Genomic DNA, 461373 nt, shown 5'->3' with positions numbered 1-461373 from the left:
TGAAATTTATATCATTATTTTTAACAAAATATAATTTAAATGTATTAATGATGTTTTCTAACATAGAATTTTTAATTTCCTGTAATGAATTTAATGAAAAATTTATTTCTTTATTAAATTCAATATTATTAATATTATTTTTTATGTTCAATTTAAATTGAGATATTTGATTTGGCTCAATATCATCATTTAATAAGCTTATTGACACAGTATAAATTTCTCTTGGGAAAAAATCATTTAATAATGTACTTAATTTAGTAATTAGCATATCATTATTTTTTAAGTATTCTTCATAGCTAATACCCAAATTATATGAATCTATTTTATATTTTTCGTTTAAAAGTAAAATCATTGAATTTATATTTTCTTCTTCATTCGTCTCATCAATAAATTTTGTAATTTTAATTTCCTTTTCAAAAGAAAAATTATTAGTTAAATTTTGAATAGAAATTGTAAAATTATCGCTAAGATTACTTTTTAATTTACTACTATTTATTGCTTTGACAGAAATTGATAATCCAAAATTATTTAAAATTTCATTTGAATAATTTATAAAATCATTTTGAGTGGCACTAGAATTAAATAAATAATTTTCTTGTACAAAATTAACAAATTCATTTATAATATTTTGCAAATTATAATTATACAACTTCATATTATTTTCTGTATCAAAATTATTAAATGCTAAATTATATTGCAAATTTAATGTCGCATCATTATTAGATAGGTTTTCATTAAATAAAGCAGAATAAAAGCCTAATGAAGAAAAATTCATTACATTTTTTGTTGAAAATAAATTATTTGTTGATGTTTTTGAAAGTGATTTTATAAAATCACTTACACCTAAATTTTCAAAATTATTTTCAATCATTGAATTTGTTTGCAATTCTTGTGAAATATTTTTATTATTTTTAATTTCATTTGAATGTTGACCAATTATTTTTACTTCATAAATATCATTATTACTTGGACTTTGAATTCCAAAAAGAAAATATTTTAAATTTGAATAATCTTCTGTTAATAAATAATTTGAAAAATCATATTGATAATTTGTTTCATTACTCGTTGCCAGATTTATTTTTTTTGCAATTTCATCTAGTGCAAATTGAATATTGCTAATTTGATTTGAAGTAAAATCAGTTGAACTACTGCTACCATTTCTAAATTCATCATTTGTGATTTTTTTACCAGTGTATGTACAAATATATGAGCTATTGTCATCACAAAAATTTTGAATAACTGAAAAATAACCATCATTGCTCATATCAACAGAATCAGAGGTTAAATCTATTTCTGAAGGATTATTGTCTATTAAATTAGTTTTATAATTTCCAAATGCTAATTTAAATGCATTTAAATAATCTAAATTATTATCAATTTCTAAAGTAGCATCGTTATTTTCACCACAAGATACAACATTTAATACCATTGTATTTATTGGTAGAACAAATATTAAAAAAGACAAAATTTTTCTCATAATTTTAAACTTACTCTTTAAACTTTCCATCTTCTCATGAATTTACTGCAATCATATTTTTGATCATCGAAACTGTAATTTCTATTGTTTTATTTTCAGTTATTAAAAAACCATTATTATAAAATAAAGCAATATAGGCCATTGTAAAATACAATGATTTTTCTGATCTATTAATTCATTCTTCGTTTGAAACATTATTTTTTCAACTTTCGCTATAAATACCTTCAACTTTTCTGCGTATTGAACTTATATCTGAATTACCTCATTTTTTTAATAGTCATTGGGATATATGTTTATTAAAATCATGTAATTCAGAATTATTCATCAAACTTTTTAAGGCATTCAAGATGAAGTTAGAAAATATCTCTACGCCATTAGTTAAAGAAGAGTAAATAAAATTCTTATCAATTATTTTATTATTAATAATGATTTTGACTTTTGCAAAAAAAGCATTATCTTTAAATTCTATTTTACCAAGAGTGTTTTCTTTCAAATTATAAATTTTATTTTCCATAAATATCACCTCTTCTTGAATTTATTTTATAACAAAAACTTACATTTTAATTGCAAAATAAGATAACTAACTACCCTCTTGTAAAAGTAAAGTCCCCTTCTCTGTTAAAGTTCTTCCTCTGAAACTTCTGATTATTAATCCCTCTTGAATTAGGAATGCTCAATATTATTTGAAATTGTTGCAAATGGCAAATTCATAATTTGAGATAATGTTTCTAATCCTAACGGTTGTCTTTTCATTAACAAATTTAAATAATTCATATCAATATTTGTAAGCCCAAATTTATGAATATCTAAATTATTCAATACAACGTCAATGCTATTTTTTGAAAAATCACTAATTTTTTTAACAACAAAATAATCAAAAAGGCGATTCATTAAACTAATTGCAATTCTAGGTGTTTTACGCGCATATAACGCTAAATATGAACATTCATTAGGGTTGATATTAATTTCTGTTTTATATGCTTTATTTTGAATTATACAAGTAATATTTTCAATATTATATGGTTCTAATTGAACATGAATCGGGAAACGATTTAAAAATGGTTTTGCTATCTTTGTTATTTCTGTACTGGCTGTAATCATTGTAAATGATGGCAATTTTACGTGTACAATTTTGGAATTGTACTCTTTTCCTATAATTAAGTTAATGTATCCATCTTCTAAAACTGGATATAACGTTTCAATTAATTCTTTTTCGACTGCATTAATTTCATCTATAAAAATAAATTCACCTTCCTTTATTGTTGTAAGAACAGCTATTAAATCAGAAGGTTTTTGAAGTGCAGACACATTTAAAATATGAATTTTTTTATTTGCAACTTTTGAAATTAATATGGCTAAAGATGTTTTACCCATTCCAGAACCACCATGAATCAATATGTGGTCGATTTGTTTATTTTCTTTAATTGAAGACTCTATAATCACCTTTAAATTATTTATAATCTTTGTTTGACCAAAGAAATCTTTTCAATTTTCTGGCCTATCATTATTATTGATTTTAATCTGTTTCATTATTACTTAAACCTTTCAAAGTTTGTTCAATTAAATTTTCAAATGGTAAATTAGAATCTAATTGATCTATAACACGATAAATAGAATTTTTTGAAAAACCCAATTTCTGTAAAGTTTCAATAATTTCTTCTTGTTTTTTCTTATATTTTTTGCAAAATAATTTAATATTTAGTTCTTTTATTATGACAATAACTGAAGATTTATTAATAAATTTGTATTTTAAAAGTTCATCAAAATTATGAGTCTTTATTATATTTAAAAATTTATCTATTTCTATAGAATTAATTATTGATTTAGCAGTTAAAATTCCTATTGATTTTATATTAATCAATAGTTCAAAAATATTTCTTATTACTGAACTATTAAATGTAAATGATGTTATTTCAAATTGAGATTGAAAATCATAAATATACAATGTAATTTCATCATTTATTTGATAATTCAAAGCTACATTTTTTTCTATTATCAGTTTAAATTGTTCACCAACATGTCCATTTTTTATTATTATAATTTCATCATTTATTTCTAAAATTATTCCAGTTATACAGTATCTCATCATTTCACCTCAAAAAATAATATAAATTAAATGAAAAAAATGACTTAAAAATAAAAAAAATAATTCATAAATACCTTATTAATGGGTATTTATGAATTATCAATAATATTATTTATTTTTTGTTTTTTGAAGTACTAGAGATTTTTGATCCTTTTTTTTGTTTCAATGGAGTTAAATCAATATTTCGTTGTACTTTAATTGCTTCTGGTGAATAATCAACACCATAACCAGATACTTTTTTTCTAATTTCTAAAGTCCTTTTTGAATCATCAGTGATTCTGCTGATTGCTGTATCTTTATTTTTTTTATTTAAAGAAATAATTTGAGTATATTTTCTTTCTGGATATTTAAGATCCGGTTTTTTCATGCCAGTTCCAGCATCTCGTTTTTCCATTTTATATCTATCTTTTAAGGGTACTGGTTGATTATTTTGATCATCAAATTTTGGTTTTACAACTTCTTTTAAATTATTTGATTTTTTAATTGTTGTTTTTCCTGTTGTTTTAGATTTTTCTTTAACTGCCATAGTATAATTCTCCGTTACATAATTTGATTATATCAAAAAAATAAAAAGATTTGGTATTAACCAAATCTGCGGTTTTGTTTTTGTTTATAAATGCGTTTCTCTTTTTTACTTAAGTGATATTCGCGTTTTCTAACTTCAGCTTTATTAACTGAAGCTACTTTTTGGAAACGTTTCAACGCCTTTTCAATTGGTTCTCCCTCATGCAGAGTAACACTAGCCATTTTTTCAACTCCAATTCGTAAGTAATTATATACTAGTTTATTTAGCAAAAGAATTTTTTTTTAACATTTTTTTTAATAAATTGAATAGAATTTATTAAAAAAATAACGAATAATACTTATTATTTTGATTTATTGCTAAAATCATTGTTTATCAATTTATTTTATATGTTATTTTTCGCCATCATTATCATTGTTTATTTCTAAATCTGGCATAGATTTAATATCATCATCTGAATAATTTAATGTTTCTAAATCTCGATTGTTTGATTCAATTTTTATATTTACATTCAAAATATCAATGATTTCCATTTGTCTACCATATCTAAATATTGTATTTATTAATTTTTTTTGATTTCAATCTAAATTAGACTCTTTTGCTTTTTTTAATGATTTTTCTTTTTGCACTTGACAATCAATTCCATTAGTTAAATTATTATCATTTGATAAACTATCAGCAATTTTTTTAATTATTTTTGCTTTTGTAAAACCTGATTTTGTTTTTAGCATTATTTTTTTATCTGTATTTGTATCTGATATTCTATTTGATAATTTATTTGGTTTTCTAGCTTCATTAAACAATTTAATTAAATCAACTTTAGTTTTATTATCATTATTTTTATCATTTATTAATATCTGTTCAGTTGTCTTAAGAGTTTCTTTTGTATTTAAATTGTTTGTTTTTGCTTGATGAGCTTTTCTCAGTTCTTCAAAATTTAATGTTTTACTTTCTTTTTTTTGATCATCATTTTTATTATTTGTACTTGATAGAAAGATTTTTTGTAAATTTAATAAATTATCTATTCTCTGATTTTTGTGAACATTACCAGTTATGTAATTAGATTTATTTTGTTTACTTATTTTTTGAATTTTGTTTATATTACTAAATTCTTTCTCTAATATTATATTTATATATTTTACAACATTGTGCTTAAAATCATTATTTAATAAAATATCTTTAATCATTAAATTTATAGTTGAAGGAGTTAATTTCATTTTTATTAATTCATTAATTCGATAGCGAATTAATTTAGGTAAATTAACATCTGTTGAAATTAGAGTATTTGGCATATCATCCCTCCAACATCGCAGTTATATTATATCATAAATGTTCGTCAGATAGATACAGTTCCATACCGTTATCCTCTTTTTGCCATCACTATCATTTACATAAAACTTATCTTAAAAAAATAATCAAATTAATTTGATTATTTAAATCATTCAAGATTGAAAAATGTTAATTTCAAAATAAAAAATTACAATCATATTGATTGTAATTTTAGATAATAAAACACTTCTTAATTGTCTTACTAAAAATTAGTATTTATGCAATCGCTTTTCTCGCTTGTTCCACAACATCTTTTAATACACTAGATGATTTATCAAAACCTGCTTGCTCATTTGTTGATAAATTTCATTCTAAAATGTATTCTCAACCATTTGCAGAAATTAATGCAGGTACACCTGTATAAAAGCCTTTATGATTATATTGATCGTTTAATTTAGCCCCGATCATAAAAATTTGACGCTCATTTCTAAGCACCGCACTCATTAATCTTGCCAAACAAACACCAATTCCATAAAATGTTGCGCGTTTTTTTTCTATAATAACATAGGCCATATTAACAGCATCTTTTCAAATTTTGTCTAAATCTGCTTGACTAATTTTTTCTTCATCTAAATAATCTTTAACTGCTTTTCCCATTACAGTAGTTTTCGATCAAACTGGAACTGATGAATCCCCGTGTTCACCAATTAAATAAGCATCAACATCTGTTGGTGCTACTTCCAATTTTTCTGCCAATAGTCTTCTTAGTCTTGCAGAATCTAAAGTAGTTCCCGAACCTATAACTTTATGTTCATTAAAACCTGTCACTTCTTGATAAATAGTTGTTAAAACATCAACTGGATTTGATGCGATAATTGAAATTCCATTAAAGCCTGAATCTTTAATTTGAATTGCGATTTCTTTCATAATTTTTGCGTTATCAGAAACCATTTCAATACGTGTCTCTCCTGGTTTTTGTGGTCTACCAGCTGTTACAACAACAACTTCAGCATCGGAACAATCCGCATATGTTCCTGCTTTTATAGATGTGAATGTTGTTGGTAAAACAGCCATTGTATCTGCTAAATCTATCGCATTGCCTTCTGCAGCATCTGGGAAAACGTCAATTAAAACATATTCTGATGCTAAGCCTTGATTAATTGCCGCGTATAGAAATGAAGTACCAACAGCACCACATCCAACTAAAACAACTTTATTTTTTTTCATTATTTAATTTTTCTCCTTTTCAACAAAATAATGATATCATAAAACCTAAAGTTAAAGAAAGACTTTTATTCAGCTGTTTTTTTGTATTAATTGTTTTTTAGATTATTTTTTTTAATGAAGTTTCAGTAATAATTACGATAAAATTTAGCATTTGAAATAGTCACATATAAATATTGAAAACCAAAAATAGATGCAGTCACTAAAATGCAGCCTGCCATAAATTTTAATCAATTTCCATTATGATAATCTAAAAAATTGTATGGATAATATCTAGCCCATTTTAAAGCATTTTTCACGTCATCTGATACACCATCTAAATTTAAATCATCGAATGGTAAATAATGAAGTTTTAACTCTCCTCTTAGTAAGATTAATGCTAAATAAATTGTTGGATATAAAATAAATTTTCATAATCACTTTCTAGAATAATTTTTATAAAAAATTCGATCCACACCACAATATAAAGAAAAAACAATAATGAATAAAACTGGTACACAAAGATGCAAAATTATTGTTGATAATCAATCTAAATAAGTATAATTTGAGGAATTTTCGGCTGAAATTACACCTATTCAGAAAATAAACATTGTTGTTGTAATGTATGTTGTAATTCCAATTAAAACAATGACATTTATTTCTTTTTGCAAAACATAACGTTGTATTAAAGTTCAGATAAAATATACAAGAACTATGTAATTTGTTTGGGTTGTTCAATACGAATAATATACTTCCATTCTTTCTCAATGCTCTAATGGTTTAAATCTATCTAAAGGCTCTGTGTATTGCCTATAAAAATCTCAAATTAAAAATATAGTTAAAAGTAAAATAATTATAATACGAAACAAAAAACGCAAACCCAAAGTTCTAGGTTCTCCTTTTGTGTTATTTAAAATATTTTCATAATCATTTTTTTTCGCTCGATTATTTATATTATTCTTTTTTGTCATAAATTAGTTTAATTGTCTAATATTGATTATCAGCAATTTTTTCTCCATTAATTATTGTAACTCCACCAGAAGTTCCTAAGCGATCTGCGCCTGCATCAATCATTTTTTTTGCATCATCAATATTTTTGATTCCACCCGCTGCTTTAATTTTAGCTTTATCTTTAACAACTGATTTCATTAATTTTACATTTTCAACAGTAGCACCAGCTGTTGAAAACCCAGTTGACGTTTTTACAAAATCAAGTTTAGCATCAACAGCTAATTGACATGCTTTTATTATTTCTTCATCTGTCAATAAGCAAGTTTCAATAATTACTTTAATTATTTTTTTAGTTGATGCACGTAATATAATGAACTCTTTTAATATTTCATCATATAAACCAGATTTAAAAAAACCAATATTCATGACAAAATCAAATTCAGTTGCACCATGAATTTCGGCTTGTCTAATTTCTTCAACTTTAACTTCTGTCAAATTTGCACCAAGTGGAAAACCAACAACAGTTGTAATTCCAACAGTTGAATTTTTTAATATTTCTTTTGCAAAAGAAATATTGCAAGAATTCAAACAAACAGTGGCAAAATCATATTTAATCGCCTCTTCACATAAAATTTTTATTTGTTCTCTTGTTGCATCGGCTTTTAATAATGTGTGATCAATATATTTATTTAGTTTCATTTTAGTATTCTCCTATTTTTTCTTGATTTATTTCAATTAAATTTAATACTCTAATTGTTTCTTGACTAATATCTAATAAAAAATTTTTCATTTTTGTATTTTGATTTAAGATTAAATCAATAAACATTTGCGTTTCATACGCAAAGGCATCTTGTTCATCTTTTTTACATTTAAATAAAGTTTTCACGTCATCTTTTTCTAATTCATATAATTCTATTTCGTTTAATTGTGTACAATTTTTAAATGATAAAGTTTGTTTGTCTGAATAAATTTCAGAAAAATATCGACCATAAGCAGCTTTTGAACAACTTATATTTGTTAAAATTCCATTTTCATGTTTTAATAAGACAATATTTGTTAAATCAACACCATTTGGTAATTTTTGTGCAAGAGATTTTACTTCAATAACTTTGCCAAACAATGCAATAGCCAATTCAACTGGATATACTAAAATATCATATGTTGAACCTTTACCTAAATTTGGATCAAAGACCGGTGGATAAATTCCTTGTTTAACTAGTGGCATTTTTGATGAATACTGGTTCATTTGAAAATTTGCTAAAAAAGGTAAACTATGATTAACCATATTCGATAAAAATTTATATTGTGGCAAATGGATAACTTTATAGGCTTCCATTAAAATAACATCGTTGAATTCTGCTATTTTACGAAGCTCAATTATTTCTTCTAATTTAAAAGTCATACTTTTTTCTAAAAATACATGCTTTTGTTGACTTAAAAAGAATTTTGCCTGGCTATAATGAAGACCATTAGGTGATGCTATGTATATAGCATCAATTTGAGAAAGCATTTCGGAAAAATCACTAAAACTTCTTGCACTTGATAATTCTGTTTTTTTAATTAAATCAATTGCTTTTTGTTTATCACGAGAATAAACAGCTGTAATTTTAATATCTTGATTTAATTTTGCAGATCTTATGAATTCTTCTGTAATTCAGCTTGTACCTATTGTGCCAAGTTTAATCATTATCTATTTCTTCTTTCTCTTGCAAAAAGGGATTATCATTTTTACCCTTCTCTATAATTTTAGTCGTTATTTTAGACTTATCAATATTTTTTTTTATTTGTTTTTCTGAATTTTCATTATTAACTGAATTCTTTTTGACATTTTTAATTGAATTAGTCATTTGGTTTATTGCAATCATTTCATGCACTCTAGTTAAAGATTCAAAAATAGATGAAATGACTTGTATAATAAAAATGAATGCATATATCACATAAAATAAAATATGATTTACATTTAAATGCAATAAAAGCAATGATAATATAAATGATAATATAAATGATAATCACATAAAAGAAAATGATAAAATTAAATATTTTTTTTCTTTCAAATTATATTTAAAATTAGTTTTTATATGCAAGTAAATTCTAAAAAATGTAAAAACACCAATAAAAATAATTGAAAATAATTCTAATAATAAAATTATTGCTAGAGCAGTATTTTTTGTTAAAGAAATTTTATCAATCATAAATAAAAAAGCTATTAAGGGCGCCGATAAAAAGAAAATACCCCCAACTGTCATAAGATATTTTATAAATGTAAACGTTGAAGATTTGAAAGATTTATTTAATTCCATTTTTTTACACCCCTTTATAAAATATTAAAAACAACAATTATATTTTAGCAATAAATTCTTCTAAACGATTAACTAATGTAGTATTGCGTTTAACTGTTTCTTCTGTTATTGAATTTTCAAAAACTTTCTTATCTGTAATTATTACTAATTCTTTTTTTGCTCTTGTTACTGCAGTATAAATTAATTTTTTAGTTAAAAATACTGGATAAAAATCTGGATCTAACACCAATATTACATAATCAAATTCTGATCCTTGTGTTTTGTGAACGGAACATGCATAACTTAAATCTACATCATTAAAATTTGATTGTTTTAATTCAATTTCTTTATCATTGAAAATAGTTTTTGCATTTAAAATTTTTTTGTCATTAATTATATTCATTTCTTTTATGTAACCGACATCTCCATTTGATAAACCTAAATCATATTCATTCTTTGTAAACATTATGCGATCATTTTCATAATAGTTAAATTTATTATTTGAAAAAACTTTTGGTTTATTTTTTTGTGTATTTGAATTAAAAATTTTTTGAATTAAATTATTAATAACAACTATTCCTATTTCTCCACCATACATTGGACAAATTATTTGCACGTTTGCATTTCAAATTGTTCCATTAAAAAATGATGAATATTTTTTAATTATATTTTCTTCATAGTTATTTACATTATTTTCAAAAATAAATTCAACATTTTTCATAGCAAAAACATCTGAAAAATTTGTCGCTTCTTTATTTGCTATTGATATTAAATGTGCTAAATCTGCTATACCATTACCATTTTCTTGACGAAAAACTTTTTCCAAAATTGTAGTTTCAAATCTTTTTGCCTCAATTATATTATTTAAAACATCACCATAATTAACTGATGGAAGTTGATTTACATCTCCTACCAAAACAAATTTTTTTATCTTTCCAAGTGATGAAAGCAATTGAGAGAACAAAGAATTATCAATCATACTAACTTCATCAATAATTAACAAATCACAATTCAATTTATTTTCAGAATTGTATAATGGTTCTTGATCTAAACTTTTAAAACCTAACAATTTATGTATTGTGAATGCTTCTATATTTGTTGATTCATTCATTTTGCTTTTAGCTCTACCTGTTGGCGCTGCTAATTTTATATCACTTGAATGATAATATTTTCGAAATAATTTTGTAATACCATTAATTACTGTAGTTTTACCAGTTCCAGGTCCACCAGTTACAATTGAAAAATCATTACTAATAAATTTAAACAAAACTTCTTTTTGATTTTCACTATATGCAAAATTATTAATTTTTAATTCTATGCTTATTTCATTTTCAATTTCAGTAATCAATTCATTAATTTTATTTTCATCCATACTACTTTTAGTATTTAATTCTACAAGTCTTCTTGCAATAATCAATTCATCGTTATAACTTTCGTTTGTATAAACTTTCTGATTTTTAAAAAATAAAATATTTTTTTCTTTTGCATAAATTAAATTGCCACTTAAATTTTCAATATTATTAAATTTTAAAGATAATTTTTTTATTAATGCTTCAAATTTTATATATGTGTCACCTGTTTTAATCAAATAATTATTTGTAAAATAATTTGCTCAAGCAGAAATTCTTTCTTTGCCATTTTGATCAGTACCAAATTCAATTGCTATTTTATCGATCTCTTCAAAATTTCTTAATTTATTTTTTATCGCAAATAAATAAAAATCATTTTGCAATATATCCAAAATTTTTGTATCATCATTTATAATTTTTCTAATATTTGATAATATTTGAATATTTAATTTTTGATTCATAAATTTTTCTTCAATAAAATTATTTTCATTATTTTCAGAAATAACACTAAAAATTATTTTTGCTTTTTCTTCTGATATTTGTTCAATTTCATAAATTTTTGCCGGATCTTTTTTTAAAATTTTTCTAGCATCAATACCAAAATTATTAAAAATAATTTCAGCTGTAGACTTTCCAATTGATGGAAATATTGATGAGGAAAAAAAATTGATGATATCTTGTTTTGAATTTATTTCAGCAATTTTATATTCTGTCATTTTAAAACTTCTACCATATTTTGAATCAGTTTCAAAATCACCTTCCAATTCATAAATTATTTTTGGTTTTAAATTAAGAACTATTCCAGTAACTTTATAAGTTATACTATCTGATTTGGCATCTTTAAATAACAAAACTCCTCAACCAGAATCATTTGTATATAAAAATTTTGAGATTCTTCCCTTTATTTTCATATTGCCCCCCAAAAAATATTTATTTGAAATTATTATAATATATCGTCAATATTCAATTGAAGTTCTTCTGTATCTTCGTTTTCCACTTTTTTATCAGGTGTAGTATTTTCAATATTTGTTTTAGTTATAGATTTAATTTCAGGTTTAGATATTTGTATAGAAGGAATTGCTTTTACTGGTGTATCATTATTTTGCACAATAAATTGTTTTTCTAAAGTTGCATCTGTAATTAATCCAATATCTAAATCTGAATTAGTTTCTTCAAAGGTTGCAAATCTAAATTTCGAAACTCGATATTGTAATAATTCATCTGCTTCATTTAAAACATTAATTTTATCTATTTCTCTGGCATTAAATAAATGAGTAACTAATTCATCTTTGCGTTTATTTTGTGGATATAATCTTACACCACGTTTTGGTCTTGCCATTAATGGCACTAATTCCAATTTGACTTTTTTAATGTTTCCTTTGTTTGTAATATATAAAACATTACCTGATTCAAAAGCTTTACCAGCAATAACAAAATCATCTTTTGCAGTTGTAGATTTTACTCCTTTTGCATTAACACCAATTGATGGAATTTCTGAAATATTATATCTAACAACGTAACCTTGTTGAGTTACCATAATTACAAATTTGGTTTTACTTGTAACTAATGATGCAGATACTATTTTATCATCATCTTGCAACTTCATAATTCTAAATGATTTTGAATACATTTTAGTTTCAAGTTCATAGATAGGAACTCTTTTAATCATTCCATTTTTTGTTGACAATAAAATTTCTTGTTTTGCATTTTCAAATTTTTTTACAATAATTGCAGCTAAAATTTTATCATTACCTGACATCGTAGCTATTTTATTTATATGCATTCCAATATCTTTTCATTTTGATGGCTGAATTTTATAAATTGGAATTGAATAATAAGTACCATTTGAACAAATCATTAATAAATAATCTAGTGTAGATACTTCAACAGCAGAAATTCAAATATCTCCTGGTTTACGTTTAAAATCATCAAATGAATTTTTACCAACAGTTGCTGGATCTATTGCTTTCATATAACCATCTTGTGATACATATAATAAATAATTTTTCTCAACAATTGTTTTTTCTAATTTGACATCAAGATTTTCAACAGTTGAATCAACAACAGTTTTTCTAGCTGTTGCAAATTCTCTTTTTACTTTTTCCAAATTTAAAATTATTTCATTATCCAAAATATTTTTATTTGAAATAATTTTTTGTAATTTTTCAATTAAAGTTTCTAATTCACTTTTTTCTTCTTGCAACAAAACAATGTCTGTTGATGTTAGTCTATACAATCTCAAATCAACAATTGCTTCTGCTTGAATTTGTAAAAAATCAAACTGACTAATTAAATTTTGAATTGCGTCTGTTCTATTTTTAGAATTACGAATTATCAAAATTACCTGATCTAAAATAGAAATTGCTTTAATTAAACCATCAATAATGGTTTTTCTTTTTGTTGCTTTATCAAGTTCAAATTGTGAACGATTTGTAAATACTTTTTCATAATGTTTTACATATGCTTTTAAAATTTCTTTCACGCCGATTTGTTTTGGTTGTTTATTTACAATTACAACATTATTGTAATTGTAAGAAATTTGCATTGGTGTATTTTTTAATAAGAATTTTCTCGCAATATCAATATCTGCATCATTTGCTAATTCAATCACAATTCTTAAACCGGTTCTATCTGTTTCGTCGCGAACTTCTTTAATTTTTAAATTTGGATTTGCATCAACAACATCGCCTATTTTTCTTACTAAATCTTGTTTAATAACTTCATATGGAATTTCATCAATAATGATATTATGATTTTTAATGTGTAATTTTGATTGTAAAATAATTTTGCCACGACCAGTAGCAAGCGCACTATTAATTCCTTCATTTCCACGAATGATTCCACCAGTTGGAAAATCTGGTCCTTTAATGATTTTTAGAATTTCATTAAATTTTATCTTTGGATTTTTAATAAAAGCTATTGTAGCATCAATAATTTCACCTAAATTATGTGGTGGCATATTTGTAGCATATCCTGCAGCTATACCACTTGCACCATTAACTAAAATATTTGGAAAATATGCAGGTAATACAGTTGGTTCTTTTTCAGAATCATCAAAATTGGGTGCAAATTGCACAGTATTTTTTTCTATGTCCATCAATAATAAATCAGCAATTTTTGTTAAACGAATTTCTGTATAACGCATGGCAGCTGCACCATCACCATCAATTGAACCATTATTTCCTTGCATATCAATTAATGGTTCACCTAATTTTCATCATTGTGACATACGAACAAGCGCATCATAAACAGAAGTATCACCATGTGGATGGTATTTACCAATAACTTCACCAACAATACGAGCTGATTTTTTATGAGCTTTAGTTGAAGTAATATTTAAAACATTCATAGCAAAAAGAATTCTTCTTTGAACGGGTTTCAACCCATCACGAACATCGGGTAATGCACGTTCTTGAATTATATATTTGGCATAACGACCAAAACGATTACCCATCAATTCTTCTAGTGGGTAATGAATTATTTCTTCATTAATAATTTCGTTATTTTTATCTTGATTTGACATACTATTATAATTCCTTTTTGTTCTAATATTGTTTTAAATATCCTTCAATATTAATCATTTTTAACATATCTTTGCCTATTTCTGTTAAATATCAATTATTATTTCTTGTATTTTGTATATATCATCTTGGATCTGATTGCGATAAAATGCGTCTCGCGCAAGCTACCAATATTTCATTTGTGTGATCAATAATTTTTACTAATTGGTAAACATCTTTTAACTTTTCAATGTCTTTTATATCTGCATGTAATATATCTGTTGAACTTGTAATTGATAAATCAGAACTTGAACCTTCAATATTTGATGTTAAATCTAGCATAAGCATTATTTCATCTGGTTCAATGTGTAATTCAACATGTCATTTTGGAAAACTTTCAATTTTAAATAATAGACGATAATTTTTTTTAACATTTTTAACAGCCTCTGAAATTTGATTAATAATTTTTTCACTGTTTAAACCATCTAAATCTTTTTTAAAATCAGAATAATTATATAAATTTCTTAACAATTTAAATATTTTAAATGAATTTCATTTAATAATATTAATAGATTTTGAAATTTCTTTTGATTTTAAAAGTAAAGAACCGGTTTTTTTATTAATATAGTATTTATCTGATGTTTCATCATAAATAAATAATCCTGCTTCTGGTTTAGTATATTCTTTCAAAATCTTTAATATATTCTCCTGATTTTTATTCATATTTAAGATAGTGTTGTTAAATCAATTAATATCATCTTGAGAATTTAAATTAATTGAGAGTGAATTTTGTTGATTTGAAACATTTAAAATTGCATTATGAATAAGTTCATTTGCATTTATACTATTTACATTTAAAATATGACCTTCTCTACTATAAATTATCGTTCTGGTATCAAAAATGGGAAATCGATAAATTTTTTTTGAATTTTTATTATACAAATCCATGTTTTCACTGAGAATTTTATATGCATCTTCATTTATTACATTTATCATAATAATTAATCTACGTGTCCTTCATTAAAAACTAAATTAATATCGCCATCTTCTAATGTGAATTTAACATTTTCTTCAATTCAATTTTTTCTTTGTTCTGCATTATCACCCATTAAAATACGAAAAGTTTTTTCAGCAATTAAAGCATCATCAATACTTACTTGAATCAATTTTCTTTTTGCAGGATCCATAGTTGTTTCTCATAATTGTTCTGAATTCATTTCACCCAGTCCTTTATAACGTTGAATATCATAATTTTTTGAACTTGTTTTTTTAAATATTTGTGCCAACTCATCTTCATCTCAAACATAACGCATATCGGTTTTCTTATTTTTTAAGGTTAATTTATATAAAGGAGGCATTGCAATATAGATATATTTATTAACTATCAATTCTTTCATATACCTAAAAAAGAAGGTTAAAAGCAAAGTTTGAATATGTGCACCATCAGTGTCGGCATCTGTCATAATAATTATTTTTCCATAATTTGATTCTGACAAATCAAATTCAGACCCTAATCCAGAACCGATTGCATTAATAATTGTATTAATTTCTTCATTTTTTAATAAATCAAAGATTTTGGTTTTTTCTGCGTTAATCACTTTTCCCCTTAATGGTAAAATAGCTTGAAAAGTACGATCACGCCCTGATTTTGCAGATCCACCAGCAGAATCACCTTCAACTAAAAATAGTTCGTTGTTTAATTTAGTTTTTCCTTGTGCTGGGGTAAGTTTACCTAACATATTTTTACCCTTATTTTTACCTTTTGATTCACGAATTTGCTGTCTTGCTTTTCTTGCTTCTTCTCTAGCTTTTCTAGCAAGCAAGGCTTTTTCAATAATTGAAATTGCCAATAATTTATTTTCTTGTAATCAAAAATTAAAGTTTTCATATGAAATAGCTTCAGTTACATATCTTGCCTCTGATGTACCTAATTTGCTTTTTGTTTGACCCTCATATTGTATTAAATCCTCTGGTATTTTAACTGTCACAATGGCAATTAAACCTTCTTTAATATCTGATGATTCTAATTTACGATCTTTTTCTTTAATAATATTATTTGTTTTGCCATAATCATTTAATGCTTTCAAAATTCCGGCTTTAAAACCAACAATATGTGAACCACCATCAATTGTTTTTACATTATTTGCAAAACCTAAAACTGTTTCATTAAATTCAGTTGTATATGACATTGAAATTTCAACTTCAATTCTTTCTTGAATACCTTTAAAAGTTATTGGACTTGTAATTTTTTTTTGACCTTCTGATAATTCTAAAATAAATTCTTTTAGGCCATCTTCAAATAAATATTCAACTTTTTTATCAGAGCGAGTATCTTCCAATGTTATTTTCATACCTGAATTTAATAATGCTGATTCTTTTAAACGTTCTGAAATAGTTGTAAAACTAAATTTTGTTGATGAAAATATGGATTCATCTGGTAAGAAATTAACAATTGTACCAGTTTTTTTAGATAAACCAATTTGATGAAGGGTATCTTTAATTTTTCCCCCATTGTAAAATTTAATTTCCATTAATTTACCTTCGCGAGCGATTTGAACCTTGAATTTAGATGACAAAGCATTAACAACAGAAGAACCAACACCATGTAATCCTCCAGAAGTTTTATAACCAGATCCTCCAAATTTACCTCCAGCATGTAGAATTGAAAAAATTATTTCTGGTGTTGATTTATTTGTATCTTTATACTGACCAATCGGTACACCACGACCATTATCTTTAACTGTAATTGAACCATTTTTTTCTAAAGTAACATTAACTTCAGTAGCATAACCCGCTAAAACTTCATCAATAGCATTGTCAACAATTTCTCAAACTAAATGATGTAAACCTTTAACATCTGTTGAACCAATATACATTCCAGGTCTTTTTCTAACAGCATCTAAACCTTCTAAAACTTCAATGGAGTCTTCATTATAGACTAAATCTTTATTATTTTCACTCATACTTATTCCTCATCTACTCATATGATAATATAAACAATATTAATTCATTTTGCAATGCCTTATTTTATTCAAGATTTTACTTTTGTGGCAATTAAATCTATTGCAATATCATTTCCATTTAAATATGGAATAATAATATCTGCAAAATCAATACTAGGTTCAACAAAATGAATGTGCATTGGTCTAACAGTATTTAAATATTGCTCAATTATAGAAGTTTGAGAACGGTGTCTTTCTGTAAAATCACGCTCAAATCTTCTAATAAAACGAATATCATCTGGTGTTTTAATAAATAACTTTAAATCAGCTAAATTTCTAATGGTTTCTACATGTAATGCTAAAATACCATCTAATATATATACTTCACTTTTTGCAATTTTAATAGTTTTATCTGTGCGACAATTATTTGTGTAATCATAGATTGGCATTTCAATCTCACCACCATTTTTTAAAATATTCAAATGATTTTCTAATAATGTTAAATCATATGAATTTGGATGATCATAATTTATTTTTTTTCTTTCATCATCTGATAAATTTTTAAATTCTTTGTAATAATTATCCATCGCTAAATAGCAAACTGATTTATTTTGCAATAAATCTTTGGCAATTTTTTCTGCAACTGTAGTTTTACCAGATGCTGTACCACCAGCAATTAAAATTAGATATGTTTGTTTCACTGTTAAAACTCCTTTTGTCACATATATCTAAAAACAAAATAATTATTTTTAGATAAGTTTAAATTATTATTTTGTTAATAAAGTGTTTTAAATACTTTCTTGTATGCAATTTTATTTAATTCGCCAATTACTCAAATAAATATCGTAGAACCTAACATATAAACATATCAAATTCCAGGTAATCCTTCAAAACCAAGTGTTGAATTAACATATGGTATATAAACAATGGCAAAACCAAAAGCAATAAAGACAATAATAAATAGATAAATAGACATTGGTGGATTTGATTTGAAAAATGAAATAGTTTCTGTTCGATAAATTAATGCAAAAACAAAATGCGTAATTAGACTTTCCAAAAAAAATGAAGTTCTAAATTGATCAATAAAAATACTATTTGAATTTTCATCAAGTCCAGCTAAATGGTTTTTAAAATTTAAGATAAACATTAAAAACAAAAAATTTAAAGTTGAACTTATTGTCATTAAAATACCATTTCAGGCTCCAAATGGTATAAAAGTTCTAGTTCGTCATTTTATTGGAGATGCAGTAGTTACTGGATCAACCTTATCTATTATAAAGATTAAATTTGTAAAATCATACATTAAATTTTGGATCAATAGCTGAAGTGGTGACATTGGTGAAAAATTTAATCATATTACACCAATTAAAATAGAAAGTAAAAGACCAAAATTTGAAGCAATTGCTATTTTCATATACTTCATTGCATTTGCAAAAATAATTCTGCCTCTAACAAAAGTTTTTTCAAGCACTTCTAAATCTGATTCTAATAAAATTATATCTGCATATTTTTTTGCAAGTGATGAACCGTTATTTACAGATATCCCAACAGATGAATTTGTCATTGCAATAATATCATTTGTGCCATCTCCGATAAATGCAGTTACTGAGCCATTTTTTTTGGCAGCTTCTATTATTCTGCCCTTTTCTAATGGAGTTAATTTAGCAAAAATGGTATTTTGATTTATAGAAGCTGCCAATTCTTCAATATTCATTTTTTCAATATCTTCATTATCAATACCATTAGTATTATGCAATTGTAATTGACTTGCAATTTTTTTACTGTTGTTTAATAAATCACCTGTTAAAATTTTCAAATCTATACCATAATCATAAATTAATTTAATAACATTTTTAGCTGATTGCTTTATAGTATCTGAAAAAATTAAATAACCAATTATCGTTAAATTATCTTCTAAAATTTTATCTTCAATTTCATTTTGTAAAGCCACCAAAATAATTCTTCCGCCCTCTGATGATTTTTTTTGAACAAATTGTTCTATTTCATTTACTAAATCTGAAGTTAAATCTATTGCTTTACCATTTTTAATTATAAATTTTGATCGCTTTAAAATTTCATTGTAACTTCCCTTGGTTATTTGGATATTTTTATTTGTTTCATTATTTTTAACTAATAGAGAAACCATCTTTCTTTCATAGTCAAATGTCAGTTCATCTATTTTTGTATAAGTTAATCTATTTTCTTTAATATCAATTGAATTAATAATTATTTCATCAATTTTACTTGATGAATTAATTTGATAATAAGCATTGATACTTGCATATTTTAAGATTTCATCATCTATTTTAAAGTCCGCATTTATATACGCAATTAAACTCATTTCATCTTCTGTCAAAGTTCCTGTTTTATCTGTAAATAAAATATTGACTTCTCCTAATGTTTGTATTGAAGACATATCTTTTATAACTACTTTATTTTTTGCCATATCGCTAACACCACGTTGCAAATTGGCAGCTAAAATGGTTGGCAATGATTCTGGTGTTATTGCAACTGCAACTGAAATTGCAAAAACCACTGAATTAGTTCATAAATCTATATTGCCATTTCTTAATCATTGAATTAAAAAAGAAACCAAGAAAATCATTGGTGTTCAAATCAAAATAAATCAAATAAGAATCTTTATAACTTTTTTTAAACCAATTTCATAAGATTTTTCTGGCTTAACATTTGCTGATTTGACAATTAAATTGTAATAGTTATTCTCTCCTATATTAATTACAATGCCAAGACCAAATCCTCTTGATACAGATGATTGGGCAAAACAAATATTTTGCAAATCATAAATAGATTTAAATGAATCGTTATAACTAGTATTTTTTTCAATTTCAGATGATTCACCTGTAAGTGATGATTGATTTATATATAAATTTTCAGAAAATAAAATTTTCATGTCAACAGGAATTACATCACCTGGTTTTATAAAAACTAAATCTCCTATTGTAATTTGATTTTCATCAATAATAGTTGAATTTACATCAATTAAATGTTGATTCATTGCAGAAATATTATCAATATTACCGTGTATAATTCTAATTTTATTGTTTACTTTCATTTTCAAATTATTGGAAATTTTATTTGCACGCACATCTTGAATTAAATCTGAGGTTCCAGCCAATAAAATCATAAAAATAACAAATGAAAATGAAATAATATCTATATTTTTTCTACCATTAACAAAGAAAATAATTAATTCAAAAACTGCAATTGCTCAAAGTAAAATATTAAAAGATCCAAAATATGATTCTAATATATTTTTAAATCAATTTTCTTTTTCTTCTATCATTTTGTTTACACCAAATTTTTTAATTTTAAATAAATGTTCTTGTTCATCATGACCAAATTTATCGCAATCTGTCATTTCTAGTAATTCATTATCTGTTGCTTTTGAAACTTTAAGTATGTATTCTTCTCTAAATTTCGCTTCTGCAGAATAATCTATTTTTCTTTTCATATTTTCCTCTGTTTCATCAAGACTTTATTTAAATATTTTAGCTAAATTTTATAAAATTAATTAAATTAATTTTATATGTTGAACTTTCAAAGATATTGTACGCTTTTTATAAATATCTATAAATATTTTAAATTAATAATTTAAAATATTTTCAAAATCAGTTAAAACCATTTCTATTTTTTTTGATCCTAATTCTAATATGTTTTTAAACTGACTTTCATTATCTATCTTAACTTTTAAAATATCTGATACTATTTTTAGTGATATTAATTTTTTCTTAAATTTATAACATGTAAAGGCGATTGCATTTGCTTCCATATCAAGTAGATCTATCTTTATTGGAAAGCCCAAAAAATTCTCTTTTGCTGAATTATAATCACTTATAAATATATCAGAAGATGCTAAATTACCAAATTTAATTTTGTTCATTTTCTGTTTTACAAATTCATTATTAAAATTTGCAAAAAATTTTTCTTCTTTTGGAATTTGTCCCTTTTCATATCCAAAACCCGTTGCATTCGCAAATGAAAAAGTTGAATTTTCAATCAATACTAAATCAAGAATGTCAAAATTATCTTCAATCGAACCAGCTAAACCTATATTAATTAAAATTTGATCATCGTTTAAATAATTTTCGCAAATTAAAGTAGTTGCTATTGTTGCATTGACTAGACCTATTCCAGATATTGCCACAAAATTATTTTTATGCTTAAAAATTTTAAATGGTTCATTTTGAATAAGTTCAAAATTATTATTTTCAAGATAATATTTAACCTCATCATACATAGCGACTATAATAAACATTATTTTTTTTCTCCAATTCAAAAATTGTATGATTCTTTAATTAATGCCCCAATTTTATTTTCACCATGTTTTTTTATCGCATTATCATATTGTGCTTTTAGAATCATTTTAAATGATTTTTCTAAATTTTCATTTGCAATAGTTCTTAATTCATTTACACCAGGATAATTTCTTTCATAAGATATTTTATCTGCAACAAAAACAATCATATCTAATGTTGACATTTCAGCTGCTGCAACTGTATGTTTCAATACAGCTAATAAAATTTCTTGATCATTAATAAGTCAATCTTTTTGCAAATGCAAATATCCAACATAAGAATGTCATATTTGTTCTGGTTCTTTTAAAATGACAGGTAAATATTTTTTTAAATATAATTCTGCTAAGCTTTTTTCTCATCTTTTTGCAATATCATGCAACGTTCCGGCTATAAATGCTTTATTTGGATCTACACCATTAATAATTGCTAACCTTTTTGCGTATTGTCCCACATTTAAACAATGAATAAATCTATCATTATCCATTTTCGATTTAACTCTTTCTTCAATATATAATAAATTATTATTTATATAATCATTAATTTCTGGTATTTGCAAATTTATTTTTCTTAAATTACGAATATCTGTTGAAGAAATATTATTATTGTTAAATGTAAAAACTTTTAGATTATATTTTTTTACTATTTTTTCATTATAAATCTCAGTTCTTTGGAAAACATTAAATTTAATAATTTTGATTAAGTCTTCAAAATTATTTCATAATTCAAAATTATCTAATTGATCAGAACCCATAATAAATTCAAAATCATAATTTGGAAAATTTGCAATCATGTACTTCACAGTTTCATATGTGAAACTAACATTCTGATTATGAACTTCATATTCATTTATTTTAATAAAAGAAATATTTTTAGTTGCAATTTGTAACATTGTTAATCTGTCTTTTACGGATGACGAAACATTAATTTGTTTAAATGGATTTACCCAAGATGGTGTCATTCAAACTTCATCAAAATTCAATTTGTCATGACAGGCAATGGCTATATTAATATGATCTGTATGTACTGGATCAAAAGACCCACCAAAAATAGCAATTCTTTTTTTATTTTTCATTTTTTAAAAACGCTCCTAATATTTTTATGAGTATTACATCATTAACTGTATCAAATTATTTTGACATTGTTGATTTTTTTCAATTTATAGAACTAAAAAAATATTGCAAAATTATAGCTTTTATTAAATGCTCATTATTAAGATAATACAATCATTGATGATGTTTTAAATTCATTATATCATTCAAACAACAGCGCTAATTGATCGTAATTATAATTCAAAACAATGTACACTTGCTCTGTATGTTCTATTGAAAATTTAGTAACACTATTATTCTCAAAAATCGACATTCTAAAATGTTGCGTAATCGTTCTCATTCAAATTCTCTTTTTTTACATCATTCTTCGTTTAATCAATATTAATTTTCAATGTAAAAATTTTTCCTTTTTTTGGGAATTGAATTTTCATATAATTTTTCATTAATCACATTGTCATTAATTAGACATCAATTGAGTTCCTTTATTTTTTTGATTTCTAATTTTATTTTTTTTGAAGAATAAAATTAGATAAATTCCATATCTAATAAATTCAATAATTCCGTAAGTGAAAATTAACACAAAAGTGAAAAATATCCCTGTCGCTTGTGATGCTTTATAAAATACTTGTTTAATTAATCCGCCTTCTTCTACAAAGAGGCTAATATAAATTAAAATTGATGAAACAAAAATAAATCAAATTAAAAGATACAAATAATTTATTCTTCTAATTAATTTTTTGCTGTTTGTAGAATAAGATAAATTTTCTAAAACATTACGCAAAATATTTTTAACATTTTTTTTAGAAATTAAGTAATTATAATCATAAAAATTATCATTTATTAATTTATTATATTCAATAAATAAAGTATAAAAATTATTTTCTTTGTTCATTAATTCTTCTAACTCATTTTTCAAAAAAACATCATCTGTGTAAATTTCCATTTTTGAAATAAAAATTTTCTTACGTAAAAAGCATTGAAATTTAACTTTAAAATTATTTTTGTTATTTAAAACAATATTGTTAAAAAGGTCTTTAAAATCATGCAAATCCCTAATACATTTTTCTAATCTTTTTAAATTACCATTATAATTAAAATGTTGAATTAAGTAACGAATGAAAATAGAATATAAAATTCATATACCTAAAGATATTGCAAATCATATTATAAATGGTATGAGAAAATTACTAAAAAATACACGCATTAAAAATACACTAACTAGAAGAGAAATTATCTCCATACTAATTCCAATCAATATATTATTTATAATAAGCAATCTTTCATTATCCCAAATTTTATTCTTAAACTTTTAAGTAAAATACATAGTTTATTTCATATTTTAATATTACTATCAAAATTTTCTGTTTTCACAATCATAAATTTCACCTAAGCACTAAAACTATCATCATAATTATATCATTCAAAATTTGCTTTTGTTATGAATACATTTATGTTTTCTGATTTCATATAAACACTACCTGACAATAATTTCAGAAACATTGGCTTATCAAAATTCACATAATTTTTTCTTATAGAAACTAGTTTTTTGTCAATATCACTTTTATCCTGTTTAATTTTTGCTGAATATTTATTAAATAAATTATAAAAAACATTTGTATTATCCTCTGAATATAAATATTGATATTTTTCTTTTGCGTCATTAGTAATTTTTTTTATTATAATATCATCAATAATATTTTCAAATTCCAAAAGTTTGATTTGATTATCTATTAAACTTTCTTCATTATCTACAAAATAATTTAATTTTGACAATTTTTCCTTAAAAATATTTTTTTGTTTATTGTAATCATCTATTTTATCATTTCATTCCATAATTTTTTCATTTCCTTGTGAAATTTCTTTTTCTAAATCATATTTTATATTTACAAATCCTTCATTAATTTCTGAATTTGATTTGAAAAAAATATCTTCCAATCATTCATTGCCTGTTATATAACTATTAAAATCCAATGCAAGAAATGCAGCACCCACAAGACTCATTATTCATCCTGGAAATTCTGTTGCAAAAGCGGTTTCTGCAGTATTTCAATCAATAAATTTTGTCACTGCATAGTACATAAATTGTGCTATTTTTTTATTTGTTTTATAACATACTCATTAAAAATTTCATTTGCAAATTTTTCCATAATAGTTAAAGTTCCTTTAGTATACTCTTCCATAAAATAGTCTTTTGTAATTACTAGACCCGTATATGTTCAAGAAAGAAAAATACCTACATTTGATAATATAGCTCAACCGACCCCAAAAAATGAATTAAGTGCAGTCTTATAGTTTCGTAGACTTTTTCAATTACTTGTTCATAATTCACTATCACTATACATGCAAATTGATTTTCATAATAAAGTGTGAAAATATTCTATAATTTCATTTAAGCTACTATGATTTTTATAAAAAATAATTAATTGATTATCAAATATGCTCAATTGTATATTTTTAATTTCTATTGCATCAGATAAAGAAATTCTATTTCATTTTGCAATCAAAGCATTCATTATATATTCATAATTATTATTAAAAACTTATGTCATTTTTTTAACAATAACTTCTTCATAGCCGCTATAATTTTTGTTTAATCTATATTTTCTTTTGGAATATATTTATAAAAAACTGAATTAAAATTACTTTGATATAAATTATTTTGATACGCTATTCCAAAAGTTGTTATCACTATACCTCCTATCAAACAAAAAAGGCAAAGCAAAAAAGAAACACATATATTTATGAGTTTCGATTTTTTTAATTTAATAAAAATACGTATAAATAAATTATTCATTAATGTTTAGTCTCATACAAATCTTTCCAAATTTAATAAATAGCCTTTTTAATTAATAATTGATAATTGATAATTAAACACGATATAATCTGGTCTTGTTTTTCAATTTTTGTATTGTTTTATATAAAATTATTAATAACTTTGTCTGTGAATATGAGAAACAAGAAAATACTCTTTATTTAATTTTCAAAATAATTATACATATTTTGTTTATAAATTAAATAAAAAAAATACCCCAAGAGATATTATTAAATTATTCTTTATAATTTGAAATTATTTCTAATAATTTTTTACCAACGCCATCATTATCCATACTATCTATTACTTCTGCTGCTACCATTTTTACATTTTCAACAGCATTACCAACAGCAAAACTATTTTCTTGTTCGCATAACATTTCTGTATCATTTTCATTATCACCAAACACATATATGGATTGATGATCTACTTTTCAAAAATCCGCTAAGAATTTAACTCCATGTTCTTTTGTTGGTCCTTTCATCATACAATCTACAATATCTGATGCACCTTTATTAAAAACTAATTCTTCATAAAGAGAAATCATTTCTTTGATTTTTAATTCTTGATTTTTATCAACCACATCAAAAACAATTTTAACAACTTCAAATTTTCTCGTTTTTACATCTTTAACTAAATCATTTTTGTTTTCATAATTTACAATTTTGACTTGAAATTGTTCTGTTGTGTTTTTGTTAAATTCAGTTCATTTTTTATTTCTGCCTTGATTTTTAATTCCAATAACTTCTCATATTGTGTAAAGTGAAAAATTAAAATTATTATCAATACTTTTTTTAACAATATCAAAAACTAAATTATTTAACATTAAATTCTGATATAAAATTTCTTTTGTAGTAGGATCTATTATTACCGCTGCATTGCAAATTCCAATCGGTTGTTTTACATTTAATAAATTAATTGTTTCTAAACACATAGCATATGTTCTACCTGTAATAAATGTAAACTTAAAGCCAGAATCAATTTGATATTTATTTATATTAACTATTGTATTACTATTTATTTTAAAATTATGATCTGCAATTGTTCCATCTAAATCTGAAATAACATATGGTAGATTTTGTTTCATAGATTAGTTTCTCCCCTATTTATTGTCCAAATAATCTTCACCTTTTTGAACTTCTACTTTTGATAAATCTAAATAATTTCACTGTCTTAAAATTTCATAAATTGCAATTCCAACTGTATTTGCAATATTCAAACTTCTTGCAGATGCAACCATCGGTATTCTAAAACATGTTTCAATATTTTCTTGTAAAATATTTTTTGGTATTCCAGTTGATTCTTTGCCAAACATAACAAAAACATCTTTATTTATAACTGTAAAATTAAAATCGGACAATGGTTTTTTGCCGTATCTCGTCATACAAAATAATATAATATTTGGATTTTTTAATTTAAAATCATTTCAATTATCATACATAGTATATTCGCAATTTTCTCAATTTCCAGCAGATGATCGACCAAAAGTTCTGTGATCAATAATAAACCCTGTTGGTTCAATGATATGTAATTTTGCATTTGTAGCTGCTGCTGTTCTCATAATTGCTGCAGTATTTGCAGCAATTTCAGGTTCATAAAGAACTATATTAATTTTCCTCATTTAATTTCTTCCCCTTTCAATAAAAAAATAATTGCTTTCGCAATTATTTTACACTTTACGTTTTAAATAACCAATATCATAAATTAATTCTAATATATGACTTTCCATAATATCAATACAATCTCAAGCTTGTTGACATGTTATTTTTGAACTTGGTATTAAACCTTTTTTTGTAGCTATTTTGGCATTAATTAATACTTTTTTATTAAATTTACTTTCTTGAAATTTTAATTTTAATCATATATAAATTTCTGGAAAGACTATTTTACCATGGTAGTAATGTTCACTATAGTTTTGCAACTTGTGTTCCATTCTTATCACCATCTTTCTGGAAAAAGATGTCTTTTCTACTTTTTAAATAGATCTTCTAATTTAACAGTTTCTAAGATTTCAACATCTTTAAACTGAATATACCTTTGCAAAATAGATTCTAATTTTTTTGCGGCTTTTGCTCTATGTGAAAATTGATTTTTTTCATCTAAAGTCATTTCTGCAAAAGTTCTATTTTGTTTATCAGGTATAAATATTTTATCATAATTAAAGCCCATTTTACCACTCTGTTTTAAAGCTATAATTCCATCAACTTTACCTTTTGCGTATTCTGTATAATGAAAAATTGGATCATAAAAAACAATAACAGTTTTAAAAGTAGCCTTTCTTTGTTCTGGATCAATTAAATTTTGTTCTAACATTTTATTCAATAAAAAATCATTGATTTTTATTTCATCTGTTTCTGGCAATGCTCATCTTGCAGAAAATACTCCAGGGAAATTATTCATATTTTTAATACATAATCCAGAATCATCTGCAATGACTGGTTCTAAGACAATTTTAGCTAGTACTTTTGCTTTCAGAAGTGCATTGCCTTCAAATGTTTTTTTGTCTTCAACTATATCTAAATTATAAGAAAGATCTTTTAATGATTTTATTTGTCATTCAGGTAAAAGCCTTTGTATTTCTTTGACTTTATTATCATTATTTGTTGCAAATCACAATATTTTTCTCATAATTTTATCCTCAATATACTTTTATTATAAATGTTAAAATAATTTTAGCAATTATCAATGGAGGAATTTTATGAAAATCAATTTAGCATATTTTCCTAATGCACTATCTAATTTTGTTTATACAAATAAAAAAATAGTTGTAAAAAGAAATTTCTCAAATACTGATATTTTAAATCGACAAAATCAAGAGTTAATTGAAAGTGAATTAAGAAAAATAAGTCATGAAAATATTGTTTTACCTTTTAGATCTTATTTTAAAAATAAACAATACACACAAATAACTAAATATATAAAAAATACAAAACCTATTTTAGATATAAAAATTACTGCAAAAATATTTCAAAAAATAATTGATACAATAAAAGATATTCAAAAAATTAAAACAAATGGTGATATTATTAAATTTCCATATAAAGAATTGTTAATCAAATTTACAAATAAAAAGAAATTTCCAAGTAAAATTACACAATTAATTGACAAATATTACAAAAATAACAATGAAAATGTTTTAAGCCAAAACGATTTAGTTTCAGGCAATATTTTGGTTGCAAAAAACAAATTATATATAATTGATTTTGAAATGTCTGCATTAAATCATTATTTATTTGATTTTGCATCTTTTATTTCTGAGACACTTATTTTAAAACCAAAATTGATTAATAAATTTATAAAAATTGCTAATTTTTCAAAAAATGAATTAATTGAAATAAATGAATTGATCATTTTACAAGATTACTTATGAATGAATTGAGCAAACTATTTTTATAATTTAACAAATAAAATTATTTATCAAGAAATTTACAATCATAAAAAGGAAAATTATGAAAATAACTGATTTAAAAAATATCGCTAAAATAAATTCATTTACATAAATTCTTGATTTTGTTTTTTTGCTTTTTCATTAATTTTAATTTCTTTTTTTAACATTTTTTTTCGATGTTTCATATCTTTTTTTGATAATTCATTATTAATTTTAAGATTATCATTTACAATTTCTTTATCACTATAAAGTTCAGCTTTAAAAGCTTCTAATTCATGTTTTTTTTGTAGCATTTTTTGTTTATAAACTTCATATCTTTTTACTCGGACTATTTTTCTTTCTGGAATAATTTCACCATTTCTATATGCTATAAGCATTATTTCATTTTCTTCTCTAATTTTTAACATATTATTTCTAAAAATCATTGTAAAAAACATTCCTATTATTGTGGCAATAATTAAGACTACGATAGCTAAAACGAAACGTAAAATAATCATTCACGATTTATGTCCTAATCAAAGACTATTTAAAATCACAGAAATGAAAGTCAATGTAAATGCTAATGAAAATGTAAAGTTATCTTCTCTATGCCCTTTACAATAAAAAATAACCAAAGTAGTCAAAAACGAATAAAATAAATAACCTGTACAAATTAAAGTTAAATAACCACTATTTGGTGTTGGTAAAGTTGTTAAATAAGAAATTGAAGGAAAATCATTACCAAGCAATAGAAAAATAATTAAACCCGGTATAAACGATTCAATCATTATTCATAAAACAGAAATTCAAAATGGTGTTCTCTCTGCATTGAATTCTTTAATAAAATTTATTCTATTTGTTACATCTTCAGTAGCTTTATCATATTTTATTTGGCTCATTAAAACACACCACCTAGAAAATTAATGAAAACTATGAAATTAAAACGACCGATTATGGTCGTTTTAATTTCATAATAAACATTGGAGCGGGTGAAGGGAATCGAACCCTCACAGTCAGCTTGGAAGGCTGAAGTTCTACCATTAAACTACACCCGCATGTACATATAAGATAATAGCATATAATTTGAATATGTCAATTAAAATATCTTTTTTTTAGTAATTTTGTTGTTTTTTATAAACAAAATTTTAAATTGTCATATAAAAATAATTTCAAATTTAAAATTAGTAAATGACAAAATATGTTTAAAATATTAATGGTGATAAAATGAATACTTACAAAGGCGCGTTGTTTTTAGATGTTGAAACTGCAAATAGCAAGCAAAATTCCATATGTCAATTAAGTTTTATGATCATTAATAATGATCATAAAGAAGTTTTTTCATTTAATGAATATATAAAACCATTTGAACATTATTATGAAAATGAATTTCAATTTACCGATATACATGGTATAACTTGAAATGACGTAAAACATAAAAGAAAATTTAATGCAATCTGAAATGATATTAAGTCTTTTTTTAATAGTAACTATTTAATATTTGCACATAATGCATCTTTTGATATTACCTGCATTCAAAAAACAATTGATTATTATAATATATCAAAACCTAATTTTAATTATGCATGTACTTATCTACCGTTAAAAAAGTAAGACCGGATTTAAAATATACAAATTAGATCATTTAGCAAGATTAAATAATATAGAATTTAATCAGCACGATTCGTTTGAAGATGTGAAAACAACAATAAAAATATTCAAACGTTATTTTAATGATTTAAATTCTTTTTTAAAAATTACTGATGTTTTTAACTACGAAATAAAATATTTCTAATTTAATTTATCACGTAATTGTTTTAATTTTAAATAAATAATTTCCACTTGTTTTTCTAATAATTCTAATTCTTCTGCAATTTGTTTGTGGTTATTGTTTAAATTATTATTAGTTTTATTTTTAATTGAATTTTTTGAAATATCATTATTAAATAATTCATTAATAACTTCAGCATTATTATATTCTTCAAATTCACCAAAAATATTCATATCAGATGTCACACCTACTTCTTCATCTGAATTTACATCAAAATCTTGTGATTGTCTATTTTATTTAAATTTAATTCTGCGATATAAAAATTACCATTATTTGGGTTTTTTTTACAATGCTGACGTGTTAACACAATTAAATGTCCTGGTTCTGGTGGAAAAGCAACTTTAATATAAAATCTTGTTTCTTCTAGTACATAATTTTCATGAATCGATATGTATTTCAATTTTTCCATTCGATTTACCTCTTTTTATCTATATTTTTAATATAAATGTTTTTATAAAAACAAAAATTATTTTGCAAGAAGAATATTTATATCTTGAATAATTTTTTCTTTTATTTTATTGTAATCTTCAAATTTAAAATCGTATCAATTAATTTCTGAAAGTTGATTCCTAAACCATGTCATTTGTCTTCTTGCATATTTTCTATTTGAAGCTTGCATATTTTCTATTGCCTGTTCATATGAAATTTCATTATTTAAGTAACTAATAATCTCAGGTGCACCAATAGCTTTTAAGGCTTGAGCTTGCCTATTTTTATTATTTTTTATGTATGCCAATTCAATTTCATTAAATAAATTTTTATCAACCAACTCTAAAACACGATTATTAATTTTTGCATACAATTCTTCTCTCATGGGGTTTAATCCCACAATAAAAAAATTGTCATAAAAAAAAGTGTCATTACCTGCATTTCTTTCTTTTTTGGTTTGTTTTGTTATGTTATAAAGTTCTAATGAACGAATTATTCTTTTTTTATTACTTAATGGAATTAAACTTGCATCATCTGGATCTACTTCTTTTAATCAATTTCACAATTCTTCATTAGTTTTTGCATCACACATTTCCAAAAAACCATCTATATGGTAATCTTTTGAAAAATTATAATTTTTCAAAAGCGCATTTATATACAATCCTGTGCCACCAACTATAATAGGCAATTTATTATTTGATCAAATTAAGTGCATATACTCTCTAGCTGCTTGTTGAAATTGAGCAACAGAATATGAATCTGTAACATCAATAGTTGATAATAAATAATGCGGTATTTCTTGCATATCTTTTTTTGTTATTTTATTTGTTGCAATATCTAAATCCTTAAATATTTGTGTTGAATCTGCATTAATAATTTCGCCATTAAATTTTTTGGCCAATTCAATTGATAAATCTGTTTTCCCTGATGCTGTCGGTCCAACAATAACTACAAATGGTTTATTATTCATCTTTTTCTCCAAAACTATACAACATTATAAAATCTAACCACAAAAAAAACGCCCCCACCCGCTATTGCAATGTATGAATTAGGAAGCGCTAATTTGTATAGCGGTTTTTATAACATCCACACACATTTAAGAATAAAAACAAATATTCTTGGTGCCTCTCGGCATATAAATATTATCATTTTTTGAATTAAATAACCACATTTATTATCATCATTAATTGAAAAAACATTAATAGCATTTTTTATGTAAAATTATATTCTCGTTATGCTATATTTTACTTATACACAAAAAAATAATGAAAGGAAATAAAAATTCATGAAAAAATTAATTAAATTTTATTCTTTATTAAATGATTTCATAGCATTTTTTATACCCTTTTTATTTTTCTTTTCAAATTATGAAAGTGCAATCTGAATTTATTCTGTTTATTCAATTAATGTGATTTTCTTTTTTATTAAAATATCTTACAAATTTGATAAATTAAGAAAAAACAAATTACAAAATAATGATTATTTAGACAATGTTATGATAATCTGAATAAAAATAATTATTATCATCTTACAATCACAAAACATTATTATGCCTTTGGTTGTCAATGCTATTTTTACACAACTTTCTGGAATAATTGATCCGTTACATAATTTACATGTGGGTTGAATGACAGAAATTGTTTTTTACTATTCATTTTTCTATTCAACACTTTTTTTAAGCGTACTAGTATTTTTTACAATAATGATAACTATCTTCAAATTAGTTCTGTTTATTATGTTAATTTTAATAGTTATCATATCGTTGATTAAATACATAATTTCATTAAATAATTTTGGCAAAAACAAATTAGACAAAATTGAACAAATTATTATTGATCAAGAAAATACAGTATATGAATATAACTATACAAATAATTTAAAAATTACTTCAATATTTTTAGATGCAAAAACACAACAGTTAATTTTAATGCATAAGGTACAAAATCCAGCTGCTTAATTTTTTAATTAAATATATGTGAATAAAAATCACTATAATTTTTGTTTTATTCAAATTGATAATTTAAAACAAATAGAAATTAATAAATTAGGGAGCTTTTTTAATTATGCAAAAAATTGAAAATCAAGATTTGAATCTTGAAAAAATAAAAGATGATTTAATTATCGAACTTATTAACGTAAAGAAAAATTACGGTAGCAATAAAATACTAAAAGGTATAAATTTAGAAATAAAATCTGGAGATCGCATTGGAGTTATTGGACCAAATGGTGCTGGTAAATCAACATTGAGTGAAATTATTACAGGCATTAGAAAACCATCAAGTGGTAACATTGTAAAAAAAGAAAATCTTAAAATTGGAATTCAATTTCAAGAATCTAAATACCCTGTTGGTATAACTGTTTATGATTTAATTCTTTATTATTTAGAAATTTATTCAATAAAAATGACAAAAAATGAATTAGAAGCATTAATGCAAACTTATCAGATACTTGATTTAAAAAATAAATCACTTGAAAAATTAAGTGGCGGACAACAACAACGTGTAAATATTATGCTTGGATTAATACATAATCCTGATTTTGTTATTTTTGATGAAATTTCAACAGGACTAGACATTGAAGTTAGGCAAAGCATATTTGATTTTATAAAAGAAATGGTTATTGATAAAGGAAAATCAATGATATTAGTTACTCATATGATGCAAGAAATTGAAGATATGTGTAATAAATTTGTCTACATATATGATGGAAAAATATTAGAATGTGGTGAAATCAATGATCTAATTGAAAAATACGGTTCTGTTCATAACTATACTTGAGAGATGTTTAAAAAATATAAACATAAAAAACGAAGAAACCTAACAAAGAAAAAAATAAATTTGACAAAATTTTAACAACAAGTAAAAATAAAAGCAAAAATATTTCATTACTAAAATTAATTATCAAATATTATCTAAAAGGAATAGCAGTTCCGTTCTTCTTAATTGCCTTTCCGTTATGTTTATTGTTCTTAGAAGGTTTAGCATTTATGCATATTCCGGGTAGTGAACAAAGTTCATTATTAAGTAAACTAACTATTTCAATTGCAGAAGTTGCTGTATCTATTGTGGGAATATCTGTTATTCCTCAAACTATCTTAGAATTTAAAAATAGTGTGATGTTAAAAAGAATTGGCGCAAGTCAGATAAAAATAAGATCATTTATTTTGACAATAATTTTACTAAATATTGGATTTATGTTATTCACATTTTTATGAACAATTCTTTGAGGTGGAGCAATTTTTGGTTCAAAATACGGTTGAGAAAATATTATTCACTGAAATAATATTGCAATATTAATTCCAAATTTAATTTTATTAATAATTACAAGTATATTATTTGGTTTAACATTATCGACAATTTTAAAAAATGTTTCACCATCTGCATTTATAACAATATCTATGATGATTTTTATTCCGGTAGCTTTTTTATCTGGATCATTTATGCCTGCAGATTTTATTTCAGAAAGTAAAATATTATCTATTTTTTCATATATTAATCCATTTAAATACACATTTGATCCTTTAACCCAAGCGTGAATGGATGATTTAAATTTCAATTGAGTATTTTTTTGTAAATATGGAATTCAAATATTATTAATTATTTCATATATACTAATCATCTGAAAATTATTTAAATGAGAAAAATAATCTCATTCTTTAAAAAAGAAAAATAGTATGTCAAATTTTGACATACTATTTTTTATAAATTACATTACATTGTTTTAATAAAATAATTAAAACAAGAATGATATGCATTTTTCTTTACTAATTAAAATTTTGGTACGAGTTCTTTTATCATTTAATTTAATTAGAAACAAGACAACAAAGATATACATATATTATTAGAGTTAAGATGATAAATCTTATAATTTATTTGAGTAAAATAATCATGAGGATGTGATTATTATATTTATGGAAAGTGTTGTCTCAAAAAAGTTTGCAAAAAACAAATGCGTGTCAAACCTCGCCAGGTTTATTGTGATAATCATCAGTGATGATTATCGTAAATTATTTTACAAATAATATAAACATATAAATGATAATTAATATCAATTAATTAATTTTGGTAAAAGTCAAATTTTTCAATAAAGACAACTTTACAAATGGTATAATAATTGTTTATAGAAATTAAAATAAATCGTTGCCGCTATCAAAACCTGCAAAAAATTTCATCTTAATATATTCTTGACCCATTTTTGGAGTTTCAAATCTAAATTTTGATAAAGCAGAATTTAAAATTTGTTCATCTTTAGTTAATTTTGAATAATAATTTTCATCGAATAAAATTACATTTGATAATATCAAACAAACATTTGAAATAAAATGACGAACTTCATTATCTGTTTTAATCTTTTGAATTCATTGATTCATAAATTTTGTTATTTTATCATCATCTTTATGTCAAACAAATGTTGACATAATTTCATGATCAATAAATTCATTAAAAACGAAACCATTATAAATATTTGTTAATGGATTATTGACAGAATTAACAGTTTCAAAATTTTCAGGCATTATTTGAGGATAAAAAAAATCTGAACATTGAAAATTTTGATTTTTAACTTTATCTATTTTTCAATTATGCAATTTAAAATCAGAAAAATCATTCGTTTTTCAAGCGTTTCTTATTCTTTCGATTTGTAAAAGTGATGATTTAAATTCCTGTTTTAATTTTCTTAAATGATAAATCATTAATGCTTTGTAACCATCACTTTTTATTGAATTAAATTTATTCTCAAATTCACTTAATGCAAAATTAAAAATAATTGTATTTCGTTGTAAAGTAAAAGCGCTTGAAAGAAAAAAACTTGATTTTCAATTATTCATTTTTTTTAATACATCATTATGCTCCAAACAAAATGAATTGCATTCTAAAATTTTATCTACTTTATTTATAAAAAAATCATTGCCAATTGTTAATTTTGTATCTATATAATTGACTTTAATTGATGTTAATCATTTTTTGTCATCAACCAAACTAGTTTTTATAACCATTCTATCACAATCTAGAAAATTACATTTTGCAGTATTTATGTAGGCTTGTGAAATATTATCAATAAGAATTTTATTTATATTTAAATATTCATTGTAATCTTGATCATTATTTAAAGCTTCTGCATATGTTATATAATTTTCACCTTGACTTTTTAAAAGTTTTTTATGACAATCTTGATATTTTTTATTTGACCCACAAATACAACTTTCATTATCATCAAAATAAAAAATAGCATAGCCGTGTTCTTGTAAAAAAATGATATTATCATTATCTAAAAAATAATTATCCATTATTGAATTTAAAAATCTTTCATTTGATTCTTGTGAAATTATTTTATCTTTATTTATTGCTATACGATCTTTTATATCAAATACTTCTAATAAATCATCATCTTGATATTTTTCTTTATCCATTTGAATCACCCTTTTTTTAATTATATCTTAGCAAAATAAAAAGTGATTAGAAATAATCACTAGTATTTTCTGTTTTATCTTCAAGTAAACGATTTTGAGAAATTTTGAAGTTTTTATCTGCTTCTTTGTTTCTTCTAATGGTTTCTTTTTTGGATTTTTTTTGATTTTCTTTTTCAAGTTTTAGTGTTCTTTTACGTTGTTTAATTGGAATAACAGAAACAGGTTTAATTTTTTTAATTGCTGCTTCTTGTTTATCAATTAAATCTGCTTGTTTTTGTAGCATTTCTTCATATTTACTATAAATTTTATCTACACTTGGATCATGTAATAATCTATTCATTCTTTTTGTTTTTTCACGTAAGTCATCTTCAGAACGTTTAATTGTTGTATGTAGTATTTTTTGAAATGATCGATAATCAACAGCATTTGCACAACCATATTTTGCTAAATGTTGCAAAATATCTACGGCTTCCGTTGAAGTTCTGATTTTATAAATATATTGCAAATCTCTAAAATAGTAATCTCATAATAATTCTAAAAAATCTAATTTGATATCATAATTTGATGAAAATAATTCAAATGAATTAACTCATTTTTCAATACTATCATTTCTAAAGAAAAAATCTTTTTGATCACCATAATTTAAAATATCATCATCTGGAATTTTATCTATGACATTAGCAATTTTTTGCATAAATGCTTCACTATTTCTAAAAATTGATTTTATTATTTTTAAATATTCAACATGTAAAATTCTTGCATTTCTATCAATTTTTAGTTTTTTATAATTATAGTATGTTTCTCTAAACTTACCGACAGCCGAAATACCTGTAACTGTTAATAATTCTGCTTTAGTTGCATTTGGTTTATAAAACATGTCATAATGTGTGCCTAAAGCTATTGGTTTATCTTTATAATCTTTAATTGCCGGTTTTAATCTAACAACAGGAAATATGTATGGTCAAAAACATTTAATTTGATAATATCAAACGTTTGCTTTAATTAATGGTTTTTCTATTTTTTCTAAATGCCTGTTAATTAAGATAATTTCTTCATCTGTTAATTTTACTAAAGCATCAATTTCTAAATTCATATCACTAATTCTTTTTTCAAATTTAGGATAATATTTTTCAAAAGACATAGTGTGTGCTTGTCAAGAACCATTTAATAAATTCTCTAAAATTTTTATTTCATCTTGACTATAAAAAGATCCCTTTTTTAATATACCTTTATTTGTAAATTCAAATCTTTGTACATCAGGATCTAGAAAATTTTTGACAATTATTTTTTTGACATGCATATATAGACACCTCTCATATACTTACCATTAATTATACCAAAAAAATGTAATAAATAATAGACTGGAGGAGTTGCGGGGTGCATAACTTAAAGGTAGAATAAATAAAAACGATTTCTTATTTAATTGTTACACTTATTATTACATATTTTTTTGAAATACAAGCTAAAAATTACAAATTATTAAAATTTGTTTTTTAAAAAATAAGAAAATTTTATAATTATTAAACTAAGAAGTTATTATTTATTCTAAAGGCTCTTTCATTTAAAGAATTTTTTAACACTTCAAATGAGTATACTTTACTTCCATATCCCAATGCAGATTTTACAAGTCTTGAAACATCTGATTCAGCTGATACTCCTATATTTCAAAATTCACCTTGATTTATAATTCCAAATTTATTGTTTTTGAAATAATTTATAAATTGTTTATTTTTAGAGAATTCCTTCAATAAAATCATTAACTCCTCATACATTCCAGCGTAAAAATAATTAACAGTTATTTTAAATACATGCTTACCATTTTTTATATTACTATAATAAAATACACGTTTTAATTCTCTTACTGCATGAAATCTATCTAAAATATATTTACCACCTAATTCATATGCTAAATTCTTAATTCATTGCGCTCCATCTCCACCAATAATTAATTGAGCATTATCAAAATTTTCATAAAAAATATTGCCTTGTTCTCTGACTCATAATGCCAATTCTTCTCTATTTAATTTCTCATCTTTACCAATTAAGAAAGAGACTCTTTTGTTTTGTAATTTTCTTCTCTTTTTATTAATAGTTTTTGGTTCAAAACCAGTAGAAAATGATATAGATCTAATTTGAGTATCCTTTTTAGATTTATACAATCTTCTCTTTTCTCTATTAAATTTAACAACATTAACAAATGAATCATCCGTAAAAATATAGACTATTTGCTTATCTTTTAATATAATTTTTTTAGTTACAGAATTTCTTTTATAATCATTTTTAATTGATTTAAAAATACGCGAAATTGTCATTGGTGATAATTTCGCTTCTGGGTACATATCAATAATGTCTCGATATCGCTTTCCAGTTCCTAATTGCTCTTTTATTAATTCAATTAAAGATAAATCTAATTTTGAATATTTTTTTAAATTCAATTCTTTATCAAGTAAAGCAATATATTTTCATTTTTTATTGCTATAATACTTATAGATATGTCTTTCGAAAGCTAAATTTCCAAACTCTGTTGTTATTGTTCTGGGTTTTATCTTAACGGGGATATATCTTTTTTTATCTCTATTTTTAAATAATTGATAATCTCTTAATTCTAACTTTAATTTTTTTTCTTTTAAAATTTGTATGTATTCATATCTTCTATCAAATAACATATAGTATTTTCTCCATATATATTGATTATAAAATAAAAAATAGAGCAAATGCTCTATTTATTCAAATGATGTTTTTAATAATATTCCTGAAAAGTATGGTTTTTCATCTTCCGTTGGAAATTCTAAGTGTTGCCTAACATCACCTATGCTTATGAAAATATGCGATTTAACATAATCTCAATTTTCACCATCTGTTTTTCATTCAAATGTATCGGAAATTAACATACTATAATCTTTAATATTTACAGATATACTTTCAGAATTATCAAAACCACGTAATTCCATATTATACAAATAACCATATTCGTCATGAAGTACTAATTTAGTGTCGTAATCATATGAAAAAAATAATATTCATAATTTATAATTATTAAATTCAGCATGTTTATGCAATAATTCATTTTCAGTATATTTTGTTTCAAGTTTAAATTCCTCAAAAATATCTTGCCTTTTACTTTCAATAGATTTTTGAAAAATAGAATTTATATTATCATTATCATTCAATTTTAATGAATTTGTTTTTTGTGAAATATTTTCAATTAATTGAATATCATTATCTGTTAAATTAAGGCTTTCCTCATTTGAACATGAAACAATCGAAGACAAAGAAACTGTTGAAATAGAAACTAAAGATAACATACTTAATACTTTTTTAATCACAATAAAGAACACCTCTTAATTATTATAATAACACTTTTACTCTTGCAATATCTTGTTTATTTAGGTCGTTATTCATGGTTGTTGGTTTTCTCTATTTTTTAAGAGAATTAAAAGAAATTTATAAAATCAAAACTAATTTTATATTCATTTTTAGTATAAACCCTTTTTAGTAAATGTAAATACCTTTAATAAAATATTTTTTTCCTACGGTAAAATTTGCAAAATTTGACCTAGCAGGATAAGGGGGCGTATACATAAAACACTAAAAGACCGACTTCATCGGCTTTCTTAACGTGTTTTTGTGTATACAACCAGTATTTTTTGTAGTAAAAATTGTATACAATTTTTACTTTTCAAAAAAACGTCGGACACCGACTTACTGAAACCCTTTATTCAAAGGGTTAAAATTTAATATTTATAAATTATTGTTTTAAGTTTAATTTTCAAACCTGTATCTTTATGATTTAAAATTGGGATGGAAATATTTTTGAGTTTATATTTTTTATCATCTAAAAACTCAAAATCTCTATTTTTTGATATTAAAATATTAAACTCTTCTTCAGTTTCTGATCTTATAAATTCAATTAATCTAACTTTATTTACAATAGCTAGTTTTAAATATAACAAATTAGTAAATGTTTTAACATTATAAATTTTAGCTCCATATCCTTTAACAGATTTGATTAAATGACTAATATTTGATTCTGCATAACATCCAGTACAAATGTCTTTTCTCTTTCAAATATCAATACCACTATAATTATTTTTAATATAATTTAATGCTTCTCTAACATTTTCTTTATCATATTCATTTTGCCAATATGTTGTATTTTTTAATAAATCTTGCAACACAATAATTGCAGAATTTATATCATGATCATTTTTTATAACTTGTGTTAAAAAATTATATATGTGATAGTTTGCAGTGCCCTTTTTTCTATATGAAAAACACTTTCTAAGTACTTGAAATAAATGAAATTTATCTAAAATAAATAAAGCATTTAAATCCTTTGCAATATTTTTTATCCAACCTGCTCCATCACCACATACAAATAATTGCTTATATTTAATATCACCATATGTCATTGAAATTTGTGACATTAATCAGTTTAAATATTTTTCAGTATTAATAATAGTTCCAATTTTATACATCTTAATGAAAACTCTCTTATTCATTAAAACACCATAATCATTGCCAGTTCTAGCTATCGCTATTCTAATTCGATATTTAGTTTTTTATTATTACATTTTAAAGTAGTAAAAGTATCATCTATATCAATATAAATATTATTTTGATTTGTAACATCACATATGTATTTAAAATTCTGATTATCATTAGAAAAATTATTTATTGAAAGATTTATACAATTTTCATATTCTTTTTTTAAATCATAATAATTTATAATTCTTGATACCGAAGATTGACTAATAAAATTATTTGTCATTTTAATAATATCTTTTTGTCTTTCGCCACCTTCAATAACAGATAACACTTTAAATTTGAAATCTTTACTGATCTTTTCATATTTTTCAATTTTTAAATATGGATCAGCTAAAATTGCATATTTTTTTGTAAATTTATTTTTGTACACTGTTCTCATAAAAATAATAAGACCATGTGTTGTTAAAATTTGTCGTTGTCTAGTTCCGTGAATTATTCATCCATTTGCTTTTCTTCACTTTGAATTTCTAATTTCTAAATCGATACTTTCAAAGTATTCTTTAATATCATAGATAATAGATTTATCGTTTTTAATTTTAATTTCATTTATAGTTTGTTCATAATTTAATTTTAAAAAACTGTGTTCATTTAGAGTATTTAATATCATAACAATATCCTCATAAAAATTATAAAGTTAAAATAAAAAAATGACCAACAAAATTGGTCATTTATACTAAATAATTCTAATCAAAATCCATTTCTTGATCATCATCAAGTGATTGAACAACAGTACCAAGTTCGTTGCTATTTGTATTTTTAACAAAATCAACAGTTTTTTGTGTGGTTTCATAAAGAATATTTTCTAACTGCTGCGCTGTAACTTCAATTACTTCTTTTTTATTTGTAAAAGAACCATCATCATTTTTGATTGAAGTTGTTCTTAACAATTTAATTGTCTCGGCATCATTTACTGGTGGCATTGATATTTTTATAAAGCCACCTTTACCTTCTGCTATTTGCTCTTCTGTAGCTTTTACAAAAGTTTTACCTTCAACTGGTGTTTTAGCATATACTGAAATCAATTTAGGCGATATGATTAACGTCAATTTTTGATTTTGTTCAAGTTTAGACGAGTTCAAAGTCACATAAACAATATCTTTTCCGTTTTTATTTTGTTTAACTTCGGACATATTGTTTTTAAAAGTAAAGCCAGTTATAAAATTAGTATTCATATTTCCAGACATATATTTCTCCTTAAATTATAAAATTTAATGTTGATAAACAAGGTTTTATTATGAATTAATATACATCATATGTTTTGTTAATTATTTAATAGAAAGAATGGGGAATGAGGGTTAAAAATTATATAATTCAATGATAGGATTTAAACAATTATATATTTAAATTAAAAATAAAAAACAAGACAAAATATGAATTAATCCATAAAAATGCCTTGCTTATCTAATAAGATTATATCATTAATTATTTTAGATTATCTAATTTTTTTTCTTTTTCTTCTAATTATTAATATTACTATTAACGTTATTAAACTAACTCCAATTATAACTAATGGAATTATTCAATATAGATGTTTTTTATTAAAATGATTATTTTTATCATTTTGTCCTGGTGTATCAGGATCTGGTGGGATTGGCGGTGCAATATCATCTGAATCAGGATTATTTGTTATTTCAAATGAATTAAAGCCTTCCAAAACCATTGAATCATCTAAAGCATAAATTGTAAATTTTAGTGTAGTTGATTCTTTGGCCATAAAAAATGAATTTAAAATTTGATCAATATCATCTTGTGTTTTAATATCTATTCCGTTTAATCCTTCAAGTGAAATTAAATAATCAACACCATAAACATATTCACCTTCAAATTTATTTGGCTTATATTTTTCTAAATATTTAGTTACATTATCATAAACGTAATTTTGTAAGAATTGATTTTTTTCATTCTCATTCCAATTTGAAAAATTATATTCATAATTTTGAAATAAAACATTTTCTAGATTTAATACAATATCTTTATCATATTTACTATCATTAATTATTTTTAAAGATTGTGAATTTTCCAAAATTGTTGATTCAGCGGTAGCTACAATTGAAACTGAAAATTCTTTTTTAATTTCTTCTTCTGATGAACTTTCAGGTAATACATATTGTGATAAATCCGCATTTTCTAATAACTGGCCATTGACTACAATTTCATAATCACTTTTATAAATTGATTTTGAGGCAAAATCAGTTACTTTTTCATTAACATAATTTTTGATATTTTCTTTAATGTCATTTTCAGACTTAGCATTCATTTTTAAACTTGCAATATTTAAATTAGTCAAATCTTTGTATTCTGTTGGATCTGGATTAATATCCACCAATTGCTCAATTGCATCTGATACATATTGATTTCAGAATGAGATAATTTGTGCATAATCCAACTTAGTGATTTCATTTGTTGACATTCCTATATCATTTGCTAAATAGAATTTTAAATGCTTTGCATGAATGGAAGATCACAAATCAGTAATATCCTTATTTTTTGCAATATCTATTTGATTTAAAAATGATGCATATGAATTTGCTGAATTATCAATGTACACAAATTGATGTAAAGTTGAACCTTGTATTGCCTCTATTTTTTCATTACCTGGATTTGTAGGATCTACTTTTTCTTTGACATAATCTTTCATGTAAATTATATAATGTCATAATCCCGGTTGTGAAAATTGCAATTCATTATCTAAATCTACAACTTGTCTTTGTGATAATTCATTTAATGTTAATGGTTCAACTTTTACTCTTTCGATATGATCAATACTTTCAGTATTTTCAATTAAAGTAGAAAAACCCGAGTTAACCACAACACCTTGAGCAATATAAAAAGGTTCATAATCTTTAGAATTATTAATTAAATTTCCGTATTTGTTTAAAGGGTCAAATGCAAAAGCATCTTTGAAATTATAATTTATACCTATAAACTGTTGTCGAGTACCAGTATCTGCATTAATAGTTGAATCATATTTTGGATTAGTTTCACCATTTATAGTTGGTGTAATCAATAAATATTGTTCATAATATACTGATTGCGATGGGTCATTAATTGGATTTCAACCTAACCATTTAAAATTTAAAAATGAATTAACAGACTCTATTTTAATATTTATAGTCATTTTGATGTCACCATTATCTGTTATAGTAACTTCATATTTGGAATTAGATTCTGAATTATTATTTGTCATTTTGTTATCAGCTAAACGAATATAAAATTTATTGTTATAAACCGGTACTGCAGTACCATTAACATTCAGTATTTCACTACTTGTATGAGCTGTAAATGAAATATCTACTGCGTTGTGATAAATATAGGTATGATTGTCATCTGGATAATATTCTGGATTATCTAAAATTAAATTATTGTATGAATCTGATGGATCTACAATTTTTGATGGTGAGATAGATAATCTACGTTGCAAATTTAATTGTCAATAATCATCTGAAAGTGATAAATTAACTTGCATGGCAACATTTGAAATTACAAATTGATTATCACCAACGATGCCCGTATTTTCATCTTTTAAAGTAATATAGACAATATTTTTAATATTATCAAATTGTAAATTAACTTTTAAAATAGGTTTATCTCCACCAAATCAAGCATCATAATCAACATCAAAAGAATTTTTTAGACGTTTATCAATTTCAATTTTAATAATTTCTTTATTTGAAGTTACTTCGCCGTTTATAGAATATCTATCTTCAGAATCAATTAAATCTGATGTATCTGATGTAAAATTAAAATTTTTAGATAAACTATTAATTATTTTTTGCTCAAAGTCGTTTACATCAAAAATTGAAGTTAAACTTATTTTTGATAATTTATATGAATATGAGTCTGTATGTGTATCATCTGCAGGATGAGTAAATTTGAAATTAATTTGCAAATATTGATCATCGTGTTTTAAAGAATAATAACCATACATTTCGGCATCGTCTCATGAACCATCAAATTTATGTAATCATTGATGTTCAGATGTATCTGATGTAACTATATCAATCGGTGTGTTTGATGAATCACTGGTATTTTTTTCGCCCAACGTTACAGAACCATATAAATCTTGTAAAGTGATTTTTTCATAATGCTTTGAAAAAGTATTTCAATCTGGTGCATAATCATTTCATTTAATTAATTTAAATGTTTTATTTGCGTTACTTCCTAAGCTTCCACCACCATGATTATCATTATCAGAAACATTTATCTTATCTATTGTATTTGCATTAATTGGTGGATATAAAGGGTTATAAAATTTATTATGATTACTTACGGGATTTACTTTATTTAAATTGCTTGAATTAATATCTGATATTTTATTGTTATCATTTAAAAATATTGGATTTGATAGTGCAAAAGAAACAATAGCTAATAAACTTAATAATTTTTTCATAGATTATTTTACCTAATCAATTTCATAATCATTTGATTTATAAAATGATGGTATCTCTTCATCTATAATTGATGAATATTTAGTTTTTGTTTCTTTATTTATTAATATATTTTTTTGATAAAAATTCATTGTAAAATCGTATCTTGTTTGTAAATCTTCATCTTTTAATTTTTGGTTTTGCAATAAAATTGGATTTTTATTTTCAAATAATAATTTGATAATCTTTAATAACTGATCATTTGAATATTTTGATAAAAATACATCATTTTCAAGTAAAGAGATATTGATTTTATTTTTCATTGCATATATTAATAAAATTCTATTATCTAAAGATATATTTTTATTAATTACAGTTCTATAATTTAATTTATTAAATAAAGCAAAATTCAATAATTCATCTTCTAAATTTAATTTTTCTTTTTTCATAAAATTCTCCTTATTTATAAATTGACAAGAAAGCATTTAAACGCAAAAAACAAAGCCAAAACAGACTTTGCCTGTTTAAATGCTTTGCTTATCTGATAATAGTATACATTATTCTAAAATAAACATTATGCATTTACAAATAAAATGTTACTAATATTAGCTAAAATTAATATCATAACCTAACATTACTGGCAACAATGTTAGAATTATTCCTATCGAAATAATAACAAAAAAAGCTATAATTAGGCCTTTCGTCTGTTTTTTTCATTTTTCCATTTTTTCAGATTTGCCATCTTCATCAGACAATGCATAACCAATTCAAAATCATACTATTACCGAAAATATCATTACTGCACAAATAAGTAAAGCTATTCCAAAAAATGGACAAACTGTTGATAAAATAAAATTTCAGTTTCAAATTATATGAATATAAAATGATAATGTCATATTTTTTCCTCTCTTTCTAAGTTGTTTAGAAAAACAAGAATTCTGACCAAATAAAAAAGAGACAGAATTCCTGTCTCTAAAACTATTAATATTATACATAAAAATTTATAGAATGCAATATATTTTTTATTTTATTTATTTACAATATATTCTCTATGTCTTTAATTTTATCTTCAGTTGCATCTTGTCAATTTGCCATATACTCTTTTAATCTCTTCATATCAGCTAATGCCTGAACTGAAATTTCATCTGTTTCATCTTTATATAAGTCAATAAAATAATTAATTGAAGCTTGTTCTAAACCAAAATTTGAATTTAAACGAAATAATTTATCATCAAAGAAAGTTAATTGCTCATTTGTAAAATTTGATTCAAAATTATTACTCTCGTATAATTCTATATTTAATTTATTTTGATATAAATAAATGTAAATATTTGAATCATAAACTATCGCACTATATCATGACATATATTCTGCCGCAATATAAAACATTAATTCATCTAATGGGTTATTAAAATTCTTTAGATCATCATATACTTGCTTGTTTATCTCATATTCATTGCTATATGATTTTTGAATTTTATTTCAATCATTTAATGATTCGCCATAAACCTTATAATCATTTGATTTTTCAGTAACTATAGGTCATGGTTCTTCTTCACCTGGCTTATTTGGGTCATCAGAATTGTTATTGCCATTTCCACTTAATGAACTACCACTACATGAAACGGTAAAAGTTGATGTACTACTAAATAAAGAAAAAATTGATAATAAACTTAATATTTTTTTCATAATTATTACCTACCTCTTATTTAATTCGTTATCTATAAATTTATTGTATCTTAAATAAAATTTATTATTCACAAAATTATTACCAGAATGACTAATTAAACTGCTAACATTATTTTTTATCATTTTGTATTCATTTAAAAATACATCATAATTTTCATCATCAATAAGAATATTCAAAATTTCTTTTTCCTTTTTAGGAATGCAATATAAAACGGCATATTTTTTAAAAATGCCTTCAAATTTAATTGATGTTAAAAACTCTTGATTTTGAAACAAAAATAATGCTTCATACTTTTCATTATCATTTTTTATAAAGTCATAATTATTTTGCAAAAGCGACAAAAGAAAATCTCTTTTTATCTCACTATACACATTTATGGCATTGTGAACTCTACTACTCATTTACTTTGCACCTTCTTTCGCTTTATATTTTTCAAATTCATTAATTAATTGTTTACCAATTAAATTAAATTCATCATTAGTTGGTTTATATAGATTATTTGTTTTACTTTTAATACCTAATTCAGTACTGTATTTAATAAATTTTTTTAGTAATTCACGAGATATTTGATTATCTTCCGTTTCTTCATATGCACCAAAATATTGCTTAACAATTTCTTCACTTTTATAATTGGAAAATTTTGAATCTAACTCATCTTTTCAAGCTTTAACAAATGGTGGATCTGCGATTTGCTGTTCATGTGGCTCAACAAAAGTATCTTCATCAACAATTCCAGATGAAACAAGTGATGATACTAAGAAATTCATTTGTTTTTGCAATATAATAAGAGTTTTATACATAGGTAGCATTCTTCTGTCTGTGTAGCCAGATAATCGATTAAAACTTTTATTACTTAATTTATCCATTTTATCTTCAATAACTTCTTCAACTCTTGATGCATAAATATTATCTAGTACTTGATCATCAATAGCTCTAATAAATAAATCCTCTAATCAAGCGTTTTTAGTTTTTGCAACTTTATTATAACCAACTGCATTAAATCATTCCTGTGCCATTTGTCATTTTTCTAGACTTTCGGTTTTAGTTATTCTAAATTGAATTCTCATTTTGTTATCCGTCTTTTTAGTTTTGTTCACTTACTCCACCCATTCTACCAATAGCTTTTTTCTCTGAATCTAATAATCTAACATTAACTTTATGACGATCAAAACCACTTACAAACAATAAACCTTCACCGGTTTGTGCGTGTGAAATTATATCTATTTCATTTGAACTCAATCCATTACCATAACCTCTATACATTTCAACAATTGCTTTTGTGTTTTCTGGAGATAAATTCATAATTACTGAATATTGAACATTGTTCATCATAGCTTTAGTTTTTTTAGCAATTTCTGGTTCAGAATTGAAGTCTTCTGGATTTTGTGTAGCTAAAATCATTGAACCTCGATATTTTCTAATTCGTTTAGTTGTTTGATAAATGAAATTTAAGGCAATTGGATTATCTTTGTCAATTAATAAATGTGCTTCATCTATTGCAATAACTATTTCATTTTTAGCTCTAAAACCAACTTTTCTAACTTCATTTTGAATAAAGGCAGTTATTAAATATAATTGTGCTTGAATTTTTTTGTTATTATCAACTAATGAATTAATATCAAATACAATAAAATTATTATTTGCAATATCTACAGATGAATAACCATTATATAAAACTTTGTATTTGCCAAAATTGGTAAATTCATTTTTGATTAATTCTAATAAATTAATATGGATTATTTTTGATTCGGTTGTCAATTTGTCTAATTGATTTAGTTCAATTTTATTTTCCATGTATCTAACTAAATCATCAAAAATCGGAAAATCATTAGATTTTGAATCATAATTTACTTTTTTAAATTTATCAATATTATATAGTTCACCAACTAATTTAGAAAAATAACGAATTATATTTTCTTCTAATTCTGGGTATAGTATTTTAATTCACTCTTCTAATCTTGATAAATGTGATGAAATAATTTCTTCTCTAGTTTCTTTACTTAAGATTTCGACACTATCTTCATCTTGGAATGGCAACATTACCTGTAACGGATTAATTCTATTTTTTGAGCCATCTCCAGCATTAATTCATGAACCGTTATGATACGTACATAAATCTTTATATTCACGTTCTGGATCAATAATTATTACTTTTCTATTTACTGAAACATGTCAATTTAATATTTTCTTAAGTAAAGTTGATTTGCCAGAACCAGCAATTCCCATTATTACCATATTATGATTTTTTCTAGTTTTTGTTCTTAAAAAAAGATCCAATATTAATGGATTACCCAATTCATCAGTTCCAATATACGCACCATATACATCCTTTACATCTGAAGTTACAAATGGAAATGATTCTGCAACAACTGTTGTCGGTACTGCACGACCTAAATTAATTGATAATGGATCAGTTATTTTGGGCAAGCAAGCAGAAAAACCTTCTAATTGCATAAATAATAGTCTATTTTCTTCAAAATGATTTTCTTTTAAATTATTTCTTAATGAATTTAAAGACATTTTTAATTCTTGTTTAGAATTTGCACAAGTTATAAATAACAAATTGATTTTTTTAATTTGTTCTTCATCAGCCGAGAATTCATCAATCAAAGCATTGTACATGCTTAAGTCATTTTGCTGTTCTCTAGAATTTGTAATTTTTCTTCTATCTGTATTATAAATATTTGATTCAACATTAGAAACCAATTTATCAATCTCTTTAGTAAATGATTCTCTTGTCACATTTTCAATATTTAAAATAACTGTTGAATCAGTTTGCATTAAGGGTAACAGTCATGTTCGATTTGGATATTTTGGATATTCATCTACAGCTGTAAAATTAATATGTAGCTCATCATTATCATTTTTAACAACTACACTTTCTTTTTTAAATTCAACATTTTCAAATGAAAATAATTCTTTTAAATTATGCTTAAATTTAGTTATTTCTTTATCATTTAATTTTTCTGAATATGGATCAAATAAATTTTTAACTAATCCAACCAATTCAAAACCATTTAATTGCTTTGTTTTTAAGCCAATTGCATCTAATTTATAACTTAAATTTGAATATATTATATTTGCGCTTTCTACACCTATTGCATAAAACAATATGTAATATTCATTTCTAATTGTAATTACAGAATCAAGTGATTGTTTATATTCATTATGTAACTCCAAATAACCTTTTAATTGTTCTTTTTTAGCTTTTATTTGATTTACAGATAAATTATTTTCATCTTCTAATTCTCTTAATTTATTATTTATATACATTTTATTATCTAACATATCTACACAATTATTTATTTTAATAATTGATAAATTTACATCAATTAAATCTAATACATTTTTAAATTGATTAATTTTTATGTCTTGCTCATCTATAGATAAATTATTTAAATTAAATCCATCTAATTTTAAACCGCCAATAAATGTTGATTTATTTTTCAATTTAATATCTGTTTCAATAAAATTATCATGTATTTTTTTATACGCAAATAAATTAACCGTATCATTATTTGAATTTTTATTTTTTACAGTCATTTTGCGATTTGAACTTAATCATTTTAAAAATTCTCAACATAACTGATAAATACGTTTTTTATATTTTTTACTTGGCAATAAAAAACTTGACATTAACATAGCAATTAAAATTGAAATTATAATTGATCCAATTAAATTGGTAACTTCATAAATAGATCAACCAATTAATGCAGACAAACCACATATTAAAAATAATGCAATAAAATCTATTAAGGTTAAATTACCTTTAATTTTTAGTTTATGTTTATTTGAATTTGGTGGGATTATTGATATTCCCATATAATCATTCCTTTCTGTAGTTAATAAATAAGAGTAATATAATTAATTTATGATTGGAGGTGAAAAAATGCCAAAAAGAACAAAGATTGAAATAATAGAGAATAATAATGAATATCAAGAAAATCAAAAAGAATTTCTAAAAGAATCCGTCATCGAATTATCAGAATTATTTACGAAATTAGATTTTGCAATAATTTGACAAAGAAATGATGATATATACGATAAATATTATCCATTAATAGATTTAATTTTTTCAATTAAAATAAATTCTAAATCATTAATTTTTTATGTTGTACTAAAAAGTGGAAAATTACATAAATATGAATTTGCAAGAGACAGAAAAATTGATGGCAAAGAATTTCATTCATTAAGAGTTGATCATCCTACATTTACTAGAAAATATGATCAATCAAGTTGTAAACAATTAATTAATGTATTAAATTTTAATGATGGTCTAAATAAAAATTATAATTTAAAATTTGGTTACATAAAAACAATAAATTATGTTGATAATAATCCAACAAATAGAGAGTCAGCAGTTTATTATAGAAATGAAAATATAATTTTAGGCAATAAAGAAAATTTAATTAAATATATAAATGAATTATCACTAAACATAAATTAAAACATTAATTGTTCAAAATTTTTGTTTTATTTTCTTTAATTTAATTGATGTCATTTCCAAAGTAAAATTACTATATCTATACTTATAAACTTCATCATCTGAAGGTATTCATTTTTCTAATTCTGTAAATGATTCACCAACATATATTGGTTTTGGATTCAAAATTACTTTATTATTTTTTATAAAATAAACTTGTTTATTTATAATTGAATATGATTGATTTAATCAGAAATTAATATTATATTCATTTTCTAATTTTTGTAAAATTTCTATTAAAGAGTATTTATTTTTAATATCATTCACATTAGAATCCTCCTAATATCTTGAAGGGTTTTTTTATTTTTATTTTATTATCATGAAAATATTCAAAATAGCAATTATCACAAGTCTTCAACAAAACATTTATATTAGTTATTTTTATTTCATGTATACTGTTATTTTTGACATTATTTATAGTTAAATGCTCGCATAATGAATATTTTTGCTGATTTTTAATTTTCACAAATTTACTCATTTTAAAACTCCAATAGAAAATCTTTTTCTCTATCATAAAAACTCTTTATTTGTTCTTTAATTTCTTGCATATATAATTCTTTATTTTCTTTTCAGTAATTTTCATTATCAACGATTTCATAAGGAATCGCTATTTTTCCGGCGTCTACATCTATTATATTTTCATTATCATATAAAATTACTTTGAATTTAAAGTCTTCTTGATCCTTAAATTCCTTATCTCATTTCAATTTAAAATTATGTATATTATCAAAATTTTCATGTCTATATTTAATATGTACATTTTCAATTTGCCTTTTCTGATTTAAAAACACATCAAAATCAGATGGATTCTTTGGTCTTAATTTTTCATCTCATTTATAATCAATTTTATTTTCATAATTTTCTTTTAAAATTGTGTTTTTAATAGTAAATGGGCACAAATTTTTTAACTGTACTAAATCAGTATAAATTTTTGAAAATGAGTCCTTATTATTTTGTGTTTGTCTTGAATTATATTCATTAATTCTCATCAAATCAGTAATAGATAATTTATCATTTTCATTACTTGAATTTAGTTTTTCTAAATTTGTCAAAAAAACTAAATGAATATTTTTAATTTCATATCAATTTTCATGTATCGAAAATTGAAAGACTAAGTTTTTATACTTTTCTATTAATTCTTTTAATTTTGCTTTATATTGAGTTTCACTACTCATAGTTATATTTCTCCTTATCTATAAATTGACAAGAAAGCATTTAAACACAAAAAAACAAAGCCAAAACAGACTTTGTCCGTTTAAATGCTTTGCTTATCTAAAAATAGTATAACATTTTTTATAAATTTATTTTTTTAAATATGTATATTTTATCAATTCTAGTTGCTTTGCCTGCCTTTTTACCCATAGAATTGGTTGCTTTTTTATTTTGATTTATTTCATCAGTATATATTTCATTTAAAATCAAATCATTCAGTCTATATTTAAGATTTTCATCTCACATTTGACTAAAAGAATATATTTTGTCATTTTTTTGAACGTCTCCTATAACTAAGGCTAATGTTGTATTTTCATTCATAATATTTAAAACAGCATTTAAATAATTATGCATAAAATTAATGTATTCATTTATATTGTGATAATCATCTAATTTTAAACTCTTATTTTTTTTATTTGTATCAAATCCTAATAATCACATTTTAATTCAATTTTGTTTAGTATAATTTACGATATTCAAATATGGCGGAGATGTAAAAATTAAATTAGGTTTTACATTATCCATATAATTTTCTATTTCAAGCGAATTTCCAAAATATACATGAGCGAAATTATCATTTTTATTACTATCTGATTTTTGTAAAATTTCAATAGCTCGATTACGTATTTTTTGAAAAATATTATCCTTTGGATATTTTAATTTTTTATTTCTAGCATAATTTTTTACATAATTACTAGACATTGAAATACAATTGCTCATACTTAATGAAAAATACATTGTATCCTGATTTTTTCTTGCTGGTCCGTGCATTAATCCTAATGTTATAGATAAAATGAAATTATCAATTTCATCTAATTCTCGCCATTTATCACCATAATTATTTTTAATGAATGAAAGCTGAATTAAATTCCTTTTACTATAAAATACTCGCATAGATTGATCTATTTTTATTTTTTTGTCATTTTGATAAAATGAATATTCCCATGTGTTAATTCTATTAACAACATCCTGTAATTGATAACTTTGAGCTTTTGATTTTGAAAGAATATATGCAAAAGGATTTAAATCAATTGCATAAGTAATTCTGTTTAAAATTCTTGATTCTAATAAAGTTGTACCTCTACCTGAGAATGTATCCAACACGACATCGCCTTCATTTGAATATTTATCAATAAAGTAATTTGCCAATGTTGGCGGAAACATTGCAACATAAGAGCAAATTCTGTGCATTTTATCACCTCACATACGAGAATGTTTTTTTCAAGTATCTGTTGATTTCAATGTTTGCTCACTTATTTTTTGATTAGAATCGAATTTTTCTAAAATTACAGTTTCATTAATTGAATTATTCATTTTATCACCTCATTTTTATTATAGCTAATATTTAGTATAAATAAAAAAAATTACTGATATTACGATATTTAATTAAATATAATTAGCCAGCAAATAATAAAAAACATGTATTATCCTCGGTAATTCATAATCATATCAACAAAATTCAGAATTTTTTCGGATCAGAAAAGCAATTCTTCTGAAAAATCATCAAATTCAGTATTATTATTATCATGAATTTTTTTAATTAAATGAGGTTTATGTATAATTTCATTCATTATATCTCTTTTACCACCAATATTAGAATTTTTATTTACTCAAGTTAAAAATTCATCTACATCATTAATAAAATTTTCATAATTATTATCAATATCTATAATTGCGATATCATTTATAAATTCTTTAACAATATTTTTTTGTTTATGAACTAATAAAATTGAATCATATGTTGCTTTAGATTCACAAGTTTTTTTCTCAAATAACAATAAGTTTGTCAAATGCTCTTTTCAACTTTCACCTGTTTCATCTAAATGATTTATAATTTTATTTTTAAAATAAGTAGCATTTCTTGCGTTTAATTTTTTTATTTCTTCTCTTATTGACTCTAAAATTTCGCTTCTATCGGAATAATTATTAGCTATGATTCAGGCAAATAAAATTTCAGAGGTCATTCTTAATAAAGCAGAAAAAAATATTATTGGTATTTCTTCAATTTTATTATTTGCATTATTTTTTATTAAGGAAGTAATTTCAATTTCTCATAAATTAACTAATGCGTATTCAAATTGATTTTTAGCTTCTTTTAAAAAAAGTAAGCCATGTTGATGTCTCTGCAATATTTTTTGATAAGTAGGAATAACACCATCGTATATTTTTCTTAAAACATTTTTTTGAATTTCACAAATTCTTGAATCATTACTGAATTCTATTTTTTTTATCATTTCGTCATAAGGTTTACTCAAAAGATTAAAACTAATATTTTCGTACTTCACATATTTACGATTAGAGCCTATTACCGCTGGTATATCGCTAACCTTAACGACACTAACTAAGGCCATGATTTCATTTACATAGTCTAAATCTAATCTTCTAGTATTTAATTTTTTTAATTTTATTAACTCAACTATATAAGACAATAATTCTTCAAAAATTTGATTCTCTAAATTTGATGTTATAGTCCACCTTTTGATATCAATATTTAAATCAATATATTTTGATAATGAAATATTATTGCCAAAGCTATCTAAAATTTTAATAGTATCCATTGATAATTCTAAAGATGATACAGAAAAAAAAGAATCTAAATTGTCATTATTTAACGAATTCTTCTCATCTATTACGTTATCATCTTTTTCTGCCCCCTCCTCATTTGTTTCTGAAAATATGATTATATTATTTGGATTCTTTTTATTATAAATTGCTATCACTTTATTTATGAACAATGATGCTTTTCAATCAAAAGTATTAATAGTTTTGCCTGTAAAGTTTTCTAACTTCTTTTTCATATATAAAAAATCTTCATCACTCATTTCTGAATTATTTTGAAGATTTATATCTTTTCTTATTTCGCATACTTTTTTGTAAATTGACTCTAAAACTAAACCTCGCGGTCAATTCATTTTACCTTTTCTATTTCCAAAGTGTCTTGTATTTAAAGTTTTTCATATTTCATCATTCAAATTGTTTATAGTGTCATAATATTTAACTTCTATTTCTTCTAAATTTGAATTAATAGAATTATCAAATTTATCAAATACAATTTTAAATTTATTATATTCTCTTTCAGTTATATTTTCTTTAAGTCAATTTCTTGCATTATCATAATTCAGCAATAGGTTTATGCAAGTTATCCTTCTATTTCCTTCCAATACGTACATTATATTTTTAGATATTCCATTATCAGTCAAAAATTTGCTTCTCGTAACTAATATTTCATCTATATTTGGATTAAACCCTTCTGAAATACTTTCAATTAATTCTAGCATTCTGTCTATTGACTTTGAATTTTTAAATAAATTTTTAAAATAATTAAATTTATTATTTTCATAATTATCAGTAAACGTTTTTTTTAAAGAATCAATAGAAAAATCTTCCTTTCCAATTTCTTTAAAATTTATATTTTCAAAATTAGTGTATCTTGGATTTTTTCCTCAAAGTCTAATCTTACTTGTATCAATTATCATACATATTATCCTCATAATATTTTTCTATTTATCTGCCTTATTTTGATTACATTCTACATGAACAGCATGTAAATTACCAATATTATTTTTTCCACCTTTAGACAACGGTCTTATATGATCAATATTTCATCTATACTTTGAATTTTTTTGTGTTTTTTCGCTTTCATGCGCATTTCAAACCATAATTTTCTCACAAATACCACATAGTTTATGATCTCAACTACTATCTTGAGGTTCATCACCACAGTCACAATTTACTGCTTTATTTCACACGTCTATACTTAATTGATTTAAATTCATAATCTCTAATTCCATTCTACACATATCATTTAATGTTTAAACCAAGTGAATAATTTCCCTAGGGAAAATTTACCACATTATTTCTCAATATTTCTATTAAGTTGTGCTTTTAATTTTAATAATTCAAGTTCTTTTTCTTTAATTTGAATTTCAAGATTTAATTGATTTTCATTATCATTATTCAAATTAATTTCATCACTTTTTATATTTAGTTGTCTATTTCTTAAATTTTTCATTCTTGACATAGCACTGTTCATTATTGAATCAGCTACAAATTTATCATTACTCATTTCGTTTTTTAAATGTTCAGAAATTATTTCTGGATCAAATGAGGATAATCATTGATCATATTTAACTAATGCATCATAATCATTTCGCTCATTTGAAAACATTTTTTTCGCCTTATTTATTTTTTTTTGTGCTTCGTCTATTTTTTTGTTGTATTCTTTTTCTTCTGGTGTTAATAATCCTAGGAGTCTTCCTATTGATGAATCTGCTATTCCCATAAATATACCATCCCATTGTATTTTACGTACATGTACATTATAAAACAAAAAAATAGATATTTCTATCTATTTTGCTTTTGTTTTTTTATGGTTTTTATCTATTCTCTCATTATTTTTTCTTGTTAATTTTTCAGATATTATCTGATTTTTTATATCACGTTTTAAATAATTGTTATTTTCAATATTATTCATTTTATTTAATTTCTGTTCAAGTTTAATAGCTTTGTAAGTATTACCTGTATTTCTATTTAAAATAATTTGTTTTTCTAAATAATTTGTTTTCTCCTTATAATTTTCATTATGTGTGGTAAATGTATATTTAGACATCTCATCACTTCTCAATTTTCGTTCTTTCACAATACCTGCTGTATTGCCAACTATCACACTTGCTGCAGTTGATGCTGCATTTTTAATAACAGTTCCTGCATTTGATCACGAACGTTTAGAAAATATCGATTTAACTGCATGACCACCAATCACACCAGCACGAGTTAATTTGCCAATGTATCCTGGTATACCAGTTCTTCTCATACGAGCGTTTTTAGCTCTTGCCATACTTTCAGATAAACCTTTATCTGGTGCTGTAACTGGCGTTGAATTAGGTTGAATTTGATCATCGTAAACTTGATTTTGTCCACCTGCTGAATTACCTCTAAATTTAGAAAACATACCACCACGTTTGGCGTTTGCTAATCCTCCACCCATTGCTTTTTTCTTTAAACCTAATGCGGTTGCCATAAAACCTAACCCGGTAAATGCCATGCCTTTGACATGACCAAATGATGCTAACATTGCTCTACCTTCATTAGTTCCAACAGCTTCACCAATAAATGAAGCCATCATTTGTGGTGCATTTAAAGCAAACATACCACCACCAGCAATAAATGCTAACATTAATAAAGTTCTTTCTGCTCAATTAAATTTTTCTTGTGCTACACCATTAAATTTAATAATAAAAATAGCAAAACATCCATACCCCAATAATGCACCTAAATTAGCTGCCATTTTAGAAATTACCATGTCATTTCAAGTTTTTAAACGTTGACCATTATCTGAAATCATAGTAACACAAATCAATGGTGAAATAATAAATAAGAAAAACAAATCACAAACCATTTTGACTAAACCAAGTAATAACATCACAATTATATAAATCATAAATGCAACACCCAAAATTTGAATAAACATATTATAATCTTTGATGTTTCCTGGTGCACTATAATCTGATGGAATGTTATCTGATGTTCCATCTCAATTGGGATTACCTAAATTATATAAAGTATCCGCCAAATTAGCACTATGACCACCTAATGCCAAATCAATTCCCTTTTGAAAAAATTCTACTAAATACATACCTAATATAAAAGCAAATGGAATAATAAAAGTAAATGAAATAGCCATTACCGTTGATTTTAAGGATTTAATAATTCTTTCTTTGACAGCTAATTCATCTTTAAATAATAGAACTAAATAATTTATCACAAATAATAACACACCAAAAAATAGTGCCAATAAAGCAAATAATCAAAATTGAAATGGTATATGATCAATTGACACATTTTCTTTACCACCAAAGAGTAAATCAAATGTAATACCGCTACTTAAGTATTTAACAATATTATCTGCAATAGAAATAATCAATAATGGGCCTTTAATTAGAACACCCCAAATAATATCATAAAATACACCTATAATTGCACCCATCTAAAGCATCTCCTTTTTAAGAATTTGAATTGTAGTCATTAATAAAAATACCTCCAAAAACACCGGCAACGACAGTTGCTGTCATAATAATCACAAAACCAAAAATGATTCACAATAAATCTTTAACTGCTTTTGCTTTACCTTCCGTGTCACCTTCTGCTGCTGCATGAGCTATTCGAAAACCAACTCTAACTATTAAAAAGATTAAATATAATAAGGCAACAGATAATACAGCACTTAAAACTGATAAACCTATTCCTTTAATTAAAGTAACCATCGGTGAAAAATCAACTTCACCATCTGAACTGTCAAATGGTTTAATATTTTGGTTTATAAATTTTAAATTATAATTTAGTTTTAATTCTGCCACAATTAATCCATCTCCATTTCTTGCACTTGTTCATATTCCTTTTTTAATGCCAAACTAATTTCATCATCCGAATAAAATTTACCAAAAATACTATCATCGTTAGAATAAACAATATATTTTGGCAATTTTGCATCAAAATTTTCTTTTAAAAGAAAATTATCTACAGTAAATTCTTCATAATTTTTGCTATTTCAATATTTGGCAATTTTGCAATCATATTTATCTTTTTTGGTTATACTAACTTTTACAGCAAATGATCCTTCTATTAAATCACTTAATTCACTAAGTTTACCATTTGCAGAATTAATCATCTTTTTATTATATGAATTCAAAATTTTTATTTCTCCTTATCTATACATGATAAGTAGCATTTAAACACAAAAAAACAAAGCCAAAACAGAGACTTTGTCTGTTTAAATGCTTTGCTTATCTACAATTAGTATAACATTTAAAAATCGAATTACTTTATTTTTTCTAAATCAACATTAATTTGTTTAAATGAATTTTGCAATAAATTAGTTATATCTTTCATTATTTTAATTCTTGAATCACCATCAAATTTTTCTATTTCTTTCATTAAATTTTCTCTGGATTGTTTATCTACAAAATTAAAAATTTTACCATTTAATGGAATATTAATTTCTATTTCTATTTTAGCCATTAGTCAAATTCCATTTCTGTATTTAAATCATTACTGTGTTCTTTAGCTAAATCATTTATATTCACACCAAGTTTTTCAAGTGCTTTTTCATATAAATCTAATTTTTGCTTAAATTCTTTAACTGCTTCTTCAATACGCTCTTCACATTTTTTAGTCACAATTTCCAACTCCAATTTCTTAGCTAGTTCTCTAATATTTTTATTATAAATTTTGTAATCACACTTTACAAGATTATCAATTAATTTGGATTTAAATTCTATCAATTTTTCTTCATTTTCAAAATCAAAATATATACCATCATCTAGTTCTTTTGCAATAATTTTGATATTTAATTCAGTTGATTTACCGTTATATTTTAAATTAATACTACGCATATAATCTTTCTTTCTATTTTTCTTTTTTATACTTTGTTAAAAATGTCAGTTTTGTTTTTTTAGTTGTAATTTCTACTAACTGGTGCACTAAATCACGATATCTTTCTTTTTCTAAAGTTGTCATTCTTGATTCAGATTTAGATATTTCGATAATTTTATTTCTTAACTCTAACTCTTTTTTTGCGATGTCTATTTCAGTTTCTAATTGTTTTTCCTCTGAATCAATATCATCAAATTCTAGAATATCAAAGTCATTATCATCTAATGTTTCTAATTCAACATCATTACTTGATTCTAAATTATCGTTTTCATTTGCCTTATTTTCAATTAGCTTATCAAAATCAATACTAAATAAATTAAAATAATGATCTTGTTCATAATCAAATCGCTGTAGTCTATTTTCTTCTCTAAAATTAGCTTTTAAATTTAAGAATTTTTCAAAATTATAAGCATACTCCATTTTACAAATCGATGGATTTGAAACATAATACAAAATAACACTATATGATAATGGCAATAATTTTAAGTTAGTTTCATTAATTAATTTTTTTGAAGTTAAAGTTCAAGCTTTATTTTCATTCATCTTAGCATTGGTATTATGTGATGCGGTTAATATCGTTTCATCACCAATTAAATCAGACACTGTTTTTAAATCTTCTCTTGAGTTTGACTTTAAATAAGTTCATAAAAGACAGTTAGATTTAATTGCTGTTTGTGCTTTATCATATTTAAGATTTAATTGTGATAAATCTTGTAAAAATAACATAAAAAACATCCTTCTAGAATGTGAAACCGTTAAATAAGTGTCAAAATTAGGGATTGCTGGCATATTACCAAATTCATCTAAAAATCACAGCATATCTCTGTCTAGTTCATCTCTTCCTTTGGTTTTAACATTTTGTGAAGCTATAAATGCATTGGCTTTATAAAGTTGAGCAACAAATAACGCCGCTAATGGATGTTTATCTTTTTTCTCATCAGGTAAGATAATAAAAATAGCTTTTGGTTTCTCTTTTGTTACAAAATTAAATAAATCTAAAATATTTGCTCTTTTTTTTGGTGTACATAAAACTTTTCTTAACGGTCTTGACTCAAATATCTGTAACGCAGTTGATATTATTGAAAAATACATTGGTGCTTGCTTTTCACTTTGATCAATAACTTTAGATGCTGATGTTCATGCATCATTTAGTTCACGACCGTTTTTTGCATAATTTTTTCATCATATTTTTAACATTTTTTCATTGGCCATTAATTTGGTAATTGTTGGTAAATTAAATTTTTCTAAAGGCAAAATATCTCGATTAACTTCAATAATATCTAGCATGACTTTGATCATTCCAGACATTAAACCTTTTGCCGTTTCATAAAAATTCTTGTTTTTGGTATCCTCACCACAATCCAAGATAGTATCAGTAATATCTGTAATTTCTTCATATGCTTCATTTTTATATTTTTCTATTTTATTAAAAATGGTTATATCTTTTTGTTCTGTTGAAACAAATCAAATATTTTCAATTTTAGAAAAATATAAAATAATTCAGTCATTAAATTTATTAATCTGCTCTTGAATTTCTGCAGTTTTTTTATCTCTTTCATCATTTTCAATTTCCATATCATCATTAATGTTATCTAATTTATTAATTAAAACTTGTAATTCTTCTTGTCTAAATTCTTTAAATCCGTTTAAACATTCAAAACAATGAGTTTCTTTATGAATATTGCATAACATTTTATGTTCAATGACATATTTTTCTAATAAATCATAAGCTATAAATTTCTCTGAATCAATATTATCTTTTTCTCAGTCCAATCCTTTTATTCAGTAATCATAAGTATTTTTTAGTGGATTTCAATATGATGATTCATCTGTATCACGTAAATTTAAAGTTAAAACTTCATAGCCATTTCTTACAAGTTCACCAGCTAAATTAGCTTTTAGTTCACCTTTTGGATCTGTAAATAGCATTGCCGGTTTACAATTTGTTAAATTGCCTTTATCATCATAAACTTCTTTAATTCTGGCATTGCCAACAGCATTTGGCATAACTAGTTTTTGCCCCTTACCAGAACCCGTCGCACCTAATACTAAATTATGTACAGCATCTCTAACATCAGCTCCATGCATAACTAGTTTTTTATCTTTTGTACCTTCTGTAGCTGTTAGTCAAAATGGTTTTACTGGTTTAACAATAAAATGCTTTAAATATTTATCAATTGGTTCTTGCTCATCTGTATTTAAATCATTTTTTAATCATTTGGCACCACCATAATCATCTCTATCTGTTTTTTTAATGTATTGATCGTGTTTTTTGGTTTTGAAAATTATTCAGTAACCACAAAACAATATTCATGAAATAATAATAATTGCAATTGATATAAATAAATATCTAATATCATTTTTAAAAACTAATTTAAAATTATTAACAAGTATTTTTCAATCAAAGATAAAAGCTAAAAGAAAATACAGAATAAATGAGCATATAGGTATTACAATCACAGATATTCATAAAAATATTTTTAATCAAATTTTTCGTTCTTTAGTTCAGAATGGCTTTTTAAATAATTTCATTTTAAACTAAATATAAAACTAACATTAAAATTATCAATATTACCGAACTAGAACAAGAAATAATTGTATATACTAATCATTTTCTTTTTAATTTTTTATTTATAGTATCTTCTAAAATATCATTTCTCTTGAAATTTCTTTTAATTCTAAAAGCATAAGTTGAAAATACAATTATGATAATTAATAATATCGTGCCAAATATGGTAATTAAATTTTGTGTATTCATTTAGATTTCTCTCTCCTTGTTATGTTTTAATTTTTGATTAAATTCATCTTCCAATTTTTGTTTTGTTTGTAGTATCTTTTTAAATCTTTTATTTGCTTGATATTTTTCTTTATCAATAATTTTATTCATTAAAAAAACAAATTTATCATTTTTTTTAGTAATGCCTGATTTACCATCTGTCTTAGTTGGATTTCAAGTTGAACTAGATTCACCTTTTCTATCATTAAAATTTTTTGAATTAATTTGTCTAATTATTGCTGCAATAATTTTATTTGCAAATGCAGGTAATACACCTTGTCATTTATTATCTGCATTTTTTGATTTAATATGCTCATTTTTATAATTTAATAATTCTAGTTTTAATTTATCAATTGGATTATTTACATCAAAATTATTTTTTCCTCTAAAAATATCATCATTTGTTAACGATGTAATATCTATTAAATCTGCATCTTCTTTTTCTACTGTGGATTTAAATGACATAACTGCTCTTGCATTATTTAATTTGCTGAAATTAATTCATTTTTCATTTAATTCGTTATTTGATTTAATAAAAGACATTGCTAAATCATCTAACATTTCTCTTTCTGCATCTGTTACATGCTTTGAACCATAACTAAAATCTTTTTTAGTCAAATTTTGTTCACCATTGCGTGTTATATTTTTAAATTTATCTGCAAAATACATAATGATATTTTCAAATTTAACAGACGTACTTGTGGTTGCTTCTTTTAAATCTAAAACAACCTGTTTAAAACTATTTCATTGTTCATTGATATTAAATTCATTTAATTTATCACGTAATTCTTTTCTTGCAAAATTATATGGTTCATAATCATAATTTCTTTCAACAACATTTCTTTGAATATTAAGTCTTAAATCTTTCATTGATTCATCTGAAAATTTACCTTTTCTTGTTCATTCTAAATGAGTTTTTATCTTTTGATATTTATTTCTGATTGGTTTACCATCTTTATCTAAATCTATAACAACCTTTGAGGGTTCTTTTTCAACTATACCAACATGAAAATGCGGATTTTTAGTATCTGTGTGCATAGAATAAAATCACTCAAATTTATTTGGATCCATATCGTTTGCAATTAACATTTTTTTAATATTTTTATTAATCAATTTTTGCATATCTTCTGGATGAAAAATGTTGTTTTCTTTTGCAAAATTTTTGGAAAAAGAAATGACACCATCTCATAATAATTGATCATCATTTAAATTTTTATGAGTTTCATATAATTTAGCTAGTTCAACTTGTGAATAAACACCATTTTTCCCATATAAACCCGTATTTCTTTTAATTGAAGTATCATTTTTTAATTCTTCAATTCTTTGCAAATATAATTCTTTATCTTTTAATTGCAATAATTGTAATTCTGATAATTGTTCTTTAGATAAATCTAAATTAAAAACTGCATCAGATCTTAAGATGTAATCTAATTTACCACCTTTTTTATAAAATTTATCTCTTGCACGTTTTGATTTATCATCTTGATGATAATCATTAAACTTAATTTTAAAAATGACATTTGAATTTTGTTTATTTCTAGGCAATTTATCTTCCTTTCTGCAAAAAACATTTAAACACAAAAAAACAAAGCCAAAACAGAGACCTTGTCTGTTTAAATGCTTTGCTTATCTGAAAATAGTATAACATAGTAAAACAATTAATTATTCGTTATTTTTGCTCATTCTACATATTTTTTAATTAAATCTAGCTCTTTATAAATATCATTTTTTATAAGGAATTCTTTCTCAAAATTATTCATTGTTAATTCATCATCAAGGTAAAAAATATCACCATAATATAGATAATTTGTTACAAATAATTTAGAAATATCATCAAATTCAATAATTTCTTTTGAAAAAACATCAGTTATTTTCTTTGCTTTTGATTTTTCTGAATTAATATTAGCATTATTCACTTTTATGTATTGATCAATTTCTTGTCTAGAATTTTTTTCTGGATTTGGTATACCAACTGCATTTTTAGAATTTCAAATTTCACTTTTTATAAAATCGTCATAAATCATTTCATCTTCATTTAACATTTCCATTAAATTATCATATAAATTATTTGCAATTTCCGGCATTTTAGCAAGAACATCATATTCTTTTATTTTTGAAATTATGATATTAAATAATTCATCTAAAGAATCAATAGTATATTTTTTAATCAAATTATTTTCATTATTGATTAAACTGTTTAATTTCTTTTTCTTTTTTCTTAGTTTTTGACTTTTACTTTTCTTCTTCACAATTAAAATACTTTCTATGTAATATAAACACGAAAATTATACCACGGTTCTTTTAATCTCTTTTGAAATCTTTTGAAATCTTTTGAATTACTATTAGGTAACTGAAAAACGTTTATTATTTTTCAATTTAACGCAAAAAATCCGTAATCACATTAAATTACGGTTTTAAATATATAGTTTGAACATTTTTACTTTCTATTTAATTATTAGAATTCTCAATCTCAATTATTATCTATAATATTTGGTGGATCATCTTTGAATATATAATGTTCATGATTATTTGATAAAAGTTCTGATTCTAATTCAGAACCTAGATTAATATAATTTTTTTCAATGAATTTCATTACTGATAAACTAAATTTAGTTTTTTGTTCAATTAAAAATTTCATATAATCTAAATATTTCTCATTATCTGCATTTAATGTTTCATATTTAATTTTTTGATATATTTCATGTAAACGTTGAAATTCCAATTGAAAAGTAACGCCCAGTTTATCTGTTAATTTAACTTTTCTTTGTTTTTTATTTTCTTTTGAAGGAGTCATATTATAGCTATGAAAAGTATATGTTTGTGATAATTTTAATAAGAAATCATTATTGTCAAATTTAGATTGATCTATAAATGTTTTTGGCATTGAAATATATGTTTTATCATTTAATTTTATAATTACTGATTTTTTACCATATTTATCATATTTAATAATTGATTTTGGTAACACAAAAATACTTTGATTAGAATTATCAAATTTTTGATTAAACGGTTTGCATAAACGTTTATAAATCTTGTATTTTTCCATAGTATTCTCCTTTAAATTTAATTTATAACATTGGAATTTCTTCATTCAAATTTTCTTTTAATTTTGGATTTAACATTTCATTTAATGTAAAAATGGTTCAAGCTGTTGAATCGTTTTTAAATCCTGCTGGTAATTCCTTTAAATGCATTGTTTGTCAAGACTCAAGTATTTTATTTAAATTCGGAACGCTTATAGTAAATCCAATATATAAAATGGAATTATCATTTTCAAACGGCGAACTTTTCAAACTAAAACTGAAATATTTAATTTTAAAATAATCATCATTAATCATATACTTAGATAATTTATTCATTTTAGTTTTTATTTCTTTTTCAAATTTTGTACATTTACTAATTTTTGGTCTTTTAAATTTCTCAACCTTAGTTGATGTTAATTGTACAGGTAGCATACTTTTACTCCTCAATCGGTTTTCAATTTACATATACTCCACAAAAATAGCAATGTATCATTGAATTTTCAAACTTACTGTATTGTTTATAATTTAATTCACGCATCTTCTTTGCAATATCAAATTTTGCATGACCACAATTAGTTATTCCATAATAAATTTTATTTGCCATATTTCTAACCTACAAATTTACATTTAGGATAATTATTACATGCTATAAAAGCACCTTTTTTACCAGTACGATTTATTAATCAACCTTCATTACATAAAGTACATTTTTGAATTGCACCAGGTACTCATTTACAGTTTTCTGTTGTACATTTTTTAAATGAAACTTTAATTCCATCTTTATTTGTATATTCGATAGTTTGAATTCTGCCATCACAATTTTCACATTTTGGTAAGGTATTTATGTCAACTTGTGGCTTATCATTATAATCACAATTTGGTCAGTTACTGCAAGATTTAAAGCCTAAATCCTTTCCTTCCTTATTTTTTACTTGTCTTATATATCCAGTTTGACATTTTGGACATTTAATTTGATCTACCATATATTTTTCTCCCTTATTTTTTAAACTATTAAAATAGTTTTTTATATAAACTTTATGATCAATTTTGTCTTTAGCTATATCATCTAAAGTTTCTTCCATATGTTTTGTAAATTCTAAATTTATAAAATCACTAAAATTTTGTTCCAAAAAATTAGATACTTTAAATCCTAATGCTGTTACATACATTGCATCTTTTTTATCAATTTCAACATAATTTCTTTTTAAGTTAACTTCAACCGAGGTTTTATACGTTGAAGGTCTACCAATACCTAATCTTTCTAACTCTTTAATTAAAGTAGCTTCGTTAAATCTAGATTTCGGATTAGTATTTTGCAGTATTGCTTGAACTGATGGTAATTGAACATTATCATGCAAATTTCAATTCATAATTTGTTTTACATTTACATCTAAGGTTTTATCAAATAAGAAATAGCCTAAGTATTCATACTCTTTAGTTTCACCATTAAATAGGTAACTGTTGTTTTCTAATACATAATTTGTTTTAAAACCATTTGGTACTTTAATTGCTGAATTTATTGTGTTTTGTCAAATCATTTTATATACTGAAATTTCATTACTTGTTAAAACATCAGTAACATGATTTTGAATATTGTAAGGTTCTCATTCAAAATGAGTCGGTGTAATTGGGGGGTGCCCCTCTTGATCTGTATCTTTTTCTTTTCTTGTAGATATCTTGTCAGTTACATTTTCTTGACCAAATTTAAGAGAGACATAATTTAATAATTGTCTCTCAGTTTCTTCATCCAATTTTGTTGAATCAGTTCTAATGTATGTTATCAAACCTTTTTCGAATAATGATTGTGCAATTTCAGTTGCTTGTTTTACTTTTAATTTCAATTTAGTTTTAGCACTTTGCAAATAGTCTGAAGTTGTAAAATTTATAAATGCCTTATCTTTAAATTCTTTTTTAACTATGTCTTTGACAATATAATTTGCACCTAATTGATTTTTGATTTGCAGTGCATCATTTAATGATTTATATTTTTTGACCTCATATTTTTCATCTATATATTCAACATTTTTGAAATCAACATCACCAAGATTTGATTTTAAAATATATCACTCTTCTTTAACAAAATTTTTAATATCTTTTTCTCTATCACACAATAGTTTCAAAACAGATGATTGCACACGACCAGCAGAAATTCCCACAGTTTGATCTTGTAAAATTTTTGACAGAATAAAACCTGTTGTTTTGTCTAAATAACTTCTAGATAATCCTGCATTGACATAGTTGCTATCAATTTCTGTTAATTTATTAACTTGTTTTTTTATTTCTTCTTGCTTGATTGCATTCAATTTTAATCTTGCAAAATTATTACAATATGATTTTAGAATTTGATTTAAGTGTCAAGCAATAACTTCTCCTTCTCGATCTGGATCAGTTGCTAAAATAATTTAATCAACTTGTTTTGCTAGTGTTTTTAATTCATTTACAACACTATTTTTATCTTTTGAAATTATGAAATTTGGTTCAACGGTATTAAAATCAATACCTATATTATAAATTCCACTTTGTGCTAATTCACGAACATGTCCAACGGAAGCTTTAACAATATATTGATTACCATCATTTAATTTATTTAAATAAGTTGATACTTTTTTTATTTTGTTTGATGATTCTAGAATAACTAGTTTATTCATGAAATACCTTCTTTCTATTCTTTTTATATTTGGTTGTATAATAAATTTTAGTTAGGAGTAACTATGGTTAAACAAGAAAAGAAGAAAAATAATGATAAAAAAGAGAAAACTAAAGAAAAGATTAATTACAATATTCTAAAAATGAAATATTTTGTACTATGCCTAATATCAATTTTTGGTATTCTAATTTTATCGGCTACAATTTCAATTGCTCTAATATTAACCTTTATTGCAATATTCAATAAATTTTTATTACTATTGAAAATTGCAAATTTTGATGATATGTGAGTTTTCTTTTTCACATCAATATTTTCCGCATTTTTAATATTTAGATATCCACTTTTGAATACAAACTTTGGTTTAAAAATCGCAGATAAAATATGGATTACATATGATTGTGAAATTATTTATTATAGACAATTTGAAATATATACAAATATTAATAATGCTCTTACAAAAAATGGAACTGAAAATTTATATAATAAAAAAGTGATTAAAATTAGTAAAATTATTGTAAATTATATTAAATATCTTAATAAATAACATTTATTTTATGCATCATTATGGTAAACGATATTGATAATATTTCCAAAAAAAATAATGTTATAAAAATATTTAAAATTATAGTTCAAAATTTATCTTTCAATTCTAAAAAAACTCATATTAATGTTATTCCAATTATGCATAATAACATTAAAAATGCACAAATAACTATAATCGATATTGCCTTATTCTTTTTCATTATTGACTACTTTCTATACTGCATTCATAACAACATATATATTCATTTTTAATATAAAAATTAGGTGATTCAATACATACTTTGCATATTTCGCATTTATAAATTATTGAATTCATTGGTGAATTTAATAAATACAAATAACATTCATCACATAAAAATAAATTTGCTTCTTTAAAAAATCTAAATATTTTTAGTTGATTGCATAATTGACATATATTATTTTCTATATCCATTGAATATCACCGCCTGGTAAATTTAATTTATAAGTTAATCAAATACATCCTTGATTAAAAGAAGTTGTGCAGCCTTTGAATTTAATACGTTTTTTAAATATTAAGACTTGAATTTTATTTCTATGTTTTTCAAATAACTCACCACGTGGTGCGGTCTCTAAACTTCTTAAAGGAAGTAACATAGCAAATGGTATATTTAAATTAAATAAACGTTCTAATATTTTATTTTGAATCGAAAACGGTGGGTTTGAAATAATCAAGTCACAATTATCTGGCGGATTAATTCTAAAAAAATCATTTTGTAAATCATCAAAAATATGTGTTGCATCATAATGCAATTTATTAGCTAATGCCTCTTGTCGAAACTCTGATTCTAAATGATTAAATGGTAATCAAATATTTTTATATTTATTAATATTAATTCTTTTATACATGTCTTGCACCACTCATTTAGGAGTTTCTACATGATCTTTATCTCGCAGTTTTTCTTCTTGAGATATTATTCTAAATTCATTAGTTTTGCTCATAATTTTGTTTGTTTTCTAAATATTCCACTATTGATTTAAAAATTACTTCTAAAACAGGTATTACAATTGCATTACCGGCCATGTGATATAAATGTGTTTTTGGTAAATGTATAATTTTATCAATATCTATATCTTTTCAACCCATTAATCTTCAACACTCACGTTGTGTTAAAATTCTTAAATGATATGGTTTTCCATCTATTATAAAAATTGGTACGCCAGGAATTGGTTTTTCTAGTATTAACTCGGCAATTTTTGCAGATGAATTTTGTGTAGTTAAAGTTGTAACAACATTCACACCAATTTTGTTTGCTGTGTGATTATTTGATAACGGAATAGTGATATTACCTTCCTTATTAATTTTGCCTATTGGCCTTTTTGAACCATCTGACATTCTGTAATCATAATTTTCATTAACCATTAATATAGGAGTTGCTATTTTGCAACTTTTTTTATTTGTAGTTAAGGTATCAATATATGTATTTTTATTATTTGTCATGAAAACATTGCTTTCTTGTTTAAAGTCATTTGTATTTATTTCATATTTTCCAGTTCTTGTATTCTTAATCGGTATAGCTACTCTATTATTTGCCGAATTTGAGCCAATAGTGTGCATTTCATTTTCGATATTATGAATAAAATCAGTTGAATTAAATTCTTTTGATCCCAATGAAATTTTTGCATAACCACTCTCATTAAATTCAAAATTACTTTTTAATTTAATTGCCACCTTGAATGGTGTTTCGCCGTGATTAGAAGTCAAAGTTGGAGCTACACCGTTTTCAGGATTAAGAATATTTTGATAACTTAGATAATTTCTTAATGGGATTTTAACTGCACCTGAATTATTTCAACGCATTTGTTTTGTAGTAATTGTCTCAACAATATTATCAATTATTTTTATTCTGCCATTTTCAATTGCCTTTGTCATTGATTTTTGAGTTATGTAATAAGAAATGTCAACATCTTTATCTAAAAAATTTTTTAATGCTAACATTTCTGTTGTTTTTAAATTATCAAAATCAAATTGAAAATTTAAATCACTTCTAACAGAGACAACAAATACTCTATTTCTAGATTGCGGAATACCAAAATCTTTAGAATTTAGAATTTTATAATAATTTCTATAACCAATTTCTTCCATTGTATTTAAGTAATGTTGAAAATGGGGATAATTTTTCTTAGATAGTAATCCCTTAACGTTTTCTCAAATTACAAATTTAGGTTTTGGATGCAATTCTTTTTTAATAATTTCTAATGTTCTTTTGTAAAGTATAGATCTACCACTTGATAAATCATTTTTACCTGCAACAGAAAAATCCTGACACGGTGAACCATGAATACAAATATCTACAAACATATTTCACGTTTTTACATCTTGAGAATTATAATTATTATCAAATAATAAATTATAAGTTTTTACAGCGTGATCTCATCATTCAACATAGTCAATAGTTTTAACATTAATACCTAAATTTTCTAAAGCTTTTCTAGGTGAACCGATGCCACCGAATAATTCTAAAATTTTAATCATGTTTTATAGTTATTAATTTCTGAATCATTTTCCACAGTCATTGCAAACATGTGACTTTCCATCTCTAAACAATATTTACTTTTTTCAAAAACTACTAAATCAATTTCTCCATCATAGTAACCTTCTTTTCTAATTTCAAAATCTTTGATACCGTTTTTTATATAGTCCAAAAATTCTTGTTTAATTTTTAATTGTTTACTCATCTCTGTCACCGTTTATTTTATTTACTAAATTAATAAATTCCTCTGGATTATCATCAAAATATTCTTCCAACATTGTTAAATCTATACCAATCAAATATCGTCCATCTCTTTTATCACATTTAATACATTTATAAATCTCTGTTAAATCATAGCTGTCAGAATAATCGTCACCGCCTCAATCAATGCAAACGCTTTTATGTGAAAATTCTCATTTGTGTTCTTTACACAATTCTTGCAAATGTTTTATACAATATTTATCTATGTTTTCATTTTCTATTTTGTAATTTTCTGATTTTACTACTGGTTTATCACAAAAATTATATGAATATTTATGTTCACATAAATATTTTGTTTCTATTATTTCTCTTGCCATAATTCTTTCTTTCTATCATTAAGAATTAACTTCATAATTTGCAATTAATAATTCCTTGCCTATTTTGCAAGATTTATTATCACTTTTTCTTGAGCTTGAACTTGAATAAAATCATTGTTGCTCATAAATGTTAAAATTTTTAAACATTTTTCTTGTTTCTTCACAATCATCAATACTAAGTAAAAACTTATTACCCACTTCTGTTATTTTTTGCAATCAAGAAATGAAATCTATTCAATCATCACTTTTAAATCTATATTTATAGGGCTTACCGTTATTAGCAAAATATGGAGGATCCAAATAATAAAAACATTTTCATGTAATTGTATCTGAAAATACGTCTACATAATGACTAGATCAAAAATCTATTTTCTCTTTATTTTCAGAAAGTAAATTAGAGCATTCAATAATTTTGTTCTTTTTATTTAAATTCCAATTTTGTTCTAATCTTTTTTGAGTTCAAGTTCCTCATGAATTTCCATTAAAAGTTAAATTGTTATTCATAACATACTTAGCTGCAAATTTTATTGAATTATCATTAATTATATTTTTCAAACAAGATAAATTCGCTAATGGATAAAAAATATTTTCTGGAAAATATTTTTTTGGATTTAGAGGTACTAAATCGCACATAGAAATTCAGAAACTAATTAAATCTGAATCTATATCATTGAATATATATTTATCAAATAAATTATTTTTTAAGCAATTTAAACCTACACTACCTCCACCAAAAAATACTTCAACATATGTTAAATTTTTAACATTTTCTGGAAAATAACTCTTAATCAAATTTCATTGCTTAGATTTACCACCAGGTCATGTTAAAGGTGAAATTGTTTTATGCATTATTTAAGTTAGATATCAGTCAATCTGAATATTTTTCTTCTTGTTTTGCTTCTACATCTTTTATTGCTTTAGAAATATTAACTTTAATTTTACAAATACTTTCTAATTCATTTTTAGTCATATAAATACTCCTTTATTTTTTAAAATAATTGTTTATCACATATTTAATATCAATAATTGTATTATCTAAAAAAATTGTTATTAAAATATGAAAATGATTCCTACTTAAATCAGTTTTATTTTCAATATTATGAAATTCTTTTATATCAATTTTTTTATTTTCATTAATATTGATTTTTGCTTGAATGTCATTTTTTAAATAATTTATTGCATTTAAAATAACTTCAAAACTATAATTTTTACAAATAGAATTCTTCAATCAAAGATAATGCTCATTTTTTACCATTATTCAAACTCCAGTTCATTCTTACTATTTAATTCATCATATTCATCTAAAGTAATCTGATGAGCAATTTTGTCTTTAATTCTAATATCTTCATTAGTTTGTGCCTTAATAATTGATTTATTCATTATCAGAATCCTTCTATATTTTTAATCAAATTCCAATTCTTCTGTATCTATTTCTTTATCTGTTTTGATTTCATTTCATCTTTTATCTATACCAATAAAATTGATTTCATAATTAATTAATCCAGAAATTCTAGATATTAATCTTTCAGCATTAATGTCATCAAAACATCTAATGTATTTTTCAGTTAACTCTTGGATTGAAAAATTGGATGAAATTAATGTATACATTTTTTTATCTTTATTTTTTTGTATATAGTCAAAACGTTTATTGAATAATTCATAAATATATTCATAAGTTGATGAATGCGCGTGTTCAGCGCCCAAATCATCAATTAATAGAACATCTGCTTTAACAAAATTTGGTATCTTATTTGTTTTTTTAGATTCATCTTTATCTCTATTTCAATTTCATTTAAAATCAGAAACCAATTGTTGCATATTGCAAAAATGAACATTTAACATTTTTGGCATATATGAATATTTAATTCCATTACTTTCAATTACATATTTATTAGGATTTAATTCATAATCTTTATTTAACGAATTATTCCTACTATGAATGTCTTTCTTGAATTTATTTAAAAAAGTAGTTTTCCCAACTCCTGGTTTTCCTCATATATAAAGACCTATATTTTTTGTTATTTTTGAATCTAAATTAATTTGATCAAATTTTTTATATTCTAAATCTTGATCAACTTTAAATTTTTGTTGTTTAAACATTTCACACTCCTATTTTTAGATAAGTTTTAAGCATTTTAATAGACAAATAATATTAAATTTTTAAAAAATTAAACCTCCATTTCTTTATAAATATCTGAAAATATAAAAAACTACCAATTAAGGTAGTTTTGATATATATAATTTTCTTTTTAAAAACCCCACACCTTTGCATAACGGCCGGAGTTGCGGGACTGAATGTCTCAAAAATTATTTATGAATGAATCTATAAATGGATGAAGTGTAGCAGTACCAGGATCTCCTTGACCGTATGGATTGTCGCGTTGTGTCGTATTTAAGTCTCCATCGACCAGTTTAAAATTATGTTGCTCTAGCGAATGAGAAGTTGCGATTAAGGAATTGAACTGATTTTGCATGTTATCTAATGTAACTTCATTATTATAAACATCTTTACTAACATCTCATTCTATCATATCATTAAAAAAGCTGTCTGGGTTATATAGTTGCTTAAATTTTTGTCTGATTGAGTAGTTGAATTATTAATTATTGGAGAAACAGCTCCAAGAGAAATTGCCGATATAGATAACAAGTTTAATAAAGTTTTCATATAGTTTTATTTCTTTCTATGTCAGATAATATAATTCTGAAACAATTATTTTAATACTAAAATTATAATTTCCGCCAACTTATGAATCAAATTACAATAATTTTTTTAAAATTATCATTTTAAATTTAGATGTTTTTATAATTTTATTTTTTAATCTTGCATTTTAAATTTTAACTTTTTTAGAAAAATTTATATCAATTTCTAATTGTTTTTTAATGACAAAATTATTATAAAATTGTAGATTATATATAAATTTTGATCTTGAATATTATACAATAGTTTTATTTTTATATAATTCCAAATATCGTTTTAAAGAATTCAAATCATCAGTTGATAAAACAACATTTAAACCGTGTAGTTCATCATCTCTTATTAAATCGTTAATATACGATGAATAATTTATATTCAATGGCTTTTTATTGGCTCAATAATTTACAAATGAAATTAAAGTAAATTGTTTTATCAATAAATAATATGCAGCCAAAATCATTGATTGCTCTTCTCTTGAATATAAATTCTTAAAAGTCATTGGATGATTTTGTTCAAATAGTTGAATTAAAACTAACATTGCATTTTCTATTGATTGTAAATTATAAATTTTTATAATTTGTTTTATCAATTTATTTTCTTTTTTATTTTGAAAATTGAAATTGGCAGCTAATTGTTGAAATTCAGATAAATCTATTCAAATATTTTTTCTAATCATTTTGGATATTTCATTTAAAGTTAATGGATCTTTATTTATTTTCAAATTATCAAAAGCGATTTTATTTCATAAATCCAACATAGTAATCAAAACATCAACATGATAATAATTACTATAAATTCTATATAAATTAATATCTTGCTCAATATCAATTATAGAAAAAATCAAATTAATAATTTTAGGAAAATCTTTTTTCAACTCATCATAATTATTTGAAAAATCTAATCACTCTTCTACAAATTGCATATTAGATAATTGATTTAATAAAAATCTAGTCGGTCTTGTATTTAAATTGAATTCTGCAAGTTCTTCATCTAAATTTTTTATATATAAAAAAATTTGATCTTTTGCGGCGTCAAAATATTCAGCGATTTTTATCAATTGGCTTGAACTGAAATACTTCATTTTTACCTCTTTTTTCTAATTTTATTATATCTATTTTTAAAATATGTTACTATATTGACATATATAAAGGGGACAATTATGGATATTTTTCATCATTTTAAAAAATTAAATCAAGACGACACAAATTATTTAAAACGCATTAATCCTTTTTGAACAAAACAAATGAATAAGTGAATAGTTAAACTAAAAAAATTCACACTTAAATTTTCAGATGGCTTTAATTATTTTGCTGAAAATAATTACACTATAGATAATTATGCAAAACTTATTCCACAAATTGAAAACTATAAAAATTTTTTAAATAAAAAAAGAGCAATTTTTGCAACTAATTTGAAAATATTAAAAAAATTTGAAGCACCTTTAATTTATTATGGAAACTTAATCGGATTTTGTGTTGTGGTTGAATACTTCATTGATGTTTTAAAAGATATAGACAAAACAGAAATAAAAAATAAACAATTATATGCAATACAAAAAATTAATGAAATAATAAAAGATGAAACAAATAGATTGTTCAAAATTATCAACAAAAAACTAAGTGATGATGAATATATTACGATGATAAAAGAAAATATAAAATACGAACAACTTACTATTTCAAACACAATACCAAATATCATAATGATGTTTAAATACATAAATAAATTATTTAAATACAAAAAGATTAATGAAAGTGATTTATTAGAATTTATTACATATGGAATTGTTTACAATTCCATTATTAATGTGATTAATTACATGGCTCCAAGATTTATTAATTCTCTAGTATAAAGACCACTAAATATAGTGGTCTTTTATTTTAATCATCCAATTTAATGTGCAATTCTTTTAATTGAAATTCACTAACTTCTGATGGGGCTTTCATCATCATATCTATTCCAGAAGAATTTTTTGGAAAGGCTATTATTTCTCTAATATTATTTGCGTTAGTTAATAACATAGCTATTCTATCCAAACCTAGAGCACAACCAGAATGATATGGCGCACCGTATTTGTATGCATTTACAAATCAACCAAATTTTTTGTCTATTAAATCTTGTGTTAAACCAATTGCAGAAAACATACGTTCTTGAATTTTTTTATCATTGATTCTTTCAGATCCTCCACCAATTTCAAAACCATTCAGTACTATATCATATGCTTTTGCTAAAGCATTAGCTTTATCAATGTCAAATGTATCAATTGATATTTCTGCTGGTTGCGTAAATGGATGGTGAGCCGCCACAAATTTTTCTTCTTCATCTGATCATTCAAACAGTGGAAAATCAATAACTCATAAAAATTTAAATTCGTTTGCTGCTTTAATATTCAAAATTGTTCCTAGTGTATTTCTTATTGCTCCCAAAATCATTGATGCTTTAGTAAATTCATCTCCCACAAATAAGACAGTAAATTGATTTGACTTAAATTCTAAAAATCTTTTTTTCAGTTGTTGTTTTTCTTGATCTGCAATTTTTGATGCAATTGGGCCTGATCATAAATCATTATCGTATTTAATGAAAGTTAATCAGTTTGCCTTATTTTGTTTTGCAGTTTCTGTTAATTTTTCAATTTCTGTTTTAGATAATAATTTATCGATAATAATTCCTCTTATAACATTTTGCTTATTTAAAACATTTAAAAATAATTCAATTTGCGTTGTCAAATTAAATTCATTAAATGTTTTGATTTCGTATCCAAATCTTAAATCGGGTTTATCACTGCCGTACTTGTCTATCGCATCTTTATATGTCATTTTTAAAAATGGAGTAGCTATTTTTTTGTTTAATGTATTTTCAAATATTTCTACCATCAAGTTTTCAATTTCATTTTGAACATCTGATGCGTTTGCAAAAGACATTTCCATATCTAATTGAGTAAATTCTGGTTGTCTATCAATTCTTAAATCTTCATCACGAAAACATTTAGCAATTTGAAAATAACGATCAAATCCAGCTACCATCAATAATTGTTTATATAATTGAGGAGATTGTGGAAGTGCGTAAAATTCATGTTTATTCACACGTGATGGTACTAAAAAATCTCTTGCACCTTCTGGTGTGGATTTTCCTAAAACTGGAGTTTCAATTTCAATAAAATTTTGCTTTACAAAAAAATTTCTTATTGTCCAATTCATTTTTGAACGTAACAATAACTTGTTTTGAATTTCACTACGTCGTAAATCCAAATAACGATATTTCATTCTAGTATCTTCTAGAGCTGTTATATCATCTTCTATCATAAATGGTGTAACTTCGGATTCATTTATTATTTGTAATTTTGTAACTTCAACTTCTATTTCTCCTGTTGAAATTTTTAAATTTTTTGATTTTCTTTCAATAATTTTTCCTTCAACTTGAATAACAAATTCAGTTTTAATATTTTTACCATTTAAAAAAGACTCACTAATATTTAATTGTGTAATACCATATTGATCACGTATATCAATAAATGTTAAACTACCTAATTTACGAATTTTCTTAACTCAACCTTGCAAAATTACTGTTTGAGAAATATTTTTTAAAGTTAATTCCCCACAATTGTGTGTTCTAATCATTAAACATATTCCTCCTTCAAATAAGAAATTATTTGATCAAATTCTAGTTCTAATTCTTCTCTTGTTTGTTGATTTTTAAGAATGACTTTATTTTTTTGTAATTCTTTGTCACCAACAATAATAATAAATTTTGCCTTATTTCTTTCAGCTAATTTTAATTGAGATTTAAATGATTTATTCAAATAATCCATATCACAAGTTATGTTTGATGATCTCATCATTAATAAAATTGAATTACCAAAAAAACGTGCTTTTTCAGATAAGGCAACATAATATACATCTAATTGTTTTTCATTAACGATATCTATTTTGGCGTTATCTAAAGCTATCAATAATCTTTCAACACCCATACCAAAACCAACAGCAGGCAAATTTACACCGCCTATATTGTTAACAAGTTTATCATATCTCCCTCCACCAAATAAAGTTGATTGAGCAGCTGTTTTTTCATCTGTTGAAATAATTTCAAAAACATAACCTGTATAATAATCTAATCCTCTAACTAATAAATCATTTTGAACTATTTTAATTCCTAACTTTGTTAAAATTTTTTTTAATTGATCATAATATGCCAATTCCACATTTGATAAAAAGTCTAGCATTTTTGGTGCATTTTCAAATTTAATATTATCAATTTTACAATCCAAAATTCTTAGTGGATTTTTTTTAATTCTAATTTGGCAATCATCACATAGTGATAAATCTTTTAAATATTTATTTAATTTAACTAAATATTTTTCTTTATCATGTCCAGATACTAAATAATTTAAATGAACTTCATATTTTTTTAAACCTAATGTTTCTAATAAACTAGTCGCTAAAATAACAACTTCTGCGTCCAAATTGATATCTTTTGCACCAAAAACTTCAATACCAAATTGTGTAAATTGTCTTTGTCTGCCAGCTTGTGGACGTTCATATCTAAACATTGGACCATAATAAAATAACTTTAATGGTAAATTTTCTTGAACATATAATTTATGTTCAATAACAGCTCTTGCTGTTGCTGCTGTTGCTTCTGGTCGCAAAACAAATTCACGACCTTTTTTATCATTAAAAATAAACATTTCTTTATTTACAATGTCTGTATTTTCACCAACAGACATAGAAAAAAGTTCTTTAAATTCAAAGATTGGTGTTTCTATTTTTTCAAAATTATAAAGATACATATGATTCTGAATAATTATTTGTAATGCTAAAAAAGCAGCTGCTTTTTTAGCATATAAATCTTCTGTCCCTCTTGGTTTTTGAATCATATTGTTACTTACCTCTTTTTTATTTAAAAATAAACATCATCTTCGCTTCAAACGTCTGGTGTTTCATTCATATTAACATCTTGATTTATATTTAAAATCATGATTTCACCATCATCTGAAGTCATATGAGTTTTTATTCCTTTTCAAATAGGATAATTATCTCCTTTTGATGCAGCGTTTTGTGTATGTAAAGGTCTTAAATTAATTAATTCAAATTCGCCACCTTTTTCAATTGGTTTTATAATATCAAAAGTTCACGAATATTGTGAAAATGATACTTTATCTTTTGTAAATTCTTTAAATATGATTATTGCTCCACAAGCATCCATTCTAACTTCATTTTTTGAATGTCCGGGAATTGGAATAGCTTTTTCTCAGATTGCTTGAATTTGTTCATTTGTTCAGTCCATAAACTACCTCTTTTTTTCTGCTCATTTATTTTAACAAAAAGTAATGCATTTATAAATACTATTAGTTTAATTTACCAGATTTATATAGATTTTGAAAATGACCAGGGATATTTTTTAATTGGTCGTATGTACCGCTTTGAATAACACCATTTTTTGAAATAACCATTATTTCATCAGCATTTTTAATTGTAGATAATCTGTGCGCAATGAAAACACTAATTTTTGATTTTATTAATTTGTCTATTTCTTTTTGCAAATTTTTTTCAACAATATTATCTAAAGCAGAAGTAGCTTCATCAAAAATTACAAATAATGGGTTTTTTAAAATCATTCTAGCTATTATAAGACGTTGTTTTTGTCCACCAGATAATATAAAACCACGTTCACCCAATATTGTATTGTATTGTTCCGGTAATGATAAAATAAAATCGTGTAATTGTGCTTTTTTTGTTGCATTATAAACTTCTTCATCACTAACATTTTTGGTTGCATATTTTAAATTTTCCATAACTGTACCATACAATATTTGTGGATCTTGTTCTACATAACCCACATGTGCTAAATATGATGGTAAATTAATTGTATTTAAATTAATATTATTAATCAAAATTTCACCACGAATTGGTTCATAAAGTCGCAACAATAATTTAATAATTGTAGTTTTCCCACTTCCTGATGTTCCAACTAGTGCATATGATTTACCCTTTTCTAATTTCATGTTGAGATTATTAATAATTTCTGTTTCAATATCGTCTGGATATGCAAAAGCTACATTATTAAAACTAATCTCATTGATTTCAGAGATAGTATTTGTTGAATCTATATTTCTATTAAATAGCGGTTGAGGATCAATTAGTTGATTTAAGCGCATAGCCGAATTTGAAGCTTTTGTAGCTCCTCTTAAAGTAACGTTGATCATTGCCACGGGAGTAATCAAAGCAAGAGATACTGTTGAAAAAGAGATTCCTAGTTTAAGAGCTTTATCTGGTTCATTGTGATAAAGTAAAATGGCTAAAATAATTGCAAAAACACCAACAACAGAAGTTACTGTTAATGAAAAAAATGATAATCATGTAGATCATTTAACTTTCACACCTAATGCTTTATTGTATTTTTGCTGGATATTTTCAATTCTTTTACTTTCGTAATTTTCAGTACCAGCAGATTTTATAAGTCTAACGTTTAAAATACGATCTGTAAGGTCTGTATCTATTTCTCTTTTTATATCCATTGAACGCATAATTGCTCTGCGATAAAAAATAAACATAACGATACTTAATAAAACAACAATTAACATGTAACCAAAAATAATAAGTGCCATTAAAACATCAATATAAAAAAGAACGGCCAACGATATTATCAATGTAGCTACGCAATAAACAGCATTTGATAAAAAATTTTGTAATCCCATGCTAGTACCCTCTGCATCAGATAATAGTCTTGTCAATATCATGCCTATTTGATGATCATGATAAAAAGATATATCTTGCTCTACTAACGATTTTAGTGTTTTTAATCTTAACGCTACTTCTATTTTAAGTGACAGAATCATTACAAGATAATTTGAAAAAAATTCAAATATTGCAATTAATATAAATATTGCAATTAATATAATAATTCATTGTCAATAATTTATTGTTATGTTAAATATTGTAGATGTTTTTGTCTCTGCAAATAAAGAATCTAAAAATAACATTGTCATTTTAGGAATAATTGCTACAAAAAATGCATCTAAAATAGTAACAAATATCATTGATCAAAATAAAAAAGGATTACTTTTCATAATTTCTGATATGGGCTTCATGAATCCACTCATTTTTTTAAATGTAAAACGATGTACATTTTGATTTCACGGTAATTCATAATTTTGTTTTTTTACACTATCTTTACTCATATTTTAATACTAACATAAATAAAAAAATGAATATACAATCCATTTAATTATCTATTTTTTTTGCGTTTTTTATTGGCCTCTAAGCCTCTAGTTTTTCTCATTGCAGTATTTATATCACGGAATCTATTTTCTTGTTCAATGCCTTCATCTCAAATTGGATTGATAACTTCTTGTCTTTTAACTTCTTGTTCACGTTCTGTTAAAATTTTATCTATATCTACACCTTGTTCAATTTTTACGGCTTGTTCAAGAGTTAAGAATGGATCTTCTGGTCTAGTACCTGTTTGTGTTAAGGTTGCCAATTGCATACGAATTTGTGATGAGGAAACTTTTTTGTCTTTAAAATCAATTTGTCATTGTATTGGAAGTAAACTTTCAAATTTATATGGTTCTTTTATTAAAATGTATAATAAATTAACAAATTTTTCAAATCCTACTTCACCTTTTCAAAACATAGTTTGATCTTTTTCAATTGGTTCGCCATTTACAACATCATATTTTGAAAAATGCATTTCATAAATTTTTGTTGCTCATTCTTCTTCTGAAATTAAATAAAAATTTGTAAATAAAGTACAATTGAAAATATGATTATCAAACTCATACAAACTTAAATTGAATCTATCAATAGTAGTAGTATCTATTGAAACTGAAAAATTTGAAACATCTATAATTTTTGACAATCATTGTAAAACTGATTGCGCGTATCTTAAAATAAATTTTAATTTTGTCGATGAAAAAATTAATGTTTTTCATCTCGTAAAATTAAAATCAAATTCTGAACTTTTTCTATTTTCTGCAATACTAAAATTCAAATCTATATTTATAAATTCTTTTATCGGCAAGTATATCATTTCTTTTTTCATATAAACAAATCCCTAACATTTTCCTCTATATTATACCACATTTTACGCTAATTTACTAACCAATCACACACGATGATTATGGATTTTAATATTGGAAATTTTATATATTTACAAAAATAGAAATTAAAATAAAATTTATTTTTTTATTTATAAATTAACATTAAAAAAACAAAACCAAAAAATATTTTTCAAAGTTTTGTTTATTTTAATTGATTTAATATTATTCTTTTCCATCTACAAAAATTGTATATTCAAAATGAGAAGAATAATTAACTAAAATATCTTCGGAAATTAAATTACTTCTAAAAATAAAAGTTTTATTTGGTAAATCATTATTCATAGAGTACGATGTTTTTAAAACTAAATTATAATAATTTATTCCGTTAATAGATTCTATTAATTCTGTTTTATAATCATCTTCATATACAGTTTTGATAAGATTTTGATCTCAGTCATTAAAAAATGTTCATCAATCTGTTCATTCACCAAAAAAATTGTTTTCACCTTCAAAATCACTTCACCAATTTATATTTGAAACTGAAAAATTATAGTTTTCAGAATTTGGATAAGAAATATCTTTTCAAACACTATAATCTGCTAAACAAATTGATACCAGACCAAATATATTTCATTCATCACTTAATTTAATTGGCTCTGAAGTTCCTTTTATGATAAATTCTTCATGATAATTATTCTGATTAATTTGGTTATTTCTTATTTGATTTAAAACAGGCATAAAACCAGATAAACTAAATGTGAATGCTAAAATAAAACTCAATAATTTTTTCATAAACATCTCACTTTCTATATCAAATAATTTTATTTGATATAGAAATTTTAATACTAAAAATTAATTTTAAAAATTTTATTTATTAATTTTATACAATTAATATCTTTCAACATCTTCTACATTTGGAATTGCTTTAATAGCTGAAATAATTTGACTCAACATTTGTTGATTGTTGACAACAGAAATTATACTTCCAGAAAAACGATTGTTTGACTGATCAACATTAAAACTCATATTATTTACAGACGAGTGTAAATTAGATAATACATTTGAGATATCAAAAATTAATGCTGGTCTATCAAAAGCCACAATATTTAATCTTACATTATATTGTTCTATTCCAGTAAGCACTAAATTTCAAGTTACTGAAACTAATCTTTTTTTAGCTTTCTCTGATTTTATATTATCGCAGTCTTTGCGATGAATTTTAATGCCCTCTGTTCTAGATACAAAACCTTCTATCTCATCACCAGGTATTGGTAAACAACAATTAGCAATGGTTGTTTTTATTCTATCCATACCATCAACTAAAATATCTGTCTCAGATGTATTTTTGATGAATTTTTTTGATCGCAATTTATTTATTTTACTATAATCATTAGTTAATGCAGAATCCAAAAAAACCATTTCTACAGCTTCTTTTAACGGAATTTCACCAGAATGAATATCTAACAAAAAGTCATCAAAAGAATTATAATCTAACAAATCAACTTTTTTAATTATTTCTGTATCGTTGCTTATTTTTCATTTTAAACCATGTTGTTGGATATATTTATTTATTTTTTCTCTAGTTTTTAAAATTAATTTATTTTTCTCTTGTTTTTTGCTTTCTGCTTGACTTTCTTCTAAAGATTGTAAATATTTTTTAATTCTACTTTTTGCTGAATTTGTTTTTGCAATGTTTAATCATGAAATTTTAGGTTCTTGTTTTGCTGATGTAATAATTTCAACCATCTCACCAGAATTTAACATTGTGTTGATGGCAGAAAAAACTCCATTAATTTTCGCACCAGTTGCATGATCTCCGGTATCCGAATGAATATGATAGGCAAAATCTAATACTGTAGATCCGAAAGGCAAAGTAACTACTTTACCTTTTGGCGTCAAAACATATATTGATGCTGTAAATAAATCATTTTGTAAAGTTTTTTCAATTAAATTTTCAGATGAATATTCATCTGAATTAATAGTTGAAAAATCCTGTTTTTCAATTGTTAATTTTTCAAGTTCTAATATTCTTGTAAAAATATCAATTTTTTCATCTAATTCTTTTTGTTTTTGTTTAACATCAACAGATTCGCCCTCTTTATAACGTCAATGGGCAGCAGCTCCAGTTTCTGCTATTATATCCATTTCCTCTGTTCTAATTTGAACTTCAAAAATAACTCCATGATTATCTGAAACTGTTGTATGTAATGATTGATATAAATTATTCTTTGGAGTTGCAATATAATCTTTAAATCTACTAGATAACGGTGTATATGCTTGATGAATATAACCTAATATACGATAACAATTATCAACTGTGTCTGTAATAATTCTAACTGCTAAAATATCATTAATATCAGAAAATGGTTTCCCAAAAACTTTCATCTTACGATAAATTGAATAAATTGTTTTACTTCGACCAAAAATAATTACATTTTCTAATCCATTTTTTTGTTTTAGTTCTGTTTTTAAATTATTAATAACAGATTCAATAATTTCAAATCGTTCATCACGATCTCTTTTTAATAATTCCTCTATATCTGCGTATTCTTCTGGTTCCAAAACTTTAAATGATAAATCTTCTAAATGAGATTTAGCAGTTTTCATCCCAATACGGTGAGCAATAGCAGAATAAATATCTAAGGTTTCTTTTGCGATTACACGTTGTTTTTCTGGTCGCAGATATTGAATTGTTAACATATTATGCATTCTATCTGCTATTTTAATAATAATAACTCGAATATCTCTAACCATTGATAAATATAATTTACGTAAATAAGTTGATTTAATTGCTTTTCTATTTTCTTTTGCAAAAAAAGATACTTTTGTAATTGATTCTACTAAGTTTGCAACTTCTAAACCAAATTCATCTTCTATATCATCAAATGATACTGGCGTATCTTCAATTATGTCATGTAAAAGTCCAGCAATAATTGTTTTTGGTGCCATTCTTCATTGTGCAAGAAAATATGCTGTTGAAATTAAATGAATAATGTATGGATCTCCATTATGTCTTTTTTGTAGTTTGTGTTTTTCTTCTGAAAAATTATATGCTTCAATTATTGAATTAATTTGTTCTTGATTTTTAATGTATTTTTCAATTTCTGCCAAAACAATACTAAAATCTCGACATTCTTCTAATACAAATTCACTAGCATTATTTATTGATTTATTATCAGCCATACATAGCACCTACTTTACTAGAATATTATATTTTATTTTTAATTAAAAATAAAATATTAAAAAATAAAAAAACATACATTTAAAATTAAACATATGCTTTATTTATTTTCTTAAAATGTTAATAAAGATTTTATTTTAATATCTTTTAAAACATCGTTTTTATATATTTCTTTTAGTTCTCCTAAGAAGACAGCCCCAACAACAGTTGCATTTGATTTTTCAACAAGTTCAACAATTGCTTTTGCAGTTCCACCAGTTGCTAAAATGTCATCTACAATTAATACTCTATCATTTTGTTTAATTGCATCTCTATTTATTTCCAAAGCATTTTCACCGTATTCTAATTCGTATACGGCTTTAAATGTTTCTCTTGGCAATTTATTCGGTTTTCTAGCTATAACAAAACGCAATCCTGCTGCAAAACAAACTGCTGATGCAAATAGAAAACCTCTTGCTTCTGGTGCAACAACAACAGTTGCGCCAACTTCTTTTGCGAATTGAACCATTTGTTCAATTGTGTATTTAAATGCCTGAGCATCTTCCAATAATGGAGTAATATCTTTAAATATAACTCCTGAACTTGGAAAGTTCGGTACATCAATAATAAATTTAGATAAATCCATTTTCATTTTCTCCAAAATAATTAATCATTAATTCCTGAAACAATTTGTTCTTCATTATGAATATAAATACGTTTTACAAAACGTCTTATAGCCATTTTGTTTCTAATACGACCTTGTTCCATTGTAATTCATATCGGTATTAAAATAAATAATGTGGTAATAAATGCAGATAATAAACCAATAATAATTGTAAGACCAAAACCAACTAATGTTGGCAATGTAACAGTAAATACTATCGCAAAAATAATATAAAACGGCATAATAAAGCAAGCTTTTCAAACAGCATATTTAACTACTTTAACTAAGGTTTCTTTTAAATAGTTATTTTGTTTTGCAGCCACATTCATTTTTTGTGTTTGTTCTTTTTTATATGCTTTAAAATTAAGTTTTTGTTCAGCTTTAAAAAGTTTTAATTCTTTTTTATATAAATTAACTGCTTGTTTTCTTTCATTTTGTTGCTCTTTTGTTGATTTACTAATTTTGACTGGTATATTTTCAGACAACATTTTTTTTCTTTCAAATATTTTATTTGACATTGCTTTTCTGGCTTCTCTAATAGATGTTGCAAATTCAATTTCAGAATTAAAATGCTTTTCAAGTGATTTTTGATCACGCTCTTGAATAATATTTTTTCCTTTTGCCAATATTGTAATCATAAACGTTGATACTAAACCTATTGTGGCTGCAAAAGCTGCAAAAACAGAGAAAGTAACTGGGATACGAAGAATAATGATTAAAGCTGCAGTTACAGCTAAAGAAACAATTATTCCTATCGCCAATGCAACATAATATGTTCATTTAAAGCGAATGATAATATAAATAATCAATACCAAAATAAGTGCTAATAATGATCAAGCCAATTGCTTTAAATTTTCCAAAGATGAATATGGAATTGAAACAAATCTTTCAACACCTTGATCTGTTGAATTAACAGAACCATTTGGTCCTGTTGCTTGTGATAAAGCGATTAATAAGTTTCTAACAGCATTATAATCGTTTTTATTTGTCATTGATGTTTGAAATGAGAATCATAATTTTGCATCAGTATCATTTGATACAGTATTTGGATGATAATCAGTTCCAAAATAAATCTTGGTTTTTGGTAAAGAAATGTGTTTGTCAATTAATTGATATGAAATATCATTATTAATAATATATTGTACTCAAGTTGAAATCATCTCAACAACTACATCATCTGTCATTTCATCATGACCTTCATATTGTTGTAATAAATTTGAAGTATAATTTACAAATTCACTTGATAAATTTCTCTCTGATGATTCACCACTACCAGAAGTTGGTGATTCAAAATAGCCATTTTTAACATCTTGCATTGAAGTATGATAAATACTACTTACATAATCTCCTCAGACCAAGAATTTTGATCCAGCACCAAATGATGCATCATAATTTGCACCAATAAAGAAACCAAGAATTGCACCAATAGCAATTATTATTATATAAGCTATTGCAACAATTTTTGAAACATTAAAAATACCCTTTTCATTTCTGTAAAGTTGTAATCTTGTGTTAATTGTTTGCGGTACTTCATCAACAATACTTGTAGAATTTAAATCTGCTTGGTTTTGTTCAAATAAATTTTGTTTACCAGTACCAACTAAATACCTATAATCTTCAATTTTTGCTTTTAATTTTGAAATTCTATTTGCTTGGTTTTGTGTGTCTAGTTTACTAATTTTAGTTTCTATAATTTTAATTTTTGAGTCAAATTTGTTTTTTAATTTTTCTTCTTTTATCGTTAATTTATTTTGTATAATCGAAATTTTTGAAGTTAATTTATTAGCTTTTAATTTATTTTTTTCATTATCTGACTGTAGTAAAGTATCTCTAATTTGAGTTAATTCAATAATTTTTTGCTCATTTTTTATAAATAAATTTAGACTTAATTCTATATTCAACGCAAAAGCACTTGGTGTCTTGTTATATAATGGTGAATTAATTGTCAATGAAAATAAAATTCTACCTAAAATAATTACAAACAAAATTGCAAAGAAACAACCTAAAGTTACTAAAGTTGCAAATGATTTCAGTACTGACTGACCTATTCAAAATAAAGCCATATTTGGAATAATCATAACTATTAATGAATCTATTGCAACGCCAATAGTATCTCTATTTGCAATTGAAAAAGCTTGTTTTAAAGGTCTATTTTTTTTATAGAAACCTTGCTTTATTCGTTCAAAAAGTGAAATGGAGACATCAATTGATAATCCAGCAATAATAAATAATGCCATAAATGTATCTGGACCTATTGCAAAATTAAATCAAACAGAGGCTAACAATGTCAAGCCTAAAGTAATGGCAATTATCACAATTGTAAATAAACCTAAAATTCGATAAAAAATTAACAAAAAGATCATAGTTGCCAAAGCTATTATTGCTAAAGTTATTAAAGAAATTGTAAACATAACATTTGTAATTACTGCATCCAATTTTGAAATTAGAAAAACATGAAATGAAAATCCTTGAGATGCAGTTTTATAAATAACTTCTGAATTTTTAGCCAAAGTATAAGTTTCAGTTGGAATCATGAATTTATTATCTGTAAAATATGCAGAAGATTGCGATTGTTGAGTTTCAACTGTATTATTATTATATAAAAAGTAATCCTTAAAATTATCAGCACTTATTTTATCTGCAATTGGTAACAAGTTAGATGCTAATGCTTTAAAAACTAATTGAATATTTGGTATTTCAACACCACCTATTGGTGTTCCTGCAGTACCTGAATTTGCCATTGTTACCGAATCAAAATATTTACCACCTGATATAAAATCTTTATCTGTTGCATTTGGATCATAAATATATTTATTTGTATCATTTGCAAATGTTCATGAATTTTGAATTCTGCTAAAATTTGCAGTTGGTGATGAATTGGCAGTTTCTTGGAATTGGAAATTTTTATCAACAAGTGAGCCATACATCATTTCAAAAGAAGTGTGTTGGTCATCGTTTCATCTTTGATATGAACCGTAAAAAAAGTCATACAGGGTATCTTTAACAAGAGTAGATGTATTTTGGTCATCATAAATTTTTTGTAAAGAATATATGATATCATTTTTTCATTTTTCATATGCTGAATTGCCATTTGTATAATAATTTCTTAACTCATCAAAATAAGAATCGACATCAACCATAACAGAAATTTTATTCTGTGTTGTATTATCTGCTCTTATAGAAGAAGATTGTTCGGTTTGAATAATATTTGTAAAATCTGATGCTTTATCTGCAGCAACTGCTAATTGTAGAAAAGGTGCATTTGTCGATCCTAAAGATACTGTTGTTGCTTTAACGTCATCAAACATGTCAGACATTTTAGTTCTTGCAATGGTTGTTTCTACAGAACCACCATAACTACCCGCTGTAAATAATGCATCCTCATATGATTCATTCAAAATAAAAATTCCACCAGAACGTTGTAAAACTGTTCTAAATTCTGAAGAATTATCATTATAAATTGATGATGGTGCTTCTACAGTTAAATAATGTTGCCCGGTTTGAGTAATAGTAATTGGTAAATTACCCATTGGATTAATTTTATCATTTAGTATTCTTGTAGCTGATGCAGCATCGCCATTTGGTAGCGTATCGTCTGATGTTGTTTCATCAGATGAAGTATCATATACACCAACTGTTGCAGAAAACGTCCCACCAAATTCAGATCCTAAATTATAATTATCATTAATATTTGTTGAGGTAAAAAATAAACCAATAAGCATAGATAAAATCATCAAAGTTATTGCAAGAATACGAATGATATTTTTAGGGCTCATTTTAGATTTGATTCTAATATTATTTTTTTTCAGCTTATTATTTTTATTTATATCAATTTTTTCCATATTAAAACGAACCCTTCTAATAATCTATTTTTTATTTTAATAATGCTTCTATATCTTTTTCTAAATTTGAATCACTAGCAATAATTGTATTAACATTTATATATTCAATTAATTTATTAATCTTAATATTGTAAATATAATATGCTAAATCATTGACATCTTTAATTTTTTTATTTTTCAATAAAATATTAAACAAATAATCAGTCACATCCAATATTTTTATATTTGGAATTTTAATTCGCAATTCAATAGTTTTTATTTCTAACATCACTTGCGCATACTTTACAATTTTCATAAAATCTCTATCTTCCATGATAACCTCACTTAATAATATTAATTCTATTATTTTTGTAATTTAATGTTCAAACTTGAAATTTACACATTAAACAATTTCTTTGCCACTTTAAACTCATTAATTATTTTATAGTATTTATATAAAAAAACACAAAAAATAATGATTTTCTAAACTAAATAAAGTTATTGTAATGCTTCTATTTTTGCAGAAATTTTGTTTCGTAATGTTTCAATATTTTTACTATATTCTAAAGAAACATCTTGTGACAATTTTATTTTATTCATTTTTAACTCTGTTTTATCTGTAATTGATTTCTTTAGTTCTTTTAATGATTGATTATATTTTTGTTGCACTAATTTATTATCTTTAATAACTATTTTGTATTTCTCATCATATTCTACAATGGCATTTTTGATATTTAATTTTGTTGCTTTAATTTTGTTTTTTAATTCAATTTTAATTTTTGTTCTATCTGCATAATTTAGTTTTGTCTCTTTTTGTGCATTTAAATTTAAATTTTGTAAATATTTTTCAATATCATTTTTTTGATCACCATTTAATAAAGAAATTTTACCTAAAATTAGTTGATTATTATCTATTTGCCCCTCGATTTTAGCAACTTGTGTTGTAACAGCAGCTCCGGCAATTACATTTAAACCGGTTCTTCCCATATCAAATAAGCCATCTAAAGCACCAATGATTGCATAAACTGGACCAAATAAAGTACCATAACCTAATCCACCTAAAACACCAGAAGTTACAACTGTTGCTGTTCCCGGAATTCCAGCAATACCTAATGAAGCTACAATTGTAACAAACAAAGCCAAAATAAAAAAAGGAATCAATGCCATTGAAACTATAGGATTTTCATTAATATCATGTGCTGTAAACAAAAATGAAGTAATCAAACCAGATTGGACACCAGCACAACCCATAAGTCCCATCGAAGTTGATAATGGCGTAACAACAGAAACTACCGATTCTTTAACATGAAGTTCATCTTTTAAAACCTCCATTGTTGTAGGCAAAGTGGCATTTGATGATTGTGTTGCAAAACCTTGTATTAATGCCCTTCAAGTTTGTTTTCATCACACTTTTGGATTTACACCATAAATTATTAAAATAACAGTTAAAATAACAAACATAATTAAAATACATAAATAACCAATACCAAGAATTATACCAATAGATGATAATGCCCCAATTGGTCTAGTAGTTATCGCAACAGTAATCATAGACATAATTGCCAACGGCATTATGCGAGTAAATACCATCAAAATTGATAAAACAACATCTCACGCACGGTCTAAACCTGCAATTGTTTTTTGGTATGCCTCTTCATGTCTTTTTTTCAAGCCAAGTTTGATTCCTGTTCCCGTTAATAAACCAAGCACCATTGCAGGAATAATAGCTGTAGCTGTAAAAACACCAACATAGTTTGATGGTACATAAGAAAAAATAATTTCTGGTAGTGGTTGTGTTTCATGCGCTGCATTAGTATCTCCACTTGCAGTTGAAAGATCTAACATAAAAGAATTATTTTTTAAAATAGAATAACCTATTCAAAAAGTAATTATAAATGCTATTGCGACATTAAATAGCATCATTGAGACTCCTTTTGCAGTGATTCGTCCCAAATTACTTTTACTTGGTTTTGCCACAATTCTAGTTATTGAAAGAAAGACTACTGGTATTGTAATCAACATAATACCGTTAATAAATACTTGTTTTAATAATTGTGCTCAAGTTGAAAATTCACCAACTCATAAAAGATAATTTGGATTATCAATAAATTCACCAAGATTATCTGGGTCTGCAATTGTTGGGTCAAAGAAATTTCCGCTTGGAAAATCTATAATTGCTTGCACAACTACGCCAAAAACTAATCCTATTACAAATCCTATTAATACTCGATAAATAAATTTAATTTTAATATATTTCAAAAAATATCAAAAACCTACTGTTATTCCTAAAAATAAGACTATCGCAACTAGAGATTGTCAAGTTGAAATGGCCAAAAAGTTTTTAAGTATTTCATTTGTACTTGCTAAAAAAACCATATAATCCTCTTCTATTTTAATAATAACGAAAATGCAATATTAATTATATCAACACTTCTTGTAAATGGTGGTGCATAAGCAAAATCAATATTATTATTATCAATAATTGTTTGCCTATTTCAAATCATCGAAACTAATCCGTTAAGTCTTAAGACAGATTTGTTTTGACCTAGCATTGAAGCTCCAATTATTTGTTTATTATTATTGTCTATAATTACTTCCAATCACAATGGAGTTTGTTTTTCTTCAACAAAATTTGTATGATCAAAATCTTTTACTAAAACTTTTTTTATCTTAATTCCTAAAGAAATGGCATGTTCTTCTGTTAAACCTGTTCTGTAAATTTCCAATTGATTTACTCTAATCAAAGCAGAACCAATTTGGCCTGGAAATTTAAGATTTTTACCACAAATATTGTCTGCAACTATTTTTGCAAATTTATTTGCAACTGTTGCTAATGGTAAATATTCGTAATTGTCTGTAATTTTATTTTTTAAAACAACACAATCGCCAAGTGATCAAACATCAGCGATTGAGGTTTTACCATATTCATCAACTACAATTGCTCCAGTTTTTTGATCTTTGATTAATTTTTCATCATTAATTCAATCAACATTAGGTATAAAACCAGTTGCATTAATAATAAGGTCTGTATTTATCACAGAAGCATCAGATAATTTAATTTTATTAATTTCGTTATCATTTACACTTACATTTAAAATAGATGTTGAAAGCCTTATTTCTACATTTTTTTCTTTTAAATTATTTTCTAATTCTTCACTAAAATCTTTATTAATTCTATTTAATAGAAGTTGATTTGCCGCTTCTATTAAATAAACTTTTTTATTTAATTTTGATAATTGTTCTGTAATTTCAAGGCCTATAAATCCAGCACCAACTACAACAATATTTTTTGATTTAGTCAAAATATTTTTTAAAACTTTTGCATCTTGAATTGATGTTAGACTTAAAATGTTCGTATAGTTAAAGCTCAATGGTTCAAATATTTTAGGTTTTGCACCCGTTGCAATTACTAATTGATCATAGTTTATTTCAAATTCATCACTTGAATGTATTTTTTTATATTTAACAATTTTGTTTTCAAAATTTATTGCAGTAGCTTGTGAATTATTAATTACTTTTATATCTTGTTTTTGAAATTCAACAATAGTTCTTGCATATAAATTGTTTATATCTTCAAAAATTCCACCAACAAAATATGGTAATCCACAAGCAGATAATGATACATAGTCCTCTTTTTGAATTACAACAATTTCAATTGTTGAATCATTTCTTTTTAATTTTGCAGCTACACCCATTCCTGATGTAGACCCACCAATTATTACAACTTTCATTAAATTACTTCCTTTTAGACACAAATTATATTTTATATTAAAAACAATAAATTTTAAAAAATAACACAAATTATAAATAAAAATGACATTATTTATGTCATTTTTATTTATATTTTTTAGAATTCTTTTTATTTTTATTTGATGATTTTTTTAATTCTTTTTGGTCTTTATGTTCTTGTTGTCATAATGTTTTTTTGCGTAATGCTCTTATTAATTTGCTCATTTTTTGATTATGTTTATTTGCTCTAACTAAAGCAACTTGCCTAATTTTTTCAATTTCATTATTTTCTTTTTCGGTTTTAGTTTTTGGAATTTCAAACTCATCATTTTTTTTAACATCGTATTTAAAAAATCCTTTAATTGATTTGGTTCTCAATTGTGTAATTCTTGCTTGTGGATCAATATGAAAAATTTCTTTTTCAATTGGTTCTCAATTCATCACTGACATACTTACCATAATTATTGATCGATGTAGATAATTACCAGAAGTATTATTTACGACATTTCAAGACATAATATCATTTTGCACACCATCTTTATTTAATAAATGTACAATCTCATCTTGCATTTTGGTGGCAATTATTATGGTTCTAATTTTATATTTTGGATATACCAAATTTGTTATTAGAGCATTTACAATTACTAAAACTAATGATGCGAAAAAAGATGGACCAAAAATAAATATAAATTTAATTTTTAATAAAAGTGTGGTTGGAAATGAATCAAATCCCATTGCCAATGAAGTTGTACTTGCATAATGTCAAACAGAATGTCATGAATCAGATGATGTATTTGCAGAATCAAGTAAAAAATTTAAGCTATTATCTAAATTGATATTATTGTATATATTACTTAAATGAAATATTATACTATCATTCGATAAACCACTACTTTTAAATGTGTTAATTAATTCAGAATTAAAAACTACGCCATTTTCACCAATGTATGTGGAATGCAAAATAGCATCTAATAATAAAGCTTTTGCAAATGACATTTGTTCACCATTATAGAAAATCAGCGAATTTAAATCATTTCGATTCAAATCTCAAATAGCACTTAATTTTATATCAGATGGTATTTGATTTGTTGGTAAAACAGCTGTATTAGAGATAATTACTATTGCCAAAATACCAAAATTAACATCTCTATTAATTGTTCCGATTGAAATATCTTTTTTTCTTGAAAAATACATAGTGACAAAATCTGTTCCACCTGTTGATGAACCTACTCGATAAATAAAACCATAACCATAACCAAGTAATGCACCACCTATTGCACCAAAAATGAATAATCAAATGGAACTACTTCAAGACATTGATAAATTATTTATTAATTTATAATTAAAAATAAAATGGAATTCTTGTGGATTAACAAAAGGAATTCTTGTTAAAATTTGATCAAAGGCAATTGATTCAACCATATACAAAATAGTTGTTAAAGTTAATTTTCAACCTAATTTAACAGCACCAAAAATAATTAATGGAATATTTAATACAAAATAATAAACAAAATAAAAAGTTCCTTGCATTTGAATACTATTTTGGAAAGTTAAAACAGCAAAAAAACGAGCAATAGCACCCATTCCTGATGGAAATAAACCAGATGAACCTGTTGACGAAATAAAATAATCAAAAGCAACAGTAACAATTAAAACACCAATTGAAATAGAAAGAAGTTCTTTTGCAAATGAAAATTTAAAATAATTAGAAATAATAATTTGTTGTTGTTTTCTTGAAACCAACAACGATTGATTTTTATTTAATTTTTTTTTTGTTTTGCTTGGTTTTTCTTCTTTTATAGCTAAATTATCTATTTCTACATTGCTCAAGGATTGATCATAAGTTTTAATGTCGTTTTGTTCTTTATTTTCATCCATAAAACTGTCAATCCTTATCTAAAATTCCCTAATATAATAACAAAATTAATTATAAAGTCTACAATATTTTAAATAAAAAAAACGATTCAAAATCGTTTTTTAAGATTATTATTCGTTTTTCAAACGAACAGTAACTTTGAATGAACCAACTTTAATTGGGTCATAATCATTTCTTGTAATATCAACAACTGTATAAGTGTCTTGTCATGATTTTTTGTAGTTTGCAAAGATAATATTTTTATTTGAACCTGATTTAGTTTCAATAAATACCGGAATTTTGCGATTTTGCAATGCTGGAATTTTTAGATAAACTATTATTTTTGCAAATGGAGATTCAATATTTTCTAATTCTTTATTTAAGAATTTTGCAAATTCATTAACTACTAAATCACTACCAAATTTACGTGATTCAACAAATTCATGTGAAGTATTATGTGTAATATAGAATGAAATTTGTGCATCACAAGTTACAAGTAAATGTTTTTTAGAAGTTGTTGCTCCATCGTAAGCATATAACGATTTATCTTGAGAACGATCAGCTATAGTTTTTGCTAATTGTTTTGCAACTTCTTCAATTGCGAAAACTCTTTCTGCTTTAATATCATATTTAGCTGATTTATTTCATAATAATTCATCATCATTAACATGAATATTTTCAAGGAACATTATTTTTTTCAATCATTTTTTTGGTGCATGTTTTCATTCATCTTCACCTAAAATAACTTTTGATGGTCCCTCATCATCAATTTTTTGTCTCATAACTTCAACAATATCTAAACCTTCTGGTGTACCACCTTTTTTGTCTAGCATCATTAACGATGGGCCTAAACCTGAAATCAATTGTGCAGCGTTTGGTTTAAAGCGAGTTACTCATGAATCATGTTCTACTTCGAACAATTCATTAATAACATCTAATTCTTCTGCAGTTGATTTATTAAAGTCCAAAATTAATTTTGAAGATAATAAATTAAATAAACGTGCAAGTAAGTATTTTAAAGTATTAGTTGTTTCATAAATTTTAAATTTATGCAATGGATCATTATCTCATGGAGATAATGCATTATTATACATAATTTTCAATGCCAAGAAATTAACTGAAGATTTTTTAGCAACTTGTGCAAGTGCTCCTGCTTCTGTATCAATTACATCAATAGTTTGACCATATTTATCAACCATTTCTTTAAATTGTTTTGAGTTATAAATTAACATATCAGCAGTACCTACAATACCATCTGAAACACCTAATTTAAAGTTTTTAATAGTGCTTACAAATTCAGTATCGAATTGAAATGCTTCTGGTTCGTGAATAATTTGTCCATATTTAATATCTTTGAATACAGTTAAATCTGCATCGCGATAAATAAATTTTGTTGAAATTACAGTATCTGTTGTATCAAATTTATCATTTGTAGATAATGCTAAATCAACATTAATAATAGTTTCTAATCCTGGATATTCTTCCATTAAATAAGTGATTGCCATCGCAGCATTAGCTTTACCATACCCGATTGTTGCAATTACAAATATTTTTCCGTGGAATTTTAAATGTTGAATAACCATATTACGTCATCAATATTTTTTAACTGTTCTAACATCTTTACGATCTCTAACAGTAAAATATGCAGTTGAGATAATTCCTATCATTATCTGTTCACCTCATTTTTCCTATCTTTGGCTCTCGCAAAACGTTTTATGCGAATTGCAATGCTATAATTATTATACTATGAATTCTTTTTAATAAACAATGTTTTTAAAAATAATAAAGATTAACACTTATAAGTTGTTTTAATTTTAGTAACTTATAAGTGTTAATCTTTATTTTTAGAAATATCATATTTTTCTATAAAATAAATAAAAAAGAGAAAATAAATTCTATTCTGTCTTCAAAACATTAATTGTTATGTAAGTATCCATTCAAGCAACTCCTGCAATGAAATGACCACCTGATTGATTAAATTCTTTATCAGTAATTTGCATATGAATATGTCATGATCTATTAGAAACAAATCCAGTAATATTGTTTATTGTAATTAACTCTTCATAAACTTGTTTATTGTAAAATAATGGGTCAACTTTTTCCATTGCACCCAGTTGTAACATACTAGAATAACCAAAGCCAGAAACGATACCATCAATGATTCCATATGTACGAATGGTTTTTTCTAAAGATTCTGTAATACTGTCACCATTATTGATTGTGACTACTAAATAACTTCCTTGTTTTTTTATTTCCATATTATTCATTATCCTTTTTCAATTTAGCTTCTTCGGTTTTTAATATACGAGATAATTCTTTTTTTGATAATTTATTCGAATCAACATGAGCTCTTGTTCTTTTTTTATTTCTAATGACATTTAATTTTTCTGTTTCTTTATTTTGATGCGAAAGTTCTTCATCTGTTAATTGATGTAAGTTTCTTAAAGTTTCATTTAATGATTTAATTATTTGTTGTGTTGCATTAGGATCATTTGGGTCATAATACATTACATTATCAAAAAGTTGTTGTGTAATAATATTTGGCATTGTACCAACTATTAGAGAGTGAAATCTATTATAATTTTGTTTTAATTCTTGCACTGATTTCAATAAATCATTTGACCAATCACTCATCATGAAATCGGAAATCATCATCAAATCTGCCCTTTTATATTCTTCCTTTTTCATTTTTTCAATTGCTCTTACAAAAGCTGGTTTAGCATTTGTTGTACCGTAAAATGATTTAGCTAAGAATTTAGTGAAATTAATAATTGAAAAATCTTCTGATTTAATTTCGTATTCTTCTACATCAGATGAAGCAAAATTAATCACAATTACTCTTCTGTGTTCTTTTAAAGAAATTTTTATAATCGCTATTGCTAGTGCTTTTGCAATGTATTCACCAGAACCTTCCATTGAAGATGATGTGTCAATACACAATAAAAATGGACCTCTTTCTAATGGAATTGGGGCTTCATATTCAACTTCTTCTACTGTTGGTTCTATTATTTTTTCTTTTGAATTAAATAAAAATGACTGTAATTTACTTTCTGCAAATTTCTTATAAAAAATAGGTTGTAACTTTTGATTAAATAAATACGCCATTTCAAACGGTAAGACACGTTCTAAATTTTTTGATTCTGTAATACCTACAATTTCTTCTGGGTTATAGGGTAACATAACTTCTGTTTCGTAATGTGTAATTTCTTCTGTGATATTAATTTCCATTTTATCATCTTCACCATTTAAACGGCCTAATAATTCCGCAATTTTTAAAATTGAAGGATCTTTATACATAAATTCGGAAAATCTAATAATCGCATCTATATTTAAATTTTTTAGTTCATCTTTTACATTGGCAACATAGCCAAATACATCATACATAGTTTTATAAATTTTTGTGTATCTACTGTAGTTTTTGATTAAAGAATAAACTTCTACTAAATAGTTATAACGTAAATCCTCAACAGTTTTTAAACGATAATCTATTATTCTTTTTGTTAACATAAAATTTCAATTTTTAAAAAATTCTGTAAATCAATTATTTTCAAGTAAATCTGATGCTTCTTTTAATTTTCATCTAAAATTTTCAACATAAGTTTGAAATGGCGAATCAAAAGAAATGAATTTTTGATAAACATTATTAATACCGTTAACTAAATCTGTTTCTGTAAATTTTTCTGATAAAAAATTAAAATAAATTATTTCATCGTTAATTGCTTTTGGTAATTTTATTTCTCTATTTACAGATTCCACTCTATCATCATAAAATGAATTTATTTTATTATCAAATTGTTGGGCAACTCATTCATGATTTTTTCTGAACTCTTCAAAAGCAGTATTATGCAAATCTTTTTGACGTAATTTCAAAATTTCACGTTTATATTCATTCATAACAACTTTATCATCAAATGCCATAATAAAACTGCCTCCTTTTGAAATGTCAATACTCTAAATTAAAATTCCTCTTCGTTGATGTTTGAATTTGATGTTACCTTACGACTTGATGAATTTAAAGAAATATCAAATGCTTTTGCAATTTGTTCTTTATAGGTATGATCAAAGAAAATACAATCCTCAGAAGTATATTTTTTATATGCTTTATACATTTTTGCAGAAATTTCTTTAACTTCTTTTTCTAAACTTTCCATCTGTACATTTAATTGTTCAATTTTTTTATTATATTCAACTGGATTTTCATTTGTTAAAACAGCTTTTTGGTTTATTGAGATTAAATTAATTTGATCTCCTTTATGAAATTGTGCATCAAAAGTTTCTGCACCTGAATATCTATTTAAATTAGCACCAAAATAAATATTTATTTTTAAAGAACTATCTGGAACTGAAACCAATTTATTTCAATCAGATGCTAAAATCAGCGCAATTTGTTTTTCCTGTGGCACGTTTTGGATTTGAATCCTGTAATATGTGCCTTGAAGTTTACCTCTAAACGGATCCATAAATGGTGTTAAACGTAAATATTGAGTTTCTACTTGATCAATTTGTACTGCAAGTTCTTCAACTTTATTTAATAATGTTTGCTTTTGATTACGTCACTCAGAACCGAATTTTTCTAAAAATGCTTGTTCAAATAATTTTGTATAATCTTGATATTCCATTTCATTATTTCAAATACAGTGAGGAATTATAAATATATCAGGTATATCTGCTGTCATTCTTCCGTTAAAAAATGCGGATGTTTTAATTAATTCAGATATTTTTTTTCATCTACGATCTGAAATATAGGCTTCACCGTTAGTCGCAAGTTGCAATTTATTTCTAAAGTAATGAATAAAATCAATTACATCACGTGATAAATTCACTTGCTGGCGTTTTTTTCTTCAATCATCAAGTTCTTCTGCAGATATTTGCAAATTTGAATCAACAGAAACATCCAAAGGTGAATCTCCATTAATAAGTTGTTCAAAATTTTCTTTATCTTTTAAACCTTCAACAACATATCTGATGATAAAACGATCAAATAGAGCCTCAAGCCCTTCTCCTTCTGCTGGTAATTCATTAGATGCTGAAATCAATAAATGAAGTGGCACTTTAATATCTCTACCTCCATTTCTAAAAATTTTTTCATTAATAACTGTAAGAAGTGTATTTTGAATAGAAGGCCCTGCTTTTCAAATTTCATCTAAAAAACCTATTTCTGCCGTTGGTAAATATCCAGTAATAATTCTTTCATAAACGCCGTTTTGCAAACCTTTAATATCAATTGGACCATAAATTTCTTCTGGCGTTGAAAATTTATTCATCAAATATTCAAATATATTTGCCTTTTTTAAAGCGAATTTCATACGTCTTGATATAAGAGATTTTGCAATTCCTGGTTTTCCTAAAAGAAAAATAGATTCATCACTTAACAAAGCAAGCATCGCTAATTTAAATATTTCTTCTTTTTCATAAATTTTATATGAAATTGCATTTGTTAATTTTTCTATTCTATTTGTAATTTCCATATTTTACCTCTTTTAAGCATTCTTAATTATTTTACAACATTTCCCTTATTCAAGAAAAATTTTTTTACGACGTTCTTTATATTTTTCTTCTTTAATTTTTTTAATTGATTCTTTTATATGATCTCTGCGAACTTTTCGATGTAATTCATCAATTTCTGATTTTCTTTTCTTTTTATATCCTGGTTTTATTTTTTTTCCTTTAAATTTACCAATAATTTTTTGCTCTTGTACACTTGTTTTTGAATTAATGTTTTTATTGTTTTTTGTTAAATTCTTTTTAATGATTTTGTTATTATTCAAATCAAATTCATTAAATTTAATTCCAAAATCTTTTATTTTTTTTATTAAATGTTCATTTTTATAATTTGAAAATATATAAGAATAACCTTCATTTGATCCTTCTCTTCCGGTTCTTCCTGAACGATGAATATAAAATTCTAAATTTTTTGGTAAATCCAAAGATATGACATGGCTAACGCCTTTAATGTCTATACCTCTTGCTGCAAGATCGGAAACCACAATATATTTAAAATCATTATTTTTAATTCTTTTAATCATCATATCTCTTTGACGATTTGATAAATTGCCATGAAGTTCGCCTACTTGATTAATACCATTTTTATGTAGTAGTTCTAATACTTGTGCGATTTCTTCTTTCTTATTTACAAAAATCATTGCAATATAAGGGTTTAAGTTAACTAATAATTTATCTAATGTTTCTAAATTAGACTTATTTTTTGTCCAAATTAAATTATGCGATATTTTTTGATTAATTTTTTCGTTTTTAACTAAATCTATAAGTAGTGCATTTTTTATATATTTATTTATAAAACTTTTTATCTTATTTGAAATTGTAGCTGAAAACATCGATATTTCTAAATTATTTAAATTCATTTTTGAAAGCAAATAATCAACATCATCTATAAAATCTAAATTGAAAATCATATCACATTCATCAATTACAATATATTTAGCAGTTGTTAATTTTAAAATTTTTTGATCATACATTTCTTTTAAACTTTTAGGTGTTCCGATAATAATTTGTGATTGATTTTTTTCTAATGCTTTTATTTTATTATCGTCCATACTGCCTGAAATTATTAAACTACATGTTAAAGCCGCATTAAATTTTTTAATTTGCATAATGTTTCCATAGAGTTGTTGCGCTAATTCTCTAGTTGGTGACATAATTATAAATTGAATTTTATCTTTCAAATCAAATTCTAAATTGTTAATTATTGGTAAAATAAATGAATGACTTTTACCAGTACCTGTATTTGCCAATCCTATTACAGGATGATGTTTTTTAATTAATGGAATAACTTCTTTTTGAATATTTGTAGGTGTTACAAAATTTAAATCATTTAACGCATCGTTTATAAACTTTTTAAAGCCAAAATCCTTAAATTCCATAATATCTATTCATCCCTTCATTTTATCTAACTGTCTAATTGTAACAATAAAACCTTGCAATAAATACAAGGTTATTTTTATTCTGGCGGAGAATCAGGGATTCGAACCCTGGGTCCTGTTACAGACAACGGTTTTCGAGACCGCCACATTCGGCCACTCTGTCAACTCTCCAAAAAATAGTTAACTATTTATTATTCTTTATCTTTTTTTGTTTTTCTTCATACATTAAGGCTTTCTTATTTAATCTCATTTCTTTTTTTTGCATTTTTTTAACAAGGCGTTTTTCTCTTCAATTTGCTAATAATTTTGATATTTGTTCAATAATTCAAATCATCAAGATACCTAACGTTCAAATAAACCAAATCAAACCTATGAAAGTTGCAATAATAATACAAATACTGCCAGTTCCTGATACATGATTTGAAAAATTATCATTTGTAATTGAGGATGCATTTACTATAATATTTAATCAATTCATTCCATTAAAAGAAAATGCGTACAAAATAAACCCAATTATTAATAACACAGCGGCAATAAACATGAATGAAAAATATCTTGATCAAAATTTTCATCTTACGACATTTGGAAATTTATTAATTATTTTTTCATCAATTATATAATAAATTATCAATATCACAAATGGAGTTATCAAAATACACATTGGCGTATATCCCAAAATACTTCCTGCTCTTATTAAAGCTGTTGCTGCAGTGCCGGCATTATTCGGTACATAAAGATTTTGAACACCTTTTACAAAGACTTGAAATCCGGATAATGCATTATTTGGTACTAAACCAGCAGCAAGATAAGCAATTGTCATAAAAATAAACATGCAAATCATTGTAAAACCAATTCAAAAGATTTTTCAAAGTTGTCTATTTAATTTTAAATTAGCAAAAAATTTATTCATTAAACTCATAAAAATCTCCTAACTAATTACTTATTTTATTATAAAACATTTTATTGCGATGTAAAATATATTTGAATATAGGTGTGATAAATATGAATGTGATAAAAATTGTTCCACGTGGATACTGTATTGGTGTAATAAAAGCAATACAAATGGCCAAAACAGCAATCAAGAAATTCAATTATGAAAATAAAGATGTCTATATGATTGGAAATTTAGTTCATAATAAATATATTGTAAATGCTTTTAAAAAATTAAACGTAACTATAATTGAGGAATTTAATAAATCTAGAAATGAAATTGTTTCAATGTTACCAAATAATTCTGTTGTCATTTTTTCTGCACACGGAACTGCACCAGAAGTTATAAAAATATGTGAGAACAAAAATATCACAGTCGTTAATACAGTGTGTGAATTTGTAACTATAACAGAAAAGCTTATTTTGGAAAAACTCAACCAAAATTATGAAGTTATTTTTATTGGTGTAAAAAATCACCCAGAAACTATTGCATTAACTTCACTTGGATGTGAAAATATAAATTTCAAAGTTAGTAATCAAAAACAAAAAATAGATTCAGCATTTTTTAATCAATTAAAAAGACAAGTAAGAGCAGAAATGGCAAAAGAGAAAAAGCCAGTGCACTTAATACAAAATTCATATGACATTATGAATTTAAAAATTGATCAGACCAAAAAAATATTTGCTACAAACCAAACGACATTATCAATTTTAGAAACAAAAAACTTATATAAATTACTAAAATTGAAATTTCCAAATATAGAAATTAAAAATGATATATGTGATGCGGCCGAAACAAGACAACAAGCTATCTTAAATTTAGATAGCAATAAAATTGATTTAATGATTGTTATTGGTGATTCAATTTCAAATAATACAAAAAAATTGAAAGAAATAAGTATTTCAAAAAATATTCCAACAATAAGGATAAATGATTTATACGAATTAAATTTAAGTATTTTGGAAAATATTAATAACGTTGCAGTAACGGCCGGAACTTCAACTCCAAGCCAAGTTCAAAAACAAGTTATTGATTTTTTAGAACAATATCCAAATTGTCAAATTCCAAAAAAACCTGAAATTATTTTTTAATAATAAATAACTTGATTACCAATATCAAATGTTTCAACAATTAAATCATCTTTAAATTCTTTTTGTAATTTATTTTTAATATCATAAATAAAATAATTTTCCATGTAATGACCGAGTGTAATCAAATTAATAAAATTATCTTGAGCGTAAACAAAATCATTTCATTTGGCTTCGCCTGTTACAAATGTAGTATTTTTTAAACTCAATCCACTCATTTCAGATGATCCAGAACCGGATAAAAAATAAATTTCATTAACTTCTGTATTTAAATCTGTATTTTTAGAAGTTTGAAAATTGCTTAATTTTAATTTTTCTAAAAATTTATTAATAATCGTTACAAGTTTGGTATTAGATTTAAATTTGATTTTAGAACCTTCGTTATTTTCACCAAATTTTTCATATGTCTCTAGTTCACCAAAATCGTTTTTAATAAAATGAGCTAAAAATTGATTTGAGGATGCATCATAATTTGTATGAATAGAAAAAACTTGTAAACCTGCCTCAGCCGCAATTGAATAAATTGTTTTTTTAGCCGGAGATTCCATTTCAGTTTTCATATCATTAAAAATAAATGGGTGTCTCGAAATAATAAAGTTTATATCATTTGCAATTGCATAGTCCATAGCTTCTCTGTTAAAATCCAAAACTACTAATATTTTTTTTATTTCATCAATATCAACATTATTAAAGGATTCGGCAATTTGAAAACCAACTTGGTCTCATTTCGCTGCTGTATTTTGTGGAAATAATTCGTTTAGAAACGCAATTAATTTATTTTGCTTTACCATATTTAAGCTCCTTATTTATATATTTTCCAATTATTTTTTTTAATTTTGTATATTTTTTAAAATTCAAATTATCATTTGGAATAGTTGTTAATAATTTTGTATATTTTTCTTCCTCAAGAATTCATTTTTGTGTAAATAAGCGATTATCTTTACTTGTTTTTCTTAATATTGGCCCAAAAAATAAATCCTTGTAATTTTTTATTTTTTTTCCTGCATATTTATTTACTTTGATTAATTCATAAATAATTTCGTTGTCTAAAATTAATTTCTCATCTTCTATAAAATATTTTTTATTTTTTACTCATTTTCTTATTTTAAAAGCATCTGTATTAGGCGATAGAATGAAACAGTCAATAAATTTACTATCATTTTCTAATATTTTTAATATAGTTGTTGTACCCATTCCAGCAATAATAACGCTCGAAATGGAAATTTTTTTATCTTCAATTCATTTTAATCCATCTGCTTTTATAGCCTCTACAATATGTGCAACTCCAAAATTTCTGATATTTGTTTTTGTTATTTCATATGGCCCATCGTTTAATTCTGTTGCAAATATTTTTTTAACTTTAGCTGACTTTGCCAAATAAATTGCAAGATAAGCGTGGTCAGATCCAATATCTGCAATAATATTTTCGCCATCACTTACCATATTTGCAATTGCAATCAATCTTGATGATACAATATTCAAAATAATTATCCCTTAAAGAAATCCTTTAATATTTTTGCTTTTGGATTGGCAGCTGTTGGTTTAAATTTTCTAATTGTTTTTGCTTCGATTTGTCTAATGCGTTCACGTGTTACTTTTAGTTCATGCCCAACATCCTCTAAAGTTTTTGGTGTGTCATATTTTGAAATTTGAAATTGAATAGATTCATTACGTAATGATTGAACAGATTCAATTGGAGTATCCAAATGAAGTCCAAGTTCATAGATTGCATCATGCAAATCATCTGCCAAATCATCATCACACTCATCTGCCAATCTTGCAAGAGTTCTAATTTTTGTGGGTAAAATACCGAATCTCATGCGAACAACTTTTTCTTCACGTGGTGCAAGAATTTCTGCAAATAAATCATCAATAACTTCTCTTAATGATTCTTTTTCAGCATAATCATCTGGTGATGAAATATCTTTATCTTCCACAAAATCTCCAAAATGTGTATCATCTTCATCACCAAATGGTTTTTCAAGAGATACAGGTTCTACAGAAAGTTTTTTAATTTCAACAACTTTAGCTGTTGTAATACCGTCTCCATAACGTTTTGCAATTTCCTTTGGAGATGGTTCTCGTCCTAATTCTTGCGTTAGTTGTCTTTCTATTCTTGTCAATTTATTAATAGTTTCAACCATATGAACTGGTATTCTTATTGTTCTTGCTTGATCTGCAATCGCTCTTGTTATTGCTTGTCGTATTCATCAAGTTGCATATGTTGAAAATTTAAATCCTTTTTTATAATCAAATTTATCAACTGCTTTAATCAACCCAATATTTCCCTCTTCAATTAAATCTGCAAAATCTAAACCACGATTTAAATGTTTTCTCGCAACAGAAATAACCAATTTTAAATTTGATGTGATTAATTTGTCACGGCCAGCTCTTTTTTCTTCTTCATCACCAGTTTCAATCATTTTTGCATAAATTACTTCTTCTTCTTTTGTTAAAATTTTTGAAGAACCTATTTGATTAAAGTATGCTTTAATAATATCTTGAATTTTAGTGTCATTTGAAATTCCACCAACACGATATTTAGTTTGTGAATTTGGTACTTGATTTTTTTTTGCTGAATCCAACGCTAATGAACGTTCTTTAAAATCATCAGCCAAAGTTTCTTCTTCAACTTCTTCTGTTAATTGTTCTAAATCTGATTCTTCTATTTCTTCATCAGTGAAAATAACGTTATTCGCCACTAATTCTTGCATTAATGAATCAAGTTCATCTTCTTCGATATCTGAAAAAGATTTTTGTGCAACTTCTATTATATCTTCTTGAGATATTTCATTATCATTTTTAATAATATACGCTAATAATTTTTCTTTAAATTCGTCTCACGTTTCGTAGTTCTTAATATTTATTGCCATTTTTTGTATCCTCATACTTTCTTTTTAGATTTCTAAATTCTTCATCTTTTGAAATAATTCTTCTAAAGACAGATTTCTTTTTATCATTTGAATTTGAATCAATGAATTTTTTTGCCAAATCATTTCGTTCTCTTTTGATAACATACTCCTCTAATTTTAAAAAGGCGTCTTTCATTCCTTTTTCAGAAGAATATTTTTTTGGTAGTGGTATATTTTGAATTTCTTGCAAATTTTCTTTATATTTTTCGCTATTATTTTCAATTATTTTGTATATTGATGCATAATCATTTGATTTTAATTCGCCATTAATGTAAGCATCTATAATAATTTTTGATATATTTTTTTTTATTGGGGAAATGAAATTCTCTAGATTTTTATTTACATATTCACTAAAATCAGAATTGTTAATTAAATTTCACACAACATCATTTTCTGCTTTTCTATATACATGGGCAGGTATATTTATTCAAATTTTATTTTCAACAGTTTTATAAAACTGTTGTTCAATTGAATTATTGCTTTTATTTTCAATATTATTGTCTATTATTTTTGGATAATCATTTTTAGATGGAGTAATTTTTTTATCTGCATCAAATGGTATTTTATATTCTTGAATTTTTTTTAAAATTAAATTTGCCGAAACAGTAAGTTTAGATGATAATTTATTGACGACACTGTCAATAATTAAATCATCCTGAATATATTTGATAATATCAATTATTTTATTTAAATACTCATCACGATGTTTAAAATCACTAATATCAATATTTTTTTCATAATAATTCATTGCGTAATTTATTGGATGTTCAGCATCATTAATTATTTCTTTTAATTCTTCATGCTTATTTAAGCTAACAAGTTCATCTGGATCATTTTCTGTTAAATTATTGACAATGCTGACACTTATATTTGCTTGTAATAGTTTTTTTGCAATTTCTATCGCAGCTTTTACTCCCGGTTTATCACCATCTAAAAAAATTCTTACTTCATTTGTCATTGATTTTATAATTTTTAATTGAGTTTGAGATAAATTAGTGCCCATTAAAGCAACAACATTATGAATTCCAATCTTATCTAATGCAATTACATCCATGTACCCTTCGAGCAAAAGAATATACTTATCTATTTTTGCATAACGTTTTGCATTATTTGCGTTAAATAAATAATTTGATTTTTTAAATATTAACGTTTCTCTTGTATTTAAATATTTAGGCGAATTATCATTTTGCTCTTTATAAATTCTTCCTGAAAAACCAATTATATTTTCATCAATATCTTTTATAGGAAATATAATTCTATCCATAAAATAATTATAAATATTTGAATCTTTAAGTGTAACTATACCAACATCTACAATATCTTTTTGCAAATGATTTTTGGAAATTAAGTTTTCTAAAATTTGAGCATTTTTATATGAAAATCCTACATTTCATTTATTAATTTGTTCATTTGAAAATCCTCTTGCAAATAAATATTTTTTTGCCTCTTCGCCAATTTTACTGTCTAGCATAACTCTAAAAAATAAACTCGCATCTTCATTTATTTTGAAATATTCAATTTCTGAATTAGAATATTTTTTAATTACACTAATATTGTTAAATTCGGTTGTCTCAATTTTATACATTTCAGTCAAAAATTTTAAGGCATCATAAAATGACATATTTTTAAATTCCTGTATAAAAGTAATTGAATTACCGCCACTTCCGCAAACAAAACATTTATATATCTTTTTTACTGGTGAAATGTGCATGGAGGGATTGGTATCACTATGAAATGGGCAAACAGAAAGATAGTTAGATCCCTGTTTTTGTATTGTAATAAATTTAGATATTACTTCAGCTATATTTGCTCTGTTAATAATTTTATCGATTAATTGCTGAGAAATTTTAGCCATTCAAACACCATCCTATTTTAATTTCTGTTCCAAATAATTTTTTAATTCACTTATTAAAATTCTTTCTTGCTGCATTGTATCTCTTTCACGAACGGTAACTTTTTTATCTGCTTCTGAATCAAAATCAATTGTAATACAATAAAGAGTTCCAATTGCATCTTGTCTTCTGTATCTTTTCCCGATGTTACCTGTAATGTCGTAGACAGCATCAAAATCAGTTAATAATTCATTAAATAATTCATATGCCTTATCATTTTGCTGTTTTTGTAATGGAATGATTGCGATTTGATATGGTGCTAATTTTTTTGGTAATTTAAATACAATTCGTTTTGTTCCATCATCTAATAATTCTTCAACATAAGATTGTGAAAAAATTGCTAATAATAATCTCTCAACACCAACAGATGGTTCTATAACATTCGGTAGGTATTTTTCATTTGTATCTGTGTCCAAATACATTAGATTTTGTTTAGATCCATTTTGATGGGCTTTTAAATCAAAATCACCACGATGAGAAATTCCTCAAAGTTCACCTCTACCAAATGGAAAATCAAATTCTATATCTACTGTTTTTTTTGAATAATGTGATAATTCTTCACGTTCGTGATGCCTTATATGATATTTTTTTGAATCGAGGTTGATTTCTTCATTTAAAAAAATAATAACTTTATTTAATCAGTATTCAAATCAATCTTTACTATCATTTGGATTAAAAAAGAATTCTAATTCCATTTGCTCAAATTCTCTTGTTCTAAAAATAAAATTACCTGGTGTAATTTCATTTCTAAAAGATTTACCCATTTGGCCAATTCCGAAAGGAATTTTTTTCCTAGTTGTTCTTTGTACATTTTTAAAATTAATAAAAATTCCTTGAGCAGTTTCTGGCCTTAAATGAACAACACTGCTATCATCTGCAATAACACCTTGATATGTTTTAAACATTAATTCAAATTTTCTTATATCTGTATAATCTAGTTTTCCACATTTTGGACAATTTATCTTATTTTCCAAAATAATTGCTTTTAATTGTTCTAAAGTGCAACCACTAATGACGATATTTGGCAGATTTTCTTCGATTAATTTATCTGCTCTGTATCTAGCCTTACAATTTTTACAGTCTATTAAAGGGTCATTAAAATTACCGATGTGACCAGATGATTTTCATACATTGTCATTTAATATAATAGAACTATCTAATCCTACATTAAATTCATTTTTTTTAACAAAATATTTTCATCATAATGATTTCAATTTAGATTTTATTTCAACACCAAGTGGTCCATAATCTCAGCTATTTGCAAGACCACCATAAATTTCAGAACCTTGAAAAACAAATCCTTGACTCTTTAAATGATTAATTAATTCATCCATATTTTCTATAGACATACTACCTCCAAAAAAATAGGTCGATATTAATCGACACATTCTATAATTTATTTGAATGAGTCGATATTGTCAACCCATTATAAGTGTTATTTTTTATGATCGTTTTCGTTTATTAAGTCATAGAAAATAGATTGTTTTAAAATTTCTTTTTTACCCACTATTTTCAAACCTACATTTGCATCTATAAAATTAAAAAGAAATAACAATAGCTTAAGAATATTATCTATTAAAAAATTTATATCTTGATCCAAATGCTTATTATTTTGCAAACTTAAAATTAAAGCAACAAAATCCAAATCTATATTTGTATAATTATCTACACAATTTATACAAAGTAATCCATTCGTTTTAAAATCGAATTTTCTAAATTGATTTTTTTTAAAACCACAATTCTGGCAAAAGCTTAAATCTAGATTAATACCAAAATTAAATAAACATTTATGTAATCATCAACAATAAACATATATAGAATAATATCTGTCAGCTAATTTTTCAATACTTAAAACTGTTTGTTCAAAAAGCAATTTATTTTTTTCACCTGGACTAAAATTATAATAAATTATGCCTATTATACTTGATGCATAAACGTAACTATTATAATTTAAAGAAATATCAAAATTGTTTTTAATTAAATAGCCTGTCTTTAATTTGCTTAATTTATTAACATGATTTGTTTTAAAAATTTCAAATTCAGAAAATGCAAATAATTGAATTGAAAATCTGTTTTTACTTGTAATTTTGTTAACTCCTTTTGCTAATAATCCCATTTTGCCATATTTATCAGAGTAAATTGTTATCACTTTATCTTGATCATCAAAATTTTGAGTATTTACTACGATTCCAAAAATTTTAACGATAGACATTAATAACTGTCTTTACCATAACCCAATTTTTTTATCAAACTGGGGCTTTGTCTTCATTTTGGTTCAAAAGTAACAAATGTATTCAAATGAACTTTTGTATTAAATAATCTCTCCATTTCCATACGGGATTTTATCCCTATTTCTCTAATCATACTGCCGTGTTTGCCTATTAAAATAGCTTTTTGAGAATTACGTTCAACAATTATTGAAACTCTTATTTTCATCTCTTTTGAAGTCTCTTCAAACTCTTCTACCAAAACTGCTGTTGAAAATGGAACCTCATCTTCTGTCAACAATAAAATTTGCTCTCTTACAATTTCTTTAATCAGAAATTTTTCTGGCTGGTCTGTTAGCATATCATCTGGATAAAATTTTATACCATTATTTTCTACAGGTAAATTTTTGTAAATAACATTTTTTAACATAGGCAAATTATAATTTTCTAGAGCAGATATAACAACAATATCTTTCACATTCATATTCAAATCTAATCATTGTTGTTTTTTTGTTTCCAATTTTTCTAAACTAACTACATCAATTTTTGAAATAACTAAAATTATTGGCTTATTAATTTTTTTTAACTTCTCAACAATTGCCAAATCGTTTTTACCAATATTTTCATTTGCAGGAACAACAAATAATATAATATCTGCACTTGAAATAGAACTGTAAGCAATTTTATTCATATAACTTCCCAAATTAGTAAAAGGAGTATGAATTCCTGGCGTATCCATAAAAATCATTTGATAATCATCATTTGATAATATTCCTAAAATTTTATTTCTTGTCGTTTGAGCTTTTTGTGTTACAATTGATATTTTTTTTTGTAATAATTGATTTAATAACGTTGATTTGCCAACATTTGGTCTACCGATTATCGCAATAAAACCTGATTTAATTTTTTCCATCTTAAATTTACCTCTCTAAATTGAATTTTCATAATTTGCTTTTGCCTGTTCTTGATTATTTAAATAATCCTCAAATTGATTTTCTTGATTAAATGGGTCAATTACAATTGCTTTAATTTCATTTTTATTTCGCAATGACCATCAAAATCTAATTGTAGCATCAAAACTACCAAATCATAAGAAAATAACTACTGCATATAAATAATAAAATCAATTATTTGATTTTCATGCTTCATTTTGTAAAATATAAAATACATAAAAAGATAGAGCTGTAAAAAATAAAAATATCACACCAAAAAAAATTAATGAAAAGAAATTAAATGGAATAACATATGAGCCTACATACATTAACATTCCAAAAATTAACATTGTATAAATCATAGGATCAAAATTAAATGTAAAAAAATATTTACAAATTTCAAGACCCGATGAAAACATTATAGAAAAAACTGAAACCGTTATAATAGTGATTCTTGCTTTAATTTCACCTTTTGAAACTCACGTTTTAAAAATGAAACCATTTTCTTTATCATTTGTTTTACGATAATTATCTATACGGATTCATTCACGATGTCATTGATTTATACCTTTAAATATTCCAGATATTGGAATGAAAGAAATATTTGAAATCAAAAAGGCGAATATTCATATTCATTGTTTTTGCAAAACTTGTAAAAAATCAATATCGCCTACTCGACCAACCAATCCCATTCTTTCAAGAATAAATAATGTACAAGAAATTTCAAATAATTCACCAATAAATAAAATATTAAAGATTGTTGTAAAAATTGTTACAGATTTACCCATAGTTTGATTTAGCATTACAATCATTACATAAATAATGAGAAACAAATGATAACAAGCAAAAGAGGCAAATAATAAAATTACCTGTTTTTGCATCTCAATTGCATCTAGTGTTTCTTGTGTTGGATTTGTATTATATAGTGAATCAGCATCAAAATTTAAAGCGACTCTATAATAAATAAATAAGCCAATAAAAATTAAATATAGAGGCACTAAAATTGTTGCATAACACAAAGTTCTAATTCTATAAATATAGTCTCCTTCTGAAACTATTTTTACATTTTGAGATTTAATGAATCTTTTCGTATACATGTCTCCTATAAAAGAATTAACTAATCTATTTGCAAACATTTTATTGTCCATTATTACACCTCTTTTTTAAAAAAATTGATTTAATATTATTAAAAAGAAACCGAAACCTAAAATAGAGATTTCTGATCAATAAATCAATCTGAAATCATTTCAAACTAATTGTTTTTTTGCTAAATTTATTTGCCTAACATCATCGTTTAATGTTTTTTTAACACTAAATCATTGAAAATATTTTAAAAGTACTGTGAAAAAAATTACAACAATTAACAATAAAATTATAGCTCCTAATCCATTATCACTTTCCATTTTCCCGTGAAAGAAAAATCTGGGTACATCTAAAAGCGATGAAATTATAGAAACAGAAATAAAAATAAATCACACAAGAAAGTTTAATCCAGATTTGTTAGAAATACTTCTGGCAATTTGATATTTGGCTGTATTTTCATTAAAATATCAAATTAAATCGCGCTTATTATAATCCATGGCTTTATTAAAAATTGTTAAGGCATAATTCGGATCTCTAAATAGACGTTTTCTGTTAATACCTTCCAATTTGCCATTAATTCTAATATCAAATTTCAATTTCTCAAATAATTTTTTGCCATCAACTTTTGTAAATAAACGCTGACGTAAAACTTTTTTATGTATAACCGAAAAAATAGCTGGTGCAAATCACAATAGAAACAATCCAAATATAGATAGAACGTCAGTAACTAACGTATTGATTGAAAAACCCACTGACATATAAACCCCCATTTAATTGATTGTATTTGACAAAATTAATTCAAATTAGTAAAACTTAATGGCAATAATTCTGAAATATTTGTTTTTATTTTAAAATCATATTTATTATATATGTAAATTGGTATATTTGGATTCAAAAATTCCACCAAAAACTGACGACATTGACCACAAGGTGCACCGATATTTTCTGAAATTGTATACAAATGTATTTCTTTTATTTTATCTGGATTGTATCCTTTGGTTATAACTTGCGATACCGCAGTACGTTCTGCACACATTCCAGAAGGAAAAGCCGCATTTTCTACGTTTACGCCACTTATTTCTTGACCATCCTGTAAAACAACTATACAAGAAACATTAAATTTTGAATATGGGCAATACGCATTATCTTTTAATTTATTTAATTTAACAAAATATTCTTTCATAATTCCCCTTAAAAATAACCTTGTATTTTTTCAACTAAATGTGGCAACAAAATTAAAAAACCAATTGCCACCGATATTAATGCATTTATTATACTTGCAGCAGCTCCAATATCTTTAATTTTTTTTGCTTTAATATTATATTCAAATGATAATAAATCAACAAAATTTTCTATTGATGTATTGACAAATTCAAAACCAATTACAACACCAATAGTTAAAAGTAAAAGCGCTCACTGATCATAACTTAGCACCAGTCAAATACCAAGTGCAATAACCAAAATAATCGCAATCAAATAGACAATTAAAGACGATTCCTCTTTAAAAGCTATATAAATACCTCTTGACGCATTTAAAAATTTGTTTTTTGTTTTAGAGATACCTTTTAGTTTTTTAACTCTTTTATTCTCCATAATGCATCAAGTAATCCTTTTCATCAAATTTTATTTCATAATTTATACCACATTTTTTTAATATTTCATTTTGCAATTTAAACATTTTTTCTTGTTCTTCTAAATCATTTTCATGATCATATCCTAGTAAATGTAAAAGACCATGAATAATTAAAAAAGCCATTTCGTCATCAAGCGTTGTTCCGTATCTTTTTGATTTATCTTCAGCCACTTCTTTGCAAATCATAATATCACCAATATCATATTCAGCAATATCTTTCATTATTTCTTCTGGAATATTTGTTGGAAAAGAAATAACATCAGGTATATAATCTTTGTTTCTATATTTTTCATTTATTTTTTTAGCGTATTTTTGTGTAACGAATAATATGGATATTGTAATTTCATTTTTTAATTTTAAATATTCACACGCAAAATTGAAATATCTACGATATTTTTCTTTTCATATATTCATATTTTTATGTGTTTTATTAATGAAATTTATATTACCCATATATTCCTCCGCAGTTAATTATACAATTAAAAAACAACTTTAAGCAAATATTGTAATATATTTTCTTCTCCTACATTTGCTAATGCAGATAGCATCGTTGCATCTTCTAATTCGTGATTGAATTTTCGAATAACTATAGTTTCATCATAAATTTCAAATTCATTTGAAAATATATATGTTTTATCATTATATTTAGTTACAATTTGTTTAATAAAATTAATAGAATGGATGTCTTTTTTCTCTAAAAATTTGAATGATAATACATCTTGATTTTCTAAATTAATATGAATAATAACTCCAGATAAATTATTTTCTACATTAATAAAAAATAACACGATAACAGATAATAATAAAATGAATAATGAAAATATTAATAAAAATCAATTTTTTATTTTCATTATTTAATTTCTCACACATCATCAAATAAATTAATATTTTCCATGTCATGATCACAATATATTATCAATTTATTTTTCTTTTCAACAAGTAATATTTTTAATAACATTGTTTTTAATTTGCCTTCAACATTAGATAACGATTCATCGATAATATAAATATCTCTTTCAATGAATAAGAGTGATAAAAAAGAAATTATTTGTCTTTGACCTTTGCTCAAATTTGATCCATTATTTATTATAGGGCTTTCCAAAGATAATTTATACATATTCATTAACTCATCAAGTTTGTGTTCATAAAAATAATTATAATTAAAAGTTGAATTTGCATCCATAAAATTATCAATAACTTTACCTGCATACAAATAATCAAATTGATCTAAATAAATTATGCTTTCATTTGATAAATTTGTGACTAAGTCATTATTAATAGCAATATTACCCTCATAGTTATTATATAGACCTGCAATAATTTGTAACATTGTAGATTTTCCAATTACATTCATACCAAAGACAAATGTATTTTTTGTTATATTTTTTGAATTCATTTTTAATATTTCAACGTTATTAATTCATTTACGAACATTTAAAATTCTGAGACTGAAAATTTTTTATCATTATTCTTTATAATTTCTTTTTTTTGATTAAACATAATTGTTAATTCATTTAAATATATATTAATTTCTATTTTTGACATAATAATTTCTTTAATGTCATCACTTAAATTAACAATATAATTTCCCAATAATGAAAAATAAATTAAGTCAGAAATCAATATTTCATTTTTTGCAATTCATAATGATGACATTATAAAAACAACCAAAAACATTATTCTGTGAATAATAGAACTTATAACATTTCGAAATAATATTTTTTTGAAATATTTAAATTACCAGATTCTATTGAATCAAATTCTCTCATAATTTGTTTATTCATAATTTGTTGATGTTTTTTTGCTCTCACAAATTTTTGCCCATATACTAAATCTTGCATTTTTATATTAAATTTTTTTTTGATCATATTCTAGCAATTTTATATTATTTTTTATTTTAATTTCAAATAATAATGATATTAAAAATATTTCACAAAATGCAAATAGCGCGATTTCCATTTTTAATTTTGCAAATACAACAAATGTTAAAATGGAAAATATAAAATCATTTGGAATTTTTATTATTACAAATATTTCAAATGAAATAATTTTTTTGATTTGCGCAATTTTTTGAATTCATAAGTCATAAGTCATAAGTCATAAGTCATAAGTCATAAGTCATAAGAAATTTTATCGTATTCCTCATTTGAAATATTTGTAAATCAATTTAAAAAAATTTTTATTGCATCTCTATAAATTACATTAGAAATACTTTTCAAAATCAATTGTATTATACCGTTTAAAATAATGTGAATGAAATATATTATCGAAAAACCAATAAAAATTGACTTCAAATTATCCATAAATAATATAGATACATTATTCATGAAGCATCTTACAAAATCATTTAAAAATAATAATGTAACATTAAGCATAATTTGCAATATGAATGTAATTAAAAGATAAAACTTTTTTGTCTTTAACAAACTGCCTCATGGTTTATATTTTTTAAAATAATCTCTTGGAGATTTTCTTGTATATACCTTGTGTTTTTTCTTCAAAATTAACACTCTTCCAGCATACATAGCTTCTAATTTGTTTTCTAGCATTCAAACAATGAATTTATTTGCCGGATCTGCAACTTCAAATTCTTTTGTAAATTTATTTTTTTCAAATATATATACATAATGGGATTGACCGACTTCATTTGTGGTAGCAAAATGTAGCCATTATTTTTATTCCAATCTATTATTTCTCTAAAATTTGATTTATAACCCACAGTATAGATATCATATCTTTCAACTATTTCTTTTATTTCTTCAAAAGAAAATCAATGATCACTTAATTCATTATCTATAATAATATCATTAAGTGAAAAATTTCTTGATGTTAAATGATTTATAGCTGTTGTAATAACAGAAATTCCACAATTAGAATCAGAAGTTTGTTTAAAATTAGTTTTCATAATTAATCTCCAAATAAAAAATATGCCCAAATGACATATTTCAAATTAAAGATAACTAATAATTCATAACAAGTAATTCATGAATTCTCAACATATTTTGTGTATCTGTAAAGTGATCTACAATTTGTAAAGCAAATTGAATTGCTCCTCCAGGAGATGAACCAGTAATAATTTTACCATCTTCAACTGCTGCCATTTGTGGTTTTTTTATTGCTTTATCTAAATATTCAATTGCACCAGGATAATGAGTCACTTCTTTACCATCAGCCAAGCCTAGCATTCCAAGCATTTGTGGAGCTGCACATATTGCAGCTATTAATTTATTTTCACCAGCTTGTTTTATCAATGCATCACGAAGTAATGAAACTTCCATTAAATTTGACACTCCAGGTTGACCTCCGGGTAAAACCAAGCCATCAAAACTACTTAAGTCTACTTCATTTATTAGTTTATCGGCAACAACTTGAATATTATGATTTCCTTTAACAGTCAAATTATCAGTCACAGATATAATTTGTACATCAAATTCTGCTCTACGTAGAACATCTATTGATGATATTGCCTCTATTTCTTCAAATCCTGTTGCTAAGAAAATAGCAATTTTTGTTTTACTCATATAATCACATCCTAATGTTTATTTTATCATTTAAATAATGGTATTATCAAAAAAAGAGGGTTTTATTTATGTCTTTTATCAAAAGAATATTTCAATTAAATAAGTTAATTACTAAAAAGAAAGAAAAATTAAATAATCAAGATAAAAATTACATTGAAAAGCAATTATTTATCAATGATTCACCAAAAGATTTTACAATATATCATTTAAAGACTTTTAAGCAAAAATATGAGAATTTAATTTTTAAACATATTTCAAAGGAAAATATTGCATATGTAATTAGAAATATTAATGGTTTTAATACTTTGGGCTTTATTGAACCAATAGATGTAATTGTTTGCAACCAAAAAAACGAAATTGTCTCAACATATACAAAATTTCTTCCACAAAAATTTACAAAACATTATACTGGTTTTAATTTTTTCTATATTTTTCCTACGGGCATACTAAAAAGATTCGATTTAAGAATTGGTGATATCATAAGAACAAAATAAGATTATTAAATCTTAAAATAAAAAATACATTATCAATATTGAACCAGTTATTAAAAAAATAGGAATCAGGAATCATAATAATCAAACAAATGATTTTGCTTTTGATCCATATTTGTTAATTTTTTCTTTTTTACTTGACTTATTAAATTCTACTTTTTTAATTTTAACAATTTGATTTTTTGGATTGTCACTAACTTTTTTTCAATTTGATTGATCTAAAAGTTTTTTGTCATCTTCATTTAAAGATTTTGGTTTTTGTTTAATTTTGTTTTCTAAAGGTTTTGTTTTTGAATCAAATTTTTTTTCATTTTCTGATAATATTGGTTCATCGCTTGGTTCTAATTCTTCAATATCACCCGAAATCACGCCTTTTAGTGTATTAACGAAATGCCTAGCCATAGCTAAAGATGTCGTTTTAAAAGTTATTCCATTACCAAATGTATCGTTTAAAATTTGCACATAAGTAAAACCATTCTCAGATTTTGGTGCTTGAAATTGCACTTTATCAACTTTATAGTTGTCTACTGGAACATAACGCAAATTAGCCTTATCATTATCTGATCTGATTTCAATTGTGAAAGTTCTCAAATTAGTTATTGCAACAATACCAATTAATGGAATTTCTTCTCTTGAAAATCAAGCTCACATCAATGATTTAACTTCTTCATTATCATTAAAATACTGTTCCATTTTATGTCAAACATTATTAGATATTTGTTCATCTTTTGGTGGTCAGTTTCAGCCGTTGTTTCCTAATTCTTCTTTAATTTTATATAATGTTTTCATTTTGCCTCCGTATGAAATTAATAGACGTTATTTTATTTTCATATTTTGTTCTATAGCATTTTGCTTAAATTTTTCAAAAATCTCTTTTACTTTTAATTCATATTGATTAGATTTATTTTTATAATATTGAACATTTTTTATTTCATCTGGTAAATATTGCTGATCTACTCAACCATTAAAATCATGTGGGTATTTGTAATTTATTCCTCGATTAATTTTAACTGCAGATTTATAATGATTATCTTGAAGATATTTTGGCATTTTATAAACATCACCAGTCATTACGTCATTGTATGCTCTTTCTGTGGCGAGTACAGCTGAATTTGATTTAGGAGATGTTGCCATTTCAACTATTGCTAAACCAAGTGGAATTATTCCTTCTGGCATACCAATTACTCTAAAAGCGTTTGTAGCTTGAACAACTCTAGCAGGAATTGCTGGATTTGCCATGCCTATATCTTCATATGCCATTATTAGCATTCTTCGCATTAATGTTTCATAATCTCCAATTACGAGTAATCTAGAAAAATAATGCAAACTTGCATTGACATCAGAACCACGTACAGATTTTTGCAATGCTGATTTAAGGTCATGAAATTCGTCAGAATTTACTGTTCCAGAAACCATTGCAAAAGGAAATGTTTTTTTCATAAAATTTAAATCTATTTTTTGGTTTGAATACAAATTTAGAAGTAGTTCTATTTTTTTAATCGCGCTTCTTAAATCACCATTTGAAATTTCAGCTAAGTAGTTTATTGTTTCTAAATCGACATTTAATTCATTATGATATTTAATTGTCAATTTAGTAATTAGTTCTTTAATATCTTGAGTTTTTAAAGGTAAAAGTTCAAGAATAGTGCAACGAGATCTGATTGCAGGATTTACAGTAAAAAAAGGATTTTCCGTTGTGGTTGCAAACATAAATATATTATCTAATTCTAAATATTTTAAAAGTATATTTTGTTTATCTTTGTTCATTCTGTGAATTTCATCAACAATAATTATATAACGATCGAAATCAACAGCATTAGTTAAAATTTTTGTTAATTTTTCTTTTTTATCAATTGCTGCATTAAATTCTGCATATTCTATATTTAAATCATGAGCTAACGCCAAAGCAATTGTTGTTTTACCTGTTCCTGGAGGACCAAAAAATAATAACGATGAAGCAAAATTATTTTTTATCATTTTTTTGATAATACCGTTGTCATCATCCAAAATTTGCTTTTGACCTATTATATCACAAATTGATTTTGGTCTTAAAACATTGCTCAATAATCTTTGCATATCAACACCTCAATAATTATTATAATTTAAAAACAAAAACTACCTAAATATTTAGGTAGTTTTTGTTAATTTGCGCTTGTAATTGATGATTCTATATTTTTTTTACTTGATAATGGTAATTCACGAATTGGTTCTGAAGGTTTTTCACCAAAAACTTCTTCAAAAACTTGTTCATATCTTTCCATACCTTTAATTTCTAATTCTGATTTAACTTCTTCTGGAATATCGTCTAAATCTTTTAAATTTTTAATTGGGACTAAAATTTTTTTCAATCCAGAACGATGTGCTGAAATTGATTTTTCTCTTAATCCACCAATTGGTAAAATAACACCACGCAATGTAATTTCTCCAGTCATTCCTATATCTTGTGATACTGGTTTATTTGTCAATGTAGAAATAATTGCAGTAGTTAATGTGACCCCTGCTGATGGACCATCTTTTGGCACTGCACCCTCTGGCACGTGAACGTGTATATCATTTTCTTCAAAGACTTCTTTTGGAATGCCAAATTGTTTATAATTTGATTTTATATAATCAAATGCTGTTGATGCTGATTCTTTCATAACATCACCTAATTTACCTGTCAAAATTAATTGACCTTTACCTGGAAAGTGATTTACTTCTATTGGCAAAATATCTCCACCAAATTGTGTATATGCAAGTCCTGTTACAACACCTACTTGAGGTTTGCGTTCTTTACTTGTGAAATCAAAGATTCTTTTTCCTAAATATGCATTAACAACTTCAGGTGTTACTTCTAATGTTGTAATTTCATTATTCAATAATTTAACTACAAATTTTCTAGTAATAGATGCTATCATGCGTTCTAATTGACGAACACCAGCTTCTCTTGTATAAAATTTAATTATTTCTGATAAGCCATCATCTGTAAATTTAACTTCTTCTGGTGAAACAGCATTTGCTTCCAAAACTTTTTTAATCAGATAATCTTTTGCTATTTTTAATTTTTCAATTTCAGTATATGATGATAATTCTATTATTTCCATACGATCGTATAATGCTTCTGGAATATTTTCTGGATAATTTGCTGTTGCAATAAATACTACATCTGACAAATCATAACTTTCTTCAATATAATGATCTGAAAAAGCGTTATTTTGTTCTGGGTCTAAAACCTCAAGCATTGCAGAAGATGGATCCCCTCTATAATCTGAAGCCATTTTATCTATTTCATCTAGTAAAAATACTGGATTTTTCGTTTTTGCACGTTTCATACCTTGAATAATTCTTCCTGGCATTGCACCGATATATGTTTTACGATGACCACGAATTTCTGATTCATCTTTAACTCCACCTAATGAAACTTTAACAAAATTTCTTCCCATTGCTTCTGCAATGGATTTTGCAAGTGAAGTCTTTCCAACACCCGGAGGACCTACTAACGTAATAATTTGTCCTTTAACGGAATTTGTCCTTTGTTTTACTGCAAGATACTCAATAATTCTTTCTTTAACTTTTTTTAATCCATAATGATATTTATCTAGAATTTCTTGTGAGAATTTTAAATCTGTTTTATCATCTGATGATTCTCATCATGGAATTTGCATCATTCAATCAATATAGGTTCTAATTATATTTGCCTCTGATGATGAAGCTGGTAATCCTTCGTAATGATCTATTTCTTGTAAAACTCTTTCCTTAACATTAGCTGGGAATGGTTCATTTTCCAAGCGAGTGCGATATTTCTTCATTTCGTTTGTATCACCATCTATTTCGCCTAGTTCTTCTTTAATGGCTTTCAATTTTTCTCTTAAATAATATTCTCGTTGTTGTTCATCAACTCTATTTTTTATTTTTTTTGAGATTGTTGATTCTATGTCTGCTGATTGTTTTTTCTCATCCAAATAGTCTGAAATCATATCTAAACGTTTTACTGGATTTGTTTCTTCCAATAATTGTTGTTTTTTTTCTACAGGCATATATGGCATGAAATGAGCTACAGTATCAACGATTTCATCTGGTGTACCAATTTTATCATTAATCATATCACCAACTTCACTTGGTAAATCACCTTGATTACTAATCATCACTTTTAAAGTATTAACAATTTTATCTAAATTTTCTGTATTTTTAGTTGCTTTAATTAATTTAGTTTCAGCTGTATAAAATTTGTCTAAACTGATGTTTTCAACAGTTGCTCTTTCTGTTGCTTTAATTTCAACAGTTATAGTGCCATCTTTTCATTCACGTTTAATAGAAACATTAGCTAAAACACCAAATTTATAAATATCTTCTAAGTTTGGTTCATCTTCTAATGGTTTAATTTGTGATACAACAAGAATTTGACCATTATTATCTTTTAAAGCTGCTCTAACTGCTAAAGTAGATTTATCTCTCCCTATTTCCAAAACTTGTGTAAATGTTGGATAAATAAAAGATCCACGGGTTACCAAAACTGGTAATTTCATTTTTTCACTCATAATTTGTTTCCTTTCCTAGGTACAAATATATAATACCATATTTTTTAGCACTTACAATAGGTAAGTGCTAATTTATAAAAATAAATTAGCTTATGAAATTAGTTTTATAATAAAAAAATGGCCTAGCCATTATTTTCATATAAAAAATTAATAATTTTGTTTGAAATAATTTCTTGTGCAATTTTTTCATGTGGCAATAATTCAGTAATTTGTTCTACATCCATACCAAATTGTTTAGATAATTCATCATATTTTGTTTTTATTTCATCATCTGTTGCTTCTAGTTTTTCTTGCTTACGAACTTCATCTGTAATTAAATATGATTCTAAGCGGCGTTTTGCATCACCAAATATTTCTTTATTGATATCTTCATCTGTCAAACCAGTTTTTTTCTTATAATCTTTTATTGTTAATTTTTGTGCAATTACTTGGTTTTCAAAATCCTGTCTCATATTGGCAGTTTCTCTGTCAATTGCCCCTTTTGGTATTTCAATTGTAGAATTTTTGATTATTTCATCTATTACTTGATTAACAAAAATATTTTTTAATTCTGTACTTTTTTTGTCTTCAATTAATTTTTTCACATATTTTTTAAGATCAGCTACTGTTGAAACCGATTTAATGTTTAAATCTTTCATCAAAGTATCATCTAATTCTGGAAGTGTACGTTCTTTAATTTCTTTAATATCCAATTTAAAAACAGTAGGCATTCCAGCCAATTCTTTAACTTGATAATCCTCAGGAAATGATATATTTAATTTATTTTTTCCTAATTTCATACCAATCATTCCATCTTCAAAACCAGGTATGAATTGATTTGAACCTATTTCTAATAAATAATTTTCACCTTTACCACCATTAAAAGGTTTATCATCTTTAAATCCTTCAAAATCAAATACTACTACATTACCTTTTTCAATTAATGCATCCTTATCATCTTTTGTTTTTTCCATTGCAAAACGTTTTTGATATTGTTTAATTTCATCATTTATTTCTTGCGCAGATGCTGTTAATTTTTCTTTTTTGGGACCTGTTATATCTTTATAATTACCAATTTTGATTTCAGGGCGCAAATCAAATACAAATTCAACTTCCATTTCACTTTCTGATAATTTTTTTGGCATTGAAGCTGGAGATGATCAAGGTTCAATTCCGTGTTTCTGTTCTTTTGCAAAATTTCATGCACTTTCAACTGCTGCTGCATATGCATTAGTCAATATTTTTGTAGAACTCAATGATTTTTCTTGCAATTCTTTTGGTACTTTGCCTTTTCTAAAACCTTTTATCTCTAAATTAGATATAGCTTGTGCTTTGCCTCTATTATAAAATTTAGTTCATTCCTCACCAACTATGGATACTATTCATTTACCTTGACCCAATTTTACAAGTTTTTCTTCCTTAAATTTCATATTATTTCCTTTCATAAACGCTAAGATTATAACAAAAAAATATAATAAGATAAAATAATAAACATAAATTATCTGCAGAGATTATAAAAATAATAAAAAACTAATTAATAAAATAATTAATTTCTTCTTTTGTTAAATCTAAATAACTAATTATATAATTTATAGCATTATTATATTTTAATAATTCGTTTTTTTGATTATCTTTGAAAGATTTTCGTATCTTATTATATTTACTAAAAATTTGATGCAAATTGAAAGTTAATGGTAAATTCAAAATTTTTAAATTGACTTTGTATTTATGTTTTGCATACATTGTGGAAATTACTAATGAAGGATTTAAATATTTTGTTGATGTTATAATTAAATCATTATTGATATTTTTAAACTTATTAGTTGATGTTTTTATATCATTCATATATAAATTGAAAACATTATCATATAATTCTTCAGCTGCGACTTCAGTATTTTTAATTTGATCTTCAATTATTTTTTCTGGTGAAGTAATTGGTACTGCAAAATTATGTTCTTCTAGTGTTTTATTTGGCAATCACAAAAAAATTATATTTGGTATTATAAAATTTATTAATTGACCAATTATCAGAAGTCTGAAATCTTCTAAAAAAGTGAAGTAATATTTATAAAAATAATAAACAGGTATGTTATTTGTTTTTGCTACATATTTTTTAAAATTTATTAATTGTACTCTATATTTTGTATATCATAATGATTCAAAATATGCAGATAAATAATTTACATGATTTAACACTCTATTCGCCGTTGACAAATCGCTTAATGAATGAACAAGTAATTTTACATTTAGAAATTTAGAGCTAAATAGTCCTTTGTCAAAAAATTCACTAATTTTAAACACGCATATTTTATACTTTTTAACTAACGACCTATATCAATATTTTTCAAGATTTCTATTTGAAATTCCTCACTTATTTTTAGACATTCTTTTTGTAATATTAAATTTTGGAATTAAATTTTTATTTTCAATAAGTGGAATTTTCGAATATCAGAAATTTTTATGTTTTCTTGCAACTATTAATAGTAAAAAAATTAAAAAAACAATAAAAAATGAGACAATACCTATCAATAAATATTCTCATCAAAATAATTGTGAAAATATATATTCCATAGTATCACCTCATATCATAGTATGATTCTAAGCCTCATCTTTAGTTGGTTCTGGATTACTATTTACTTTATTTTCTTTTTTTGGTTCTGCAGGTTTAATTTTTTTCGCCGATATTGGTTGGATTACTGATTCTTCATTAATTCCATTTTTAGACATAAATTTATTACGTAATTTTAAAATTTTCAATCTAAATTTTTCAGTTGCAGTTTGTTGAAAATAACTTTCTACAGTAAACATACTTTTTTTTCGTCTTCATTTTTGCCAAAAAATAAAATTTCTTGATTTTGGATCAGCAACTTCAAAATACGTAATTTTAACATTGCCTACAAAAAAATAATTTCTTTTATCATCAAAAACATTAATATTAAATTGTTTGTCTTTTTCAGAAATTTCAGGTGTAGAATTAGCAAATTCATTTTCATCGTTATTTTTTTTCAAATTACCATACAATTGTTTTCACAAACGTTCTTTTTCCAATTGTTCTTTTTTATATTCTTTATCATCTGTAATTCTTGTTCTTACTTGATCAAAATCTTTGAATTTATTTTTATTCACAATTGATGAATTATAATTATTTGAATCTATATTTTTTACAATTTTCTCTGTTGAAGTTTTTGCAATATTAGTTTCAAAATCATCATTTATAACAGATCTAGCAATTTTCGCTGTTTCTTGTTTTGGATTTACAAGTAATGGTTTCTTACTTATTGAATACATCCCTGAAGCTTCATCTCGTTCACGTTTTTCCATTTCGTCTAAACGTTTTCTCATTAAATCTTCAGTTTTTTTTGCTTCTTTTGCTGATTCTTTATATCCAAAATTGAATTTTTTTTGCTCTGCAATTGCTTGTTTTGAATCAATTAATGTTTTATCATTTTTGGTACTATGCAAAATATTTGTTTCTTTAGATTTCAATAAATTTTGTAATGTTTTCAAAGAACGTTGTCTTTCTTCAAAAACTTGTTTTTGTCCAAAAGTTATTTCACCTTTTGATAATGCTTTTGTTGATGATAAAAATTCTTCATATTCTAATTCCATTAAATATCTGATATATTGATTTATTTGTACACGAATTGATAAATCATAACTTTCATATTCTTGTGCAAATAAAACTATTGTTTGTGGAGTTAATCTTTTTTCAATTAAATCACGTATTCTAATTTTCGTTTTAGTACTTAATAAATCAAACGTGTCACCTTTTTTATTTTTTGTCGCCATAATAAGCCTTCTAACCTCAATCTATCTATAATTCATCTAATAATTTTATAAGACATAGAATTATTAATAAAATAAGATCTTGCAAATTAAAGTTGCAAAAATCTTATCATTAATTCCATTTACTTAATTGTACTAAAAAATTTAACAAATTTTGGCTAATAATATTTTATTTTTTCAAATTAAATACAAAAAATAATTTGCAATTATTTTTGATTTTTTATAAATTTACGAGATAATTTTTCAATTCTGTTGGCTCTTTTTACATCTTCTAAATCTTGCATACGTTTAATTCTACTATTTGTTACAACATATTTTGATGTCTGACGAGCTAATTTTAATGATTCATCAAAATATTTTGCATCTCAATTTTTTGTGAAATAAGTTTTCATTTTCAATTCTGCACGTTTAATAACTTCTTGTTCATGACGAATTTGTGCATCCAATGATGAAACTTGGTTTCTGTATTTTGCCTCACGTTGTAGTCTTCTTTCGCGTTCAATACGCAATAAAGAAGCCACGCGTCTTTCTTCGGCTTTTTTAATCTGACGTTCTTTCATTAATTGAATTAATTTTTGACGTTCATTTAATCTTCGTATTCTCTCGTTACGTTCAATTAATTTTAATTGATCATTACCAACATGTTTTTGGCGACGTTGTTGGCGTATTTCAGTTAATCTACGTGAACGAGTAACAATAAATGAATTTGCTCTTTCAATTTTCATCAATGAAATTCTATGACGTCTTTCATTACGCAAATCACGTAGAAATTCCATTTTTTCAGTCATTTCGTCTATTAATTCAGTTTTATTTTTTTCAGATTCAAGCAAATCTTCCATCGAAGGACGTTTCGAATATTCAAAAGTCATACCATAATTACCGACTGGTTTAATTTCATGATATGGTTTTGACGGTTCTTCTGTTGTTTCAAACGGACTGTATCCACCTCTACTGTAATCTTTTTCGCGGTCAAAATAATGAAAACCATTTTTTTCTAAAATATTACGTTTATTTGGATCAATAGCCGTATCTGCTGGCATGGATAGAGCCATATAATTTGGATTTGAACCATTAGACATAGCATTCATTGTATTACCAAATACTGGTGAATTTATATCAAATGATGATGGTTCTGCTGCGAATCCTTGAACAGATTCGTTGTAATTAAATTGTTTATCATTTGCAAGTTGATCAATATCTTCGTCTGATAATTCTTGTTTTTCATCATTTTCATTAATGTCATCATAAATGTTATCGCCATCTATTTCATCAAATGTAGAGTCTTGTTTTGCAAAAGTAAAATCTGATAATGTTTCATCTCTATAAAGTGAACCATCCAAATTAACAACACCTTCTATACCAGATCCAAAAGAAAATCCTGGTGTATTTTTATAATCACGAGTTTCTTCTAAAGTATTAGAAAGCATTGAATTAAGTGGACCAACTCCTGATGTTTCAGCAGCATCTAACATTGATTCAATTTTAGCAGATGTACCAGATTTACCTGGAACTTGATAATTAAAATCACGATTATCTGCAATATTTCTATAGCCAGCGCGTTTCATGATATCTTCTTTATTATTTCTTTTTTGTCCAAAGGCATTGACTGAATTTAATTTACCTATTAAAGTTTTTCTCAAATCATCAGGATTTGTAGCTACTTCTTTAATATTCAATCTATCTTTTCAACCATCAATTTGAGATTTATTTGTTTTTCTCACTCTTGACATTGAAATGTTTTGCTCTCAAAAATCTTTGAAAATACGGTTAAATTCTTCTTCCCACATTTGAATTAAATTTACTTTTCTTGTATCTTCATCGCTTAATAAATTAATACGTTCAAATTGAACCATTAAAGATTTATAATTTTCTTCACCTTGAAGATTATATGCCTTTATAATTTCTATTGTTGCGTCATTAAAATATAATGGTTCGTAAACTTCTTTTGATTTAACTTGTTTTTTAATTACTGAAGAATGATTCTGTGATATTTTTTTTGTTTCTGCCATAGTATTTTCCCCTATCACTGCCGTTTATAAGTTACACCTAGATTATACACTATTTTATGCCAAAATGCTATATATAATACAAGAAAGACAATACAAATGCAAGATATATCTAAATATTTATGAAAAAAATATTTATGTGTTTTATATATTTTCACTTTAAGTCGTTAATTTTAATATCAAAATTGCATTTACATTATTTCATTTTAATGATTGAAATTATTTAAATAAAAAAATTAGTTTTCACTAATTTTTTCATCTTTTTCATGATATATTTCATTCGCAACTTTGGTAATTGAATTTGATCGAATTTGATCAACATCATAACCTATAGTTTGTGTTGCTGTTGTTAATTTATCTACATCTTTATTACCTGGATGTTTTTTCATAAACAAAACTAATAATATTGTCACAACAACAATGACAATCAATAAAATTGTTATTAATATAATTGCCTCAATCATTAAAATTATATCCCCTTATTATTTATGTGTATATACATATGAAACATTTTTAGGTTTTATTTGCAAAGTTTGAACAATCGCCTCTTCAATAACTGATGTTATATTATTTTCATCCTGAATTTGTTCGTCTATATTAGATATAAATAATTCAATATTTACAAATAAAACAACTTCGTGTTTAACAAAAATGTGAACTTTAATATCATCCGAATCTAAATTTTTACTGTTTGTTCTTACGAGATAAGTAATTAAATCAATCAAAGCTTTTTCTTCAATTTCTAAAACTCCTCTAGTGTTCTTTTGAATAACGACATACATAAACTTTTACTCCTTTAAATTACAAATTAATTTGATCTGCCTGTGTATTTACCATCAATCGTTGAAATTAAAACTTTCTCTCCTGATTTAATGAATTGTGGCACTTGTATTTCCAATCCAGTTATCAATATTGCTTTTTTTTGTGCTCCAGAATTTGTGTTTCCAGCAACTGCTAGTTCTGTTTCTGCAATGGTTAATTCTACTTTATCTGGTAATTCTATTCCTAAAAATTCTCCATTTGATTCTGTCATAGAAATCATTGCACCATCAATCAAAAAATTTAATTCTCATTCTAATTTTGAAATAGGTAATTCTATTTGTTCATAAGTTTCTGTGTCCATTAATATTGCATTTATACCATCGTTGTATAAATATTGCATTTCTTTTTTTTCTATAATTGCTTTTTCTATTTTGTCGCCACCAGTAAATGTTAATTCTGTCCTTGCACCGGTTTTCATATTTTTAACTTTTAATTTTACATGTCCTTGTGCACGACCAGTTTTTGTAAATGTCTGGTCTAAAACAACAAATAAATTATTTTCATACACAAATGCCATTCCACGTCTTAAATCGTTTACCTGCATATTAATATTACTCCTATCATTATAATTTTAGCAATATTTAGGTATTAATACTACAAAATAATTCATTTAGTTTATTTAATTTATAAAAATAAAATATATTTTTTGATATCTGAAACTTTAGAAATTTCATGTTCCCCATAACATTTAACATTAGTTGGTGCACTGTCCATTACAAATGAGTTTTTTGTCATATTTAACATTTCAACATCATTATATGAATCACCAGAAGTATATATATCATTGATATCAATTCTATTTAAGCTCATTAAATCTTTAATAGCTGTTGCTTTTGAAACTTTTGATAAGATTATTTCAACAAGAATATCATATGTAATAACTGCTCGCATATCATTATTTTTACTGTTGAACTCTTCAACAAATGATTTCATTAAATCAGGTTTCATAAAAACAAATACAACAGTAATATTTTTGGAATTCATGAATCTTTTTGTTTTCTGTTCAAAACTAACTTCCTCTGGAATATATGTTTTACCCATATATTTATCATTTTTTAAAAAATCGAATAATTCATATTTTCATTCTATTCTTTGATCATTTTCGCAAAATGCTAAAGCAATTTCTGGAATATTTTTTAAATAATTATAAAGTTTTAACTTTTGTTGATTAGAAAATGTATGAGATGAAATTAATTTGCCGTTATTTGCATATAGCGAAGCTCCATTTTGAGATATTATGTAATCATATGGAATTGAATGTTTTTCAATTCTTTCTTTAATTTCATTATACATTCTACCTGATGCAATAATAAATTGGTTTCCACCATCAATTCATTCCTTTGCAAATTCTAAATCAGCTTGATCTATTTCATCATTATTTGATCTATCAAAAGTTCCATCATAATCTGTAAATCATCATTTGATTGTATTTTTTTTTACTTTGTATATTTCAAATAAATTGTCATTTCAAATTTTATTTTTAGATTTTTTATTTAATCTATTCAAAGAAAAAAATATAATACTACTTATTACAAATGAAATTGAAAGTTGAATAGAATCTGTTATTAATTCTAAAATTGCAACAGTTTTATCATATATTATAAATGCTATTAGCACATATAATAAAGTTAAAATAGATGAAATTAAGAAAGCCACATAAACTGTTAAAAATTTTTTAAAAAAATAAATTACTGATCACATTAAAATATGTATCAATAATGTGAATGGCATATAAATAATTGAACCCATCAATAAATCCAAGAGAGGAGAATAAATAATACCTACTATTAGCATCATTGGTCCAGGTATAAATGCTGTTAAGCTGAAAAATATACCATCTGAAATTTGAAAATTGCTATTGATTGATATTTTTATAAAAGAACTAACATAACCGATTGCAATTAAGACACTAATTATTAATATTGCTGTTAATAAATATTTCAAAGATTTAAATCTATACATTATTTAAAAAGCATTCCCGTTTTAATATCTGGTAATTTATTTTTAAAATATAGAGAAGCGTCAATTGGTTTTTTACCTTCTTTTTGAATTTTTGTTATTACCAAAAATTTAGAACCTGTTTGAAATGTAATTCCTTCATTTCCGACATGAACAATATGACCTGGTGGATGTATAATTAAAGTTACAGGAAAGTGATCATTAACTGTTAATAACCTAGCCTCTATAATTTTGTAGCGAATATCATTTAAAATTAAATAACAGCCAGGAGATGGAGTAAATGCTCTAATTTGTCTTTCAATTTCAATTGCAGAATCTGTAACTTTGATATGTTCATCATCCTTTGAAATAATTGACGCAAAAGTAACATTTGCATAATCTTGTTTTATTGGTGTATATTCATTGTTAATTACTTTCAATAAATCTTCTTTAACCATTTTTTTACCCAACTCAATTAATTTTTTTAATAAAGTTGCATACGTTTCATTATCATTTATAATAATTTTTCTTTGAATATAATATTCTCCTGCGTCCATTTCCTGGATCATTTGCATAATAGAAATACCAGTTTCATTTTCACCTTTTCATATTGAATATTGAATAGGTGCACCACCTCTATATTTTGGTAATAAACTCGCATGAAAGTTAAAACATTTATTCGGGCAAATAGATAAAATTTCTTGTGGTAGTTTTTGACCGTAAGCACAAGTAACAATCGTATCTGGTGTTAATTTTTTTAATTTTTCTTGTATTTCTATAACTTTATTTGGTTGAAAAATTAATAAATTGTGTTTTAATGCAACAGTTTTTACAGGTGTCATTGTAATTACTTGTTTTCTTCCAACTGATTTATCTGGTTGACTTACAACTGCAACAACTTCTATGTTAATATCTAACATGCTTTCTAGTATTTCTGCTGCAATTTCTGAAGTTCCAAAAAAAACTACTCTAATTTTTTGATTCATCGTTAGCCTCCCTAATTATTTTTAATATTTCATACAAAAGAACAACCATTGCCATTGTATCACGATTACAATATACTAACATATCATATCTAAACTTATCTTTGTATTGTTCGAAAAATGGTGATGTTTTCGTAGCAATCATTCTGTATATATAACTTGTTTTATCACCTTTATTTATAATCAAATCACTATAAGATAATTTGGGATACAAAACAGGTTGAGTTGTTTTAATTGAATAACTACCCCTAAAATTCGGATGGTATATTGAATATTTATTCAATGTTATTGAATCTTTGTTTGATAATATCAAAGGATTTTTTAAAGTAATACCAGAAAAAAATTTCATTAAATCTATTGTATTTTGAATTATAAAATAAATAGGTTCTTTTAAACTCGGATATGTAATTGCCAATCTTTTTAAAACACTTTTTTCAAAACTTTCATTATATGAAACATAAGTTCCAGGTCCATGTCTAAAACAATTCTTTATAAAATTTTTCACAAATGAAAAGCGAGGATCAAAATTATTTTTTTCTATATCAATTTCACTTATATGTTCATAATGTGGCATAAAATCTAAATTATTATTATTATTAATTTTTTCAATTCATGATTCATCTGTCATTACATCTAATGAATATTGAAATGGTATTTGTTGATATGAACATGTATTTTCAAAAATAGGTATTGCCGTTTTCATTGTTTCAAAATCATAGTGATAAACTGGATATTTCAAAAATAATTCAGAAAATGAATTCAAATTTTTTAGCATTTTTTTATTAATAATTTCAATTGACGAAATATTATTTTGCATAATATATTTTAATGTAACCGATAAAGCGTGATATGAATCAGGATAATCATAAATTGTTTTACCATTTTTGTTCAATGGTAGCATGATATTATTTTCATTAATTTTTTTCAAATAGAAAGAACTGACATTTTTTGCTAAATTTAAAGCATTAGTTTTTTTTAATCCAATATCAAAAACTGAAAATTCGTTTTTATCAAATCATTCAACAAAATGGGTACAAACTATTTGATTATTGTCTTTATCAAATTTATCTCTTGTTACATTTATTTTTTTAATTGAATTTAAATTTTTTTTACATTTACAATATCCAAATTTGAAATCTGTCAATATTTTTTCATCACTAAGTGACAAATAATTATCAAGTTCAATAAGTAACTCCTCAACTGTACATTCAAAATCAAAAAAAGTTGTCAATTTTTCAAAAACTAATGTAGTTTTATTTTTTGCTTTACTTTTACTTGAAAAATCATCAAATTTAAAAAATAATTCTAAATTAAGGTCACTTTTAACAAGATTATCTGTTTTTTCTAATATTTCATCCAAATTATTTTTGAAAGAATTATATTCTATACAATTATTTTTTGATTGCAAAAAATAATTGTACTCATCTTTTGCAATATCCCCGAAAGATTTATCAACTAAAACATTATTACCTAATTCATATTTTGAATTTATATTCAACAGAAAAACATTATCAACAATGAATCCATTTTTCTCTAAAATATATTTTTGATATAAAATATCAAATAAATGTTCAGTTTTTGCTGTTGTAGTTGCTTTCACTTCGTATAATTCAACATGAAAATTTTTTTTGATTTTCAAAATATCACATTGTGTTCTTAAATTTTCAGCATCTCACATAAAAGCTGCCTCATATAAAAACTCGTAATTAAAAATTTCTTTAGAATAAATTAATTTATTAGTCTCACTTAAAGCTTTTTTAAAAGAAAAATTTTCTAAAGTTTTTGTCTTTGTTTTATTTCTAAAAGAAATTAAATCGAAATATTCTCTTGCTTTTGCACCAACTGCATTTCCATCTATTATTGATTCTGCTGTTGAATTCTCTACATCAAAATCTATATCTGTATCAAATCAATTTTTTTTAAAATCATTTGTAAAATTTTCAATTTCCTCATCAGACATATATTGATCTTCGTCTAATAATTCTTTATGCTTTTGCAATTCAATATTTAAATAAGTGTTAAATAAATCAATAGATGGTTCATTACTATTAAAATTTTCAGATTTAATATCATGCTCTATTTTTTTGTCAATTGTTGTTATTTGTTTATCTATTGTTCATTTAATCACTTTGTTAAAATTTTCTTCGGAATTCATTAAAAATGCAAGTTTAAAACAACTTGCATAAGCTCTTTTGAAATTTTCTTTTGAAATTTTATTCTTTAACATATTGAAAATTCTCTTCTAATATTCTATATCACAAAATTATTATTTTTTTCTTTGAGGAATATATTTCGTTGTTGTTCTCTTAATTTCATCACTTATTTCATTATTATTTTTGACAGGTTTAATTCCGGCTTTAGCGTCTGCCAAACGTTTTTCTTTCATTGCTTTGTATTCTGCTTTTTGTTTTTCACGTTCTTGTTTCACAATTAATTTTTCATCTTCACGAAGTTTTTTCTTCTCATCTTTTGATAGTTTAATTCTTTTTTCAGCAATTGCAATTTTTTTATTTGTCTCTTCTAAATTAACTCTTCCGTTTACTTTTCAATCTGTTTTATAATTTTTCTTGTCAATTTTTCTTGTGACACCTTCTACTTCATATGCTCTTTGTTCTAAAACTTCGTTGCTTTTTGGATTTCTAATAGAAACTACAACATCAAAAACATCTCTGTATTTATATGCTTCACCTTTTCTTGCAAAAACCTTCTCAAAATCTACCGATATATTTTTCTTTAATTCTGTTTGAGCAATATAACGTTTAATTTCGTTTTTAACAATTCTTTTTCTTTCTTTTCTTTCTTTTTTATCTGCTTTTTTTCTAGTAATTGTTGAAACTATCATAAACACCAAAACAACAACTATAACTAAAGCAATAACAATCGGCATTGTATAATTTGACATATTTATCCCCCTATTTCTAAATTATTTTATATTAAATATAAATATTTATGCAATTTTATCTATAAACATTTACAATGGTACCTCCGCCCAAGCAAAGATTATTTAAATAAAAAACCGCTTCTTGTCCTTCTGTAATTGCACGCATTGGATTTTCAAAAATAACTGATAGTGAATTTTTGCTATTTCTTTTAACGTATACTTTTACATCTGGTTGACGATATCTAAATTTTGCTGTGCATTCAAAACTATCGTTATTATCTACATAATTTGTTAGTGTACCAATTAAATTTAAATTAACAACTTCACAACTTTTTGAAAATAAGTATTTATCATTTGATAATTTAGCCACAAAAATAATTCTTTTTTCAATATCTTTTTTTGCAACATAATATGGTTCTGAATTTCCACCTAAATTCAATCCTTTTCGTTGCCCGATAGTATAATACATAACACCTATATGTTTTCCTATAATTTCATTTGTGTCAATATCTACAATATCTCCAGGAATATTTGGTATATAATTTTGTAAAAATTTTGTAAAATTTCTTTCGCCTATGAAACAAATACCTGTTGAATCTTTTTTATTTGCAGTAATCAGTCCTTGTTCTGATGCTATTTTTCTGACTTCTGCTTTTGTATATTTTTGTAGTGGAAATAAAGTTTTAGATAATTGATGTTGATTTAATTTGCTTAAAAAATAAGTTTGATCTTTATTTTCATCAACTGCTTTCATCATTTCATATTCATCATTATTATCATTAAAACGAACCCCAGCATAATGACCCATTGCAATTTTATCTGCATTTAACTCATTAATTGCGAAATTTAAAAATTTATCAAATTTAATATATTTATTACATAGAATATCTGGATTTGGTGTTCTACCATTTTGATATTCCTCTAAAAAATAAGTAAAAACATAGTTTCAATATTCTTTAACAAAATCTATACGATGTAATTTTATGTTTAATTTATCAGCAACAAGTTTCGCATCTATATAATCTTGTTCTTGAGGACATATCTCTGCATTATTATTTGGGTTACCTTCAATATCACCATTTGTGCTACTGTCTCAATTTCGCATAAATAATCCTTCTACATCATATCCTTCTTTTTTCAGAAGATATGCAACTACCGATGAATCAACGCCACCAGATAAACCAACAATAACTTTTTTTTTCATCAAATTCTCTCCTTTCAATTATTTATTTTTCATTTTTAACATTTTTTTCTGCTCTTTCAATGCCAATTTTTGCAATCTTTTAACTTCTTTCGAAGATTTAAATCAACTTTCAAAATCATTAAATTCACTTGTTTCAAAATCATTTTTTAAACGATCATAATTTGCTTGGTTTTGCAATAAATCACCAACTAATTGTGTTGTAGATTTTGTATTATTATTTAAAAAATCTAATGTTCTATTTAACCCTCTAAGATTTTGCTTTTCTTTTATTTCCTTATTGAGATCATCAGTATTTGATAAATCATCAATTGTTGGGAAATCATAACCTCTATTTTCAATAGTGTTTGACGTTTCCACATTTTCAATTGTAGAAGTATTTGCTATTTCATCATATGAAAAGTTTGCTGGTTTATTTTTATAATTATCATCTGTGTTGCTTTGTTTTAAATTTGAAATTTGATCAAACGAAGTATTAATTTTTTCTAACAAATTTTTTTTATACTTTTGTTCTTTTACATAGTCTTCTTCTCTCAATTTAATTATTTCTTTTGGTAATTGAGAAATATTTGAATTTGAGTCTATTGTGTCCGCACCTATTATATTCAATGTATTTGCATTATTTGTTTTAACATTATCAATTTGTAATGAAGAATTATTTAAAATTGTATGATTTACTGCACTTGGGTTAGGTGATAAAAAATGAGCATTTGCATTTTTTATTAAAGATATTTTACCATTTTTAATTTTTATATCATCTATTGTTTCTCCAAAGTTTCCCGTTAAGGTATCTGTTGTTTCATCATATCATACATTGTCTATTGGGTTAAAATATTGTTTCAAATAATTTGAGTCAACTGTTTTATTATTATCGCGAATAATTTTTACAATTTTTACATTATCTTTCTTCATATTTTCACCCTAACTTTATTATTATACTCTACATAATTAAAATATTAATTTTAAATAAATTCAGAAAAATTAATATTTTAATATATTTAAATCATTCATAAATAAAAAAACCCTATACTTTGTATAGGGTAATTTATAATTATGTAAAAATTTAATTATTTACTAAAAATCTAACGAATTATCAGGTTTTCATTCCTGTGATTTTGACAAAATATCTAACATTTGCTGTTCAGCTGTCGACATATCATCTTTTTTAGGTACAACAATATTTGCAATAATTATCAAATCACCTCGTCTGGTAGATTTTTGGTCTCTATAAAAACCTTTGTTTTTAACTACAATTTTTGATTCATTTTTTAATCCCTGTGGTAAAGTTATTGATACAATTCCATCCAAAGATTCTACATCAATTTTATTTCCTAAAATGGCATCTACAAATGAAATATTTAAAAGCATTATCATGTCTTCGCCATTTCTTGCCATTGAAATTTTATTTGACTCTTTTACATCTATATTTACATATAAATTACCTGTTATTTTAGTCTCTGCATCATAATTACCAAAACCTTTAAAAAGAACTTGTTCACCAGGATGAATTCCTTGTGGTAATTTAAGTTCAATTGTTTTTGTATAACTTTTAGTACCATCGCCATTACATGATTTACATTTGTTTTTAATAATTTTTCCTTGACCTTTACATTTTGGACAAGTTTGTTGTGTTTGAAATTTTGCAATTCCTAAATCTTGAATAACTATCACAGTTCCACGCCCATTACATGAATCACATGTAACAATATCACTGGATTTTTCAGCTCCAGTACCATGACACGAATCACATTCTTTATTTAATTGAAGTTCAGTGTTTTTTGTTGTTCCAAATAAAATTTCTTTTCAATTAAAAGTTGCATTAATTATGACATCTTTATTTATTGATGATCTACGCTTTGAACTCGTTCTTTGTCCGAAACCGCCAAATCCACCAAAACCTGTATTACCAAAAATATCAGATAAAATATCTTCGAAGAAATCCGATGAAGTACCTTGACGCATATTTTTGAAAATATCTTCAAAGCCACCAAAACCTGCATTAGCATATTGACCATTAACACCAGAATGCCCGAATTGATCATACATGCTTCTTTTTTTACTGTCTAACAGTATTTCAGCAGCTTCTGAAGCTTCCTTAAATTTTTCTTCAGCATCTGCTGATTGGTTCATATCAGGATGATATTGCTTAGCTAATTTACGATAAGCTTTTTTTATTTCATCTGTGTTTGCATCTTTTGAAACACCTAATACTTCATAATAATCTCTTTTTTGTTTATCTGCCATAATTAACCTACCAACCTACAAATAAACAATCACATTTGATGTGATTGTTTAAAATATTTATTCTTTTTTATCATTATCTTTTTTATCATTATCTTTTTTATCATTATCTTTTTTATCATTATCTTTTTTGTCTTCTTCTTTAGCGTCAACTTTTGCAGTTTCTTGTGCCTGTGCATACTCTGCAGCCATTTTCATCGCTTGTTCTAATTCAGACATTTTTGCTTCAAGTTCTTTTCAATTTTCTTTTTCTATTAATTCACGAATTGATTTTATAAATTCTTCAGATTCTTTTTTTTGTTCATCTGTTGCGTTATTTGAAGTTTCTTTCATAGAAGCTTCCATAATATTTAAATAACTTTCTGCTTTATTTCTTAATTCAATATTATTTTTTTTCTCTGCATCTGAAGCTGCATTTTTTTCTGCATCTTCAACCATACGTTTAATTTCTTCTTCAGATAAAGTTCCTGAATTTGAAATTGTTATAGACTTTTCTTCATTTGTTTCTTTATCTTTTGCAGTAACAGAAACAATACCATTAACATCTATTTTAAATGTAACTTCAATTTGTGGTACCCCACGTGGTGCTGCTTTAATTCCTGTTAATTGAAATTGTCCAAGTGATTTATTGTCTGCAGCCATTGGTCTTTCACCTTGCAAAACGTTAATATCAACTGCTGGTTGATTGTCAACTGCTGTTGAAAAAATTTGTGATTTTTCTGTTGGAATTGTTGTATTACGTTCAATTAATTTGGTTGAAACTCCACCTAATGTTTCGATTCCTAAAGATAATGGGGTTACATCAAGCAATAACACATCAGTAACATCGCCAGCCAAAACACCAGCTTGAATTGCTGCTCCCATGGCAACAACTTCATCTGGATTAATAGTTCTATTTGGTTCTTTACCTAATTCTTTTTTAACAATTTCTTGTACGGCAGGAATACGTGTTGACCCACCAACCAATAGTACTTGATCAATATCAGATGATTTCAATTTAGCCTCAGTCAACGCATCACGTACTGGTTTAACAGTTCTATCAACTAAATCTTTTGTCATTTTATCAAACTCTGCACGTGAGATTTTGGTTGAAAATGAAACAGGTCCACTATCATTCATAGCTATAAATGGTAAACTAATTTCCGCTTCCAATTGTGATGATAAATTAATTTTAGCTTTTTCAGCTTCATCTTTACAACGTTGTAAAGCCATTTTATCTTTTGATAAATCTAAACCAAATTCTTTTTTAATTCCATCAACTATAAATTCAATAATTTTTTCATCAAAATCATCGCCACCTAAGTGATTATCTCCAGAAGTTGATAAAACTTCATAAGTTCCATCTGCCAATTCAAGCACAGATACATCAAATGTACCTCCACCTAAATCATAAACTAACACTTTTTGCTCCTTACCTTGTTTGTCTAATCCGTAAGATAATGCTGCAGCAGTTGGTTCGTTAATAATACGTTCAACTTCTAATCCGGCAATTGTACCTGCATCTTTAGTTGCTTTACGTTGTGCATCGTTAAAGTATGCTGGTACAGTAATAACTGCTTTAGTTATTTTTTGACCAATTTTTTTCTCTGCATAATCTTTCATATAACGAAGAATTTCTGCAGATATTTGTTCTGGAGTATACAATTTATTTTCCAATTCAACTTTTTCTGATGTTCCCATTTTACGTTTAATTGAAATTGCTGTATTAATATTTGTAACTGCTTGACGTTTTGCAGCTCCACCTACAATAATATTTGAATTTTTAAAAGCTACAACTGATGGCGTTGTTCTTTGTCCTTCTGGGTTTTCCAACACGATAGGTTGACCACCTTCCATAATCGCAACAACTGAATTAGTAGTTCCTAAATCTATTCCGATAATTTTTTCTTTTGCCATAATAATTTACCTCATTCTATTTTATTTTATTTTGCTACTTTTACTAAAACATGTTTTATAACACGATCATGTAACATGTATCCATTAGAAACAACAGTTGCAATATGTTCTGGTGCTGCTACATCTGTTTCTATTTGTTCTATTGCTTGATGAATTTCTGGATTAAATTCATCCCCTACTTTTGTTTGTATTTGATTAATGCCAGTTTCTAAAAGTGCATTGTCCATTTGCTTAATTATCATTTCAAAACCTTTTAAATAATTTATAATTTCTGGATTATCATTTGGTGTTAATAAGACAACTCTAAACATATCAATCGCAGGTAGAATAGATGCTGCTAATTTCTCAGCTGCGTATTTTTTAATTGAAATTTCCTTTTCTTTCATTCTACGCACGGTATTCTGTGATTCAGCAACAGCCATCAATTTTTCTTCTTTCAAACGATTGTTTTCAAATAATAACTGATCTAAATAAGCTTCTAAATCTGCTAAGTTTGTTAATGGATTATCTACATCATTTTGTTTTATTTCTGTTTCATTTTCCTTTTTTGATTTTCTATTCAAATCTATTGGTTCTATTTCAATTGTTTTTTCAATTGTAGTACGTAAATTTGCAATAGTTGATTTAATATAATTAATGTCGTTTGGCATTCTACTCACCCCCTTTTTTGTTATCAAATTCATTAACGATTTTTTTAGCAACTCACTCCAAAAGCTCTGTTATTTTATCATATTTCATTCTTTTAGGACCTACTAATGCTATTGATGCCGTTTCACCAGCCTTTGTAATAATTGTTTTTTCGACAACAGCTAAATCATCACTACCAGTACCAGTTTCTAATCCAATTAACATATTTGTTTTTTTAGAAAATTTATTTGTGATATTGTATTTCTTGATTTGTAAATCAAATCATTCAAATGGTGAAACACCCTCCAATAAAGTAAGAACCGATTTTATTTTTTCTGGGTCATTAAATTCTGGATTTGTTAACATGTATTGTAATCCTTTTGCATGTGATTTTGAATTATCAAATCCAGCAATTACTTGTAAAAAATTTTGAAAAACTAAATCTGATTGATTAATTAATTCAGAAAAACGTGGTAATAATTCTTTAGCTTTTGCTTCTATTTCTGATAATGGTATATTAACTAAATTTTTATCAAAAAAATTAATTGCTACTTTTAAATCACTAAATAAAATATTTTCTAATTCGAATATTTTATTTTCAACTTTACCATTCGATAATACAATAATTACCGCGGCTGTTTTTTCTGTTATTGAAATAACTTCTATTTTTTTAACACTCACAACATTTTGCGAAAGCCCCGTAATAACATAAGTGGCTAATTGAGTCATTTCTGAAATAATATCTGATGCACTATCTAAAACTTCATCAATAGTTTTACTGCGATCTTCAAAAACAATATTTATTTTTGCTTTTAAATCATTTACATCATCTTTATCCATTAGATTTTCCACATAATAACGATAACCTTTTGTTGACGGTATACGTCCAGATGAAGTATGAGATTTTTCTAAATAACCATGTTCTTCTAATAAAGCAGCATCATTTCTAATCGTTGCAGATGAAACTTCTATGTCTAATAATTCTTGAATAGTTTTTGAACCAACAGGTTGAGCAGTTTTAATATGTTCAGAAATTATTGCTTTTAAAACTTTATTTTGTCTTTCAGAAAGCATATTTTGTTCTCCTAAACAGAATTATACAATTAGCATTGTAATATTTCAAGTGCTAATTAAGTTTTTTAGCAGATACAACTTCAAATTCATTACTTGAGTTAACATCTACAACATAATTTCTTTTTTCTTCTAATTCATCAGAAACAATAGCTTTAGCCAAAACATTTTCTATATTTCTTTCAATATATCTTTGAATTGGTCTTGCACCAAATTGTCGATCATAACCTTCATTCAAAATTTTTTGTTTAGTTTTATCTGAAAAATTTACATAATAGTCACGTTCGTCAGCTATTCTGGTGTGTAATTCGTCTAGTTTTTTGTTAATAATTTCAAAAATAACTTCTTTTGATAATGGATTAAAGACAATTACATTATCTATACGATTCAAAAATTCTGGTCTGAAATATTTTGCAAGTTCTTTATCTATTACAGTTTGGTCTATCATTTCCGTGTTTTCTACTGTTAATAAATATTCTGATGCAATATTTGAAGTCATAATAATTATTGTGTTTTTAAAATTAACATTTTTTCCAAGTGAATCTGTAATCATTCCATCATCAAGTATTTGTAACATAATATTAAATACATCAGGATGAGCTTTTTCAACTTCATCAAATAGCACAATTGAATATGGAGATCTTCTAACTGCTTCTGTTAAACGTCCACCTTCATTGTAACCAACATAACCTGGAGGAGCTCCAATTAATTTGGAAACTGATTGTTTTTCCATAAATTCTGACATATCAAATCTAACCATTTTTTTTGGATCACTAAATAATAATTTCGCAAGTGACTTTGCAACTTCTGTTTTGCCAACACCAGTTGGGCCTAAGAATAAAAATGATCCTATTGGTTTATTTGCATCCTTAATACCTGCTCTAGATCTTAAAATAGCTTGAGCTACTGCTGGCACAGCTTGATTTTGGCCTCTAACCATTTTATTTAATTGAGCCTCTAGTGACAATAATTTAGTTTTTTCAGATTCAACTAAAGCCTCAACAGGTATTCCAGTTCATTTACCAATAATAACCGCAATATCTCGTTCTGTAACTTCTTCAGATAATAAGGTATCTTTATTATTTGTAATTGCTTTTTGCAATTGTTTTTCAACAGCAGGAATTAATGAATATTGTAATTCACCAGCTCTATTAAAATTGCCTTCATTACGTGCTTGTTCTAATTCTTTTTTTAATTGTTCTTTTGTAGATTTTAGTGCATTAACTTTATTTATTTCTTGTTTTTCAGTTTCTCATTGAGTATTTAATCTACTTTGAATTTGTTTTTGTTTAATTAATTCTTTTTCATTTTCAGATAAACGTTCTTTTGATTTATCATCTGTTTCTTTTGATAAGGCGGCTCTTTCAATTTCTAATTGTATAACTTTTCTATTTACTTGATCTAATTCTGCTGGAACAGATGCAAGTTCAGTTTTTATATTAGCTGAAGCTTCATCTATTAAATCAATTGCTTTATCTGGCAAAAACCTATCCGTGATATATCTGCTTGATAATTGTGCAGCACTCACAATTGCATTATCATGAATTCTAACACCATGAAAATTTTCAAATCGCTCTTTTAAACCACGTAGAATAGATATTGTTTCATCTATTGTTGGCTCATTTACCATTACTCTTTGAAAACGTCTTTCTAATGCAGCATCTTTTTCGATATATTCCCTATATTCATCTAATGTTGTAGCACCAATGGCTTTTAATTCGCCTCTAGCTAATGCAGGTTTCAATAAATTAGAAACATCCATTCCTGAACCACCTGCTGTTTTACCAGCACCAACAATTAAATGTAATTCATCTATAAATAAAATTATTTGACCAGATGATTCTTTTATTTTATTAACAATTCCCTTTACACGAGATTCATAATCACCAAGAAACATAGCACCAGCCATTAAAGCTCCCATATCTAATTCTAAAACACGTTTATCCTTTAAGTTACCAGGAATATCTCCATTATTTATACGTTGTGCTAACCCTTCAACAATTGCTGTTTTACCAACTCCAGGTTCACCAATTAGTACTGGGTTATTTTTTGTTTTTCTAGATAAAATTCTTATTAAACGAGCTATTTCATCATCGCGCCCAATTACTGGATCAATTTTCCCGTCTTTTGCATCTTGCGTTAAATCTCTTGTATATTTTTTTAAAATATCTGGATCTGTTTGCGGATCTTGCTTTTGATTAAATTCCATAAAAATACCTCCTAATAGCAATTCATTTATTTATCACTATTCATAAGTATCGTACCATTTAGCACTCTATTATGTCAAGTGCTAATGATAATTTTATAAATTTTTTGCTGAACTATCTGCAGTTAAATCATTAATATGATAATTTGAAAAATATAATAACAATCTATTAATAACAGTTTGTTTTAATTCACTAAAATATTGCTCTCTTTTTGTTTTCTTTTTCATTGTAGCTATTGCAGCTCTTTCTAAATTAAAATATTTAAGTTCGTCATAGGAATTTCATTTTTTAATATTAATTTTAGTAAAACACTCATCAATAGTGGCATTGTAATTCATACTTGCAATATCATTGAGTAGTTTTTTTTCATCTAAAGTTAAAATAAAATTTAATGGTTTGGAAAATTTGAAATGATTTAAAATTTTAGGTAAGATTGGTATATATACTTTTGTTTAAATTTTTTTCATCAACTCTTTACCAAAAATTATATGCCCATAATATTGAATATAAATAGTAATCAAATAAGTAATATCTGACTTCATTTTCTGTAAGTCATCACTTGTAAAATCATGAATTCACTCTGTTTTTAGTTTTACATAATAATTAATCAACATAGAGATATAATAGTTATTTTTAAAATCTCTATTTAAATTATCTAATAATATTTCCTTTGAAATTTTATTTAAGCTAAACATTAATATCAAATTTCTTCATTTTTGTTCTATGTAAGATGGATAATAAAAAATAGATGATTCTTTCAAATGAAATTGATTCATTTTTATTATTTTAGTAATCAAATCCACTTTATATTGTATATTCTTGATAATTTTTGTGTGTCTATTTTTATTTATAATTAGTTCATGCATTGACTCACCTCTCACATTATTACGTAAAAAAATGACGTAAATACGTCATTTATTCTAATATTTCAATTAAAACATCATTTAAATTAATATATCCAAGCTCTGTTGTTTTTAAATGATTATTTTTAATTTCAAGTAAATTCTTTGAAATTAATCGTTGAATTGATATTTCATATCTTTTAAAAGCAAAATAGGTATCATTTTCAATATTTAAATTAATACCATCTATTAATCGCAAACCCATCATTAATATTTGAAAATAATAATCATCAATGGTTAAAATTTCTTTTTTTTGTTTATAACTAGTAACATTACCAACATTATTTGTTAGTGATAATTCATTATCTAAAGACTCAAAACCCGATGCTCCAACACCTATACCATAAAATAATTTATTGGTTCAATAGCATAAATTATGCTTTGATTTTTTGCCATCTAAAGCATAATTTGATATTTCATATCTCTCAAAATTTGATTTAGCCATTTTTTTATTTATTAGCAAATCAAAATTATAATCATTCAATGGTAATTTTTTTTGCATTTTACCTCATATTGAGTCTTCCTTTAGAATTAATGAATATCAAGAAATGTGATTTGGTCTTAATTTTTTAATCATTTTAAAATCAAAATAGATATCTTTTTTTGTTTGATCAAACAAGTTATACATTAAGTCAATTGAAATATTTTCAAACCCTACTTCTTTAATTGAATAAAAAGCAGATTTAATTGTTTCTAATGTGTGTTTTCTACCTATTTTTTTAAGCAAATCATCAGAGAATGTTTGAACACCCAATGAAATACGATTTATTCCGTTATTTTTGTATGCTATCAATTTATCTTTTCTTGTTGATTCTGGATTTAATTCTATTGTAATTTCTGTATCTTTACAAATATTGTTTTGAAAGCAAGACATTAATTTATTAATTTGATTTACATTTAAAACAGATGGAGTTCCACCACCAATATAAATTGTATCTAACATATAATCACAGTTTTTTGTTTTTCATTCATTAATTAATTTATCCAAATAATCATCAATTAATTTATCAGAAATAACTTTAGTTTTAACAAAATCACAATAAAAACATATATGTTCACAAAAAGGAATATGAACATAAACATTTTTAATTTGATCTTTTGTTATTAAACATTCACTGCTGCTTTTTGTCATGGCCATCTTCAAGTAGCGTTTTTATTTTTTCTTCTAAACAATAATACTGTAATTATAATTGCGATTAATAAAATAGCAACAATTGTTAAAAATATTACCATACAAATTCTATTTGTTCTTTTTTTAATGCTCCTTATTTCACTGTCTGGTAAAATTTCATAACCATAATAAGAAATAATATTATTTTTTCTAGAACGTGTTGTTATTATATTAAAAATTTGAATCCCCAAAACAACAAATAGAACAATAGTTGTAATAGTTATGTTAGAAGTCATATCAGGTATTTCACCAATTTTTCAAAAACCAAAATAAAATACATTATGATCAGATTCGTGAATTGATTGTAATCCATATAAAATACCTAAAGTAATTGCACCAAAAATATATGTTGGGAATGCTATTCAATTCAAAATTATTGTTCTAGATATCATATTACGATAATTTTTTGTAATAAAATATGGTATTTGTTCTCTACCTGCAAACAATTGTGCTTCATATTTAATAACGGATGCTTTAATGAAAGTATAATCCATTATTGAAACTATAAATAAAATCAATGCCACTATTCCAGATGTAATTGTAAAAAATGGTTGTGGAATTGATGATAATTTCATTCCCCAAATAAGTGCGTTTTCATCATTTACAGATAAATTTAGTGATTTAGTTGCCACAAAATATGCTGTTGCAAAAATAGAACCGCAAACTATTCCAAAAATTCCTAAAAAGAAAAATAGAATAATTCTTCATTTTTCAGCTCTAATTTCCTTTGCGATTTGTGTTGGAATAATTGTTGTATTTTTATATTTATTTGCTTTATGATTTTGATATTGTAATTCATTAAAATTGTTGTAATTTACAGGTTGATACATTTGTGGTTGATAGACAACTTGTGGTTGAGTGGCATTGAAATTATGTCCGTTATTATAATTTTCATAAAAACCATTATTGACATAAGCATAATTTGCATTATTATAATTACTTGCATACCCTGCATCAAAGCTTATATTTTGGTAAGGATTATAACGAGATTGATTCTGCATTGGTTGTTGATATTGTATTTTTCTATTATCATGTAAATATGGTTGAGAATAATGATTGTCTACATTAACATTCATCATTTCTTCATTATAAATAGGGTAATTATTTTGCATTTTTATATTAGCCATTCGTTCTGCATAACGCCCTTGACGAATATTTTCTGTTAAATCATTTTGGTATCTTGCAACATCAGAAGAATTTGCTAATTCAGTTTGCGGTTGAACATAATTATAATTTGGATAGTTATTTGAATTAAAGTTTTGATTTGGCATGACAGAATTATTATAAACTTGTTGTGATGGTTGCATATTATTATAATTTCTTGGTCTAATAATTTTATCTTCATCTAATGGAATATTGTTGTATTGTGCAAAATTTTCTACTTGATATTTAGAATAATTCGGAATTATTTGTCCATTATTATCTTGTTGTGAATTTTGCGCATTTGTATATGGTTCATTTATATAAGATTTGACATTTGCAATTATACCCATGCTTATTACCCCTTTGAATTTAAATTGCAAATATAAAAGAAAAATAATTTAAATTATTTTTTATTTCTAATAGCCTTTTTAATTTGTGCGAGTTCAAGTTCAAAATCGTTTTTTAAATCATTAAATTTTTCTACTTTTTTAAAATCTTCTCTTGACAAATTCTTACGGTTTAAAACTAAAGATTTTGGTTTTTTAAACATTGCTAAAAAAAACAAAATCAAAGCAAGTAAAGCTATAACAAAAAAAACAATCAAAATGATTTCCAAAGGAATGCTTCAATCTAATAAATAAAATAATCTATTTGACCCTTTATCATTAACCAATAAAATCACTTTTATTATTTTCTCCTTATATTTGCGTAAAATGTTTAAGCCCTATCAAACACTACACAGTTATTATACATCATTTTCTCTTTTTGGGTAAATATTTTGAAAATAAAAAAAGGAAATTTATTTTTCCTCATTTGTTAATAATTCAACAATATCTGCAATAACATCATGCTTTCATTCCTTAATGTTATTTTCTTCACTTTTAAATGACTCAATAAATTCATCAATCAATAATACAATTAAAGTTTTAAAAAATTCAGGTTCATCAATACTATTTAATTCTATAAAATGTTTAAATTCAACAGTTCCTTCAACATTAAATAAAACTGAATCTACAGCATCATCCGCGAAATACTTAGCTGATTCTTCTGTTCCTAATCTATTTTCCAATTCTGCTAAAATTTCTTCATCTGAAAATTCTATCGATTGTGCTTCTTTAATAATTTCAGCGATATCTACGCCTTTCATTTGACTTACAATTTCTTCAACTGCTGGTTCAAATAATTGCATACCAAAAGCCATATCTATATTAATCATAACTTCATCTACTATTTCATTTGCAACTGTTTCTGGTAAATTGTTCAAATAATTATCTACTTGTTCTAAACTATATTTTGTCATTATCTTATCCTTTAACTCTATTAATTTTATTATCTCACCTTTTTTAATTATCTAATAATTTTTTTGGGTTGCAAAGCACCGTTTCTTTTATGCTCTGATATAAAATGTAAGTATTCAATTCTTTCTTTTGCATCAGTTGAAACATTTTCACCTATTAAGTAACGATCAATAATTTCATATGAAAAACCTATTTCAGCTTCATCTGTTTGATTTTCTCATAAACCTGCTGTTGGTTTTCTATCAATAATAATGTTTGGAACATTATAAAATTTCGCAGCTTCTTTTACTTCTTGTTTTAATAAATGAACTATTGGCAATAAATCACATCCACCATCACCAAATTTAGTAAAATAACCAATATGTCATTCATCTGCATTATCTGTACCCAAAACAAGATAATTATGTGATTGTGCGAGAGAATATAGAGTTGTCATTCTTAATCTTGCTTTTGTATTTGCCAAAGCTAATTGAGTTGATTTTGCTGTTTCGTTTGGCAAATTCAATTCTGTTTTAATTTCATTAAATGTTGATAATAAATTTACAGTTTTGAATTTTAAATTATTTTCATTTACTAATGCATTTTTACATTCTTCATCTTCTAACGAAGAATGTAATGGCATTCAAACAGTTAAATAATCATTCGGAAATGCTTGTTTTGCCAAATTTGCAACTAATGCGGAATCTATTCCACCAGAAATTCCAACTATAACACCAACGGCATTTGCAGCTTTTACTTTTTCTCTAATTCAGTCTACTATTTCTTTTAAATATATTTCCAGTTTCACAAATTAACCCATCCATTCCAATTCAATATCATAAATTCTTACATAATCACCATTTTTTGCTCCACGTTTACGCAATTGATCATAAATACCCAAACGACACATGTTTTCATTAAAAACTAGTAAATTATCATGTGTTGATATTGGAAACTTATTATAAATTTTTTTGATAGCTTCTCCAGAAATTTTCCAATGTCCGTTTCCTAAATTTTCAATAACAGTATCATCTTTTTTAGATTCTAATGTATAAATTTTTGGTGAATTATCATTTGTATTTTCATCTTGCATATTTCATAACGCCTGTGTTGGTATATTTTCTAGCGCATCACCAATTGCTAATAATAATTCATCTAGACCTGTTTTTTTCAAACCAGATATTTTAATGATTTTTTTATCTTTAATTTGTTCATTAAAATAAAGTAAATTGATTTGAGCCTCTTCTAAATCAATTTTATTTGCCACAATTATTTCTAATCTGTTTTCTAATTTATAATTATAATTTATTAATTCTTGCCTTATAATTTGATAATTTTTAAAAACATCCTCTGTTGCATAATTTCCAGACATATCAATAACATGGCAAATAATTCGACATCTTTCAATATGTTTTAGAAATTCATCACCTAAACCTTTTCCTTGTGAAGCTCCCTCAATTAAACCCGGAAGATCTGCAACTGTAAAAGTTCGTCCTTTTTTATCACGACATACTCCAAGTTGTGGGCTAATTGTTGTAAAAGGATAGTCACCTATTTCCGGTTTAGAATTTGATATAGCTCTCAATAATGTTGATTTACCAGCATTAGGTAATCCAACAAAACCAACATCTGCTAAAACTTTTAATTCTGCTCTTATTTCAAAATATTGTCCAGGTTCACCAGCTTCAAAAATAGTTGGTGCTTTGTTTCTTGAAGTTGCAAATCTTGCATTTCCTCTTCCACCTTTACCACCTTTGGCCACCAAATAATGTTTATTGTTTTCTACAACATCAGCAATTATGTCACCTGTTTTTACATTAATTATTAATGTTCCTAAGGGAACATTAATAATTAAATCAGATGCACTTTTACCATGCATATTTTTGATATCACCTTTTAGCCCGTCTTGTGCAACATAATTTTTTTGAATTTTTAAATCAAGTAAAGATGATTTACCTTCATCACCCACAAAAATAACGTCACCGCCGTCACCGCCGTCACCGCCATTAGGTCCCCCGTTTGGTACATAAAGTTCATGACGAAATGAAACTGCTCCATCGCCACCTTTACCTGCTTTTATATTAAAATTGGCAATATCAATAAATTTCATTTGTCAATCTCCTTAAATATTTTCTATTTTATGTCATTTAAAATATAATGAAAAAAAATAAATAATTCAAAAATAATTTTGAATTATTCTTCAGAATCATTTACTAATTCTAAAATTTGTCCATCTGATATTTTAATTTCGTTATTTTTTAATTGTTCAAAACAAGTTGAACATAAAAAAGTTGGTATACCATTGTCTGCATTTAAATCATCAAATTTTTGTCATTCATTAATCGGTTCATTCAACGCATCATCTAGAAATTCATCTGAAACATTTGTGTTTTCATCTAAAATATCATGTGCAATATTTCCGATTGTTCTTGGTGCATCTTTTCTAACTCAGTCTATTTGTTCAAGACCACAAACAGAACAAGTTGTATCAAACATTTCTATCATCACATTATTTGAATCATCAAATGTTTTATAATCTGATGTATTAAAAATAAATTCACTCATAAATTATTTTTCCTTATCTGTATATCACGTTCTTATTTTATCATACACTTTTGATGCAATGCTATCTTCAAAGTTAAAATAATTATTTCTAATATTCAAAAATGATTCTTCAATTCCTAACATATTAAAACTGAGCATAATAATTGCCGCTGTAAATTCATAATAGCTGACATTTTTATCCAAAAAAATAGGAAAATTTAAAAGAAAATATTCATTTGTAATTTGTTTAGAAATTTTAACCAACGATATGTCTTTTTGACCTATCGTTTCATCTAGTAATTTAAAAACATTATTTATGACAACAAATAATTCATCAAAATTGTTCTTTGTTGGATTTATTTTAAAAAGACCATTTTTTTTAATGATTGTATATTCTTCATCAATTTTTTGATCCATTAAAATAAACAATAGCATTGATTTATTTAAATCAGATAAATTTTCATTTGTCAAAAATTTCTTTAATGTTTTATTTAACGAACGTGCATTCATTTTTTTTAATTGATTAATTGCTATAATGTGGATATTTTTTTGCTTTTCATCCAAAAGAATTTTTTCTATTCATTCTAAACTTCAAAGCGATTTTTCATCATTATTTAAATTTACATTTTTATTAATTGATTGTACTTTTTTTAGTAATTCTAATAATTCTTTTTCAAAATCAGAAGGAACATATGGCATATTAATTTCTTGTTGAATTTCAACTAATAATTGATCAAATTTATTTTCTTTAAATAGTTCGTTTAATTCGTTAAGTTTTTCATCATAAAAATTATTCAAAATTATTATTCCTCCAATATTCTAAATTATATATAAAAAATAAAAAAACATGAATATAATATTCATGTTTTGAGTTATCTAAATGGCGCCCACGAGAGGATTCGAACCTCCGACAACACGCTTAGAAGGCGCGTGCTCTATCCTACTGAGCTACATGGGCATACAACATTTATTATAAACAGTTTTTTAAAATATTTATAAAAAAATTACTAAAATACCAAAAAATGAGATATTTTAGTGTTTCATTTACAGGAAAAAATATCAATCTAATGCTAAATTACAAATACAAATTAATTAATTCTGCTTATTAATTAATAATGTTTTTATGTGATACTGATTTAACGATAATATTCTACATTCATTATCAAAAAATAAACATAATAATCATCAATGTCTATTAATCATTAAAATAATATTGATTGTTAAATATTTTCGCATATAATGAAATTAGCAATTAAATATTGCAAAAAGGAGAAAATATATGAAAATTTTATTATCCTTATTATCAGTTGTAGCACCAGTTGTAAGTGTTACACCAACTATAATTAATTTAGATAAAATGACATCACAAAATGATGTAATAGAAACACAACTTATAAATGAATTTGTTCCATCAATTAGTGTTGATGAAAATCATGAACCAATTGCAGGTGAGTATGATGCAACGCAAAATTTGATAAACTTTATCGAACAAGATTTCAAAATTGGATTCATTCAAAATAATTCTGTCTCAAATTTTACAGTAACAGATGCAAAATCACAATTTTCAGCAACAGCGTTTGAAGGAAATTTAGAAGAACTAGCACAAACATACGAAGAAATTCTACATGCTTCAATTACATATGATGATTTCGAAGTAAAAAGTGTAACTGCATCAGTTATTAAAGGTAGTGTTTCAGATGAATACACATGAGATTTAAATGCAGTTATATTCTTTAACGGATTAGATAATGATTTTAAATTATGTAATTATCAATCATCTCAAGAATTTGCGGGGTTCCAAATTTTAAGTACTTTTAAAAATAAATTAACAATTAATTACGAAATAAACAATAACATAAATCATACAGACAATATTTTTAAATCAAATATCAAATTAAACAACGAAGGATTTACATATTTAGCAAGTCAAATTATTGATGCATTCAATTTTGAATCAGGTATATACTACCATGCAATTATTGATTATGTAAAAACTACTACAACTATTAATTTAAGTAATATTCAAAATATTAATGTTTTAACTGCTTTAAAAAATGATGACAACACATTCACAACAGGTGATATTATTTTAAATAATGATCTTGTAACTGATGAATATTTTTATGTATCAATTACATCATTAGATACAGATGGAACATTTAATATGTTGGTTAAAAATATTTAAAGTTTCTTTATAAAATTTTAAACCATATAAACAAAAAGCTTTTTTAGAAATAAAAAAGTTTTTTGTTTATATTTAGTTTTAAAAAAATTATTAAATTAGTAAATATTTTTTAGTCACTCAAAAAATATATTTTCAAAATTATTTTTATCTATTTTATTAATTGATAATTGACAAATTAAATTAGAACCGCCACCAACATAATTTACATTATATTTTTTTAAAATATCCAAAAATTTATTTAAATTTAATTTGTTTTTTAAATCAGCAGATACCAAAAGTAGAATATTTGTATTATCAATATTATTAAAATACAATTCTATACTTGCTTTTTTAACTTGAATAGATTTTAAGGTCTTTGGCATTAAAATTTTATTGTCTATTAATTGATTTGAAAAATTATTGATTGATACATTGATTTCATTTATTTTTTTAACATCAGAATTAAAAGTTAATTTTTCTAATTGTTCTTGTTGTTTAATTTGTGCAAGTTTATTTTCTATTTTGAAATCTCCTTGAATTTTAATCAATAAATTATTTAAATATTCAAAATAATTTCTATTTGCTTGCGATAATTCAACATCGTATGGAATATCAAGAGAATACGAATTATTCAATTTCAAAATTTTTGCTTTAATATCTTTAATTTGATTTAAGATATTTTTAATTTTAATTATAAAATGTTTATTTATTGTATTTTGAAAAGCAGATACCGTAACTAAAAAACCTTTTTTTGCAGATTCAACATCAACCAAATACAAATGTTTTATTTCACCTGTTGATTGTACATGTGTTCCTCCGCATAAATCTGTCGTGGAATCTTTAAATTCAACTGCTCTCACAATGTTATCATATCTATCTATAAATTTATCATAAGCAATGTAACCATTATTAAATGCTTCTTCTTTTGACATAAACATTTCATTTTGAATAATATTTTTCTCAACATCTTTATTTACTTCATCAACAATTTCTTGAATTTTATCTCAAGTAACATTGTCACCTGTAAATTGTGATCAGGTTTTTTCTTCATCTAAACCTTGTGATATTTCTTCTAAATTTAAGATTTTTTTAACAGACATAGTGTACAACATATGTGAAGCTGTATGATGTATTGAATGATTGTGTCTTCTTTTTTCATCATATTTTTGTGTAACCACATCACCAATTTTTATTTCTTCATTTTTGAAATCTACTAAATGTACATAAACGTTTTTAATAAATTTTTTTTCAACATCTAACACTTCATAATTTTTATTATCTTTAATTAAGTATCCTGTATCAAATGGTTGGGCACCACCAGTTGCATAAAATACAGTTTTATCAAAAACAATGAAAGTTAGGCTTGTTGAATGATCAACTTTCTCTCCTTTTAAATTGAATAAATATTTTACTGGTTGAACTAAATTATTTTGGTGATAACCTAAATATTCGGTCTTATTTATTCCGTTAATGTCATTTAATACATTTCAATTTATTTCCATTATAAATCCCTCTTATTTCAAAAATAATTCTACCTTAAAAATTATTTTAAAATAAAGCGAAATTGGAAAAAATAAAAAAAGTCTCACGACTTTTTTAATCCATTAATCCAGCTTCATAAAGATCTTTAAAATGGCCAGAAACTTTTCTCAATTCATTAAAAGTTCCAACTTGGGCAACACCAACACCTTTAGCTAATACAATAATTTGATCTGAATTTTTTATTGTTGATAAACGGTGCGCAATCGAAATTGTTGTTCGCCCTTTCATCAGTTCTTCTAAATTACCTTGAATTTCTTTTTCAACAATATTATCTAAAGCGGAAGTGGCTTCATCTAAAATTAACAATTGTGGATTTTTTAAAAACATTCTGGCAATAACAAGACGTTGTTTTTGACCACCAGACAACATAAATCCTCTTTCACCAAGTATTGTATCGTAACCTTGAGGCCATGATTGAATCAATTCATGTAATTCTGCTTTTTTTGCAGCTTCCATTACTTCTTCATCTGATGCATCAAAGCGTGCATAACGAATATTATCATAAACATTACCAAATAAAATTTGTGGTTCCTGTTCAACATATCCTACTTTATCCAAATATGATGATAAATGAATATCTTTTAGATCAATTTTGTTATTTATTAATACTTCACCTGTTGTAGGGTCGTAAAAACGTAATAATAATTTTGAAATAGTTGATTTACCAACTCCTGTTTCACCCACAAATGCATATGATTTACCATTTTCAAATGTAAAATTGAATTTTGGTAAAATTAATTGCTCTGGTTTTTCAGGATATGCAAAAGTAATATCTTTAAAGATAATATCACCACTAATATTATCAATCATAATTCCGTCATTTTCAGCATAATGTGGGTCTAATCTAGATTTAGAATTCATAATTGTGAAGACACGTTGAGATGCTGTTGATGCTTGAACAAGTCCACTAATAATACGCACCATTTGCATAATTGGCGATATCATTGTTCCAACACCAGAAATAAATGAAGTTAATACAACAGATAAAGTTGCAATATCATCATGATACATTATTGCACCAGCAATAATAATCACAACTTGAATAGATGATATTCCAGCTACCATTACTGTAATTATAATTGATTGCATTGAAATTAAAGTTTTTGATTTTTTATAATAGTCTTTATGTTCTTCTTTAAAACGATTTGTTTCATATTCTTCTGTTCCAGAGGCTTTGATAAGTCTTACAGTGTTTATTCTGTCTGTAACATCACCATTAATGCTTGTAATTGATTTACGCACTTTAAACATAACTCTACGAACAATCATAAACATAGACATCATTATCGCCAACAAAAGAACCATGGCAACAACTACAACAATTGTTAATTTACCGTTAATTGTAGCCATTACACCTAATGAACCAAAGAAGGTCAAGAACGCAGACACAACTGCTATTGGAACTTGCGATGCTTGCTCTCCAATTATTTGAGTATCAGACACAATTTTTGTTAATATTTCACCAATTTTTTTATCTGAATAATAACTTATATCTTGTTTTACTAATCTTTCTAAGGTTTTATTACGTAGATCAATTTCCATTCTTCTACCTAACATTCCTGCAAAATAATTTGATACAAATGTACAAATTGCTATTAAACCAAACATACATAATTGAACATAAATTCAACCTGTTCAATTTAAATGCATATTAAATAAATATGCAAAATAATTATTACTGTTTGCATCGAAATTTACAAATGAATATCCATTATGCAATGCCTCATTATACATATTATTAATATTTAAATTTAATCCTGGTTGCTGAGCATTTACAGCATCTTGAACAGCATTAATTCATTCGCCAAAATTACCACCCGTGAATGCGGGTGCATTCACGTCATTATCCAATAAAATTTGAATTAATGAATTTGAAAATTCGTGCTCCATTTGCGCAGCCATTAAAGTTCCCATTAATCTTTCTGTTATTTTAGGGCCTACAACTGTTGCAAAAGCAGAAATTGCTGTAACAAGCAAAATCAACAAAGACATTAATCAGTGAATTTTGATATAATCTCAAACTAAACCAAAAAAACCTTTTTTATTTGCTTTTAGAAATAATTTTAACTGTTCCTTTTCAAAAGGAGTCAAATCTTTTCTATTTTTTGCCAATAAATCTTCTGCGTTATTTAACTCTACAGAATTATTGGCTTCTTTTTTTGTATTTCGTTTCACACTAATTACCTTTTTCTATATTATAATTTTCTTTTAATTTTAATTGAAAATTTTGTTTTATAATGTTCCAAAAAAGAACAAACAAAGAAATAATTTTAATCATACTCGTTATCTTCTTTCTATGTTTTTTAAAACTTCTTGAATTGCAGATAAATCCGCTGTTTTTGGGTGTTCACCTAAAACTTCTGATAAATAATTTTTTGAAAATACTATTGACGATCTCAAATTGACATCAAGATCTTTTTTTAATTCTAATAATTCTCTTAATTTATTTTTTTTCAAATCATCATTATAAAGCAAGGCAATTTGATCTATTCTCAACTCATCAAATGAATAAGGAACATGCGATGTAAACAAGAATTGACCGTACTTTTTATTAATTTCAGAATTCATAAACAAATCAATTATAAATTTAGAAAGCGATGGATGTAAATTCATGTCTAACTCATCGCCTATAAATAAGCCCCCCTCTAAAACTGTATAAATTGCAAACATTACAATTTTTACAAATTTTTTTGTACCGACCGATAAATCTTTATAAGCAATAGTTTTTTCACCATTATTTAATTTTAATGTAATTTCATAATTATCTTTGCCACGAAAAGATGGCGTCAAATTTTTATGAGCACTTAAAATTTTGCTATCAGCTGTTTTGGCTATCATCGTTATTAATTTTTCCATTTCCGAATTTGAAAAATATTTTTTTAACTGAGCTTTAGCTCTATCAAAATGATTTGGAGAATTCATTATTTGTCCAAATACCATTTTTTGTTCAATAAAATTGTCTAAAAATTTGCAAATTGCAGGTATTTTTTCATACACTTTTACTGAAGAAACTTTGAAAATATCCACACTTTTACTTATAAAATTTTCAATATTTGTAGTTGAAATTTTTTTTAAGAACATGAAAATAGTTCCTTTATTTGATAATAATGAAGTCAATCAATTACCATCATCTTTAATATCTTTTTTAATTGTTATTTTTTCATTAATTATATTTAAATCTGCATCTAGTTCTAAAAAATGAACAAAGAAGAAATCCTCAATCGCAAAAGTTACTTCAAATAAAATATTTTTTGCTGCATCATTAAACATATTTGAAGTAAACAACATATTACTTCCTTCTCATCAATTCTGAGAATCCTCATGTTCTCCCATAAAATAATTAATTACATTCATTGATGTATCATTGAATAGCGCTAAACTCCCAAATTTTTGCAAAGTATAATAACAAAAAATTGCACGAATTAATGAAGATTTACCAGCGCCGTTCATACCAGCAATACCTTTTACAGGTAATAGATTTAAATTATTTATACTTATGAGTGATTTTTCATGATCTTTTACTCTATTATTGGCGAGAAAACTTATATCTTCCCAATCACTAAAAGCCATAAAATTTTTAACTTTAAAATTTACTAACATAACTACCCCACCCCCAATAAAAATTATACATGCTTTTATTTATATGTCAACAATTTATGCATTTTTTTTGCATAAATTTATATATTTTTGTGAAAGTTAATCATTTTATTGCAATTTATGCAAAAAAAATGCAAATATTTATTGTTTACATTCTATTTATAATATCTGATGCTCTATCTACCAATTTTGCACCATTTTTTATTCACAAATTTGACATTGAATTATTATTTGCATTATCTGGAATAGCCATTAATTCGCTGCCTCTATTTGATAAACATTCAATTTTTCTATGTATTAGCGATTCATTTTCAGATGGTAGGATTAAAACTCTTTTTAACAAACCATGCATTAAATTTATTTGACATTCCAGAAAATTATCTTTTTTTGTATTTTTATTATAAATTAACGATAAATAAAGTGATTTTTTAATACTCTCTTTATATAAATAATTTAAAATAGGTTTTTCACAGATAAACATTTTATGCTCAAAATTTTTTTCAACATCAATATTTAAATTTGTAGAAATAACTGGAATAAAATTTGCTGAATTTAAATCATTATATAATTTAATTAAATAATTATCAGTATAAATTCTATTACTATTACTGATAAATATAAGTTTGTTTTGATTATGACTTATTAGATTTAAATTTCCCACATAAAATATAACAAAAGGTGGATGATCTACACTTTTTAGTTCTTCTGGATAATCGTTATTTAATATTGTAGTATACTTACACTGCAATGATTTTTCTAAATCATATAAATCTCCTGGGCTAATTTGTTCTTTTTTAATTAACGCATCATAAATTGATTTTCATTCCCCATGATATTTAACTGCAAAATACAATAAAACTAAATTCATACTAATATAAATAATTAAAGCGATTTGCCAAAACTTCATTTAGCATTTGATTATGTTGACCATCACCAAATGATTGAATTCTACCTTCAAGTGCTACAATCACTCCGTCTTGAAATGTTTCAACGTCCTGAATTAATGAATTTCATATTTTCACATTTATAAAATCAAAGCCATTTCGATCCGGTGATTTTGGATTAAATTTTTCAGTTTTTAATGTAATACGATATAATTTTTTTTCACCACCATTTGGTGATTCGTATACTAAAGTTGGTTGGCCATCTATTTGACCTATAATTGATACATGATTCATTTTTTATTGCCTCCAACTAGATACGTAAAAAAATGACTATTAAAATTATTTTTTTTAAATATTTATTAAGTTCATAAGTTCTGACTTAATTTTTTTAAATAATTCTTTTGCGTTTTTTATAGAATTTTCCACGATTACAAAATATATTTTGATTTTCGGCTCTGTTCCAGATGGTCTAATCGCAAATCATGATTTATTATCCAAATAAAATTTCAATAAATTTTGTCCTGGCATGTTATATAATCCATCTGCATAATCTTCTACATTTATAACGTTATGTTTTGCAATTTGATCAATATTTCGAGTTCTCAATTTTTTCATTATTGGTTCTACTTTTGATTTAATTTCTTCTGGGGCAAAATTTAAATTAATTGTATCTGTATAGTAATAATCAAATTCAGCATAAATATTATCTAATTTTTGTATCAAATTTTTATTTTCATTTTTTAGATAATATCATGTCATCTCAGCTGCTACTATTGCTGCTTGAATACCATCTTTGTCTCGTGTTGAATCGTCTAAAACATAACCGATAGATTCTTCGTATGCAAAAACAAAATTCAAATTTCGTTCTTTTTCTTTTGCAATTTCAGCACCCATTCATTTAAAACCTGTCAATGTTTTAACTATAGTTGCGTCAAATTTTTCTTTTGCAATTCTATCTCCCAAATCTGATGTTACAAAAGATGAATAAAGTGCTGGATTTTGTGGTAATTTATTGAATTCTTTTTGCTTTGATAATTTTCAATCTATTAATAATGTCCCTGTTTCATTGCCTGTTAATCTAATATATTCATCATTATGTTTAATTGCAATTGCTAATCTATCTGCATCTGGATCTGTCAAAATAATTAAATCTGCATCATAAGTTTTTGCATATTGAAAAGGAATTTTTCAGGCTGATTCAAATTCTGGATTTGGATTATCAACATCTTTAAATGATGGATCTTCATCTAAATGTTCCTTAACTGTAATTACTTCAAAACCATTATTTTGTAAAATTTTTGGTACAAATTCAATACCAGTTCCATGAATGTTTGAATAGATAATTTTAAAATTGGTTTTATTTTCATCTGCATAAAATTGTAAATCTTCAATCATTCTAGTGTATGCTTTAATAACCTCTGTTGGTACAAATGTTAATAAATCATCAATAGGTTTATAAGTTCAAGAAATAATATCGCTAATTGATTGCATATTTTTTGCAATTTTATCTGTATCATTTGTCAATAATTGGCAACCAAATTCATCATAAATTTTATAACCATTATATTGTGCAGGATTATGTGATGCTGTAATAACAACACCACCAATACAATTTAAAAATTTTGTTGCAAATGAAACAACTGGTGTTGGTTTCATTGCATTATCTTTAAACAAATAAGCTTTGATTCCAAATGAAGTTAAAACTTCAGCTGCCAATTTTGCAAATTCTTTTGAATTATATCTATTGTCATGACCAATAACTACTCCCCTTAAAATATCATTTGGGTATTTTTTTAAAAGCAATCTTGCATAAGCCATAGTTACTTTTTTTATTGTGTATTGATTAAATTTACTTGGCCCTACGCCCATAATTCCTCTAATACCTGCTGTACCGAATTCTAATTCACTTGCAAATGCAGATAATAATTCTTCATCTGAAAATTTTTTTAATTCATTACGATCATTTTCATCTAAATATTCATTATTTAATCATTCCAAGTAAATTTCATTTGTTCTATCAAATTTATCCATAAGTTAGTCTTTCCTTTTCTTGAGCATTGATTTTATTGGCTCATAAGTTTTTCTATGTATTGGCAAAATTCCAAGTTCTTTTATAGCATTTAAATGAAGCTTTGTTCCATATCCCTTATTACTTTCGAAATAGTAACCTGGATAAACTATTGCATATTCATCCATTAATTGATCACGAGTAACTTTAGCTAAAATTGATGCTGCACCTATCGTTTGCGATCTTGCATCGCCTTTTATTAATTGTACGCATTCAATTTCATCTAATTCTATTTTTTCCCCATCAATTAATGCTATTTGAGGGAAAACTTTTAATTCATTCAATGACTCTTTCATACCTATTATACTTGTTAATTTTGGATTGTGCTCTTCTACAAAGAAATTATCATAAATTTTAATACAATATGCTAGGGCAATTTTTTTTATTTCAAAAAATAATGATAATCTTTTGCTAATTGAAATTTTTTTTGAATCATTAATTTCATCATTATCATAATCTACTGGCAAAATGACAGATGCAACTACTAATGGTCCTGCAAGAGAACCTCTTCCAGCCTCGTCAGAACCCGCAATCACTGAAACATTATATTTATTGCGAATATCTGCATCAAATTCTGCCCTTATGGATTTAAATTTCATTGTATATCACGATCGCTTCCCGTAATTTTATCTGGTTTTTCAAATGATACTAATTTGAATTTATTCATTGAAAAATCTACAATAATTTTATCAATTGTTTTTTCAAAATTTAGTGTATTTGAGTAAACAAAATTAAATTGTTTTGCAATTTTTGAAAGAACATTTACTTCTAATGAATCATATTCTAAAGATTCAATATTTTCTAAACTAATTTTGTAATTTAACTCTATCAATTTTGGATAATTATTTAAAAAATAATGTAAGGCAGATAAAACAAAATCTTCTGTTATTTGCGGTTGAATTTTAATTGCATTACATGCTATTAAAATAAATCCCTGAGCTTGTGTATCAATTCTTGCGGGTAATATTCCGGGTGAATCAATCAAAACTATATTGTCATCTATTCTAATTCTTTGTAAACCTCGTGTTACACCTGGTGTATTTGCAACTTTAACTCTTTTAAATTTTGATATCCGATTTAAAAAAGTTGATTTGCCAACGTTTGGAACTCCGCAAATTAAAGCATTCAATTGAGGAATTTCTATACCACGTTTTTTTTGTAATTCGAAATTTTTTGATAATAATTTATAGACAAAATTTTTAAACTCAGTGTATAGTGATTTCCCACTGTTATCAACTTTAAAAACAGTATGACCAAGTGAATTTAAAAAAATGATTCATTTTTTTGTCACTTCTATATCGGACAAATCTGTTTTTGTAAAAATAAATAACATAGGTTTTTTATACAATAATTTTTGCAAAATAGTATTTTGTGTTGAAAATGGCGCTCTTGAATCTACAACTTGAATAACTAAATCAACAATTGGTAATTGTTTTTCAATTTCTTTTAATGCCTTGTTCATATGGCCTGGAAATCAATTGAATTGTGATTTTGAAATTTCCATTTTAAATTTTCCTCCTTGGATATTTTATCATTCAATCTAATTTAAATAAAACAACTAAATAGATGAAAATCATATAAAATTACACTTCAATTAAAATAAAAATGCCCATTAAAATAGGCATTTATAATTTCAACATTAAATTACTACTTTATCATTTTTAGTTTAAATTATTTATTTTAGAAATAAAAAACAAATAATGGTTTTTAATCTTCTATTTGAGCTGCTTTTGTATTATTTTTAGTTTTTGGTGCAACAACATTAATTTTTTTAGTATTACTTTCTGTTGCATCGGTATTTTTCTTAGAATTTTTAGTTGGTAAAATTTCTTTAATACGAGCTGCTTTACCAGATAATTTTCTAATGTAATAAATTCTTGCTCTACGTACACGTCCACGTTTTATTACTTCAACTGAATCTACAATTGGAGAATGTAATGGGAATGTTCTTTCAACGCCAACACCATTAGAAATTTTTCTAACAATTACAGAATATGAAATTCCTGAACCTTGAGTTTTAATTACCAATCCTTCAAATGCTTGAATTCTAAATTTTGTACCCTCTTGAATTTTAACATTCACTCTTATTGTATCTCCAGAATCAAATCTTGGTAAATCATCACGTAATTGATCTGCTAATAATTCTGCAGTATTTTTTGTTAATGTATTCATATTTTTCGTTCCTTTCTAATTATTTTTTGATTTGTTTTAATAATTTTAATTGACTTTCTGTTAAAGTTACCTCATTAATTAAATCAGGTCTTTTTTTTATAGTATTAATTAATGCTTGTTCTTCTCTAAATTTTAGAATATTTGCATGGTGTCCAGATAATAGAACTTCTGGAACCAAATCTCCTCTAAAATCAATTGGTTTTGTATAGACTGGATAATCAAGCAAATTATTTTCAAAAGATTCTTGCATATGAGAATCAACAGCTATTACTCCCGGTAATAATCTAACAATTGAATCTACGATAACAAGTGAAGCTAATTCACCACCAGTAAGCACAAAATCTCCAATTGATAATTCAACATCAACATATTTTCTTATTCTTTCATCAAAACCTTCGTAGTGACCACACAATAAAATTATATGTTCATATTTATTGGCAAATATTTTTGCTTTTGTTTGTGTTCATACCTTACCTTGCGGAGTTGTCATACAGACAATTGACTTATCTGTTTTTATAGATTCTAATGCAAGAATTATAGGCTCTGGCATTAAAACCATTCCTTTACCCCCACCAAACTGATATTCATCTACTTGATTATGTCTGTACGGTGAATATAATCTAATATCTACAATTTCAAATTCTAATTGAGTTTTTTCTGTAGCCTTTTTCATGATTGATTCATTTAAATATGACTCAATTATTTTTGGAAATAAAGTAAGTACTGAAATTTTCATTAAAACATTAATCTATCCAAATTTATGGCATTTATTAGATGTTGTTCATTGTTAATACTTTTAACATATTCATCCACAATTGGAATATACAATTGTTTTTCTTTAATAAAAATTTGAACTGTAATATAATGACCATTATCTAAAAAACCAGTTACTTTTCCTAATATTTGTCGATTATAAATTACTTCATAATCAATATAATTTTTGCCTATTTCTTCAACTAATGAAGTATCTTTTTTAACATAAACAGCTGAATTTATAAATTTTTCAATATCATTTATATTATTAAAATTATCAAAATTTAAGACTATTAAATTACCTTGTTCTTTTTCATTTTTAACTACAACTGGAATGATCTCATTTTCATCTTTAGCCAAAAATAATGTATTTCCAACTAAATTATTAATTAATTGTAAATCACTATTTAATTTAAATTTTATTTGTCCTTTAATTCCAAATGTTGAAACTAATTTACCTATTTTAATTAAATTTAATTCATTAAAATTCATCAAAAACATCCATAATTAATTTTAAATTTTTAATTGGTTTTTCGTGTCTTAGTGAAAAAGAGATAACTGTTTCTAAATTTTCTATAAATTTAGGTTGTTGTTTTAGTAATTTAATTTTAGTAGCTGTTGTTGCAAGTATTAAAATCACAAATTCCGCCTCATTTGTAGATGCTAGTTCTCGAACTTCAATAAAATCAGTTTCATCATTAATAATAGATTTAACTAGCATTTCAACATATTTAATATCCATTAAATCAACCCTTTATTCTGCTACAGCAGCTTTTTTAGTTGTTGTTTTTTTAACAACTGTTTTAGGTTTTTTTTCTTTAGTTGGAGTATTTTTTAATTTAATATCATGTAAAGTTGTCATAACTCCATTTTTTGATAAAATTGTACGCACAGAATCAGTTGGTTGTGCACCTTGTTGTAATCATTTTAAGGCAATTTCATTGTCCAATTTAACTTCATTATTAATTGGATTATACGTACCAATTAATTCAATATATTGTCCGTCTCGTTGTACTCTTGAATCAGCAGCTACAATTCGATAAAATGCAGCGCGTTTTTTACCAGAACGTTTTAAACGTAATTTAACCATTTTTTCCTCCTTATTATTCCTATTGAATAATAACATAAATAAAATTTGGTTGTCAAGTAGTTTTACTTAACAACCAAATTTTATAAACTATTATTTATGATATTTTTGACCACTTTTTATTTTAAAACCCCTATAAATTTGTTCACAAAGTAATATTCTAAAGATTTGATGTGGATATGTAATATAACCAAAAGATCAAATTGTTGTAAGTTTTTTTCTCACGTGTGGTAAAAAACCATTTGATGGTCCAATAATTCAAACTGCTTTTCCCTTATCATATTGTTCAATTTCAATTAGAGCTTCTGCAATTTTTTCTGAAGTTAATAAGTTTCCTTCAGAATCCATTAATATTTTTTGATAATCTTTATATTTTTTATCTAATAATGAAAATAAGGCTTCTTCATTATCCGCATGATTTTTTTTAATATCATTTGTAATTGACTCTTTTAATTCAACTATTTCAAATTTTGAAAATTTTCTAATTCTATTTGCATAATCATCAAAAATAGTTCTGAACGCTGGATTAGCCAATTTACCATATGCTATTATTACTAGTTCCATATAATTCCTTCTGCCTAATAAATTATTGTCTGCTAGAATTAAATTCTCAAACATAATAGATAATAACTTATTATGTGAAAAAAAGAAATTTTTTTAAATTATTTAATATGATTACCTCAGAACTGGCATTTTATCCCACTTAAAATTGTGTTATAATATATGTGTATTTTATAAAAATGAGAGGGAATTACTATATGTCAGAAAAAAAAATTACATTTGGATCTATATTAGATTTTAAACCTCAATATGAAGATATTATTGCTGCTTTAGCTCCTGATATTCAATTTTCATATTCAGCAATTATCAATAATGTAACAATGCAAACCTATTTTAACATTTTAAGTATGGAATATTATGGCTATGAATATTATCAACTATTAAGATTACACGATTTAAAATTTAAACTAGGAGAAAAATTGTTAAATTTAACAATTTTAGAAGTTGTTTATAATATATTACTGCAAGTTACTGAAAGAAAATGAAGATATTCAGAATACATAGCCTACGATGTTTACATAGCACCAATAAGAATTAAAAAATATGTAAATGCATTAGGTTATAAATTTGTTGAATCAGAAACTGCAGACAGAAAAGCTGTTTGAAAACTAGTATCAACTAAATTAAGAGCTATATCAGAAATTATAAAATTAGAATATTATGACGATAGAATAAACAATATTATTGATGGATTTAATTCCTCATTAAAAAATGACGTTGAACAAAAATTAAATTTATTTAAAAATATGATATTTTTTGTTTTTGATGGAAGACCATTTGTTGAGAAACGTTTTGGTAAACAATTTTCAGATGATTATTACAAAAAAATAGATGAAATGAATAAATTTAAATCAACAACACTAACAGAAGAACAAAAAAATGTAGTAGCTAAAAATATAGATGAATTATTTGAAATTGGTGAAATGATTATGATTTTATTAGCTCCTGCAATAAAATCTGGAGCTTTTGCTAGATTAAAAGAAGAAGAAACAAAAGAAGCAAAAAGAAGAGAAGCACATCTCGCAATTGCAGAAGCAGAAGCTACATTGAAAAAAATAGCTGCGCCAAGTAAAACTACAAAAACGAAATAAAAAGTTTAGTACATTATTAAGTACTAAACTTTTTTTATTTAAATTAATTAATTTTTAGAAACCAAAGCTGTTATTTCCGCCCATCATTCCTTTTAGGGCACCAAAATTACCTTGTTTTACTTTTTTCATAACTTCAAGTACTTGCTTTTTACCTTTATCAAATTGCTGCATTAAATCATTGAATTCTTTTTCACTTCTTCCAGAACCCTTTAATATTCTGTTTTTTCTAGACAAACCTTTCAAAAGTCTTGGTTCTCGTCTTTCTTTTTTTGTCATTGATGACATTAAAATTTCAGCAATATTTAATTTATTTTGTGCATCAGCTATTTTGTTATCTGATAATTTATTTGCGCCTGGAATCATTTTTAATAAAGTTCCCATTGAACCCATTTTTGCTACTTGTTTTAAATTATTGTGTAAATCTTCTAAATCAAATTGCCCCATAAACATACGTTTCATGGTTTTCTCCATAGTTCTTTGATCAACAACAGATGCAGCTTTTTCAAAAAGTGTCTCTACATCACCCATACCTAAAATTCGGTCAGCCATACGTTTAGGATGGAATGCATCTAAAGCGGTTATTCCTTCACCCTCACCTATAAATTTAATAGGTAAATGAGTAACGTGTGAAATTGATAAAGTAGCTCCACCTCTTGTATCACCATCTAGTTTAGTAATAACAACTCCTGATAATTTTAATAAATTATTAAATTCTTCTGCAACATTAATTATGTCTTGTCCTGTCATACCATCTACAACGAGCAAAATTTCTTGTGGAGAAACGGCTTTTCTAATGTCATTTAATTCTTGCATTAAATTTTCATCAATTTGTAAACGACCAGCCGTGTCTAAAATTACTACATCATAATCATTTTTATCTGCATAATCTATTGCTTGTTTTGCGGTTAAAACAGGATTTTGTTTTCCTTTTTCAAAAGTATCAAGATTATTTTTTTGCCCAAGTTCAACTAATTGATCAATAGCACCAGGACGATAAATATCTAAACCTACTAATAAAGTTTTTTTATGTTCTTTTTCTCGAATTAAATTTGCTAATTTCCCTACAGTTGTTGTTTTACCTGCGCCTTGCAACCCTACCATCATAATTATTGATGGTCTTGCACCAAGACTTAATGGTTTATTTATTTTTCCAAGAATTGATATTAATTCTTCATGAACAATTTTAACCATTTGTTGATCAGCTCTAACACCATCCGTGATATATTCACCAGTTGATTTTTTTTCTATTGAATTTATAAAATCTTTTACTACATTAACGTTAACATCAGCTTCAAGTAATGCAAGTCTAATTTCTCTTAAAGTTTCTTTAATATTGTCTTCATTAAGTGTAGATTTTTTCATGTTTTTTTCAATAGATTTTTTCATTCTATTTGCTAAAAAATCACCAAATCCCATATTTATATATTTCCTTTCAATTTGTTTTTTTGCTTTTTAAAATTATAAATATATTTTATTTAAATATTTATAATTTTAATTATTTTTTTAATATCTGACAGTTGCCTGTTTTGCTGTATAAGCTGTACGCATTTCTCGAATAACAGTTATAGTTATATCGCCCGGAACAACTACATTTTCACGAATAATTTTTTCAATTGTCGGTGGCAAAGAAATTATATCTTCATCAGATATTATATACGGATTAACAATTACTCTAATTTGTCTTCCTGATTGAAGAACATATACATTTAAAACGCCATCTATTTCCTTAATAATTCTTTCAATTTCACTCATTCGTACAAAAAATGCTTCTGCTAAATTATTTCTAGCACCAGGTCTAGCTGCCGATAAAGAATCTGCAATTATTACTATTTCAGCATAAATTGATTCTTTTGCAACTTCACCATGATGAGCTGCAATTGCATTAACGACTATTGATGATTCACCAGCTTTTCTTGCAGCTTCAACACCTATTGAAACATGTGTTCCCTCAATTTCAAAATCTGTAGCTTTACCTACATCATGAAGCAAGCCCGCCCTTGTGGCTAATTGACGATCAAGTCCCAATTCACCAGCAATTGTTGAAGCTATTTTTGCAACTTCTATAACATGATTTAACACTGGTTGTCCATATGATGTTCGATATTTTAATTTACCTATCATTTTAATAAGCTCAAAATCCATATCTGTAATTCCTAATTCTTCAATGACTGTTTTACCTTGTTCAAAAATAGTTGTGTCCAAAATTAATTCTTGGTGAATTAATTCTTCTTCAATTCTAATTGGTTGAATTCTGCCATCTTCAATCAATGTTTCTAGAGCTTTTTTGGCAATTTCTCGTCTAATTGGACTAAACGATGAGATCGTTATTATGTTTGGTGTATCATCAATAATAACATCAACACCACCATATTGTTCAAAAGCTTTAATATTTCTGCCTTCTTTTCCAATTACTCTACCTTTGACATCATCGTTTTCTAAATGAACATAAGAAACTGTTTTTTCAACGACAATATCTGTCTTATATTTATTCATAGCTGCCAAAATAATATTTGTTGCTACTTCCTTCGCTTTTAAATTTGTTTGATTTTCTATATTTTTTATAATTGAATTCATTTCTAGTTGATATTTTTGTTCTATTGATTTTTTTAAATCATCACGAACTTCTTGAATTGGTAAATTTACCATTTCAGATTGATAATCTAATAGCTCATCAAATTTTTTTTGATATTTTTCACGTTCAAATTCTAATAATTTATTTCGATTTAATAATTTTTCTTCTTTATAAAATAATTCTTCTTGTTGAGTTCTAATAACCTCAGATCTCATAAATAATTCTTCATTATTTTTTTCTCATTCTTTTTTTTGTCTAATAACTTCCATTTCTTGATTTACACGAAAATGTTCAGATTCAACTTTGGCATCTGCAACACCTCTTAATATAATTCTTTTAACTTCGTCATTTGCATTTTTGATTAGACGTTGGCGACGTTGACTAAAGTGACTGTATAAAATGTATGCTGCTAAAACAACACAGCATAATACAAGTGCAACTAAAATCCCAACGAATATGTTTGTTGTCATTTTAGGTCTCCTTTGATTTTATAAATCAAACAAGCGAAGGTGTGATAAACTCACGTGTTTTAGTATACAATATTTAATGAAAAGAAACAAGCAATATTTTTTTACATTAAATATTGTATAAATTAGATAGGTTGCTGTATTACTTTGTCTCCAAAAAAACATGAAATTAAAATAATACTTTCAATCATTTTGCTTACAATTATGTTTATTTATTTACCATTAGATTTCCTCATTGCATGAACACATACAGCACCTAGATTTACATGATTTTTTCATAAAGACATGCAAGTTCTTGCCTATTACAGTTTTTGAACAACGTGATCAAATTATGCATTATTTTTCTTTTTAATTTTCGTAGTTATTAATGGCAAAAAAAAGATTTGAAAACCACAACAAAAAGGATGAATATTTATGGCATCACAAATGTGCATAACATTTTTATTATTTTGAATAGGAATAGCTGGTATTTCCGCAAGTGGAAATACGTATTTACTATTGTTTAAAAACGATTATTCTGATATGTATCGCTTAACTTCTTCACTTATGCTGCATTTATTTTTTCCATTAAGTTTCATAGTTATAACAATATTTGCTATAGGTAAAGAATATTATTCATTTAGAAAAACCTATTGAAAATTTGATGCTTGATTAAATATTTTATTAATGCTTTTATACATGACTTTTGTTATAATAAGGGAATTAATTTTATTAAAAAACAGAAATCATTTTGAATTGTTATCAAAAGAAAATGTTCCAGAAGAACAATTAAATAATATTGAAAATTTATTCAGTGCAGCAATTTCACCATATTTTTTCTTAGCTATAAATGCTTATAATTCTGTTTTTATAATTAGCATTATGTGTATATTGATATTCGGTATTTTATGATTGCTTTCTTTCATTATAATATGCATAAACAATGCATTTTTGAAAAAAAGAACAGAGCAAAATGAAAATATTACTGAAAAAATAAAAAGACCGATGTCGCTACAAAAGAAGTATCGCATTATTATTAAAATAGATTTGATTTCCTTTTTAATTTCTAATTTGAATTTGCTCATTTCTGTGATAATGTTTTTTTGATCTATTTTTCTAATGATTAAATTTGATTTCAATGATACAAATACTGTTAATGATCCTGCAAAAATATTTGGTTATCTCGCAAAATTATCTGTTTATATTATAAATTTAATTAATTTTGTAGCTATTTTTACGTTAACTATTTTGTATTGATATAACATAAAATTCGCAAAAGAAATTTTATCAATTATGATAATCTTTAGTGCATTTAATAATATTTTTATAGTCTTCCCTTTAATTATTCAACTAATTTGTTATTGGCTTATTCAAAATAGAACGTTAACAATAAAATCAATTGCGCAAACAATAATTACTAAAAAACAAATTAAAATAAAGAAACATTAATAATAATGTTTCTTTATTTTATTTATTCAGTTAATTTTGATTTTATTTCATTTTCTATCATTTTTATGACATCATCATTTTCTGATAATCATTTTAATGCAGTTTCTCTTCCTTGGCCAATTTTTGTTTCTTCAAATGAATATCAAACTCCGGCTTTTGCAATAATTCCATAAAGAACACCTAAATCAAGAATTTCAGATAATCTATCTATGCCTCTATTAAAATTAATCATAATATTAACGGTTTTGAATGGAGGCGCCATTTTATTTTTCACAATTTTAACTTTTACTTTATTTGCTGTAGCTTCACCATTATATGTAATTGTTTCAATACGTCTAATTTCCATTCTAACAGATGCGTAAAAACGTAATGCTCTACCACCAGGTGTAATTTCTGGTGAACCAAAAATTACACCGACTTTTTCTCTTAATTGATTTATAAAAATGACAACTGTATTAGTTTTTGATATAACACCAGATAACTTACGTAATGCTTTAGACATTAAACGTGCTTGCATTCCAATTTGTTGATCTGACATTTCACCTTCCAATTCAGCTTTTGGAACTAAAGCCGCAACAGAATCAACAACAACAATGTCTAATAAATCTGATTTGACTAATGCCTCTAAAATATCCAAAGCTTGTTCTCCAGAATCGGGTTGCGAAACCAATAAATTATTCAAATCGACACCAATATGTCTTGCATATTTTGGATCTAAAGCATGTTCTGCATCAATAAAAGCAGCTCTTCCATTATTTTTTTGTGCTTCTGCTATAGCGTGTAGCGCTAATGTGGTTTTACCAGATGATTCTGGTCCAAAAATTTCAATAATTCTTCCTTTTGGATAACCACCAATACCTATTGCTTGGTCTATTAAAAAACTACCAGATGAAATAACTTCTATATTCATCATTGGCTTATCACCAAGCGCAATAATTGCTCCTTTGCCAAAACTTCTTTCAACGCTTTTAATAACTGCAACTAAATTAGGATCATCATAGATATTTTTACCTGCCATAATATATTCTGCACCTTCGTTAATTTTGTTTGAATCATATGTTTTATCTGTATGTGACATATTAATACCTCCAACTTTAAATATAAAAAGTTTAAGCGTTAATCCTATATTTTTGCATAAATTTCATTTAAAGCAGTATTTATCGCAAAACTTTTTAATTCTTCTCTAGATAAATCTTTTGCGATTTTATGCGTTGAAAACATTTTTCCGTTAATTCAATAACCAATATAAAATTCACCAACTTGTTTTTCATCTAAAACTGTTGGCCCAGCAACCCCAGTAAAACCTATGCCAATATTTGTTTTAAATTTTCTCGCTGAAAATTTAGCCATTTCAATGGCAACTTCTTTTGATACAACACCTACTTGTTGAATTAATTGATTACTAATTTCGGCAATTTCAATTTTTGTTCTTGTCATATAAGTCACAAGTGCACCAGCAACAACGCTAGATGAACCTGGAATATTAGTTAATGACGAACAAAAAAAACCACCAGTGAATGATTCACAAGATGAAATAGTAAAATTTAATTCTGTTAATTTATATATAAATTTTTTTACATCCATAAAATCGATTCCTTCAACAAATAAGAGATTTTGCACATAACCCACGTTTTGTTCTTTTTTTCAAAGTGTCAATCATCTATCTACACTATCAAAGTGTTTCAAGTTCCATTCAATTCTGTTACTCGAATTCCTCTACCAAAATTTGAGTTTCTTACTTATGGGGTTTACCAACGTTCCATTTCCAGGTTTCCCTTTACTCGTCTCTGTGGCACATTAATGACTTTACCATTGCATAAAACTTTAGGTATTGTCAAGCCGTCAACCATTACTAGTTGCCTAGGGTTATTTTTTCCCCTAGCATAAACACTACAATCATCGCAGATTGTGTAAGCGTGGAGTTTCCTCTACATTTTTTTGCAAATGCAGCGATTGACTAGAACAAAATCTCTCGTATATTATAGCAAACAAACTTCTTTTTTAAATAAAAAATAAAAATGCAAATATTTGCATTTTGAGAAAGATATCTCAACTTAAATTTAAACAAAAAACTGGAATTGAATTCCAGTTTTTTGTTTAAATCATCTATAGATTAATCTTTTAATACATTTAATTTGTATTCTAATAAATCTATCAGTTTAGAATCATCATTTGGTATTGAATCATCATCTATATCTGTTCAATTTGTAAAAATCAAAATTCAATGTAGTCCATTTTCTCAACCAGAAAAATCTATTGGTGTATGTTGATCTAAAAGTTCTAATGCATTACTATATGTAATTCTCAATTGAAACTGTGATAAATCAGTATCTGCATATACAAGTCCAGCATCACTATTTCAATTTTGGATTTCGTCTAATGGCACATCACTATTTTCTAATACTTTATCAAATTCTAAGGCAAAATTTTCTCAAGTTGGTTCTGCTGAAAAATATAAATTGATTTCTTCCATATTTTCATTTATTGCAGCACACGAAACAACATTAGAAACTCCGCCTGTTGCAATACTAAAAGAAGTTAATAAAATTAATAATTTTTTCATTTCTATATTCTTTTTCATTATCTATAATTATTTAATTTTAGATAAATTAAATAATCAGAAATATTTTATCATTTATCAAAATAAAATATTAAGAATTATTTTTAATTTGCAGCTGTTTGACATGTTCCAGTTTTTTCAAGTTCACTTAAATTTAAAAAAGAAATTTCTGCCATGTTTTTTACGGCTTCATCTGTAAAATAACCTACATGTGGTGAAAGTAAAACACGTGGATATAAATTAATCAAATCAACTGCATTTGCATTAATTTTTTTTGCATCCATTTCACTAAATTTATTATTTATAAATTTTGATTCATCAATAAACACATCTGCAGCATAACCATATAATTTATTACTTTTAATGGCTCTTCTGATTGCATCATGATCAACAAGTGCTGCTCTTGAAACATTAACTAATGATGAAAAATTATTCATTTTACTGATAAATTCATCATTAACATAATTATCGTTTTCACCTTTAATATATGGAATGTGTAACGAAATTAAATCAGCTTCTTTTAAAATTTTATCAACACTTGTATATTCTAAAATTTGTTTTGCCTGTTCATTTTCATAAGGATCGTATCCTAAAACTTTAGCACCAGTTCCATGTCAATATTTTGCTGTTTCATAACCTATTCTGCCGGTACCTATAATACCAATTGTAGAATTTTTAAATTCTTTGGCAAACATGTTTTCATCTATTTTAAAATTTAATTGTTTTAATTGATAAGTCATTCAACCAGTTCTTCTCAATAATTCAGTTCCAAATGAAAAGGCCAATGACGCAACTGCTGTTGGTGAATAAGACGGCACACGACCAATTTTATATTTCAAATCTGTTGCAGCTTTTAAATCAATGTGATCCAAACCGACTGTTCTTGTTACAACATATTTAACACCTTTTGTTTTAAAATATTCTAGATTTTTTTTGTCAGCCAAACAATTTACAAATAAAATAACTGCATCTGTATTTGCTGGCAAGTTTTTAATATTTTCATGATTTAACAATTCATTTGTAAAAATTAATTCATTATTATATTTTTTATTTTCAGTCAAAAAAATTGCTTTTTCACTTTCTTGAATACCATAACATAATATTTTCATAAATATTTCCTCCTTTAAAATTACAATCTATTTCTACCCTAATATTTCTTTACATAATTAATAATGAATTATTTATTTACATGTTAAATACAAAACACAATTTAATATTGTTATTAATTTATTAAATTTATGAAAAAATTATTAATATTCATTTTGCTAAAATTGTTGAAATAGTATTAATTAATTATTTTTTGTATTATTAAATACACTATTATTATAAAACAAAAAATGGTATTATTTATATTTTTCTAGTTTTACTAGAGAGTGTTTTGTTTTTTTAAACCTATTTTATTAATTAAAATTTGTGAATATCATATGTTTTTGGTAATATGACAGAAAATGCTTCAAATTGATTAAAAATTAAATAATTTGATTGCATATGCAAATTTGCTAAGATGTCATTTACTTCTTTTCTGATTGTTTTAATTCTTGTAATGAAAAACCAGTATGAATTATATATGTTGAGAATCTGTATAATTCATCATGACCATAATCGATAGTATCTGCAAATTCATCAAATTTGGCAACTTCTTTTTCTTTCTTTCTTTTTGAAAATACTTCTTTTTTAGACGTTCCATCAGCATCTGCTTGAGCAATTCGTTGCGCCTTTGCTAAATCTTTTTAAAACTATTAGCTCTTGCTTTTTGAAAATTTAAGACAATATTTGTTGGAATTTCAAATAAGTTGGTCATTCATGCAATTGGCGGTTCATAAGGATAGGAAGTTATTGATTGAATTTTTAATAATCGATTATTATCAATTTTTAAATTATTTGGTTTATGTTCCAATGAATCAAAGCCAAAATATTTATCAAGATTATCTGAAAATTCTGCAATATTTTTTTCAGAATCATCTTCCAAATCAATATCAATTAATTTATTTATCACATTAACTTTTTCATATGCATCTAGTTTACTTGGTTTTAAATAAATTGACTTTAGATTATTTAATAAAATTTCTTCATATTTTACAATTTCATCAATTGTTGGTGCACAAAAACCGATATACAATGCAATAGTTAAATTTGTGTCATCTTTAAAGCCATTTTTTTCAATTAACTCTGTTTGCTTTTGATCCATAACATATAGTCTTGAAAAATACTCTAATTCATTAATTTTGTTTTGCATCTTACTTATTTTTAATTTATGTTTTAATTCATCAACATACATAATAGTTTCTTTTGCATTTTTAAATTCATTAATTTTAATAATACATCCACCTAATGATAATTTTTGATATGCATTTCACAATTGTTCTAATACATATTCTTGTTTTAATTTTTCTAAATCAAAAAAGTTATTACCATTTACTTTAATAAAGCTTAAATATTGTCCGTTTTTTAATTTAATATAATTATTTTCAATTTTACTATATGGTATTAAATTTAATGTTGAATAATTTTTTGATTTTATAACATATTTTTTATTAATAAATAAAAATAAAAAAGCTCTTAGTATTACTTCATAATTCTTATATCCATATTTTTTATTGAATTTATTTAATATAAATGTCATTCCACCAAATGGTAATAATGCTAAAAAACTAATTTTTGTGGTCTTATAAAACATTGCAATAATGATAATTGCAGGTATTAAAACAATAAACATCATTACTAAATCACTCAAATTTATATTAAATTTAGGAATAATTAAAAATCTACGTTTTTGTATATTTTCTGGAATAATTGGGTTTTTTATTTTTTCTCTCTTTCTAAAATGTTTAGAAAAACAAGAATTCTGAGCAAATAAAAAAAGACAGAATTCCTGTCTCTAAAACTAGTAATATTATACAACTAAAATTATAATTCTTTTAATTTATCAAAACTAAAATCTTTAAAGTAATCTTTAATTAAGTCATTATCTATTTCTTCAGAATCTTTTGAATCTAATCATGGTTTAGTCCTATGTGATTTTTCAACTAAATCAAAAGTTCCATATTTATCTAATTCCATTAAAATTTCTTCTAAAATACTATAATTAATATCATATTTTAATGACAAATTATCTTTTTTATATTTATTTTTAAGATACTGCTCTAGTTTTTCTGATTCTACATCAGCAAAACCATCGCCAAAATAAAGCTCTTTTAAATCATAATAAAGAGATTCATTTACAGGTCCCAAACGTCAATGTTTAAACTTTTGATCTTCGCATTAATTCCTTTTTGTTAATTGCATAATACATGCAATAAGCAAAATAAACAAGTTTTTGAATTCTTAAGTTATTATTTAAAAAAGTAAAAATATTTTTTTCATTATAAAATTTTATTATATAAAACGCCAACAAAACATCGTTTTCTATTTCATACTCAGAATTATCCATTAAAGAAATTTCAGCATTAATTTTTTTGATTAATTTTTCTTTTTTCATTATAATCACTTCTTTTCTCTCACTCAACAAAGTATTCCTCTGCGTAAGTAAACCAAAAATCATTATTGGTCCAAAAAATTGTCAATAATTCATTAATGCTTCGCCCAAATTTGAAATATTCAAATTTGATGAATTGTTAATAGTTTCTATAGAAGAATAGACTAGCCCAAAAATTAAGAGAAATATGTAAACAATTCATAGTTTCCAAAATTTTAATCTTTCAATTATAAAAAATTGTATTCTTGCTTTCAAAATTTTTCCTTACTATAAAATAAATATATTCTGCATGCAGAACAAATATATTTCCAGTAATTTTTTTATTTTTTATTTCTTTTAATAAAAAATAAAAATTCATGAAATCACATGAATTTTTTAAAAAAAAGTTATTTTGAAATTAATTAACGATTTTTATCACTAACTTTTCTTTCTAAATCAGCAATACGTTTTATAACTGCGGATGAATTTGAACCTGATTTAACTAGGGTATCCATTTGTTGTTCTGTTAATTTTAAAGTTGAAACCATATGATCATATTGTTCTGATGCAGATGATAATTCTTCTTCTAATTTATTAATTCTTTGTGTTTTTTCTTCAATTAATTTTTCATATTTTTGATAATCATTAACAATATCATCTAAAAAACTATCTACTTCTTCGACTTTATATCCTTTATATTCAACTGGAAATTCCTTTTTATTGACATCTAAAGATGTGAATTTTATTGTTTTCATATGATTTCCTCCTTTATTTACTATTTTATTTTAACATTAAAAACGATGTTTATAGTATTTATACTTATCATTTATTTATTCATGTTCATCCATGTTTTTGATTTGAATCTTCATCACTAAATGATGAATTTTTATTTTCTTTCATTAAATCATGCTTTTTAAATGCTTCAAATGCTTGTTGTCATAAAATATCTTCTTCAACAAAAGTTGTATTTTTATCTAGATATTTATTATCGTCTAAATTAAAGTTAATTCTTTTCATTGGTGATAATTTATGAGATATTGTTTTGATTGATTTATCACTAATATTTTCAATTAAATAACTATTTAAATCGTTATTATTTTCTAACATCATAATTAATTCATCAAAATAAATAGAATTGAAATTAATTAATTCTCGTTTTAAGGGTGTAATTCCAAATCTACTATTTAGACGGCATAATTTTGTCTCGTTATCGATATAAAAAGCTAAATTCATAAAATTAAAATGTGCAAGAAAATATTGATAATCAAATGGGACTATTTTATTTTTATATTGATAAAACTTTAATTTACAAGATGATTGAGCTTCATACTCGTGGCATTTTAATTCAATAAAAGACATTGATAATAATAATTTATCTAATGTTATAGATATTTGCTTGTTTGTTGCCTTTTCTAAAATAGTTATCGCAATGAAATCGATTTTCATAGCTTCAAGTAGAGTTAAATTTAGTTTTTGTACGAGTTGAATTGAATACATAGAAATCCTTTTTGACTATTCTATTACAATAAAAATTAAAATAATAAAAAATAAGGGAATTTTTAAAATATCAATTTTATTAAATTAATCATTCTTTTAAAAATAACAATCAAAAATGCAATATTTTTTAGAACTAATTTTTTTTGAAAATTGTAGTATTGAAAGTGTTATGCGAACAAATTCACTAAATAATCATTCATATAAAAAATTATTTTATATTAAGGGTTGAAGGTTAAATATGGAACTAAATAATATTAAAAATAAGGGAAAATTTTTAGAGGAAATAATAGATATAACAAACCAGAAATATTGAGATACAAATAAACTTATAGTCACAAAAATACCAGTCCCTATCAACATAATAAATACTAATAAAAAAACAATAATCAAAGGAAATTTTACAACTAATAAGAATTGCGATTATATTGGCTGCTTAAATGGTACATATTTTTAATTTGAAGTAAAAGAAACAAGTAAAGATTTTTTTAATTGAAATAATATAACAAAAAATCAACAAAAAAAATTAGACCTTGTAAGTAGTACAAATAGCCTAAGTTTTTTAATAATATATTTTCATAAATATGAAACATTTTTTATAGTGAATTATTTGAGTATTAAAAGATATGTATTTGAAAATTATCAAAAAATACCTTACAAATGATTCGAAAGCAATCATTTACAATTAACAATTAATGAATCGTTAATTTTAGACTACAAAGAACAACTATATAAACTAGCATTTTACGATTAATAGCAAAATAATTGTTGCTATATCGCAATAATTATTTCGTTATTTTTTATACTATGTTAACTAAAACTATTTAGCAACTGCTTCTTTTAATTGTTTTGCAGCTTTAAATTTTGCAACAGTAGTTGCGGCAATTTTAATTTTAGCACCAGTAGCTGGATTGACACCTTCACGTGCTGCACGATCTGCAGTCACAAATTTACCAAATCCAGTAATAGAAACTTCCTCTTTTTTTACTAAACAATTAGTAATGTTGTCAAAAACAGTTGTTAATAATTCTTCAGCTTTTGCTTTAGATAAATCATATCCAGTAGCAATTTTTTCTGCTAATTCTTTTTTTGTCATTTTAATACACCCGCTTTTTCTTTCTATTGTTCTATATACCCAGTGATCTAAACAAATTGTTCATTGAATTACTAGGCTTATCGTTATTATAAAGCACTTTAAACATTATTTCAATCAAAGGAGCAGAAATTTTAACTTTTTTAACCATTTCATATGCAATTTTACAAGTTAAGACACCTTCAACTGTTATTTTATATCCTTCCAAAACAGATTTTGCATCATCTGCAGCTGCAATTTTCATACCGAGACGGAAGTTACGAGTTTTTGGAGAGGTTGCTGTTAATATTAAATCACCCACAGAGGCATAATTAACTAAATCTTTTTCTGATGCACCGTACGCAACTGCTAGATTCATCATTTCAATTAAACCCATTGTAATAAGTGATGCTTTTGTGTTATCTGAACCATTATTCAAACCATGAATTAATCCTGATGCAATTGCAATAGTATTTTTTACTGCTGCTGCAATTTCTGTTCCAATTAAATTTGTTGTTGGAAAAACGCCAAAATATTCATTTGAAAATACAGCAGCAACTTGTTTTGCAATATTTATGTCATTTGAAGCAGCATTAATACAAGTTGGTTTTCTTTCTAATACTTCAATTGCAACAGATGGGCCATACAAACCAGCATAGCCCATAAAAATATTTTCATGCTTACTAAATTTAGCAATTATGTATTTTGATAAAACATCCAAATGTTCGCCATCTAATCCTTTTGCAACATTTAATATAATCATTTTATTTTTAGCTATTTTAATAACTTTATCTAATGTTGTTGATATAGCAAATGTTGGAACACTTAAAATCAATAATTCAGTATTTTCTAATGCAGCCGCTAAATCTGTTGTTGCTTTTATTGTTGAATTAATATTTTTATTATTAAAAAATGCACTATTTTTATGATTTTCATTTATATCATCAACTTGCGATTGTTCAATTCCATACATTATTACATCTATACCATTGTCTGTTAAAACATTTGCTAAAACTGTACCATATGCTCCAGTTCCAATAATTGTTACTTTTTTTATCATTTTTTTATTTCCTTTCTCTAAAAATTAAAGTTAATGGAACGCCATCAAAGTTAAATTGTGATCTAATTTGATTTTCAATAAATCTTTTATATGAAAAATGCAGGTAAGAAGAATTATTAACATACATTACAAAAGTTGGTAAATACGCTTCAACTTGAGTACCATAATAAATTTTTAGTCTTCCTCCATTAAAATTTGGAGCAGGATTTAAAAGCTGTGCTCTATTTAGTATTTCATTAAATAAACTAGTAGCGATATGCTTAGTTCTATTTTCATTAACTAAATTAATTATATCAAATAATTTATCAATCCGTTTATTATTCAATGCAGATAAGAACACTATTTTAGCATATTGTAAATATTTAAAATAAGATTTTATTTCCTCTTCTTTTTCGATCATTGTTTTATCATTTTTTTCTTTTACTGCATCTCACTTATTTCCAACTATTATTATTGGTTTTCCTTCTTCAAAAGCAATACCACCAATATTTGTATCCAAATCATTTATTTTTTGAGACGAATCCACAACCAATAACACAATATCTGCTTTATTAATACTTGACAAAGTTCTGATATGAGAATATTTATCAACATTTTCATAAATTTTACTTCGTTTTCTAATTCCTGCAGTATCAACCAGAACATACTTTTTTTTGTTTCTAAAAATCGGAGTATCAACCGAATCTGTTGTTGTTCCTTCAACATCAGATACAATCATGCGTTGCTCACCGATTATTGAATTTATTAAACTTGATTTCCCAACATTTGGTCTACCTATTATTGCAATATTGATTGCATAAGTTTCTATTTTATTATCGTCTTTTGACATAAACGCTATAATTTTATCTAGCAAATCTCCAATTCCAATTCCATGAGTTGAAGAAATCAATACCGGTTCATTGAATCCTAATGCTAAATATTCATAACCGAATTCGTCGCTAACCTTATTATCATATTTATTTACCGCAACAATAACTGGTTTGTTTGTTTTATAAAGAATTTTGGCAACGCTTTCATCTTCTGCTGTTAAACCATTTTTATAATCTAAAACAAAAATAATTACATCTGCTTCATCAATTGCAATTTTAACCTGTGTGGCAATTTCTTTTGAAAAAGGCACATCTTTAATTGTCAATCCACCTGTGTCGATTACTAAAAAAGGCAAATTAAGCCACTCTGCTTGTCCGTAGATACGATCCCTTGTTACTCCAGGAGTATCTTCAACAATAGATTTTCGCTCTCTGATAATTCTATTAAACAATGTTGACTTACCAACATTTGGTCTACCAACAATTGCGACAACTCCTTTTTTCATGTAATACTCCTTTTTAATTAATCATGTTATTTACTTTATCAATAACTTCTTTAACAATTTCATCTATATTTTTATTGCTATTATCAATTACTCAAGCATCTTTCACTTTAACAAGCGGGCCAATAGCTCTATTTGTATCATTATAATCGCGCGTAATTATCATTTCTTCTATTTTATGCAAATCTTTTGGTTGCACATTTTTTTCAATATTTTGTTTTAGTCTTCTCTCTGCTCTTGTATAAACAGATGAATCTAAATAAATTTTTAAATCAGCATTTGGTAAAATTACTGATGTGACATCTCTCCCCAAAACTACATAACCACTTTGTTTAACCATCATTCTGACTTTTTCTACAATTCACGATCTCACTTCTGGTATTGAAGTAATTTTATTTATATTACCCAAAATATCATGAGACATCAAATAATTATTTATATTTTCATTATTAATAATTATTTCACCATTTTCAATTTTAAAATCAAATTTAGAAAGTAACTTTATGATTTCTTTTTCATTTTCAAAATTTATTTTTTGTTGGAGTCCATATCATGTTAATGCACGATAAATTAAACCAGTATCCAAGAATACATAACCTAAAACTTCTGCAACTTTACTAAAAATTGATGATTTGCCAGAACCTGCTGGTCCATCTACTGCTATTGTTATTGCCATATTTCCTCCTATATAAAAATTGGAATAATTAAACAAATTAATAAAATTGAAATTAATATTGGAAATAATCATTTTGTAAATTTCAATTTTCATTTATATCTTGAATAAGTTGTGGTCACTGTTTTTAACGACTCATTTGTTTTATCATCTACTTCTTTCAACATCAGTCTCATTGAACGATTATCTTTATTTCTGATTGTCATAACTGTACTTGCAGATATTTCATTTTGAATTGGCGCTTTATTTAACGTTTTTTCTCTCAATTTTTTAATTTTATTTTCAAAATTTTTTTCAATTAAATTTAAAGAATTCATATAATTGATAAATCTCTCACTTGTTAATACTAAAGCATTATCATCATTTTCTTTCATTTTTTGAGCTTCAAATTGATTTTTAACTCGAAAATCAGAATCTCTTGTAATTTCAAGTTCATTTATCAAGACACGTAAATTATATCTTAAATCATCTGGGACTAATTTTTTTGACCGATCTATATCTAAATATGGTTTTTCCAATTCATGTTTAGCATCAAATTCTTTAATACAGTTCATAAAATACGCTTCATCTATTTCACTTAATGATTTTAAAAAACCAGCTTCATGATTTTCATGAATCATTTTTTGTTTTTCGATTGCAATCATTTTATTTATTTCATTATGTTTGCCTTTATTGCGTTCCATTCTTGAAATATAACTTGACATAAAAATCACCTAAGCCTCAACTTTATAATTATAAATTATTTTTCCATCTTATGCTAAAATATTCATAACTATGGAGGTCTATATGAAAAAAACATTTGTTAACAAGGAATTATGCATCGGATGTCTTGCTTGTATAGAAATTGATGAAACAAATACACTATATCTTGATGAAGATGGCTTAGCTAATGCGTACGATAATGATTTGGAGCTTGTAGAAGCACAAATGGTATGTCCAACTGGCGCAATTACTATTAAAAGTTAAATTTAGTTTTTAAACTATTTAAAACATACAAAATAGATAAAAATATTACAAAATTAATGGTATATTTTGTTATATTAAACGCAAAAATAGGTATTAAAAAAATATCGGCAGCCTTTCCGTTTATTCCGTATAATCTCAACATAAAACTTCAATTAAAAAGCACTTCTAATCCAGAAATTAAAAGAATTGAAAATATTCCTGCAATTGTAAAAATAATATATTGTCATTTAATTTCATTAAGTTTATTTTGTTTTTTTACATAAAAAAAAATTTTTATAATAAAAACTAATAAAGCAAAAATTAGCAAGCCACCTAAATCACCCAAATATAATGCAAGTAATCCAATTGGTTCATCACCAACTAATCCCAATCTTAATCAAGTTGCGGCTGTAAGCAAAATAATCGTATAAAACAAATTGAGAATATAATTAGAAACTAAATAAGTAAAAAATGTCAATTCAATAACTAAAAATCCACCTCCCATAGGAAACGGAATCATTCCCATTATATATTTTCCAATAAATGCAAAAATAATGTTTATTCCTAAAATTAATCCTATAAATGTAACACGTGGTGTAGTAATTTTAAAATATTTAGTTATTTTTTTTCTTTGTTCATTATGTTTTATTATCAATAATTCATCGGTGTTGGTATTTTCAGAAACAATATTTTCATTGTTTTTTTTCATAAAAACACCCCATCTTCCACTTTATTATACACTATTAAAAAGTTTAATATACAATAGTACAGAGAGGAAACAAAATGAATATGAAAAATAATAAAATTCAAATGATTGTGGAAATTCCAAAAGGAAGTAGCAATAAATATGAATACGATATAATTACAGGAAAAATATCACTTGATAGAGTTTTATATGGGGCAAATTTTTATCCAGGAGAATATGGTTTTGTCCCTGAAACATTAGACTGAGATGGTGACCCATTAGATGTTATTTCATTAGTTACCTACCCCACATTACCGGGTATAGCTGTTAATGTAAGAATTTTAGGTTCAATTAGAATGATAGATAATAATGAAATTGATACTAAATTATTTGGTGTATTTGCAGATGATCCAAGATTTGATTCATACAAAAAAATAGAAGATGTACCAAAACATTTAAAAGATGAAATTGAAAATTTCTTTTTACAATATAAAGCATTACAAAATAAAAAAGTGCAAATTAATGGTTGAGGTGATGAAACCGAAGCTTTTAAAGAATTAGAAGAATGTAAAGAAAGATATCAAGAATATAAAGATAGATATTTGCAAGCAAATGGTAAAGAAGAAATTTTAGCAGAATGAAAAAATAAAGGACTTGGACAAGCTTAATTAAACAAAAAAATTGATATTTTTATATCAATTTTTTTGTTTAATTAATGAAAAGAAAAAACACCTAAATATTTATAATCACTAACTTTGTTTGTTTTTATAAATGATGGCAAATAAAATTGCTTTATTTCGTGTGCAAATTGCCTTGCAGCAATGAAATCTGTTTTAAAATCAGATAAAACATTATTTATAAAGGTTCTGATTTCTGATTCAAAATTAAATTCCATATTCTCTTTTCAATTGACCGGAGCAACTACAAGTAAAAAATAAATCATACATAAGATTAATGAAATAATTGAAAATACTTGATATTTAAATAAAAATTGTAATTCATCACTGTCAGCATAAAAACTAGGATTTGAAATATAAAATCCTACAATAATTATTGCAATACCACTTACAATTAACAATAAACTAAATAATATCGGAATTATAAATTTATAAATTGAATTATAAAGTATGAATTGTTTGTTTTTGTGAATTATTTTTGATGCATATCACATATAACCTAAAATTCAATCTATTTCATACCCAACAGAACTAAATAATATTTTTGGAATTAATAATTTATTATTTTTTCTATCATATGAATGCATTAATGATATATTATTTGATTCTGCATAAATAACATTTACATGACTAATATTAAAATACATTTTTGCTTTTGAAATTATTTCTTGAATTCGGCTTGTTGAAATATTATCATCTGCCGAATTTATTGGTAATACATTAGTTCTTCTAATTAGTAATGTGTTTCTTACAAAAAGAGTAATTATAAAAAATCAAGCAACAAAAACTAATCCAAATCCTATTATTACTTGATAATTCATATTAATCACCTCCAAATAATTTCATTACTATTGCAAATTAACCGAATTTATTCATACAAATCCGCATTGTGATATACAGCTTGTACATCTTCTAATTCATTTAATTTATTTAAAAGTTTTTCAAATTTTGATAATTCTTCAGTATCGTTAACAATTATTTTATTTTCAGAAGTCATAATTGTTTCAGCTGTTTTATAATTTTTAATACCAAATTCATCTAATGCTTGTTTCACTTCACTAAATGATGAGAATGGTGCATAAACTATAATGTTGCCATTATCTTCTATTACATCGTTTACTTCAACTTCTTTTTCCATTAAATATTCAAGCGTTTCTTCTAAAGTTTTACCCTCAAATTCAAATATAGAAGTAGCATTAAACATATGCGAAACAGAGCCATTTTGACCCAATTTACCGCCATTTTTATTAAAAGCATCCCTAATTTCTGCAATTGCTCTATTAACATTTGAAGTTAATGAATCAACAATAATTGCAGTTGATCCAGGACCATATCCTTCATATCTGTTTGAAACATAAGCCTCTGCGTCGCCACCAGCTGCTCTATCAATTGCTCTTTTGATAACATCACTTGGAATTTGCTTTGATTTTGCTTTATCTATTGCTGATCTTAATGCCAAATTTGCATTTGGGTCAGCTACCCCATTTTTTGCTGCCATATATATTTCTTTGGCTGCTCTTCCATTTAATGCTGATTTAGCTGCGGCTGATTTAGCCATCGATGCTTTTCTAACTTCATGAGCTCTTCCCATAAATTTATCTCCTTGTTTATTTAAATAATTATATAAAAAATACCCGAAAAATTATTTTTTTAATGTGTTATTTTTATTCAATTTATATAAATTATTCATTATTATATCTATTTTTGCTTCAAAATCATCTGTATTTGCATCAACAACGAGAAAATTGAATTTATCTTTATATTTTTCATAAAAGTCATTATATCTTTTATTTAATTGTTCTCAATATGTATTATCCATATTTTGTTCTTGAATTCTACCTCTAGTTTTAATGCGATCGATTGCCTTTTTAGTTGAAATTTTTAAATAAATTATTATGTCAAATTTAACTCGTTCGTCTGGAATTGATAGTGTTTGTAAAATTACATTTTCATAAAAATCGTTATATGTTTTAAAATCAACATCTGAAATATTTCCTAAATCATGATTCACTTGTGTAAAAATAGGGTCTTCTAAAATAGTTCGATCGAAAATAATATTTTTTAAAGAACGAGCTTGTTTTAATTGTTTTGACCTTGCAGCCAAGAAATAAATTTGTGTTTTAAAAACATTATTTTTAATATCATCATAATATGAATCAAAATAAGGATTATCTTCAATGGGTTCTGAAAAAATTTCATGGTCTATTTTTTCTGCTATTTTTTCTGCAATTGTTGATTTGCCAGCTCCTACAGTTCCAAATATTGCAATTCTCATTTTATCATTACTTTTTACTTTTATATTGCGCAAAAAGACCGTATAACTGTTTAACTTCATGTGCAGTCAATGACCTATATTTGCCTAATGGTACATCTGCAATTTGCAGATGTTCAATGGTTGTTCTTTTTAATTTTTTTAAATATATATCGGCAGCGATAAGCATTTTTTTTACGTGGTGTTTTCTGCCTTCTGCAATTGTTAATTCAATTATGGATTCATCATCTTCCACATTATATTTAACAAGTTTTGCATTTATTGCTTTTGTTTTATAATCATCATCTATTACTACGCCTTTCATCAAATTATTAATTTGATGTTTTGAAACATTTCCGTTGCATAATGCTAAATAGGTTTTTTGAATTTCATACTTTGGATGCATTACAAAATTTGCAAATTCGCCATCATTTGTCATTAATAAAGCCCCAGAAACATCATAATCTAACCTACCAACAGGGAATAAACGAACTTTTTCATTTTTAAAATAATCCGCAACTGTTGGTCTTTGTTTTGGATCTTTTAAAGTTGTCAATACTAATCTTGGTTTGTTAAATAAAAAATAGTATTTTTTTTCAGATTTAATTAATTCACGATTATTAATTTCAATTTTTGCATCATCATTTATTTTTTCACCTAATTTATTAATTACTATACCATTAACTTTTACTCTACCTGCCAAAATTAATTCTTCGGCTTTACGTCTAGATGTATAACCTCTTGCTGCTATAATTTTTTGTAATCTTTCTTGCATATTAACTAAATAAAGTCCTTATAGTATCATTATTTTCAAAATCTATTTGAGGCAGTTCATTTAGGCTATTAATTTCAAATAATTTCATAAATTTATCTGTTACTTTATAATTAATTGGTTTTCCTGGTAATTCTGATTTTCCTGCTTCTTCAATCAATTCTCTAAATTTAAGTTTATAAATTATTGAATCACAATTTACGCCACGAATTTCTTCTATTTCTGGTCTAGATATTGGTTGTTTATAAGCTATAATTGCTAATACTTCAATTGCGGCATTAGATAATTTAGCTTCTGTTTTTACATCAACAAGTTTTAAATATCACTCATAATTTTCTTTTTTAGTAGACATTCTATATCTATTGCCCGCAAACTTTGAAATAGTTAAGCCAGATGTTATATCATTATAATATTTAGCTGATAACTCTCCAATTAATTCTTCTAATTTAATTATTGTAATATTTTCAAAGATTTCTGTAGCATCGTTTAAAACTATGCCTTCATCTCCAGCCATAAATAATAGTCCCTCTAATATTGACAGCATTTTTTCTTTACTCATTTATTTCACCAATCATTTCATTGTCACTAATGTATTTTACAATAATATCATCTTCTTTTTGACTTAAAACTACAATTTGTTTTTTTGCAAGATCAAGAAGTGTAATAAAAATGGCAATTAGAGTTGATATTGTTGGTTTAAAAGATAACAGCAATTCTTCTAAATTTCAGACATTATTAATATTAGATTGAAACATTTCCAGTAATGTAGTTTTAATCATTTCTGTTGAAATATGTTTTGTTTCTAAAATAGTTATTTTCGGTTGTTGTAATTTATTTTTTTCTAGAATTTTAAGAAAAATTTTAGAAAATTTATCCAAATCTATATTTGGAAATGCTAGTGGCAAACTATCTTCATTTATTTTTGCTACTTTAATTTCTGATTTATCTTTTGAAAATGTTTTTAAAAATTCTGTTTGTTGATCTTTAAAAAAAGAAGTTACTTCTTTTATTTTATGATATTCCAAAAGTTTTCTAACAAGCTCGTCTTTTTCCAGATTTTCATATTCATCTAAAATTTCATTATCCATTTTGGGAATTAAAAATTTAGTTTTTATTTCAATCAAATAAGCTGCCATTGTCAAATATTCACTAGCAACTTCTAAATTTAATTCAGAAAAAGAATATATATAATCAATATATTGATTTGAAAGTTCTGTTAGATTTACATCCTCAATTGCTACTTCTTTTTCTTTAATCATATGCAACAACAAGTCTAATGGACCATTAAAATTCGCTAAATTAACCGTTTGTCATCTTTCCATTATTTTGTTCCTCTTCTTTATTGTTGGTTTTAGATTTTTGCAATTGCTGGATTATCATGTCATTTTCTTTAAAATCTTCTATTATTTGCATCATCAATCTAGCCACTAAAATAAATAGTATATCAATTATTCATTGGATATTATATTTTAAAGATGGATCTGCAAAATTATGTTCAATAATGTTTCTCATTTTTCTAACAAAATGTCAAGAATTTGATTTAAATAATTTGTTTAAAGTTGTATCTAAATTAAGTATTGCTTCATTTGACTTTAATAAAAAAGATACATCGTTAACAAAAGTTGATGAAAATCTGACATCTGTTTTTTCTTCATAATTTGGATTATATTTTTTGCTCAAGTGTCTTGCAATATATGCAAATTTATCAAAAATTGAAAAAAGATATTTAAACATAGAATTTTGTTCATGAAATTCAAGCATATCCATACTATATAATTTTTCTGAATTTCTAAAAGTTATATCATTATGGTTTTTTGCAATAAAAAATCTAACCATATGTTTTATTTCTGTAAAAATATAAAAATTGAAAGAATTTGCATATTGAAATAAAAATTTTTCAAGCGCCCTTTTGATTACATGAAATAAATTATCTATTTCTTCATTTGAAAAAAGTAATTTAGTTGGTTCTATTCTTATTGATATATCATATTTAATATTTTTAAAAACATAATATATAATATCGTCATTATCCAATATTAAAAAATCTATGATATCACGAGAAGCGTTCTTTAATTCGATTAAATCTATGCTATTAAAATTGTTTTTAACAATTTTAGCAGATTTATTTTTAAGTAGTTTTAATGCATCTTCGAATTCTTCTCTTATCATACTTTTCACCTATCATTAATATAACATTTATAAAGTCTAAACATAAAACAAAAAAACATTTCCAAATAAATTTGAAAATGTTTAAAATATAAATTATACAAATAATTAGTGATAAAAAATTAAATACACTAATCCTGGAATGATTCCGCAAATCAATCCTACAATTAAGGTAGCAATATGTTGTCCCAAGATTGCATAAACAATACCCGGAATGATTCCTAATATTAATAGTAAAATCAGACAAACTATATTAAGATTCTTAGCCATTTCTAAATCCTCCTATATATATTTTACCAAAAAAATGAGTGTTTTTGCTGACCAATTATAAATATTAGTGATATTCTATTTTAAGAGGCGATTTTATTATGTACACAAGAAACAAGACAAAACCAATCAAAGTTGGTTCATATCAAATTGGTGGAAATAACGAAATTGTAATTCAATCAATGACTACAACAAAAACACATAATGTAAAAGAAACAATTAAACAAATTAATAAATTAAAAAAAGTAGGTTGTCAAATTGTAAGAGTTGCTGTTTTGGGTAATGATGATGCTGATGCATTAAAAGAAATTGTTTTACAATCACCATTACCAATAGTTGCCGATATTCATTTTAACTATAAATTTGCGCTAATAGCTGCAGATGCTGGTGTTGCAAAGATACGTATAAATCCAGGAAATATAGGCATTAAAGAACATACAATAGAAGTTGTTAAAAAGTGTAAAGAAAAAAAAATACCAATAAGAATTGGAATAAATTCTGGATCACTACCGAAAAAACTAGTGGAAAAATTTGGATGAACTGCAAAATGTATGATTGAATCATTAGCAGAGCATATACAAATTTTAGAGGAATTAAATTTCAAAGATATAATTTATTCTTTGAAAGCAACAAATCCTATTATGACTATTGATGCATATAAATTAGCAGCTGAAAGATGAAATTATCCAGCACATATTGGTATTACTGAAGCCGGTTCATTGTTTAGTGGAGCAATTAAATCATCTGTTGGTTTAGGTATTCTTACTTATTTAGGTATTGGTAATACAATAAGAGTAAGTTTATCAACAAATCCAATTGAAGAAATTAAAGTTGCCAAAAAAATTTTGAATAATTTAGGATTATACAATAATATAGTTGAAGTAATTGCATGTCCAACTTGTGGTAGATTAGAATACAATATGTTACCTATTGTAAGTGAAATTGAAAAATATACTGAGAAACTGAACTTTCCATTAAAAATTGCTATTTTAGGATGTGTAGTCAATGGTTTGGGTGAAGCCGGACACGCGGATATTGGCATAGCTGGTGGTCATGATGGAGGAATAATTTTCAAAGACGGAAAAATATTGAAATCAGTTAAACAAGAAAATTTAGTAAGTGAATTAAAAATACTAATAGATGAATATTATAAAAAATGAAAAACGCGCATTATTTAATGCGCATTGTTTTATTTAACATAATATTGAACGCTCGTTTATGAAAATCCAAAATTGAAAGTTTCGAATTGATATTTTTAATAACCCATTCTTTTAACTCATTTTCAAAAAGAATATTTTCAAAATAATTTTTATTTTCTGAAAAATAATTATCCGTATTTTTAAAAAAGATAACTTTTTCTTCAATTCATAATAATATTTTTTTGATATATGTAATTTCATTATTGGTAAGTTTTCTACTAGTTAGTTGTTCTTCTAAGTTTACTTTCATTTCTACATATTCATTTATATAATTATTTATTTTTTTAAATAAAACTTCATCAAGAAAATTATTTAGTTCAGAAATTCATAATCTTTTTTTTGAATTACTTATTTTAACAAAATATAATATAAACAAATCACTTACATTAGGTACATTTCTATAATTAATTACACATGATAATTTAATTGCATTCATTATTTTTTGCTTGTTTAATTTTGAAATCAAAGATTTTTTAAAAAGAATATCAATAATTTTATCAATTTTTTCATTATTAATTGCATTATATTTTTCATCCACTTCTAAAAAAGAAAAAGGTTTTAATGCAACAATATATTTTTTCTGTAATTCTTCTGTCAATAAATAAATACTTGTCAAAAAATTTTTCATGTTATTCTTTCTTTTTAGTTGATTTTCTATTTTTATTATCTTTTTCTGTTTTTTTCAACGATTCTTTTTCAGTATATAAATCATTCATATTTTCAGCCATATTTTCTCCATCTAAAGAATAATCATTAACTACATAATTTTTTTGTGCAATTTCTCATTTGTTTTCTAAAGTATACAAACTCATAAAACCTAAAATTATACCAAATATTATCAGAATTGTTATTACTGCTCCAATTCAACCATAAATTCCAAAAAGACCATTTGGTGAAGAAAAATATAAAAAATTATAATGAGCACAAGCTCCATTATTTGTTCAACTTGGATTATTATTCAATCAATTTTGAACAGATGTTATATCATTTCCAAATCCATAATTTTGTAGTAATTGTAAATTACCATCTGTTGGATTCGAAACTCAAGATTGTACCAATTGATGATCTAAATTTCAAAGTGAATTACTTGAAGAACTTTTTTTAGTGTATCAACCAATCATATCTATAAATAAATATAAAATTGGAAAAGACATAAATCTTCATAAATGACGCGTAATCATTTCTCTAATAGTATAAAATTTTTTATTTTCCATAATGAATAATAGATAAATAATCATTGCAATCGGTGCAAAAACATGTTCAATCATTGATGTAACTCAACCAGAAGTTGTTGTTGGTGCCCCTTCAGTTGGAAGCAACAAGCAATTGTATATCAAACCAGTTATAGTTATATAAACAGTTACCATGCAAACAACCGGAAATGATAATCATTTATGTTTTCCTTCATATTTATATAAAATTAAAACGATTATAAAAAAAATCATTACAAAAATATTAGATTGAATTGTAAAATAAGTGAAAAAATTGACAGTGTACAAAAAAGTATCGCCACCAAATATTACCCCACCATTTTGATTATTTAAAAAAACATCATTCTGAGCTGTTTGTTTAAATCCAATAATATAACCCCAAATAATCGCAAATAAAATTAATGCTGCGGATATAATTTTATAGGATTCTTTAAATACAAAGTCTATTTTTCTATTTTTAAATATTCTCATACTATTTTCTCCTATTAATATTATAAATGCTTGTTTGTTTTTTTCAAATTATTTTTATAAATATGTGATGATGGGGTTAAATAATTATTTACAATTCCTTTAACTGGTACATACAATATTTTTGTATCATGTTTTATTGCATCATCTATATTGTGTGCCATTTGAGTAAATTCTTTTAATAAAAATACAATCATTAAAACTAAAATAAAACTAAACGCAATACAAGTACCAATCAAAATAGACCCATATGTTCAATAATTATTTTGTAAGATAATTAAATCATCATTTGTAAGAGTTGATAAAGTTTTACCATTTAAATAACGAAATGCACCAATTGAATTAATTTGCATCACTCTTATAAAAAATATACTTAAATAATTTCCTGCTGTAGTTGCACTTGCTGCATAACCGGTTACCGGTGTACCTTTTGTTCTATAATTTCAATATATAGCCATAGAAAATAATGAATAAGTTATTTGCGTATACATTAAACCTAAAATTATATAAATTGCTGCTAAAAAATATATATTATGTATTATAAAAATCAAAACAACACTTATTGTAACTAAAGAAGAACAAATAGTTAATCAAACTGTTTGTGATATTTTCCGTTTTATAAAATGATAAATTAAAAAACCAACTAAAATTTCTGGAATAAATCCAGCTGCATCCTGTAGTCTAAAAAATCACTGTATATCAATATTGTTGAACGCCAGTAAATAAAATTGCATTAGTTGACAATTCATAAAATTAAAAATTGAAGATATTAATAATGACATAACAATTACATATAATAAATATATTTTTTTATATTTATCAAAATGTATTGTTTTGTTTCCATAACCTCTCACATAAATACTTTCTTCTTTATTAAAAAAACCTAAACAAAATGATGTTATATTAGAAAGAATGCAAACAAGTAAAACTACTCCAACTGACAATCGTCAATTTGTTACTGCGATTTCTTGTTGCAATAATGTTCAAAAATATGTACCTGTAAAATTACCTAATAAATATAAACCAGTTGTAATTGTTGCTGTTGTAAATGGATTTGTTCTTTGAAAGAGTTGTTCTTGAATTATTAAATATCATAGTGAAGAAGATGAAAGTGAAAACGCAAAAAATATTGCAGTAAAAACAATATAAACTATGTGTTGATGATTTAAATTTAAATATGTAAAAATAATTGTCAACAACAAAGAAAAATGTGAAGGTCAAATTCAAAATCTTCGATGATGTAATCTGCCAGTAATAAAAGTAGCCAATGGTTTTAAAATGATTGTAAAAAAACCTGTTGCTCCAAAAATAGCCAAGACAGATTCAATAGATGTAGATGTTTGATTCGGAACTTGTTCTGTAAATAAATTGAATTGATCCATATTCATTTTTGTAACAAAACCCATCGGAATTCAAAAACACAGTAATTCAACAGCAAATATTCTTCATTTTAAATTAAACGATTCTTGACGCAAAAAATAAAATTGCGAAACATATGCTACACCAATTAAAACAGGATACACATACAGCAAATCTATCATTACATTTGCTCCACTACACTTATTCCTATTAAATTAAATGAATTTGAAAAAACTTGTTCTAAAGCTTTAATTAAAGTTATACGTTGTGATGATAATTCAATATTATTTAAATCAACAATTTTAATGTCTTTTTCTGCATAATATGAATGAAATTGTTTTGTAAGTGTTTGTATATATTCTGTAATAATATGTGGTAATCTTGATTTTGCTGCACTTTCTACATTTTTATTAAATAAATCTAAAGTTATCATCATTTGTAATTCTTTTGAATTAGTAAGTAATGATAGATTAGTTGCTGATGGTTTTATATTATTTTTTTCAGCTTGAATAAGAATATTTGCAATACGAGCCGTTGCGTATTGTGCATAAAATACAGGATTTGATGAATTTTTTGCGGTCACTAAATCTAAATCAAAATCCATATGAGATGCTGGATTTTTTGAAGCCAACATATATCTTAATGCATCTGGCCCAACCATTTCCAATAAATCTATTAATCAAACAGCAGTACCTTTACGTTTTGACATTTTATATTCTTGTCCATCTTTTACTAATCTAACCATTTGAATCATATCAATATCTAAAATATCTTGTGGATGACCAAGCAACGCTAAACCAGCACACATTCTTACAATATAGCCGTGATGATCACCACCTCAAAAATTTACAAGTTTGTTTGCTTTTGAACGTTGAATTCGTTCATGATGAGTAGCTAAATCTGGTGTAATGTATGTATAATCACCGTTTGATTTTATTAACACACGGTCTTTATCATCGCCCAAATCAGTTGTTTTTAATCAAACAGCTCCATCTTTTTTGTAAGCAGCACCTAATTCAGCATATTTTTTTAACATTTTTTCTATTTGATTTTCTTCTATTGATTTTTTTTCAGATGATCAAAAATCAATAGAAACATTAAACAATTTTAATTGATCTTTAATAATTGCTAAAAAATAATTTGTTGATTCTTCTTTGAAAATTTTGGCGGTTTCTTCATTATTTATTTTATTTTCACTTCATGTGCAGTCTATAAATTTATCACCATATTTATCTACAAATTTTTTAGCAACTTCAATATACATATCGCCACCATAAATTTCTTCTGGAGTTTCTACTTTTTTATTTAATAATAATTGATAGTTATATAAAATTGTAATAGCTAAAATGTTTATTTGATTACCAGCATCATTTATATAATATTCTGTTTGAACTTCATATCCAGCGAATTTTAAAATACGTGCAGTTGAATCTGAAATAGCAGCATTACGTGCATGACCAACATGCAAAAAACCAGTTGGATTTGCTGATACTTCTTCTAAATTGAAAATAAAATTTTTCTTTGGTGATGATCCAAATTTTTCTTTTTGTAACATAACAGTTTTTATAACATTTTGTACTAAATCATCATTAAATAAAACATTTATAAAACCCGGACCAGCAATAGTAATTTCTTTATAATTATTTGTCTCTTCTAATTTTTGTTTAATAATTTCTGCAATTTCTCTTGGCTTTTTATTCATTTTTTTTGCAGATGACAAAGCAATAGATGTTGATAAATGAGCATTAGGTTCTTGTTTTGGTCTCTCTATTATAATTTCTATATTTTCTGAAGATATTTCTTGTATGATTTTTTTTAAATTGTTAAATAACAAATTGTTTAGTTCGTTCACTTTTTTTCCTCTTTTCTTTTAAATGATTTTAATTAGGTCTTTTAAAATCTTCATATTGATTTTTAACGGTAAATGAATTATTTTCATTTTTTATATCAGCTTTTTTCTCATCTAAATCTTTAACACGTCGTCTTAAATCACGAACATTTATGTGCACTTTAATTATATATTCTGAAATTTCGTTATTAAACGTCTGCATTGAATCCAATTGTTTAGAAGATTTTGCGAGTTTATATTGATAATAGGCAATTCTTTTAAATTGATATAAATTAATTTGTACAATATAAGCCACAAGATATAAAAATGTTAATAATCCTAAAATTGGAGAAACTATTAACAAAGAATAATTTGCAATAATTTCTAAATAATAATATGCATTATTTATATTAATGTTTAATGTAATGTTTTCCAAAAATTTTCATGTCAATGTTTTATTTAGCAAAACAAAATTTATTATTTTAAACATAAAAAATATTAAAATTGAAAACAATAAAAGTAAGAAAAGTACAATTAATCATTTGGTCATAGTTCTAAATTTTTTGTATATTTTACTATTTTTTAAAATATTATCGCCAGATATTTGTTCACCATAAAATGATCTAGTTTCCTCTGATAGATAAATATTTCCCGTGTTAAGATTTTTTTTATTATTTTTGTTCATTGCAAATGAATCATCTTCATACGAAATAAAATTTTGTGTTTCTAATGGCTTTTTATTTTGATTATTTAAAAATTTTACTTCACTTGACGGTTCTGATTTTGTATTATGTTGAATAGTTTCATCAATTTTTAATGATGTATTTTTATTAATTGTTTGCCTATCATTTTCTATTTTAATTTCTGGTCTAGTTATAAAATTATCTTTTGTATAATTCATTTGCACTCTTTTTTCATTAATACGTGGTTTTAAAACCTCTAATGAATTATCATTTAAAGTGTTTGTGGTTCTCTCTATTTCTCTTGGTTTGAAATTTTTATATTGTTTTTGTTGATAATTTTCTAAAGTTGATTCTTTTTTTAAAATATTTTTTTCATCTATTGGATTTGTTGTTTTATAGTCATTTATTTTTTGACTTAAAGCTAAATTTTGATTATTTATATTTTCAGATTCAGAGTTTTCTTCTGATGCAAAACCTATTAAATTTAAATTTGAAATTGTTTCATCAACAACAGGTAATTCTATAGTTTTTAATTGCGATGATTTTGATATGATGTTTTTCAAATCACTAATATTATTAACTTGCTGTTCAATTGGAAAATCATTAATTTTCACATTAGTATTTTTTTGTCTTAATGATTCATCATTTACATTATCATTTTTGTTCAAATCAAAAACGGGTTGTGCATCAATCAAATCGCTCATATCAAAAACTGTTTCATCATCATATTGATCATAAATATTAGAATTAGAATTTGCTACTAATTGCTCTGAATTTTCATTTCTTAAATTATACCTATGCCTATTTACATCAATTTTTTGAACATTTCTTGAATCTATAGTCAAGAATTCTTTTGTTAGGATGTTTTTTATTGTTAATAAATAAATTACTGCATTTTCATTAATTTTTTCTTGAGAAATATTATTAATAATATAATTTTCACCTTTATATTGAATCACTTCACCAATTGAATAGATCATTTATATAACACCCCTATATAACATTAGTATAATAGAAATTAATTAATTTTACTATGTTTTCAGTAAATAAAAAATCTAACAGTTTATAAATTGTTAGATTTTTTATTTTCATATTATATTTTCATTATTTCTGCTTCTTTTGATTTTGTTAATACTTCTAATTCATTTATGTATTGATCTGTCAAATTTTGTATTTGTTTTTCAAAAATTTTAACTGAGTCTTCTGAAACACCATCTGTTTTTTTGATATTGTCCAAAGCATCACGACGTTCATTTCTTATTTGTACTTTAAATGATTCAAGATTTTTTAACATATTCTTTACTAAATCTTTACGAATATCTTCTGTTAATGGAGGAATTTTAATTCGGATTAAATCTGCTTCTACTTGAGAATTTAAATTTAATCCAGATTTAGACAACGTTCCTTGTATAACACCCAATGTAGATCTATCATATGGTTTAATAATTAATTGTTGAGGTTCCGGAGTGTTGACTTGCGCTATTTGATTCAACGGAGTCATATCACCATAATAATCTATTTTAATTGAATCTAACATTGAAGGGTTTGCTCTGCCTGTACGAATTTTTTTTAATTGTTGTTGTCAAGATTCAATAGTATTTTTCATTTTTAACTCTGAAATTTCTAAAATTTTATCTGTCATATTAATTATCCTCGCTGTTTGAAATTATAGTTGCATCTAACGAATCATTAACTATTTTGATTATATTATTTTCACCGTTCATATCAAAAACAACAATATCCAAATTTGCATCTGACGCTAATGTAGCTGCTGTTAAATCCATTACACGTAATTTTTTTTCAACTAACATTTTATGTGTTAATTTTGGTAAAAATTTAGCATTTGAATTGGTTTTTGGGTCTAAATCATATACACCTTTCACACCATTTTTAGCCATTAATAAAGCATCAGCTTTTATTTCTATTGCTCTTATTACAGCACTAGTATCCGTTGTAAAATAACTAAATCCAGTTCCACCAGAAAATAAAACTATATACCCATCTTCTAGAAGAACTCTTGCATTACGGTAATTATATGGCGTTGTTACTGTTTTTATTTCCAAAGAAGAATAAACCACAACTTTTTCAAATCCTAATGACTTAATTATTGCTTCCAACGCAAGTGCATTCATAATTGTCGCCATCATGCCCATATAATCACCACTGATATTATCCATTTTTAATGTGTGTGAAAGATTGCCTCTTCAAATATTTCCTCCACCAACAACTACTGCAACTTGAATATTCGATTGTGCAAGTTCGATAATTTGTTTGGCAACATTTGTAATTGATGATTGATCATAAATTTGTGTACTACCTAACGCTTCACCGCTTATTTTTAATAAAACTCTTTTGTATTTTTGACTCATCCCTTTAACTCCTCGTTATCAGAGAAATTATAGCAAAAAAAAAATGCAACCGCTAGTCTATAAATAGCAATTATATTTTTTTTGAATCATCATAATATAATAGATTTTCGTTTTGCAATTTTTCTAAATTTATATACTTACTAAATTTTGCATATCTATATGATTTATATTTTATTTTGACAACTTGCAAAGCTGTACAAACAATTGGTACAAGAATTTGCAAAGAAAAATAATCAACAATTGAATTAAAACCATTTAAAACAATTGAATATGTTCATGCATTAAAACCATTTCATTTTGCTGCAGAATAAAACAAAACACCAGATATCACTCTTGAAATATAGATAATTAATGCAACAACAGAAATTATTAAAATTCAATTTATTGTTTTTAGAAAAAATGATAATCTAAACGAATCATCTCTTAATATTGAAACTAGACATAATGATAAAACCGGAAAACCATAATCAAATAAATATTGAATAGGAAAAATGACATATGTTCCTGGCATTAATCATTCCAAACACACAACAATTAATAAAGTGATAAAAGTATGAAATCATGACATTATTCAAGCCAAAAAGAATAAAGGTACATATTTTATTGATACAGTAATTCAAAATGGCATTGGTGGTATAAACAAATAAGTTATATAGTCTAACGCAAAATATAAACCAATCATTAAACCAATAACTATAATGTCGTAAGTTGTTAAAATGAAAACAGATTTATTTAATAAAAATTTATTTGAATTATTTAAAGATACAAATGTTTTCATAATTTTATTATCATTTTTAAAATCACTATTTTTCAAAGATCAATAAATTAGAGCTATTAAATTTAGTGAAATACAAGACAAAATGATAAAATCTTTTTTATTAAAATCACTATTTTTAATTTTAAGCATTGAAATTAGATTTAATACATTAAAAATAATTAAACCAATTAATAATATTAAACAAATAATTATAAATAATTCTAAATTTCCATGTAAATAATTTGAATCATTAATATTTGTTAATAATGAATTAATTTTTTGTGATATAAAGATTGCTAAAAAAAGTTCAATTGAAAACATTGCACACAACCAAATTATAGAAAAAATAAAAAACGCCATTGCTTAATTCCTTTCAAAGGACAAATAATAGCACACACAAAAAATTAATTTAAAAATCAAAATTCAGGGCTTCCTACGCTAGTCTTAACTAGATCAGGTTCAAAGAGTATTTCTCAAACGATTTAACGCTACCTCTGCCTACGAAACAATTATACAATAAAAAAACATAAACACTTAGTATTTATGTTTAAAATTTATTTATTATCTGATGGTTCATCATCTTTTGTCTCTTTTTTTGTTTTTTTAAGTGCTTGTTGTTTTTTTAATTCTTCTAATGTCTGACTTTGCACAGTTTTTACTAAATCACGATAAATTATTTCTCCATCAGTCACTTCAAATTTGTGCCCAGATTTTTCTAAATTTTCCAACATAAACGCACCTACAACAGTAGATTTAGAATATTTTAATTTTCTAACTCCACGTCGTCCTTGACGAAAGATTATGTAGACTTTACCTCTATTTTCATCATTAATTAATTTAATAATTCTATTATATGCTATAAATTCTCCTGTGAATTGTATTTTATCTTCTTCAAATGAAATAAGTACATAATAAATTGTAAATCAAGTGATAATTAATACCGCAAAGGTAATTACACACGCAATAGTTGAAAGTGATATAAATAAAGCTGACGCCGTATCATTTATTTCACTTATTGTTCCACTTAAAATGCTTTCACCTTTAGTATATAAAATAAACAAAAATGCAGATAACACAATAGCTATTACCATTCCTGATAATAATAATCCTATAATTAATCTATTTTTTATTTTATATTCAGAATTATTTTTATTAAATTTAAATACCAAATAAACAAAATACATTAATAACAATACATTTAAAGAAATAGCCACAGCATTTATGATTAAATATTTATTTTCTGATCATTGACCATTATTAAAAAAACCATTAGCAAATAAATTAGACATGATTAATTACCTTTTAATTGAGCAACTACTTCCGCAGCGAAATCTGTTGTAACTTTTTCAATTCCCTCTCCAACTTCAAAGCGAATCATTTTAACTAATGAAACATTTTTTGATTTAATGAAATTACCAACTTTTTGTTTTTCATCAATAACAAAATCTTGTTCTAGTAAAACAACTTCACCTAAACGTTTATTTAGTTTTCCCTCTAAAATCCCTGCAGCAACTTTTTCTGGTTTTTCGGATAAATCAGTTGTTTCAGCAATAATATGTTTTTCAGCATTAATAAATTCTTGTGGCACCTCATTTTTTGTTAAATATTTAGGTGCCATTGCAGCAACATGCATTGCAACATTGTATGCGTCTGATTCATTAATATTTCCATCAAATCCTAATAATACTGATACCCTTTTATTTGAATGATTATAAATAACTGTAGTATATTTTTCTCGATCTAAAATTGAAAATCTTCTAAATGAAATTTTTTCACCAATTGTTGCTGTTGCAATTATTATTGTTTCTTCTATTGAATTGTAATTTTTTGTGGGCAATTTCAATACTTCTTCTAAAGTTGAATTTTCATTTGCTGAGTTCAATAATGTTTCTGCAATTTCTTCAACTATACTAATAAATTGATTATTTTTCGCAACAAAATCTGTTTCTGAATTAATTTCAAAAATAACAGCTTTTTTATCATTTTGTTTTGCAAAAACTACACCTTCTGCAGCAATTCGATCTGATTTTTTAGCAGCTTTGACAATTCCGTTTTCTCGTAGTCAAATAACCGCTTCATCTACATTTCCATTAGTGATTTCTAATGCTTTTTTACAGTCCATCATTCCTGCGCCAGTAATTTCTCTTAGTTCTTTAATTAATGTGGCAGATAAAGCCATAATTTCTTTCTCCTTAATTAGTTTCTTTTTTTATTTCTTCTGTTTTTTGATTTTGTACAATTGGCATTTTTGCATCTATTCTTGGTTTATATTCTCTAGGTGCTCTATCATTTCTTTGTGATCTATCTTGATGATTATTAAATGAATTTTGATTATTTTCATTGTATTCACGCTTTGGTGCAACAGTACGTAATTTAGAAGGTTGCATTTTAATTCCTGCAGCTTCTGCATAAACATCAACTACATAATTTAAAATAATATTTACAGATTCTTGCATATCATCATTTGCTGCAATTACAAAATCTACCATATCTGGGTCTGCGTTTGTATCACAAATTGCAATTACAGGAATGTTCAATTTTCTTGCCTCTTTAATTGCAATTTCATCTGTTTTTGAATCAACAACAAAAAGAGCAGCAGGATATTTATGCATTTGTTTAATACCACCTAAAGTCTTTTCAAGTTTAGCTTTTTCCTTTAAAATAGCTATTTGTTCTTTTTTGGTATGTAATTTAATTTTTCCTGTTTTTTCTTCATTTTCGATATCTCAAAGTGTTTTAATTCTTAAAGATATTGTCTTCATATTAGTTAAAGTACCACCCAATCAACGTGAATTTACAAAATAATTTCCCGAACGAAGAGCTGCTTCTTTAACTCCATTTTTTGCAGAACGTTTTGTTCCAACGAATAAAATTTTTTCTTTTTTAATACCTATATTTGTTACTAATTTTTTAACATTTTCAAGTAATACTAAAGTTTTTTGCAAATCGATAACATGATTTTTATTTTTAACTCCGTAAATATATTGCTTCATTTTAGGATTTCATCTTTTTGTTTGATGTCCTAAATGTGAACCTGCCTCTCATAATTGTTCTCTAGTAATATTTGCCATAAATTTTCCCTTTCACTTTTTTATACTAAATATTTGTTATTCTTCCATTCAGTTCTAAACTTTGCCACACTTTAATATTAAACATCGTGCACTAGGCATTGCAATTCCTAAATGTGTTTGCATTTTAATTATATAAATATACAACTCGTTAATTATATATGTTAACAAGATAAATAACAATATTTATCTTGTTATTAAAAAATAAATATTGTTATTTTTTTGCTAATTTAGCTATCGCTTTTGTATATATTTCAAGCATTTTTTGCAAATCGCTAATTGTGACATATTCGTTGTATGCATGCATAGTTGAATTATTGACATCAAATTCTGCACCAAAAGCAACAATATTTTCCATGGCTTTTGCATATGTGCCACCACCCAAAGCTACAGGTTCTGCATTTTGTTCACCTGTAACTTCTCTATAAACAGACATAATTTTTGTAGCAATCATTGAATCCTTGGCAATATATACACTTTTTTCTAATTTAGCTTGCTTTTCTTTTAAACCATAAGATTTGATAATTTCGTTTAATTTATTAAATAAATTAGTTAAATTTGCATGAACTGGTATTCTTAAATTCAATGTAAAACGTTGATTTTGATCATTCATTTCCACTATTCCATTTGATGCAGTAACTTTGCCTGTTTCATCTTCTAATCCATCAGGGAAAATATTTGTCATATTATAATTTAAATGAATATGATCATGAACAAATTTGGCAATCGGATCATTTATACCTATTTCATAAATTGCGTTTAATGCATAAGTTGCAGCATTAATACCCATATGTGGCAACGACCCATGCCCTGCAGTTCCTTGAATAATTAATGAATTATCTTTTTCTACCAAAGAAACAACATTATTTTTTTGTAAAAATTCTTTTAATTCTTGTAATTTTGGACCAATGTATGTGACTTGATCATTTATCACATTATATGCAGAACCACCCATTAGAGAAAATTGACACTGATAATTTCCTAAAATATCTATATCTCGGATAAATTTTTCTGCATATACCATTGGAAATTCACCATCTGGTGTATATCCAAATGCTGGATGTTCTTCATTTGCAACATATGCATTCATATCATCTCAATCTGTTTCTTCTGCCGTACCAAAAATCATACGTATTCTATAATCTGCCAAAAAGTTATGATCAATTAAGTATTTTACAGCAAACATGTTAATAATAGTCGGACCTTTATCATCAAATACGCCACGACCAATTAATTTGCCATCTTTAATTATTGGTTCAAACGGATTTGTAACTCATTGATTAATATTACCTGGCGGAACAACATCTAAGTGGCATAATATACCCATCATTTCTTTTGCGTTTCCTATTTCGGCATAACCATAACGATTCTTTTTATCTTTAACTATTTTTGTAAAACCAATTTTTTCAGCCAAGTCTAATGCAAAATCTAATGATTTTAAAGTATTTTCTCCATATGGAGCACTTGCAGTTGGTTCTGATCTATATGATGGAATTTTGACAATTTCTTTTATTTGTTCTAAAGCTTCTTCAAAATATTTTCCTTGTAATTTATTTAAGTTTATTTCAAACATATTATCACTCCTAATATTTAAAATTATTTTATATTTCTATTTTTTTTAATTTTTTCATATGCTACATTGATTTCTAACATTTTTTCTTTGGAATTTGGAATTACCGAAGTATCTGGATGATATTTTTTTGCAAGTTCTCGATATCTTTTTTTTATCTCTGCGTTTGTAGCAAATGAGTTTAAACCCAAAACCTCATACGAATGAAAATCAGAATTATCTTTAACATTGACATTAGAATTATCGTAATTATCATAATTTTGGTCTTGTCTTTTTTTAAAGAAAAAAATATTTAAATTCATAACCAAATCTTCAAAGATGCTATTAAAATCCGCTTTCATTATTGTCTCAATATTATCTAATCTTGATGAGAAATATTCCTCTTCCGATGAATACTTAATTTTTTTTATATTTGCGGATTTTTTATATAATTTATTGAACAGAAATGGATAAATGTCTTCTGCTAAGTAATCAATTGCTATTAATAAAAATTTTGAATAATATTCGCTATATGCATTACCGATAATATAGACTCAATCACCTTCAATAGGCATACCATTTAAAATGCGATCAATTTCTTGCAAAAATTGTGATTCATATTTTTTAAATATCGTTTCCATTTTAGTTGATATTTCTACAATTTGTTTTTTAATTATTTCCATATCAGAATTTAAATCTTCTACATGATTATTTAAGTAATTTTCCATATTCTGCAATGAAATATGAAATGGATAATTCAATAATTTGAAATTAACATCATATCCTTTAACGTTAATTTCTTTTTGATTATTAGAGACAACTGTATTTTTAATATTTTGAAAATAATCATTTAATTGATTTAAAGACATTCTCTTTTTTTCTTCACGTTGTTTATTATTTTGATTGCGTTTTCTTCCAAAAATTCCGCCACCACCAGAGAAAAGCGAAATAATAATTACAATAATTATATATCATCAGAAATTCATATTTCACATCCCCTTCATGTCTAACTAAATAATAACAAAAAAATCGTGTGAAACACGATTTTAAATTAATGTATTATTTTTCTGATTTTTTTGTTTTGCTTGTAATCGCTTCTGTTTGTGGTATAACAGTTGCTCTTTTTCTATTTTTGCCAAAGCGTTCATACTTAACAATTCCCGAAATTAGAGCAAAAAGAGTGTCATCTCCTCCACGACCAACGTTTATTCCTGGATGAATTTTTGTTCCTCTTTGACGAAAAATAATTGAACCAGCATTTGCAAATTGACCATCTGAAATTTTTTGTCCAAGTCTTTTTGATTCAGAATCGCGCCCGTTTCTTGTTGATCCAACTCCTTTTTTAGAAGCAAAGAATTGTAAACCTAATAAAAATCGCATAATTAAACCTCCTTAATTTTTAAATTTTCTTTATATTGTACTTCAATTGTTTTTAATTGAATAATCATTAGTTGAAATAATAACTGTAATTCTTCTGATGATACTAAAACATCAATTTCTATTAAATTATCTTTAATTTTGATATTTGTTTTTCCCGCAAAAAGAGTGTCAAGTGCATTTAAAGTACCTGAAGTTATTGCTGTAACTCCAGCACATACTAAATCTTGACCATAATCGCCAAATTTAGCATGCCCTGAAATTTTAATAAAATCAATTAATGATCCTTTTTTTGAAATATTAACTTTTATCATTAATTATTCAGAAGCTTCTGGTACTTGAGTTGTAACTTTTTTTGTTGCTGAAGCACCAGTAGATATTGCATCAATTTTTATTTTTGTGTACGGTTGTCTATGACCATAAACTTTTCTAATATTTTTTTTAGAATGATATCTAATAACACGTATTTTTTTATCTTTTCCATTTTTAATTATTGTACCAGTAACAGTTGCGCCCTTAATAAAAGGTGCACCTATTTTATCATCAATCATTAGTACTTCATTAAACGTAACTTTAGTATTTTCATCTTCATTCAATAATTCAATAAAAATTTCATCATCTTTTTGTACTTTAATTTGTTTCCCACCAGTTTTGATAATTGCAAACATATTAATTTTCCTTTCAGTATAGACTCGCCTTGTATGCGTTCACTTAAGAAACTTTCGGTGCACACAAAAGAGCGGTTGAAACTGCCAACCGTTATTTATTATACATAAATATAAAATAAAAAAGCAATATTTTATTTAATAATAATTCAATAAAAAAATAAAAACTGTATCAATAAGATACAGAATTAAAATATAATTAATTTTTATTTACAAAAAAAATCGTTGTTCCTACAGAAAAAATTACTCCCGTTAAAATGTGAGATGCTGATGCTAAACCTGATAAAAAATCATCTGTAGAAGCTGCACCTCAAGCATAAAAGAATTTTCAAGATGTTCCTCACGCCTGTATTATAAAAACAACTACGATCACAATAGAACAAATTACACCAATTAAGCCAAAAACCTTATTTGCTCCAAAAAAATGTAAGAAACAAAATAAAGCTATCACAACAGATAATAATAAATATATTGCGAATCCTGCTCAAAATGAACCATCGTCTTTATATAAATCTTGAAATTTAACTACAAAAATTATTGATAATATTGCGAGTACAACACCCCAAATGCCATTAATTATACTTCCTATTTTTTTCATTATCTAAATTCCTCCTACTGGATTATGCTAATTTTAATAAATTTATACAATATTTAAATTACTAATTGCTTGCTTACATCATTTTTACAAAATATAAAAAAATAAAAATAATACTAGTTTATTAATTTATAAATTGAAGCATCTTCACCATTATTTCAAGTTCCAGCTAAAATTATTCCATTTGAAAGTTGAATAACTGATGTTATGGGATTATCAAAAGTTTTATTTTCTACAATACCAGTTCCATTACCAACAGAAGTATCAATTGTACCTTGATCTGTTAATTTGTAAATAACTCCTGAATTTCCTACAGCTAAAACAACGCCATTTGAAAGTCTAATTAATTTTTCAATATTCATTTTAACAGTATTATCTTCTAACTTACCAGTTCCACCACCTACTGATGTATCAATTTTACCTTGATCTGTTAGTTGATAAATTGAACGGTATCCGTGCCAACAATGACTAATTCATTTTCAAATTGAAAAAAAGAGCCAACACCACCATCAACAGTATTATCTTCAATTTTACCACCATTTCCGACTGAATCATCAATCCCTCCAGATGACTCTTCATTATTATTTAATGAAACTTCACGACATGCAATTGTTGTTGCTTATCCTGCAGACACAAGACTAATTGCTGCTAATATTTCTAAAATTTTTTTCATTTTTCTAAAAATCTCCTTTTTATATTAAATATTTGATAATTAATTTTAATAAATATAGATTAATTTAAATTTACATAGATTCAATTTATGCTATCAATCAAAATAAAAAGAAATGCTATAATAGTATTTCGTTACTATTATAGCATTTCTTAAGAAAAAAATAAACCCGCATTTTTGCAGGTCGTTTATCCGTGGTTGTTGATTTTTCTAATTTTTAAGAAATACAGAAAAACTACAGAAAATAAAAAATGGCACCCTTGAAGAGATTCAAACTCTTGGCCTATCGCTTAGGAGGCGATTGCTCTATCACTGAGCTACAAGGGTATAACCATATTTATACTAACTTTTTTTAATACAAAAATAAACAGAAACTATGCAAATTGATTATAATTCACATTAGAAGAATTATCTATAGTAAATTTTACGTCACCATTTTGAAATGGCCCATTTATTTGATTTGAATGTGTAAACTCAAAGACTATTCCTGCAATTGCTTCTGTAAATCCCGTAATAGAATCTATGATATCTGCAATACCAGATATAAATGATCCAGATATACTAGCTCCTCCTATTGTGTGATTCATTTCAACATTTGTTAATTCTTTCATCTATATTCACCTCCATTTTTTTATATAAAAAATTATGATTTATAAACTAGATTTGAAATATAATTTTTGGATAATTTGAATTCATCAATGATAATACTAATAATTTCTTTGTTATTTTTATTTTGTAATTTATATTCAGAAATTTTTAATTTAATAATTTCTTCATTTACAGTATTTTTTTCAAAATCAGTAAACAAAATAACAAACTCACCTTTTATAACACTTTTATTTTCAAAATTAAAATATTGATCTATTTCTGCAAGTGTTCCAATAATAAATTGTTCATTAATTTTGGTTATTTCTCTTCCAATAATAATTTTTGTATCATTGCCAAGTATTTGTTTTGCAAGCGAAATAGTCGATAAAATTCTATGTACCGATTCATAATAACAAACAGTAGTCATATCAAATTTTTTAATTTTTTTAAATTCTTTAATAATTTCAGATGTTTTGTGTGGCAAAAAACCACCAAAATAATTATTTTTATTTATTCAACCAGAAATTATTAGAGCATGTATATATGCAGGTCCAGCCCCTATTGGACACACAGAAAAATCATTATTCATTTTGTATAATTCATTTAAAAGATACGATCCTGGATCAGAAATTACTGGAACTCCAGCATCTGAAATCAAAGCTATATTTTTTTTTAATATCAAATAATCATTTATTTTTTTTGCTTTTTCAATTTCATTATATTTATGCAAAGATATTAAAGGTTTTTTAATATTATATTTTTGAAGTAAAATCATTGATTGCCTTGTATCTTCACACAATATTATGTCAACTATTTTTAGTGTATCTATTGCTCTATTACTAATATCATTCAAATTACCAATTGGTGTGGTTACTAAAAATAGAATTGGTTTATTATCTTTAAAGGTACTGAAAATTATCATTAAATATCTCCTTGTGAAAATAAAAAAATAATGCCTTTAAACATTATTATTCTACATTAATTATTTGAATTTTATATGGAACACGAACTTCTCTTACATCTGTTGTTGTTCCTTTTTTTTGACCTAACATTGCTTTTGCCAATTGCGATTCATTTGAAATTTTATTTTCAAAAGGATCTGCTTCAACCTGACCTACAATTTTTACAATCATTTCAGTTTTATCATTTAAATTTTTGAATGTTACAGTTGAACCAACTTTTACTAAATCATGATTTGTTACAGAATCTTTTTCAATTACAGTAGCTTTAACCACCATTGCTTCTAATTCTTTAATTCTAGCTTCAACTTCCGCTTGTCTGTTTCTTGCAGCATCATAATCTGCATTTTCAGATAAATCACCTTGAGCACGTGCTTCAACTAATTCTTCAATTACTTGTGGTCGCACATTATCAATTAAATTTTTAAGTTCTGTTTTTAATTCCTGTAAACCTTCAGCGGTTAAAATAATTTCATTTTCCATATAAAGACACCTCTACTTAATCAACTATAGTATTATACACAAATAATAATCTTTATTTATGTTTTTTAAACTAATCTTACTTTTTTTCTTCAAGTACCTTTTATTCATCTTATAGGATAAATCATTGCTCTTAAAAAAGGATCAACCAAATAACCAATATATGCAAAAACCAAACCCAAACCATGTAAAATATTGAAACCATAAATAAAAATAAATGGAATAGCCACTTGACCAAAATACATTGTAAAAATTGAGACAATTAATGGAAAATACAAATCACCCGTAGATCATAATGCCCTTAAAATTGATAAATTAACTGTATCAAAAATGCATTTAACACCAATGATAGCCATTAAAATATAACCTCATGTATTTATTAATTCAGTTGGTTGATTAAAAGCTTTTAATAATGGCCAAGTTAAAAAAATTAAAACAACAGCTGAAATACTTGCAATATAAACTGAAGTTTTCAACAATTAATGCCTTCCTCATATGCTCCATCCAAATCTTTTTGGCCTATTTTTGTTGATACTCTAACAGATGTTACAGTAGCTATAGAAATCATTAAAATCATGGTGTATTGCTGAATACTATTAATTGCTCTATGAAATTCTAATCATTTATTTTGTTCATAATATGTATTTGCATCACTACCCAAATGAGCTATTGCAACATTGGAAATTAAATTCGCAACATTTCATAAGCCCATTTCAATAGTCATTGGAAATCCCATTCTTAATGTTTCTTTTACAAAAAGTAATTTAATATTCTTAAAAAAACCAGAATTGGTTTTGTGATCTATAAGTTTATTTGCAATGATATACATATAAATTAATTGAAATAAACCAGCTATAGGAATAGATAAAGAAATTCAAAATGGATTTATTTTAGCAGCAAATAACATTATAGAAACAATTGTTGCATCTATAAAATTGGAAATAACAGCACCAATAGTAACATGAATCGATTTCTTGATTGCTTGTAGTGCAGAAATATAAACTTGCGCAATAGACATAATAACGAGTCTAGTTAATAAAACATAATAATATTTTTGTGCAAATTGGAGTTCATTGATTTCAACAATTTGACCGTTAACATTTTCAATTGCTACATTTTGTGCACCCATTGTTTCTAGCAAATATTCACTTAATAAAGCAACAATAGTATAAATTCCACAACAAATTAAAAAATTAATAATTACTCCAGATATTATAACTTGATTTAATTCAGAATATCTTCTCTGACCAATTAAATTACCACACACAATCAAAGTTCCAGATGCTACAAAACTTGGTGTAAATTGCAAAAAAGTAAATGCAACCGTTATTTTAGATACAACCGGAAAATATGCTCCATCTTTATATCAAGAAATCATTATCATATTTATTTGTGTAATTAGTAAATCAAAAAATAATTGAATAAAAATTGGTAACGCAGCTTTTACTATTCCTTTAAAATCTTGAACTTTATATCAAGTAACATTCAATTTCAAATTTTTAAGTTTCTTTTGTTCTTCAACGGTTAATAATTTTCTTTCATTTTTTTCTATTATATCGATTTGTTTATTCATTGTTCTTTTTATCTTGAAGTGACTTTCTATTTAAATTTTCAATATATTCTAAAAGTGATGTTAATGATTTTTTATTTTTAATCAATAATTTAAGTTCATTTTCATCAGCGTTTTTCAATTCTGATAATGTTGAGTATTTTTCATTTATTTTATTTATCATAATTTTTCCTAAACCATTTACAGACTCCAAATGTGAAGTTACCAAAGATTTTGTTTGTCTATTTCTAAATGCAGCTATGGCAAAATTATGTACTCTTTCTTGAATGCGAGCAAGTAAGTTAAATAATGGTGTTGTTTTTTTAAGATAAACATCTTTATTATTTAAATCACAAATATGATCTGTTCTATGATGATCATCTTTTACTAACCCAATTACTGGAATGTCTATTGAAAGAATTTTTAGAATTTCTCTAATTGCGTTAACTTGTATTTTTCCTCCATCTGCTATAATTAAATCTGGTTTTTCTTCATTATTTACTAAGCCTTTTTGATATCTTCTATAAACCATATTTTGCATTCTGTGATAATCGTCTTTTGCATCTATATTTATATTATATTTTCTAAAACTATTATGACTTGGTCTGCCTCCTTTAAAAACAACCATTGCACCAGTTACTAATTCATCCAAAATATTTGCAACATCAAACATTTCAATATGATATGGATATGTAGGTAAATTTAGTAATTTTTGTAAATCTTGTAATACATCAGATTCATTATAATTTAAATTTGCAGATTGCAATCTTGATTTTCTCAATTCATCTATTGCATTTGAATGTGCCAAATTCATTAATGAGATTCTAAGTTCTGAATCATTTTTTTTAATAATTTTTCCAAAATTAATTTTCATATCTTTAATGTCAATATCAATAGGTAAAATAGTTTCATTTGGTAATGCATTTTTTGCATACAATTGAATTGCATATGATGTTAATAGTTCTGAAATATTTTGACCGGAATATTTATCTATATAAGTATCTTTTGAAAGTAATTTACCACCTCTATAAAATAATGTACAAATTACAAAATCAGAATCATCTATTTCATAAGATATAACATCTCTATTTAAATCATCATTCAATTCAACATCTTGTTTTGCGGTTGTTAATTCTATATGTTGTAATAATACTTTTATTCTCTGTGCCTCTTCAAATTGTAAATTACTAGCCGCATAAGTCATTTTATTTTTCAATTTCAAAATAACTTCTTCTGAATGGCCTTTAAAAAAATGTTCTACATTATTAATTTGTTTTTCATATCATGATCAATTCACATCTTTAAAACATGCTCCGGAGCACTGATCAATATGATAATAAAGACATGGTTTACCTAAATTACCAGCACATTTTCTAAGTGGAAATAATCGTTCCATTGTTTTTAGAATTTCTCTAGCTGATGAACCATCTGGTAGTGGTCCGAAGGTTTTTAAAGCACTATTTTGATAACTTCGTACATATTTATATTGTGGATCTTTTTCTTTTGTGATAATTATATACGGATAATGTCTGTCATCATTTAATGATATATTGTATCTTGGTTTATATTTTTTAATTAAGTTTTGTTCAAGTACTAATGCTTCTTTTTCATTTTCTGTAATAAATGTTTCAACAGAGTTTATATCTCTTACAAGTAAAGTGGTTTTATTATTGTGTACTTTATTAAAATAACTAGAGACTCTTTTTTTTAAATTTTTTGCTTTACCGACATAAATTACTTTTTCTAAATTATTTCGGTAAACATAACAGCCTGGTAATTCTGGTAATTTTTTAACTTCATCTAATACTTTACTTGATGCCATAAATATACTCCCTATTTTTTTAAAGATACATTATCTAATTTTTTTACTAAAATTTCAAAGTCTTCTTTTGTTTCACCATTGAAATTTCAAACTTGTTTAAAACCTTTTAATAAATTATAATTTGTTTTTTCACCTATCAATAGTGCGTGAAAATTATTTTTACTTTTCTTTGCTTTTTTGATTCCATTTACAACATCTACTTCTATTTCATCTCCTATAAAATCTGAAATCATTAAAACATCTGCATTTTTAAAATCTTCTTTTGTTAAAATTTCTAGAGAATGACGTAATGGGCTTGAAAAATCAGTACCACCTCCGCCAAATGAAACTGATAAAAATTTATTTAATTTTTCTAAATTACGATTTGTATCAGATAATTCAAGTGTATCTATATCTGTTTCAAAAGTTACTAAATATATTTTTCTTTTTTCACGATTCGCCATGGCCGTTAATGCCAATGCTGTTGCCTTTGCAAGTAATTCGGCTTTACCGTGCATTGATCCAGAAATGTCTACCAAAATAATTATTGGTCCCTTCCTATTTTTTGCTAAATCCGATTTGGTATTTTTAATTTTAGAATATTCATCAATTGACATTATATCTTTATTTTTGTAATCAAAAGTTTGTAATTTTCCTTCCGCAAATTTAGCCAAAAATATTTTTTTATAAGTTGGATGTTTAAAATATACAAGCTCACTTAGTAATAAATGTGAAATGTTATTTGAAATTTTTGTTCCGACAAATTCTTCTGGATAATTTTGCGAATAATTATCATAATTTCTTTTAAAATTTTTTAATTTATTTTTTTCTAATTGATTTTTTGCATTTTCTACATTCCCCAAAATTTCAATTAGTTTTTTTATTGATGAATTATTTTCAATTAGTTTTACAAATTCATATATTGATGATATATCTTTGGTCTTAAAATTTTTAATATCTAAATTTCAAGTGGTACCAAATATTTTTGAAATTGTAGTTGACATATTTTTATATTCGATAAAAGAATATATTAATTTAATAATTTCTTTTTGCAATTTGTACATATGATTTTTCATATACATTATCGGTTCTGCAATTAATGACTCTATGATTTCTTCTTCCAATATTTCTTCTATTTTCAAAAATAATTGATTTTTATTTTGCAGAGTTTGATCAAATTGATATTTTTGAAATTTAATTGCTTCTTTTGTTGATGCACTAAAAGTATCTATTTTTTGCAATAAAGTAAATGCACTATCAATATTTATAATCATTTCAGATTTAATTTCTTCAATAATTTTGACTTGTTTTTGCAAAACTAGGTCAGCTTTTATTTTTTCAATCACTTTCAACCAATGAGAATAAAATGAGGAGATTTTATTATTAATTTGTTCATTTAATAATTTATTACCTCTACCATCAAAACTTATTAAATAGTATTCATATTCAGGTAATGCAAGTAATTGCTTTCACATATTTTTTAAAACATTTTGAGTAACTTTCTTTGCTTTATTTTCATATTTTGCAATAGGCGCATAATATGTTGTTATAAAAGGATTTATGTCAATGTCGAATTGATGTCGCAATTTTTTAATTGTATAATCAACTGCATCATTTATTAAATGTTTTTTTCAATCATCAACGATATCTTCAATATAATTCGATGCATTAACTATAAAATGTAAATAATAAACTGATTTATTTTCTTGTAAAAAACGAGTAAGTTGTTCTCTATTAAATTCAAACGAAAAATTATCAGTTTTAGAAATTCAATTTAAATCTCTTTCAACAGTTTTTTTTGAAAAATATTGATCTATAAAAGTTTTGTAATTTAAAAAAGATGATTTTAACATATCCTGTAATTTAAATTTGATATTTTTATTTGACTCTTCAAATAAATTTTTATATTTAGTTTCTGTGAAAATTTTTTTTTCTAAATTATTAATTTCTAAAATTACTTTATCTATAGCAAGTTCAATAATTTTATTCTTATTTAACATTATGATCCTTTAATTACTTTTTTTTGCAATTGAAAAAAAGTTTTTTCAAATTCTTGTCTTAATTCGGAACTTATACTACTTGCTCTATCAAAATCAAATGGTGAAAATATAGACGATGCTTTTGAAATGACGCCGTTGTCTTCATTCAATCCTTTAAGTATAGATTTATATCGAATACCTAATTCATCTATGTATTCTTTATTGGTTAAATTATTTTTTAAATAGCCTTTAACATTATTTGTTAATGTTTTAATTTCCGTTTCTGCTCAAGAAACATCATCTGAAACGCCAGTAATTTTTTGAACTATTTCATCATAAATTAATTTTATTTCTGCGCGTTCATCAACACCATTATTGTTTATATTATTTCAAAAACAATGTTTAATAACAAAAGTATCTGCAATTTCCACAATTTTTCTATCAGAACATAATGCAGACACTTTCATTAAACGCAATGTTTTTTTTCAACGTCTATCAGATATATAAATTGAAGATTTTGTTTCTAAATTTATTTTAAAATGGCGAATGAAATCTATTGTATCACTTGAAAAATTTATACCATTTGTATCATCTACAATATTTGAAATTTCAATTAAATTTTCTGGTGTCACTAAATCTGCATCATTTAATTTCAACAATTCATGTTTAACATCAGTTCCTATGCCAACCATTTTTAAAACATTATCAAAATCATTTAAAGGCTCTGTTTCAAATCTTAATATAAATCTATCATAAAGTGCTTCTAGGCCTTGATTTTCTTCTGGGAATTCGTTTGAAGCTGCTATTAATAATTTAAGTGGTACTTTTATGGTTTGTGTACCATTTCTAAATTCTTTTTCATTAATAATAGTAAGTAAGGTATTTTGAATCGATGGTCCTGCTTTTCAAATTTCATCTAAAAAACAAATATCTGCTGATGGTAAATATCCATCAATAAGTCTCACATAATGTCCATCTGATAATTTATTTATATCTAAAGGACCAAAAATTTCTTCTGGAGTAGAATATTTGTTCATTAAATATTCAAAAATTTTACCATTTTTAATTATTGTTTTTATTGCTTTCGCAATAAAAGATTTGCCTAATCCCGGTTTACCATACAAAAAAATTGACTCGCCACCGAACATCGCAAGTAAAGTTAATCTAATTACATCTTCACGTTCATACAAATTTTGTGACAAAAATTGTACTAATCTTTCAATTCTACTGCGCATTTTAAACTTCCAATCAATAATATATCCATTTAATTTTACTCTTTTAAAATAAAAAATTAACGTATAACGTTAATTTTAATAAATATCTTCATACCTTAAAAAAACTTCTCTTGGTTTAGAACCATTTTGTGGGCCAATTATGCCTTCTGCTTCCAATTCATCAATTATTCTGGCTGCACGATTATATCCTAATTGAAATTTTCTTTGTAATAATGATGTTGATGCTTTTTGTTCTCTAATTACAAACTCTTTAATTTGTTCATACATTTCATCATTTGATGAACTTGAATTTACATCTTGTGAATTTGTCTCTTTTTGCATAAAGGATGGGTCATAACTTGCTTGTTGTTGATTTGTTATTCAACTAACTATTCGTTCTATTTCGTCATCTGATAAAAATGCTCCTTGCGCACGAGTCAAATTCGAACTACCAGCAGGCATAAATAATAAATCACCGCGTCCTATTAATTTTTCAGCTCCAATTGAATCTAAAATAGTTCGTGAATCTATTCCTGATGAAACCGCAAAAGAAATTCGTGAAGGAATATTGGTTTTAATAACACCAGTAATCACATCCGTAGATGGTCTTTGAGTGGCCACAATTAAATGTATTCCAGACGCCCTAGCCATTTGTGTTAAACGCATTATCGATTCTTCAACATCTCTTTTATTTGCAGTTAGCATTAAATCTGCAAGTTCATCAATAACAATTACAATGTATGGTATTTTTAATGAAGTGACTGTTTGTTTTCTATTATATCCTTCAATATTTTTTACATTATTCATTGTAAATAATGAATATCTTCTTTCCATTTCCTCAATAACTTTTTTTAGTGCGTTACTTGCATCTTTCATATCTGATATGACAGGAGCTAATAAATGAGGTAAATTATTGTACATTGAAAGTTCTACTTTTTTTGGATCTATCATTAAGAATTTTACTTCATGAGGTTTTGCTCGTAGCAAAATTGAAGTAATTATTGCATTAATCATCACAGATTTTCCAGAACCAGTTGAACCTGCAACAAGTAAATGTGGCAATTTATCCAATTCTGCAATAATTGGTTCTGCCAAAACATTTTTGCCAATTGCAAATAATAATTTAGAATTAATTTTTTGAATAGGAATTTTTTCCATTAATTCCCTCAAAGAAACAACGCTTGGATAATCATTTGGTATTTCAATACCAACTAATGCTTTACCTTGAATTGGTGCTTCTAATAAAACATTTTGTGTAGCCAATGTCAATTTTAAGTCATTTTCCAATCCCAAAATAGAATTTACCTTTGTTCCATCTCCGGGTTGAACTTCAAATTTAGTAACTGTTGGTCCAATTACATAATTTACAACTTGGGCATTTATTTTAAATTGAACAAAAGTTCTGTTAATTACATCAACTTTTGCATCTGCAGCTGCATTATTTCTTTGAATATCTTCTGGTGAAATATATACTTTTTTTAACAAATCCAACGATGGCAATTGATATGAATTATTTATATACTGTTCTTGATTTTCTGCCAAATTTGAATTTACTTTAATTGGTAAAGTATTTCTTGGTACATCTACGCCATTTAGAATTCTTGTTTGAGTATTAAAAGAATCATACATTGGCGAACGTTCTATTCTTCTTTTTTCACGTTGTTTTATTTTTTCATTATCTTGATGATTGGTTATATATTCATCAATTGTCACTTGATGCATATCTTTTCTTGAATTTGGTTCATTTTTTAAAACGCCCATTAATTCTTGCGTTTTGCCATTTGCACCAAATGGTGTCACAGCTGTTTCTTGACCAAATTTTTCACGTGCAATAGCTGGATCAATATCTCCATATTTTGTTGTTGCAGGTATTGTGTAATTTAAATTTTCATTTAAAGGTTGTTGATTTCTAGTTCTTGGTTTATATAATTTTTGATTATTTTCATAATTATTTTGTTGTTGTTGAATATTATTTGAGTAATAAGCTGAATCATTCATTTTTTCTCTTCGATATTCATATTGTTGGTTTTCATAATTTGTAGATTGCATTTTGTTTTGTCTATTATTATTTATAGAATTAACATTTTCATAACCACCAAAAGACTCGTTATAATCATTATAATTTTTTTCTTCATAAAGAACATTTCTTTCTGGAAATTTATTTAGCAAGTCATCATAGTTTACATCAGATTCATAATAATCTTTTTCTACCGGTGAATATAAACTATGTTGTTTTGAACGTACATAACTTGGAAATTCAAAAGTAATATCGGATTCTTTTAGTGAATCCAATACTTGTCTTGAGGTTAATTCATCTTCTGAATTTATGTTAATTGTTCTAAATCATTTGGAATGATTATTCACTTTTTTTTCTTTAGAATTTGATGATAATGAAAGTATTCTTAAACCTCGACCACGTTGTTTTGATTTTGGTCTAAACAAATAAATTGGATCGCCTGTTAAAATTCATACTAATTGTACAAATACAAAAAACAACGATATTACTAAGCCTCCAAAAATACTCGTATATGCAAATATTCCGGCAAATAAATTACCAAATAATCCTCCGCCTGCATAAATTGTAAAATAAGCAGATGGTTCTGAATAAATGAAATTAACTTTGTAATCTGGATTTAATGAAAAAATGGAATGATCTTGTCAGTTCTTTCAATAATCTATCAATATATTTTTCAGCATATCTTTATTTATTATAGATAAAATTTGAAATTCTTTTGTTTTTGTGTAATATGCAACAATAATCAAAATAGAAGAAATTAATGTGCTTAAAATAAGAGATGATGAAATAACCATTCCCAAAAAACGTTTTTTAAATTTAAAACGAATACCAAAATATGCGGCAATAACAAAAACAAGAATCGCCAAATAAATTATGTATTTAAATCAGCCAAATGGTAATGTAAATAAAACATCATCCAAAAATTGCCCCACGATAGTAATTCTGCCAACAGAAATAACTACAAAAACAAACATCAGCAAAGATATTATTATTCAACTTATATTATCTGATCGACGTTGCTTTTGTTCCAAAACAAAAGCAGTAGTACGGTCATCATTTTTATCCATTTACCTAATCACTCCTTTGCATAAAATTTGTTTACCCTTAATAATTCTATTTTAATATAATTTTAATAAAAGTTGAAGGTCAAAATATAGTTTTGTAAAATAATAAAAAGAACATATTCAAACAGAATAAGCCCTCTTATTTATTATTATTTAAATATATTATTTGTCTACTGAAACTCTTGATGCTTTTATGTCTACTGATTTAATTTCATCAAGAATTTTGTTTAATTTAAGTTCTTCTACTTCTTTACTATGTTCTATTTTTGAAAGTAATTTAACCGATAATTCTTTATTTTTCTCTAAATTCATATCTACTTTTTTTAATCAATTGTCATAATTTTTCTGACGTTTATCTTGATTTGCGTTATAAATCAAACTCATATATTGATGATCTTCTTTTATCTCTTGAGTCATATTTGCAATAACTTCTGATTTAGTTAAGACAACAAAATCTGAATCAAGTAAAGTTTGATGTTTTTGACCTTCCTCTGTTGACAAACGTTTTTTCAATATTTTGTTTTTGTAATATGCAAAATATCAAATTACTCCAAAAACTACAGCTACTATAATGAATACCAATTCAACAACAGATCCAACTAAAACTTCAACATTTCCTGCATCTGCTAAACCAGCATTTATAGAATCAACTATATTAATAAATAATTGAACATAATGATAAACAAATATAATTGCCAAAAAGATTAATACTGATGGGAAAATTAATCATTCTCATAAGTAAACTCTAACTTTTTTCTTTGCGCCCAAAACAAACATTGAACCAATAACCATAATATACACAAAGATAGTTACAGCAGATGAAGCTTCTGTTAATGATGAAACATTAAATACCGAACCGGAATCAACTCCTGTTTTTGCAATTTGCGCTCCCTGAGCAATATCTGGAACAATTAATCACAACGCCAACATAATTGCAGTAATAGAAAAGTTCAATATTGAAGCTTTAATTGGTAAATTATCTTTATTTAAAGCTCCAAATTTTTCTGGTAAATAACCTTCAAAAGCCATTGGTTGAATCATTGTTCCACCATATAAGGCATTTTGCATTGAGCCATTTGCTTTTAGGGCTCATTGTGAAATTATCATTACTATTTGTCCGCCTAAAATAATCCACTTGACATTTTTCTCTTTAAAATAATCTCATAAGCCCATATTCATGTTTTGTGCAAATGAATTTATTGCAGCAAAAAATATTAATAAACAAACAACATATGTAATTGTAGAAATAATAATAACTCAAATTATTCCTTTTCCAATATTTTTTTCTGGTTGATAAATATTTTTCCCAGCTGTTGCATATGTTTCAAATCCAGCAAAGAAGAAGAAACAAGAATTAAAAGCTTTAATAAATGCTTCAAATCCATGTCGCATCAATGGGTCTTTGGTTCCACCACCTGTATAACCATTTGTTCAATAATTTAAATTATCTCCAGCATTTCCTGGCATAAATGCCAATGCAAGACCTGCAATAATTAAAACAAGCGAAGTTCCTCACTTAATATATCCAGAACCCATTGATAAACGTTTATATCATTTAATTCCTAAAAATACCACACAAGAGAATAATGCATAAACAGCAATACCTATTAAATCTAGATATAAATTTGTAAATGCCCCTCAATATATAGATATTTTACCAGGCACATCTTGTCCAGTTCCGGTAAACTCTACATTGAAAAAACCTTTCATTAAATTAAATACCTGTACGGTAATTAAAAATGGTAGTAATACATACTGCATAAAAACTGATATAAAACCTCAAAATCTACCAAAAGCTGATCTGGTATAAATATATGCAGCCCCATTTATGTTCGCCTTATGTACACGTGCTAATTTTGCAAAAGATCATGCGCATAAACCAGCTATTAATCCGATTAAAATAAATAGTCAAATCACATGCATTCCAATTGAATTTTTATTTTCAGTACCGTCTGCATTTCATAAATTTGACAAAATTGCCATATTTCCTAAAAATCCAATACCTACAGTATAATTAAAACCAAGCCAAATAAACTGGCCTAAACTGATTTTCTTGGATTTATCTGTCACTACTACTGACATATCATTTTCCTTTCTCTCTAAAATTTCATTATCTATAATAAAATTTCCTTAAATACAATAATTAAATTTTAATTATCTAGGCATCAAAGCAAGATTAACTTCTAGTTAATAAAGTAATTCTTAATTTAATTTCTAATCAACTATAAATAATTAAATAAAATATTTTTTATATAAAAGTTAACAAAAAATATTCTAATTTTTAATTAACTTACACTTTTTTAGATTTCAACTAAGAATCACCTCCTTTGATGGTTCTCAATTAAACAGATTATAATTTATATCTCAACTACTAAAAACATATTAGTATTTAAATTTATTATACAAATTAATGTTATTCAAAAAATAATTTAAATCTGTTTAATCAAAAACTTTTACATAAAATTTTTTATTAAAACTTATTAAAACTTATTATTAATTTGCGTTAGTTATTAAATTATCTAAATTAGCATTTAGCGCTTTAAAAGGTTCAATGTATGATGAAAACGCTAAATTTCTATTAAAATCTTTGTTAGTTCAAGATAAATCTTTAACAACAAATCTTTTTAATTTGTTTTGTGAGTAATTTGCAAAATTCATAGAGAAAGTAAAAAAAGCATTTAACATATAAAACATTTGTCATATTGTTAATTTGTGCATTTTTAGTCCTCCATTTTTTTTTATAATACTATGTTTTAATCAAATTGTAAAGTCTATATTGAAATTTTAGAAAAATATTCATGAATCACAATAAATGCTATTAAAATAAAGGATATACTCTACTGCCTTTCATTTATCAAATATATTGTTTTGTAAACAAAATAAAAAGCCCATACGTATTTTCGCATGGGCAAATATATACAATGTTATATAATTTTTAATTATCTGTTTTAACATTTTATTTTTAATTTTGTTATTATGATTATTTTATTTCAGTTACTAAATCTTCAATTGGAATTCTTCATTTATTGTTTTGAATTACTCTATTTAAATTTGATTTATCATCATTTGTTCCAATAAGAACTGCTAAACAAATATTTTCATTTTCTTTTAATCAATTATTTTCTTTAAAAGTTTTGGTTAATTCATTATATTTTATTCCAGCCATAATAGTTGATCCATAACCCAAATCTGTTGCACATAATGCAAGTTGCATAGCCATCATAGATGATGCGCATTGTTCAAATTTAAATGCAGCGTTTTTATTATTTTCAAAATGTTTAGTTATGTAATTATAGCGTTCATTTTTTTCATTTTCTGATCATGATGGATCACATGAAGGCGTTTTTTTATTAATTCAGAATCATTCGCTAAAAATGCTTGAACTTCCAAGCCAATAAAAACAAAACATGCACTAGCTTTTTTTATTTTTTCCTGATTGAAATCATTAAATTGCGATGCAATTTTTTGACGCATTTCTTGAGTTTGGAAAATTGCCACTCTAGCCTGTTGAAGACCAAATGCACTAGGTGTCAAAGAAACTGCTTCTTTTAATTTATCCATATCTTCTGAATTAATCATTTTATTTTGCACATAATCTTTTGTTGTAAATCGTTTTTTTGCTAAATGTAAAAAATCCATAAATTTTATCCTCTAATTTCTATTTTTTAATATTTTTTATTTATTAAAGTTTATTTTAAAGTTTGAAATCTTTTAATATTTCAATGGCTTTTGGATCTGTATGATTAAAAAATTGTGTATTTTTTAAATCTAAAGTTTTAATTTGTTCAAGATCTGATTAAATCAACTCAAAATCGAATACATCAAAATTTTGAGTCATTCTTTCCGGTGTAACAGATTTAGGAATTACTGCAATTCCGTTTTGGATTAATCATCGCAAAATTACTTGTGCAACGGATTTATTATATTTATCTCCAATTGATTTTAAAATTTGATTTGTGGAAATTTGATTTTCCCCTTCTGCAAAACTAGCTCATGATTGTACTGTGATGTCCAAGTTTTTATAAAAATTTACATCATCAGTTCTTTGATAAAAGGGATTTAGTTCTATTTGATTAATGACAGGTTTTATATTGTTGAATGTCAATAAATCTTCAACTTGAACTGGGGAAAAATTAAAAACATCAATTGATTTAATTTTTACAGCAGATTTTGCCTCTTCAAGCGCTCTTCATGTTCAATAGAAATCATTAAATGGTTGATGAACTAACATCATATCAATATAGTCAATTTGCTAATCTTTTAATGTTTTATCTATTGATAATTTTGCTTTTTCATATCCGGCGTTTGAAATTCAAATTTTTGATGTTATAAAAAATTCAGATCTGTCAATTTTACTATTTTTAATTGCCAAACCTACTCCTTTTTCGTTTTTGTAAATTTGAGCTGTATCAAATAATCTATAGCCAATTTTAATTGCATTCGATACAGCTTTTTCAGTATCTTCTAAAGGAATTTAGAAAACACCAAATCCTAAAATCGGCATTTTATTACCATCATTTAATTTAATATAATTCATTTTATTTATTCCCACTATTTAAACTTTCTATTAATTTTTTATATTCAACAGGATTAAATCATAAATTTTGATTTCAATGATATTCTGTTGCATTCATTTCATTTGTTTCTAAAATTGTATTTAAAACCAAACTTGGATTAAATAATAATTCTCTGCCAACTGCAATAAAATCTGCATCAAGTAAACCAATTTCAAAATCTTTTCTCTCTTGAAAATTACCAGCTGTTAATATTGGTTTAGCTGTTCATTGTCTTACTTTTTTTACATAATGTAATGTAAATAATTTTGTTCCAAGATTTCGAATAACATCAGCCATTCGTACTCTACTTGTTGTTTCACCGGTTGAAACATTAAAATATGAAATGTATTTATCAATTTCTTTTATAAATGGTTCATAGATATCTTCCATTTCAATATTTCCGTCACCATCACCAATTGAAATTCTAATTCCAAATGGGATTTTAACTTCATTTTTTAATCGTTTTGCAATATTTAAAATCATTTCACCACGAATTAAAATATCATCACTTTTTATAACATCGTTTAATTGTGGGTGAAGCAATTCACTCATTAAATATCCAAAAGCTGAATGCAATTCTACAAAATCAAACCCAGCTTTTTTTGCTCTGATTGCTGCTTGAATAAATTTTTCTTCAATTTCAATTAAATCCTTTTTGTCTGCAATTTTTAAATTTGTTTGATCCAAATAATCATAAAATTTTGTTGCTCCTATTGTTTCTTGGGGTAATATTGATTTTGAGCCTGCATGATTTAATTGTACCCCAATATTTGCACCAGCTTTATGAACTAAATCGACAATTCTTTTCATTGGTTCTATTTGTTCATTTTTTCAAAGTCCTAAATCATTTTCACGAATACGCCCTTCTTTTGAAACTGCTGTTGATTCTACAATAATTGTCCCAACACCACCATATGCTCTCGCACCATAATGTTGAATATGAAAATCATTTGCAAATCCATCTGATGCCATTAATGTATCCATTGGTGGCATAACGATTCTATTTCGTGATTTCAAGCCTAGAATTAATTCGGCTTTATCTACAAGTTTTTTCATAATCTTCTCCTCTATTTTCATCAATAATGTGGTACGCTGCCACAACATTATTGATAACTGAAATTAATGCATGATGAATATTTGGATTTAAATAATAATTATTATTTTTACCTTCTTTTTCACGAAGTAAAATTTCTTTACAGTGCAATTCACAAATTTGCTTTGAAATATTAACCCTATTAAAACCTGTTTTTTCTACTAATTTATCAACAGTTATTATCTTTTCTTTACTTATTCAACATAAAATTATAATTTTTGTTGGAGAATTTAACTCTTTTATTAAATCCATAGTTTTTAACATATTCATCACCTCTTTTATATGTTACCAACTAGTAACATATAAATAATAACACAACATACAAAAATAATGCAATTTTTTTGAAAAAAAATAAATAAAATATTTGTACAATAAAAAACCATGCGTAATACGTATGGCGAAATATTTTTATTTTATTAAAGAATATAAATTTTTACTTTAGTTATTTAATTTTGACTCTTTTTTTGGTTCATACCACGAACCATCTAATTCTGTGATATTTGCAAGTACAATTGGTGTTTTTCCTGTATCTTGTTTTATTGTTGAACGAATTTTTAATATTATTTCGTGTTTTAATGCATTCAAATCAAAACTTTGTGGTTTTTGACGATAATCCTCTTCATATTTTAATAATATATCTGTTACTTGTTTTTGCATTTGTTTAAAGATCATGTTGTCATCTTGTATATATATAACACCACGCATTTGTGTATCAATTAAACTTTTTAATTCTTTAGTTCTTTGATCAATTGCTGCACCAACAATGACAATGCCATCTGTTGATAATTGTTTTCTTTCGTTTAAAACAACAGCTCCAACATCGCCAATTCCAATTCCATCAACATAAACATCACCCGATGTTGCAGCATCAACTTTAACTGTTAATTTATCTGTTTTAGATAATACTAACATTTGCCCGTTGTCTATTAATGCAACATTTTCTGGCAATAAACCAGCTTCAATTGCTGCTTTTTTGGCCTTTAAAAATTCTTTATACAAACCTTTTACTGGAATAAAGTATTTTGGTTTAATTAAAGAAATCATTAATTTAATATCTTCGTAACTTGCTTTCATTGATCAAATATTTCTGTCAAGTAAAGCTATTAATCTTGCATTTGTTCTTGCCAAGTCATCCATAACTTGTGCATGTTTTCTTTCAATACCAGCAGCTGGTGGGGTTGCTATTACAATAATGTCATCTTCTGTAAATTCAACAGCATCATCATTACCTGTCGCAATTTTTGCCAAACGTGAATAAATTAAATTTGCAGTACCCGTAACTAAAAGAACACCATTATCAGATTTAACATATTCTTCAATTGAAAACAAATCATCTTTTGTAATATTTAAATTTTTATGAATAATATCTGATTCTAAAATTGTTGCTAATGTTTTACCATAAACAGCAATTTTTCTTCCATTTGCTTTAGCTGCAGATGCAATTTCTGAAAATTTAAAAATATCTTCTTCAAATATAACAATAACTAATCTTGCTTTTTCTTTAATTACTGCATCAATATGTTTTGCTACACGATAATTTGGTGATGTGAAATCACTTCTTGAAGCAAATTCAGAATCTGATAAAAACGCTAAAACACCTTTTTGCGAAATATTGGCAATGTGTTGCAAATCTGTTGAAAAAAACGATTTTTCCTCACCGTCAAATATATAATCTCCAGCATAAATTACTAAACCGTTTTCTGTATGCAAAACATACCCAAAAGTTTGTGGGAAAACAGCTGTTGTTCTAAACACTTCTATTTTATTTTTACCAAAATTAACTACATCTTTATCTTTTAAAATTTTAAAATTAGCATCTCTATTTTTAAGTCTGTATCTTTGATTTTTGTATTTTAATGCGACTGTAGTTAATTCATTACAATACACTGGCACATCTATTTCTTTTAAAATATACGGTAAGGCTCCAGAATTATATGCTGATGGTGAAGAAATGAAAATACCTTTTATCCTATTTTTATTCATTTTTAAATATTCAATATTTGGTATTACCAAATCAATTCCTAATATTCCACGATCTGGAAATTTTACACCTGCATCAAATATAAAAATATCTTCATCTACCTCTATTAAAAATAAATTTTTTCCTCTTTCGTCTTGACCACCAAGTGCTATAAAATTAATTTTTGACATAATATATCTACTCTTTCTATTTGTTATATTAAAACATGTATTATCTAAATTATTATTTAATCAAAATGTCTTTCACTTTTGTATTATAACAAAAAACAAAGAATTTATTAAAAAATCATTTAAAATAATACTGGAGTGGCGAATTTATGAAATCAATTAGTATAGATGATTATTATTTAATTAAAGATAACTCAGATGTTTTTTCTATTGATGTAAGAACGAATAATGAATACAAAATATTAAAAAATTTTCCTTGAGCAGTCAATATTGAACTCAATGAGCTATTTGCAAATTATGAAAAATACTTGCCGAATAAAAATCAAACAATTATCACAATTTGTAACGCAGGAAACAGATCAAGTGAAGCTGCAATGTTTTTACAAGAACACGGCTATAAAAACGCTTTCGTTTTGAATAGCGGTATTTATGGATTTTATAGAAAATATGAATAATTTTATTTAATTATATTTTTTGAAGTGTGTGTGAGAGCACTATTTCTTTTAAATTTACATGCTGAGGCAAATTATATGAATAGAAAATAACTTCTGCAACCTCATCAGAAGTTAAACCATTATTAATTGATGATTTTACAACATTGTATTCATCAATTAATTTTTTATTTTTACCTGTTAAAAGTAAATCTGTATCAACGATGGCAGGCTCAATAGTTATAAAACGAACATTTGAAGATGCATTTTCGCGTCTGATTGCTTCTGTTAAAGCTGTAACTCCGAATTTTGATGCATTATATACAGCATGAGCATCTGATGTTCATCTTCCAGCTACAGAAGAAACATTCACTATTGTTCCGTGTTTTCTGACAATCATATCTTTTAAAACACAATCAATTCCGTTAATTACACCTTTTAAATTTATATCTACAATATCATATTTTTCTTGCAAGTCTTCTCCTGAATAAATTTCTAAAGGCATTATTCCGGCATTATTAATAAGTAAATCTGTTTTACCATATATTTTCTCAGCATCTAATATTGCATTTTTAAAATCTGTAAAATCTCTTACATCCACTTGTTTACACATTGTATCTGGCAAATTAAGTTTTTGTAAAATTTCCAGTCTTCTTGCAATTATAAGTAATGGATGACCATTTTTTGAAAATATTTTTGCAAGAGCCATTCCGATTCCAGATGATGCACCCGTAATTACAACAAGTTGTTTATTATTTGACATTTATTTTTCCTCTAAATTTTTCTTTAAAATTTCTTTTTCTAGTTTAATAAAAAATGAATTCAAATTAATCATATCCGATGATATTTTTACATTACTATTATTTAAAATTATTTTAAATCCATATTTTTCCAATTTTTTATATTTAATTAATTCTAAATTATTTATATTTATTTGTCTTAAATTTAAATCAACACCATTAATGTTTACTATACTTCCTAACAAATCTAGAATAATATTATATGTAGATCCTTTTTTATTACTTTTTACAAATTTATTATTCTTTTTTGATTTTATACTTATTCAAATAAATAAACTAAGTCCGGAGATAATAGCAATGATAGCGATAACATAAAGCAATATTTTCATACTAAATTTTATCCTTTACAAAAATATCTTTTAATATTTCTGCTTTTCTTACATTATAACTCGGAAGAACTAGAACATTTACTTTGAAATCAGCGATTTTAACATGAATTTTTTCTTGGATTACTTTATATGAAAAAGTATCTATAATTAAATCTTGTTTATTAACTTCTCCACCAAGAGTAACCACATGTCATTTAGACATAACAATTGGTGAATTAATTGTTCGAAATTTATTTGTTGATACTGGAAAAATTTCTTGCATTTCTCAAATATCATGGTTATCCAAAATAACAGCACCTCCGGTTGATTTTAAATAACCAGTTGAGCCGTTTGCAGTTGAAAAAACCAGTCCAGACCCGTGAAATGTTTCAAAAAATTTACCATCGATATTTATAGTTGTAAAAATAGGTTTAGTTTCATTTACAATTTTCAATTCATTGACAGCAAAAATATGTTTATTGTCAAATTCTATATCTAAAAGATCATAATAATATAATTTATAATCATTTGATTTGATTGCATTTAATAATTCTTTTTCATCTGCAGCATTATTATGATTTGTATAAAAGCCTATACCACCAGCATGAAAAGGAACAAATATTACTTCTTTTAGAATTTCTTGATAGATGTTAATTGATTTTATAAATGTACCATCACCGCCAACAACAAAAACATATTCTGGATTAATAGTGTCTTCAATGGCATTTATTTTCATTAATTTTGATTTTAGATCAATAACTTTTAATTTAGTTTCTTGATAGTCATTCGATACTACTGCATATTTAAACATTATTATTTCAACCTCTTTTGTATTTTAACATTAACAATTTATTTTTTTGTTATAATATTTTACGAAACGAGGATTTAAATATGGCAAAAGAAAAAATGGTCACAGGCATAACATCAACAGGAACATTAACACTTGGAAATTATATTGGCGCATTGAGAAATTTTGTAAAATTACAAGATCAATACGAGATGTATATTTTCATAGCAAATTTACATGGTATTACTGTACCTATTGACCCAGAAACATTAAGAAATAATATTAAGACAATAGTTGCACTATATTTTGCATGTGGTTTAGATCCAAATAAAGTACATATTTTTAAACAATCAGATGTACCGGCTCATTCCGAATTACAATGAATATTAACAACATTTACGACATTGGGCGAATTGAAAAGAATGACTCAATTTAAAGATAAATCTGCTAAAGTAAAAAATTCAAACGGAACTGAAATGATTCCAACAGGATTATTAATTTATCCTGTTTTAATGGCTGCAGACATTTTATTATATGATGCAGTTAAAGTGCCTGTTGGAAATGATCAAAAACAACATATTGAACTTACAAGAAATATTGCAGAAAGATTAAATAATAAATTTAACAAAAATATTTTTACCGTTCCAGAAGAATATATACCAGAAATTGGTGCAAAAATAATGGGTTTACAAAATCCAACTAAAAAAATGTCGAAATCATCAACAAATGATAAGGATTCTATTAGCATGTTAGATGATGAAGCAATCATTAGAAAAAAAATTGCCTCAGCAATTACAGATTCAGAAAATAAAGTCTATTACGATTTAATAAATAAACCGGGTGTTTCTAATTTATTAACAATATATGCTTCGCTAAAAGAAATAAGTATTTTAGAAGCTGAAAATGTATTCAAAGATAAAAATTATGGCGAATTCAAAACAGCAATATCAGATATAATCATAGCCACATTGAAACCTATACAAGACAAATTCAAAATATTGTATGATTCAACTGAAGTTAAAAACTGATTAGCATCAGGTGCTAATGATGCAAATATAATCGCCAATAAAAAAATTGAATTAATTAAAGAAAATATAGGTATTAATTAAAAAGAGAGAATTATAAAAATTCTCTCTTTTTAATTTTCTCATTTAAATGTTTTTATAGCCAATCAACCAAACAATAATACCAGAATTATAAAAAATCACAGTATAGACGCGCCAACAATATAAGCCATCAATTCTCCAGATTCATAAATTAATATTGAAATATATGATGCCATTAATCATGATGGCATCGTAAATAAAATTTGTAAGAAAAAAGATATCAAACCTTGAATAACTCTTGTTGTTCCGTATGATGACATTCATATAGATAGACACATAATTCCGATTGATGAAATCATACCCGCAAAGAAAAATAATAATAAAAATGGTGAAAAGAAACTTGTAGCATTAAATCCAAATACTGAGATTCCTAAAATATATGTAAACAACATTGCTATAATTTGCGCTATAACACACATAATAAAATTAATAATAATTAAAGAAAATATTGCCCCAAATTTTGTAAGACCAGTAAGACCAATTCTTTTGTATATAACAGAAGCCTTAATTTCAAAAAAAATAGCAATAAAAACCATTGCAGAACATGTTGCTGCTGCTGAAAAATTAACTGTTGCACCAGCAATTCGTCATGCCAATTCATTGGTTGAACCAGAAACAAAAGTGGATAATGCGCCAAATGCTAATGGAAAAATTATGATACCCCATAATGTTGAAAATCAATTACGTTTTACATAATTAAAAATTAATTCCAATAATGGTTTTAATAAAATATTTGAATTTGAGAACATTTGATTATTATTTTGTTTTTTTAATATAATTGTTTCACTCAATTTCTCATTTTTCATTTGATTTCTCCTCTATTGTAGATTTTGCACTCATTCTATATTGACCAATATTATATTCTTTAAATTTTAGATGCACATATTCTTCAACTGTTTTAGTCTCCTCTAAAATTTCTTTTGTTGTTTTATCTAAAATAATTTCTCCATTATTTATAAATAAAATTCTATTACAATACATTTGAATTTCTTCTAAATTATGAGAAATTAAAACTAATGCTTTATTTTCTTCTTGTAAAAAATCTTCAATTAATTTATGTACATTTTGTTTAATATCAATATCTAATCCTGTTGATAATTCATCTAAAATTAGAATATCTGGTCTATAACATAAAGCTAATAAAAGATCAACTCTTTGCTGTTGTCCACCTGACATTTTAGAAATATCTTTATACAACATAGTTTCTAAAGACAATCTATAAAATAAATTTTTTAATTCTTTTGTTGATATTTTTATTTTAAAAGTTTTTAAATAATATTTCACAAGATTTCATGGAGAAAAACCTCTAGGATATTTTGATCCTTGCAATTGCATACCAACTTTAATTCCATAAATTCTATCTATACTTCCAGATTCATACGGTCTTAATTGGGCAAGCGTTTCTACAAATGTTGTTTTCCCAGCACCGTTAGGACCTACTATTCCTATTCTGTCTCCAGATCTAATTGTTAAATTTGCATTCTTAATGACTGGAATATTTTTATAAAATTTACATACATTTTCAACTTTAATATAATAATCTTTGTTATCATTTTCCATAATATGTCAAAATCCCTCATCTTAAATAATTATACTCAATTATTTATAAATTATAAATAATATGATTTATTAATCTGAATCACTTGAATAAAAATCTTCGTCAAATTTTCATTTAACTAATTTTATTTTTGTCAAAAGCTTAGTAGCATTAGTTTTTTGCCTTAAATTAATACAATTATAGTGCACAGCAATTAAATTGTCTGAATTCAAATCTAATGGTTTTTTTTTAGCATTTATTAAATCTATTGCTCAATTGAAAATATCTCCGGTTTCCGAATATTTATCTTTATAAATCATATAAAATTTACAAATTCAACACATTTTCATTTCGTCTGGTTCTTTATTTTCCAATGCAACCGCATTTTCTCAAGCCTTTGTTTCTTCTTCTGGTGTGAAAACTATTTCATCACCTGTTATTTTTGCCATACTAATTTAATCTCCTAATTTAAACTTAAAATATTTTCCTTATTTTGTAGTCATTTTTTCATAAAAATATCATTATTTCTATAAGAAACGGTTTCATTTTTTGATACTACACGATGACATGGTATCAAAATTAAAATCGGATTTAACCCTATTACGTGAGCTACTGCTCTAGTTGCTTTTGGATGATTTATATGTTTTGCGAAATCTGAATAATACATTAAGCAATTTAAATTATTAAATTTTCATAATTCGTGTCAAACTTTAAGTTGAAATTCAGTTCCATCTAATTTTAATTCATTTCAATCAATAGTTTTTTTGCCTAAAATTATATTTTGAAATAATTCAGTGTAAAATTTTGGATTTTTAGATGATTGCACTATTTTAGCATTTCTATTTTTAAAATATTTTTTAATTGAATTTTCATTTTCATTAAGTGTTGAAACAAAACATATTTTATCTTGCAAAAATCCAACTATAACTTTCTGTTCAAATATTGGTACACATAAAAAATCTATTTGCACTATCATCAACTCCCACATTAGAATTATACTCTTATAATTTATAAAACCACCTATTCAAAGGTGGTCTTTATTTCAAATTTTTTTTAGCTGTATTTACTAAAAGTTCAAATTGTTGTGGTTCGTGAATTGCTAATTCTGATAACATTTTTCTATTAATTTCAACACCAGCCTTGTTTAAACCATTCATAAATTTAGAATAACTTAAATCATAATTTCTAACTGCTGCATTAATACGAACAATTCACAATTTTCTAAAATCACGTTTTCTTTCTTTACGTCCAACAAAAGCATAAGCCATTGAACGAATTACTTGTTCACGTGCTTTTTTAAAGTTTGTATGTTTAGTTCCGTAATAACCTTTTGCACGTTTAATTCAACGTTTTCTACGTGCTCTTGTTACTTTTCCGAATTTAACTCTAGCCATTTTACAATCCCCCCTGAAACTATTTTTGTAGTAAACCTTTTAAACGTTTCATATCTGTTTTATCAATGAAAAATGATTTTTTCAAATGTCGTTTTTGTTTAGTAGTTTTATTTTGCGCCAAATGCGAACGATAAGCATGTCCTCGTTTTAACGAACCAGATGCATTTTTTCTTACTCGTTTAGCTAATGCGCTTTTTGTTTTCATTTTTGCCATAATTTTTACCCCCAATATTTAAATACATTTTATTATTTCCTAGGTATTACATACATATCTAAAAATCTAGTATTTAATTTTGCCTCTTTTTCAATTTTAGCAACATCTTCTATTTTTGCATAAAAATTTTCAATAGTTCTCTTACCAAATTCTTGATGAACAATCTCTCTACCTTTGAATTTTAATGAAATTTTAACTCTGTCTCCACTCAATAAAAATTCTCTTGCTTTTTTAGCTTTTGTATCTAAATCATGTTCTCCGATACCAACAGTTAATCTTATTTCTTTATTTTCAGTTTTAACTTGGTTTTTTTTATTTTCTTTTTGTTTACGTTTTTGTTCGTATTTATATTTACCATAATCAAGAATTTTTGCAATAACTGTATCTCGATCTTGTTGTCCGACTTGAACTAAATCTAAATTTAAAGATTCCGAATATTCCAATGCCTCTCTTTTTGTTAAAGGACCTATTTTTGTACCATCTTGGCCGATAATTAATATATTTCTTGCTCTGATTGCACCATTAATTGGTTGTTCATCATCTTTTCGTGATCGATTGTTACTATTTCCATTGCTATTGTTTTGCGACATTCTTTTCCTCCATGATATTTAAAAAGTGTGCTGTTTAGAGAAAACTGCACACTTTAACAAAATTACTTACAAATTAAAAAAATAATTAAGTAACCGTTTCTTATACATAGCGGTGAGCAAGTGCTTCTTCTTTAAACTTTTTATATACTAACATAGCAATTACAAACATGCAAGAATAATTTAAATATTTAAATTAATTTTCATCTATTAATTTTTTCATTTCATTAATCAAATCGATCGAAACTGGATCATCAAATGAATTATTTTGCCTAACAGCGGTACCAACATGAATTTCATCAACATTTGGTTTTATTTTTTTTACATTTGAAAAATTAATTCCACCACCAGCAATGATATTTAGTTCGTTTGCCTCTTGCATTAATTCATATAATTTGTCTATATTTTCAACTATATTTTCACCATAAGATGTAAGTACACTTTTTACACCAAGTTTTTCTAAAATTGAAATTCCCTTCATTTTATCTACAACTAAATCAAATGCCTTATGAAAAGTAATGTCCAATCCTTGTGCAGTTTTACATACAATATTCATTCTATCAAAATCTATTGTATTATCTACATTCAAAATTCCAATAACAATTCCATTAGCTTTTGTAGTTTTTATAAACTTAATATCTTCTATCATTTGATTAAACTCTTCATCTGTATAAACAAAATCTCTTGCAGTTGGTCTAATCATTATATTGATAGGCTTTTCTGTTTCATCCATCACTTTACTAATACTTTTATAATCTGGTGTTAATCCACCAACATTTAAATTGTGACAAAATTCTATTCTAGATGCATTAGATTTATTTATCAATTCAACATCTTTTTCATCTTTAGCTATCACTTCTAGTAACATTTACGTGTTTCTCCTTAAATTCAACTAATTTACTAAATTCATTAAGCTTTTCCCAATGAAATTCTTGGTCTTTACCAAAATGACCATATTTTGATGTTTTGAAAAAAACAGGTTTTTTAAGCATTAATTTGTTTATTATTCCACCAACACTAAAATCAAAAAAATTATTAATTGCCAAATAAATCAAATTCTTATTGACTAATTCCGAATTAAAAGTTTCAACAAAAATAGAAATAGGTTTTGCAATTCCAATTGCGTAACTTAATTGCATTTCTATTTTTTCTGCATAACCTGCTGCAACTAAATTTTTTGCAGCATATCTAGCCATATAAGCAGCTGATCTATCTACTTTCGTTGCATCTTTACCAGAAAAAGCCCCACCACCATGTCTTGCAGTTCCCCCATAAGTATCTACAATTATTTTTCTACCAGTTAAACCAGTATCGCCTTGTGGACCACCAATAACAAATCTTCCAGTTGGATTTAATAATATTTTAAAATCTGTATTCATTTTATGTTTTTCTGCAACTTTTTTCATAACATCATTTTTAACAAATGACATAAATTCATCTTCATCAAAGTTTGGGTCATGTTGAATGGACATTAGAATTGTATCTATAACTGGATTGGCAGCATCAGTATAATCTATTGTAACTTGCGATTTCATATCAGGTCTTGCTCACTTAAATTGATTATTTTTTCTTAATTTTGACGCTGTATAAACAAGATCGTGTGCAATAGAAATAGGAAGTGGCATGTAATTATAAGTTTCATTTGTAGCAAAACCAAATATTATTCCTTGATCTCCTGCACCAATTTCGTTATTTGATAATTTAACGCCCTGATTTATATCGACAGATTGTTCGTTAATTTTAATTTCGATTTCGCATGTATTTGCATCAATTCCTCAAGAATTATCTGTGTAACCAATTTCTCTTAAAACATTTCTCGCTATTTTTTCATAATCAACTTTTGCATGACTACTTATTTCACCACCAATTAATAAAAAATTGGTGGTGATAAAACACTCACAAGCAACATGAGCATTTTCGTCTTGTTTCAAAATTTCATCTAGTATTGCATCAGATATTTGATCACAAATTTTATCTGGATGACCTTCTGACACTGATTCTGATGTAAACAATATTTTATCTTGCATATTTTATAATTTTTTCCTTTACTATATAGCATTTTTGCGTATAAAAAAACGCATAACCAAAATATGCGTCATTCATACTTATTGTTGGAAAAATTGCAAAATATTTCCCATCATTTGGCACCACGATTACAGGTTGCCACTAGTTCATTGAGTTTTGTCTCTTCCTAGTTCTGAATAAGCTATTTAGTTTCTTTTGTAATTCTACACTATTTATAAAAACTGTTCCAAAAATTTTAAAATATCTTGGAAAACTTTTTTATTATCCGGCTCATTAAATAGAAAATGTTTTAATTTTGGATAAATAATGACATTATCTGTCAAGCCAGATTTTGAAGCTATTTTTGTCATTTTATTATCATCAAAATAAATATCATTTTGTGGTATTAAAATTAAGCCTTTTAAATCATTTGTTTTTATTAAATCTGCATTTCTATAAGATGAATTCTTCAAAAATTTAATTTGAAAATATTCTCTTACTGATAATGAATTATTATTAAAATAATATTCATTAATTTTTTTTGCAAAAGTTTTATCTGTAATAACATCATAGCCATCTTCTTGCTTTTTGATTTTAATGTTGGAACTTAAAAACATTCCTTTTGCAATTAAATGTCTATTTTTTGCATTCGTGGTATATCCATTTTTTGTAATAATCGATGACAGTATTATTCCATTTATTTTATGTTTTTTTTGCGCAAGAATTGCTAAATTGGCACCAATACCTTCTCCTAATAAAACAATTTTTTTTGCAGGATATCTTTCTTCGATTCAATCAATTATTTCATTTAGATCACATAAATTAGCTCCAAAATTTGGATACAATTCTTCCTTGTTTTTATTCAAGCCTCTCTGATCTCACGAAACAACATCTATATCATTTGAAATAACATTAATAAAAAGCTCCTTAAATCATTCACCAGTTGTTAATAAATCATGTATACATAAAACAATTACTTTTGATTGTTTTGTTATTGCACCATATCATTTCAATTTATAATTATCAGATGACATAAAAAATTTATTGTCTATCAATTCACCCAATTGACTTCTCAAAGGATTAAAATTCAAAGAATTGAATTTGATAATCTTAACAAAAATTATAGTCAATAGCATTGAAAATATTATTATTGCAATGATTATTCCAAAAATGGACACAACTTCTACTAATTCCACAATTTATAATTCTCCAACTTCTATTTTTTTATTAATTCATTATGATTTTTAAATTGAATTCTTTCAAATTTTATTACCTTATTTTTGTCATTTATAGTAAGAATTACTCCGCAAAGTGTAGGTTCACCATTCAAAGGAACAAATTTAACAGGTAATCCTGTCTTTTCTTTTATAATTACTTCATCTGGTGAAACACCAATGACAGAATCTAAATTTCCAGTCATTCCTAAATCTGTTATATAAAATGTTCCTTGTGGAAGAATCTGTTCATCTGCAGTTTGTACATGCGTATGTGTTCCCACAAGCGCTGTTATTTGACCATCATAATTATATGCAAAAGCTTTCTTTTCAGCGGTTGCCTCTGCGTGAAAATCAACCAAAATTATATCTGCCTTATTATTTTTTAAAATTTCATCTAATGAATCATAAGGTGAATCACACAAATCCATAAAACTTCGCCCCATTAAATTAATAGTCAAAATTGTTTTAGAATTCATTTTTTTCAAAACAAAACCTTGACCAGGTAAATTTTTTGACATATTATTTGGTCTTAATAAATCTGTCTCTTCTTTGATATATTGTTCAACTTCTTTTAATTTAAAAATGTGATTTCCCGAAGTTACCACATCAACTCCAGCTTTTTTTAATTCTAAATAATGTTTTTTTGAAATAGATTTTCCATGAGTTGCATTTTCTCCATTTGCAATTATGAAATCTATTTCATGCATTGATTTGATGTTTGCTAATTCTTGATTAATAATTTCTCTTCCGGGTTTTCCAAAGATATCCCCAATCATTAAAATTTTCATTATGAAATAACCTCTAGAATTTTTTCTATATCTTCATCTTTGCCGTGTTTTTCTGCATATTTAGTAAGTAATACTCGAATTTTTTCATAATTTGATTTAACATTCAGTTTATTTTCAAGATTTTCTATTATTTGTTGAGTTTTTATAATACTATCAAATATTGCTGCACGAGTTACGTTAAATTCATTTGCAATTTCTTGTAAGGTGAAATCTTCAAAATAATAATATTCAAAATATTTTTGTTGTTTAACAGTTAACATATTTTTATATAAATCATATAAAACTATTAAATTCATATTTTTTTGCAATTCAATATTCGCCATTATTCTTCTACAACTTCGTCTTCCATAAAATCAACCGCTAGACCATACACATAGTCATCTATACTAAACTCTTCTAAATCATCTAGTTGTTCACCTATTCCAATCATTTTTACTGGAATATTCAACTGATCTTTTATAGAAAGCGCAATCCCACCTTTAGATGTTCCATCCATTTTTGTTAAAATAATCCCAGTTACATTTGTTACTTCTGAAAAAGCTTTTGCTTGTTGAACCCCGTTTTGACCTGTTGTTGCATCAATAACTAGCAATCTTTCATGTGGAGCATCTTTAACTGTGCGTTGAATAATTCCGTGCATTTTTGCAAGTTCCTGCATTAAGTTTTGTTTATTTTGAAGTCTTCCTGCCGTATCTATTAGTAATAAATCGTATTTTTTTTCAACAGCAACTTTTATTGAATCAAACACAACCGAGGCTGGATCTTGATTTGATTTCTGCCCTTTAACTAAATCTACTCCGCTTAATCTTTTATCAACTCATTCTTGAAGTTGTTCTGTCGCACCAGCCCTAAATGTATCCGCAGCTGCAATTAAAACTTTTTTACCTTGTTTTGCATAATAATTTGCAATTTTTGCTAAACTTGTAGTTTTACCAGTACCATTAACACCAACCACCATGAAAATATTTAATCTTCCATCCTTATAATTTAGTTGACTGTTAAATTTACCAGAATCTGCATATGAATTATACAATTCCTCTATTAAAATTTCTTTGATTTCATCAAATGATGAATTTTTTTTAACTTTTTTTTGTACTGAATTTGAAATTTCTAAAACCATTTTCATACCCATGTCAGTTTGAATTAAAACATTTTCTAAATCTTCAAAGAAATCAGAATCCATTTTTTTATATTTTTTTGATAATTTTTTTAATTCCTTTGAAAAAGTAAGCGAAGATTTAATCATTGCCTTTTTCTGTTTCTCTTCTTTTTTTGCAGTTGTTCTGGCCTTTAAATTTGCTCAAAATCCCATACAGATGTCTCCTAATCTTTTATTATGATATAATAAAAACGAATGAAGGTAAAGAATGAAAAGAATATTGACATCTATTTTATCGTTTTTAATTGTAGGAGCTTTTTCGGCTAATGCAATTTCTTGTAGTAACACAGCAAAAATAATTGATTGAAAAGAATATTTAAAAAAAGAAAATTTTAATGGCATTGATTTTGAATACAATAGAACAGAATCAATTAATCAAGAAACAATTTTAGAAGATATTATAAATGGAAATGAAAACAACAATTCTAATTTGTTCATGCAAGAATTTTTAAAAAAATTACCGGCTAATTTATCTTCTCAATATTTATCATCAGGTGAATATGGTTTATTCTCTTTGCCAGATAAAGAAAATTTATACCATGGTAGAATTACTATTTATATTAATGCAACAATAGACTTTGCAATAGATTTTAATTTTACACTACAAGATTCAATTATTTCTTCAACAGATGATGAAATATTAACATCTTGACTTTCAGAAAATTATTTATTGTTTTCTGAAAAATGATCAGATGAAGCATGAAAAAAAGCATTTCCACAAACTAATTTTGAAAATGAATTAAATAAAATATTGGATTTTAATAATGAAAATTTATCATCAAAATTCACTTTTAGTTCAGGTATTTCAATAACATCAGATAATACTAATTTTGAAAATAATATTTTGAGTGCAATTTCAATACTAATACTTTTCAATAATAAAAGTTTTGCATGACCGTTACGATATGATTTAAGTTCAATTAATGCAGATAGTTTTAATGACATAAATAGCACAGATGAAAATGAAGTGATTAATAAATTATTTACATTATGTTCACAAAAAGTTTCTGTTGATAATTATTTTGTAAATGATAATTTTAAATATAATCTAGAAACAAAAAAAATTACTATAAAACAAGATTATATTTATATGGAAAATAATAATTATGAAATACAGTTAAACTAAAAAAATGAAAATATTAATTTTCATTTTTTATTTTATCAACTTGAACATTTTGATCTGCTAATTCTATATCCTCAAATTTACCAGTTTTAATGAAGCGCAATACTTCTTCAACAGATACAATATGATCACCTGCTCTTTCCAGATTTTTCAATTGTCTCAAAGTCATAAATAAATTTTCAACTGATTTAAATTCAGAATTTGATTCAGCCACTGATATTATTTCATTATTTAATTCATTAAATGACATATTTAATTTTGCTTCTAAATCAAAAAGATTTTCTGGTTTAATGACATCAAAATTTTCAAACATTGTTAAAATACTATTTAACATTTGTGTAACTAAATCAAACATTTTTGAAACATAGCCCAAAGCTTTTTGTTCAGGTTTATATTTTACAAAGAATTTACAAATAGATTTTGCATAGTCTGCAATTCTTTCTATTTCTCTAGAAATTAAAATTGCACCAACAGCTAATCTCAAATCTCCAGCCACCATTTGTTGTTTTGCTATTTTTCATAAAGCCATATTGGTAAAAGAATTTTGTAAATCATTAATTTTTTTATCATCTGCAATTACTTTTTTTGCTAATTCATCAGATTGATTTTTAATTACTTCAAAAGTTCTTGCATATTGAGATTTTGTAGCTTCTATCATTGCAAGTATTTCTCTTTTGATAGAATCAATATCATTATCTAGTATTTTATTATATGACATATTAGACTATCTCCTTCTATCCAAAACGACCAGAAATATAATCTTCTGTTCTTTTATCTTTGGGGTTTGTAAATATTTTTTTTGTGCGATCAAATTCGATTAATTCTCCTGAAAGGAAAAATGCTGTTTCATCCGAGACTCTAGTGGCTTGCGCCATTGAATGCGTCACTAATATTATAGTATATTCTTCTTTAAGTTTTAACATTAACTCTTCAATTTTTAAAGTTGCTATTGGATCTAAAGCAGATGTCGGTTCATCCATTAATAATATTTTAGGCCTCATAGCAATTGCTCTTGCAATACATAAACGTTGTTGTTGACCACCTGATAATCCCAATGCTGAATCACGTAAATTATTTTTTACATCCTCTCAAAGGGCTGCTTTTTTTAATGAATCTTCTACAAGTTGACTTAAAATGTTTTTATCTTTAACTCCAACAGATTTTGGCCCATAAGCTACATTATCATAAATTGACATCGGAAAAGGATTTGCCTTTTGAAATACCATGCCAACTTCTGTTCTTAATTTTGAAACATCAGTTCCGGATTGAAAAATGTTTTGATCCGAAACATTTATAACTCCAGAAACCGAAACACGTTCGATTAAATCATTCATTCTATTTATAGATCTAAGTAATGTAGATTTTCCACATCCGGATGGTCCAATAAACGCAGTAATAGTCTTTTCTTTTATTTTTAAATTAATATTTTTTAGAGCATGTTTCTCTCCATTATCATAATAGAAATTAAAATTTTCAACAGAAACAACAATAGGACGATCTTTTAACGGAATTCTTTTTGGTTTAAAATTTTTCTGCGGGTCTAATGTTTTAGTATCATCAATTTCAAATTCTGTTTTAGTTGTCATGATATTGCTCTCCCCTTTTATTTTTTCTATATATTTCTTTTAAAACTCTATTTTCTTTTTTAATTTTTGCATTATGTAGTTTAATAGCTTGTGGTGAAATTTTATCTCATAAAATTTTAAATCTTGATTTTATAGATGTTCCTATTTTTATAAATCATTTTTTTAAACTAAATTCATTAATTTTTTTTATTCGATAAGACCATTTTTGTTTAAATGATTGTTTATGATAAAGTGGATTCAATCTAATCGATAAAGAATGACTTAATCAATTTAATAAGACAACAATAACTATAGTTATCATTGACATCATATATGCCAAATTTAAAGTTTCAGTAGAAGAACCCTCAGAAGCCAACATATAAATTTCAGTGGCTAAGGTAGCCCCTGAGGCTAAAAAGCCTTCAACCGGCATTCTAACAGCAGTTCCTAAAGTTAAATATACAGGTGCAGATTCACCTATTATTCTAGCAATAGCTAAAATAACGCCAGTAACTAAATCTCTCATTGCAGATGGCACAACTATTAATCAAATAGTCCTGGTTTTACTCATTCCAAGCCCAACAGAGGCTTCTACATATGATGATGGTACACCATCAAGTGCATCTTCAAATGAAGTTACTAAAGTTGGGATGATAACTAAAGTCATCGTTAATGAAGAAGCAAAGATTGACATAGGTAATTTCATTAAAATAATAAAAACAGTCAGACCGAAAACACCATAAACTATTGATGGGGTTGATGATAAAACAGAAATTGCAAATCTAATAGTTTTTGTAAATCATGATTTTGGATTTGAATATCCTCATAAAAATATTGAAACTATTAATGAAACAGGTATTGCAATAACTGCAGTTGAGGCAATTAATAAAAAGGTAGTAATCATTGTGGCAAAAATACCAGAACTTTGTCCTTCAATTGAAATGAAATTGGCAAATGCAAAACCAATTAATCCTTTTAAAATCACTACAAGTAAAACTCAAAATGTAAAAGCAATAACTATTAAAGTTGATGAAATCATAAAAAATAATGCCAATGATGATTCTAGCTCTTTCATGCCTCTTCTTTGTGCATGCGTTTTAACAATAACTGTAAGATCATAATTATCATATTCATGTTTTACAAATAATTTTTTAGTTTTTCCTTTTATTTTTTGTTTTTTTTGTTTTGATAATAATAAAATAACTAAATTGATTAAAATAACAATAAAAAATAACACCAATCCTATTGCATATAATGCAGATTCATGTGTTTGACTTCTATTTTCAAGCATTTCTAGACCGATTGTACCAGCCAAGGTTCTAATTGATGAAAAAAAGAAATCCATAAAACCGTGAGATGTGTCTAAACCAGATGTTGAATTACCAGCTATTAAAATAACAGCCATAGTCTCACCTATAATTCTAGCCATTCCCATAATAATAGCTGAAACAACTTTTGATGTAGCCGCTTTTCTAATTATTGAAAAGGTAGTGTGTTCTTTTGTCAAACCCAATCCTAATGAAGCAAATCTATATCCATCAGGTACGCTTGAAATTCCGGAAATAGACAAAGAAATCATTGTAGGCAATGACATAAATGCTAATGTTACAGAAGCTGTCATCATATTTGAAGCCGATGCTGCGCCCATCGCTTTAAAAATAGGACCAATTTGATTAATTGCAAAAAGACCAAACACTACAGATGGAATTCCAGCTAGCAAATGAATAGAATTAACAACTAGTTTTTTCATTCTACCTTTTAAATATTCTGTTATAAATAGACTTGAAAATAATGTCAACGGAACTGCAAATAAAAGGGCCATAATTAACATCATAATCGTGCTTAAAATTGTCTTAAAAATACCATATTCATTTGAAGATGGATCTCAAACTGTGCCAAAAATAAATTTTAAAAAACCGTATTCTTGAAATATATTGACAGATTTATAAATAATAAAGGCGATAATAATTGCGAGTAAAACCAAAACTATACTTGCAATTAAAACAATAGTTCACTTGTTTGTTGCATCTATTTTTGAAATTTTTGTCTTTGGCATTTTTACCGGAGTAAATTGATTTTCGTTTGATGTTTCAATTAAATTTTTATTTATTATCATTTTTAAAATTTCTCCATCAATCTATTATGGTCTTCCCGTTAAAATAAATTTTTTAATAATTCCTTCATTTACAAAACTTTCGTTTGCACTATCATCAGACATTAGTCAGACAAAAAAGTCGCGTAATTTTGCAAAATTTTTTGTTTCCGGTTCAAATAATGCTGTAAATGGTCTTTGCAATTTGTAATCTGCTGTTTCAATAATATTTTTATTGTGTTGAAGGTCATCTGGATCTAATCTTTCACCCTCAATACTTGCCATTTTTAAATTATCCCTAATTGATGAAATAAAGGCATAAGAAATATAGCCAAAAGATCCAACATTAGATTTTATCTGTGACAGCATTTGACCATTCGAAGAAACTATATTTGCATTTGTAACTTCAGTAACGCCAGTTAATGAAGAAAATGCATCTCTAGTTCCAGAGCCGTCTTCTCTAGATATTGGCAAAATAGATGTTGCTTGAACATTATTTACATCTTCCTCTGTTATTGGAGGGGTAAGTGGTGGCGATTTTTGTTGCATGACATATAAATCATTTGCTAATTTTTTTCAATTATAACTTGCATCATATATATTTTTTAATATATCTGTCTGCAGAGCATCAGGCAATGCATCACCCGTTAACTCAAAATTAAGTGCATCCGATAGTCTATCATTTCATCCATTTGGTTGATTATAAAAAAGTATCAAAGCATCTATTCCAAATTGAAAACTATAATAACCAGGTAAAATATTAACCGAATTTAGAGTTTTTGTAATAATATATTCATCAGTAACTTTTCCTGAACCTGATCATTCTGCTGATGTACCACTAAGTGTACTATTGTCAGTTTCTTTTGAAATGAAACCAGCTGAATAAATATTACTTGTAACACCAACAACACCTGCTCTAGACCCTGTTGAATTATAAATAAATTCTAAATTTTTATCTCTTTTATATTCAGAAGTTAAAGATTGCATTATTGGGTTTACAGACGTAGAACCTCCAAGCATTATTGCTCCTTTTGGAATTGCTAAAGTTCAAATTCATAAACCACTCAATATAATTACAATAATTATTAATGAAATGCTAAGTTTTTTGGACATAATTTCCTCCTGTTTTAAAAATTTTAAAACAAATAATAATTTTTAATTTAATGTTGAAACTGCATCATTCAATTTTACATTCAAAATTTTTGTAACCCCTTTTTGTTGCATAGTAACACCATATAAAATATCACAGTTTTCCATTGTTCCAGGCCTATGAGTTACAATTAAAAATTGAGTGTTGTTCGTAAATTGTTTTAAATATTTTGCAAATCTTTCAACATTAACAGGATCTAACGGGGCTTCAACTTCATCTAAAATGACTAATGGTAATGGCGATACTTTTAAAATTGAAAAAAGCACAGAAAGAGCTACCATAGATTTTTCTCCACCAGATAGTAAATTTAAATTATAGATTTTTTTTCCTGGTGGAGAAATTTTAATATCTATGCCTGATTCCAAAATATTTTCTGTATCAGTATAAATAATTTTTGCAGTTCCACCGCCAAATAAGGCTGAAAATGTATTTGGTAAAACTTTATTAACTTCATTAATCATACTTTTAAATTTAATAAGCATTTCTTTATCCATATTGGTCATTACAGATTCCAAATTTTTAATAGAATTTACAACATCATTTATTTGTTCTTGCAAAGAGTCAAATCGTAATTGTTCTTCTCTATATTCTTCTATTGCTTCTATATTAACATTACCTAATTGTTGAATTTCTTGATGTAATTTTTTTATTTGTTCTCTAGTTTCTTCTTCATCTGAAAATTCAGGATGCTGCATTTGTTCAGCTGTTTCCAATGTTAAATTATAATTCTGTGTTAATCTATAATTTGCCTGAATTATTTTTTCTTCAAGTCTTGCAGAATCTAATTTAATTTGAGTTAATTTTTCATTTGTTTCATCATTAATAATTCTTTGTTCATTAAACTTACCGTTCAATTCATTTAATTTTGCAATAGTTTTATCTTTCAAATTTGTTGAGACATTTAATTCTTGTTGTATATTATCTTTTTCCATTTCAGTTTTAGCCAAATTCGAAATTAACTGAGCAATTTGTTCATCAAATTTTTGATATTCTTTATTTGAATCAATTTCTTTTCCAGATAAAAGTTTAAATTCATCTTTAATTTCTACAATTTCTTTTTGTAAAATTTCTACCGAAGCTCTCGTTGCCCCAATTGCAGATTGTAATTCAGACATTTGTTCATATCTAATTTGATCTGTTGATTTTAAATCTGAAATTTTACTCAGTAATGTTTTTTCAATTTCTGTTTCTGCAGTTAAATCTGTTTCCAATTTTTCAATAACACTAGCATCATTTAAAAAAACGTTTCTTTCTTTTCGTTTACCACCAATAATTGCTCCTCTTGGTAAAAATCTCTCTCCATCAATTGTAACTATTCCAAATTTAGATTTTGTCAATTTTTGTAAATTATGTGCATTTGCAAAATTATCCACAATAATAATATTTGCTAGTAAATAGTCTATAACTATCTCATATTTTTTATTTACATTTACCAATTCGTTTGCAAACGAAATAAAACCATTGGCATTTTGAATAATAATTTTTTGATCTTTTGATATATAATTTGGTATTAAATTGTCAATAGGCAAAAATGTAGCTGTTCCCGCATTATTTTTTTTCAAAAATTCTGAAGCAAATTCTGTTTCTTTTGTAGAATTCATAATTATGTTTTGCAATGCGCCGCCAAGTTGTGATGAAATTGCAACCTCGTATTTTGAATTTACTGTCATTAAATCTTTTACTATACCCTCAACACCTGGCAATACTTGTAAATTATCAATAATTAACTTAACACCACTGTGTAATCCTTCATTAGTTTTTTTTCTATGATTGAAAGTTTCAATTTTAGATTCAATTCTAACAATTTTTCTTTGAACAACACCAACATTTATTTGAGTATCTTCCAATTCTTTTAAGATATTTTGATTATTTTCCTGTAATTTATTATATTCTTCACGTTGATTAATCATTTTTTCTTGTTCAAGTTTCAGATTAATATTTTTTTCATTAAAATCAGTAACTAAATCTGCTGTTTTTTTATCAATATCAGATGAATTTATATTTGAATGTTTGTTTTCCAATGATATTTTTCTAATTTTTAAATCTGCTATTTCTTGAACTATTTTTGTAAATTTTGAATTTAATTTTGAAATTGATTGTTCATATTCTTTAATTTTATTTTGCAAAGATGAAATTTCATTTTGATTAACAACTAATGTTTTTTTCAAATCTGAATTGATTGTCGAAAAAGACATCAATTCTGCTTGCAAGGAAATTAAAATTTGTTTATAAGCATGCATATCTTTAACCAAAAAAGCTACTTCTATAGATTTCAATTTCTCAGATTTTTCATTAAAAATTGTAGCTTTATTTGATTGTCTTTTTAATGATGGTAATTTTCTTTCAATTTCATTTACAATATCATTTAATCGATCCAAATTTTGTTGTGATCTCAAAAGTTTTCTTTGTGCATCTAGTTTTCTTCGTTTATAAATAGACACGCCAGCTGCTTCGTCAAATAATTCTCTTCTTTCTTCTGGTTTAGCTTCAACAAAAGAATTTACAGAACCCTGAGAAATAATTGCAAGAGAAGATTTAGTTAAACCAGTCTCTAAAGCAATATCTTGAATATCTTTTAATCTAACTCTTACTTTATTTATAAAAAATTCAGATTCCTTTGTTTGTTTATAAAATCTTCGCGTTACTTCCACTTCACTAAATTCTAAAGTATTAAATGTTTTTTTACTATTATCAAAAATTAATTTAACTTCTGCTACATTTAAAGACGAATAAGATTCAGAACCAGAAAAAACAATGTCATCCATATTATTTCCTCTTAATGATTTTGAAGATTGTTCACCTAAAGCTCATCTTATTGCATCTGTAATATTTGATTTACCAGAACCATTTGGACCTACTATACCAGTCATTTCATAGTTAAAATCCAATTTTGTGGGTTCTGCAAAGGATTTAAATCCAAACGCTTCCATTCGTTTTAAAAACAACATATTTATCTTCCTTTTGAATTCAATCTATCATATATAACAAATGTATAATATCAAAAAAAGCTTAAATTACAAAATTTATCTACTCTTTTAATGTTTATTCCAAACGTAATTTAGACAATGCTAATTTGGCAGCTTGTCTTTCGGCTTCTTGTTTGTTAAAATCGTTTCCTTCACCAAAAACCATATTGTCTAATTTAACTTGAACTCTAAAAACTGTTTTTTTGGTTTTTTCTTCTATATGTGTATCTATAACTTCATATTTCAAATCTCTCTTTGCACCAGATTGAATGTATTCTTGCAATTCTGATTTATAATCATGAATCAATTCATTGAATTCAGAGGTTTCACCTATTTTTATAAGCGTACTTTCAATTCAATTTTTTAAAATATTTTGATTTTGGTCTAAATAAATAGCTGCTGTAAATGATTCATAAATATCTGATAAAATAGATGGTTTTTCATAACCTTTCGCATTTAATTCGCCGGTTCCAAATCTAATTATTTTACCTAAACCAATTTTTTTGGCTACATATGCTAATGATTCTTCTCTTACTAAATCAGATCTTGTTTTTGTTAAAAAACCTTGATCTTTGTATGCATATTTTTTATATAAAAAATCTGAAATATATATTTGCAAAACTGCATCACCTAAAAATTCTAATCTTTGGTAATTAAATACAAATTCAGATTTTTCAAAATCAGAATTTGATTTAAATTTAGAAAATTCTTCTAAATATTTAGCACGATGTTCATTAAAATATGAATTATGAGTTAAAGCCTCTTCAAATATTTTAATATTATTTGGTTTTATGTTGAATTTTTCTAAAAAGGTTAGAATTGTCATTTTTCTTTCTCACTATTGTTCTATTTTATTAAATTGTTGTTTTAATTTACTTACAACATCGTTTTTGACAGCATCATATGTCATTCGCAATGTTGCCTCAAATGATTGTATATCAGAAGAGCCATGAGATTTAAAAACAATCCCATCTATTCCTAATAAAATTGCACCTGCATGATTTTTATAATCAAATTTGTTTGCAACTTCTTTAAATGCTTTTTTTAAAGATAAAGCTGCGAGTTTTCTAAAAAAATTTTTTGTAACAGAATTTTTAATTTCAACCATTAAATTTCTAGCCATACCTTCGGCTGTTTTCAAAACTAAATTTCCCGAAAATCCATCTGTTACAAATATATCAGCTTCGCCATTTGTTAAATATCTTGGTTCTACATTCCCAATAAAATTAATATTTTTATCCTCTGTCAATAATTTGTATGTGTCTTTTTGCAAAGTTAGACCTTTTGATTTTTCCTCACCAATGTTAACTAAAGCAATTTTAGGTTTTTCAATACCGTGTATTTGCTGAGAATATATATTTGCCATTATTGCAAACGCTTGTAAATCTTCTGGACTGTTTTCTGCATTTGCGCCAACATCAAGTAAAAGGACTATTTTTTTGTCAATTATTGTGGGTATCGTTGGCATAAAAGCAGGTCGACTAATTCCGTTTATTTCACCAATAATAAAATGCGCCCCTGCTATAAATGCAGGAGTAGAACCACCAGTAACCATTGCATCTGCTTTTTTTTCTTTTACAAGTTCTAAAGCTTTAACCATAGATGAATCTTTTTTTCTTCTTATTTCTAAAATTCCTTCGTTCATTTCTATAACTTGTGAAGCATTAATTATTTCTATTCTATCACTTGGTATTTTTTTATATTTTTTTAATTGTACAGAAATTTGGTCTTCATAACCTACAAGCAAGATTTTTAAATCTTTCTTTTTGTTTAAAAACTCTAATGCAGCATTAATTGCTGGTACTAAGCCGTTATCCGATCCCATAACATCAAATGCGATATTAATCATATTATAATCTCCTAATCATTTATTATATTATTATAAAATTTAAATAAAATAGCGACAAATAATGCCGCAATTTAATTATACTCTAAATTTTTGTATCATCAAAATCAAATGCATCAACAAAATTTACATTAGATAAAATTGATGCTTTATAAGAATTTGCAATTGATTCATTTTCATTAAATAAATAATCATCTTTAAAATCACCAAAATGATTATTATCAAAACCAATGTTATTAAATTGTGAAGTTTTATCTATAACTGGTACTTTAAAAGCAGAATTTTGAAATTGTGAAAGCATACCGAATCCTTTTGGTACCAACAAATAAGAAAGATTGCCAGAATTTAAATTTGCATTTGAGATTCCATTTTGCATAAAAGAATAAGGATTAGTTTGTTGAAAATTATTCATCTGTATTGTTTGATTATTTAGTGGTTGTTGTGTCAATGATTGATTAAATGTTGGTTGTGCAGCTAAATCAGATCTAATATTAAACTTATTTAAATTTACAGCTTGAAACGGATTTTGCACGTGTGCAAATGCTTGATCTGGTGTTTGGATATTTTGCATAAACGGATTATTTAGTGGTTGTTGATTATTCATTATATCACCCTATCATTATTATTGTAATTATACCATATTTTTAAGGCCTTATTTTAAAAATCTAAAGCCAACAAAAAAATAAATTTTACGATTTATTTTTTACCATATTTTGCAGCGTTAGCTTTTTGACGTGGGGAACCATTTTTACACATAACACATTTCCCCTCAATGCAAGTTGGACATGAAATACATTTTAAACAACTTTTACATCCAAATGCTGCACCAGAACAGACTCTGCAAGTATGACAATCATGTGCTCCACCAGGACAGCATTGTTCCATTTTAGCCATAGAATACAGCCTCCTATCTATAAAATTTTAAATTTATAAAAATTATTCTATTCCAATAATAAATTCATATATTTTTTGTCCAGATTCTACCATTTCATATTCAATATCGAAATTTTCATCAATGAATTTTCGTAAATCATTGACATCTTGGACAGATGCAGATTCACCAATAAAAATAGTAACAATTTCTGTTTTAGATGTGATTAATTTGCCTAATGATTTTTCAAAAATATCCATCATTTTTTTTGTAGCCAAAGTAATTTTTTTATCAACAATAGCAATATATTGTCCCTCTTTGATTTTAATTCCATCTGTTTCTGAATCTTTTGATGCTGTAGAAATAGATAAAGAAATAACATTTTTTAAAGCTCTATTCATTATAGATTCATTTTTTTTGAATGTCTCTGAAGGATCGTATGCAAGCATTGAAGTCATACCTTGTGGAATTGTTTTTGAAGGAATAACTATAACTCTTGATTTTTTTTCTAAATCTTTTGCCTGTTTTGCGGCTAAAATTACATTACTATTGTTTGGGAATATAAACACTGTTTTTGCATCCACATATTCAATTGCTTTTAGAAAATCTGATGTTGACGGATTCATTTTTGAACCACCATCAATTACATAATCAAAATTTAATTCATTTTTAAAATATTCTTGCATTGCTTTTGAAGATGTAACACCAATTAAAGCCATGTTATTTACCAATTTACGTTCAGAATGAATTTGACTATGTTGTGTTTTAATTCCTGGATTTCCACCTTTAACTTGTTTATCCGCTTGTAAAGACATGTTTTCGATTTTAATTGTTTTAAAATCACCAAATTGTTGTAAATAAGTTAAAATTTGACCCGGAGTTAATGCATGGGTATGAATTTTTAAAATATCGTCATCTTTAACTGCAACAATTGAAGTATTTCCATAAGATTCAAAAGTTTGTTTAGTTATATTTACATCTAATTTATCAATTCACTCTGACATTAGCATAACTATAGCTTCTGTACAATAACCAAATTCGCCATCTTCAATATTCATCTCAATATTTTGGCCTTCATTAGTTTCCAATTTTTTAGTTTTTGGTATTACTTTACCATGTTGAATATAATTATTCATACCTTCCAAAAATTTAACTAATCCAAATCCACCTGAGTCAACAACACCTACATCTTTTAATGCTTGTAATAGATTTGGTGTATTTTCTAGTGAAATATTTGCAAATTCAATAATTTTATTTCAAAATTCTTTTATTGGAGTATCATTTGGTAATTGATTTGCTTGATCTGCAGTTTCACGAATAACTGTTAAAATTGTTCCTTCAACTGGTTTCATAACTGCAGCATATGCAATTTGTTTACCTTCATTTAAAGCTTTTTTTCAATTTACAACTGATAATTCTTCTGCATCTGTTAAACCTTTTGAAAATCCTTTTATAATTTGTGAAAAAATAACTCCCGAATTACCACGAGCACCCATTATTAAACCACGAGCAAATTTTTGCATCAAATCACCAATAGAAGTAGAATTAGTTTCTAAAAGACTGTTGATTCCATTTGTAATAGTCAAATTCATATTAGTTCCTGTATCACCATCCGGAACAGGAAAAACATTCAATTTATCTATATGTGGATAATTATTATAAAGTAAATTTGCACCTGAATTAATCATGCTTGTAAGTATTTTTATATTTTCCATTTTCCATCTCTCACCTTGCTATTTTACATTGATGAAAATGTATTTAAAATCTAATATTTAAATACATTGAGTTATTAATTTGATACACAATAAAAACAATACTAAAAAATCAGTATAAATTTAAACACTTAATGATTCCAGTTTATCTATTACTACATCTACTAAATAATTTTCACTAAATCCAGACTGTCTTTCCAATTCGTATTTAACTCTAACTTGAATTTCAATTAATACATCTGGAATATTAACGCCAACTATTAACATAACATGAATTCGTATTCTATACATCCCATCGGTGTAAGCAACTTCAATTGCTTTATACGTGTCTGTTGTTTTTACAACTTCAACAGAATTTTCATCTTTATTAAATTCAACAAATGATATTACTCCAGGAACTGTAACTACAGCTTCACGTATAGAATCGTAAACTTTTTGTGTTATTTTATTTGTCACTCTATTCACCGACCTAACATACACTATTTATTATATAACAAAATTTATACTGATAACAAGTCCAGATTAAAATTTTTTACTGATATTTTAAACTTATTTAAAAATAAAATAACTTAAAACTATTGCATTACAACTAAATTTAATTTATTATAATTGAGTTGTGAGGTGAAAAAGCATGGCAAGAAAAGATGCAATTACAGGTAAAGGTCCAATGACTGGTAATAAAAGATCACACGCGTTAAATACTACAAAACGTAAATGAAATTTAAATTTACAAAAAGTTCAAATAATGAATGAAAAAGGTAATATTGAAACAGTACGTGTATCTGCTCGTACTTTAAGAACCTTAAATAAACGTTCACAAACAGTTTAATTAAAAATTTATACTCTCATTATTAATTGATGAGAGTATTTTTTTTATCCAATTTCGAAAAAGAAAAAACCACAATTTCATTGTGGCCATTTTTATCATAATGGAGACACCGATCGGATTTGAACCGACGATCAGGGAGTTGCAGTCCCATGCCTTAGCCACTTGGCTACGGTGCCATATCTACCGTAATATTATAGCAAATTATAAATAATTATTTAATTTAAAAATAAAAAACCAAAATTAATATTAATTTTGGTTTTTTGAAAAAATATTTAATAATTTTAAATATAATCTAAATCATTTCTTCTATTTTCATCGTTAAATTCTTCTTCAACAGGATTTACTCTTGTGCCGTTTGCTACTAGAATAAAAATTCCAGCAATTAATGATTGAAATAATAATGTACATATTCCTAACGCTAAATGATTTTTTGGTGTAACCTCATTCATTGCGTTTTTAGTTGCAATAGTCATTGGTATCATTCAAGCCAATTGAATAAAACAAAAAGCTAACAAAACAATAACAAATCCTAAATTAACAGAATATACATTTAATGCAATAGAGTATACACTAATAAATAAACTATAAGTCAAAAGAATATAACGCAGATTAATTACACATGAAATGATTTGAAATATGTATGCTACTTTATATAGTTTTTTACGATCTTTCAAATTAAAATTTCCTTTCTTTATCACAATTATTTAATAATTTACTTTATAAATATGATTAATTACATATAAATTTGTCTATTAAATGCGCAATTAAAAATATATTATTAATTTATTATGCTGATTGAATATTTTCATCATCTGATTTATTAGTTTTTGTAGTTGTTGCAACTATAATTAAAATTCCAGAAAGTAATGATTGAAATATTAATACGCATATACCCAATACTAAATGATCATGCGGTGTAGCCTCATTCATTGCGTTTTTAGTTGCAATAGTCATTGGTATCATTCATGCAAGTGGTATTAATGCTCAGCCAACTAGACATGTTATAACTATTTGAACAATATATGCTATTTGATATAAAGTTTTATAATCTTCCATAATCGGTTCTTCCTCTTTTATATATTTATTTATCAATTTATCTTGATAAGTATAATTAATTATACACAAACTTTATTTTTAATTTATACTGTGCTTACGTTAACATCTACTTTGTTTGTTGAGCTAAGAGTTACAACTAAAATTAAAATACCAGAAACTGGTGATTGAAATATTAATGTGCATACTCCCAGTGCCACATGATCATTTGCGTTTTTTCATCAATAGCTTTTTCAGTTGCTAAAGTCATTGGTATCATTCATGCAAGTGGTAAAAGTGTTCAAGCAACCAAACACGTTGCAATTATTTGAAAAACATATGCTACAAGGTATAAAGTTCTACCATTTTCCATATTAAGTTTTTTTATGGCTATTTGTTAATTTTTATTAACAAACATAATAGATTATACATAAAAATTACTCTTCTCAACACATAAATAAAATAATTTTTTATTTAAATCAGGTCTACTTGTTTATTTTTTTCATTTTTATTTATATAACTTATGCTTGTTGCTATCATAATTAAAATTCCAGCAACAAATGATTAAAAAAATAAAGTAAATAACCCTAATGCCAAATGATTTTTTGGTTCTACTTCATTTGCTGCTTTTTTTGTCATTAAAGTCATTGGTATCATTCAAGCAAATGACGTTAAATAAACCAAAATAGCTATAATAATTGTTAATATAAATCAAATAAAATTAAAAACAATATTATGATCATCATCATAATATCAAAGGGTTAAATATGATCAAACCATAAAGCTTATTATAGCTATAGTGCGGATATTAATCACTATTGAAATTATTTGAAACATATATGCTAAATTATATAAATTTTTACGATTATCCAATTTTAAAATTCTCTTTCTTTTCTATATTTACTAGATTATCTTGTAAACATAATTAATATATAAAAAATATTTTAAAAATATAATAAAAAACTAATTTTTTCCTGAAATTATGGAATTAAATAAATCCATCATATAGTTATCTATTTTTGCATTAAATTTAAATGCTTCACTTTTATAATTTGTATTTTGATCAATTAAAGGTTGATATATGCTTGCGTATCTTTTAAATTGGTCATCCATCACAACATCATCTATAGCTTTTTGAACTGGTGATGTTAAACCTACTGATTTAGTATTATCCAAAGCATTTTCATACATAAAATTAATAAAATTATAAGCTAAATCCTTATGTTTTGAATTTTTTGACATAACCATATTGTCTGAAAACACATTAGTTCCCATTCCATTTCTACCTGGTCTACCAAAATAAAATATATTACTTTTATCATTGCTTGCGTTATCATCATCTTCATGATTAAATACTTTATTTGATCAAATAGCATCGCCATTATAAACCATTGCAATATCAAAATTACCAGAACCAAGAGTTGTCATTAACTCATCGCCTTGTAAAAAAACATTATTTTTTGTTACCAAGTTCTTTACATAAACTGATGCAGCATCAATTTCTGCTAAATCATTAGCATTTTCTGTTTGGTATAATTGCTGTAAACCAATTTGAAAAATATTTTTGGCATCAAAATTTAATACCACATTAAACCCAGAATCTGCTGCCTTTTGAAAAATATCTCAACTCAAACTGCTTTCATCAATTTCACTACTCGTATTTGCAGTTAATTTTGCATTATACGTATTAAACAGCCAATCTTTAATTCCAACATGGGTAGAATTCACAACTACAATTAAATCACCTCAAAAATAAGGAACCGAATAATCTGTTATACTCAAATTTTCATTAGAACCAGATTCTATTTTTGAACTGCTCATTACATCCAATAATTTAGATGATATTTCTAAATCTTTATTATCTTGACTTTTATTATAATAATCACTAGAAGCTGTTTTGCCTCACATTTTTAATTTATCAACATTCAATTTTTCAAGTCTGTTTTCTTGTTCTAAACGTTGAACCATATAATCAGATGGCATCATAACATCATAATCAATCGTATAAAGTTTATTATACAATGTTTCATTACTATCATATTCTTGATAATTAACATTAACATTAAATTCGTTTTCAAATTTACCAATTAAATCTATATCAATATATTCTCCTCAATTTGCAATTATTAAATCATATATATTATTTCTAATATATGCAACAGTTAGCCCTGTAAATGATGCAGCAAACACAATCAAAGCAACTAGTCATTTTCAACTTCTGGATATTCAAATTTTAGGTCTGTATTTATCATTATCTGGATTTAAAATTTCAGCTATTTTTCTACTAATAACTTTATATAAATCATCTAATTTTTGCTCTTTATTAATTAATTTATGTCGATAAAAATTTAATCTTTGTTGCATTTTATCTATATTAATTTCAGAAACCAAAGGAATTCTAATGAATACTTTATTTTTTATCTCGTTCAATTTTACTGCAATGTCAACTTGTTTTTTAGTTTTAATTTTTTGAATTTCTTCTATTCTATTAACTGCCATACGTAATTTATATTTTATTTTTCCCTCAATAAGAATTGCTTTTTTAAATTCTAATGCTTTATATTTTTTTGCATATCAACGCTCACTTTTTTTTGATATATTTGCAGTATTTAATTGATTATTTTTTAAATTAAAAATTAAATCATCAATTCCATCTATTTTTTCTTGAATATGTCTTGCATGATTATCATATCAATTTATTTCTAGACGTTGTTTTTCGACTTTATTTTCTAACTTTACTAAAGCGTTTTGAATTCTTTGCTTACGTTGTTTTTTTTCATTATTAATTATTAAAGTTTTTAATTGCTCAAGTCTTTTTTTAGATTTTGCGTTATTTATACGTAATTTTTTTTCATATCTAATTTCATCTTTTAAACGATATATCTTTCATTCCAGTTTTTGAATTTTTTGATCATATCTTTTTATTTTAATTAACAAAATTTTAATTTTTAATCAAATATATTTAATAAGTAAAATTAAATTACCCGTTATTTTTATTTTTGTTTTAGAATTTAATATTTCTTGATATTTATTAATTTTTTTTTGCAAATTCATAACTTGTTTCAATTTATATTTTCCATCTCGAATTTGTTTAATGCTTTCTTGTTTTTTTTGTGAAATAATATTAATTATATTTCAGATAATAATTGCAAATGCAATGATAGCAACTAATATAGTACCAAATGCAAATACATATGGTTTAATTTTTTTAGCAGAATAAATAAATGTAGAAACATTTGTATCACCACCACTTGTGAAATATGAAATAATAAAATCATCAAACGACATTGCGAAACAAATTACTGTTGCAGTAATTATCACTGGCCTCAACATAGGTAAAATTATTTTAAAAAATGTTTGAAATTTTGATGCACCCAAATCAGATGAAGCATTAATTAAATTCTTGTCAACAATTTTAATTCTTGGCATTACTGTGATCAAAACATATGGAACGTTAAAAGAGACATGGGCCATAATTAAAGTAACGATTCCAAATTTCATACCAGCAATTATAAAAACAGCCATTAAAGAAACAGCAGTAATAACATCTGCATTAATTAATGGAATATTTGCTATTGAAAATCAAGCAGATCTACTAATTGGTTTTAATCTTGATAAACCAACAGAGGCCAAAACTCCGATAATTACGGAAATAGTTGTTGATATCATCGCAACAAATAACGATGTAACTATTGATTTTATAAATGGTGAGTTACGAAAAAAGGTTGCATATCAATCTGTTGTAAAACCGTTTCAATTAAATACCGATTGACCAGAGTTAAATGAAAAAACTATTACAATAGAAATGGGAATATAAATAAATAAAATTATTAAAGCAAAATAAGAAGTTCTAAATAATTTAATCATAATTCTACACTCCTTTTATTTTTGCTCTGCGTTTTGAATATTCTGCTCTGTTTGATAATAATTTAAAGATTATCATTAAAATCAAAATCAAAAAGGCTAAAACTACTGAAATTGCAGCACCATAACCAAAATTTGAACCTTTAAAAAAGTAAGATTCTATAATTGTTGCAATTAATGTTATTTTTCCATTACCAATATAATGTACAACCAAAAGAGAGGTTGATGCTTGAACTATCACTAAACTAAAACCAGTTATCATTCCAAAAATAGTTTGTCTAAAAATCACTGCTCAAAAAGTTCTAATTGAACCTGCTCCTAAATCTCTTGATGCTCTTTCTAATTCGGGGTCAAAAGTTTCTAAAGCATTATATATTGGTGTAATTGCAAATGGTAAAAACATATAGATCATACCAATAATAACTGCAATTGGTGTACCCAATAGACCTGGTGCCAAAATATAAAACAAAGATTGTAAACCCAAAACTTTCATTAACATAGAGATTCAAATTGGCATAGTTACTAATACTCAAATATTTTTTGCCAATAATTTTGATTTTAATCTTCACATTATATATGCAATCGGATATCCTAAAATAATACACAAAAAAGCAGCAATTAATGCATACAGTACTGATAATAACAAAGCCATCATTATATTTTTGTCTGTAAACATTTTAATGAAATTTTCAAATGAAATTTCAAATAATAGCGAATTTCCAGTTGGTTTAACAATTGAATAAACTATAATTCCAATCAATGGAATTATTATCAAAAAAATCATTACAATTATAAACGGTAATACAATTGGAAAAACTGAATGAGAAATTTTGAAAAGTACTTTTGAATTTTTGAATTTTTGTCATTTATATTTTAGTACTCTTTCAGAATTATTAGCCACTGTTTCTTTTTCTGCAGATTCCAAAATTTTTTCACTAATATCTTTTGCTGATTGATTTTCTAATTTTTTTTTCATACTAATCATCTATTTCTTTTCACATAATATGAATATCTTCAACATTTCATTTGATTGCAACTTTTTCATTTTCATCAACTAAATCGGTTGTGTGCACTAATCAATTGCGATATTTTGTTTTTACAATAATTTCTCATCAAACACCTTTAAAAATTGCCGATTCAACAATACCATCAAAATAACCATTTCCAAAATCTTCAATATCTATGTCTTCTGGTCTAATTACAATATCAATGTTTGTCTCATTATTCCCAAAACCTTTATCTACACAATTGAAAATTTTACCATCAAATTTTACTTTTAAATCTTCTATAAATTCACCATTTTGAATAATGTTTGATTCACCAACAAAGTTTGCAACTCAAAAATTTTCTGGTTCATTATAAATTTCTTCTGGCGTTCCTATCTGCTGTATTTTTCCTTGATTTAGTAAAACAATTCGGTCAGATAAAGTTAATGCCTCTTCTTGATCATGTGTTACTAAAATAAAAGTAATCCCTATTTCTTCTTGCAATCTTTTTAGCTCTTCTTGCATTTGCTTTCTCAATTTTACATCCAATGCAGACATTGGCTCATCTAATAATAATATTTTTGGTTTTTTAATTAACGCTCTTGCAATAGCTACACGTTGTTTTTGCCCTCCAGATAATTCATTAATTTTTTTATACTCATACCCTTTTAAACCAACTAAATTTAAATGTTTTATTACTTCTTTAAAAATAATATCTCTTTTTACTTTAGCGATTTTTAAACCATACGCCACATTATCAAAAACATCCATATGCGGAAATAAACCATAGCCTTGAAAAATTGTATTTATCTGTCTTTTTTCAATTGACTGACTTAACAAATCTTTATTTTCAAACAAAACTTCTCCTGCATTTGTTGATTCAAATCCAGCAATAATATTTAATGTTGTTGTTTTACCACATCCAGAAGGGCCAAGCAACGTAATAAATTCTCCCTTGAAAATGTTAAAACTGATACCTTTCAAAATAACATTTCCATCATATTCTTTAGTAACATTACGTAATTCTAAAATATGTTGTTGTTCCATAATCATATCTCCTGTTACAAATTCAAATAAAAACAATACGTAGTTTATACTACATATTTATAGACATAAAAAAATTATGTCTAGTTTCAATTTATAGTTTTGCAACTTATGCGGAGAGAGACTGTGTTTCTAAAACTTTTTCGTATCATTCATTTCTTGCAACAATGACATTAAATCATTCAGAAATTAAATATACCTCTTGTTTACTATATAATTTCTTCATAATTCAACACATCCCTTTTACAATATTTTAAACTTATTCTTAACATAATCATAAATCAATTATGCATATATTACAATATTTTTAATTTTTGTTCAAATTAAATTTTACAATTTTTGCATTTTTAGAAACTAATAATAATCAAAGATGGCCTCTCTAAATAGTGTAGCAAAATGGAGAAAAATGTGATATAATTATTATGTAAAAGTTTTGACACTAGACATAGAGGAGAAATAGAAAATGAATAGAGTAATTTGATTAAGAACATTAACAATTGTTTTAGCAGTATTATTTGATATTGCAATTTTATGCGGAGGTATTATACCGTTTGTTGTAGTGATAAACGCAGTTAATGGCGCTGGTTTAGTACCTTATTTATTAATACCAGTTCTAATTAGTACGGTTATAGTAGGTATAGTATTCTTTATAATCATTATTGTATTAAATATATTTATTATTTCTGTAATTTGAAAAAGAATATAGAAAACACCTTAATTTAGAGTTAAGTCTTAAAATGATAACAGACAATAACAGACAAAAAAGCATATCTAGGAATAGATATGTTTTTTGACTTTTTTATGTGTCCCACTTTTGGGGTTCACGCTAGTTTATAAAATTTATTATATTTATACTTAATAAAATTATAAAACTAATCTATAAATAGATGACTTGGTTCCAGTGCTATCGATATTACCAGTTGAAGCAAGAACAATTCTATTTGGCAATTCTATAATCGCAATAATTAAGTGATCAAAAATTTTGTCTTCTAATTTACCAGTTCCATCACCAACTGAATGATCTATTTTATCTTCATCTGTTAGTTTGTAAATTAAACCATTACTTGTTCCAACTAAAATAGTGCCATTTGATAGCTGTACTATTACTCTCGGATACCCATGAATTCCTACCTCAATATTTCCAGTTCCACCACCAACAGAGGTGTCAATTTTACCTTCAGCTGTTAATTGATAAATTGAACCATCATTTGTTATAACCAGTACATTTCCATTGGCAAGTTGAGTGATTGAAGTAACATTATGGTTTAAAATATTATTAGAAGAATTAAATGAGATATCATTGATTTCATCTACATCTGTAGATCTAAATAAGCCCATATTGGCTCCAATCAAAATAATACCGTTTTTAAGTTGAACAATTTTAGTAATACCATAATTAATTTGTTGATCACTTATTTTCCCGGTTCCATTACCAACTGCTGTATCAATTGAACCTGTTTGCTTAATGATTGTTTTAATTGAAACAGTCACTGTATTTTTAAATTGTCCATAGTGTATCCACGTCGCAAAAATATCTATTTTTCCTAATGTATCTTCACTACCTGCATTGAAATTTGCAATTTCAAATCAAGAAATATCTACTCTTGAATTTATTGATTTTAGTTTAGCTTCATTTAAGCTAAATCATCTTTTTTTAGCTTCTAATTCTGTAATCAACGTTTTTGATGTTTGAAATTCAATATTATTAATTAAAGTTGATAAATCTAAACGTGGAACTGACTTAAATATTATTGAAACATCTTTTACTCCGAACAAATATTTTGAATCGCTCATAGCTGTAACTAACATATTAACTTTATTTACTGAAAAATCATCAGCTTTATTACATCTGCTGCATTTGTTGTAAAATCAGTGTAAAGTTTAGCCTCTGGTGATTCTTTTAATATTCTTTGCTCAACTTGTGCCATTACGTATTCAATAATTTCGGCGATATTTTTTTGCTCAACGTTATGATTATCATCAACATAAACGTTTACAGAATCTAGACTATATAAAGAATTTAAATTTATTTTCTGATTATTTAAAGAAATAGAAACACAAGATATAACTGATGATACACCAGTTAACGTAATTCCAATTACCCCTAATATTTGCAATAATCTTTTCAAATAAAATCATCTCCCCGAACTGATTTACAATGGTTTATCATAAACATTATAAAAAAGCAAGACTTTTTTAAAATTATTTAGATACAGATAAGCCATTTATAAATTATTAAGAACAATTAAGCAATATCTATATTTAATAAGTTAAGTATTATTTTCTTTATTTGTGCTTACAGGGTCATCTGATTTTAATGAATCTAAAATCACCTTTTTATTTTTATTTATATAATCGCACATTGAAATAATGGCAAATAAAGTAGCTAAATACATTGGAATCAAAGCCAATTGATTAATTCATCCATATTCATCATAAATTCATGTCTCATTTCAAGAACCTCCAAATGTATGGAAATTAATAAAAAACAAGATAAACAGTCCAATCATTTGAATAGCTGTTCTTCATTTGCCTAAAGGACCAGCACCCATTAATATATTTTTTGATGATAAAATTTGTCTTAATGCATCTATTGTAAAATCTCTAATAAAACCTATTAATACCATTCAAATAGGTAATATTTGCATAACTGCAAAAATAATAATCACTGAATTATTTAAAATTTTATCTGCTGCTGCATCTGCAAACTTACCAAATGTAGTTGTTTGATTATATTTTCTAGCAATTCAGTCATCCAAAAAATCAGTAAATGCAACTATCCGAAACACAATTGCTGCTATGATCCAAGCAATTTTTAAATGATACGTTCCAATTGAAATTTCGTTTGCTCAAAGATTTCATTGGCTAAAAGCACGTAACCTGAAATTAATAATAAAACAATTGCTAATGGAAATAAAATTAATCTTAAAATAGTAATTTTATTTGCTAAATTCATAAATATGTTTTCTCATCATATGTTAAATTACATCAATTAACTATTAATAAAACTTAAAACTTATATTATTCATTCCTTGAAATAATATCATCATCTGAATAATTTGGTTTTAATTCGGGTTCTCTTACTTTATTTTTAAATCACTTAAATTTACCTTCAAACGGATGTAACTCTCTGACTTTTCAATACAAATCCTTATTTCAATCATTTCCAAGAGATTTTCAATTATATTTGTGATTATCTAATTTAAATTCATTTAGCTCTTTCCCCATATTCAAAGCAGTCAAACCATCAATTATTCATTTTGCTTTATAAGAACCAAATAAAATTTCTCTATTTCTTAAAATTGACATCCCTATTCCCAATGAAATGAATACCGCAAAAAATATTCATAAAATTCCTCATTGCATTAGGATATACAAAGTATCAGCTAAATTTATACCAATTGATCCTATTCCATAAACTATTGATCCTATTCCATGGAGAGCATATGTAAATGGAACTATATTTGAAACAAAATCAAAGAAACCAAATTGCATAAAGGCTGGAAATGTACCTCAACCAGATGCTAAATTTAAAACCATATAAACAACAACAACAAATTTGCCAACCGTTTCATCTTTTAAAGAAAATCACAGTGAAGAAATTATTGCAACAAATGTCGCTTCTATTGCAAGCAATCATAATCAGAGTAATAAAATTGTTCCTGCACCTAACACTCATCAACCTGCAGCTACTACTGCTAGAGTTAATAAAGTGACTTGCAAGAATCCAGTAATCATCATTAAAGTGACTTTACCTAAGTAATATTGTATTGCATTTGCTTTTTTAGAACGTTTAGCTCTATCATAAACAAACGTTTGCATTAATGTTCCAACAAACATACCAATTAATAGAAAGAATTCTCCAAGTCCAATACCATATAGTCCATTTTCAATACCTTGAATTTCAATATTAAAAATTCCACTGATGTTTTTTGGAGCATCTGTTATTTTAGAAACCATTTCACTTAAAATAGCTGCTAATGTTGATCCAGAAAAATTAGTTTTTAATCAAGTTTCCAAATTTTGTTTAAATAATTGAACTTGTGCATATTGTGTAATTTCATCAGTTCCATTTGTAAACAATTTAGTTAAAGTCAAATTACCATCTACACTTGTATCAAAAAAAGGTACAGCTTTTTCGATTGAATTAACAACCGTTTTATTATTTAAAGCCATACTAATATATGATGAACCGAAAGCATTAACAGCAACTTTTTGATTATCTGTACGTCAATCTATTTCGTGAGCGTAATCTCATAAAATTTTATTGATTACTTGTCTATTATTATATAAAGATTCAATTTTTGTTTTTAAACTTCCCAAATTATTTGATGTATCTAATGAAATTAAGAATTTAAAGATATCAGATTCAACAATATTATGAAAATTTGTAATCATTTTTTTAACATAACCAGTATCTTTATAAACTCCAGTATTTGTTGGATCTAATTGTGAGTTTGTCTCTGAAATATTACCAAATAAAGAATTTGTAGTGTCTGATGTTGTATCTGAAAGAACATATCTATTATCTGCTGCAGCTTGTGAATCATTGTTTGTTGTTCAATCAACTAAATTTGCATTACTTGCTGTGTCGATAATTTGTGTTGGTGCATTGTTTTTGGCATCATCAAAAGTTATAGCGTTATTATCAATAATTTTATCAACTATTGCACTAATATCATCATTGATATCATTTATAATTAAATTACCAGCAACATTAAGTAGTGAACCTATTAAATCAATTAATAATGCAGATTTAAATTCTCCTACTGTATTTAAATAATAACCAAAAATAAAGTTATGTGAAAATGTCGATCACATATCTATACTTGGTATATCTTTATAATCAAAACTAGGATTTAATGAATCAAATGTTAATACATTACTTAAATTAACTAAGATAGTTTGCAGAAAATTTTCTTTAATCAAAAATTGCACATAATATTTTTTATCTTTAAAAGCATTTTTTGCATCATCATTTTTTAAGTAACTAATGTTGTTAAAATCTATACTTTGACCTGCTGCATTTATTGATACTGAAAATTTAGTTTCTGTGTCTTGCCTTGTAATATCTTGTTTTGTCAAAACATTTTTAAATAAATCTCAAGTATTAAAATATTTTATACTATATAAATTTTCATCTATTGTTATTGATGATGTGGAATCATTTAAAACAGTTACGGATTTACCGTTATTATCATGGAATCAGTTTTTATATTTGAAATTTTCTTCACCAAATTTACCATAAACATTTTCATCTACAATAATTTTTGAATCATCCACAACATAAAATTTTGAAGTAACAACTTGTGTTAAATCTTTTTCTTTTATAATTAATGTTTTTTTTGCATCTTCATCCAAAAATGCCATTGATGCTTTACCAATATTTGGAATTGGGTTTCAAAAAGCTACAATACATATAATGGCATAAATAATTGGTACAATACAAATTCCAAAAAATTTAATTAGTCTTTTTCATGAAGATAAAACTCTAAATTCAAAATCTGTTTTAAAAGATAACCATCAATTTTTCATTTTCTATTTCTTCTTTCTGCACATTTGTATAATAAATAGCAAAATAATTATTATAAAAGATATTAACGTTTACGTAATGGAATAATAACTTCTTTAAGCGCTTCAAAAATAAATGCAAAATTTTGGCCAGGATTCTCTGCAATATATAATTCTTCTCAATCATTCAATGCCACAAGCGCTTCATTATATAATTGTTCACCCAATTCAGTTGCAAAAATTTTATTTTCTCTTTTATTTTCTTGATTGTGAACACGTTTAATGAATCCTTTTTTTTCTAACGTATCTATTCTTCTTGCTGCTGTTGATTTATCAACACCAAAAAATTTTGATGTTAATTCTTGTGATAAACCAGGAGTAACAACAGCCCCTATTACAAAACAAAATGCATTACGTTTTAATTTGAATTGTGCAATTCTTCTTTCCACAAATTCTATTGCTCTTTGAGACATAACATATAATTTAATTCCCGAAGGTCAATTCATTCTATATTTCATAATATTACCCCTACATTAAATATGTTACATAACTGTTATATTATAATTCTAATTAAAGTAAAATTCAATAATTTTATTCAACCATTCAACCAGTATTGTCTAAAATTATTGAAAATAAAAATTATGCTAATTTTAAATATTGTCCATTAAATATAAAAAATATCTACAAATAGATATTTTTTATAAAATCATTTATAACATTAAAATTTATCTTTCAATTCATAAAAAATTAATTAACTAATTTATAAATTGAACCAATTTTATTGGTTCAAATAGAACTAGTTCCAGCCAAAATGGTTCCATTGGCAAGTTGAGTGATTGCGCGTGCACCTAAATCAATTGTTCCATTTTCAATTTTACCATTGCTCCCACTACCAACAGTTGTATCAATTTTGCCTTCATCTGTTAACTTGTAAATTGAACCAAAATTATCAGAATTTTGTTGACCAAAAGTTGTTCCAGCCAAAATGGTTCCGTTGGCAAGTTGAGTGATTGAATAAACTACTCCATCTAAAGTTTTGTCTTCTAATTTACCATTTCCATTAGTACCAACAGAATGATCAATTTTGCCTTCATCTGTCAGTTTGTAAATTGAACCAGTACTAGTGCCAACTAAAATGGTTCCGTTGGCAAGTTGAGTGATTGAATAAACTACTCCATCTAAAGTTTTGTCTTCTAATTTACCATTTCCATTAGTACCAACAGAATGATCAATTTTGCCTTCATCTGTCAGTTTGTAAATTGAATTAAGGTTAGTTCCAACTAAAATGGTTCCGTTGGCAAGTTGAGTGATTGAAACTATTGTGCTATCAAAAGTTTTATTTTCTAATATACCAGTTCCATTACCTACAGACGTGTCTATTTTTCCTTCATCTGTTAATTCATAAATCGAATTACCAATTCCAGCTAAAATTGTTCCGTTGGCAAGTTGAAATATTTGAAAAATACTATCAATAGTTTCAATTTTTTTATCAATTGTGCCTTCAGCTGTTAATTTGTAAATTGAAGATGTAGTGCTAGCTAAAATTGTTCCGTTGGCAAGTTGAGTGATTGAAGTGATATTTGCATCAAAAGATTTATTCTCTATAATTCCAGTTCCACCACCAACAGAGGTGTCAATAGTTCCTGATTGTTTTATGGTTGTTTTAATTGAATTTTTTGATATATTCAAAAATTCTTTATTTTGCTCTGATTTTGGTGAAACATCTATATTTCCTGGGTGGTCTTTATCACCTGGCTCAAAATTTGATGTTTCAAATCAATCTATATTTACATTTTTATTTGCTGCATTTAAAGTTTCAAAATTGTTATTGAATCATTTATATTTTGCTTCTACTTCTGTAATTGCAATACCAGAAGTTTGATACTCAATACTATTATTTTCTAAAGTGTCCAACTCCAAAAACGAACCAAAGATTATTTCAATATTTGCTTTACCTGTTAAATATTGCGAAGTTGGTGTTGCAGTAATTTCTACTGTAACCCCATCTCATAAATCACCTTCTATTATTACATCTGCTGCATTTGTTGTAAAATCCATTTCGGTAACATTTTTTGTTTCAGTATTTTTATGCAATTGATTTAAAATTTCTGTTTGCACATTTTCAATTGCGATTGGTACATCTTGATTGTCAATATTTTTGTTGTCATTTACTAAATTTGTATACTCTTGAAAAGCAATTTTACTTAAGTCTACTGCTTTATCAACTTGATCTGTAGTTCCACACGCAACAACTGATGTTGCGCCAGTTATTGTAAGTCCTAAAACAGATAACATGCTTAATAATTTTTTCATTTTCTAACATTCTCCTTAACTTTACTGAAATATATTATTACAAATATTAATAAAATACAAATTACATAAAAATATTGATTTATCAAAATTTATAAAAAAATCACAAATATGCAATAATAGAATTTCAGAACAAACATATATGCTAAAAAATTAATTTATTATAAATAAACAATCATTACACATTAATTTCTAAAATGTTTTTACATATTAAAAATATAAATAATTAATATAATAAATTACAAATTAATAATTGTAAAAAAATTCATTTTAAAATATTCATTGGTCAATAGAATTTTAATTAAAAAATACTGAGAAAAATATTTGCTATTGCAATTTATCTTACATAATATTTCTAATAATTTTTCAATTACTCACACTTGTAGCAATTTGCATTCATTTATCATAAATTTATATATTGTCAAGTGTTAAATAAAAATGGTAATTTTAAAATCTATGATGAATTATTCAATATTACAGATAATGTTATGTATATTGATTTTAAAATTAAATATATTGATCCAAAGAATAAACAAGTAAGTAATTATAATATTGTTCTACAATCAACAGGATATGGTGGTAAATTACAATTTAAAAAATTTAATAGAATTTAAAAAAAATAATTATTAAACACACAAAAATAAAAATTAAAAAAATTATATCTATTCTAAGATATGATTTTTTTAATTTTTTATGTGTCCCACTTTTGGGGTTCACACTAACTAGATATGTTTTTTATTTACAATTCTATGTAATTCATTAAAATATAAATTGCATTCAAATTTTTCATTACCTATCAATACCTGTGTATTCTTCTAAAGCTAATTTGATATTTACAACATCTGGACCGTAGATAACTTGAACACCTTCGCCTTTGACAACTACACCAACAGCTTTTGTTTCTTTTAATAACAATTGATCTATTTTTGCTCCATCATCTACAGTAACACGTAATCTAGTTGCACAATTATCTAAAACCTTGATGTTTTCAAGACCACCAAGACCATCTATAATTTTTTGTAAATATGAAATTTCATATCCATCAACTGTACCCATTTTTGATTCTGTTTTTAGCTTATTTTTTGGCTTAATTGATATAGAAATCATTTCCTTATTAATTAAGTCTCACATTTTTTTTGTATCTTTATCTCTTATTACAACTGAACTTTTATTTATAGAGTAATTATTGTAACCCGCTGTTTTAATTGATGCTTCTTGAACACTATTAATATTCAGTAAATTAACAACCAATTCTTTTTTGTCATTTACATCAAAATCACTAATATTTGCATTTCCACCTAACGCAGTTATTAAAGTCAGAATGCCACTTGATTGTTTTTTAGTGCCCTTTGCAAGAGATGACTTAACAGCTTCTAATGCTTTGTCTTCACCTGCTGCTGCTCTTCCTGGAGTTTGATAATTTTTTCATTTAATAATAGCTAAAAATCCAAAGTAATATGCAGGAGCCATTATTAATAATCCATAAATTGGAATTCATAAACAACCATTACGACCAGAGAACATATCTCAAATTGAATTACCTTGGGCAATTCCTATGCCAGATGAATATCCTGGAATCAATCCAAAGAATATATAGTCAATAAATCCAGCCGCAAATCCTTGTCCGACTGTTACATTTAATAAATATGCTAGTGCAAATGAAATTCCAGCCATAAATGCATGAAATACTCATAGTAATGGCGCTACAAATAAGAACGAAAATAACATTGGTTCTGTAATTCCAGTTAAAAATGATGTTGCTGCTGCTGAAACTATAATACCTGCAGCTGCAGATCTGTTTTCTTTTCTTGCCATTTGTAAAATAGCTATAGCTGCAAATGGATAACCATATTGCATAAATGAGAAGCGTCCTGATGAGAAAACAGTTCCTACCTCCATTGTATATCTATTGAATGCAATCGTTCATTTACCATTTACATCTTGAACCAGTTGACCTGAATTAGTTCAAATTGATAACCATTTTTGTCCATCTGATGTATTCAATAAATAATTATATGCATCAGCTGACAAAGTAAATTTGCCTTGACCAACTCAATTCATTTGTTCAAAGAAAATTGTATATGAACCAGAAGTTACTGTTCAACCTGTGATAACTGAAGTGCCACCTTGAATTTCTGGAGTTAATCATTGTCCACCAGCCGATGAATATCAGAATGGTGTATAAAGAACATGGTGTAATCCAGCTGGAATTAACAAACGCTCAAACATTCCAAATAGAAATGCAGCTATAACTCCTGATGCTCTACCATAATTTTCAATTCCACCTACATTCATTCATGTTCCTAAACCAACACCAATGTAATATAAAAGTAGTAAAAATGCTGGCCAAATAAAGAACAATACTACTCCAATACCTATTCCCAATAAAAATGAAGCTATAGGAACAAATTTAATTCCCCCAAAAAATGATAAAATTCGAGGAACTTTAATATTGTAAGTTTTGTTGTGAACAAGTGAAACTAAATATCCAACAAAAATTCCCCCAATAACTGATAAATCTAATGTTGGAGCAATACCCAGAACAGTTTTAATCATTCCTTTATTTTCTCCAACACTCATAATTCCATATTTTCCAGCTAATTTTCAAGGATCAAATAATAATACTTGATCTCCTGCTGAATTAACAGAAGGAATAAATAATGCAGAAATTGTTGCAGTCATAACCACATAACATACAAGGGCCGAAACTGCTGCAACTCCTCCTTGCTTTTTTGCAAATCCAAATGCAACTGATGTTGCAAATAAAACACCTAAACACGCAAAAATAATATTACCAATTGTTTTTAGAATATTGAAGAATTGAACAACACCTTCGCCTCAATTATTCGATTCAGCAGCGGCAGATAGTCCCCCACCAATTCCTAAAAAAATACCAGCAATCGGTAAAATGGCAATTGGAAAAACAATTACTCTAGCTAAATTTTGTAATTTTCCAAAAACAGAATTTGAAAATCTATTTCAGCCTTTACCAAATTTAGTATTATTAAAAGCTTCGAGTTTTTCTGCACGATGTTGTGCACGTTCAATTGCTCTTTGCTGCTTTTCTTGATGTTTAGCCTGTTTTTTTACATCATTATCTGTTGATACCATTTTCAATTGCCCTCCTACTATTTGATGGAGTATTTATGTTTATTCCAAAATGGCCATTACCTTGCCATTTTTTAGAATTAGCTATTCCATCTAAATGAATAGATACATTAATTTTTGTATTCAATAAAGTATTAAACTTGGCTTCGTCCAATAGTTTATCTGTTTCATTTTCACTATCTATTCACTGATAAATAGAAATCTTAAAATCTGTCTCACGTACTGAATTCACAATGTTGACAACAGCCATATTTATTCCATTAATTAAGATTTCATAAGTTAAATCTTTATTATCACTACTTTTTCATTCTCACTGAGAATTTTTGTAAAAACTGGATAATTCCTCTGTTTGACTCATATTTGCTGCTACTTGCTGACTGTAATAGCCAAAGTTAGCAATATTAGCACAAGAAATAACAGAACCAATTGAAATTGGAATCACTGATAAACCAGATATAATTGTTAAAATTTTTTTCACTTATATTTTCCTCCTCACATATATAATAAACAAAAAAAAATTTTTGTAAATAAGTTTTTAAAAATTCACATTTTTTTATTTTTGCCAAAATCAACCAAAAATGTAAATAATTTTGATTGCTTGCACATAAAAAATCACTTTTTGGTTTTATATAGCGTTAATAATAAAGACAATAATTTGTATTTAATTATATGTAAAACAAAAAAATTCTTACAAATTTGTAAGAACTGCATTTTAATTTTCATCGCTATATTAATTTTATTTTTGTCTATCTAAAATTCTTTCAATTTCTTTACCAACACCAGCTTTTGAAGCGTGCTCAACTACAGTGTGCGCTATTTCCTGAATTTCTTTCTTTGCATTTCCCATTGCTACTGCATATCCAGATCATTCTAATGCCTGAGCATCATTTTCACCATCTCCAAAAAAAGCTACATTATCTGATTTCAAACCATAAAATTCAATTAAATGTTTTAATCCATTTGCTTTATTTATATCTGCAGGATTAACTTCTATATTTGAGTTATCTTTACTAATGTAAGACCAAGAAAAAACAGAAAATCCTTTCTTAACTAAATCAGCTCTTAATTCCAAAACACGTTCCTTGTTACCGAAAATAATAAATTTATTAACTGCTGGCATTTTGCTTTCAAATTTTATTTTTTTAAGTTTTCTTTTAGTTCTTAATTTCATAAATATTTCAAATTTACCAATTTTTTTTGCAACAATTCCTTCTTTTTTATGTTCTGAATAACCAAAAACATGTAGATTTTTGTCCAACGCTTCTTTATAAATTGTTCATGCTGAATTATGGTTAATCATTTTTTGTCAAATTATTTCTACTTTTCCATTTTCTTTAAATTTAAAAACAGTTCCCCCATTATAACCAACCATTAATGATTTGTTATCTCATAAACCTAATTTTCTGGCCAAATTAAATATACCAGAAGGACTTCGCCCAGAAGCTAAACAAATTCATAATCCTTGTTCTTTCGCTTTTTGAATTGCTAATAAATTTTTTTTTGGCAATCTACCCTTATGAACTAAAGTTCCATCTATATCTAGCGCAATCATTTTAATCATTTAAATATCCTCTAACTAATAAATTTGTAAATACAAATCTAAGCAACTAATTCTTTTAATTTAATTTTTGGAGCAAAACCAATATGTTTATTTACTTGTACTCCATCTTTAAAAATAATTAACGTTGGAATTGACATAATTTCATATCTCTCCATTAATTTTGGTAATTCATCTACATCAACATTTAAAAAAGTTACATCAGTTTCTTCTTCTGAAAGTTCTTCTAAAAATGGCTCTAGCATTTTACATGGTCCACACCATACAGCAGAAAAATCTACAAAAATATGTTTTCCACTATTTAAAACTAAATCATATTCCTCTACTGTTTTTATTTTTTTTATACTCATAACATTCACTCCTTAAATATAATCAATTAATATTTTCTTGTTTATAAATTTTGCAACACCATCTTGGTCATTTCTGTCTGTTGTTTCTGCAGATATTTCAATTAATTGTGGCATCGCATTTTCCATTGCTATAGAAATATCTACTTTTGCAAATAAATCAAAATCATTATGTGAGTCACCAAAAGCATATGAAACATAATTTTTTACTTGCAAATAATTAATAATTTCAGTTACAGCAAAACCTTTATTAATACCTTTAGGAGCAACTTCAAAAACTCTTGTTGTATATTTAATGATTTCCACATCTGGATAATACTTCTTAAATCCATTATAAAATTTATCTGCTTGTTCATCTGTTGCTTGTTTTTCTAAAATTATTGTCAAATGAGATATTGGTTTTACAATTTCATTTAATGATTGAACTATTTTATATTCAACATCCATAATTTTTGATCAAAAAGATGAATTATCTCCCTTACCATAAACATAGGTTGTATCATCTGCGAAATAATGAACCTTATACTTAAAATTTCCATACGTAAAATTAAAAATATTTCTAATAAAATCACTTGATAATCTTTTATCTACAATAAATCTATTCTGTTTAAAATCAAAAATTTGTGCGCCATTATTTGCTGCAATTAAGCCGCCTAATTTATCTAGTTTCAATTTTTTTGCTTGAATCAATGCATCTTTTGTAGACCTCGCTGTAATTGGAACAAAATAGGAATTCAAACTATATATTTTATCTACAGTTTCTATTAATTTTTGAGAAAATTCATGTTTTTCATTCAAAGCAGTTCCGTCAAGATCAGAAAAAATCAAGACTTTTTTCATATATCTCACCCATAATCTTAACTTGATTATAACATTAAAAAATAGTTTATCTAATAAAATACTTCAAATAAAAAACGTTAGCAACAACTAACGTTTATAATTTAATTTGGTCCGGGATAAGGGACTTGAACCCCCACGTATTGCTACGCCAGATCCTAAGTCTGGTGCGTCTGCCAATTCCGCCAATCCCGGAAAAAATGGTGTCCCGTGCAAGATTCGAACTTGCGACCCACTGGTTAAAAGCCAGTTGCTCTACCGGCTGAGCTAACGAGACATTAATAATAAAAATCGGTAAATTGACTAATAATAGTTTAGCATAAATAAACTACTTTTTATGTATAAATAAAATAATTTAGCAAGTTTTATTTCATTATCTTAATCTGTGATTTATTGGTTTAACTGCAAAATCAACTAAAACAAATAAGATGTAAACAACAAGATAACGAATCATTTGCAATCCAAAAGTTACTGAAATTAAAACTAATATAACTTTATTTGGTGAGTTTTTATCTACATCAATAACATTTATATCACCAACAATTAGCAATGCGCTAAATCATGCAGCAGTATAAATTAAAGAACAAATAGGAATAATTAATAAACCGGGGCAAATACGTTTAATTCATTTAATTTTTTTATTTGGATCTTCATGATAAGGAGATATCTTAAATAGCATATATACTATTAAATAAAAAATTAATACAACAAGCCCATTTGCAATTGAATCAAATGCTATTTGTATAGGTGTATGCTCTGAATCTATTAAAACGTGTAATCAAGGCTCCACTATACAAACAAATAATGCAAAGGGCAACGATAAAATAGGTATAGCAGTCATCATAACTATTTGATCTAAAACTCTCATCTCAATCACAACACCACTAATATTTAATGAAAACTTTTCAAATAAACTATCAATAACAGAAACAGCTAAAGCTAAAGCTAATATTATAGCAGTTGATGCTATTCTAAAATTAATTGATTTTCTTGAATATTTAAAATGCCTTTTTCAAGTAAATTCATATAAAGTTATGTCATCATGTTTGCCGCTTTTATCAAAATGATGTTTACCGTGATAATGAGATTTTTTCTTCATTTCCTCATTATCATCATTATGCACTGCATCAGCAAACACTTCTTGAGCTTCTAAAACATGTTCATCTATTTCAATGTCTATTTCTTTTTCATTATGATGTTTTCTTTTCACAATTATATTTTCATCTTTCTACTAAAGTAATTAACTGTAATCTCAATCTTCTTTTTTTAGAGTTCAGTCTCATGTTTCCAATTTCTCTATATCACAAACTCCTACATATGGTAGGTTACGTAATTTTTCATTTATATCAAATCCAAATCCAATAACAAATTCATTTTTTACATCAAAACAATATCAATCAGGTTTTAATTCAACTTTTCTTCCTTCTTTTTTATCTAAAAATGAAATAATTTTTACTGTTTTTGCTCCTTTGAAAAATAAGTATTCTTTCACGTATTTTAACGTAATTCCTGAATCAATAATGTCTTCAACAATTAAAATGTCTTTGTCTTTTATTGAAACATTTAAATCTAATAAAATTTTTGGTTCGCCAGATGACTTTGTAGAACCTAAATAGGATGAAACCACCATATAATGTGTTTCACAATTGTAATCAAAATATTTTAAAAATACTCCCATAAATGGAACACAACCTTTTAATATTCCAACTAAAAGTACATTATTATCTTGAATATCTTCTTGTTCATCATAATATTTAGATATTTCTTTTGCTAATTCTTTTGTTCTTTCCTCTATTTGATCAAAATTATACAAAACATTTTTAATTAATGGGTGTAATTTCATATTAATATAGTCTCCTCTTTTACATCATGTTGATGATGATTAATTTATTTTATCAAAATATTAAGGTTTTTGTTGTCGCAAAAATGATTCTAGTATAAGTTGTGCTGCTACTTCATCTTTCTTTTGTTTTCATTCCTTATTTTTTGTTTTGAATTTGGTATTTGATTGGTGCATTATTGAAAGAGCCATCTTTGTTGTTAGTCTTTCATCTATTTTAGTAATCCCAAAAGTGAATTTATTTTGTAACTTTGTTAAATAAGTTTCAATAAACATTATTACCATTTCAGCTCTTTTACCTACTGTTGCATTCATATTTATTGGATAACCGATTACAACAATATTTGGAATTTCAATTGTTAACATTAAAATTTCTAACTTTTTAACGCAGTCTTCAAAATCATATTCTATAAACTTAATTGTTTTAAACGGAAAAGCAAACTGTCCTATATTGTGTGCTATCCCCAAAGTTTTAGTTCCTAAATCTAGTCCTCATATTATTATATTTTCATTTACCATACCTTTATTTTATATTTTTCTTGTTAATTTTGCATCTAATTTTATCAATTAATAAAAATATTGCTGGATTTATAAATAAAAAATAGATGCTTGCTAAAAAAATAGACATTAATGTATCTGTAAAATAATGTTTTGAAAGAATAATTCTGGAAAACATCATCAATATTATAAACACCGTGAATAAAATTGATACAATAACTTTTTTAAATGATATTCATCTCTTGTTAGTATTCCAAATTAAAATAAATGTAAATAGACAACAAGCGGATTGGACATGGCCAGATGGAAAGGAAGTTCCTCTTGTTGAGGAAAAATTAGGTTTATATCATGGGCTAAAATTTGAATAGTCTGCATTTAAATCTTGAAATCTAATTCTTCCAAAAAAATATTTAAAAATTAATACCGTTAAGGAAAACAAAGCAACAAATACCAATGCACGAATATATCTATCAAAATTTTCAACTATTTGCTCTTGTGCTTTATAATTTGATCTGAAATAGATAAATAAATAAGTATAAATAAAAATGACAATTACTTGAGCAAATATAACTATAACATTATTTGTAGCATCATCATTTAAAATTTTAGTTATTAAAAAATATGAAGCAACAATAAGTGAAATTAAAACAATAAAATAAATAATTCAAACAAGAATATTTTTTGCTTTCAATTCAAAAAAAACTGTATAATACATCTTTTCAACTATAGCTATAAAAATAACTGAACCAACAACTATCATTATTGGCGTTGCAAGAGCAGCCATCAAAATTGAAAAATAATGTAAAAAATCCTTATTTAATTTTATAAGCAAAATTGAGATTGATAAATCATAAACAGAACCGATGCAAAATAATATAAACCAAACAAAATACGCAAATGCTACTCATGATATTAATACCCATTTTGCATAACTTCACCAAGCGATTTCTTCTATTTTTGAAATTTTTTGATTTTTCTTATCTAATATTTTATCTTCCATAATAAATACCTCAAAATAAAACAATTATATCTTTATTTTAAAACATAAAAATAAATTAATTCATTAAAATTAAAAAATACAATGAAAAATTAAGGTGAACCCCAAAAGTGGGGTTCACCTTAAATCATTGTATTTTTTAATTTTAATACTATTTGTTTTTTAAGTTATAGAATGATTTTAAACCATCATAAATTGCAGATTTTCCAAGTTCTTCTTCTATTTCCAATAAACGATTATATTTTGAAATTCTATCTGAACGTGACATTGAACCAGTTTTAATTTGTCCTGTATTTAATGCAACTGCTAAATCAGCAATAGTATTGTCTTCTGTTTCTCCAGAACGGTGTGAAACCACTGTTGTTCATCCTGCTTTTTGGGCCATTTGAATTGCTTCAATTGTTTCTGTTAAAGTACCAATTTGGTTTAATTTAATTAAAATTGCATTGGCAGCTTGTTTTTCAATACCCTCAGCTGTAATAGTTGGATTTGTAACAAATAAGTCATCACCAACAATTTGCAATTTTGTTCCATATTCTTTAACTTGTTTAATGAATCCATTTCAATCTGATTCTGCTAATCCATCTTCAATTGAAATAATTGGATATTGATTTGCTAATTTTCCTAAATAGGCAACCATTTCATCTGTTGTAAAAGCAAATTCTTGATTAAATAATTTTTCAATTTTTTTGAAGTGGTATTTACTGTCATTAACTTCACCTTTAATACCTGAAACCCCATATAATTCTGATGAAGCTGTATCCATTGCTATTTTAATTTGTTTACCAGGTTCAAATCCTGCATCTTTAATGGCTTGAACGATAATATCTAATGCATGTTCTGCTGGCATTTTAGCTTTATATGATTCCAAATCTTGTTTTGCATACGCTCAAGCAAAATTGGGTGCAAACCCACCCTCATCACCAACAGCAGTAATATCACCTTTATTATGTAATATTTTTTTCAAAGCTTGGAAAGTTTCAGAAGATCATCTCATAGCTTCTTTAAATGTAGTTGCTCCTACAGGCATAATCATAAATTCTTGAAAATCAATCGCAGAATCTGCGTGCTCTCCACCATTAATAACATTTAACATTGGAACTGGCAATCTTCTAGCGTTTGTTCCTCCAATATAACGATATAGTGGAATTTCTAATTCATCTGCTGCTGCTTTTGCAACTGCTAAAGAAATCCCTAAAGAAGCGTTTGCTCCCAAATTTTTTTTGAACGGATCGCCATCTATTTCTAACATTTTCATATCAATAGCAACTTGATCTGTTACTTCCATTCCAATTAATTTTGATGCAAATACATCATTAACATTTGAAATCGCTTTCAAAACACCTTTACCATTGTAACGCGCTTTATCTCCATCACGTAATTCTAGTGCTTCTCTTGAACCTGTTGAAGCTCCTGATGGAACTTTTGCGACTCCACATCCACCAAATTCTGTTTCAACTTTTACTTGAACAGTTGGAAATCCACGTGAGTCAAGTACTTCTAATGCTTTAATACTTATAATTTTTGACATTTATTTATATTCCTCCATACTTTTCCATTATATTCTTTTTTAAACTATTAAAACAAGCAATTTATTATAATTTAAATGAAAAAATGGCTATTTTGTATAGCCAATTGTTCATCTTTCACCAATATGTTTTGGATTATGTATTTCGTTTGTTAATTCTCATGCCCCATCTAAATATGAAACAATTGATTGATTATTTGTATTATAAATTACTACATCTTTTCCGATGCCGTATTTTTTTGTTAATAAACCTGGGTATTCGAAATCTAATGCTGGTGAAAAAATTGATACTTTAATACCATCAACATTATTATACATTTCCAATGCTTTTGCGTGGCCTTTCATAACTCCCACAAATTCTTCTGGAACTTGTGATAAATTATCAACTAATCTAGAAGTTTTTGTTTCATCAAGATATAGAGATGCTGCACCAGAAACAATTACACCTCTAACATTAGTTTTAAGTAAAGCATCAATTATATTTTTAGTAACATTTATTAACTTGGTTTCACTTGATGTGCCAAATGTAGATACAAAAACATCAATTCCTGATAATGCGTTGACAATGTCATTTAAATTTTTTGCATCACCACTAATATATTTAATATTATTATTTTGCAATGTATTTTTAGCCTCATCAACATTTCTAACTAAAACATAGACATCATCTTTTGCGTCTAATAAATTTGCAACAATCATTTTACCCAATTTGCCTGTTGCGCCCAAAACTAATACTTTCATATAATTCCTCCATTAAATAATATTAATAAATTTCTAATTTTTTTTATAAAGACTTTGCTCTGATTCAACTTCCACAATTTCTTCTTGATGAATTTCTTTTGGTTTTCAAAAATTGTCATCCATTTCTCTAATTGTTTTTTCTATTATAGCAATTTCTAAATTTAAATTTATCCACTCTTGTTGAAATTTTTTATTTAAAGGTTCTTTTTCGATTTGATATTCAATTTGCATTTTACGAGTTTTTAAAGCGACTGTGCGTTTTCACAATTTTGCTTGTTTTTCTACTATGTGTGCATAGTCTAACATCACGATCAACTCATTTCTTAAAAAAGTTTTACCGCATATTATTATACACTAAAAAGTGTGTATTTTCTACACTTGATTATATAAATTATTTATCATTTAATTTATTTTAATCTATAAAATTAATTTTTATTTTTTAACAGAAATCAATCATATCAAATTCAATAATAATTAAGATAAATAGCAAATCTCATAATTGATAATAATTCATTTTCAAAAAAATTTTTGATTAAAAATTATGAATAAACTATAAATCATTTGTTGATTTATAAATTAATCAATTCACAAACAATATTATTATTTTATTTGCAGCTATAATATTTCTTAAAAATTTTTGTGCATTATCAAAAAATTATCTAATTTTGATAACTAGTGAGGATCACTTCTGTGTTGTTTACGTTCATTTTGTGTTAATCAACGTTTTCTTAATCTTATATCGTTCGGTACCACTTCAACCAATTCATCTCATTCAATAAATTCTAATGCTTCTTCCAAAGAAAATTTCACTGGTGGTGTTAATTTAACAGCATCATCTGATCCTGATGCTCTTGTATTTGTTAGTTTTTTACCTGTTGTTGGATTAACATCTAAATCATTATCTCTTGAGTGCAATCCTACAATCATTCCCTCATAAACTTCTACCTGAGGTCCTACAAATAATTTTCCACGTTCTTCCAAATTATTTAAAGCATATGGTAAAGTTATTCCGTTTGTCATTGAAACTAAAACTCCATTTTGACGTCCTTGAATAACTCCTTTATATTCTTCAAAACCATCAACTGAACGAACTAAAATTCCTTCACCATGTGTATCATTTGTAAATTCAGTTCTAAATCCAATTAATCCACGCATTGGTACACGATATTCAATACGATCGCGAATACCATCAGAATCCATATTAGTCATCATACCTTTTCTTAGGTTTAATTTATTAATGACTGTTCCTGAATATTCTGTAGGTACACTAATGATGACATTTTCAACTGGTTCCATTTTCACGCCATTTTCAATGTGAAATATAACTTCTGGTTTTGAAATTCCAAGTTCAAAACCTTCTCTTCTCATTGTTTCAATTAAAACAGATAAATGTAATTCTCCACGCCCTAAAACTTTGAATCCATCTGCAGATGAATCAGATAACGATTCTACTTTCATTCCAACATTAACTTCAAGTTCTTTTTCTAAGCGCTCTTTAATATTTCTTGTTGTAACAAACTTACCAACTTTACCAGCAAAAGGAGATGTATTTACTAAAAAATTCATTGACATTGTTGGTTCTTCAATATGAATTGGTGGCATTGGTCTTATGTCATTTACATCACAAATAGTATCTCCGATTGAAATTTCAGCTAAACCTGAAATTACTACAATATCTCCAGCATATGCTTCTTTCACTTGTACTCTTTTTAAACCTTGATAAACAAATAAATTTACAATTTTGCCTTTTACATTTCCACCGTTATTATTTTTTGCAATTATAATTTGTTGCCCTTCTTTTATAGTGCCTTCAAATAATCTACCTATCCCTAATCTACCAATAAAAGCATCATATGCAAGTGATGAGATTTGCAATTGAGTATTTTTTGATGATAAATCAATTGGGTAACTACCTGTTTGTTTTACAATAGTTTCAAACAATGGTGATAAATCAATTGATGGAGTTTCCATATCATATTGAACAATTCCTTTTTTTGCAATTCCAAAAAGTGTTGGAAATTCTAACTGTTCTTCGTTTGCATCCAATTCCATAAATAATTCTAAAACTTCATCAACAACTTCCAAAGCGCGTTGATCTTTTTTATCTATTTTATTGATTAATAAAATTGGTTTTAATCCAAGTTCTAATGCTTTTGATAGAACAAATCTAGTTTGAGGCATTGGGCCCTCTGAAGAATCAACCAATAAAATCACTGTATCTACTGTTTTCATAATACGTTCAACTTCTGAAGAAAAATCTGCATGGCCTGGAGTATCAACAATATTAATTTTGTAATCTTTATATTGAATTGAACAATTTTTTGAATAAATTGTTATGCCTCTTTCACGTTCTTGGTCATTTGAATCCATTACTTGTTCTTTTACAACTTCATTTGTTCTAAATACTCCTGATTGTGATAAAAAAGCATCAACTAATGTTGATTTACCAGCATCAACGTGCGCTATAACGGCTATATTAATAATTTTTTGGTCTGTCATGTTTATTTTCCTTTTCGCTTTTTAGATAATATCAAAATTTGCCATAATAATACAAGTTATATATAAACTAAAAATTTTAAAGCCTCAAATAATGTTGAGGCTTTAAAACAAATATATCTAATTTTCAAATTTTTTATAATTATATTTTGTAACTTCTATTCTCTTTTTATGATAATTCATAAAGGTATTTTGAAATTGTGTTTGAACAAAATCGCTACCATAAAAAGAAGAAATGAATTGCTCATAATTCAAAAACAAATAATGAAGCTGTATATCTGCTTTATACAATTTATTTAATACATAATTTACGTGAGAATTTTTTAGAGGCTGCATGTTTAACAATTTCAGTTGTAAGACTCACTAATTTACTAAAATTTGTTGATTTCTTATGAAATTCAACAGGATTTAATTTATTATCACTATCTGTTAAAGAATTATCAATAATGTTGTTGAATAATTCTTTAATTTTTTTTTGAAGCATAGATATATGAAATACTGCAATTTATTTCTTTTATTTTCTTAATTACAGTTGCTTGCGCATATGTTGTTATTTTTTGTAAGTCGAAATTTTGCGTGTTTTGCTCAAAAACTATCGAATTGTCATCTTTTTTAATTTCAGTAAAAAAAGGTGACAAATATTTTCTAAAACTAGAAAATATATAAATTGGTTCTGAAATATGTAAACCGAATTCTTCAAATTTACAGTATTTTTTAAAAGCTATAGTTCCTGTACTTTTTGTATGAGTTCTCTTTAAAAATTTTGAAACATCATAAAGAAAACTATTTTTCAAAAGTTCTTCTAATTTATTTATATTAACTTTAAAACTGTCTAATAGTCTATATTCTTCTAACTCATTAGACAAATTTAAATTATCATTTTTAACAAATGAGGTTACATTTTCTGTTAGCAATTTTTTATGCCAATCAAAATATGTTTGAAATGAGAGTTTATTTAAAAAGTTTTGTACATCCATATATATTCCTATTTAATAATGCACTCGTACCTTTTTAATACTAACACACTTCAAATGAGTAAGATAAAAATAGCAGTTTAATTTTTTAAATGTGAATAATTTTTGTCAACTCCACCAAGCGAAATTAAATGTGCTTCATTTAATTGTTCATCTCTTATTTCTGAAATTGTTTGCGGAACCATCATATCTTCTCTATTTGAAAAATATGTCTTAAAATAAATTTCATACAATAAAAGTGAATAGAAATTGAAAGTATCCATTGTCATTAAAAATTGGAAGAAATCACCAATTTGTTCATCTACAGAATTTGAACTACTTTCTTGTTCGGGATCAAATGCATCTTCAAGCGTGTCTTGAACCACTTCCATAAAATCACTTACTTTTTTATAAAATTCTTGAGGTGCTAAGGTTGAATCTTTATCTTTCAAAAATTTTTTTTGAATATTAATCGCAAAATGAGCGTACTCTTCTGGAATATTTAATGAATTAAAATCAGCTGTCATATCGGCGTGAGTTTTAATAATTGTTTTTTGTAGAATTTTTGAAGCCTCTCAAATCTCGGTATCTGTTAATAATAAATTATTTAAAGATAAATTTTTCTTATTTCTTTCATTTTCATTTGTTTTTAATAATACTAACATTGATAAAAATTCATGACTAGTGCTGACAAGTGACATAAATCGCATATAGACAATATCTGATTCTTCATATTCTTCTAAAATTTCAGGTTCATCTGAAAAGGTTTCCAAAATTTTGTTATTTCACTCATGTCTTTTATTATCTAAATAATTATATAAATAGTGTGCTCAATCATAAACATCAAATTTATTTGAATTTACTCTAGTAATTTCTTTTGCGATTCAATTATTTTTTAAATTTGAATTTCATCTTACCAAATAAATTTCATCTTCAATTGCCAATAGACAATTTTTACTATATTCTTCAATAGTTCTCTTTAAAATATTACTTACCATCTAAATTTACCTCTATATAATTTGTTACATAATTACCTGTATATTTTGAAAGTAGACCGTCCAAATAAACTATATACGCGAAACCAACTGACAAACCCAATAAAATGTTATCCATAAAACCATAAACTTCTTTTGGTGAATTAATATCTAGTTGATCTTCTGATTCAAATTTAAAATCAAATTTAATCATTTGTTTATATAAATTAACATTCATAATATTTTCAATGAATAAGTCTTCAATTAAATTAAAATTTAAACCATTTTTTTTGAACTCATTCAAGGTTTTTTCATCTATTCCAAAATAAGTATTTTCAGCTCTATTTTTTAAATAAGTTTTAATTTCTTTACGTTCATTTTCTGGTCTATTTAATAAATGGCTGCCAGTCTCTATTCAAAAATCTCTTGACAAACAATCCAATATAGAACTATTTTTTTTGCTTATTGCAAAAATAGTTGGAATATCTTCTTTTGCAAGTTCTTTTCCAGACAATGCAACAAAAGCTTCCACATTTTGAATTAATTTTGCAATATCTGTATACATTTCATGAAAATGTTCTTTCATTTCTATTAGCAGTGACTCTGGATCATTATGATAGATAGATATAAATTTTTGCAGTTCAACCATAAAATTATGTTTTGCAACACCTGTATTTTGACGCTCTAAAAAATTAACATCATAAGAGCGAATGATTTCTCTACCTAACTTGGCTAATTCATTTATTAGCTCAAAACTTTTATTTTCCATAAGTTACTCCTTTTACATATTTCTATGCAATTAAGCAAATTATCAAAATATAATCTGCCGCAAATATTATATATTTTATTTAAGTTTGTTTATTTGAAGGATAATTCATATGATAAGTATGCCTTAATTCATAATAATCAGCATGACTTTCAGTTACTGTCAATTCTTTTAAATTATCTGCTCAAATATCTCAACCAGTTTCTTTGTTTTCCGTTCTGAAATCAAATCTTTTCATTTCTCGCCCGCAAATTGCACATGGTTTAAAAATAGTTTTTTCGTAAGTTGAATCATTGTTAATTGAATTGTAATCTCAAAGTATTTTGGCATCCGCAGATTGTAGTTTATTTAATTTAACTTTCATCTTAATTACTCCTAAACCAATTAATAAATAGCAATTTCATACACATTTAATTATACATTTTTAAAATGGTCTTCTAGTACATATTTATAAATATTTGCTTTTCGCATGATTTGATTTGCATCAGCATCAGAATTTACATCGGGGTGATAAGTTTTTGCCATTAATCTATAAGCTTTTTTGAATATAACATAAGAATCCGTTCTTTTCAAATTGAAAAATTTTAGTGCACTGTCTAACTCGGATGAAAGAACCATAGTTTTTGTTTGTTCGAAAAAATCTTCAAAATTATTTTCTTCAGAATTAAAACCAAAATAATCATTTTTAAAATTGTTAAAATCTTTTGATATTGTTTCTGTAAATTCATCTGTATGAGTATGTTGATAATTTTTTTGATAATTAAGTGATTCGACTGTTAATTCACAAACTTGTTCTAACATTCTAGATCAATGATAAGAAAAATCTTGTCCCATTTCAGCTATTTCTGATACTGTTAAATGGTTTTTATTTGGGTTCAGCTGCCTTGATTTTGAAATAAGTTCACCTTCATAAATAATATCTTCATATGCTTCCAAAGAAGTTCTACTCATGGTTTCAAAAACGCGCTTAACTAATGATGAATTATTTATTTCTTCTTCTTTAAATAATTGATTAATTATTTCATTAAATTTAATTGTTGTTAAATACATAAATTTCATACAAGCAAAACAAATTAATAAAGCTGCAATATCTGAAATTTTTTGTTCCAATATATTAAAAACATTCTGAAATATTGAAACTGCGGGAAAATTTGTGAAATCTTCTTTAATTTTAACTTTAGTAAAATATCATGAAAAATCATTTTTCAAATCACTTGGAATGATTTGCACACTTTTGCTTTTTTGAAGTTCATTAATGAATCATCTTATCCGTTTTTGCAATTCAACGCTATTATATTGTCCGTAAGTTCCGGGTTCAATTTGTCAGTCAATTAAATAATTAATTTTATTTGTTGCATCATACGAATAGAGTCGTTTTTTAGTTTCTTCTTTTAATAGCTTTTTATACTCTTTCTTTCAACCCATAAATATACGTCCTTTTAATTATTATATAAAAAAATGATGAAAATAAAAATAGAGTAGAAACTCTACTCTATAAAGATTTACAGATCATAAATGCTTATTTTAGTACAGTTAATCAATAATTTAAAAAATATTGTGATTTGAATAAAGTACCTCGTGCATTTCTTCTGTATCTGAGAATTCCATTGGAGTATCAAATCAATCAATTGATACTTCATTTTCTTCTAATTGCCAAATATTTTTAGTTTGACCAAATAATAATTTCTTAATTTTAATTTCTTCGAAAATATTATTTTTAAAATTTAATGATGGTGAATTTACCAATAATGTTGAATTCAAAATTATTTTATTTACTCATGCATTACAATCTTTTCTTTTTATTGGTGAACTAATTGTTCCTAATATATCCAATAATTTTTCCATATATTGAAAGCCTTCCACTATGAATAGAATAAATAATTTTAATAATACAAAAAATTGAAACATACAAATGCTTCTTTATAAAATAGACGTAAATCAAAAAATTTATATTAAAAAAATTAATTATATACAATATATAAAATTTGTCAATGAGTGGCAAACTTTATTAAAAGAAATGACATATACATTTCTATAGTTAATTTTAACATTTTTAATAAATAATTCAACCTTTAATTCTAAATTATATTTAAATTTAATAAATTATAAACCACGTTTTTTTAATGTTTGTTCCATTTGTCGATAATTTGGTAAATGTTTTGCAATGAAGTGTTTAAAATTTGCTGAATGATTTGGAAATAATAAATGTGTCAATTCATGAATTATTACATAATCTATCACATCAACAGAGAAATGAATTAGCGATGGATTTAAAATAATTTTCCCAAGCATCGGGTAGCAAACCCCTCATCTTGTATCCATTGATTTAATAGTTAAATTTTTATATGTTACTCCTAGTCTAGCTGCAAACATATCTGTTTCTTTTTTAAATCAATTGTAATATTGTTTGGCCAGAAATGTATACATTTTTTTTGTTTGCTCCAACTTTGTAGGATAAAATTTCATATAAAAACCATCATCCTTCATAATTGCATGAATATTTTCATTAACAACTTTTAATTTATATGGTTTATCAAAAATTTTAACTCAAGAATTTAATCCATCAAAGTTAAATTTTATTGATTCTGAATATGACGATCTCATTTCAATAATTTTGGGCATATTGCGATAAATTAATCTTTCAACATCTCATTGTTGTGCATATTCTGGTGCAGATACATACATTTCACCATTTTTAACTCTAAGTCCAATTAATTTTCTTTTTTGATTTATTTTAAAGTAATAAAAATATTCGCTTCCTTGATAACTTATTTTTTTTACAATATATTCTGCCTTTATTGCCATAAAATAGATGCCTTTCTAAAAACTATCATCATTAAAATCATTTTCATTAATAATTGGTTTTTTAACTTTATCATTTTTATCTGAATTTTTTTTATTTTTGATATCATCTTTTTGATGCTTTGATTTAATAGGTTTTTTATAATTTTCACCAAATTCAATTTCGGATGAAAAAATTTTATTGGCCATTGAATTAACATTATAATCATTAACAAATAAAGCTGTAAATGATAATTTATTTTTTTTAATTAATATTCCTTCTATTAATTCAATTATGAAAACACAAAAAGAAAAAAGAACAAAAAATCACATACCGATAAAATATTTAGAAACAACATTGTAACTACTTTGCATTGAATATCAAAATGCATCCATATAACTTATTTCACCTGTAATATTTGTATAATTATTATAAAAATATTGTTTTGTAAATTGAATTGTAATTAAGGCGGTAATCCATAGAAAAATAATAATAATAAAACATATACTTTGAGCTATTCTATTTTTTGATGTCGAAAAAACAAATAAACCAATAAAGGCAAAAAAAAGAATAATAATAAATGACAATGCTCATCCAATTAATGGTAAAAATACTCTAAACGTTTCTGCAATTCCACCAAGTTTTTCATTTCATTCATCAATTGAAAATGAACTATTTTTGCTATTAATAAAATATAATAAATAACCTATAAAATCTTGTATTCCATTGTCAAAACACAATCATATTGCAATCATAATCGGTAGTCCAAAAAGCATAATTATAGTTAAGATTCTATTTGCAAACACTAATCTTATTATATTGTTGTTTATTGACTTAAAATTTTTAAGGTTTAAAGTTTTTTTAGACATTACAAGCGAGCACCCTTTTCATTATTATAATATCATGTCAATTAAAAATAAAAAATCTTATCAATAATAAGATTCTTTATTTTTAATGAATTTGATCCTCTGTATGATTCCTAGTTTTAATATAAGTGAAATCATCTAAATCATCATTTTTATTTACAGCATTTTTTGATGAATCTTTAATATCATTTGTGTTTTTTTGTTCAACATTATAAAAAGAATCAGGTATTTTTGAATTATTATCAGATGATTCTTTTTTTGTTTCTTCTAATAATTCAGAAAAATCAATATCCGAAAATTGGCCAGTTTGTTCTATTTCTTCAATAATTTCTCCTGATGGTTTAATTAAATTATTTTGCAATTCACGAATTTTTCGTCTTAAATCAGGAGTATTACTTGAAATACTTTCATTATATAAATTTTTATGGTTATTAACTGAATCTCCAATATTCACTGCAACAGCATCTGTTTTCAAATTAGTTACCGATAAAATTGAAAATATAAAAGTTGGACCACCAATTGCAACTAATAAAATTGTTTGTAATATCTGAGTTAGACCTGTAGAAAGTGACAAGATAAAAGATACCGCAGTTGCTGCCAACAATAACATTATACTTATAATTATGAATGCCAAAAATAATTTATTTTTTGTTCTTATAAATATAGATATAAAACCTGTGACACATAATGCAAGACCAAATGCAAACAATAAGATAATTAAAATAGATGAATTACTATTTATTAAAATAAATTCTATTCTCAATGGTTCTGAAAAGATAAAAAAAGATGCACAAACAAATGAACAAATTAAACCAGAAACAATAATTAAAAATGTACTTATAAGTCTCAATAATTTAATAACAATCAACACCTTTTTATAGATTTATTATAGCATATTATTAAATTTAAAAGATTAATCATCAAGTTTCAATACCGCCACAAAGGCTTCTTGTGGAACAGAAACTGAACCAATTGATTTCATTTTTTTCTTACCCTCTTTTTGTTTTTCTAACAATTTTTTCTTACGTGAAATGTCTCCACCATAGCATTTAGCAAGAACATTTTTTCTCATAGCCTTAATGGTTTCCCTTGCAATAATTTTTGAACCGATAGCTGCTTGAATTGGTACTTCAAAATTTTGTCGTGGAATAATTTCTTTTAATTTTTCACATATAGCTCTACCACGACTATATGAGAAATCTCTATGAACAATCAAAGATAGAGCATCAACTGAAATACCATTTAGTAGCACATCCATTTTGACAAGTTTGGATTCTTTATAATCTACAAGTTCATAGTCAAAAGAAGCATAGCCTTTTGAAATTGATTTCAATTTATTAAAAAAATCAAAAATAATTTCATTTAATGGCATTTCATATACTAATTCTCGTCTATTATTATCTATCACAATGAGGTCTTTATAATTACCTCTTCTTTGTTGACATAAATCCATTAGATCACCTAAATATTGTTCAGGTGTCATAATAGTTATTTTCACATAAGGTTCTTCTATATAATTTATTTGTTGAGGTTCTGGTAATTTAGATGGATTATCTATTGAAATAACTTTTTTATTTGTCAAATAAACATTATAAACTACAGATGGCGCTGTTGCTATTAATTCTAAATTGTATTCTCTCTCTAAACGTTCTTTTATCACATCCATATGTAATAAGCCTAAAAACCCGCATCTAAAACCAAAACCTAATGCTTCACTTGTTTCTGGTTCATATACTAGTGAAGAATCTGACAAATTAATTTTCTCTAAAGCATCACGTAAATCTTTATATTTAACTGTATCTACTGGATAAATACCACAATAAACCATCGGATTCATTTTTTTATAACCAGGTAATGGTTCTATTGCAGGATTTAAAACATGTGTAACTGTATCTCCAACATGAACATCTTTAATATTTTTAATTAAAGCTGTCAATCAACCAACTTCTCCCGCCTCTAATCGTTCCTTTTTAACTTCATTTGGATTTTTAATACCAAGCTCTACTATTTCGTACTCAGCTTTTGATTGCATTAAAAGAATTTTATCTCCAATTGAAATTGTTCCTTGTCTAATTCTGATAGATAAAATAACACCTCTATATTTATCATAATATGAATCAAAAATTAATGCCTTTAAAGGAGCATTATCATCTGCATCAACTGGATATGGAATTTCGTGAACAATAGCTTCTAATACATCATGGATATTTAAACCGGTTTTAGCAGAAATTAATGGCGCATTTTTACAATCTAAACCTATAATATTTTCAATGTCTTGCTTAACTTTTTCAACATCAGCAGATGGTAGATCTATTTTATTAATTACAGGAACTATAAATAAATCATTATCCAATGCTAGATAAACATTAGCTAATGTTTGAGCTTGAATTCCTTGAGTAGCATCAACAACTAATAACGCTCCCTCACATGCAGCAAGTGATCTTGAAACTTCATATGTAAAATCTACATGTCCCGGTGTATCAATTAAATGAAAAATATATTTTTCACCATTATCTGCAACGTAAGGTATTTGAACAGAATTAAGTTTAATTGTTATACCGCGCTCTCTTTCAATATCCATAGTATCTAATAATTGGTCTTGCATATTTCTTTTTGAAACTGTACTAGTTAATTCCAAAATTCTATCAGCTAACGTAGATTTACCGTGATCAATATGGGCAATAATGCTAAAATTTCTGATTTTTGATTTATCCATAATTTAAAAATGCCTCAAACTATAATTTTATATATTATAAAATTTATTTTCTCATGATTTATTATAACAAAAAACCCTGTTTATGATAATAAACAGGGTTTTAAGGTTAAAGTATATTTGTACATATGGTGCTGATGATAGGACTTGAACCTACAACCTACTGATTACAAGTCAGTTGCTCTGCCAATTGAGCCACATCAGCGTATAAATAAAAAATGGTGGAGTGTGAGGGACTTGAACCCCCGACCGTCTGCTTGTAAGGCAGATGCTCTCCCAACTGAGCTAACACTCCACAAAAAAATGGTAGCCCGTACGAGGTTCGAACTCGTGTGTCCACGGATGAAAACCGTGTGTGTTAACCGCTTCACCAACGGGCCATGATAATAAATGGCGGCTTTTGCAGGACTTGAACCTGCGACAAACCGGTTAACAGCCGGTTGCTCTACCAACTGAGCTAAAAAGCCATTTACAACCTTAGATATAATAGCATAATTATATTTATTGTTTCAAGTATTTTTAAAAACTTATTTAATTTGCATAAAAAATAACCGCTCATTTCTAACACGGTTATTTTTCTCACTTGAATCTATAAACCTAATATTTGTGTAAATTCTTTATATTCCTCATCAGAAACAAATTCTAAATTACCAATTTCTTTTGCCAATTTTTGTTTTTCTTCTGCGGATAATGCTCTCGCTGCTTCTTTCATAATAATTACTTTTTGTTCTTGGCATTCTTCTATGCTAATTTCAATTTGTTCTAAATCTTTTTGTAATTGTTGTTCTTGATCTTCTTTTGCATCTGGCATAGACATCAAAATGTCCATTTTATCCATTTCCATATTTGATAGGGCTTCATTGCAATCGATTAATTTTTCAATTACTTCTTGTGCATTCATAATATCTTTCTCCTATAGAATTATTATATTCCAAATGCATTTATAAGTCTAATTCTTTTTTTTACAAAATTTACAAATAAAATAAGAAAGAATAACTTTCTTATTTTATTATTGCCACAAGTTCTCCTTGTTTTACAGGTCCTTTTTTCACAATATTAATTTTTTTACCACCTAGAGCATCTTCTGTAAAAATCAATGGCGTTTTCATTGACGGCACTTTTGATTTTACAGTTTTAAAATCAATATTCACTAATTTATCTCCATGTTTTACAATTTCATTTTGTGAAACTTTAATATCGAATCCTTCACCATTTAAAGAAACAGTATCTAATCCAATATGCAATAAACATTCAACTCCTGATTTATGTTTAATTCCATATGCATGGCCTGATGGAAATACAGTAATTAATTTTCCATCCATTGGTGAGACAAAGTTGCCATTATCTGGATCAAATGCAAATCCATCCCCTAACATTTTTTCTGAAAAAACTTCATCTTCTACTTGTTCCAAATCTATCACTTGACCATCACATGGTGCAAAAATTTCTACTTCTTTTGGTTTTCCAAATAATCCCATTTTTTCTAACTCCTCCTAAACACAATAATAACATAATAAAAATACTTTAAAACGCAAAAGTCTTTATTAAATTACATTTTTTAAAAAGAATTATTTTAAAAATTAACTTTATATTTCAAACGCTTGAAAAATTGTTATTAACGAGGTTGAAATTATATCTTTTAAATTTGCACCTCTTGATAAATCATTGACGGGTTTATTTAAGCCCATAATAAAAGGCCCAATTGCATCATAACCGCCCATATATTCAGCTATTTTATAAGATATATTGCCAGCATTAAGGTTAGGAAAAATATAAATATCTGGATGTTCTTTTGTTAATTTACTATTTCTATATTTTTTATTTCTTATGTCTTTAAGAAATGCTGCATCAAATTGAGTTTCGCCATCATAAACAAATGGCAAGTTTTCACTATCCATAATTTTCATAGTCATTTTAATTTTGTCAACATCTGGTCCTGCTCCAGAAGAATTTGTTGAATAACTTAAAAATGCCAATTCTGGTTTATCCATTTTCATTTTTTTTGCAAATTCAATATTTAATTTTGCAATATCCACTAATTCTTCTGAATTTGGATCTAGATTTAGACTGCAATCTGAAAATAAATAAGTTCCGTCGTTTTTTTTCATAATCATAGTAGATGCAGCTATTTTAGTTTTAGCATTTGTTTTAATTATTTGTAATGCAGGTCTGATTACGTCTGCTGTAGTATAAGTTATTCCGCATAACATGCAGTCTGCGAAGTTTAACTTTAATAACATTGTTGCAAAGTAATTGGGTTGTTTAACCAATTCTTGTGCTTCTTCCAAAGATAATTTTCCTTTTCTTAAAGAATATAATTCATTTGCTAAATAATTTAAATCATATTTATCTATACAAATAATTTCACAATTCGCCATTAATTTAGATGATACTTCTGTTTCACTTTTAAAAATAACAATTGGCTTTGCAATATTATTTTTTTGTAAATAATTAGCAGTATCTATAATTTTTTCACTGTCGCCTTCTGGTAGAATTATTCTTTTTTTAATACTGTTTTTTATTAAAAATTGTTCTATTTCTTTTAATTCAATCATAACTTTAATTTCTACTTACTAACATTTCTGCAACTTCCCCAATTGATTCAGATATAGTTGGGTGAGGATGTATTGTGTTTGCAATATCTTCAATTGTTAAATTATTATCCATAGCCAAACCTATTTCTGAAATCAATTCTGTTACTCGATGGCCTATCATATGTGCGCCTAAAATAAGTTTGGTTTTTTTATCAGATAATATTTTTATAAAACCCTTACTTGCATCATCTGCTAATGCTTTACCAGATGCTGTAAATAAAAATTTTGCGGAATTGTATTCTATATGTTCATTTTGTAATTGCTCTTCTGTCATGCCTATCATCGATATTTCTGGATATGTATATATGCAAGCCGGAATTACAACTTTTTCTGAATCTAAATTTTTAAATGTACTAATATTTTTATTTTGCGCGATTTTATTGGCAACAACAATTCCAGCGTGTTGAGCTACATGTGCCAACATTGCCTTACCAAATACATCACCTACTGCATAAACATGTTCTAAATTAGTTTCACAATTTTCATTAACAATAATGGCTTTATGATCATTAAATTTTAAGCCAATATTTTCAAAACCGTTAATTACAGGGTGTCTACCTATTGCTTCAAGACATAAATCTGAGTGCAGAGATACTTCTTTACCATCATTTGTTTGATAAATTACTGTGTTATCTTTAATTGCTAACACTTTTGCATTATTAATTAAGTGTAAATTACCACGTGTGCTAAGGATTTTTATCATTTCCTTTCTAACTTCATTATCTATATTTGGCAATATATTTGGAGCTCCTTCTATAACAAAAACTTCACAATCTAAATCTGAAAATAAATTTGCAAATTCAATACCAATGACTCCACCACCAATAATGACTAAAGTTTTAGGTAATTCTGTTAAATTCAAAATTTGTGTTGAATTAATTAAGAAATTTGCTTTACGAGCATCTTCAAATCCTGGTAAATTCAATTTTATTGGTAATGAACCAGTAGCAATTACTAAATTATCGCATTCATATTGTTGTTCATTAACTTCAATTATTTTTGATGTAATAGTTTTTGCATCTCCGTTTATATAATCAATATTATTTTTTTTAACCATAAATTGCATGCCAGAAACTAATTTATCTATAACCTGTTGCTTTCTTTCCAACATTCTTAATCAATTAATTTTGGGACGTGCACCACTGACATCTAATCCAAAGCTTGCTGAACGGTCAATAAAATCACGATAAACCAATGCAGATTTTAGAAATGTTTTTGTTGGAATACAACCAACATTTAAACAAACACCACCAATTTTTAATTTTTCTATCAGAGCAACTTTTAGACCACTTTTTGCACATTTTAACGCACAAGTGTAACCGCCAAATCCAGCCCCAACAATAATTACATCATATTTATTGACTGTTTCTGATATCATAATGTACCCCTTTAATTTCTTGGTGGTAAAAGTTCATCTGACACTGGCGTTGAACCAACAACAGATGCATTTTCATCATCATCAATATTATTATTTTCTAAATTATCATCAATAACAATCATCAAGTCACCAACTTTAACATCTTGATCATCTTTAATTAAAATTTTAGAAATAACACCAGCCACAGGTGAATAAATATCTGAAGTTACTTTATCTGTTTCTACTTCAAATAATTCTTGCCCATTTTTAATTGTTTGATTTGGTTTAACATAAATTTTTGTGACTTTTCCTTCTATTAGACCTTCTCCTAGATCTGTAAATTTTACATTATACATAATATTTTCTCCTAACTTAAAATTTTTCAAATAATAATAATGGATTTTTCATATAATTATCAAATTCTATTAAAAATCTACCTATTTCAGCGCCATCTATTACTCGATGATCTGCTGTCATAGAAAAAGGTATAACATATGTACTTATAATTTCGTTTTTATCATTAAATACTGGAATTTTTTTTATACCTCCAACACCTAATATTGCTGAATTAGGGGGATTAATTATTGGTGTTGCATATTCTAGTTTGACAGATCCATAGTTTGTAATAGTAAAAGTTGAATCTTTCACTTCTCTTAAAGTTAATTTCCCATCGCGTGCCTTATTTGCTAATTCTTCAATTTTGCTTGCAATTTGATAAACACTCATTTTATCAACATTTTTAATGACAGGAACAATTAATCCCCGAGCAGTATCTACTGCTATTCCAATATTAATATTTTTTAGAAGAATCAGTTTGTTTTCTTCAAAATTAGATCTAATATTTATCTGTGACATTTTTTGAATTGTCAATGCCGCAGCTTTGACAATAAATGCAAGATAAGTTAATTTAATATTTTTTGCTGATGTGAAACCTCGCAATTTTTCTCTTAATTCAACAATCGCACTCACATCTAAATCTCGCATTCCAGTAAATGGCGCATTAGTCTGTAAACTTGATGTCATTACACTAGCAATTGTTTTTCTAATATTTGTAATTGGTTCTTCTGTAAATTCTAATGCTATTTCTTTTTCTTCAAATTTAATATCAATATTTTGTAAAATACTATTAATTTGTTCTTCTGTAAAATATGTAGACATTACTTTTCATCCTCCATTTTATAATTAGTTAATAAAATTAACTTATCATAAATTTTTTCTGGTGTAACTTGATGATAAATTTCACCTCTATCATATGGAACAATTACATCGAATCCAGTACATCGTTGCATTGGAGCTTTTAAAAACGAAAAACATTCTTCATTTATTGATGCAATTATTTCAGCAGATACAGAAAATGATTTACAAGCTTCATGAACAACCAATAATTTACCTGTTTTTTTAACAGATTCAATTACCATTTTTTTGTCTCATGGTTTAATTGTTCTCAAATCTATTAAATCAACTGATACGTTGGGATATTTTTCTTGTAACATCTTTATTGCTTTTTGTGAATCAACAACTTGTGTTCCATATGTTACTATAGTTATTTCTTTACCTTCTTGAACTTTATATGCTTCTCCAATTGGAATTGTATAATAATTTTCTGGAATATCTTGCTTAAACGCTCTGTATAATTTTGTGGGTTCAAAAAATATAATTGGATCTGGACTTTCAATTGCAGAAAGTAACAATCCCTTCATATCATATGGAGTTGATGGACAAATCACCTTTATTCCTGGTATATGACAAAATATTGCTTCCAAAGCTTCCGAATGATGTTCCAGTGCTCTAATACCACCACCAAATGGTGTTCTAATCACCATAGATGCTGTATATTTACCTCTTGATCGATTTCTAATTCTTGCTATTTGTGTAATTATATTTTGCAATGAAGTTAAACCTAGACCTAAAAATTGTAATTCAACAACAGGTTTCAATCCACTAATAGCCATGCCTAAACCAACTCCAGCAAGCATTGCTTCTGAAATTGGAGAATTAAAGCATCGTTTTACACCATATTTTTTTTGCAATCCTTGAGTGGCTCTAAAAACACCACCTTCAAATCCAACATCCTCACCAAAACAAATAACATTATCATATTTATTCATTGCAATATCAAGTGCATTTGTGATTGCCTTTACATTATTAAATATTGCCATACTATTCGCCCTCTTTATTTAGTGGATAGTTGTTGAAAAAATACTCAGCAAAATGATATTGTTCTTTTAAAAATAAATCCATTTCTGCGTATTGATAATTAAATATATCTTTTAATGGATAATTTTTATTTTTTTCAACTCAATCAAATTCATTTTCTATGAATTTTAATTGTTGAATATTTAAATCATTTTGTTGGTTTTCATCTCACAAATTTTTGTTCATTAAATATTTTTTTAAACGAATTAGAGGGTCTGATAATTGTGCCTCGTCAAATTGCTCTTTTTCGCGATAGACATCGGGTGAATCACTTGAAGAGTGTGGTCCTAAACGATATGTGTCAAATTCTATAAATATTGGCCCATTTTCTTTAACAAATTGATGTGCTTCTTTAATAACACCATAAACAGCTAAAAAATCATTACCATCAACTTTAATTGATGGCATTCCTGTCGCTTTTGCTTTTATTGCAAAATTTAATGACGCTGTTTGTTCTATTATAGGTGTTGAAATTGCTCATTTATTATTTTCACAAATAAATATACAAGGAACTTTATGTAACATAGCAAAATTCATGGCTTCATATGTTTCACCTTCAGATGTACCGCCATCACCAGTTGTTGTTAAAACTACACTATCAATATTTTTATATTGATTTGCAAATGCGATGCCAGCCGCTTGAGAATATTGTGTTCCTATTACTATATTTGGTGGCAAAACATTAATATCATTTGGTGACCTACCACCATTTTCATTCCCAACTCAAAATAGCATAATATTTCGCATTGGCACACCCATAGTTAATCATGCAGCATTATTTCTATAACCAGATAAAAATCAATCTTTATCTTTTCTCAAACACATTGAATAACCAACCTCTGTAGCTTCTTGCCCTGTTGAAGTTAAAAATGATAACAGCCTTCCTTGCCTTTGCATTTTTGTTTGAAAATCATCTTGAATGCGTGACAAATTCATAATTTTATAAGCTTCTAAAATTGTTTTATCTTCAATATTTGGTAGTAAATCATTATTAATGACTGCACCGTTTTTATTCATTATTTGTAATTTAATATTTTTTGATGAATCAAATTGATTAATATATTTCATAAAATAACTCCTTTAAAAAATTAAATCAAGTAAGTTATCTTTCGTTATTTTTTTTGCAAATATTTTTTCTAAATCAAATTTCCCCAATTGTTTAGAAATTATTTCTTTAACATATTTAGAATTTTTTAAACTATTTTCTAATTTTTCAGTGCCTTCATAACCTAAAAAATCACCAAAAAATTTAATGTCTTCTATTTTACCATTCTTTATATTTAAATTAACTTGTATTAGTCCAATTTCAGGAAAATATTTTTCTTTAATAATTTTGAAAGTTGATGATTTACCGTAATTTCAATCTCAACTTTGATATTTATTTTTTGATTGTTCAAGAATTTGATCTATTTTTAAAATATCATTTGACATAATTTTAATTTCTGATTGGGTTTTAAAAAAATTAATCATATCATTTAAAAAATCAAGTGAATTTTTTTTAACACTTATAAAATCTGAAATATTTTTAATCACAGATACATTAGATTTAATTTTTTTTGATTCCATTTTTGTAGAATTTAATAATAAATATTCTCGTATTTTTGACAAATCTACATCATACATTAACGTACCATGGACTAAAATTTTATCTTTTGTTTTAAGTTCTGCACTACCAGATATTTTATAACCATCTATTTTTATGTCATTTTTACCATCAAAATAAGCATTTAAATTTTCCTTTTTTAAAAAATTAATTACTGGTTCTAACGTTTTGTTTATTAATATTTTGTCATCTTCTTTTATATTATCAATTAATGAAAAACAGATATTACCCATATCTTGAAAAACAGTTCCACCACCTGTATTTCTTCTCACGATATTTATTTCATTCTTTCGCACACTTTCAAAATTAATTTGCTCGTGTATATTTTGATTACGTCCAATAACTATTGTTTCATCATTTTGTCATAAAAACAAAATCTGATTTTTAGTTTTATAACTGTAAACTAAATATTCTTCAAATGCTAAATTATAATAAGGACTATTACTATTAGATATAAATACTTCTATCATATTAGTTTTTAAAATAATTTAATCCTAATGCTTCAAGGGCTGCTAATGTAACGAAATTATATGGTTTATTATAATGTGGTAAGAAAAACATATCAACAAGAGGTAATTCATCAATGGTCAATTCTTTTTGAATTGCAAGAGATAACATATGAATCATTTCTGTATGATTAGCTTTTGAATAAATTTGTGATCCGATTATTTTTCTGGTTTTTTTATTTCAAATTAATCTAATATTTACTGGAGTACAAGTACTCATGAATTCTGGACGATCATTATCTGTAAATAAAATAGTTTCATATTCTAAATTTAATTTTTTACACATTTCTACAGAAAATCCTACAGATGCCATATTATAGTCAAATACGCAAATTGCATTTGCACCTGTAAATCCCATTTGAGGTAAAGAGTTATTTTTTATTATGTTAATTGCAGCTATAATACCAGAGCGCACTGCTGTTGTTGCAAGTGCGATTTGCATATTTTCTTTTAAAATAGCACTTTCAACTTCAGCACAATCACCAATTGCATATATATCTTGATCTGATGTTTGCATATATTTATTTGTTTTAATTACGCCTTTATCTGTTGTATCAATAACATTTTTTAACAAAGCAGTTTCAGCTTTAATTCCCATTGAAAAAACAACATAATCAACTTCATATTGACCTTTATCTGTTACTACAAATTGAACTTTTTCGTTTCCTTTAAATTCAATAACTTTTTGATTTAAGGCAATTGTTACGCCATTTTTTCTCATCAAATCTTCTACAACATCTGTTGTGTCTTTATCATAATATGCAGGCATAATACGATCTGCAACATCTATTAATACTACATTTTTACCAGCGCTTACAAAAGCATCAACCAATTCAACACCAATATAACCTGCACCAATAATAACAATATTATTTAATTGTTTATTCTCGTTTGCTGCTTTTATTTCTTGTGCTTGATAATAGTTTTTGCAAATTTGTATATTATCCAAATTTATTCCAGGAATTGGTGGACAAATTGGTCAAGAACCTGAGGCAACTATCAATTTGTCATATTTATCTTCAAATATCTCTCCTGTTTTTAAATTTTTTACACTTACTGTTTTATTTTCTTTATCGATACCCACTCATTCGTGATTATCTTTTACATCTATACCTTCACTTTTCAACAATTCTGGTGATGCATAAAATAATCCTTTTGGGTCTTTAACCTCATTTTTTACTCATAGCGCAATTCCACAACCCAAAAAAGAAATGACATCATTTCTTTCATATGCTGTAACTTGAACATTTTTATCTAAACGCTTCAATGTTCTAGTCGCTACTGTTCCAGCGTGGTTTAAACCTAATACAATAACTTTCATTAAAATAATCTCCTTTTTAAATAATATTTCCAAAAAATAAAAGTCAATGGAAATGTTATTATTTTATATTATACGCTGAAAAAATAATTTGCAACAATAAAACAACTATTTTCAACTCTATTACTTGTTAATTTACGATCATTTTTCAATAAAAGATGACAAATAATCCTCTCTGGATACATTTCTAGTTAATTTAAATTTATTCACAAATTCAATCAATTGTTCTTCTGCTTGTTTCAATTCGGTAATTAAAGATTCATCCGTTGAAGAAATTCTATATTTTAAATCTCTTATTTTATTTTCATATTTAAATAATCTTTTTTTTAATTCATAATTTTTATCTTGCTGTTGTAGATTAAATTCATTTTCTGGAATTATTGTATCATTTGGATAAAAATCAATATCTATGTGTGTACATCCAACATGATGATAACCTTTAGAAATAGCATCAGCCATTGTCATAATAGCATCATCATTTTCCAATGATAAAATTCTATTTTCAAATGGTCTACATAAAGGACAAGAATCTTTTTTTTGCTCAACATAAACAATTGATTTCAGTCGTAAAGAAGTTTTTTTGCCAAATGAATTAAAAATTGAATCATCCTGCTTTTTTTGCAATTCTCGATTTTTTGATTTAATTATTTCTATATTTATATTTAAAACACCATTTTCTGTATTTATTTCTTCTAAATGTTTTTTTAAAACTGCTTTTTTGCTTGTCCTATGATTATTAATTGAATTTTTGATTTTTTTTCACGGGAAAATTATACAAATGGCAAATAAACATATTACTATTATTAATCACCCTCATCAAGGGACACCTACATTCAATAGGTTATTATCTAACATAATAAAATTACGCATTTTAATGATTTTCCTTATTTAAATTACGATAATAAAGCTTTATTTGTTCAAAATTTTTTTCATCTAATTGCTGATGATGATTGCATTTTTCACATATTAATTCTGCTTTGTTTATTTCATAAATGTTTATTGGTTTAACAAAATTATGTTTTCTATAATTTCAACATTTAATGCACCAAATGTACATTCCTTCTCATTCGTTATTTTCTAAAAACAAAATTTTCACTCCTGTCATTTAAATTATAAATTAAAAATCACAACAAAATCATGTTGTGATTTTAAAAATATAATTAAGCTGCTTTACGAGCTTTTTTGGTTTTTTCACGAATAATATCTGCAACAAACTCTACATCTAAACCTACAGTTACTTGCATTAAATCTTTTCCGATAACTTTAACACCGTAAACTCCAGATTTTTTAATTCTGTCTTGATCTACAATTGAATTATCTTTTAAAGTAAAGCGTAATCTTGTAGTACAGTTATCCAAAAACACTATGTTGTCTTCTCCTGTAGCTGCAATTATTTCATCAGCCATTTTTTCATATTTATTTGAACCAGTATTTTTATTTGTGATATCTTTTTTATTTTTTGTATCTTTTGTATAATTTGCATCTTTAGCAATTGTAGCTGCTTGATAATCATCTTCACGCCCTGGTGTAGGAATATTGAATTTTTTAATTGCAAAAATAAATCAGAAATAATAACACGCAGCGGCTATCATTGATAACGGAAGAATTCATAATGTGTTACCTAATACTTGATAAGCTGCTCCATTAACTACACCTTGATGTACTGAAAATCCTCAAGATTGTGGTATTGAAATTGCTCAATCAATAATTCCTGCTGAAAATCCGTATGATGATTGAATATGCATAGCTGTAGTAATTGCCATAAATATAGCAGATAAAACTGCATGTCCTATTCATAATAATGGTGATAAAAATACAAAGGTAAATTCTATTGGTTCTGTAATTCCTGTTGTAAATGATACTGCTGCTGCACCTATTAAAAATGCCCCAACTTGTTTTCTATTTTCTTTTTTAGCTGCAAAAATCATAGCTATCGCAGCACCAGGTAAGCCACCCATCATAACTGGGAATCATCCAGAAGTTGTTAATCCTGAACCGAAGTTCCCACTAACAAAGGCATTAATATCACCCAAGTCAACAACTCCAGTATTTAATACATCACCTGTAATAGGTGCAATAATATCTCCTTTAACTGGCATTTGGAAATAAAAGAATGTATTTAAAATTTGATGTAAACCAAACGGTAAAATTACACGATTTAAAAATCCTCAAATTCCAGCTCCAGTAATTCTGACTGCATCTCCTCCAGTTGATAATCATTCCCCAAATTTCATTAGTGCTCATTGAATTCATGGTCAAACTGCCGCAAATAATAAAGCTAATGGTATAGAAGCTGCAATACAGATCATTGGGACAAAACGCCTACCTGCAAAAAATCCTAATGCTTGAGGTAATTTTATATCACGGAAATGGTTGTAAAAATAGGCAGCCATACACCCTGAAAATATTCCCCCAAATACTCCTAAATTAAAAACATATAGACCGCCGACTTTTGTAACTCCATCTGCCGTATCATAAAGTGGCACATACAGAAGTGATGAATATGTAGTACCATCTTGTGTTGAAAAAGTTAGTACATTTTTATAAAACATTTCTGGAATACTATTTGGAGTTGTTGTAAGTCCATTGATTGCAAAATACAATGCAACTGATGCTAACGTTACTTCTCCTCTATTTTCATTTGCCAATCCAAATGCACAACCTATGGCAAAAAATAATGGCAAATTATCAAAAGCTATTGCGCCAGGTTTTTGAATAATAAACGAAATATAATAACCAACTTGATTTGTTATATGCATTGTTCCATCAACAGTTTCTGTTGTATAAGAAATTCCTAATGTACCAAAACGATTTAATATCGCTGCAAATGGTAAAACTGCAATTGGAAATTGCAAAGCTTTACCCAGACCTTGCATTAATTCAAGTAATTTTGCACCAAAACTGCGACCATTTTTAGTTTTAGGTTCTTTTATTTTTTCAGCTTTAACTAAAGTTTCCTTTTTCAGATGTTGATTATTTTCTTGTTTTAATTGCTCTGACAAAATGTTTAGTTCCTTTCTTCAAAATATAATTAATCATTAATATTTAATAAAAAACTATTCCAATAACTTTACATAACAAAAATGGTTGTAATTACATTATAAAAAATAATAATTTCTAGAAAATAATAATGGCCGAAAATATAATTTCGTACACCAATATAATAGCATAATAATATAAAATTCTTTTAAATATGGCTAAATAATAAATTTTATTTTTATTAACTATTAATTTGCAAGGACAATAAAAAAATACCCAAAAAAATATTATTTGTAAAAATTATACAAATAAAATTCAGGCATTAAATAGTTTTATTTTGATGCCAATAAATTATCAACTAAAGCTTCAACTTGCTCTGCAGTTTCCAATTCTAATGCTTTTTTTGTTAATTCTTGAGTTTCTTTAATTGTTAGTTTTGCTATTATCGATCTTGCTAAAGGAATTGATGAAGCAGACATTGAAAAAGCATCTAAACCTAATCCCATTAATAAAGGAATCGCTTTTGCATCTCCAGCCATTTCACCACACATTCCTGCTCATTTTCCATGTTTATGTGCACCATCAATTGTTAATTTTAATAAATTTAAAATAGATGGATTTAATGGTTGATATAAATAAGAAACTTTTTCTGACATTCTGTCAGCAGCCATTGAATATTGTATTAAATCATTTGTTCCTACCGAGAAGAAATCGGCATATTTAGCGAAATTAGTCGCATTCATTGCTGCTGCTGGTATTTCAACCATCATTCCTATTTCTATATTATCGCCAACTTTAATTCCTTCTTTTTCTAGAAGTTTTTTTTGCTCTAAAGTGAAATCTTTTGCAGCTTTAAATTCATCTATAGTTGCAATCATGGGAAACATAATACCCAATTTTCCATATGCTGATGCTCTCAATAAAGCGCGAATTTGATTTTTAAAGACATCTTTTCTATCTAAAGAGAATCTAATTGCTCTATATCCTAAAAATGGATTCATTTCTGCTGGAAATTGAAAATAAGATAATTTTTTATCGCCACCAATATCTAATGTACGAATAACTACCATTTTATCTCCCATGTTTTCTAATACTTTTTTGTATTCTTCAAATTGTTCATCTTCTGTTGGAAAATGGTCATTGTCCATATATAAGAATTCAGATCTAAATAAACCTATTCCTTCACCACCATTAGCTATTACACCTTCAACATCTTTTGGAGTACCAATGTTTCCTTCTAGAAGCATTTTGTCATTACCATCTTTTGAAACAGTAGTTTTATCTTTATAAGTATTTAATTCTTTTTTCATTTGTAGATAATTTTTAGCTTTTTTATCTCATAATGATGCGTCTGCGGGTTCAATTTCTACATCTCCAGAATTACCATCTAATGCAATCATTGCTCCTTGTTTCACTGATTCTGTAATTGTTTTTAAACCAAGCACTGCTGGTATTTCTAAAGATCTTGCCATAATTGCTGCATGTGAAGTTCTACCACCCACATTACATGCAAATCCTTTAACAAAAGTTGGATTTAGTTGTGCAGTTTGTGATGGCGTTAAATCATTTGCAACTATAATTACTTCTTCTTTGATTGTTGCCAAATCAATTACTAATAAATCAAGAACATAACGTAATCAACGATCTGTTACATCTCTTATATCTGCTGCACGTTCACGAAAATATTCATCATCCATTGAATCAAATGTTGCTGCAAATTTATCTGATTCTTCTTTTATTGCTCTTGCTGCATTATATTTTTTTTCACGAATCAAAGTGATAATTTCATCACTCATCATTGGATCATCTAAAATTTGGGCGTGGGCTTCAAAAACTGCTGCTTTTTCGCCACCCAATTTTTCTAAAGCTAATTGTTGTAAATTTTTTAAATCTGTTTTAGCACGTTCTAGAGCTTTTTTCATCAATTCTATTTCCTGTTCTGGATCTTTTGTTTGATGATTTGAAATTACAATTGGCTCTTCTTTCAAGACATATGCTTTTGCTAATGCAATGCCATCTGATGCACCAATACCTTTTATCTTATTACTCATAGTTTAAAATTCCTCTCTTTGTTTATAAACTAATTCATCGTTTATTATTATAACGCATTTTTATTATTTCTTTATATAGTAAATTTATTGCATTTATTTAAAAAAATAAAAAAATACCTTAAATGGTATTTTTTAAGATAAATTATCTAATTAATTTAGATTCATAACCAGAGACGAATTTTGATCTTCTTTTTATTGAATCTGAAATCACTGAATCCTTATAATTTGTTTTTGCAACAAATTTTGATTGTTTGATTTCTTGGTTGAATTCACGTTTTTTTAATGAATTATCAAAATTTGGTCTATTATTATTTTTCTCTGCTATGAATTGCATTTTTTCAATATAAACATCTTTGAAAACAGAAGTTGAATTTTTAATTTCTACTCTTTGTTCTTTTATTGCAGCCTTTTCTAAAATTGCATACTCTTTATATGCATTTTTTGCAGCAAGAATTTTTTCTTTATATGCATTTTTTGCAAGTACAATTTCTTCTTTTACTGCTTGTATTTGTTCTACAAATTTTGTTTTAATTGGTTCTATATCTTGCGAATTTTCTTTTGCAGTAATAATTTCAGTTCTTCTTGTGTTTTTAATTGCAACAATTTTATCTTTTAAATCTATTTCATTATCTTTATATTCTGTTGCAATAGTTGCTAAATAATTAACATGTCTTTCTTTAACAGAACCAGGTTTTCCTGCATCTGCTATTAATCAGAAACCATAAATTAATGTGGTTACTGCCACACCAGCAGCGGCTGCAATAAAGAATAGTGCAGTTTGCGAACCATATGGTACAGCTCCTAAAATAGCAACAATAGGCCCTCCATGAGCAGCAGCATCTTGAACACCAGCTGCACCAGCAATTGCACCAGCAACGGCAGAACCTAAAACATTACATACTACCGCACGTTTTGGATCACGGATAGCAAAAGGAATTGCACCTTCCGAAATTCCAATACATCCCATAACAATTGCTCCAACTCCCATATTACGAGAATCGTCATCAAAATATTTAGAAAATATTAATGTAGTTAATCCCATTCCGATTGGTGCAACTGGAATAGCCGCAGCTAAAGCACCCATCGGTCTTTGTAAAACATTCATAACTTCTTCTGGTTGACCAGCAGAAGCTGTCACTAATGCAGAACAAGTTAAAAAGGCAATTTTATTGACAGGGCCACCCATATCAAAACCACCCATTGCTCCTAAAAGCAATCCGATTAATAATCCGGTTACTATTCCAACATTAGATGATCCACCCGTTGCTTGACCATTTTCAAATGTAACTCCATATGCTGAACCAATACCAACTTGAATTTCATTCATAATTCATCCAATTGGTGCACCAATTAGATAAATAAATAATAGTGATAAAATTAATCCAACTCCTAATGGTATAAAGAAAATTGGCATTGCAGCTTGCAATGATCTTGGTACTCTTCAAGTATTTATTCATTTAACTAAATAACCTGCCATTAAACCAGCAGCAATAGCACCTAAAAATCCCATTGGTGTTGCTACTTGATCTAAACCAGGAATTCATGACATTAATAATGCTGAATTATTACCAATAAATGAGGCAACCATCGCAGGTGCAATAGCAGCCCTACCACCAATTGAGTTAGCAATAAATCCACCCAAAATTGGAATCATTAATGTAAATGCAGCACCACCAATAATATTTAATACATTTAAAATACCTCATGGTGATTTTCCACCGTTATCTGGCGATGCACCAGGTCCTCAGATTGCTTTTGCAATTCCTAAAGAAAATGCTAAACAAATCCCCCCAAGAACGATAACTGGAATCATATAAGAAACCCCAGCAAGAATATGTTTCATAACATTATCTCTTGATTTAATTTCTGGTTGTGAAGAATTTGATTGCGCTAATATTTTACCGTTTTTCAAAACTTCATTAATTAATCCTTCTGGATCATGAATAGCTTTTGCAACTTTAACTTCTATTGATTTTAAACCTGAAAATCTACTTTTATCTACACCTGTATCAACTGCAAAAATAATAGCATCTGCTTCATTTATTTCTTTTGCAGTAAATGGTGTTCCAACACCTTTTGAACCGTGTGTTTCAACACGAACATTATAACCAAGTTTTTCACCCGCTTGTAAAAGTTTTTCTTCTGCAAGATAAGTGTGTGCAACACCAGTAATGCAAGCAGTAATTGCAAGTACTTTTGGTCCACCATTTTGTGATTCATTGCTTACAATTTTATTTTCTTTTTTAATATCAAAAGCTTTAATTACATCTTGAGCAGTTTTAGCATTTAAAATTGCTTTTTTAAAGTCTTCATTCATTAATTTAACAGCAACATCACTTAACATTTCCATATGTTGATTGCCTTGTCCATCAGGAACTATCAATGCTATAGCCACACGTGTTGGTTTACCATCTATGGATTTTCATTCAATTCCAGTTTTGGTACGTACAATAATTATTGCAGCTGAATTAGCTTCTTTAATTCTTGCGTGTGGAATTGCAAATCCATCTTCAAATCCTGTTGAGCCTTCGCTTTCGCGTTTTTTAAAACCATTAATTAGGGCACTAGAATCAGAAATAATTTTAGCATCCATAGCTTTATCGGCTATAAATTTGAAGACATTATCTTGTGTTTTTAAATCCTCATCTAAAAATACAAAATTTTGACTTAATAAATTCATATTTTTTCCTCCACTTATTATTTTATTTAAAAAGTGGCTTAAAATCAATAGCCACAGCAATTAATTTCTAATATTACATTGCAAATTAGAAATTATTATTGTAATAATTGCAAAAAAATGCAGTCAATATTAATGTTTTTTCACATTAATTAAACTACATTAACTTATAAGAATACGTAATTTTAACTAAATAATTCCGTTTTCTTTCATAATATTTTGAATTGCAGCAATTGCATCTGTTTCATCTGAACCTGTTGCAGTAATTGTAACATCACTACCTGATTTAATTGCTAATGCCATAACATTCATAATTGATTTTAAATTACCTTCTTTTCCTTCTGAAGAAATTTTAATATCAGATGTAAATTTTGAAGCTTCTTTTGCTAAAACAGATGCAGGACGCGCGTGTAGTCCGACTTGATCTATTATTTTTGCAGTAAATTGTGCCACTTTTATTTCCTCCGTTAACTAACACTTGAATTATATAATGTTTTTGCTCAATATTTCAATAATTTAAAAAAAATATTTAAATAATTGCTCACATGATTAAGCAAATTCTCTTTTTAAATTTTTGATAATGCAGGTGTTGAACCAATAAAAGTTTTTACACCATATACAGGATTATCAAATGCAACAGTTGTAACTGCGTTATCAATTTTTATGACAATTCCATTTCCAAACATAATGTGATTTACACGTTCTTGTAAAATAAAATCGTTTTTTTCTTGTGAAAATTTATTTGAATTATTTTTTGGATTTAAATTGCTATAGAGTGGTTTATCTATTTTTATAGTAATGTCTTCTGAAACTTCTAATTGCTCGCTATCTAATTCAGCTATAAATTTTGATGCAGTCAAATATTCATTAATTTGTGCAGAAAATTCTCCATCTACAAATGAAATGTAAAGTTTATGTTCAGCTCTAGTCATTGCAACATATAGTGCACGTCTTTCTTCTTCTAATTGTGTTGCTGAATTATATGACATTCTTGATGGAAAAATTCCTCTGTTTACTCCCATGACAAAAACTATTTTATTTTCTAATCCTTTTGCTGAATGAATAGTTAACAATGTGACTGCGTTATTAACTTCTATATTATCTGTTGTCCCTAAAACTTCTGTTTGTAAAAAATTAATTATAGGGTTTTCTGTATAAGTTGGATCTAATGAATTTATATATTCACCCATTTGATCATAATATGCACCAATATTTAATAAATCTGCTTCTAAATCTGTCGACCTGTTTTTTAAAACGACATCTACATAATTAAAATATTTTATTATATTTTTTGTTAGTGATATTAGATCCATTTTATTTTTATAATCGGTTAAAGATAAATTTAAAGCATATTGCAATTCTTTTATATATTTAGATATTGTCAAGGCTTCTGGTTGCATAATAAAATCAACTAATGATAAATTGGCAATTTCAGCAGCTGATCTAAGTTTATTAATAATTACATCACCTATTTTTGGTGTAAATTCTAAAACTCTTATCATTGAAAGTTCATCTTTAAAAACTATCATTCTCAATAATGATGTTATATCCTTGATTACTCGTCTATTTCTAAATTGCATTCCACCACGAACATTATATGGAATATTTGCTTGTTTCAATTCGTGTTCAATAACTCGTGATCATGAATTTACTCTATACAAAATAAAAATATCTCTATATTTATAATCTTTTTGAATCAATTTTTTGATATTTGTTACAACTCATTTGGCTTCTGAATGAGAATCAAACGCTTTTGCCAAAACTGGTTTTTCACCAGTTAAATTATTTGTATAAATGTCTTTTGGCTCTCTTTCTTTATTATGTTTTATAAATTCATTTGCCAAGCCAAGAATTCTTTTAGTTGAACGATAATTTTCATCTAAAATAATTGTCTTTGCAGTTGGAAAATTTTTGTTAAAATTCATTATAATTTGCAATTTAGCCCCTCTTCAAGAATAAATTGTTTGGTCAGGGTCTCCAACAACAGTCAAATTATTTTTTTCGCCACATAATCATTTAATTAAATCAAATTGAACTTGATTTGTATCTTGGAATTCATCAACAACTACATAATCAAAACGATTCTTTCACTTATCTCGTACATCTTTAAAATTATTAAATAAAGTATGTGTTTTGATTAAAAGTCCATCAAAATCAGTCGCATTAATTCTTTTTAATTCATATTCATATCTTTTATAAATACCAGCTGCTTTTTTGTCATTTCCATACATAGATTCTAATAATTCTTCTGGTTCTAAAAAATCTGATTTTCAATGTGAGATTTTTTTAGTATATTTTTTAATATCTTTGGCTTGAATTATATTTTCAGAATTAGAATTATTTCTTGAATTCATTTCAAGAATTATATTTTTTACAATTTTTTCTTGATCATCAGTATCAATAATTGAAAAACCCGAATCTAAATCAACAAACAAGCCATCTTCTCTTAAAATACGAACACACATAGCATGAAAAGTGGATACAAAGGGTTTTGAAGTATATGAATCTGCAAGCATAGTCTCTAAACGTTCACGCATTTCCTTAGTTGCTTTATTTGTAAAAGTAACCGCAAGTATGCGTTTTGGTTGAATGCCTAAAGACGTTATTAAATAAGCTATCTTTGTAGTTATAACACGTGTTTTACCCGCCCCTGCACCAGCAACAATTCTAAGTGGTGAATCAACATATTTAACAGCTTCTAATTGTTTTTCGTTTAATTTTTCTAATCAATCATTAATTGTCATTTATTTCAACCTCATTATTTTTTCTATGATAATTATCATCTAATTCACTAATTTTTTGTAAATTTTCTTCAGAAAGTTGCCCAGGATGCAATTCTTTTAGATGAACATGATATTTATTTTTTGCTTCATCATTTATATTTTTCATGGGATCAAAATGTTTTCTATCTTCTATTGCGATTTTATTAATAACAAATAAATTTAATTTCATATCTATTCCTGCTTGATGATCTTCTTGTACACCAATAGAAATACCATTAATTAAAAATCACAATAAAAAAATTGTATACATTAAGTTTACAATTAATTGCGAAGGAATCAATCCATTTTTAGTTGGATCATCGCTGTGATTTCCATTTAACATAATTAAAATGGCAATGATTTGTCCAACAGTTATAATCATTCAAGGTATAAAAATAAATCATAATTCTCGTAAAAATAATTGTCAAAATTTAGCATAATTTTCTTTTGATCTTAATCTTATGTTTCAAATTAATTTACCGAGAGTATTTCCTTTGCATAATCATGGAATAAAAACAAAATATAAAAATAAGCAACTAAAACTAGCAATCATTAAAATCATAAATTTTATTCACTGATTACTATCAATTTTAATTAAACTAACTAAAATTGCTGGTATGATTGAAACTAAAATAATATCTATCATTCTAGCAAAAAATATTATTTTCAATGAAGTTTTTGTATAAGTTTTATAAGCATTAGTATTTTCATTTGTTTTTTGTTTATGCATAAAAAAATAACCTCCTTAACGAAAGTTATTTTACATCTTTAATCATTTTTTTTAAATAGTCATTTAGATTATTTATAATTTCTTTAAATCTCGTGTCTTTTGATTTTATAAATATTGGATTTTTTTTAAATTCTTCTATATGTGGTTCAACTTTTCTTTGAACAAAAGACGCGGCTTTTTTGACAAGTACTTTATTATCAAACTTAGATATTAATCACATAAAATTGTGAATCAAATCTTTATAATATGCATATTGCAATTCATTTTGAATTTTTTTATACATAGAAATTCGACGATAATGATTTAAAATATGCGGTCATTGATTAACAAGATCAAAAGCTGAGTATTTTATTATCGACAAAACATGTGTTGCCATAACTTTATCAATATAATAATAACTATCAGCACTAGCTAAAGCTCTGTAAGCAAACAAAGCATCAAAACGAACAAATAATCTAAATTGAAATTGAGCATCTTTAATTAATTTTAAATTAAAAATTTTATTATAAATTCAGGAATTTAAATACGCAAATGGTTCAAATTCATTTTTTAAATCATATTTTTTATTTTTAATCAAAAATGTAGTTGTAGTATTTTCGGCCAGTTTAGTAACATCGATTGTGTATTCAATAACATCTAATGGGCCTTCTTTTTGAATAACTTTTTCAAAAGTTTCAACATAACTATCAACCAATTCATCGCCTTCTTTAATTATGGCAAAATAATTTGTTTGAGTTAATGAGATTGCAGTGTTTCAATCCACTGCTGCACCTTGTATTTTTGTATTAAAAATAATACTGAAATTTTTATTTTGTTTAAAATATTGAAAGAGTTTTTCTCTACCTTCCACAACGTCGTTAATTGGATCAATTACAACTACGACATTAAAATTTTTATTTGTTTGTGCTGTCATACTCGCTAGAGTTTTGAATAACTTTGCATATTTACCGCGTGACGAAATTATAAATGTAATATTCGGCATATATTGCACCTCACTCCTTCTTATTTTACATTAAAAAAAATATGAAATTTAGGTTATTTGGAAAATTATACTAGCAATTTACAAAAAACACCATTTCTATGGTGTTTTTTTACTATTTTTTTTATCTAATTGTTTATCTCATTTTGGTTTACGAGTTTCTGCAATTTCGATTCTTTTTGCTTTAAAATCTTCTGCTTTTTTTAATTTAATTGTTCTTTTAATTTCAGCATTAGCAAGATTTTTATCTTGCATCATTTTAAGTTTTTCTGGTTTAAATCTTAATGATGCTAGAAAATCATTTCTATTTTGGGCAGAAACAATTGCATATTCAGCAGTTTCTACCAAATTATTATATTTAGTATTTGTATTTTCTGTAAATCTAAATTCTGAATCATGATAATATCTCATTTCCAATTTATATTTTTCTGGATCATTTTTGCGTAATTTTTTAAAGTACACAAGATTATCAATTCAAATAAATGGCATATATAAAGCAAAATCGACACCAAACGCAATAAACGCAGGAATCAAAGCTTTACCATCAAGAGACGTAATAACTGCACCAACAAATCAAGGTGCTGTTCAAGGTGTTGTTACATATGAATATTTAACAATATCTAAAGCAGCCGGAGAAAATAATCATCCAACAACTAAATTCAATAATGGTGCAACAATAAATGGCACAACATAAATTGGGTTTAAAATTAATGGAACACCAAATATTGCGGGTTCATTAATTTGAAATACTCCTGCTGGTGTTGCATATTTTGCAATTTCTTTTAAATCTCTTCTTTTTGAAAATGCAAATGTACCTATTAATAATCCTAGAGTTGCTCCAGAACCACCAATGTACATATATGAGTCAAAAAATGGTTTAGTAAATACTCCCATATCTCCTGTTGCGGCGGCATTTGCATACCCCATACCATTTACTAAAGCTGTATTTACACCTAAAATCATTCATCAAATAGGTTCAAAAATACCAGCCATTAAATTAGAACCATGAATTCCAAAGAATCAAAAGAATGAAACGAAGAAAACAAAGACTACCGCTAAACCTAATCCTCCACTACCTGTTGCAAAATTCATGAATCAAGAAGTAATAAATTGATAAATTGCTGCGCCAAAACCAAACACTGTAGAATTTAATGCGTTTATTATCCAAGATGCAGAAACTATTCATTTATTATTTACATCATCAAACGTAAATACTAATTTTGCACCAGAATCAATTGAATGGAAAAGAGAAGATTCACCTCCGCCTACTATAAAAGTAGTTATTGCTGATTTTTCACTTGCACTAAATGTATTGAAAAAATCATTCATTTGATCTGCCGTGAAACTACTGTTGTATTCATTGAAAAATCGAACTAACGCATCTTTATAAGTAATTCAATTACCAAAACTACCAGCTTTAACTAAAGCTACGGCTTTATCAATCATCATAGATCAATCATCTTCATAAACGCTAAAAGTTGATTGAGTAACCGCCCAATGAGTAGTAATTATTGCTGGTGCTAAAAATATAATATTTGAAGCTCCAATAATTGCTAATGTAAACACAGCTGGTAAGAAAACCTGAAATGATTTTCCAACAGCTGGTGGTACACCATCAGGCAACTTAATATTCAACGAATGCATATTACCAAATCAAATAAATAATTCAGTTGAAATAATTCCAAAAATAATCGCTGCAATTAAACCTTTTGCATCCATAAAGAAAGTTACTTGCCCTAAACAAACTAGTACAAACGAAGCTACAGAAATTAAACCAGCAATAACTGGTGATTTAAATCCTCTAGATAAAGCTATATAGTAACCAAATAAAAATGAGAAATATATTGACATCAAGCCAATTGTTGCACTTGACATTGTTCCAAATGCTTGTCCACAAATTAATGATACTTGCCCTCATGAATTTGTTGGATCACCTAATAATTTGGAAATATCTTGTCATGCCATATTTGGATTTGCTAATTTTACAATTAAACCAAGTAATGAAACATAACCAGAACCAGCACCGCCAAAAATAATAGCATTAATTAAAACACCTATTGAACCTGCAATAATTAATGGAATCATTGTTCCAAAAGAATCACGTATGGCAGCTAAGTATCTTTGATTTCCAATTTTTGTCATTGTTGGTAAAAATTTATTCGAGAATCAATCTTTAAAATTAGATTTATTTTTTTCTCTAACATTTTTAACATCAAATTTATCTTTATTATTATCCATTTTGTTTTCCTTTCTACAAATGTATAATTAAATTTTTTAGAAATTTTCATACATAATTATTATATAATAAAGAAAATATTTAATAAATGCTTTAATAAAAAAATATTTTTTATTTTAAATTCAAAAAAAATAAGCCTAAAAACGGCTTATTTTTTTAACACTAATTTATATAAATCAATAAATTCTTTCGCAAGCAACATAATACTTTGGGTTGTCAATAATTGATCTTCTGCATGCATAAACAAAACTTTAAAATCAATTGTTTCACCAGCAGCTTCTGCAGAAATTATATCCATATGTGTTTTTTCAGCGATAATCATTGATTCATCAGCTTTTTTTAATAAATTTTGTGCTTCTTCAAAATTATTTTTTTTAGCTTCACCAATTGCAGAAATAGCAAGACCTTTAGCTTCTCCTGCATATGCAATAATTTGAAAAGAAATTTCTTCAAAATTAAATTTTGTTGACATTAATTGTTAATTCCTAACATACGTCTTGCCATATCTAAAGCTTCTTTGCCTTTAGCTAATGCATAAATATTTGCGGGAATAACTTCTACAGGAATTGAAGTCATTGATTTTAATTCATTCAATGTGTAAGAAACTTGTGGTCCAATCATTACAATGTCTCATTTATCAAGTTCTTGTTTTGCTTCTGCAATACCCTTTGCTTCAATTTCACATTCCATATTAATAGTGCGAGCAGCTTCCTTCATTTTTTTAACTAATGAAGATGTAGACATACCAGCAGAACAACATAATAATATTTTTTTCATATAACAAATTTTCTCCCTTACATAATTATGATAACATTTAGTTATTAATAAATCACATAATTATGAGAGGGCGCGAAAAATGCTATGATAGTTTCTAATTTAATTTATTTTGCTTTAATTCCCATTGCTGTTTTTTTAATTTTTTTCATTACAGTGGAAACAATAGAAAAAACGCTTCATAAATTTATAATCAATAAAATTAAAAAATATATAATTACAGGAGTAGTTTGTTTTATTCTTGTAATTTTAATAGTTATTTTAAGTTTTTTTGTAAAATTTTAATAAAGTTTTTGTGAGTATTTCAACATTTTTTCTATTTTATTTTTGATTTTTTCTATTTTATTTGACGGTACTAATTCCAAATCTATTTTTAAATTTAACATTTGAATTGTAAAAGCTATTACTTGACGTTTATTGTAAACAAAAATTACTCTTCTTTCAAAATAACCAGCAACTGATACTTCTCCTTTTGAAATATCCATATAAAAAATTTTTGTTGAATTATTTTTTATTTGTTTAACATTTATAGTTCTTGTGAATCATTGTTTTTTTGAAATTCATTCAATTGTAATAGTTTTTTGATCATCATAATTTTTAATTCTAAACGGTAACTTATCTTTTGAATTTGATGTAATGTAAAAATCACCTTTATTAACATTTTCAATCTTCAATGATGGATGTAAATCTTTCAATAAAATTGATAATAATTTTGGTCATACAATTTCTATGGGTTTTGCAATTTTATATGACATCAAAATTTTATTTAGTCTTTTTCTTTCCTCCATAATCGATATATATTTTTGCTTATTTAATTCTGATATTGTATTTTCAAATTCCTTTTCTAACTTCTTAACTTTCAGAGGATCTGCTATATGTGGGTCAAATTGTGTTTTCATTAGAACTAATTAATATTTTTATTATTTAATGCTTTCATATTTTTCTACCTCTTCATTTGTTAATTCAAACATATTATTATTTTCAATCATTTTTTTCATTCAGTATCCAGATTCTTTAATTATTCTTTTTTGAGTTTCTAAATCTAAATAGACTAGTCCATATCTATTTTTATAAGCATTGTTTCAAGATCAGCAATCCACGAATGTTCATATTTGATAACCTAAACAATTTGAATTATCAGCAATTGCCTTATTTAATCAATACAAATGTTCTTTTATAAAATCTATTCTATACTGATCATTGATTATTCCATTCTTAACAAATTTTTCTTCCCCTTGAACACCCATACCATTTTCTGATATAAACCAAGGAAAATTATTATAATTATCTTTAATATCTTTTGCTATATCATATATTGTTCTTGGATATATTTCTCATCCTCTGTAAGGATTGATTCTGGCTTCAGGTCAATTATATGTTTCAAATCATTTTTCTGGCATTAATGGTCCTGAAAATTGTGTATCTCTTGCCTTAGCTCTTCTTGGTTGATAGTAATTAACTGCTAAAATATCAATAATATTTTCCCTTATAATTTTTAATTCATCTCTGTTACATTCTGGCAATAAATTTTCGCTTTTCAATAATTTAACAAAATCTATAGGAAATTTTCCTTTAATAACTGGATCTAAAAATGATTTGTTAAAAAATAAATCAACAATGTGTGATGCTTTTACATCTTCTTCTTTATTTGTTTTTGGATAACAAGGAGTTAAATTTAAAATAATACTTATTTTTTTATTTAAATCATTTTTAAATAATTCATGAAATACCTTAACGGTTTTTGAATGTGCAAGAATAGTATTATAGCCCACTTGAACGGCTTTTTTTAAATCAGATATAAATGGATAATGTCATTTATACAAATATCCTGCTTCTGCAGGTACTACAGGCTCATTAAAAGTTGCTCAATAATCAACTAAATCACCAAATAATTCAAAACATTTAGTGGCATACTTTACAAATAAATCTACTACTTCTTTATTTTCTCATCCACCTCTATCTTGCAAAATTTGTGGCATATCAAAATGATATAAATTAACCATCAATGTTATATTTTTATTTCTCAATTGTTCAAAATAATCTCTATAAAATTTAACTGCATCGATATTAATTTCTTGAGTATCAAAATTATTAATTAATCTAGATCATTGAATAGAAGTTCTAAATGAATTTAATTTAATTTTTGCCATCATTTGTATATCTTCATCATATTGCGAGTAAACATTAGAAGCAATATTTGGACCAATTTTATCAAAAAAATCTTCTGGTCTTTCTTTAAATCACGTATCCATGATATTATCATTTTTTTTATTTTTTCAACCCTCAGATTGTGGTCCTGATGTTGATGTACCAAATCAAAAAGATTTATCAAAATTTATTTTCATAATTTGCTCCTTTTATTTTAGAGTTCAATCTCAATTATTCAAATCATTTTTCAATGATTTTTTTAATTTTTCCAAATCAATTGATAAATCTTCGCCATCACTTGCAATAACTTGTTTATATCATTCATATGATAATTTTGGTTTTCGTTCCCTGATTGGAGAATTGAAATCAACTGATATTAATCCGTAGTCTTTTCTATAGCCTCCAGATGGAGAATAGATATCACAATATGTTCACAAAGAATATCCAATGAAATTTATTCCTTCTTTTCTTGCCAACATTATTTTTTCTATATGTTCTTTCAAATAATTGATTCTATAATCATCAATAATTAATTCACTTGCTTTATCATCAAATGCACCCATACCATTTTCAATTATCATTAATGGAATTTTTTCGCCATAATCTTTTGCTAATTCTTTCGCACCTGAAATTAATTTTGAACTATCAATAATTCAATTTCATTTTGTGTAACTAACATTTTCTTTTGGATAAACTTGCATAAAAGATTTAAATGGAAACATTGATTGTTTTATTTGAAAATTACTTTCTGGTTCATTTAAATTATCAGACGCAATGTAACATGGTCGATAATAATTTCAACCAATAAAATCTAAAGTATATTTTTTTAAATACGCTAAATCTTCATCTTTTATTTTAAAATCGATATTATTTTCTTTTATAAATAAATAAAAAACTTCCGGATACGTGCCTTTCATATTTGGGTTAAGTCATAACTCTTTAAATCATTTGTTATATTCTTCGCAGGCTGCTAAATCATCTTTATTATTTTTTCTATATGGAATAGGTGGTGATCAATCATGATCTATTCCTAAAATTGCCCCCTCATTAATATAATTCATTTGTTTTGCTTTTATAAATTCTTCTTTTACAACAGCCGCAGATAAATTTAGATGATGAACTGCTTTAACTCATGCTTCTTTATTGTTTCTTTGTGGAGGTAAATAATCTTTTAAGTATCCATCCAAAGTAAAAGTTGAATTTTCATCATTTACAAATCAATAATCTGTATACTTTCCAAAATATTTAAAAATTACAGAAACATAATTCCGAAATCAATTAATAATTTCACGATTCTCTCATCCGCCTTGAATTTGAGCTCACATCGGATGATCTCAATGAAACAAAATAGGTATAAATATAATATTTTTTTCTTTAAAAGTTTTGAAAACATCATCCAACCATTGCAAACCAGCAGCAGAAACATCTGTAGAATTTTTTGGAAATAGTCTGGCTCAATCCAGATTATAAACAAAACCATTCATACCTGCTTTCGCCATGATATTTGCATCTACTTTATATTTGTGATAAAAATCCGCTGCAATTTCTATTGAATTAATTTCTCGTTTTGCCACTCCTATTGGAGGTATTTCAAAATTTCTTTTTGTAAATTCATCTCAAATTGAATCACAGCGCCCAAGTAAATTGCGCCCTCCTTCAATTTGAAAACTATTAGTTGATGTTGACCAAATAAATTTATTTTTCATATATAATCTCCTTGTAAATAAAATGAGGTGTTGCTATGACAATAGCATTAGAAATTATTGCTGCAATTTTTTTTGTAGCTCCATTCGTAATTTGAGGAATACTAAGGTTTTTAGATAAAACAAGACAACAATTTGTTTTCTGACATAAACCACTAATAATAGGTAGTTTTATTGTTGGTTTTATTTTAGGAATAGTTCTTCTTGTAATTACTCTTGTTTTTTCAATTTAATTTTTACTGTTCACTTTGAAATTGAGTTAAAGCTCAATATGCTGCTCCAATATAGCCTGCATTATTTTTTAATTTAGAAATCGATAATCAATCATGTGTATAATATAGTTCTTCATTAACATAAGACTTACACAAGTTTTTTAACATATCTATCAAATAATTTCCAAGATTTGAGCCACCTCCACCCAAAATTATTTGATCAGGATCAATAGAATAGATTAACGACGACATTTGTTTCGCTAAAGGTTTAAAACATTCTTTTAAAATTAAATCAAGTTCTGGAATTTTAGTTTTTACATCTCCAATAGCAACAATATCTGCAAATTTAATTGGTTGATTTTCAAATAAATTTCATCATTCTCATTCAGGATGAATTTCAAATAAATGCTTTAGATGTGATTCTATGTTGATAGATGATGAAATTATTTCCACACAGTTTGATAGACCACAATTACATTTTTTTATATCTTGAAAGTAACCTCCGTGTCCAAATTCTCCCGCAAAACCATGATGGCCAATGACTAACTTATTGTTTAAAACTAATCCTCCACCAATACCTGTTCCAATTGTATAAAAAACAACCGATTCATATTGTTTTCCTGCGCCTATTCATCATTCGCCTAACACAGCTGCATTTGCATCATTTATAACAAAAGTGGGTTTTTCAAATAAAGTTTTTGAGAGACTACTTAAATTAACATTTTTCAAATTTAAATTATATGCAGCTTTTATAATACCATTTTTATGATCAATGAAACCAGCCGATGCAAATCCTATTGCCACAACTTGTTCATACCTTTGCTTACTAACATGAGCAATTATTTTATCTTTTATATTTTCTCATAAATTGGTTTTTGAATTTTCAATTTGAAAATTCATTAAGGTTTCACCAAATTCGTTTACTAAACCAATCTTTGCGCTTGTTCCGCCAAGATCTATACCTATAATTTCCATCTAATTTCCTCTTTTATTTTCTAAATCTAAATTTACTTCACGGTAAAATAAAATCTAATAAATAAATTTGCTCTTCAAGATTAAAAATAAAATTATATTCACCTTTTTCATCTATATAATCTTGTAAAAATATATGTACTTCATTTTTATAATGTCCAGCTAAATCATTTAGAATTGCAACATCTCCGATTTTATATTCTTTTTTTGTATTATGAGCAGGCATTTTTACTTCTTTAAATTTTTCACGTCCTTGTGTTGAACGTATAAAAACGGAAGATATATCTCCTCTTCTAAAATGCAACATTTCTAATAATAAATTTTCTTCTTCTGTAGTAATTTTTGTAGATTCTGGTATGTCTATAGAAATGAAATGTTTGCTAACTTGTGCTAATTTTGTCAATTCTTCGTCTGATGCAAATGCATTACCGATGACAACTCAATCTATTAAATTTGTTGCAAAAAGAATTTTTGCTTGTGTATTTATTGTCATATTTCTCTGTATTTCTAATGTTACACATTCGCGATTTCCTCTTGCAGAAGACTCATCTCCAACATGTGAGCCTACAAACGCCATTGTATTTAGTGCAAAATCTTTAAATCGTTGACTCGAATCAAAAAAGAAATCTAAAGGTAAAGCAGAATTTTTTAGTGGATAAAAATTATGTGCACCCTGTATTCTATCAAATATTGGTTGATAATCAAAAACACAATTTATTAATGAATCATTATTTGACATGTTTAATTGAATGTCGATATTAAAAGAATTATAAGAAGACATTGCAATAGTTTCTGGCAATAATGGACAATCCAATCTTAAGCAATTAATTTTATAATCATCAAATATTTTATAATCTGTATATTCTATATTCAAATATTTAAAAACAGATTCATTAACATCCATAATTATGTAGAAATTTAAATCATGCGCTTTTTTTAAAACTTGTTTATAGATGGGTAATGAATTTTTAAATGTTTGTTCATCCATATGCACTCATGATGTAAATAACACGTCATACCCTAATTTTGCAGTTTTATTCAAATATTCAATATTTTTTTCAATACCAGATTGTTCTGGATATATTGAAATTCCAATTTTTCTCATGTTTTTTCCTTTTCTTTGCGAACATTATTCACAGTGTTATTTTATAACAATTTAATTAATATATTAAAAAATAAAAACCAATGTAAATACATTGGTTAAAACATATATTAGTTATATTTAATAACTAAATTTGAAACTTTTTGAGCATTTTCTTCATATTTTTTTGATCGATTAATTAAAGTTGCAATGATTTGATCATTTAGCAATATCAATGGAATAATTGTCGATAATAAAATTCTTGATTGTTCATAAGTTGCAGTTGTGATTACAAGTCTTGATTTATCTGCAAATTCTAATAATTCAGAATTTTCTTTTGAAGTTGCAACATATATTTTTGCTCCACGTTCTTTGGCAATTTTTGTCGCATTGATAATTATTTTAGTTGTTCCAGACATCGAATAAACTAATCATAAATCATCTTTTGTTAATGATGATGCCATTGATAACATTTCATCTGCATCTGATTTAACAGAAAAAGCAGTTAAACCTGTTTTTCTTAATCTATTTGATAATTCTTGCGCTACTAGTGAAGTGTCACCAAATGCACAAATATAAATATTTTTAGCTTCAATTATCATGTGAACTAATTCTTCATTTTCTTTTGAATTAATTAATTTTAAATTTCTTGCTATTAATGAATTATATTGTTCCAAGAGATTATTATCATTATTACGTTCTGATTCATTATTTTTTATTTGAACTCGCTCAGCTGTAAAAGAAATAATAAATTCTCTATATCCATTAAATCCAATTTTTTTAATTAGGGAATAAATTGGTGAATATCCAATATCAGTAGCCCTAGCTAATTCTTCAATACGCATATGCATTACTTGATCGCCATTGTTTACTATATATTCAACTACACGGCGTTCTTTTTTAGTTAAATTATCTTCTATTAATGATAATTTTGATAAGATTGAAAGATCCATTTGCTACCTCCTTTTCTCAATCATTCCATATATATACTACCAATAAAAATCAAAAAAGAAAAAACTTTTGAATTTTTTTATATTTTTATCAAAATTTAAATGAAATTAAAATAATAAATTTTTTGGAGTTCTTGGATATGGTATTACATCTCTAATGTTTTGCGTTCCAGTTAAATACATCACTAATCTTTCAAAGCCTAAACCAAAACCAGAAGACTTATAATAACCAAATTTTCTTAATTCTAAGTATCATTCCAAATCGTTAGTATTTATATTGAATTTTTTTGACCGTTCCATCAACTTTTGATAATCATCCTCACGCTGTGATCCACCAATTAATTCACCTATTCCTGGTACTAACATGTCAACTGCGGCAACTGTTTTACCATCACTATTTTGTTTCATATAAAACGCCTTAATGTCTCCCGGGTAATTAGTTACAAAAACAGGTTGTTTTAATATTTCTTCACATAAATATCTTTCATGTTCTGTTTTCAGATCTGTACCAAATGTAATATCATTGTCTTCAAAATTATGACCATTTTTAATAGCGTTTTGTAACAAACCAACAGCATCAGAATAAGTTATTGTTGCAAAATCTGTATCTACTATTGATTTTAATCTTGATAATAATTCTTTGTTATTTTGTTCTGTTAAGAAATTTATCTCATCAATATAATTGTCTAATAAATATGACATAATAAATTTAAGCATATCCTTTATTAATAAAATTATTTCATCAAGATCAGCAAACGCCACTTCTGGTTCTATCATTCAAAATTCAGCTGCATGTTTTGATGTATTTGAATTTTCCGCTCTAAAAGTGGGTCCAAATGTATAAATTTTTCTAAAAGCTTGTGCAAATGCCTCGCCATTCAATTGGCCAGAAACAGTTAAATTTGCTTTTTTATCAAAAAAATCACTAGTTAACTTATGTTCATTATTTTCAGTCACTACAGCAAATATTTCACCTGCTCCTTCCGCATCATTGCTTGTTATTATTGGTGTATTAACATACACAAAATTTCTTTTTTGAAAAAAACTATGAATTGCAAATGCAGCAGCAGATCTTATTCTGAAAATAGCTGAAAATGTTTTTGTTCTTGCTCTTAATTGCGCTATTTCTCTCAAAAATTCTAATGAATGTTCTTTTTTTTGCAATGGATAATCTTCAACGGCTTGATCTAATAAAACAATATTACTTGCAGCTATTTCAAATGGTTGTGGTTTATCTGGTGTAACTATTATTTGTCCCGTTATTTCAACTATTGATGATACTCTAGCTAATTTTGCACTTTCAAAATTTGAAATTGTTTCTTTATAAACAATTTGCAAATCGTTTATTGAAGTGCCATCATTTAATGTTATAAATGATACCGCTTTCCCTACTCTATTAGATCTCACACGACCAGTAATTGAAATATTTTGATTTTTCAATTCTTCGTAATCTTTATAAATTTGTTTTACATCTAAATACATTAATTATTCTCCTAATAAATTTTTACAAATAAAATTACCAACGCCACCGTTTTTATTTGAATCTGTTTTATATTTTGCAATTTGCTTTATACTTTCAACGGCGTTATCTACAGCGACAGAATTAGAAATTTTCTTGAACATATCTATATCATTATCTGCATCACCAAAAACTAATATTGAATTTTTATTTATATTTAAAATTTTTGCTAAATTTTCAATACCTAAACCCTTTGTGGCGGTTTTTGAATTGAATTCATAAACAGGCACATCTTCTATATATGATGGACTTTTTATAGCATTGTTTAAAAAATTCAAACTATTATTAAACTCACTTTCTAATTCGTAATTTACAAAAAACATTAATTGTATTATTTTGTTGTCATTAATTTGATCAACGTTTATTTCTTGAAAATTATGTAAAGTTCATCATTCTTTAGCTTTAATTGTTTTTGACGGACATTCTATACCGTTTCATAGTACACTTTCAATGCTTTGTGTAAACATAAACAAACATAAATTCAATTTTAATGATAAACTAAATGCTTCAGTGACTGAATATGAGTCAATAAATTGTATTGCTTGAGGATTATAGGGATTGACAGTCGTAATATAACCACCATTATTACATATCATTCAATTTAGATTTTTATCAATTTGTATTTCTTCTGCTACTTTTTTTGCAGTTATTCATCCTTGTCCAGTTGCAATGGTGACATTATAACCTTTTTGTTGCGCATCAAGCAGAATCTTTTTATCATTTAAATTTGCTCAATCTCCATTTTCCAAAATGGTTCCATCCAAATCTGTAATAATAGTCGTAATTTGTTTCATAATTTCTCCTCTTGTATCGTTGTTATTTTAACAAAAAATAACAATCATATCATAGTTTAATTATCAATCGTTACATCACCTGTCTTCAATAATTTTGAATAATCTATTTTCTCTAATTCAAAAAAATTTATTGCACTAGTTGTAAAATCATTATCATGAATTATTGAATTTTCAAATTTAATAATAGCTCTTGTATGTTCAGGAAAATGAACTCTCGTTGCTTGCGTATGCGGCGAGTAATTATATATTTGAATTTCATCTTTATAAAAAAATTTAGAATGATAAAAAGCCATTTCTAAAGAATCTGCATGTGGAGTTGTTTTGTCATTTTTACCATGCATAAATAATTGTGGTGCTGCAGGAATTTTCCCGTTTTTATACTTTAAAATTATATTCATCTCTTTCATAGAAAAATCGATAACATTTTTCTTAATATTTTTTTCAAGACTATCTAAATATTTTTTAATATTGGATTTGCGAATTATTTTTAAGTATAAATTTCTCACATGAATAAGTAATGATTCAAAAGATGAATATGGCACATCAGAAATTACAAATTTTAAATTATGTTTGTTTCTCAACTCCTTACCAAATTCTACATTTACATACGAAGCAGCGTAACCACCCATTGATGTTCCCATCAAACCCAAAATTTTTGGCTTTTTGGTTTGCGTTAAAAATTCTATAGCACCCATTAAATCTCTGATTTCCAAAAAACCCATTGTTTCGAAATCTGATTCTGATTCTCCGTGATTTCTAAAATCAAAAGAAAAAATGTTGTATCCTAATTTTGCAAAAACTTTAGCATGGTATAAAGATCAATATTTATGACCAGCAAATCAATGAGAAGCAATTAATCATTTATTTGATTTTTTATTAGGTTCATATAAAATTCCAGAAAGTTTTCTTCCATCCGATGCATAAAAAGTAACTTTTTCAATATTTTGAATATCTGTTATTATAAGTTTTTTATTTTTATAAAAATTAATCATTAAATTATTCATTTTTTGTATATTACCTTCAATAGAATTTCCTTTTAACAATTTTTTATTTGCAAAATTATTCTCTAAGGTTTTATAAATAACTTTAAAAATGCCATTTATTCTATCTATAATTGTCAATCTTATTTTACCCATATAGATTTCTCCTTTAATTTTCATTTCATATAGCAATAAATTATTTATAATTATAAAAAAATTATCAATATAATGATAATTTTATTAATTTCTAATTCAAGATATTAATAATTGTAAATTACCAGAAACATTTAATGTTTCAACAACATCAATGGTAATTGCAGATTCCATTTTTTTAAAAGCAATTCCATTAATATTTCCTTCACCATTCAGGACAGTAATTTGCAATCAACTTGTTTTTTCTGGGCAGTTAAAAATATTTTCTTCTTGAGCATTTAATTTATATAAACTAAAATAATCTGAACTAAATATATTTTTATTGACATTATGAAAATGAAAATTATCTGAATCTGGAATTTTTGTATTATCTATTGATTCTTGAATGTGCAATTCACGACCTTTACCTGTTTTAGCATCAACTCTATCATAATCATAAAAACGATAAGTAATATCAGATGATCTTTGCAACTCATAAACTACAACATCTGGGTAAATGGCGTGAACTTTTCCTGGTGGAACATATAAAAAATCATTGTTTTCAACATCTACTTTTTTCAATAATTTATCTCATTCATTATTTTCAACCATAGAAATTAATTCATCTTTAGTTTTAGCATTATGACCATAAACTAATTTAGAATTATTTGGTGCTTCTATTACATATCATGATTCTGGCTTTCCTAGTGAATTATGATGTTTTAATGCATATTCATCATTTGGATGAACTTGAACTGATAAATAATCTTTTGGCGTTAATATCTTAACTAGAAGTGGATATTCTCCTTTATAGTTTCCAAACAAATTTCGATGTTTTTCAAATAATTCTTTTAACGAAATATTATTAAATTCATCATTTGATGAAATGTAGCCCATTCCGTTTTCATGAGCGGAAATTATTCACGCTTCACCAATTAATTTATCTTTTGGGATTTCAAATCCCATTTCAGCAAGTTTTTGTCCACCTCAAATCCTTTCAGCGAAATATGGTTTAATTTTTAAAATTTTCATAATAATTCTCCTTAAATATCTATATTTTTATCTCTTAATAAAATTAATTGTTCTGCATATTTAGCAATCATTGCTGCATTATCCGTACAATATTCCAAATCCGGCATTATTATATTCAATTTATTATAATCATTTTTTAATTCAAATAATTGTTTTCTGATTTCAGAATTTGCAGCAACACCACCCGCAATAGTAACTGTTTTAGGATTAAATTTATTAATGGCAATTTTTAATTTCATAAATAATGGTTTAATTGCCGCATATTGAAAACTAGCAGCAAAATTTTCTATATTAATTTTTTCTTGTTTTTGTTTAGCATTATTAATTAAATTATTTGCGGCAGTCTTGAGACCACTATAAGAAAAATTTAAATCATGATCTATCAATTTTGGTGATGGCAATTTGTAAATATTGCGATCGCCCATCGCTGCTAATCTATCTAGTTTTGGACCACCTGGATAAGATAAATTCAATAATCTGGCTACCTTATCATAACATTCTCCAATAGCATCATCTTGTGTTTCGCCGATAATTTTAGTTTCCAATGGCGAATTTAATAATTGTAAATGTGTATGTCCACCAGATATAACTAGAGCTAAAACTGGATAAACAAATTCATTGTTTATATTTGAACCATAAATATGACCAAGAATATGATTTACTTGAAGCAAAGGTTTATTAATGTACATTGCAATAGTTTTTGCAACCAATCTACCAATTAATAATGACCCCATTAATCCTGGTTCATGTGTATAGGCTACATAATCAATTTCATTTAAAGACAAATTTGTGTTTTTAAAAACAGTTTTTAAAACGTGTGGAAAATTTTCCAAATGCAATCTTGCAGCCAATTCAGGAATTACACCTCCAAATTTTGCATGTTCTTCTATTTGAGATGAAATTATATTACTAATTATTTTTCCGTTTTTTAAAATTGAAACTGAAAATTCATCGCAACTGGATTCAACAGCTAATATTAGCATTATTATTTCTCCTTATATTTATTTTTGATTATATTTTTCTGCAACATTTAAAGCAATTTTTACCATATCTAAAAAATTGTGTTGCCTTTCATTCGGTGTAGTCGTTACTTCGTCTACAAATGAATCAGATATAGTTAATAAACAAGCTGCTTGTTTGTTATTAATTTTGGCGTTTGCAAATAACGCAAAGGCTTCCATTTCTACACAGGCTAAATTATTTTCTTTTGCAAATTCTAATGAACTTGTTAGTCTATAAAAAACATCTGATGAATGTACTCTTTCATTATTTAATTTTATATTCATTTCTTTTGCACTATCATTTAATTGATCAAATAACTGTGGAGATGAATCAATTTCATGCTCATCAATACCAGCAATAGTTTTTGCGATATTTGTTTCACCAAAAGCTGTCTTTGTATTAACAATATCATAAACTTTTAATTTATTTGTATAACTTCCAGCAGATCCTACACGTATAATGCAGTCTACATCGTAAAATTTAAATAATTCATATGAATAAATGCTAATAGAAGCCATCCCCATACCAGAACCAGCAATTGTAACCTTTACTCCATTATAATATCCAGTGTACATAAACATATTTCTAATATCATTAACCAACTTATAATTATCTAAAAATGTTTCTGCAATTTTTTTTGCCCTTAATGGATCACCAGGCATAAGTACAAATTTAGCAATATCATTTTTTTTAGCATGAATGTGTGGTGTCATGTAGTATTCCTCTTTATTTCTAGTTTAATAATAACATTATTAAAAAAATAAACTCCAATTATGGAGTTTATTAACAACAATTTATTGATTATCTAAGTGATTTATCAAACGGAATACCATCCGCCTTTGGCATTTTACTTCGTTTTGAAAAAATAATCATAACTAATAAAGAACCAATAAATGGTAATATTTTAAATAATATCAAATTATTTTTAATTCATGAATTATCTGTAAAGTTAGTTATATAAGTGGCTAAAGAAAATAACAATGCAAATAAAATTGAAACTAGGAAAATGTATGTTGGTCTTCATTGTCCACAAATCATAATTGCCAGGGCCAGAAAACCAAATCCTCTTACATCACCATAAAAAGCTAATGGTGATAATGTCACTACATATATAGCTCCTGCCAATCCTGCTAATAATCCGGAAATAAATAAAGCAATATAACGATATTTTATAACAGATATTCCAGCTGCATCTATTGCATTAGGGTTTTCTCCAACTGCGGCATAACGCATTCCAATTTTTGTAAAATTGAAAAAAACTATTATTATAATTAATAATACAATAGCCAAGATTATGTATAGAGACATAACTCCATTAACACCAAATGTTATCGCTTTAAATGTACCAGCAATATATGATGCGCTATCACCAAATGCTCCAAGTGTGCAAACAAATAAAGCAATTCCCGATGCTAATAAATTAATTGCTGTACCAACAATAGTCTGATCTGCTTTTAAAGTAACAGATGCATATGCATGTAATAAAGCAATTAACCCACTACAGATCATGGCTATTATTATACCAAGTAACTGAGTTGCATTGTTTGTTCCACTAAAAGATGAAATGATAGCAAATCCCAGCGCTCCAGTTGTCATCATTCCTTCTATTGAAATATTAACAATTCCAGCTCTTTCAGACATCATACCAGATAATGAAGCTATTAATAAAATTGCTAAAACGAACAGAAAATTTTGAATAAAGAAACTAATCATTAAATTTACCTCATTTCATTTCGAAAAATTCATTAGAAATATTTTTTGCCTTCACATTAAAATCAGAATACAAAATAGTTGAATCATTAATTTTAATTGAATAATCATTTTGATTGGCTTTAATAATTTTTAATTGCTCATTAAATTCTTTTTTCAAATTACTTATTGCTAATGAATAATATGGTTTACTTTCTCTATAAATTTTTTTATTTTTATTTATTTTATTTATAGCAGTATCAATTAATAATTTAATTTTATTTTTATAAATATTTTTTAAATCATTTTGTGATTTTTTGTAACTATCTATATTTATAATTTCTTTTTTAAAATTAATATTTTTTGCTTTTAATTCAAAACTATCATTTGCTTCTTTAGAATAATCCTTCAATAATTTTTCCTTATTGAAATTATAAGTTTTAATTAAATCATCAACTTTTTTTTTCTCTACTTGCATTTTGTCATTTTTATATTTAAAATGCAGTGTTTTTCTTTTAGAAGCAATTGATTTTTTAATTGATTTTAAATTATTTATTGATTCTTCTTTATTTAATTTATATTTTGCAATCAAATTTTTAATTAAATTAACATCACTTTCATTTTTTTTATTAATCAAATAGTTTTCTTTTAGAATTGATAATTGTTTATCAAAGTCATCAACAATTTCTAATCAAGAAAATTTCAGTTTATTCAAATTATCATTATACTCACTTATACCATATAATGAATTGAAATTGCGTTTGTAAATATCTTTCTCTAAACGTAATTTTATTTTTAATTTTATTTTTGCATTTTTTAAATCGTTTTTTCATTGAATGGTTTTTTCATTTCATTCATTTGTCAAAGTATTTTTTTCTAAACGATAAGATAGAATATCTTGATCATATGCTTTTGTTGCATCATGTGAAATTTTATTTTGCATAATATTATAATAATTTTTATATAAAGCAATACCAATATTTTTTTTATTTGCAAATTCTACACATATTTCTGATTTCATCATTAATTTATTTTTTAAAATTTCAGTTTTGTAAAATTCAATGAATGAATTATAATCATTTTTAAAACTATTGAATTGATCATTATTATCATTTCTTAATTTTAAAATATTTTCTTTTAATTCTTCATTATTCATTTTTGAGGAATATGAAATTTGCTTATTGATATTTTCTTTTTTGATTTTTAAATATTCACAATATTTTTCAATTAATATTTTCAATCTATCTGATAAGTTGACATAAGAAATTAATTTTCTAGAAGAATTTAAAATTTGAATTTTATATTTTGAATTTATATTCTGCTTATTATCATTTATATATTTATATTTTTTATCATTAAAAATATTTTGTAATTCATTTAATTTAATTTTATTATTTTTTAAATTTAATTTGAGTTCAATTATTTCTTTATATAATTTAATGAGCTCATTAAATTGTTGATCATTTGCTGTTGATAATTTTAATTCAGCAAATTTGTTTATATAATTAATTGACAAAATATTTTCTCTTGCAGTTTTAATATTTTTTTTATATATGAAAATATTTTTTCTTAATGAAAAATTACTTTTAATGTAGATTCAAATTTGCGTTCATTTAATTGGACTAAATCTCATCATTAATGTAGCTATAGCTGCTGCATAAATTATCAAACCAAACATAACAGATGAGATTTGATTTGAAATATTTCCATTTAGAACTGATGCGCCTATTGAGTTATTTTTAATAATTCCTCATAAAACAGCAATTGGCACAATTCCAAGAAAATTATTAAATGGAACTAAAGCAACAGCTAAAGCATCAAAACCTAATGTTGGTAAAGTATCAGATTGTAATGATATCGAAGGTTGCAATCCAAAATATAAAATAAAACCCGCGATACCCATTAAAGAACCAGAAATTATCATAGAAATTGTAATACCAAAAACCGAATTATAACCAGCATATCTTGCTGCTGTTTTTGAATGACCTATTGCTCTTAATTTGAATCCTAATGTTGTGAAATACATTACAAACATAATTATTACCATTGCACCAATGGCAATTAAAATTGGAATTAAATAAGACTGCTGTCCATTTATAAAAAAATATTCCTGCGGTAATAAAGCAGTAGTTTGCGAACCACCATTTGCCCCATATTTTTCTGGGTTTGCATTCACTACATTTTTCAACACATATCAAACTACTCAATTAACCATAATTGATGACACAACTTCATGTACATTGAAAAGAGCTTTTAATAATCCAGATATTGCTCCACAAACTGCACCAGACAAAACAAATATTATAAAAAATAATACTGCTGATGAATTTGACATATATTCTTGATGTTTTAAATAATAATTTTGTGATATCACAAGTGAAATTAAAAAACCAACTAATGCTTGTCCTGTTCCACCTATATTAAATAAACCCGCTTTGAAACCAACAGCAATTGCAGTACCAGAAATCATAAAGACAGCAATTCACATAACAGTAGATGTTTTAAATCTGTGATCTTCTGTCAATTTGAATAAATCATAAAAATATTGAAATGGATTTTGGCCTTGTGTTGTAATTAATAATCCAGCAATTATGAAACCGAATAAAATAGCGACAACTGATCCTTTAAATAAAGATGCTTTTCTTTTTAATTCATCTGATTTAAAAAAGCCAACAATATTTTTTGATGTTCTTCACATTTTTTGCTTAAAATTCATATTGTTTCATTCCTTTCGCAGCCATTAATTTTCCTATTTCTTCTCTTCTAGCATTTTTTGCACTAATTTCTCCAGTTATTTTTCCTCTACTTAAAATAATGATTCTATCAGCCAGTGACATAACTTCATCAAGTTCATAACTTACCAATAAAATTGCCTTATTATCATCTTTTGCTTTTAATATTTGCTTATGCATATATTCAATAGCACCAACATCAAGACCTCTTGTTGGTTGTACAATCAACAGTAAATCGTAATTTCTTGTCATTTCTCTTCCCACAATTAATTTTTGTTGATTTCCGCCAGATAAACCTCTTGCTAATGCAATTCCATTTCTGGTTCCTCTAACATCAAATTCCTTGATAATTTTTCTACCGTAATTTTCTATTTCTGTAAAATTTAATAAGGAAAAAAACGAAAATGGTTTTTGAGAAATATTTTGCAAAACTGTATTATTAATTGCACTATAATCTAAAATTAAACCGTACTTATGTCTATCTTCTGGTATGTGATTTATGCCCATTTTGTAACGTTCGTTAATGGATTTATTTGTAATTTTTACATCTTTAAAAAAGATATTACCAGAGGATATTTTTTTCATTCCAGATAATGCCTCAATAAGTTCGGTTTGTCCGTTTCCTTCAACACCAGCAATTGCTAATATTTCACCACGATTTATTAAAGCACTAAAATTTTCAAGTCCATATACTTTTGAACCTTCTTTTTTTACTGAAATATTATCTATGTACAATATATCTGGTCCAGGTTTTGTTAATTTATTTTTAACTTCCACTAAATTTCTACCAACAATTGCCTCTGCTAATTTTTCTTCTGTTAATTCTTTAACGTCAAAATCTTTAACATTTTGTCCATTGCGGATAACAGTTACACTATCAGCTACAGCTGTAATTTCATCCAGTTTATGAGTAATAAAAATAATTGTTTTACCTCGTTTTCTTAAATCTCTAATATTATTTAATAGTCCTTGTATTTCTTGAGGTGTTAAAACAGCAGTCGGTTCATCTAAAACCATAATATTTGCACCGCGATATAAAATTTTCAATATTTCAACTCTCTGTTGCATGCCAACTGAAATATTTTCTATTTTTGCATCTAGATTTACAAATAAATTATATTCATTCATTATTTGTCGAATTTTCCTTTTAATTGCAAATTGATTTACAAATATTTTTGCAGTAGTAATTTCTGCTCCTAATGATATATTTTGTCAAACATAGTCGTTATCTATCAATTTAAAGTGTTGATGAACCATACCAATTCCTAATTTATTTGCTTTTATTGGATTTGAAATATTTACTTGTTCATCATTTATTTTTATATAACCTTCTGTTGGTTCATATAAACCAAATAAAATTGACATTAAAGTTGATTTGCCGGCGCCATTTTCACCAACAAGAGCATGAACTGTTCCTTTTTTAACTCTAAAGTTTATTTTATTATTTGCAATTATGGTTTTATTAAAAATTTTAGTTATATCTATCATTTCGACAGCATAATTTATTTTTAACATAATTAATAACTCCCTTCATTTGTTGAAGATGTTATTACATTTGCAGCATCTGAAACTTTATTCATCGCATCGCTTAATAAAAAACTATCTAAATCTAAATAAATTTGATGTGCATCTTGCAATTTTTCTGGGTCTAATGCTTTAAGAATTAAATCATATTCAGTTGAAGTAATTTTATTTTTCCCATCTGTAGAAATTGCTGATCATTTATTTGATGTGACATGTTTTCCTAATATTTCTTTTGTAGCAGATGTATCAGAATTATTATAGTCAACACCAAGCGGATCTACTAAATTCATAACATCATATGCTGCAAGATAAATGTTTTTTTCAACAGAAGTAATAAAATTACCAGCTGAGTAAAGTTCACTTTGATCTGTATCAACACCAAGAATATACGGTATTCCAGAATTGATAATATCCAATGTTTGCGGACCAGCTACAGCAATTCCTGCATCTGTTTTTTGACTTATAAGTTGATTTGCTTTTGCAGTTCCACCACCAACATCAAAATTACCCGAAAATCAATCCATATTATTTGTGTTCAATGCCTTTTCTGGTAAAAATTTTGATATGCCGTTTGTAATTAAAATTGGTTCTAATTTATTTGCATCTAAATTAAATGATTCTATCAATTCTTTTCATGAATCTGTTTGTTTTTCCGCATCAGTATAGATATTTCAAATTCTTGCCCCAACAGCTATACCTCATAAAAAATTGTTTACAGAATATTTATTCGGCATTCCGCCAAACATACCAATAACATGTTCTGATGTTACATTGATATCATTTAAATTTAAATATGCAGCAGTTGCAATTCCAGCATAAATACCAGCTAAATCAGTATTAAAAGTAATACCTATTAAATTATCATATTGTTCATTTCCTATTATATTTATTTCATCTTTATCTCCGTCTGGATTGGTAGCCAAAACTGATTTTCCACTATCAACATACGATGAATCAGTTGATGAATCAATTCAAATGACATTTGCATCTATATCCGCAGCTGTTGATGTAGCGCCTTGGTAACCACCAATTGTATTTGCATGGTTAAAGCCAGGTAAAATAAATGTTGAAGCTTGCAATAATGATGTAGCAGCATAAGCATTTCTAAATGCTTCTGGATTATTCGCTGCAGTCTCAACATAATTATGTGATGATTTTATTCCAGTTCTATCAAAGATAAATTGATTTACAGAATTAAAAGCCGATTCGTTAAAAGATTTATCATTTACCTTGCCAGAATCTGTAACTACTATTGGTTTATCTGGTAAAACTTCATTACCACAAGAAATTACCATTGTTGCCATTGGCATTATTAAACCAATAGCCATTAATAAACTAATGTTTTTTTTCATAGATTTTTCCGTTCCTTTTAAAATCTAATACATTATATGCATAAAAATGTATGCTAAAAATCAATAGATAAATATTCCTATTATTTATTTATCAAATTCTGAAATATAATAAATTTTTAAAAATTAATCTACGCTTAATTTTAATTGTATTTTTTAACTAATGAATTTTTAATTCATTAAGTACACAGAATCAGCAATAATTTGCTTTTATTTTATTGATATTATGATGATACATAGTCAATTATTTAAAAATTTTTATATTTAGAGAGCAATGCTACATTAATCTGAAAAATTATTATTATAGCTTTTTGAAATTTATTTTTTTAAAAAAAATAAACAATTTCAGAGACATGTGATGTATACCATTAACTGCTCCGTGGGAAAACCACCTACGTAGATATTAACACAAAGCAAAATAAAATATTAAATTAAAAATAAAAGTTTATAATTTTAATTGTAAGTCAAAAAGAGGTATAAAATGAAACCAAATTTATTTAGAAAACACACAGTTAAAATTTTTTTTTGAATAACTACAATAATTCTTGTAATTGCAGGAATTTACCTTGCCATTTTGCTCACGACTATTTCAAATATTAAAATAGAAATTACACTTACAACACTAGGAATGATAGATTTAATTTTATTAATATTTATACTAGCTATTCAAGCAACATCTAGATTATTTATTAGACTTAATTTTTATATTGAATATCAAAAAAACGAAAATGCTGTTATCCAAAATGCAAAAATTATAATTTCAAATTTCAGTTGATTTTTTATTTCAATTTTGACTATAGCCATTTATTTTATTCAAATTGGTGGTATCTCATTTGCCTTAGATGAATCATTTGCAAAAGTAATTAAAAACTACTGATGAATTGCAATGATATTATTAATAATTAATTTTGTGATACTTACCATGTATTATTTAATTACAAAAGAAATATTATCAAAAGATAACACCCTAAAAGAGCAACTCATTCAACAATATAACGAAAATAAAAATAACACTAATAAAAATTAGTGTTATTTTTGTTTTTCAAGTATCTCATTAATTTGTTCAACCAAAATTTTTTGTGTAATATCTGGATTTATATTTCCTTGGGTATTTTTCATTAAAATACCCATAATAGTTTTTAAAACACGTTCGGGTCTATTATCATATTGTGTCAATAAATCTAAATTTTCATTAATAACTATCATAATCATTTTTTTAATTTCATTTGGATCTGAAATCAATTTGATTTTTAAATTTTCTATAATTTTTTTTGGAGTTACACTGTCACTTTCTAAAATAATAGGTAGAATAGTTTTTATATGTTTTGATGATATTAATCCATCATCAACTAAATTTATTAATTCAGCTAAATTTTCTGGTAGTAAATATGTATCTGAAATTGTTTCAAAATTATTTTTATTTAAATATGCTTGTATATCAGTGATTATTAAATTTGCAACTTTTGTATAATTTGTCGTTAAAGAAATTGTTTGTTCAAAGAAACTCATAATTGACATATTTTGTAAAATTGAGTTAGTTTCATCAAATTTTAGACCATACTCTTTTTGATAACGATAACGTTTTATATCTGCTGTTTCTGGTGAGTTTGAAATTATATATTCAATTCAATTATCATCCAATCGAATAGGCATAATATTTGGTTCTCTAAAATATTTATAATCAACAGAATTTGATTTTTTTCTCATTGAAACCGTTTCTTGCAATGTCTCATCAAATCTTCTTGTTTCCATATCAACATTTTTTCCAGCCATATATAATTTTGTTTGTCTTTCAACTTCAAAGTCTATAGCTTTTTTAACATTGGATAAAGAATTTAAATTTTTTATTTCCACTTTTGTACCTAATTTATTACAACCAAATGGCCTCACAGATATATTTACATCACATCTTAATGAACCTTCATTCATTTTTACATCAGATACACCAAGATATAAAAGTATCTCTCTTAATTTCTCAACATAAGCTATTGCTTCTTCTGCAGAACTAATTATTGGATTTGTAACTATTTCTATTAACCCAACACCACTTCTGTTGTAATCTATAAATGTTGTATCATTTTTATGAATTTGTTTTGCCGTATCTTCTTCTATATGCATTCTTTCAATAGTTATATTTTTTTTAGTATTATCTGATAATGTTATTGTTAATTCACCATTTCGTCCTATTGGATGAAATTGCTGTGTAATTTGATAGCCCTTAACTAAATCTGGATAATAATAGTTTTTACGATCGAATCTAAGTAATGCATCTATTTCCATGTTTAAAGCATTAGCTGCCAATATCGCTAATTTAACGCCTTTTTTATTTACAGATGGTAATGCCCCTGGATATCCCATATCAACTTCAGAAACTTTTGTATTTGGTTCTGCCCCATAAACAACGGGTCCATAACCAAACATTTTTGATTTTGTCTTCAATTCTACATGATTTTCAATACCAATAACAATTTCAAAATTCTTAAATATCATTCTATTCACCCACAATTTCTATTGGCAAGTTAAGAAATGTTTCAACATATTTTGCAACTTGTAATAAAAATAAATCGTTTTTTGGTGCTGCATTTAAATTTATTCCTATTGGCATATTTTTTTCTTTTATAAAAGGTAAAGTTATTGAAGGCATTCCATTAATATTTGCCAATATTAATATATCCTCAACAAAACCAGTTTCCACATCATTTTCATCAACATTGTCTTTAAGCACATCATCAATTAATGGTGCAATTGCAGTTGTCGGTGGCAATATTAATATATCTATTTCATTATAAATTTTTGCTAATTCATCAATTATCATTCTTCTAACTTGTTTAGATTTTAAAAGTAATTCCACTTGATTTTCTCGTTTTAATTGAAATGAACCCAAAACAAATCTTTTTTTAACAATAGGACCAAAACCATTGGTTCTAGAATTTTTCATTATTTCAATATAATCACTACCATCAACTCTTTTTCCAAAATTAATTCCGTCTAAATTAGAATTTGTTGAGACAGCCTCAGCAAAAGAAATCATTTTGTATACAGAAGGTAATGTCTCTAAAAGTTGATGATGAAAATCTATCATTTCAATTGTATGGCCTTCTTTTTTCAGTTTTTCAAAAAAACTATCATATTCATTTTTTAAAAACAATGGCATTTGTTCAAATACATTCTTTAAAAAACCAAATTTTATTGAATCATTTTTTAAAATGAGATTCTTTTCAAAATCTTTATTATCTATTTGTGTAGATGTAAAATCTTTTTCATCAGTATGAATTGCAATATCAGATAATAACGCCACATCTTCAACTGATTTTGCAAGAAAGCCAATGGTGTCAAAACTAGGAGCATATGGAAATAAGCCAAAACGAGATATTGCACCATACGTTGGCTTAAATCCTACAATTCCATTTAAAGAAGCTGGTTTTCTTATTGAATCTCCAGTATCACTTCCGGTTGCAAATGGAACTATTCCAGTTGCAACGGCGTAAGTTGATCCTGATGATGATCCACCTATAATTCTTTTTTTATCTCTTGGATTTGCAACTATTCCTGTTGATGCAAATAAACCAGTTCCTCCCATACCAAGTTCATCCATTGTTGTTTTACCCATTAATATTGCGCCCGCTTTAATTAAATCTTCATGAACTGTTGCAGAATATGGTGGAATAAAATCTCCTAAAATTTTAGATGATGATGTAGTTTTTAAATTTTTTGTTGCTATATTATCTTTTTCAAAAAAAGGTATTCCTGTAAGTTTATCTGAAAAATTATTTAATTCGTCTAATTTTTTTGCATAATTTATGGCATTTTCTTTATCTAAATTAACATAAAAATTATCTTGTTTATGCTTTTCAATATTCTTGAAAACTTCTTCAATTAATTTTTCAACTTTAATTTTGTTGTTTGTAATTAACTCAATTAATTCTTTAATTGTTAATATTCCATAGTTCATTTTATTTAACCACTCTCTTAATAGTTATATATTCCTGATTTATTTCTGGAGCGTTAGTTAAAATTTCTTTTCTATCAATTACGTATAATGAAATGTCTTCACGCAAAAAATTATGTATGTCATCAAATGGATAATGTGCAGGTGCAATATTTTCTGTATTTATATCTTTAACTTTTTCAAATCTTTTAGTAATTATATTTTCCATATTATAAATTATATCTATTTCTTCTTGTGATAAAGTTAGCATCGATTCTTCTGCCAATTCAACAATAACTTCTTTTGTAATTTTTTGCATTATTATTCCTCCAATAACTTATTGAAATCAAGTTCAGTAATTATTTTTATATTTAATTTTTGTGCTTTTTCAAGTTTAGAACCAGCATCACTTCCAATAATAACATAATTAGTTTTAGAAGAAACAGAACCAGATACTTTTCCGTTGTGTGATTCAATTATTTTCTGAAAATATTCACGAGGTCTTGATAAAGAACCTGTAATAACAAAAGTTTTATTCGTAATATAAATATTTTCAATTTTTTTCTGACCATTGTAATTCATATTGACACCGAAATTTATCAATTCTCTTATTAATCTTTTATTTTGTTTTATTTTAAATCAATCTATAATTGATTGGGCTACAATAATACCAATGTCATAAATTTGTTCTAATTCAATTTGAGTTGCATTCATAATATTTTCAATTGTATTAAAATTTTCACAAATGATTTTGGCAGTTTTTTTACCAACATGTCTTATTCCTAATGCAAATATTAATTTTTCCAATGAATTTTTTTTAGAAATTTCAATTGCATTTATCATATTAGTAAAACTTTTTTCACCAAAATTTTCTAAATTAATTATTTTATCTTTCATTGTATTTAATTTATATAAATCTGAAACTGATAAAATAAATTTCTCTGCAAATAATTTTTCTATATTTTTTATGGAAAGTCCTTCTATATTCATAGCTTCTCTTGATGTAAAATGTTCCATAGATCTGATTATTTTTTTTGGACAATCTATATTTACACAATATTGATCAACTTCACCATCTGTTATTTCTAATAAATTACTACATTCTGGGCAGACAAGTGCTTTTTTTCAGATTGATAATTTGGAAAAATTATCATCTTTAACAGGTGAAATAACTTCTGGAATTATATCACCTGCCTTTTTAATTTTTACCATTGCACCTATTCTTATATCTTTTTCAATAATAAATTCCGCATTGTGTAAAGTTGCAGCTCTAACGGTTGTACCTGCAAGTTGTAGTGGTTCCAATTTTGCATTGTAGGTTACTCTACCTGTTCTACCTATTGTTGGAAAAATATCCAATAATTTTGATTGTTTAATTTCTGCAGGAAATTTATAAGCAATAGCTCATTTTGGTGTTTTTGCTGTATATCCTATTTCTTCATAAAGTGAAAAATCATTAACCTTAATTACAATTCCATCTATTTCATAATCAAAACTATTTCTTTTTAAAGTTTGCTTTTCAATGTAATTTCACATTTCATCTATTCCATTAACAAGCATTCCTTCTGGATTAACTTTAAATCCTATTTTATTCATATATTCTAAAGATTGCGCATGATTTATTATTTCATTTGAATCTCTATTCATGAAATAATAAACTCAAATATCTAATTTTCTTGAAGCGGCAATTTTTGAATCTAGTTGTCGCAAAGTTCCTGCAGCAGCATTTCTAGGATTAGCAAATTTTGCTTCACCATTTTTAATTCTTTCTTTATTTATTCTTTCAAATTCAGCTTTTGATAGATAAATTTCACCGCGAACTTCAATATCATTTTTTAATGAAATAACATGCGGAATTGATTTAATTGTCATAACATTTGAAGTTACATCTTCTCCCGTTATTCCATCTCCTCTTGTGACACCTTTAATCAATTTACCATTTTTATAATGTAATGAAATTGATAAACCATCAATTTTTAATTCACAATAATATTTAATGTTAATTTTATCAATGTTTCTTTCAATTTGTTCATTAAAATTTACTAAATCTTCTTTTGAGAAAGCATTGGCAAGAGAAAGCATTGGCGTTGTATGCTCAAATTTTTCAAATTTTTCAATTACAGTTCCACCAACATATTGTGTTGGTGAATCTGTTTGAGTTAAATCTGGATAAAGAAATTCCAATTCAATTAATTTTTTCATTAAAGCGTCATATTCTGCATCTTCAACTGATGGATTATCGTTAACGTAATATTCTTTACTTCAAATTTTTAATTGTTCTATATACGAACGCATATTTTCAATTATCATTTCTTTATTCATCATATACCTCATTTTAAAATTTTAATTTAAACAACATAAATATAAACTGGTAATTTATTAACGTTGACACTTTTTGAAACTTTTATCTTTGTATTTATTTTATTTATAACATAGTACATGTTAGCGACAATAACAACAATCAACATAACAAGCATCATAACACCATCAGATTGCAATAATGGCGTATAAATAACAGTTATAAATTTAATTACTATTGGGTTATAAAATGTTAAATAACTAATAACAAATAAATCAACAGCATAAACCACTATACCATAAGAAAGCCTATCCCTCAATATAATTCAAACTATACTTAAAATAATTAGTGCAAACGAAACTAAAATCACAATTCAGTATCTTATTTCTTCATTTTTTATAAAAACTAAAAATTTTTCAATAAAAGTTAAATAACCACCCACCAATTGTGCAAATGCAGATGGTTGTCCTAAAATCATTGCCAAAGATAACAATGCAAACATTGTTGGGACAAACAAAACTGATAATTTAAAATGTTTTGATAAAAATAGTTCAACTTTTTGAATTCTAGCATAGCGAGAATTCATGATGAAAACTGCCATTAACATAAAAAAAGCAATAATAACTAGAATTATTCACTGAATAATTAAATTTGTAATTACAGAAAAACAAATAACAGATATAATGGGTCCAACACTTATCTTTATTAAATCTTTTGTTCAAGATGTTTTGAATGCAATTTGCAAAATAAACATAAATACAAAGAGCAAAAATAAAACAGGATAAGACGAATCTCAAGAAAAAGAAGTATAACATGTGAACATTAAACCTATTAATATTGGCATATTTCTTTGTCTAAAGTCTGAAGTTACATAATTTATTAACATAATAACAATAAATATTAATAAATACATAAACAATGTTCGTTCTGATCAAACCGCATCTTCTTGCACAGAAAATAATGTCTTAATAGAAATAAATATAATGGACATAATGAATAAAACTAGAGTATCAAAAAGTTTATTTCCAATTTTAGAAAATGTTGTATGTATCGTTAATATTATTGAAGCTACTAAAAATGCTTCAATAATTAAAGTAAAAGTAATAATTAAATCATTATAATCATAAACCTGAGCATTTGTAAGATTAATTATTATTTGCAATAAAGTATATCAAGCTTGAAATGGTTTAAATCCAAAGTAAGAAAACAATGTGCTATCATTTATAAAAGCTAATTGATTTCCAGAAATTCAATTCATTATTGCTAAAGTTTCTCTAAAATCGTTAAATGAATTTGTCGAAAAAAGATGCAATAATATTCACGTTGCCGATAAAGCTATTGCCACAATTAAGAAATATCTAATTGACATTAAAGAAATTCAAATAGTTGATATTCAAAATTTAAACAAAATTAAAAAAAATGCCAAATAAACAAATGTTATCGCAGCGTCATAATATATTAAGAAATAATAAGGTACAATTCCTATTATTTGTAACGGAAATGAAAAAATTGTAATAAAAGAAAAATAAAGAAAAAATCCTATAGCAATGGAAATAAATGGATTTCGTAATCTAATTTTAAAAAAGTGCGTAATAGTTGTTCCTGATATGTAAAATAGAAAAATAAACATTACACTAAAACTGATAGCATAACCAATCATAAAATTCAATTACTCCTAACTTGTTGATTATAGCACATCAACAAAACTTATAAAAAATAAAAAATCTCTAAATTTAGAGATTTGCATGGTTATTTTTTAGTTTTTCATGTCTTTCAATACGTTCATTATAAGCTAATACTTTTTTTCAATATACATCTTTTTCTGCTTGTTCTTTTTTAACTGATCTTGCTTCTATTTTGTCGCGTTTTTCTTGTGACAATTGTAAATATTTTTGATGCATTTTATCATTCATAGCTTCTCATTTTGCAGCTGCTTTAATGTTTGATTCTTGTCATTTTAAATCACGTTTTTTTCTTAAATCTTCTTTAGATTTTCTTTTTTGAATAAATTCCAATTTTTTTGCTTCACTCATTTTTGCGATTTTTCTTTCAATTTTCTTTTTTTTTCGCATTAAAAATTCTTGCTCATATTTATCCATTAATTTTTGATCTTTTTCGCTCATTCGATTTTGCTCTTTAAAAAATAAAGCTGCAGCTTTTCAGCCTTTTTTTTCTGCAATTTGAAAGAAATTTTCATCAAAGACAATTACCAGTAATGCAATAACTATTGGTATTGCATAAACTCAATATCATCATTCTGGTTCTACAATCAATATGCCAGAATTTATTGATACATGTGGTCCCCATTTATCTTGTTCATTTTGTAATAAAAATGGATCTCCAACATATTTTTGAATTCCAACCATTATGTATTGAATAATTGGCGTTCAAAATAACATCAATAATTGTGAAGACGCAGCATAACTTCCTGATGCATGTTTAATACAGTAATAATACATCATGCGGCCAAATCCCATTAGTACACCACCAATAATGTACTTTATCGCAATTACTCAATCACCCATTAAGGCAAAGGCTTTATAACCATTTACTGCTGTATCATGATCAGCCAATGAAGCTATTGGCATTGCAAAAATTAGCATTAATATTGCTGAAGTTCCTGTTTTAATTGACACAACTTCTCGATCTGATAAATTTAAATGCATTTTATTCATCACAGCATACATAAATACAGCCTCAAGCGCATACAAAACAGCAGCAACTAAGCCAAAAATAATGCCAAGAACTCCTATTGGTTGAATATCTTTTTCAATACAAAAATGTATAGATAGACCAACAATCAAGCCAGCTGACACAAAAAATGCCATATATGCTAATTTTGAATTTTTAGTTTTGTATAGTGCATTTGATAATAAACAAGCTAAAATAGCATTTAAATTTAATAACATTCCTGCAATTGTATCATCTTTTTGTCCACCAGCAACGATAGTAAACTGCGCCGCTAAAGTTAACATAACCATAGCAATCGGTCCTGCAGTTACTCCAATAAGGACAATTAATCAAGAACGTGGATCTTTTAGTTTTTTAAAATATCTAAAAAATTCAGTTGGTTTATAACATAAACACATAATAATAGCTGCAAAAACTTCTTGTCAAACAACATACATTGTTGATGAAACAAATGAGCCGTATTCATGTTCAGAAGAGACAGTAATATAAGATATTAAAGGTGATAACGAGTAAATCAAAGCTGATATTAGTCCTCATGACATACCTTTTACTGTATCTTGTGTTTTCAATGCCCCTTCTATTCTAAATAATCTTTCCTTTGTAAGATTTTGTGGTTTTTCAACCTGGGCAAAATCTTGTTTATTTAACATCATTAATATTCCCTTCTTTGAACATTTAAAAAAATAATATAATTATTAAATATTCATTGGCAATTCTGAAAAATATTATTATTTTTCATACCCATTTAATGTGCATAAAATCACATCTAAAATCATTCTACTATTTTTATGACTAAAAAAGCAAGTAAAAATTTAATTGAAATATAATTAAATTTAACATTGATAAAATCAATTATAAATTGTGTTCGAAAAAATCACCTTGCAAGTATAATAGTTTTATTTTCCTTTTAATTTATAAATATTTGTTTTTTTATCTACAAGAGTTCTTTCGATATTTTCTGTACTATCTTTATCATTTTCTAAAATATTTAAATTATCAATATTTTCTTTTATCTCATAATCAGTATCTGTTATTTCAAAGAGTTCCATGCCTTCTTTTTCTAATCTTTCTTCTTTTTCTTTTTTTGATTTTAATTTTATTATTTGATTTACAATTGGCAATCTTTTAATTATTCCCAAAATCAATTTTGGTGAAAACAATAAAGCTACGGAAATAATAAATACAATGGATGCACCAATAACACTAAAAAATAGACCAATCAACGACGACATATGCAATAATTGCAAGTGTTCCAATTGTAAAGATAAAATTTTATTAATTCATAAATTTGAAACTATTGCACCAACAATAATTGGTATTATTAACACTAATAAATTTGAAAATACATTTTTAAAAGTTGAATTATAAGTTGCATATTTTCATATATAAATTCATAAATATGCACAAATAATTAACGAGAAAATAATTTTTAAACCATACATTAAATTTAAAGCTATTAATAAATTATTCACATTATTATTTAAAGCGTATTTAAAAATAAGTGTTGATATAATTGCAATAATCAAATAAACTAACCCAGTTATATTTTGAAACTTTGTGACTTCAGAAAAAGTGCCTTTTGCTTGAATTATATTCATTTGTGATTCTTGAATAATATATAAAACAACAGGTATTGCATAAACAAAAGAAAATAATGGACTTGAAAATACAAAATCAAAAAGCAATTTCTCATTTTCTGCTCATATAATTGTTGCGCTTTGGATTTCTTCGTTAATAATATTTCCATACAAAGCTGATACAAAATATGGTGATAACATACTCATATTTACAAACGTAAAGGCTGCAACAAGATAAACATATAACTCATATTTTGAATAGGAATTTCAATAAATACGTCCATTATTTGCAACAATAACAATAAAGAACTCTCTAAATGAAGTAATAAAATTAGTCATAATAATACGAACATTAATTGCTATTACCATATATAAAGACAAAACAGAGGACACATTTAAACCCAAAATTAAAGCAACTATTATTAAATCAGTGTTCGTTAACAATGTTATTCCGATTTTTGAAATAGAAATTTTTTGTGTTGTGGTATTTAAATTAAAACTATTATAATCTTTATAGAATTTTAATCAGGCATAATGCCTTTTTACATATAACATTATCATTAATCCACGTATAGGTGAATATAAAATTAGTATTGAAAACGGAATTACTGGTGGAAATGGAATATCTTTAAATGCAATTAAAGAAAATAGTACTCCGTAAATAGTAGTATCAACAAATAATACAACTATTCGCTTTATTGCATTTTTTGAATCAGCGGCCATAATATTTTCATAAACTCCAAATATTGTTCCTTGACCAATATTTTTTAAACAATAAAACATAATAATACCAAAAAGAACAAAAAAACCTTGATTACCGTTAGAATTAGTAGAAATTCCTGCACTATTTAAGAAGCTAGAAGCATCAAATGATCCATTTGATGCAATTATATTTGAAATTGTTATATAAAGAGGGTAAACTATAGCAATAATTAAAGCGAGTGGTAATACCAAAATAAGATTTTTTCTATATTTCTTATATGAAGTTGAAAAAATTTCATTTGCTGTAATTCAATCGTTTTGACTAATTGGTTTAACCAATAGCAATGTTGTAGCAATACCAAGGGCTCCATCAGCAGTGCCTATAACTAATGTAAATGATGAACAAATACGAATGAAACCATTGAATTCTGTGCCATAAATTTTTAACACTAAGTAAATAGACATAAATTGAATAATCGCACCAAAAATAGATATTGCCGAACCTACAAATGTATTAATAATCCCATTTTTAGTGCTTATCATAACAATTCTCCCAAATACGAATAATAAATTTCATTAGTATTTTATCATTAGTTTCAGTCAATATTTACATCTAACCTAAATTTTTTTCCATTCAAATAATTTAATGGCTCTGGTAATTCTATAAAATTTAATTCTGTTGCAAATAAAAAAATCATTTTTTCATTATTGATTTTTTTTGCACCGTATCTGAAATCATTCAAAATAGGATGTTTCAGATAATCCATAGTAGCCCTAATTTGATGTTTTCTTCCGGTATTTAAAGCAATTGATATAAATGTTTTATTGTTTCTAACCATTTGAGGATCTAACAATAAAATTGCAGTTTTAGCTTTTCTATGCATATCTTGTTTTTCATCAAATATAGCTTTTTGACTATGTTCATCATAATAAATTCAGCCATTAATAATTTGTTTTTTGAATATATTTCCTTCAACTACTGCAGAATATGTTTTAACTATTTTATCTTTATCATTAATTATTTTATTTAATATCGTTAATGATATTGCATTTTTTGCATAAATTATTAATCCTCTTGTTAATTTGTCTAGTCTATGAACATGACTTACAACAAACGAATTCTCCATTAATGGGTTATACTGATTTGTATTTTTCAAATAATTTTTAACCATCAAATCAAGAGATAAATTGATTGGCGAATGTACTTCTATATTTTCTGGTTTGTCAATAATTAAGATATTTTCATCTTCATACATTATTTTGATATCTGGTATATTACCATCATAATTTATTTTTTTATCACGAATTTCTTTATTATTATAATCAAAAACCATTACTACATCGCCTTCTTTAAGTAATAACTTATGGCTATCATTATTGATTTTTTTTGAATTTACTTTTATTTTATTTGTTCTAAATCATTTATAAATTACAGATAAAGATGTTGTTGAAAAGCATTTTTTAATAAATTTAAAAAGTGACTGCCCTTCATCATTTTTGGAAACAATTATCTTAGTCATATTTATAAAACCAACATCAAAATAAAAGTTAATAAATTATATCCCATATGTATTAATCAATTATAGGTGACGTTCCCTCTTGAGATATTAAAAAAGGTGGCCAAACATAAGCCTGATGCAAAATAAGCTATGATATGTGTAAAATCGCCAGTTTGAGATACGTGCATATATCCAAAATATATTGCTGAAGTAATTCAACCTGTCCATCTATTACCACATGATAAAAATCATGCATGTCTTGTTGACAATTCTTCACATAATGGTGCAACAAGTACCGAAAATGCAAACAAAGCAATTATTCCAATAACTTTTTTAAAACCTACACCAGAAATTAAATCTACAAGTGTATTTTGATTATCTGATGATTCGCCAGAAGCTGGCCATAATTTTCCCAAAAGAAATGTAAATATAAAGTCGGGAATAAAATACAAAATCAAAATTCCTATTGGCACGCATATTAATAATAATTTTCATGAAGTTTTGAAAGTTTCAAGTAATTTTTTGCTTAAATTTTTAGTATAAACAAGCCCGAAAACTATTAAAATTATTTCCATAATTGTTTGTATTAAAATAGATATTAAACTTAAATTAAATTGATAATTTTCATCATTTGAATTTAATCCTATTATTAGAATTACTAGCGCAGAAAATAAAGATGTAACTATAGGAATTGCAATAAACATATAAAAAATAAATGCTCCCGAAGTTCAAATCAATTTACCTTGTCTTGTAAAAATTATCATAAATGCAATTGCGGCACTAATCAATGCTATTACTATATTTGTCAATTGCAGATTTGAATTATGTGACATTCCAAACATTGATAAAATTACAGTGAAAATAAATGGAATAACTAAAGCTAAAAAAATAAAAATTGTACCCTCAGTTTTTGCATTATATGCGCCAAAATCATATGGATAATATATATCTACTTTTTGTTTTTTTAATTCTATTCTATTTCAACCTTGTTTTATTTCATCTGTATTCAAATTTTGCTCATTTTCATAATATTTTTCAGGATCAATATCTTCTTTATTTTTCATACATAATCACTTTCTATATTTATTTATTTAAATATTAATTAAAACTATTTTTTAATATATTTAATTTTTAATATATTTTTATATGAATTTCCCGGCAAAAGAGATTGAATTCCAATTTTATTTGCAATTTCTCTATCTGATCTTTTTTCATCAACATCAGGTATTCCCATTCAAGGTTCAAAACAAGCGAATTTTTCTTTGTTTGATGGTGATCAAATTAACATGTTAGGAAAATCATTCAATTTCATAATAATTTTTCTCATCTCATCTTCATAAATAAATTCATTAGCATCTAACGAAGTATCTGCAATATAGGCACCATTTGTAAAATCAATATCTTCCATTTTTTTATTCAATCAAGTATCGGTTGTTTGCATATTAGTTTTAAAAAAACCATCATTTGTAATATCATTTGTAAATTTTTGCACTTTATCATACGTAATAATTCCATTATTTTTGTCAACCAAAAATGATGGATGATGCCCAAAGTTAAAGTACATTGCATTTTTTGCTGATAAATTATTTATCTCTGTTAATATTTCAATTTCATCATTATCATTAATTAAAATTGTGTATTTTATTTTAAATTCAAATGGATAAATATTTTTATAGTTACCATTTGAATTAACAATAAATGATATTGAAGAACCATTTTGCTCAACTATTTTTCATTCTTTTAATTCTCTTCAAAAACCATGTCTGTTCATTGAATATTCGAGTCCATTATGTTTATATTTATTGTCAATTAAACCCCCACAAATTGGAAACATAGTTGGGTTTGATTTTTTTCATTCGCTATCTTGTTGATAGGTAAATTCTAGTCCACCATTTTTTACTGACACTATTTCCATCACATCATCGTTAATTTTAACTTCTAATTGTTTTTTTGAGATTGTTCAAATCATAAATATATAATACTCCTTTGTTATACATGAATATTTAATCACAAAATGCCCTAATTAAAATATGATATAATTATTTAGTAATACGCTTAAGGGGGTTTTGTAAAATGACAAATCCATTAGAAGCAAATGATAGTTTAAAAGAATTTGACCCAGCGTTAATAGAAGCTAATTTTATTTTTACAATTGAAAATTTAACCGCGATTGTAATAAAAGAAAATAACGAACAAAAAATTAAGAAAAACAATTTTATAATTGCAAGAGATATTGATTTCAGTCAAATGTTAATTGCTATTGATTTAGAACTTAGAATATACGCTTCAAAACAAATATCTTTAGAACAGTTAATTTCTAAAATTAATTATTTTTTAATTAGATCGAAATATTTTCCAATAATAATGGGTCTATTTTGAAGAAATGAAATAATTTATGTACAAAAAAATGATAAATCATACATAATAAAATATAATTTAAATCATAATGCACCATTAATCAACTTGCAAGTTGACGGTGGTGAAATTTCTGGAAAAGTAAATTTAGAAGAAAATTTTATTGAAGAGGAGGAAGAAAATTTTGAATCATGATACGAAAACGAAATAATTCGATCAATGATTTCACAAACAGATAGCAAAAGATTAAAAACACCTTTATACACAATTTCATTTGAAGAAATATTTACACCTGGAAGTTGATCAGATATTAATCTTAATTTTCAAGCGCAATATTTTTTTACCATAATTACGCAAAATTCACTAAATAAACAAATATTTCTAGCATATTTATTTTTGGATATTCTAAAAAAAGATGCAAAAAGATTAAAAAAAAGCCAATATAAAATAATACAGGCTTGATGTAATCATATTTTAGATAGAAAATACGATTCAAAAAAACTACAAACTAAATTTGAATGATTAAAAAAAATTGTCTTATTTGATTATAAGCAAAGAATAGAAGCGTTATCTTTTATTTATTTATGAATAGAATTTTCAAAAAAATACAGATTAATTTTTGATTTTATGTATCAAGATGAAAATTTTGCACTATATAATGAAAGACTTGAAAAACTTATCAATAAAAAAAACCATAAAAAAATGTAATTTATTTTACACCTTAAATTTGATTACTTGCAATTAACATATTAATATTTTTTCCACTTGCTGTGAATTTATCTTCATATTCTGTAGAAATATTTTCAGTCAAATAAATTGAATTATATAAATCAGTTGTAAAATATTCTACTCTAAAAAAATAATTATCCATAATGGTTTTGAATGAATAATTAAATAAAGAATCGTTATCTGTTTTCAGAACTATTTTTGCATCACTATATAATAAATTTGAATATATTTCTTGAAAATAATGATGTGTTAATCTATTTTTTTCGTGTTTCTTTTTAGGTCACGGATCAGAAAAATTCAAATAAATTTTGCTAATTGTTTTATTCAAAAATAATGATGAAATTTTTCTAACATCATACGACATAAATTTAAGATTATCGGGTATATTATTTTTAAATATATTTAAAGCTTTTTTTAGCGCAACTCCAGCAACCGTTAATTCTTTTTCTATTGCTATAAAATTTATATCAGGATTTTCTAGAGCTTTTGAAATAATAAATTTGCCTTTACCACAGCCAATTTCAAGCTCTATTGGATTGTTATTATCAAAAAAAATTGCAGGATTACACTGCTCTTTTATTTCATGAATTACATTCTCATTATTTTGTAAAAATAATGTTTTTTCATTTTCTTTATTTCTCAATCGCATAAATTAAATCATGCCTCCAAAAAATATTAAACCTATTGAGAAGAAAACCGCAGTAGATAATGCATCCACAAGTGTTGTTAATAAAGGAGCTGCCATTACAGCTGGATCTAATTTAATAGTTTTCGCTAAAATTGGTAAAGTTCCACCTACTAATTTAGCAATTATTAATGTAATGAACATTGAAATTGATAAAGTAGCAATTGATTCTCATAAATATCAGCGATTAATATCTCCTTTATATTGAATTGCATAAATTATTGTCATTCTCACAAAATTAACTACAACTAAAATTAAACCACATAAAAAAGCCACTCGAAGTTCTTTTCACAAAACTTTAGCCAAATCTTTAGTTTTTACTTCTCTTAAAGCCATGGATCTTATAACCATTGTTGATGATTGAGAACCAGCATTTCCGGATGTTCCTGAAATTACTGTTAGTAAAGGTGTTAATAAAACAGTTAATATATATGTTATATCTGTATTATTATTTATTGTTGAATTTCCATTATCTACTGAATTCTTTGTGTATATTCCAACAAATACAGAAATGACTATTTGAGATAACGTAGCCGAAATCATCAAAAATAATAATCAAACTGACCTTGATCTTACCATTTTAAATACTGATGTTTTGAAATAAGAATCCTCAGTTGGAGAAATACCAGCCATTTTATGAATATCTTCTGTAGCCTCTTCTTCAATAACATCTATAATGTCATCAACAGTTATAACTCCCACGAGTTTGTTTTGATTATTCACAACAGGTAAAACATTTAAATCATATTTTTTAAAAAGTGACGCAACTTCTTCTTGATCTGTTGAAGTAATTGTTGAAACAATTCTTTTATCCATAATTTCTTCAACAGTTGCATCTGTGTTATTTAAAATTAAGTCTTTTAAATAAATTTTTCCTTTCAAATTTGAAAATTTATCAACAACAAATATCAAGTCAAAAAGTTCATCTGCATTTTTTAAACCTCTCATTTTTATTATTGCATCATGAATGGTTAAATCTTCTCTAATTTTGATGAAATCAACAGACATAATACCACCCGCTGTTTGATCATCATATTTTAAAATAAAATTAATATCATTTCTAGTTTCTTTATTGGTATTTCTTAAAATTTTTTTAACAATATTTGCGGGCATTTCATCCAAAACATCAATAATATCATCTGTATACATTTCTTCAAAAATATCTTTAACTTCATTTGCTGTAAATTGTTCAATAATTTGTTCTTGTGTATCGGGTGAAAGATATGTAAAAACTTCTGCAGCTATATCTGTATTTAATGAACGAATTATTTTTAGAATTATTGGCATATCCAAATCTTCAATAAGTTCAGCAATATCTGCATTAGGAAAATTAGCAAAAAAATCTCTTAATTCCAACATTTTTTTTGGATCATCAATCAATTCTTTGATTTTATCTTGTTCCTTTTTTATTTCAGTTTTATTTATCATTTCATTCACCTCCATTATTATTAATTTTAAATTATTATTTAATAGAAGTAGAATTATTTTTTTCTTTGAAAAGAATATATCTAGCTTCTTTATCTAAATCATATTTTGGTTCTAACGAAGAACCAATAATATTTCCATATGCATAATCAATATTATAATTTTGAATCTGTTTAAATTTGAAAAATCCATCTATATCTGATGCAATTATACTAATTTCTAATTTTTTACAAATATTTATAATATAATCTGTTAAATTTTTATAAATTGATTTTGATGCAAATTCTTTAGTTACTTTAGAATCAAGAATAATATAATTTGGTTTATATACATTTAATAATTCATACTGAATACTATAAATACCAACATTATTTAATGCAATTTTATATCCAGCATTTTTAATTTTACCTATATTTTCCTTCAATAAATCAAAAGATTTGGCATCAGAATTAATATTAAAAGTAAAAACAAGATTTAAATCTCTAATTTTATGATTATTGAGTTTATTTAAAAATTCTTCTATATTAAAATTTTTTGAGGACGCAAATAATGAATCATACTGTATGAATGTTAATTTATTTTTTATAATATTTCTATTTTTTTCCACAGATTCTGCAAACAAATTTGCTATATATCTTATATAAATAGATTCTAGATTATACTCAACAATTTGATCATAATTATCATCACCATTTTGAAATTGAATAAATTCTCCTTGAATCATTAATTTCAAATAGTAGCCAAGTATTTCACCAGATTTTATGCCACAAATAGAATAATAAACAATAGAATTAAATGCAATATTTGTAATATCTCGCATAATTGATACTTTACGGTCTTGATCTTGATAATGTTTTAACTCAGCAGAATCAACTAGAAGTAATTTATTTTCATATTTATTAGTTAATTGTTGATGTGAAAAATATGTATTTATTGATTGCAATTTATTAATGTCATTAGATGTTATTCCATAAATTGAAACTACACCTTTTAGTTTTAATTTCAATAAATATTCATCAATCAAAAAAATGGTTTTTATTTTTTTAAATACCGTTTCTAATTTTGATAGTTCATCTTCTATTGGTCTTGATTTCAGGAAATTACCCTGTAATGATTTTTCCATTCAATTTTCTTTGCCAAATTCAATAGGAATAAATACACCAAATACTCTATAATTTATTTTAAAAAAAGTTAAATCTTTATAAACTTCTGAAAAATATTTATACGATTGGTCAGCTATAGATTCTATTATTGTATTTAATAATAAGTTATCAATCTTTTTTTCAACAGATTCAAAGCCATCAATGAAATACATTAAATAATATCCATATTTAATTTTACCATTATTAATTTTTTTAGACAAATAGTGATTTGCCATTGCTTCACGAACAAAATAAGTATGATTGTAAGAAGTTAAATTTTGTAATTTTTTTGCATGCAAATAAATAGTTTCAAAAAATTGTAAAATAAAATATGCAAAATAACTAAAAGATAAATCTATTAACAAAATAATTATACTTGCAATATTTTTCTCAGTTCTCAATTCAATAAATTGTAAAATTAAACCAAAAGAAAGCAAGATAACAGTAGCAATTGATCACTGTCATCACAAATTCAAAATTTTAAAAAACCTGCTTATAATTCATAATGTTGTAGTTGTAACATAAGCTAGAACAATAATCAATATATTAAACAAATTGAAATCTATTGAAAATAAATTTTCAACAACATTTGGTAATAGAAATAATAATATTGCATTAATACTTGCAACAATAAGTGCGGTATAAATAGAAATGAAAACTAAACAAATTCAAAAAACTAAAAAAATCAACAAATTAATTAATAAAAAATAACCCAAATTATTTAAGGGGAGTTTTAAAATAGAAATTAAATAAAATAATATCGATGTTAAACCGAAAATTAAACCTAGCGTTATATGATAGAAAATTTTATTACGTTCAAATATATGACGGGTAAAGCCAAAAATAGTTGCGTAAATAACTACTAATATTAATGTAAATGAAAGTGCTATTATAATTCAATTGCCCAGATTTTGTGAAACACTTTGCATAAAAGAATAATCGTCCTTTCATTTATAAAAACATAAAAAAATGGTGGAGATGACGGGAATTGAACCCGCGTCCGAGATACTCCCCCTCATTGCGTCTACAGTTTAGTTAACTTATTTAAAATTTTAGTAAATTAAAGCTAACAAAATATTTACTAAAATAGATAATTAAATTTTGCAAATTCAACATTATCATATGAACTGCTAGTAATGTTTAGCCTATACGTTAGTTTCATCCAACAAAACAAAGATTAGTTAACGTGAATTGCTTCAATTAGTAGTAACTAACTAATATCTAAGCAAATAAATTTGCCCCAGCTGATGCGTTATTGATCATAAATGCTGGCATTTCAATTTTTTCGCTTTCGCGTTTTTCGTTTGCGTTTATTCAAACCTAGAAGTGTTATAGTGCACCACACTACTGCAACAATGAGGCGAAATTATCCCGTCGAAACCAGGACATCCCCATATCATTATTATAACAATTAAATCTATAATTTTAGAGAATTATTCTTTCGTAACTTGCTAAAACTATTTTTTAATTTTATTTTGAATGTATTTTTTTAAAAAAGCTATTGGAATTCCCGCCAATATAATTGTTAATATAATACTAGAATTTATTAGCATTTCTTTTGTATTTGCACTATTTAAATTTGCCAATTCAACAATTGTTAGTATAGGACCAATTGTTGTAATTAACAATGAAATTATAGAAATGCAAATAAATAGTCAATATCAAATTTCATTAAATAACTTTACGTAATTCTCTCTTTTAAGTCTATGATAAATTAATATAAATATTAAAACAAATTTTAATAAACTATTGGCAAAAACATAATAATTTGTTATATTCATTAATTTATCTCATAAGAAATAAATTAATGAACCCACAAGCAATAATAAAGTTGCTAAATAAGGATTTTCATTTTTATTTTCTTTAGAAAAGAAACTAAATAAATCACCATTAAAGGCCATTTGCTGTATTAATTTTGAAAAATAGAAAATAAAAGCATTTATTGATCCTGCAAATAAAAAAAATGATGCTATTTCAATAGTTATAATTCAACCTGACGCTAAATTTTGCGATATAATTGCGCTAATTCAAACATTAAGTGTTCCGCTTCATTTATCAAATGGAGCTATTAATAAAAGAGCTATTAATAAAACAACATAAATTAATATAATAGTAGCTGTAGATATTATTAAAGCTTTTGGTATATTTCGTTGTGGATTTTTAACATCACCTGCAACATAAGTTATTGATTCTGTTCCAGAATATGCAAACATAGTCATAGATATAGCTGGAATTAAGCAAAAAGTTGATAAATACAATGAAGTAGATTCATTTTTGCCAGCTGCAAAATCATTAAAATTTGCATGAATAAAAGTAATCAATAAAATAACAAAAATAGGAATAAATTTTAAAATTGTAAAAATAATTTGACTAATTTGAGAGTAATTTTTTATAAACGCATGAAAACAAATTAAAATAATTGTAAATGAAAACACAATTAATTTTCCATATCATAGTGAATTTAATGAAAATAAGTTTGTAAATAAGTTTGCAAGCGAAAGCATTACAGATGAAAGCGCTGTCATCGCTACAATTAAAACTAAAATTCAACCAAATCAAAATGAAATCGCAGATCAACCAGCTTCTCTAATTCATGAATAAGTACTTCCATTTGCAGGTATATTATAAGCTGTTTCTGACATTAACATCATTTCAGGTATTAGAATAATTCCACCAATTAAAAATGACACAATAGTAAGGACAGGATTTTGCGCGAGTTGTGCAACTTGACCAAAAGATATCAATAATCCACCACCAATTGTTGAAGATAAAGCCATTAAAAAAATCGTTCAAAATCCGATTTTTGGTTTTACAGTAAGTTCGCTTTCTTTTAATTGTTCCATGCAAAATACTATCCTTTAAATTTATTTAATTTTTTTGAAATATCTCTTTGTTTTATAGTTTCTCGTTTATCATACAATTTTTTACCTAAGCCAATAGCAATTTCAAGTTTAGCATAATTATTTTTTAAATATAATTTTGTTGGAATAACTACAACTTTTTCTAATTGAATTCTATTTTCTATTTTTTTTATTTCTTTTTTACTCAAAAGTAAAATTCTATCTCTATCTGATTCTATTGTTTGTTGATTTGAAAATTCATATTTTTTAATATTCATATTTTTTAATATTACTTGATGATTACGTATTAATATAAAAGTTCCATCTAAAGAAACATCATGCAAGCGTATTGATTTTATCTCACATCCCATCAGAACAATTCCGGCTTCAAAAAAATCTAATAATTCATAATTAAATCTTGCTTTTTTATTCTGAACAATAATTTTGTCACCCATAATTTGTCCCCACTAATAAATTAAATTAATTCAAAATCAATCATTCTTCTTTTAACAGAAGCGTCTTTAATTCTTATTTTTATTTTTTGACCAAATTTAAATTGTTTATTATTATCTAAAATAATTGTATTCATTTTTTCATCAAAAACAGGATTATTAGGTATAGTGGAAATATGAACTAAACCTTCAATCAGATTAAACAACTGAATAAATAACCCAAATTTTAAGACAGCTGATATGTATCCTTCATATTCTTTTCCAATATTTTGAACTGTATATTCTGTCATACATACTTTGTTTACTTCTCTTTCACATGTAACAGATTTTTTTTCAGTTTCGTTAATTATTAAACATGCTTTATCAATAAATTTTTCATTTAGTGATAATTTTTGTGAATCTATTTTGTTTTCAAAAATATATTGTCTTAAATATCTGTGAACCATTAAATCTGAATATCTTCTTATTGGAGAGGTAAAATGCGTATAACATTTAGATGCTAATCCAAAATGCCCTATATTCTCTCTAGAATATAATGCTTTATCCATTGATCTTAATAAGGCAACATTTAATATTTCTAGCTCTGCAGGATCTGTAATTTGTTCGCTTATTCTTTTTAATGCTGTTGTAATCATTTTGACATCAGAAATTTCTGCATCAGTCATTTTTAAATCAATTCCCAAATTACGTATCATAGCATATCAATTATTTAAAAGATTGTTATTTGGTAAATCATGATTTCTATAAACAAATGGTAATTTTTTTTCAAATATTATTTCAGCTACAGCTTCATTTGCAGCAACCATAAAATTTTCTATTAATTCCTCAGAAATACCTCGTTCTCTTTTTTTTATATCAACAACATTGAACTCTGCATCCAAAATGATTTTTGGTTCAGATATTTCAAAAGAGATTACTCCTCTAGCTATTTTTTTTCTTTCAAGTATTTTATGTAATTCAAAAGCAACATCCAACATATTTGCGATTTCATTATTTTGTGCAAATATTTGTCTATCACCCGCAAAAAAATTATTAACATTTTTATAAGTCAATCTTGCATTTGATTTAATTATTGTTTCAAAAACTTTTTTTGAAACAATTTTCCCATCGTTATCATAATTTATTTCACAAGCAATTGCTAATTTATCTTCGCCATAATTTAAAGAACAAACACCATTAGATAATTTTTCAGGTAACATTGGCAGAACAACGTTTGCTAAATATGTTGAATTGCCTCTTGATAATGCTTCAAGATCCAACGGACTTTTTGGTTGTACATAATAAGAAACATCCGCAATTACAACAGTTAATTTAAATCCATTGTTAGTTTTTTTAACAGAAATTGCATCGTCCAAATCTTTAGAGTCATCACCGTCAATTGTCACTATAATTTCATTTCTTAAATCATTTAACAAACGTTTTTTAATTTTCGGGTCATTAAAATTAATACCCGTTGCGACTTTATTTGAATTTTCCAATGTCTCAGCTTTAAATTCTGTTTGAATATCTAGTTCTTGAGCTATTGATAAAATTCTGTCGTATGCTTTATTTGCATCACCTATTATTTTTTGTATTTTTACAAATAATTTACGTTCTTTAACATTTAAAATTTTTACTTTTAACAATAAATCTTTTTTTAACTGAAAATCTTTTTTATTTATCATTACTATTCTAAAACTAGAATAACCAGAAACTGATGGAGAAAAATCTAAAAATTTTTTATCTTTTGATTCAACAATTATTCCAACCAATGTTTCTTGATCGCGTTTAATTAAATCTAAAATTTCAGCTCTAAATCTGCCATCGTCTTCTTTAATTTTTTTGTAAATAACAATATCGTTTGTTAAGCATCCATTCAGTGATGTTGGAGGAACAAAAAAAGATTCTTCTAAATTTAAATCATTATATACAAAACCAAAACCACGCTCATTTATTTTTAACGTACCATATAACAAATTATCATTTATAAAATAAACGAGATTATTTATTGATATAACCAATTTATTATCTGACTTTAACAAGTCTAATTTTGATTTTAGAACATCGAAATCTAATTTTGTCTTATTTTTTATATCGTTTAATGATCAAATATTTTTTTCTTTTTTAAGTTCTAATATATTTTGCATTTTTTGCCTCCATTTTATTTGTATTTTAAAAAACACTATTTAAACAATAGTGTTTGTTAAAATACAAATTATTATAGTCATTACAAATAAAATTATTCCTAAACTCATCATTCAAATAGACATCACCTTGTCTAAACCACGTTCTTTTGAATTTGAAAATAATTCTTCATTCCCACCATTTAATGCGCTTAGTCCCGTTTGTGCTTGCTTATTTTGTACTAATCCAACTATAATCATGCAAACTCCAATAATTAATGCAATAATTTCAAAAACAAAAATAACTTTGTTGGCAGATTCAGCAACTGAAGCTAAAAGTATCATAGTTTAATCTCCATTCATTTATACAACATTATTGTACATTATTTTTTATAAATAAGTTAAAATAATTGAGGTGATATTATGCAGTTTATAGATAGAATTTTAAAATTTTTTCAGTGATTATTTAAAACAGATGGCTTTAAGGAAAACTATAAAACCAAAACAAAACACCATTTGAAAAAAATTATTACATCTAAAAAATGAAATATTATAGATTTGCGTAATTCTGCAAGTTATGAAGCTAATCATTTAAAGAATTCCATAAATATTTCAGCCAATTTTTTTAAAGCAAATTATTTCAAGCATTTAACTCGAAATAAAAAAATTCTCATTATCAATTCATATTACAAAAATAATCTAAATATTTACAGATTATTGAAACAAAGACATTTCAAACCATACATTTTTACTCTTAATTATAACGAAATTGCTTCTTTACCGGAATTTGATAAATTAACTATTGTAAATGTTTATAATTAATTATTATCAGTAATTTTATTATTTAGATTTTGTTTTTGTTCAACTTCTGAATTTTCAAAATTGTTAGGAATATTAAATAATTGTGATAAATATTTTCCTGAAGGTTGTTTTAGTAATTCTTCTGGCTGTATTCCTAATCCATGTGCTATTTTTTCAATAATTTTAATAGTCACATTTCTGGCTCCTCTTTCTGCATCGGAAATATAATTTCTATGTATTCCAGATCTAAAACTTAATTCCTCTTGGGTTATACCAGCATCTTGACGAAGCCTTTTCATATTTATGGCAAATAATTGAATTAATTCTGATTTCATGTTATTCCTCCAAATTTTTATACATTTGTTCTATTATCTTAAATAAATTACTAACACCTGATTTAGTTATTGAAATACCCAATGCATTCATTTCTATTGTTAATTCTTGAAATGAGTAGCTAGGATTGTTTAATCTTAATTCTATTAATTTTTGATTTTTAATTGACAATTCTTTAACTTTTCCTTTTTCAATTAAAGAATTGATTTGTTCAATTTGTTTATCACTTGTTAATGTAGTTTTCATTTGATTGTAGATGTCAACATTATTAACTCTATTTAAAGAATTACTAAAATCTCTTGATATTCTTTCATTTTCAAATGTTAATACAGAATTTGGTGCATCTATTAATTTTAAAAAATCAGAAACACTTGTGGATTTTTTCAAATAACACACAATATTATCTTTGCGCTCAATAATTTTAAAATTGAAATTAAATTTTTTTGTTAATTCTAAAAAATATTCAGCTGATTCTTTCTCTTTAAATTGGAGTTCTAAATGATAATTTGAAGTTTTGGGTGAATTAACGCTTCCGCAGGCAATAAATATTCCAGATAAATAAGCGCGTAAATTTTTCTCGTTGTTTTTGTCTTTATATTGAATTTTTATAATCTTATGATTTTTATCAATATCATATATATCAAAATTTTTTAAAAATTTTTTAACATCCTTCTCCAAAATCAAGTGATAAATTTTTTGCTTTTTTAATTTGCTGGTTTGCATAATTGAAATGATTATTTCATGTGGGTACAAATTTTTTAAAAAAGTATAAATGTTTCTTGTTATTTTATTTGAAAGTAAATCCAATTGTAATTTTCACTGATTTTTTTCAAGCAATAAATTACTGCTATATTTTATAAATCCTCTCAACAACATTAACTGTTGATATTCAGTAAAGTAATGCGAAATTATTTCTTCTTTCACTTCCAATGCAAATGACATAAAAACACATCCTATTATTTTTTCTTTAATTTTTCTAATTTTTGTTTTGCTTTTTGTTCTGCAATCAATTGTTTATCTGATTTTTTAATAACATTTTTCATTTTTTTTACTTGATCATTTGTATTATTTGAAATAAATTCTTTTTCATATAAAAAGTTTTCTTTTCTAAATAAATAAGGAACAAAAGTATTAACACTAATTATTAAAGCTAAACCAATCATAGCAGTCAAAAAAATGATTGCCAAGGATAGTGTTTTTTGAAACATTATAAATAAATGATCATCGGGTCTTTGTAATTCAAGTACAAATCTAACTATGTTTCAAGCAAAAAAATATGCACCAGCCTGACTACCAGATTTAGTCATTAAATATTTATCTGGGTTATTTATTTTATTCAACATTTTGCCTAGATTTCATTTTATTGTAATTATATTTGTTGTTCCAAAAACTTTGACAAGTTCGGTCTTATTTTTTTTATTCATCAAAAAGAAATTTATTTTTTCAGAATATTCTTTTGATAATTCAAAATCATATTTTGTATAATATGCTTTATTTCAAATATCAATATATGAATTCTCTTTGTATTGATTTTTTCTTGTAAAAAAATATAAAAAAGAATTACGAACATTGATTTTAAAATTATCAGGATATAATTTTCATGGTTTTTTTGAAATTCATTTACCAAAACCTGGCATAACAAAATAAATTATTATTCATGAAATTGTTAATCAAAATGATTCATAAATAAAAATGGGAGACATTTGTGCTATATCACCAGACCCATAAGTTATTCCATTAATAATCGTTTGTTCACCGTGATATATGGCCTGTGTATTATCTGTAATAAAATCTGGCAATCATTTTAAAAAATTACCAGTTCCAGAAGTTATATTCCCAACTGGAGCTCCAGTAACTTCTGCATTAAAAAAATTACCTCATCTTCCTATTGCCTGTCCAAGTAAAATATTTGGTATTATTGCATCCATATAGGTTCATAATGACACACGTGGTTTTCTACCAATGAAATAAAATATAATCATACCGACCGTTGAACCACAATACACTCCGCCATGAATTGCCATACCAGAATTTCAAAATGCAAAAAGGCCTCAGAACCCAACACCGTTTGCATTTACACCTGGTGCTTCTGCATTTAATTTACCAAAAAATGATGCTCCAAATAGAGAAACCGGAATAATTACAATTGCCCCATAAAATAAACCATCAATTGGTATTTTACGTCTTCAAAAAATGAATCCAGATGCAGCAATAGCAACTAACATTCCGATAGTCATAGTAAAAGCATACACATGAAATCAACCATAATCAGAATGAACATATGCATTAACTGATGATCAATTACCATTTTCTGTTCAATCAATCATAAATTTGCACCTCTTTACTTCTAGTATTTTATCATATGATATTAAAAACAATAATTTATTATATTAAAAACGCCTCATATATATGAGGCGTTTTTAACTATTATTCTTCATTTTGTAATAGTTCAATAACTTGTTGACCAGCCAAAGCTCCATCTCCAATAGCTGTTGCTATTTGCCTTAACGGAGTAACTCTAACATCGCCAATTGCAAAAAGACCAAAAATTTCTGTTTCCATTTTGTTATCTGTTTTAATAAATTTATCATCTGACAATATTTTCGCAAAGTTGATTTCTAAAAATTTAGTAATTGGCGTTGCTCCAACATAAGGAAAAATACCATCTACTTTTAAATCAGTTAATTCATTTGTTATATTATTTCGAATTTTTATTCCTTCTACTCGTTTTTCACCATATATTTCCTCAACTATTGAATCTAAAATAAAATGAACACCGTCTTTTTGTTTAAATTTATCTACATGTTTTTGATCTGCTCTAAATTGTTGACGTCTATGAATTAAATAAGTATTTTTTGCAAAGCGAGTTAGATATGTACCTTCTTCAATTGCAGAATAACCCCCACCAACAACTGCTATATTTTTGCCTTTATAAAATGCACCATCACAAACAGCACAATAAGATACACCTCTTCCATAAAGTCTATCTTCACCAATAACTCCAAGCTGATTTTCTTTCATTCCGGTAGCAATAATTACAGTTTTGGCTTGATAAGTATTTACAACATCGTTAAAATTTTTCTTTGTTTTTAAAGAAAATAATTTTGTTTGTTCATTTTTTGTTATTTCTTCTATTTCTTCAAATGTATACTCAGTTCCTAAATCTACAGCTTGATTATATAAATTAATTGATAATTCAGGACCTTTTATTGATTTAAAACCTGGATAATTTTCTATTACATCTGTTTTGATCATTTTTCCGCCCGGTGCTTCTTTTTCGATAATTAATGTTTTTAAACCTGCTCTAGCTGTATAAATTGCCGCTGTCATTCCACCTGGTCCAGAACCAATAATTATTACGTCTCAAATTTCATTAATAAGATTTTTCATATAATCAATGTGCTCTCCTTCATTTTTTTGGTGCTATAAATTGTGCAAATACATAAACTACTATACCCGAAATTAAAATCAATGTAAGTATCACGAAGTTTAAAACTGCAGCATTTTGAATAAAGTACTCACCTTCACCACGAAATGCTTCAAGTATTATTCTTGTCAACATGTATCAAACAATATATAAACCCGTTATTGAACCACATTTAACAATAAAATATTTATGTGGATTATGCAATTCCTCTAATTTTGATGAATCAAAATTTCAATTAAATATAAATCAATTTTTTAAATCAATTTTTTTAATTTCTATTTTCATTTTAGCATTTTCAGTTTTAATAAATTCTTGATGTTCAGTTTTTAAACTTTTTAATTTCTTAATATCTATTTTATTTTTATTAAGTTGTTTATGTTTATTTTGTTCAATTTTATATTTAGTTTTTGCTTTAATTTTTTTTACTTGTTCAATTTTATAATTATGATTATTTATGTATTCTGCAATTTTTTCATCTTCAAAATCCGATTTAAAAAAATCAACTTCTTTTAAATAATAAGCTTTATTTCAAACATTTCATAATGATAAACTGAAATTACTTGTTCTTGCGTTATAAATATATTTAACATCATTTTGTAAATGATATTCTACTAATTCATTTTTTTTAAGTCATTGTCTTTTTTTTGAATATCTATTTGGAAATGCCATTTCATCAATATCTCATGGCTTAATTTTTGAAAATCACCTTCCCAAATTAGGAAAAATAAATGTTAACATGAAAAAACCAAATAAATTAAAAATAAATTCATATAAAAATAATGGTTGTCTATAAACAATACGAATTGTATCTGGATCAACAATACCATTTGGATCAACAATATAGAAAAGTTTTGATCTAATTCAATTTGGCAATCAACTTAATGAATCTCATGATGTTGTTGGACCTAAAATTTCATGATTAAATAAATTTCCTCATCTTCCAATAGCCTGGGCTAATAGTAAATTTGGTAATATACAATCTGCGTAAACTCAAACTGAGATTAATGTTTTTTTACTTTGAACATAAAATCAAACAAAACCAACAGCAGTACCTGTAATTACTCCACCAAATAATGACATACCGGGTTCTCAAAAATAAAACATTTCTCATCATTTTTGCATTGGATTTAAGATATCTAATTTTCCAAATACTGAAGCCGCTATTAATCCTAAAGGAAGCGTAATAAATATAGCAATTTCAAATTCACGTAATGGTATTTTTTTCATTCTAAATTTTATTACAGAACACATTACAACAAGTAAAGCACCGAACAACATGGCTATAGGATAAATTGGTAATCAACCAAATGCCATTCTTTCGTTTGAAAAATCATAATTGCTAACCAATTCACCAGAGTGATCAATGTTAGGTTCAAAATATGTTGAAAATAAATTAATCATCTTTTTGCTCTCGTTGATATTTTTGAACTCTTTTTTCTAGTATTCCTACCATATCGTTATCTGGAATTGCTAAATTAATTTTTAATTGTGCCACTGCAGTTTCAACAATTGTTGCTATATTTCTACCAGATGATACAGGTATATTTATATAAGGAATTTTTAAACCTAAAACATCATAAGTTTCATAATCTAAACCTATTCGATCATAGACATCGTTATTTGAGATAAATTTTGACAATTCAATAACAAGATCTAATTTTGATTCTTCCATAATTGATTGATAACCATTTGCAGTAACAATATTAATTATGCCAATTCCTCTAACTTCAATTAAATTTTTTAAAATCTCATGTACTCTTGCAATAATGGAGTTACCTTTTCTAATCATAACTATTCTATCATCACCAACAAACATATGATTTTTTTCAATTAAGTCAATTGCAATTTCAGATTTTCCTATTCCAGATTTTCCTATTATTAATACACCCTTACCATAAATTGAAACCATAGAACCATGTAATTCTATTTGGGGGGCGAAAAAATTATCCATATAATTTAAAACGTGTTGAGTAAACTCTGTTGTTGATTGTTCGTGTGTTTTCACAATTGGAAAATCTGTCTCTTTTGCAACTTCAATTAAAGTATTATCCAAAAATTTTTCTGTAATAATTATTAATGGAACGCTTGATTTAATTAATTTTTTATATCTTCTTTTTCTTTCGTCTTCAGAAAAACTTTTTATAAAATTAAATTCTTTTGTAGAAATTAATACAACTCTACTGAATTTTTTTTTGTCTTCAAAATAGCCGGCTAATTCTAATCCCGCTCTATTTAAACCATATAAATTTATGGTTGTTTGTAAAGTTTCTTTGTTGCCAGATAAAACTTCTAAATTAAATCTTTCTATTAAATTACTTACTTTTAACTTCATAAATTTAACCCTCAATATATTCTCTTCTAAATCTATTTATTTTTATTATATTTGGAATTGTTCCTTTTCGCAAACACCAAATTTGATCTTGAGTTCATTTTTGAATAATGATTTTCAAAATTGAAAATGATGAAATAACAAAAAACGGATAAATTATTATTTCTATTGGAAATTTTATTAATTTAAAGATAACATTAATAAATACTAAATCGGTTCATCCAGATGCGTACAATCAAATTGAATTTAAAAGAAAAGATATGATAAAAAAGGCAATACAATATAATCAAATTACATGAAAATATCAATTTTTATTTGTACTCATTAAAAAAATAAATGAACCAGAAATTGCAAGTAACGATTTGTCAAACATAAAACCCGCATGATAGCCACCACCAACATTAATTACAGATCCAATAGAGTCTGTTGCCACGGCTGTAATTATTCCCGCAATAGGTCCAAAAATCATACCATTTAAAAATAAAATTCAATCCCCTAATGCTAGCATTATTTTATTTCCCATTAATGGAATGTTGTATGATATCAAATTTGTTAGTATCACAGATAGCGCAGTCATTATCCCCATAATAGAAATTATTCTAATGGAAAGTTTTTTAAAAGTTCATTTTTCTAAACTTAAACTTATAACAAATAAAATAATTACACCAAAAACAGCGAATAAATTTGTTAAAACATACAACATTATAACTACCCCTTAATATATCACTCATACACTTGCGGAATAAAATAAAGACTTCCACAAATTAATACATTTTCATTCTCATTCATTAATTTTTGCAAAACAATTTCTCAGTTTGGATAATTACCAGTTTCTGCTTTTATGTGATTAAAACTTATCCTTGTTACATTTTTAAAATTGTTAGTAAGAATCTTATACATTTTACTTGTGTCTTTTTCTTTACTAAAACCACAAATAACATTTAAATTTTCTGTATCTTTAAATTGTATTGTAAGTTTTTCTATTGCATTAACATTATGTGCTCCATCTATAACTAATAATGGTTTTGATTGCAAAACTGTCATTCTTCCTAATGGCGGTGCAAGATTTAAACATTCAAAATTATTAATTTTAAAGAAAATTAAAGCTTCTTTTACTAAACCTTTATTACCTTTTTGAAAGATATAATCTTCACTACAAATATTTGCTAAATATATCTTATTTGTAATTGTTCTTAATTTATATCTAATTAAATCATAATATTCATAATTATCCATAGAAATTATAATTGGCTTTTGAAATTTAACTATACCTATTTTTTGCATTATTATTTCTTCAACAGTATTACCTAAAATTTCTTGATGGTCTAATGATACCGATGTGAGACAAGTTAATACTTGTCTTGAGAATAAATTTGTAGAATCTAAAACTCCACCTATTCCCGCTTCTAAAATTGCTATATCTATATTATTTTCTTTAAAATAAATTGCAGCAATTAAAGTTCATATTTCAAAAAATGTTAAATTGAATTGAATTATATCATCATCAATTTGTTTAATTATTCTTAAAAGATCCAAATCAGAAATTGGTTCATTATTAATTTGTATTCTTTCATTGTGATAGATAAAAGCGGGCGATAAAAACAAACCTACTTTATTAAAACTTGTTTTTAAACCTTGCGATAAATAAAAGCTAGTTGATCCTTTACCATTTGTTCCCACAATGTTTATGACATCAAATGAATTATTAAGATTATCTCTTGTTAAAACTTTATTTAAATTATATTCATTTGCAAATCTTTTTAAGACTGGAATTATTTCTTTATTTACTGAAATCATTTAATTATTTTCTAAATATGATTTTAAATAATAACCTGTATAACTTCCAGTTACTTTTGCAATTTGTTCTGGAGTTCCAGTAGCAATAACATTACCACCACCAACTCCTCCTTCTGGACCAAGATCAATAATATAATCAGAAACTTTAATAAAATCCAAATTATGTTCAATAGTTAAAACGGTGTTTCCCAAATCTACTAAACGATTCAAAACTTTAATTAATCTACTAACATCATCAATATGTAAGCCTGTAGTTGGTTCATCTAGTAAAAATAATGTTTTTCCTGTTTGTCTTTTTAACAAATGGGTTGACAATTTAATACGTTGTGCTTCTCCTCCAGATAAAGTTGTTGCACTTTGACCAAGTTTAATATAACCTAAACCTACTTCTAAAATTGTATCCAGTTTATCTTTTATGCTTGGTTGATTTGCAAAAAAGGTGCATGCCTCTTCAACATTCATTTCTAAAACATCTGAAATAGATTTTCCTTTAAATTTAATTGACAAAGTTTCTTCATTGTATCTTTTACCATCGCAAATCTCACACACAACTTCAACAGATGGCAAAAATTGCATAGAAATTGTAATAATTCCATCTCCTTGACAATTTTCGCATCTTCCCCCTGGGACATTAAAACTAAATCTACCTTTTTTATAACCACGAATTTTTGATTCTTGAGAATCTGCAAATAAATCTCTAATGTCATCAAATACTCCAGTATATGTTGCTGGATTTGAACGAGGAGTTTTACCAATTGGATCTTGAGAAATGAAAATAACTTTATCAATATTTTCCAAACCTTTAATTTCTTTAAATTTACCAGGTTTTACAGATTCATTACCAAGATATTTTTGCATTCCTTTATAAATAATGTCTTCAAGTAAGGTAGATTTACCAGAACCAGAAACACCTGTAATTGTAATAAATTTATTTAATGGAATAGTTACATCTATTTTATTTAAATTATTTTCCGATGCTTGAATTATCTCTATTTTTTTGCCATTACCACCACGATGATTTTTTGGTAATTCAATTTTTTTCTTTCCAGATAAATAAAGACCAGTTAATGAATTTTCATTTTTTAATATTTCTTCATATGTTCCTTCGGCAACAATTTCACCACCATGAATACCTGCACCAGGACCTATATCTACAATTCAGTCAGATGATTTCATTGTGTCTTCATCATGTTCTACAACAATTAATGTGTTGCCTAGATCTCTTAAATGTTTCAGTGTGCCAATCAATTTATCATTATCTCTTTGATGTAATCCTATTGATGGTTCATCTAATACGTAAAGTATTCCAGTTAATTGTGAGCCTATTTGTTTTGCTAAACGAATACGTTGTGCTTCGCCTCCAGATAAAGTCGTAGCCATTCTTGAAAGATTTATGTACCCCAAACCAACTTCATTTAAAAAAGATAATCTTGATTGAATTTCATTTAAAACTAAATTTGCAATTTTTTCTTGTGTTTCTGTTAATGAAATTTGTAAAATAAAATCTAAAGTATTTTTAATTGACATAATTGTAAAATCAGCTATATTTTTACCATTTATAAATATAGACAAAGCAGTTTTATTTAATCTTGCACCTTTACATTCTTTACAAATTCGTGAACTCATAAATTTTGCATATCATTTACGTTGTTCTTCAGACTTTGTTTCATAATATCTTCTTTCAATTAAAGTTGCAATACCTTCTATATAATCAAACGATTCATGACGATTACCACTAGCTGAAAATATTTTAATTTCTAATTTTTCATCAGACCCATACATTATAATTTGTAATTGTTTTTTTGTCAGTTTATCTAAAGATACATTTAAATCAATGCCATAATAATCACATAAAATCTTGAATTTTTGTCATTCTATGTTTGCAGTTCCTGCCGTATTTTTATAATAAATTATCGCACCTTTCATAATTGATAATTCTTTATTTGGTGCAATTAAATCTGGATCTGCTTCTAAATTTAAACCTAAACCATTACATAGTTCACATGCACCAAGGGGTGCATTAAAAGAGAATAATCTTGGTTCCATTTCCGGAATATTAAATCCACATATTTTACATGAATAATTTGTTGAATATAAAATTTCTTCATTATCTCTTTGTGGATACGCAATTTTTATTAAACCATTACCATATTTAATTCCAACTTCAATAGCTGAAAACATTCTTGAAAAAACTTCGTCACTATCATCTCAAACCATACGGTCAATTACAATATCTATATTATGTCGTTTATTTTTATCTAATTCTTGAATTTCTTCTAATTGAAAAATTTGATCATCAACTCTTACTCGAATAAATCCATCTGCTATTAATCTTTCAAATAAAGCAGCAAAACTACCTTTTTTGTCTCTCACTATTGGTGATAAAATAAAAATTTGCTCATCTATTTTTGTTTTTGCTTTTATATTATTTGTAATTTCTTTTAATGTAGAGGCAGAAATTATTCCATGACCATTAATACAATTTGGTGTTCCCACTCTCGCATAAAGTAAACGCAAATAATCATATATTTCTGTAACAGTACCAACAGTTGAACGAGGATTATGACTTGTTGTTTTTTGATCAATAGAAATTGCGGGTGACAATCCCTCAATTGAATCTACATTTGGTTTTTCGTTTCCACCTAAAAATTGTCTTGCATACGCAGACAGCGACTCAATATATCTTCTTCTACCCTCTGCATAAATAGTTGAAAACGCTAATGATGATTTTCCAGAACCAGATAGTCCCGTAAAGACAACTAATTTATTTTTTGGTATTTCAATGTTTACATCCTTAAGATTATGTTCTCTTGCTCCCTTAATAATAATTTTATCAACACTCATTTGATTATTCTCCTTCTAATTCAATTATCATATCACGCAGACTTGCTGCAGTTTCAAAGTCTAATTCCTTTGATGCTGCTATCATTTTAACTCTCAAATCTTGGACAATTTTTGATTTTTCTCTTTTAGATACTTGTCCTTTTTTATTTGTAGATCTTAAAATTTCTTTTCTGACATCTTCTGAAACTCCGTAATCTGATATTTTTTTAATTACTGTTTTTGGTACAATATTATTTCGCTCATTATATTCTTGCTGAATGATTCTACGCCTTGATGTTTCTTCAATAGTTTCTTTCATAGACTGAGTTATTTGATCTGCATAAAAAATTACTAAACCATTAGCGTTTCTTGCAGCTCTACCTGTTGTTTGAATTAAAGAACGAGTATTTCTTAAAAATCCTTGCTTATCAGCATCTAAAATACAAATCAATGAAACTTCTGGTATATCTAATCCCTCTCGCAATAGATTAACACCAACAACAACTTCAAATACACCTTTTCTTAAATCTGTTAAAACAATTGAACGTTCCAATGTTTTTAATTCTGAATGTAAATATGCAACTTTTATTCCTCTACCTTGTAAAAAACTTGTTAAAGCTTCGGATTGAGCGATAGTAATAGTTGTAATAAATACTCTTTCATTTTTTTCTCTTCTTTTAATAATTTCTTCAATAATATCTTCTATTTGATTTTCTGTTTTTCTAACTTCAATTAGCGGATCTAATAGTCCTGTCGGACGAATTATTTGTTGTACAAATTTATTTTCTGTCATACCCAATTCATAATCACCAGGAGTTGCAGATGCATAAATTATTTGTTTCATTTTATTTATAAATTCCTCAAAATTCAATGGCCTATTGTCCATTGCACTTGGTAATCTAAAGCCATATTCAATTAATGTCTTTTTTCTAGACAAATTAGTATTATACATTCCTCTAGCTTGAGGAATCATAATGTGTGATTCATCAATAATTGTTAAAAAATCATCGCCAAAATAATCTATTAAAGTAAAAGGTGTTTCTCCAGGTTTTCTAAAATCAAGATAAGAAGAATAATTTTCAATTCCTGAAACATAACCAAATTCTTCTAGTGACTCTAAATCATATCTTGTTCTTTGATCTAATCTTTGTGCTTCTACAATTTTTTCTTCAGCACGTAATTCTTTCAATCTATCAAATAAATCATTGCGAATATTTTCTATTACAGTTTTCATTTTATTTTCTGGTGTAACATAACCGGTTGCAGGAAAAATGGTTAATGTTTTGGTTTTTTCAGTAATTGAATTTGTCATTATATCCATTATATCTATTGTTTCTATTTCGTCACCAAATAAAGAAATTCTAAAATAATATCTATGCGTTCATCCCGGAACAATTATTATTGCATCTCCTTTTGCGGAAAATGTTCCTGGTGCTTTTTCAATTTCATTTCTGGAATAGCCAGTTCTTACCAAAAAAGAAAGTAATTCTTTTTTAGAAAATTTTTGATTAATATTTATTTCAAAAAATGCTTCTGCATATTCTTGCGGATTTTGCTCTGCAAATATTGCTGCAACTGAAGCTACAACTATAGTATCGCTTCTAGTAAGAAGTGCGTTTTTTGAACTCAATCTCATCATATCTAATTCAAGATTTTGCTTTGCATCCTTTTCAATATACAAATCTCTTGAGGGAACATATGCTTCTGGTTGAAAAAAATCGAAGTTTGAAACAAAATATTCAACCCTGTTATTTGGAAAAAAATCTGATAATTCAATATACAATTGCATTGCTAGTGTTTTATTATGCGCCAAAACCAATGTTGGCTTATTCATTTTTGTAATTATATTTGCCATAGTAAAAGTTTTACCAGTCCCTGTTGCTCCGAGCAATACTTGATGTTTTTTACCTTCATTCAAGCCTTCAACAAGTTCCTTTATTGCTTGAGGTTGATCACCCGATGGAGTGAAATCTGTTACTAAATCAAATTTTCTAAACTCTTTATTCATAATTTTCGACCTCCTGTGCGACAAAAACACTAGGTTTTTACCTAGTGTTTATTACTAACCAATTTTGACTTGAGATTGAACTTGCTCAGAATCATTTACATCTTCAATATCGCCATCTTTGTTTGCTTTAATTCTTTTTTTTGTTTTCCCAGTTTCATCAGAAACAATATATTCTGTTTCATTTTTATTTGCAGTCTCAGATAAATCCATTATTTTTATTTTTTGTGTTTTAATATCATCAATTATTTTAGCAAGAATTTGCTTTTTAATTTCTAATTGTTGAATTTGTGCTTTATCTTTTTCAGGATCTAGTGTTTTTTTAATAGTTTCTATTTTTTGATCCACATCTTCTATTGTTACTTTTTTTAAATCAATATTAAATTCATCTAATAATTGATTTATATGCTGTGGTGATAATTTTAAATCTACTTTACCACCATTTTGAATTTGCATTCTTTTCCTTGCTAATTCTTGGAAAAAACCAACCAAAATTCTTTCTTTCAAATTAAGTTCCTGAATTTTTTGATTATCTACTTTTGGATCTAAATTTTCTTTCAATTTTATAAATGCATCACGAACATTCATAGGTGTTGCTTGATTAAATTCAATATTTATTTCTTTTAATATTTTTTCAATATCCTTATCTGTAATATTAATGTGTTGTTGTTCTTTTTGATTACCATTTGTTACTTGATTATTAAGTGATAAATCAGAAAGATTAACAATATTAGATGATTGTTGATCTACTGGTTTTATTACAACCTTAGAAAGTTTATCAATTACATCGTGTGCAATATTTATTTTCATATTATTGAATAATATTGATGCTTCTTCTACATAATGTTGTAGCGGGTTGTTTTGTGCATATTGTTGTAAATATATACCTGAACGTAATTTATTTGACAAATTTATATGGTGCGTTCAATATTTATCAAAAGATTGAATAATTGTTCTTTTTTCCATTTCATGTACAACATTTTCTGGAATATCTTTAACTCTTTCAATATAGTTATTCATTATTGCTTCTGAAATTCTCGCAGCAATCTCTCTTTTATCTTTACCTTGAAAATCACTAATTGTAAATAATCCTTTAGTTATATATATGCCATCTATTTTTTCTAATAAGTTTTTTATATCAGTTGTTTTTTGACCTCTAATTAAATCAGAAGATTTATCAACCGTTTCATAAGCATCTGTATAAACAAATTTTTCAATAACCACCTTTAAATCTGGTTGTGCCAAAATATCATCTCTTTGTGAGTACATAGCTTCACGATGTTGTGCTAAAACATTATCATAATCTAAAACATTTTTACGTTGGTCAAAATTTAACCCCTCTAGTTTTTTTTGTGCGTTAGTTATTGCACGTGTAAACATTCTAGATTTAATATGGTCATCACCTAAACGTAAAAACATTTGTCTTAATTTTGGTGAGGCAAAACGCTTCATTAAATCATCTTCCATAGTTATATAAAATCTAGAACATCCGGGATCTCCCTGTCTACCAGCACGTCCTCGTAATTGATTATCAATACGTCTAGCCTCATTTCTTTCAATACCAATAACATGTAATCCACCTAATTTTGCAATTCCTTCACCCAATTTAATATCTGTTCCACGACCAGCCATATTAGTTGCAAGTGTAATTGCTTGATTTTGACCTGCTTTTTCAACTATTTCAGCCTCACGATCATGATTTTTTGCATTAATCATTTCAAACTTAAAATTAGCTTTTGTTAAAACATTTGCTATTTGCTCTGATGATTCAACAGATGTCGTTCCGATTAATATTGGTATTCCCTGATCATTTAATTCTTTTAAATGATTTTTGAAATGTTTAAACATTGCTCCCTTAGTTGCAAAAGTGAAATCTGGTTCATCTATTCTTATAACGGGTCGATTAGTTGGCACTGAAACAACTCTCATATTATAAATTTTAATAAATTCTTCTTCTTCTGTTTTTGCAGTACCAGTCATACCTGAAATTTTTGCATACATACGATAAAAATTTTGGTACGTAATCGTTGCCATTGTAGTCGTTTCTTCTTCTACACGAACTTTTTCTTTTGCCTGTAATGCCTGATGTAAACCATCAGAATAAGCACGACCCTCCATAATACGTCCTGTAAATTGATCTATAAGTACTATTTGATTATCTTTAACTGTATATTCAACTTCCGTTTTAAAAATAAAATTGGCTTTTAATGCGTTCATAATTAAATGGAAAATTTCGGTATTATTTACATCAAATAAATTTTTAAGTGTAAAAAAACCTTCCGCTTTTTTAATACCTGATTCGGTTAAAAAAACTTGTTTAGTTTCTAAATCTATGTCTACATCAACACCATTACCTATTAATGTTTTTGCCAATTGATCTGCAGCCTCATATAATTTTGTTCTATTCATTGAACCACCAGAGATAATTAAAGGCGTTCTAGATTCATCTATTAATACAGAGTCAACTTCATCTATAATTGAGAAATTTAATCCACGTTGTACTTTTTGTTCCAAAGATAAAACCATATTATCTCGCAAATAATCAAAACCTAATTCTGAATTTGTTGTATATGTAATATCTGCTGAATAAGCCTGTCTTTTTTGGTCCTTGTTTAAAGAGCGACCATTTAAACCTACTTTAATATCCAAAAAATCATATACGCGACCATTAATTTCAGAATCCCGTTTTGAAAGATATTCATTAACAGTAACAATATGAACACCTTTGCCAGCTAATGCATTTAAATACGCAGGAAATAATCCAGTCAAAGTTTTACCTTCACCTGTTTTCATTTCTGCAACATCACCATTATGTAAAATAATTGCTCCTATAAGTTGAACTCTATAAGCATTTAAATCTAAAACTCTTCTTGCAGCTTCTCTTGCAACTGCATATGCATCAATTAATAAATCATCTAAATTTGCACCATCTTGAGCTTGTTTTTTTAATTCATTAGATTTCTGTTTTAATTCATGGTCTGTCATTTTTTCCATTTCTGGCTGTTTTGAAATAATAATATCTGCTATTTTACCATGCATTCTCACTAAAGATTTGTCGCTTGCCATAATTTATAATTATCCCTTCTTGTAAATATTGCGCAATATTAAATAATAAATTTAATAAAAGATAAAAATTAATTTTATTTTGCTGCAATAATATTATTTTAATCAACTTCTATTTTATCATTAAATACTAAAATGATTGAGTCATTTTAACAAAAGATAAAAAATAAAAACATGCCAAATTTAGCATGTGATTTTTATCATAAATTATTTTTGTTTTAATTGATTCATTTTTTGTTTTTTTAAATTTTGTTTTTTTATTTTATTGTATCTACGTTTATCTATAATTTTATTAATATATAGAAAACTTAGTAAACATAGCATCGGAACTAACATTAATAGAAAGCTCATTATCCACATGACTGCAGGCATATCTGGATGTACAGAAAAAACAACCAAATTTATCCATGGTGTAAACAAAATTACTATATTTAGTAAAAATGAAATACACGCAGCTCCAAATAATCATCAATTTATACGTTTTTTATTGAATTTTGCAAATTTTTGATGCGTCATTGGTTTTACAAGGAAAATTAAAAATATTGGTGAAAAAATTATTATTATGAAACTTGAAGTTTGAGCTATTTGTTGTGGATTAGACATATTATTTGCCAAAGCATATTCATAACCAATTATTGAACCCAATAAAACGCATATTGAAGTAGACACTAATGAAATTAACATTATCTGTCAAACATTTTTAAATATAGAATCTGTTACTTTTGCTGGTTTTTCCAGCATCACAGTTTTTGACATAGCAGCCATTCCAATTGGAATGGCTAAAATAGTTTCTACAATTAAATTGAATCACAAAATGTTTATTGCGGTTAATGGTGAAAAACCAAAAATTAAAATAACAGCAAACATAGCAAAAATTTGTGGATTTGCACCTAAAACGAATGCGGTTGCAGACTTAATTTTTTGATAAGCATCTCTGCCTTCTGCAACCCCTTGTATTATAGATGCAAAATTGTCATCTGTAATAATTACATTTGCAGCTTCTTTTGCTGCATCTGTACCAGCAATACCCATTGCAATACCTACATTTGCTTTTCTTAAACTTGGAGCATCGTTTATACCGTCTCCAGTCATTGCAACAATTAAACCTTTTGACTGTAAACAAGAAACTATTCTAGTTTTATGTTCTGGATTTACACGAGCAAATACATCCGCATTTGGAATTTTTCCTAATAATTCTTCTTCACTCATAGAATCCAATTCTTCTCCAGTAATAACAATTGAATCTTCGTTTGCTATACCAATTTTTTTTGCAATTGACATAGCTGTTGATGCATGGTCACCCGTAATCATAATAGTTCTTATTCCAGCTGCTCTAGCCTCTCTTACTGCAACTATTGCTTCAGGACGTGGAGGATCAATAATTCCTGCCAAGCCCAAAAATATTAAGTCATTTTCATAATCTTCTTTTGCAGCATCTTTTTGATTCTCTTTATATGCAAATGCCAGAACTCTTAAAGCCTCATTAGACATTAAATCCATATTTGATAAAATTTTTTGTCTATCATCTGGTGTCATTAATACAACATTGTCTTGCAAATTTATATATTTACATTTTTTCAAAATTCTATCTAATGCACCTTTAACATAGATAAATTCATGGTCTTCTATTTTGTTTACTGTAGTCATTAATTTTGAATCTGATGAAAAAGGAATTTCATCAATTCTTGGAAATTTTTTTTGTAATGTTGTAGCATCAATTTCTACATTTGCTAAAAAATCTATTAAAGCTAATTCTGTAGGTAAACCAATTCTTTGATCATTTGCCGTAATTTTAGCATCATTATTTAATCCCATCGCATTAACAAAATGATTATCTAATGAAGAATCTAAAACATAATTATAATTGACCGCATTATTTAAACTATGATTTAATGAAAATTTTGTAACAGTCATTTTGTTTTGTGTTAGAGTTCCTGTCTTATCAGAACAAATTACATTAATTTCTCCTAGTGTCTCTATTGAATTTAATGATTTTACAATTACATTCTTTGCAGTCATTCTACTTGTTGATAAAGATAAGATAACAGAAACTATTATTGTTAAAGATGCTGGAATAATTGCAATTGCCGAGGAAACACTCAAAATTATTATTTCAGAAATTGTCATTTGTTCACCAAAATTAAAATAATTTTGAGCTATTAAAACAGCAAATAAAATTAACGCAATTGCTATTGAAACATATGTAACTATTTTTGTTACTTTATTTAAACGAATTTGCAATGGAGTTTTTTGTAGTTTAGTCTCTGAAATTGAATTTGCAATATGACCCATTTCTGATGTTTTGGCATTTTCAACTACAATTCCTCTAGCTCTACCTGCAACAACAATTGTAGACATAAAAGCCATATTTTCTTGTTGTGCAAGCATTAAAGAATCACCTTCAATAACATTTGAAATTTTACTAATTGGATTTGATTCACCAGTTAAAGCAGATTCGTTAATACTAAATTGAAAAACTTCTGTTAGTCTAATATCCGCTGGTACAAATTGTCCAACTTTCATTAAAACAAGATCACCTTTAACAATTTCTGCAGCATCAATAATTTTTTCTTGACCATCACGAATAACAGATACATTTGGATTAGAAAGCTTCTTTAATGCTTGAACAGAACCTTGTGCTTTAATTTCTTGAACAGAACCTATTATTGCATTTGTAAATACAGTTAACATAATTACTGAAAATTCAATATATTCTGTTGTACCAGGACTATGCGATAAAATAATAGGCAAAATTAATGACACAACACCACAAATTAATAAAATAATTGATAATGGCTCTAAAATTCCTTTTAGAAAGAAAATAATTCAAGGAATTGTTTTGGTCGTTGCCAATTTGTTTGGTCCGTTCATTTTCAAACGTTCTTTCGCTTGTTCTGATGTCAGTCCATATTTTTCATTTGCGACTAATTGTTGTTCTATTTGTTCTGTTGATTTACTATATCAAGCAGTACGTATTATTGCAACGCTATTTAAATTTTTACTTGAATGCTTTTTGATTTTCATAAAAATTTAATCCTTTCTAAAATTATAAACTTTACTATATTATATCAAATATGTTAGGCGATATTTATGTCAACATCTATCTCTCATTTTTATTTATATAAAAAACACATCTCAATAGTGTGAACCCCAAAAGTGGGACACATAAAAAAGTCAAAAAACATATCTAGGAATAGATATGTTTTTTTGTTTGTCTAAACCAGTAATTAATGGTTCCCCTGTCGTGAGATAGTGCTTTTTCCGCCATTTGTTACTGATTTAGGCAAATAAAAGACATAAAAGGAGAAAGTACTATTATGACAAAAAAAGAAAAAGAATTATTTGCAAAAATACAAATTGGTTTTACAAAAATAATTGATGAAGCTGAAATTATGTCAAAACATCTAAAAGAAATTACATCTGAATTTGAAGTAGAAAATGAGGATGAAAAATAATGACACAAGAACAAATAAAATTATATGAAGATACTTTAAATGATTTACAAAAATTAATTGATGAAAATAATTTAGATTTAGAGTTTAAAAAAGGCAGTAATCCAGTTTTTATAAAAAGAAAAAGTGATGGATTTGAACTTGCAGTAATCATAGATTGAAATGCTAATGAAATTAACAATTTTATTGTAGGTTTGAAATTTGGAATGCAGGTGCTCAAATAATGAAACAACTAAAAATTAGATGAGACTTTTTTGAGCAAATTAAAAAAGGTTTTAAAAATTTTGAAATCAGAAAAGATAAATATTTAGAAGGAGAAGTTGAATTAATAGTTTTTGAAAGAAAATTCAAAACTAAGTGCGAAGGTTATCAAACGAAAACAATGAGAGATAGTATGACTGATAATCAATGTTTCTATAATGGTAACTGTTGCGATTATTGTATTCAAGATAAATTAAAAGTTAAATTAACGCTTGATAAGGAAATGAATGCATTTAAAATAGGCCAAAACTTGCAGAAGAGAATTGATTATGCTGAATCAAATAATAATTTATTATTAATGTCAATGTATATAAAAATCTTAGATTTTTTAAATGAATATTTTAAACAAGGTGATGAACTATATTGATATGATTTGGAGGTTTTGGAATAATGGCTATTGATAAAGAAAAATTTAGTGAAACAATTATATGTATTGAATGTCATCAAGAGGCTTTAATGTGTGGTGATATTGAAATATGATGTGATAATTGAATTTGTGAAGATTGTGATGCAATTTGATGTTCAAGATGTGATGATCAAATGTATATTTGCAAAAGTTGTGCAGAAAAATTTAAAAAAAATGATTTATACATTTGTGGTGATTGCGCTATAGAAATCAAAATCGAAGCGCAAGAAAAATTATATGACATTAAATATAAAGAAATTGATGGACAAATTAGACCAAGCATGTCTTTTGAAGCACAAGAAAAATGAAATTTAATACACGGTCAACAACAATTTGATTGAGGAGTTAAATAATGACGCAAGAAGAAATGAGAGTTAGAGGTAGTTTATTTGTAAGGTTTAAAAACGAAGGTCCAAATAGATATCGAATACTGCATTTTGCAAATTCATGATTAGTTTATTTTTCAAAAGAAAGAAAATATTATCACTAATGCAATTTATAAGTCCTATTTCATGAGTTGGTGGTAAAACTAAAGCTGACAAATTTATTGCAAGTTTCTTTCCAAAAAAAATTGGTAAATATATTGAATGTTTTGCTGGATCATGCGCTGTTGGATTAAGACTTCTAATAGAAAATAGAATTACAGGCTACACAATTTTTAATGATTTGAATCAAGATTTAATTACTTTTTGAAATGATGTTAAAAATAACAACATTATTAATCAATATCCAAAGTTCAAAACTGAAGAGGAAGCTAAAGAAATTTATAGCACAATTCCAAAAAAAAATAAATTAGGATGACAAATGCTATTACAAAATAGACTTTCATTTAGTGGTAAAGAAAATTCTACATTTTCAACTACAAGATACAATCTAAAATACTTTGATTGTTTAACAAGAGTGAAATTTTGTGAAGAGTTATTTAAGCAAAATGATGTCACATTCACAAATTTAGACTATAAAAAAATAATTGCATTAAATGATAGCTCAGAAACACTCTTTTATTTAGATCCTCCATATTTCATTCCAAATATTAAAGATTTATATAAGCATTATGAATTTGATTTTAACGAATTGTTAGCGATTTTAGAAAAAGTGAAGGGCAAATTTATTTTAAGTTTGAACGATTGTGATTATACAAGAAATTTATTTAAGCAATTCCATATTATTACGTGAGAAAAACGCTATGACTTTAGAGGCAAAAATAAAAATAAATTGGGAAAAGAACTTCTGATTACTAATTTTGTAACCAAAATAAAATATAAACAAATTACTTTATTTAATTAAAAAAGGAGGTGAATATATTATGGATCATGTTTATTTATTAAAATATACAGTTATTTTAAAAGTTGATGCAAATGATGTTGAACTAAATCAAATTTCGAATATAGTAATGAAAAAAAATAAAATTTTTTCAACTAAAGAAAAGGCAAATGAATGACAAGAGCAATATAATTATCATTTCAAGGATAGGAAAATAATTGACTATGAAATTCAATATATGAAAGTTGATATTGATTCATCAACTAGAGAAGACATAGATATATTTAAAACAAGCTAATGCTTGTTTAATATACAACAATAAATTTGTTGCATATTAAATGAGATTTAGAAATTGAGGAGGTAACCATGGAAAATTTTGTAACTATTGATCAATCAAATTATTTTGAAATACTATTAAAACAATTTGATGGTGAAAAAATAAAAAAATATACACAAAAAACAAAATTTAATTTACCTTCTGCAAAACAATTTAAAGAATTAAATAGAAAGCAGGCCGCTTCTGTTATTGGCAATATGAGCTCTTTTTTAAAAATTCGAAAAAATATTGTGATCAATCAAGACAAAGAACACAAAACATTATCGAATATAATTATTAAAAATGAATGAATAATATCAAAAAAATTTGGCCAAAATTCAATTAAAGTTCGTATTCCTGATTATGAAAATAATCGTTTTTTAATAGTTCATTTTCCAAAAGGTGGATTTGAAGATCCAGATAAAAAGTTAGTTTATTCTCTTAAAGATTTTAAGTACGAAGGTAAAACAATGGACAGACTAGATTTTACAGTTTGTGGTATTAAGTCAACTTGAAAGTGCTGATTGCAAATTGAAAGTAATAATGAAAAAGATATTGTTCATAGAAAAAAACATGTAAATTATTTGGATTTATTTGACACTTTAAAAGTTACAAATGAGTTACTTTTAAACGAACAATTAATCGCAGAAGCTAAATTTGTTTCAACAATGGATAGTGTTAAAAGAAGACTAAAAGAATTAGAACAAAACAAAGCAATGAAACAAAAAATTGCAGAAGCTAAAGAAAGAATTAAAATTACAGAAGAAGCAAAAGCTTTAGCAAATTTAGAATTAATTAATATTGAACAAATAGTTACTGATCCAAAACAATATAATAATGCACCTGAATCACCACCACCTAAAAAAATAGATAAAAAAAATAAATCAGAAAATAATAATACGGTAATTTCTGATTTCGATTACGATGATTTTATTTAAATTTTAGTAGGTGCAATAAAATTTAAATTTCATATTATTAGCCAGTATTGATTTTATTGTCAATACATTTTTTGCATTCGTTTTGAATTATAGTGAATTTTAAAAGTTCTTATTTTGTCGTTAACATATTAAACAAGTAAACAAGTAAACACATCCACTAAATTTGAATATGATAAATTATCTTATATGAGGTAATTAAAAATGAGTAAAATATTAGACTCTCCAAATCCATTAATTTTTAGTATAGATCCATCAGGAATGGGTACTAGTGGTATTTGAGTATGTTACAATAACAATTCAAATTTTACTGCAAGAAAAATGACTGAAATTGAAGCTGATAATCCATACGATGCAGTAACTCAAATAATGGAATACATTGAAAAAATACAAAGTGAATGTGGTTCAATTGAATATTTTGCAGTTGAAGAGTGCTATATTCCTAAAGCACATCAATCAGATAAAAATAAACAAGTACCTTTACAAGTTAGAAAAACTATTGAATTGATAGGTATGCTTAAAATCTTATTTGGTTCAAAATATGTTGGGTTACAACCTGATTGAAAAGATAAAGAAGAATATAAAGCGATTAAAAACGATAAATACAGATGACAAAATTTTAAAAAATCTGAACATATAGTTGATGCATATTTGCTTTGTGAGCGTATGAAAAAAACAATAAGAAAAAATTTAACTTACTATGATTTAAGAGGAAATTTAAGAGGTGGTAAAAATGGCAATAACTAAAAAAAGCGAACCTAAAATGACAAAAAGCGAACCTAAAATGACAAAAAGCGAACCTAAAATGACAAAAAGCGAACCGAAAATGACAAAAAACATACGTCTAAATAAATTTGACAGTTCTGATACATATATTAAATGTACAGCAGTAATGTCTGTCTATAATATTGATAAAAATTCATTATCAGTTTCAAATGGTAAAAGGATAGAAACTTTAAAAATTACGCTACGTTCAACTGCTGGTTACTGTTTTTTAGATGCAATTGATAAAAAAGAAACTGATCTAGTAAATAATTTAAAAATTAATGATGTTATTGAAATTAAATGTGATTTATATTATGTCTTTAGAAAAAATAAAAATACTCAAACTACATCAAATGTTTTAAATTTAATAAATATTAAATCATTAAAAATTATTGGCACATTAAATGCAAGAACTGCAAAAAAATCAGATGACATTTTAATAGCTAAAGCTGTAACTTCAATTAAAAATAATAAAAAAGTAGAAACAAAAAAGAAAATTAATATCAAATAATGAAAGTTACTTATGAATTTTTAATTGATAAAATGTCAGCGACAGAAATAAAAGAGGAAGAAAAATTTTTAAAAGAGCATAACTGAGTTGGTAACAGTTCAAATTTAGGTATGAATTTTAAAACATTTGTCAAAACAGTTAATCCATATTATTTAATGTCATGTTTTCCAACTACTTTCAAAATGTTTGGCGGAGCTAAAGGTATTGGAAAAACAACTTTTCAAATAATGAAAAAGATATTTTTTATGTGTAATTTTACTGATGTTAATTGTGAGTTTTGACGTTATTTTAATAATCACGCATACGATCAACTATCAACAACATTTTATAAAGTTTCAGCATTATTTGACCAAAACGGATCTACAATTTTAGATGCTATTGAAGCTAAAGCATTAAAAATAACTGACTCAAAATCGCAAGGGAAATTTTCTGTGAAATGACCTAATGGCCGTTTATTGAGTTCTGGTGGTTATGATAATGCTGAATCGTGAACTGGAAACGCTGAAAAAGCAGTTGGTGCTGAATTTATAACTACTTTTGATGAGATAGTTCCGTTAGATTATTCAGAAAAACCTATTTTAGATGAATCAGAATGAATGCAAACATTTTTACAATTTGTTCAACAAAAAATTAGATCTAAAGGTTGCAAAACATTTACAGATAAATTAAAAATGTGAACTGTTTCTATAAAAATAGAAAATGAAGATGTTACTACAAAATTTGAATTTAGTTTAACAAAGCAAATTGAATTTCAAATGAATTTTAATAATCATGATAATCAAGTGAATAGACACCCCGCAAAAACATTGTTTCTTGGAGATAATTTTTTAATAGATAAAGAGAGATTAGTTAATAATTATATAATTGCAGATAACAATTTATCAGAAATCGATGATTTGGGACTCACAATATTTTTTGCATCATCTGAAATTAACAGTTCCAATCTAACAGATTTGATGCCTAAATTTGCCAATTTTTTAAAAAAACGTGTTCCAGAAATTTATGAAAAAATTATTATTGGCTTAGATCAACAATATGCGAATGAAAAATATGTTTATAAAAAATCAATTGAGCTAGCTAATTCAAATAATAAATTATTTGATGTTTCAATTTCAAAATTTGATGACATATTATTTGGTGGTGATTACGCAGATTCAGTTAAAGGAAAAGATGATGCAGTTTGAGTAATGTTAGGTATTAAGTTTAAAGATGGTATTTTTGATACTGTTACTGTTCTTGATGAATTGATTATTTCATCGAAAGAATTTTTTGATCAGGTAAAAAAATTAAATTTAGTCAAAGAGTGAATTAAATTCAAATGAAAGGCCTTATTGAAATTTAATCCAAAATATTATTCGACATTAAAAATTAAATTAAGAATGGGTCAAGACTCAAGAACAATTGTTCATATCATTCATGATTATTTAACTAAAGATGAAGAACTATTATCATTTACTGATTTAGCAAATTTCGATACGTTTACAGCAACAGGTAGAAACATAAAAACAGGCAAAACATCGAAAAAAGTTTGAACAATTGTTGAACGAGAAAACACAGTTAAACATCTATTTAGCTTAGGCAAAATTAGGTTTTTGAATAAAGAAAGTTGTTTACTACGAGATTTTAAACATGTAATTAAAGATGATAAAACAAGTATCAGAAATGAAAAGCCAGGTATCAATAAACTTGATACAATCAATGCGTTTGAGTATGCATTATCCAAGTACAGAAACTATTTATTATAAACATAATATATTTCCATTTACTAAACGGAAACGGAAAAGTTCGTTCCTCCCACAAAAAAAAATTCCTTGTCGCGTGTACTAAAACATTTGACAACTTTTCCTTCTGTTCTAATAAAATTAAAACATTAGTATTTTCACATGATTTTAAACAAAAGTCAAGAAATTCTTTTTTGCGGGAGGAATCGAAACTATGTTAAATTTTTTTAAAATATTTGAAAAAAACACTTGACTTTTGAAGTGTTTTATGTGAAGTGTAAGGAATAAAAAAAATGAAAGGAAAAATTTATGGCAAGTAAATTAACAGAATTGTTAAATACAATTAAACAAATACAAACAGATTCAATTGAAACAAAAAAAGTTTTAACTGAACAAAATAAATTTATACAAGATTATATAGCAAAAAATGAAAGTCCAAAATCTGATAATCCAGTTATTTCAAATTCAAAAAATCCATTTGACAACAAGGATGATGAATTAACTGATCCAGCAGATTTAGCGATTGAAAAAATGCTTTCTCAAGTTTACGAAACAATTGATGTAGATGGTAAGGAAATGTCATTTTCAAATGGATTGGGAGTTGTTAAATAATGGCTGTTGCTAGATATATTGATTTTAATAATGAAAAATTAGTTGCTGAATGAAATAAATATACATTGAATGCTACGTCAAAATTATTTTCAGCATTTTCAAATGTTTCTGAGGATGGTAATGCATTACCACGAGATAATATAAGAATACCGCTTATGTCTCCGTTTATAGCACAAGAGGATTATGATGACGCGATAGGAATTATTTCTAAACACATAAAAGAAGTTACTATTACATTTCCTGTTAATCAAAGATTTGGTGGCGAAAATAGATTGGGTCATTATGGACTAAAAATTGGTTGAAAAGATGCCAAATTATTTCAAATGCAAGCAGATTTTTCATGATTGATTGATGATTATATTGCTGCAAAAATAGTTGAGTCTGCAACAAAAAATGTCGATGGACAAATTAAAGCCCCTACAACATGAAATATTGATACAATTTCAGAATTATTAGGAGAGTTACAATCTGTTATGGAAGACTCGGCATCACGTTTACGACCTGAACAATGCAAAGTAATTATGGATTATAAATTAATAGCTGTTTTAAAAGCAAAAAATATTATTTCGGGTGCTAAAACTGTTGAAGGAACTGCTTTAGAAATATATACAGGTTTTGGATGACAAATAATTCCTCGCTCTTTAAAAAAATTAGGATATTACATGTTAATTACAACTCCTACAAATGTTGTTTCGTTTAGACAAACATTTGTACAACCAAAAGCCTCAACATATATGGAAGGAGAATTTACAGGTCAACAATACGTTATTACTGAGTCGAAATATGACGCATTTATTGTTAAAGATAGTTTGGTTTATTCTGTGCCTGTTCCAAAAGTAGATCCAACCGAAACAATTGTAAAAGCTAATTATCAAAGAATTAAAAATGATAGTAGTTATATTAAAACACTTGCAGAAAGAATTCATGTAGCTGAATCAGTTGTTGAAGATTTCTATAATAAAATTGAAAGTAAAAAAAATATATCAATATCAGTTGAAAATAATTCATCAAAAATAACCGAATTAATTACAAATTTACAAACAAAAATTACTGATATTGAAAAGAAAATTCCTGAAAATAGAAATGAGGACACAAAATAATGACAGAGTGTATTAGTTGCAAACTAAAATACAAAAATACAGAATTGTACAATACTATGTATAATAAGCCAATTTGTTTATCTTGCATAGATAAAGTAAAACAACATTACAAAAAATTGACTTTATGGCAAACAACTACTTAGTAAATTTCAATTTAACTCCACAAGAAATTAAAATAGTGAACAGACAAAATGCAAAAAATTCAAATTCATTTTGATTGTCATTATTAAAATTTTTAGGAGTTACATTTGTTTCAATTGCGCTTGGCTCTTTAACTGGTGGTATTGCAACAGCAATAGGAGAGTCACTTGAATTATCAATGTTTGCAACAGAAACATCATCATTTATTGCAAATGCTGTTACTCAGTTTACGGTAGATACTGCATATGATGCAATTACTGGTAATTTATCTGGTACAAATACGCTATTAAATTTAGTATTTTCTTTTTCTGAAATAGGTAAAATCGGACGAGGTCTAAGAGCTGATAAAATTTTAAAATATGCTAAAAGTTTAAATTTTTTAAAAAAATTAGGTATAAATCAAGAAATAAAAACATATGCCGAATTAAGAAATCTATTACGTTTTAGATCTGTCTTGACGCGAAAAAGATTTATTATTCGTTTTGGCGATAAAGTTACAAATGAAGAGATAATTTCGGCTTTTGCTATGTTAGCTGATAGCTATACAATGAAACAATTAAAAGTGCTACCTAAAAAAGATTTAGCCCAATTGCTAAATTTGCATAAAATTTATAGAAAAATGATGCCAACATTAAATAAGAAATTATCCAAATCGGAATTATCACAAATTAATGAATTTTTATTGGAAAATAGTTTATCAATTAAAGAAGTTGCAAATTTAAATGATATAGAATTTGTTGCAATGTTAAATAAATTAAAAGGTAAAATTTCTATTCCAAATATTAAAAAATTAGATTTGTTAAGAAGGCAATCAAGTCATTTCAATAAAATGGTTGATGCTTATTTAAAATTAGGTAGAATTACAAATTCTGTTTTGCAAAAATTAGACCCAACGTATTGAGTTAAAAAAATTATTGATAAAATGATGGAACCAATTGAAAAATCAATAGCTAAATTACGTAAAAAAATAATGATGAAAGTTGATATTACAAAATACAAAAACTCTGTTCTAAAAAATTCAAATTGAATAAATGGAAATATGGAAATGTTTTTAGGTTATCGTGTTCATCCGTTGTCTTTTGATGAAGTAATTTTACAAATTAGAAAAATGCCACATGTTTGAAAAACAAAACCAAAAGTAACTAAATACAATGATATTTTTATTAATACAACATTAGTTAAAGCTACTGAATTTCTTACAAATGAACATCAGAATAATTTTTATCGAACACATTGGCAATTAGGCCGAAATGGTGGTTATTCAAAAATACTAACATCTGTTGGTATATTTATGGGAACATCAATTGTTAGAACTTCATTGTCTTTAATGCGAGATTACAATAGAATTAGAAATTTAATAAACGGTACAACATCTCTAGCAACAAATGTACTAAATTTTGATTTTAAAGATGAAGCCAAACATCAGTTTTCAATTTTATTATCAAAAACTTTATTTGGTTCAATTGTTGCTTCAAGTTATTTTCAAAATTTAATGGACGATACTTTGACAACCGGTAATTTTCTAAATTTAATAAAATCTAAATCGCAAAGTAGAATGAGAAAAAGAGTAAGGACGTGATAACTTAATATGCAAAAATTATGATCGAATACATCATACAATGATTGATTTAACAATTGACGTTCTGCCAGTGGTAATAAAGTATTGCCAAAAAAATTAACTAACAGATTTTCAAATTTGAAAGATTATTTTGAAACTCAAGCTTTGCAATTACAAGATATTTTAAATATGAGACTGGAAGGTTTTATTAATAAAAATTTTGATATTAGTGGTTTTAGCGACAATACTGTTGAGTATTTGAAGCGATTTACCTATTATGCAATAGATGGTTTGCTTTACAATGGTCAAACAGTAGAGTCACAAACAGTTTCATCAATGACAACTACTACAGGTGGTAGAACAGATGCGACAACTAATTTTTTTGCAATATCTTCTTTAGATTTCTTATCTGCAAAAGCTATCGATGCTTGAAAAACGAGTGGAATTGATTTTATCTATTTCAAATGAAAGCAAGATGGTGGCGATGAAATACCAATTTTAGATTTAGCTAAATTTTATACAAAAAATGAAGTTGACCAAATAATATCTATGCTAAATATGTCTATAAATTTAGAGTTAGAAAATTTGGATAATAAAAAAGCGGATACGTCTCAATTAATCACAACCGAAACTGAATCTATCAAAAAAATAATTTCAAATCTAAATATTCATGGAGATTTAGTATCAACAACAGTGATAAACAACGATGATGGTTCTGTAAATATTGATCACAACATTTCTGCATCAGCTGTTACTGATGCTTTAGTAATAGACGATTTTGCAACTACTGTTACTGAACCGCATCAACAACAAGCTCCATCATATAACATCACAAAAAAATTGAATGATAAATTTAAGAGCTTTAATTTAAACGAAGAAAAAAATATGATGTCAATTTCTTCAACGCTAATACCGAATGAAATTTATTATGAAAATACACCTGTTTTTATTGAGGGAAAATATTATATTAAAGATATTTTTGTTGGCACAAATAAAATTAGTTGAGATTTGAATGCAAACACCGCTATACCAATTTTCGTCTCACAATCGGGTGATGGAAAAGTATGTCATTTAATTGTTGAATTTGAAATATTTGCTGTACCTGCTATGAATAATTTTATTTACAAGAATATGAAGTCTATTTTACCAGCATTACAAATTGGAGACGGAAATATTTCATTAACGACAGATTATTTTTCAATCTCAAATGCTAAAGAATCAGCATGATTTTATTTCGAATATCAATATGAAAGAGGGGGAGAAGTAAGTATCGCAATGTTAAATTTAAAATCTAAAACAGATGGTATTAAAGACCTTGTTGTAACTAATTCTGTTTGAAAATTAAGGGAAATAGATTTTGTGCCTTGAAATAATGAAAGCAAAATAAAATTAGAAAAATTACATAATTTTATAACTCATACACCAAAATCAAAATTATATTCAGATTTAAAATCAAAAGAAGATCTTAGACAGGCAATATTAAATTTAGAATTTAAAATCAATAGCTCAAAAAATAACTCTGAAATAAAAGATATGCAAAATGAGCTAAAACAGTTAAGACAATTTGAAAATTATTTTTATAATGAGTTTCCTCATCTAAAAAGTAATGTCTCAAAATTTGGAGGTAAAAATAATGAGGAAAATAATTAAGGCAGTTACTTTTACTACATTAAGTGGCGGAATGCTTGGTGGTATTGGCGAAATCATTGAAAAATTCCATTGACTACAGGAAAATTGAAAGTGATTGCTAGCTGTAACTGTTGTATCTATCATTGCATTAATTATATTTATTGCCTGATTAATTATGTTTATTAAACGCAAATTTGAACTAGGTACTTATAAAGGCAAATTAAAAATTAAACATTCATTTGAACAAAAAGATGAGAAGGGAGGTGACACATAATGTTAACTGTTCACAAAAATCATAAATTTAAATTGATAGTAATGCCCGTTATTTCATTTCTAATTTCATTTGCAATAATGTTCGTAATTCTGTTTTTTAATATCAAAAATGTTAATTCATTAATCAGCAATACTGGAATTCAATTCGCTATTGCTTTAGGTGTAGGTTTAGGTTTGGGTCTTTTAATTTGAATTGCATTGTACATACATACTGCAAAAACAGATTTATCTAAAAAAGAACGAACAAATAATTTAAAAATGCAACAAAGCTTGGGTGTTTCAAAAGAAATCACACGTCAAGAAAGAAAAGCAGAAAAACTAAGAATTAAAAATGAACGTAAACAATTAAATAAAGATGAGTATGATCTAAATTATGATTATAAGACTTCTGAAGAATTGCGTAAATTGCAAAAAACTTATTAATATTAGTAAATTTTTAGCGACTTTGATGTCGCTTTTTGAATTGAAAGGAAATAAAAATGACAAGAGAAGCACAACTTAAAAGTGATTTGCAAATTGGCAAAGAAGAAATTTTTAATTCCATGCAAGAACAATCAGTTAAAATGATTAAAAAGCAAAATGAATTAAAACAAGAAAGAGAATTCAAGCAAAATATTCAATCAAATCAAATTGATTTTTTAAATTACAAACCAAAAGAAGCTTATAAATATGAATTAGAATTAAAAAATGATATTGCTGAATGATTTTCTTGTTTATACGATTCAACACCAATTAACATAATTGCTGAGCAAAAAACGTTAGAAGAGCTATTTAAAGTTCGTAACGAGCAACATTTTAATGAAAAAAATTATTTGCTAAATTTAGGTTCATGCATTTATGGCCAAATGGCATTACTTTTATTTCCCTTGAATTCAAAAATTGAATGACTTACCTGTCAAATAATTGACTCAACATTCGTTAATGGAAAATTAACTAGAGTTACACTGCAAGATAATTCAGAATTTGTTAATACTAATGGAACTGTTTTCTCTTTAACGTGATCTGTTTGAATAAAAAATAATTTATGTTATATTGCAAATTTCTTTATTGATAAAAAGAATGAACAATATTTTAGCGATGATGATACTTTTAAAAATTTAGGAATTGAAAAGATAGAAGAAATATTGGAATTTAATTCCACATTAGAGGAAATACCAATTGTGGTTATTCGACGTCAGAATTACTTAAACAAATCTATTTTTGTAAACGTCGAAGAGAGATTACAGCAAGTTACAAATTATTATGCATCAATGAATACTTTACCTTTTTGAGAAACTGGTACGCTAGCTAATACAAAAGTAAATGCCATTACGCCTAACCAAAAAACAATTGATTTTACAAATACTTATAGCAATAAAATTGTAAGTATTCAATCGAATGGATCTGAATTTGATTTTGCTTTAGAACAATTAATCAGATATCTACAGCCAGCATCATTAATGAGTACAATTCAGGCCACAAAAATTGAACTATTGCGTTCAATTTATCAATCATTAGGAATTCCGGCAGACGATGACTCTATCAAATCTGCACAACAAACAGAAGCTGAAATTTTTGCAAGACAGTTTTTATCAACACCAAAAAATGAACATAAGAAATTAATTTATGAACGTTTTTTGACAGAAGTATTTACTAAATATATTAATCTATCAAATTCATATTTAAATACTAATTTTAAAAGTGAAATATGAGTTGAATTTGAGCCAGTTGAAAATAAAATAGAAAAAGAGGATAGTAAAAATGATAAATAATTATAGTGATGAATTATTTGATGAAGTTTATGGTGTTTCTGATAATCAACAAGAATTAGTTGATTTATATAGTACTGCTAGTGTTTATTACAAATTATACTTATATAAAATAAATAGCTTTAGTGGCAGAAATTTGAATAAACATAATCTTATTAAAGTGGCGTTAAACAGAACAACACTAGTTGTTACAGATATTGATGATTATGTTGAAATTGATGCAGTAAATAATAATGAATTAGGAATAATTAATTTAACCCAAATTTATGATACACAGCAAACTCAAAATAGTATTTTTAAAAGTGTTGCACCGCAATCGTATACATTTCAATATTGCTCTGACAATACAGTAGTTAGTGGCGCACCAGAAAAAGTAGTTGATTTTTTAGACGAGGAAAACTTATATTTTTATACATTCAATCAAAAATTAACTAACGATAATTTTGATGACGTAGATAAATTTATAATTTTAACAATGACACCACCTCAAAATCTACATTTGTCTATTTTAAGATATTCATTTGAAGCTATAAACATCGATGACTGAGCACAACAAGCACGTGTGCATCCTTTAAAAATATTAAATGCAAATCCTGATATGACAAAACAAAAAATTAAAGCTATTACAGTCAAATCGCCTGATGGAACTTTTTTAACATCAATTAAAGCTTTAGAGCAAAACGGAGCAAGACCTCCATTATTTCCTGATAAAAATACTTTTTTATTTGTTAGACAAATGTTTCCGTATCAAACATCGCCAACCGTTGAATTATTAGATTTTTGAAATTCAAATCAAATTGTTGGTTTTAAAGAAATATTTGATTATTTAGACAGCCAAAACGTTAAGTATAATGAAGAGTTCTCATTAGGTAAATTTTTAGAATTGGGAGATGTAATTGAGGGAGGAAAAGATGGAATAACAATTTCTGGTATTACAGAACTAACAATAAATGAAATGGCAGTTAAATATGATTATTCATCAAGAACATTTCCAAATGGTAGTCCAACAAGACCCGAAAGTAAGGATGCATTATTAACAGATTTTAAACTAACAACTGATAATAATTCATCTTCCAAATTTAATATTTCTGTTAAACCTGGTGAAGTAAATGGATTTGAAAATAAATCTGTTGGTGTAGATATTCCAACTGGTTGACCCGCAAACAGTATTGTCACACATACAGCCGACAATTTTGTTGTAAAAAACCCTATTAATATTACTTACACGAGAGGAGTTTTGTTTGACAAGACAGAATTTTATCAATTGATTATTGATATGCTAAATTTCAGTTATCACGCTAAAAATAATTTCAGAGGTGCAATAGATTTAGATAAAAATACTAATCAGGAAATAATAAAAAATATAGATATTTATAAATTACGTGATGAAGCAGTTAAAGCTGGTGATGTTGTCACTGCAATTTCTAATCGTTTTGATTTATGAGTTAATACACACCCTGAATTATTAAAAACAGCAGAGAATAGAAATATTTTAAAACGAGGTAAATGAGTAATTTCAGCATTATCAAATCATATCATTTCTAACTATTCCTATAATCAGGGAAAATCAGATGATTCCAAATTAATTCTCCCATTTGGCTTGGAATTGACAAATACTCCTGATATAAAAGATCCAAATGAAATTCCTACAATACCTTATGCAACATTAACAGTCAAATTGATTTCTAGTTATGGTAATTTTAGTGAGACCAATTTTGAATTTGATAATGTTAGCTCTATTTCAGTTTCAAAAAAATATATTTTAGCTTCAAATATAATGGCGTTTCCTGAAATTGATAATCAAATTGAAACGTCAGCAATTCCATCTACAATTCCAGGAGAGGTAAAATTGTCCAATGGAGAATATTCAAAATATAATGTTTTTAAAACTAGATTTTCAAATGAATATTTATTGAACCAATATGGGAATGGAAATATAGATTATTTAAGAATAAATGATATTTCACTTGAAGGAAGATTTGTTTTTGATATTGAAGAAAATAAATTATTTAATTTAGCAGAATTGTTATTTACAGGTTTAAATTTAGTAGGAGAATGAAAGATAAGTTTTGAAATGCAATTAAGTAATATTGAATTTAATTTAAAAATAGGAGATGAAACCAACGATACAAATGGTCAGTTTATGTTAAACTTTTAATATAATTGGAGAAAAAAATATGAAAAAATTATTAGGTTTAACAACATCATTACTATTTTCAATAAATCTTGCAAGTTCTGTTGTTTCGTGTGGAAAACCGGAAAATTTTAGAGATTTGCCATCAGAGGTAACTGTTCATTCAATTCAAGGTAGTTGAGATATGGCATTTATAGATTATATAAAAGATAAATTTGATATTTTTATTTCTGGTGATTGTGTTAGCACATCGATAAATCAAATTGGTAGCTGATGTTTTGAAAATGAAAAGCCTTTTTATATTTATTCAAATTGAGAAGATAAAGAAAATGTTAGAAAAACAGATATCACAGAATATCGTTATTTAAAAGACATTAATTCAAATTTTAAAGTAAATGCAGATGACTACGGTATAATGGCTACAGTTAACTTTACGATTTACTATAATGAAAACGCCTAAAATAGGCGTTTTTTTGATATAATATCCAAGGAGGCAATTATAGATATGGCAACCTTAGGACAAACATTTAAAAAATACGACTCAGAAATAAGATTAAAAATTATTAAAGAATGCACCAAATTTGGTGTAGTTTTTATATCGAAAAAATATGGTATAAATAGAAATACTATAAATTCATGAATACGTAATTTTAAGGCAGGTAAATTAAATTTGAAGAGAGGTCGAATCTCATCTGAAAGTGATTTTGAAGAGAGATATGAAATTCAAAAAAAGTTCACAGAGTTCTTGAAGCAAGAACGCAAGAACGCACAAAATTTATTAGAGAAAATAGAACAAAATGAAGAATTAAAAACTTATTACGAGAACTTAATGTTACAAAAACTACATATTACAGACAAAACAAAAAAATAGATCAAGATAAAGATTTAAAAGATGGTTATTGACTTTATAATTTATGAGTAAAACACCGAAAAGAATTTGGTTATCGATTATTGACTAAATTTACAAAAGAAACGGAACTTCCGATGAACCATAAAAAAGTACATCGGCTAATGAAAAAATATTCAATGACACCAAATTATGTTAAAAAACAAAAAAATAAAGGTATGTATAAAAGTACAATCACAAAAGAATGCATAATACCTGATTTAATCAAAAGACAGTGAAATAAAATTACAGAACCTTTGTCTGTTATTACAACTGATGTAAGCTATTTGATTTGAAATGGTCAAAAAGCTTACATATCGACAATGATGGACTGTTTCACAAAAGAAATTATTGATTTTAAAATAAGTTATAAAAATGATTTGAATTTAGTAATGGAAAACTTAAAAGACACAATTAAGAAAATTAGACAAATAAAAAAAGATCTAACAGAAACGATAATTCTGTCAGATCACGCGCAAACATATAATTCAAACGTATTTAAAACTGAAATTCAATCGAACAACATGAAACAATCAATGGGTTCAAATTTTGCTTGCTATGACAATATTATCATAGAGAGTTGACATTCACGTTTAAAATGCGGAACAATTCATAACAACAAGTATAATTCGTTACATGAATATATTTTCGATGTTGTTGATTGATGTAATCATTACAATAAATATAGAAAAAAATCTAATTTCCCATTGCAAAATTGAGAAATTAGATTATAATTTTTGTAACTAGGTATGTGACTTTTTATTCAGTACCATTTTCAGGGTTCACCTTACAATAAGATGTGTTTTTGTAAAAATATTTAAACAATCAAAATATTATTCATAACAATTCTGTAAAATTTGTAAAATTTCATCATTATTCAATATTTTATACGCTCCGCCTCTGTCACTTACTGAATTTGCAATTTTAGGAAGCATTTCTGGTGTAGCTCCCAACTCTTTTAAAGTTGTAACCATTTTGCTATCTTTAATAAATTTTGAAAGTAAATCTAAACCTTCAAGAGCTATTGCATCATCCGTTTTAGTTGTCGGATTTACATTAAATACATTAATTGCAAAACGTTTAAATTTTTGCAAACCATATTTATAAATATAACGGTAATATGGAATAGCTATTGTTGCTAATCCCATACCGTGTGCACAATCTGTATAAGCACTCAATTGATGTTCTATTTGATGAACTTTTCAATCCTGTGCTTTTGATAAACCTACCAAATTATTTAATGCTGTAGTTGCAATTCACATAATATTACTTCTTGATTCATAATCCAATGGATTTTTGACTGCTATTGGAGTTGAATGAAATAGTGAACGAAGTAATCCTTCAATTAAATAATCTGAAGTATTATCATCTTCACCCGAAAAATATTGTTCTAATAAGTGCAACATTGTGTCGGCAATGCCTGAAACCATTTGATATTCAGGTACTGTAAATGTATATTCTGGATTTAATATTGAGAATTTTGGATACAGTTCTTGTGAAAAAACATTTCCAGTTTTAATTGTCAGTTCTTCATTTGTAATTACAGAACCACCATTCATTTCTGACGCTGTGCCAACCATAGTTAATATTGAAGCTATTGGTGTAATTTTTGTATCAACGCTTTCGTGTTTAATTCAAAATTTTTCTCACGGATCTGTCTTGCAATATGCTGCTGCTGAAATACCTTTGGAAATATCTATTACAGAGCCACCTCCGACAGCTAAAATTAAATCTATACTATGTCTCTTTACCAATTCAGCTCCTTCTATCATTTTTTTAAAAGTTGGATTTGGCATAACTCCAGACAATTCAATAATATTTTTATTTGCATTTTTTAAAATTTGAATCACTTTATCATATAAACCACTTTTTTTAATTGAAGAAAATCCATAAACTAATAATATATTTGCTCCATAATTTTTTAATTCGTCATTCAAACTAGTCAATGAATTTTTACCAAAATAAATTTTGGTTGGATTATAATATTGAAAATCATAAATCATTTAATTACCTTCTTTCTTTTAAAGTATACACTACATTTAATTTTATTAAATCCCGATTTTTATTCATGGAAATAAAAAAAATTAAATTATTATTTTAAGTTGCTTTAATGTAAATTAATCACTATAATAAACATGGCATAATTATAATAAATCTTTCAATTATTAAGAGGTTCAAATGTGTTTTTATTTTATAAATTTATAGATATATTTCAATTTTTTATGTAAAATAATTATTAATAAAAAGAAAGGATTTGGATGTAAATAAATTATTTTTATATTAATAATTAGGCCAAATTACTAAACGAATTATTTTCTATAAACGATATTGGGACTTTGTTTATAGATTAAATTTAATGCATTTTCTAATCACAAACAAATATATTTAGAAATAGACTGGGGACAAGTCACTTGCATTATAATAAAAAGCACTTTTTTATTAGTGTTAATTTTTAAATTGGTGCGTTTAAACACAAGAAGGATTGATAAAATGGAACAAAACGATGTTTTGGCAAAAAAAACCATTTTGATAATTGATGGTTATCATCTTTTACATAAAGGTTTTTATGGTTCTTTAAAAAGAAATAAAAATTCAATTAACAAGGATGGAATTCTTGTTAATGCAGTATATACATTTATATCAAAAATAAATGAATGTATATCAAAACAAAAATATCATACAATCATTGTTACATTTGATGTGGGAAATTCATGTTGAAGGAAAGAAATATATCCAGAATACAAAGCAAAAAGAAAAGACACACCAGAAGAATTATTACCACAAATGCAAATTGTACGTAATTTCTTAACAGATGCAAATATACCATGATATGAAAGACCAACTTTTGAAGGCGATGATATCATGGGAACAATTTCACGAATTGCAATAATGTTGGGATATAAAATTGAAATATTATCAAACGATAAAGATATATACCAACTGGTAAACGAAAATGTAACAGTAGTTTCAAAAGCTTCAAGAAGTGCTCCTGAAGTATTTGTTGACACAAAAACTGTAATAGAAGAATTTCAATGTTTACCAAGTCAAATACCAGATATTAAATCTTTGATGGGTGATAGTTCAGATAATTTAAAAGGTGTTACAGGATTACATTACAAAACAGCACAACAATTATTAGAAAAATACAGAACTGTTGAAAATATATTTAACAAAATTGATGAAATTGAAGATAAAAATCTTTCTGAAAGATTACTTCGTAACAAGGATAAAATTTTAATGAATAAAGAATTAGCAACAATTAAAACTAATGTAGATTTAGGAAGAATTAATCTACGATCATTGAAAGTTGATTATTATGGATGAAGCAAATTTTTATATGAAAACGGTATGTATTCATTCTTAAAAACAATTAAGCCAGCTCTAGATAGACAAAAAGAGTTTAGAAGAGCTGCCAGGATTGCAAAAGAAACTGCCATTGAAAATGGCGAAGATTGAACTACAAAGCGTTTTGAATTTTACAAACAATACAAAGATAAATTAGAAAAAGATATACATAGAAATTTTAATAAAACAAACGATAACTACAGTACGAAACTAGAAAATTATAACGAAGATTCAGACTAGTAGTGCAATAATTAAACATATTGCCAAAAATATTGATCCAAGTGTCAATATTTTTTTTGCTTTAATTTTCTCTGCCAATCCAAATACGTTTAATTTATTTTTTTCTAAAATTGATGGATTAATTGTAGTTACTGCTTTTAATTCTTTAACATTAACACCAAACAAAATTGCACAAAAATTTTTCAAATGATAAGCTTTTTTTGCAGCACCCATTATATTTGATTCATCATTAAAATTTAAAATTAATATACTTTGAAATTTGAATGACATTATATTATTTATTTGTACTGCTTTAATTTTTAATTGGCTAATTTTCATTTCCAAGACATTTGAATCTTTTTTGACAATAAAGCAAATTAAATTTTCATCATCTATTCCCAAAATAAATGGCAATTTAATATTTGTATTTTCATATAATTTTATTACGGCTTTTATATTTTTTAATTTATCAATTTTTTCATAAATTTTTTGATCAATTTCATTATTTGACAAATTAAATGTTTTAATTTCACTATGTTTATTTAAAAAAGTTTTTAATTCCATTAAATTAACCTCAAATATTCTTTATCTATTATAACAGTTAAATAATTACAAATAAAAAACAAACTAGAAAACTAGTTTGTCATGTAAAGAGATTTGAAATCAAGGAATAGATAAACATAACTGTATATCTATTAAGTAGTTATTAACTTAAATTAATAACATAAAAAATTATTACTTAACGAATTTTAACACTATTGTACCCATTTCATCTATTTGTGTATATTTTAGATTAATTACTAAAGAATCATTCACCGAATAATTTCTTGTTGAAATTAATAGTGTACTATCCGAAATAACATAATCTTTTCCATTTTTACAAGGTATACCATTTAGATTAACATGCAATCTTTCTGTATCTATCAATCCAGGAACACGTTCACTTTCATCATCAAAAATTCCATAATTTATTGGCATAAGAACAAAATTAACAGAGGTTTTTTGAGAAATAGATAATTCATCTGTAGAATTAAGTAACTCTTGATATTCTGCTCCATTTGTTGAAATTGAAGTTGAAAATCCAAAAATATCACTCCCGGCAAATCGACTTGAAAAGTTCAATAATGAAACTTCTGTTGAATTTTTATTTTTAACTTCAATAGTTTGTTTTAAAATGTTTTTTGCACTCACCACTAGTGGTGTTACAATAATTGACTTTTTATCTTCGCCAATTTTAAAATTAAAATACTGATTTTCACCAATAACATTAATTTCGTCTTCTAGATCAAGTAAATCTGAATTGCCTAACTTAGTCATCAATGGAATTGTGACAGGTTCTAAAATTGTATTTTTATCCAAAACAAATTCTGGATAAGTATTATAATCGTTGTTTTCAAGTGGATTTGTAAAAATTACACAATTTTCATCATATCCTGAAACATCTATATAAACATCTTTTTCTAAATATCCATCAAATGAAATATCTATTTTAGTAGAACCATTAACTTTAGCAAAAACATCAACTAATATTTTAGTATTACTTTCTTGTTTTGTTTCAATGGCTACCAAATTTTCATCCTCAACAGAAATAGTTGGTGCAAATTCTTTTAAAATAGAACCTGCATTGACAATTTCAAAAGAGGCATGATCTGATACTGGAGAATAATCATCAATACTTAAATCGATTACATCATCCGAAATTTTAATACCATCTTCTTTATAGTTACCATCACCTTGGCTGATGCTTATGCAAGAAACTAAAGTTGATGATGTAATTAAAGATAACGATAAGGAGCTTAATACGGCTAATAATTTTTTCATTAACTATATTTGGCACCATTCAAAAGGCAATCAGAAGCGAATTCCAATTTATGTGTGTTTGATACAGGGTCAATTTGCTCATCTTGGTTTGTAGTTCCATCATACAAACCATTATTTGCATTTTCCCAATTTAATTTAAATAAATTAACAGATTCATTTGGATACATAAATGCATACAAAGCATTAAAATTTTCTTTATTAATAGTTTCTATAAAGTCATCTTTATAGTTGTTAATACTGTCAAGTAATTCTTTTGAAAGAGCGAAATCGGTTAACTCTTTTGAATTGTTGTTATTTTTATATTGTTCAATAAAATTAACACTAATTTCTATTTTAGCAAGGCCAACTGTTTTTTCAAAAACAGGTATGCCAACTTCGTCTAAATCATAAATCATTTTTTTAGATTCAGGCGTTAATTTTTGCAAATTTAATAGTGCTTCATCAAAAGCATCTAAACTCGCTACTGCAAGCATAGATAAAAACTTTTGCATAAAAAAATTCTTCTTTCTAAGAACATACGTCTTATACATGCCACATGGGCTAAGTTTGTATTCGTAGGATTGCTTTTTTATTTGCAATCCTACATTAATTATTATACACTAAAATTTGCGATTTTCCTAGTGATAGTGCTTGTCTAATAATTAAACACTTGTGCATTAAAAAATTAAAAAATTCAATCTTAACAATTGAATTTTTTAATTTGCCTCTAATGGTTTATCGTCAAGTCTAATACCTTGCTCATCCACTAAATACAATCTTTCTGTAATAATTTTTACTTGTTTTTGACTTATTAAAACCAAACCTCTATGAACATGAATATATGTATGTGCACCATTAATTGCATAACTTACCACACTTATTTTTAAAGTTGAAATAATTGGAGCATGATTATACAAAACACCAATGTCACCATCAACTGTTTGTAAATTAACTATATCAACAAGTTTATCATCAATAAAAATTCCTTCAGGTGTAACAATTTTTAACATTATTTGATTTGCCATATTTTTAACACACCCTTACTGTTATTTTTTCTTATTGTCTTGATTATGTTTATCTCAAACTTCATCTAAATTACCAACATACATAAAATAACCTTCTGGAATTTCATCACATTCTCCATCTAAAATTGATTTAAATGATTTGACAGTTTCGGCTGCTGAAACATATTTACCTTCTCTGCCTGTAAATTTTGCACCAACAAAAAATGGTTGTGAAAAGAAATTACGAACTTTACGAGCTCTTGAAACAATAATTTTATCTTCTTCAGATAATTCATCCATTCCTAAAATAGCAATGATAGATTGTAAATCTTTATATTTTTGCAATATTTCTTGAACACCCATTGCTACTTGATAATGTTCTTCTCCAACAATATCTGGATCCAACATTCTAGATGATGAACTCAGCGGATCAATAGCTGGATAAATTCCCAAAGCAGATATTCCTCTATCTAAAACGGTACGTGCATCTAAATGAGCAAAAGTTGTTGCTGGGGCAGGATCTGTTAAATCATCCGCAGGAACAAAGACAGCTTGAACTGAAGTAATTGAACCTTTTTTTGTAGATGTAATTCTTTCTTGAAGTGCTCCCATTTCAGTTGATAAAGTTGGTTGATAACCAACAGCTGAAGGCATACGCCCCAATAATGCAGATACTTCTGAACCTGCTTGCGTAAATCTAAATATGTTATCTATAAACAACAAAACATCTTGATTTTTTTCGTCTCTAAAGTATTCAGCAATTGTTAGTCCTGTTAAGGCAATTCGCATACGAGCACCCGGTGGTTCATTCATTTGACCGAAAACTAGTGAAGTTTTATCAATAACTCCAGCCTCTATCATTTCATAATAAAGGTCATTTCCTTCTCTTGTTCGTTCACCAACTCCAGCAAATACCGAAATACCACCGTGTGCTTTAGCCACATTATTAATTAATTCCTGAACTAGAACAGTTTTACCAACTCCAGCTCCACCAAATAATCCAATTTTCCCACCTTTTGCAAAAGGCACGATTAAATCAACAACTTTAATTCCAGTTTCTAAAATTTCGGCTGTTGGTGTTAATTCATCATAAGCTGGTGCTTCTCTATGAATTGGCATACGTTTTACATTATCTAGTTCTGGTTTTAAATCAATTGCTTTACCTAAAACATTAAACATTCTACCTAAAACTTCATCACCAACAGGTACTGAAATTGCTGCACCTGTATCAATAACATCCATTCCACGCATTAATCCTTCGGTTGGTCCCATAGAAATACAACGAACTGTTTCATCTCCAACATGTTGAACACCTTCCAAGACTAACTCTTGATTATCCATTGTTTTAATTGTTAAAGCATTGTAAAGTTTTGGAATGTTGTCTTCATCAAATTTAACGTCGACAACTGGTCCTAGAACCTGAACAATTTTCCCAATATTGTTTGCCATAATATATCTCCCTAAATTTTAATTAATCTTTTTATGCATTTGCACCAGAAACAATTTCAGTAATTTCTTGTGTAATAACACTTTGTCGAACACGATTGAATTGAATGATTCAATTTCTCACTAATTCTCTACCGTTTTTAGTTGCGGCTTCCATTGCAGTTCTTCTTGAAGCTTGTTCAGATACTTGAGATTCAACAATTGTTCCAAGTAAAATTGTATTTAAATATAAACCTACAGATGAAGACAAAATTGTTTCAGCGTCAGGTTCAAACTCTACTTGAGCTGTAATCGTGTGATCATTTTCAACCTTTTTTTCTTTTACTATTGGAAATAATCGTAAGATAGTTGGTTCAAATGTAACATTATTAATAAATTTGGTATAAACTAATTTAATTTCATCATATTGTTTTGATGAAAATAATTCTAGTAAATTTCTCCCAATTGCTCCAGCTTGTTCGTGTGAAAAATTAACATCAACAGTCAAGTCAGAATAAATTACATTCATATGTCTTGCAGAAAAAAAAGAAACTGCTTTTTTACCAATTGCATAAATTGAATCAGTTTTTTTAATATTTTGCATCACCAATTTGTTTATGTTTGCATTATATGCACCACATAAACCTAAATTTGAATTAACCACAACTCATAATGTTTTCTCAAATTTTTGATCATCTTTTGCTAAAAAAATTGAATTATCAACATTTTTAATAATTTCATTAAAAGCATTATAAACTTCAGTCAAATATATGTGTGTTTCACCAACACGTTTACCAACACGTTTTAATTTTGCAGTAGCTACCAATTCCATAGCACCAGTAATTTTTGTAATATCTTGTGCAGATGAAATTCTTGCTTTATATCCACCTAAATTTGGCATAAATTAAAATTTAAAAAGTAATTATTTTTTTGCAAATAATTCTTTAAATTCAGCTTCCGTTCCATATTTTGTTGATTGGTAATCGTGTATTTTATCTATAAAGCGTTTCAAAATTACTTTATTTTCTTTATCTATCGCATTGCTCAATTCATCATCAAATGCTTTTGTTTCCATCAATTTTTCACGCAATTTTTTTCCTTCTGGTGATTTTTGAAAATGATGAACTAATGCATTTTTCAAATCAAGAATTAAATCTAGTGGTAATCATTTTATTAATCTATTTTTAACAGCCAATAAAATCATTGCTTGATCAACTTGTTCTAATGGACTATATTGACGTTGTTTTAAAATTTCTAGAACTCTTGAACCATGTTCTAAAGTTTGTCTAGTTGCCTCATCCAAATCTGAACCAAATTTTGAAAAAGCTTCCAATTCAAAATATTGTGCCAATTCTAATTTCAATGTTCCTGCAACTTGTTTAATTGCTTTAATTTGTGCAGATGAACCAACTCTTGAAACTGAAAATCCAGTATTAACAGCAGGTCTATTACCTTTATTAAACATAGATTCTGACAAGAAAATTTGTCCATCTGTAATTGAAATAACATTTGTTGGTATATATGCAGAAATATCTCCAGCTTGAGTTTCGATGATTGGTAAAGCAGTAATTGAACCACCACCATTTTCTTTATTTAATCTAGCCGCTCTTTCTAGCAATCTACTATGTAAATAAAAGACATCCCCAGGATAAGCTTCACGCCCCGGTGGTCTTCTTAACAATAAGGCCATCGTTCTATATGCAACAGCATGTTTTGATAAATCATCATAAACAATTAAAACATCTTCACCATTGAACATTCATTCTTCTGCAATAGTTACACCTGTATATGGTGATAAATATTGCAACGGTGATAATTCTGATGCTGATGCTGAAACGATAACTGTGTATTCTAAAGCACCTGCTAATTTTAATTTTTCAACAACTTGTGCTACTGTAGATTCTTTTTGACCAATTGCAACATAAACACATTTAACATTTTTATTTTTTTGATTAATAATTGCATCAATTGCAATAGCTGTTTTACCAGTTTGTCTGTCACCAATAATTAATTCACGTTGTCCTTTACCAATAGGTATAATTGCATCTACTGAAATAATACCCGTTTCCATTGGTTGGTCAACTGATTGACGAGCCATAACACCAGATGCAATACGTTCCACTGGTCTAAATTTATTAGTTTTTATGTCACCATTGCCATCAATTGGTTGTCCTAAAGCATTAACAACACGACCTAATAATTCATTTCCGACTCTGATTTCAACAACTCTTCCTGTACGTTTAACTGTATCGCCTTCTTTAACAAGAGAATCATCCCCCATTAAAACAGCTCCTACTGCTCCGTCTTCTAAATTTAAAACCATTCCATAAATATTATTTGGGAAAACCAATAATTCCCCCATCATAGCATTATCTAGTCCGTATAATAATGTGACTCCATCTCCAACAGTAACAACAGTTCCTTCTTCTGATTTAACTATTTCTTTACCATATTGTTTTATCTGACGTTCAATAACTTCAGATATTTCTTTAATATTTAATGCCATCTAATCTCACCTACTCCCCTCTATTATGAGTTGCCAGAATTTTTAAATCGGCAAGTTTTCCTTTTAATGAACCATCAAAAACTTTATTTCCAACAATAATTTGAACTCCGCCAATAATAGATTCATCTAATTTATTTATTAATTTAACTTCCGATCCCATTTGTTTTGTGATTTTTTGTTCCATTAATTTAATTTTTTTATCATCAATTGCTATTGTAGATCAAACCGTACCATATAAGATATTTCGATGTTTAGCTAAATATTTACGTACTTTTTTAAAAATTTGGCGCACATATCTAAACGCTTCTTGTTCTAACAAAATTTTCAATGCGTTTAAAACATAAACCTCAAACTCAAATTTTCCGAAAGTTTGATCAATAATAGCTATTCTTTTGTGTTTATCAACCACTGCGTCATGTGTTGATAAAATATCTACAAAATTTTGTTCTATTTTTAATACATCAACAATAACATTAGCTTGTTCGATATATTTATCTACTTTTTTTTCTTTAATTGCTATTCGCATAAGTGCATTTGCTCAATTATTAATAACATTATCTGATAAAATCATGATTAATTATTTATCTAAAGATTTGATAAAATCATCAACTAGCGTTTCGTTAGTTTTTTTATCAATCACTTTACCTAAAACTTTTGATGCTGCCATAAGAGCAGTATCAATAATAGTTTGTCTAATTTGAGCTTCAGCTTCTTGTCTTTCACGAACAATTGCATTTTTTGCGTCTGCATTTAAATTAGTTGCCTCTGTTCTGGCATCTGTTATAATTTGCATTTTTGTAACATCAGCTTCTGTACGAGCTTGTTTTACAATTGTAAGTGATTCATTTTTAGCTTCTTTTAATACCAATTCAGCATCACGTTGATTTTTATTAGCTTTTGCTTGACGTTCTGCAGCATCGTCTAATAATTCATTAATTTTATTTCTACGTGTTTCTATAGTTTTCCTAAATGGTTTATACACTAATTTTGCTAATACAAGCACAATAACTATTGTAGCTAGAACATGAGCTATAAAATTTGGTAAGTTTGGAAATAACTGAGTAACAACTTCAGGCACCCCTGGTGCAGAAAATATATTAAACATATAATTATTTCTCCTTTCCTTTTTTAAAATTATTTTGCTACTTTAAGTATTAAGCAACAAAAATTAATAAAATAGCAACAACCAATGCATAAATTGCACCTGATTCTGCAATACCAGCTGCAATAATCATTGTTGATGTAATTTTAGATGCTGCTTCTGGATTTCTACCGATAGCCATACAAGCACCTTGACCTGCAGCACCTTGACCAATACCAGCTCCTAAAGCTCCAACAATTGCAACTCCGGCTCCTAATAATTTTAAACCTTGTCCAGTTTCGGTTGTTGTTGCTAACAAGTTAGTAGCAAAAATATTTGTTAATAAGCCTGCCACTACACTCATATAACTTCCTGCAATATTGTTTACAAAATCTGTTAATAACATAATGTATATTCTCCTTAAAAAATAAATAATAATATATGTTTGTTTTTTAAAATGCTTCTTAATATTTTTATTTAAATATTTAGTTGATACTTAAAAAATTAAAAAATTATGCCGTTAATAAAGTGTCTTTATTTTTTGCTTTAAGATTTTTTAATTTTAAATTTTTATTTTCTTTCAAGTTATTTTTGCCATGCATTTTATGTGGCTCATTCTCTTCTCCGTGTTCACCTATTGATTCTTCTCAATATGCCATTGTTAACATTGCAAAAACTATTGATTGGATTGCTCCATCAAATAAATCAAAATACATATGTAAAAATGGCATTATAAGAATCGCTAATGGATTAATACCCGTTCAAAAATATTTATATTGTTGAGTTCATGTTTCGTCTAATTTACCATCAATTGAATTAAAAATATCATTATTAATTCAACCATAAGTCATATCATTACCATCTCCTGGTGTAAACATTGAATGTGCTCCACCTCAAGTACCTTGTAATCCAATCAAAAAAGAATACAATAATCCCAAAATAATTGAACCACCAAGGATATTACCAAATAAACGAAATGAAATAGAAATTAACGGAACAAATTGAGTAATTAATTCCAATGGATTTAAAAATTTTTTAAAAAAACGTAATTTTTGATAACGCAAACCAAAATAATAAATCCCAATAAATGTAGCAAATCCCATACAAAAAGTTACTGTATAAGATGAAGTCAATGGCTCAACACCAATTAATGAAATAACCGAAGAAACTACTATGTATAAAATAATATACATACCGTAAGGGGTTAATTTACGATATTTTTTCCCCATAATTCCAGTAATTAAATCTTCAACTCACATTATAAACATTTCCATGAGTACTAAAAAACCAGTTAATTTTTCATCAACTTTATGATTTCGAATTTTTTTATTATAAATAATTGAAATCACGCAAATAACAATAGTTGTTAAAATAATTGATAAAAACTGATTGGAAAGATCGTAAAATCCACTAAACATATTTGTGTCTGCTAAAAGCATATATACTCTCTCCTGTATAAAATAATTAATAAAATTTAAATTTATTTTGAATTTTATTAATTTTACGAGTAATCTAGATTAGTTAATTTAGTTCTTGAAATTGATCTGAAGTCTTCATTTCTATTTTTATATTTTTGGTTATAACAAAACTAATAAATGGAAATACAACAAAAGGCGCATAACCAATTATTACACCAAAAATACTAAAAATAGAATTGGCTTCATATGCAATCAAGAATGGTATAAAATACAAACCGGTTCTTAATACGAAAAAAAAGTAATACAAAAAGTGGTTTTCCAAAATAAACAACATTTTTGTTGATTTAGCAAGCGCAAATCACGCGCAACAAATAACTATCGCACCAATAGCCCAACCCGTAATTCATGTTCAATTTATTAAATTACCGACAAATAAGCCAATAACTACAACAAACGAAATAAGTATTACAGACAGTACAAGCAAACTATTTATAAATTGAGGCCCTAATCTAATTGAGTGTTTTTTCACATTCAAAACCTCCAGACAGTTTGTAAATCTCCATCTTTATGAGTGTACTCTTATAAATAAAATATGTAAACAAAAATAAATATAATAATTTGACTTTTTCAATAAAATAGCAATAAAAAATGTTATAAATGGCTGTATATTACAGTAATTTATAACAATTAAATAATATTTTTAATATTGAAAAAGATAATAATAAATTTTTTATACTCAATTATTAAACGGAAATCATGTCCTTAAAAAATCAAGTCAACCGGGATTTGGACTAAATCTTGGATATAGTGCCTGAAATTCTAAAATTGCTTTCTGCAAATTATCTCGATTTTTCAAAACTTGATTTGTAGCAATTAAATACATAAAAACATGTGATGCAGATCTGTTTACACCATAAATGCAATGAACATAAACTTTATCATTCTTTTTTAAATGCTCATCAATTCTCTTTAAAACTAGTTTTACAACAGATAAATTTATATCGTTTTTTTCAGGAAAATCAAAAGCCCTAAATCAAAAATGTTCATTATCTTCAAAATAAACTGGATATTTATGAAAATCTATATCGTTTTCATATATTTCAGAAGCTAAAGACATAACATAATCAGTATCCTCAGGAACACTTCTCATTGAACCCAATCACAAATTATCACGTATTTTTTGTGCACTCATCTAAATTAACCTCTCACATACAAATGTATTATAACTCAGTATTATTTGAATTATTAAATTTTGTCTTTCTGATGAAAAACAATCGGTATGTTAATGAACAAAGCATTATTCCAATTGAAGTTGTGATCAGGAATCCTAAATTAAATGAAATTGGAGAAACATTAAATAAATCATTACTTAAAAAGTTGTCAAAAGATATTCCAACAACAGCACCTAAAACAAAGTTGTATCCTCCATAATATCTAATATTTAAAATACCTATAAATAAAGTTATTATAATGGATACAAAAAAATTTGCTCAATATGCCTTAATTTTGTAGAATTCATATATTCAAAGCGATTCTTCAGAAATGCCATTATAAGCACCTATTCCTGCTTTTTTTGAATAAATAATTTCTTGATTATTTAACGTTTTTTTGAATACTATCATTCTAAATCATAAAGAAATACCTGGTGTTGTTATACCGAGTACTTCTGCGGTTAATGGTGTAAATCATATTTTATCTATTCCAATTACCGCAGAATCACAAAATAGTAATGAACTAATAATTATAGATAATTTATTTCGGGCCCGCCCATATCATGAAGCATTGGATATATAAAAATAAATGCTACTAAAATCCTAAATCATCAATTATTATTTGAATACATATATATTCACATATAAATTTGAACGTTTATTTTGGGAATATAATTGCTCATAAAATACAAAAATGCAGATAAACTAGTGATGATGATAATTTTCAAAAAAAACTCAATACTGCCACGAATTTTTCTAAGAGTAATTCTATTTTTTAATGGTTTTAAAATAAAATTGTAAAATATAATAGATATAACTGATGATAAAACTACTGAAATTAAACCAAAATTTGAAATTTCCCCACTTAAATTTATATAAAAATTTAATCCAAGTAAAATAAAAGTAATTGCATTTGCCGAAAATTGATCTTTTGTAAAATACTTTATTAAAATATAAGATGCAATTGATGGAATTGCTAATGTCCCATACTGAACTATCTGATTTATTTTGTTATAGATTTCTTGGTTTATAACATTAAAGCTATGAAAAATAATTATGATAGCAAAGGCTAATGTAATTCATTGCAAATAATTTATTGATTTGGATGCAACCTGCATTCATGATTGTGGCATTTTAACTTTAAAAAAATAACTTATATTTTTTATAATTTTTAAATTATTATTATGTTCAAAAATTTTATTAGTATTTTTTATTACATCTATTGTTCTAATTTTGACAATATTTTTGTTATTAACTTTAGGCAAATCAATTTCCTTGTCCAAAGCTAAAATAACAAGACTTGCCTTTTCAAATTCTTCTTCTGTAATTTTATTTAGATTTCCTTTAGAACCTACAGTTTGTATTTTTATTTTTAAATTATTTTCTTTTGCGTAATTTAACAATCTATTTTCAGCCATATACGTATGTGATAAGCCATATGTACAAGCACACACAGTAACTACAAAATTAGAATTTAAATCAATAGCACTATTTTCATTTAAATCATTTGCATTCAATAAAATTTTTGTACTAATAAAATTAAATATCTCATTCTCTGTCAATAATTCATTTAATGCATCGATAATTTTTTTGTTCATCAGTGAAACTGAAAGTGTTGATAAAATTTCTAAATGCATATCATTATGATTTGAATCTGTGGAATCAAAATTACAAAAACGTCATTTGTAGGATTGCCATCTAATGATTCTCAATTTATGTCGTTTGTTTTAAAAAATAAAAGCACTGATTCTTTTAATCCGTTTATCATTGAATGTGGAATAGCTATTCCATTTTCAAAACCAGTACTTCCTTGTGATTCTCTTTTTTGTAATTCTTGAAAAATTATATCGACATTATCAATTAGATTGTTTTCTTGAATGATTTTTGAAATGTATTCAAATAATTCATTTTTACTTTTTATATTTTTAACTATTTTCACATAATGTTTTTTAAAAAAGATATATTATAATTTGATTGCAAACGTTTTAACCTCGTTTGGTTTTATAGATAAATTTTTTTTATCACTTATTTCTTCTGTTAAATTACATTCATGTACAATATTTTTACTTTTAATTTCAATAATCTTATTTGTAGGATTATAATATCTAATTATAAAATAGTTCTTATCTCATGATTCTTTGAGTGCGGTTTGAACTAATAAATCTGCATTATTTATTTCTAAAAATGAATTATTTTTTAATTGAGTTTTGATAAATCTTTGCGAAAGCACAAACGTGTCACCTTGAAAATGAAATGGATTTATATTTTGTTTTTGATAATAAACACTACGTAAATTAAATTTTTTTGACATAAAATTTAATTTATTTGTATCATTTAAACTAGCTATTCCAAAATTAAATTCTAAATGTTTATTTAAATTACTATCTGGAGTTTTATGCGGATAATTATCTATCCCACTCGCTCTTCCTCTTCTATAAAGTAAATTTCTTTTTCCAATAAGTGAGACTCTTCGAAATAAAGTTAATGCTATTTTTTCATCGTTCGATCCTATAATCTGATATTCATTATTTCCTTTTGTAAATAAGGCAAAAGCATTTTTTTCATTTGCTAGATAAACCAATGATTCATTTGATTCAATTTCAATAGGTACATCTATTCAATCATTTTCAATAGCTTCTTTTACTTTTGAATCATGAATTAATCTTTTTTGAATTGAGGAGCATTGATCTGCAAATGAATATTTTGTTTTCAAAATGTTTGTTTTCACAATTGACCTTCATCTTATATTTCTCATTTCATTTTGCAAATTAATTTTTACATCTATATAATTATCTTTAATTATAAATTTAACATTCAATATTTGTTCTTTTGAATCATAATATTTAATTCCAGAATTAAATAAATAAAAATATTTTAAACTTAATATTGAAATATTATTATTTATTATATTTTGAACCATAACTTTTTTTAGAACTGCAATATTTCTGTTTAAATTTTTTAGCGGAGAATAATCATATGTGTCTCCGTCATCTATCGTTGCTTCAAAATCAAAAAAATCCTCAACAAATATAGAATTTATTTTATTATCTTTTAATTCAAGTTTAAAATTTTTTGTTTCAGCTATCGAAATTTTATTAACAACTATTTCATTTATTCCCAATAATTGTTTTAAACTAATTATCTTATAACCAAATGATGGCATATCTAATTGAAAATTTATGATGGTTTCAAATCTTCCATCATTTTCATCAAATAAAAAATTAGTTGCATTTAAATCTGTTTGCACATATTTTTTCTTTGCATAATTAAAATTTTTTATATTAGCAGCATCAACAACTTGAAAATTTTCATTATCAAAATATTTTTGATTATTAATTGAATAATTTACTTTTATATCACCATCATAGATATCAAAGTTTTGTGTTAGCAAATTTACACAAATTTCAAAATCTATTTTACCTAATACAGGTTTCAAATTTCACAAAAGGATTTCATCATTTGTTAAATTGACTGCACTTGCAATTCTTTTTTTTATTAAAGTTATTTGTCCTTCAATAATTGATTTTACAGCTTCAAGTCTTGAAACTATTGATCTGTTTGTTTCATCTGTATTGCATCCACCTAATGAATCGTGTGCATGGCACGATAATAATCTTTTAGTAGCTTCAAGAATTACAGTTGAAGGATATTCTCCACCCATTTTTTTGTACATAACAGAAATAGGTTCTAATTCTCCATACAATAAATTTTCGACTAATCTTGATAGTTGTTTTATGTCATATCTAGATGAAGTTATTGTCTTGTGTGCTCTAGCTGTTTTCCCATATCTAAATTGCCCCTTAATAATATTTGCATTTTCAATTACTTGATTATCGTTTACCACATCTTGCATAAATTTCTCAAAATCAGATAATAAATATTCATTTTCTAAATCTTGATTATTCATTTCCTCAACGATAAATTTTCATCCTCTAATCATTGGCATTTGATCTGAACCAATTGGAATTAATATTCTTCTTCCTGTTGATTCTGATAACGGTTTTAAAATCTCTAGTTCATTTTTTAATCACTCTATATAATTTTTGGCATATTGCTTGGCATTTGTTTTTGCATCTCAAATTGTATTTTCTTTTTTTGATCATGTTGAATGATAAAGTTTTAATAAACCATCAACTCCTGTAAAATAACCATGTTTATATAAATTATACACTGGAAATTTAGTTCCATCCTCTGCTTCTCATAAATTAAATAGCGAATTGTTAATTAGTTCCTCATTTCATCCTCTTCAATTTATTATTCCTATATTATTTGTCTTTGAAATTATCTGTGGCAAATTAGAATTAGAGCCAAATGAATCAGGTAAATATGCAACTTTCATAGAATTACCTAATTCTTCACTCATTTTTGTTCCTACAAGTAAATTTCTAATAATTTATTCTCCTGTTGCATTGAAAGTATCTGTTTGTGAATATCAAGGTCCAATAATTAATTTTTTATTAGAAATTAATTTTTTCAATTCATTTTTGTCTTCAGGAAAATAATGTAAGTAATCATCCACAATTGAATATTGACCATCTCATACAAACGATGATTCATCTTTATTTTGTTTATTTGCTTCAATAATATTTTTCATATTATCTATTAAATAAACATCGCTTAGTTCCTTTGTAAAATATCACTCTTTATCTCAGTGTGCATGTGGAACCATATAAATTTTGTATTTTTTCATTTATTTTGTCTCCATAATTTTGATTAATTCTTTTTTCATTGTCATAATCTCGTTAGCCATTATTAGTATTACTTCTGATTTTGCTAAATGATCTTGAGCATGACCTAGTAATACATTTGAAATAATGTCCTCGCCATTTGCAAAATGAAATAATAAATCACTTTGCACTTTATGTGCTTCAATGATTTTTTGTTCTGAGTTATTTAATAATTTTTGTGCATTCTCAAAATCTTGTTCTCTAATTAGTTCTAATGCTTGCATAGCATCGCTAAATCCATCTCCCGATGAAGAGATAATTTGAAAAGCAACTGAATTTAAATCCATATTATTATTTCTCCTTATTTAAAATATTTTTCAAATTTTAATAACAAATTTTCTTTATCTTTACATACTCTATTTTTAAAATCTAAATTATTATTCAATTCACTAATTTTATAATTTAAAAAAATAATGTTTTCATTTAATTTTTTATTTCAATCTGCAAGAGGAGTATTTTTCAATAGATTAATATTTTCTATTACAAATTTTCTTACATCTAATAGATATGAGCCAAAAATTGTTTCAGTCATTTTTTCAAGAGAAATTAATCCCTCAGTTAAAAAATATTTAAGTGTAGTTATTTTATTTAATTTAATTTTTTCATTCAAAATAAAATTAAATTAAATAATCTTATCATAGGTTCAAAATAATCAATTTCTGTGCTTTCCGCTTCAACATTCAATTTTTTACTAGCTATCTTTTTCTTTGAAAAAATAAAAAAGTAAATGGCACGAAATATTAATATCAAAACAATGAATCCGAATAAACTTAAAATAACAATTCACGTTAGAGACATAAAATTTCCCTACATTTACTTTTTTTAATAATACTTAAAATTATATTAGTCTTCTTTATTAATAACTATTTCTTTTTCTTTCTTAACATTTTTGGCCTCTATTTTTTTCAAGTTCTAATTTTTCTTTTTCAATTCGCGCATTTTCAATTTTTTCTTGATATTTGGGTCCGATAAATACAAATGGGAATCAAATTGCAAATGACAATCCCAGTTGAATTATACTTACCAATATCAATCATCAATCAAAGTCTGTTGCGAATAAGACATTCAATCCATACGGCATTGTTGGTGTTCAGACAACACCCGGTCTAATTCAATGAATCAGTATTCATACATGGCCCATTGTGTAAACTAAATAAAAACCAAATACATATGGTATGAAATATACAGGAGTTAATACAATTGGTACACCAAAATTTACAGGCTCATTAATTCCAAATACCCCTGGCACAATAGATAATTTTGCAATTTCTCTATGCACTTTTGATCTACTAGAAATTAAGATACCAATCAAGAATCCTAATGTAGCCCCTGTTCCACCAACATAACCTAATCCAGCCATTGGTATGGGCATTAGACCATGCTGATCTATTCCTTGAATGCTTATAACATCACTTCAATAATTATGATATAAATCTGGATTTGTAGCATGTAAATTTTTTCATTCAATGTAATAAGCTGTATTTCTTAAAACATTTACATCTCATATAATAGAAGTTATAGGTGTTAATATATTAGTTCCATGAATTCTAAAAAATCAGAAGAATGCAACTAAGAACGATATTAAAATTGTTGCTCCAACATTTCCGCTTAAACCCATTAATGGTTTAGCTAAAATAAATTCTATTGCAACAAAAATAGTTGATAATGTTTTTTTGTATTCGGTCACAACAATATTTGAACCATCGTCACCCGCACTAGATGAAGTTTGTATTCCAGTAATACCAGCTTGAGTTGCGATTATATACCAAACTGGGTTAATAAACGCAAATGACATTAAAACTATTGAAGCTACAAATATAGCCGCAAAAGCTTTAGCTACCATTGGTGGTACAGATTTTGGCATTTTGGGGACAAGCCACTTAACATCCATTAATTTGCAATATATATATGCGGTTAGCATACTAGATAATAATGCTACTAGCATGCCTGAATTGCCCAAATAATTTGTGGCAATTTGAATTTGAGTTCCTACTGCCGGTTCATCAGAACCAGTAATTGATACAACTGTTGCATTTATAGATTCTAATGGTTTGAATGCAAATAATACAGCAACACATAATTCTGCAGAAATAATTCCATCCTTACCGTAAGATTTTGCTAAAAAATATCCCATTCTTAAAGAAATATATATACTAAAACCAGCCATTACAGCCCAAAAGACATCAGCCATTGGTGCTCCAAACAGCATGTTAACTCATTTCATACCTTCTGTGTCTTTAATTGATGGGAAGAATCCAGTTAAAACTGAATTCTGTGCAAAAAATACATTTGACAATATTAATGGTATTGCAGCACCCGTTGTTAAAGTAAACGGAAGCATAAATGCATCTCTTATTGCAACTAAAAACCTATTATTTCCAATACTTGAACCAACTCTTATTGTCGCATCTAAAAATTTTTGTTTTCATTTTGATGGTTCTTTATAGGTTTTAACTCTATTAGGTTTAAATTTTTTTTCTGATATTGTCTCTTTCTCTACTTTCATACTTACCTTTCTATTAAAATTGTGGTGCTATAAAAAATATAATAACTGCTAAAAATATTAAGATTAAATAGTCTATGCCAAGAATTCAAAAAAATTTTTTCCACATTTTATTAACGGGTTTATTAAAAATGTATTTGATCGCCATAAATATTAATAGAATAACTCATGGTAGCATGACAATTATTCCCAAAATTATTTTTCAAATTAAAATTCACATTTTAATGACTTTCTTTATATTTTTTTACTACAGTTTGAATTCTCTGTTTAATTAAATTTGCTTGAGCATAAAATCTTAGTTTTGCTTGATTACGTTGCATAGTATCGTTATAGGTTGTAAACGTGAATGCAGTTTCTTACATATAGCCTTGAAAATATTTAATAAGTATTTTTTTCGAAAAGAATTTTCTTCTAATCTTGAATCTTACAGACAAAATAGAATTTTCACCCAAAGTAGAATAATGTCAATTCCCAGATGTTAAATTAATTACTTTATAAATTTTATCTGTTTTTTTCTCTTCTAAAAATTTGATTAAATAAATATTATTGTCTGTAATTAAATTTCCATTTTTAAAATTTGAATATATTAAGTTTGCAACTAATTCTGTAACCTTATTTAAACCTAATCCACTAATTAATATATTTTTGGAAAATCATAATTGACGTTTTATTTCATCAACGAATGAAGGATACTTAGGTTTTAGGAGGAAATTATATCTTTTGGAAAAAGTTTTAAATGGATCAACCATATTATTTGCAAAATTTAAATCTTCAATATACAATTCTTTTAATAAAATTTTTCTAAACATTAATCATTAAAACAAAGTAATAATTTCTTTATTACCATTTTTGTCAGTGTATTCTATTTCTTTATAATTGTCTTTACCTTTTTTTAAGAATACTTTTAAATAATTAACTGCACCATCCTTTGTAGGAAATTGGCCACAGGTATTACCATTCATTTTTACTTTAAAACCACCCATAAATAATGTGCTTTCCATAATCGAATATATAGGCTTACTATTATCTTTCATAAAAATTATCAGCTTCCATATTTTTTAGCATACTCTCAATAATTAAATCTACTTTTTGCATTCCATATGCACAACTATCCATGACACATACTGGCTTTAATGATCCAACTATTTTTTGAAATTTTGACATTAAATATCTAACTTGCGGTCCGATAAGAATTACATCAAATTTATCTAGTCCACTTAAAGCAGATGTTTCAGGCAACGCTTCTACTGTGAATGGATATTTTTTTTCTTTAAAATAATCTTCCACTTGTGAAACTAAAATTGACGTTGAAAATCCATAACTACATGATAATAAAATATTCAATGATCTCATAAATACAGCACCTTTCTTTTCTATGGTATCTCTACCAATTTCATTATATATATTATAAATTCAATACTATGTAAAAAGAAAAAAATGGAATTTCATTCCATTGTATTATTTTTTTACTAAATAATTTGCACCAATTAAATTTGCGTCATTAAAATATTTACATTGAAAAACTTTCAATTTTCTTATTTAGCATTTTAATAAATTCATTATTTTTGAAATGGCACCGCCAATTAAAATAACATCAGGATTAATAACTAAAGAAAAATTAAATATATACTTCGCTAAATTATTTATTTGATTATTAATTAATTTTTGTGCATCATCATTTGAATTATATTCCTTGTAAATTTGTTTTGCAGTTTTATAAATTTTATTTAGATTAAAATATTCTTGTTCAAACGAATACATTCCAACAATTGTCGAGAAATTTTCAACTGATATTTTTCTATGTTATTTATTGAATAACCAAAATCACCAGGCGCAAAATTAATACCCTTATATAATTTATTATTGATAATAACAGCACCGCCAATTCCAGTGCCCATAATAAATAAAAAACCGTTGCTACAAAATTTAGCATTTCCCGAAATCAACTCAGCAATAGCTGCGCAATTTGCATCATTTTCTATAAAAGTGGAAATTGAAAATTATTTTCAAAATATAATTTCAAATTTATTCTATTTAAATTTTTTATTGCAGACAGAGATGTTATTTCTCCTGTGTTTGTATTTACAGTTCCAGGAGACGATATACAAATATTATCAATAATGTTTGTCATTTTTATTTTTTCAATTTCTTTATTTAATACTTTTATTAAATTGGAAACATTTATAGATCTATACTGTATATTTCATTTATCAACAATTTTTTCATTTTCAAAAATAGCTATCTTGGTGACATTCCGCCTATATCAAAAACCAAATTCACTTTATTCTCCTTTAATTTTTATCGTAAATATTTCATGTGGTTTCAATTCCAAACTATTTAAATTGGAAATTAATGTTTCCTCTAACATATTTAAACTATCAAATGTTTTATCAAAATTATTTACTTTTAAATTCAATTTTATTTTTACTAAACCACTATTAAAACCTCTAATAATTATTCCAGTTTTATCTTCGGCTATTTTTGTTGAAACAACTATAATTAAATCAGAATTTAATTCTAAATTTAATTTTTTTATTTTTATATTTTTATTTACTAGTAATAAAAATCTATCCATTTTTTATATAAATTATTTAAAGTTTGAATTTGATAAAAAACATGTGGTGTTGTAAATTGCTTTGCTTGTTTTCATAAATTAATATTTTCACCAACAAGAAATCTGAAATTAAATTTTAAATTTTGGTTTAATAATTTTGAATCGTGAGTATTTATAATATGTTCTGAAGTTCCGCTGGCTCTATTTGGTCTCCATAATAAATTATGCTTTCCCAATGCATCTACTGATCTAAATAATGTAATTTTTAAATTATTTTGATCTGCTTGATATTCATTATTTCCAAAAGTTAAAAAAGTAACAGGAATTATATTTTCATTTCTTACAGCAATAAAAGATTCGTTTGTTTCAATACCAATAGGTTTCTCAACTCAATTTTCTGATTTTCAAGTTAAGCTCTCTTTTAAAAATGCAGGCCTTTCTATTGTTGCATAGTCAATATTTGAAATAACACTTTCAATACTATTGTTTAAATAATTATTTAAGATTCATTTAATATTTTGCGATTTATTTATCAAAGAAATTTTTAAATCAATATAATTGTTTTCATCTAAACTAATTTCTCTTGTAATAATTTGTTCTATTATTATTTTTGAATTTATTTTTTTCGGAATACTAAATTTTGATTTTATTTTTAGAGTTTTTCTAATTCCATAATTTATAACTTCAAATTTCGAATATAAATGTGTACTTATAATTTGAATATTATTAGATGGTGGTGAGTAATCATAATAATCACCTGCATCTCATGTTGCAGACAAACCAAATAGATCATTAATTTTATTTTCGTTAATTTTATCAATTATTTCAATTTTATTCATATCTGAATAAAATTTTATCTTGCAATATTTATTTTCTATTCAATTATTAAAATTGATTGTCAAAGAATTAACGTTTTTCGATTTTTGCAAACTATATTTTCTAATTTCAAATGGGTTAATGCCATCATAAACTATTAAATCATATTCATAAAATCTAGCTGCTTCTAAAAAAGATTCACCTGCATCTGTTGGTTTTACAATAAAGCCATCGTTTTGTATTTTACGCATCAACAAATCATATTCAACATTAGTATCATTATTTTTTATAATAAAATTTTCCAGAGTTGAAAATATTTTTATGTGATGTTCATTTTTTATTCCATTAACGTTTGTATTTAAAATTATAAATTCTTCATCTTTCAAATTCATATTATAAGAAAACTGTTTCAATATTTCTGTTGTTTGTGATTCAATTAAATTTAATGATCTTAACAATCTGTTTTTAATATTTTCATTTGTATCATCACTATTGCATCCTCCAGCTGAATCATGCGATAACGATAATAATAATTTTTTTAAGATATTTTGAATTACTTCAAACGGATATTCTCCACCACTGATAGATCACAATATAGATAAAGGTTCCAATTGTTGATACAATTTGTATTCCACAGTTTTTAATAATTTCTTAATATCATATCTATTAGATCCGATTGTTTTATGTATTCTTGACATATATGGATATTTAAATTCACCATTCACTGAATTTAAAATTAAATTTTTTGCATCAACATACTTAAAAAAATCTTCATAATTGGAAATTATTCATTCATCATTGGAATATTCTTTTAATTTATCAATAAATTGAGGGGTAAATTTATTTATTGGTGCCTGATCGCCACCTATTGGCAACAATAACACCCCTTTTTGTTTCATATTTGATTTTAATTTCTCAATTATATCCACTGTTTCATCAATAAATTTTTTTGCAAGAGTATCTAAATTATTTTCTTCATTAATTTTGTATGGAAAGAATGTGCCCAATGGTCAATAGCCTAAAAGAAAATTGTAAGAAGTGATTTCTGTTCCATCAATTCCTTTTCATTTAAAGAGAGAACCATATTCATCTATTTGTTTTTTAGACATTCCTCTTCAAAAAATGAAACTATCCAAATTAAAACTTTTATAAATTTGTGGCATCTGATTGTTATGGCCAAAACTGTCTGGAACATAGGTCACACTTTGAGTATTCAAATTATCTTTCCTAATATTATTTATTCCAATCAATAAATTTCTGACAACAGATTCTGAAGTTGTATTAAACAAATCAGGTTGGATGTATCACGGTCCAACAATTAATTTTTTTTCTTTAATTAATTTATAAATTTCATTTTTATTTTCAGGATAAAAAACAGAATAATCATCTATAAAAGAAGTTTGACCATCAAAATTGAAACTTTTATACTCTTTTGATTGTGCTAAAACTTTTATAATTTCATTAATATTTGTTTTTAAATTTATATCACTTTCCTCTTTTGTAAAATACCATTCTTTATCTCAATATGTATGCAAAACAGCAAAAATTTTTCAGTTCATAAAATATTCTCCACTCAATAATTATATTTAATAAATATAAAAATAATTTACATATAAAAATGCGGAATATAATTCCGCATTTTTAAAAATAAGAATTTCTCTCTCAAGATTCATTTTCCATCTTAAAAGCAGAAACTTTCATTAATTTTTCTTTTTCATAATTAAAAATAAAAGTTTTAAAAATACTATTTACAAATCCTCATACAATTAATGGGGAAAATAAATTATTTTTTAATTCTGCATCTTGCTCTCTCATTATATTATTCACCATTATTACATCATCTACTGCATTTGCCACATAAGTATCGTTGTTGGAAGTGAATAAAACAATTTTTGCTTGTGAATCTTTTTTGATTTTTTTTATAACATTTGATAATCTTGTATTTTTAGATCGCAATGAATAAATAATAAAAAGTTTACGAATCCCATCATTAATACTAAAATTTAAATTATTGAATATTTTGAATTTATTATTTACATTTTTATAAAACGCATAGAAATCTTCTAATGCAATATACGAATGACCAAATCCTACTCCATTTATAATAGGATATTTTGACATATCGACAATTAATTTTTTTATTTTTTCTTCTTGTTCTTTTAATAATTTTGAATTTGTAAAACAACTTTCAAAAAAAATTTTAAATAAAAAACCAATTTTATCTTGCTCATTGGAATTAATAATGCTATTAATTCCATCCTTCAATAAAACCGGTTGCTGATTGACTAAATATATAAATTCTTTAAATGATTCTACGTTAATTTTTTTTAAAAGTGTATAAATAAAACTTATTCCTACTCCAAAAGTTGAAGCTATATCTTTTATTTTACCTATCTGCTTTTCTGGTGATTGATTTTTAAAAAAATCAATAAAATCTTTTTCCTTGAAATTTAATTTATCTAAATTTAAGACTAATTTATTTTCCATGAGTACACCGCACTTTCAAAATTTATTATAACAGTGCAAAATAAAAACAAATATAAAACTTTATATGTCTAAAATAAATTACTTCGTTCCGAAAATTCTATCTCCGGCATCTCCTAAACCTGGCACAATATATCCATGTTCATCTAATTTTTCATCTAAAGATGCCGCATAAATATCTACATCGGGATGTGCTTTTTGCAATGCATATACACCTTCGGGAACTGCAACCAAACAAATAAATCTAATATTTTTAGCGCCCCAACTTTTTGCGATGTCTATAGCTTTTATTGCAGAACCGCCAGTAGCTAACATAGGATCAACAACAATTACATATGATTTATCTATATCTGATGTTTTTTTTGCAAAATATTGCACAGGCTTCAAGCTCTCTTCATCTCTATATAATCCAATATGAGCTATTCTTGCTGTTGGTATTAATGATTGAATTCCTCTAGTCATTCCCAATCCAGCACGAATAATTGGTATTAATACAACTGGTAAATCTACTGTTTTACCTATAGTTTTTTTTACTGGAGTTTCAATTTCTACATCTATTACTGGTAAATCTTTTAAAGCTTCATATGTCATTAACATACCTATTTCATTTAAATTTTCTCTAAAATCTTTTGATGTAGTTTCTTTTCTTCTCATTCTTGTAAGTTTATCCAAAATTAATGGGTGTTTTATTTCATAAAAAGGCATAATTTTCTTTCCTTATCACTAATATTTAATATCTTCATACATTGGATATTTTTTAACTAATTCTAATACTTCTTGTTTTAATTTTACAAGATTTTGCTCTGATGGATCTTTAAAAGCAGAGCACATAATTTCAGCTGTTTTTTCAAAATCTTCTTGAACAAAACCTCTAGTTGTCATTGCCGGGGTACCAACTCTCAATCCAGATGTATAAATTGGTTTTTCAGTATCAAAAGGTATCATATTTTTATTTGTTGTTATGTTTATTTTATGCAAAATAGCATCAGCCTCTTTACCAGTGATATTAAAATTAGTTTTGACATCTATATTAATTAAATGATTATCTGTACCACCAGTTATAATACGACATCCACCATTAGACAAAGTTTTTGCAAAAGTTTTTGCATTTATAACAACATTATTTCCATATGTTTTAAATTCTTTTGTTGATGCCTCTAAAAAACATTGCGCTTTTCCAGCAATCATATTTTCTAATGGACCACCTTGAGTACCTGGAAAGATAGCCGAATTAAATTTTTTATTTAATTCAAAATCATTTGTTAAAATGATTCCACCACGTGCACCACGTAAAGTTTTATGTGTTGTTGATGTTACAACGTGTGCGTATTCACATGGATTTGGATGGTCACCAGAAATAACCAATCCGGCAATATGCGCCATATCAACAAATAAATAAGCGTTTACTTTATCTGCTATTTCTCTAAATCTTTTAAAATCAATAATTCTTGAATAAGCAGATGCACCTGCAATAAGAATTTTAGGTTTAACATCCATAACTAATTTTTCAACTGCGTCATAATCTATCATTTCGGTTTCTTTATCAACTCCATAATGATAAAAATGATAAGATTTACCTGAAAAATTAACCACAGATCCATGTGTTAAATGACCACCAGCATCCAATGACATTGCAACCACTTTATCGTTATGTTCTGCTAAGGCGAAATAAACCGCTGCGTTTGCTTGTGAACCTGAATGAGGTTGGACATTTGCATATTCTACATTAAATAATTTCTTAACTGTGTCTATTGCTAATTGTTCCATTTGATCTATATATTCGCATCCACCATAATATCTTTTATTTGGATATCCTTCTGCATATTTATTTGTTGCAACAGATCCCATTGCATCCATAACTGCTTTGGAAACGAAATTTTCCGAAGCTATTAATTCAATATTTTCTTGTTGTCTTTTTAATTCTAAATTTAAAATTTCTGATAATCTTTTATCCATTATAATTGTCCAAACTTTCTATTCTTTTAATGTGTCGTCCACCTTCAAATGGTGTTGATAGAAAAATGTCTATTAATTTTAGCGCTTTTTCAATAGCAATAATTCTAGCTCCTAATGCTAAAATATTTGCATTATTATGTTCTCTTGCAAGTCTAGTTGTCGTTTCTTCATATGATAAAGCCGCTCTCGCTCCATTAACCTTATTTGCAGCAATTGATATTCCTATTCCTGTTCCACAAATCGCTATCCCAAATGATTCTTTATCATTAACTACTCGTTTTGCAAGTTCTATACCTTTTTCTGCATATGAAATAGATTTTATAGAATCTGTTCCTAAATTAATAACTTCATGTCCTAATATATTTAAATGCTCAATAATTTTGTTTTTCATTTCAACAGCTGTGTGATCATTTGCAACATATATTCTCATAAAAAATACCATCTCCTTTTCTTACAAAATAAAAAAATAGATAAAAATAGTCTATTTTTTTTCTTTTTCTGAGGATTTTTTAATTCTATTTGAATTATTTTTTTTATCTTTTTTTTGCATTGTTTTTATTTCAACATCAGCTTCATCAATTGCTTGACCTATTTTTGATGATTGGCGAAATAGAATTACTGAATAATCCAATAACGCCGCAGCGCGAATTTGTGAAGGTTCATTAATTTTTTTATTAATACCTAGAAAAATAAATCCCAATAAAGAACCTAAAATAAGAACTAACGCTATAACACCTACAATTGCTGCTGTTACAGTTAAAATTGTCGTTTCAGATAAATTGACTTCCGTTATCGCTATTGCAATACATGCAGACAAAGCTCCAAGACCAAAAATAAAACCAATACATGAGATTGCCAATATTTGTTTAAACAATGACTTTATTCTTTCCATATTTAAATCCTACTTTCAATAATAATAATATCAAAAAAATAATTGTTAAATACAAATAGTTTGTATAAAAAAATAAATTATTCTGACAATATGTACGTTATTTTTCTTGGTTTTAATTCATTGTACATAATTTGTGCAGAGACAAAAATTAAACCAATAAATCCAATAGCTACTCCAAATAAAATCAAGTAGAATTGTCATGATTGTACAAATATCAGTGCATAGCCAAACATTTTAATATAAAAAATTGTTAGCGGAGCTAATAATAAGTAAGTCGCTATTCCGGCAAAAATTAATGACATAATTGTTGAAAAAATATATCCAGACAATAATTGAAAAGCTATTTCATGCATTTTGTAGCCCAGTGTTTTTAACATATGAATAATTGCTTTATTTTGTAACAACACTAATTCTATGGCAATTAAAAATACAATGGTCATAATAATAAGTAAAACTACATTTATTCTTTCTGTTAATACAATAAATGTTGATAACATTGATTTTGCAATTTCTCCTTACATTGCAAAATTTATAAATGAAAAATTACCGTTTTGTCCACTTTGACTTATTCAATTTTCAAATATGAATCCATCATTATATTTTGATCCTATTGCAAAATTATTCACATATTTAACATTTTCATTATCAAATTGAAGTGTATTATTTACATTCAAAAAATTCAAATCAATCATTGTTTTGTAAATATCTTCATCTAAATATCCATTATCATGAATTAATTCAAATATGGCTTTTTTATTTGTGTAAGCTTCAATTATTGTCAAATTCTCTTTATTTATAGAATTAACTCTAAATTTCAAATTAAAATTACTTGGTACATCAGAAAAAATATCTGACTTCACTAAATCTAAAATTGCGCCTACTCTTAAATTGGGATTTATTTTTCACCACAAATACGAAACATCTACATTTAATATTTTTTCAATTTCATTATTTTTATCTTTATATAGATAAAATGCATTTTCATATTTTGTTTCAGGTAATTTTAATTTTGTTGGATTAACATCATCATAACCATTTAATTGAAATCTAGAGATATTGCCATTTTCAAACATTACATAAGACGTATAACTTGCAAATGAAATTCCATCTTGATTGGAATTTTCAGGTAAAATATAATTTTTATAAAAAGTAATATTAATGTTCTTTAATTTCTCTAAATCAAAATATTCTAAATAATTAATTGCAATATTTTTCATATACGTTAAAACAATTCCAGTTAAATTATCATTATTATTTAATGATTCATTTTGCAAAAAATAATCTTGATAAAACATAGCCATATTAGCAATATCATTACCACTAATATATTTATTTTTCAAATTGGTAAGATTTTCTCTTAGTGTGTTTGTAAGTTTAGTTTGTAATTGTGGAAACGTTCCTGCGTTTACAAAATATGTCGAATCAAATAAATCACTAAATTCTGAATTTTCTCTAATATTTTGATATTCTACATTTTGAACATATCAGCGTTGTGATTTATTCAAAACATTAGTAGTTATTGTTGACTGAAAATTGTAATCGTTTATTTTTGTTGGATTATCGGCAATTGTATTTGAAGATATTTTAAATTGTGTGGTAAATAAAACTACAGTCAATGCTATCGCAGACATTATAAACAATGAAATTGATTTAAAAAAATTATGATTAATATAAAGTATCGCAGTTTTAAATTAAGGTGAACCCCAAAAGTGGGGTTCACCTTAAATTCGTTGTGTTTTTTTAAATATTATTTTTGTAATTTTATTTAAACCGATTTCGAAATTATTTGGTCTTTCAATTGAATTAATTTGCAATTTTTTTGGTGACAAAGAAAATAAATTAATGATAAAAAAGATAAATCCAATAATAACAAACATTACCAAGGAAATTAAACCAGATCATCAATTAATATTACCTCACATATTTAAATGATAACTCATCACTTGTTGAAATACATACATAAATATATTTCCAACAGGTGCAACCAAAATTAGTGATAGAATAATTACCAATAAAATGGGCACTAAAACAGTAATTACAGATAATAAAGATAACTGTGCTCTTGATATTCCGTTTGATCTTAAAAAAATTAATGTCTTCCTATTTATTTTAATTAATTCTAAAACAATGAATCACATCATTATTACAAATAATATAGCTGTCAAAATTCAAATCATTTGACAAATCAAATTATAAGTTGAACAGATTAACGTTAAATTATTATACTTATCTATAAAACTACCCATATTATTAAATAATTTTTCTGGATATATTGTAAATATTGGACTAAATGAGCAATTAATATTTCATAAATTTGTGAGTTTGTTAATTTATTACTTGACATACATAAATCAAATGGTGATGAAAAAATGTTATATGTTGAACCATCATCTAATGTTAATAATGCATTCATATTTGTAAAAATAATACTTGATCGTCCGATTCCTTCATTTGAAGAATACAAAGTGGTCATATTACCCACAATTTGAAATTCTACATTACGTTTTTGTCATTGAATTCATAAATTAATTTGTTGTCCAATTGAAATTTTATAATTTCTAACAAATGATGGCGTAATTCATAATTTTGGTAAATTTCCATTATATTATGTTTTATCATGTTCAAAAATTAGTGGTTGTTCTAAATCCCTGTCTAAAGTTAGATAATCTCTTTTTGTTACAGGATTTAAAAATAATCTTAAAGAAGTTTTGCCATCTTCCATTAGTATATTTTTATCTAAATAAAAATAATTAAAAGTAAATTGATTAACTAAATTTTGATACATTGCGGAATAGTGTTTATCTAATCAATAAAAAAGAAAATAGTTTTTGTAGTCATTTTTTAAAATTTCAATACCATTTATGAATTTTTGTTTATTATTAATTTTATTTAAATTTAATTTGTTTACAAAAAAATAATTAGATGACCAATCATTTACAAAATTATCATCTATGTCAACTAAATTATAATCAAACAAAGAAGACACATCTTGTTTCATTAAATCAAAATTGTCTCTACTAATTTTTACAAAATTATTATTACTTGGTAGATTTTCTTGGTCTTCTGCCATAATTTTAACTCCAGGTCGCAATCCAATCTGATGATTTGGTTGATGAAATTTGCTAATAAAATTTGATGAATTTAATGAAAAAGTTAAAATAGCATTAATCAATAGCGAACAAATTATCGAAAAAACAAAAACTAGTATGTAAAGACCTTTATTTTTTATTGCATTTCCAATTGCCTGCTTAAAAAGATATTTAAATTTCATTTATTTCACACTTTAGTTTAACTAAATATATCAAAATTATTATACTCAAAAATCTAAAACTAATCTGCAAAATGAAATGTACAATAAATTTATAGGTGATATTATGAATTGAATTATTGGCGAATTAAAATGAATGCCAATATTGAGCGAGATGTCAGCAGGTTGAAAAAAAATTGTTATTGAACATGGTCATACTATCGTTGCGGGTAACGATAGTGGTGGTACTACAGGCGAAGTTAAAAATCATAATCATTTGTTTAGTGGTTATGTTCCAAGCATTAATGATGCAAATTGGGCAAATACTGGGAATCAAGGTCATGCAACAGACGAAAGATTTCCATATTTTATGGCAGGTTCTCAATTTAAAAATTTAAACAGAACAGAAAATTATGGACAAAATGAAAATTTACCTACAGGAATTTTAGCAGAATTATGACAATACGATCCAAATAATGAATACGATAAATTTGGAATTAGAAAATAAAAAAACATTCAATTTGAATTAATTGAATGTTTTTTTATTTTGAATTAAATGCTCCATATATTTACTTTTCAACAAAAAAACACCGAAAATATATTATTACATAGATATATTTTATGTAATAATTTATCATTAGTGTTTTTATTAATATATTAAAAACTATTTAATATTCAGTGTTGTGTGTTTCTATTCCACGTTCAATAATATTTTCTGAACCAGTTAAACCAGTACCAGCCGGAATTAAATTACCCAACATAATATTTTCTTTCAAACCTTCTAAACGATCTACTTTACCTTTAATAATTGCTTTGACCAACACACGCGCTGTATCTTGGAATGAAGCAGATGATAATCATGAATCAGATTCTAATGGCGCTTTTTTAATACCAAAAATTGTGTATTTCGCAAGAGGTGGCTTTTTACCTTTAAAAATTGCATCTGTAATTGCAGCACGATATGCTTTAACAGAAACAATTTCTCCTGGTAATAAACTAGTATCTCCAGCATCAATAATTTTAACTTTATTTAGCATTTGTTTAATAATTATTTCAATATATTTATCTGCAATTTCAATACCTTGCAAACGATAAACTTTTTGAACTTCTTTTAAAATGTAATTTTCAACATCTTCTAAACGAGCAACTTCTAATAAATCTTTAATATTTATTGCTCCTTCAGTTATTTTTTGTCCTCTAGATACATAATCACCAACAGCCACACGTAAGATTGCTCCATAATGTGAACGATATTTTTTCTCATCGTTTTCTGATTTTATTGTAATTGTATAAATAGAATCATCATTTTGAATATCTGTTATTTTACCATCTATTTGTGAAATTAAAGCGACAGCCCCTTTTGGAGTGGTAACATCTAGTAATTCTTTAATACGAGGTAATCCTTGAGTAATATCTGCATCACCAGCAACTCCACCAGTATGGAAAGTACGCATTGTCAATTGAGTTCCTGGTTCTCCAATTGATTGAGCTGCAATAACACCGACAGGTTCTCCTACAGAAACAACTTCTCCAGTTGCTAAATTTATTCCATAACACATTTTGCAAATACCTTTTGCAGCATCACAAGTTAAAACAGAACGAATTTGAACTTTTCCTATGTTTGCATCAATAATTTGATCTGCTAAAACATTAGTAACTAATTGATTTGCAGCAACAATAACATTACCCTTACTGTCAACTGCATCATCAAATAAATATCTACCAACCAAACGGTCTTTTAACGGCACAATAACATTATCATGTTTTGTATCAACAACAGCTGAAATTTCAAAACCTTTTGTTGCATTACATTCATCTTCTATAATAACTATTTCTTGTGAAACATCAACTAAACGACGAGTTAAATAACCAGAGTCAGCAGTTTTTAAAGCAATATCTGCCATTCCTTTTCTAGCTCCATGCGTTGAAATAAAGAACTCAGAAACCGATAAACCTTCACGGAATGATGATTTAATTGGGATTTCTTTAATATCACCTTTAGTATCGTTCATTAATCCGCGCATACCTACAAGTTGAGTAAAGTTTGAAACATTACCACGTGCACCAGAATCTGCCATAACAAAAATTGGATTTTTTATATCTTGTCTTAAAACATTTTCTAATGATTTTGAAATACTATCTTTAACTGTAGTTCAAACATTAATTACACGACGTTTTTTTTCTTGTTGTGTTAACATTCCTAAATCATAAAAACGATTAATTTCTGAAACTTTTTTATCTGCTTCTTTAAATTTGTCATATTTATCTTTAAACGCAACAACATCTCCTGCTGATATAGTTGTTCCTGATTTTCATGAATATCAGAAACCTAAGTTTTTCATATTATCTAACATTTGCGCTGTTTTTTGAGAATCATTTTCTCTAAAGTAACGATAAATAATTGCTGATAATTCTTTTTTCTTAATTGGTTGTAATATTTCATGTTTTGCTATTACATCATTAATATTTTCATTTTCGGCAAAAACTTGATCATTAATTGCTGTTTCTGCATTTGCAATATCATTTGAATTAATTCAGGGGAATAATTCAACAAATTCAGTATTAAAAATAATTTTTCCAACTGTTGTTAGTAAATAACCATTTTGTTTTTCATCACTGATTTTAATTAATTTTTCAGAAAGTTTACTTACTGGAACTCCAATTAATGCATTTAGAGCTACTCTTTCATTTTGATAAGCAATAACTGCTTCATCCAAAGTGGCGAAAATCATTCCTTCACCAGTTAAGCCCTTTTCTTCTAATGTTAAATAGTAATTACCCAAAATCATATCTTGAGTTGGAGTTACAATCGGTTTTCCATCTTTTGGCCCTAAAATTGCTTTTGAGCCTAACATTAAAGCACGTGCTTCTCCAACGGCTTCTGGTGAAATTGGTAAATGGACAGCCATTTGATCACCATCAAAATCGGCATTAAAAGCTGTTGTAACTAATGGGTGTAACCTAATGGCTTTTCCTTTAACTAATTTTGGTTCAAATGCTTGTATACCTAAACGGTGTAAAGTTGGAGCACGATTTAATAAAATTGGTCTTTCTTTAATTACTTCTTCTAAAACTTCTCAAACTTTTGAATCATTTTGAGATAACATTCTTTCTGCAACTTTAACATTTTCTGCATAACCTTTTATTTGTAATGTTCTAATTACAAACGGTTTAAATAAAGTCATTGCCATATCACGAGGAATACCTGCTTGATACATTTTTAAATCTGGTCCAATAGCAATAACAGAACGCCCTGAATAATCTACACGTTTACCAAGCAAGTTTTGACGGAAACGCCCTTGTTTTCCTTTTAAAATTGCAGTTAGTGATTTTAAAGCACGTTTATCTTTACCAATAACGGGTCTTGCTTTTCTATCATTATCTAATAATGCATCAACAGCTTCTTGTAACATACGTTTTTCATTATTAACAATAATAGATGGCGCACCCATCGATTTAACTTTTTTCAAACGTTCATTTCTAATAATAATACGTCTGTATAAATCGTTAATTTCAGATGCTGTAAATCTACCGCCATCTAATTGAATAATTGGTCTAATATCTGGTGGAATTACTGATATAACTTTTAATATCATTCATTCTGGTCTAGATTTAGATTTTTTAAATGAATCTAATACTTCTAAACGTTTCATTAATTTGGCTTGTTCAACTGCGCCACGATGTTTATTTAATTCTGTTTTAATTTTTTCAATTTCAACATCTAAATCAATTGAACTTAACAACTCTTCAACTGCTGCAGCACCAATTCCAAATCTGGCACCAGTATGTTTACCTATAAAACTTGCTGCCTCATCCATAGAAAATGGAACAGATGGATTGACTAATTCATCAATTAATTTTGTTGCTCTAAATTCATCTATTGATCCTTTTTCTACTTTTGCTAGAATATCTCTTAAAGTTTTTGTTAGTCTTTCACGAGTTTTAATAGAACTTTTATCATTTCCTAAATTTAAAACTGTTCCCTTTTCAAAATAAGGACAAGTTCCGGAATTTAAAACAATATAAGATACAAAATAAATAACTGCTTCTAAATCTTTTGTTTTGATATCTGTAACTGCAGCAATACGTGAAGGTGCTACTTTTAACATTCAAATATGTGAAACCGGTTCTTCTAATTCAATATGTCCCATTCTTTCGCGGCGGACAATAGAATCTGTAATTTCAACACCACAACGTTCACAAATTTTACCTTTATTTTTAATTTTTCTGTACTTACCACAAGCACATTCATAATTTTTAGTTGGCCCAAAAATTCTTTCATCAAATAAACCATCTTTTTCTGCTTTTAAAGTTTTGTAATTAATTGTTTCTGGTTTAGTAACTTCACCACGAGATCAAGTACGAATTACATCAGGAGATGCTAAATCAATTTTAATCATCAATTTTGGTTCTTTTGCCATAATTTAATTTTCCTTTTCTAATTGTATTCGTAAATATTATTCTTCATCTTCTAATTGTTGTTCTGTTACAAAATCTTCAACGTTCATCATATTTTTTGCATCATTTTCTGATTCAAAATTATCGTTTTTTGATTGTGAAAAATTATCATAGTCAAAAGTTTCTTCGTCATACGCATTAATTTGAACTTTTTCACCTTGTTCATTAATCATATACATATCAAATCCTAAGCCCATAATTTCTTTTGTAAGCACATTAAATGATTCTGGAATACCTGGTTGTGGTAATTGTTTATTTCTGACAATTGCCTCATATGTTTTGATACGCCCTTTAATATCATCTGATTTAATAGTTAAAATTTCTCTTAATGTATGTGCTGCACCATAAGCTTCTAAAGCTCAAACTTCCATTTCACCAAATCTTTGACCACCATTTTGAGCTTTACCACCCAATGGTTGTTGTGTAATTAATGAGTAAGGTCCAACGTTACGTGCATGTAATTTATCATCAACCATATGTGATAATTTCAACATATACATAACACCAACAGCAATCGGTTTATCAAATTTTTCACCAGTTCGACCATCGATCAAGGTAACTTTACCAAAATCTGTCATTCCAGCTTCAGTCATTATTTCATTTAATTCTTCTTCGCTTAATCCTTCAAAAACTGGTGTTGAAACTTTTATACCCAATCTTTTAGCAGCCATTCCTAAATGTATTTCTAAAACCTGACCAATATTCATACGTGAAGGCACACCTTGTGGATTTAATAAAATATCTACTGGAGTTCCATCTTCTAAATGTGGCATATCTGCAACCGGTAAAATTTTTGAAATAACACCTTTATTACCATGGCGACCAGACATTTTGTCACCTTCTTGAATTTTACGTTTTTGAACAATGCAAATTTTAATAATTTCTTTAATATCTGCTGGTAATTCAAAATCATTTGTTGTAAAACGTTTGATTGATTGAACTATTCCATCACCACCATTTGGGACACGTAATGAATTATCTTTAACATTTCTTGATTTTTCACCAAAAATAGCATGTAATAATCTATCTTCTGGCGATAATTGAGTTTGTCCTTTTGGTGTAATTTTACCTACAAGAATATCTCCAACTTTAACTTCTGCACCAATGCGAACAATTCCATCCATATCTAGATTTTTTTTGGCAGCTTCAGCCACATTTGGAATTTCACGAGTAATTTCTTCTTGTCCTTGTTTTGTTTGTCTACGTTCAATAGTATATTCATCAATGTGTATTGATGTAAATCTATCTTCCATAACAACTCTTTCTGAAACAATAACAGCATCTTCATAGTTATATCCATTGTATGTTGTAAATGCAACAACAATATTTTGCCCTAAAGCCAATTCTCCTTGTTCCATAGAAGGACCATCTGCAATAATTTGCCCTTTATCAACTTGATCTCCCAATTTTACACAAGGAGAATGAGTAATTGATGTTCCTGAATTTGAACGTTTAAAATCAGCTAAAAAATATGAACGTGTTCCGTCTGATCCTTCAACTTTAATTTGTTTTGAGTCAACATATTTAACAATTCCAGATTGTAATGCAACAACTGCTGCACCTGAATCTCTAGCTGCTTCAAATTCAACACCAGTTCCAACCAATGGTGATTCTGGATTAATTAATGGCACAGCTTGACGTTGCATGTTTGCACCCATTAACGCACGGTTAGCATCATCATTTTCTAAAAATGGAATACATGATGCAGCTATTGAAACAATTTGTTTTGGCGAAACGTCTATATAGTCAACATCTAGTGGAGATGTCATTAAGTCGTCACCTCTATAACGAGCAATCACCATGTCGTCTTTTATTTTACCTTTAGCATCTAAACTTACAGATGCTTGCGCAATAGTATAATCTCTTTCTTGATCTGCTGTTAAATAATCAATAACATTATCTTTAACAACACCATCAATAACTTTTCTATAAGGTGATTCAATAAATCCAAATTCGTTTATTCTTGCGAATGTTGATAAATTTGAAATCAAACCAATATTTGGTCCTTCTGGTGTTTCAATTGGACAAATTCTTCCATAGTGAGATGGATGGACGTCACGAACTTCTAAGCCAGCGCGTTCACGTGATAACCCACCAGGTCCTAAAGCTGTCAATCTACGTTTATTGGTTAATTCCGCCAATGGATTTGTTTGGTCCATAAATTGTGATAATTGTGAAAGATTAAAAAATTCTCCAATAATAGCTGTAAGTGGTTTATTATTAACAATCGATCATGGTTTTATTTTGTATGGATTAGATGAAGAAATTTTTTCTTTAACATTTTTTTCAATACGCATCATACCAATTCTAAATTGATTTTGCAATAATTCTCCAACTGTTCTTACACGACGATTTCCTAAGTGATCAATGTCATCTTCTTCACCTATTCCGTCCATATAATTTAGACAGTATGAGATAGTTGCGATAATATCTGGAACATTCAAAAACTCATCTTTTGACTCACCATAAACACCAATAATTGGAATGCTTTCTTCTTTTGAATCATTATTTTTATATACTCGAACTTTTTGAATTTTATTACCTGATTTTATGTATTGAGAGAAAGTAATTTCTTCAACCATTGCGCCTTCTTCTAGTGCTCTACCTATTTCATGTAGGTTTTTCTTTGTAATTTCTGTTCCTTTAGTAAATAAAATTTTACCAGATACAGATTTTAAATCTTCAGCTAATACTGTATCTAATAATCTATTTTTTACTGCTAATTTTTGTTGTAATTTAAATCTACCAGCTTTAGTTAGATCATATTTACGTTGATCAAATAGTAATCCATAAATATATTTTGATGCACCATCTGTTGTAGCTGTTTCACCTTGTCTAATTTTTTTATAAATTTCTTGAACTTGATTTTCAAAATTAATGTGGTCATTATCTGTCAAAACATCATGATCATAAGTTGTTTTAATAACTGGTGTACTATCAAAAATATTTAAAACATTTTCTTTTGTCATACCAAATGATTGCAACAATGAAGTAGCTGTTGCTTTTCTTGATTTGTCAATTTTTACATATAACGCACTAGATGTTTTACTATCCAACTGTCTTTTGATGTCTGTTTCAAATTCTAGTCATGTCCCGCGTGATGGAATAATATCTGCAAAATAGTTCATTTCACCATTTTTACGATTTAATTCACGTTTAAAATAAGATCCTGGAGATCTAACTAATTGAGAAACAACAACTTTTTCAGAACCATTAATGATAAAAGTTCCTCTATCTGTCATCAATGGGAATTCACCAAAAAATACTTCTCCCACTTTGAAGATATCTATATTGACTTTAATTAAACTTGCTTTTTCTTCAACAACTTCAATTTGAATTTTGTCTATTTCATTATTTGAATTTTTAGTTTTTACATCATAAAAATACAAATTGCCTTTAGCAGCATTTAAAGTTACTGAAGCATTCTCAACTTTTGATAACAAAAAATCTTTCAAAAATACAGTCATTTCGATTTTTGATTCTTCTAATAATGGTATGTCATAATTTTGAATTTTAATTGTTAAATTTAAATCCGCATAAATAGGTGCATCATAAATTTTTGATTCTGATTTTGCACGCTCTGGTTTCATTCTAGATTCTTTAAATTGTCAATTTGATAAATTTAAAGCAATATCACCATCCGCCGATAAAATTGGAAATACTTCATTAAATACTTCATTAATTCCATCTTTAATAAATCAATTAAAAGTATCTATTTGCAATTCTATTAAATTTGGTAATTGCAAATTACCAGACACTTTTGCATAATCGCGCCTTTCCACTTGTTTATTAATTTTTTTAACTTTATAACTCATATTTAGCAATTTTCCCCCATATTGTTTAAAAACACGCAACAATATTCTACATTTCCATATATGGAAAGTCAAGAATAAATACCATAAATATTAATTTTAGTAGATTAATATAATTCAAAACAAGAAAGTAAATTATTTTAATTGCTCAATTTTATATTTGATTAAAGAGTCATCATTTATTATTCTATAAAGTTTATTAATAAATAAAGCTGCATTAATTAATTCTTCTTTATTATAGGCAATTATTTCTTCTAAATATTTATTTTCCTTATTTATTACTATATCTTCTGTTGCATATTTTCTAACATTTTCGCCATTTAAACTGGAATTCTTTTTAGCTGAAATAATATCTCTATTTCTAATAACTGATGGATTTAAAAATTTGGCTTCATCTAATTCTTTATATAAATCAAAATATTTGAATTTTACATCCTTTGGGAAAAAATTATTAACAAAGTTTAATTCAAGTGAATCTCCCAAAAAAAAGTAATGCATTCGTTCCCATATTGTTGACATATTTAATAAATATATTGGCTGTATCTGTTTGTTTTGATAACAGATTATCTTGATTGATATCGTTATAAAAATAAAACTTTCGATAATTATTAATTTTAAAATTATTACCTTCTCAAATTAATGTTATTGCGCCAATATAAAAAGGTAAGCGCATTTTGAAATTTTTCTGAACAATTGTATTGTCTTCTCAGTAAAACGCTTCTAGATCCATTATAGTTATTGTTTTGACATCTATTAACGAATTATAAAATTTTCTGATTCTTTCTAAATTGAATAGTAAATTTGAATGTGCAAAGTATGTTCCATCTATTTTCATTTAAATACCTTCTTTATAAAATAATTACCACAATCAATAATTAACTTTATATTAACAAAAAATGTCTAACATAATTGTTAGACATTTTATTATTTTAAATCTATTGATGCTCCAGCTTCAATTAATTGAGTTTTCATTTTTTCAGCTTCTTCAACTTTTACGTTTTCTTTTAAAGTAACTGGTAATGTTCCATCTACTAATTTTTTAGCTTCCATTAACCCTAAACCTGTTAAATCTTTAACAACTTTGATAACTTGAACTTTGTTTCCACCAATACTTGTTAATAAAACATTAACTTCTGTTGGCGCAGCATCTGCTGCAGTTCCTGCTGCTGGTGCCGCTACTGGTGCAGCTGCAATAACACCAAAGTGATCTTCTATTGATTTAACTAAATCATTTAATTCTACCAATTTCATTTCTTCTAATGCTTTGATAATATCGTCTTTTGTAATAGCCATTGTGGTTTCTCCTTTTAATTAATTAATTTTGCGCTAAGCGTACATTTCTAATTATAAAAATACAATTTAATTCAATTATTCTGATTTGGTTTTTGCTATTTCTTTAGTTAACAACATAAATTGACGTAATGGGTAAATCAAAGAAGAAGCAAACATACTGTATAAATCTTCTTTTGATGGAAGAGAGGCAATTTCATTAATTGCTGCTGTATCCATGAAATTACCTTCGTAAATTCCAGCTTTTAAAACTAAATTTTTATTTTTCTTTGCAAAATTAAATACTAATTTTGCAGGTTTCATTGAGTCATCATCTGAAAAAATATAAATATTTTGTTGTGTTAAGTAAGCATCTGTATTTTTGATGTTTGCCTGTTCCATTGCACGAAGCATTAATGTATCTTTATAAACTTTTATAAAAATATTTTGTTTCAATGCTTCTTGTCTTAATTCAGTAATATTTGCAACTGTCAAATTTTTATATTCTGCAATTACCATTGCTTTTGAATTTTTAATGCGCTCTGCAATGTTATTCACTATTTCAGCTTTTTTAATATGAGCTTGACGAACTATTTTTTCCACAAATTATCGATTCCTTTCTAAAATATCTATTAATAAACCAAAGAAAATGCCTTGACAAAACTGAAATCTTATCAAGGCAAAACAATTAATTCATAGATTCTTGTAACAAATAATCTTTTATAAATAGAAATAAAAATTGTTTTCATCCTCGGTAACAAATTAAGCATATAATATGCGGTTACTGTCTTTGGTACGAATAGCATTTTTATTTTATACTAAAAAATAATAATTTCAATTAAAAAAATACAATTTTTGGTGAAAAAGCGATATAATATTAATGCGGAAATGCTAAAAGTATTTCCGTATAGTCTTTTCAATAGATCATCTAGAGATCTGAACGCCCTTTGGGGCGTTTTTTTTATGAAAAAACAGTACTCAAAAATAAGGACTGTAAATTAAATATCAAAAAATATTTTATTTTGCTATTTATTATTATATTAATATTCACCTGTTTTTAGTACAACATAATTTGCATGCTTAATATCTTCTAATTTTTTGCCACCCGAATAAGAAATTGCAGACTGTAAATCTTCATGCATTTCGTTATATGTATCAAAAATAGATCCTCTTACTTTGATTAAATCTTTTTTACCTTCAACAAAACGCTTTTCACCTTTATTATATTCTGAGGCAGAACCGAAATATTCTTTAAAAATTTCATTATTGATTTCTAATATTTTTCCTGGTGATTCAACGTGAGCTGCAAACAATGACCCAATCATACACATTGTCGCCCCCATCCTGATTGATTTTGGAATGTCACCATTAACTCTTAATCCGCCATCTGCTATAATTGGTTTTTTAGCAGTTTTAGAACATCATTTAACAGCAGATAACTGTCATCCGCCCGTACCAAAACCAGTTTTTATTTTTGTGATACATACTTTTCCGGGTCCTATGCCAACTTTGGTAGCATCTGCACCTCAATATTCTAAATCTCTGACCGCTTCTGGTGTTCCAACATTACCAGCAATTATAAATGTCTTATCTTGCATTTTTTCTCTAATATAGGTAATCATTTTTTTGACAGAAATTGCATGTCCATGCGCAATATCTATAGTTATATAATCCGGAATTAAATTTCGCTCTGTTAACTTATCTATTAATTCATAATCTGCGTTTTTAACTCCAACAGAAATGGAACTAATTAATTTTTTTTCTTTCATTTTTTTAACAAAATTTACAATATCAACATTAAATCTGTGCATTATATAAAAATAATTTTGCTCAGCTAATGCTTCACATAATTCTTCATTTATAATTGAAGCCATATTAGCTGGCACTACTGGCATTTTAAATTCATATTTACCTAAAATTACTCTAGTGTCACATTCTGTTCTTGAATTAACACTACACATATTTGGAATTAACTGAACATCATCATAATCAAAAACTCTCATTTTATCTTCCAATCTAAAATTAACAACGCTTATATTGTATAATAAAAGTTAAATTTATACTTATTATATTTTGAAAAATATGAGTTTGATTGGTTGAATTACGTATTTTTATGTTTTTTTAATTTAAAGAAACAAAAAAATATTGTTTTTTCATAAATAAGTATTATAATAATTTCCGTAGGGATAGCAAGAGAACTTTGTCCCTAAGCTTGAACTACACATTTGTTATCAAATCGTTATGTCACTGTCTTGAAATAGACAATAAATATTTCAATTTAATTTTTCAATCCGTTCATAGAAATTAATTATTATTTCATGTTAATTTCCTTATTCGTATGCAGGTATTTGTCCCCCAATTAACTTTGTGTTAAATGTTATACTTGTATAAATTTAGAAGATGTATTAATTCGTTATGAATTAACCTGAAACCTTCTAAATTAGTATTTTAATACAATTAAATATAATAATTGTATTTCTTTTAATTTTGACCCTTCATTTGATATGAAGGGTTTTAATTTATAATTTAAAATATTGCAATATTTTTTAATGATATAATATTCACGTGCGCCAATTGAAATGTAACTGTTATTAATAAAAAATATAACACGTCATTTTAACTAATAATCATTAAAATTAATTATGCGTATAGCTTGTACAAACAAGTATAAATAATAATAAACATATTTTATATTTAATAATAGGGGGGGTTGTCTAATGTCAAATCTTGCGCCTTATAAAAAAATTTTAATTCATGCATACAAACATAATGGCCAATTATATAGAATTTGAAATTCTGCTATTGTTTTTAAAGAAACAGATGATTATTTAGTCGTAATCAATGACAACGTAACTGTAACTGAAGTTAATGGTAGAAAATGAAAAGCAAACGAACCAGCTGTTTGAATTTTTTACAAAAAAAATTGATTTAATGTTATATGTATGTTTAAGGACTACGGAATCAACTATTATTGTAATATTGCTTCACCATATATTATTGAAGATGAAACATTAAAATATATAGATTATGATTTGGATGTAAAAGTTTTTAATGACGGGTCATATAAAATTTTAGATTTGAAAGATTTTAACAGAAACAGAATTGAATGAAGTTATCCACATACAATGATAGACATTATATGAAATGAAGTTGACACATTGAAAAAATTAATTAAAAAGAGAAAAGATTTTTTTGATCATATCAATCTCGAAAATATATGATTTGAATTTAACAACAAAAAACATATCTATTCCTAGATATGTTTTTTGACTTTTTTATGTGTCCCACTTATGGGGTTCACACTATTTAATTACGTTTTTTATTTTTTAAATGAAATTAACTATAATAGATATTTTTAAATTATATAATGGTGCTGAAGAGCAGATTTGAACTGCCGACCTGATCATTACGAGTGAACTGCTCTACCAACTGAGCTACATCAGCATACAAACTAATTCTAGTTCATAATATGTTGTTTATAAAGATAAATTATATTTTCTATTAAAGCTGAAATTGTCATCGGTCCAACACCACCCGGAACCGGAGTTATGTATTTTACTTTATTTTTTACATTATCAAAATCAACATCACCAACAAGTTTTCCATTTTTTGAATCTCTAGTTATGCCTATATCTACAACAGTTGAATCTTTTTTTACCATATCTTCTGTTATTAGCATTTCTCTTCCGGTTGCTGTAAATAAAATATCCGCTTGTAATGTATATTTTTTCAAATCTGTTGTTGTTTTTTGACAAACAGTTACTGTGGCACCTTTATTTATTAATAAATTGGCGAGTGGTTTTCCGACTATATTTGAAATTCCAATAACAACACAATGTTTTGACAAAACATCTATTTTATAATGTTCCAATAATTGTAAAACACCCAATGGTGTAGCTGGAATCAACGTTCCATAATTTTGTAGTAATTTGCCTTGATTTTGATAATGAAAACCATCAACATCTTTTGATGGCAAAATTGACTGCAAATATTTTTCTTCATCAAAACTATTAGGTAAAGGCAGCTGTAAAATTATTCCATCAACAGTTGAATCATTATTTAAAATATCAATTTGTTTTAATAGTTCTTCTTGAGATATAGTTGCTTCAAAGTGTTTTAGTTCAAATAATATTCCAACTGTTTCACAAACTCTTTGTTTATGTTTTATATATATTTCTGAAGCAAAATTATCGCCAATCAAAATAACAATTAATTTTGGCTTTCTAAAATTAGCAAAATTATTAATAATTATTTTAAATTGCTGTTCTTTTTCTTGAGCTAATTTTTTGCCATCTAAAATAATCATTCTAAAACCCCTTTACTATCCTATCATTACATCTTCATCTAAATATGCAATTTGTTTTTTTACACCAGGTTTAACAAAAACAAGTAAAGTATTTGAAATACCAAGTTGTCCAATAAACATTAATAAAATTAGCATTATTTTCGATAATACACCTAAATGTCACATTTGTGAATTAACACCAGATGTAAATGGATTCAAACCAACAGTACCAAAAGCTGAAGTTATAATCGTAATTAAAGACGGAATGGATTTATCTCCTCCATCAATTGCTGCTCCATTATTTTGTATTTCATCACTAATAGGAACATTAATAACATCATATGAATCTGTATAAACTACAAAAACAGTTATAAAAACTAATATAAAAGAAATAAAAAATACAGCTAGTGAACGTTTAACGGTTTCCTGCGGAATACGTTTTTTAAAAACGTAAATTTCTTTTTGAGAACGCATGATTGCTCATATTTCTAAAATTAATATTGCAAACGTTGTTGTTCTAATCCCCCCAGCAGTTGATGATGGTGCAGATCCTATAAACATTAACACAGATAAAATTATTTTTGATCCTCCATTGAAATTATTTATATCAACTGTAGAAAAACCAGCATTTCTACACGATGTTGTATTAAATAATATATTCATGAATGCACTTATAGAATCTCTAGAACCCAAGAGTTCTGAATATAATGGTGGTCTTGTCATATTATTTTCTAAATAACCTTTAGTATATCTTCATACATATAATATCTGAGAATCAATACCAGAAGACAATTCTGATAAATAAACTAATAATGGTCCAATTACAAATAGAACCAAATAAACCACAAAATTTAATTTTGTAAATAAAGAAAATCTAACTCTTTGCCCTGCTTTTCTTGCAGCTATTTTTCTTTTTATATCATAAAAAGTCGGAAACCCCAATCCACCAACTATTCATTGAAACATAAAAATTATTTGAATAAAATACGCTCAATGATTTTGGTTATACGGAAGTAATGATGAATTGGATATAATATCGAATCCAGCATTATTTGTAGCAGAAATTGAATGAAAAAGAGCAGCTCAAATTGCTAATGGCTTTTTATAAAAATCTGTAAATTCTATTCCGGTAATTCCATCTGTATTTGGATCTTGAGCATGAATGAAAAAGAAAGCAAAAAATAAGAGAAAAGCACCTATAAATTCTGTTACAAACAGAAATATAATACCAAAAAAAATCATGTCTTTTGAGCGATTTAAAGAGCCATTTCCTCTTTCTGTATAAGCCGAAGAAGATGTTTCATATGTTACTCTTGCTCTAAATAGCATTAACAATAAAACTTTAAGTGTCAATATCCCAACTCCACCAATTTGAATTAGAATTAAAATTATAATTTGACCTCAAATACTATAATCCGATCTAATTATTAAAATAGAAATACCGGTATCTGAAAATGCCGATGAAGCTGTAAAAATTCCTGTAATTAAATTTCAATTTGAATTTGCAGATGAATTTACAACCCCGGGGATTGATAATAAAGAACCACCAATTAAAACAATTGCAACATAAATTAAAAAAATTTTACCAGCAGTTTTAGAAAGAGGCCACCAATTTTTTAGTTTGGTGAAAAAACTAACACGGTTATTTTCAACTCTCATTTTTTCGTGAGCATCTTGTTTTTTTTGAAGTCTTAAACGTTTTCTCTCAACAAATTTTTCTTTATTTTCTTTAACAATTTTTTTAATTTTTTTTCTATGCTCTTCAGTATCTGTTAAATCTTCAGTAAATTTAGTGTAGGTATCTGTTATATTTATTGTTTGAGTTTTCGACGAATCTATGGAATTACCTTTAGTATCATCTTTACTAGAACTAACATTTTCCTTATTTGTATCAGACATAAATATTAAGTCCCCTTTAAATTATTCCACTTATAATTTTATCATTCTCAAGGTTATAAGGCAACAAATATTATACTAAGTGCATAGAGATAAAATGATATTTTTAATAATGTTTTAATATTTAAATAAAAAAAGTAAACATAATAAGAATGTTTACTTTAATGTTATTTTTTAATCAAAATATCTAGTTTTTCGTTAATTGATTTTAGTAAATCCATTAATGGTTTTTCAAAATTTTCAATTCTTCCTGAATTTCCAGCTCCAGATCCTCCACCAGATCTACTTCCCCTAAAGTTAGGTCTTCCGCTGCTATTACCTCTTCTATCACGGTCTCCACGATCACGATTTTCGCCGCGATTTTCGTTTCTTTCTTTATCAAATGCCATGCAATTACCTCCTTCCCTTTGCTTCTTGAAGGTATACACACAATTTGTAGTTCTACACATCTAAAATACTAAATAAGTATACAACATTGCATGTGAAAAATGTAATATATTGGATACATAATTTAAAAAATATAAAACAATTACATTTCAATTGCTTGTTTGCAAAAACATCTTCATTGCATTTATATTGTTATTGAAAAATAAAAAATATATAATAATATGCGGCAATATTAAAACCACAAAAGGAGGATTTAATTTATGGCACGAAAAAAATCATTTGCTGTTATTGGAGCAAATAATTTTGGAATGGCAGTAGTTCGCTCATTAATTGAAAAAAAACAGAATGTTGTTTTATTTGATCAATCAGAAGTTAAACTAAATACGCAGCTTGGAGAATTTGAAGAAGTAGATGGAATTGTCTTGGATTCAACTAGTAAGGGAGCCCTTGAAAAAGCAGGAATCACTCAATTTGATGGAATTGTAGTTTCTTTTGGTACTTCACTTGAAGTTTCGATAACCACAGTTTTAAATTTAATAGATTTAGACCCAAATTTAAACATCATTGCAAAAGCAAGAGATGTAAGACATAAAAGAATTTTAAAAGCAGTAGGTCTAGATGATGGCCAAGTAATTATTCCAGATACTATTTCTGGAAAAATAATTTCAACTAGAGTTTTATATGATATTGATGTTGATATTCAATCAGCAGGTGAAGATTTTGTTTCAACAAAACTTGTTGTAAGAGAACCTGAATTATTTGGTAAAACTATTAACGAGGCAGATTTAACTGCAAATAAAGATTGAAGTATTATTTCTATTGTCAGAAAACATAAAGTCATTTTGGCTGAAAATGATTCTATATTGCAAGAAGGAGATAAATTGTTTTTATTTGTAAGAACATCCCTTGTTAATGAATTAATTTTAAAAATTCAAGGAAATACAGAAATTGAAGAAATAAAAAAATAAAACTCTTTAAACAAGGGGTTTTATTTTTTATTTGATTCATCTTCAAAAAATAAGTACATAGCTTCTGGCAAACCTTCTGGATAGTGAGAATTTTTTAAAGATTCTCTAAATTTTGTAACTTTGTCACAACAAGAAGTACATCAAATTAATTTTTTTTCTGAATGTTCATGCTCTTTTATATGACATAAATCAGCTTCGTTAAATTCTAAATTACAAACTTTGCACAAAAACATTTTCTCATACCTATTCAACTTCATTATAATTATGCCATAAATCAGTTAAATTCTCAATACTCAAAGTGCAAGGCTATAAAAACATTAAATAAATGATTTTATATAAAGTGGTTTTAATTCATCTATATTATTTACATAAATAAATTGGGATTTCAATTTTAGAAATACTTCTGGATAATCTAAATCAATATTATCTTTTAAAATATGATAATCTTTAAATTTATCAAAAAAATCGTTTAATAAATCGTTTGGAATTACTTGTTTTGGTATTATTTCAGTTCCATCATTATAAATTGCAAGATAAGTTTTGTTTCCTCTTGCATCCAATAAGGAAATTGTTTTGTCTTGACTATTTCCCTGAAAAGCAAGTGAATCAATCGCAAAAACTTTCAGATTTTCATTTAAAAGTAAAAGAGTTTTTGCAAAAGTAATACCCACTCTGATCCCCATATAACTGCCTGGTCCTATCAATGTATAAATGACATTTATATCTTTTAAACTTAAATTATTATTCACCAAAATTTTATCTATGACAGGTAAAAATTCATCTGCAATTTTTAATTGTTTATCTTCATTTATAAAATCAGTTATTAAATCATCCTTCATTAACAAAACAGCTAAACGATAATTTGTGGTATCAAAAAATAATTCATACATACTAATATTAATTCCCCTCTTAAAATATTTCGAAATCTGTTGATTCAATATTTACAATTCTTATTTCATTATCTTCTGATAAAGTTATTTTCATTTTAATGGTATTTTTTGGATTTGCATTATTAATTACTACATTATCTGGTCACTCTATAATATTAAAACTACTATCAAATAATTCATCATATAATGCCATGTCCTCATTAAAATTCAAGCGATACGCATCCATGTGATTAATTGTCAAACCATTTGCAAAATAAGTGTTTAAGATCACAAATGATGGTGATGTAACATTATTTTCTACTCCAAATGATTTTAACAATAATTTTGTAAAAGCCGTTTTACCTGTACCTAATTCTCCAGATAGAAATAGAAAATTATTAGGTTTAATGAATTTTTTTATTTTTTTTATAATTTCATTTCAATCCTGAATATTTTTAATGATATATTGCATAGAATCTCCTCATGGGTTATTATAGCATTATGAGTATTTATAATAAAAAAATGATAAATATTTATAGAAAGCAGTTGATAAATAAAATGTCATATGATTTATTAATTATCGGAGCTGGAGTATCTGGTTTGTATACATGAAAAATTGCAGAAACTTATAATTTAAATGGTTTCATTATTGAAAGTAGCGAAAATTATGGTGGCCAATTAACAAATACATACCCAGAAAAAAAAATAAGAAATATGCCTGGATTTGATTCTATTAGTGCAAAAGAATTTGCAAAAATATTATTTGATTCAATAAACAAAGAAAATTCATTAATTAAATTATTATTAAATACAAAAATAATTAATATAAAAGAAAATAAAGATAACAACAGTAAAACATTTAAAGTCACTTTTTCAAATAACACAGAAGAGGAATTTAAATTTATTGTTATAGCTGATGGTTATGGGCAATTTGAACCAAAAACTATCACAACAAAATCATATGATAATTTACTTTATGCTATAAATAAAACAGATTTATTTGAAAATAAAAAAATTGCGATATTTGGTGGTGGTGATTCTGCGATTGATTGAGCAAATAATTTAGTTAAAAAAAGTGATAAAACATATTTAATTCATCGAAGAAATGAATTCAGAGGTACAACAAAAAATACAATTGATTTTGAAGAAAACGGTGGTTTAGTTAAAATACCATTTGTTTTGAATTCATTTATTGAAGAAAATGATTTGATTTCTAAAATAATTATTAAGAATTCAGAAAATGATGATATCAAAGAAATTATAGATATTGATTATGTTATTGTTCAATTTGGTAATCAAATCAAAAAAAGCGAATATCCAAATTTGGATATTAAAAGAGATCTTTTAAAAAAAATTATCGTAGATAATAATATGGAAACAACAATAAAACAAGTATACGCAATTGGTGACAGTTGCAGCTATGATCGTAAAATGCGGAATATAATTTTTAGTTTTGCAGAATCATTGAAAGCAATAACTACAATTGAAAGTATTATCTCTGGCAAGAATATTCATAGGAATTGATAACTAATGTTATTTGCAACAGTTGATTTTAAAAACAGTTGATTTTAAATCAATTTATTTGTTTTTATGCACATAATCAATTGCACAAAAAATATGATAAATTATAATTATCTTCAAGGTACTATTTTAACTGTTCATTTAAAGTAATGAATAGAAATATAATAAAAGGTCATTTTTTGAAGAAATCAAGTTATATTAGTAACCAATAAAAATTATAGATATAAAGAAGAAAGAAAAGGAAGAAAAAATATGTTGTCTAATTTAAATAATAAAACTAAAAAAATTATTTTAGGTTCTAGTATTGGGTTATGATCATTAATTTTGATTTTAGGAGTAGGAATTTCAATACCGGGTATGGGACTTGATTCACAGAAATTTATTAATTCTGTATCGGACATTGCAGTTGAAAAAATTCCAGAAGGAAGATATACACTAAACAAAGATTTTGTTACAAGATCTACTGCAGCAATTGAAAGCACATATGAATTGGATGCAATTTCAGCATTATCGGATGAAGACTTTAATGATGCAAATCAATATGCAATGTATGGAAATAAAACTAAACTAGAAGCAATTACATTTGCAGCAGATGAATGATTTACAAGTAAATGAGATAAATGATTTAATGCAGAAAATCCAGAACACGAAAGTGTTAAAGGAATGGATTTTGACATAAACTGAGTAACAACAGATATGGTGGATTTTGATATTTACGTATCAGGGGTATTGTACCCACAACGTTTTGGTTTCACACACGCTGGAATTCAATGAATTTCACAAAATAAAGAAAAAGGAATTGTAAAAGATATTTTATCACCATCTTATAAAAAATCATTTATTTACAATGATGCAAAAATACAATCACAATTGTTTCCAGAAACAGATGGTAAAAATTCAAGAGAATCATATGCAGATACAATTTCAGCAGAATTTAAAGCTGGTGGATTTTTAGAACCTGACACTTATGTAATAACAAGTGATAAAGGTCCAGGTGGTACTTATATCGCAAATAATAAAGCTTGATTTATTAATGCTCAAAAAGAAGTATTCAAACATACAATAACAAGTGTTGCCAAATTAGCTTTCCAAGTTTGAGATGGAGTTTCATACAATGATGATGAAAGCAAAAAATATCTAGATAATAATGATGCAAATACATTAACATGAATAGATGATAATTACACTACTGTCGAGCCAGCAGATTTTAAAATTCCAAATTATACAAAAGATTTAGAAACATTTAGAGCTGGTGTAGTATTTTTAGTAGTACTAATGCCAATTATGTTAATACCAACAGTAACAATTTGTACTTTATTATTTGTTCCAAAAAAATAACGAACAAAAAACAAGCCCTATAATTAGGGCTTGTTTTTATAATTGCTGAAAACTAATTCATATTTTTGAATTTGCATTAATTCCACATTTAATTGAGTTGCTTTAAAATCGCTTACATGACCGCCATATTTATTTTCTGTTGAAATGAAATGTGTATGAAAACCTTCTGGTTGAAGAGCTGATAAATATTTCGGACACCAAAATCCAAGTATAATTCCATCTATTTCGGTTAATTCTATTTTTAGCGCTTGTTCTGACAATGTAGAAAAATTTTCATAAGGTTCTTTAACTTCTTCTATTGTCATTAAATCTATTTTATTAAATGCGCCTACAATTTTGAATGCATAAAAATATTGATCGCCCTTTTCTTTTATTTTTTCAAGAATTTTTTGTTTTAATTCTTCATAGGTTCCGCCTTCTAAAAGATCAAATTCAAAATCAACATTAAAATCTGTTACGCAAGCAAATGGTGTTGTTTGCGTTGGCAACACTTGATGCACTGTGGCATCACTCCCTATTTGAAATCACTTGTTATTGTAACCTATCATTTCACCATCTAATCCATCAAACGTTCCAATTCCAAAATTTCCACGATCAAATAATTTTTGATATTCTAAATTACCTTCATAATTTCCATTAATCAATGAGGTTATTGTATTAAATTGAATTAATTTATTCATTTTATTTGTCCTTTCTTAATAAGACTTTGCAAAATAGTATTTTGTAGATGTTTCTTGCTGACAGTTAAAGCATTTATATATTTTTTTTAAATCATTCGATTGCATGCATCTTGATGTTGTAGCTGTTTTTTGTTTAATTTCTTGTTCACATTCTATTCTCCCACAAAATGGGGCAATAACAAATCCTGGATTTTTATTTATAATTTCTATATATTCTTCTAAAAAATTAACTTCACAAATTTTTTCATCTCTTCTTTTTAAAGCATCTTCATATAAAGATTGGTCATATTCTACTAACATTTTTTTTGCCTCTTCAACAATATTTTCCAATGAAATTTGAATTTTAATAGAATTATTACGCTTTGAAATAGTAACAACACCATTTTCTAAATCGCGAGGTCCTATTTCCATTCTTAACGGAATTCCTTTTATTTCTACTTCTGCCATTTTAAAACCTAATGATTTATCTGAATCTTCTATATTAACTCTAAAATTATTAATTTGTAATCGATTCAACAAATTATTTGCCACACTTATAATTTCATCTGTATTCTTAACTATGACAATAGCAATTTGAATTGGTGCTATATCAGATGGCAAAACTAATCCAGAATCATCTGAATGAGTCATAATAATTCCACCTATTAATCTAGTTGACACACCCCAACTAGTTCCATATGGGTTTTCTAATTTATTTTCTTTATTTTGAAATTGAATATTATACACACTTGAAAAATTATTGCCCAAATAATGAGATGTTCCAGCTTGTAAAGCTTGACCATCATACATCATGGCTTCAATAGTGTATGTATCTTTTGCGCCAGAAAACTTTTCCATTTCACTTTTTTTGCCAGTTATTACAGGGATGGCTAAATTTTCCTTTGCAAATTTTTCATAGATTCGCAAAATAGTCAGTGTAAATTGCCTGGCTTCATCTGCTGTTGCATGTAGGGTATGACCTTCTTGCCACAGAAATTCTGATGTTCTTAAAAATGGGCGGGTTGTTTTTTCTCAACGGATAACATTAACTCATTGGTTATATAATTTTGGCAAATCTCTATACGATTTAACATCTTTCATGAAATAATTTGCAAACAAAACTTCTGATGTTGGTCGAATAAAAAAGGGTTCTTCTAATTCTTTATCACCAACTTTAGTTACTGTTGCAAGTTCTGGAGCAAATCCCTCTATATGTTCTTGTTCTTTTAAAAACAATGATTTAGGAATTAATAAAGGAAAATATACATTTGAAATACCTATTTTTTTGAATTCTTTATCCAGTTTTTGTTGAATTAACTCTCAAATTGCAAATCCATATGGTTTGAAAATTACTGTACCTTTTACTGGACCATAATCAATTAAATCTGCATTTTTAACAATATCTGTGTATCATTTGGAAAAATCTTCAGATCTTGGTGTTATTTTTTCTAATTGTTTTGCCATAAAACTTATTTGTTATCTCCTTTTAGTAAATTACCTTCTGAACCAAAGTATACATCAACATTTATATTATTTGAGTCTATTAAAGTTCTAATTTGCTTTAAATGGTGTTTGTCTTTAATCATTATTCAATCTATTGCATTAATCGGTATATTGTCATAGATATAAATAATATTGGTTGTTTCATCTTTTGCTCAATCTTTGGTTGAATCATCAACTAATTTATATGGATTAATACCTATTACAGCTATTTGATTTACATCAACATCATTATCTGATGCTCATTTTCAAAAATGTGCTCTTGTTGAAGTATCTAATTCAACTCCAATAGAATTATCATGTTCTAAATAAGTTCAAACTGTATAAATTTCATCTTTTTGTAATTTTTGTGAATTTATATTTTTAATTCCATATTCTAAAATATGAATAATGTTATTAACATCGGTATAAAACAAGAAGTTTTTAATATTTTTTTGTTTTACATTCAGCATGATCTTTTTTTGATTTGCGAATTTATTAAATAATTTATTAAAGAAATTTTTTTTAGGTTCACCGTATTTTAATTCTTCATCTGAATTAATATTTTTAGCCATTATAAATATCTCCCAACTTCTTTATTATACATTAATTAAAAATTGTCATACAAAAAAATACTTTGCATGACAATTTAGTGTTTAAAAATGGCGGGTGAGAAGAGACTCGAACTCTTGCATCGCGAACGATCTAACACCTTAGCAGGGTGCCCTCTTCACCAACTTGAGTACTCACCCATTTATTAACCATTTATAATTATAAATTAATTTTTTAAACTTTAACTATATTTTATTAAATAAAATCGCCATTATTGATAATTTAAAATGTATGAAATGAAAAATTAATATCATTTATTTATTTTTTTTAAATTAGTTTCCAAAATAAATATATATTTATATAATCTTAATAATGGAGGATATATGAAAGCATCATTAAAATTAGAACTAAAAAAAGCACAAAATGGAGGCTACGCTATTCCAGCGTTCAATTTTGATAATTTAGAAATGGCCAAAGGAATAATTTTAGCAGCGGAGGAAAAAAATGCGCCAGTAATTCTCATGGTTACAGAATCAGCTGCAAAATATATAGGACTGGAAATAGTTTATGATTTTGCTCCAAAAATAGCTCAAAGAGCAAAAGTACCAGTAATATTGCATTGAGATCATGGATTTGATATTGAACTAGTTAAAAGGGCTTGTGATAACAACTTTTCATCTGTGATGCTAGATGCATCAAAAGAATCATATGAAAATAACGTTAAATTCACAAAAGAAATTGTGGCTTACGCTCATGCTAGAGGAATTGATGTCGAATCAGAAATTGGTCATGTTGGTGGAAAAGAAGATGACAATTCATCTAGAGGTAGTGATTATACAAGTGTCAGTGAAGCAGTTAGTTTCGTAAAAGATACCAATATAGATGCATTGGCAATAGCTGTTGGAACAGCACATGGTATCTATACAAAAAAAATTGACTTACAATTTGATTTAATAACAAAAATAAATCAAGAAGTAAATACTCCACTTGTTTTGCACGGATCATCTGGAGTTTCATTAAGTGATTTACAAAAAGCAATAAAATGTGGAATTGCAAAAATTAATATTGGAACTGACTTAAAACAGGCCAATGCAAATGCCTTAAAACAATGATTTGAGGAAAATCCAAATGGTTTCGATGCTAGAAAATTTGGCGAAAAAGCTATTCAAAGTGTAAAAACTATTGCTATGCAAAAAATTGATGCATTTTATGCTGCAAATAAAGCTTAAATAAATAAAAAAGCATAAAATATAAGGCGAACCCCAAAAGTGGGGTTCGCCTTATATTTTATGCTTTTTTATTTATAACATATATATTCATTACGATAAAGTAAAGTAAAACTGTACTTTAAAACGATAATCATAATTACCTGTAGTTCAATTACCATTATCATCTTTTTTTAGAATTGAATTTGCAAGATCTTCATCATTGACATCTTTATAATAATTATCTTTTAAAGAATTTTGAATATCATTGGTGACGTTTATTCTAGCGCCTCTAACTAATGCATTGCCATCAATCGGTTCTAAAGAAACACTAAAATTAATTACATAAACATTTGTTTCAGAATTTTTTAGAACAGATAACTCTCCAGTAGAATCTCATGCACTACCATTTCAATTAGAAACAGCTAAATTTGTATCTATATTATTGTCAAAAATACTTATAGAAATGGATTTAGATAGTAGATCTAAATCTGTAAATTGAGATTGTTGAACATTTTCAACTGTATTAGTTGTTTTTTGATAATTTGCAATGATTTGGTCAACCAATGGATATTGGGTGTATTGCCCCTTATCGTCAACACCTTGAACCAATTTTAAATATGAAACTCCACCACCACTTCCTTCAATATTATTTTTTTCAAAAGAATCAATGAAATTTTGTTTGTATATATCAGAGGAAATAACAGATGTTGATCATTTAAACATATCGTAATAATTAGAATTACCTAATTTATTATTTAAATCATCTAGCGATGCAACTGGACGTTGTGCACAAGCCACAGTTGATACAGCCATACTAGATGCAATACTAATTGTTGCTAAAGCAGATAATATTTTTTTCATATTTGCTCCTTTCTACTAAAATCTAAAAAAATTAATCGTGATAATAACCTTCGTCTCATCTTTGACATTCTAAATCAAACATATCATCTTGATAGTTATCTTTCTTAATCAATGAATCAATTTTTTTAATAATAGCTAATTTTTCAGGGGTTGGTTGGAATTTTGTTTCAATAAAAGTTTTGTAAATTTCTTCTATTAAACCAAGACCTGTAATTCTACCACCAACAGCGATTACGTTTGCATTAAATTCTTCTCTAGCTTGAACCGCCGATGAAACATCTCTAACTAATGCACATCTTGCACCTTTTGTTTTATTTGCTGCATTTGCAATACCGACTCCAGTGCCACACATTATACATGCAAAATCAGCTTTACCTTGAGCCACCAAGCTAGCTGCTTTATGTCCAAAAATTGGGTAATGAGTACGAACATTATCAAATGTTCCAACGTCAATAATTTCATGTCCAAGTGATTGTAAATATTCTTTTGCTTTATTTTTAATATCAGTTACGATATGATCACAACCTACAACAATTTTCATTTACTCATCCCTCAACATTTCATCTAACATATCTATTCTCACCATATGGCGTCCACCTTCAAAATCAGCTGTTAAATATTTAATTATAATTTTTTTAAGTTGTTCAAAAGCTGTTAAATTGGCCCCTACTGTAATAATATTTGTGTTGTTGTGCCCTCTAGTCATATGTGCCGAATGTTCATCAGCAAGTTGGGCAACAATTGTACCTTTTACTTTAGAAGCTACCATAAATCCGCCAGAACCATATTCATCAATGATTATTCCACGATCTGCTTTTTTTGAAATTATATAATTTGCAGCTTCAACTCCGGCTTCAAAAATATCTACATCTTTATTTTCCAAAGGTAAAATAACTTCAAAATTTAATTTAATTAACTCTTTTGAGAGTTTACTAACTAAACTATGAAATTTATTTGTTGTAATAATTACTTTCATTACTTTTTCCCTATTCTTTCATACAAATCAATTATGGTATTTACTAAATCTCTCAATAAAACAGTGGTCATTAAATGATCTTGTCCATGTACCATCAATAAAGTTACATCAGAATAATTTTCTTTAGCCTCTTCTTGGAGCATTTCTGTTTGTGCAATATGTGCTTGTGTTAAAGTATCTGATGCTGTTGCAACTAATTTTCTTGCTTCATCAAATTTGCCTTCGCTAGCTTTTTTTATTGCTATTAAATAATCAGCTCTTGCGTCTCCCGCAATACCTACTAGTTCAATTCCCTTATAGGTTACATCTTGTTTTGTCATAAATATCTACTTTCCATAATTAATTTTGTGGTCTAACATCAAAATTGTTTGTAATTTCTTGTCCTTTATTTCGAACAACAATTAAATAAGAAATATTATTTGTAATTAATATCAGAGAAATAATTATAAAAATAACGATTCTTCAAATTTTATTTTTATCAAGTTGAAATTGAAATGACATTGCAACTGATAAAAAATATATAACAGGAATAATTATAGCTAGCAAAATAGGCAAAAATCATAATCAAAATCACATTTGTTCTGATATTAATTTTCCAAATTTACTTTCAAAATCATTTCTATCTGCAGTTACAAAAGGATATCTAGTTTTTGAAAAACAAAATCTAATTAGATAATATGTTCAAAATATCCCAATTCCTCCTCCAGCTTCTATAATAAAATCTACTCAAATCATTTTATTGTAATTTGAATTAATAGTAAAAAGAATAATTAAAAAAACAGACATGACAATTAACAGTGAAATTAAAGCTCATCAAAAATTTAATCTTCTTCTAAATCTAATATTCATTATTACACCTCTTACAATTATTTATTTTTAATCACTACCATATTTAATAGAATTTTCCGGTAAATTTTCAATTACTAAATCTATTGCTAAATCTTTATTTTTTGTAGCATCAACATATTGTTTTCCACTAGTTTGCACTATAAATTGATTTGGTTTTAAAGCTAATTTAAAGTCATCGTAATACATTTTTACTTGTGGAGACAATATAATTAAGTCCGCATGATTAAATTTATCTGCGTGTGCACCATACGCTGCTGAATCAAATTTCAAATTTTGTATTCCACGAGCTACTGCACCTTTTGTTGCTGATTGAGCCATCATTGCAGATGACCCAGCACCATAACAAATTACTAAAACGTTTATTTCTTTTTTTGTATCTAATATTTGTGTTTGATTTGATTTATTTTCATTTTCTATTTTTGCTTTTAAAGCAGGATTTTTTCTAGCTGCTCTAGCTAAAGATTTTTCTTCTTTAATTCTTAAAGCTTCCGCAGCCATAGCTGCTTTATTTTCAATTCTCTCTTGTTTTACAGCTAAGCGAACATCTTTTCTTTCAACATTAATTTGTTTCAATAAATTGGCAGCTAACGCACGTTTTTCAGAATTTGCATTCATTTTAGATTTTAAGCCGAGATAGATTAAAGTGAAATAAGAAAAATGAAGTGGTTTAACAATGTGTTTTTCTTCTGCAGTTTTTAATTCATCACTGCAAACCATTTTATCATGAATTAATACGAACGGTATATAAAAGAAGAAATCAATAGTTACCATTACTATTCATAATAAAGCCGTTAGAGGATCAAATGCAGAACCAATCAGTAAACCAGCAACGGCCGGCATCGATCACGGTACATCAGCTATTGCCCCATTCATACCTAAAACATCAATAAAGAATTTATAAATTACAATATTAATAATAGGTAAGATAAAGAATGGCAACATG

At 25.9% G+C, this 461373-nt stretch carries 467 protein-coding genes, 13 tRNA genes, 2 other RNA genes, 4 pseudogenes, 2 riboswitches and 1 other annotated feature (2 of these 489 running past the window's edge); of the genes and pseudogenes, 57 read left to right on the top strand and 429 right to left on the bottom strand.

Annotated elements, in window-relative coordinates; all coding sequences use genetic code 4:
• The 28 genes from AACK85_RS02690 to rdgB all read right to left on the bottom strand — a co-directional run.
• On the bottom strand, positions 1-1477 hold the 5' portion of the coding sequence (locus AACK85_RS02690) for a hypothetical protein (RefSeq protein ID WP_338969175.1). The gene continues 98 nt to the left of window position 1, outside the view; the window shows 1477 of its 1575 coding nt (coding positions 1-1477); its start codon is at positions 1475-1477; the stop codon falls past the left edge of the window.
• Between the two features lie 10 nt (positions 1478-1487).
• Complete coding sequence (locus AACK85_RS02685; protein WP_338969174.1) at positions 1488-1991, bottom strand: hypothetical protein; 504 nt, start codon at positions 1989-1991, stop codon at positions 1488-1490.
• Between the two features lie 149 nt (positions 1992-2140).
• Entirely contained in the window at positions 2141-3007 is an 867-nt protein-coding gene (locus AACK85_RS02680; RefSeq protein WP_338969172.1) for an AAA family ATPase, read from the bottom strand.
• Complete coding sequence (locus AACK85_RS02675; RefSeq protein WP_338969170.1) at positions 2994-3563, bottom strand: RuvA C-terminal domain-containing protein; 570 nt, start codon at positions 3561-3563, stop codon at positions 2994-2996. Before AACK85_RS02675 ends, AACK85_RS02680 begins: the two co-directional genes overlap by 14 nt.
• 112 nt (positions 3564-3675) lie before the next feature.
• A complete protein-coding gene (locus tag AACK85_RS02670) occupies positions 3676-4089 on the bottom strand; it encodes a hypothetical protein (RefSeq protein WP_338969168.1) in 414 nt (137 codons plus the stop codon).
• Between the two features lie 56 nt (positions 4090-4145).
• Entirely contained in the window at positions 4146-4310 is a 165-nt protein-coding gene (gene rpsU, locus AACK85_RS02665) for a 30S ribosomal protein S21 (RefSeq protein WP_338969166.1), read from the bottom strand.
• 168 nt (positions 4311-4478) lie between these two features.
• Positions 4479-5378: a hypothetical protein gene (locus AACK85_RS02660; protein ID WP_338969164.1), complete on the bottom strand. Its 900-nt coding sequence runs from the start codon at positions 5376-5378 to the stop codon at positions 4479-4481.
• Between the two features lie 253 nt (positions 5379-5631).
• The gene (locus AACK85_RS02655) at positions 5632-6582 is read right to left on the bottom strand and encodes an L-lactate dehydrogenase (RefSeq protein WP_338969162.1); all 951 of its coding nucleotides are present in this window, start codon (positions 6580-6582) and stop codon (positions 5632-5634) included.
• A gap of 86 nt (positions 6583-6668) precedes the next feature.
• Positions 6669-7529, bottom strand: coding sequence for a hypothetical protein (locus AACK85_RS02650; RefSeq protein ID WP_338969160.1), 861 nt, complete (start codon positions 7527-7529; stop codon positions 6669-6671).
• A gap of 16 nt (positions 7530-7545) precedes the next feature.
• Complete coding sequence (gene deoC / locus AACK85_RS02645; protein WP_338969158.1) at positions 7546-8208, bottom strand: deoxyribose-phosphate aldolase; 663 nt, start codon at positions 8206-8208, stop codon at positions 7546-7548.
• A 1-nt stretch (position 8209) separates the two neighbouring features.
• Positions 8210-9196, bottom strand: coding sequence for a Gfo/Idh/MocA family oxidoreductase (locus AACK85_RS02640; RefSeq protein WP_338969156.1), 987 nt, complete (start codon positions 9194-9196; stop codon positions 8210-8212).
• Positions 9189-9809 (bottom strand): hypothetical protein, encoded by a 621-nt coding sequence (locus tag AACK85_RS02635; protein ID WP_338969154.1) that lies wholly within the window; start codon positions 9807-9809, stop codon positions 9189-9191. Before AACK85_RS02635 ends, AACK85_RS02640 begins: the two co-directional genes overlap by 8 nt.
• Before the next feature lie 37 nt (positions 9810-9846).
• On the bottom strand, positions 9847-12048 hold the full coding sequence (locus tag AACK85_RS02630) for an AAA family ATPase (protein WP_338969152.1): 2202 nt from the start codon (positions 12046-12048) through the stop codon (positions 9847-9849).
• A 32-nt stretch (positions 12049-12080) separates the two neighbouring features.
• Positions 12081-14660 carry a DNA topoisomerase IV subunit A gene (gene parC, locus AACK85_RS02625; RefSeq protein WP_338969150.1) on the bottom strand — a complete coding sequence of 860 codons (2580 nt, stop codon included), beginning with the start codon at positions 14658-14660 and terminating at the stop codon, positions 12081-12083.
• Between the two features lie 22 nt (positions 14661-14682).
• Complete coding sequence (locus tag AACK85_RS02620; protein WP_338969148.1) at positions 14683-15633, bottom strand: hypothetical protein; 951 nt, start codon at positions 15631-15633, stop codon at positions 14683-14685.
• A gap of 5 nt (positions 15634-15638) precedes the next feature.
• Positions 15639-17600, bottom strand: a complete 1962-nt coding sequence (gene parE, locus AACK85_RS02615; protein ID WP_338969146.1) for a DNA topoisomerase IV subunit B — start codon at positions 17598-17600, stop codon at positions 15639-15641.
• Positions 17601-17659: 59 nt separating this feature from the next.
• Positions 17660-18280, bottom strand: coding sequence for a uridine kinase (udk, locus tag AACK85_RS02610; protein ID WP_338969144.1), 621 nt, complete (start codon positions 18278-18280; stop codon positions 17660-17662).
• Between the two features lie 74 nt (positions 18281-18354).
• Positions 18355-21051, bottom strand: a complete 2697-nt coding sequence (locus tag AACK85_RS02605; protein ID WP_338969142.1) for an HAD-IC family P-type ATPase — start codon at positions 21049-21051, stop codon at positions 18355-18357.
• A gap of 132 nt (positions 21052-21183) precedes the next feature.
• Entirely contained in the window at positions 21184-21855 is a 672-nt protein-coding gene (locus AACK85_RS02600) for a 5'-methylthioadenosine/S-adenosylhomocysteine nucleosidase (RefSeq protein ID WP_338969140.1), read from the bottom strand.
• Positions 21855-22967, bottom strand: a complete 1113-nt coding sequence (locus AACK85_RS02595) for a nicotinate-nucleotide adenylyltransferase (protein WP_338969138.1) — start codon at positions 22965-22967, stop codon at positions 21855-21857. The genes AACK85_RS02600 and AACK85_RS02595 overlap by 1 nt, the downstream gene beginning before the upstream one ends.
• A gap of 137 nt (positions 22968-23104) precedes the next feature.
• Complete coding sequence (locus AACK85_RS02590) at positions 23105-23284, bottom strand: hypothetical protein (protein ID WP_338969136.1); 180 nt, start codon at positions 23282-23284, stop codon at positions 23105-23107.
• 117 nt (positions 23285-23401) lie between these two features.
• Positions 23402-24148 carry a hypothetical protein gene (locus AACK85_RS02585; protein ID WP_338969135.1) on the bottom strand — a complete coding sequence of 249 codons (747 nt, stop codon included), beginning with the start codon at positions 24146-24148 and terminating at the stop codon, positions 23402-23404.
• 182 nt (positions 24149-24330) lie between these two features.
• Positions 24331-25023: a hypothetical protein gene (locus AACK85_RS02580; RefSeq protein ID WP_338969133.1), complete on the bottom strand. Its 693-nt coding sequence runs from the start codon at positions 25021-25023 to the stop codon at positions 24331-24333.
• An 8-nt stretch (positions 25024-25031) separates the two neighbouring features.
• Positions 25032-25457 carry a hypothetical protein gene (locus AACK85_RS02575; protein ID WP_338969131.1) on the bottom strand — a complete coding sequence of 142 codons (426 nt, stop codon included), beginning with the start codon at positions 25455-25457 and terminating at the stop codon, positions 25032-25034.
• 534 nt (positions 25458-25991) lie between these two features.
• A complete protein-coding gene (locus tag AACK85_RS02570; RefSeq protein WP_338970946.1) occupies positions 25992-26843 on the bottom strand; it encodes an HAD-IIB family hydrolase in 852 nt (283 codons plus the stop codon).
• 15 nt (positions 26844-26858) lie between these two features.
• A complete protein-coding gene (locus AACK85_RS02565) occupies positions 26859-27377 on the bottom strand; it encodes a tRNA (cytidine(34)-2'-O)-methyltransferase (protein ID WP_338970942.1) in 519 nt (172 codons plus the stop codon).
• 48 nt (positions 27378-27425) lie between these two features.
• The gene (locus AACK85_RS02560) at positions 27426-27689 is read right to left on the bottom strand and encodes a hypothetical protein (protein WP_338970940.1); all 264 of its coding nucleotides are present in this window, start codon (positions 27687-27689) and stop codon (positions 27426-27428) included.
• 35 nt (positions 27690-27724) lie between these two features.
• On the bottom strand, positions 27725-28384 hold the full coding sequence (gene rdgB, locus AACK85_RS02555) for an RdgB/HAM1 family non-canonical purine NTP pyrophosphatase (protein ID WP_338970937.1): 660 nt from the start codon (positions 28382-28384) through the stop codon (positions 27725-27727).
• A gap of 70 nt (positions 28385-28454) precedes the next feature.
• Between rdgB and AACK85_RS02550 the strand changes: the two genes are divergently transcribed.
• A complete protein-coding gene (locus AACK85_RS02550) occupies positions 28455-29237 on the top strand; it encodes a hypothetical protein (RefSeq protein WP_338970934.1) in 783 nt (260 codons plus the stop codon).
• A gap of 11 nt (positions 29238-29248) precedes the next feature.
• Here the strand turns inward: AACK85_RS02550 and AACK85_RS02545 are convergent, their stop codons facing one another.
• Together AACK85_RS02545 and AACK85_RS02540 are read right to left on the bottom strand one after the other, a co-directional pair.
• Positions 29249-30022 carry a DxFTY motif-containing membrane protein gene (locus AACK85_RS02545; protein ID WP_338970930.1) on the bottom strand — a complete coding sequence of 258 codons (774 nt, stop codon included), beginning with the start codon at positions 30020-30022 and terminating at the stop codon, positions 29249-29251.
• 82 nt (positions 30023-30104) lie between these two features.
• Positions 30105-30178, bottom strand: a tRNA-Gly gene (locus tag AACK85_RS02540).
• A 169-nt stretch (positions 30179-30347) separates the two neighbouring features.
• Between AACK85_RS02540 and AACK85_RS02535 the strand changes: the two genes are divergently transcribed.
• Positions 30348-30734 carry an exonuclease domain-containing protein gene (locus tag AACK85_RS02535; RefSeq protein WP_338970927.1) on the top strand — a complete coding sequence of 129 codons (387 nt, stop codon included), beginning with the start codon at positions 30348-30350 and terminating at the stop codon, positions 30732-30734.
• A 177-nt stretch (positions 30735-30911) separates the two neighbouring features.
• On the opposite strand, the gene AACK85_RS02530 is transcribed toward AACK85_RS02535, so the two are convergent.
• The 3 genes from AACK85_RS02530 to miaA are packed head-to-tail and all read right to left on the bottom strand — an operon-like array spanning position 30912 to position 32350.
• The gene (locus tag AACK85_RS02530) at positions 30912-31136 is read right to left on the bottom strand and encodes a hypothetical protein (RefSeq protein ID WP_338970924.1); all 225 of its coding nucleotides are present in this window, start codon (positions 31134-31136) and stop codon (positions 30912-30914) included.
• 20 nt (positions 31137-31156) lie between these two features.
• Positions 31157-31360, bottom strand: coding sequence for a hypothetical protein (locus tag AACK85_RS02525; protein WP_338970921.1), 204 nt, complete (start codon positions 31358-31360; stop codon positions 31157-31159).
• A 57-nt stretch (positions 31361-31417) separates the two neighbouring features.
• Positions 31418-32350, bottom strand: a complete 933-nt coding sequence (miaA, locus tag AACK85_RS02520; RefSeq protein ID WP_338970918.1) for a tRNA (adenosine(37)-N6)-dimethylallyltransferase MiaA — start codon at positions 32348-32350, stop codon at positions 31418-31420.
• 315 nt (positions 32351-32665) lie between these two features.
• On the opposite strand from miaA, the gene AACK85_RS02515 reads away from it, so the two are divergent.
• Together AACK85_RS02515 and AACK85_RS02510 are read left to right on the top strand one after the other, a co-directional pair.
• Positions 32666-33337, top strand: a complete 672-nt coding sequence (locus AACK85_RS02515; protein ID WP_338970915.1) for a hypothetical protein — start codon at positions 32666-32668, stop codon at positions 33335-33337.
• A 106-nt stretch (positions 33338-33443) separates the two neighbouring features.
• Positions 33444-34232, top strand: coding sequence for an ABC transporter ATP-binding protein (locus AACK85_RS02510; protein WP_338970912.1), 789 nt, complete (start codon positions 33444-33446; stop codon positions 34230-34232).
• A gap of 55 nt (positions 34233-34287) precedes the next feature.
• Here the strand turns inward: AACK85_RS02510 and AACK85_RS02505 are convergent, their stop codons facing one another.
• The 15 genes from AACK85_RS02505 to AACK85_RS02435 form a co-directional block, all read right to left on the bottom strand.
• Complete coding sequence (locus tag AACK85_RS02505; RefSeq protein WP_338970910.1) at positions 34288-34890, bottom strand: hypothetical protein; 603 nt, start codon at positions 34888-34890, stop codon at positions 34288-34290.
• A gap of 616 nt (positions 34891-35506) precedes the next feature.
• A complete protein-coding gene (locus AACK85_RS02500) occupies positions 35507-36787 on the bottom strand; it encodes an SEC-C metal-binding domain-containing protein (RefSeq protein ID WP_338970908.1) in 1281 nt (426 codons plus the stop codon).
• Positions 36788-36833: 46 nt separating this feature from the next.
• The gene (locus AACK85_RS02495) at positions 36834-38087 is read right to left on the bottom strand and encodes a hypothetical protein (protein ID WP_338970905.1); all 1254 of its coding nucleotides are present in this window, start codon (positions 38085-38087) and stop codon (positions 36834-36836) included.
• Between the two features lie 220 nt (positions 38088-38307).
• On the bottom strand, positions 38308-39453 hold the full coding sequence (locus AACK85_RS02490; RefSeq protein WP_338970903.1) for an Mbov_0401 family ICE element transposase-like protein: 1146 nt from the start codon (positions 39451-39453) through the stop codon (positions 38308-38310).
• Between the two features lie 57 nt (positions 39454-39510).
• Complete coding sequence (locus AACK85_RS02485; RefSeq protein ID WP_338970900.1) at positions 39511-40113, bottom strand: hypothetical protein; 603 nt, start codon at positions 40111-40113, stop codon at positions 39511-39513.
• A 408-nt stretch (positions 40114-40521) separates the two neighbouring features.
• Entirely contained in the window at positions 40522-41289 is a 768-nt protein-coding gene (locus AACK85_RS02480) for a UPF0236 family transposase-like protein (RefSeq protein ID WP_338970898.1), read from the bottom strand.
• A gap of 35 nt (positions 41290-41324) precedes the next feature.
• A complete protein-coding gene (locus tag AACK85_RS02475) occupies positions 41325-41942 on the bottom strand; it encodes a UPF0236 family transposase-like protein (protein ID WP_338970896.1) in 618 nt (205 codons plus the stop codon).
• A gap of 76 nt (positions 41943-42018) precedes the next feature.
• Positions 42019-42519 (bottom strand): hypothetical protein, encoded by a 501-nt coding sequence (locus AACK85_RS02470; protein ID WP_338970894.1) that lies wholly within the window; start codon positions 42517-42519, stop codon positions 42019-42021.
• Positions 42520-42767: 248 nt separating this feature from the next.
• Entirely contained in the window at positions 42768-45725 is a 2958-nt protein-coding gene (locus tag AACK85_RS02465; protein ID WP_338970892.1) for an Mbov_0399 family ICE element protein, read from the bottom strand.
• A 12-nt stretch (positions 45726-45737) separates the two neighbouring features.
• Positions 45738-46151 (bottom strand): hypothetical protein, encoded by a 414-nt coding sequence (locus tag AACK85_RS02460; protein WP_338970890.1) that lies wholly within the window; start codon positions 46149-46151, stop codon positions 45738-45740.
• A gap of 156 nt (positions 46152-46307) precedes the next feature.
• Entirely contained in the window at positions 46308-46598 is a 291-nt protein-coding gene (locus tag AACK85_RS02455) for a hypothetical protein (protein ID WP_338970888.1), read from the bottom strand.
• 139 nt (positions 46599-46737) lie between these two features.
• Complete coding sequence (locus tag AACK85_RS02450; RefSeq protein ID WP_338970886.1) at positions 46738-47391, bottom strand: hypothetical protein; 654 nt, start codon at positions 47389-47391, stop codon at positions 46738-46740.
• A gap of 9 nt (positions 47392-47400) precedes the next feature.
• Complete coding sequence (locus tag AACK85_RS02445) at positions 47401-47793, bottom strand: hypothetical protein (RefSeq protein WP_338970884.1); 393 nt, start codon at positions 47791-47793, stop codon at positions 47401-47403.
• Entirely contained in the window at positions 47794-48459 is a 666-nt protein-coding gene (locus tag AACK85_RS02440) for a hypothetical protein (protein WP_338970882.1), read from the bottom strand. It lies immediately after the preceding gene.
• A 16-nt stretch (positions 48460-48475) separates the two neighbouring features.
• On the bottom strand, positions 48476-51214 hold the full coding sequence (locus AACK85_RS02435) for an Mbov_0397 family ICE element conjugal transfer ATPase (RefSeq protein ID WP_338970880.1): 2739 nt from the start codon (positions 51212-51214) through the stop codon (positions 48476-48478).
• Between the two features lie 67 nt (positions 51215-51281).
• Here AACK85_RS02435 and AACK85_RS02430 point away from each other — a divergent pair, with 67 nt between their 5' ends.
• Positions 51282-51839 (top strand): hypothetical protein, encoded by a 558-nt coding sequence (locus tag AACK85_RS02430; RefSeq protein ID WP_338970878.1) that lies wholly within the window; start codon positions 51282-51284, stop codon positions 51837-51839.
• Here AACK85_RS02430 and AACK85_RS02425 read toward each other — a convergent pair.
• From AACK85_RS02425 to AACK85_RS02330, 20 genes are all read right to left on the bottom strand, one after another.
• Positions 51825-52142 (bottom strand): hypothetical protein, encoded by a 318-nt coding sequence (locus AACK85_RS02425; protein ID WP_338970875.1) that lies wholly within the window; start codon positions 52140-52142, stop codon positions 51825-51827. The two genes, AACK85_RS02430 and AACK85_RS02425, sit on opposite strands and share 15 nt — an antisense overlap.
• A 212-nt stretch (positions 52143-52354) precedes the next feature.
• Positions 52355-53050, bottom strand: a complete 696-nt coding sequence (locus AACK85_RS02420; RefSeq protein WP_338970872.1) for a hypothetical protein — start codon at positions 53048-53050, stop codon at positions 52355-52357.
• A gap of 118 nt (positions 53051-53168) precedes the next feature.
• The gene (locus AACK85_RS02415; RefSeq protein ID WP_338970869.1) at positions 53169-54401 is read right to left on the bottom strand and encodes a DNA methyltransferase; all 1233 of its coding nucleotides are present in this window, start codon (positions 54399-54401) and stop codon (positions 53169-53171) included.
• 110 nt (positions 54402-54511) lie between these two features.
• Positions 54512-56563, bottom strand: coding sequence for a hypothetical protein (locus tag AACK85_RS02410; protein WP_338970866.1), 2052 nt, complete (start codon positions 56561-56563; stop codon positions 54512-54514).
• Positions 56564-56587: 24 nt separating this feature from the next.
• Positions 56588-56878 carry an HNH endonuclease gene (locus AACK85_RS02405; RefSeq protein ID WP_338970864.1) on the bottom strand — a complete coding sequence of 97 codons (291 nt, stop codon included), beginning with the start codon at positions 56876-56878 and terminating at the stop codon, positions 56588-56590.
• A gap of 62 nt (positions 56879-56940) precedes the next feature.
• Positions 56941-57369 carry a hypothetical protein gene (locus AACK85_RS02400; RefSeq protein WP_338970861.1) on the bottom strand — a complete coding sequence of 143 codons (429 nt, stop codon included), beginning with the start codon at positions 57367-57369 and terminating at the stop codon, positions 56941-56943.
• Between the two features lie 66 nt (positions 57370-57435).
• Positions 57436-59073 carry an Mbov_0396 family ICE element transmembrane protein gene (locus AACK85_RS02395; protein ID WP_338970858.1) on the bottom strand — a complete coding sequence of 546 codons (1638 nt, stop codon included), beginning with the start codon at positions 59071-59073 and terminating at the stop codon, positions 57436-57438.
• A gap of 16 nt (positions 59074-59089) precedes the next feature.
• Positions 59090-59443, bottom strand: coding sequence for a hypothetical protein (locus AACK85_RS02390; protein ID WP_338970855.1), 354 nt, complete (start codon positions 59441-59443; stop codon positions 59090-59092).
• Between the two features lie 2 nt (positions 59444-59445).
• On the bottom strand, positions 59446-59775 hold the full coding sequence (locus AACK85_RS02385; protein ID WP_338970852.1) for a hypothetical protein: 330 nt from the start codon (positions 59773-59775) through the stop codon (positions 59446-59448).
• Positions 59776-59903: 128 nt separating this feature from the next.
• A complete protein-coding gene (locus AACK85_RS02380; protein ID WP_338970850.1) occupies positions 59904-60104 on the bottom strand; it encodes a hypothetical protein in 201 nt (66 codons plus the stop codon).
• Positions 60104-60478, bottom strand: coding sequence for a hypothetical protein (locus AACK85_RS02375; RefSeq protein ID WP_338970848.1), 375 nt, complete (start codon positions 60476-60478; stop codon positions 60104-60106). Before AACK85_RS02375 ends, AACK85_RS02380 begins: the two co-directional genes overlap by 1 nt.
• Before the next feature lie 13 nt (positions 60479-60491).
• Positions 60492-63050: a type IV secretory system conjugative DNA transfer family protein gene (locus tag AACK85_RS02370; RefSeq protein WP_338970846.1), complete on the bottom strand. Its 2559-nt coding sequence runs from the start codon at positions 63048-63050 to the stop codon at positions 60492-60494.
• A 1-nt stretch (position 63051) separates the two neighbouring features.
• Positions 63052-63276, bottom strand: a complete 225-nt coding sequence (locus AACK85_RS02365) for a hypothetical protein (protein ID WP_338970844.1) — start codon at positions 63274-63276, stop codon at positions 63052-63054.
• Positions 63277-64839 (bottom strand): relaxase MobL, encoded by a 1563-nt coding sequence (locus tag AACK85_RS02360; RefSeq protein WP_338970842.1) that lies wholly within the window; start codon positions 64837-64839, stop codon positions 63277-63279. It lies immediately after the preceding gene.
• A gap of 113 nt (positions 64840-64952) precedes the next feature.
• Positions 64953-65543, bottom strand: a complete 591-nt coding sequence (locus tag AACK85_RS02355; protein WP_338970839.1) for a hypothetical protein — start codon at positions 65541-65543, stop codon at positions 64953-64955.
• 206 nt (positions 65544-65749) lie between these two features.
• Positions 65750-66340: a hypothetical protein gene (locus tag AACK85_RS02350; RefSeq protein ID WP_338970836.1), complete on the bottom strand. Its 591-nt coding sequence runs from the start codon at positions 66338-66340 to the stop codon at positions 65750-65752.
• Positions 66341-66362: 22 nt separating this feature from the next.
• A complete protein-coding gene (locus AACK85_RS02345) occupies positions 66363-66749 on the bottom strand; it encodes a hypothetical protein (RefSeq protein ID WP_338970833.1) in 387 nt (128 codons plus the stop codon).
• A 4-nt stretch (positions 66750-66753) separates the two neighbouring features.
• Positions 66754-66921 carry a hypothetical protein gene (locus AACK85_RS02340; RefSeq protein ID WP_338970831.1) on the bottom strand — a complete coding sequence of 56 codons (168 nt, stop codon included), beginning with the start codon at positions 66919-66921 and terminating at the stop codon, positions 66754-66756.
• A gap of 4 nt (positions 66922-66925) precedes the next feature.
• Positions 66926-68620 (bottom strand): DNA topoisomerase, encoded by a 1695-nt coding sequence (locus AACK85_RS02335; protein ID WP_338970828.1) that lies wholly within the window; start codon positions 68618-68620, stop codon positions 66926-66928.
• Between the two features lie 99 nt (positions 68621-68719).
• Positions 68720-68965, bottom strand: coding sequence for a toprim domain-containing protein (locus AACK85_RS02330; RefSeq protein WP_338970825.1), 246 nt, complete (start codon positions 68963-68965; stop codon positions 68720-68722).
• A 63-nt stretch (positions 68966-69028) separates the two neighbouring features.
• Here AACK85_RS02330 and AACK85_RS02325 point away from each other — a divergent pair, with 63 nt between their 5' ends.
• The gene (locus AACK85_RS02325) at positions 69029-69508 is read left to right on the top strand and encodes a hypothetical protein (protein ID WP_338970822.1); all 480 of its coding nucleotides are present in this window, start codon (positions 69029-69031) and stop codon (positions 69506-69508) included.
• Positions 69509-69930: 422 nt separating this feature from the next.
• Here AACK85_RS02325 and AACK85_RS02320 read toward each other — a convergent pair whose 3' ends face one another.
• The 11 genes from AACK85_RS02320 to AACK85_RS02270 all read right to left on the bottom strand — a co-directional run bounded on the left by AACK85_RS02320 (position 69931) and on the right by AACK85_RS02270 (position 76353).
• Positions 69931-70467 (bottom strand): hypothetical protein, encoded by a 537-nt coding sequence (locus tag AACK85_RS02320; RefSeq protein WP_338970819.1) that lies wholly within the window; start codon positions 70465-70467, stop codon positions 69931-69933.
• Positions 70454-72001 (bottom strand): DNA cytosine methyltransferase, encoded by a 1548-nt coding sequence (locus AACK85_RS02315; protein WP_338970817.1) that lies wholly within the window; start codon positions 71999-72001, stop codon positions 70454-70456. The genes AACK85_RS02320 and AACK85_RS02315 overlap by 14 nt, the downstream gene beginning before the upstream one ends.
• Entirely contained in the window at positions 71986-72204 is a 219-nt protein-coding gene (locus AACK85_RS02310; protein WP_338970816.1) for a DUF3850 domain-containing protein, read from the bottom strand. Before AACK85_RS02310 ends, AACK85_RS02315 begins: the two co-directional genes overlap by 16 nt.
• Positions 72197-72577 (bottom strand): hypothetical protein, encoded by a 381-nt coding sequence (locus AACK85_RS02305; RefSeq protein WP_338970813.1) that lies wholly within the window; start codon positions 72575-72577, stop codon positions 72197-72199. Before AACK85_RS02305 ends, AACK85_RS02310 begins: the two co-directional genes overlap by 8 nt.
• A gap of 18 nt (positions 72578-72595) precedes the next feature.
• On the bottom strand, positions 72596-73426 hold the full coding sequence (locus AACK85_RS02300) for a DNA adenine methylase (protein ID WP_338970810.1): 831 nt from the start codon (positions 73424-73426) through the stop codon (positions 72596-72598).
• Positions 73419-73547, bottom strand: coding sequence for a hypothetical protein (locus AACK85_RS02295; RefSeq protein ID WP_338970808.1), 129 nt, complete (start codon positions 73545-73547; stop codon positions 73419-73421). The genes AACK85_RS02300 and AACK85_RS02295 overlap by 8 nt, the downstream gene beginning before the upstream one ends.
• Positions 73548-73559: 12 nt before the next feature.
• The gene (locus tag AACK85_RS02290; RefSeq protein ID WP_338970805.1) at positions 73560-73832 is read right to left on the bottom strand and encodes a hypothetical protein; all 273 of its coding nucleotides are present in this window, start codon (positions 73830-73832) and stop codon (positions 73560-73562) included.
• Positions 73832-73957, bottom strand: a complete 126-nt coding sequence (locus AACK85_RS02285; protein ID WP_338970802.1) for a hypothetical protein — start codon at positions 73955-73957, stop codon at positions 73832-73834. Before AACK85_RS02285 ends, AACK85_RS02290 begins: the two co-directional genes overlap by 1 nt.
• Positions 73958-73978: 21 nt before the next feature.
• Positions 73979-74677, bottom strand: coding sequence for a hypothetical protein (locus tag AACK85_RS02280; protein WP_338970800.1), 699 nt, complete (start codon positions 74675-74677; stop codon positions 73979-73981).
• A gap of 149 nt (positions 74678-74826) precedes the next feature.
• A complete protein-coding gene (locus AACK85_RS02275) occupies positions 74827-75108 on the bottom strand; it encodes a hypothetical protein (protein ID WP_338970797.1) in 282 nt (93 codons plus the stop codon).
• A gap of 402 nt (positions 75109-75510) precedes the next feature.
• Positions 75511-76353 carry a hypothetical protein gene (locus AACK85_RS02270; RefSeq protein ID WP_338970794.1) on the bottom strand — a complete coding sequence of 281 codons (843 nt, stop codon included), beginning with the start codon at positions 76351-76353 and terminating at the stop codon, positions 75511-75513.
• Positions 76354-76431: 78 nt separating this feature from the next.
• Between AACK85_RS02270 and AACK85_RS02265 the strand changes: the two genes are divergently transcribed.
• On the top strand, positions 76432-77124 hold the full coding sequence (locus tag AACK85_RS02265; RefSeq protein ID WP_338970791.1) for a hypothetical protein: 693 nt from the start codon (positions 76432-76434) through the stop codon (positions 77122-77124).
• Between the two features lie 28 nt (positions 77125-77152).
• Here AACK85_RS02265 and aspS read toward each other — a convergent pair whose 3' ends face one another.
• The 20 genes from aspS to AACK85_RS02165 form a co-directional block, all read right to left on the bottom strand.
• The gene (gene aspS / locus AACK85_RS02260; protein ID WP_338970789.1) at positions 77153-78889 is read right to left on the bottom strand and encodes an aspartate--tRNA ligase; all 1737 of its coding nucleotides are present in this window, start codon (positions 78887-78889) and stop codon (positions 77153-77155) included.
• The gene (gene hisS / locus AACK85_RS02255) at positions 78889-80145 is read right to left on the bottom strand and encodes a histidine--tRNA ligase (RefSeq protein ID WP_338970786.1); all 1257 of its coding nucleotides are present in this window, start codon (positions 80143-80145) and stop codon (positions 78889-78891) included. The genes aspS and hisS overlap by 1 nt, the downstream gene beginning before the upstream one ends.
• 23 nt (positions 80146-80168) lie before the next feature.
• On the bottom strand, positions 80169-80555 hold the full coding sequence (locus tag AACK85_RS02250; protein ID WP_338970783.1) for a hypothetical protein: 387 nt from the start codon (positions 80553-80555) through the stop codon (positions 80169-80171).
• A 61-nt stretch (positions 80556-80616) separates the two neighbouring features.
• Positions 80617-82449: an ABC transporter ATP-binding protein gene (locus AACK85_RS02245; RefSeq protein WP_338970780.1), complete on the bottom strand. Its 1833-nt coding sequence runs from the start codon at positions 82447-82449 to the stop codon at positions 80617-80619.
• A gap of 47 nt (positions 82450-82496) precedes the next feature.
• On the bottom strand, positions 82497-83312 hold the full coding sequence (locus AACK85_RS02240; RefSeq protein WP_338970779.1) for a hypothetical protein: 816 nt from the start codon (positions 83310-83312) through the stop codon (positions 82497-82499).
• Between the two features lie 220 nt (positions 83313-83532).
• Complete coding sequence (locus tag AACK85_RS02235; RefSeq protein WP_338970776.1) at positions 83533-84102, bottom strand: hypothetical protein; 570 nt, start codon at positions 84100-84102, stop codon at positions 83533-83535.
• Between the two features lie 96 nt (positions 84103-84198).
• Positions 84199-86493, bottom strand: coding sequence for a bifunctional (p)ppGpp synthetase/guanosine-3',5'-bis(diphosphate) 3'-pyrophosphohydrolase (locus tag AACK85_RS02230; protein WP_338970773.1), 2295 nt, complete (start codon positions 86491-86493; stop codon positions 84199-84201).
• A 110-nt stretch (positions 86494-86603) separates the two neighbouring features.
• Entirely contained in the window at positions 86604-87116 is a 513-nt protein-coding gene (locus AACK85_RS02225; protein ID WP_338970770.1) for an adenine phosphoribosyltransferase, read from the bottom strand.
• Between the two features lie 20 nt (positions 87117-87136).
• On the bottom strand, positions 87137-90976 hold the full coding sequence (locus AACK85_RS02220) for a protein translocase SecDF, variant type (RefSeq protein WP_338970767.1): 3840 nt from the start codon (positions 90974-90976) through the stop codon (positions 87137-87139).
• Positions 90977-91007: 31 nt separating this feature from the next.
• Positions 91008-91289 carry a post-transcriptional regulator gene (locus tag AACK85_RS02215; protein ID WP_338970764.1) on the bottom strand — a complete coding sequence of 94 codons (282 nt, stop codon included), beginning with the start codon at positions 91287-91289 and terminating at the stop codon, positions 91008-91010.
• A 164-nt stretch (positions 91290-91453) separates the two neighbouring features.
• Complete coding sequence (locus tag AACK85_RS02210; protein WP_338970761.1) at positions 91454-93331, bottom strand: dicarboxylate/amino acid:cation symporter; 1878 nt, start codon at positions 93329-93331, stop codon at positions 91454-91456.
• Positions 93332-93342: 11 nt separating this feature from the next.
• Positions 93343-94686, bottom strand: coding sequence for an FAD-dependent oxidoreductase (locus tag AACK85_RS02205; protein ID WP_338970758.1), 1344 nt, complete (start codon positions 94684-94686; stop codon positions 93343-93345).
• A 103-nt stretch (positions 94687-94789) separates the two neighbouring features.
• On the bottom strand, positions 94790-96562 hold the full coding sequence (locus AACK85_RS02200; RefSeq protein ID WP_338970755.1) for a YitT family ABC transporter: 1773 nt from the start codon (positions 96560-96562) through the stop codon (positions 94790-94792).
• A gap of 108 nt (positions 96563-96670) precedes the next feature.
• Positions 96671-98206 (bottom strand): cytoskeletal motor fibril protein Fib, encoded by a 1536-nt coding sequence (gene fib, locus AACK85_RS02195; RefSeq protein ID WP_338970753.1) that lies wholly within the window; start codon positions 98204-98206, stop codon positions 96671-96673.
• Positions 98207-98434: 228 nt separating this feature from the next.
• On the bottom strand, positions 98435-98797 hold the full coding sequence (locus AACK85_RS02190) for a PCC domain-containing protein (protein ID WP_338970750.1): 363 nt from the start codon (positions 98795-98797) through the stop codon (positions 98435-98437).
• A gap of 1 nt (position 98798) precedes the next feature.
• On the bottom strand, positions 98799-100457 hold the full coding sequence (locus AACK85_RS02185) for a VWA domain-containing protein (protein WP_338970747.1): 1659 nt from the start codon (positions 100455-100457) through the stop codon (positions 98799-98801).
• 38 nt (positions 100458-100495) lie between these two features.
• The gene (locus tag AACK85_RS02180; protein ID WP_338970744.1) at positions 100496-102007 is read right to left on the bottom strand and encodes an AAA family ATPase; all 1512 of its coding nucleotides are present in this window, start codon (positions 102005-102007) and stop codon (positions 100496-100498) included.
• Between the two features lie 45 nt (positions 102008-102052).
• Positions 102053-103420: a DEAD/DEAH box helicase gene (locus AACK85_RS02175; RefSeq protein WP_338970741.1), complete on the bottom strand. Its 1368-nt coding sequence runs from the start codon at positions 103418-103420 to the stop codon at positions 102053-102055.
• Between the two features lie 83 nt (positions 103421-103503).
• Positions 103504-103591, bottom strand: a tRNA-Ser gene (locus AACK85_RS02170).
• Positions 103592-103604: 13 nt separating this feature from the next.
• A complete protein-coding gene (locus AACK85_RS02165) occupies positions 103605-104330 on the bottom strand; it encodes a hypothetical protein (protein WP_338970738.1) in 726 nt (241 codons plus the stop codon).
• 92 nt (positions 104331-104422) lie between these two features.
• Here AACK85_RS02165 and ispH point away from each other — a divergent pair, with 92 nt between their 5' ends.
• Complete coding sequence (ispH, locus tag AACK85_RS02160; RefSeq protein ID WP_338970736.1) at positions 104423-105442, top strand: 4-hydroxy-3-methylbut-2-enyl diphosphate reductase; 1020 nt, start codon at positions 104423-104425, stop codon at positions 105440-105442.
• On the opposite strand, the gene AACK85_RS02155 is transcribed toward ispH, so the two are convergent.
• The 19 genes from AACK85_RS02155 to AACK85_RS02065 form a co-directional block, all read right to left on the bottom strand.
• On the bottom strand, positions 105439-106230 hold the full coding sequence (locus AACK85_RS02155) for a Nif3-like dinuclear metal center hexameric protein (RefSeq protein ID WP_338970734.1): 792 nt from the start codon (positions 106228-106230) through the stop codon (positions 105439-105441). The two genes, ispH and AACK85_RS02155, sit on opposite strands and share 4 nt — an antisense overlap.
• Positions 106214-106921 carry a class I SAM-dependent methyltransferase gene (locus tag AACK85_RS02150; protein ID WP_338970731.1) on the bottom strand — a complete coding sequence of 236 codons (708 nt, stop codon included), beginning with the start codon at positions 106919-106921 and terminating at the stop codon, positions 106214-106216. The genes AACK85_RS02155 and AACK85_RS02150 overlap by 17 nt, the downstream gene beginning before the upstream one ends.
• Before the next feature lie 5 nt (positions 106922-106926).
• Positions 106927-108327 (bottom strand): sigma-70 family RNA polymerase sigma factor, encoded by a 1401-nt coding sequence (locus AACK85_RS02145; protein WP_422397539.1) that lies wholly within the window; start codon positions 108325-108327, stop codon positions 106927-106929.
• Positions 108296-110206: a DNA primase gene (gene dnaG, locus AACK85_RS02140; RefSeq protein ID WP_338970725.1), complete on the bottom strand. Its 1911-nt coding sequence runs from the start codon at positions 110204-110206 to the stop codon at positions 108296-108298. The genes AACK85_RS02145 and dnaG overlap by 32 nt, the downstream gene beginning before the upstream one ends.
• A gap of 12 nt (positions 110207-110218) precedes the next feature.
• On the bottom strand, positions 110219-111592 hold the full coding sequence (locus tag AACK85_RS02135; RefSeq protein WP_338970722.1) for a glycine--tRNA ligase: 1374 nt from the start codon (positions 111590-111592) through the stop codon (positions 110219-110221).
• A gap of 86 nt (positions 111593-111678) precedes the next feature.
• On the bottom strand, positions 111679-112455 hold the full coding sequence (recO, locus tag AACK85_RS02130) for a DNA repair protein RecO (protein WP_338970720.1): 777 nt from the start codon (positions 112453-112455) through the stop codon (positions 111679-111681).
• On the bottom strand, positions 112455-113363 hold the full coding sequence (era, locus tag AACK85_RS02125) for a GTPase Era (protein WP_338970718.1): 909 nt from the start codon (positions 113361-113363) through the stop codon (positions 112455-112457). Before era ends, recO begins: the two co-directional genes overlap by 1 nt.
• A 15-nt stretch (positions 113364-113378) precedes the next feature.
• Positions 113379-114530 (bottom strand): hypothetical protein, encoded by a 1152-nt coding sequence (locus AACK85_RS02120; RefSeq protein ID WP_338970715.1) that lies wholly within the window; start codon positions 114528-114530, stop codon positions 113379-113381.
• A gap of 15 nt (positions 114531-114545) precedes the next feature.
• Positions 114546-115223, bottom strand: coding sequence for a hypothetical protein (locus tag AACK85_RS02115; protein WP_338970712.1), 678 nt, complete (start codon positions 115221-115223; stop codon positions 114546-114548).
• Positions 115224-115258: 35 nt separating this feature from the next.
• Complete coding sequence (gene cdd / locus AACK85_RS02110) at positions 115259-115648, bottom strand: cytidine deaminase (protein WP_338970710.1); 390 nt, start codon at positions 115646-115648, stop codon at positions 115259-115261.
• 8 nt (positions 115649-115656) lie between these two features.
• Positions 115657-116058, bottom strand: a complete 402-nt coding sequence (locus AACK85_RS02105; RefSeq protein ID WP_338970707.1) for a diacylglycerol kinase family protein — start codon at positions 116056-116058, stop codon at positions 115657-115659.
• A complete protein-coding gene (gene ybeY / locus AACK85_RS02100) occupies positions 116048-116551 on the bottom strand; it encodes an rRNA maturation RNase YbeY (protein WP_338970705.1) in 504 nt (167 codons plus the stop codon). Before ybeY ends, AACK85_RS02105 begins: the two co-directional genes overlap by 11 nt.
• 26 nt (positions 116552-116577) lie before the next feature.
• A complete protein-coding gene (locus tag AACK85_RS02095; protein ID WP_338970702.1) occupies positions 116578-116949 on the bottom strand; it encodes a hypothetical protein in 372 nt (123 codons plus the stop codon).
• Positions 116949-117494, bottom strand: a complete 546-nt coding sequence (locus AACK85_RS02090) for an ATP-binding cassette domain-containing protein (RefSeq protein ID WP_338970699.1) — start codon at positions 117492-117494, stop codon at positions 116949-116951. The genes AACK85_RS02095 and AACK85_RS02090 overlap by 1 nt, the downstream gene beginning before the upstream one ends.
• A gap of 38 nt (positions 117495-117532) precedes the next feature.
• Positions 117533-117754, bottom strand: coding sequence for a hypothetical protein (locus AACK85_RS02085; protein WP_338970696.1), 222 nt, complete (start codon positions 117752-117754; stop codon positions 117533-117535).
• 41 nt (positions 117755-117795) lie between these two features.
• A complete protein-coding gene (locus AACK85_RS02080; RefSeq protein WP_338970693.1) occupies positions 117796-117966 on the bottom strand; it encodes a hypothetical protein in 171 nt (56 codons plus the stop codon).
• A gap of 156 nt (positions 117967-118122) precedes the next feature.
• Positions 118123-118647: a hypothetical protein gene (locus AACK85_RS02075; protein ID WP_338970691.1), complete on the bottom strand. Its 525-nt coding sequence runs from the start codon at positions 118645-118647 to the stop codon at positions 118123-118125.
• Positions 118641-119003 (bottom strand): hypothetical protein, encoded by a 363-nt coding sequence (locus AACK85_RS02070; RefSeq protein ID WP_338970688.1) that lies wholly within the window; start codon positions 119001-119003, stop codon positions 118641-118643. The genes AACK85_RS02075 and AACK85_RS02070 overlap by 7 nt, the downstream gene beginning before the upstream one ends.
• A 55-nt stretch (positions 119004-119058) precedes the next feature.
• Positions 119059-119619 carry a DJ-1 family glyoxalase III gene (locus tag AACK85_RS02065; RefSeq protein ID WP_338970686.1) on the bottom strand — a complete coding sequence of 187 codons (561 nt, stop codon included), beginning with the start codon at positions 119617-119619 and terminating at the stop codon, positions 119059-119061.
• A 68-nt stretch (positions 119620-119687) separates the two neighbouring features.
• Between AACK85_RS02065 and AACK85_RS02060 the strand changes: the two genes are divergently transcribed.
• Entirely contained in the window at positions 119688-120113 is a 426-nt protein-coding gene (locus AACK85_RS02060) for a hypothetical protein (RefSeq protein WP_338970683.1), read from the top strand.
• A gap of 12 nt (positions 120114-120125) precedes the next feature.
• Here the strand turns inward: AACK85_RS02060 and AACK85_RS02055 are convergent, their stop codons facing one another.
• From AACK85_RS02055 to AACK85_RS01900, 32 genes are all read right to left on the bottom strand, one after another.
• Positions 120126-120899 (bottom strand): hypothetical protein, encoded by a 774-nt coding sequence (locus AACK85_RS02055; protein WP_338970679.1) that lies wholly within the window; start codon positions 120897-120899, stop codon positions 120126-120128.
• Between the two features lie 27 nt (positions 120900-120926).
• Positions 120927-122186: a replication-associated recombination protein A gene (locus AACK85_RS02050; protein WP_338970678.1), complete on the bottom strand. Its 1260-nt coding sequence runs from the start codon at positions 122184-122186 to the stop codon at positions 120927-120929.
• A 65-nt stretch (positions 122187-122251) separates the two neighbouring features.
• Positions 122252-124627, bottom strand: a complete 2376-nt coding sequence (lon, locus tag AACK85_RS02045; RefSeq protein WP_338970675.1) for an endopeptidase La — start codon at positions 124625-124627, stop codon at positions 122252-122254.
• Positions 124628-124749: 122 nt separating this feature from the next.
• Positions 124750-126036 (bottom strand): trigger factor, encoded by a 1287-nt coding sequence (gene tig, locus AACK85_RS02040; protein WP_338970673.1) that lies wholly within the window; start codon positions 126034-126036, stop codon positions 124750-124752.
• 100 nt (positions 126037-126136) lie between these two features.
• Positions 126137-127177, bottom strand: coding sequence for a hypothetical protein (locus AACK85_RS02035; protein WP_338970670.1), 1041 nt, complete (start codon positions 127175-127177; stop codon positions 126137-126139).
• Positions 127178-127204: 27 nt separating this feature from the next.
• Positions 127205-128395, bottom strand: a complete 1191-nt coding sequence (locus tag AACK85_RS02030; protein WP_338970667.1) for a hypothetical protein — start codon at positions 128393-128395, stop codon at positions 127205-127207.
• Between the two features lie 203 nt (positions 128396-128598).
• The gene (locus AACK85_RS02025) at positions 128599-130401 is read right to left on the bottom strand and encodes a hypothetical protein (protein WP_338970664.1); all 1803 of its coding nucleotides are present in this window, start codon (positions 130399-130401) and stop codon (positions 128599-128601) included.
• Positions 130402-130634: 233 nt separating this feature from the next.
• Entirely contained in the window at positions 130635-130862 is a 228-nt protein-coding gene (locus tag AACK85_RS02020; RefSeq protein ID WP_338970661.1) for a hypothetical protein, read from the bottom strand.
• 18 nt (positions 130863-130880) lie between these two features.
• Positions 130881-131180: an MMB_0454 family protein gene (locus AACK85_RS02015; protein WP_338970659.1), complete on the bottom strand. Its 300-nt coding sequence runs from the start codon at positions 131178-131180 to the stop codon at positions 130881-130883.
• A 26-nt stretch (positions 131181-131206) separates the two neighbouring features.
• Positions 131207-131764 carry an elongation factor P gene (gene efp / locus AACK85_RS02010; RefSeq protein ID WP_338970656.1) on the bottom strand — a complete coding sequence of 186 codons (558 nt, stop codon included), beginning with the start codon at positions 131762-131764 and terminating at the stop codon, positions 131207-131209.
• An 80-nt stretch (positions 131765-131844) separates the two neighbouring features.
• On the bottom strand, positions 131845-133182 hold the full coding sequence (locus AACK85_RS02005; RefSeq protein ID WP_338970653.1) for an HAD-IIB family hydrolase: 1338 nt from the start codon (positions 133180-133182) through the stop codon (positions 131845-131847).
• Complete coding sequence (gene fmt, locus AACK85_RS02000) at positions 133182-134144, bottom strand: methionyl-tRNA formyltransferase (RefSeq protein WP_338970650.1); 963 nt, start codon at positions 134142-134144, stop codon at positions 133182-133184. The genes AACK85_RS02005 and fmt overlap by 1 nt, the downstream gene beginning before the upstream one ends.
• On the bottom strand, positions 134128-136368 hold the full coding sequence (locus tag AACK85_RS01995; protein ID WP_338970647.1) for a DUF2779 domain-containing protein: 2241 nt from the start codon (positions 136366-136368) through the stop codon (positions 134128-134130). Before AACK85_RS01995 ends, fmt begins: the two co-directional genes overlap by 17 nt.
• A gap of 39 nt (positions 136369-136407) precedes the next feature.
• On the bottom strand, positions 136408-137043 hold the full coding sequence (locus tag AACK85_RS01990; protein WP_338970646.1) for a hypothetical protein: 636 nt from the start codon (positions 137041-137043) through the stop codon (positions 136408-136410).
• A gap of 55 nt (positions 137044-137098) precedes the next feature.
• Positions 137099-138226 carry a tRNA 2-thiouridine(34) synthase MnmA gene (mnmA, locus tag AACK85_RS01985; RefSeq protein WP_338970643.1) on the bottom strand — a complete coding sequence of 376 codons (1128 nt, stop codon included), beginning with the start codon at positions 138224-138226 and terminating at the stop codon, positions 137099-137101.
• An 18-nt stretch (positions 138227-138244) separates the two neighbouring features.
• Positions 138245-139135 (bottom strand): hypothetical protein, encoded by an 891-nt coding sequence (locus tag AACK85_RS01980; RefSeq protein ID WP_338970641.1) that lies wholly within the window; start codon positions 139133-139135, stop codon positions 138245-138247.
• Positions 139136-139297: 162 nt separating this feature from the next.
• Entirely contained in the window at positions 139298-140467 is a 1170-nt protein-coding gene (locus AACK85_RS01975) for a DnaJ C-terminal domain-containing protein (protein WP_338970638.1), read from the bottom strand.
• A gap of 57 nt (positions 140468-140524) precedes the next feature.
• Complete coding sequence (gene dnaK, locus AACK85_RS01970; RefSeq protein WP_338970635.1) at positions 140525-142360, bottom strand: molecular chaperone DnaK; 1836 nt, start codon at positions 142358-142360, stop codon at positions 140525-140527.
• A 26-nt stretch (positions 142361-142386) separates the two neighbouring features.
• The gene (locus tag AACK85_RS01965) at positions 142387-143010 is read right to left on the bottom strand and encodes a nucleotide exchange factor GrpE (protein ID WP_338970632.1); all 624 of its coding nucleotides are present in this window, start codon (positions 143008-143010) and stop codon (positions 142387-142389) included.
• 1 nt (position 143011) lies between these two features.
• Positions 143012-144061 (bottom strand): heat-inducible transcriptional repressor HrcA, encoded by a 1050-nt coding sequence (gene hrcA, locus AACK85_RS01960; RefSeq protein WP_338970629.1) that lies wholly within the window; start codon positions 144059-144061, stop codon positions 143012-143014.
• Between the two features lie 52 nt (positions 144062-144113).
• The gene (locus AACK85_RS01955; RefSeq protein ID WP_338970627.1) at positions 144114-146267 is read right to left on the bottom strand and encodes an ATP-dependent Clp protease ATP-binding subunit; all 2154 of its coding nucleotides are present in this window, start codon (positions 146265-146267) and stop codon (positions 144114-144116) included.
• A 93-nt stretch (positions 146268-146360) separates the two neighbouring features.
• Positions 146361-146603 (bottom strand): hypothetical protein, encoded by a 243-nt coding sequence (locus AACK85_RS01950; RefSeq protein ID WP_338970624.1) that lies wholly within the window; start codon positions 146601-146603, stop codon positions 146361-146363.
• A 114-nt stretch (positions 146604-146717) separates the two neighbouring features.
• The gene (locus AACK85_RS01945) at positions 146718-147131 is read right to left on the bottom strand and encodes a hypothetical protein (protein ID WP_338970621.1); all 414 of its coding nucleotides are present in this window, start codon (positions 147129-147131) and stop codon (positions 146718-146720) included.
• Between the two features lie 49 nt (positions 147132-147180).
• Positions 147181-148299: a radical SAM family heme chaperone HemW gene (gene hemW, locus AACK85_RS01940; protein ID WP_338970618.1), complete on the bottom strand. Its 1119-nt coding sequence runs from the start codon at positions 148297-148299 to the stop codon at positions 147181-147183.
• On the bottom strand, positions 148272-149831 hold the full coding sequence (locus tag AACK85_RS01935; protein WP_338970616.1) for an MSC_0882 family membrane protein: 1560 nt from the start codon (positions 149829-149831) through the stop codon (positions 148272-148274). Before AACK85_RS01935 ends, hemW begins: the two co-directional genes overlap by 28 nt.
• A gap of 53 nt (positions 149832-149884) precedes the next feature.
• Positions 149885-150163 carry a TIGR04561 family membrane protein gene (locus AACK85_RS01930; RefSeq protein WP_338970613.1) on the bottom strand — a complete coding sequence of 93 codons (279 nt, stop codon included), beginning with the start codon at positions 150161-150163 and terminating at the stop codon, positions 149885-149887.
• 117 nt (positions 150164-150280) lie between these two features.
• Complete coding sequence (locus tag AACK85_RS01925; RefSeq protein ID WP_338970610.1) at positions 150281-150781, bottom strand: hypothetical protein; 501 nt, start codon at positions 150779-150781, stop codon at positions 150281-150283.
• A gap of 47 nt (positions 150782-150828) precedes the next feature.
• Positions 150829-151566 carry an NAD(+) synthase gene (nadE, locus tag AACK85_RS01920; protein ID WP_338970608.1) on the bottom strand — a complete coding sequence of 246 codons (738 nt, stop codon included), beginning with the start codon at positions 151564-151566 and terminating at the stop codon, positions 150829-150831.
• Positions 151567-151569: 3 nt separating this feature from the next.
• Positions 151570-152868, bottom strand: coding sequence for a GTPase ObgE (gene obgE / locus AACK85_RS01915; RefSeq protein WP_338970605.1), 1299 nt, complete (start codon positions 152866-152868; stop codon positions 151570-151572).
• A gap of 83 nt (positions 152869-152951) precedes the next feature.
• Complete coding sequence (locus tag AACK85_RS01910) at positions 152952-153323, bottom strand: hypothetical protein (protein ID WP_338970603.1); 372 nt, start codon at positions 153321-153323, stop codon at positions 152952-152954.
• 3 nt (positions 153324-153326) lie between these two features.
• Complete coding sequence (locus AACK85_RS01905; protein ID WP_338970601.1) at positions 153327-154100, bottom strand: DUF3196 family protein; 774 nt, start codon at positions 154098-154100, stop codon at positions 153327-153329.
• A gap of 83 nt (positions 154101-154183) precedes the next feature.
• A tRNA-Arg gene (locus AACK85_RS01900) sits at positions 154184-154260 on the bottom strand.
• 321 nt (positions 154261-154581) lie between these two features.
• Here AACK85_RS01900 and AACK85_RS01895 point away from each other — a divergent pair.
• Complete coding sequence (locus tag AACK85_RS01895; RefSeq protein WP_338970598.1) at positions 154582-155487, top strand: hypothetical protein; 906 nt, start codon at positions 154582-154584, stop codon at positions 155485-155487.
• Positions 155488-155582: 95 nt separating this feature from the next.
• Here the strand turns inward: AACK85_RS01895 and AACK85_RS01890 are convergent, their stop codons facing one another.
• The 14 genes and pseudogenes from AACK85_RS01890 to AACK85_RS01825 form a co-directional block, all read right to left on the bottom strand.
• Entirely contained in the window at positions 155583-156968 is a 1386-nt protein-coding gene (locus tag AACK85_RS01890) for an alanine--tRNA ligase-related protein (RefSeq protein WP_338970595.1), read from the bottom strand.
• Between the two features lie 94 nt (positions 156969-157062).
• Positions 157063-159183 carry an ABC transporter ATP-binding protein gene (locus tag AACK85_RS01885; protein WP_338970593.1) on the bottom strand — a complete coding sequence of 707 codons (2121 nt, stop codon included), beginning with the start codon at positions 159181-159183 and terminating at the stop codon, positions 157063-157065.
• Between the two features lie 108 nt (positions 159184-159291).
• Positions 159292-160608: an AAA family ATPase gene (locus tag AACK85_RS01880; RefSeq protein WP_338970591.1), complete on the bottom strand. Its 1317-nt coding sequence runs from the start codon at positions 160606-160608 to the stop codon at positions 159292-159294.
• Positions 160609-160753: 145 nt separating this feature from the next.
• Positions 160754-161473 (bottom strand): hypothetical protein, encoded by a 720-nt coding sequence (locus tag AACK85_RS01875; protein ID WP_338970589.1) that lies wholly within the window; start codon positions 161471-161473, stop codon positions 160754-160756.
• Between the two features lies 1 nt (position 161474).
• Positions 161475-161783 (bottom strand): single-stranded DNA-binding protein, encoded by a 309-nt coding sequence (locus tag AACK85_RS01870; RefSeq protein ID WP_338970587.1) that lies wholly within the window; start codon positions 161781-161783, stop codon positions 161475-161477.
• Positions 161784-161837: 54 nt separating this feature from the next.
• The gene (locus AACK85_RS01865; RefSeq protein WP_338970584.1) at positions 161838-163520 is read right to left on the bottom strand and encodes a phospho-sugar mutase; all 1683 of its coding nucleotides are present in this window, start codon (positions 163518-163520) and stop codon (positions 161838-161840) included.
• A gap of 3 nt (positions 163521-163523) precedes the next feature.
• Positions 163524-164156, bottom strand: a complete 633-nt coding sequence (locus AACK85_RS01860) for a ribonuclease HII (RefSeq protein WP_338970581.1) — start codon at positions 164154-164156, stop codon at positions 163524-163526.
• Complete coding sequence (gene ylqF / locus AACK85_RS01855; RefSeq protein ID WP_338970579.1) at positions 164138-165061, bottom strand: ribosome biogenesis GTPase YlqF; 924 nt, start codon at positions 165059-165061, stop codon at positions 164138-164140. The genes AACK85_RS01860 and ylqF overlap by 19 nt, the downstream gene beginning before the upstream one ends.
• 299 nt (positions 165062-165360) lie before the next feature.
• Positions 165361-165729 (bottom strand): annotated as a pseudogene (gene rplS, locus AACK85_RS01850) (50S ribosomal protein L19); the annotation flags it as partial.
• A 19-nt stretch (positions 165730-165748) separates the two neighbouring features.
• Positions 165749-166465, bottom strand: a complete 717-nt coding sequence (gene trmD, locus AACK85_RS01845) for a tRNA (guanosine(37)-N1)-methyltransferase TrmD (protein WP_338970576.1) — start codon at positions 166463-166465, stop codon at positions 165749-165751.
• Complete coding sequence (rimM, locus tag AACK85_RS01840; RefSeq protein WP_338970574.1) at positions 166465-166974, bottom strand: ribosome maturation factor RimM; 510 nt, start codon at positions 166972-166974, stop codon at positions 166465-166467. Before rimM ends, trmD begins: the two co-directional genes overlap by 1 nt.
• Positions 166964-167224, bottom strand: coding sequence for a hypothetical protein (locus tag AACK85_RS01835; protein WP_338970571.1), 261 nt, complete (start codon positions 167222-167224; stop codon positions 166964-166966). The genes rimM and AACK85_RS01835 overlap by 11 nt, the downstream gene beginning before the upstream one ends.
• Positions 167225-167236: 12 nt before the next feature.
• On the bottom strand, positions 167237-167572 hold the full coding sequence (rpsP, locus tag AACK85_RS01830) for a 30S ribosomal protein S16 (protein WP_338970569.1): 336 nt from the start codon (positions 167570-167572) through the stop codon (positions 167237-167239).
• A gap of 90 nt (positions 167573-167662) precedes the next feature.
• Positions 167663-168133 carry a 23S rRNA (pseudouridine(1915)-N(3))-methyltransferase RlmH gene (locus AACK85_RS01825; protein ID WP_338970567.1) on the bottom strand — a complete coding sequence of 157 codons (471 nt, stop codon included), beginning with the start codon at positions 168131-168133 and terminating at the stop codon, positions 167663-167665.
• 194 nt (positions 168134-168327) lie between these two features.
• Here AACK85_RS01825 and AACK85_RS01820 point away from each other — a divergent pair, with 194 nt between their 5' ends.
• Positions 168328-169221, top strand: coding sequence for a hypothetical protein (locus AACK85_RS01820; RefSeq protein WP_338970565.1), 894 nt, complete (start codon positions 168328-168330; stop codon positions 169219-169221).
• Between the two features lie 54 nt (positions 169222-169275).
• Here the strand turns inward: AACK85_RS01820 and ffh are convergent, their stop codons facing one another.
• Together ffh and rny are read right to left on the bottom strand one after the other, a co-directional pair.
• Positions 169276-170637 (bottom strand): signal recognition particle protein, encoded by a 1362-nt coding sequence (gene ffh / locus AACK85_RS01815; protein ID WP_338970563.1) that lies wholly within the window; start codon positions 170635-170637, stop codon positions 169276-169278.
• 87 nt (positions 170638-170724) lie between these two features.
• Complete coding sequence (rny, locus tag AACK85_RS01810) at positions 170725-172263, bottom strand: ribonuclease Y (protein WP_338970560.1); 1539 nt, start codon at positions 172261-172263, stop codon at positions 170725-170727.
• A 144-nt stretch (positions 172264-172407) separates the two neighbouring features.
• Between rny and AACK85_RS01805 the strand changes: the two genes are divergently transcribed.
• The gene (locus AACK85_RS01805) at positions 172408-173688 is read left to right on the top strand and encodes a hypothetical protein (protein WP_338970558.1); all 1281 of its coding nucleotides are present in this window, start codon (positions 172408-172410) and stop codon (positions 173686-173688) included.
• A gap of 22 nt (positions 173689-173710) precedes the next feature.
• Here AACK85_RS01805 and recA read toward each other — a convergent pair whose 3' ends face one another.
• From recA to AACK85_RS01755, 10 genes are all read right to left on the bottom strand, one after another.
• Positions 173711-174766, bottom strand: coding sequence for a recombinase RecA (recA, locus tag AACK85_RS01800; RefSeq protein ID WP_338970555.1), 1056 nt, complete (start codon positions 174764-174766; stop codon positions 173711-173713).
• Positions 174767-174810: 44 nt separating this feature from the next.
• A complete protein-coding gene (locus AACK85_RS01795; RefSeq protein ID WP_338970553.1) occupies positions 174811-175272 on the bottom strand; it encodes a nicotinamide-nucleotide amidohydrolase family protein in 462 nt (153 codons plus the stop codon).
• Between the two features lie 32 nt (positions 175273-175304).
• Positions 175305-175653: RNase P RNA component class B (gene rnpB / locus AACK85_RS01790), an RNA gene on the bottom strand.
• A gap of 148 nt (positions 175654-175801) precedes the next feature.
• On the bottom strand, positions 175802-176251 hold the full coding sequence (locus AACK85_RS01785) for a lipoprotein (RefSeq protein ID WP_338970550.1): 450 nt from the start codon (positions 176249-176251) through the stop codon (positions 175802-175804).
• A gap of 101 nt (positions 176252-176352) precedes the next feature.
• The gene (locus AACK85_RS01780; protein ID WP_338970548.1) at positions 176353-177357 is read right to left on the bottom strand and encodes an NAD(P)-dependent oxidoreductase; all 1005 of its coding nucleotides are present in this window, start codon (positions 177355-177357) and stop codon (positions 176353-176355) included.
• A 611-nt stretch (positions 177358-177968) separates the two neighbouring features.
• Positions 177969-178967, bottom strand: a complete 999-nt coding sequence (locus tag AACK85_RS01775) for a hypothetical protein (RefSeq protein ID WP_338970545.1) — start codon at positions 178965-178967, stop codon at positions 177969-177971.
• A gap of 188 nt (positions 178968-179155) precedes the next feature.
• The gene (locus tag AACK85_RS01770) at positions 179156-179479 is read right to left on the bottom strand and encodes a type II toxin-antitoxin system antitoxin SocA domain-containing protein (protein ID WP_338970542.1); all 324 of its coding nucleotides are present in this window, start codon (positions 179477-179479) and stop codon (positions 179156-179158) included.
• Positions 179480-179489: 10 nt separating this feature from the next.
• On the bottom strand, positions 179490-179819 hold the full coding sequence (locus AACK85_RS01765) for a hypothetical protein (protein WP_338970539.1): 330 nt from the start codon (positions 179817-179819) through the stop codon (positions 179490-179492).
• Between the two features lie 305 nt (positions 179820-180124).
• Complete coding sequence (locus AACK85_RS01760; RefSeq protein ID WP_338970536.1) at positions 180125-180457, bottom strand: DivIVA domain-containing protein; 333 nt, start codon at positions 180455-180457, stop codon at positions 180125-180127.
• 64 nt (positions 180458-180521) lie between these two features.
• Positions 180522-181199 carry a hypothetical protein gene (locus AACK85_RS01755; protein WP_338970533.1) on the bottom strand — a complete coding sequence of 226 codons (678 nt, stop codon included), beginning with the start codon at positions 181197-181199 and terminating at the stop codon, positions 180522-180524.
• 115 nt (positions 181200-181314) lie between these two features.
• Here AACK85_RS01755 and AACK85_RS01750 point away from each other — a divergent pair.
• Positions 181315-181950: pseudogene (locus AACK85_RS01750) on the top strand (Holliday junction resolvase RecU).
• A gap of 66 nt (positions 181951-182016) precedes the next feature.
• Here the strand turns inward: AACK85_RS01750 and AACK85_RS01745 are convergent.
• From AACK85_RS01745 to AACK85_RS01725, 5 genes are read right to left on the bottom strand one after another with little or no spacing between them, the layout of a single operon-like run.
• The gene (locus tag AACK85_RS01745; RefSeq protein WP_338970531.1) at positions 182017-182292 is read right to left on the bottom strand and encodes an HU family DNA-binding protein; all 276 of its coding nucleotides are present in this window, start codon (positions 182290-182292) and stop codon (positions 182017-182019) included.
• Positions 182293-182323: 31 nt separating this feature from the next.
• Positions 182324-183328, bottom strand: a complete 1005-nt coding sequence (locus AACK85_RS01740) for an NAD(P)H-dependent glycerol-3-phosphate dehydrogenase (RefSeq protein WP_338970529.1) — start codon at positions 183326-183328, stop codon at positions 182324-182326.
• Between the two features lie 4 nt (positions 183329-183332).
• A complete protein-coding gene (gene der, locus AACK85_RS01735; RefSeq protein ID WP_338970526.1) occupies positions 183333-184643 on the bottom strand; it encodes a ribosome biogenesis GTPase Der in 1311 nt (436 codons plus the stop codon).
• A gap of 13 nt (positions 184644-184656) precedes the next feature.
• Complete coding sequence (gene cmk, locus AACK85_RS01730; RefSeq protein WP_338970523.1) at positions 184657-185316, bottom strand: (d)CMP kinase; 660 nt, start codon at positions 185314-185316, stop codon at positions 184657-184659.
• Between the two features lie 8 nt (positions 185317-185324).
• On the bottom strand, positions 185325-186017 hold the full coding sequence (locus AACK85_RS01725) for a hypothetical protein (RefSeq protein WP_338970520.1): 693 nt from the start codon (positions 186015-186017) through the stop codon (positions 185325-185327).
• Between the two features lie 82 nt (positions 186018-186099).
• Between AACK85_RS01725 and AACK85_RS01720 the strand changes: the two genes are divergently transcribed.
• Positions 186100-186279, top strand: a complete 180-nt coding sequence (locus AACK85_RS01720; protein WP_338970517.1) for a ferredoxin — start codon at positions 186100-186102, stop codon at positions 186277-186279.
• On the opposite strand, the gene AACK85_RS01715 is transcribed toward AACK85_RS01720, so the two are convergent.
• The gene (locus tag AACK85_RS01715; protein WP_338970514.1) at positions 186269-186967 is read right to left on the bottom strand and encodes a hypothetical protein; all 699 of its coding nucleotides are present in this window, start codon (positions 186965-186967) and stop codon (positions 186269-186271) included. The genes AACK85_RS01720 and AACK85_RS01715 overlap by 11 nt on opposite strands.
• 80 nt (positions 186968-187047) lie before the next feature.
• On the opposite strand from AACK85_RS01715, the gene AACK85_RS01710 reads away from it, so the two are divergent.
• A complete protein-coding gene (locus tag AACK85_RS01710; protein ID WP_338970511.1) occupies positions 187048-187611 on the top strand; it encodes an inorganic diphosphatase in 564 nt (187 codons plus the stop codon).
• A gap of 44 nt (positions 187612-187655) precedes the next feature.
• Here the strand turns inward: AACK85_RS01710 and AACK85_RS01705 are convergent, their stop codons facing one another.
• The 8 genes from AACK85_RS01705 to AACK85_RS01670 form a co-directional block, all read right to left on the bottom strand.
• A complete protein-coding gene (locus AACK85_RS01705) occupies positions 187656-188441 on the bottom strand; it encodes a hypothetical protein (RefSeq protein ID WP_338970508.1) in 786 nt (261 codons plus the stop codon).
• A gap of 47 nt (positions 188442-188488) precedes the next feature.
• A complete protein-coding gene (locus AACK85_RS01700) occupies positions 188489-189211 on the bottom strand; it encodes a YebC/PmpR family DNA-binding transcriptional regulator (RefSeq protein WP_338970505.1) in 723 nt (240 codons plus the stop codon).
• 51 nt (positions 189212-189262) lie between these two features.
• Positions 189263-189895: a deoxynucleoside kinase gene (locus tag AACK85_RS01695; RefSeq protein ID WP_338970502.1), complete on the bottom strand. Its 633-nt coding sequence runs from the start codon at positions 189893-189895 to the stop codon at positions 189263-189265.
• 7 nt (positions 189896-189902) lie between these two features.
• The gene (locus AACK85_RS01690; protein WP_338970499.1) at positions 189903-190646 is read right to left on the bottom strand and encodes a pseudouridine synthase; all 744 of its coding nucleotides are present in this window, start codon (positions 190644-190646) and stop codon (positions 189903-189905) included.
• Between the two features lies 1 nt (position 190647).
• Positions 190648-191202 carry an SMC-Scp complex subunit ScpB gene (gene scpB, locus AACK85_RS01685; RefSeq protein ID WP_338970497.1) on the bottom strand — a complete coding sequence of 185 codons (555 nt, stop codon included), beginning with the start codon at positions 191200-191202 and terminating at the stop codon, positions 190648-190650.
• On the bottom strand, positions 191195-191965 hold the full coding sequence (locus AACK85_RS01680) for a segregation and condensation protein A (RefSeq protein ID WP_338970495.1): 771 nt from the start codon (positions 191963-191965) through the stop codon (positions 191195-191197). Before AACK85_RS01680 ends, scpB begins: the two co-directional genes overlap by 8 nt.
• A complete protein-coding gene (locus AACK85_RS01675; RefSeq protein ID WP_338970493.1) occupies positions 191943-192812 on the bottom strand; it encodes a hypothetical protein in 870 nt (289 codons plus the stop codon). The genes AACK85_RS01680 and AACK85_RS01675 overlap by 23 nt, the downstream gene beginning before the upstream one ends.
• A gap of 105 nt (positions 192813-192917) precedes the next feature.
• Positions 192918-193079 carry a hypothetical protein gene (locus tag AACK85_RS01670; RefSeq protein ID WP_338970491.1) on the bottom strand — a complete coding sequence of 54 codons (162 nt, stop codon included), beginning with the start codon at positions 193077-193079 and terminating at the stop codon, positions 192918-192920.
• A 98-nt stretch (positions 193080-193177) separates the two neighbouring features.
• On the opposite strand from AACK85_RS01670, the gene ispG reads away from it, so the two are divergent.
• Complete coding sequence (gene ispG, locus AACK85_RS01665; RefSeq protein ID WP_338970488.1) at positions 193178-194254, top strand: flavodoxin-dependent (E)-4-hydroxy-3-methylbut-2-enyl-diphosphate synthase; 1077 nt, start codon at positions 193178-193180, stop codon at positions 194252-194254.
• Here the strand turns inward: ispG and AACK85_RS01660 are convergent.
• From AACK85_RS01660 to AACK85_RS01575, 18 genes are all read right to left on the bottom strand, one after another.
• Positions 194247-194903 (bottom strand): hypothetical protein, encoded by a 657-nt coding sequence (locus AACK85_RS01660; RefSeq protein ID WP_338970486.1) that lies wholly within the window; start codon positions 194901-194903, stop codon positions 194247-194249. The genes ispG and AACK85_RS01660 overlap by 8 nt on opposite strands.
• Position 194904: 1 nt before the next feature.
• Positions 194905-195957, bottom strand: a complete 1053-nt coding sequence (locus AACK85_RS01655; RefSeq protein WP_338970483.1) for a hypothetical protein — start codon at positions 195955-195957, stop codon at positions 194905-194907.
• 20 nt (positions 195958-195977) lie between these two features.
• Entirely contained in the window at positions 195978-197495 is a 1518-nt protein-coding gene (locus AACK85_RS01650; protein WP_338970480.1) for a hypothetical protein, read from the bottom strand.
• Positions 197495-199165, bottom strand: a complete 1671-nt coding sequence (gene argS / locus AACK85_RS01645; protein ID WP_338970477.1) for an arginine--tRNA ligase — start codon at positions 199163-199165, stop codon at positions 197495-197497. Before argS ends, AACK85_RS01650 begins: the two co-directional genes overlap by 1 nt.
• 28 nt (positions 199166-199193) lie before the next feature.
• Positions 199194-200804, bottom strand: coding sequence for a hypothetical protein (locus tag AACK85_RS01640; protein ID WP_338970474.1), 1611 nt, complete (start codon positions 200802-200804; stop codon positions 199194-199196).
• Positions 200805-200917: 113 nt separating this feature from the next.
• On the bottom strand, positions 200918-201466 hold the full coding sequence (gene frr / locus AACK85_RS01635) for a ribosome recycling factor (protein ID WP_338970471.1): 549 nt from the start codon (positions 201464-201466) through the stop codon (positions 200918-200920).
• 1 nt (position 201467) lies between these two features.
• Positions 201468-202193, bottom strand: a complete 726-nt coding sequence (gene pyrH, locus AACK85_RS01630) for a UMP kinase (RefSeq protein WP_338970468.1) — start codon at positions 202191-202193, stop codon at positions 201468-201470.
• Positions 202194-202263: 70 nt separating this feature from the next.
• Positions 202264-203310: an energy-coupled thiamine transporter ThiT gene (locus AACK85_RS01625; RefSeq protein WP_338970465.1), complete on the bottom strand. Its 1047-nt coding sequence runs from the start codon at positions 203308-203310 to the stop codon at positions 202264-202266.
• A gap of 53 nt (positions 203311-203363) precedes the next feature.
• Positions 203364-203456: riboswitch (TPP riboswitch) on the bottom strand.
• 48 nt (positions 203457-203504) lie between these two features.
• Entirely contained in the window at positions 203505-204239 is a 735-nt protein-coding gene (locus AACK85_RS01620; RefSeq protein WP_338970463.1) for a hypothetical protein, read from the bottom strand.
• A gap of 2 nt (positions 204240-204241) precedes the next feature.
• Complete coding sequence (gene tsf, locus AACK85_RS01615) at positions 204242-205129, bottom strand: translation elongation factor Ts (protein ID WP_338970460.1); 888 nt, start codon at positions 205127-205129, stop codon at positions 204242-204244.
• A gap of 13 nt (positions 205130-205142) precedes the next feature.
• Complete coding sequence (gene rpsB / locus AACK85_RS01610) at positions 205143-206021, bottom strand: 30S ribosomal protein S2 (protein WP_338970457.1); 879 nt, start codon at positions 206019-206021, stop codon at positions 205143-205145.
• Between the two features lie 211 nt (positions 206022-206232).
• Entirely contained in the window at positions 206233-207591 is a 1359-nt protein-coding gene (locus AACK85_RS01605; RefSeq protein ID WP_338970454.1) for a Sapep family Mn(2+)-dependent dipeptidase, read from the bottom strand.
• 23 nt (positions 207592-207614) lie between these two features.
• Positions 207615-208553: a J domain-containing protein gene (locus AACK85_RS05005; protein WP_422397536.1), complete on the bottom strand. Its 939-nt coding sequence runs from the start codon at positions 208551-208553 to the stop codon at positions 207615-207617.
• A gap of 73 nt (positions 208554-208626) precedes the next feature.
• Positions 208627-208947, bottom strand: coding sequence for a 50S ribosomal protein L27 (gene rpmA, locus AACK85_RS01595; protein ID WP_338970451.1), 321 nt, complete (start codon positions 208945-208947; stop codon positions 208627-208629).
• A gap of 2 nt (positions 208948-208949) precedes the next feature.
• Positions 208950-209258, bottom strand: a complete 309-nt coding sequence (locus tag AACK85_RS01590; protein ID WP_338970448.1) for a ribosomal-processing cysteine protease Prp — start codon at positions 209256-209258, stop codon at positions 208950-208952.
• A 3-nt stretch (positions 209259-209261) separates the two neighbouring features.
• A complete protein-coding gene (gene rplU, locus AACK85_RS01585) occupies positions 209262-209612 on the bottom strand; it encodes a 50S ribosomal protein L21 (protein ID WP_338970445.1) in 351 nt (116 codons plus the stop codon).
• A gap of 196 nt (positions 209613-209808) precedes the next feature.
• On the bottom strand, positions 209809-210207 hold the full coding sequence (locus AACK85_RS01580; RefSeq protein ID WP_338970443.1) for a hypothetical protein: 399 nt from the start codon (positions 210205-210207) through the stop codon (positions 209809-209811).
• 113 nt (positions 210208-210320) lie between these two features.
• Positions 210321-210566 carry a hypothetical protein gene (locus AACK85_RS01575; protein WP_338970441.1) on the bottom strand — a complete coding sequence of 82 codons (246 nt, stop codon included), beginning with the start codon at positions 210564-210566 and terminating at the stop codon, positions 210321-210323.
• 93 nt (positions 210567-210659) lie between these two features.
• Between AACK85_RS01575 and AACK85_RS01570 the strand changes: the two genes are divergently transcribed.
• Positions 210660-210905, top strand: coding sequence for a hypothetical protein (locus AACK85_RS01570; RefSeq protein ID WP_338970438.1), 246 nt, complete (start codon positions 210660-210662; stop codon positions 210903-210905).
• A 221-nt stretch (positions 210906-211126) separates the two neighbouring features.
• Here AACK85_RS01570 and AACK85_RS01565 read toward each other — a convergent pair.
• The 18 genes and pseudogenes from AACK85_RS01565 to AACK85_RS01475 form a co-directional block, all read right to left on the bottom strand.
• Positions 211127-211201, bottom strand: a tRNA-Arg gene (locus tag AACK85_RS01565).
• Positions 211202-211248: 47 nt separating this feature from the next.
• Entirely contained in the window at positions 211249-211485 is a 237-nt protein-coding gene (locus AACK85_RS01560; RefSeq protein ID WP_338970435.1) for a hypothetical protein, read from the bottom strand.
• Between the two features lie 32 nt (positions 211486-211517).
• Positions 211518-212384, bottom strand: coding sequence for a 16S rRNA (cytidine(1402)-2'-O)-methyltransferase (gene rsmI, locus AACK85_RS01555; protein WP_338970432.1), 867 nt, complete (start codon positions 212382-212384; stop codon positions 211518-211520).
• 46 nt (positions 212385-212430) lie between these two features.
• The gene (gene greA, locus AACK85_RS01550) at positions 212431-212904 is read right to left on the bottom strand and encodes a transcription elongation factor GreA (protein WP_338970430.1); all 474 of its coding nucleotides are present in this window, start codon (positions 212902-212904) and stop codon (positions 212431-212433) included.
• 65 nt (positions 212905-212969) lie between these two features.
• On the bottom strand, positions 212970-213377 hold the full coding sequence (locus AACK85_RS01545) for a hypothetical protein (RefSeq protein ID WP_338970427.1): 408 nt from the start codon (positions 213375-213377) through the stop codon (positions 212970-212972).
• Positions 213332-214474: an MATE family efflux transporter gene (locus AACK85_RS01540; protein ID WP_338970424.1), complete on the bottom strand. Its 1143-nt coding sequence runs from the start codon at positions 214472-214474 to the stop codon at positions 213332-213334. Before AACK85_RS01540 ends, AACK85_RS01545 begins: the two co-directional genes overlap by 46 nt.
• Entirely contained in the window at positions 214467-216272 is a 1806-nt protein-coding gene (uvrC, locus tag AACK85_RS01535; protein WP_338970423.1) for an excinuclease ABC subunit UvrC, read from the bottom strand. The genes AACK85_RS01540 and uvrC overlap by 8 nt, the downstream gene beginning before the upstream one ends.
• A gap of 11 nt (positions 216273-216283) precedes the next feature.
• Positions 216284-218251 carry a vWA domain-containing protein gene (locus tag AACK85_RS01530; RefSeq protein WP_338970422.1) on the bottom strand — a complete coding sequence of 656 codons (1968 nt, stop codon included), beginning with the start codon at positions 218249-218251 and terminating at the stop codon, positions 216284-216286.
• A complete protein-coding gene (locus AACK85_RS01525) occupies positions 218251-219465 on the bottom strand; it encodes an AAA family ATPase (protein WP_338970420.1) in 1215 nt (404 codons plus the stop codon). Before AACK85_RS01525 ends, AACK85_RS01530 begins: the two co-directional genes overlap by 1 nt.
• Before the next feature lie 75 nt (positions 219466-219540).
• Entirely contained in the window at positions 219541-222528 is a 2988-nt protein-coding gene (locus AACK85_RS01520) for a DNA translocase FtsK (RefSeq protein WP_338970417.1), read from the bottom strand.
• Between the two features lie 159 nt (positions 222529-222687).
• A complete protein-coding gene (locus AACK85_RS01515) occupies positions 222688-224607 on the bottom strand; it encodes an APC family permease (protein WP_338970414.1) in 1920 nt (639 codons plus the stop codon).
• 411 nt (positions 224608-225018) lie between these two features.
• Positions 225019-225243 carry a hypothetical protein gene (locus AACK85_RS01510; protein WP_338970412.1) on the bottom strand — a complete coding sequence of 75 codons (225 nt, stop codon included), beginning with the start codon at positions 225241-225243 and terminating at the stop codon, positions 225019-225021.
• A 262-nt stretch (positions 225244-225505) separates the two neighbouring features.
• On the bottom strand, positions 225506-225739 hold the full coding sequence (locus tag AACK85_RS01505) for a hypothetical protein (RefSeq protein ID WP_338970409.1): 234 nt from the start codon (positions 225737-225739) through the stop codon (positions 225506-225508).
• Positions 225740-225807: 68 nt separating this feature from the next.
• A complete protein-coding gene (locus AACK85_RS01500) occupies positions 225808-226164 on the bottom strand; it encodes a nitroreductase family protein (protein ID WP_338970406.1) in 357 nt (118 codons plus the stop codon).
• Between the two features lie 55 nt (positions 226165-226219).
• Positions 226220-226999 (bottom strand): annotated as a pseudogene (locus AACK85_RS05000) (aldo/keto reductase).
• A gap of 64 nt (positions 227000-227063) precedes the next feature.
• Positions 227064-228137, bottom strand: a complete 1074-nt coding sequence (locus tag AACK85_RS01485) for a hypothetical protein (protein WP_338970401.1) — start codon at positions 228135-228137, stop codon at positions 227064-227066.
• The gene (locus AACK85_RS01480; protein WP_338970398.1) at positions 228118-228438 is read right to left on the bottom strand and encodes a helix-turn-helix transcriptional regulator; all 321 of its coding nucleotides are present in this window, start codon (positions 228436-228438) and stop codon (positions 228118-228120) included. The genes AACK85_RS01485 and AACK85_RS01480 overlap by 20 nt, the downstream gene beginning before the upstream one ends.
• 174 nt (positions 228439-228612) lie before the next feature.
• Positions 228613-230325: a ribonuclease J gene (locus tag AACK85_RS01475; RefSeq protein ID WP_338970396.1), complete on the bottom strand. Its 1713-nt coding sequence runs from the start codon at positions 230323-230325 to the stop codon at positions 228613-228615.
• A 146-nt stretch (positions 230326-230471) separates the two neighbouring features.
• Between AACK85_RS01475 and AACK85_RS01470 the strand changes: the two genes are divergently transcribed.
• The gene (locus tag AACK85_RS01470; protein WP_338970394.1) at positions 230472-230777 is read left to right on the top strand and encodes a rhodanese-like domain-containing protein; all 306 of its coding nucleotides are present in this window, start codon (positions 230472-230474) and stop codon (positions 230775-230777) included.
• Between the two features lie 10 nt (positions 230778-230787).
• Here AACK85_RS01470 and AACK85_RS01465 read toward each other — a convergent pair whose 3' ends face one another.
• Genes AACK85_RS01465 through AACK85_RS01455 form a run of 3 tightly spaced genes read right to left on the bottom strand, consistent with a single transcriptional unit; the run spans position 230788 to position 232672 of the window.
• Positions 230788-231516, bottom strand: a complete 729-nt coding sequence (locus tag AACK85_RS01465; protein ID WP_338970392.1) for an SDR family oxidoreductase — start codon at positions 231514-231516, stop codon at positions 230788-230790.
• A complete protein-coding gene (locus tag AACK85_RS01460; RefSeq protein WP_338970390.1) occupies positions 231517-231882 on the bottom strand; it encodes a hypothetical protein in 366 nt (121 codons plus the stop codon). It lies immediately after the preceding gene.
• Between the two features lies 1 nt (position 231883).
• Entirely contained in the window at positions 231884-232672 is a 789-nt protein-coding gene (locus AACK85_RS01455; RefSeq protein WP_338970387.1) for a hypothetical protein, read from the bottom strand.
• 80 nt (positions 232673-232752) lie between these two features.
• On the opposite strand from AACK85_RS01455, the gene trpS reads away from it, so the two are divergent.
• Positions 232753-233757 (top strand): tryptophan--tRNA ligase, encoded by a 1005-nt coding sequence (trpS, locus tag AACK85_RS01450; RefSeq protein ID WP_338970384.1) that lies wholly within the window; start codon positions 232753-232755, stop codon positions 233755-233757.
• Positions 233758-233786: 29 nt separating this feature from the next.
• Here trpS and AACK85_RS01445 read toward each other — a convergent pair whose 3' ends face one another.
• The 13 genes from AACK85_RS01445 to ftsY all read right to left on the bottom strand — a co-directional run bounded on the left by AACK85_RS01445 (position 233787) and on the right by ftsY (position 242807).
• On the bottom strand, positions 233787-234560 hold the full coding sequence (locus tag AACK85_RS01445; protein ID WP_338970381.1) for a hypothetical protein: 774 nt from the start codon (positions 234558-234560) through the stop codon (positions 233787-233789).
• A complete protein-coding gene (locus tag AACK85_RS01440) occupies positions 234511-235314 on the bottom strand; it encodes an ABC transporter ATP-binding protein (protein ID WP_338970379.1) in 804 nt (267 codons plus the stop codon). The genes AACK85_RS01445 and AACK85_RS01440 overlap by 50 nt, the downstream gene beginning before the upstream one ends.
• Positions 235315-235383: 69 nt before the next feature.
• The gene (locus tag AACK85_RS01435; RefSeq protein WP_338970377.1) at positions 235384-235740 is read right to left on the bottom strand and encodes a hypothetical protein; all 357 of its coding nucleotides are present in this window, start codon (positions 235738-235740) and stop codon (positions 235384-235386) included.
• A gap of 14 nt (positions 235741-235754) precedes the next feature.
• On the bottom strand, positions 235755-236261 hold the full coding sequence (locus AACK85_RS01430; RefSeq protein WP_338970375.1) for a methylated-DNA--[protein]-cysteine S-methyltransferase: 507 nt from the start codon (positions 236259-236261) through the stop codon (positions 235755-235757).
• A gap of 67 nt (positions 236262-236328) precedes the next feature.
• Positions 236329-236685, bottom strand: coding sequence for a 50S ribosomal protein L20 (rplT, locus tag AACK85_RS01425; protein ID WP_338970372.1), 357 nt, complete (start codon positions 236683-236685; stop codon positions 236329-236331).
• Between the two features lie 19 nt (positions 236686-236704).
• Positions 236705-236899: a 50S ribosomal protein L35 gene (gene rpmI / locus AACK85_RS01420; RefSeq protein WP_338970371.1), complete on the bottom strand. Its 195-nt coding sequence runs from the start codon at positions 236897-236899 to the stop codon at positions 236705-236707.
• 32 nt (positions 236900-236931) lie between these two features.
• Positions 236932-237489, bottom strand: coding sequence for a translation initiation factor IF-3 (gene infC / locus AACK85_RS01415; RefSeq protein WP_338970368.1), 558 nt, complete (start codon positions 237487-237489; stop codon positions 236932-236934).
• Between the two features lie 193 nt (positions 237490-237682).
• A complete protein-coding gene (locus AACK85_RS01410; RefSeq protein ID WP_338970366.1) occupies positions 237683-238354 on the bottom strand; it encodes a copper homeostasis protein CutC in 672 nt (223 codons plus the stop codon).
• Positions 238332-239513 carry a methionine adenosyltransferase gene (gene metK / locus AACK85_RS01405; protein WP_338970364.1) on the bottom strand — a complete coding sequence of 394 codons (1182 nt, stop codon included), beginning with the start codon at positions 239511-239513 and terminating at the stop codon, positions 238332-238334. The genes AACK85_RS01410 and metK overlap by 23 nt, the downstream gene beginning before the upstream one ends.
• A 75-nt stretch (positions 239514-239588) precedes the next feature.
• A riboswitch (SAM riboswitch) is annotated at positions 239589-239694 on the bottom strand.
• A 29-nt stretch (positions 239695-239723) separates the two neighbouring features.
• Positions 239724-240686, bottom strand: coding sequence for an alpha/beta hydrolase (locus AACK85_RS01400; protein WP_338970362.1), 963 nt, complete (start codon positions 240684-240686; stop codon positions 239724-239726).
• A gap of 20 nt (positions 240687-240706) precedes the next feature.
• Positions 240707-241495, bottom strand: coding sequence for a TIGR00282 family metallophosphoesterase (locus AACK85_RS01395; protein WP_338970359.1), 789 nt, complete (start codon positions 241493-241495; stop codon positions 240707-240709).
• Positions 241495-241818, bottom strand: coding sequence for a YlxM family DNA-binding protein (gene ylxM / locus AACK85_RS01390; RefSeq protein WP_338970356.1), 324 nt, complete (start codon positions 241816-241818; stop codon positions 241495-241497). The genes AACK85_RS01395 and ylxM overlap by 1 nt, the downstream gene beginning before the upstream one ends.
• Positions 241818-242807, bottom strand: coding sequence for a signal recognition particle-docking protein FtsY (ftsY, locus tag AACK85_RS01385; protein WP_338970353.1), 990 nt, complete (start codon positions 242805-242807; stop codon positions 241818-241820). The genes ylxM and ftsY overlap by 1 nt, the downstream gene beginning before the upstream one ends.
• Positions 242808-242862: 55 nt before the next feature.
• Between ftsY and AACK85_RS01380 the strand changes: the two genes are divergently transcribed.
• Positions 242863-243780, top strand: a complete 918-nt coding sequence (locus AACK85_RS01380; RefSeq protein WP_338970351.1) for a hypothetical protein — start codon at positions 242863-242865, stop codon at positions 243778-243780.
• A gap of 13 nt (positions 243781-243793) precedes the next feature.
• Here the strand turns inward: AACK85_RS01380 and phoU are convergent, their stop codons facing one another.
• The 11 genes from phoU to AACK85_RS01325 all read right to left on the bottom strand — a co-directional run bounded on the left by phoU (position 243794) and on the right by AACK85_RS01325 (position 256435).
• Positions 243794-244495, bottom strand: a complete 702-nt coding sequence (phoU, locus tag AACK85_RS01375; RefSeq protein ID WP_338970348.1) for a phosphate signaling complex protein PhoU — start codon at positions 244493-244495, stop codon at positions 243794-243796.
• 16 nt (positions 244496-244511) lie between these two features.
• Positions 244512-245363, bottom strand: a complete 852-nt coding sequence (pstB, locus tag AACK85_RS01370; protein WP_338970345.1) for a phosphate ABC transporter ATP-binding protein PstB — start codon at positions 245361-245363, stop codon at positions 244512-244514.
• The gene (gene pstA, locus AACK85_RS01365) at positions 245353-247458 is read right to left on the bottom strand and encodes a phosphate ABC transporter permease PstA (RefSeq protein WP_338970342.1); all 2106 of its coding nucleotides are present in this window, start codon (positions 247456-247458) and stop codon (positions 245353-245355) included. The genes pstB and pstA overlap by 11 nt, the downstream gene beginning before the upstream one ends.
• Positions 247459-247482: 24 nt before the next feature.
• Entirely contained in the window at positions 247483-248547 is a 1065-nt protein-coding gene (gene ptsS, locus AACK85_RS01360) for a phosphate ABC transporter substrate-binding protein (protein ID WP_338970339.1), read from the bottom strand.
• A 42-nt stretch (positions 248548-248589) separates the two neighbouring features.
• Positions 248590-251532 carry an AAA family ATPase gene (locus AACK85_RS01355; protein ID WP_338970336.1) on the bottom strand — a complete coding sequence of 981 codons (2943 nt, stop codon included), beginning with the start codon at positions 251530-251532 and terminating at the stop codon, positions 248590-248592.
• 94 nt (positions 251533-251626) lie between these two features.
• Positions 251627-252376: a ribonuclease III gene (gene rnc / locus AACK85_RS01350; RefSeq protein WP_338970333.1), complete on the bottom strand. Its 750-nt coding sequence runs from the start codon at positions 252374-252376 to the stop codon at positions 251627-251629.
• A gap of 12 nt (positions 252377-252388) precedes the next feature.
• Positions 252389-253399, bottom strand: coding sequence for a phosphate acyltransferase PlsX (plsX, locus tag AACK85_RS01345; RefSeq protein ID WP_338970331.1), 1011 nt, complete (start codon positions 253397-253399; stop codon positions 252389-252391).
• Positions 253400-253481: 82 nt separating this feature from the next.
• Positions 253482-254000: a hypothetical protein gene (locus AACK85_RS01340; RefSeq protein ID WP_338970328.1), complete on the bottom strand. Its 519-nt coding sequence runs from the start codon at positions 253998-254000 to the stop codon at positions 253482-253484.
• Positions 254001-254092: 92 nt separating this feature from the next.
• Positions 254093-254290 (bottom strand): hypothetical protein, encoded by a 198-nt coding sequence (locus AACK85_RS01335; RefSeq protein ID WP_338970325.1) that lies wholly within the window; start codon positions 254288-254290, stop codon positions 254093-254095.
• A 42-nt stretch (positions 254291-254332) separates the two neighbouring features.
• Positions 254333-255982 (bottom strand): DAK2 domain-containing protein, encoded by a 1650-nt coding sequence (locus AACK85_RS01330; protein ID WP_338970322.1) that lies wholly within the window; start codon positions 255980-255982, stop codon positions 254333-254335.
• Positions 255983-256102: 120 nt separating this feature from the next.
• Complete coding sequence (locus AACK85_RS01325) at positions 256103-256435, bottom strand: Asp23/Gls24 family envelope stress response protein (RefSeq protein ID WP_338970319.1); 333 nt, start codon at positions 256433-256435, stop codon at positions 256103-256105.
• Positions 256436-256610: 175 nt separating this feature from the next.
• Here AACK85_RS01325 and rpmB point away from each other — a divergent pair, with 175 nt between their 5' ends.
• Positions 256611-256808, top strand: coding sequence for a 50S ribosomal protein L28 (gene rpmB / locus AACK85_RS01320; RefSeq protein ID WP_338970316.1), 198 nt, complete (start codon positions 256611-256613; stop codon positions 256806-256808).
• 101 nt (positions 256809-256909) lie between these two features.
• Here the strand turns inward: rpmB and AACK85_RS01315 are convergent.
• From AACK85_RS01315 to potA, 8 genes are all read right to left on the bottom strand, one after another.
• Positions 256910-256984, bottom strand: a tRNA-Cys gene (locus tag AACK85_RS01315).
• Positions 256985-257089: 105 nt separating this feature from the next.
• Entirely contained in the window at positions 257090-257482 is a 393-nt protein-coding gene (locus AACK85_RS01310; RefSeq protein WP_338970313.1) for a hypothetical protein, read from the bottom strand.
• 112 nt (positions 257483-257594) lie between these two features.
• Positions 257595-257864 (bottom strand): hypothetical protein, encoded by a 270-nt coding sequence (locus AACK85_RS01305; protein ID WP_338970310.1) that lies wholly within the window; start codon positions 257862-257864, stop codon positions 257595-257597.
• 172 nt (positions 257865-258036) lie between these two features.
• The gene (locus AACK85_RS01300; protein WP_338970307.1) at positions 258037-258213 is read right to left on the bottom strand and encodes a hypothetical protein; all 177 of its coding nucleotides are present in this window, start codon (positions 258211-258213) and stop codon (positions 258037-258039) included.
• A 191-nt stretch (positions 258214-258404) separates the two neighbouring features.
• A complete protein-coding gene (locus AACK85_RS01295) occupies positions 258405-258713 on the bottom strand; it encodes a hypothetical protein (RefSeq protein WP_338970305.1) in 309 nt (102 codons plus the stop codon).
• Positions 258714-258803: 90 nt separating this feature from the next.
• The gene (locus AACK85_RS01290; protein ID WP_338970302.1) at positions 258804-261707 is read right to left on the bottom strand and encodes an extracellular solute-binding protein; all 2904 of its coding nucleotides are present in this window, start codon (positions 261705-261707) and stop codon (positions 258804-258806) included.
• A 4-nt stretch (positions 261708-261711) separates the two neighbouring features.
• Positions 261712-262680 carry a spermidine/putrescine ABC transporter permease gene (gene potB / locus AACK85_RS01285; RefSeq protein ID WP_338970299.1) on the bottom strand — a complete coding sequence of 323 codons (969 nt, stop codon included), beginning with the start codon at positions 262678-262680 and terminating at the stop codon, positions 261712-261714.
• Between the two features lies 1 nt (position 262681).
• Positions 262682-263737 carry a spermidine/putrescine ABC transporter ATP-binding protein gene (gene potA, locus AACK85_RS01280; RefSeq protein WP_338970296.1) on the bottom strand — a complete coding sequence of 352 codons (1056 nt, stop codon included), beginning with the start codon at positions 263735-263737 and terminating at the stop codon, positions 262682-262684.
• 460 nt (positions 263738-264197) lie between these two features.
• Between potA and AACK85_RS01275 the strand changes: the two genes are divergently transcribed.
• Positions 264198-264440, top strand: a complete 243-nt coding sequence (locus AACK85_RS01275; protein ID WP_338970293.1) for a hypothetical protein — start codon at positions 264198-264200, stop codon at positions 264438-264440.
• Positions 264441-264598: 158 nt separating this feature from the next.
• Here the strand turns inward: AACK85_RS01275 and AACK85_RS01270 are convergent, their stop codons facing one another.
• From AACK85_RS01270 to AACK85_RS01240, 7 genes are all read right to left on the bottom strand, one after another.
• Positions 264599-265543, bottom strand: coding sequence for a hypothetical protein (locus AACK85_RS01270; RefSeq protein ID WP_338970291.1), 945 nt, complete (start codon positions 265541-265543; stop codon positions 264599-264601).
• Between the two features lie 11 nt (positions 265544-265554).
• Entirely contained in the window at positions 265555-265863 is a 309-nt protein-coding gene (locus AACK85_RS01265) for a lipoprotein (RefSeq protein WP_338970288.1), read from the bottom strand.
• A gap of 141 nt (positions 265864-266004) precedes the next feature.
• Positions 266005-266523, bottom strand: coding sequence for a CDP-diacylglycerol--glycerol-3-phosphate 3-phosphatidyltransferase (pgsA, locus tag AACK85_RS01260; RefSeq protein WP_422397535.1), 519 nt, complete (start codon positions 266521-266523; stop codon positions 266005-266007).
• 26 nt (positions 266524-266549) lie between these two features.
• Positions 266550-266690 (bottom strand): hypothetical protein, encoded by a 141-nt coding sequence (locus tag AACK85_RS01255; RefSeq protein WP_338970285.1) that lies wholly within the window; start codon positions 266688-266690, stop codon positions 266550-266552.
• Between the two features lie 65 nt (positions 266691-266755).
• Positions 266756-269269: an ABC transporter permease gene (locus AACK85_RS01250; RefSeq protein ID WP_338970281.1), complete on the bottom strand. Its 2514-nt coding sequence runs from the start codon at positions 269267-269269 to the stop codon at positions 266756-266758.
• Positions 269270-269331: 62 nt separating this feature from the next.
• Positions 269332-269763, bottom strand: a complete 432-nt coding sequence (locus AACK85_RS01245; protein ID WP_338970278.1) for a MarR family transcriptional regulator — start codon at positions 269761-269763, stop codon at positions 269332-269334.
• Between the two features lie 229 nt (positions 269764-269992).
• On the bottom strand, positions 269993-271558 hold the full coding sequence (locus AACK85_RS01240) for a lipoprotein (protein ID WP_338970275.1): 1566 nt from the start codon (positions 271556-271558) through the stop codon (positions 269993-269995).
• Between the two features lie 422 nt (positions 271559-271980).
• Here AACK85_RS01240 and AACK85_RS01235 point away from each other — a divergent pair, with 422 nt between their 5' ends.
• Entirely contained in the window at positions 271981-272169 is a 189-nt protein-coding gene (locus AACK85_RS01235) for a hypothetical protein (protein WP_338970272.1), read from the top strand.
• A gap of 175 nt (positions 272170-272344) precedes the next feature.
• Here AACK85_RS01235 and AACK85_RS01230 read toward each other — a convergent pair whose 3' ends face one another.
• From AACK85_RS01230 to AACK85_RS00960, 55 genes are all read right to left on the bottom strand, one after another.
• Complete coding sequence (locus AACK85_RS01230) at positions 272345-274666, bottom strand: PTS transporter subunit EIIC (RefSeq protein ID WP_338970270.1); 2322 nt, start codon at positions 274664-274666, stop codon at positions 272345-272347.
• Positions 274650-275141 (bottom strand): hypothetical protein, encoded by a 492-nt coding sequence (locus tag AACK85_RS01225; protein ID WP_338970267.1) that lies wholly within the window; start codon positions 275139-275141, stop codon positions 274650-274652. The genes AACK85_RS01230 and AACK85_RS01225 overlap by 17 nt, the downstream gene beginning before the upstream one ends.
• A gap of 258 nt (positions 275142-275399) precedes the next feature.
• Positions 275400-276224, bottom strand: a complete 825-nt coding sequence (locus AACK85_RS01220) for an HAD family hydrolase (RefSeq protein ID WP_338970265.1) — start codon at positions 276222-276224, stop codon at positions 275400-275402.
• 38 nt (positions 276225-276262) lie between these two features.
• Positions 276263-276571, bottom strand: a complete 309-nt coding sequence (trxA, locus tag AACK85_RS01215) for a thioredoxin (protein ID WP_338970262.1) — start codon at positions 276569-276571, stop codon at positions 276263-276265.
• A gap of 12 nt (positions 276572-276583) precedes the next feature.
• Positions 276584-277408, bottom strand: coding sequence for an HAD family hydrolase (locus AACK85_RS01210; protein WP_338970260.1), 825 nt, complete (start codon positions 277406-277408; stop codon positions 276584-276586).
• A gap of 107 nt (positions 277409-277515) precedes the next feature.
• Positions 277516-277600: transfer RNA gene (locus AACK85_RS01205), tRNA-Leu, on the bottom strand.
• A gap of 6 nt (positions 277601-277606) precedes the next feature.
• Positions 277607-277682, bottom strand: a tRNA-Lys gene (locus tag AACK85_RS01200).
• Positions 277683-277778: 96 nt separating this feature from the next.
• Positions 277779-278615: a hypothetical protein gene (locus AACK85_RS01195; RefSeq protein ID WP_338970257.1), complete on the bottom strand. Its 837-nt coding sequence runs from the start codon at positions 278613-278615 to the stop codon at positions 277779-277781.
• Between the two features lie 30 nt (positions 278616-278645).
• Entirely contained in the window at positions 278646-279248 is a 603-nt protein-coding gene (gene hpt, locus AACK85_RS01190; RefSeq protein ID WP_338970255.1) for a hypoxanthine phosphoribosyltransferase, read from the bottom strand.
• 60 nt (positions 279249-279308) lie between these two features.
• Positions 279309-279764: a Holliday junction resolvase RuvX gene (gene ruvX / locus AACK85_RS01185; protein ID WP_338970253.1), complete on the bottom strand. Its 456-nt coding sequence runs from the start codon at positions 279762-279764 to the stop codon at positions 279309-279311.
• A 4-nt stretch (positions 279765-279768) separates the two neighbouring features.
• The gene (locus tag AACK85_RS01180) at positions 279769-280743 is read right to left on the bottom strand and encodes a phosphatase PAP2 family protein (RefSeq protein ID WP_338970250.1); all 975 of its coding nucleotides are present in this window, start codon (positions 280741-280743) and stop codon (positions 279769-279771) included.
• Between the two features lie 148 nt (positions 280744-280891).
• Positions 280892-282271, bottom strand: coding sequence for a phosphopyruvate hydratase (gene eno / locus AACK85_RS01175; protein WP_338970248.1), 1380 nt, complete (start codon positions 282269-282271; stop codon positions 280892-280894).
• A gap of 87 nt (positions 282272-282358) precedes the next feature.
• Entirely contained in the window at positions 282359-283009 is a 651-nt protein-coding gene (locus AACK85_RS01170) for an NAD(P)-dependent oxidoreductase (RefSeq protein WP_338970246.1), read from the bottom strand.
• A 33-nt stretch (positions 283010-283042) separates the two neighbouring features.
• Positions 283043-283315 (bottom strand): hypothetical protein, encoded by a 273-nt coding sequence (locus AACK85_RS01165; RefSeq protein ID WP_338970243.1) that lies wholly within the window; start codon positions 283313-283315, stop codon positions 283043-283045.
• A gap of 366 nt (positions 283316-283681) precedes the next feature.
• Positions 283682-285508: a translational GTPase TypA gene (typA, locus tag AACK85_RS01160; protein ID WP_338970241.1), complete on the bottom strand. Its 1827-nt coding sequence runs from the start codon at positions 285506-285508 to the stop codon at positions 283682-283684.
• Between the two features lie 289 nt (positions 285509-285797).
• On the bottom strand, positions 285798-285989 hold the full coding sequence (locus tag AACK85_RS01155; RefSeq protein WP_338970238.1) for a hypothetical protein: 192 nt from the start codon (positions 285987-285989) through the stop codon (positions 285798-285800).
• Complete coding sequence (locus AACK85_RS01150) at positions 285970-286482, bottom strand: hypothetical protein (protein WP_338970235.1); 513 nt, start codon at positions 286480-286482, stop codon at positions 285970-285972. The genes AACK85_RS01155 and AACK85_RS01150 overlap by 20 nt, the downstream gene beginning before the upstream one ends.
• Before the next feature lie 77 nt (positions 286483-286559).
• Positions 286560-287456 carry a hypothetical protein gene (locus AACK85_RS01145; RefSeq protein WP_338970233.1) on the bottom strand — a complete coding sequence of 299 codons (897 nt, stop codon included), beginning with the start codon at positions 287454-287456 and terminating at the stop codon, positions 286560-286562.
• Positions 287446-288201, bottom strand: coding sequence for a hypothetical protein (locus tag AACK85_RS01140; RefSeq protein ID WP_338970232.1), 756 nt, complete (start codon positions 288199-288201; stop codon positions 287446-287448). The genes AACK85_RS01145 and AACK85_RS01140 overlap by 11 nt, the downstream gene beginning before the upstream one ends.
• 79 nt (positions 288202-288280) lie before the next feature.
• On the bottom strand, positions 288281-288562 hold the full coding sequence (locus AACK85_RS01135; protein WP_338970229.1) for a hypothetical protein: 282 nt from the start codon (positions 288560-288562) through the stop codon (positions 288281-288283).
• A gap of 50 nt (positions 288563-288612) precedes the next feature.
• The gene (locus tag AACK85_RS01130) at positions 288613-289623 is read right to left on the bottom strand and encodes a hypothetical protein (RefSeq protein ID WP_338970226.1); all 1011 of its coding nucleotides are present in this window, start codon (positions 289621-289623) and stop codon (positions 288613-288615) included.
• Between the two features lie 120 nt (positions 289624-289743).
• The gene (locus tag AACK85_RS01125; protein WP_338970223.1) at positions 289744-290043 is read right to left on the bottom strand and encodes a hypothetical protein; all 300 of its coding nucleotides are present in this window, start codon (positions 290041-290043) and stop codon (positions 289744-289746) included.
• 258 nt (positions 290044-290301) lie between these two features.
• Positions 290302-291003 (bottom strand): M48 family metallopeptidase, encoded by a 702-nt coding sequence (locus AACK85_RS01120; RefSeq protein ID WP_338970220.1) that lies wholly within the window; start codon positions 291001-291003, stop codon positions 290302-290304.
• Between the two features lie 15 nt (positions 291004-291018).
• Entirely contained in the window at positions 291019-291849 is an 831-nt protein-coding gene (locus tag AACK85_RS01115; protein WP_338970217.1) for a hypothetical protein, read from the bottom strand.
• Between the two features lie 82 nt (positions 291850-291931).
• Positions 291932-292714, bottom strand: a complete 783-nt coding sequence (locus AACK85_RS01110; RefSeq protein WP_338970214.1) for a hypothetical protein — start codon at positions 292712-292714, stop codon at positions 291932-291934.
• Between the two features lie 45 nt (positions 292715-292759).
• On the bottom strand, positions 292760-294562 hold the full coding sequence (gene lepA, locus AACK85_RS01105) for a translation elongation factor 4 (protein WP_338970211.1): 1803 nt from the start codon (positions 294560-294562) through the stop codon (positions 292760-292762).
• A gap of 126 nt (positions 294563-294688) precedes the next feature.
• A tRNA-Thr gene (locus AACK85_RS01100) sits at positions 294689-294764 on the bottom strand.
• 14 nt (positions 294765-294778) lie between these two features.
• Positions 294779-294854: transfer RNA gene (locus AACK85_RS01095), tRNA-Val, on the bottom strand.
• 9 nt (positions 294855-294863) lie between these two features.
• Positions 294864-294939 (bottom strand) — tRNA-Glu (locus AACK85_RS01090).
• An 11-nt stretch (positions 294940-294950) separates the two neighbouring features.
• A tRNA-Asn gene (locus tag AACK85_RS01085) sits at positions 294951-295026 on the bottom strand.
• A gap of 122 nt (positions 295027-295148) precedes the next feature.
• A complete protein-coding gene (locus AACK85_RS01080) occupies positions 295149-295460 on the bottom strand; it encodes a hypothetical protein (RefSeq protein WP_338970208.1) in 312 nt (103 codons plus the stop codon).
• A gap of 100 nt (positions 295461-295560) precedes the next feature.
• Positions 295561-296037 (bottom strand): PTS glucose transporter subunit IIA, encoded by a 477-nt coding sequence (locus tag AACK85_RS01075; protein WP_338970205.1) that lies wholly within the window; start codon positions 296035-296037, stop codon positions 295561-295563.
• Between the two features lie 108 nt (positions 296038-296145).
• Positions 296146-297114 carry a phosphate acetyltransferase gene (gene pta / locus AACK85_RS01070; RefSeq protein WP_338970203.1) on the bottom strand — a complete coding sequence of 323 codons (969 nt, stop codon included), beginning with the start codon at positions 297112-297114 and terminating at the stop codon, positions 296146-296148.
• Between the two features lie 4 nt (positions 297115-297118).
• A complete protein-coding gene (gene lpdA, locus AACK85_RS01065; protein ID WP_338970200.1) occupies positions 297119-298531 on the bottom strand; it encodes a dihydrolipoyl dehydrogenase in 1413 nt (470 codons plus the stop codon).
• 11 nt (positions 298532-298542) lie between these two features.
• On the bottom strand, positions 298543-298866 hold the full coding sequence (locus tag AACK85_RS01060) for a biotin/lipoyl-containing protein (RefSeq protein WP_338970197.1): 324 nt from the start codon (positions 298864-298866) through the stop codon (positions 298543-298545).
• A gap of 16 nt (positions 298867-298882) precedes the next feature.
• The gene (locus AACK85_RS01055) at positions 298883-299668 is read right to left on the bottom strand and encodes a dihydrolipoamide acetyltransferase family protein (protein WP_338970192.1); all 786 of its coding nucleotides are present in this window, start codon (positions 299666-299668) and stop codon (positions 298883-298885) included.
• Complete coding sequence (locus tag AACK85_RS01050) at positions 299668-300669, bottom strand: alpha-ketoacid dehydrogenase subunit beta (protein ID WP_338970190.1); 1002 nt, start codon at positions 300667-300669, stop codon at positions 299668-299670. The genes AACK85_RS01055 and AACK85_RS01050 overlap by 1 nt, the downstream gene beginning before the upstream one ends.
• A gap of 1 nt (position 300670) precedes the next feature.
• Positions 300671-301774: a thiamine pyrophosphate-dependent dehydrogenase E1 component subunit alpha gene (locus AACK85_RS01045; protein WP_338970188.1), complete on the bottom strand. Its 1104-nt coding sequence runs from the start codon at positions 301772-301774 to the stop codon at positions 300671-300673.
• 12 nt (positions 301775-301786) lie between these two features.
• Positions 301787-302779 (bottom strand): lipoate--protein ligase, encoded by a 993-nt coding sequence (locus AACK85_RS01040; protein ID WP_338970185.1) that lies wholly within the window; start codon positions 302777-302779, stop codon positions 301787-301789.
• A gap of 1 nt (position 302780) precedes the next feature.
• On the bottom strand, positions 302781-304136 hold the full coding sequence (locus tag AACK85_RS01035; RefSeq protein WP_338970183.1) for an FAD-dependent oxidoreductase: 1356 nt from the start codon (positions 304134-304136) through the stop codon (positions 302781-302783).
• A 132-nt stretch (positions 304137-304268) separates the two neighbouring features.
• Positions 304269-305003 carry a phage minor capsid protein gene (locus AACK85_RS01030; protein ID WP_338970181.1) on the bottom strand — a complete coding sequence of 245 codons (735 nt, stop codon included), beginning with the start codon at positions 305001-305003 and terminating at the stop codon, positions 304269-304271.
• Between the two features lies 1 nt (position 305004).
• Positions 305005-305220 (bottom strand): hypothetical protein, encoded by a 216-nt coding sequence (locus tag AACK85_RS01025; RefSeq protein ID WP_338970180.1) that lies wholly within the window; start codon positions 305218-305220, stop codon positions 305005-305007.
• 73 nt (positions 305221-305293) lie between these two features.
• Positions 305294-307135: a PTS transporter subunit EIIC gene (locus tag AACK85_RS01020; protein ID WP_338970178.1), complete on the bottom strand. Its 1842-nt coding sequence runs from the start codon at positions 307133-307135 to the stop codon at positions 305294-305296.
• Between the two features lie 309 nt (positions 307136-307444).
• The gene (gene ptsP / locus AACK85_RS01015) at positions 307445-309163 is read right to left on the bottom strand and encodes a phosphoenolpyruvate--protein phosphotransferase (RefSeq protein ID WP_338970176.1); all 1719 of its coding nucleotides are present in this window, start codon (positions 309161-309163) and stop codon (positions 307445-307447) included.
• Between the two features lie 142 nt (positions 309164-309305).
• A complete protein-coding gene (locus tag AACK85_RS01010) occupies positions 309306-311843 on the bottom strand; it encodes a fructose-specific PTS transporter subunit EIIC (RefSeq protein ID WP_338970174.1) in 2538 nt (845 codons plus the stop codon).
• 186 nt (positions 311844-312029) lie between these two features.
• Positions 312030-312293 carry an HPr family phosphocarrier protein gene (locus AACK85_RS01005; protein ID WP_338970172.1) on the bottom strand — a complete coding sequence of 88 codons (264 nt, stop codon included), beginning with the start codon at positions 312291-312293 and terminating at the stop codon, positions 312030-312032.
• A 113-nt stretch (positions 312294-312406) separates the two neighbouring features.
• Positions 312407-314584 (bottom strand): ATP-dependent helicase, encoded by a 2178-nt coding sequence (locus AACK85_RS01000; protein WP_338970170.1) that lies wholly within the window; start codon positions 314582-314584, stop codon positions 312407-312409.
• On the bottom strand, positions 314574-315332 hold the full coding sequence (locus AACK85_RS00995; protein ID WP_338970168.1) for an RDD family protein: 759 nt from the start codon (positions 315330-315332) through the stop codon (positions 314574-314576). Before AACK85_RS00995 ends, AACK85_RS01000 begins: the two co-directional genes overlap by 11 nt.
• A 25-nt stretch (positions 315333-315357) precedes the next feature.
• Positions 315358-316314: a glycosyltransferase family 2 protein gene (locus AACK85_RS00990; protein ID WP_338970166.1), complete on the bottom strand. Its 957-nt coding sequence runs from the start codon at positions 316312-316314 to the stop codon at positions 315358-315360.
• A gap of 96 nt (positions 316315-316410) precedes the next feature.
• Positions 316411-318549: a PTS sugar transporter subunit IIC gene (locus tag AACK85_RS00985; RefSeq protein WP_338970164.1), complete on the bottom strand. Its 2139-nt coding sequence runs from the start codon at positions 318547-318549 to the stop codon at positions 316411-316413.
• A 146-nt stretch (positions 318550-318695) separates the two neighbouring features.
• Positions 318696-319019 (bottom strand): PTS lactose/cellobiose transporter subunit IIA, encoded by a 324-nt coding sequence (locus AACK85_RS00980; protein ID WP_338970162.1) that lies wholly within the window; start codon positions 319017-319019, stop codon positions 318696-318698.
• A complete protein-coding gene (locus AACK85_RS00975; protein WP_338970160.1) occupies positions 319019-319324 on the bottom strand; it encodes a PTS sugar transporter subunit IIB in 306 nt (101 codons plus the stop codon). Before AACK85_RS00975 ends, AACK85_RS00980 begins: the two co-directional genes overlap by 1 nt.
• 278 nt (positions 319325-319602) lie before the next feature.
• A complete protein-coding gene (locus AACK85_RS00970; protein WP_338970158.1) occupies positions 319603-320220 on the bottom strand; it encodes a hypothetical protein in 618 nt (205 codons plus the stop codon).
• A 21-nt stretch (positions 320221-320241) separates the two neighbouring features.
• Positions 320242-321666: a glycoside hydrolase family 1 protein gene (locus AACK85_RS00965; RefSeq protein WP_338970156.1), complete on the bottom strand. Its 1425-nt coding sequence runs from the start codon at positions 321664-321666 to the stop codon at positions 320242-320244.
• 12 nt (positions 321667-321678) lie between these two features.
• On the bottom strand, positions 321679-323175 hold the full coding sequence (locus AACK85_RS00960) for a glycoside hydrolase family 1 protein (protein ID WP_338970154.1): 1497 nt from the start codon (positions 323173-323175) through the stop codon (positions 321679-321681).
• A 35-nt stretch (positions 323176-323210) separates the two neighbouring features.
• Between AACK85_RS00960 and AACK85_RS00955 the strand changes: the two genes are divergently transcribed.
• Positions 323211-323405, top strand: a complete 195-nt coding sequence (locus AACK85_RS00955; protein ID WP_338970153.1) for a hypothetical protein — start codon at positions 323211-323213, stop codon at positions 323403-323405.
• Between the two features lie 3 nt (positions 323406-323408).
• On the opposite strand, the gene AACK85_RS00950 is transcribed toward AACK85_RS00955, so the two are convergent.
• From AACK85_RS00950 to AACK85_RS00890, 13 genes are all read right to left on the bottom strand, one after another.
• Positions 323409-324359: an ROK family protein gene (locus AACK85_RS00950; protein ID WP_338970152.1), complete on the bottom strand. Its 951-nt coding sequence runs from the start codon at positions 324357-324359 to the stop codon at positions 323409-323411.
• A gap of 13 nt (positions 324360-324372) precedes the next feature.
• The gene (locus tag AACK85_RS00945) at positions 324373-325461 is read right to left on the bottom strand and encodes a MupG family TIM beta-alpha barrel fold protein (protein ID WP_338970150.1); all 1089 of its coding nucleotides are present in this window, start codon (positions 325459-325461) and stop codon (positions 324373-324375) included.
• A 107-nt stretch (positions 325462-325568) separates the two neighbouring features.
• Positions 325569-326390 carry a MurR/RpiR family transcriptional regulator gene (locus tag AACK85_RS00940; RefSeq protein WP_338970149.1) on the bottom strand — a complete coding sequence of 274 codons (822 nt, stop codon included), beginning with the start codon at positions 326388-326390 and terminating at the stop codon, positions 325569-325571.
• Between the two features lie 105 nt (positions 326391-326495).
• Positions 326496-327863, bottom strand: coding sequence for an asparagine--tRNA ligase (gene asnS, locus AACK85_RS00935; protein WP_422397543.1), 1368 nt, complete (start codon positions 327861-327863; stop codon positions 326496-326498).
• Positions 327864-327872: 9 nt separating this feature from the next.
• Positions 327873-328700, bottom strand: coding sequence for an HAD-IIB family hydrolase (locus tag AACK85_RS00930; protein WP_338970145.1), 828 nt, complete (start codon positions 328698-328700; stop codon positions 327873-327875).
• Between the two features lie 56 nt (positions 328701-328756).
• On the bottom strand, positions 328757-329836 hold the full coding sequence (locus tag AACK85_RS00925) for a hypothetical protein (RefSeq protein ID WP_338970143.1): 1080 nt from the start codon (positions 329834-329836) through the stop codon (positions 328757-328759).
• A gap of 84 nt (positions 329837-329920) precedes the next feature.
• Positions 329921-330844, bottom strand: a complete 924-nt coding sequence (locus tag AACK85_RS00920) for a type I phosphomannose isomerase catalytic subunit (protein WP_338970141.1) — start codon at positions 330842-330844, stop codon at positions 329921-329923.
• 11 nt (positions 330845-330855) lie between these two features.
• The gene (gene tsaD / locus AACK85_RS00915; RefSeq protein ID WP_338970139.1) at positions 330856-331827 is read right to left on the bottom strand and encodes a tRNA (adenosine(37)-N6)-threonylcarbamoyltransferase complex transferase subunit TsaD; all 972 of its coding nucleotides are present in this window, start codon (positions 331825-331827) and stop codon (positions 330856-330858) included.
• 18 nt (positions 331828-331845) lie between these two features.
• A complete protein-coding gene (gene deoD / locus AACK85_RS00910) occupies positions 331846-332559 on the bottom strand; it encodes a purine-nucleoside phosphorylase (protein WP_338970138.1) in 714 nt (237 codons plus the stop codon).
• A gap of 88 nt (positions 332560-332647) precedes the next feature.
• Positions 332648-333559 (bottom strand): ABC transporter permease, encoded by a 912-nt coding sequence (locus AACK85_RS00905; RefSeq protein ID WP_338970136.1) that lies wholly within the window; start codon positions 333557-333559, stop codon positions 332648-332650.
• Complete coding sequence (locus tag AACK85_RS00900; RefSeq protein WP_338970134.1) at positions 333552-336251, bottom strand: ABC transporter permease; 2700 nt, start codon at positions 336249-336251, stop codon at positions 333552-333554. Before AACK85_RS00900 ends, AACK85_RS00905 begins: the two co-directional genes overlap by 8 nt.
• Positions 336241-337782, bottom strand: a complete 1542-nt coding sequence (locus tag AACK85_RS00895) for an ABC transporter ATP-binding protein (protein WP_338970132.1) — start codon at positions 337780-337782, stop codon at positions 336241-336243. The genes AACK85_RS00900 and AACK85_RS00895 overlap by 11 nt, the downstream gene beginning before the upstream one ends.
• A gap of 2 nt (positions 337783-337784) precedes the next feature.
• On the bottom strand, positions 337785-339143 hold the full coding sequence (locus tag AACK85_RS00890) for a hypothetical protein (protein ID WP_338970130.1): 1359 nt from the start codon (positions 339141-339143) through the stop codon (positions 337785-337787).
• 478 nt (positions 339144-339621) lie between these two features.
• Here AACK85_RS00890 and AACK85_RS00885 point away from each other — a divergent pair, with 478 nt between their 5' ends.
• Entirely contained in the window at positions 339622-340167 is a 546-nt protein-coding gene (locus AACK85_RS00885) for a hypothetical protein (RefSeq protein ID WP_338970128.1), read from the top strand.
• A 2-nt stretch (positions 340168-340169) separates the two neighbouring features.
• On the opposite strand, the gene gatB is transcribed toward AACK85_RS00885, so the two are convergent.
• From gatB to AACK85_RS00835, 10 genes are all read right to left on the bottom strand, one after another.
• Positions 340170-341630 (bottom strand): Asp-tRNA(Asn)/Glu-tRNA(Gln) amidotransferase subunit GatB, encoded by a 1461-nt coding sequence (gene gatB, locus AACK85_RS00880; RefSeq protein ID WP_338970126.1) that lies wholly within the window; start codon positions 341628-341630, stop codon positions 340170-340172.
• Position 341631: 1 nt separating this feature from the next.
• The gene (locus tag AACK85_RS00875; protein ID WP_338970124.1) at positions 341632-343092 is read right to left on the bottom strand and encodes an amidase family protein; all 1461 of its coding nucleotides are present in this window, start codon (positions 343090-343092) and stop codon (positions 341632-341634) included.
• 1 nt (position 343093) lies between these two features.
• Positions 343094-343387 carry an Asp-tRNA(Asn)/Glu-tRNA(Gln) amidotransferase subunit GatC gene (locus AACK85_RS00870; protein ID WP_338970122.1) on the bottom strand — a complete coding sequence of 98 codons (294 nt, stop codon included), beginning with the start codon at positions 343385-343387 and terminating at the stop codon, positions 343094-343096.
• A gap of 2 nt (positions 343388-343389) precedes the next feature.
• Complete coding sequence (gene ligA / locus AACK85_RS00865; protein ID WP_338970120.1) at positions 343390-345390, bottom strand: NAD-dependent DNA ligase LigA; 2001 nt, start codon at positions 345388-345390, stop codon at positions 343390-343392.
• A gap of 26 nt (positions 345391-345416) precedes the next feature.
• A complete protein-coding gene (locus tag AACK85_RS00860) occupies positions 345417-347027 on the bottom strand; it encodes a hypothetical protein (protein WP_338970118.1) in 1611 nt (536 codons plus the stop codon).
• 73 nt (positions 347028-347100) lie between these two features.
• The gene (locus AACK85_RS00855) at positions 347101-348711 is read right to left on the bottom strand and encodes a DMT family transporter (RefSeq protein ID WP_338970116.1); all 1611 of its coding nucleotides are present in this window, start codon (positions 348709-348711) and stop codon (positions 347101-347103) included.
• A gap of 243 nt (positions 348712-348954) precedes the next feature.
• Positions 348955-350880 (bottom strand): hypothetical protein, encoded by a 1926-nt coding sequence (locus AACK85_RS00850; RefSeq protein ID WP_338970114.1) that lies wholly within the window; start codon positions 350878-350880, stop codon positions 348955-348957.
• Between the two features lie 47 nt (positions 350881-350927).
• A complete protein-coding gene (locus AACK85_RS00845) occupies positions 350928-351857 on the bottom strand; it encodes an RluA family pseudouridine synthase (protein ID WP_338970113.1) in 930 nt (309 codons plus the stop codon).
• A 2-nt stretch (positions 351858-351859) separates the two neighbouring features.
• Positions 351860-352900, bottom strand: coding sequence for a CPBP family intramembrane glutamic endopeptidase (locus AACK85_RS00840; RefSeq protein WP_338970111.1), 1041 nt, complete (start codon positions 352898-352900; stop codon positions 351860-351862).
• Between the two features lie 44 nt (positions 352901-352944).
• Positions 352945-353805: a hypothetical protein gene (locus AACK85_RS00835; RefSeq protein ID WP_338970109.1), complete on the bottom strand. Its 861-nt coding sequence runs from the start codon at positions 353803-353805 to the stop codon at positions 352945-352947.
• 104 nt (positions 353806-353909) lie between these two features.
• Here AACK85_RS00835 and AACK85_RS00830 point away from each other — a divergent pair, with 104 nt between their 5' ends.
• Positions 353910-354899: a hypothetical protein gene (locus AACK85_RS00830; RefSeq protein WP_338970107.1), complete on the top strand. Its 990-nt coding sequence runs from the start codon at positions 353910-353912 to the stop codon at positions 354897-354899.
• A 13-nt stretch (positions 354900-354912) separates the two neighbouring features.
• On the opposite strand, the gene trmB is transcribed toward AACK85_RS00830, so the two are convergent.
• The 8 genes from trmB to secG form a co-directional block, all read right to left on the bottom strand.
• Positions 354913-355569, bottom strand: a complete 657-nt coding sequence (gene trmB, locus AACK85_RS00825) for a tRNA (guanosine(46)-N7)-methyltransferase TrmB (RefSeq protein WP_338970105.1) — start codon at positions 355567-355569, stop codon at positions 354913-354915.
• A gap of 3 nt (positions 355570-355572) precedes the next feature.
• Positions 355573-357033, bottom strand: a complete 1461-nt coding sequence (mgtE, locus tag AACK85_RS00820; protein ID WP_338970103.1) for a magnesium transporter — start codon at positions 357031-357033, stop codon at positions 355573-355575.
• A gap of 34 nt (positions 357034-357067) precedes the next feature.
• On the bottom strand, positions 357068-359101 hold the full coding sequence (locus AACK85_RS00815) for an EAL domain-containing protein (protein WP_338970102.1): 2034 nt from the start codon (positions 359099-359101) through the stop codon (positions 357068-357070).
• A gap of 41 nt (positions 359102-359142) precedes the next feature.
• Positions 359143-359565: a transfer-messenger RNA gene (gene ssrA / locus AACK85_RS00810) on the bottom strand.
• Positions 359566-359629: 64 nt separating this feature from the next.
• The gene (locus AACK85_RS00805; protein WP_338970100.1) at positions 359630-361015 is read right to left on the bottom strand and encodes an APC family permease; all 1386 of its coding nucleotides are present in this window, start codon (positions 361013-361015) and stop codon (positions 359630-359632) included.
• Between the two features lie 8 nt (positions 361016-361023).
• Positions 361024-361467, bottom strand: a complete 444-nt coding sequence (smpB, locus tag AACK85_RS00800; RefSeq protein WP_338970098.1) for an SsrA-binding protein SmpB — start codon at positions 361465-361467, stop codon at positions 361024-361026.
• A 20-nt stretch (positions 361468-361487) separates the two neighbouring features.
• Positions 361488-363590, bottom strand: coding sequence for a ribonuclease R (gene rnr, locus AACK85_RS00795; RefSeq protein WP_338970097.1), 2103 nt, complete (start codon positions 363588-363590; stop codon positions 361488-361490).
• Between the two features lie 39 nt (positions 363591-363629).
• The gene (secG, locus tag AACK85_RS00790; RefSeq protein ID WP_338970095.1) at positions 363630-363911 is read right to left on the bottom strand and encodes a preprotein translocase subunit SecG; all 282 of its coding nucleotides are present in this window, start codon (positions 363909-363911) and stop codon (positions 363630-363632) included.
• A gap of 78 nt (positions 363912-363989) precedes the next feature.
• Here secG and AACK85_RS00785 point away from each other — a divergent pair, with 78 nt between their 5' ends.
• Positions 363990-364388: a rhodanese-like domain-containing protein gene (locus AACK85_RS00785; RefSeq protein WP_338970093.1), complete on the top strand. Its 399-nt coding sequence runs from the start codon at positions 363990-363992 to the stop codon at positions 364386-364388.
• Here AACK85_RS00785 and AACK85_RS00780 read toward each other — a convergent pair.
• From AACK85_RS00780 to AACK85_RS00725, 12 genes and pseudogenes are all read right to left on the bottom strand, one after another.
• Positions 364385-364702: a helix-turn-helix transcriptional regulator gene (locus AACK85_RS00780; protein ID WP_338970091.1), complete on the bottom strand. Its 318-nt coding sequence runs from the start codon at positions 364700-364702 to the stop codon at positions 364385-364387. The two genes, AACK85_RS00785 and AACK85_RS00780, sit on opposite strands and share 4 nt — an antisense overlap.
• Position 364703: 1 nt before the next feature.
• Entirely contained in the window at positions 364704-365642 is a 939-nt protein-coding gene (gene whiA / locus AACK85_RS00775) for a DNA-binding protein WhiA (RefSeq protein WP_338970089.1), read from the bottom strand.
• A gap of 14 nt (positions 365643-365656) precedes the next feature.
• On the bottom strand, positions 365657-367027 hold the full coding sequence (locus AACK85_RS00770) for a prolipoprotein diacylglyceryl transferase family protein (RefSeq protein ID WP_338970088.1): 1371 nt from the start codon (positions 367025-367027) through the stop codon (positions 365657-365659).
• Positions 367028-367127: 100 nt separating this feature from the next.
• The gene (gene trxB / locus AACK85_RS00765; RefSeq protein WP_338970086.1) at positions 367128-368090 is read right to left on the bottom strand and encodes a thioredoxin-disulfide reductase; all 963 of its coding nucleotides are present in this window, start codon (positions 368088-368090) and stop codon (positions 367128-367130) included.
• Positions 368074-369528, bottom strand: coding sequence for a prolipoprotein diacylglyceryl transferase (locus AACK85_RS00760; protein WP_338970084.1), 1455 nt, complete (start codon positions 369526-369528; stop codon positions 368074-368076). The genes trxB and AACK85_RS00760 overlap by 17 nt, the downstream gene beginning before the upstream one ends.
• Positions 369521-370459: an HPr(Ser) kinase/phosphatase gene (gene hprK, locus AACK85_RS00755; RefSeq protein WP_338970082.1), complete on the bottom strand. Its 939-nt coding sequence runs from the start codon at positions 370457-370459 to the stop codon at positions 369521-369523. Before hprK ends, AACK85_RS00760 begins: the two co-directional genes overlap by 8 nt.
• Before the next feature lie 4 nt (positions 370460-370463).
• Positions 370464-371159, bottom strand: a complete 696-nt coding sequence (locus AACK85_RS00750; RefSeq protein WP_338970080.1) for a folate family ECF transporter S component — start codon at positions 371157-371159, stop codon at positions 370464-370466.
• A gap of 5 nt (positions 371160-371164) precedes the next feature.
• Positions 371165-372253 (bottom strand): Mur ligase family protein, encoded by a 1089-nt coding sequence (locus tag AACK85_RS00745; protein WP_338970078.1) that lies wholly within the window; start codon positions 372251-372253, stop codon positions 371165-371167.
• The gene (gene uvrA / locus AACK85_RS00740) at positions 372254-375097 is read right to left on the bottom strand and encodes an excinuclease ABC subunit UvrA (protein ID WP_338970076.1); all 2844 of its coding nucleotides are present in this window, start codon (positions 375095-375097) and stop codon (positions 372254-372256) included.
• A 4-nt stretch (positions 375098-375101) separates the two neighbouring features.
• Positions 375102-377084: an excinuclease ABC subunit UvrB gene (gene uvrB / locus AACK85_RS00735; protein WP_338970074.1), complete on the bottom strand. Its 1983-nt coding sequence runs from the start codon at positions 377082-377084 to the stop codon at positions 375102-375104.
• 291 nt (positions 377085-377375) lie between these two features.
• Positions 377376-380147, bottom strand: a pseudogene (gene secA, locus AACK85_RS00730) (preprotein translocase subunit SecA); the annotation flags it as partial.
• A 204-nt stretch (positions 380148-380351) separates the two neighbouring features.
• Positions 380352-383168 carry a cation-translocating P-type ATPase gene (locus tag AACK85_RS00725; protein ID WP_338970070.1) on the bottom strand — a complete coding sequence of 939 codons (2817 nt, stop codon included), beginning with the start codon at positions 383166-383168 and terminating at the stop codon, positions 380352-380354.
• A gap of 293 nt (positions 383169-383461) precedes the next feature.
• Here AACK85_RS00725 and AACK85_RS00720 point away from each other — a divergent pair, with 293 nt between their 5' ends.
• From AACK85_RS00720 to AACK85_RS00610, 23 genes are all read left to right on the top strand, one after another.
• Positions 383462-383599, top strand: a complete 138-nt coding sequence (locus AACK85_RS00720) for a hypothetical protein (RefSeq protein WP_338970068.1) — start codon at positions 383462-383464, stop codon at positions 383597-383599.
• Positions 383599-383820, top strand: a complete 222-nt coding sequence (locus AACK85_RS00715; protein ID WP_338970066.1) for a hypothetical protein — start codon at positions 383599-383601, stop codon at positions 383818-383820. The genes AACK85_RS00720 and AACK85_RS00715 overlap by 1 nt, the downstream gene beginning before the upstream one ends.
• On the top strand, positions 383820-384248 hold the full coding sequence (locus AACK85_RS00710) for a DUF3850 domain-containing protein (protein ID WP_338970064.1): 429 nt from the start codon (positions 383820-383822) through the stop codon (positions 384246-384248). The genes AACK85_RS00715 and AACK85_RS00710 overlap by 1 nt, the downstream gene beginning before the upstream one ends.
• Positions 384248-384616 (top strand): hypothetical protein, encoded by a 369-nt coding sequence (locus tag AACK85_RS00705; protein WP_338970062.1) that lies wholly within the window; start codon positions 384248-384250, stop codon positions 384614-384616. The genes AACK85_RS00710 and AACK85_RS00705 overlap by 1 nt, the downstream gene beginning before the upstream one ends.
• Positions 384616-384753, top strand: coding sequence for a hypothetical protein (locus tag AACK85_RS00700; protein WP_338970060.1), 138 nt, complete (start codon positions 384616-384618; stop codon positions 384751-384753). The genes AACK85_RS00705 and AACK85_RS00700 overlap by 1 nt, the downstream gene beginning before the upstream one ends.
• A complete protein-coding gene (locus AACK85_RS00695; protein WP_338970058.1) occupies positions 384753-385550 on the top strand; it encodes a DNA adenine methylase in 798 nt (265 codons plus the stop codon). Before AACK85_RS00700 ends, AACK85_RS00695 begins: the two co-directional genes overlap by 1 nt.
• Positions 385551-385569: 19 nt before the next feature.
• Positions 385570-385824 carry a hypothetical protein gene (locus tag AACK85_RS00690; protein ID WP_338970057.1) on the top strand — a complete coding sequence of 85 codons (255 nt, stop codon included), beginning with the start codon at positions 385570-385572 and terminating at the stop codon, positions 385822-385824.
• 68 nt (positions 385825-385892) lie between these two features.
• Positions 385893-386780, top strand: a complete 888-nt coding sequence (locus AACK85_RS00685; protein WP_338970055.1) for a hypothetical protein — start codon at positions 385893-385895, stop codon at positions 386778-386780.
• Positions 386781-386981: 201 nt separating this feature from the next.
• Entirely contained in the window at positions 386982-387524 is a 543-nt protein-coding gene (locus AACK85_RS00680) for a hypothetical protein (RefSeq protein ID WP_338970053.1), read from the top strand.
• Entirely contained in the window at positions 387511-388053 is a 543-nt protein-coding gene (locus AACK85_RS00675; protein ID WP_338970051.1) for a hypothetical protein, read from the top strand. The genes AACK85_RS00680 and AACK85_RS00675 overlap by 14 nt, the downstream gene beginning before the upstream one ends.
• The gene (locus tag AACK85_RS00670; RefSeq protein ID WP_338970049.1) at positions 388053-389798 is read left to right on the top strand and encodes a hypothetical protein; all 1746 of its coding nucleotides are present in this window, start codon (positions 388053-388055) and stop codon (positions 389796-389798) included. The genes AACK85_RS00675 and AACK85_RS00670 overlap by 1 nt, the downstream gene beginning before the upstream one ends.
• A 285-nt stretch (positions 389799-390083) precedes the next feature.
• Positions 390084-390386: a hypothetical protein gene (locus AACK85_RS00665; protein WP_338970048.1), complete on the top strand. Its 303-nt coding sequence runs from the start codon at positions 390084-390086 to the stop codon at positions 390384-390386.
• Positions 390386-391486, top strand: coding sequence for a hypothetical protein (locus tag AACK85_RS00660; RefSeq protein WP_338970047.1), 1101 nt, complete (start codon positions 390386-390388; stop codon positions 391484-391486). The genes AACK85_RS00665 and AACK85_RS00660 overlap by 1 nt, the downstream gene beginning before the upstream one ends.
• Positions 391486-391629 carry a hypothetical protein gene (locus AACK85_RS00655; protein ID WP_338970046.1) on the top strand — a complete coding sequence of 48 codons (144 nt, stop codon included), beginning with the start codon at positions 391486-391488 and terminating at the stop codon, positions 391627-391629. Before AACK85_RS00660 ends, AACK85_RS00655 begins: the two co-directional genes overlap by 1 nt.
• On the top strand, positions 391611-393209 hold the full coding sequence (locus tag AACK85_RS00650; protein ID WP_338970045.1) for a hypothetical protein: 1599 nt from the start codon (positions 391611-391613) through the stop codon (positions 393207-393209). The genes AACK85_RS00655 and AACK85_RS00650 overlap by 19 nt, the downstream gene beginning before the upstream one ends.
• Before the next feature lie 6 nt (positions 393210-393215).
• Positions 393216-394835: a hypothetical protein gene (locus AACK85_RS00645; RefSeq protein WP_338970043.1), complete on the top strand. Its 1620-nt coding sequence runs from the start codon at positions 393216-393218 to the stop codon at positions 394833-394835.
• Positions 394819-395088 carry a hypothetical protein gene (locus AACK85_RS00640; protein ID WP_338970041.1) on the top strand — a complete coding sequence of 90 codons (270 nt, stop codon included), beginning with the start codon at positions 394819-394821 and terminating at the stop codon, positions 395086-395088. Before AACK85_RS00645 ends, AACK85_RS00640 begins: the two co-directional genes overlap by 17 nt.
• The gene (locus AACK85_RS00635; protein ID WP_338970039.1) at positions 395088-395510 is read left to right on the top strand and encodes a hypothetical protein; all 423 of its coding nucleotides are present in this window, start codon (positions 395088-395090) and stop codon (positions 395508-395510) included. Before AACK85_RS00640 ends, AACK85_RS00635 begins: the two co-directional genes overlap by 1 nt.
• Positions 395511-395566: 56 nt before the next feature.
• The gene (locus AACK85_RS00630; protein ID WP_338970037.1) at positions 395567-396838 is read left to right on the top strand and encodes a hypothetical protein; all 1272 of its coding nucleotides are present in this window, start codon (positions 395567-395569) and stop codon (positions 396836-396838) included.
• Positions 396828-398993 carry a hypothetical protein gene (locus tag AACK85_RS00625; protein ID WP_338970035.1) on the top strand — a complete coding sequence of 722 codons (2166 nt, stop codon included), beginning with the start codon at positions 396828-396830 and terminating at the stop codon, positions 398991-398993. The genes AACK85_RS00630 and AACK85_RS00625 overlap by 11 nt, the downstream gene beginning before the upstream one ends.
• A 19-nt stretch (positions 398994-399012) precedes the next feature.
• Positions 399013-399429, top strand: a complete 417-nt coding sequence (locus AACK85_RS00620; RefSeq protein WP_338970033.1) for a hypothetical protein — start codon at positions 399013-399015, stop codon at positions 399427-399429.
• A 45-nt stretch (positions 399430-399474) separates the two neighbouring features.
• Entirely contained in the window at positions 399475-399840 is a 366-nt protein-coding gene (locus tag AACK85_RS00615) for a hypothetical protein (RefSeq protein ID WP_338970031.1), read from the top strand.
• A 140-nt stretch (positions 399841-399980) separates the two neighbouring features.
• On the top strand, positions 399981-400589 hold the full coding sequence (locus tag AACK85_RS00610; RefSeq protein ID WP_338970029.1) for a DDE-type integrase/transposase/recombinase: 609 nt from the start codon (positions 399981-399983) through the stop codon (positions 400587-400589).
• Between the two features lie 99 nt (positions 400590-400688).
• Here the strand turns inward: AACK85_RS00610 and AACK85_RS00605 are convergent, their stop codons facing one another.
• Entirely contained in the window at positions 400689-401858 is a 1170-nt protein-coding gene (locus AACK85_RS00605) for an iron-containing alcohol dehydrogenase (protein WP_338970028.1), read from the bottom strand.
• A gap of 487 nt (positions 401859-402345) precedes the next feature.
• Between AACK85_RS00605 and AACK85_RS00600 the strand changes: the two genes are divergently transcribed.
• A complete protein-coding gene (locus AACK85_RS00600) occupies positions 402346-403440 on the top strand; it encodes a 5'-3' exonuclease (RefSeq protein WP_338970027.1) in 1095 nt (364 codons plus the stop codon).
• On the opposite strand, the gene AACK85_RS00595 is transcribed toward AACK85_RS00600, so the two are convergent.
• From AACK85_RS00595 to AACK85_RS00415, 38 genes are all read right to left on the bottom strand, one after another.
• Positions 403411-403983, bottom strand: a complete 573-nt coding sequence (locus AACK85_RS00595; protein ID WP_338970026.1) for a hypothetical protein — start codon at positions 403981-403983, stop codon at positions 403411-403413. The two genes, AACK85_RS00600 and AACK85_RS00595, sit on opposite strands and share 30 nt — an antisense overlap.
• A 171-nt stretch (positions 403984-404154) precedes the next feature.
• The gene (locus tag AACK85_RS00590) at positions 404155-405240 is read right to left on the bottom strand and encodes a hypothetical protein (RefSeq protein ID WP_338970025.1); all 1086 of its coding nucleotides are present in this window, start codon (positions 405238-405240) and stop codon (positions 404155-404157) included.
• Positions 405240-405731 (bottom strand): hypothetical protein, encoded by a 492-nt coding sequence (locus AACK85_RS00585; RefSeq protein ID WP_338970024.1) that lies wholly within the window; start codon positions 405729-405731, stop codon positions 405240-405242. Before AACK85_RS00585 ends, AACK85_RS00590 begins: the two co-directional genes overlap by 1 nt.
• A gap of 204 nt (positions 405732-405935) precedes the next feature.
• Positions 405936-406244: a F0F1 ATP synthase subunit epsilon gene (locus tag AACK85_RS00580; protein ID WP_338970022.1), complete on the bottom strand. Its 309-nt coding sequence runs from the start codon at positions 406242-406244 to the stop codon at positions 405936-405938.
• A 21-nt stretch (positions 406245-406265) separates the two neighbouring features.
• On the bottom strand, positions 406266-407672 hold the full coding sequence (atpD, locus tag AACK85_RS00575; protein ID WP_338970020.1) for a F0F1 ATP synthase subunit beta: 1407 nt from the start codon (positions 407670-407672) through the stop codon (positions 406266-406268).
• Positions 407673-407703: 31 nt separating this feature from the next.
• Positions 407704-408549, bottom strand: a complete 846-nt coding sequence (atpG, locus tag AACK85_RS00570; protein WP_338970018.1) for an ATP synthase F1 subunit gamma — start codon at positions 408547-408549, stop codon at positions 407704-407706.
• Between the two features lie 21 nt (positions 408550-408570).
• The gene (gene atpA, locus AACK85_RS00565; RefSeq protein ID WP_338970016.1) at positions 408571-410154 is read right to left on the bottom strand and encodes a F0F1 ATP synthase subunit alpha; all 1584 of its coding nucleotides are present in this window, start codon (positions 410152-410154) and stop codon (positions 408571-408573) included.
• Positions 410155-410164: 10 nt separating this feature from the next.
• Positions 410165-410725: a F0F1 ATP synthase subunit delta gene (locus tag AACK85_RS00560; protein WP_338970014.1), complete on the bottom strand. Its 561-nt coding sequence runs from the start codon at positions 410723-410725 to the stop codon at positions 410165-410167.
• A gap of 6 nt (positions 410726-410731) precedes the next feature.
• Positions 410732-411259, bottom strand: coding sequence for a F0F1 ATP synthase subunit B (gene atpF / locus AACK85_RS00555; protein WP_338970012.1), 528 nt, complete (start codon positions 411257-411259; stop codon positions 410732-410734).
• Positions 411260-411308: 49 nt separating this feature from the next.
• Positions 411309-411641, bottom strand: coding sequence for a F0F1 ATP synthase subunit C (locus tag AACK85_RS00550; protein ID WP_338970010.1), 333 nt, complete (start codon positions 411639-411641; stop codon positions 411309-411311).
• A 106-nt stretch (positions 411642-411747) separates the two neighbouring features.
• Positions 411748-412674: a F0F1 ATP synthase subunit A gene (locus AACK85_RS00545; protein ID WP_338970008.1), complete on the bottom strand. Its 927-nt coding sequence runs from the start codon at positions 412672-412674 to the stop codon at positions 411748-411750.
• An 82-nt stretch (positions 412675-412756) separates the two neighbouring features.
• Entirely contained in the window at positions 412757-413182 is a 426-nt protein-coding gene (locus AACK85_RS00540; RefSeq protein WP_338970006.1) for an MG406 family protein, read from the bottom strand.
• Positions 413183-413383: 201 nt separating this feature from the next.
• On the bottom strand, positions 413384-413845 hold the full coding sequence (locus AACK85_RS00535; protein WP_338970004.1) for a dual specificity protein phosphatase: 462 nt from the start codon (positions 413843-413845) through the stop codon (positions 413384-413386).
• 28 nt (positions 413846-413873) lie between these two features.
• Positions 413874-414275, bottom strand: a complete 402-nt coding sequence (locus AACK85_RS00530; protein WP_338970002.1) for a hypothetical protein — start codon at positions 414273-414275, stop codon at positions 413874-413876.
• A gap of 119 nt (positions 414276-414394) precedes the next feature.
• Complete coding sequence (locus AACK85_RS00525; protein ID WP_338970001.1) at positions 414395-415501, bottom strand: hypothetical protein; 1107 nt, start codon at positions 415499-415501, stop codon at positions 414395-414397.
• Positions 415492-415824 carry a PTS sugar transporter subunit IIA gene (locus AACK85_RS00520; RefSeq protein WP_338970949.1) on the bottom strand — a complete coding sequence of 111 codons (333 nt, stop codon included), beginning with the start codon at positions 415822-415824 and terminating at the stop codon, positions 415492-415494. Before AACK85_RS00520 ends, AACK85_RS00525 begins: the two co-directional genes overlap by 10 nt.
• Positions 415825-415827: 3 nt before the next feature.
• Positions 415828-418227, bottom strand: a complete 2400-nt coding sequence (locus AACK85_RS00515) for a glycosyl hydrolase-related protein (RefSeq protein WP_338969999.1) — start codon at positions 418225-418227, stop codon at positions 415828-415830.
• A 30-nt stretch (positions 418228-418257) separates the two neighbouring features.
• On the bottom strand, positions 418258-418554 hold the full coding sequence (locus tag AACK85_RS00510; protein ID WP_338969997.1) for a hypothetical protein: 297 nt from the start codon (positions 418552-418554) through the stop codon (positions 418258-418260).
• Entirely contained in the window at positions 418555-418878 is a 324-nt protein-coding gene (locus AACK85_RS00505; RefSeq protein WP_338969995.1) for a PTS lactose/cellobiose transporter subunit IIA, read from the bottom strand. It lies immediately after the preceding gene.
• A 14-nt stretch (positions 418879-418892) separates the two neighbouring features.
• The gene (locus tag AACK85_RS00500) at positions 418893-419201 is read right to left on the bottom strand and encodes a hypothetical protein (protein WP_338969993.1); all 309 of its coding nucleotides are present in this window, start codon (positions 419199-419201) and stop codon (positions 418893-418895) included.
• 270 nt (positions 419202-419471) lie between these two features.
• Positions 419472-421097, bottom strand: coding sequence for a PTS sugar transporter subunit IIC (locus tag AACK85_RS00495; RefSeq protein WP_338969991.1), 1626 nt, complete (start codon positions 421095-421097; stop codon positions 419472-419474).
• Positions 421098-421450: 353 nt separating this feature from the next.
• Positions 421451-421903, bottom strand: a complete 453-nt coding sequence (locus AACK85_RS00490) for a hypothetical protein (RefSeq protein WP_338969989.1) — start codon at positions 421901-421903, stop codon at positions 421451-421453.
• Between the two features lie 6 nt (positions 421904-421909).
• Entirely contained in the window at positions 421910-422128 is a 219-nt protein-coding gene (locus AACK85_RS00485; RefSeq protein WP_338969988.1) for a hypothetical protein, read from the bottom strand.
• Complete coding sequence (locus AACK85_RS00480; protein WP_338969986.1) at positions 422118-422447, bottom strand: hypothetical protein; 330 nt, start codon at positions 422445-422447, stop codon at positions 422118-422120. Before AACK85_RS00480 ends, AACK85_RS00485 begins: the two co-directional genes overlap by 11 nt.
• A 186-nt stretch (positions 422448-422633) precedes the next feature.
• Positions 422634-422855: an ROK family protein gene (locus tag AACK85_RS00475; protein ID WP_338969984.1), complete on the bottom strand. Its 222-nt coding sequence runs from the start codon at positions 422853-422855 to the stop codon at positions 422634-422636.
• Positions 422822-423088 (bottom strand): ROK family protein, encoded by a 267-nt coding sequence (locus tag AACK85_RS04995; protein ID WP_422397542.1) that lies wholly within the window; start codon positions 423086-423088, stop codon positions 422822-422824. The genes AACK85_RS00475 and AACK85_RS04995 overlap by 34 nt, the downstream gene beginning before the upstream one ends.
• A 287-nt stretch (positions 423089-423375) precedes the next feature.
• Complete coding sequence (locus AACK85_RS00470; RefSeq protein ID WP_338969982.1) at positions 423376-423669, bottom strand: glycosyl hydrolase-related protein; 294 nt, start codon at positions 423667-423669, stop codon at positions 423376-423378.
• The gene (locus AACK85_RS00465) at positions 423648-426023 is read right to left on the bottom strand and encodes an alpha-mannosidase (protein WP_338969980.1); all 2376 of its coding nucleotides are present in this window, start codon (positions 426021-426023) and stop codon (positions 423648-423650) included. The genes AACK85_RS00470 and AACK85_RS00465 overlap by 22 nt, the downstream gene beginning before the upstream one ends.
• Before the next feature lie 82 nt (positions 426024-426105).
• Positions 426106-426951 carry a hypothetical protein gene (locus AACK85_RS00460; protein ID WP_338969979.1) on the bottom strand — a complete coding sequence of 282 codons (846 nt, stop codon included), beginning with the start codon at positions 426949-426951 and terminating at the stop codon, positions 426106-426108.
• 78 nt (positions 426952-427029) lie between these two features.
• Positions 427030-427656 (bottom strand): uracil phosphoribosyltransferase, encoded by a 627-nt coding sequence (gene upp / locus AACK85_RS00455; protein WP_422397541.1) that lies wholly within the window; start codon positions 427654-427656, stop codon positions 427030-427032.
• 15 nt (positions 427657-427671) lie between these two features.
• Positions 427672-428904 (bottom strand): serine hydroxymethyltransferase, encoded by a 1233-nt coding sequence (glyA, locus tag AACK85_RS00450; protein WP_338969976.1) that lies wholly within the window; start codon positions 428902-428904, stop codon positions 427672-427674.
• A complete protein-coding gene (rpiB, locus tag AACK85_RS00445; RefSeq protein ID WP_338969974.1) occupies positions 428897-429334 on the bottom strand; it encodes a ribose 5-phosphate isomerase B in 438 nt (145 codons plus the stop codon). Before rpiB ends, glyA begins: the two co-directional genes overlap by 8 nt.
• Before the next feature lie 51 nt (positions 429335-429385).
• Positions 429386-429796 (bottom strand): hypothetical protein, encoded by a 411-nt coding sequence (locus AACK85_RS00440; protein WP_338969973.1) that lies wholly within the window; start codon positions 429794-429796, stop codon positions 429386-429388.
• A 77-nt stretch (positions 429797-429873) separates the two neighbouring features.
• A complete protein-coding gene (locus tag AACK85_RS00435; RefSeq protein WP_338969971.1) occupies positions 429874-430293 on the bottom strand; it encodes an FtsX-like permease family protein in 420 nt (139 codons plus the stop codon).
• An 18-nt stretch (positions 430294-430311) separates the two neighbouring features.
• Positions 430312-431427 carry a hypothetical protein gene (locus tag AACK85_RS00430; protein WP_338969969.1) on the bottom strand — a complete coding sequence of 372 codons (1116 nt, stop codon included), beginning with the start codon at positions 431425-431427 and terminating at the stop codon, positions 430312-430314.
• Between the two features lie 90 nt (positions 431428-431517).
• Positions 431518-432042, bottom strand: coding sequence for a hypothetical protein (locus AACK85_RS00425; RefSeq protein WP_338969967.1), 525 nt, complete (start codon positions 432040-432042; stop codon positions 431518-431520).
• Positions 432027-432269 carry a hypothetical protein gene (locus AACK85_RS00420; protein WP_338969965.1) on the bottom strand — a complete coding sequence of 81 codons (243 nt, stop codon included), beginning with the start codon at positions 432267-432269 and terminating at the stop codon, positions 432027-432029. The genes AACK85_RS00425 and AACK85_RS00420 overlap by 16 nt, the downstream gene beginning before the upstream one ends.
• Before the next feature lie 132 nt (positions 432270-432401).
• Positions 432402-433067, bottom strand: coding sequence for a hypothetical protein (locus AACK85_RS00415; RefSeq protein WP_338969964.1), 666 nt, complete (start codon positions 433065-433067; stop codon positions 432402-432404).
• 103 nt (positions 433068-433170) lie between these two features.
• On the opposite strand from AACK85_RS00415, the gene AACK85_RS00410 reads away from it, so the two are divergent.
• On the top strand, positions 433171-433551 hold the full coding sequence (locus AACK85_RS00410; RefSeq protein WP_338969962.1) for a hypothetical protein: 381 nt from the start codon (positions 433171-433173) through the stop codon (positions 433549-433551).
• 160 nt (positions 433552-433711) lie between these two features.
• Here the strand turns inward: AACK85_RS00410 and rpoC are convergent, their stop codons facing one another.
• The 7 genes from rpoC to AACK85_RS00375 form a co-directional block, all read right to left on the bottom strand.
• Entirely contained in the window at positions 433712-437464 is a 3753-nt protein-coding gene (gene rpoC, locus AACK85_RS00405; RefSeq protein WP_338969960.1) for a DNA-directed RNA polymerase subunit beta', read from the bottom strand.
• Positions 437465-437500: 36 nt separating this feature from the next.
• Positions 437501-441316, bottom strand: coding sequence for a DNA-directed RNA polymerase subunit beta (locus AACK85_RS00400; protein ID WP_338969958.1), 3816 nt, complete (start codon positions 441314-441316; stop codon positions 437501-437503).
• A gap of 132 nt (positions 441317-441448) precedes the next feature.
• Positions 441449-441811, bottom strand: a complete 363-nt coding sequence (locus AACK85_RS00395; RefSeq protein WP_338969956.1) for a hypothetical protein — start codon at positions 441809-441811, stop codon at positions 441449-441451.
• Positions 441765-442148 (bottom strand): hypothetical protein, encoded by a 384-nt coding sequence (locus AACK85_RS00390; RefSeq protein ID WP_338969954.1) that lies wholly within the window; start codon positions 442146-442148, stop codon positions 441765-441767. The genes AACK85_RS00395 and AACK85_RS00390 overlap by 47 nt, the downstream gene beginning before the upstream one ends.
• A gap of 89 nt (positions 442149-442237) precedes the next feature.
• Entirely contained in the window at positions 442238-442606 is a 369-nt protein-coding gene (rplL, locus tag AACK85_RS00385; protein WP_338969952.1) for a 50S ribosomal protein L7/L12, read from the bottom strand.
• A 75-nt stretch (positions 442607-442681) separates the two neighbouring features.
• A complete protein-coding gene (rplJ, locus tag AACK85_RS00380; protein ID WP_338969950.1) occupies positions 442682-443185 on the bottom strand; it encodes a 50S ribosomal protein L10 in 504 nt (167 codons plus the stop codon).
• Positions 443186-443306: 121 nt separating this feature from the next.
• Positions 443307-443394 (bottom strand) — a sequence feature (ribosomal protein L10 leader region).
• Positions 443395-443622: 228 nt separating this feature from the next.
• A complete protein-coding gene (locus tag AACK85_RS00375) occupies positions 443623-444585 on the bottom strand; it encodes a GMP reductase (RefSeq protein WP_338969948.1) in 963 nt (320 codons plus the stop codon).
• A gap of 714 nt (positions 444586-445299) precedes the next feature.
• On the opposite strand from AACK85_RS00375, the gene AACK85_RS00370 reads away from it, so the two are divergent.
• Positions 445300-445839, top strand: coding sequence for a DUF402 domain-containing protein (locus AACK85_RS00370; RefSeq protein ID WP_338969946.1), 540 nt, complete (start codon positions 445300-445302; stop codon positions 445837-445839).
• A gap of 111 nt (positions 445840-445950) precedes the next feature.
• On the opposite strand, the gene AACK85_RS00365 is transcribed toward AACK85_RS00370, so the two are convergent.
• From AACK85_RS00365 to AACK85_RS00350, 4 genes are all read right to left on the bottom strand, one after another.
• Positions 445951-446026, bottom strand: a tRNA-Thr gene (locus AACK85_RS00365).
• 13 nt (positions 446027-446039) lie between these two features.
• A complete protein-coding gene (locus AACK85_RS00360; protein WP_338969944.1) occupies positions 446040-446888 on the bottom strand; it encodes a bifunctional 5,10-methylenetetrahydrofolate dehydrogenase/5,10-methenyltetrahydrofolate cyclohydrolase in 849 nt (282 codons plus the stop codon).
• Positions 446889-446903: 15 nt separating this feature from the next.
• Positions 446904-448766, bottom strand: coding sequence for a potassium transporter TrkG (locus AACK85_RS00355; protein WP_338969942.1), 1863 nt, complete (start codon positions 448764-448766; stop codon positions 446904-446906).
• 164 nt (positions 448767-448930) lie between these two features.
• A complete protein-coding gene (locus tag AACK85_RS00350; protein ID WP_338969940.1) occupies positions 448931-449152 on the bottom strand; it encodes a hypothetical protein in 222 nt (73 codons plus the stop codon).
• Between the two features lie 258 nt (positions 449153-449410).
• Between AACK85_RS00350 and AACK85_RS00345 the strand changes: the two genes are divergently transcribed.
• Positions 449411-450118: a TrkA family potassium uptake protein gene (locus AACK85_RS00345; protein ID WP_338969938.1), complete on the top strand. Its 708-nt coding sequence runs from the start codon at positions 449411-449413 to the stop codon at positions 450116-450118.
• Positions 450119-450138: 20 nt separating this feature from the next.
• Here the strand turns inward: AACK85_RS00345 and AACK85_RS00340 are convergent, their stop codons facing one another.
• The 3 genes from AACK85_RS00340 to tsaE all read right to left on the bottom strand — a co-directional run bounded on the left by AACK85_RS00340 (position 450139) and on the right by tsaE (position 451459).
• Positions 450139-450351 carry a hypothetical protein gene (locus tag AACK85_RS00340; protein ID WP_338969936.1) on the bottom strand — a complete coding sequence of 71 codons (213 nt, stop codon included), beginning with the start codon at positions 450349-450351 and terminating at the stop codon, positions 450139-450141.
• An 84-nt stretch (positions 450352-450435) separates the two neighbouring features.
• The gene (gene tsaB / locus AACK85_RS00335; protein WP_338969935.1) at positions 450436-451008 is read right to left on the bottom strand and encodes a tRNA (adenosine(37)-N6)-threonylcarbamoyltransferase complex dimerization subunit type 1 TsaB; all 573 of its coding nucleotides are present in this window, start codon (positions 451006-451008) and stop codon (positions 450436-450438) included.
• Between the two features lie 19 nt (positions 451009-451027).
• Positions 451028-451459, bottom strand: a complete 432-nt coding sequence (gene tsaE, locus AACK85_RS00330; RefSeq protein ID WP_338969933.1) for a tRNA (adenosine(37)-N6)-threonylcarbamoyltransferase complex ATPase subunit type 1 TsaE — start codon at positions 451457-451459, stop codon at positions 451028-451030.
• A gap of 29 nt (positions 451460-451488) precedes the next feature.
• On the opposite strand from tsaE, the gene AACK85_RS00325 reads away from it, so the two are divergent.
• The gene (locus AACK85_RS00325; protein ID WP_338969931.1) at positions 451489-452514 is read left to right on the top strand and encodes an NAD(P)/FAD-dependent oxidoreductase; all 1026 of its coding nucleotides are present in this window, start codon (positions 451489-451491) and stop codon (positions 452512-452514) included.
• A 246-nt stretch (positions 452515-452760) separates the two neighbouring features.
• Positions 452761-453846 (top strand): hypothetical protein, encoded by a 1086-nt coding sequence (locus AACK85_RS00320; protein ID WP_338969928.1) that lies wholly within the window; start codon positions 452761-452763, stop codon positions 453844-453846.
• Between the two features lie 23 nt (positions 453847-453869).
• Here the strand turns inward: AACK85_RS00320 and AACK85_RS00315 are convergent, their stop codons facing one another.
• From AACK85_RS00315 to AACK85_RS00300, 4 genes are all read right to left on the bottom strand, one after another.
• The gene (locus tag AACK85_RS00315) at positions 453870-454526 is read right to left on the bottom strand and encodes an acetolactate decarboxylase (protein ID WP_338969926.1); all 657 of its coding nucleotides are present in this window, start codon (positions 454524-454526) and stop codon (positions 453870-453872) included.
• 15 nt (positions 454527-454541) lie between these two features.
• Entirely contained in the window at positions 454542-455969 is a 1428-nt protein-coding gene (proS, locus tag AACK85_RS00310; RefSeq protein WP_338969924.1) for a proline--tRNA ligase, read from the bottom strand.
• Positions 455970-455974: 5 nt separating this feature from the next.
• Complete coding sequence (locus AACK85_RS00305; RefSeq protein ID WP_338969922.1) at positions 455975-456559, bottom strand: hypothetical protein; 585 nt, start codon at positions 456557-456559, stop codon at positions 455975-455977.
• Between the two features lie 88 nt (positions 456560-456647).
• Positions 456648-456736: transfer RNA gene (locus tag AACK85_RS00300), tRNA-Ser, on the bottom strand.
• A gap of 183 nt (positions 456737-456919) precedes the next feature.
• On the opposite strand from AACK85_RS00300, the gene AACK85_RS00295 reads away from it, so the two are divergent.
• A complete protein-coding gene (locus tag AACK85_RS00295) occupies positions 456920-457765 on the top strand; it encodes a class II fructose-bisphosphate aldolase (protein WP_338969920.1) in 846 nt (281 codons plus the stop codon).
• A gap of 90 nt (positions 457766-457855) precedes the next feature.
• On the opposite strand, the gene AACK85_RS00290 is transcribed toward AACK85_RS00295, so the two are convergent.
• The 6 genes in view from AACK85_RS00290 to AACK85_RS00265 are tightly spaced (at most 31 nt apart) and all read right to left on the bottom strand, a layout consistent with a single transcriptional unit that may run on beyond the window.
• Positions 457856-458605 (bottom strand): hypothetical protein, encoded by a 750-nt coding sequence (locus AACK85_RS00290; protein WP_338969918.1) that lies wholly within the window; start codon positions 458603-458605, stop codon positions 457856-457858.
• 31 nt (positions 458606-458636) lie between these two features.
• On the bottom strand, positions 458637-459146 hold the full coding sequence (locus AACK85_RS00285) for an RpiB/LacA/LacB family sugar-phosphate isomerase (RefSeq protein ID WP_338969916.1): 510 nt from the start codon (positions 459144-459146) through the stop codon (positions 458637-458639).
• On the bottom strand, positions 459147-459581 hold the full coding sequence (locus AACK85_RS00280) for an RpiB/LacA/LacB family sugar-phosphate isomerase (RefSeq protein WP_338969914.1): 435 nt from the start codon (positions 459579-459581) through the stop codon (positions 459147-459149).
• A complete protein-coding gene (locus AACK85_RS00275) occupies positions 459581-459901 on the bottom strand; it encodes a PTS lactose/cellobiose transporter subunit IIA (RefSeq protein WP_338969912.1) in 321 nt (106 codons plus the stop codon). Before AACK85_RS00275 ends, AACK85_RS00280 begins: the two co-directional genes overlap by 1 nt.
• 19 nt (positions 459902-459920) lie before the next feature.
• Positions 459921-460430 carry a hypothetical protein gene (locus tag AACK85_RS00270; protein ID WP_338969910.1) on the bottom strand — a complete coding sequence of 170 codons (510 nt, stop codon included), beginning with the start codon at positions 460428-460430 and terminating at the stop codon, positions 459921-459923.
• A 27-nt stretch (positions 460431-460457) separates the two neighbouring features.
• On the bottom strand, positions 460458-461373 hold the 3' end of the coding sequence (locus AACK85_RS00265) for a PTS transporter subunit EIIC (protein WP_338969908.1). The gene runs 1109 nt beyond the window's last position; the window shows 916 of its 2025 coding nt (coding positions 1110-2025); the start codon falls outside the window, past its right edge; the stop codon is at positions 460458-460460.

It is taken from the genome of Spiroplasma endosymbiont of Labia minor, from assembly GCF_964019845.1.
Lineage (GTDB): Bacteria > Bacillota_I > Bacilli_A > Mycoplasmatales > Mycoplasmataceae.
The sequence above is the reverse complement of the archived record's forward strand: the minus strand, read 5'-3'. Positions and strand labels throughout refer to the sequence as shown.